The organism is Bradyrhizobium sp. DOA9, from assembly GCF_000617845.2.
GTDB lineage: Bacteria > Pseudomonadota > Alphaproteobacteria > Rhizobiales > Xanthobacteraceae > Bradyrhizobium.
This window is the reverse complement of record NZ_DF820425.1, coordinates 4,395,073-4,839,458: the sequence shown is the minus strand read 5'-3', so window position 1 is coordinate 4,839,458 and position 444,386 is coordinate 4,395,073. Positions and strand designations below refer to the sequence as shown.

Here is a 444,386-nt window from a genome sequence, read left to right as displayed (position 1 = left end):
CTACCGCGGACCGACGCCGCGGAACCAAGTGATGTTCGGCCCACCAGGCTTTGCCTATGTCTACCGCTCCTACGGCATCCACTGGTGCGTCAACTTCGTCTGCGAGGAGGAAGGCTCGGCCAGCGCCGTGCTGATCCGTGCGCTGGAGCCGACACATGGCCTGGCTGCAATGCGCCGGCACCGGCATCTGCAGGACGTGCATGCGCTGTGCTCGGGCCCGGGCAAGCTGACCGAGGCGCTTGGCATCACCATCGCGCACAACTCCCTGCCGCTGGACCGGCCCCCCATCGCGCTGCATGCCCGGACCGGGGATGTCGAGGTCGCAACCGGCATCCGCATCGGCATCACCAAGGCGGTCGAGCTGCCCTGGCGCTATGGCGTCAAGGGCTCGAAGTTTTTGAGCAAGCCGTTTCCGAAGTGATCGTCATTCCGGGGCGGCTCACAGAGCCGAACTCAGGTGCGCAATTGCGCACCTGAGAATCTCGAGATTCCGGGTCTGGTCCTTCGGACCATCCCGGAATGACGGACACCTCACGACGCCTGCTTCAGCCGCTCCAGCGCCTCCAGCAGCTTGGCCTTGCGGGCCAGCGCCGCCTCGCGCTTTTCGCGCTCCTCCTCAACGACCTCCTCGGCCGCGTTGGCGACGAACTTCTCGTTCGCCAGCTTGGACTCGGCGCGCTTGATGTCGGCCTCGGCCTTGGCGATCTCCTTGTCGAGACGCGTGCGCTCGGCGGCGACGTCGATCACGCCCTTGAGCGGCAGCGCGGCAACCTCGCCGCGCACCAGCAGCTGGACCGCGCCGTCAGGCGCGCGATCGGCGAACGAGATGTCCGACAGCCGCGCCATGCGCTTGATGACATCGGTCCAGCGCGGCGCACGCTCCTTCGTTTCAGTGGAGGCGCCCGCGAGCACCAGCGCCGTCAGCGTTGCCGGCGCGATGTTCATCTCGGCGCGCACCGAGCGGATCTGTGTGACGAGGTCGATGACCCAGCCAATCTCGGCCTCGGCAGCCGGATCGGTGAAGTCGGCATGATCGAAGATCGGCAGCACCCAGGCCGGCGAGACGAGCGCGTCGGCCGGTCCCGCGGTCGCTGCGAGCATCGCGAGTTGCTCCGGCGTCGGCAGGGCCGGCCTCAGCGGCCACGGCGCCAGCGCGAGCAGGCCGTCGCGCCTGGCTGTCACCTCCCACAGCTCTTCGGTGATGAAGGGCATGAAGGGATGCAGCAGCTTCAGGATCTCGTCGCGCGCCCAGGCGACCATGGCGCGGGTCTCGTCCTTGGCGGGGCTGTCGGGGCCAAGCAACACGGGCTTGGCGAGCTCGACATACCAGTCGCAATAGACGTTCCAGACGAAGCGGTAGATGCTGCCGGCGGCATCGTTGAAGCGATACGCGTCAATCGCCTCAGTCACCTCGCGCGTGGTGTGGGCGGTCTCGTGCGCGATCCAGCGGTTCAGCGTCTCCGTCGCCTTCGCCGGCTCGAAACCATCAGGCACGGCGCAGTGATTCATCTCCGCGAATCTGCACGCGTTCCAGAGCTTGGTCGCGAAATTGCGGTAGCCTTCGACGCGGCTGGTGGCGAGCTTGATGTCGCGGCCCTGCGCCGCCATCGCCGCCAGGGTGAAACGCAGCGCGTCCGCGCCGTATTCGTCGATCAGGCTGAGGGGATCGATGACGTTGCCTTTCGACTTCGACATCTTGGCGCCCTTCTCGTCGCGGACGAGGGCGTGGATGTAGACGGTCGAGAACGGCACCTCCTTCATGAAGTGCAGGCCCATCATCATCATGCGGGCGACCCAGAAGAAGATGATGTCGAATCCGGTCACCAGCGCGTTGGTCGGGTAGTAGCGCTGCACCTCGGGCGTCTCGTCGGGCCAGCCGAGCGTCGAGAACGGCCACAGCGCCGAGGAGAACCAGGTGTCGAGCACGTCCTCGTCGCGCGTGATGAAGCCTTCGCGCTTGCTGCGGTCGAGCGCCATCTCGCGGCCCTGCGCGGGCGTGATGACCTCCTGCTCGACGTAATAGCCGAGCGCGTGGCTGACGGCCTCCTCCTCGGTCTCGGCGACGAACACCTTGCCGTCAGGGCCGTACCAGGCCGGGATCTGATGGCCCCACCAGAGCTGGCGCGAGATGCACCAGGGCTGGATGTTCTCCATCCACTCGTAATAGGTCTTTTCCCAGTTCTTCGGCACGAACGTCGTTTCGCCCGAACGCACCGCGGCGATCGCAGGTCTCGCCAGCGTCTTGGCGTCGACGTACCACTGGTCGGTCAGGTAGGGCTCGATCACGCTGCCAGAACGATCACCGTGCGGCACCATGTGGGTGTGCGGCTCGATACGCTCCACGAAGCCGAACGATTCCAGCCGCTCGACGATGCGCTTGCGCGCGGCGAAGCGGTCGACCTTGTGGAACTCCTCGGCAAATTGCGCGGCGCCTTCCGGCAGGTCGCGCAGATAATCCTCGTTGTCGACGAGATCGAGACAGCCTTCCCTGTCGAGCACGCTGATGCGGCGCAGGCCGTGGCGGTTGCCGACCTCGAAATCGTTGAAGTCGTGCGCCGGCGTTACCTTCACTGCGCCCGATCCCTTCTCGGGATCGGAATAGTCGTCGGCGACGATTTTGATCTTGCGACCGACCAGCGGCAGGATGACGTTCTTGCCGATCAGCTTCTGATAGCGCTCGTCTTCGGGATGCACGGCCACGCCGGTATCGCCGAGCATGGTCTCGGGGCGCGTGGTGGCGACGACGATGAAGCTCGAGGGATCCTCGGGGCTGAAGGTCTTGCCTTCAATGGGATAGCGCAGATACCAGAGGCTGCCCTTGATCTCGGTCTGCTGCACTTCGAGATCCGAAATCGCAGTGAGCAGCTTGGTGTCCCAGTTCACCAGCCGCTTGTCCTTGTAGATCAGGCCCTCGCGGTGCAGCTCGACGAACACCTTGACGACGGCCTTCGACAGGCCCTCGTCCATGGTGAAGCGCTCGCGCGACCAATCGCAGGACGCACCGAGCCGCTTGAGCTGGTTGATGATGGTGTCGCCGCTCTCGGCCTTCCACTGCCAGACCCGCTCCAGGAACTTCTCGCGGCCCATCTCGCGGCGACCGGGCTGCTGGCGCTCCATCAGCTGCCGCTCGACCACCATCTGGGTGGCGATGCCGGCATGATCGGTGCCGGGCTGCCACAGCACGTCGCGGCCGCGCATGCGCTCGAACCGGCAAAGGATGTCCTGCAGCGTGTTATTGAGGGCGTGGCCCATGTGCAGCGAGCCCGTCACGTTCGGCGGCGGGATCACGATGGTGAAGGGCACGGCATCACGGCGGTCGGGCCGGCCAGCCTTGAACGCAAGGCTGTCCTCCCACACCACGGACATGCGGGTTTCGATATCGGCGGGCTGATAATTTTTCTCGATCATGGGGCTGCTAGAAAGCCGCGCGAGAGGGCCAAGTCAACGAAAAGGTCAGGGGACGCCGAGGCGGCAACGGCGCTTTCCGGCCCGGTCCGGGCCCGGATATGACACCCAAGCCGGGCATTATGAGGGCCCGTAGGCCGCCCTCAGCGGCCGCCGCGCGAGACCCGCTCGATTTCGGCCTTCACGATGCGTTCAACGAGGCCCGGCAGATTGTCGTCGAGCCAGGACTTCAGCATCGGACGCAGCATCTCCTTGACCAGGTCCTCCAGCGTCCGCGCGTTGCTGCTGAGCACCGTATGGGCCAGGGAATTGAAGGCGGATTCGACCGCGGAGACCGTCGATTGCGCCAGGATCGGCTGCTGCGGAGGCAGCGGCGGCGCGTCGAAATCTACCGGCGCGTAGGACGGTGGCGGAGCGGGCCGCGGCGGCTCGGCGAATTCGAGATCGTCGCGCGGCTCGACCTTGCGAAAGCTCGGCGGCGGCGGAGGCGGTGTCGGATCCATCGCCATGTCGTCGGTCAGCTCGAGCACATCCGGCTCAGGCTCGGGCTCTGGCGCGCGGACCTCGGGCGCAGGTGTGGCGGCATCGAGACCCGCCAGCAACGCGTCGATATCGTCCTGGCTGTTGGAGGCGTCCGCCTCGGGCGCAGGCGCAGGTGGCGGCGCCGGCTTTGCGGCCGGCGGCGGTGCCGCAGGCTTTTCGGCAGCGGGTTTGGGCGGAGCGACCTTGGATGGCGGAATGTCGTTCATCGCCTGCGGCTTCGGCGGCGCGGCGGGCGCCGCGGCCTTCTCGGGCTTGGCGGTCTCGGCCGGCGGGGGCTTCGCCTCATCGTCGGCAATGATGCGCCGGATCGAGGCCAGAATCTCCTCCATGGAGGGTTCTGTGACCTTTGCAGGCTGCGTCATCTCCGACTCCACATCATCAACGCCCTCGCATGCGCTGTTTTACACCAAGCACGGCAGGATTGGCCGGTTCCGCAACGACAGGCCCGGCATTTTCGTCGTCGCAGCCCGAGTTGTCCCCAGATCACGGCTCGACGTGCAGCAGTGTGCCCCTGCCCCCCGGCACCGACGCGTTACGCAAACGACATCAATGCGGGGCGAATCGACCCGCATCTTCTTGGCAAGGCTATGTCAGGGATTTTGATGATTGCAAGCAAAGCACCGGTCGACCTCGGCAGTTCGCGAGATCGACCGGACGATTGCGGGAATCAGCGCCCGTCAGGCGCGCGCACGCCCGCCCAGCTGTCGCGGACCTGATGGTAATGAACGCTGGGGTCGTAGGTTGTGGTCGCAAGGCCGAGCACCTGGGGCGACAGACGACCGACGGCGGCAAGAACGTTGTACGATGCCACGACGCGATCGTGCTGTGCGGTCACCAACGCAACGCGCGCATTCACCAGCGCCTGCTGCGCATTGAGCACGTCCAGCGTGGTGCGCTGGCCGGCCTTGGCCTCCTCACGGACGCCGTTCAGGGCGATCTCGGATGCCGCCACCTGCGCCTGGGCCGACTGGACCTGCGCCTTGGTGGCCTGCAGCGAGCCCCACCATTGCACGACGGTCGCGCGGGTCTGGTCGCGAGTCGTTTCGAGGTTGAGACGCTGCTGCGCCAGGTTTTCCTTGGATTGGCGGATCAGTGAATATTCGCCACCGCCCTGATAGATCGGCACCGAGATCTGCGCGACCGCCGCTGCGGTGAACGACCGGTACTGGATCAGCGACTGCTCGTATGCCTGCGTGGCGCTGGCCTGCAACGTGACCGTCGGCAGCAGAGCACCCTCGGCGACCTTGACCTGCAGGAAGTTGACGTCGATGCCGTACATTGCGGCCGTGACGTTGGGATGCTCGATCAGGCCGAGCTCGATCGCTGCGGCAAGCGTTGCGGGGAGGAAACGATCGACAGGCGAACCCGGCGCGAGGTTCGTTGGCTCGTTGCCGATGATCCGGCGGAAGTTCGCCCGCGTCGTGGTGAGATTCGCCTCGGCGGTGAGCGCCTGAGTCCTGCCGGCGGCCAGCTGCGCTTCCGATTGGGCGACGTCGGTGCGGGTCACCTCGCCCACATTGAAGCGATCACGCGTCTGCTTCAGCGTCTGCTCGAGCACGCGCACGTTGCTGCGCTGGACTTCGAGCGTGGCCGCATCGCGCAGATAATCCATGTAGGTCGTAGCGGCTTGGAGCAGCACACTTTGATCGAGGCTGCGCAGCGCCTCCCGGGCGCCGGACACCTGGCTCTCGGCGGCGCGCGTCCGATTGGCCGTCTGGTTGCCGTTGTACAATGTCTGCGACGCTGTCACTCCCACGCTTCGCGGAAAGCCGCTCCCGTTGATCGGGTCGCTGTTGCTGGCGCTCTTGAAGTCCGAGTACTGATAACCGCCGTTTGCCGAGAGCGAGACCCTGGGGCGATAGCCCGACAAGGCCTGCGGCACGTTTTCGTCAGTCGAGCGCACCTGGGCACGCTGCGCGTTGAGCTGCGGATTGTTCTGATAGGCGCGCACCAGCGCGGCGTCGATCGTGTCCGCCAAGGCAGGCGTCGGCCCGGCAAGCGCCAGCAGCAGGACCGAAACCGCAGCTCCGGTGAAGAGCTTCACCCCATGCATCCCTGAAATTCCGTTCATCTAACGCCCAGCTCGTGCCCGCGAGCTGAGTTACCGTCTACGAGTGGAGTCGTTGCCCCGCCGCAACATAGGACGCGGTCAAGCGCGACGGAACTACCTGAGGGTGGTTCTCAGTGGAAACTCTTCACGTGCAGCATCCCGGCCACACTTCTGATTCAGAACGGGATTTGGGCGGCTTTGGGGCCGTCAGAAGACAAAGGCAGCCGCCCGCTCCAGTCCGGGAAGGACCGGGGCGGCGGCGTCGAACAGCGCCCGATGGCCGAATTCACCGTGGGTACGGGTCACGATCAGGGCGCGCGGCGGCCTCGATTCGGCCGACACCCCCACCAGGCGCCCCCCCTCCTTCAGCTGCCCGAGCAGAGCTTCCGGCATCATTTCGGCCGCGCCGTTGAGGAGAATCACATCATAGGGGGCGGCGGCAGGATCCCCGACGGTGCAGGCCGCCGCCTTGCAGGCGACATTGGCCAGCCCCTGGGCGGTGAAGGCATCCTTGGCCTTGGCCGCCAAAGCCGAATCGCATTCGGTCGCCGTGACCTGACGCGCCAGCTTGGCGGCCAGCGCAGCGAGGTAGCCGGTGGCACAGCCGACGACCAGCACGTTGTCCCCCTCGCCGATTTCGGCGGCCTGGAGCAGCTTGCCGGTCAGAGCCGGCTTGATCAGGAACCGCTTGGCGGTGCCTTCGCTCACGTCGAGATCGAGATCGAGATAAGCCAGCGCCTGCCGGCCGGCCGGCACAAAGGCTTCGCGCGGCAACGTGAGCATGGCATCGAGAACACGACGGTCGGTGACGTCATTGGTGCGCACCTGGCCATCGACCATTTTTTGGCGCGCGGTCGAAAAACCGGACATTTGCGGACCCTGCAATGCGGACAATGCCGCGGAGAAAAATCGCGGCATCTTTGGAGCATGCCCGGTCAAAACGCAACATGGCCGTTGGCGAGGCACATATCACGCCCCGCACCCCTCCGCAGGGAAGGCTCGACCAGCCCTATTCGATGGCCACCGCCAGGCGGCCGATCAGGGCGGCGACCTCGTCCAGCCGCGCCGAATCCGGTGTCTCGACTGCGCGCGCGAGACAGGCAAGGCATTCATCGTCGCTAAGCTCGGGAATGCCGGCCGGCAAGATCGATGGGGCGATATCCGAACGGTCGATCTGAATCTCTGGCATTGGAAGCAGCTCCGCAAATGTCCGGCGTAACCCACACTCGACGTGAATTGAGTCGATTTGGCGCCATCCCAATGGCGGGACCACGCTGACACACACATCTGTTTGAGCGCGATTCCGCGCCGGAATGCTCAAGAACCAGGGAAAGCAGATCGCGCACCGTGCGAGGATGCGCGCGCAAATCATTGAATTATATGCAAGATTTGGCTCCCCGGGCTGGATTCGAACCAGCGACCATCCGATTAACAGTCGGATGCTCTACCGCTGAGCTACCGAGGAAAGGGCGAACCGTTCGTTCGCGCGCGGCTGCGTATAACAAAGCCGCTTGCGCTTGCAAAGGACGAATTCGTCATCATCCGCAACGCGCCCGGGAGCGCCTGGAAATGGCCTCTCCTCCGGCCGGCCTGGGCAAAGACTATTCGGCGAGAAACGAGGTGGTCTTCGTGCCGGGGTCGTAGCGCAAGCGGAGCGCCGTCAACTTGCAGAGATTGACGCTCTTCCACAACACCGGCTCGTCGTAGTTCTGCCAGTCGACGCGGATGTTCCAGACGCAGCCTTCGTCGTCGTCGTCGAACTCGACATAAGTGCTGGCTTGGTTCTGCAACACCTTGTCGAGCTCGTTCTCCCATTCGTCCAGCCCATCATCCGGCGCGTTGAAGCCGAGGAACTTGATCGCATAGCCGGTCTCGTTGACGACGGTGACGTTGCGGGCATCGGCCGCAAGCGACGGCGCGGCGGCGATCGAAAGACCAATGGCGATCAGTCCAGACAGAAAATGCTTCATGTGGAATTCTCCGATCGAAACAGGTCTCAGCGCCCGACGTCGATCGACGCAGGCGCTGCGGCAAACAAAACGTTGCCTCAAGACAAGTCCGGAGCGAGATCGAACGATTCAGCTCAGGATCGAGCTGCGTTCCGGAACGTTCGCGCGCCGCGAGACGCGCCAGCCTGTTTATCGGTTAGCATTCTCCGCAGCAATGAACCGGCATTCATAGTTCGGCGGCGCTTGTTTTCTCCGGCGCCGGCACGGCTGCGCCGTTGCTCTTTCCCGTCACGGCGCCGACCAGCGCCTTCACCGGATCGTCGTCTGGCGCAAAGCCGCTCTGGCGCAGGATCTCGTCGATCATCGGACGCAGCGCGTGCACCTTGAGGAGTTCGCCGGCCAGACCTTCGCCGAAGCCCACATTGCCTCCGCTCGCGCCGTTGCCGCCGAACGCGCCGCCGGTGTGCAGGATGCGGACGTCCTTGAGGTTCGCGATCGGCTTCACCATCTCGGCCAGGGCCGACGGCATGGTCTCGATCCGCTTCTTGGCGATCTCGAAATCGATCACGTTGCTGCCGAGCTTGTTCTGCGCCTCGTTCTTCATGGTGATGACGGCGGCTTCCGCCTCGCCGATGTTGCGCACACCGACCGCCTTGATCTTGTTGGATTCGGCTTCGGCGGTGGCCAGCGTCTTGACGGCCTCGGCGCGGTCGAGCGAGGCCTTCTTCTCGGCTTCTGCCGCGACGATCAGCTCGGTCGATTTGCGCTCGGCCTCGGTCCGCGCGGCGAGCACCTGGGTGAGACGGGCGCGATCGGCGACCTCGATGGCGCGCGCGGTGACGACCTTTTCCTCCGCGGAGACGGCCAGCGCCTCGGCGGTCTTGGCTTCGGCGACGGCTTCCGACGTTTCCTTGCTCTTCGCCGCGATCTGGATCTCGTTCTCCTGCGTCGCGATCTGGATCTCGCGCTGGGCGTCGGTCTTGCGCTTGTTGATCGCCAGTTCCGACTCGATCACAGCGGTTTCCTTGACCTGCTTGGCACCCGCCTCCTTCTCGGCAACCGCACGATCGGTGTCGATGCGAGCGTTCTCCTCGGTCAGGCGCGCGGTCTGTGTCGCGGTCGCGACTTCGGCGCGGGTGCTCGCGGTCTTGTTGGCGATGTCGCGCTCCTGCGACAGCTCGGCTTCCTTCTTGGTCCGCTCGATCCCGAGGGTTTGCTGTCGCGCTTCGAGATCCTTTTGCGCGATCGCCACCTCGTTGTCGCGGACGATGGCGTTTCGATCGCGCCGCCGGGTCTCGGTGACGGTCTTCAATTGGGTGAGACCTTCGGCGTCGAAGAAATTCTCCGGGTTGAAGAACTTGACGTCGGTCTGGTCGAGCTTGGTCAGCGAAACCGATTCAAGCTCGAGGCCGTTCGATTTCACGTCCGACTCGACCGTGGACTGCACGTGCTTGACGAAGTCCGAGCGTTTCTCCTGGAGCTCGAGGATGCTCATGGTCGCGGCGACCGAACGCAGGCCGTCGACGAATTTCGCCTCGACCTGGTTGCGCAGCGCCTCGGCATCGTTGGTCAGCGCGCCCAGGGTCTGGCTCGCGAGCGCGATGCTCTCCTCGTCGGGGCGGACGCGCACGTAGAACTCGGCAACGATGTCGACGCGCAGGCGGTCCTTGGTAATCAGGGATTCCCGCTCCTTGCGCTCGACGGTGAGGCGCAGCGTCTTCAGATTAACGCTGGCATAGGAGTGGAAGATCGGCAGGATCATGGCGCCGCCGTCGAGCACGACCTTCTTGCCGCCGAGTCCGGTGCGCACGAAGGCCTCGTCGCGGGTGGCGCGCTTGTAGAGGATGGTGAAGACGATCCCCAGGACGACGATCAGCGCGACGCCGATCACGGCCGGGACTGCGATGTCGAACATGGCTTTCTCCGCTGTGGGACTTGCTAACTGCTTAGAGTGGGCTTGGACGGCTTGAGTTCATCGTCGGCCTTCACCGCGACGAAACGGGTGCCATCGCGGTCGACCAGGAGGACCATGGTTCCCTGCGGCAAAGGTCCCGATGACGGCGCCGCGACCGCCGAGACGAAATGGCGGTTGCCGTGGACGTCGGCGACGCTGACGCGGCCGGGCGGCCCCTGGTCGAGCGGGCCGACGACGACCTCGCCGATGCGGCCGACGAGATCCCCCAAGCCGATGACGTAGCTTTCGTCCTTGGGAATGACCCGCGCGATGGCCCGGCTGGCGGCGCGGACCAGCGGAACCGACACCACGACGGCCGCGGCAGAGGCGACGGTCGCCGGCAAGGGACCCGCAACCAGCCGCGCGATGTCCTGGATCAGGAACCCGGTGATGGAGAAGGCGCCGAGCAGCAACAACAGGAAGATCAAGAGCGGCACGCCACCGACATTGATCCACGAGATCGCGTTGATCACTCCATTGTCGCTGGGGTGAGCGAAATCGATGTTGGTGCCGAGCATTTCGCTGAGCGAGGCCCCCACCAGCATGGAGACCACTTCAATCGAGCCGACGATGACGATCATGGCCGCCGCGATCGCGAACGGCCTGACTTCCGGCGACATGACGTGTTCGAGCAGAGCGCTCATGACACGGCACTCAGGAGCCCGACTTCAACCGGGCCAGCCGCGCTGCAATTTCCTTGTCGCGATGCAACGTGCTGAGCTCGTCGATGTCGCTCGAATAGGGGATGCCCGGCGGCACGCCGGTGGCCCGCGCCACCGCCCTGCCCGCGCGCAGCGCTTTGGCGGCTGCCGAACTGCCGCCTTGCTTCTTTGACGACGTCGAAGCCTGCTGGCTTGCAATGGCCTCGCTCTTTTCGAGATCAGCGCGGCGCTGCTCGGCGTCCTGGAGCGCCGACAGCACGGCGCGCAGCGAGGTCACGCTTTGCTCGATCTTCTCATTGTTCTCGTCGATGGCCCGCGAGAGCACCTCGAATTGCGCCTCCAAATCCATCTGACGAGCGATGCCCGCGCGAGCGAGATCGTCGCGACCATCGGCGATCGCGCCCTCGATCTTGGCGGTCAGGTCGGTCATGGCGCGCTCGATTTCGCTACGGCGCGCGTTGAGTCGGTACTCCTCCGCGCGCGCGGCCGCGAGCGCATCGCGCGCTTCGCTCTCGGCACGCTCTATCTCGCGGATGGCCTGTCCGACCACCTTGAGCTTGTTCTTGCCTTCCGCCTGCTCGATCGCATCGTAGGCGATCCCGGCGATCAGGCGTCCGACCCGGGACAGGAAATTGTCGGGGGCGGCAGCGATGTTATCCATAGCGTTCTCCTCCTCTGGCAGAATGTTCGGCGTGACGCCGTAGTGAACTTCGAAACCGTCGTCGGTACGGATGAGGCGCGCCGGCACGCTCTGCCCCCAGCCCTCGGCATAGCCGGCATAGTCGAAGGGCACGCTGAAGCGCCCTTGCACGGTCGCGATCGAAATGGTGGCGGGCCCTTTGATCTTGGCGAGCTTGTCGTCAAGCGGCAGGCGGCGCCCCTGTGCGGCGCGGTACTCGTTGCGGTCGCGCAGCCCGAGCGTCACCAGCCGCGATGGCAGCGCGGTCTGTTTACGGATCGCCTCGTAGGCATGGGCGTGGAGCAGGACCACGTTGGAACCCACATTGTGAGCCCGCGCCACCTCGTCGAGGATCTCCATCATGCGGTCATAGGCCTGGAATGTCGCCTCGATGGCGGCCTTGGCGGCCGGGTCAGGGGCAAGCCGGTAGCGCAGCGCGGACGGCGCGTATCGGGGCGATTGGCTCATGGAAAGCACTAAAGCACAATTTTGGTGCTTTAGAAAGAGGAAGCTCGATCACATTCTACTGATCCATATGCACTCTGTGGGTTAGTCGCGGCAGTCCAAGCCCGCGTTCAAGGCGTCCGATCACCACTAGCTCACGGCCGATCAAGACTTCCTGCACGCGCCGGTTGCAATTTGAGACGAAATGCGGGGAGTGTTCGGTAGGTCGCACCTCTCAGCTCGTCATTGCGAGGAGCACTTGCGGCGAAGCAATCCAGACTGGTTCCGAGGAGCCGTGGACCGTCACGGCCGCCGGCACACCAGATCGATCTCGATCAGCGCATCATAGGCCAAGCCGGTGACGCCAACGCAGGTGCGGGCCGGAAGGCGATCCGGCGGAAAGTATGTCCGATAGGTCTCGTTCATCGCCGCATAATCTTCCTTGAAGCGTGTGAGATAGATCCGCGTCATCACGACGTGCTCGAGGCCGAGGTCGAGGCCCGCGAGAACCACCTTCAAGTTCTCCATCACGGCCTTCGTCTGCGCAACGATGCCCACGGGCAGCACGCCCGGCGCTTGCGGCGTATCGGGCATCTGGCCGGTCACGAAGACGAAGCCATCGGTCTCCACCGCGTGGCTGAAGGGCGCGACCGGCTTCGGTCCGCCGCTGATCATGTGGAATTTCACCTGAATGTCCTTGTTAAGATGCGTCCTGAAACAGGCGCTTGCTGAGGATGGCGTGCACGCCCCAATTGCCGTCGACGACTTGCGTGACGCCGAAATCGACGGCGGCCGACATCAGCGCGATGGCCTCGTCCTCGCTCAGGCCTTTGACGTTCATCAGGAAGCGCCGCATCTTGCGGAAGGCGTCCTTCATGGCAAGGTCGAGCGAGGATTTTGCGTAGACCTCGCTCTGGCCCTGCGCGCCGAACTCGGCGAGATAGTTGGGATGGCTGAAGCCGGTCAGCACCCAATCGGTTTCGGTCTCGATCAGCGGATAGGAGAGGTCGGCGAAGGGACGGCCGGCAAGATCGGCCTTCTTGTGCAGGATCACCTCGAAGGTGCCGGTCATCGAGCATTCGATCGCGGTGCCGCTGAGCTCGCCGTCGCCTTGCGCGGCATGGGGATCGCCGACCGACAGCAGAGCGCCGGGGACAGATACCGGAAGGTAGACGGTCGCCCCCTTCCCCAGCCGCCAATTGTCGAGATTGCCGCCGAAATAGGACGGCGGCACGGAATCGACGAAATCGAGCTCGCGCGGTGCCACCGCGATCACGCCGAAATGCGGACGCAGGGGAATCTTGATGCCGTCGAGCACGGCGTGCCGGCGCTTGATCGTACCGGCTGCGACGGGAACGCCGGGATAGTCGTAGGTGGCGTGCACCACGCCGAACGGATCGGTCTGCGGCTCCCAGCGATAGGAATAGAGCGCGCGGGCGTGCGGCAGCTCGGCGTCTTCGAAGATCTCATAGATGGTCACGGCTTCGCGCGGCTTAGGACCGCCGAGAAACTCGTTGTAATGATAGCCCCACCACGCCGCGACCGACGAGCCGAACACGCGGCCCGCATGGCTCGGATTGCGGCTCGCCCGCGGCACGATGTCGAGGATGCGCACCTCCAGCACATCGCCGGGCTGAGCGTCCTTCACCGCCACGGGCCCGGTGCAGATGTGCACGCCAAACCCCTCCCCGGCGCCGCGGCCGAACACGCTGGCATCCATCGGCCCTGCCCCGCGGCGGTCGACGTTCTTCTTGTTTCGCGTCCAGCCGAACACGCTTTCGGCGGCGGCATCACCTGTTATCATCAATTCGGGATCGTCGGAGGCGTGCTGGGTCAGCGTCTCGATGGTGATGGTGTCGCCCGACGCGATCTCGACCTGCGGCGGCAGCGAGCGGCTGAAATAGCCCCAGTGAACGCGGCTGGCCTCGACCGGGAGATGGTGATGACGGCGTTCGGTGGTGGTCGGCTCCCCGGCGCCGGCGCAAGCGATGCTGCTGCGGGCCTCCACATTCGGATGCGCGCGCAATTGCGCCAGCGCCTCCTGCGGCCAGCCGCGCTGGCCGGCGACGCCGTGCTGTGCAATCGCTCGCTCCGCCTCCTGCTGGCGAAATTCCCGCGGTGGCAGGCCGAAGCGATGGCGGAAGGCGCGGCTGAAATGCGCGGAATCACCAAAGCCATAGGCGTAGGCGATCTCCGAGATCGAGCGATGCGCTTCGGTCGGGTTGGACAGGTCCGCCCAGGCGCGCTGGAGCCGGCGCTCGCGAACGTAATGGGTGAAATTGTCGCCGACCGTCTCGAACAACTTTTGCAGGTAACGCTCGGAGATCCCCTCGGCTTGCGCGACGCGCGCCGGCACCAGATCGGGATCGTCGAGGCGACGCTCGATGGTCTGGCAGATCCGGTGCAGCAGCGCAGCCTGTGTTGCACTCGATCCGGCATCGGAGCTCGAGGCCGCCAGTTGATGCGCGAGCGTCAGGAGCAGATCGACCAGCGACTGCGCGAGCGAATTCCATTCGGCATCGCTCAACGTGTCGAGGGTGCGCGCGGTCGCGTCCAGCATGCGGGCGAACACCTCGGCAAAGCCGCGGGTCGGAACGACGCGGGGCTCGCCGAGCCGCGGCCTGCCCGAAAGGCGTCCATGCAGTGCCTCGGAGGTGACTGAGAGTACGATGGCGCGCATGTCGCGCTGGAACACGATGCTCCAGTCCCCGCTGCGCGGCAGCATCACGAGATGACCGACGGGAACGATGCGGTGGCCGCCGGCGGTTTTCAGCACCATGCCGTCCTCGACCGGCATCAGCGCAATCGGAAGGTCTTCATTCGCCTGCGGGAGCGGACCAACGCTTTGCGCGCCGGCAGCCATGCGCGTCAGCGCGACTCCTGCGGCATGACGGTGGGAAGCGGTTGCGTGCCCGTCGAAGAAGGAATGGCCGGCTGCCGGCTGCAGGCCGACCGCAGCCAGCACGTCCCGCCAGGCTTCGGGGCGGTCGTCTTGCGCGTAGGACTCGCTCGTGAACGGCCGGAAGCTCATCGGATCGACCCAGATTGCGGTCGATCGAAGCAACCTCTGTGCCAGACGAACGCGGTCATCTGTCGCGGCGAGGGGCCGCAAATGGTCTCCGCTCGTCATCTGCTCATCCCGAAAACAGACCGCGTCTCACAGCATCAGTCGCATCGGAACATGTCCTTTCTGATCGTGCCATGGACGCCCCAATTGGCGTCGACGACTTGAGTCACCCCGAAATCGGCGCCGACCGACATCAGCGAGATTGCCTCGTCCTCGCTGAGGCCGTGCACCGTCATCAGAAACCGGCGGAGCTTCCTGAACGCATCGCGCATCGCACGGTCGAGACTGGAGTGATTGGCAATCTCGGTTTGTGCGTCAGCGCCGAGCGCGGCGAGATAGTTCGGATAGGTGAAGCCGTAGAATGACCAGGCGTGGTCGGTCTCGAGCATGGGATGGTCCAGGCCTTCGAGGCTGGTCCCGCCAAGGTCGGCCTTCTTGTGCAGGATGAATTCGAAATCGCCGGTCAGCGAGGTCTCGATTGCGGTGCCGCCGAGTTCGCTGTCGCCTTGCGCGGCATGGGGATCTCCGACCGAGAAATAAGCGCCGGGGACCGCGACCGGATAGAACATCCGCGCGCCCTTGCCGATCCGCCAGTCGTCGATATTGCCCCCGGTATAGCTCGGCGGGATCGAGCTGACGAAATCAGCCTCCGACGGCGCAAGGCCCATGGTGCCGAAATGCAGCCGCGCCGGCACCCTCACGCTGGTGAGGACGTTCTCGCGCTTCCTGATGGTGGCATGGTCCACGCGCACGCCCGGATAGTCGATGGTCGAGTGCACGATGCCGTCAGGGTCGGTCTGCGGCATCCAGACGTAATTGTAGACGGCCTTCGCATAGGGCTCGCCGGAGGTGTCGAGCTCGAAGATGGTGACGACCTCGCGCGGCTTCGGCTCCTCGATCAGGTCGTGGTAGTGGAAACCCCAGTTCGCCGCGACATTGGAGCCGAAGCAGCGGCCGGCATGACAGGCACTGCAGCTCGGCCGCGGCCTGATATCGAGGATGCGCACCTCGAGAATGTCGCCGGGCTCGGCGCCTTCGATCGCGACCGGGCCGGTGAGCAAGTGCACGCCGATCCCCTCGCCCGCGCCGCGAATGAACGGGCCTTTCGTCGGGCCCGAGCCGCGCCGCGCCACCGCCTTGTGCTCGCGCGTCCACTGGAACACGCTTTCGGCACCGGGATCGCCCTGAATCATGCGCTCGTAATCGTCGTTGGCATGATGGGTCAGCGTCTCGATCGTGGCCCGGTCTCCCGAGCGCAGCGTCAGGGCCGGCGTGACTGCCTTGGAGAAATAGCCCCAATGGACGGTCTTCGGCGAAACCGGCAACGTGACATGCTTCATGACGTGACCTCTTCGGGGATCCTGTACCTGGCGGAGAGCGCGCTCATCGCACCGTCTCCGGAGCCTTGCCCGCTTCCATCACGCTGAGGAAGCGCGCCGTCAGCGGATTGCGGGGATTGGAGAGCACCTCGTGCGCCGGCCCCTCCTCGATGATCGTGCCGCCGCTCAGGAAAGCGACACGGTCGGCGACCTCGTCGGCAAAGCGGATCTGGTGCGTCGAGATGATCATGGTGAGGCCGTCGTCGATGGCGAGGCGGCGGATCACCTCCAGCACTTCATTGACGAGCTCGGGATCCAGCGCCGAGGTCGGCTCGTCCAGCAGCAGCACGCTCGGATTGGGCGCGAGCGCGCGGGCGATGGCGACGCGCTGCTGCTGGCCGCCGGAGAGATGTCGCGGCAGCGCATCGGCGCGGTGGGACAGCCCGACGCGGTCGAGCAGCTCGGTTGCGCGGCGCTCGGCGTCGATGCGGGTCATGCCGTGGACCCAGCGCAACGGGCCGGCAATATTCTCCTTCGCCGAAAGGTGAGCAAACAGGTTGAACTGCTGGAACACCATGCCGACGCCGACGCTGGCCCGCTCGTTGGCGATGGCGCGCGGCGACAATGGCTTGCCATTCTCGCCGAAGCCGAGCCGCCGGCCGCCGACGCGCACGGTGCCGGCGTCCCAGTTCTCAAGATGGTTGACGCAGCGAAGCAGCGTGCTCTTGCCCGAGCCGCTCGGACCGAGCAACGCCACCACCTCGCCCACGCGCACGGTCAAGTCGAGGCCGTCGAGCACCTTTTGCGCGCCGTAGCTCTTGGTGAGGTCCCTGGCCTCGACCGCGATATTGTTGCGCGCGATCGTCGCCGCGCGACGCGCGCGCTCCTCGCGGGTCAGGGCGAGTGGCGGCGTATCGGCCAGCTCTGCCGGTGCAGGCTCGGGATCGGCGGCGGCCACATCGGCAATGTCGAGCTTGGTGGCGAGTTCAACGCGGCGCCATGGCAGATAGTCGGCGAGCTTGCGCTGGCGGCGCGTGGTCCGGTCGAGATCGAGCAGCCATTCGACGAAGAGCTGGATCGCGCTGATCGTCGCGGTCAGCACGAGATAGAGCAGCCCGGAGGCAAAGAAGATCGAAAAGAAGTCGAAGGTCGAGGACGCCAGCTGCGTCGAGCGCAAGGTCAGCTCCTGCACCGCCACGACGGAGGCCAGAGATGAATTCTTCAGCGCGCTCACGGCCTCGTTGCCGAAGGCCGGGATCATGGTGCGGATCGCCTGTGGCGCGATGACCCTGCGCATCAGCACCGACGGCGTCATCCCGAGCGCCTGTCCCGCCGTCACCTGGCCGCGGTCGACGCCAAGCACGCCGGCGCGCAGCATCTCCGCGATGAACGGCGCCTCGTTGCAGGCAAGCGCAAGGCCTGCCGCCAGCACGGCCGGCAGCTTGATGCCGATATGCGGCAGCGCGTCGTAGGCGAAAACCATTTGCAGGATCAGCGGCGTGCCGCGGAAGATCACGGTGTAGGCCCTGGCGATCGCCGCGAGTAGCCAGAAGCGCGAGAGCTGCATGCCGGCGAGGATCAATCCGAGGATCAACCCGCCGCCGAGCCCGAGGGCGGTCACCTCGAGGGTGAGCTCGATGCCCGCGAGCAGATACGGCATGCTCAGGTAATGAAGGAACAGCGACATCAGTCGACAGTCATGACAGCGGGATCGGGTTTGGTCGAAGACGGGCGCCTCGAGGACGGGCCACCTCTCGAAGCGAAGCTTCGGCTACGTCGCATCGTCGATGCGATCCGGATGAGAGGCTATGCCCCTCACCCGGCGCGTCGCGCCGATCTCTCCCCGTCGGGGAGGGTCAAACGCGCTCAATCAGCCGTGAGGATTCCCGGCTCCATGAAGTTGTTCACATCGAGCCCATGCTTCTTCAGGAGCTCCATGTGCGTGCCCGCCTTCTGCACCTCGATCAGGGCGGCGAGCACGGCGTCGCGGAATTTCGGCTTGCCCTTGGGAACAGCGATGCCGACCGAGTATGGGATCGTCACAGCGACCGCCTTCTCCAGCTTGTCCGGATAGGCCTTTACGGCGCTGTCGACGGTGTTGACGTCGTTGACATAGGTGTCGGCGCGGCCGGCGAGAATAGCCTGGATGCAATTGGCGTTGTTGTCGTAGAGCTGGATGGTCGGCTCCGGCTTGCCAGCCTTCTTGCACTCCGCGGCCAGCGCCTGGATCAGGGGCACCTCGACATAGCCGGTGTTTTCGGCGGCAGCCGCGCCGCACATCGACAGGTTGATGCCGTTGATGCCCTTTGGATTCCCCTTGGCGACCAGCACGCCGTCGAACACTTTCGAATAGGTGATGAAGTCGGCCGCCTTGGCGCGCTCCTTGGTGGCGTAGATGTCGGAGATGACGATGTCGGCCTGACCGGCGGCGAGCGTGGTGAGGAGCGCAGCGAACACCACGGGCTTGTAGGTCAGCTTGAAGCCGAGACATTCGCCGATGGCCTCGCCGAGATCGATGTCGAAGCCGATATACTTGCTGGGGTCCTTGGGATCGATCGTCTCATAGCCCGGCGTGTGCGGATTGATGGCGTTGACGAGCGTCTTGCCCTTCCAGTCCGGATATTTCTCCTGCAGCGCAGCGCAGGCGGCGGGAACTGCAGCCTGCGCGCTCAGCGGCGCGGCGAGAGCGAGACCGAAAGCAATGGCGGCGCCGAGCATGAGCTTCCGCCGCAGCGATGATGCGCGCGCCATTCCCCGTCGCGCCTGGGGCCCAATCGACTTCTCCATCTCGCCAGCTCCTCCGCAATGTCATGGCGTCTGCCATGCTCCAATGATCGGGAGGAACGTGCGGGAGTGAGCCAGGAAAAGCTTGTCCGCGGGCGTACAAAAATTTGGATGGAGCGCGCCCGGCATTTGGGCAAACGGTTGCACAAAAACTGTTCGGGGGATCGCGAATCGGCGCAAATTCAGGGTGTCCGAATTCGAGACCACCAAATGCCTTCGGCCATAGCAACCACCCGCCGCGTCCGCAGCAAATTCACTGGCCGTCCACAGCCTGTCCGCAGCATATCCACAGGGTGACAAACGCCGATTCGTGAGGTCGTGCGAGGCACTTGCTGCGCACAAACCCACAGGGCGGGCATTCAACCACCTGCCTGATCGAACACCGATCGGCAGGCCTCGCTGAGGCTGGCGCGGTTGCGACGCAGGCAGGCGGTGATGGCGCGGACGTTGGGGATCTCGCCGGCGCAGAGCCGGTAGACGTCGGGGGTACAGGCCCGCCGCTGCTCCGCCGTTCCCTGTGCATGGGCGGCGGAGGCAAACAGCGTCAGGAACAGCCCGACCGTTGAGGCGCCCCGCGCCCGGCTCTTCACGCCCGCAAACCGCAAGAACCTCGCCTTCATGACCAGTCTCCCGCTCTGCCCTGCCTGATCCGGCCTGCATTGGCCGGCACGGTGCAAAGGGGTTACGAGAAATAAACCGCCGGGAATGTGATCTGCTTCACACCTGCTGCGCGGCGGCGGCACTTAGGGTTGCCCGGGGGATTTTCAGGAATCGCTAACCATTCGGGTCCCGATCGCCGCATCGTTAAAATGCGAACGATCCGGTCAATCCGGAAACAAACCGGCTTTGCGACATTGCGCCATCCGCGTTCTGCGAGGGTGTGATGAGCGAAGCCGAATTCAATCTGCTGCTGGATGCTGTCCGGGACGCCATGGTCTTCGAGGATTGCGCGCCTGTGCCGGTGGAGGAATACGTGCCCCGCTCGTGGAGCTTCGACGCGACACTCAAAGCGGCCAATGACAACGAGGGCGCCTGGCCCCTCCTGCCCTTTCCCGACGGCTGGTACGCGGCCTGCTGAGGCCCGTCTTGAAGTGAACCGATGCGTCCGCCTTGCGGGCGGTTCGGCATGACCGGGCGCCGGGGACCCGGCGCAGCCCCGATCAAGTCTTGACGCGCTCCTCGCCCTGTTGCGGCGCCCGGTCGGGAGCAGCTGGCGGGAAGATGCTGTCATAGATCGCGCGCGCCTCGGCAATGAGGCGGGCCCGCTCCAGCTCGGATTTCGGGACAAATCGAACGACGTCGCCCACGTGCTCTCCAGCTCCAGGGTTTGGATGCGTCTCTTCGCAGATGCGAAGTCTATGCCAGAGGACCTGAATCGCACCTTTCCGCCAAGCCCCGGGCAAACCCGGTGGGACTGGCGGGCGCGTGCGGCTCGGCGGAACCGCGCATGAGCCCAAATTTTGTGGAAAATCAGAAGCTTGTAATGGAGGCCACGACCAGAATTGAACTGGTGTACACGGTTTTGCAGACCGTTGCGTAACCACTCCGCCACGTGGCCCCGTAGGGGCGGAGCAATATAGGGGATCAATGGCTTAGGCAACCCCGCGGCCCGCCGGCCGCACAGCGAAATGTGCCGGCCGAAATCAGACCCGCTTGCTGCGCCGGAAATCGCGGCGGCGGCTCTTTGCGGCGGGCTTTGGCGCCAGTTCCGGCATCTCGGCCTGGACCTCGCGGTAGCGGGTCAGCATCCGTTCGAAACTGGCAAGCAGGGTGTCGGCGATATCAGGACGCCGCTCGATGCCGGCGAGGATCGTCGCGGCGGCTTCGATGGTCGAGAGGCCGTCGCGGCGCGGCTCCTTGCGCAGGCGCCCGTAGCGCGAGGGCTTCTGCGGATTGAGGATCACGCGTTGGCATTTCAGCATCCAGGGATTGCGCCACCACAGCGCCTTGGCTTGGCTCCAGGTACCGTCGAGCAGCACCACGCCTTCGAGCTTGCCGAGGATCGCGCGCTGGTTCTCCGCGACCTCGCCCTTGCGGTTGAGCGCGACGATCTCGCCTTGGGCGTCGAGATCGGCCGCGCGTGCCGAGCCGAGATAGAGCACGGCCCAGTGCGAGGCATTCTCGACCGGCCGTCCCAGCGCCTTGGAGAGGCTCGGCCAGGACAGGCCGACCCGCACGGTGGCACCGGCGAAGTGCCTGGCCAGCAGCCGCGCCGTGCCGAGCGCCCTGTCCTGCTCCTGCGGATGCTGCAGGATCAGGAGCGAGAGCCGGTTCTCGATCGGCGCGACGCTGTCGCAAATGCACAGCGGCATCGACTTCTGGCAATGCGGGCATTCGGGAATCGGTTCGGCCGGCGCGGCGGCGGTGTCGGGCGGATTGGACATGGTCGCCGCTATACGCTTCGCGCGGCGCTGCAACAACCTATTCCGCCGGTGCCGCCAGCGGACGCGGCTCGGATCGCCGCCGCAGGCGGTCGATCAGGAGGTAGATCACGGGCGTCGTGTACAGTGTCAGGATCTGCGAGACGAACAGGCCGCCGATGATGGTGATGCCGAGTGGCCGGCGCAGCTCCGTGCCCGGGCCCGTCGCGATCACCAGCGGAATGCCGGCGAACAACGCCGCCATGGTCGTCATCAGGATCGGGCGGAAGCGCGCCTGGCAGGCCTCGAAGATCGCCTCGGCCGAGGACAGGCCGCGCTGGCGCTCGGCATCGAGCGCGAAGTCCACCATCATGATGCCGTTCTTCTTGACGATGCCGATCAGGAGGATGATGCCGACGAAAGCGATCACCGTCAGCGGCGTGTTGGTGAGCTGCAAGGCGAGCAGCGCGCCTAGGCCCGCCGACGGAAGCGTCGAGATGATCGTGAGCGGATGGGCGAGGCTCTCGTAGAGCACCCCCAGCACGATATACATCGCGACCAGCGCGCCGAGGATCAGGAGCGGCTGGCGCCCGCTCGTCTTGGCGAAATCGCCGGCGTTGCCGTCGAAGCTGCCGCGGATGCCTTCGGGCATGTGCAATTCGTCGACCGCGCGCTGGATATTTTGCGTCGCGGCCTGGAGCTGCACGTCGGGCAAGAGGTTGAACGACACCGTCGTCGAGGGGAAAGACTGCGAGTGATAGACCGCGAGCGCGGCAAGCCCACGCGTCGCGTGCACCACCGCCGACAGCGGCACCTGCACGTCGTTGCCGCCCGCGACGTAGATGCGATCGAGATTGGAGGGGTCGACCTGGAATTTCGGGTTGATCTCGAGCACGGTCATGTACTGGTTGCGCTGGGTGTAGATGATCCCGATCTGACGCTGCGAGAACGCATTGTTCAGTGCATTGTCGATGTCCTGGACCTTGACGCCGAGGGCCGAGGCCTTCTGGCGATCGATCGACAGGGTCAACTGAAGCCCGCCGGGATCGCGGTCGCTGGAAATGTCGGTGATGCCCTCGACGGTCTCCATCCGCTTGGCGACGATCGGCGCCCATTTCTGCAGCAGGCCAAGATCGGTGCTGGTCAGCGTATACTGGTAGTCGGAATCGCTCTGCCGCCCGCCGGCGCGCACGTCCTGGGCGGCGAACATGAAGAGGCGAATGCCCGGCACGGGATAGAGCGCGCGCCTCAGACGGTCGATCACGACCTGTGTCGAGACGTGGTCGCGCTCCTCGGGCGGCTTCAGGCTGATGAACATGGTGCCGCGGTTCGAGGTCGCCGCCCCCGGCCCGCCTCCGCCGCCGACGGCCGAGCCGATGCCGGCGACGGCCGGGTCCTGCATCACGATGTCGGCGAGCCGCTGCTGGAGACCCAGCATCGACTGGAACGAGATGTCGGCCGAGGCACGCGTTGCGCCGATGATGAAACCGGAATCGTCGGTCGGGAAATAGCCCTTGGGGACCTTGATGTAGAGTGTCACCGTGAGGCCGATGGTGGCGAAGAACACCAGCAGGGTCAGCAGCGGGAATTCCAGCGCGGTGCGCAAGGTGCGGGTGTAGAAGGCGACGACGCGCGACAGCGAGCCTTCGATCAGCCGATCGAACAAGGTCGCCGTGCCCGAGGTGGCCTGCCGGATGTAGTGCGCGCAGATCATCGGCGTGACCGTGAGCGACACCAGTGTCGAGACAAGGATCGCGAAGGTCAGCGTCAGCGAGAACTCGCGCAGCAGCCGGCCAACGACGCCGTCCATGAAGATCAGCGGCGTGAATGCCGCGATCAGCGACAGGCTGATCGAGACCACCGTGAAGCCGATCTGCTTGGCGCCCTCCTGCGCCGCCCGGAACGGCCGCATGCCGTGCTCGAGATTGCGATACATGTTCTCGATCATGACGATGGCGTCATCGACCACGAAGCCGACCGAGATCGCCAGCGCCATCAGCGACAGATTGTCGATCGAGAAGCCCGCGACCCACATGCCGGCACAGGTGCCGGCCAGCGCCAGCGGCACCGAGATGCCCGCCGCGATCGTCGGCGTCAGCCGGCGCAGGAACACGAACACCACGACCATGACGAGGAGCGCGGTCGCCAGCAACGTCCATTGCATGTCCAGCACGCTGGCGCGGATCGTGCCCGTGCGATCGACCAGGGTGGAGATTTCGACGCCGGCCGGAATCCACTGCTTCAACGCGGGGATCAGGGCCTTGACCCGGTCGACGGTGTCGATGACGTTGGCGTCGCCCTGCTTGGTGATCTGGATCAGCACCGCCGGCTGCTTGTTGAACCAGGCGAACGAGCGGGCATTGCGGACGGAATCCTCGATGTCGGCGACGTCGGAGAGCCGCACGAAATTGCCGTTGGAGCTCTTGATGACGATGTCACGGAACTCCTTCGCCGTGCGCATCTGCTTGTTCAGCGCCAGCGTCTCGCTCTGGCGCTCGCCGTTGAAGATGCCGACGGGACCGAGCGGATTGGCGTTGATGATCGCGGTCCTGATATCGTCGGTGGCGATGCCCGCATTCGACAGCGCCACGGGGTTGAGCTGCACCCGCACGGCCGGCTGGTCGGCGCCGGAGACCGTGACGTCGCCGACCCCAGGTACTTGCGAGATGCGCTGAGCGATGACCGTGTCGGCGACGTCGTAGATCGCGCTGGCCGACAGCGTCTTCGAGGTCAGCGCCAGCACGAAGACCGGCGCGCCGGCCGTGTTGGCTTTGCGGAAACGCGGCAGCGTCGGCAGGTCGGTCGGCAGATCGACCATCGAGGCGTTGATGGCGGCCTGGACGTCGCGCGCGGCCTTGTCGATGTTGCGGCCGATGTCGAACTGAAGCTGGATGTTGGTGATGCCGAGCGAGCTCGTGGACGTGATCTGGTTGATGCCGGCGATCTCGCCAAGGCGCCGCTCCAGGGGCGAGGCCACCGTCGCGGCCATCACGGACGGATCGGCGCCGGGCCGGCTGGCGGAGACGAAGATGGCGGGAAAGTCGACGTTCGGCACCGAGGCGACGGGAAGGAACTCGTAGGCGACGACACCCAGCAGGAACAACCCGATCGACAGCAGCGTGGTCGCGACCGGGCGGCGGATGAAGGGCTCCGAGATCGATGGCATCACTGCATCCCCTCGGTCGCGCCCGCGACCGGCGGGCCGCCGGATTCGGCCGGCGGCAGCGCCTGCTCGAGGCGGCGGTTGATGCGGTCGAGGGCGAGATAGATCACCGGCGTCGTGTAGAGCGTCAGCAGCTGGCTCAGCAGCAGGCCGCCGATGATGGAGACGCCGAGCGGGAAGCGCAGCTCGGCGCCGGTGCCGCTCTCGATCGCCAGCGGAAGCGCGCCGAACAGCGCCGCCAGCGTCGTCATCATGATCGGGCGGAAGCGCAGGAGGCAAGCCTGCACGATCGCCTCGTGCGGCGGCATGCCCTGCCCGCGCTCGGCCTCGAGCGCGAAGTCGATCATCATGATCGCGTTCTTCTTGACGATGCCCATCAGCAGGATGATGCCGATCAGGCCGATCACGGAGAGGTCCTGTCCGCACAACATCAGCGCCAGGATGGCGCCGACGCCGGCCGAGGGCAGCGTCGACAGGATCGTGATCGGGTGGATGTAGCTCTCATAGAGCACGCCGAGCACGATGTAGATGGTGATCACGGCCGCGAGCAGCAGCCAGGGCTGGCCGGCCAGCGCCTTGGCGAATTCGGCGGCATCGCCGGCATAGACGCCGACGATGCTGTTGGGCATGCCGATGCGGGTCTCGATCGTCTTGACCGCCTCGACGGCGTCGCCGAGCGCGGCGCCCGGCGCCAGGTTGAAGCTCAGCGACACCGAGGGGAATTGCGCCTGGTGAGAGATCGCGAGCGGCGCCGTTGTGCGCTTCAAGGTCGCCACCGCCGACAGCGGCACCTGGGCGCTCGGCGCGCCGGCCGTCGTGCTGCTGGCGGCACCCGGCAGATAGAGCTTGGACAGGACCGAGGGATCACGCTGGTACATCGGCAACGCCTCCAGCACGACGCGGTACTGGTTGGCCTGTCCGTAGATGGTCGAGATCTGCCGCTGCGCGAAGGCGTCGTTCAGCGTATCGGTGATGGCCTGGAGGCTGACGCCGAGCTGGCCCGCCCGCGTACGGTCGACGTCGAGCTGCGCCCGCAGGCCGCCCTCCTGCGCCTCGGAGGAGACGTCGCGGAACAGGGGATCGCGTCGCATCTCGGCAACCAGCTTGCGCGACCATTCCGAGACCAGCGCCGCATCGGTGCCGGTCAGCGTGTACTGGTATTGCGAGCGGCTCGACTGGGTCGAGATCTGCACGTCCTGCACCGGCTGGAAATAGACGGTCATGCCCGGGATGCCCGCCACCCTCTCCTTCAGCCGGATCACGACGGCCGCGACATCGTCCCGCCGTTCACCGCGCGGCTTCAGATTCATGACGAGGCGTCCGACATTGGTGGTCGGGTTGACCGAGCCGGCGCCGATCACGGAGACGACGCCCACGACATCGGGATCGGCCTTGATGGCGTCGGCCACCTCGGCCTGCCGCTTCTGCATCTCCGCGAACGACACGTCGGGACCTGCCTCGGTCACCGCCGTGATCGAGGCCGTGTCCTGGAGCGGCAGGAAACCCTTTGGCGCGACGACATAGAGGACGAGTGTCGCAATCAGCGTCACGAAGGTCACGACCAAGGTCGCGCGCTGGCGCTCCAGCACCCACAGCAGCGTCCGGTGATAGGCTTCGACGGTGCGGTCGATGAAGCGGCTGATCGCGGCGAGGCCCGGCACCGCCAGCTCCTCATGGGCATGCTTGAGCAGGCGCGAGCACATCATCGGCGTCAGAGTGAGCGAGACCACGGCCGAGGTCACGACCGCGATCGTCAAGGTCAGCGCGAATTCGCGGAACATGCGGCCGACCAGGCCCGACATGAAAAGAAGCGGGATGAAGACCGCGATCAGCGACACCGTCAGCGAGATCACGGTGAAGCCGATTTCGCTGGCGCCCTTGAGCGAGGCCTCCATCGCGCTGTCGCCGTTCTCCATGTGGCGGACGATGTTCTCGATCATGACGATGGCGTCGTCGACCACGAAGCCGGTCCCGATCGTGAGCGCCATCAGCGACAGATTGTCGAGACTGAAGCCGGCAAAATACATGATGCCGAAGCTCGTGATCAGCGACAGCGGCAGAGCCACGCCCGCGATCACGGTGGCGCGCAGCGAGCGCAGGAACAGCAGCACCACCAGCGTCACCAGCACGACGGCAAGGACCAGCGTGAACTGCACGTCGCGCACCGAGGCCCGGATGGTCACGGTGCGGTCGGAGACGATGGTGAGGTTCACGCCGGCCGGGATCGCGCGCTGCACCTTGGGGATTTCGGCGCGGATCTGGCTGACGACGTCGATGACGTTGGCCCCGGGCTGGCGCTGGATGTCGATGACGACGGCCGGCGTGCCCTGGTACCAGCCGCCGGTGCGGTCGTTCTCCAGCCCGTCGACGATCTGCGCGACGTCGCCGATGGTGACGGGCGAGCCGTTGCGATAGGCGATGATGATCGGCCGGTAGGCGTCGGCGGCGACGATCTGGTCGTTGGCGGCGATGATGTAGGCCTGCTGTGCGCCGTCGAGCGAGCCTTTCGGCCCTGAGACATTGGCGTTGGCGATCGCGGTGCGCAGGTCCTCCATGGCGATGCCATAGGCGGCGAGCCGCGCGAGGTCCGCCTGGATGCGCACGGCCGGCTTCAGTCCGCCGAGCACGGATACGCGTCCGACGCCGGAGATCTGGCTCAGCCGTTGCGCCAGAATGGTGTCGGCGATGTCGCTCATCGCCCGCAGCGAGATCGTGTCCGAGCGCAGCGCCAGCGTCATCACCGGGGCGTCCGCCGGGTTCACCTTGGCGTAGGTCGGGGGGTAAGGCAGCGTCTTGGGCAGCACGCCGGCCGCGGCATTGATGGCGGCCTGCACGTCCTGCGTCGCCCCGTCGATGTCGCGGTTGAGGTCGAACTGCAGCGAGATCTGGCTGACGCCGAACGAGCTCGTCGAGTTCATTGCCGACAGCGACGGGATCTGGCCGAGCTGCCGCTCCAGCGGCGCGGTGATCAGCGAGGCGATCACGTCGGGGCTCGCACCCGGCAGCTGCGTCGTCACCTGCACGGTCGGGAAGTCGACCTGCGGCAGCGCCGAGACCGGCAGCGCGAAATAGCCCAGCAGCCCGCCGATCAGAAGCGCAATGCCGAGCAGCGAGGTCGCGATCGGCCGGCGGATGAAGGGTTCAGAGACACCCATGGGTTACGCCTGCCGCATTACGCGGCTGTTGTCGGGATCATGGCTGCTTGACTCCACTTCCCGATGCCCCCGGCCCAGGAGCCGGCCCGGTCTGCCCTTTCTGGTCGCCTTCGCTGCTCTTGCGCTTGGCGCGGAACTCGCCGTCCTTGCCTTGCCCGTCCTTCTGGTCTTCCTTGGCACCGTCCTTCTTCTGAGCGTCCGGTGCGCGCGGGCGCTTGCGCGGGGCGAGATCGGCCGACGGAGTCTGATCATCACGGCCGACAAACACCTTGGACCCGTCGGACAGATTTGCGAAGCCCGTGGTGACCACCCTGTCGCTCGCCGACAGGCCGCTGGCGATGACGGCGTCATGCTCGTTCTGCTGGGTCACCGTCACGGCCCTTGCCGAGACGATGTTGTCCGCGCCGATGACGTAGCTGAAAGTGCCGATCGGGCCGCGCTGCACCGCCGAGGTCGGCACCACCAGCGCCTGCGTCAAGGTCTCGACCTTGAGACGGACATTGACGAACTGGCCCGGCCAGAGCTGGTAATTGGCATTTGGGAATTCGGCCTTGAGCTTCAGCGTTCCGGTGGTCTGGTCGACCTGGTTGTCGATGCCGGTGAGCTTGCCGGTGTCGATCACCGTAACGCCGTCATTGCCGAACACGTCGACGGGGAGCGTCCCCTTCGCCGCCGCGGCGTTGACGCGCATGATCTGCTGCTGCGGCAGGCTGAACCACACCGCGATCGGCTGCAATTGCGTGATCACGACGAGGCCGGTGGTGTCGGAGGCGTGAATGATGTTGCCTTGGTCGACCTGGCGCAGGCCGGCGCGGCCCGAGATCGGCGCCACGATCTTGGTGTAGCTGAGTGTCGCCGCCGCGTTGTCGATCGCGGCCTGATCGGCCTTGACCAGCGCCTCGGTCTGCGCCACCAGCGCGCGCTGGGTGTCGGCCTGCTGCTTGGAGCCGGCGTTGGAGGCGGCGAGCTGCTCGTAGCGCGCGAGGTCGATGCGCTGGTTGGCGAGCTGGGCCTGATCCTGCGCCTTCTTGGCGACCGCCTGGTCGTACTGTGCCTGGTAGATCGCCGGATCGATCTCGCCGAGCACGTCGCCCTTCTTGACGTCCTGGCCTTCCGTGAAGTTGACCGCGATCAGCTTGCCGTCGACCTGCGAGCGCACCGTCACGGTGTTGAGCGCGCGGATCGCGCCGACGCCGTCGAGATAGACCGGCACGTCCTGGATGCGTGGCGTCGCCGCCAGCACCGGCACCGGCAGATCGGGCCGCTGGTTGCGGCCGTTCGCTTGCTGTGGTTGCTGATGCCAGACGGTCCATCCGAAATAGCCGAGGCCGCCGAGGATGGCGAGCGTGATCAGGGTCATGACGAAGCCGCGGCCGCGCGATCTTCTCGCCGTCCCCTCCTTCGCGTCTTGCTTCGTCTCCGGCTTAAAGAGCATTGACCGGTTTCTCCATCCTCGGCTCCCAGCCGCCACCGAGCGCCTGGTACAGGCTGACGATGGCGAGAAGCCGTGCGAGTTGGGCCTGCGACAGCGCGTCTAACGCCGTGAACAGCGTCAGCTGGGTGTTGAGCACGGTCACGATGTCGGCGGTGCCGGCGCGCAATTGCTGCTCCGACAGATCGAAGGCGCGCTGCGAGGCGGTAACGACGTCGCGCTGCAATTGCAGCTTGATCGTGGTCTGCTTGATCGAGAACAGCGCGTTGTCGACGTCGGTAAAGGCCTGAATGATTGTCTTGCGGTAGGTCTGCAGCAGCTCGTCCTGCCGCGCCTTGGCGAATTCGAAATTGCCGAGGATCTTGCCGCCGTCGAAGATCGGCTGCGTGGCGCTGCCGACGAGCTGGAAGAACGCCGCATGCGGCTGGAACAGCGAGACAAGCGCCGAGCTCTGATAGCCGCCATTGCCGGTGAGTTGGATCGTCGGAAAGAACTGCGCGCGGGCATTGCCGATGTTCGCCGTGGCGGAGGCAAGCTGGGCCTCCTGGCGGCGGATGTCCGGCCGCTGCGTCAGCAGCTCCGACGGCAGGCCCGGCGTCACACGCGGAATCGCGATCCGGTCCAGGGAGCCGCCGTGCACGCGCACGCTCTCCGGCGGGCGCGACACCAGCACGGCGAGCGCGTTGACGTTCTGGTCGAGTGTCTGGCGCAGCGGCGGCACCAGCGCCTTCTGGTTCGCCAGCACGCTCTCCTGCTGGGCGACGTCGAGATCGGTGCCGGTGCCGGCCTTGCGGCGCTCCCTGACCGCATCGAGGATGCGCTGCGCGCTCGCGATGTTGCGCTGAGAGGTCCGGATGCGGTCCTGCGAGGCCAGCACCTGGAAATAGGCGTTGGCGACGGCGGCGAGCGTGGTCAGCGCGACCGTGTCGCGATCGAAACGGTTGGCATTCGCCGTCTCCTCGGCCGATTGCAGCGCGTCGCGGTTCTGGCCCCAGAAATCGAGCTGATAGCTCGCGCTGAGCGAGGCGGAATAATTGACGACCTCGCGCCCGCCATTGGTGAGGCCGGACGACGAGGAGCCCGAGGTGCGCGAATAGGTTTCCGATCCGCCCCCCGACAGGCTCGGCAGCAGCGCGGCGCCGGCCTGCCGCGCCTGGGCGTCGGCCTGGACGATGCGTGCCACGGCCGCGGCGATGTCGAGGTTGACGGTCTGCGCCTCCTCCATCAGCTGCGTCAATTCCGCGGAGCGGAAGCCGCGCCACCAATCCAGCGACGGCGGCGCATCGCGCTTGCCGGCATATTTGTACTGCGTGGGAACGTCGAGCGCGGGATCGGGAAGATCCTGGGTCAGCACGCAGGCCCCCGAGCCGGCGGCGAGGCACAGCACCGCAATCCATCGCGTTGCGCGCAGCGTTCCGAATGCAGAACCGAGAGACCGCCGCGAGGCGATCGCTGGAACTTGCTGTGTCACATCCACCCCCCGCCGGGCAGATCAAGCCGCCGCAACGCTGCCGGATTAACCGATTCGCGGCAGGACAGTCGGGGGGCCTTGGACGATGCGTTCACAGCGATGATGCTTTCTGCGGAACCTGAGATCCATACTAGCCGGGCGCGGAACGGCGGGACAGTGCCACAGTTGCGAGATGCCCGAGCCAACGAGCTGGGAGCGAGCCAGAAAGAATACGAAAAATGCCTGTCCTGCAGAGATTTCTCTCAACACGAAGCATTGGAAAACGTAAGCAAGCTTACCAAGATTTCATGTGATATTGCGCCCGCACCCGTTGCCGCAGCGCTATTGCTGCTGGATCGCACCAGAATTGTCCGCGGGCGTGCTTCGCCGCTCCCACTTGGCACGCGGGAGAGCGAGCCCAGTCCCGACGCCGAAGCCTCGCGTGCCGTAGGTGACGACCCGTCTCACGCGGCAAAATTGGTCGCGGGACCGCACATCGCGAGCATAATCCTTTCGTGTACAGGCCGGGGTTGGGCCGTTTCCTGCTGCCGACATCCCGCCTCGCGGCGCGCATCATCACCGGTCTCGTCTCGAGCAGATCACTGTTTCCGCGAGCGTTTCGGTCGGGTTCGCCGCAGCGCAAAAGCCTTCCCCTTTGGCCTCCCAAGCACTAGGTTCGCACCCAAAGCCGATCAACCCATTGGTAGTGATTTCCCCTGACATGACCATTCGCAACGACGTTGTCGAAGCCATCGGCAACACCCCCCTCATCCAGCTCAAGCGCGCCTCGGAATTGACCGGCTGCACCATCCTGGGCAAGGCCGAATTCATGAATCCCGGTCAGTCGGTGAAGGACCGCGCCGGCAAATGGATGATCCTGGAGGCCGAGAAGCGCGGCGAGCTGAAGCCCGGCGGACTGGTGGTGGAATCGACCGCCGGCAATACCGGCATCGGCCTTGCGGTGGTCGCCAGCGCGCGCGGCTACCGCACCCTGATCGTGATCCCGGAGACGCAGAGCCAGGAGAAGAAGGATTTCCTGAAGCTATGCGGTGCCGAGTTGATCGAAGTGCCGGCCCTTCCCTACGCCAACCCCAACAACTACCAGCATGTCGGCCGGCGGCTCGCCGACGAGCTGCGCAAGACCGAGCCCAACGGCGTGCTGTTCGCCGACCAGTGGAACAACCTCGACAACGCCAAGGCACATTACGAATCCACGGGGCCGGAGATCTGGGAGCAGACCGGCGGCAAGGTCGACGGCTTCGTCTGCTCGGTCGGCAGCGGCGGCACGCTCGCCGGCGTCAGCCGCTATCTGAAGGAGAAGAACAAGAACATCCGCATTGCCTGCGCCGATCCGCATGGCGCCGGCATGTACGAATATTTCAGGACCGGCGATCCCAAGGCGACGCCGGGCGGCTCGATCACGGAGGGCATCGGCCTCAACCGCGCCACCGCGATCGTCGAGACCGCCAAGGTCGACGATGCCTATCTCATTCCCGACACCGACGCCGTCAGCGCGATCTACGAGCTGCTCCAGCACGAAGGTCTGTGCCTCGGCGGCTCGACGGGCATCAATGTCGTCGGCGCGATGCGGCTTGCCAAGCAGCTCGGGCCCGGCAAGACGATCGTCACCGTGCTGTGCGATTCCGGCAGCCGCTATCTGTCGAAGCTGTTCAACGCCGACTTCATGCGCGCCAAGAACCTGCCGGTGCCGGAATGGCTGGAGAAGCGCAGCAACATCAAGCCGCCCTTCGTTTGATCGTCGCCGCGCGTCCGCGGGTCGAGGGCGCACGCCACAAGCTCTGCGCAGTTCGGCCGGTTTAGGCGACCTCCCCGCCTTCCGCGGCGACGGCACAATAATCGCGCCAGAACTTGCGGTAGCCCTCCTCGACCCTGCGGGTGTAGGTTTCGACATTGCCCGCGGCCGAAGCTGCGATCCGGGCCGGCAATTCCGCGCGCAGCTTTGCCAGATGCGCGGGCTGGGCAGCGAATTTGCACGCAATCGCGGCGTAGCCCTCGTCGTCCTCGGCCACCCAGTCGTCGAGACCGACCGCGGCCACGATGGAGCCGCCGGCGCGCGAGGATGCGCCGTGGCCGAGCTTGGCGACGACCGGGACGCCCGCATAGAGGGATTCCCAGGTGCTGACGCCGCCGTTCTGCGGAAATGGATCGAGCGAAATATCGACCAACGCGAAGGCTCGCAGATGATCGGTGCGCTCGGACGAGCCGAGGCAGGTGATCTTCTCCTCGGCAATCCCGTGGGCCACAAAGCGCGCGAGGAGACCGTCGCGCACCAGGGGATCGTCGAGCAGCGTATGCTTGATGATGATCTTTGATCCCGCCACCTCCCGCATCACCTTCGACCACACGCGAATGGCCTCGTCCGAGATCTTGTTGACGCGGTTGAACACGCCGAAGGTGACGTAGCCGTTGCGGAGCATGGGAAGCTCCGAAGGCGGCACATCCAGGATGGGATCGATCGTGATCAGGCACGGCAAATCATAGACCTTTTCGGTCAGCAGATGCCGTGCCGATTGCGGAATGAAGACGGGGTCCGCGAGCACGTAGTCCATCGTCCGAAGGCCCGTACCGGTCGCGTGTCCGAAGCCCGTGACCTGGATGGGAGCCGGCTTGCGGGCGAAGATCTGGAGCCTGTTGCCCGACGAATGCCCGGACACGTCGATCAAGATATCGACCTCGTCGGCCTCGATGCGATTGGCCAGTTCGTCGTCGAACATCTGCCAGGCATCGACCCAGACGTCTGCCGCCGACTTGAATTCGGCTGTGATCGCATCTTGAGTCGGCGAACACGAATAGCAGACGACCTTGAAGCTGGCATGATCGTGATGGCGAAGCACCGGCAGCAGGCCGAACGCCGCCGAATGATACCAGAATTCGGCGGAAACATAGCCGATCACGATCCGCCTGTCGGGATCGAGCTGCCGGGGAGCGAGCTTCCGCTGCGGCACGCGGGCACCGATCGCTTCGCCCCAGGACCTTCGTGTCGCCTGCTGGATCGTGAAATCGGCGTCGGGGAGAAAATCGAGAAAATAGATCTTCCGCGCCATCAAGTCCGGATCCGGCGAGATCGCCAGCGCCGCGTCGAGATGTTCGATTGCGGAGGCGATTTCTCCCTGATTTGCAAGACAGGAGCTCAGCAACGCCAATGCGATCGTGGAACGTGGATTCTGCTCGAGCAAGGTCGTGCAGGCCAGGATCGCCTGCGCCGTTTTCCCCAGGCCGAGCGCGGCCTCTGCCTTTCCCCGCAAGGCCACTTCGAACCGGGGCGAAAGCGCGAGTGCCGCATCGAAGTCCGCGGCTGCCTGCTCCAGCCGCGACAGGGCCGCGTTGAGGCGTCCGCGTTGCGCCAGGATCTTCGCCGAATCGGGCTTGATCGCGAACGCCGCTGCGAGCGCAGCTTCCGCTTCGTCATAGCGCCTGAGCTCGATGCTGACCATGCCCTTGCCGATGAGCGCTTCGACGTGGCGCGGCTGAAACAGCAGCGCGCGATCAAAGCTCTCCCTGGCGCGGTCAAACCGGAACAGCGCCAGCTCCGCCACGCCACGATTGCAAAGCGCGTCGGCGTAGTCGGGCTTCAGCTTGATGGCACGATCGTAGACCTCGATGGCCTGTGCGGGCAGGCTCATCTGGAGCAAGGTGTTGCCGAGGCCGACGAGGGCCGGCGTAAAATTCGGCTTCAGCGCGATCGCCTTCTCCTGACAGGCGCGGGCCGCCTCCAATTTCTGAAGAACGACGTAGACGGTCGCGAGATTGGTCTGCGCCTCGTGCGAACGCGGATCGATCGCGATCGCGCGCTCGAGCAGCTGTTGCGCCTCCTCCAGGCGCCCGCCCTGCTGCACGCTCAGGCCGAGCAGGTGCGTGGCGTCGAAATGATCCGGAACGGCTTGCACGATCTGGCGGCAGAGCGCTTCGCACTCCGCATACCTGCCCTGGCCATAGGCGTTCGCCGCGGCGGGAATGATGGCGTCGGCCTGCTTCTTCAATTTCTTCTGCAATCGCGCATTCTGGAATGCACGCGCACCGGCGCTGCTCTGCAAGGTGTCTCTCCGGAAGATGGCCCAGGGCCGAGTCTAGCTGATTCGCGTATCGGCCCGGCCGAACTGCCGGACCAGAAATCCGTCCGGGAGATCCCGGGGCTCACCGGCAGGATGCGGTTCAGGAGCCGCCAGATGCGTCCGTCCCGCTGACCGCAGCGTCGCCGCGCTCGGCGGCAGCGGCGCAATAGTCGCGCCAGAACTTGCGGTACCCCGCTTCGAGCTCGCGGGTGTAGATCTCGACATTGCCGCCGGGCGAGGCCGCGATCTTGGCCGGCAGGTCTGCGCGCAACTTCGCCAGCAGTGCGGGCTGCGAAGCAAATTTGCGAGCGATCTCGATATAGCCCTCGTCGTCCTCGGCGACCCAATCGCCGAGCCCGGCGCCGGCCACGATAGAGGCTCCGGCACGCGAAGAGGCGCCGTTGCCGAGCTTGGCCACGACAGGAACGCCCGCGTAGAGCGACTCCCAGGTGCTGATGCCGCCATTTTGCGGGAACGTATCCAGCGAAATATCGACCTTATCGAAGGCCAACAGGTGGTCGTGGCGCGAGGTGACGCCGAGGCACGTGATGTTCTCCTCGGCAATGCCCTGCGCCACGAAGCGTGCAACGAGGCTATCGCGCAGCAGGGAATCATCGAGCAAACCATGCTTGAGGATGATCTTCGATCCCGGCAGTTCCCGCATCAGGCGCGACCACACGGAGATCGCCTGATCCGAGATCTTGTAGATGCGGTTGAACACGCCAAAGGTGACGTAGCCGTTACGAAGCATCGGCAATTCGGAAGGCGGCAGATCCAAAACGGGTTCCATCGTGATCAGGCAAGGCAGGTCCTGGATCTTTTCTGGAAACAGGTGCCGGACCGAAGGCGGAATGAAAACGGGATCCGCGAGCACATAGTCCATGGTCTGCATGCCCGTGCCGGTCGCATGTCCGAACCCGGTGGCCTGGATCGGGGCCGGCTTGCGCGCGAACACTTGCAGCCTGTTTCCGGTCGTGTGGCCCGATACGTCGATCAGAATGTCGACCTTGTCGGCCTCGATGCGGTCGGCGAGTTCGTCGTCCGAAAGCCCCCAGGCGTCGACCCAGACGTCCGCCAGTGATTTGAACATGGCGGTGTACTCGTCCGCCCCCGGCCATGAGTAATAGCAGATGATCTTGAAGTTGGCGTGATCGTGATGGCGCATGATCGGCAGCAAGGTGAGGCCCGCCGAGTGTTGTCGGAATTCGGCAGCGACGTAGCCGACCACAATCTGCTTGTCCGGATCAAGCGGTCGCTTCGAGAGCGTCCTTTGCGGAATCTTCGAGCCGATCGCATCCCACCAGGACGTTCGCACCGCCTGCTGGACCGCGAAATCGGCCTCCGCCAGGTAGTCCAGCAAGAAGATCTTGCCCCTGATCGCATCTTCGTAATCCGGCCGGAGGGCAAGCGCGCGATCGAGATTTTGGATCGCAGCTTCCATGTCTCCCTGGTTCGAATAAGCGAAGCCCATCAGGGCGTGCCCCATCTCGGAGCGCGGACTTTGCTCGATCAACGCCGCTGCAGCCGCCATCGCCTGCGCGGTCTTTCCCATCAAGAGGCAGGTCTGTGCCTTGCCGCGGAGCGCCAGTTCGAGCTTGGGCGAGATCGCGAGCGCCGCTTCGAAATCCGCCAGCGCCTCGGGCAGGCGCTGCAGCTCGTAGCTGAGCCGCCCGCGCTGGGCCAGGATCCTCGGCGCGCCGGGCTTGATCGCGAGCGCCATGGCAAACTTGGCTGCCGCCTCCGCGTGATGCCGCAGTTCAATGCTGACCATGCCGCTGCCGACGATGGCCTCGGCGTGACGCGGCTGAAACAGCAACGCGCGATCGAAACTCTCCTTGGCGCGCGTGATCTGCCTAAGCACGATCTCGACCATGCCGCGATTGCAGAGCGCATCGGCATAATCCGGTTTGATCTTGATCGCGCGCTCATGCATCTCGAGCGCCTGTTCGTACAGCCCCATATGCATCAGCGTGTTGCCGAGATTGGTGATCGCCACTGCGAAATTCGGCTTCAGCGCGATCGCCCTCTCCTGGCAGCGCCGCGCCTCCTCGTAATTGCCGAGGTCGAAATGCACGGTCGCGAGGTTGTTGTGGGCATCGTGCAGGCGCGGATCGAGCGCAATCACGCGCTCCAGCAGCTCTCTCGCCTCATCGAGGCGCCGGCCGTCATGGGCGCACATGCCGAGCAAGTGCATGGCATCGACATGATCCGGAAGGGCTTTCAGGATCTCGCGGCACAGCGCCTCGGTCTCGGCGTATCGGCCTTGGCCGTAGGCGTTCGCCGCAGCGGCGATGACGGCGTCGGCCTGCTTCATCAACTTCTTCTGCAATCGCGCATTCTGGAACGCGCGCGCGCCGCCGCTCTTCTGCAAGGTGTTTCTCCGGAGGATGCCCTGGGTCGAGTCTAACTGATTCGCGAGCCTGGCCGGCCGGTCACCCGAGCCCCGTCGCCTCCGGGATTTCACGGGGCCCGGCGCAGGATATTCTTACGCCACCTCTGAGGCGGCGGCGCAATGATCGCGCCAGAACCGACGATAGGCCGCTTCGACCTCACGCGTGTAATGTTCGACATCACCGGCGGGCGAGGCTGCGATCCGAGCCGGCAGATCCGTCCGCAGCTTTGCCAGGTGGGCCGGCTGCGCCGCATATTTGCACGCGATCGCGGCATAGCCCGCGTCATCCTCGGCGACCCAGTCCTGAAGGCCGACGGCCGCGACGATGGAGCCGCCGGCACGCGACGAGGCGCCGTTGCCGAGCTTGGCGACCACGGGAACGCCGGCATAGAGGGACTCCCAGGTGCTGATGCCGCCGTTCTGCGGGAAGGTGTCGAGGGAAATGTCGACCATCGCGAAGGCCCGCAGATGCTTGGGGCGCGAGGTCGAGCCCATGCAGATGACGTTCTCTTCGCCGATCCCCTGTGCCGCAAACCGCGCGATCAGGCGATCGCGCAGCAATGGATCGTCAAGCAGCCCGTTCTTGACGATGATCTTCGACCCCCTCACCGCATGCATCACGTTCGACCACACCTGGATCGCCTCGCCCGAAATCTTGAAGATGCGGTTGAACACCCCGAAAGTGACGTAGCCGTTGCGGAGCATGGGAGGCTCCGAAGGCGGCATGTCCAGGATCGGATCGATCGTGATCAGGCACGGCAGGTCGTGCACCTTCTCGGCCAGGAGATGGCGCGCCGAGTGCGGGATGAAGATCGGATCCGCGAGCACGTAGTCCATAGTTCGAAGGCCTGTTCCGGTGGCGTGCCCGAAGCCCGTGACCTGGATCGGCGCCGGCTTGCGAGCAAAGACATGAAGCCTGCTGCCGGTCGTGTGCCCGGAGACGTCGATCAGAATATCGATCCCATCGGCCTGGATGCGGTCGGCCAGTTCGTCGTCCGACAATTGCGCGGCATCGACAAAGACATCCGCGAGAGGCTTGAAGCTCTCCGTCATCTCGTCCTGCACCGGCCAGCAGGAATAGCAGACGACTTTGAACTGGGCGTGATCATGATTGCGCAGCACCGGCAACAGAGAGTAAGCCGCCGAGTGGTTCCTGAATTCGGACGCGACGTATCCGATCACGATCCGCCGGTTCGGATCGAGCGGCCGCGGCGCCAGCGTCCGTTGCGGCAGCTTCGCGCCGATCGCGTCCCACCAGTATTTTCGCGCGGCCTGCTGCGCGGCGAAATCGGCCTCCGGCAGGTAGTCCAGCACGAAAATCTTGTATCCGATCGCCTCCGGAAAGTCGGGCGCGATCTCGAGCGCCGCGTCGAGATGTGCGAGTGCGGTTGCGATATCTCCCTGGTTCACGTGGCAAGCCGCCAGCAGCGCCAGCCCCATCTCGGATCGCGGATTGACCTCGAGCAGCGTCTTGACCCCCGCCATTGCCCGCGCCGTGTCTCCCGCGAGAATGTCGATCTGCGCCCGCCAGCACAGCGCGAGCTCGAGCCGTGGCGATTGCGCCAGCGCCGCGTCGAGATCCGCGGCCGCCTGCTCCAGCCGGGATAAACTCAAGTTGAGCCGTCCACGCTGCAGCAGAATCCGCGGCGAACCCGGCTTGATCGCCAGCGCGGCGTCGAAGGCGGCGGCCGCCTCCGCGAAGTGCCGGAGCTCGAGGCTGACCATCCCCCTGCCCGCGATCGCCTCGGCGTGAGACGGCTGAAGCGCCAGGGCGCGATCGAAGCTCGCTCTGGCGCGCTCGAACTGGCCCGTCATCAATTCCGCCATGCCGCGGTTGCAGAACGCATCGGCGTAGTCCGGCTTCAGCCTGATCGCCCGCTCGTGCAGCCCGATCGCCTCATCGCCGCGGCCGATGTGCAGCAACGTATTGCCGAGATTGGTCAGGGTGATCGGACAATTCGGCTTCAGCGCGATGGCCTTCTCCTGGCATGCGCGGGCCTCGCTGAATTTCTCCAGCGCAAAATACACCGCTCCGAGATTGCCGTGCGCATCGGGCGAGCGCGGATCGAGCGCAATCGCACGCTCGAGCAGGAATTCCGCCTCGTCGAGCCGCCCGCCGTCGAACGCACGCAGGCCGAGCAGGTGCGTGGCATGGAAATGATCCGGCACCTCCTTCAAGATCTCGCGGCACAGCATCTCCGCCTCATCGGGCCTGCCCTGCCCGAGCGCCTCGATCGCGAAGGCCATGACGGCGTCCGCCTGCTTCCTCAGCTTCTTTTCCAGTCGCGCATTCTGGTATGCGCGCGCGCCGGCACTGCTGTGCAAGGTCTCTCTCCGGAGGATGGGTCCGGAAAGAGGCAAGCCGATTCGGATGGTGCCAGGCTTGCGGCCAGACCAGCGGAGCCACAGGTTGCCGGACTCAGCGCAGAATTTGGCTCAGGAACAGCTTGGTGCGGGCGTGCTGCGGGGCAGCGAAGAACTCGTTCGGGGTGTTGGCCTCGATGATCTGCCCGGCGTCCATGAACACGACGCGATTGGCGACCTCGCGGGCAAAGCCCATCTCGTGGGTGACGACCAGCATGGTCATGCCTTCCTCGGCGAGGTCGACCATGGTGTCGAGCACCTCCTTGACCATTTCGGGGTCGAGCGCCGAGGTCGGCTCGTCGAACAGCATCACCTTCGGGTTCATGGTCAGGGCTCGCGCGATCGCGACACGCTGCTGCTGGCCGCCGGACATTTGGCCCGGAAACTTGTTGGCCTGGTGCGGGATCTTAACCCGCTCCAGGAACTTCATCGCGGTCGCCTCGGCGTCCTTCTTCGGGATGTTGCGGACCCAGATCGGCGCCAGCGTGCAATTGTCGAGCACGGTCAGATGCGGGAACAGGTTGAAGCTTTGGAACACCATGCCGACTTCGCGGCGGACCGCGTCGATGTGCTTGAGGTTCGGCCCGAGCTCGATTCCGTCGACGACGATCTCACCCTCCTGGAATTCCTCCAGCGCATTGATGCAGCGGATCAGCGTGGACTTGCCCGAGCCCGAGGGGCCGCAGATCACGATGCGCTCGCCCTTCTGCACGGCGAGGTCGACGTCGCGCAGGACGTGGAATTCGCCGTACCATTTGTTCAGGCCGGAAATATTGACGATGGGCTCGGACATGGTGGCCTCGATCAGTTACGGCGGTGGGCGTTGAGGCGGCGCTCGACGAACAACGAATACCGCGACATTCCAAAGCAGAACAAGAAGTAGATGATCCCGGCGAAGGCGAAGCCGGTAAACGCCGTCGACGGCGTCGACCATTTCGGATCCGCGAACGAGGCGCGCAGCGAGCCGAGCAGATCGAACAGGGCGACGATCGAGACCAGCGAGGTGTCCTTGAACAGCGAGATGAAGCTGTTGACGAGGTTCGGAATGACGTGGCGCAGCGCCTGCGGCAGCACGATCAGCGAGGTGGTCTTCCACCAGGACAGCCCGAGGGCGGCGGCCGCCTCGCTCTGTCCGCGCGGGATCGCCGCGAGCCCGCCGCGGACGTTCTCGGCCTGATAGGCGCCGGTGAACAGCGCGATGCCGATCAGCGCACGCACCAGGCCATCGACGGTGAAATTGCCGGGCAGGAACAGCGGCAGCATGTAGGTTGCGAAGAACAGCACGGTGATCAGCGGCACGCCGCGCCAGAACTCGATGAAGGCGATCGAGAAGACCCGGATCAAGGGAATGGTCGAGCGGCGGCCCAGCGCGAGCGCAATGCCGATCGGCAGCGAGGTGACGATTCCGGTGACGGAGACCACGAGCGTCACCAGCAGGCCACCCCACAGATTCGTCGTTACGATGGGCAATCCGCCGTGGTCGAGATCCAGCAGCCTGATGACGACGGCGATGCCGATGAAGGTGGCGATGCTCGATGCCAGAGCCCGCCCTCCGGTGCGAACACCGCCGCCGAGAACGAAGGCGATCACGCAGACGATCGCGGCCGTGACGGCGAAATCCGCCCAGACCGGCTGGCCCGTGCCCTGGATATAATCGCGCAGCCAGGTGAGCGGAAAGATCAGCCAATGGATCACCGTGCCGAGCAGGACGATGAGGCTCCCGAGCCCCCACAGCAGCGGGCCGATCGCGGAGGTCCTGCTCGAGGTGAGCAGCGCCTGTCCGGCCCCGACGATGCTCTCGTCGAACAATTGCAGCAGCCCGGCCGTCCAGCTCAGCCCAAAGCCCTTGATGCCGCCGCCGTGCAGCAGGAAGAAGGCCACCACCGGAAAGGCGACGAAGAACAGGCCGGCATTCAGGCTCTTGGCCGGCAGCCGCGGAATGAGCAGCGGCAGCAGCAGGACGACGGCGAGCAACAGCGTCAGGTTCACCCGCCAGCGCTCGGCCTCGGGATAGAAGCCGTAGATCAGTTGCGGGAGCTTAGCCTGGATGTAGGGCCAGCAGGCGCCGACCGCAAAGCCGGCATTCTCGGTGAGGCATGCGGCGCGGTCCTTGCCGCTCCAGACCGCATCGACCATCAGGAACTTGACGGAGGGAACGATGGTGAACCAGAGCAGCAAGGCGCCCAGGATCGTCAGCAGGATGTTGGTCGGCGAGTTGAACAGGCGCGTGCGCATCAGGCCGATGAAGCCCGTCGTCTTCACCGGCGCCGGACGCTCGGCGAGCAGGTCCCGGCGGACGAAATTGGATGAGATGACATCGCTCATGCGCCGAGACTCCGGCTGACGCGCCAACCGTAGACGCTCATGATCGCGCTGGTGAGGAGAGAGATCAGGAGATAGACGCCCATCGTCATGGCGATGATCTCGATCGCCTGCCCGGTCTGGCTCAGCGACGTGCCGGCGAACACCGACACCAGGTCAGGATAGCCGATCGCGACCGCCAGCGACGAGTTCTTGGTGAGATTGAGGTACTGGTTGGTCAGCGGCGGCACGATGACGCGCATGGCCTGCGGCACGACGATGAGGCGGAGCGTGGCGCCTCGGCTGAGGCCCAGCGAAGATCCCGCCTCCATCTGCCCCTTGTGAACGGACAGGATGCCGGCGCGCACGATCTCGGCGATGAAGGCGGCGGTATAGGTCGACAGCGCCACCGTCAGCGCGACGAATTCCGGGATGATGCGTGAGCCGCCGGCGAAGTTGAAGCCCCTCAGTTGCGGCAGCTCGAAGGTGAAGGGCAGACCGAAAACCAGCATCGTGGCCAGCGGAAGCCCGAACAGCAAGGCCAGCACGGAAGGCCAGATGCGGATCACCTGCCCGCGCTGGAACAGCGCTCGCCTCGCATAGAAGCGCAGCGCCAGCGAGGCGACGATGCCGAGCGCCAGCACTGCGAGGAACGGCTCGAGACCGCCCTGGCCGACCGGGCTGGGAACGACGAGGCCCCGATTGCTGATGAAGGCAATGCCGAACAGGGAAATGCTCTGCCGCGGATTGGGCAAAGCCGCGAGCACTGCCAGATACCAGAACAGGATCTGGAACAGCAGCGGCAGATTGCGGATGACCTCGACATAGATCTCGCCGACCCGCGACAGCAGCCAATTGGGCGACAGCCGGCACAGCGCGACGATGAAGCCGATCACCGTGGCGAAGAAGATGCCCACCACGGAGACCACGAGCGTGTTCAACAGCCCGACCACGAACACGCGCAGGAACGTGTCCGAGCCGGTATAGGAGATCAGGGTCTGGTTGACGTCGAAGCCGGCATTGTTCCTCAGGAAGCCGAAGCCGGCGGCGATGTGCTGGTTTTCGAGATTGGCCCGCGCATTGGAGACGATCTCGTAGCCGATCCAGCCCAGGATCGCCGCGAAGGCAAACTGGACGGCAACGCCGTTCCAGCCTGCCTTGCCGCCCATAATGCGCCGGATCTTCAGCGCGATCTGGGGCGGCGGTTTTCGAGCCTCGGTGCTCATGCCGCTGCCGGCCGATCAGGGCTGATCAGCGGATCGGCGGCGCGTACTGAAGACCGCCCTTGTTCCAGAGATTGTTGACACCGCGATTGATGGCGAGCGGCGAGCCGGCGCCGACGTTGCGATCGAACACCTCGCCGTAATTGCCGACGGTCTTCACGATCCGCACCACCCAGTCCTTGGTCAGGCCGAGCTGTTCGCCGAAATTGCCGTCGCTGCCGAGCACGCGCTTCAGCTCCGGATTTTCCAGCTTCGCCTTCTCGTCGACGTTCTTCGAGCTGATGCCGAGCTCTTCGGCGGTGACCATCGCGAACAGCGTCCATTTCACGATGTCGAACCACTGGTCGTCGCCGTGGCGCACCATCGGCCCGAGCGGCTCCTTCGAGATGATCTCGGGCAGCACCATATGGTCGTTGGGATTGGCGAGCTTGAGGCGGTTGGCGTACAGGCCCGACTGGTCGGTGGTGAAGACGTCGCAGCGGCCGGCTTCATAGGCCTTGACGGTTTCGTCGTTGGTGGCGAACGCGATCACCTCGTACTTCATGTTGTTGGCCTTGAAGTAGTCGGCGAGATTCTGCTCGGTGGTGGTGCCGGTCTGCACGCAGACCGATGCGCTGTTGAGCTCGAGGGCCGAATTCACCTTGAGCGACTTCTTCACCATGAAGCCCTGCCCGTCGTAATAGGTGACGCCGGTGAAATTGGCGCCGAGCGAGGTGTCGCGCGAGATGGTCCAGGTGGTGTTGCGCGAGAGCACGTCAATCTCGCCGGATTGCAACGCCGTGAAGCGGTCCTTGGCGGACAGCGGCACGAACTTGACCTTGGTCGGATCGTTGAAGATCGCGCCGGCAATGGCGCGGCAGACATCGACGTCGATGCCGGTCCAGTTGCCCTTGTCGTCGGGCGACGAGAAGCCCGGCAGGCCCTGGCTGACGCCACAGGACACCATGCCCCGGTCCTTGACGGTCTTGAGCGTTTGCGCATCGGCGGCTTGGGCGGTGAGGCCGGCGGCGAGGGCGAGGGTGAGAGCCAGGGGTACGCGTTTCATGGGCTTTGGGCCTTTCAAGGTCGTCTCAAGGTCAGGAATGTTGTCTTTAGGTTCGTCTCTGCCAGGCCAGGTCTTTCAAGAGTCAGGTCTTTCAAGAGTCTGGCCTTGCAAGAGTCATGCTGGAAACCTTGCCGAACACTCGCCGATCCCGGGAGGCCACACCTTCATCCCCGCCGCTGGCGCCCGCCATCTCTTTGGCTGTGACGCGAGGTCCGGTCAGGCAATGGATCGAAGGTCGCGGCAGGCCCCTCAACATGCGGCGACTGAATAGCACCTGCGCATCACAGAACGACTGGCGAGCCGGGTCAAGGGGTTGACGGGACTCTTCTGTGTTCTGTTATTAACGACCGCGGCCTTTCGGCCGGCCCAGGCGGCGCGGTGCGTCCGTTGGAAACGCGGTTTTGAAAGCAGACGCATGGATTCTTCGCACCCCCAAGAGCAGCAGGCCGAGACCCGGCTGGTCACCTCCGGCCGCGACACCAAGGCGCAGAAGGGGTTCGTCAATCCGCCGGTCTTCCACGGCTCGACCGTGCTCTATCCGACCGCCGAGGACCTGCACGCCCATCGCGGCGAGTTCACCTATGGCCGCCATGGTTCCCCAACCACCAAGGCGTTCCAGGAGACGCTGACGGCACTGGAGGGTCCGCAATGCGCCGGCGTCGGCATCGTGCCGTCGGGACTGTCGGCGATCTCCACCACCCTGCTCTCGGTGCTGAAGGCCGGCGACCACATCCTGGTGGTCGACAACGTCTATCGGCCCACGCGCAATTTCTGCAACGGCATGCTGACCCGCTACGGTGTCGAGACCACCTATTTCGATCCGCTGATCGGCGCCGACATCGAAAAGCTGTTCAAGCCCAACACCCGGGCCGTTCTGGTGGAGGCGCCGGGCTCGCAGTCGTTCGAGATGCCCGACATCCGCGCCATCGCCGACGTCGCGCATGGGCGCGGTGCGCTCGTCATCGACGACAATACCTGGGCGACGCCGCTCTATCACCGCTCGCTGGAACAGGGCGTCGACATCAGCATGCAGGCCGCCACCAAATACATCGGCGGCCATTCCGACATCATGTTCGGCACCATCTCGGCGAACGCCAAGGCCTGGCCGATGATTGCCGAAGGCATCCGCCTGCTCGGCGTCTGCGCCGGCCCCGACGACGTCTTCCTGGCTCTGCGCGGTCTGCGTACGCTGTCGGTGCGGCTGGCGCAGCATCATCGCTCCGGGCTCGAGATGGCGCGCTGGCTCGCTGGCCGGCCTGAGGTCGCGCGCGTGCTGCATCCCGGGCTCGAGACCGATCCCGGTCATGCGATCTGGAAGCGCGACTTCACCGGCGCCTCGGGCCTGTTCAGCATCGTGCTGAAGCCGGCGCCGCAACAGGCCGTCGACACCATGCTCAACACGCTGAAACTGTTCGGCATGGGCTTTTCCTGGGGCGGCTTCGAGAGCCTTGCGATTCCCTTCGATTGCGATGCCTATCGCACCGCGACCAAATGGGCGCCCGGCGGCCCGACGCTGCGTCTCCACATCGGGCTCGAGAGCACCGACGACCTCAAGGCCGATCTCGACCGCGGCTTCGCTGCCCTCAAAGCGGCGATGTGAGCATCAGGATTGGGCATCTCGCCCGGCAACGTTGCCGGGCTTCAACAAGCGGAGCCGAACGCTGGATCAGCGGTCCAGCGTCTTCGAGGCGGTGCCGCGGTTCTTCCAGATCAGCATGATGTTTCTGATGTAGATGATGGTCGCCAGCGACTGTCCGAGGATGATCACGGGCTCGCGCTTGACGACGCCGTAGACCAGCGTCATCAGCCCGCCGCCCATCGAGCAGAACCAGAACGCCATCGGCACCACGCTGTTGCCGGCGCGTTCGCTCGCGATCCACTGCACCAGGAAGCGTGCGGTGAAGAACAGCTGCGCGACGAGGCCGAACGCCAGCCAGAAGTCGAACTTGGCGACGAAGACGTCATAGAGATAATTGCTCAGCGCCTGACCGTATTGAATGATCATGCGTTCACCTCAGTCACCTCAGGCGTCGGCTTCTTGCGGCGGATCAGCCACCAGACGCCGGCGAGATCCATGATGCCGATCCACAGCCGGTCGAAGAAGCCATAGTTGGACACGCCGGAATGGCGCGGCCGGTCGATCACGTCGACATAGGCGATGTCGTAGCCTTCGCGGCGGACCAGCGCGGGCAGGAAACGATGCAGCCCGTCGAAATAGGGCAGCATCAGGAAGACGTCGCGGCGGAACGCCTTCAGCCCGCAGCCGGTGTCGCGCGTGCCGTCCTTCAGGATGGCATTGCGAACGCCGTTGGCGACGCGCGACTGGAATTTCTTGAAGCCGGTGTCCTTGCGCCCGATCCGCTGGCCGGCGGCGAGCCCGACGCGCCCTGCCCCCTTCTCGACCGCCGCGATCAGGTCGGCCAGGAACGCCGGATTGTTCTGGCCGTCGCCATCGAGCGTCGCCACGATCTCGCCCCGCGCCGCGCGCACGCCGCTGCGCACCGCCGCCGACTGGCCGCCCGATCTGGCATGGCGAAGCTGACGCAGATTGCTCCGCTCCTTCATGATGGCGGCAAGCCGCTCGCCGGTGGCATCGGTCGAGCCGTCGTTGACGTAGATGATCTCGTAAGCCCAGCGGCCGTCGAGCGCCGCGCCGATCTCGGCGATCAGCGGCGCGACGTTGTCGGCTTCGTTGCGCACGGGAACGACGATGGAAACCGAAGGCTGGGAAACCGAAGGCTGGGACGTCGACAAATCGAGGCTCGTGGTTGGACGTGACCTGCCCCAAGGGAACCGGCGGTCCCGGCAGGCAGCCGCTTTTATGGGGCGGATGCCCGGTGGGCAACCCTTTTGAGGCGGCCGGAAACTGTCCCAGAAAGCGGCACGATGGTGCCGTCGGCGCGGATGGCAAAGCCGAGCTTTCGGGCCGCGAACCAGTAGCGAACCGCCATGGCGCCGACCGTTCCGACCAGAGCGCCGGCCACGACGTCGCTCGGGTGATGCGCCAGCAGCACCAGGCGCGTCAGCAGGATCACGATTGCGTAAGTGAACATGAAGACGCGCAGGCGCGGCCACAATGCGGAAACCGCAAACGCCAGGGCGAACGCCGCCACGGCGTGGCCCGACGGCAGGCTGGCATAAGCCCCCGTCCCTTCGAACGGGACGAAGTTGAACGGATTGGCCTTGCCGCCGACGAACGGACGTCCGCGGCCGATGAGATATTTCAGGATCTCGGCGACGAAGGCCGACACGGCAACCGACAGAAACACGAACTGCAACCGCGTGCCGAAGCCAAGCAGCAGTGTGCGGCGGCTCCCGCGCAGCCCGGCCGCGACGAGCGCCAGTACCACCAGCGCAGCCCCCAGCACCGAGAGGATATACTCGTCCTTGCCGAAATCGGTCAGGATCCGGATCGGCCACAGGCTCGGCGTGCCGCGCGGCGGCATCAGCAGGATCTCGGTCTGATCGAACGCGACCATCAGGGCGATCACCAGCGCTGCACCCGCCATGGCAAGCCACAGCGAATGCCGCGCCAGCCTCCGGGCGGCCTCGGCGCGGCGCGAATGCGACGGCGACCGCGCGAGCTGCGCCAGCGCGCGCCAGGACACGGCGAGCAATTGCGCGGGGTAGCCGGCATGCGGCGCAATGTCGGTCGGGGCCCGCATCCTATTCGGTGCCTTCCGAGCGGAAGATCGAGATCGAGATCGCGCGCCCTTGCGAGAAATTATAGCCGTCGATGCGCGCGCCGACCTTGTAGCGCAGCCCGATCGCCTCGGCGCGCTGCACGAAGCTGCGCTCCGAGCGCTGCTCGATCAGCGCGAAGCGGCAGCTGCCCTGCCGGAGGAAGTCCGCTGCACCGGAGCCGTCGGTGAGCACGGTCCTTGTGCCCGCCAGGAAGACGAGACTCGGCTCGTGATAACCGGCCGCAGCCGCCTTCGGTCCGACACAGCCGACGTTGCGGAGCGCGCGCGCGATCTCGATGCTGGGGAACAGCGGCGTCAACGACGGCAGCACGATGCCGTAGGTCGTCACGGCCAGCATCAGGGCAGCGACCAGCGCGTTCAGGAATGAGCGCTCGGCGCGGTTGGTGTCGAACAGCCACCAGGCGAACAGGCCGCAGATCAGCGCGGCTGCGATGAACGGCCAGGCCACGAAGGCCGGCTGCCGCGTCAATATCACCGCGCCGACCACCGCAACGATCGAAGCGGCTGCGGGGATCGCGAACCACCAGGCCGAGCCGCGCATCAGCCAGGAGCGCGACAGCACGCGCCGCTCCACGGCGCCGGCGGTGAGGATCGCGATCGCGGGATACAGCGGCAGCACGTAATGCGGCAGCTTGGTCAGCACCGCCTCGAACACGATCCAGGACGGGATCAGCCAGGCCAGCAGGAACTGCGCGCCGGGCTCGCGCCGTGCCCGCCACACCGCAGGCGCCGCCATCGCTGCCAGCGGCGCACCCGGCCAGAACGTGATCCAGAACAGCGCCAGGTACAGTCCGGGCGGCGCGCCGTGGGATTCCTGGGCGCCAAGCTTGCTCAGCATGTCGCCGCCGACGGAATCGGCGAAGAAGGTCTCGCCCGCGCGCCAGAAGATCGCGACGAACCACGGCAGCACCAGCACCAGCATCCACATCAGGCCCCAGACCGGCCGCAGCTTCCACAGCCAGGAGGCGTCGCGGTCCTGGATCGCGAGCGCGACGATGGTCAGGCCCGCGAACATCAGGATCAGCGGGCCCTTGATCAGGATGCCCACCGCGAGCGCGGTCCAGAAGATCGCGGGCCAGCTCCAGGGCGGATGCGTCTCATCCTCGGCGCGCTGCCAGGACAGATAGGCCCGCGCCATCGCTCCCATCGCGGCGACGACGCAGAGCAGCAGCATGGCGTCGGTCTTGGCGAGCCGCGCTTCGACGCCGAGCAGCACCGAGGCGCACATCATCAGCGCCGCCAGCACCGCGGCGCGCCGCGTGACGAACCCGAGCGCAGCCCAATAGGTCATCAGCACGGCGCCGATCGCGCCCATCAGCGACGGCAGCCGGTAGACCCAGATCCGCAATTCGGCCTTCGGCAGCTTGAGCATCGAGGCAGCTTCGACGGTCGCCGATTGCAACCAGTAGATGCCGACCGGCTTCTTGTAGCGGACGTCCTCCTGGAAGCGGATGTCGACATAGTCGCCGCTCTCGACCATCTGCTTGGTGGCCTGGGCAAACCGCGCCTCATCGCGATCGATCGGCGGAATGGTGAAGAAGCCCGGCAGGAAAAGCAGCAGCGCACAGAGCACCAGGAAGCCGACCGCGCGCGCGTGGCTGGCAGTGACGATGTCGAGCATGCGCACGAGCCCGCTGCCCGGATTTGCGGGCGATTTCGACTCGCGGGGGGCTCCAAAACGAGGGCTTGGGTAGGTCTCGGCCATTGGTTCCGCTTACGCTGAAACCGCCATGGCCACAACCGCTTAAGGCAGGGTCATTGAATTCGAATGACGACTGTGTCCGCGGCGCCCGTGGCGTCGATCACGGTGAGCCGTGCAAAGCCCGGGCCGGGCGGATCGATCAGCCGCTGCCGGCGGCCGTCGATCTCGCCGAGCGCGGTGCCGTTAACCATGACGGTCATGGGCAGCACGCCGCCGGCGACCTTGACCGGCATCGCCGCGCTCTCCCGGCCCCCCGATCGATCGACGTCGATCCGCGAGCCGTTCAGGGGAAACTGGATGTGCAGCGGCTGCTCGCCCCCGCTTCGCACCAGTTCGCCGACCGGACGGAACCGCTTCAAGGGCAGCGGCAGTTTTGCGTTGCTTGCGACCAGGGTTCCCCTAGGCGGCTTCGGCAAGGGAGCCAGCGTCTTGCCGCTGCGGGCGAAGGCGTCGAACAGGATGGGCGCGGCGGCAACCCGTCCGATCAGGCCGGGAACCGGCGCTCCGTCCGGACGGCCAACCCAGACGCCAATGGTCATGCGACCATCGAAGCCGACCGACCAGGCATCGCGATAGCCATAGGAGGTGCCGGTCTTGAAGGCGATGCGGTTGTGGGCGGCGTTTTCCGGCGGCGGCGTGCCGAGCAGGACGTTGCCGACCTGCCAGGCCGCGACCTGATCCAGCAGCCGGAGCGGCTCGCGATCGTCCTTGGCGGTGACGATCTCGCGCAGCGGCTTGGTGGTCCCAAGACGAGCGAAGCCGGCATAGAGCTGGGCGAGGTCCTGGAGCGTCACGCCGACGCCGCCGAGGCCCATGGCAAGGCCGGGCGCTTCGTCCTTGGGCAGGACGAGGTTGCCGCCGGCCTGCCGCAACCGCGAGGTCAGCCGACTCGAGCCGACGCGGTCGAGCAGCACGATGGCCGGCACGTTCAACGACAATTGCAGCGCCTTGCGAACCGGCACCGTGCCCTGGAAGGTCATGTCGAAATTTTCCGGCGCGTAGGAGCCGAAGCGGACCGGCCGGTCGTCGATCAAGCTGTCCGGATGGACGAAGCCGTCCTCGAAGGCGAGCCCGTAGATGAAAGGCTTCAGTGTCGAACCTGGCGAGCGGACCGCGCGGGTCATGTCGACCTGCCCTGCCCGGGTCTCATCGAAATAATCAGCCGAGCCGACCCGCGCCAGCACGTCGCCGCTCTCATTGTCGACCACGACGATGCCGACCGAGATGTTCGGACCCAGCGCAATCGCGCGGTCGCGCGCCAGCGGCTCCAGGACATTCTGTAAGGCCGCATCGAGCGTCAGCTTGATGATCGGCGTGTCCTTGACCGTCGACAGCGCGGTGTCGGAGGCATGCGGCGCCAGGATCGGCATCGGCTTGCGCAGTTTCGGCACCGGCACCGCCTTGGCCTGATTGGCATCCTCAGTGCTGACCACGTGCTCCTCGACCATGCGGTCGAGTACGCGGTCGCGCGCCTTGCGCGCCGCCTCCGGAAAGCGGTCGAGCCGGCGCGTCTCCGGCGATTGCGGCAGCGCGACCAGCAGCGCGGCCTCGGCCAGCGACAGCCGCTTCGGCTCCTTGCCGAGATAGGCGATCGACGCCGCGCGGATGCCTTCGAGATTGCCGCCATAGGGCGCGAGCGCCAGATAGAGATCGAGGATCTCAGCCTTGCTCATGCTGCGCTCGATCTCGATCGCACGCACGATCTGCCGCAATTTGGCATAGAGCGAGCGTTGCCGCCGCGGCTCCATCAGGCGGGCGAGCTGCATCGTGATGGTCGAGCCGCCCGAGACGATGTGGCCGCGCGTGCCGAGCTGCATCGCGGCGCGCCCCAGCGCCAGCGGATCGATGCCGTCATGGGCGTAGAAGCGCTGGTCCTCATAGGCGAACAGCAGCTTCAGGTAGGTCGGATCGACGTTCGTTTTCGCGTCAACCGGCAGCCGCCAGCGCCCGTCCGCCATGGCATAGGCGCGCAGCAGCCTGCCGTTGCGATCGACGATGGTGGTAGAGACCTGGCGGGCTTCGTCGAGCGGGAGCGGGCCGAGCGAGTAGACCCAGGCGACGAAGGTGGTGATGGCGAGGATGAGGGTGAGTGCAGCGGCCGACAGCAGACGAAAAGCAGTCCGCCCCCTCCGCCCGTCATGGCCGGGCTTGTCCCGGCCATCCACGCCAACACCCACCGCCGGCGCGGCCGTGGATGCCCGGGTCAAGCCCGGGCATGACGACGGTGTATGTGGCTCGACCTCGCTCATCTCACTTACTTCTCGCTCACTTCGCCGCCCGCACCTCGACACTGCCGGTGCCGGTCCGACCATAGCGCGAGGGATTGTACATGTCCTCGACATAGGCCTGGGGCAGCACGTATTTGCCGGGCGAGACCGCGCGCACGACATAAGCGAGCGTGAAGACCGACTTGGAATCCGAGGCCCGGTCGACGGCGGCCGTGAAGCGGTCGTCGCGGAATTCGGTATGTTCCGGCTCCTCGCCGTCCTCGATCCAGTCCAGCGTGCCGCTGTCGCCGGACGACACCAGGTTCGGATTGTCGATTTCCATGCCCGCCGGCAGATAGTCGGACACCATGATGTGTCCGTACTCGGGCTTGGCCTCGGTGATCTTCAGCACCACCGCGAAGCGCTGGTTCTGCTTGACCTTGCTGATATCGGCGGGCTTGCCGTCGAGCGTGTGATAGCTGCGCTCGATCTTGAAGCCGTTGGACGCGGCCGGCTCCGGCGTCACCGGCGAGCCCGACACCGAGACGACCGCCTGAACCGGCGCATCGCCGGTGTTGGTGATCTTCAGCGGCTTGCCGCTCAGCGTGTCCGGCTTGTAGCTGCGGTACAAGGCGGTCTTGACCGGCTGGCCATCGACCTCGATCGAGAGGCTCTCCTTGGCGAGCGCCCGCGCCGCCAGCACCAGCCACGCGTTCTCCTGCGTCGAGGTGTAGGGCGTCAGCCCGCGCGCAGTCTCGACCCGCGACACCGCCTGCGTCAGCGTCACCTTGGGCGCGTTGCCTTCACTGGCGAGCGACACCAATGCTGCGGCATCGCGCAGCTGCGAGCCGTAATCGGTGCGCCCGAATTCCAGCGCGGGCTTGGGCGCGAGGCTGTCGAGGGCTGCGCCATAGACCCGCTCGGCGCGGTTGCGGTCGCCGACCAGCGCCAGCGCCGCGGCAAGCTGCGACTTCGCGATCGGGGTCGCGAGGTTGGCAAGCTTGGTGTCGGCGAGATAGCGGAGATCGCCGATCGGAGCTGCGCCGTTGCGCGCGAGCACGTAGAGGCCGTAGGCGAGCTCGCGCCCACCGTCCTTCTCCGGCTCGTTGGCATTGACGACGGAGTTGCGGATACGGTCGAGCGCGCTCTTGAACAGCACGTCCGGCACCGCAAAGCCCTTCTCCCGGGCGCGGGTCAGGAAGTCCGTCACGTACGCATCGAGCCAGGCATCGTCGCCGCCGGCCAACCACAGGCCGAACGAGCCGTTGGAGCCCTGGCGCGCCAGCAGCCGCTCGATGGCGTCGCGGATGCGCTGGTCGACCTCGGTGTCCATGGCGAGATGCGCGCCCGCCGCCAGCTCGTTGACATAGAGCAGCGGCATCGCCCGGCTCGTGATCTGCTCCGAGCAGCCATAGGGATAGCGGTCGAGCGCTTTCAGGATCGTTGCCGCATCGAGCGCGGTCGACAGGCTGGCCGAGACCGAGACGCTGCCGGTGCCCGGCACGAGATCGGAGAACATGTCCGAAGTCAGGGTCAGGCTTTCGCCCTTGGCCAGCGTCCGGATCGAGCGCCGCGCCAGCACCTGCGTCGCCGCCTTGACGTCGAACGCATAGTGACGCGCCAGCGCGAGGCCATTCGGCCCCTTGATGTCGACGTCGAGCGTCGCCTGCCCCGCCGCGGTCGCGTCGATCGCGAGCGTGAAGGAGTTGCGCTGCTTGGCGGCGAGCTTGACCGTGGTTGCGGGATTGCCTGATATCTTCACCGGGCCGCCCGCCTTCACGTTGATGACGTAGTCGCCGGCCTGGCCCTCGACATTGTCGATCTCGAGATTGACCGTGCCGTGGTCGCCGTTGAGCAGGAAGCGCGGCAGGGTCGTGGTCAGCACGACGGGATCGCGGATCACGACGTCGGTATTGGCGCGGCCGAGCTTGGTCGCGGTCCACGCCACCGCCATCACGCGCGCGGTTCCCGCGAACTCCGGGACATCGAAGCTCACTTCGGCCGAGCCGTCGGCGGCAACCGTGAGGATGCCTGAATACAGCGCCAACGGCTTCTGCGCGGGCGGCGAACCCTGGAGCTCGCCACCGGCGTCGCCGCCGGATTTGATCTGGCCGCGCGTGCCGGACATGCCGTCGATCAGCTGGCCGTAGAGATCGCGGATCTCGGCGCTGAGGCGGCGCTGGCCGAGATAATAATCGTCCGGCGCCGGCGGCTTGTAATTGGTGAGGTTGAGGATGCCGACGTCGACGGCGGCGATCACGACCTTGGCGTCCTCGCCCGGATTGAGGCCGTCGAGCTTGACCGGGATCTTCAGCGTGGAGTTCGGCCGGACCAGGGCCGGCGGCGACAGCTTCACCTGTAAGGTGCGGGTCTGCTTGTCGATGCCGAACCATTTCAGCCCGATCGCCCGGCCCGGCATGCGCTGGGCGGCGGCATCGAGCGGACGGCGCAGCGTCGCCACCACATAGGCGCCGGTGCCCCAATCCTTGCCGATCGGGAGCTTGACCTGCGCGGTGCCTTCCTTGACGTCGACGGTCTGCGTCGTCAGCAGCCGGTCGCCCAGCACGTTGACGGTGAGCTTGCCGGCGCTGCGGACGTTGACCGACACCGTCATGGTGTCGCCGGAAGCGTATTGCGGCTTGTCGATCGACGTCTCCAGCAGGTCCGGCGTGTCGGCGCTGCCGTCCGAATACCAGCCGACGTCGAACTGCACCGAGGTTACCGGGCCGTCGGCGTCGTTGGACTTCACGTCGAGCCGGTAACGGCCGGGCTGCGGCGTGAGCGAGATGCGCGCCGGCTTGTCGGCCGCGATCGTGAGGTCACCGTCGGCAACGCGCGAGGTCGACTTGACCGGCTCGTACTCCCAGTAATTGTTCTGGCGGTACCATTGGTAGCGCGACTCCATCTTCAGGAGCTCGTAGCGCAGGGCGTCGCGCCGCAGCTTCTCGCCCTCGGGCGAGACGAACACGACGTCGAATTCGGCCTTGTCGCCCTCCGCGACGTTCTTGTCGCCGAACAGCGGCTTGATGCCGATCTGCGCATTGGCGGGCGCGACCGGCAGCACGATCTTGCGCTCGACGGCGCGGCCACCGGTCTCGACCATGCGGACGAAGACCTGCGCCTCCTGCGGACGCGTCGAGGCCGGCTGCTTGTCCAGCGTCACGGGGAAGGTCGCAACGCCATTGGCGTCGGCCTCGGGCAGGTTCTCCAGAGGCGTGCGCTCGTTCGAGGTGGTCTCCTCGTCGTCGACGCCAAACTTGTAGCCGGCAAAGCCGGGCCGCTCGGCCGCGGGTGCGATCAGCATGTCGCCTTCGAGCTGCAGGCCGGCGGCTGGTGCGCCATAGAGGAAATGACCGTCGGCCTTAAGCTCCACTGGAGCGTTAGCTTTGATCAGCTTGTCCTTGGCAGACAAGTCGAATTCGATCCTATCAGGCACGTAATCCTCGACCATGAAGGTGGTCTCGCCCACTGATGCCCCCTTCGGATCGGTGAAGGCGCGCACCCGCCAGGTGCCGGTCGGTACGGCCGAATTGAGCGGCACGGACAGCGTGCGGCCGCCGGCGCCCTGATCCGCCAGCACGGCGCGACGATATTCGACGCCGTCGGGGCGCTCGACCACAAGCGTCATCGGCCCGCCCGTGACGGCATTGCCCTGCCCGTCGCGGAGCAGCGCGGTCAGGAAAACGGTCTCGCTGGAGCGGTAGACGCCGCGCTCGGCATAGACGAAGGCATCGGCGCCGGCGGGCGCCGCGCGGCCCGAGACGCCGCGGTCGGACAGGTCGAAGGCCGAATTCTTCAGGCTCAGGAAGGCATAGTCGGCCTTCTCGCTGGTGACCGTGAGCATCGCCGGCGACAATCCGCCCTCGCCGCGCGCAAGGCCGGCCTCGAACAGCACGTGACCGGCATCGTCGGTCTTGCGGGTCGCCAGGATCTCGTTGTTGCGGGCGACGAGCCGCACCTCGGCCTTGCCGACCGGATCGGTCGACGCCAGCGAGTTGACGAAAACATGGATGCCGTCATTGCCCGAGTAAGCGGCGATGCCGAGATCGGACACGATGAACCATTGCGTGGCGAGCTGGTAGTCCTCGTCCGAGGCCCTCGCCGCGGCCGTCATGACGTAGACACCGGGCTGGAGCTCGCCGAGCGCCTGGTCGACCGGGAACGCCGTGGTGACGTCCTGGTTCAGCGTCATCGCGGTCGCAAGCTCGCCGGTCCAGACCTTGACGCCGCGCTCGTCGCCGAGCTCGCTGAGCTGGTACTTCGACAGCGTCTTCTGGAAATCGCTGTCGACCACCGTATTGATCAGGTTGCGGTCGCCGATCCTGTAGACGTTGATGTTAACCGCGGGCGTGTTGACGCTGACGACAGGAATGCCGCGCTGGCCGGTCCGCGGCAGCACATAGGCCCGGCTGGTGAAGCGCACGAACGGCTTGCGGTCGCGCACATAGATGTTGAACTCGGCCGATTTCGGCAGGCCCTCCTTCACGGTCGAGGGCAGGCCGGCGCGCAGATTGATGTTGTAGCGCTCGCCGTGCTTCAGCCCGTCGACGCAGAGCTGCTTGGCTTCGGCCGACAGCGCCGGCTTGTCCTGCCCGGCGAGAGCCAGGAACGGCGCGAAATCGGTGCGCTTGGCGAGCTCCTCGGAGAACTGGAAGCAGGCGCGCGGGCTCGCCGAATCCGAGTCCACGGTGTAGTCGAGCAGCCGGAAGCCGTGCTCGTCGCGCATCTTCTCATATTGGCCGCGGACCTCGGCGACCTCGCGCATGTCGAGCGACAGCCGCAGCGCATCCAGCGCCGGCCGCCACAGCTTGCGTTCGGCCAGCGCCTTGCCGAGCACGGCGAGCGCGTCGGCCTCCTCGCCCGGATTGCCGGCGCGCATGTAAGCGATATAGGCCGCGGTCGAGGCGCGCTCCAAAAGGAAGGTCTGCTCGCTCGAGCTCTTCGGCGAGATCTGGAAGATGACCTTGGCGAGCCGCAGCCAGTTGCCGGTATCCTCGGGCGTGGTCGCGGCGATCTGGCCGAGCACCGAAAGGCCCGTGCGGTAATCATTGCGCCGGAAGGCGGCGTCGGCGTCCGTCTTCAGCGTCGCATTGGTCTTGGCGACCGGCCCCGCCTCGCTCTTGATCTGGGCCTCCAGCTTGATCGCGGAATCGGCGAGGTCGTCGCGCTTGAACGCCTTGTCGGCGGCCTGCGCAGCGACGAGGCCGAGCGCCAGCGCGGCGCAGATGGTGACGGCGCGAACAAGACCGATCATGGAAGACTCCCGGAAAGCGCGGACGAACGCCGCGGCGGCAAATGAAATGCGCGGAAAGGTGACCGACTCAAGGCGATGGAACCGTAAGGTGCAAAGCGTCGCTTTCGCCATGACAAGGCAGGCCCAGAGGAGACCGGCCGAGATATCGCCGCGCACGCCGTCCTGATGGCGCAGCACTACCTGACCAATCGACCGGCGGCCGTGTCCCGGAAGCTGTTCAGCGTTCCCGGCGATGTGATCCATCGTCCGGTCCGCTGCCGCTCACCCCGGCACCCTGACACCCCACCGTTCCGCTTTGTCGTCGCAATGAGGAAAACGGTTCGGTTCAGGCTTGGCGAAACACCCAATTTTTCATATTGGCATGCTAGATGAACGGCCAGCCGCCCAAACCGGCCGGCTCAAGACGGTCCCGTAGCTCAACTGGATAGAGTAGCGGATTTCTACTCCGCGGGTTGCAGGTTCGAGTCCTGCCGGGATCGCCAGTCTCTCTTTCTGGCCTTGGTTTCATTACGTTTTTTGCCCGGAATGGCTACCGGGATTAGTCGGTTAGCCACTCGATGTTCGCATTTTGGCACCTGCACTTTCTGCCAGTCGGATGCGGTTTGCTTCATCGACATAGCGCTGGGCCTCGCCGATAGTCTTCCAGCCATGCCAAGCCATCAGCTCGAACGCGCTTGCGCCGTTCAAGGCGTGTCTGACGGCTGAAGCCTTCCGGAGGCCGTGCGCTGAGCAATGGTGCAGCTCAGCCTGATCGCACCATTCCCGAAACTTGTTACCAAATCCGGCAGCGGTAAACGGCTTGCCATGCTCGGTGACAAGGTACGCAAGATCAGTCTTCGGATGCAGATCGATCTCGTTAGCCAGATCGGGCAGCATCGGAATATCGAACTGCACATTCGTCTTCTGCCGGCGCATCGACAACTTGCCGTTTCTAACGTGCTGTCGTCCCATGCGTACCACGTCGGCGCGCGCGTGCCCGGTCTGCAACAACAGCTCAAGCGCGAGCCTTGCCTTGGTTCCTGACGCATGACGCTTTTGATATTGAGCAATCTCCTCTTCGGTCCAAGTGTGATGCCCCTTGGTTTTCATCTTTGAGAACTTCATACCTTCGAGGGGATCGACCTTGATCAAATTGCGGCTCATGCAGTGATCAATGAACCCACGCATCGCTTTCTTGAAATTCCGCTGTGCAGCCGGTCGCTTCCTATTAACGATATTCTGAAGGGCGGTCGCATGCATCAAGGCGACGCGCTTATCGCCGTGCTCGACGCGGAAAGCTTCCAGAATAGCGCGCCGGTTCTGCTGCGTGCTTCTCGCCAATGTCTCAGTAAATTCGATTGATTGATAGTAACCGATCAGCGCCGCGTTAATGGTGCCGGGCTTCGTGCGCTTGGCGCCAATTTCGATCGGCGCGCACTCTCGCAGCACACGCTCGTAAACTTCCATGAATTGAGGCGACCATGGAAGCCCGGGAAGTGCAACGGACTTTTGTCCAGCTCTTCGGAAATAAAATCGGGGCGTGCCGTGGCGATCAACATAGGCGTGCGTGTAGCGCGGGAGCTTACGAGGCTTCATTGGACCGTATCCCACTCGTTGAACGTCTCATTATGAACGCTCGAAGGTTTGCCGAAGATCAATGTCACGCTGCCATCTGCGTTAATGATGGCCGATTGGACCGAGACGCCGGCCTCATTCGCCTGCCGCATCGCGCGAGTAAGCGTCATGCGGCGCTTGCGCATACGCTTTTGCTTCGGCGGCCGGGTGACGATATCCCAAGGTTCGTGGAGCGGAAAATTGTAGCCCCGGAAAATCCCAAACCATTGACTATTGTTGACCATGGAATGCACTCAGCGCCTTCGTTGTAATTAGCGGCCTCGCCGACCTTGGCCCCTGACAAGGCATCGGACACAGCGGGGAGGTATGGCTTGTCGTTGTTGGGCTGGCCGCGTCGCCCTCAGATTGAGCTGTGTCCGCCCTCAGTAACCTTTCGATGACCGCACGACGCCGACCGTCGGCGCCGCCGTGCCCGTGATCTGTGCGATCTCGGCGTTCAGTGAAGCGATGGCCTCACGCATCTCGGCCGCGCTGACGTATGTTACAACGCGACCGTCATATTGAAGCGTGCGCGTACCTGAACGATACGCGCTCTTCAGCGCTTCAAGCTGTGCCCGCAGTGCTGCGAGATCAGCCATGATCACGCGCCCGCGTTGGCGTACCAGCCACGCCAATCCACGAAGCCGGCGCCGTAGTCGAGGCGAACCTTGACCTGCACGCCGTCAACGTCGAAGCCGGCGCGCGTTTCGATCTGCGGACCGGGAGAGCCGGCGAGATAGGCGTACTCCAAGCCGTCAATCTCGGCGGGATCAGCGACCAGATACCAGCGGGTGGCGCTCGCCAGACGCGGCTCGACGACCAGCGACAGCCGCGCAAACGGGTTGACGTTATCAGTCGTCACCGCCTGCACCTGCGTCAGCAGCTTCTCGCCGGCCGTCTCCAAGTCGGGCGGCACCAACAAAAAGCGCGGCGTGACCGAGATCAAGCCGCCGCCTTGCCCGGTCTGCTTGCGCATCGCAAGGCGAGCTGCCGACAACGTCGTTTCGCTCGGCGCGGCGCCGGACGCGGCGACGTTGCCATGCGAGCTGTCGAAAAGGTTCTCGCTGTCACTCATGACCGGACCAAGGCCGCTGTTGGCAATCAGCAGGTTGACGAGGAACTGAGCCTCGAACGCGCTCGCGGCCTGACCAAGCCGGCGGGACAGGTCGGTGAACGCGCCGAGATCATCGTTGATCAGCGATTTCCGCGAGATCGCGAACACTTTCCCGTAGCTGTCAACGCCATAACTCTCGCCGGCTTCCTCAAGCGTGCCGCGCTTGAACTCCGCGCCTTCGTTGACCTTCTCAAGCGTGAAGCCAGAGGCATCAAGCTGCAAGCGGCTCTTCTTGCGGAAGTCGGCTGCGGTCGTCTCGCGAGCGAGCTGGCGCACGCCAGACGGAGCCGCCGAATACGCAACGCGCAAAGTGCGGCCGACCGTGTCGGCAAGGATCAGCGCGAAGTCGGATGTCGTGTGCAGAGCGCGCGTGATCATCGTGTCGGCCGACATGCCGCTGACGCTGATGCCGTGACGGCGCAACGTCTCGCCGGCAATGTCGGCGATGCGCATGCCGACATACTGACGCGCCGGGCCGCTCGGCGTCGCGCTGGGGTCGATACGCTGATACAGCGCTTCACCCGCCGCCCGGATGAAGGTTTGGGGATTTTCGAGTGTCGTGTGCATGCTGGAAACTCCTGCGCTCCGGACCGTAACGTCGCGGGCGACAATGTCATTGAGGAAAGCACGGCGCGCATCGATGATGGAGGCGCCAAGCTCAATCAGCGTGTCGATGCGCTCGCTGGTCACGCCAACACGGCGACCAAGTTCGCGAATGGCGCGGGTGTCGTCGAGCGAGCGGGTCCGCGCACGGGCATCAGCCGGGACCGGCACGAAGCTGATCTCGCGCGGCGTCCACTTGACGGCGGTGCGGGTACGCTGGCCGCTGACATCGGTGCCGTCGCGCCACTGATCGACGACATAACCGATGCTCACGCTGGCGATCACGCCCTCGCGGATGTCGTTGACGACGGGGGCGACATCCGGTCGGGTTGAGAGACGCAAACGCGCGACAACAACGTCACCCTCGCGCCATGCATCCTCAACCGTGCCAAGGATCGACGCGACACCGCTTTGCTGATGCGCATCGAGCACACTCGCGCCGCGCAAGGCATCGAGATCGGCACCGGCCGCATCAAGGACTTCGAAATACGTTCCCTTGACATCGCGGCGCGCGACCGGCGTCGCGGTGGCGGCAATCACTTCAATCGTATTGTCGGCATCGCTGAACGTGCGCGGACGCACGTCGCGGCGTGTGAGGTCAACCGCGCTTTCGCGCAGAAGCAGTGCAGAGCTACGCATTCTCATTCTCCTGATCAGGTTGATTGGCGATGTTGTCGGCGCTCGCCGACAGATCGTCGGCGGCAAACGGGTCATTCTCGATTTCGCGGTCCACGTCGGCAGGGTCTCGTCCACCCTCGCTGATGATCTCTTGGCGCGAACGCAGCTTGGCCGCGACCATAAGCGTGTTGGCCTTCGCGGCCTTGAGTTCGTCAATCGCGGGCCAGCCGGCGAACAGAAACTCGGCGCAATAGTTCTCGGGATTGCTCTCATAGTCCGGCGCGCGAAGCCGACCCGAGAGAATTTCGAGCAGCACGACACGGTCCCAAATGCGCGAGAGCAACTGCGCGACAATGTTGTTTTGCTGAAGCGCTTTGACGCGACGCTGGAAGGTCGCAAGGCCAAGCTTGCCGGCGCTGTAGTTGATCGCGCCAAAGTCGCCCGTCGCCATGAACGGCGGCACGCCAGCGCCCGCGCAAACTTGGCGGGCGATGTAGCTCATGACTTCGGAGACTGTGGACATCTCGGCGACCGGAGGGAACGTCACGTCGGTGCCGGGCGGAAGGCGCAACGTCGCGCCGGGTTCAAGTTGCAGCGACGCAGGGTCGGTCGTCGCATCGAGAGGCACATTGCCGTCGATGTCGCGAATGATCGCGGCGAAGAGCGATGTTGTCTTGAGCTTGACGATGGCAGCGTCAATCGCTTCGTCGAGCTGCAAGGCGAGCGGTGCGACCGGCGCCAGCGGCGACATGCCGCGCGGCACACCGGGAAAGCGCGGCTCGAACACGTGGCAGATGTCGAGCGCAGAGATCGGCGCGGCCGGTTCGATGGAAGCCCACGGGCTATCGGGCGGGCTGCTAAACGCCCAATAATGCGTGATCTTGCCGGCATCGTCGAACTGGACGCCGGCAACGATCAAGGGCGCATCGCCAGTCAGACCAAGGCTCGGCACTGTCTTACTGCTATCGATCTGCTCGGCGCTGAGCAGTTGCAGCCGCAGCGTCATCGTCTGCGAGTCAACGATCATTTTGACAAAGGCTTCGCCATCGATCAGGAAGCCCCGCGCCACGCGGCTCAGGAAGCCGCCAAGGTTCATGCCCGCGCCCTCAACCGTGCAATTGCTGTAGAACGCGTTCCAAGCCCGATGGAGCTGAGCATTAACCTCAGGATCAGGATGCGACGGGCGGACGGTCGGGCCGTCCGCAACGATCGCGGTCACGAGATGCTGAACAATCGACGCTATGAGGCTGTTATTTTCGACTTGGTGCGCGATCTTCCGCGCCGCCAACCGGCTCGCGGCAAGCTGCTGGCTGATCGGGGCGTTCAGCACATATTGCGACGGCCAGCGCGTCGAGTTGCCGGCGATGTCGTAGCCGCTGAACGCCCGCGTGAAGGCGCGCAATGCACGGGCTGTGCGCGGAAGAATGTTCATTGCAGCACCAAGGCCCGCGCCTTGTCGCCAAACTTTGCGGCGTCCTGCTCACGCCGCTTCAGCTTGTTGACTTCATCAACCGCCTTGTCACGCTGCTTGAAGTAATCGGCGTCCATCAGCGTCTTGTATTCATCCGTTCCGGGGAACGGCATAAACGGCGTGCTGAGATCAATCTGCTCTTCGACGGGCTTGTGCTCGTTGTAGTCATTGGCGGCGCGACGGATGCGACGAATGATTAACGAAACGTTGACGCAATTCATACGACGCTGAAACCAACCCGGCTGCTGCATCATGTGCTGGACAACGGAAAGGGTCTGCTCGTTGTTGCCCATGGTGCCCATCACCATGTGGCCTGCCTTTCCGTCGCTTTCACGCTCGCAGTCGATGACGCAAAAGCTGACATCCTGAGCATTGGTTTCCATCAGTCCAGCTTCGGCATGCGCAACACATTCCAGCCATGTGTCGCCGTACACGCGAACCAGCTGCGCGGGGAACGTGAGCTTGCCGCCGTAAGCCTCGCCAAGAGCATCGACCAGCATCATGCCGACGCAGTCAGCAGGAATGTAGTCGAGCGACGCGGCGGCGGTGCGACGACCAAACGCCATTGCGATCTGATCGCGACGGCGCAGTGTTTGGAATTTTTGAAAGGGCGTGCCGGTCAGCGCGAGAACCTGCGTGAGCGAGAGAAGCGGCATCGGAAATTTCCTTATGTCTGGCTGACATAGTTTCGATTGACATTCTGTGTCAGGCAGACATAGTGCACTGCATCATTGGCTATGTCAACGAGACACAGTTGCCGAGCGCCGAACGCGCCAAATCGGGAAATGATCAATGCTTAGTGAGGGTTACGAGGAAAAAACCGCCGATGCATACCGGCGATTTCCGGAGCTTTGTCCGTATGGCCTCCGGCACTACCGGGGCAATCACCCGGTTGAGCCCCGCTCGATCCGGGACGATGAGGTCGCAACCGCCATGGCGTTCCTTCGCCGGTTCCACCCAACGAAAAAGGGTACAGCATCAAGCTATTGGCTGAAGCACGAAGCGGAAAACTGGGGCCGCAAGAATGGCATGTCCGGCTATGTCAGCAATGGTGCGATGTTAATCGCAGCTCTGCTGCTCGGTTTCACCGTCTTGCCGCATCGTTCGCCGTCGCCGAACGCGCAGATCGGTCTCAGCAAGCGCGATATCCACAAGTTTACGAGCCGCCGCTATGGATAAAACCGGCTGGCGCGCTGAACTGATCCGCGCCAAGAATGACATCCCGAAACCCCTGTTTGCCAACGCAGTGATCGCGCTTCGTGGCGCTCAGTGCTGGCAAGGTGTGCTGGCATTCGACCTGTTCGCGCATCAGACGATGTTGATCGACGTGCCGCCGTGGCAGCCGTGGATCGACGCAGCCAACTTCGAGCCGCGCCCGTGGACCGAGCAGGACGATCTGGCCCTGACGCATTGGTTGCAGACCGTGGAAGCCATCGCGGTGACGCCTGCGGTGGCGGCGCAGGCCATCGAGCTGGTGGCCCGTGACCGCAGCTATCACCCGGTGCAGGACTATCTCAACAGTCTTGAGCATGACGGCGTGTTCCGGCTCGATACCATGCTCTCCACCTATTTCGGTGCCGAGCAGTCGGAATATACCAAGCTGGTTGGCCGCAACGTGATGATCAGCGCCGTCGCACGCGTACTCGGTTGTGGCGAGAAGGTCGATACGATGATGATCCTCGAAGGTCCGCAGGGCCTGCTGAAATCGACGGCCATCAAGGCGCTGTTCTATCCGTGGTTCACCGACGACATCGAACAGTTCGGCAGCAAGGATGCCTCTATGCAGTGTGCCGGTGTCTGGTGCATCGAGGTCGGCGAGTTGGACGCCATGAGCAAGACGGAGGCGTCGCGCATCAAGGCGTTCATCTCGCGGACTGATGATCGCTTCCGGCCGCCCTACGGGCGCCGCATCGTTGAGCGCCCGCGTAGCTGCATCTTTATCGGCACGACCAATTGCAACGATTACCTCAAAGATTGGACCGGCGCCCGCCGCTTTCTGCCGGTGAGCGTGAAGCAGATCGATATCGAAGGCTTGCAGCGTGATCGTGACATGCTGTGGGCCGAGGCTCGCATTCTCTATGAGGCTGGCGTGGCTTGGTGGTTCACCGACACCGAGACCGGGAAGGCTGCTGCCGCAAAGGCGGAGCAGGAGCAGGAGGCCCGCTATCAAGCCGACGCGTGGGAGCCGTTGATTGCCAACTACCTCGATAGCCGTTTGCACCAGCCGCCGGACTATCCCGCGTACCGGGTCGTTATTGAGCACGTGTTCAAGAACGCCATTGGTCTCGACGAAGTGAAGTGGGATCAAGCCGCGATGAACCGGGTCGCCCGCTGCATGAAACGGCTCGGCTGGGCGCGGAAGCAGGTCACGGTCGAGACCACGGTGCAGGGCAAGCCGCAGGACAAGCGCGTGTGGATGTACGTGCGCGCGCCGACGAAGGACGAACTGGTGCAGGATGCCCGCCAAGAGGAGATCGATGCGCGCAAGAAAGCCGCCGAGACTGAGCCGGGCAGTAATGTCACCACTCTCAAGCAGCCTGCACCAGTCGCCGCCGACGCAGTGGTGATGCAGGAAACCGCTGTGCCGCAGGCGTAATCACCACTGCACCAGTATCACCAGTAAGTCTCTTAAGAGCGAATAGGAATAGCGTTTTTATAGGAGTTTAGGAGAAGGCCAAAAGACCGGTGCAAGGTGGTGCAGTGGTGCACCGGCTGCGCTGGCGGCGTCGGGGAGCCGAGTTCGCGCGTCGAGTTGGGCAACTATCGGGCAAGTGCGGTCGCAAGTGTCACCTTTCAGGTACTGTGCCCGTGCGCATAATGCGGGGCGACTTTCGCCCGGCATATCCGTCGTTGCAAATTTTTGGAGATGAAACGGCACCATGGCTCGACCTGCATCAGAACGCGCTCCGGCTCTCGCTGAGGCGTCGAAACAGCGTGCCCGGCTCGCGGCAGCCCAAGCCGATCTAAACGAGCTGAAGGCCGCCAAGCTGCGTGGCGAGCTGGTGGAGGCCGCCGCTGTGGAAATGGAATGGGCTGGCGTGCTGCGGACGGTCCGGGCTGGTATGCTGGCGGTGCCGGCACGGGTCGCGGCGCGGCTGCCGCATTTGTCGAAGCGCGATGTTGCCGAGATCGATGCCGAGATCAGGGCCGCCCTTGCGGAGATTAGTGACGTGAAGGACACAATGTGATGACGTGGATGATGTCGCCGCCACCTGAAGAGATTGCCCTTGAGGAGGCAGCGCATGCGGTCGCGATGATCTTGTGCGGCCTGGGAAGTACAATCGAGTTTGTGACTACAAAGGCGCACGAGGGAAGCTGGGGCATGGTCAAGTATCGCGACCCAATTCTGCGCGATGGCGATCTAGACAGCTACCACGATCCCGCAGCCAGACAGCGCATCGATGCGTTTATATTGGCGCATCTTGCCGGCCAATACGGGCGCAAACTCCTCTCTCCACAAACATGGCGCGGCGAAGATCGATCTACGTCAGACTATGAGCAAGTTAAGCTCGTTCTTCGTCACCTTTTCCCTCAATTGCAAATCGATGATCCGATCGTGGTCAAATTCCTCACTGAAATGGAAGCGCGATGCGAACACATGATCGGAGACTATCTGAAGCAGGTCGAGGCGCTGTCGATAGCGCTTCTGGAACGCGAGACATTAAACGATGATGAACTCATGGCTGTATTCAAGGAGGATGGCGCACTCGATTGACCACCGTCGCCACATTCGCAATGCTAGAGATCAAGACGAAGTTGAGCGAACCGGGAGTATCAAACGGAGCCATTGAATGTCCAACCGCGTCGTCACCTACATCGACATCAATCTCAATTCGGTGGAAGAGTACTGGGGTGAACTGGTCATTCCGAACGTGAAAGCGTTTCGATCTGAACCGTCTCCGCGTTCACTGTTCAATGCAGCGCACTCGGCGTGGCATCTGCACGATTGGGTTTGGCATGATCGTTACCCCGGACAGGATAGTCGCGGGACCGTGTTCAACTCCTATCGCGCCGGTCTATTGCAAGCGTGCCCAGAACTCGGCTGGCTGCGCGATATTGCCGACGCGGGCAAACATCGTGGATTAGGTCGGTTGCCGGAAGTTAAGGGCGCCGAGCCTCACGAGCAAGGTAGCGGAAGTTTCTTGTTGCTTGGCATTCCCACTGGCTACGTTCTTAAGTTTTTTCTCGTGTTCAATGATGGTTCAAAGGAAGCTGTTGATATCGTTTTGAGCAGAGCGATCAGCTTTTGGCAACGTGAATTGAAGGACAAAGACTTACCTGCCCCATGAGCACTCTCGCCACCATCCGCCGCAACGCGCTGCGCTCGCTCATCCCGCCGCCACGCCTGCGATTGTCGGAATGGATCGAGAGCAACATCAAGCTGCCCGAAGGCGTGAGCGCCCTGCCCGGCGCAATCAGACTGTATCCGTATCAAGCCGAGATCGCCGACGCCATCGGCGATCCCGAGATCGAGCGCGTGACGATGGTCAAAGCCGCGCGGCTTGGCTTTACAACGTTGCTCTCCGGCGCAGTTGGCGCTTACGTTGCCAATGAGCCCAGCCCGGTCCTGTGCCTGTTGCCGACCGATAGCGATTGCCGCGATTACGTTGTCAGCGATCTCGAGCCGATCTTCAACGCAAGCCCTGTGCTCAAGGGCCTGATCAGCAATGATAGCGAAGACGGCGAACGCAACACACTCACGAGCAAGCGTTTTGCGGGCGGCTCGCTCAAAGTCGTCGCAGCCAGATCGCCGCGCAATCTGCGCCGGCATACGGTGCGCGTGCTGATGATCGACGAAGCCGACGCGATGGAAGCCGGCCCGGAAGGCAACCCGCTGCGGCTCGCCGAGCGTCGCACGTTGAGCTATCCGAACCGCAAGATCATCATCGGCTCGACGCCGACGCTGGAAGAGACCAGCAACGTGCTGCGGTCCTACGCGTCGTCGGACCAGCGTATCTATGAAGTGCCTTGCCCTGAGTGTGGCGGCTTCACCGAGATCAAATGGCAGCACATCGAATGGCCTGATGGCTCCGGCGGCGAAGGCGCGGCCTTTCGCTGTCCGCATTGCGCTGCTCTGATCGATGAGAAGCACAAGGCGCAGATGGTCGCCGAAGGCGAGTGGCGTGCGATGGCGCCCCAAGTCAAGGGACATGCGGGCTTCAGGCTCAACGCGCTTGTGTCGCTACTGGCGAATGCGTCGTGGTCGAAGCTCGCCGCCGAGTTCATCTCAGCCAAGGATGACCCGAACGAACTGATGGTGTTCACGAACACGGTTCTCGGCGAAGGCTGGGCCGCGCAAGGTGCCGAGATCGACGAGAACACCCTTGCCGGTCGCGCCGAGCCGTTCAGCGTGAACGCTGCGCCGCCTGAAGTCCTGTGCATCACAGTCGGTGCCGACGTACAGGATGATCGCATTGAGGCGAGCATTGTCGGCTGGACGCGTGAAGGCACGGCGCTCGTGCTCGCCCATTGCGTGATCTGGGGACGCTTCACCGACGACACGACATGGCTTGAACTTGACGAGTTGCTAAAGACACGTTGGAAACATCCGCACGGCGGATTGCTCAAGGTCGATGCCGCCGTGATCGATGCCGGAGACGGCGATCATGCCGATCTCGTGCTCGCCTTCTGTGGCCCCCGCACGAGCCGGCGAATATTCGCCGGCAAGGGCGCATCAGGAACGCGGCCGGGCTTTGTGGTGTCGAGGACGAAGAAAGGCGCCCGCCTGGCGATCGTTGGTGTCGATGTGTTGAAAAGCGCGATCTTCGACCGGCTGGCGCGCGGCGCCGCGATCAGGTTCTCGAACTTGCTGGCGCCCGTCTACTTCGAACAACTGGCGAGCGAGCGGCGCGTCGTCCGATACAAACGCGGGCAGCCAAGCCGACGCTTTGAGCGTATCCCCGGACGCCGTGCGGAGGCGCTGGATGCGTTGGTCTATGCGCACGCGGCTCGGCAGGCCGTTCAGATCAACTTCGACCAGCGGGCCTCCGAGCTGGCCGCAGCGCCTGTGCCTAACATGCCAGCCGTCATCAGATCGAATTGGATGAGTAGATAGCGACAAATTTCGCCCATTCCGAGTGTGAGGTTCAATCGATGCCAAACAAATGGGGAGCCGTGCTGCGTGGGCACGAGTTCGATCAGCAGGACTGGCGCGATATGCTGAAGCCGCCTTTTGACCCTTGGGTGGAGGTGCATGGGCAGGATACCATCTTGCGATCTAACTCGCTCGATGACGCAATGTCAGCGATCGAGGTGCGCGATCGTTTCTCGGCTCACATCGATCGATTGAACGGTGCAATGTTGATCGCAAAGCAATCGCAGCCCCTCTCCTGCGGAAGCGTTGTCGAATTTGCACAGGACGGAAAGATAAATCAAACGATTTTCATGAAAGGTCTGGCACCCGGTCGCTCGAAGGTTGGGGCCATGGCTATAAAACTAGTGGATGGCAAGCCCGAACCTGAATTGTTGCCACATGCAAGTGACGTGCAAAATTGGGCGGCGATAGCTGATAATGACGATCTGTTGGAAGATGCCTTAATTTACTTCGGGCGGACATCAGGGTCCGACGCCGGGCAGTATCCGCCGACGTTTTGGTTTGATATTTACAAGGCACTTGAGTGCCTGATGGAGCGGTCGGGTGGCGAGCCAAAGTTTCTGAAGCTCGACTGGGCGCCGCGCAACGCTATCAAGAAAGTGAAACAGACGGCGAACTGGTCAAGGCACGCAAGGCGAAAGAACGAACGACCATCGCCGGCATCGAGCGAACAGGAAGCGAGAGAGCTGGTTGCGCGGCTACTGCGAAGGGCTTTTGACGGCGGGGGCTAGGAACCGTCGTACTCGGTTGGATGATCTGATCTCGCAAAGCATTGTCGGTTATCCACTGGCGCGAGAACGTTAAGCCGTACATTGCTGCCTTAAGAGAGGTTATCCAGCGCAAGATATTGAAAGTGCTGATCATACCTCTCCTGCCGGGATCGCCAGATTTTCAGCTCGTAAGTCAATAGCCTGGTCGCCTTGTGATGGGGCCATGCGAACTCAAAAGATCACCTTCCGTGAGATGCGCGAGATGGGCGTGCAAACGTCCTGGTCTATTGCGCGACTACCGGTGCGGCCACAACTAGGCGCTGGACGCCGACTACCGGCCTGACGATATTAGGTTATCAGGTCTCAAGTCGCGGTTCGTTTGCAAATCGTGCGGCCGGCGCGGCGCTGACGTTCGGCCGGATTTCGTCAGCGACCAGCCGCCACTTCGGTTAGCAAGCCCCCGGGACTCCGGGAAGCGGTCTTGATCATCGGGGCTTATGCCGCAACGACGATAATGTGCTTGCACTTTAAACGTGCAAAGAGTCTTATGCTCGCCCGGCAACGTTCGTTGTCGCTTTTCACAAACCTGTTTATTTGGAGATGAGGACATGGCGAGGCAGACGATCAAAAGACGCCACGTAACGGAACGTGGAACCGTCGAAGTTGACAACGCGGAAGACAAACGGCGGGATGCGAACTTTGAAGTCAAATTCGCGGCTCGGTTTCAGCGGAAGCCGGACGTGACGGTTAGCGTTACCCGCGTACAACTCGATCGCGACGGAGAGCATCCCGTTTCGGCAAGAGTGGCCGTTGTAGAAGCCACGGCTGAAAAACTCATTGGCAGGCTGGAAACTACCCAGGATCCTTCGGCAGGATTGGTGAATTCAGCGACTTTCGAATACTCAGCTTCTGGCGATATCGAGTAGCGGTAACCTTCCTAAGAGGGCCCGCCAGTTCACGCTGGCGGGCCGATGGGAAGCAGATCAGCGCGCCGCCGAGAACCTTCAGGCACGATTGCTCGGAGTTTGAATTTGCCATTTTTCGCGTGTTCCTTGCTGCTCGAAGCAGGATCGATAGTGAAACCCGGAAATTGGGGCAGAATCCTGCAGTTGATCGGTGAGCAGCACAAAGAGTGGAATAGGGAAGCCATTTTAGAAGCGGTGCGGAAGTCGGAATTTCCCACGCTTCCCTCCCGTCTCGCATGCGCCTTCATAATAGACGAGCTAGCCGAGGCTCAGTACTATGCCTCGGAGTTCTCGCCACTATCCATCCTGTACGAAGTATCGCTCGTCGATGCAGGCGCGGCGACACACGAGGCTGACTGGAAGGGGACAGGCCCCTACGACCATACCAAAGAATGGGCGCGACGATATTGGCGGGGCGATATCATGCCCCACCCAGAAACGACCCTTAAGCTTCGTGAGCGGCTAACAACCTCCCGCCTTCGCATCGAGAGGCAAGTTTAGCTCAGCCTCGCTACAACGCTAGCAAGGAGCTAAGCCTTGGATCTGACCCAGAATCCGAAAGGTTTCTGCTCCATGGGTTGCAGGTTTGAATCCTGCTGGGATCGCCATTCACCATTTGCAAAGCCGCCGTTCTTCACGAAAGCGTGGGTAACCCTATGCCGGCCTTTGATCGGCGGCGACCGCGCCTATGTAAGCGCCGGGCGAGACGCGCCCGATAGGTTTGGGAATGCAGCACTCCGAGCTGACGAGAATGGCGATCGCATCGGCGGTCGCGATCGTTTCGGTATCGTATCTGGCCGTCGATGCCGGCGTGGTGAACACCAATGTGGTCACGAAGCCCGTGAAGGTGGTCCAGGCCTCGATATTTGGCGCGATGGGACAACGTCAGCCTGCATTTGCCGTTGAGGACTGGAAGCGCGGCGACGACAAGCCGCGCCTCGAATATTGCCTGGCGGTCGACTGATCGACGCCTTGCCCTTGCGGCCTATCCACCGCCTGCCCGCTGACGACCGTGCCACCACCGCGCAATCGCCGCGGTGAGACCGTCCCACATCTCGGTCGGCAAATCCGGGACCGCGACCCGGACGCTGTACTGATCTGTCGTCGCGTCGTGAAACCATTCGGTCGCGGCGAAGTCGAAGCCGAAGCTGCCGGCGTGGCGGATGGGAAAACCCTCGCCGCGCAATTCAGAGCTCATGTCCTCGGCCGCCTGCCGCGCGGCCGCCTCGTCGAGCGCGCACCGTCCGCGAAGGGTCACGTAGAGACCGTGGGCGAACCGGAGCTGAGCGGAGAGCGCCGGGATCTCGGCGGCGAAGTATCGCGCCGCGCTTCGGCCGTTGCGCAAGATCGCCGCCACGCGCCGCCGCGTCAGCGCCCAGTACGGCGCGCTGCCCGCGAACGGCGGGAAATGGGCCGGCAATGCCGCGCCGCCGAGCAGCCGCACTGCGTTGCGGGTTTCAGACGCGAGACGTGTCCATTCGACGTCCCCTGCCCGCGCCGGACGCTCATGCCCGCGCACGAAGACGGCCGAGCCGAGCCGGCCATATTCCGCCCCGAGCGAATCGAGCTTGTTGTGGCTTCGCACCAGCACCAGCGCAATTCCGTGTCGCCTGGCCCACCTCACAACCCGCCTGATGCGACCCGACCTGCCGGCGAAGCACGTCGTATCGAAAATCAGGAGATCGAGGCCAGAGCCGTCAAGGCGCAGCACCGCCTCGATGGCGCCGGCGACGGAGCAGGAATCCAGCAGCAGGATCCGCGGCGGGCTCGCCCGTGCCAACGCATCGCCGAGCGGCAGCTGCAAGGCCTCGATCCGCAAATGCGGGATGAAGCTTCGGATCAGCTCCAGCGTCTCGCCGTAGGAGCCTGGCAGCACCAGGATGTCGGCCTTCGCGATAACCTGCGCGGAGGCAAGCAGCACCGCGGAGATCGCCGCCATCCCCGAGGCAGTGTAGATCGCCGTGCTGGAGCAGCCGCCGTCGAGCTCGTAGAACGATGGACCGCGTACCGTGAGATCGGCCCGCTGGTAATCGTAACTGAACTCGAACGGCCCGCTGGCGGGATCGGCCGTGTGCGACCAGGCGGTCTCGGTCGCCTTCCACTCGTGCAATTCGTGCTCCGCCCTGAGCGCCGCGGTGATCTGGAATTTGGATCTGACGACGTCGTCGACGGAACACGGCGGCGCCAAATCGAGCCGGTTTCTCAGGCTGCCGTTCAACAGCCGGAGTTCCCGGTGCTTGCGTTCCAGATAGGCTCGAACGGTCTCCATTGCGCTTCTTGACAGATCCAATCAGCGTCAACGTCCGGAAAACCCAACGGGTCCAACGCGCCTGCTGCAACGAACGGGCGCCTTCGCCGTTGAGTCCATGCAAGGAGGACAGCATGGCTGATATCAGAGAACACATGAAAATCATCGGCAAGGACGGCGCACATGTCGGTACCGTCGATCGCCTCGAGGGCAACCGCATCAAGCTGACGCGCAAGGACAGCCCGGAAGGTCACAAGGACCATCACCACTACATCGACACGAAATATGTCGGCGCCGTCGAAGGCGACGTCGTCAAGCTGTCGGTGAATGCCGACGCCGTTCCGAAGACGGAAGCGGCCTGAAACACTGAGCCCCTGCGGGGGCTTTTTGTTTGTTCACGGTCCGACTCCGCTTCGTTCGCGAAGCACGAATCGCGACCGCAATTTCGATCACGGAGCATTCGTTAACGTTGGCTTCCTGCGGGGGAGGAGGCGATGGGATTCAGCGCTGCGGATTGATTGGGAACGAATGCGCGATCAGCGCATTGGATGACCGAATAGAGTGGTGCCGACCCGCCAGCCCCGGTCGGCTTTGAAGGACCCCGTGCTTGTCCCCCGAGCACGGGGTTTTTCTCATCTCGGCGCTATCGGAGCGGAGACCTGTGCCCGGCTGGATCCGAGGGACCGGGCGTGCTCATCGCGCAGATCGCGGGCGAGCTCATGCCATGCCAGGGCCAGCTGGATCAGCCGTTGCCTGTCGGCACCCTCGGCCTCCGCGGCGCGCTTCATTGCGGCCTCGGCCTCATGTTGCGGATCGTACTCGGTGTACATGAGGCCGACTCTAGCCGGCCATCTGGACAAGCGCGTGGCAATTTCATCCGTATGATTGCGGGGTCCCCGTCAGCCATCGCGGACCGATCTGTGAACCACGTCACAGCCCGTCCGCGACATCTCCGCTAAATAGACATCTCCGCTAAATAACTGCCAAGGCTTCAGAGGTGATGTCCGGTCATGACACGCAAAGCGGCAACCGAAGTCATCGTCCCGACGCAACGACATCGGATGGGCCTGCGCGGCGTTGCCTATCTCGGCACCATCGGCGTTGTCATGGTGGCCTGGATCGCCGGCCTGGTCTGGGCCTCGATCGCGTTCTTCGACTGGCTCGTGTCCTGACGCACGACGTGACTGGTCCGCCCGCTGATCGCGCCAGAGATCAGGCTGGGCCGCACACCCGCCGGAGTTTAATTCCGCCGCAAACAATGGTCGCCCAGAGCGCCAGGTCGTCTGGATGGCATCCAGCAAGTCCCATATCTCCGCCAATCATCCCGTCATTCTTCTTTTGGATTTGCGTGAGGCGGCGGCGAGCGCGAGAGCTCATTCAAGCAACCGCGGCGTGCAAAAGGATGAGGCGGGCCCAAGCCCGCCTCCATGGTCCATTCCGGCCCGAAAAACTCAATGGTAACTCAATAGCAGGCACGGGGATCGGCCTGCACATATTGGCCGTTCGGATAACGGTAGTAGCAGGTGCCCTGCGCCCAGTAGTAGCCGGGCTGCGATGCCGCGGTCGCGCCGGCGATTGCGCCCGTCGCGCCGCCGACCACCGCGCCAGCGGCGGCCCCTGTTGCATTGCCCGAGATCAGGCCGCCCAGCAGGCCACCGACGATCGCGCCGCCAAGCGCGCTGGCGCCGGGATCGGCTGGCGGCGGAGGCGGAGGTGGCGCCGCGTAGGCGACCGGAGGTGGCGCCGGAGCATAGGCCACCGGCACGTCGTCGTAATATTCCTCTGAAATGTAGGCGGGCGGACCCGCCATGCGCTGCGGATAATAATACCAGACCCCGCCGACATCCCACCACCAGCCGGAGCGACCGTTGCGGACCTCGTGGCGCCAGCGTCCACCATCCCAGGCGCGGTTGCCGCGATAGGCGTGGCCGCCCCAGTCGCGCTCCGGAACAGGCCCGCGGGCGTAATGACGTCCGGGCTGCGGCGCGGGCCGAGCCGCCTGCTGCGGCGGCCGATCCCTGCGCACGTTCTGATTGCTTTGGGGCGGCGCGCCTGCGGCTGGGCCGGCCGGCGGCTGGACGGCTTCCCTCGGCGGTCTGGCCTCCTGCGCCTGCGCCGACAGCGCGAGCAACGACATGGCCGAAACCAAGGGAATGAAGATTTTGATATGCTTGGAAGCACTCATGCGTGCTCGCCCCCTGCTCTCTCGATGGCCGCGGTTTTCCAGCGCATAGACGATTCGTCCCACGCCGGGCTGATGCCCGCTGACATAACTGACCTGCTTGATGGGCTAAGTCCCGTTACAAATGATTAAGATCACGGCAATTTTTCGGCTCGGCCGGCCAGGCTGGAGCGCCTCTAGCGGACCGGCTCGATCACGTTGCAATTGGTCCGCCCGGACATCAGGCAATCCTGCATCTTGCTGGCCGAGGTCAGGTCGCGGGCAAGCCACCAGCCGATGCCGAGGATCAGAAGCGCGATGATGAGGCCAGCGACCGCGCCCCGGCGATTGTCGCCGGCCGGGGTCTTTGGAGAGGGTTTGGGCTTCAGGCCCGGCTCGGGCTTGGACATGACTACCTGATCGCTCGGGTCAGACGCCTTTATCACCTCTGCGGCGTGGCGTCACATCCGGTCGGCCGGCCAGGTTCAGCCGCGGGTCGGCGGGATTGCATCCTTGCGCGAGGTCTCGACCGCCGGGATCGGTCGAGGCGCGCAGGTCGTGAGCACGAACGCAGTCTGGGTGCACTCCCAATCAGCACCCAGGACGGCGTTGTCGACGGGGTGCGGACGTGCGAACAGGAGCGTGGCACCGACCAGCGCTGCCACCGCCAGGGTGAGCGCGAGCGCCTTGAGGCTCAGTATTGAGATGGTCATGCCCGTGCTCCGTCTCGTCCGGGGCGGACGCTAGGCGTCGCCCGTGAGCCCCTTTATGAGGGACATCACAATTCAGCAGTTTTTTCGGGCTACGAGAGATCGTCGGAGGGGGGCGATTTTTCGTTGACCTGATCGGCTGCGATTATGGGTGGCTTCGCGACGCGCGCCGATGTACACGCTTCTACGTCGCGTGGCGCCTGCTATGCCCAGCCGACGTACCAACTGGCAGTGATGTAGGATCGAAAGCGAGGAAGACAAGGCTCGTAGATGAGTGGATTCAGGGAACCCGGCTTTGCAGACCGGCAAAAGGCGGCACAGGACGCCCGCAAAAATCTTTTGAACAAGTTCAAGTCGCAGCCGGGTCCCGACGATCCAGCGGTGGCGGCGAAGCGTGCCGAACGCGAGGCCCTCGCAGCCAAGCGCGCCGAAGCCAAGGCCGCGCGCGAAGCTGAAAAGGCCGAGCAGAAGCGCCTCGAGGAAGAAGCCAAGGCCGCCGAGGCCGCGCGGATTGCGCGCGAGGCCGAGGAAGCCGAAGCACAGCGCGCTGCGCTCGAAGCCGAGCAAAAGGCCAAGCGCGACGCCCGTTACGCGGCCCGCAAGGCCAAGCGCAAGTAACGTTCGCAAATCGCGTTCAATTGAAATTGAACTGAAGCATCATTCCGGGGCGGTCCGTCGGACCGCGCCCGGAATTCGAGACCGTGTGGCCGCCGAGTGCCGGCGCTGCGCGACGACGACGGATCAGTTCTTCTTCATCATCCCGTCGTCTTTCTTCATTCCGTCCTTCGACATGTGGTCCTTCTTCATGCCGTCGTCCTTGGACATGGCATCCTTCTTCATGGCGTCCTTGGACATCGTGTCCTTCTTCATCATGCCATCGTCCTTGCCCATCTTGTCCTGAGCAAAGACGGCCGGCGACAGCGCGAGGCCAAGCGACAGAGCGGCAGCCGAAACGCCGAGCACGATGCGGGTGCGAATGGTCATGAGCAGTCTTCCCTTCGAAATGGAGTTGTCAGCGACGGATGCCGCTATCCTGTCTCGACGGATGGCCGTACGGCGTTGTTACGCCGACCCTCGATATATTTCTGAGACCAGCTGTCATCCTTGATCGACGAGCCCGCGCGGACCGGAGTGCTGCAGCGCAGCACAACCGGCACTTGCCGCGACACTCGGTCTCGAACTATCAGATGAGAGATCATCGGATGGAGACCGGCCTGGATTGGCCCACGCGGTCGCGAAGAACCCAGCCCAAATCAACTCCGCCAAAAAACGCTCCGAGAAACGCCCAAGGGGATCACACCATGCTCACGCGCCGCCATCTGCTCGCGACCGCCGTCGCCGCGCCCGCCATCCTCCGCTTCGGCACCGGCACGGCGCAGGCCGCTACCACGCTGAAGATCTCGCACCAGTTCCCGGGCGGCACCATCGACAAGGGCGATTTCCGCGACCGGCTCTGCCGCATGTTCGCCGCCGAGATCGCCAAGCGCAGCAACGGCGAGATCGCCGCCGAAATCTATCCGAACTCCTCGCTGATCAAGACCAACGCGCAGTTCTCCGCGATGCGCAAGGGCGCACTCGACATCAGCCTCTATCCGATGCCCTATGCCGGCGGCGAAGTGCCGGAAACCAATATCGGCCTGATGCCGGGTCTGGTCACCACCTACGACCAGGGCCTGCGCTGGAAGAAGGAGCCCGTCGGCAAGGCGCTGACCGATTTCCTTGCCGACAAGGGCATCATCCTCCTCACCTGGGTCTGGCAGGCCGGCGGCGTCGCCAGCCGCTCCAAGCCGATCGTTGCGCCCGAAGACGCCAAGGGCCTGAAGGTGCGCGGCGGCTCGCGCGAGATGGACATGGTGCTGCAGACCGCCGGCGCCTCGGTGCTGTCGGTGCCGTCGAACGAAATCTACGCCGCGATGCAGACCGGCGCCTGCGATGCCGGCATCACCTCCTCGACCAGCCTGATCTCGTTCCGCCTCGAAGAGGTCGCGAAATCGCTGACGTCAGGGGCCGGCTCCTCGTACTGGTTCATGCTCGAGCCGCTGATGATGTCGAAGGCGATATTCGACAAGCTGCCGAAGAACCATCAGGACATCCTGCTCGCGGTCGGCACCGAGCTCGAGGCCTTCGGCCGCAAGGGCGCGCAGGACGACGACGTCGAGGTCGCCAAGGTCTATGAGAAGGCCGGCGCCAAGGTCTCGGCGCTCGACGCTGCGACAGTTGGCAAGTGGCGCGACATCGCCCGCGACACGGCCTGGAAGGACTATGCCGGCAAGACCGCCACCGCTGCCAACCTCCTCAAGCTCGCCACTGACGTCGCGGCATGAGCCACGGTCCGCTTCCGGATCGTGATGACCAGGTGAACGCTGCCGCAAGCACCGGCTTTGCGGCGGCGATCGATCGCGGTCTCGCCATCCTCAACAGCATCATCGTCGTGTTCGCCGCGGTCGCACTGGTCGCGGCCTGTGCGATCCTGAGCTACAGCGTGCTCAGCCGTGCCCTGTACAAGGCCGCGAACTACTGGCAGGACGAAGCCGCCGTGTTCCTGCTGGTTGGCGCGACCTTCATGACGGCCGCCTACGTGCAGCAGCATCGCGGGCACATCGGCATCGAGGCCTTCGTCGGCCTGCTCTCGCCGCTCGCGAACAGGGTCCGGCTCTGGCTGGTCGATGCCGCCACGTTCCTGTTCTGCGCCTTCTTCACCTGGAAGTCCTGGACGCTGGCGCACGAAGCCTATGTCGACGGCCAGGTCTCGAACTCGATGTGGTCGCCGCCGCTTGCCATTCCCTACACGCTGATGGCGCTCGGGATGAGCCTGCTCTGCATCCAGATCCTCGTGCAGCTTGCGCTGCCCTTCACCGGAGCCAAGCGGCCATGAGCGTTTTCGGTATCGGCGTCGCCTACGGCGTTGCGACGCTGCTGGTGATGTTCTCAGGGATGCCCATCGCGTTCGCGCTCGGCGCGGTCGCGGTCGTGTTCATGGCGATCTACATGCCCACCGCCTCGCTCGATACGGTGACGCAGAACGTCTATGAGGAAATGGCCTCGATCACGCTGTTGTCGATCCCGCTCTTCATCCTGAAGGGTGCTGCGATCGGCAAGTCGCGCGCCGGCCAGGACCTTTATTCGGCGCTGCACGCCTGGCTGCACCGGGTCCCCGGCGGCCTCGGCGTCGCCAACGTCTTCGCCTGCGCGCTGTTCGCTGCAATGGCGGGATCTTCGCCCGCGACCTGCTCGGCGATTGGCTCGGCCGGCATCCCCGAGATGCGCAAGCGCGGCTATTCCGGCGGCTTTGCCGCCGGCATCATCGCCGCCGGCGGCACGCTCGGCATCCTGCTGCCGCCCTCGATCACCATGATCCTGTTCGCGGTCGCCGCCGAAAAGTCGCTGGGACGGCTGTTCCTCGCCGGCATCGGACCGGGCCTGCTGCTGGTGACGCTGTTCGGCGCCTATGCCGTGATCCGCTTCCGCCAGGAATATGCCGCGGCCGAAGCGGCGTACAAGAAGGGCGGCCCGGAGGCCGCGATCCTGCAGCGTGACGAGTACACGCTCGCGGAACGCTTCAGCGTGCTGCCGCGGGTCATTCCGTTCGTGCTGCTGCTCACGGGCGTCATGATCGCGCTCTATGGCGGCTACGCCACGCCGTCGGAGACCGCCGGCCTCGGCGGCCTGCTCGCGCTGGCGCTGATCGCCGCGATCTACAGCGTGTGGCGGCCGGGCGACCTCGCACCGATCATGAAGTCGACGATCCGGGAATCGACGATGCTGATGATGATCATCGGCATGTCCCTGCTCTATTCCTACGTGATGAGCTATCTGCACATCTCGCAATCGGTCGCCGAATCCATCGTCGCGATGCACCTGCCGCGCTGGGAGCTGCTGTTCGCGATCCTCGTCATGGTCGTGGTGCTCGGCTTCTTCCTGCCGCCGGTCTCCATCATTCTCATGACCGCGCCGATCATCCTGCCGCCGCTCCGCGCCGCCAATTTCGACATCATCTGGTTCGGCGTGGTCATGACCATCGTCATGGAGATGGGGCTGATCCACCCTCCGGTCGGCCTCAACATCTTCGTCATCCGCAACGTCGCGCCCGATATTCCCCTGCGTGAGGTGATCTGGGGCACTCTGCCCTTCGTGCTCCTGATGATGCTCGCGGTGCTGCTGCTGTGCCTCGTGCCGGGGATTTCGACCTGGCTGCCGGATCTGGTGATGGGCCCGGACGGGAGCCGGTAGCGACGATCGCAACTGCTGTAGGGTGGGCAAAGCGCAGCGAAACCCATCGTCTCCCCGCGCGGACGGAATTGATGGATTTCGCTTCGCTCTACCCATCCTACGGACGCAGCGACTACGGCTCGCTCTTCCTTCGCCCCTTCGGCGCGTTCGCCACCACCTGCAACAGGTCCTTGCGCACGGCCTCGATGTGCCGCTCCAGGAAGCGGCAGGCCTCGTCCACCTTCTGCGCGCGGCAGAGCGCGATGAGCTGGGCGTGCTCCTTCTCGGCAATGCCCATCGCCTTGGTGTTGGAAAGCTGTAGCCGCGTGTAGCGGTCGCTGGTCTGCAGCAGCGACAGCACGATCGCGCGCGTGCGCGGCTGCGGGGCGTGGACGTAGAGCGCCATGTGGAAGTCGGCGTTGAGCTGGCCCCATTCGCTGACGTTGCGCGCCTTGATCGCTTTCTCGAAGCTCTTGTGGATGTCGTCAAGCCCGTCGAAATCGTCTGCGGAGAAATGCGGCGCCGACTGTGCCAGCAGGCGCGGTTCCAGGATGCGGCGCAGGTCGAACACGTCGTTGATCTCGTCCAGTGACAGCTCCGAAACGATGGCGCCCTTCTGCGGAACGATCCGCACCAGGCCTTCCGCCTCGAGCTGGAATAGCGCCTCGCGCACGGGAATGCGGCTGACGCCATAGGCCCCGCCGAGCGCGTCCTGGCGCAGCTGCGATCCGGCCGGATAGGTACCGTCGAGGATCGCCTGGCGGAGCTGGTCGACGATCGCAGCCGACAGGGTGCGATGCTTCAGAGGCTGTTTCATCTGATCGTCCGTTGTCCTTCCCGACTCGTGCGGCCGACGCGGTCCCTGTCTTGCATGTCGGGCTGCCCGGCAAAAGCCGGGGCGCCACAAGCGAACTGCCCAGCAAAAGCGCGCCCTGCCGCCGAAATGACCGCAAACTCCGTTTGACTCCCAAAATGTATAAATTATACATTTGGCAATCGCACGACAAATCTTTCGGGGGTCGGGGCCTCTTTCATGATCGAGCAGACCATGCCGGCCACGCGCGCACTCAGCCTCCGACGCATGATCGTCCGGACGTCGAGCGCCCTGCTCGCCTGCGAGCGGCTGGCGCTGATGGGCCTGATGTACCTGCTCACCGGCCTGATCCTGGTGAACGTCGTCACCCGTTACTCGCACTTTCCCATCTACTGGATCGATGAATCGGCGGTCTATTGCGTGGTCTGGCTGACCTTCATCGGCGCGTCCGCGATGACGCGGCTGCGGCTCGATTTTGCGGTCACCATGCTGACGGAGCGGCTTTCCGCTCAGCACCAGAAGTTTGCAAAAGTGATCTCGACCGGCCTCGTCGTCGTGTTCGGCGTCGCGCTGATCGTCACCTGCGTGCTGTGGATGGACCCGGTCGGCCTCGCCCGCGCCGGCTTCGACGGGCGCAAGCTCGCGGCCGAAACGTTCAACTTCCTCTACACCGAGCGCACCCAGACGCTGAACTGGCCGACCTGGGTGCTTTATCTGACGCTGCCGATCTTCGCGGTGTCGATGACCATTCACGGCCTCGCCAATCTCCTTGAAGATCTCGAGCTGGTCCCGCGCACGGCGCCGAAGGGTTTCCAGCTCTCCGAGCTCGACGGGGTCAATTGATGATTACGTCAGCAGCCTTCATGGCCTTCATGCTGGTCGGTGTGCCGATCGGCCTCTGCCTGTGCCTCGCCGGACTCGTCTATATCGCAGCATCCGGCAACCCGGTGCTGTTCCAGTCCTATCCGCTCCAGCTGTTCGGCGGCGTCGACAGCTACGGCCTGATCGCCATTCCCCTGTTCATCCTGATCGGCGAGATCATGAATGGCGGCGGCATCACGCGGCGCATCGTCGACATGGCGATGGCGTTCGTCGGCTCGCTGAAGGGCGGGCTCGCCTACGTCAACATTCTCGCCAACATGTTCATCTCGTCCATCCTGGGCTCGGCAACAGCGCAGGTCGCGATCATGGCCCAGATCATGGTCCCCGAGATGGAGAAGAAGGGCTACGACAAGACCTTCGCGGCGGGCCTCACCGCCTATGGCGGCATGCTCGGCCCGATCATCCCTCCTTCCGTGATGTTCGTGGTCTACAGCGTGCTGGCGCAGGTCTCGGTCAGCGACATGCTGATCGCCGGCATCGTGCCGGGCGTCATTCTCACCGTGATGTTCTGCCTCGTCATTGCGCTGATGGGCTACGTCTACAACTATCCGCGCGCCGACTATCAGACGCCGCGCCAGCGCGTCATGACGATCCTGCGGACGTCGCCGACGCTGCTGATCCCGATCGTCATCGTCGGCACCATCCTCGGCGGACTCGCCAACGCGACCGAGTCTGCCGCGGTCGGTGCGGTCGCGGCAGCGCTCGTCGGAAAATACTGGACCAAGGAGTTCGAGTTCTCGCAGCTGCCGCAGATGATGCTGCGCAGCGCGATCTATTCGGCGATCGTGCTGTTCCTGGTCGCGGCCGCCGCGGTGTTCTCCTGGGTGCTGATCTTCGGCAAGGTGCCGCAGGAAACCGCCGCCTGGATCCAGACCGTCGCCAAGGATCCCGTCAGCTTCATGCTGATCTGCAACGCGATCCTGCTGGTGATCGGCACGGTGATCGACGGCATTCCCGGCCTGATCATGACGGTGCCGATCCTGCTGCCGGTCGCGACCGAGGTCTATCACATCGACCCCCGCCAGTTCGGCGTCGTCGTGGTGATCAATCTCGTGCTCGGCCTGCTGTCGCCGCCGGTCGGGCTTTGCTTCTTCGTCGCGGCCGCCGTCACCGGCGCCAAGCCCGGCAGGATGTTCATGGTGACGCTGCCCTTGTTCGTCATCTCCTGCATCCTCCTGGTGCTGCTCTCGCTGTACCCGTCGCTCTCGCTGATCCTCGTCAAATAAACCCATCCGAAAGGAACCCCGACCATGCCGCTGTCACGCCGCCGCTTTCTCGCCGCCAGTGCCGCCGCCTCGGTGTTTGCGCCATCGCTGGCGCTCGCCCAGGCCAAGGAATTCCGCCTCGGCCTGATCACGCCGAACGGCCATTCCTGGAACAAGGCCGCGCTCAAGTTCGGCGACGAGCTCAAGGCCGCCACCAACGGCCGCCTGACATTGACCGTGTTTCACTCCGGCCAGCTCGGCAACGAGACCGCGATGATGCAGCAATTGCAGTCCGGCGCGCTCGACATGGGCTTCATCCAGGCCGCCGAGCTCGGCTCGCGCGTGCCGCACATCGCCGCGATCAACGCGCCCTACATCGTGCGCTCGACGCCGGCGGTGGCGAAATTCGTGCGCCATCCGGCGGCGGTGAAGCTGTTCGAGGTGCTGCCGCAGGAGACCGGCACGATCGGCCTCGGCTGGGGCATCACCGGCATGCGCGCGGTGTTCTCCTCCAAGGACCTGAATTCGCTCGCCGACATCAAGGGCATGAAGCTGCGCATCAACCCGACGCCGGTCTATCGCGATTTCTATTCCTCGCTCGGCGCGGCGCCGACGCCGATCCCGACGCCGCAGGTGTTCGACGCCATGGCCAACGGCCAGGTCGACGGCCTCGAGGCCGATCTCGAATTCTCCTGGAATCAGCGCTTCGACAAGGTCTCGAAGGTGATCCTGCAGATGAACGCCGTCTTCATGCCGATGGCCGCCGTCGTCTCCGGCCGGGTCTGGCAATCGCTGCCCGCCGCCGATCGCGAGCTGATCACCAAGACGATCAAGTCGACGCTGGACGCGCAGATCGACGAGCTCGCCGGCAACGAGCCCAAACTGATCGAGAACTTCAAGAACGCGCCGATCCCGATCCGCCAGGTCGACGCCAAGGACACCGAGGCCGTCATCGCCGAGTTCGACAAGATCTGGCTGCCCAAGGCCCCCGTCCTCGCCGAGCTGCGCAAGGTCGGCGCGACGCTCTGAAGCCCACCCATTCCCTTCACGCCAATGCCCGGCGGATCGAACGATCCGCCGGCACAATTTCAATCGGAGCCAAGCAATGAGCCCACGCATCTCCTGGGAAGGCGTCTTCCCGGCCGTCACCACACAATTCAACGACGACCTGTCGCTGAACATCGATGCGACCGCCAAGGTCATGGACGGCTTGATCCGCGACGGCGTCTCCGGCCTGATCGTCTGTGGCTCGGTCGGCGAGAACACCTCGCTCGAGCGCAAGGAGAAGGTCGCGATCATGGAGACCGCGAAGTCGGTCGCGAAGGGCCGCGTGCCCGTGCTGTGCGGCATCGCCGAATTCACCACCGCGTTCGCGGTGGAGACCGCCAAGGAAGCCGCACGAATCGGCATCGACGGCGTCATGGTCATGCCGGCGCTGGTCTATTCCTCCAAGCCGCACGAGACCGCCGCGCATTTCCGCGCGGTTGCCAGCGCGACCGACCTGCCGGTGATGCTCTACAACAACCCGCCGATCTACAAGAACGACGTCACGCCCGATATCCTGGCCTCCCTCGCGGACGTCGAGACCGTGGTCTGCTTCAAGGATTCGTCCGGCGACACCCGGCGCTTCATCGACACCCGCAACATGGTCGGCGACCGCTTCGTGCTGTTCGCAGGCCTCGACGACGTCATCGTCGAGAGCGTCGCCATGGGCGCGGTCGGCTGGGTCTCGGGCATGTCGAACGCGTTCCCGCGCGAGGGCGAGACCCTGTTTCGCCTCGCCAAAGCCGGGCGCTTTGCCGAGGCGATGCCGCTCTACGAATGGTTCATGCCGCTCCTCCATCTCGATGCGCGGCCGGACCTCGTCCAGTGCATCAAGCTGTGCGAGCACATCATGGGCCGCGGCACCGCCCTGACCCGCCCGCCGCGCCTCGCTTTGCTGCCGCAAGAGAAGGCCGAGGTCGAGGCCATGATGGCGAAAGCGCTGAAGAGCCGGCCGCGCCTGCCGGATGTCGGGCTGAAGGCGGCCTAACGGCAGGTTTCGTAGGGTGGGCAAAGCGTAGCGTGCCCACGTTCTGCGGACAATTGCGAAAGATGGTGGGCAGGGCGCTTCGCGCCTTTGCCCACCCTACCAGATTTGAGCCCTACGAATCTGCCCGCTTCTTCTTCGCATTCAACGCGGATGCTACGCGGCTCACCGGCGGCTTGCCGAGCACGACGCTCATCGCGTTGGTCGCCGCCAGCAGCTTCTCCATATCGACCCCCGTCCTGATCCCCATGCCTTCCAGCATGTAGACGACGTCTTCGGTGGCGACATTGCCGGTCGCGCCCGGCGCGTAGGGACAGCCGCCGAGGCCGCCGGCGGCCGCATCGATGACCCGGACGCCTTCCTCCAGGCCGGCGTAGAGGTTGGCGAGCGCCTGGCCGTAGGTGTCGTGGAAGTGCATCGCGAGCTTTGCGGGCGGGATGTTGGCGGATACCGCGCGCAGCATCTCCTTCGCCTTATCGGGTGTGCCGACACCGATGGTGTCACCGAGCGAGATCTCGTAGCAGCCGAGATCCCACAGCGTGCTCGCAAGATCGGCCACCGCCTTCGGCTTGATCTCGCCATCGAACGGACAGCCGAGCACGCAGGAAATATAGCCGCGCACCTTGACGCCATCAGCCTTGGCGCGTGTCAGCACCGGCTTGAAGCGCTCGATGGATTCCGCAACCGTGCAATTGATGTTGGCCCGCGAGAAGCCTTCGGAGGCCGCTGCGAACACCGAGACCACTTTGGCACCGGCGGCGCGCGCGGCGTCATAGCCCTTCTCGTTCGGCACCAGCACGTGGAATTCGGCACCCTTCACATGCGCGATGCCGCGCAGCACGGCGTCCGAGCTCGCCATCTGCGGGATCGCCTTGGGCGAAACGAAGGCGCCGACCTCGACCGTATCGAGGCCGGCCGCGACCAGCGCCTCGACGAACGCGATGCGGGCCTCGACGCTGACCGGAATCTTCTCGTTCTGGAGGCCGTCGCGCGGCCCCATTTCGATGATGCGGACCTCCTCGCTCATGTCACTCTCCCGCCGGCTCGACCACGGCGAGCTCGACACCCTCCTGCACGATGTCGCCGACCTTGCACTTGATGGATTTCAGCACGCCGGCATAGGGCGCGCGCAGCGTCTGCTCCATCTTCATCACCTCGAGCGTGAGGATCGGCGCGCCCTTGTCGAGCTTGGCACCCTCCTCGGCCAGCACGGCGACGACGGTTCCCGGCAAGGGCGCAGCGATCTTGTCCTCGCCGACATGCTCCTCGCTCTCGCCGCCGAACGGATCGACCCAGTGCAGGTCGAAGCGGCCGTTGCGGGTGCGCAAGTACAGCTCATGGCCATCGATCACCGCGGCCACCGACGATTTGACGCCGTCGAGGGTCAGGTCGAAGCCGCCGTCCTTTGCCGCGATCGCGAACGCCAGCTCGCGCTCGCCGATCGCCAGCGTCGACGGCCCGCTGCCGTAGTTCAGAATGATCTTCTGCTCCGGACCATGGCCGACGCGGAACGCAAAGCTGCGCTGGCGGCGGCCGACCGGCTGCCAGCCGAAGGTCCGCCAGGGCGAATTTGCTTCCGCCTGCACCGTCTGCCGCTCCTCGTTGACGATTGCGGCGACTGCGGCGCAGAGCTCCAGCTCTCCGGGCGCCGGCGCCGACGCGGTCAGCACCGCCAGCTCGCGCTCGATGAAGCCGGTGTCGATCGCATTCGCCCGCACCTTCGGATGCGTGATCAGCGCCGACAGGAACGGGATGTTGGTGACGATGCCGCGAACGTCGGACTCTTCCAGCCCGCGGTTCAGGCGGTCGATTGCAACGTCCCGCGTCGGCGCCCACGCAATCGTCTTTGCAAGCATCGCATCGTAGTAAGGCGAGACGCTATCGCCCTCACGATAGCCGGCGTCGATGCGCAAGCCGCCGGTTTCAGCCGGCATGTGCCAGGTCGAGATCCTGCCGACCGAAGGCATGAAGTTCTTGGTCGGGTTCTCGGCATAGACGCGCGCTTCGATCGCGTGGCCGTTGAGCTTGATCTCGTCCTGCCTCAAGGGCAGCGCCTCGCCGAAGGCGACGCGCAGCTGCCATTCGACGAGGTCGATGCCTGTGATCAGCTCGGTCACGGGATGCTCGACCTGCAGGCGCGTGTTCATCTCGATGAAGAACACGTCCTTGCCGTCGGAGACGAACTCGATGGTGCCGGCGCCGACATAGTTGACCGCGCCTGCCGCCTTGCGCGCGGCGGCACAGACCGTCTCGCGTTGCGCGGCATTGAGCGTCGGCGACGGCGCCTCCTCGATCACCTTCTGGTGCCGGCGCTGCAAGGTGCATTCGCGCTCGAATAGCGAGAGCAGATTGCCGTGGCTGTCGCCAATCACCTGCACCTCGATATGCCGGGGATTGTCGACGTATTTTTCGATCAGCATGCGATCGTCGCCGAAGGCGGCCAGGGCTTCGCGCTTGGCGCTGACGATCGCAGGCCCCAGCTCGGCCGCGGAGCGCACGATGCGCATGCCGCGGCCGCCACCGCCGGCGGAGGCCTTCACCAGGATTGGGAAGCCGATCTTGTCGGCCGCCTTGGCAAGCGTCGCCTCGTCCTGGGCTTCACCGTGATAGCCTGGCACCAGCGGCACGCCGGCTTTCTCCATCAGCTCTTTCGAGCCGGACTTCGAGCCCATCGCATTCATCATCCCGGCGGTCGGGCCGACGAACACCAGCCCAGCGTCGAAGCAGGCCCGCGCAAACTCGGCATTTTCGGACAGGAAGCCGTAGCCGGGATGCACGGCCTCGGCGCCGGTCTTGCGCGCAGCCTCGATCAAGCGCTCGACATTGAGATAGCTGTCGCGGGCCCGTGCCGGCCCGAGCAGCACGGCTTCGTCCGCCAACGCGACATGCATGGCGTCGCGATCGGCCTCGGAATAGACCGCGACCGTGCGCAGGCCCATGGCCCGCGCGGTGCGAATGACGCGGCAGGCGATCTCGCCGCGGTTGGCGATCAGGAGGGTGCGAAAACGGCGGTAGAGCTTTGAGCGGTCCATCGCATCACATCCTGAACAGGCCGAATTTCGTCGGCTCGATCGGCGCATTCGACGCCGCCGAGAGCCCGAGCCCAAGCACGAGGCGCGTGTCGGCGGGGTCGATCACGCCGTCGTCCCAGAGACGCGCGGTCGCATAATACGGATGTCCCTGGCTCTCATATTGCGCGCGAATGGGCTCGCGGAATTTGTCTTCCTCTTCCTTCGACCAGCTGTCGCCCTTGGCCTCGATATTGTCGCGGCGGACCTGGCTCAGCACCATTGAGGCCTGCTCGCCGCCCATCACCGAGATGCGCGCGTTGGGCCACATCCACAGGAAGCGCGGCGAATAGGCGCGACCGCACATACCGTAATTGCCGGCGCCGTAGGAGCCGCCGATCACCACCGTGAATTTCGGCACAGAAGCCGTCGCGACCGCCGTCACCAGCTTGGCGCCATCGCGCGCGATGCCGCCCGCCTCGTATTTCTTGCCGACCATGAAGCCGGTGATGTTCTGTAAGAAAACAAGCGGGATGCCGCGCTGGCAGCACAGCTCGATGAAATGCGCGCCCTTCAGCGAGCTCTCACTGAACAGGATGCCGTTGTTGGCGATGATGCCGACAGGATAGCCCCAGATATGGGCGAAGCCGCACACCAGCGTCGTGCCATAGAGTTTCTTGAACTCGTCGAACTCCGAGCCATCGACGACGCGCGCGATGATGTCGCGCACGTCGAACGGTTTGCGGCCGTCGACCGGCACCACCCCGTAGATTTCCTCCGCCGGAAACAGCGGATCGCGCGGCGCATGCATGTTCAGGTTCGGCCGTGCGGAAGGCTTGAGCGTGCCGACGATACGCCGGGCGATGCCGATCGCATGCGCATCGTTCTGGGCGTAGTGATCGGTCACGCCGGATTGCCGCGAATGCACATCCGCGCCGCCGAGTTCTTCCGCGCTCACGACCTCGCCGGTCGCGGCCTTCACCAGCGGCGGGCCGCCGAGGAAGATGGTGCCCTGGTTGCGCACGATGATGCTCTCGTCTGACATCGCCGGCACATAGGCGCCGCCGGCGGTACAGGAGCCCATCACGATCGCGATCTGCGGAATGCCCTGCGACGACATCTGCGCCTGATTGAAGAAGATGCGGCCGAAGTGCCGCTCGTCCGGAAAGATCTCGTCCTGCAGCGGCAGGAAGGCGCCGCCGGAATCGACCATGTAGACGCAGGGCAGATTGTTCTGCCGCGCAATGTCTTGCGCCCGCAGATGCTTCTTCACCGTCATCGGGTAGTAGGTGCCGCCCTTGATGGTGGCATCGTTGGCGACAACAACGCATTCGCGGCCCGCGATGCGGCCCACCCCCGTGATGACGCTGGCCGAATGCACGTCGCCGCCATAGAGACCGTAGGCCGCGAGCGGCGATAGCTCCAGGAACGAGGTGCCGGGATCGACCAGCAGGTCGACGCGCTCGCGCGCCAGCATCTTGCCGCGCGCGGTGTGGCGCTTGCGCGAGGCCTCGCCGCCACCGCCAGCGACCTGGGCAAGCTTTTCGCGCAAGTCGGCGACGAGGCCGCGCATGGCCTCGGAATTGCGCGCAAAATCTGATGAAGACGGATCGATGCTGGAATGAAGCGGCATGATGATTCCAATGAGGTGAAAGACTTAAGCCGTCTCGGCCATCAGCTCGCGGCCGATCAGCATGCGGCGCACCTCCGAGGTGCCTGCGCCGATCTCGTAGAGCTTGGCATCGCGCCACAGCCGCCCGACCGGGAATTCGGAGGTATAGCCGACCCCGCCCAGCGCCTGGATCGCCTCGCCCGCCATCCAGGTCGCCTTCTCCGCGGAATAGAGGATCGCAGCCGCGGCGTCCTTGCGTAAGCTGCGTGCGTGATCGGCGCGGTCGCAGGCGCGGCCCACCGCATAGACATAGGCGCGCGTGGCCTGCCAGGTCGAATACATGTCGGCGAGCTTGCCCTGCATCAGCTGGAAGTCGCCGATCGGCTGGCCGAACTGCTTGCGCTCGTGCATGTAGGGCACCACCGCGTCCATGCAGGCCGCCATGATGCCGAGCGGACCGCCCGAGAGCACCGCGCGCTCATAGTCGAGGCCGGACATCAGCACCTTGACGCCCTCGCCCACCTTGCCGAGCACGTTCTCCTCCGGCACCTCGCAATCGTCGAAGAACAGCGGATAGGTGTTGGAGCCGCGCATGCCGAGCTTGTCGAGATGCTGGCCGTGGGTAAAGCCCTTGAAGCCTTTCTCGATCAGGAACGCGGTCATGCCGCGCGGGCCAGCCTCCGGATCGGTCTTGGCGTAGACCACCAGCACGTCGGCATCGCCGCCATTGGTGATCCACATCTTGGAGCCGTTGAGCACGTAGCGGTCGCCGCGCTTGTCGGCGCGCAGCTTCATCGAGACCACGTCGGAGCCGGCCCCGGGCTCGGACATCGCGAGCGCGCCGACATAGTCGCCGGAGATCAGCTTGGGCAGATAGCGCTGGCGTTGGGCATCGTTGCCGTTGCGGCGGATCTGGTTGACGCAGAGGTTGGAATGGGCGCCGTAGGACAGGCCCACGGCCGCCGAGCCGCGCGAAATCTCCTCCATGGCGACGATATGGGCGAGATAGCCCATGTTGGAGCCGCCATATTGCTCCGGCGCGGTCATGCCGAGCAGACCGAGCTCGCCGAAGCGCTTCCAGAGGTCCGCGGGGAACAGATTGGCCTTCTCGATGTCGGCCGCACGCGGGGTGATCTCCGCCTCGACGAAGGCGCGAAGCGTATCGCGCAGCATGCTGATGTCTTCGCCCAGATCGAAATCGATGCTCGGGATGTTCAAGGCGAGTCCTCCCTATTTTGGGCTCCGAACCTAGCCCGGTCCCGGCCCTCTTGCAGTCGAAAAGGTTGCATTTTCCGCCAAACTTGGCGAGGATTTCCTCACAGGAATTCCGATGCCTTTTCAAGCCGCCACCGCAATTCCGCGCCGCGCCGTCACGCCCGCCGCCTTTGTCCGCGGCGTGGTGGCCGCTTATGAGCGCTACGGCCGCGATCCTGCCGAAGCCTTGAGCCGGGGCCAGGTCGCGCCGGAGCTGGTCAATTCTCCGGATGGGCGGGTCACCGCGGCCCAGTTCGAGGCGCTGGCTGGCCATGCCATGCGCGAGCTCGATGACGAGGCGCTCGGCTGGTTCTCGCGCCGGCTGCCCTGGGGCACCTATGGCATGCTGTGCCGGGCCTCCATCGCCGCACCGACGCTGGAGGTCGCGCTCAAGCGCTGGTGCCGGCATCACCGCCTGGTCACCGAGGATGTGCTGCTCGATCTCGAGGTTGGCGAAGAGACCGCTGTCGTATCGATCCGTGAGCTGCGTGACCTCGGGCCCTTCCGCGAGTTCTGCCTCGTCACGCTGTTCCGCTACGTGCTCGGCTTCTCATGCTGGGCTGTCGACTCCCAGATCGCGCTCCGCGCGGCTGAGTTTCCTTACTCCCAGCCCGGCCACGTCTCGGTCTATCCGACCATCTTCTGCCGGAGCGTCCGCTTCGATGCGGACCGCGCGGCCATCATCTTCGACAAGCACTATCTGTCGCTGCCGATCACGCGCAGCGCGGCCGATCTCGACAACATGCTGAAGGGCGCGCTTCGGCTCACCGTGCTGCCGTACCGGCGCGACCGCCTGCTCGTCGAGCGCGTCCGCCGCGTGTTGCGCGATGCGCGCGGACGGGTCCTCGGCGCCGAGGACGTCGCGCGCGAGCTCGCGCTCTCCACCCGCACCATGCATCGCCGCTTGCGCGAGGAGTCCACCTCGCTGCGCGATCTCAAGGAGGAGGCGAAATTCGAGCTGGCCAAACAGGAGCTGATGCGCGGCCGCACGCCGGTCAAGCGCATCGCCGAGATCGCCGGCTTCCGCAACGAGAAGAGCTTTTCGCGGGCCTTTCGAACCTGGACCGGCACCTCCCCGCGCGAGTTTCGGGGGCGGTATCGCTGAGGCGCTGCGATGAAATTCCGATTTCCGCTGGGATATTCGCAGCCCTACCGGCTACGCCACCGCGACCTCCTGCAATGGCAGCGGCACGTCCTTGGCAACTCCGAGCACGGGGAAGCTGCGGACGTTCTTCACGTTTGGCATCGCCGCGAAATGCAGGAGCTGCTGGCGCATGCTCTCGACACTCGGGGCCACGCATTTGAGCAGATAGTCGGTGTCGCCGGAAATCCGCCAGCACTGCTGGATGCGCGGGATCGCGGCGATCGAGCTCTCGAACGCCTCCAGCACCGGCTGGGCCTGGCTGCCGAGCTGGATCGAGACGAACGACACCACCTCATAGCCGAGCAGCCGCTCGTCGATCACGGCACGCACCGCCCGGATCACGCCGCGACTGAACAGCGACTTCAGCCGCCGCAGGCAGTTCGGCGCGGACACGCCGACGCGTAGCGCCAGCTCGTTGTTGCGCACCCGCCCGTCCTGCTGCAGCTCGGATAGGATTTTCAGATCGACGCCGTCGAGCTGGTCACGCCCCGCCATCCCCGCCTCGCCATGGTCGTGTCATGACCGCCAGCGAAGCACGGTTGGAAATGGCTGCCAAGGGCGGGCACGGGCGACCAGCCGCTCTCTTCGTCATGGCCGGGCTCGTCCCGGCCCATCCACGTTCTTCATCTACCGCCGCGCCGAAGCGGCTTCGGCCGCGCGGGAAGCCCAGGCATGACGGCACTTCAGATGCTTCGGGAGAGAATGGCCCCTCAATGCGTCCAGGGCTCGCCGCGGCGGAACGAGAAATTGTCGGCATAGGCGACCGGCCGGCGGATCGACTCCTTGGGCTCGATCACCTGATAGGCGATGCCCTTGCGCTCGCAATAGGCGATCGCCTCTTCCTTGCTGTGGAAGCGCAGCGTAATCTGCTGCTTCATGTCGGCCGACGACGTCCAGCCCATCAGCGGCTCGACCGACCGCGGCTGCTCCGGCTCGTAATCGAGCTGCCATTCCCTGGTCTTGGACCGGCCCGATTGCATCGCGTTCTTGGCAGGCTTGAAAATGCGTGCGGTCATGACTGGTCCGGGCCTCCAGGTCTTTTCGTTCGATTTCGATGCGTCACGGTGGCAGTTGGTGGAAATCTCGGGGATAGTATAGAGAAACCGGCTGGGAACTGATCGTGATTCCGGCCCCGGCCCCCTCGCCAACGGTATAGTCATTATGCTGCACCGTGACAATTGCGTACCCGCCTTCCGCGCCGGGATCCTGCCCGGCGCCGTCTCGTCAATACCAGCAGATCCGTCCTCTCTGAAAGCTCCCGACGCATGGCCTTCCTGAACGTCAGCGCCACGCTTCCCGACAAGGGTCGCGACCTCCGGCTCGACCTGTTTCGCGGTGTCGCGAACTGGGCGATCTTTCTCGACCATATCCCCGACAACGTCGTGAACTGGATCACGACCCGCAACTACGGCTTTTCCGACGCGGCCGACCTGTTCGTCTTCATCTCCGGCTACACCGCCTCCTTCGTCTATGCACGAATGATGCTGGACCGCGGCTTCATCGTCGGCGCTACGCGCCTGACCAAGCGGGTCTGGCAGCTCTATGTCGCCCACATCATCCTGTTCGTGATCTACATCGCCTCGATCAGCTATCTCGCGCTGCGCTTCGGCGATTCCGAGATGATCAACGAGTTCAACGTCGCCGGCCTCGTCGACAACGCCACCGAGACCCTGCGCCAGGGCCTGTTCCTGCGCTTCAAGCCTCTCAACCTCGACGTGCTGCCGCTCTACATCGTGCTGATGGGCCTGTTTCCGCCGGTGCTGTGGTTCATGCTGCGCAAGCCCGATTTGACGATGATGCTGTCGATCGTGCTGTGGCTCGTCGCGCGTCATAATGGCTGGAACCTGACCGCCTATCCGGCCGGCCAGTGGTACTTCAATCCGTATTGCTGGCAGGTGCTGTTCGTGTTCGGCGCCTGGTGCTCCATGGGCGGCGCGCGCCGCTCGATCGCGCTGATCAATTCGCCAATCACGCTGTGGGTCTGCCTCGCTTATCTCCTGTTCGCGCTGGTCATGACCATGGCCGGCCGCTTCCCCACCTTCGGCGGCATGTTCCCGGAATGGCTGTTCTCCGCCTTCAACCCCAATGACAAGACCAACCTCGCGCCGTACCGCTTCCTCCACTTCGTCGTGATCGTGATCCTGGTGATCCGCTTCGTGCCAAAGGAGTGGCCGGGGCTGGAGTGGAAGGTGTTCGACCCCTTGATCGTCTGCGGCCAGCAGTCGCTCGCCGTGTTCTGCGTCGGCGTATTCCTGTCCTTCGTCGGTCATTTCGAGCTGTCGATGAGCTCGGGCTCGCTGCTCGCGCAGATCTTCGTCAGCGTCGCCGGCATCGCGATCATGACGACGGTGGCTTATTACATCTCGTGGTCGAAGAAGCAGGACAAGCCGCTGAAGCCGCCGCCGGCCAAGCCGGCTGCGGAGGCGAAGGCGGCCTGAGAACGTTCGGTGCGGCCTTCGGAACGCCCCCGCGAGGCGGGCGCTCGGGATTCGAATTGACCTGGGTCAACAGAGGTGACGCCGGCACGCATAATGTGGCCGCGACTTAAGCCGCCGCACAGAGCCCGGCGGCCTCCTCTCGCACAAGGCCCAACTCATGCCCTCTCATTTCCACGCCGTGGTATGGATCGATCACTCGCAGGCCCGCATCTTCCATCTCGGCCTGAGCGGCTCGGACGAAGTCACGCTGCATCCGCACCTGGCGACGCGTCATCTGCACCACAAGGCCAATAGCATCGGAAGCGGCCATGCGGCTCCCGACAAGGCATTCTACGCCGAGGTGGCCACGGCCCTCGCCGATGCCGGTGAGATCCTCATCATCGGGCCGGCGAGCGCGAAGACGGAGCTGGCCAGCCACATTCGCGCAAGCGCACCCGATCTCGCCAAACGGATTGTCGCGGTGGAAGCGGCCGACCATCCGTCTGACGCCGAAATCGTCGCCTATGCGAAGCGTCACTTCAAGCTGCCGCTGCCGCGCGTGCAGGCGCCGGGATCGGCGGCCGGCGAGCGGCACGCGGGCTAGGACCGTACAGCGTCAACGACAAATCGAGGCGCGATGACGGTCATCCCGATCTCATCGCGCTTCAGGCCGCCTCTTCTTTGTCGAACTCGGTGAACTTCTTGTAGATCCAGTCTCGGCCGTCGTGGCGACGCCAGACCTTGCCGAGAACGAACTGCCCGTTGATGGAGCGGCGCGGCACGATCACCGTCCAGAGGTGCCAGATCTCGGTCCAGTTCGATTGCGGACCGACGGTCCTGATGTTGCGGTCAAGAGACATGGGCAGAACTCGCTGGCGCAGAACTCAAAAGATCCGCACACCGCGACGAACAATCATCTGTGGTCACACAGAGTGAAAACTGCCCATCGCGAGCCGGGACCGACCTGATAACAGCCAGCCAAACGGCCGCAACGGCCGCTCGCCTTTAACCTTGCCGATCAACCTTACTTCCTGGGATGGAGCGACGCGATCGGTTGAAAGCCTGCGGCGGTTTTTCTAGAATGCCCGCGATTTGAGGAGAAGCGCGCCGTTTTGGCGCACGATGATTTTTAGACTGAACTTTGCCGACGGTCGGACGTTTGAAGCAGGTGAATTGCGCGGGGGGACGACAATGATGAAACTGCAATGTGCGCCTCTGCGCCTCGCGCTTCGCGTGGCGCCGCCCGCGCCGATCGTGAGCATGGCTTCGCAACGCCCGCTGCAAGCCGCCAACGACAACCAATTGGCCTGGCCGTACGTGCCATTTCCGCCCGGCTGGTACGCCTCGAACTGACGAGCGCGGGTCGGATGCTGACCTGAGAGAGCCGGCGCCGCCAGGGACTGGTCGGGGCAGCTGGATTCGAACCAACGACCTGCAGTACCCAAAACTGCCGCGCTACCAGGCTGCGCTATACCCCGAATGTCCGGCGAGCCCCGTCGATACACGCTTCCCAGGGCGCCAGCAAGCTTCCAAACCAGGTCGTCAGCACGCCCGGCCTGAGCCGCAATCGCCCCTGCCCCGTCCTATTTGCCGCCGAACAGGGGGTGGCCGACGCGGTCACCGGGGCGGATGCCGTACTTCTGCGCCGTCCCCGCCACCACCTCCAGCACGGCCCGGGCGGGTCCACGGGAGGAGATGATCTTCCTCGACAGCGGCTCGGTATTCTCCGCGATGCGCAGGATGCGGCCATCGGCGCGGATGAAGATCATGTCGAGCGACACGTAGGTGTTCTCCATCCACATCGAGATTTCCTGCTCGGGATTGAAGTCGAACAGCATGCCTTTGCCGTCGGGCAATTCCTTGCGGTACATCAGGCCGGTTCGCTTCTCCTCCTCGGTCGTTGCCATCTCGACCGAGAACACCTGCACGCCGTTCTTGGTGACGATCTCGAGCGGCTGGAAGCTGGCGGCGCCGGCCGGCGTGCCGGCGACGGCCCAGAAGGCGATGACGAGGATGGCGGCCAGCCAGCCCTTCAGAGCGGACCAGACGGCCTTTCGATCAGAAGTCATGGGGGCACTCGCGGCGTGGGACGTGAAGTCAGTCCTTACGCGGCGACCGCCCGAAAAGGAAGAGGCGCGCCGGACTTGCAGCGCGCCTCTGCTCACGATTGCGGGAATTGATATTGCTAGTGCGACTGCAATCCGGGCGATCCGGTCTCGGGATGGATCTCGGCCGCCATCATGCCCTTGGAGCCGGGCCCGAAGCGGACCAGCACATACTGGCCCGGCCTGAGCTCTGTCATGCCGAAGCGGCGCAGCGTCTCCATGTGCACGAAGATGTCGGGGGTGCCCTCGCCGCAGGTCAGGAAGCCGAAGCCGCGCAGGCGGTTGAACCATTTGACCTGGGCCCGCTCCAGTCCGCTGGTCGGGGTGACCGTGACATGGGTGCGCGGCGGCAGCATCTGCGCCGGATGGATCGCGGTCGATTCGTCCATCGAGACGACGCGGAAAGCCTGGTAGCCCTTGGCGCGCTGGATACACTCGACGACGATGCGGGCGCCTTCGTAAGCCGTCTGGAAGCCGTCGCGCCTAAGCACGGTAACGTGCAGGAGGACGTCGGGCCAGCCATTGTCGGGAACGATGAAGCCGTAACCTTTGGAAGCGTCGAACCATTTGATGACGCCGGTGACCTCGACGAGGTTGGCGCTGGCTTCGCCCAACCCGGTGAAGGGATTGAGTGCATTGTCGTGGCCGGCGCTGCCATGCTCGCCCGGCGTCAATCGCCCCGGCGAGGTGCCCTGTCCGGGAACTCCAAGCTTCTTGGACTCAAATCCGTCCGACGACCCCATAACCCCGGACCCCACACTGCCATGCAACCCGCCACATTGGCGGCGCTCGAATCACGCGTCTTAAGAGAATGTTCTCGATTCGACGCGACGCGAATCTTTCGACTCAAAAGATAACACTCCCGGTTGCGACGCATAGACAAAAAAGAGATTCGCCGGAACCTATGAACAGCTTGCACAGCCGCGAATCAAATTGCCGCCTCAATTTCCGACAAAGGGCCCGAGAGTCTCGCCGATGTCGTGGTGGATGACGAGGTCGGCGATGTCGTCCTGCTCGGTCGGCTCGCGATTGATGATCACGAGACGTGCACCGGCGCGCCTGGCCATCATCGGAAAGCCGGCGGCCGGCCAGACCACCAGCGAGGAACCGATCGCGATGAAGAGATCGCAGGCCTGCGACAGCGCCGTCGCGCGCTGCATCTCGTCGTCCGGCATCATCTGGCCGAAGGAAATCGTGGCGGTCTTCACCGGCTCGTCGCAGGCGGTGCAGGCGGGCGCGCGGCCTTCGTCGTCGAAGCGGCGCCTCACCCAGTCGAGCGGATAGGCCTGCCCACATCCGATGCAGCGCGCATAAGTGGTATTTCCGTGAAGTTCAATCACATGCTCCGGGGCGAAGCCGGAAGCCTGGTGCAGATTGTCGATGTTCTGGGTGATGACGGCGGGAACCTTGCCGGCGCGGTAGAGCGATGCCAGCGCCCGATGGCCGCGGCCGGGCTTCGCTGCGGCAAACACCTCCTCCATCGCAAAACGCCGGCGCCAGGATTCGTCCCGCGCCGACTGGCTCGCGACGAACTCGTCGAACGGGATCGGACGGTTGCGCGTCCAAACGCCGCCGGGCGAGCGGAAGTCGGGAATGCCGCATTCGGTCGAGATGCCGGCACCGGTGAACGGGACGATGGTCCTGGCCTCGGCGATCATGTCGCCGAGCCGCTCGATGCCGCTCTGAAGATCCGATGCGATCAATCGCGCCTCCCGATAGTTTGGCCTGGCAGCAACATGCGCAAGCGGCAAGATCGCTGACGCTCCTATCAAGCGCCAACGCAATGCGCTCGGCAATTTCTTCCGACCTTCGCATATCACATTCCTGCAATGCCTCCTCCCCATTGACGCCCCATTCGGGAGTGCCAATGGATGTGTTGACGCGACTCAACGTGATTGCGGCGGCAGTGCTTTGAGTTCGGATGTGCACATACTCAAGGTGTAGAGGGGATTTGACATGACCGAGGACGAACAACGCAAAGAGCGCGAACGCGAAGAAATTGCCGCCCGTGTCGCCGCCTTCCGTGCCACTCAGGAGAAATTCAAGCGCGAGCGCGAGGAATACTTCGTGTCGACGCTGGAGAATGCCCGCAAGGTCGAGCGGCCCTCGCTCTGGCCGTAACATCGTCGCGCAGGGCGGCGAGATGCGAATGAAAAAAGCCCGGAGCAGCGCTCCGGGCTTTTCGCTTTTGGCGACGACCAATGCCGCCAGTGATGGTCGCGGGGTGCCGGGAACCCGATCGTCGTCAAAAAATAGATGCGACGGGAACGAAATCGCCCGCCGCGGATTGATGTTCCAAGTGCGGGAGCCTCCGCCATCCGGGTTGAGGCGACAGCATGAAGACCCCGTCAGCATCTCCGCGATGCTGGCGGGGTTTTCAGTTTCACGGGAGCAGATGGCAGCAGACCATGACGGTTGCCAGCGGGGACGACGATCGAGGAGGAGAGCTTGCCGTTATCCGCTTTGCTGGCCCGTATCCGCAAATTGGTTCCCAGATCCGACGATGAGCACTACGACGAGATCGTCCGCAGCTTCGGTGTCGGCACGCTGCGCCCGCCGCCGACGCCGATGAGCGACCGCGAGCTGGCGCAGGCCATTGCCGAGTTCCTGAAGGAGCAGCCGTCGACCGAATCCGTCGCGACTCTCGGCCGAAGGCTCGACCCCTCCTCTCCGCTCTGATTTCTCTGCAGGAGCATGGAACCGGGATTGCGCGCAGACGTTGAATCTTTCCTCACGCCGAGTGGAGGGAAAGAGGCCGATATGCCCGTCTGGCTCGAAGTCTTGCTCAACCTGTCCGGCTATGCCGGCTTCGTGGCGCTCGCCTCGCGCGGCCCCGCAGGCCCGCAGGCGCGGGCCGACGAAAGCCGCTGCGGCGACGAGCGTTAATTGGCGCGCGGCGCCTGGCCGGCCGTACGCACCAGCCGGTCGGCCTTGACCGCAACGCGCGTGTCCTCGGACTGCGGCCGCAGCGAGAAGCTGACCACGACGAAAGCAAGACAGAACAGCGCGCCGACGACGGCAACCCGCCGGTAGGTGTGCCGGTCGCCTTGAAAGAAAGACGGCTCTGAAAAAGGCGTCATGGCAAATTGCTTCTTGGGCAATCGTTCTTTGGCAATCGTTCTTTGGCAATCGTTATTGGGCAAGGTCGTTTCTTGCTTGTCCTTGCCGGAACACCTACCCCAACGCGCGACCAGCGCAACGCGATTGGGCTTTTAACCTAACCGAATAGGGTTATCGGCATCCGCGTAAGCTATCGTTAGCCAGGCCGCACCTGGCAGCTCCGGGCGAAGCGCGGCGCAACGAGCATCCGGCTTTGTTCCAGCTTCGACTCCATTTCGTTCGCGAAGAACGAATCGGAGCAGCGGGATCGGACGCAGAGCAAATCCTAACGATCGATGAAAGCGCGCGCGCTCACACGTTCGATACGGCAGAACTCCTCGGCGGCGAGACCCTTCTCCCACAAAGCTTCTCGCACGCCGTCGCCCCGAAGCAGGTCATGCCGCCCGCTTCGGCTTTTCCTTCGAGAAGCATGCGAGGATCTGGATGCGGAGTTCTTCCGCGGCAGGGCCTTCCAGCTTCCTGAGCTCGTTCCAGAGCCTGATCACCTCGCGCTGTTTTTCGACGGTCATGAGCAACCTCCAACGGTCCACCAGGGGCGGCTCACACTAGAACAAAATGAGAACAAAAAGTCCAGCCCCACCCGCGAAATTATCGTTGAGGGCGGCGTTGAACCTTTTTCGGCGCGGCAAGCACCTATGGAAGCTGGGGATTTCAGCGCCCAGTTACACGGCAGCGTCGCCTGACGAATATACTCCGTCACGGCGGCGCTGTTGCTTTTTCCGATTTCAACTTTAGGTTATGACCGAGGGCTGCCGGCGAGGCGCTGAAATCCCAACGCCGTCAGCCAAAAAAGCCTCGCGCGAAAGCGCGAGGCTTTTTCTCTTGGAGTTCTCTTGGAGCGGGCGACGATGGCGACGGAGCGGACCTCGCCGTTCCGGACAGCGCGAGGACCGCGCTATGCTTCGTCCCGATGGTCGTGGGTGATGTTCGGCATGGCCGAGCACCACCTGCTCTTCAGCCGTCGATTGCTGCGCCGTGGCGCCAATGCGCCGACCGCAACGACATCGCCGGCAGGTCAGACGGCGTCCTTGGCCACCTTCAGCGGCGAGGCCTTGACCGACTTGCTGGCGGGCTTGGCCGCAAACTGCATCGGCTCCTTGGTGAACGGATTGACGCCCATGCGGGCTTCGGTCGCCGGCTTGTTCACGACCGACATCTTCACGAAGCCGGGAATCACGAACTCGCCGGATTCGTTGAGCTCCTTGTAGCCGACGGTCGCCATGTACTCGATCACCGACTTCACGTCGTTCTTCGAAAGCTGCGTGCCCTCGGCAATTGCATCGATCAATTGGGTCTTCGTCATCTTCGCCATGGTCTGAATTCCTTTGAAGGGGTGCGCGGAGCAATCTGCTGCTGGGGACGCGGCCGGACCCGCGAATGCGCGCTGCTGATTCATGCCAGAAGTCATGAAGTGATCGGGCTTAGACCCTATCGAGGCCGAAAACGCAAGCATGGGCGCTACGGGATTCCCGACTTCCTGTGCAAGATGCTGTAAGACCTGCAATTTTCTTGAACCCGGCAGTGCGCCGCGACTGCTATAAGGCCGCAACTTTTCTCATGGAGTGCTGATGAAGGTCGCTATCGTCATCGCAGGTTTGATCGTGTTCGCCGTCGCAGCCCTCGTCGCGATCCAGCCGAGCTTCCTGAAGCCTGCGTCCCTCGCGCTCGTGAAGAAGTCCGACATCTTCGGCTTCTCGCCCGGGATGACATTCGACGAGGCGAGCAAGCTCGTCGGTCAACGCCATTATCTCTGCCGGCAGAACCGAGGTCCGTACACCTTCGAATGCGAGATCAACGGGGCCAGGGTCACGGCTCACGGCGTTGAAGCTGACGCCAGGCACCCGATCTGGCGCGTCAATGCGACGCTGAACAATCCGGGGGCGCAGGAAGCTGCCGTCAAGTCGATCTCCGACCAGTTCAACGCGCCGGCCATCAAGGACCGGGACGGCTGGACATGGATCGTCGGCCGCGGGTTCAAGCTGAGCTTTGACGGCGCCAGCCTGACTCTCGTGGACGAGGCCGCGGAGGCGAGGCTTCGCGAGGACGACGCCAAGCGCTAGAGCATGATCCGGAAAAGTGCCAAGCGGTTTTCCGGAAAGATCATGCGCAAACAACAACCTGAAGCGCGATGACGATTCATCCAGATCTCATCGCGCTTTAGAGCATGATCCGCTTGAGAGCATGAGGTCACCTCGCCGTGAAACTTGTGGCCCGGCGACCCGTTGTTGACGCTTCAGTAACCTAACGCGACCAAGCTTCAATCAGGTTGGTTGCGTTGGAGTATCCTCACAGTGCTGGATTTTAACGAGCTGCGTGAACTCGCGGCGGATGTTCGTATTTTCGTCGATGTCGCCGAAGACAAGGCCGAAGCGCTCAAAGCCGTGATCGCCGCCTACGACGTGGTGCTGGCGATCTTCCCGGTCGATGACGGCATGGGCCTCCATGTCATCAAGGGCAAGGAGATCCTGGACCAGATCGCGACGTCGCGGACACACGCGATGCACAGCCACACGGCGATCGCGGTTCCGGATCTCGCGCATGCCGAAGCGCTCAAGTTTCTGACGGCTCCCGTCGAGCACCGGATCGCGGCCTGAGCCTGGCCGCAAGGGCGTGACGTGCGCGCCGACGTATCCGCGCTTCGGCGAAACTGGCGCATGTTCTTTTGAACTTTCTCAGCCCTCGCGCGTCTTACAGTTGAAGCGTCCCTAAGCTTCACCTCGACAGAGAACCCCGCTCCCGAAAGGGCGGGGTTTTCGCTTTTGGCGCTGCATCAGCTCGCCCGGGATTTCAAGCGCTCTTTGCCGTTGACCCGGCGGCCGCCCGGACGCAGTTTTTGCGGCGGGCAGGGTTTTGAGGAGCCGTGATGCCGAAAACCCTTGTGGAATTCAGAGCGCAGAACCTTCGTTTGCTCGAGCGGCTTTGTCCCGATGACCCGCGATACATCGCGGCCTGGCTGAAGCAGTTCGACGAGCAGAACGGGATCACGCCAAAAGCCGGTCCGAAGTCCGGCAAGAACCGCCAGACTGCTCCGCCGCGAAGCAAGACCGCTTCGCCCGCGCGCACGAGGTCGGCGCCCTCCGTCGCACCGCGCTGAGCGGCGGCAGCGACAAGCGCGCAGCCTGGGGTTTGCCCTGCGCGCTCGCCGCATGACCGAGCGCGCTCACGGAATGTCCGCCGCCTTCCGGTTGTCCCCGATCGAAACCGGCTTGTTCAGGAAATATTCGCGGTTGCCGGTAGCTGCTTCCGCGTATTGATCGATGGCGACGATGATGGCCTGGACGTGGGCATAGCACCACCCTTCCCGCGTCGCGCGCCGGCGAACGTCCTCGAGCGCGGTGAGGAACGGCGACAGGTCTCTCTCGTCGTCGAACCACCGCCTGCTCACCACGACCTCCCGCCGAGCACCCGGCCCTTGGCCGGGCGCGGCTCTGCCGCCTTCAGCGCATCGCGTTCCGCGCACAGGCTTTCGACCTTCGCCTCCATCCGCGACAGCAGCGCCTGCGCCGAAGCCGTGCCGATACCTGCCCGCTGCAGCTGGAGGATCTCCTTCCTCTGCCTGCCCATCTGGATGCGCATCCGTTCGATCTCCCGCCTGAGAAAATCCAGGTCCGGCATTGTTCCGCCTCGCGAATTCGAGATATGCCCCATGAGAACAAAAACGGAACGAAGAGTCGAGTCCGACGTTCTACGGAAGACGGAAATAGGAGATGTGCGATGGCCGACAACACAAGGAAGGACCCGAAGGATTGGGTTTCCGGCGACGACCCGATGACCGGAGCCCAGGAATCCTACCTCAAGACCCTCGCCGAGCAGGCGCACGACAGCCCGCCCGCGGACGAGCTGACCAAGGCCGAGGCCTCCGAGCTGATCGACAAGATGCGGCAAAAGGCCGGGCTGGAGCAGTGAGGCATCCGATTGCGGGAACCCGGCTCCGTGCGTAAGCAAACGGAATTGGGAATCGAGAATGGCTTATTTCGTTTGCGCCCGCGACGGAGCGGGCCAGATCATCTTGAAACGAGAGACAAGGGAAGCGGCTGAGAAGAAAGCCGCCGAGCTCCGCGACATGGGCTATTTCGAAGTCGAGGTCGTCGCGAAGGGCGACGAGGAGACGGCGTGAGGGATCATGCTTCCCGGAGCACCTTGACGGCGCCGAGAATGACGAAGGCACCGAGACCGTAGGTCAGCGCATTCACGACCCAGCACATGGCGATGCCCAGCAAGGTCGATCCTCCGACCGCTCCCCGGACAAAATACGCTGCGCTGATGCCCGGCCACTCCAGCCAAAGCAACGCGAAGTCGGTCAGCGGCTCCAGCACGAGGAGCGCCGTCGAGATGAGCGCCCCGATGGCCAATGCGATGACGAGGTATGTCTTCAGCCAGGGCATCAAAGACCCAGCAGGCCGGCGATAACAGGAATGATGAAATAGGCGGCGGCCCCGAGCAGGAGGCCGACGACAAGACGTGCCGTGCGGCTGTGAATCCTGGTATCGACCCACGCACCGATGGCGAACGCAGCCTCTCTCAGCCAGCTCCCCACGAGCGCTCTGACGAGATCGAACAGGAGTTCTGCAACGAATGCGGCCATGGCGTTTGGTCGCCCTCGCCTCAGGCACGGTTCATGAGGCCGGTCACCGCGGTGTCTAGATCGACCGACGCAAGGCGCTCCGGCGATGTACCGCAACGCTTAGCGGGCCGGCGCCGCAGTTCGCGCCGCTATTGCGCTAGTCATTCAATTGAATTACATTGCCATACCGCATCGGAGGAGGCGAACATGGCCGCAAATGCCCTTGTCCAGACTCGCATAGACGCCGAAGTCCGCGATCGCGCCTCCGCCGTCCTTGAGGAGATGGGGCTAACGGTCTCGGACGCGGTTCGCATCCTGCTGACCCGGACCGCCAATGAGGGCGCGCTACCGCTAGAGCTCCTCACGAACAGCAAGGCTCATGACGCCTGGTTTCGCGAGAAGGTTCTGGAGGCGTTGAACGATACCCGGCCCGATGTCTCCGACGAACAGGCTGAAGCGCATTTCGCAAAGCGGCGCGCGGCGGCCCGGCGCAGGGCGGACGAACCAAAGTCGTGAAGCTCGTCTGGTCCGCCTTCGCGCTGTCGGACCGCGATGGCATCTTCACCCACATCGTCGCTGAAAGTCCTCGGGCAGCCACCGCGCTCGACGAGCGGATCGCTGCCGCTGTGCATCGACTTGTCGACTTCCCGAGAGTGGGCGCCCTGGCCGCGTGGCCGGCACACGCGAGCTCGTCATTGTGGGCACGCCCTATGTCGCTGCCTACGCTGTAACTGAAGGCTCCATCCGGATATTACGTATCCTGCACGGCACCCAGAAGTGGCCCGATGAGCTTCCTGGAGATGAGTAATCGTTGCGCGACAAACCATGATGGGTTTCGCAAGTGTCTACCCATCTACGAGCTCTCAATCAGCGATCAGCCAATCAACGCAAACCGGTGGCTTGAATGAAAACCGCACTTGTCTTCGGCGCAACCGGCTTCATCGGCTCGCATTTGCTGCGCGACCTCTTGGACAGTCCCGACTATGCGCGGGTTGTCGCGGTGGCCCGCAAGCCGCTGCCGGTGAGCCATCCGAAGCTCACGGTCCTGATCGGCGATCTCGCGTCCCTGCCCGCGCTCAAGCCGCAACTGGTTGCGGACGAGATCTTCATCGCGCTCGGGACGACGCGCAAGCACACCCCTGACGAGGCCGCGTACTACAAGATCGATCACGATTATCCGCTACTCGCGGCCGAGATCGCCAAAGCGAACGGCGCGCGGTCGGTGTTTCTCGTCACGGCCGTCGGCGCCAACGCCGCTTCCGGCGTGTTCTATCTCAGGACCAAGGGCGAAGTTGAGCGGGACATTCTCGCGCTCGATTTCGAGCACACGCACATCTTCCGCCCGTCGATGATCCTCGGTGCACGCGCCGAGGACCGCCCGCGCGAACGCCTCATCGTCGCGCTATGGAGCGTGCTCAATCCGCTGCTCGTTGGCCCGGTCGACCGCTATCGCGGGCTCACCGGCAACGACATCGCGCACGCCATCGCCAAAGCCGCGCGGCATCAAACGGAAAAAGTGCGCATCTATCATTGGAAAGAGATGGCGGCACTGCTTCGAACGCGAGGCGGTGCGTAGGATGGGTAGAGCGAAGCGAAACCCATCGAGAGCCGTTGCGTGACGAAGCATGATGGGTTTCGCAAGTGCTCTACCCATCCTACGAGCATGCGCCGCTGGACTGCACCTCCCGAATAACACAAGATGGTTGCAGTATCGGTGCACCAGATCGTCCAGAGCCAGGATGAGCCGCGTGCGCCGCAGTAAAATTCAAAAAAAACGGCAGGGAAGAACGATGCAGGGAAAGAGAAATCTGGCGCTTGATGGTGCCATGGCTTGCCTGGCTCCAGTCGCAGCGATCATGGTCATTGCGATCTCGCCGGCAAGCGCCGACAATTCAGCCAACATACCACCTGCGCTCAAATGCGCCGACTTGACCGGCTGGAAGATGCCGGGATCGACGGCAACAGTCACCAAGGCCGAGCTGGTGCCGGAGGCACCGCCGGGGACCGTGCAGCCGTCACCGCCGGCGCCGGCCACCGTGTCGGTGGCGCTGCCGCCGAACTGCCGCGCGGATGGCGTGATCGACCAGCGCGTGGGGGTCGAGGGCAAGTCCTACGCGATCGGCTTTGCCGTTGCCCTGCCCGATCGCTGGAACGGCCGGTTCTTGTTTCAGGGCGGCGGCGGTTTGAACGGCTCGATCCGGCCGCCGCTGGGTTACCAGGCGGCCGGCGAGGTGCCGGCACTGGCGCGCGGCTTTGCCGTGGTCTCGACCGATAGCGGCCATCAGGGCGCGGTGTTCGATGCCTCGTTCCTGAAGGACCAGGAAGCCGCGCTCAACTTCGCCCATGCATCCGTCGGCAAGGTGACGATCGCCGCCAAGGCGATCGTCGCGCATTACTATGGCCAGCCTGCAAAGCGTTCCTATTTCACGGGGTGCTCGACCGGGGGCCGCGAAGGCATGCTGGCGTCGGCGCGCTATCCCGAACAATTCGACGGCATCGTCGCCGGCGCGCCTGCGATGCGCACCGGCAATTCCAATCTAGGTCTCGCCTGGGCCAACGCTGCCTTCAGCCAGATCGCACCGAAGGATGCGTCCGGCAAGCCGGAGCCCGCCAAGACGTTTTCCGCAGGCGAGCGAAAGCTGATCACGAACGCGATCCTCGATGCCTGCGACGCCAAGGACGGCGTCAAGGATGGCCTGATCTTCGACGGCAAGGCCTGTCAATTCGATCCCGCGGTCCTCACCTGCAAGGCCGGCAAGACGGATGACAAGACGGATTCCTGCCTGGCGCCGCCGCAGGTCGACGCCTTGAAGAAAGCTTTCGCCGGACCGAAGAATTCACGCGGCACGCAGGTCTACCCGCCGTTCCCGTGGGACAGCGGCGTGGCAGCCGAAGGCGTTGCCATTCCCGGCATCCTGGCCACCGGCGCGCGCAGTCCGGTCGGACCGCCTGTTTGGGAAAACATCAACGTCGATCAACTCGAAGACCGGGTCAACGCGAGCGGGATGGATCGCCTCACCAACACCGCCTACTGGACCAACCTTTCGAGCTACTTCGGCCATGGTGGCAAGCTGCTGTTCTACCACGGTGTGAGCGATCCCTGGTTCTCGGCGAACGACACCGTGAATTACTACGAGCGCATGGCGGCGGATTCCGGCGGCATGGAATTGGTGCGGGACAAATCGAGCCGGGCCTTCCTGGTGCCCGGCATGGGTCACTGCTCGAGCGGCGCCGCGCTCGATCGTTTCGATCTCCTCAGCGCGGTCGTGAACTGGGTGGAAGACGGCAAGGCGCCCGATCAGGTGGTCGCGACGGGACCAGCCTTTCCCGGCCGCAGTCGGCCGCTGTGCGCCTATCCGCAACACGCGCGATACAAGGGCCAAGGCGATCCGGAGAGCGCGGAGAGCTTTGAGTGCAAGTAGGGCACTTGCGCCACTCGAGATAAGTGCACTGTCATTGGTATTCCAAGCTCCCCACAGTTAAGCGTGAAGGCCCAGATGCAGTCTAGACTAACACAATTGTGGCGATTGCGTCATGGTGCTTTCAACTTGCCGAATTGAACAATCTCTAAGATTGTGAGAGCGTGTTTCATCGCGCTTTGCGTCGCACCATGATACTGCTGGGGAAGATTATGGCTGTTCCTGATTTTCAAAGCTTACTGTTGCCCGCCTTGAAAGTTGCCCAAGACGGGCTAGAGCACAATCTAACTGAGACGCTCGATAGCCTCGCTGAACAATTTGGGCTGAGCGAGGAAGATAGGGCCTATTACGGTGACAGTGCACTAAACCGGATCTCGCCGTCCAGCTTCGGGCCGCGTTTTGCGCACAACGCGAATTGAGTGCACTGTCAACGTAACTGCCGTCTTCAGGGCCTGACTTAAATCGGGAGGGTCGATCTTCCAGCGGTTGATGGTTCGCTCGTCCTTACTGAAGAAGTCGGCGATTTCTGCGTCGCTCGCACCTAGGCGGCAAAGCTTCGCGGCCCGGTCTGCATACTCAGGGAGGTAGTAGGACGGGCGTCTGGGCTTACGGGCAACCTTTGCATTCACGCCGCAATTGTGCTCACATCCACAGATTGCAGACAATGGAGCGGATTATGCGCCTCAAATTGATTGCTGCCACTGCGCTTGTGGTCACCTCTTCCGCTTGCCCGACCGCCCAGGCCGAGTCTCTTGGAGAATCCATCGCCGGTCAGTGGGCGGTCGTCGGCATGACTACGAACGCCAACGGAGACATCTACGTGATGGTGAGGAAGCCGGGAGAAAAACCGTCACTCTGCCTCATCAATAAGCCCAACTTTAATTCCGACACCACCTCGACGATTTTTGCCCGGAAGTGTCTTCCGATTAATTAACGTCGGCCCGCCGAACGGGTCATGCCGGCTTCGAGCGATGCCACTTCGATTACGGTGCACTAAACCCCCGGGTTTCACCGGCCGGCTTCGGCTCGCGTTTCGCGGATGGTGCCAATTGAGTGCACTGTCACCGTAATCGCGAACATCGCTTCCCACGTGTCCCGTCCCTGGAGTGATAAAGGCCGTGGTCACGCGTCGCGAGGGGTAAGACAAATCCGGGGTGAGTAGTTGTGGTGGCTCCAGTGGACACCCTAGCTGCACACACGCCTCTAGCGCAGCCCACCACTATCAACTATAAATTGTCTATCGACATCACAGGAGGGATCGATGGCCGGAGACTGGGGACGGGTTCAGCGCGACATGGAATGGATACTGAATCCGGCGAACAATGCCAAGGGATACGGCTCTATGAAAGCTGCCCTCGAAGCAAACGACGTTAACAGGATGGGGCAGGTAAAAAATGCGTTTCACGAGAGCACCGTGCAACCGGGCCAGTGGGCCAACTTCGATGCATGCGCTGAAGAGGACCAAGGTCGCCTTTACGCTTTAGGCCGTTCCATTCTTCATCTCTAAATTAATCGCCCCGCCGAAGGCGCTATTAAGAGCCCCGAGTGCCCGCCAGGTCTGGCAGATGCTGTCGGCGATGCTCGAGCTACCCTTGCTGTGCCGATCCACACGTTGTCTGAGCGCGGACCGGCCCATAGCAGTCCACTCAACTCGCCCGCCTGGCGTTCGAGTTGAGTGCTGTCGCCGTAATTTACTCTTTCTTGGGGGGCGCAGCTACCGCCATATCATACGTGCTCGTATCGCCATACGAGCCACTAGGCCCGACTTCCACACCCCACACGGGTACTTTCAAACTTCCACTCAGCTTCTTCACTAAGGTGACCTTGTAGTGGCAACCAACTGAACCGGTGCTGTTTCCCAGCGCATACGACAAGGTTGGATATTTTTGTTCTCCAAGGCATCGATAAACACCTACGCCTTCCGGGATAATGCGTTTCCTATATCCCTTGCAGACCGAGTAATTGTCTGGGTGAAGGTTGAATGTGATCCCCTCAGAGCTAGCCTCATTCAACTCTTCCTTGCTTAAATCTCCGGAAAAGCCGAAATCGAAGATCGGAAACTTGAATCCTCCTCCAATTCCTCCGTTGTTGGTGCGGCTATCCTTCCATGTCACCGCCATCTTCTTATCGAGTGGCAGATTTGCCTGTTGCAGCTTCTTACCGATCTTGCCTGCCTCACAGCGCAACGAGTTGATCATGATGTCATCAGGTACGCCTTGGGCGAACGCAAAACTGGAAAATGCAACAGTGGCAATCGCTGAAATCGCACAAGTCTTCAAAGTCTACCCCCATTTCTCTGTAGAAAGAGTAGCAACTTAGCGACGCATCTCGGAGTTGTACAGTCGGGCGAGGCAGTACTGTTCAACGCAAGCTCTTTCGCTTCAATTTCAGCACCTTCATCTCGGCGCGCATGCCCCCCGCTTCTCCCTCACGTGTCCTCGCCCACTGCCCCTCCTCCCCGTTTCCTGCTATCTCTCCCCAGCCGTCTCGGCCCAAGACAAACCCCTCCACCCCCAGGGAGCAACAACCATGCGATACCTCCACACCATGCTGCGCGTGCGCAATCTCGATGTCGCGCTGAAATTCTATGTTGATGCTTTCGGCTTGAAGGAGGTGCGGCGGATCGAGAACGACAAGGGGCGGTTCACGCTGGTGTTTCTGTGCTCGGCGGACGATCTCGAAGCCCTCAAGAAGCAGCCGCCGACGCGCGGGGCGCCGCTGGTCGAGCTCACCTGGAATTGGGACGAGGAGAAGTACGGCGAGGACCGCTTCTTCGGCCATCTCGCCTATGAGGTCGACGACATCTACGCCACCTGCGAGAAGCTGATGAAGGCCGGCGTCACCATCAACCGTCCGCCGCGCGACGGCAACATGGCCTTCGTCCGCTCGCCGGATCTGCACTCGATCGAGCTGCTGCAGAAGGGCGATCCGAAGCCGCCGCAGGAGCCCTGGGCGTCGATGCCGAACACCGGCCATTGGTAAGCCACAGGCAGGAACCAGACCCCTTGCCGGACGTTCTCCTTTCACGAAACCGATTTGGAGGAGAATGCGATGGCGAGAGGGCTGTTGCTGTGGATGCTTGGCGTGCCGATCCCGGTGATCATTCTGTTGTGGCTGTTCTTCGGCCGCTGAGCGTCAGTTTGAACTTTGCAATGAAGGCTCCGCCGCGTGCGGAGCTTTTTGCATGAGGGGCACGATGCAATCGCGCATCGCTCGGCGCACCGAATTCCGCTATCACCCGCAGCGGGCGACAATGCGGGGAGACGCTTCATGCCTGACGCCAAGCCGACGATCTGGGGCCGCGCCAATTCGGTCAACGTGCAGAAGGTGCTGTGGTGCTGCACCGAGCTCGGCCTCGCTTACGAGCGCATCGATGCCGGCATGCAATACGGCAAGACGCGCGAGGCCGATTATCTGGCGATGAATCCCAACGCGCGGATTCCGACGCTGGTCGAGGGCGACTTCGTGCTGTGGGAATCCAATTCGATCATGCGCTATCTCTGCCTCGCGCACGGCCGCGGCGCGCCGATCTATCCGGAGGCGCCGAGGCAGCGCGCCTCGGTCGATCGCTGGCTCGACTGGACGCTGTCGACGGTGCAGCCGGTCGACCGCCCGGTGTTCTGGGGCATCGTGCGCACCGCGCCCGCCGAGCGCGACATGATCCAGGTGCAGCGCGATGCCGATGCCGCCGCCGAGGTCTGGGCCATCGCCGACCGCCTGCTCGCCACGCGCCGCTTCATCGAGGGCGATGCGTTCACGCTCGCCGATATCGCGGTCGGATCCTATGCGCGGCGCTGGCTCGGGGTCGAGGGCATCACCCGGCCGGCCCAGCCGCACCTCACAAGCTGGCTCGCCGAGCTCGGCAAGCGGCCGGGATTTGCGCAATTCGTCGCACCGCCGATGTCGTGAGCCGGCCATGCGGCGCAAGCCGCGGCGAAGACGCGCGGAATCGTGGTTGGGGCGCATGCGCCCGCCGGTCACGGCAGACCTTGACGGCTACTGTGCATGGGGTTGTTTTCGCAAGTTTTGATGTGGGCTAATTAGCGCCAGCCGCGCTCGACCAGCAGCACGACGATGATCAGCAGCAGCGTCACCGCCGCCGTTGCCAGCCGCGCGGTCCAGCTGAGGCCGCGGCCGACCCACCACAGCAGCGCGCAATACATCAGCACGGGGACGATGATGTCGAGCCGGACCAGATCCGCGGGCATGGGATTTCAGCGCCGGATGCCGGTGTCGACGCTGGTCGAGCCGCCGAGCTTGACGCAGGTCCCGGTGCCATCCGCCATCGCGAAGCCCGGGCCGTAGGCGGCGCAGGCGCCTGCCCTCGCCTTGCCGGCCGTGCCGCCGTTCAGCGGCAGCCCCTTGCCCGCCTGCGGCGGCTCGGCAGGCGGCAGGCGCAGGCTCTCGGCCGCCGTCGCGGACGTGGTCAGCAGGGAGATCAGGATCAGGAGCGGCGTGCGCATCGCCGCCTTGTAGCCCGGACCGGCGGCGCGCGCCATCGGACGGCGGCTAGAGGAACCTGACGCCGGCCGACTTGCCGCGGCGCCAGATCACCTGGCAGCTGCGCCCGGTGCGCGCATCGCGTGCGAAGGCCATCCGGATCACGCCGGGAAGCTGGCTTGCGTCCTCGTCGAGGGTGATCCGGGCGCCCGAATCCGAGATGTCCTGGACCAGGCAGTGCCGCGCGGCGAAGCCGCCGTCCAGCGTGATCCAGGCGTGCCGCGACAGCAGCTTGCGGGCTGCGCGCTTCTTCGGCGGTGGCATCGGCAAATCTCCTCGTCCAGCGCTACGCAGGGAACCCTAACAAACCGTTGAAATCGCCTCCGAATGATCCCGCACCTCGGGGCTATCCACCGTAGCCGGAAGACCCGTTCCCGAACGGCTTGCCCGGGAGCGCAAAGGCCACTATACGTTCGCCCGCTGCAAGCAGCCCTGCCCTGTTCGGCCGGCCAGCGGCCGTGCCGGGACAATCGGCAGGGCCCTGCGTTTGCTCCCTTCGTCTATCGGTTAGGACGCCACCCTTTCACGGTGGAGAGAGCGGTTCGATTCCGCTAGGGAGCGCCACCGTCCAAATCGCCCATTGTTCTTGCTGCGAAAAACAGCTGCTAGCGACCCACTTTTTGGAACGGCTGTTCCGGTGGGTCACATTGCGAACCGCCGGGCAAATGACCGACCAGAAAATCACCCTCGGCCAAATGCGCCACCCGGAAGGCGGGCGCGGCGGCACGCGCGGCCTGTTGGTCTATTGCGGCGATTATCTTCGCTGCGGCCACATGGTTCGCCTGGCGCCTGCGGAGGTCGACCGTTGGCCGGACGAGGTGCGCCTATCGGATCTCGAGCCAAAATTCACCTGCGCCAAATGCGGCCATCGCGGCGCCGACGTCCGGCCGGATTTCGATCGGCCGCTGATGGGCAAGGGTTGACGACCGACGAAGCTGAAGGGAACATTCATTTCCGCCGCGCAGTTGATGTCGGTCGTTTCGGAGTAAGCGTATGCGTGCCTCGCCCCCGATCGTGCCGGCCGACCGCCTCGATCGCGACATCTACCTGGTGCTTGAGGATTTCGGTGCGCGGGCCGGCTGTGCCTGGCGCGAGACCGACGAGGCCGACACGGATCTCGAGACCATCCTGCAGGACATCATCTCCGGCCAATACGCCTACCCCTTGCGGATCGTCTGCTTCAACCCGGTCGAGGGCTGGTCGCGCGATGCCACTGCTGACATCGCTGACGCGCTGGCCGAGCGCGCCGCCAACACCAGCGCCGAGATCACGCCGGCGCTGCAGGACTTCATCAATGCCAACGCGACACGGCGCTTCGACCTGCAGCTCGCCCTGCCCTTGCGCGGCGCCGCCCAATGACAAGCGAGGGCAAGCCGCTCGGCTGGACCCCACGCGACGAGCGCGAGCACTTCATCCGCTGCCCGGTCTGCGGCGAAATGCTGGACATGCGAGATCTCAGCGAGGTCCTCGAGCACCTGCACGGTCAGGAGGTCGAGGAGGAGCCGACCAGGCATTAGGAGCTGATGTGACCTGCACCCGTTGCGATGACACCAATTGGGTCTGCGAGAACCATCCCGATCGACCGTGGGACGGTCCCAAAGCTTGCGGCTGCGGCGGCGCCGGCGCGCTCTGCCCGGCCTGTAACGTGCCGGGCGAAGGCGAGCTGCCGCGCATGCCGGAGGGATTCCGAGTCGAGGTCGACAAGGACGGCTGGCGGCACTGACGGCCGTGCCGGATTCGCAATCGGCGACGAGGATGCCTATCTGGAGATCCATGCCCGCATTCGAATTCTGCCTGCCGACGGCCGCCAAGGTCGTGCCCGCCGGCCCCGATTGGCTGCACGAAGTGAAGTATGACGGCTATCGCCTGCGTGTCGAGCGCAGCGGCCGCGACGTGCGCCTGCTCACCCGGAAAGGCCACAACTGGACCAGCCGCTTCCCCTGGATAGTCCAGGCCGCACTCAAGAACCGGGAACAGCAATTCGTCGTCGACGGCGAGGCGGTGATCCTCGGTGTCGACGGCGTTGCCGACTTCAACGCCCTGCACTCGCGCCGTCACGACGAGGAGGTGCAGCTCTACGCTTTCGACGTGCTCGCGCTCGGCGGCGAGGATCTGCGGCAACTGCCGCTCTCAATGCGCAAGACCAACCTCGCGCGCCTGTTGCGCGGCCGGCCGGACGGCATGTTCGTCGCACCGTTCGAGGCCGGCGAGATCGGCCCGGATCTGTTTCGCGCGGCCTGCCGCATGGGCCTCGAGGGCCTGGTCTCGAAACGACGCGACCGGCGCTACAGCGCCGGCCGGTCGAAGGACTGGGTCAAGGTCAAGAACCGGACGCACCCAGCGATGTCGCGGGTGATGGACAGCTTCAAATGAAGAATCGGGGCGCGAGGAGCGTCTCGTGCCGGGCCCAGCCAGAGAATTAAGAGCGTTAGGAGCCGAGTCAATTCCGCCGACGCGGCCCGGACTTCGGCCTGCCTTTAGCTGGCGAGCGCGCCGCCTTGCGAGCTTTGAAACGAAGTACGGACTCGACCGCCTCTTCCAGGGTTGCGAGCTGGCTGTTGTTGATGTTGCCCGGCGTGCGCTCACCCGTGAGCAGGAACGCGCCCGTCAAGCGTGCTGGCGGCAGCACGACATAGCTCATGACCTCGCGATTGTCCTCGTCCATCCGTGCGACCACGACGAGATCGGCGCGCGGGTCGATACGCCGCCGGAGGCCCCACCGCGGAAATTTCCCGCGGGCAATGCTCGCGCGCGCTACCGCGATCGTGACCTTGACCGCACGATCAATGGTGATGAGGCCTGTCTTCGGGTCGAAAGCGAGCGAATGCCCGAACGCAACGAGTTCGTCGACGAACTCCTCCCGGACTTCAACCAGGGTCGCTATGACCGCGCGGCGCCCGTCTTGATATCTCAGGCTGTCCGGAAAATAGCCGATGGCGGCATAGGCCTTCCTCAGGCTGCCGAACCTCTTGATATACGCGCCGTTGCCGGGAAGATCGAAAGACGCATCGATGATCGACTTACTCAGCTCGCCTTTCTGGACCAGCAGGGCCTTCAACCGGTCCAGCATGTCGCGATCCGACAGCAACAGCCGTCGTCGGCTGGAAATCTTCTGAGCTTTCCAGAACAGCGCCGGCTTCACGATCGGCGCAAACGACGCTTGAGAGCGGATCCAGGCCTCGGGCGGATTGCGTTTGGGTTTTTGGCCGAGCTTCCAGTTGCTGCGGTTGTAGACGTTGACTCCGATATAGTGCTCGTTCTTGAGCAGATAGCGGAGCGTCCAGCTGGTCCATCGCCGGCCGAACTGGTTCAGAATGCCCTCGCCGTTCAGCTCTTTGGCGATGGACGATGGGCACTTCCGCTCTTCGACGAACGACCGGAAAATCCGCTGGACGACCTCCTGCTCCTCTGGTGTCCCCGGTCGCAGCAGTACCCGATCCTCCTGCAAGGCCTTGCGTTGGCCGTTGGCTAGAAAGCCCTTCGATCGGCCGGCCGCGTCGACGAGCTCACGACGCAAGCCATAGCCCGCGGAACCACCTTGGCGAAATCCAAGGGTGACCAGACGGCACTGCGCGGCGAATACCTTCTTCGACAGATCGAGGCTATATTGACCAGCGCCAATGCGCTTCAGCTGCTTTGCGATGTTCGACATGAAGCTACCGTCGTTGTCGAACTGCTCGGCGCAGTACTGCACCGAAACGCCGGCGTTTCTGCAGATGAACTCGTAGTGAGCGGCTTCGTCGGCGTCCTGGAAACGGCCCCAGCGGCTGACATCGAAGACCAGGATGACCTTGTAATCCGCTTGGGCCGTCTTCACGTCATGAAGCAGCTGCTGCAGCGCGCTGCGCCCCTTGATCGTCAATCCGCTCCTCGCCTTGTCGATGTAGCTTTGCACGATCTCGAGGTCGTGCTCGATGGCGTAGGCTGCGATCGCAAGCGCCTGGTTCGCGGTTGAATATCTCTGCTGCTCGCTGGACATGCGAATGTACTGGGCGGCGCGCACCCGCACTTCGCTTGCTTCGACAGCCCCTCGCGCCTGCGCCACGCCCCGACCCCTTTGCCGATGCCATGGTTATGCCACATCCTTGGACGGGAGTTCGGCAAAGCTCGCCCATGGTTGGCACTCTCCCAACCGATCGAGCAAGGTTCGACTATCTTTTTCGGAAATGTTGTCGGGCGAGGCGACAACATAGAAAGCCCGGCGCGAGGGGCACCCCGCGTCGGGCCTGAGGTTTGACACGATGTGAAGAGCGGAGGGCCCTTCACCCAACACTTCAGTCCAGCCGCTCGACCCGCACGAAGCCGAGCCCGCCGATGCCGAGCGCATCGGCGCCGGCGCGGCCGAGGTCGACACAGCGGCCGGCGATGAATGGGCCGAGATCCGTCGACACCGCCTCGATCGAAGCGCCGGTCTTCAGATTGGTGATGCGGAATCTGCGGCCGAGATCGTTCCGCGACGGCCGCGCGATCGTGTAGGGATCGCTGGCATAGGTGTCGAAGATCCGGCCGGACGCGGTGCGGCGGCCGTGATAGCCGTCACCGACGCCATATTGCGAGGCAATGCAGACTTCGGACGCGTGCGCGGGGCTTGCCCCGTTCGCGCCAAACAACACCCGCGCGGACGCGGCGCCGGCGATCGCCAGCGCGACAATCATCGTCATCCGTTTCATTGCCGCAACGAGACCTTGATGTTGAGCCAGTTGGAGAGCACCCAGCCGGCGCCGAGCGTCAGCCCGAAGGCGAGCCAGTAGAGCCCGCGCGACGACCAGCGCACCGCGGTCACGACGCCTTCCGCCTGCAGCTTCGCGCTCTCGACGGCCTCGACCGTCGGCTTCATCAGCGCGATATCGGCGATCGCCGCCTTGACCTCGCCATCGAGCTTTTGCACGTCGAGGCGCAGCGCATCCATCTTCTGATGCAGGTCGCGGCGCCCCTGCGAAGCCTTCTCGTCCTGCTGTCGCCATTGCGTCGTCAGCGTCTCCACCGCCGAGGCAAGCCCGCCGACCTTCTCGGCCATGCGCAGCAACGCGGCGTTGACCGTCTCCTCTCCCGTGCTCACTTCGCGGCACCAGCGCGCGCGCGGCAGACCCGGATCTGATCGCGCAGCTGCTTGTAATCGCCGACGAACAGCCGCAGCGCGGAATCCTTCGGCAGCGCCTGCAGCTCGGCCAGCGCCTTGTCCTGCGTCGCCGCATCGTATTCGTTGATGCGCGGGCAGACGATCTTGACGACGACTTCAGAATTTTCCGGATTGCAGGCTGTCAGCAACAGCATCGTCGGAAGGGCGAGCAACCTGGTCCATCGCATCGATCGTCTCCACGGTTTCGGCATTGACCTTCGCTGCGGTCGCGGCCGCGCCGGCGCTCTTGAGCGCCTTGTCGGCCTGATGTTCGTTGAAGGCATCGAGGGCGAGCTTGGCGAGGGCGCCGAGCAGAAGCCCGGCGCCCTCCTTTGCGAACCAGGCGAGAATGGCCGAGCCCATGTCAGGCCGCCTTGCTCGGCGTTGCCGGCGCCCCACTTGGGGTCGCCGGGTTGGCGACGTCGAGCGCAATCGCCTGCGCCTGCGCGACGGCCGGCTGCTGCGGCAACAGGTCGAGGATCCGCTTTTGCAGCGCCTCCGGCGTCAGGCCGAAGAACTTCAGCGCGTCCGGGATCGCGTGCAGCGCCGTGTTCGCGGCGACCGCGAGCGCATCGCTGCCGACCTCGACCTTGAGGCCCTGCACCTTCACCGCGCCCTTGGCGACCAGGCTGGACGCCTGCCGGTTGAGGAACGCGGTCAGCGCCTCGCGGTGCTTGGCCTCGATGTCGATGTTGAACTTGTTCTTGATCACCATGGCGACCCACGCCACCAGAGCGGTGATGCCGGCGGCGACGGCGCCGTTGATGATGTCGACGAGACTGCCGGTGACGGCCTGGCCGATGTCGATCGTCGCGGCGTGCACCGGCACGACCGACAGGGAGAACAGCAGAACGGACGCGGCAGATGCCGCGCTGAAACAACGCCTCATGATTTCACCTCTGATGTGGTTGGAAGCTGTTCGCGCGGCAAGGAAGCGCCGCCCGCGCGCGGCGATCAGGTCAGGAGCGGAACATCCGCTGCATGAATTTGCGCAAGGCCTCAAGGCCGGGGCCGAGCAGCAGCGCCAGGACGATGACGGCGACGATGACGAACAGGACGAACTCGCCCATTGGCTCAAGCCTCGCTGCTGACCGGCTTGCCGGCCGTATTGACGATCGGGAGCGCGACCATGCCGAGGGTCGCCGGCAACTGCGCTCCCTTCGGCCAGAAGAAGCCGAGAAAGACGTCGGGACGGTACGGCGAGACATTCACCTGGTCGTTCTGGTTGCCGCCGCAGCACGCGAGGGCGCCGTCCCTGGTGCGTCCTGCGACGAAGGTGACGTGGCCGCCGCCGTTGCGCGTCTTCACCGCGATGGCGCCGACCGCCGGACCCGCCAGGCGCACCACCGGCTCGCTTTTGGTGTCGGCATAAGACAGCGCCCACAGTGGCCGGCTCGACGGCTTTTCGCCGGCGCGCGAGAGGCAGAAAGAAACCCAGCCGGCGCACCAGGGCGTTGCATCGTGCTGGTAGTCACGTGCGACGGTCCGGATGTTGGCGACGAGCTCTGGATTGTCCGCAGCACCGGCGCCCTCCTTCAACCCCAGGTGAGCAAGCGAGACCGCAAGCCAGAGCGGCACCGCCGGCGGCGCCGACACCACGGGACGGTCGAGCAGCTCGGCCGTTGCGAGATCGACGATCCCAGTGACCGGCAATCCGGCGCGGCGCTGGTAATCTTCCACAGCCGCATCGGTCTGCTGGCCGAAATACCCGGTGCCGGTGAGCGGATAGCCGCGCGCCTTCAGCGCGAGCTGGACGGTTTGCACGGCCGGCCCGCTTGCACCCATGCGCAAGGGGCCGGCCGCCACGAGAGAGGCGATCGTCATGTCATGTCTCCATTAACGACGAAGGGGATAGAGGGCATTTTGCCGTTCTCTTGGTGGTTGCTTTGCTACAGGTTGACGTGATCGGTTTCGCTCGTTATACGGGTGGAATGAAAATGGGCAGCGCAGGGCCAGATCGAACTCCGGCGCACCCAGGCGCCACACCTATCGCGCGCCATAACGGGCCGAACGATGATTGACATCGGAGGATTGACCGCCTTCGCCGCGATCGCGGTGCTCGGTATCTGGATCACGATCCTGTCCCGGCAACGACGCGTCCAGCGCGGTTATGAGGAGATGCGCAAGGATTACGGCAGCGATTGGGGCTGACGCGACCCTCGAGGCGTCCGGCCGCCTCAAGGGATTTCTTCGATTTCGCAAAACAGCGATGTCAGTGTTGTGGTGCCCCCGGCCGCGGCGCGCTGGCGCAGGTCAAACCAATACGCGGTGCCAGGCGTAAGGCCGGTCACGAGTCCACCTGACGAAAACGGGACCGCCTGCCCTGCGACCGCCATGCTCGCAAGCTTTTCGCCATCGATGGCCGTTCCGGTAATCGCCGCGGCGTTGGCGGGTGCTGTGCCCGTGCCATAATAAGCCCGCACACCGGCAGCTGTATTGACCGTGTTATCGCTCATGACCCCCGTGAACAGGACGCGGACCCGCGATGAATAGACCGGCGTCAGTGTGCACGTTCCGCCAAGCCCGGCCATGACGCCGGTCGAACTCGTTGAGCCGGTTGGGTTGCTCGGCGTAGCTCCCAGGACAGCCGGCAGACTCTGCGCAATGGTGCATGTGCCCGACGTCGTGATCGTACAGGAGCCGGTCGCCGCAACACCATATCCCGCAGACACCTGCACGCTCGTAACGGTGCCACCGCCGCCGCCGCCTGATCCCGACCCCGTCATGTTCCGCCAGCGCGAGCTGGCACCGTCATACTTGAGATACGCTGCCGCCTTCGAGGCCAACACGAAATCGGCGCCGAGATCGAGCCTGTTCGCCGCCGTCGACGAGGCGCTGCTGTCCTTGAGCGTGATCGGAAAGCTGCCATTGTTGAACAGGAACAGGTCGCATCCCGCGACGCCGCCGGCGATGCCGGTGATGTTGCGAGCCGCGTCTGAATTGACGAGCAGCGTCGAGGAGGTCGCGCAAACGACTGAGGACGGATTGTAGTCGTTCTGGTCGGCCGTGATCTGTGCCGGCGCCGATTGTGTCGAGTCCCTGCGCGCTCCGGAGAAGTTCGCGAGGCCGCTGATCGTGGGCGCCGAGATTGCCGGCGTGTTGATCGTCGGGCTGGTCAGGGTCTTGTTGGTCAACGTGTCGGTGGTGCCGCGGCCTACGTAGGTGTCCGTTCCCTGGAACGTCAGCGTAACGCCATCAGTGCCGGCGAGCGTCAGTGTGTTGCTGAACGTCAGCGTCTTTGAAGCGCCTCCGGTCAGCGTATAGCTGCCGCTGGTGAAACTGTTGCCGTTGAGGCTGGTGGCGGTCGCGACGCCGAGCGTCGGCGTCACCAGCGTCGGGGACGTCGCGCGCACCACCGCGCCCGTGCCGGTGTTGGCGGTCGCCGCAAGCCCGTTGATCGAGAAGCTGTTGCCGGTCCCCGCCGTGTCGAATGTCTTGTTCGTCAGCGTGTCGGCCGTGGCCTTGCCGACCAAAGTATCGGTCGCGGCCGGCAGGGTCAGCGTCCCGGACGCGGTCGCGGACGCATCCAGGATCGTGGAGCCGGACGTAGTGCCGGCAATGCGCAAGCGCCCGACCGCACCGCTCGATCCGAACGTCTTGACGCCGGTGACTGTCTCGGTATTGCCGAGCGTCATTGCCGTGCCAGACGAGGCCGGGCCAGTCAGCGTCACGCCATCAGGGAGGGTCAAGGTGGCGCCCGTTGCAGGCGCTGTGATCGCCACCTTGTTGATCGAGGTGGCCGAGGCCGTGCCGAGCGTCGGTGTGACAAGCGTTGGCGATGTCGCCAGTACCATCGACCCGGTGCCGGTGACCGAATTCGCCAGGGAAACGCCGCCATAAGTCAACGGGCTTGTGACGGAGACGCCGCTGCCGGAGAGGATCACGCTGCCAGTCGATAGCGACCCGAGATAGATCGAGCCGGATCCCTTCGCATCGATGCCCAGATTCTCGTTCGTGCCTGACGAGATGACCCGCATAGAGAGAGAGCCACCCGCCGCCTGCGGAAAGATCTTGATGCCGGTTGCGGCCGACGCGACCGAGTTATCGACCTGAAGGCCGGGGTTGGTCGCCCCGTTCGCCCCGACGGCGAGAGCCGCGGCGGAATTCGACGTGATGCTGACGGCTCCGTTGACCGCCGCCGCTCCGGTCCAGCAGATCACATTGCTGCCGATCGTGCAGCCGGCGAGGGCCAGCGACGTGCCGCTCGCCACGCCGAGCGCCGGCGCCGTCAGCACAGGGCTGGTCAGCGTCTTGTTGGTCAGCGTCTGCGTCGCCGCCAGCGTCGCGATGCTGTCGCTGGCGTTCGGCAGCGTATAGGTCTTGATCGAGTCCGCCGGCCCCGTGAACTGCATGAATGCATTGTTCGTGCCGCCCTTGGCGCCGGAGAGCGGCGACGTACCAGGATTGGTCTGCGCGAGCGCCGGCGCGCACGACAGAGCGAGCACAAGCGCTATGGTGCCGAGAAGCTTCATCATGTTCTTTCCGTGTCGAGAGAGGGATCAAACCCAGCCGGTTCCGTCCGAAAGCGGCGTCAAGGTGATCGAACCGCCGTTTGAATCGATCACGTAGGACGCGCCGCCCATGATCGTCTTTGATGTTCCGGCCGAGGTGATGGTGATGTTGTTTGTCGCCGCGTCGTACTTGCGATCGACAATCCGAACCGGCTTCGTCGTCGTCGAGGGGTCCGGAAGACTGACTGCGGTCGCAGCGCCGACCGTCTTGTTGATCAGGATGACATCGGCATCGTCGTTGGTGACCGTCACAGACCCCGCCGCAGTGACTTCCCGCTCGGAGTGTCCTGAAGCTGCGAGGTCGCTCCCTTGCGCCAGGCCGATCCCGACATAGCGATCAGTGTGCTCGGTCGTCGGCGATCCACTCGTGCCGGTATAGATCCGAATTTTATAGTAGCCGCCGACGACGTGGAAATAGACGTAGCCGTTGGCGTCTGTGTCGATCGGATTTCCCGCGGGAATTGCCCCGTCACGATCGGTATAAAGCGCCGCCAAGGGCTGCCCGGGCACTTCCGAGCGCACCTCGACATGAGCGCCGGGAACGACGTTGCCCTGCGAGTCCTGAACCGTGAACTGATGCCGCGCCAAGGTCATGACGTTTCGTCCCTAGTTGATGCGAGCGCCGCGGATATCGCCGGCGCCGAGGGTCAGCGTGACGTAGCTGTCGCCGTCAATCGCCTTGCCGGCCGCGCCGCCGGCGCCGCCGCTTCCGGGTGTGCCCGAGCCAGGCGTTTGCCCCGGCGAGCCGGCCGCACCCGCAAGCCCGGGACCGCCGCCGGCGCCTCCCGTGCCGCCCCCGTCGTTGGGAATGAATCCACTGCCGCCGCCAGCCCCGCTGCCCCCCGCAGACGATGTGCCGTCCGCGCCAGCGCCGCCGGCAGACGTGCCACCGACCGGGCCACCGGCGCCGCCGTTGGCGCCGCCGCCGCCATTCCGTCCGGCGCCACCACCGCCGCCGCCGCCACCGCCGCCGCCGGTGGAAAAGCCACCACCACCACCACCACCACCGCCGCCGCCGCCCCAGAGGCGCCCACCACCCGACATGTCGAGCGCGATCGCCTGCCGCGTATAGAGCGCGAGACCGCCAGGGTTGCCCACCAAGGCGTTCTGACCGCCCTCGCCGCCAGGCCCGCCACCGCCGCCGGCTCCCTCGATGGTGCCGTTGAGAACGAGATTGACCGTCACGCCGGCAGGCCACGTCCCGACATCGAACGCCGTCAGCGTGAAATAGGTGGACCCGATGGTGACGCCTGCATTGACCGTCGCGGTGATCGTGTCGCCCGATTGCGGCGCCGGATAGATCGAGTCATGGGCCGTTCGCAGATTGACGTTGAAGGTGTCGGCATCGAAGACGATCTGGCGATCGGTGAGGTCCGCGTCCGGCGCGGTCCACAGCATCTCCTCCGCCTCCACCGTGAACTTGTCCGGCCCGGGATTCACGCGCGTCGTCTGGATCGGAATGTTGCTCTGCGCCCCGGTCGCATCCTGCACGCAGAAGGATTCGATGCGGTAGCCCTGGCCAAGACTGACATCCGTCTCGGCGTAACGCGCGGTCGCGAAGGTCACGCGCCGCGGCGGATCGCGAAAGCGGCCGATCAGGATCTCGCCGAGCCGGTCGGCGACGGTCCGGCCGGCCTCCGGAATCCACCGCGAATAAATCGTCTTGATCGCCGACGAGCCGTAATCCGCCTCCGCCTCGTCGTCGATCGTGAGCGATGTCGAGCGGTAGTTGTCGAGGTTCGAAAGCGGCTTGGTCGGGTCCTTCTGGCCGAAATAGACCTGCACGCGCGAGAGCCTCTGGTCGGGCTGCTCCTTCAGCGTCAGCGACTTCTCGATCGTGTTGTCCGGCGTGAAGGTGAAGGCATCGGTCAGAACGCCATGCAGCACCTTCAGCCGGACCTGCTGCGCGATATTGTCATCCCAGATCGCGAGGCCGGCCTGCTCGGCCAGCTCAGACAGCAATGTCGCGACCGAGGTCGGCTCGCAAATGTTCGCCGTGTAGACCGTACCGAGATAGGCCGCAGTTTCTGCCTGCCACTCCGCAACATTGATGTAGCTCGACGGCACATCGGCGTAGGTCACGAGAAGGTCTTCGACGATATCGGCGACGTCCTCTCCGACGTAGCGCAGCACCAGCTGGCACCGGTCCTGCGCCTTATGTGTGGTCGCCGTGGTCCCGAGCTGGCCGCGGACCAGCGTCAAGGTGTTGCCCGACCGGGTGAACGAAGCCACCTCGCTGCCGCCGATATTGATATATCCGGAGGCCGGATACTCGGCATTGCCGATGCCGGACGGAAGCAGCGTTGCCGACGTCGCCACGGCGGTGATGTCCGCCGAAAGAAAGCCGTTCGACAAGGCCGGCGCCTGCGCGCGGTCGCCATCGGCGTACTTCAGGACATCCTTCGCAATGATGGTGTACTTGCCTTCCGGCGTCGGCCCGTCGAAGCTGTCGATGACGAAATAGCGCGTCTCCATGTCGGCGAGCTCATCGCCGAGCAGGCCGGTGATCCAGCGCAATTCCTGCCCGCGAACGAACGGCTGCCGCGCGCGGAACTTGCCCCAGAACGTCCCCTGGCTGTACGGATCGTAGGTCCGGTCGGCGAGATACTTGTCGAACCCCTCGCCCGTGTCCGAATGCGGATGATCCTTGAACGTGATCTGCAGCGTCGCGCGCGTGCCGAGATCCTTGCCGAGCGAGATCGTCGCCGGCGTGTAGGAGATGTCGAGGATCGATGCCGCGACGATCTCGATGTCGTCAGGCAGATACGAGGCCGGCCTTGCGAACCGCCAGACGACGTCATCCGCCAGGAAGTTTGCGGTGTCCTGGCAGGTCGCCTTGCTGTTGAAGCATTTGATGCTTCCCGTCGCCGGGATCGAGGCCGTGCACGGCGCAACGCCATAGGTGCGCGTGCAGACCGGAACGTCGAACTCGATATAAGTCAGCGATTTCATCAGGCGACGCCGCCAATCTTGAGATCGAACGCCAGAAGATGGCTGGTCGTGTCCGGCGTCGGCGCGGGGTCATCCATCAGCCAGCCGTAGCCGACCTCGCGCGGATAGGTTTGGGGACGCCAGGCGAAGAAAAACGGACGATCGCGGCCATCCTTCAGGAACGGGCGCATATAGGTCCGGAACCAGGCCGGCGAGATCAGCGACAGCGGCACGGTCGTCTCGCGCCACTCGTCGAGCACGATGCGGCCAAGGAAGTTGCCGCTTTCGCTGCGGCCGTTGGCGACGCTGACCTTGATGCCGTCAGGCATGGCCATGTGGCCGGCATAGACCTTGCGCTCGACCACCAGGAGCTTGCCGACATAGACGACGGCGGCACGCGCGGAATCAGAGCCCGATTGCAGCCTGATGCGCACCTGCGACAAGGATTGTGCCTCAAACCGGAACAGCGCCGGCCCGTCGTCGGGCAACATCACCTCCTCGACGACCTCGGTCCACACGCCGCCGATATAGCCTTCGATCGACACCGGGATCGCGGCCGACGCCAGATTGTGGCGCGCGATGGCGACATAATCGATCTCGTCGACATAGTTGGTCGTGACCGTCAGATATTGCTCGGTGTCATCTGCAGCCCGCCATTCAAGGTGCGTTGCCGGGTTGGCGAGATTGGAGGCCGGATAGTTCGGCGCCTGCGTATCGGCGACGATCGTTGCCGCGGTCACGATGTTGTGCCAGCCGATCAGGGGATGATCGAGCGACAGGCCATCCGCCGCATCAGCGAGAACGACGGCGCTAGAGATGACGAGCGACATCAGGCCGGCCTCACCTTCAGGACGTAGCCGTCGGCCAGCATGTCATTGAGGCCGTCGATCGTCTCTCGCAGCCATTCGCGCGTCGCGCCGGCGCCCATCGCCAGGTTCACCACCGTCGGCTGCGACCCGGCGCCGTTCCGCTGCCCCTGATTCCCACCGCGGTTCGGCGTGATATCGATCTGCTCGCCGGGCTCGACCATCGCCTGAAACAGCCTGCTGTCGCCGCCGCCGACGCCACCAGGAACGGTCATCGACAAGCCGTCCTTGAAGCCGGTCGGGACCGACTGGCTCTTGATCTGCGCCACCAGCGTGGCGCCCTTGGCCAGCACGGCGGCCATTGCGGCAAGGTTCGCCGGGAATGGAAGCTCGAGCGCCTTCGCCGCGCCGGTGAACATCGAAATGGTCGCCTGGATGGCTCCAAAGACCTGCGCCGCCGTCGCCATGGCAGAGCTTTCCTTGCCGAAGGACGCTGCGATCGTCGCGAAGCTTCCGGCCATGGAGGCGCCCGCGATGTTCCATGCGGTCCCGGCGTTCTCCGCGGCCTTCTGCATGGCCTGGTCGTAGGTCTCTGCGCTGATCTTGCCGGCGTCGAACAGCGCCTGGATCTTTTGCAATTCGAGCTGGTACGTCTGCGACGGCATCAAGTTCGATTGCGTCAACTGCAGCCCGGCCAGGGTCAAGGCGTAGTCCGACGTCTTCTGCTTCAGAAGATCGAGCTGCGCCTGTTGTGCGGCGGTGATCGTGGTGTGGTTGGCGGTCGCGATCGACAGCGCCTGCAGCTGGATCTTGGTCGCCTCCATGGCACCAGGCAGCATTCCGAAGGTCTGGACCTGGGCAGACTGCGACTGCAGGGACTTGTTTTGCGAGTCGATGAAGCTGTCGACCGCGTTCTTGCCACCCATGGTCGCGAAGTTGAAATCCTTCTGCGCCTTCGAGGCCTTGTCCGTCGAGGCCGCCGCGGCATCGGCCCCCGACTGCTGGCCCTTCCAGAGCCGGTCGATGATGCCGAAAGTCGCGGTCGCGGTCTCGCCGACGCCGGTGACGCCGCCCTTGACCGCATCGAACGCCGCCGCAAACTGGCCCTTCAGCACGAGCGACATCGCCGAGGACACGGTCGAGATATAATCGGCCAGCGACTTGAAGACGGCGCCGACGATCACGCCACCGCTCACCAGGGCCTTCATGGCCGTTGCGACACCGGTCAGGGCGACATCGAGAGCGCCGGAATTCTTGGCGCTCTCGACCATCGCATTGGTGATCGCGACCATGGACGGCAGCACCTGCGCGGTCGACTGGGCGATCAGGCCTTTCCATGCGGCGTGCAGCCGGGTCAGATTATCGTTGAAGTCTTCCGCCGCCTTGCCGGTCTGTCCGTCGACGATCAGGCCGAATTTTGCGGCCTCATCCGTCATCTCCTTGAGCCCGTCGCGGCCGCCGTTGAGCAGCGGGATCAGGTCGGCGCCGGTCTTGCCGAAGATCGCCATGGCCGCCGCGGTCTTGCCGGAACCGTCCTTCAAGCCCTCGAACCTGTCGGCGACATCGCCGAGCACCTCATCGGAGGATTTCAGCTTGCCGTTGGAATCGACGACGGAGATGCCGAGAGCCCGGAAGGCGTTGGCGGCATCGCCGGTCGGCTTGGCCGCGGCGTCGACCAGGTTCTTCGACAGCTTCGCCACGCTCTTGCTGAGCGCCTCAAACGAGACGTCCGACAGCTCGCCGGCATAGGCCAGCGCCGACAGCTGCTCGATCGGCACACCGAGCTTGGCCGACGTCTTGGACAATTTGTCCATGTCGTCGATCGTGCTCTTCATGGCAACGCCGATTGCGACGCCCGCCGCGGCAACCGCAGCGGCCGCAGCCGCCATGCCCGTCGCCACCGTCATTCCGAACGCCGCCAGGCTCGACTGCGAGTCCTTCAGACCCTTGTCGAGCCCGGCGGTATCGGCACCGAGGATAACCCTGAGGGCTCCGATGACGGAGGCGCTGGACATGCTAGTTTTTCCTCGAGACCTTTGCAGCTTCCGCAATGGCGCCGAAGATGGCCCATTGCTGCTCGGCGGTCTGACGCGGCCGGGACGCCTGGCTCCCGCGCGCCAGGAGCTTTTTGAAATTCGGCCGTTTCTGGCGGGGCAGGAACGCGGTGTGCCAGGCCAGCACCATCCGCTCGTTATGCTCTCGACGCTGGCGAATTCGGGCCGCCTCGAACGTCAGCGCGAGCGTCCTCGGCGTCTGGTCCCAGAAGGATTCATGCGTGTAGCCGAGCGCCAGCCAGTCGATGATCAGGCGGTCCCAGTCCCACTCCGGCGCCGCCTCCGCCGAGGGCCCGCAGTGCCGTTGGCAACCTCCGGCGGATTGGCGATCCCGAACGCCTTGAGCAACAGCCTGGAGCATTCCAGCGGCCCGATCTCGTCGATCAGATCGCCGACCTCCTCTTCCGTCAGCTTGTGATGCTGATAGAGACCGGCCCACATGATGATGATGCCGTCACGCTCACGCCACTCCTCCTCCGGACGATTCATCAGCGACGTCCAGGACACCCCCGTCTTGCCCTCGACCAGCGCTCTGGCATTGGTGCCAAGGCGCATCGTGAAGGTCTTGCCCAGCGCCTCGAACGACACCTCGCCCTTTTGCGGATTTGCCATCAGGACGCCCCCACTTATGCGGCCGTCACGGCCGCGCTGGTCGCGGTGGCGCTGCCGGCGGAATTGAGGCCGGTCACCGCGACCGTGATGGCGTCGCCGCTGTCGCCCGCGGTTATGACGTAGGTCTTGCTGGTCGCGCCGTTGATGTTCACACCGGCATTCTTCCACTGGTACGTGAACGAGGTCGGCTCGTCATCCCAGACGCCCTCATAGGCGGTCAGGGTTGCGCCCAGGGTCAGCGCGCCGGAGATCGCGGGCAGCACAACATTGCTCGGCGCGGTCGCCGCATGTCGCTCCGGAGCACCCGTGACCTTCCAGGTCAGCGACATCACCATCTTGTCGTCGATCGGGGTGTCCGGCTCCATGCCGGTGATGAAGGCGCTGTAGTCTACATACGCGCCGCTCGGAAACACGTTGCGGCATTCCTGGGTGGTGCGCAGCATCGCATAGAGCTGCGCCTCCGCCGTTCCGGTCGGCACGTAGTGAATGTCCGCCGTCACCTCGCCGGCATCGGCAAGACCCGGAATGAATTCGCGCGTGCCATCCGGGCTCAGCTGGTGGCTCGCATCGATCGAGTCGACCGACATCCCAGGCGGGGTCACGTTGGCCTGCTCGCCGATGGTCGTATAGACGCCTTCAATCTTCACCTTGAACAGCGAGCCATAACCAATGCCTGCAGCCGTCATGTCAGTCTCTCCTTCGTGTTGTTTTCTGAAAAATGAATTCGATCAGGCGACCGCAGTCGGCGCGCCCTCGACGGTGCGATAGGTCACCAGATACTCAACCCGAACCCCGCCGATGTGACGCTCGCCATCGGCTTCCGCCACGCTCTCGGTCGCGGTGAGCTGGACGTTCTGGGCCAATCCGCCGAAAAACACAGCGGTGCCGTAGTTGATCATGGCGGCGATGCCAGCCTCGATCTCCGCGGCGACCTGGTCGAGCAGGTCATCGGGCGGACCAGCCGTCGACACCCGCCCCTCGACATGCAACGTGCAGCGCCGCTCGATTTTCGGCGGACGGCCGAGCACGGCACGATTGGAGGATTCCGAGCGCGTATAGATCAGCAGCGTCGGTTGGTGTTCCTTCGGAAGCGGCCGGGTGCGGCCCACGTAAACGCGAGACTCCGTTGTGGCGAGGCCAGTCAATCCGGCCACGACCGCGTCACGGATCTGCTTTCGCGCATGGTCTGGCATCAAGCCGCCCTTTTCAGGTTGGCGCCGACGAAACGGTCCCAGCCCTCGCGCGCACGCGGCACCAGCTTGTGCTGGAACACCGCCTGCGCCCGCTCGTAGAACGGGAATCGCTTCTGGTAGCGCGGCGGCTTCACGAACATGATCACCGGCACCACCTCGCGCAGATCGGCGCGGTAATAGATGCCCGGCGCCACGTTGCGATCAGCTGCGCCCCCCACGCCGGGACGCAGCACGAAATAACGGCCCGCCTTCTTCCGCTTGGCTTTCGAGCGCCGGCTGTTCGTCGCATTGGCCTGATAGCCGGACGACTGCTCGGCCGCACCGAGTTGCGACAAGATCCGGGTGATGGTGCCGCCCGAAATGTTGCCTGACGCATCCAGCGTCGCGCCTCTGCCCGGAACGGCATATTCGCCCTGCTCCATCAGGCCAGACCGGATCAGCGCGCGCTCGAACGATTTGTGGACGCGGGCGCCGCCCTCGACCTGCGGGCCAAGATACCGCCAGGCCGGCACAGAGCCGAAACCGTCCTTGAAATAGACCTCGGCCACCAGGTCGCGCTTCGTCGCCGGCTTGACGTAGAGCGCATTGAGCGTGAAGCGGGTCGGACGATCGAACACCGATTTCATGGTTTCGATCTCATCGGCCTTGATGTCCTGTGCCGTCTTGGTCAACGCATAGGCCGTGACGATCGGCGCATCGCGCTCCGCAAGGTTGCGCAGAGCCTTCATGACATCGGTCGCGTCGACCCGGAAATGAAGTCCAACCATCAGACCAGCGCCCCCAGTCGCAGCAGGGCCATGCCCTGGCCGTCCGGATCGATCGACGCCACCTCGAAGGCGCCGACGCCGGCAACCGTCAGCTGATCGCGGACACCGCCGTTGGCCGTCGCCGGCAGATCGGACTGCCGGCAAAAGAACGTCGGTCGCGCGTCGAGCGAAGCCGCGTCATTGAGCGCGACTGCGATCGTCGGGCGATCGAAGATGCCGGGAAACGGCTCGCTGGCGATTCCGCCGGACGGCGTGTAGACGCCCTCGTCGCCGAATTCATCGACGTCGAGGAAGACCAGGCGGTCGGCGGCGGTTTCGATCGGCATGGGTGGTTACTTCTGCTGCGCCGCCGCTTCCTTCTGGCGCGCCGCGAGATAGTCGTCGAGCTTCGGATATTTCGCCTTGATGGCCTCGTTGGCGGCCCACTCCTCCGACCAGGCGCGCTGCTGCGCGGCAGCAGCATCCGCCCTCTCCTGCGCAAGTCGCTGCGCTTCCGCACGGGCGGCTGCAGCCTCCCGTTCCATCTCGGCCCGCTCGGCGCGCTCCTCGAGCACGCGCACCGCATTGAGCAGACCAACCACCGGATCGTCGCGGTCGCGCTTGCCCTTCGGCGCCTCCAGCTCCTCGACCAGGCCCATCTGGCCCTTCGGCGGCTCGGTCAGGCCGAGCAGCTCGCCGACCTTGAAGGCCTGCGTTTCCTTGGCGCGCGCGAGGCCAAAGCCATCGCTGACGCGGCCTCCGCCCTCGATCGGCTCCAGCTTGTGCTGGCGCGCGACGGACTGCGCCGTGCTCAGCAGCAGCAGCGCGCCGGCGCCGACATTGAAACCACGTCCGATGACACGAAAAGCCTGCATGGGAAGTCTCCTTGGGAAGGTGTTGACGAGGGCTATCGGCGGTCGCGGCACAGGCGCGGCCGGCGACAACCCTCCCCGGCGCACGCCGGGGAGAGATGCAGCGATTGCAATCAGATCAGCGTGACCTGGACGGCGCGCTGCCAGTAGCCGTAGCCGACACCGCGCCAGGCATCGATACCCATCTGCCAGGCATCGTTGTCGAATTCGTATTCGGACCCTTCGGCCTTCATCTTCATCTCGACTTCCTGCTCGCTCTGGCGGATCAGCGCCTTGATCGGCGAGTCGGTGCGGAAGATGACGAACTTGTCGGTCCAGCCCGCCGAGGTCAGGCGGACGTTCATCACCACCTCGACCCTGAAGTTGCGCAGCAGGTTCGGATTGAGGTTCTGCTGCAGCATCGCCGGCACCAGCTGCGACACGGCGCCGAGCGCGGCCTTCATCAAGCCGATCGGCACCATGACCAGGAACGCCGAGGCGTTCTCGTTCATGGGCTCGCCCTTGTCATCCTTCAGCTTGAGGATGGCGACGATGCCGGCCGTGATCGCCTGCTGCATCTCCTCGACGCTGGGGTCGGTTACGATGCCGTGCAGCGTCGCCGGGAAGGCCGAGATGTCGGCGTCGATCTTGTTGGACTGCGAACCGGAATCGCCCGTGACGTGATCGGTGTCGAAAAAGTACTGACCGTCATAGCAGAGCGAGGTCGCGCCGTTGACGATCAGCGCCGAGGTCAGCGAAGCCCAATGCGTCTGGCTGCGGTCGGCAAACTCGTCGACGCGGGCGCGGATCTGGCCGGTCTTGTCGCGGCGCGCATCTTTCTTCTGGATCTCGAGCGTCGCCTCATAATGCTTGTTGATGATGGTGAGGCCGTCGCCGCTGAAGCCCTTGGCCTGGCGACCGCCGATCCACTCGCGCATCATCGGGGTCTGACCGAGGAAATTGTAGGTCTCCGAGGCCTGGTCCGAACCGAAGAAGTTCGAGACGCCATCGAGCCAGTTGGTGCCGGGATCGGATTCGAGCCGCGCGAAGTACATGCCCCGGATGGCACGGCTGGACAGAAGCTGCTGGTCCATTTGCGATAGTTCCTTGTTTGCTGGTGATGCCCGCGCCGAGCGGCCGGGTGGAAGGGAACGCAGCGGCGACGTGCCGCTGCGCCGGCGTGATGATGGCGAGCCTTACGCCTCGCGCGCCCAGGTGCCGCGCAGCGCCTGCACCGCGTAGCCGTCGGCATCGTTGCCGCCGATGATGGCGAAGTCGCCGCGGCGCGCCGTCGCCTTGGTGTTGATGAGATCCTTGTTGTCGGCGCCGGTGATGTCGGGGCCGAGGATCATGTCGGCCGCGTTCGGGCTGATGTTGACCGCCACGGCGCCGAAGGCCCCGCCATTGACGACCGCGAAGCTGTCGAGGCCGGTCGCGATTGCCGGCAAGGTGACGATCTTCGCGTCGGTATCGACCCAGAACAGCTTGCCGGAATCCTCGGCATCGAGCGTCTTGTCGGCGCTGATGGTCTCGCGCACCGTGTACTGCTGCCAGGGATCGCGCAGCGCGTCGACATCGAAGCGCACCACGACGACGCCGGCGGAGACGAAGCGATGCACGAAGCCAATGAAGCTGCTGCCGACCGGCGAGAAGCTGAACGTGTCGTCATCGCTGGCATAGACCGGCTGGCCCTTGTCGGTGATGACGGCCCCGGTCACCGGCAGCTCGACCTTGCCGGCCGTGCGCAGGTCGACGTTGATCGCGGCGGCCGCACCGGCGGAATTGTCCGCCTTGGCATTGGCGAACCCGGCGAAGCGGTCGCCGGCGACCAGCGGCCGGCCGTGGCCGGAGGCATCGACGACGCCGACCGCGGCGCCCTCATAGACGATATCGGCGGCGATGACAGGAAGGCCGCCCTCTTCGATCACGTCCTTGCCGCCCTCATACGCGCGCGGCTTGTTAGCTGCCAAAGTCGTCATTGGCTGTTGTCCTTTTCAGATGGTTGGTACGGAAGCGCCGGCGCAGGATGCGGAACGGCGAAAACGAAACTGGCCGGCGATCAGCTCGCCGACCGGCCCCCCAGCACGCGCACCTTGCCCGACGCCTCGGCGCGCTTGAGCGAGACGTAATCCTCGGCGGAGGCAAACTCGGCCTGCAGCTGCGGCGAGGCCGCATATTCCGCCTTCCAGCCCTCCGGCGTGGTCGCCTTCTCGCTGCCGGACGCCGGCGCGGCGGACGCACTCGGCGCCGCCGGCACCTTGCCTGTCAGCCTCTCGACGTCGGCAATCGCCTGCAGCTGATTGCCGCGCAGCTGCCGCTCGGCGGCAAGGATGCGGCCCGCAGCCATGTCGGGCGTCACCGATGCATCCGCCTTCATGTCGGCGATCAGCTTGTCGTGGCCGGGCAGTGCATGCGCCTCGATGCCGAGGATCCGGCTGCGCTCGGCGGTGGCGCCCTCAAGGCGCAGCGCGTTGCAGAGCTCGGGATAGGCCGCGACCAGGTCCGCGGTCGTCGTGGTGGTCGCGGCGGCGGGCGCCGGCAGCTTCTCGCCTGGCGCCAGGCTCACGATAGCACCAGGCGGTTGAGACTGCAGAGCGGTCTGCAGGGCAGTCGTCGTCGCAGCCGCAGCGAGATGCACGGCCGCCAGTCCGGAAGTCGTCATGGTCTTCTCCTTGTGATGGCCGATTGGCCTAGTGAACGCTCTTTACGAATTCGGCAAAGGCGAGTTGCGGGTCGATGATCCCGTCAACCAGCCCTGCCCGCACGGCGTCCTCGCCGTGATAGACCTGCGCCTCCGTTGCCAGCGCCCGCGCCATAGGCAGGCGAGCGCCGCGCGCGGCTCCGACCACCTCGGCGAATTGATCGCGTCGGCGATCGACGCGCGCTTGCAGGGCGGCCTTGACGTCGTCGCCGAGCGGCATCGTGGGGCTGCCATCGGTCTTGTGCTTGCCGGATGAGATCAGCGTCACCTTGATGCCGTCCTGCTCGAGCTTCTTCGACAAATCGGCATGCATGGTGACGACGCCGATCGAGCCCGCGGCGCCGGTTTCCGGCATCACGATCTGCCGCGCGGCGGAGGCCATGAGGTAGCCGGCCGACAGCGCGAAATCGGTGAGGATCGCCAGCGTCGGCTTTTGCGCCGACAGCGCCGCGATCATCGACGCCGTCTCGAACGCGCCATTGACCTCGCCGCCAAAGCTGTCGACCTCGAACACAACACCCTTGATCTTGGGGTCGCGGGCCGCCCGCGCGATCTGCGTCTGCAAGCCTTCATAGGAGGTCTCGCCGGAGGATTGCCCGATGAACTTGCCCTTGTGCACGAGCGTGCCCTCGATGCCGATCACGCCGACATTGTCGATCATCTGCACCAGGCGGTCGCCGCGGCCTGCGGCTTCAAACGCGCGGCCCATGGGATCGCCGACCTTGCCCATCGCATCGGACGGACGGCCATTCTCGAACGCGACGTGATTGACCGCGGCAATGCCCGGCAGCGTCACGCCGCCCTCGACGATGCGCGCGCCGAGACCGATCAGGAAAGCCTGCAGCTTGCCGGGATCGACCATCAGCTCGGAGCCGAACAACCGGCTGGCGATGTGAGGCATCAGCAGCGTCATGACGCTTTGCTCCGCTTGGGTTGGGTTTCGTCATCCGACGTATCGTCGGCTTGGTCCGGATCTTGCGGCTCGGCGGCCACGCCCGGCCCGGACGGCGGCGGCGCGCCGAGACCCGCTTCCTTGCGCATGCGCTGTTCCTTGGCGCGCTGCGCGTTCTTCTTCTCGAACTCGCCGCCGGTCCGCTCCATGCAGACCTGCTCGATGGTCTTGAAACCGGCCTCGACGTCCTGCTTGTCGGCATCCGATTCCTGCTTCGGATTGAGGCTGGCGCGCTGCGGCCCGATCCACTCGGCGCCGCAATAGGCCTTGCGCATGATCGGATCGGTGAAAAAGCCGGGACGGTTGAGGCGGCCGGAGGCGACCGCCTCCTCCATCATCCATTCATAGACCGGCTGCACGAAGCCGGCGGCCAAGCGCCGGCGCCGCTTGCGGAAATACTGCCAGGCCAGCTCGAGCGCGGCGCGCGAGGCGGAATAGGACGCGGTGAAGTGCTTGACCAGCAGCTCGAATGGCAGCTCGAGCGCGACGCCGATCTGCCGGCAGAACGCCAGAAAGAACGGATCGAACTTCTCGTTCGGCCGCGTCGGATTGATTGCGGTCGCCTTCTCGCCTGGCGCAAGGCTGATGACCGCGCCGGCGCCGAGCTTGACCTCGTTCGAGGCCAGTGAGGAATCGGTCTCGCCAATCAGCGGCTCGCCGCCGTCCTCGGTGTCGGGCGTCTCGATCGCCAGCGTGAACATCGCCGAGATCACCGCGGCGGTCACCTCGGCGTCGGAATAATCGGCGAGCTGCTTGATGGCCTCGATGACCGGCGCCAGATACGGCACGCCGCGGGTCTGGTCGGGCCTGGTGCGCTCGAACATATGCAGCACCAGGGCGCGGCCGTCATCGGTACGCGCCGGCACCCGCTCCCACGCGAGGCCCCCGACATGCAAGCCGCCGGGATGCTTGTTCGTGATGTGGTAGGCGACCGGCACGCCGTTGCCATCGTGCTCGATGCCGCCCTTGATCGTGTCGCTGTCCGCCGCCCGATGCGGGTTGCACACCCGATCAGCCTCGATCAGCTGCACCTTGGTGCCGTAGACGTCACCCGGATCCTTGCGATACCGGCGCACCGCAAAGTTGTCACCGCTCTCGAGCTCGGAGCCGAAGGCGAGCGCCTCCATCTCGTCCATGCACTGCACGCGCGTGAAATCGCAGCGCTCGGAGAACAGCTCCCATTCGCGTTCCTGCTCGCGCTCCATCGCATCGGCCTGCGCCGGCGTGATGCCGAGCGCCTCATGGTCGATCGAGGCCTGCAGCTGCAGCCCGTCACCGACGACGTGGGTGATGTTGGTGGCAATCGCGCCGGTCGCGAGCGGCGCATTGCGGCGCAGGTCGCGCGATCGGGCGCGCAGATCCGGCAGGTCGAGCAGCGTGTCCGCGTCGGCCGAGCCTTCCTTCGGCCGCCAACGTTTGGTCGGCCGCCGATCGCGGGCGCCGCCGTTATAGCTGCCCGACGCCATCATCAACTGCGTGCGCGCCTGCAGACGCGCCAGGCCGGCCGATGGCGAGAACGCGGAAACGACGCGGTCGATGAAGGTCGGAGAGGCGACCGGGATCTTGCTCATTCGGGCACCACATAGCGGGTCCGCCGCCGGCCGCCGGCGGACACCGGCGTCAGCGCGTTGACCTGGCCTTGCCAGAACTGGATCTGCTGGCGGATCTCGGCGGCATCGGCGCGCTGCAGCTTGCGGCGGCCGTTGCCGGTCTCGATCTCGTAGCTCTGGCTGCGTGCGACGGCAGCCGAAGCGGCGAGCCACAGGGTGAGCTGGGCTTGCGCCTGCTCGAGCGTAATGCCTGCCATCTCAAATGCCCGTCGAGAGAACGCGCCGGCCACGCGCGCGGATCTTGGCCGAAGATTGCGCCGTCGGCGCCAGCGATGCTGCTGCAGTGGCGCCACGCGGCGCGAGCAGATCTTCCAAGTCGCCCTGGACTGGCGCCAGCGGGATTTCGCGCTCCTGCTCGAGCTTGAGCCAGATTGCATCCGGCAGGCCGCGGATGCCGAAATTGTTCGCAGCAGTCTCGGCCTGGTTCATGGTGTCGAGCGCTTCGTTGGCCTGGCCGGGATCCTTCTCCCACTTGTAGACTTCAAAGCCTTGGCGGTTCTTCTTCGCCTTGCGGTACTCGGCTGTGAGCTGGCGGAAGTACTCGTCGTCGAGTCCGCGTGGAAACGACACAAAGCCCTTCTGCAAAGGATCTTCCTTGGCAAGGTCGCGGTACAACGCCATCTTCAGCACCGAGGCGCCGAAATTGAAGAAGCGCCCAGCCCACTTCAGGATCTTGCCGGTGCGCTCGTTGCGCTCCTTCTTGACGCGGGCGATGCGTGGCGCCGAATCCTCGCCTCGGCCGCGCACCATGATCAGCTTCGAGCGCGGATGACGCTTGGCCCAGCTCCAGACGTCCTCGGTCCAGGCATTGCCGTCGATCGCGGCGCGGTCGATGCCGATGCGCCGACCGAAGCCGTTCGGCCAAGTCTGCTGCAAGAGGCCGTCGAGCCGGGTGCGCGTGATGTCTTCCGAGATGTGGCCGGGGATCACGCCATAGGCGATGACGAAGCGACGGAAGTCGCGGCCCCAGCCCACCAGCTGCCACTCGACGCGGTCCGCCTGGCAGTCGATGCCGAGCGTAATGACCAGCGCGCCGGCAGGGATCTCGCCGCAGGCGTAGTGCGAGGCGGCCGCGCGATCGCGCAGCTTCTCCCACGGCGGCGCCTCGCCCTTGGCCTGGTATGCCTTGCCGCAGGTGTCGTTGAGGAAGGTCTGCTCGGCGGCGCTGTCGCCCTTGACCCGCAGCCACTCCATGGCGATGCGAGCCCAGGACTGCAGGTAGGAATAGGCGCTCCAGATCCAGAACGAACGATGGAAGCGCTTGGCTTTCTGGTTGTGAGCGCGCCACTCCAGGCCGGCGAGCATCTGCGGACGATGGTGTTCCTCGATCTCGCAGCCGCAGGCGACGCAGGTGAAGTGCGCGGCCTCCGGCTTGTCCGGATCGAGATGGGCCAGCATGTTCTCCCATTCGAGCACCTGCATGGCCTGGCAATGCGGGCACGGGACGTAGGGATACTCCTGGCTACCCTGCTCGAAGCTCTTGGTGATCCGGCATCCCGGCATCACCAGCGGCGTCGACGTCTTCAGGATCTTGGCGAACTCGGCGGCCCGCGAGCGGCCGTCCGCCTGCATCTCCGGATCGCCCGCCGCATTCATCTCCCACTTCGCCAGATCGTCCTGCACCTGGCGGGGCATGGTGACCTGCGACAGCGACGCCGGCGAGTTGGCGCCGGAGATCAGGATCGCGCCGAGGCCGTCAACATGCTCCTTCATCAGCACCGAATTGGCACCGTCGCGCGAGCCGGCTGGGAAGATGCGGTTGAGCGAGGTCGTACCGCGCAGCATCGGCAGCAGCTTCAGCTTCGACCAGCGGATCGCGTTGTTCTCGGTCGGATGCGTGTACAGGAAGTCGGTCGGATCCATGTCCATGGAGCCACCAACGAAGACGTTGCCGACCACCGTCTTGCCGATCTGGGCCGATCCAATCACCGTCACGACGCGGCAAGGATCATCCGGAGACAGCGCTCGCAGCGGCTCGTCGAAATAGCAGAACAGCTTGCGATTGTACGGGCCCGGAAATTGGCTCTCGCGCTTGGTGAAGACGATGTTCTCTTCGGCCCAGCGCACATAGTCGACCTGCGGTGGCGGCTCGATCGCCGCGGCCGCCGCTTCCATCGCCAGCCGTTCTGCGTTTGCGATCTGGATGCACATCAGCTGGTTTCCGTCTCGTCCTGGTCGATGTCATCGCCGGCGAGCTCGTGGTCGACGACTTGCGGCAGGGTCTCAACCTGGTTGCGGATCTCGCCGGCAGCCGCGGCGCGGACCTCGCGAAATTTGGTGCGCAGCAGGTGCAGCACGTCGCGCTGCGGCAACTTGAACTCTGCCGAGATCGCGGTCGCAAATTCGCTCAAAGCACCCTCAAATGTCATCACCAGCTGTGCCACCGCACGTCCGACCTGCGCCCGCGCCGCCGCTGCATCGGTCAAGAGGCCTGCGCTGACGGCTTCCTGGCGGGCGCCCTCGCGGTTCTGCCGCTCGAGCTGCTCGAGCCGCTGCCGCTTGATCTTCTCCTCGACAGAGTCGACGGCGCTGGATGGCGGCGGCGACGGCGGCACACCGCCAGGCGGCGAGGTCGGCGACGGAAACGGCAGAACGTCACCTGATGACGTAAGCGGCGCCGGCGGTGCGACATCCAGCTTCGTCGACAGACCGTTGCCCGTCATCTGCAGCGGGTCGAGCTTTACGCGCAGCTGCTGGCACGCCACGCTCTCGCGGATCATCGCGGTGCGCCCCTCGCCGACGATCGCGGCGCCGAAGATCTTGCCCTCCGACAGCCACTGGCTGACTCGACCCGGAGTCACATTCCGGCGCCGAGCGAACTCGCCCTTGCTGATGACGTCCGGATCGGCCATGGCGGCGGCAACGCTCACAAGTTTAGGCCCTCACTTTAGGCAGCCCTTTAGCCCCGTTTAGGCTCTCAAAACCGGCTCAGCCTGGAGACCCGCCGCGGTCCGAATTACTCGCGGCTGGGGTTTTGCTGGAAGGACCCGTGATCGATCGAGGCACACGGCGCGAAAATTGTTCGATCGATTGGAATTTTTTTCGAAAGATCAGGGCCACCATTGTGCCGGGTATGATGGTGGCCCTGAGGTTGTCCTTCGAGAGGAGCGATTGGGTGTGCGAATTCACCCATCGCATACCCATGGCATGGCAAAGCCCGACCTGATCAGGCCGGGCTTTTTGCTTTGGATACAGTGAGAGATTGATGAAGCGCGCTTTTCGCTTCGGTCCGCCTAGTCCTGGAGCATACACCTTGACGGCTCAGCTTCGAGAAAACAGGAAAGGCTTTGAGGTCAGCACGAATGGCCGATTCCATCCTTGGGAGTCAAGAAGCCGGAAGGGGTTTACCACCACGGAAGGCAGCCCTCAGCTTCCGGCTCTTCTTCGGCTTCGACCGCTTCACCTTGCGCAGGATCTCTTCCTTCAGCTCCTCGCGCGCAACAGCATCGAGACGCTCGCAGCTTTCCAAATAGCGAAGGCGGTCGATCTCGCGATCGTCGATCCAGCCAACCACCAGCGTCACGCCCCAAACACGAAGCAACCGCTGAAAATTCTCGTCTGTTTCCCACAGGAACACGAAGACGTAGCCGCCGATCATCGGCGTCGCCTGATCGTATTTGCGCCCGCGCCGAACGACGGTTTCGATCGTCTCGGGCACATAGATGCCGAAACGGCGCTTGGCGAGCTCCTTCTCGACCTGACGCGACTTGATCTCCACCACATACCATCTCGGCTTGCCGCCGAGCTCGGCGAAGCGCGGATCGACCGGCGAATAGGGCCGCTCCATCTCGCGACGCGCCTTGGCGGAAAGCGCCGCCAACACCTCCGGCGAGAAAGCCGCCGGCAACTTCGTCGTCATGTCCCAACATTCCGTTCTCCACCCGGTTTGTTGGCCTCACCCGCCTGTGACAGCGGTTCGAGAAATGGTTCTGCGGAGAACCATTTCTCCGGGAGGATCGATGGGAGCTTGCCTAAGGCCCCTCATCGATCCTCCCGTCTCGAAAAAGCATTGTAGGACAATGCCTTCTCAAACCCATTGGGAGGTTGGGAGGATTGGGAGCTTATTTCCGTGTCTGTATTGTGCGCCCGCGCGCCCGCGTATGTAACGTATGGAAACAAGCTCCCGAAATTCCCTCAACCTCCCATTCGCTGAAAACTCAACGGCTTATCGAACTTTGATTCCTCCCAACTTTGGGAGGTTGGGAGGATGCGTCGCCGCTCTTCGAGCGGCGACGCACACGTCAGATCTCGATGTTGCCCGCATCGGCCGTCTCCTTGTCCCCATCGGCACGCATGCGCAGCGGATTGCCCTCGTGATCGAGGAAGTCGCTGACGCTCTTGGTCAGCTTGATGTCGAGGAACCACATCACGTTGGACTGCTTGCTCTTGTAGCCGCGCTCCTGCATCGCCAGCGACAGGCCGCGGTTCTTCCACGCGGTCTCGCCTGAAGCCTTGCACCAGGCCTCGTAGACCTGATGCAGCACGGATGATTGGACGCGATCGCCGAGGCTGGGCGCGACGCATGCGGTGAGGAAGCGGCCGAGAGGGTCTGAAGCCGCCCGATATTCGTTCGTCGCCTCCACGACCTCCGCAGGCTGCTGCAGGCCCTTGTCGAGCCAGACCCTGAGACCATCGAGCAGCCAGTTGAGAATGCCGGCGCCTTCGTTGCGGAGCTTTTCAGCGAGATGGATGTCGCGCTCTTCCTTGGGAATGGTGACGTTGAACGGCACCAGCTGAACGCGCCGCCAGATGCCTTCATCGGCGCCGGAGATCGTCGGCCGGTAATTGCCCGACATCGTCAGCTTAAATTGGGGATAGAACTTGAACAGCGGCATGTTGAGATGCCGCGCCTGCATCGGCTCGCCACCAGTCACAAGCTTGATCAAGGCCTCGGCGAGCTTGGCGCCCTTTTCCGGCTCGGATGTGCGCAGCATGCGCACGCCTGGCAGGATGGCCAGATCCGGCGACGGGCCGGAAGCGTTGCGCGTGCGGCCGCCATCCAGGAAGGTTTCGATCGGCACGGTCTCGCCGTAATCGCCGGCGACGTAGGACGCGGCTTCGATCAGGACGGACTTGCCGTTCGAGCCCTTGCCGTAGAAGAACGCGAGCAGCTGCTCGAGCGCGCCCGTCATCGACAGGCCGAGCCACTGCTGCAGAAATGCCCGCATCTCAGGTTGCGGCTGCACGCGCGCCAGGAAGGCGTCAAATACGGGCCGCTCGGCCGTCGGATCATAATCGATCGGCGCCAGCTTGGTGATCAGGTCGGCCGGATCGTGCGGCCGGAACTCGACATAATCGCCTTCATCGCGCTTCGCGATCACCAACGTGCCGTTACGGACGTTGATCTTCATCTTGTCGGCGTCGAGATCGGCGATCTGCACTTCGAAGTAAGGCGATCCACGTTTCGACAGGGCGCCGAGCTTGTTGGCCGACTCCGAGCTGCGACCATAGGACGCGATCTTGTCGGAGTAGAGCAATTCCTTGTCCGGATCGAACATGAAATCGCGCGCGCCCTTCGGCGCATCGGGGACGTCCTTGCGACCGCTGCTGCGGACGGCCTTGGCTTCCTCCTGAATCATCCGCACCGTGTCGTGCTCGGCGATCTTGACGATGCCGTCGGCGCCCTCGCGGCTCCAGCGGCGGCCGTCCCATGTCAGCCAGCCGATCGCCGCGCACCACAGCAGCCGATCCTTGTAGCGCTCGCGGAATCGCTCGGCGTTGCCGAGATCCGTCAGCGGAAAGAACGCCAGGCGCATATTGCGGGCGCCGTCGGTCTCGGCCGGCGGCTTCGGCGGCTCGCCCCCCGCACCCCAGCCGACGGCGGATTGACGCGCTGCTCCCGTTTGGGAGCTTGGCTTGCCATTCGCCGTCGGCAGGGGTGCAGGGGAGACGGAGGAATCGGGAGGATTGGTATCATCGGGCGGCTGCGTGTCGCCGGCGGCGGAAGGCGCGCGGCGGGACGAGGACCTGCGGTCGACCGCGTCGGCATCCTCCCTGCGGCCGTCATCTCGAGTCACACTCCCAGCCTGCCCGCGGCCGCGCGGCCGGCTTTGCCGATCCGCCGCTGCGCGTCGGATCTCGTCGAGGTCGCGCGGTTGGGTTCGGCCTTTGCGGAATCCGCTCTCGATCGTGGCCCTCACCGCGCGCAGACCATCGTCGCGGATCAGCCCGCAATCCGCAGCCGCGTTCTCGAGCGCGGCACGGACGAAGCTTTCGTTCAGCGCGCCGGCGGCGACCAGCTGCGCCAGCTTCAGGCTGGCGATGTTGAGCGCATCGTTGCGGCCGCCCTTGCCTGCCTGGCGCACGCTCTGCAGCTCGGCATCGAGCGCAGAGAGGCCGTATTTGCGCACGGCGTCATCACCGGCCGCGATCGCGCCCTCGCCGCCCTTGCCGGCCGGCGGCTTCACGCCGGCGGCCGCGCGGGCGCCAATGCCGGATCCTTGGCCTGATCCTTGCGGCTTCTCCTCGAAAGCGCCGCGGCGCAGGATTAGGTCGACCAGCGCCGGCGGCGCCGGAGCGATCGCCATGTCGGCATCGGCCCCCCAGGTATAGGCGACGCCGTCATCACGCAACGATGGCGGCAAAATCACATAGCCGTTGTCGCCGCGGATATCGGTCCTTGACTGCCTACCGAGCAGCTCGCCTCGATTGCGGATCTCGTCGACGTCGCCAGGCTTCTGGAACCAAAGATGCACGCCACCCCGCGGCGTGCGGGTGAACAGGGTCGACGGAAGCTGGCCGCCGATCGCGGCCTCGAGCGCCAGCTGCAGGTTAGCGGCCTCGAACACCTCGCCGGTTTTCTTGTCCTCACCGGCGTCGAAGTCAACGACGAACACGCCGATCGCGCCGGGTGAGAATCCGATCATCGCCTTGGGCCAGCGCTTCCACCACGTCCGGATCGTTTCCGGCTCGATCGTCGCGAGCTTGTAGCCACCCTCGCCCTCGACATCGCTCTTAACCAGCGGCTGCTTGGTCTTGGGATGACACGGGAAGATGGGCCAGCCGCGGCCGGCATAGGCGAGCGCGTGCTCGAGCATGCTCATTCCGGCTCGACCTCAGCGTCGACATTGAGCTCGGCCGACCGCGCGATCGCGGCGCGCGCCATGCCGACTTTCAGCCGGTCCAACATCACCGCGTCGGTCTGGATGACGTCGATCAGCCGGACGATGCCGGCGAAATCATCGCGACGCTCGATCGCTCCGGCGTCTGGCGCCTTCAGCAGGCCTTCCGCGACCAGCGCACGTTGCGTGATCTGGATGCGCTCCATCTCCTGCAGCGCCGTCTGCTGCATCCGGACCAGGTTGGTTTTGCCGGGGGGCTTCACGGCTGATCGCCCTCCAGGAACTTCCAAGCGGCATCAGGCCCGTCAGCGATCAGCCTGCGGACGAGGTCAATGATCACGAGCTTGGCTTCAAGTTCGGAAATAGTCTTACGATCCCGCTGCGCGATCGCCGCCAGCGCCCCGCCGGCGCCACCGATGCAGATACCGGAGGCGAGCAGATAGATCCGCAATCTCTCACCCGGATCAGCCGTGAGCTGGAGCACATCCTCGAGGGCGCGTTGCACTTTGTCGGAAGCGTGTTTTGGCAGGTCGAAGTTGAGACTCATCAGGCGCTCCCCCGCGCTTCGACGTGCCCCAGCATCTCGGCCGGAATCTCCCCGGCCTTGTTCTTGGCGTCGACCTCGTCAGCCAGCTTGCGCAGCTCCGGCGCGACCCATTCGAGGCCGGTCGTCTTGCCGCGCCATTCCGGCGAGCGGTGATGCTTGTCGTAGATGTCGGCGAGGCCGCGCGCTTCCTTAGGCCCTAGATGCAGCGAGGCGGTATGCACCATCATCGCCACGCGCCAGCCCTTGCGCTCGATCCAGCTGACGCCGACGGTCAGCTGAGCGTCGGCCGGCGCGTTCATGCAGGCCTGGCCGAACTTGCGGAAGGCTTTATTGGGGTTCATGACGCGTTCCTGATCTGGCGCCAGGTGCGCTTGCAGGCCTCCTCCGCCTTGGTGAAACTGTCCCAGGGACCGCCGTCGATCCTGATGGTTTGGCTGCTGTTGTGATGATCGAGGAGGCGATAGGACGCCGAGTAGCCGACGAACTTGCTCTTCTCGTCATCGGTCCAGTGCGACACGCCCGGCTCATAGCTGATCGCCCAGCTGTAGCCGCCGTAGACGGCCTGCCACAGCCGCACGCGGCCAAGGCTCGGAATCGCAACGTTGAGAGGCTTGCCGTGGTCCTTGTTGCCAGGGTAGTCGAGCACGGCGCCGAGGCGCTCGGACACCTCCTCGAACCGCATCGTCATCCCACCCCTCCCGCCGGCACCAGGCCGGCCGCATTGAGCCAATCATTGATCTTGAGCAGGGCGAGCCGCCGGGCGTCGGGAACGTCGCGCGCGGGCCGCCAGGTCGTCGAGGCCGAGGCCTCCGGCAGCGTCAGGCGGAAACAGGCCTGGTGCCGCGCGCCGTCGTTGCGCATGATCTCGCCGACCTGGACGCGGCCGAGCATGATCACCTCGCGGCCGACCGTCTCAGGCCGGAACTCCACCACGCCTTCGTGCGCCTCGTCCGCCATCGCCGTCAGCGCTTCTTTGCCGTCTTTTTCGCGGCGGTTTTAGCGACGCGCTTCTGCGCGATTGCGGCCTTCCTGGTGTCGCGATCAGCCTTGGCCTTCTTCACGGCCTCACGCGTCGACGGCACCTTCGATTCCGGCTTCGCCGGCGCCGCCGGCGCGGCCGCGGCAGGCGGCTTGTATCCATCGCTGCCCGGGCCCTTGTAGTGCACCGTGCGCAGCTCCTTCGGAAGCCACCCGGTCTTGCCGACGTTGGCGAGCGCGAACTTCCAGATCTCCGGCTTGGTCTTGCCGGCGATCTTACGGGCCTCGTCCTGGTTGATCGCCTCAGTGATCGCCTTCAGCACGAAGCCTTTCGGCGCCGAGGAGAAGTAATCCTCGGCATCGAAGCGCTTGGCGAGCGCGGCGTTGAACACTTCGGCATCGAGCGTCTGGCGGATGGTCGGAAACTTGTTGCGCACCGCATCGGGCGTGCGGTACCGGCTTTCCGGCACGATCTGCGCGCACACGATCTTGGCCAGCACCTCGGCGAAAGGCGATTCCCGCAGCAGCGGATCGCCGGCGATCGCGTCACGCGTTGCGGCCGTCAGCTGAGACTCGAGCCGCTCGATCAGAGCGTTCGAGAGCGACTTCGGCTCTGGGGCCGGCTTTCCCTCAGCCTTCGCCTGCTTGGCTTCGGTTTTGCGCTGCTCCTTGCGCTCCTCGCGCTCCATCTTCGCAGCGGCCTCCTTCTGCGCCGGCTTCACCCGGCCGAACATAACCTTGAGCAGGCCATTGTCGTCGACCTCGAGGAAACATCCGGCCTTCGCCTTCATCGCCGGCGTGTAGGCGCGCTCCTCGATGGTGCGGTTGAGCGCGCGGAGCTCGAGAAAAGCCTGCTGCCCCGCAGGCGACAGCTCGTGCAGCATCGCGCGGGGCCCGGCTTCCCGCGTAATCTTGACGTCGAGCTCGGCGATACGTGCCTGCTCTTCCTCGGTCGGCTTGCCCTTCGCGTTCAGCTCGCCATAGTGCCAGGCGTTGTTCGGCCGGGCCATCGCGAAGCCCCAGCCGCCCGCCCTGAGTGCCCTGCATTCGTCGGCGAGCTTTTCGTCGGCAAGCTTCTTGACGAGCTTAGCGTCTGAAACCTTGTGGTCGACGCCGAACAGATCGCGCGTCACCTGCCCGCCGCGGGCCACATAGGCGTCGATGCCGACGAACTCGACCAACGCGCCGGTTTCCACGTCGATGTCCAGGATCTCTTTGACGTCGGACTCGTCAATCTCGCGGCGCCATGCGTTGTCGCGCCCTTCGGCGCGCAGCTGTTCCAGCACCTCGTCTTGCCGCTTGTGGTCGGCGAGCGTGAAGGCCTTCGCCGCGTCCGCCTTGAACTCGCCATTGCGCCAGGCGTTGCGAACCGCCGGCGACAAATGACCGAGGGCCAGGACCTGCTCGACCTCACGCGTCGTCATGCCATATTGGCGCGCGATCTCCTCTTCGGACTTGCCCTTCTCGTCGCGAAGCTTGGCGAAGGCCTCATATTCGTCGACCGGATGGAACTTCCTGGCGGTCACCGACACCGCCAGGGAATCCTCGAAGGCTTGGTCGGCCGTCGTCAACTTGCAGTCGACCAGCTCGGATGAGCCCTCGCCGTAGATCATCCGCAGCGCGTAGAGCGAACGGTTGCCATTGGCGACGAAGTAGATATCCGGCACACCATCATCGTAGACCAGGAGATCATCGATCTTGCCGCGGGCATGGATGTGCGCGGCGAGCTCGGCGATGCCGTCCTCCCGGCCGGTGACGCGCGCGTTGCCGGGATGGTTCGGCGCTTCGTGGCCTGGACGGAGGAACTTGAGCGGCACCTGTAGATGTGCTGAGGGCACTGTCAGTCTCCCTTGTTTTGCTGGAAAAGATCGGCGCAGTAGCGGCAGATGCGCTGCGGCGATATGTTGCGCGCGCCGTCCCAATCGCCGGGATAGTCCGGCCCCTCACCGCGCGACGATGTGTGAAAGCTCACCTGCCCGTTGGGCAGGTCGACGTAGAGCACCCAGCGATGAAACTCCTGGGCGGGATCGATCTTCCAGCCCCAGCGCAGGCTGCCCACCTCGGCGAGCGCCCTGCAGAGATTGTCCATCGCCCATTGCTTCTTGTCGTAGGCGCGGCCGCGAAAGCCGCCGCCTCGATACACTTTCGCGCGCGCGGAGGCCTTCTGCGCTCGGAACAGCTCGAGTCCGACGACGCCGGCGACGCCGAGTTCGCGCAGATCGTTGTAGAGCGCGATCGTCGCATCGCCGTTCGAGCCTTCGTAGATCGCGAGAATGTTGGCGAGATCACGCATCGGCTTGCTCGCCTCCGAACAGATCCGTCTCCTGCTCCAGCTCGGCCGCTCCGGCATAGCGCATGGCGATCAGCGCCCGGGCAACCAGATGCCAGACGTGGATCCGCAGCCGCGGATAGCCCAGGACGGTCCCGCCCCGCTGGCACACGCCCCGATCGAGTTGCTCGCGCGATCGGCCGCGCAACGTCTCGGCGGAATAGTTGCCGATGTCCTTGGTGCCACCGGCGTTCCGGATGTGCATCCGCGCGATCTCGGTGACCTTGCGGGTGATTGCCGAATGCAGCTCGACGCGAACGACGATCATGCCGCCCTCTGCAGCTGCTCGAAACGATCGAGGAAGGCGACCTTTGCCGTCGATGGCGACCAGCCACCGATCTGGATCGGCAGCGGCTCCTCGGCATCGATCACCCACGGCTCGGCCGAGGGCGCCATGATTTGCATCCGCTCGGTCTTGAGCAGGCGTCGATCGGCGAGCTTCACGCTTTCGGGCGTGACCTCCGAGAGCCCAAAGCGACGGTAGACGACGGCCTGGCAGCGCTTCTCGGCCGCCTTGTAGTCCGGCATATAGGCCTTGATCGGCGACAGCATGTCGAGGAGGTAGGCCTCACTGCCATCGTGCAGCAATCCAGCCAGAGCGTCGGCGCCGCAGTGGTGCGAGACGTAGACCGAATGCTCTGCGTTGGCGTAGAAGCGCAGGCAATGGCCGCCGAAGCGGCACTGCATCGCCAGCGCGTGGGCGATATCGACGATGTCGACATCTTCCGGCCGCGGATCGAGCGGCCAGAACTTCTTGCCCGTGTAGGTTTGAATCCAACCGGCGAGTTTCACGCTGCCCTCCTCATCACGGGATGTTGAGTAAACCGCTCCGCATCGTCCGGCCGCGTCAGCGTTTCCCGGCACACGGGCGGAATCCAGAACGGCGGTTGCGCGCGGCGGCCGCGCAGCCAGACCAGCCAGACATAGGCGGTCGCCGTGGTCCCTTCCGGATCCCAGCGGCCTTTGCAGAGGTTCACGCGTTCCGAGAAAAAGGCGACGCAGGTCGGCGGCGTCTTGCTGTAAATGCTCTCGTAGCGGCCGCCGCCTTCCAGCCATTGCAAGCGAACAAACATGGCGACGCCGACGCGGGCGAGCTCCAGCATGCGGGTGAAGAAAGCCTCGGCCTTTTCGTCGAACGGCGGATTGGTGACGAACCAGTCGGCGGTCTGGCTGGTATGCTCGTTAAGGAAGTCGGCTACGGCCCCATAGCCGTAGTCGAAGACGTCGCTGGCGAAGACTTCGGCAAAATACTCCTCGAGCACCTCGGCGATGTGGCCCTCGCCGCACGCCGGCTCCCGCACGCTGTAGCGCTGGGCGTCGATCTTCAGATGCGCGAGCACGTGCTCGACCAGCGCGCGCGTCGCCCAGGGCGGCGTCGGGAAATAATCGAGGCTATCGTCGGGCTCGACCCGGCCGGACATGATCGAGCGCGCGCCATGGATCACGCCGGAATCGTCGATCGGGTCGACCAGGATGGCGCGGCCGCCGCGGATCTTCTCGCGCACGGCCTGGCACAGCGCGGCGAATTCGTCCGGATCGAGCTCCGCCGCCCTCTGCGCCTTGGTCGACAGCTTCTTCCTGACGCCGATCTCCTCGAGCGTCGCGCGCCGGGTCTCGTCTTTCTTGCGCCGGCCGCCGCCTGTGCCGAGCAACCCCGCCTGCTGCAGCGCGAGCAGCATGCCGCCGAGCTCCCGCTCAGCCTCCATCTGCACCACCGTCACCTCGATCAGTGCCTCGCGGTCCTGCACCTGCCGCGCCCTCAGCTTGACGTGATCGAGCTGCTGGTGGATCTCCAGCACTTCTCTCGGCTGCCGGGCCCGCACCAGGGCCGCCCGTGCGCGATCGCAGATGTCGACATAGTCGTCGAACAGGGTGACGGCGGAGGTCATGCAGCATCCTGATCGAGGCGGCGCTGCCAGCGCGCCTGCAGCACGCGCCACAGCGGCGTGCGATCGCCGGACGCCTTTGCGCGCGCCTTGGCAAAGCCGGCCTCGCCGTCCATGCGAATGATCCTGGCGAGCGCCTCGAGGTCGACCTGCGGCCGATCGGCAAGGATGTTCTCGACAGCCGTGATCGCGCCGGCGGCGATCGGCGCCATCTCGCCTTTGACCAGGCACTCCAGGATCTGCCGCGACTTGATGACGCCGCGCTTCCTGATCATGTTGCGGATGATGGTGACGGCCTTGGTGTCGCCGACATGGATCGTCGAGGTGTTGGTGTACTCACGGATGGTGACGCCGGCGCGCTTGCAGACCCGCTCGACGTCGAGCGCATCCGGATCGCCGGAGGCGCGCAGCGCGTTGTAGATCGCGATCGGCGACACCGCGATGCGGTCGGTGTTATGGCCGACGAACGCCCTCGCCCGCTCGTCCTGCGCGACGGCCTCGACCACGAAGCACGGAAGCTCGGTGATCCCGAGGCTTGCGGCGGCGATCGCCGTGTGCTGACCATCGATCAGGTGATACTTGCCGCCATCGTCGACGGCGATCGGCGGCTTGACCCTGTTCCAGGCAAAGCCGCGATAGATCCGCTCGATCAGCCGGAACGACCGATCGGTCAGATCGCGCTGGTAGGTTTCGTCGACGAACAGATCCGTCGGCGCCACCCATTTCAGCTCCGGTTTTTTGCCGGCGATCGACGCTGGCGCAGCATCGGCGAATGTGAGCGGCTTGATGCGACGGAGGGTCATCGGCGCACCCCCGGCATGCTGTTGTGCTCGACGCCGTCGAGGAAACGGCCGGTCTTGCTCTTGCCGAGGCGCCGCATGTACTGGCCGTCGAGCATCAGCCCGACGTTGCGCAACTCCTCGTCCTCCTGCGTCTCGCTGGCAGGCTCGACCGCCGGCGACCACGCGCCCCATTGCTTGAAGAAGAACGGAGTCTCATTCCGATCGCACTGATCGCGCAGGCTCCGCACCCAGTCCGGATGCATGGCCCGCGCCGAGGCGCCGCTCTCGCCCCCGACAATGACCCAATCGACAACGGCGCCATGGAATTCCTGGTCGTCCTCGACTGCGACGTCGCATTCCAGAGCGCTGTGATGTTCTTCGCAGCCATTAGCAGCTCTCACGAGATCTTCGAGATCGATCGGGCCGAGCAGCGGCTCGAGCGAGACGAAACGCACGGCCGCCGGCGTCCTCTGGAGCTCCGGAATCCGCGCGTTCGCTTCCTCCTGCCGCTCGGCCGAGACGCCGAGCCAGACGTTCGGGAGAGGCCATGGCGAATATCCTCCCCTCAGATTGAACGCGGTCGCAAAAGCGTCGCCCTCGAGAATTTCGTCTGCCGTTACAACCCTCTGGGACGACGGCTTGTTACGCGCGACGGCACCAGACGTTCCGAGGTACGCCCGCATCCGCTTCGCGCGCTTCGATAAGGTCGTCGAAGCAATCGATGCGATCGGAAAGGCGGCGCGCTTCGCCGTGATGGCGCTGGCGCCGCAGCATACGTTCCAGGTGCTGACGAACATCTTGTCGAGCATCTCGTCGGTGACGAAGTCGGCGAAGGCGTCCGTCATCGAGCAAACGAAGATCTTGCGAGGCTTCTTCCAGCGCAGCGGCTGGGTGAGCATCTCCTCATCGAGCAAGATCTCGATATCCTTGCGATGGCCCGGCTTGTAGGGGAGCCCGGTACCGAGGCGCTTGTTGAAGCCTTCCGAGTAGCAGAACTCGCACCCGGTCGTGGCGTGCTCGCAATGCCAGCCGACCTTGCCGGTCTTGAGGTTGCGCGCACGGATCGGATTCCAGGAGGCATCCGTCCATTCGATCTTGGAGCGGTCGCTCATCGCCGATACCCCTCCCCCGCCCCGTCTCGCTCGTTGCGCAGCGCCTGCCATGCCTCGGTGCGCAGGATCGGCAGCAGCGCGCCAAGCGCAGCGAGCCAGCGCGAGCCGGGATCCATCTCACCGCCGAAAAACGCCTCGCAGCACTCCACGATCGCGGCAGCGGCGTGAGTGCAACGGATACCCTCAGCCGGACGGCTCGATGCCGCGCGCACCTCCTGCGCCAGCACGGCAAAACGCGTGTCGGCGGCCAGGCCATGGTGGCGCGCGGGCCTTGTCAGCACCTCCTCGGTGAAGCCGATCAGCTGGGTCAGCGTCTGCGACAGCGGCCTCATGCCGAGGCTCCGTGGTCGCGCGCAAACCGGGCGCGCTCGTGCTGCACGAGTTCGATCAGCGAGCCGACCACATGCATCCAGCGATCAAGCCGCTGGGCATCAGCCTGCGGATCCGCAGCAACCACCGCCGTGGTGCCCATGGCGACGTTGAGCATCCGCACCGGATTGAGCAGGCCATTGGCGAGCGGGTCCGCGAGCAGCAGGTCGAGCTGCAGCTGCTCGGCGTGCATGCCGAGCAGCGTCGGGCCGTCCTGGCCCTGCAGGAAGGACGTGGCGTGCCTGACGGCGCGCACCGCCAGCATGTTCGCGACCTGGCGCGAGGCGTGCGAGAGGCGGTCAGACATTGCCGGCCTCCTGGCGATCGCTCCTGATCAGACGGACGACGGAGCTGCGCTCCGCGCGGAAGTAGCGGACGGCAGGAAACCCCGGGTGGACCTGGTCCCCGCCGTCCGCCTCGCCGGCGGAGGGCAACCGCACGGAGCTGAAGAAGAGCGGCCGCCGCAGCCCCAGCGGATCGAGCGCACTGCGCGCGCGGCTGCGCGTCGTGAGCGCATCGAGCTCGGCGCGCGTGTAGCCGAAAGGATGCTTGTCATCGAAGTAAGGCTTGGCCGACGGGTGTCGCTGCCGCCGGCCAAGCTCGGGCTCGCGCGCTAAGCGCGATGCCCAAACCGCGCATGCAAGACCGAGCGCGGTGAAAACCAGTGCGATCGAGATCAGGATCTTGGCTGCCATCATTGGAGACACGTCTCCTCATTCGCCGGAGAGCATCCGGCGGCGGGTTGGCTCGAAACGCGGGTGGCTACAGCGGGAAGGCCTTAAGCAGGCCCCTCCCGGATTGTGGACGGGCTGTGGAGCACGCCGGGCGAACCTTGCGACTCACCCGGCGCACCGTCTTGGCTGGCAGGCGAGCCGCCATCGGCCCCTTTTCGGACAGCGCGATCGCGCCAGCCGCCGGCATTCACCGTGCCGGCGTGAGGCGGGGATAAAGCCCCGCCGCGATCCGAAAGGAGGTGATGGTGCCATGCGGAAGCGTGGCAGAAGCCCGAAGGTTCAATACGTTCGAAGGTATGCGCGATGGGTGAAGGGCGATCGCCGGCGTGTGGGTGACCACAGGCGCGGTGAAGACCCGAAACCAGCGAGCAGACCGAGCGAGCTCCAACTTGAACTCTTCGATCCCGAATGACGGGGGTCGCAACCCCGTCAAACCGATGGCGGCTCACCATCGAAAACCTCTTGAAATGCAGGCCCGGCGCGCCGTTTCCACACTTGTCCACAAGCGCCGAATTCGGATTTGTGAAAACGGCCAGATCGCGTGCCGCTCGCGGCGAAAAGTTTTCCACAGGCCCAAAGTCGGGGCGCAGCTGCGCTCGAACGGTCTCGCCGGTTCCGCCTGAGAAACGTAGGGTGATGTTCATGACATCGCCCCGCCCATACCTGCTGCCGCGTCGATCGGCTCCACTTCGGAACGCGGCCCCACCCCGACCCAGTCGTTCGGGGTGACATCGCCACCTGTGAGTTCGAAGATGATCGCCATCGCCGCGGCGTCGGGCTCGCGCTTACCAAGCCGATAACGGCGCACGGTCTCGCCAGACCATCCGGCCTTTTCCCCGAAGCCCGGGTTGGTCTCTCCTGTCCTGATCATCCAGTCGTCGAATCTCATGAACATAGACCAACACCATTTTGGTGTGATTCGGCAAGAGGGACACACCAGGTTGGTGTTTGAAACCCACACCAATCTGGTGCCCCCTTGCTCCATGAAGGGGAAATTTCCAAACGGGCTCGCTGAGGCGATGAAGCGACGCCCTGATATCAGCCAGGGAAAGCTGGCGAAGGCCATCGGCACCAGTCAGCAGCAAATTGGCAAGTTGCTGCATGGGGAGCGAGAACTCGGAGCGCATTGGGCGGAGCGGATTGCCCCCATCCTCCTCACATCCCCGGAGCAGCTAGTCTTCCCGGGGCTTCGCACGTTCCGGGCACCCGTTCTGTCCTGGGTCAGCGCCGGCCGGCTCGCAACGCAGGAGGGCGTGCGCAAATCCGATGTGCGCCGCTACGTGCACTTGGCCGATCTGCCAAAGGGTGACTGGATCGTGCTCGAGGTACAGGGCGACTCGATGGATCGCGTCGCTCCTGACGGAAGCTTCATTTGTGTCAACCTCACCGATCAGCGCGTGGCGAACGATAAGTTCTTTGTTTTTTCCACGCCGGAGGGCGAAGCCACATTCAAGCGGTATCGCGGCGGCAACCCGCCCCGCCTCCAGCCATTCTCGACCAACCCCGATCACGAAACGATCCATATGACCGACGGCATGCTCGTTCTTGGTCGAGTCGGGCGGGTGATCAATGACCTGCAATAGGGCCATCACACCAAATTGGTGTTGATATAACACCAAAATGGTGTAGCTTGCGCTCCCGCATCATCCGGGAGACGCCCCCATGCCGACCCTGGCATTTCAGCTACCGAGCAGCACGCTTTTCCTCGATCTCCGGGAAAGGCGTGTATGCAACGCCCTCGCAAACCATCCTGGAATACTGGGTCTCGTCCCAGGCGTTGACGACCTTCTCATTGCTCAAAGCGAGAGCGGTCACCTTGCGGCCCGTGTAGGCGCCCATGCTGTTTTTGGCGTTCGCCCGCAGGCAAACGACCCATGGAGTCGTGAAGCCGTCCGAGTTGAGAGAGGGTCCTGTGCCCGGTTTCGGAGGCGCAATCTCGGCATCGCGGATGCTGTAGGGGTCTTTGAAGCTGGATTTCACGTAGTCCGCCGCAAGCTGCCGATAGTTCGCCGGCGGCGCCCCAGCCGTTGCAGCGTTCGCCGACGGCGTCGCTTCGCCGCTCGTCTGGCAACCAGCAAGTGCGAGCGCACAAGTCGCCAACAAGACCCAACGCATCGGGCGCCTCTCCCCCTGACCAAAACCACTGCGAAGCCTACCACACCTTGCAACCGAAGCGAGTAGCCACCCCATGCCGCGCCGCAACGACGACGACATTTCCAAATCCGACTTCGCCTGGCAGCTCCGGCTGCACAGCGTCGCTTTCCTCCCCAACATCAACCGCTTCATCGACCTGAAGCACCCGAAGGCCGGCCGGCAGATCCTGCCGGTAATGGACGAGACCGGCCGACACCTGCTGCGGCGCGCCTCGATCGAGTCCTGCCTCGCCGCCCGCGCCGCCTATGAGGCCGAGCTGGCCGAAAAAGAACGCGCCGAGCAGCAGAAGGCGGCTCTCGCCGCCCAGCTGGCGCCGAGCGCGCTGGCGCCCTGCCGCGCCGATCTCGACGGCCCGGCTGCCGTCAACCAGCTCGCCGACGACTTCATCGTGCAGACCACCCACGGCGAAGGCGTCGCGTTCGGCCAGCTGATCCGCCTCGGCTGGCAGGCCGAGCAGCTGAAGCAGCACAGCCCGGCGGCGCGGATCGTGGCCCAGCGCCGGCAGGAGAAGCAAATGGCGGAGGTGCACGCATGACCCTGCTTCGCCCTCCGAGCTTCGCTGGGCACAAGCCCGCCAACGCCAAGGACATCATCACCGCGATGGCCGAGCAGCTGCGCAAGGTCGGCATCCCCGAAACAGAGCGCGAGGCGATCCGCATCCTCTTGGCGCACGGCTTTCGCCATGGCGACGTACTGGCGCTGGCCGACGATGCGCTGCTCGCCGCTCGCCAGGCGGCCGTCGCCGACATCATGGCGGCAGACGGAGGCGCCGATGCGCCGGCCTGATGCCTATCCGCTGCTGCGCATCGCGCTGACGCATCTGCGCTGGGACGACTTTCAGTCGGCGCGCGAGCTCGCCGGCCGGCTCGAGCGATGGTCGGTCGACAGCGTGCGCGACCAGCTGCAGCTGCTCGAGTCCGAGGGCCTGCTGTGGTCGATCGTCGAAGAGGGCCGTCTCTCCACGCACAAATGGGCTCATGTCTGCGCCGGCACCGCGGAGCTGATCATTCCCGCCGGCGGGCGCCGATCGGTGCGGCGCACCTGGCGACCCGTGGGGAGGGTTGCGGCATGAGGGGGCCCGTCACCACCGCCATGGCCATGCTGCTGCAGCAGGATCTGCGGAGCCGCGGCCATTACCTCGAGCTCGGCGATTGCGAGGCCGTGCTGGCCCACGTCCTCGACGCCACCGCGCGGTTGTCGCGCCGGGCGGCGATCGCCGCGGTTGAGATGCCGCTGTGCCCGGCCGGCGGAGCCACGGGGGAGCCGTCGTGAAGCAGGTCGCCGACCATCGGGAGCGCGCCTATGCCCCGCGCGGCCTGCGCCGGGCCGCTGCGGCCGACTGGGTCGGGATGTCGTCCAGCAAGTTCGACGAACTGGTGCGTGAGGGGCTGATGCCGCGCGGCAAGCTGGTGCGCGGCTGCCGAGTCTGGGACCGCTATCTGCTTGACATCGCCTTCGAGAACCTCCCGGATGAGGACGAAGCCGCGCCGCTCGCGCCCGACACGGATGCCTGGGCCGGTGTGACCTGAGGGAGACCTTCATGGACCCAATTGTCCAAGCCACGAGACAACAGACGGCCGCCATCCTCGCCGCGGCTATGATCACAGCATCGGGCAGAGCTTGGTCCATTGAGCAGGCTACCAATCTGGTACGTGACATCGAGCATACGATGTTCCCGCAACCGAGCTACGGCAGCTATCAGGCCTGGGCGCAGACGCGCGACGAGACGATCAAGAAAATCCAGTCCTGATCGGTGGCGCCGTGCCAGAGATCGACCAGCGCTATTACTATGAAGACACCGATCGCCACGGCAATCTGCGGCGCTATTTCCGCAAACGCATCACCGGCTCGACGAAGTATCGCAAGGTGCGCCTGCGCGAGCAGCCCGGCACTGCCGAATTCCTCGAGGAGTTTGCCGCGGCCATGGCCGGCCGGCCATATCTGCGCAAGGATGAGACACCGCGCCCTGCCCCGCCGAAGGTGGTCGAGCGCTCGCTGCGCTGGCTGATCGAGAAACGGTATTTCCGCGAGAGCCTGGAATTCCGCGGCTATGACGAGGAGACACAGAAGGTCCGCCGGCGCATCCTCAACGCCATCTGCAACGAGCCCTGGAGCGAGACCGACAGGCGCGAGATCGGCGACCTGCCCTGCGACATCCCGGAAGACAAGATCAAGGTACTGGTCAAGCGCAAGGCCGCCACCTCGATCGACAGCGCCAACGCCTGGCTCAAGGCGCTGCGCAAGCTGTCCGAGTTCGCCGTCGACGAGAAGCTGATCCCGGTCAACCGCGCCGCCCAGGTCGACCTGCTGCCGCGCATCGAGACGGGCGGCTGGCATACCTGGACACTGGAGGAGATCGCACAATATCAGGAGCGCCATCCGGTCGGCACCAAGGGCCGCCTTGCGCTGGCCCTGTTCCTGTTCTCCGGCCAGCGCCTGTCCGACGTCGCCCGCCTTGGCAAGCAGTTCATCCGGCGGCCGGAGCACATGGCGCCGGCGATGCGGCAGATCCACCCCGGCCGCTGGCTCGCCTTCCGCCAGTTCAAGAACCGCAAGCGGGCGCCGGTCGACCTGGTGATCCCGATGCTGGCCGACCTCGAGGCGGAGCTCGCTGCGGCCAAGGCCGCCGGCGCGCTGGGCGCCATGGCCTTCCTCGAGACCGAGCACGGCAAGCCCTACAGCACCAAGGGACTCGGCAACTGGTTCGAGCGGCGCTGTATCGAGGCCGGCGTCCCCGGCCGCGCCCACGGCCTCCGCAAGGCCGGCGCGACCCTGGCGGCGGAGAATGGAGCCACGCCGCACCAGCTGATGGCGATCTTCGGCTGGAAGACGCTGGCCCAGGCCGAGCTGTACACGGAAAAAGCCCGCCGGCAGCTGCTCGCTGGCGGCGGGATGGGGCTGATCAGCGTGGGCGGTCAGTCCGGGCGGTCGAATACTTCTGGATAGCTCGCCGGACTGTTCGAGCGGTCAGAATCCCAGCTGCGACATATAGAACCGAGCGGAGCCGTCATGTTCCGCATACGGGTAGCGAACGCGTCGCCGCAGGCCGCCGAATCGAAATTGCCCTGGCTCGATGGAGTATCACTCGGCACCTGCGGAATTGCCTTCCGCACCATAATCCGTGATTTCATCGTGGCCTCCAGCCTTCAAACAGTCTTTGGTCGTTTATCGCTTCCTGAGGGATGTTAGTACCCGGGATCGGGTATTGCACCCTTGTCAGTTCGCCCTCGCTCACAAAAATGTGGCCGGGATAAGCAGTGCTTTCGAGCAAGCAGCGCGTGCAGGAATATTTAACGGTTTGGTTAACGCCGAGTAAAGCATTGGGATCGAACGGGCTCGTCACCTCCAACTCGGCGCGCATCGCCTGGAGCCAATCCTTTATCAATCTGTAGAGCTTCTCCGACGGCACTTCGACGTTGAGCCCGAGCTGCTTGGCCTCGCGGCGGTTGATCGTGTAGTCGTGACTGCCACTTTCGCTGCACAGAAAATCGATGATTTTCTTCGTTTTGGCAGCGTCCTTAACCTGCCCCTTCAGAAGCTCACGCGCTAGCGACTGGATCTGACTGCGGCTGCGGAAAATCGATCCGAGCACCAGCGGATGAACTTTTTCTGACAGATTCATCAGGACGTGAGCCATGTCGGAGCCAGCCTTCACGCCGAAGTCCTGCTTCGCCATTTCGATGTAGCCGCGAACGGCCTCGACGCTGACCGGGGCTCTCGCGTCGGGCGACGCTCCTGGGATGCCAGGGTTGAGGGGCCCACTGAGCGAAGGATCGATCGGGCCGAGGGTCGCCTGCTTGGTCATCAAAACCATGTCGGCGCCCAGACACATCAGCGTACCGGCGCTGCGAGCCCGCGATGGCACGATGATCTCAAGCTCGTCACAGAACATTTTCAACATGTTGACCATGTTCCAGGCCGCCATGGTGTTCCCGCCATTCGTATAGAGAATGAACGAGATTTTCTTTGCTGGAAACAAGGCGTCCAGATGCTCCGAGAGCAGATCGACCGAATCGTTCCCGATCTGGGTCTGCATATTGGGCCGATCGCCGGTGACAAGGGCCACAACCCGAGACTTCCGATCCTTTTCAATTGCCGCGTACAGCGCTTGGCGCGCATCGTAGGTATCTGGCAACTTGATGTCCTCCCCACCACTCGCGCGCAAGTAGCACGCCGGAAGACGCGGTCGCAACCTAGCCATTGCGCCTAGGTGGGTCACAGCTTCGGAAATCCCCTGCATTTGCATGGAAGTGTGATGTGGCTCACCTTCCCATAAGGCCTTGAGCTTGCCCAAAGCTTGGCTCCGCTAGGGAGCGCCAGCCAGGCTGATTCCCCTCACCGCTGCTCCAGGAAGCTGCTGCCGACCTTCGCGCAGGCCAGCCCGACGCTATAGACGTGGATCCCCTCGATCACGCAATGGTCGGGATTGAGCCCCAGCAGCCCGATCGAGCTTTCGGCATCGAGCGCCGCCGGGGCGCGGACGATGATGCAGGGATAATCCGCCGCGAGCTTCGCGTAGCTGTCCGGACGAAAGTTGTGCTTGAGCACGTGCGTGTAGCCGTTGTGGTCCAGCAGCGGGATCCTGAAGACGCCGGCATAGGCCGCGGAGAACCTGTCCCGCATCGCCCTGTCGCCCCAGAGCTGCACCGTCATGTCCCAGCCGTGGTTCATGTCGTTCTCCGGCGCGCGCACGAACATGCTGGAGACGTTGGCGCAGGCCGGGCCTGCCGCGACCACGGCCTTGGAGAGCCTGGCCCCGATCGCATTCAAGCGAGACGAATGCAGCGCGGCGGCCCGGGCCTCGATCAGCGTCCCCGCGCTGATCGCCGCGCACAGGCTGCCGGCAAGCAGGCTCAGCGCGGCCGGCGGGACCGCCGGGACAAGTCGCCTGACCTGCACCACGATAAGGACCAGCACGCCGCCCGTCAGCACCCACGGCAGCAGCATGTAATGGACCGCATAATGCTTCGAGGTTGCCACCAGGTGCGCGGCATAGATGAGGACGGCGGCAGCGAGCGTCAGGCTGACCGGATCCCGCCAGCTCCGGCTCTTGATACACCAGGCCAGCGCCACGGCTGCGGCGACGACGTAAACCCCGAGCACAAGCGGCGCGGCTCTGACGATCGCGGCCATGTTCGACCAGAATATTCCGAAGTCAATGAACCCCGGCTCGCCCTCGCCGTAATTTCCCTTGTGGGTGGCGATCTGCGCGAGCCATCCGAACCCGCGCGTGATCGTTCCCGGATTGAAGATCAGGCTGAAGCCAACGAAGCCGATCGCCCCGGCGATCCCTGCGGCGACGAACGCGCGCCTGCTTCTGAGCAGGCACACGGCGAACAGCGCCTGCGGCAGATAGAGATATTTGGTCGAAAATCCCAGCGCGAAGATGACCCCGGACGCGGCGCCGAGCCCCGTCCCCGGCGGCTGCACGTCGAGCGCGGCCTTGATCACGATCGCCATGCCGAACAGCGCGATCGCGGCCATCAGGCTTTCCGGCGCAAGCACCGTCTGGAAGTGGAACGAGTCGGAGTGCACGAACGCACCGGCCTGAAACAGCATCGCAGCGATCGCGCTTTGCGTGGTCCGACCGACGATGAGTCCGCCGGCCAGCAGCGCGCCGGTGAACGCCAGCGCCTCTCCGGTTCGCGCCGCCCATGTGATCGCATCGTAATGTTCGAGCCCGAACGCGACGATATCCCCGGCCCCGGCAACCAGGGCCCACCCCTTGACGATCAACGCGACGAGCAGCGTCGTCGTCGTCCCCGGGTGATCGAATTTCAGCGAGCCGTATCCCGCCGCCATCGCCAGCCCGTTCATCGTATAGGCCGATTCCGGATCGACCTGGACGCCCCAAACGGCCTGGTAGGCCGAATAGAGCAACGTCGCCGCCAGATACAGCGCCGGCACGATGAGGATCAGCAACGTTCTGATCCGTCCGCTCACGCGCGCATCGGGAAACCAATCGTCTGACATCATGGTCGTCGAACCGTGGCTTCCGCGGCCTAGATCGCCTTGATCTTGAAGAAGGCGAAAGCCACCATCTTCAGCAACATCCAGCCATGGCGAAACCTGGAGATCTGGGTCTCGCCGTAGGTGCGCGCGGCATAGCGGATCGGAAGATCCACGGTTTTCAGGTTGAGCTTCGATGCGCCGAAGATCAGGTCGAAGTCGCCGAACGGATCGAAATCACCGAAATACGCCTTGCCGGCCTTCAGGCGCTGATAGTCGCTGCGGCGCAGAACCTTGGTGCCGCACAGCGTGTCGGTATAGCGCTGATTGAGCAGCCAGGAGAACAGATAGGAGAAGATCTTGTTGGCGATCAGGTTGAGAAAGCGCATCGCGCCATCGTCCATGGGATAGACCAGGCGCGATCCGTTGACGAACTCGCCCTTGCCCTCCCGCAGCGCCTCGACGAATTTCGGAATCTGCTCCGGTGGCATGGTCAGGTCGGCGTCGAGAATGATCAGCACGTCGCCGCGCGCCGCGTCGAAGGCGGTGAAGACGGCGTCGGCCTTGCCCTTGCCCGGCTGCCGCATCACCTTGATGTCCTTGGATGGATACGCCTGCTTGACCCGCTCCATCTCCTCGAAGGTGCCGTCCTGGCTGTGGCCTTCGATGAAGATGATCTCGATGTCGCTGCAGAAGTCGGGAATTCGCAGGACCGCAGGCTCGATATTGCCGCGCTCGTTGCGCGCCGGGATGACGATTGTGGCCGAGGCGAATTCTTCCATCGCGCTGCGGCGGGAGCGCGCGACCAGATAGTGACGAAGCGCCAATTGGCGGATCCCCGGGAGCACGCTGACGAAACGATTGAGAAAACGACCGACCCCGAACATCCGGACCGGCGAGAGCACGCGTTGCTCCGACTTCACTGGATCGAAATCCGCAAGCCTGGCGAGGCTGCGCAGGTCGGTCGGCGACAGCACGTTCTGGTCCGGTTGCGGCATCCGCAGGCCGAAGAATTCGGCGAGTTTCAGCACGGGATACCAGAGATGCGAGAAGTAGCCGACCACAAGGCGCGTATTCCGCGTACAGAACGGATGCAGCTGGGCGATGAACCTCTGACAATCCTCCACCGAACCGATCGTATCGAGGACGAGGATATAGTCGAACGGACCTTGCAGCGCGCCGAGCGTCGCGGGGTCTTCGGCATCGCCTTCGACGAAGGTGAGATCGGGGTGGCGCTGCCGTGCGATCGCGATCTGCTTGCGACAAAAATCGATCCCGACGCCATGCGATGGCGCGAGACTGGCGAGCGTATCGCCGATGCCGCAACCGATGTCGAGGACGCGGCTTCCCGGCGGGATCAGAAACCGGAGATAGCGTTCATCCTCGTCGTGAAAGAAGCGGTTCTTCTCGCGCCACGCCACGCGATCGGTGGCGATCCGGTCGGCGTGATCGAGAATGCCTGCCTTCCGTGGGGACAGGCAACCGGACGCGACGGTCAAGTCCATGGCAAGGCGCAGGTTTCATTGAGCCTGCTCGAACTGAAATTGACTGCAAAATCAAACGCCGCGGCGCAAGGCGCCGCCGCCACAAAAATAGACATCAACATGGTCCCCCAGACCTGCGGGTAGTCAAGCGCAACTGGGGGGCGAGATCAACAGGAAGATCATCGACCTGGGATCGCCGGATATGCCCGCCACCTGTCCTCGGCCGGGGACGATGAGCGGCAGAATCCGTCAGACGGCATGAACCTCCCCGGCCCTCGCCCGCAACCAACGTCTGAAGGAAACCGCGGCCGCGGCGGCGCCCGGCTTGAAGGATCTGGTCCGACTCATGGAGCAGGGCAAGTCGACCTTGGAAGGCCAGTCCGGCCTCTCCTCCACAACGACCACGCCACCGGCATGGATGCGCCGCACCGCGCCATGCTCGCCGGACCGACGCGCCAAAATGCTCGAGCACATGGCGCGCGCCCGGTCGATGCCGCGGCCCCAGGCAGATTTTGCGGCGGCCGCACCCGTACTGTCGGGCAGCAGCGCCAAGGACCTCGTTAGCGAGGTCATCGGCTACGTCGTCCTGTTCGGTGTCGTCGGGCTGCTCTTGCAGTCGCGCGTTCCCCTCTATCTCGGCGCGTTTCTCTTCCTGACGGACGGCGAGCGCATTGAGCGCGCGCTGGCGAGCGTCGGTATCCGCCTCGAGCCCGAAACGATCGGCCCAGACATCGTCAAGCGCTCTGTATTCTGGTTCGGATGGTTCGCCTTGCTCGATGCGCTGAAAGGCTCCGTCCCCGCCTGGCTCGCGCCATGGATGCCTCCGATCGAGTCATGGTCTTCCCTGGCCGGCCTTTCCCTTCTGCTCGCCATCGTCGAAGCATTGACGGCGCTCGCGCTACGGCGCGCATTGCCGCGCTTGGGATGGGAGATCCGTTCGAACGGCCTGACGTGGACGATCCAGTTCGCCGTAGCCATAGCCGCACTGACCATTCTGGTGCTGTTCAGGCCCGGCTAAGCGCCGCCACGGCACGCCGTGGCTTCCCCGCGCTTTTGAATGAGAAACGCTGCGCGTTTGCCTGCAGCATAAACGGGTCCCTAAGTCGCGCCTCCTGCTGCGGCGCCGAGCCGCGCATTTACCGAAAATTTACCCCTGCTCTTGGTCAGCGGTATCACTTGCTTAGAATTTCGCCGTTACCGTGAAACTACGGAAATCATCCAAGAACAGATTGGCGCTCATGTCCGTCGCGGAGTTCCTGAGGCAGCGAGCAGTGGATGTTGCGGTCAGCGGCAGCTACTCGCTGCCCCGCTGGTACGATTGCGAGGGCAAGCTCCGCAGCTTTGCCTGCCGGACCAAGCGTGTCTCGCCCTTCCGGATGATCGTGGACGTGCCCGTGATCGGCAAGGTCGGCGAGCGCGTGACTTCCTACTTCCAGGATTTCGGCGAATTCCAATGCACCATCAGCGCGACACTGAAGGCTGGCTTCCTGATGGAGCTCGATATGACGCGGGCGCGCCGCGCCTGGATGTCGGAAAAGCTGACCTGGCTCGAGAAGAAGCAGAAGGATGCCAGCGTTCAGGAGCTGCGGCGTGACGCGCGTTTCGTTCCACAGGTCTCGCACACCGTCCTGACCCTCGCCGACGGCAGCAGCCATCCCTGCTTCATCATCGACGTCTCGACGGCCGGCGTCGCGGTGTCCTCCGAGTACGATCCGGCGATCGGAACCCCGCTTGCGGTCGGCGCCTGCGTCGGGCGGGTGATCCGCAAGTTCGACTACGGCTTTGCGGTCAAATTCGCCGAAAAGCAGGACCGGGACGATCTTACGCGCCTGATCGTGCGCGCGCCCTTGCTGAAATCCGCCTGACCCTCCGCCTCGCCGCCCTATAGCGGCCCCAATGCCGGATCAGCCTTATGGGGTCTGCGCCTCGCGCCGGACGTCATTTTGCAGACTTGCGATCGGGGGACCGAATGGCAGTCGACAAGATCACGATCGATAAGGTCAAGCTTGGCAAGATCACGCTTGGTAAGATCACTTGGGACAGGGTCGGCCGGGTCACCGAGCCCGGACGCTACATGTACACGTTCGGCTGGCTCACCATCACCGCCGGCGATCTCGAGATCTGGAAGCGATACCCGCAGGCCGCGTTCACGCTGCTGGCGCAGAGTTCCGAGTCGCCCGAGTCCGCCGGCGAGGAATTTCATCTCGGCGCCTTCGACGTCGCCCCCGATGCACCGACTCCGATCACCACGCACTGAGCCGGAAAAGCTCGGATCACGCGCGCTGTGAATCGAAGAAACCCGCGCATTTGCTTGATCTAGCTCGCCAATCTCGATCCGATATCCGGCGCGCGGTCGTTGCCACGGATGACGAGCCTTCTTTGTCATCCAATTGATTGCGCTTGTATTCTACTTCCGGGTCCGTGGCGCCGATGAACGGCAGCTGTCGCATGCGTTAAGCGACCCGACAGCAGGCGCATGACACATGGTCGCATCGGCCGACGTAGATAAGCGGATCAAGGGAACCTATTTTCGGCGCCAATGTACCTGATCGAAGCGCTCCCCACCGTCCTTGGAACTGCCGCCATCGCCCCGGCGCTGCTGATGCTCTGGCTTGTCATCGCCGCCGAGGAACGGCCGGGGCCGCCGGCCCAGGTGTGGACCGCATTCCTGCTTGGGGCGGCCAGCATTTCGCTCCTGGGTCTCGCCCGCGCCCCCTTCGCCAAGATGGTCGCCGCCCCTGATGACCCCTGGGCGGCGCTGGCCATGCACTCGATCTTCGGCGTCGCGCTGCCGGAGGAGGCCGTCAAGGTGGTCGCCATCGTGCTGGTCTCTTCCACCAAGCGGCGGAACTTTGCCAATCCGATGGACACCGTGGTCTACGGCGCCGCGGTCGGTCTCGGCTTCGCCGCCTACGAGAACCTCGCCTACCTGGTCCAGCACGCCGACATGTGGCGCTCGCTGGCCGCGCTGCGCAGCGTCCTGACCGTGCCCTTCCACGGTGCGCTCGGCATCATCGCCGGCGCCTACCTGACCATCGCGCGCGCCGGCACGGCGCTGGGCGCGAACCGTCATCATCGCGATTGGGCCCGTCTCTCCAGCCGACTGTTGATCTTCGCCGCCCCCCTTGCGCTGCATTCGGCCTTCGACTTCCCGCTGCTGACGCTCCAGCGCATGCCCGACCTCGATCCCAGCTTGCGCATGTGGCTGGGCGCCGCGAGCCTGTTGATCGGCTTCGGCTCGATCGCCTTCGCAATCCGCCTGGTCCGGCGCGTCGCGCGCCACCATGCGCCGCGGACCGATGTCGCACGCGAGCGGCTCAGCCAGCTGCGCCGGATGTGGGCGCTGCTGCTCGCCGGCGGCGGCATCGGCTTTGTCGGGCTCGCCTTCGTCCTGACCTCGATCCATCACTGGCTGATCAACCCCGAGCGTAATCTGACGCTGGCGCTGATCCCGATTGGTTTCGTCTCGATCCTGCTCGGCCTCGCGCTTCTGATTGTCACATCGGCGATCTACATTCTCGGCCGCAACCGCATCCGCACCAACGCGGAGGGCTTCTCCTCGGCGCCCGGCGGTACTTGATCCACCGCATGGCGAACGCGCCATCGGCCCACTAGATTGGGAATAATCCTCTCGTTCCGGAGCCAGACGATGACATCGCCCGAGGAATTTACTCGCCTCCAATCCGAGATGAACCGGGCGGTCAAGGCGCATTGGAAGGCTCTTCTGTTCGAAGGCGTCCTGCTTGCCGTCCTCGGCATTGCCGCGCTCATCCTGCCGCCGCTCGCCAGTCTTGCGACTGCGATCTTCCTCGGCTGGATGTTCCTGATCGGCGGCATCGGCGGACTGATCGCGACCTATTGGGCGCGCAGCATGCCAGGCTTCTGGTGGTCGCTGATCTCGGCTGCGCTGGCCGTGCTCACCGGCTTGCTGCTGCTGGCCCGGCCGATGCAGGCCGTGCTGACGCTGACCATCGTGCTCGGCGCCTATTTCCTCGCCGAGGGCGTCGCCACCATCATGTACGCGCTGGAGCACCGCCGCGAGCTCAGCGGCCGCTGGTCGTGGCTGCTGATCTCGGGCCTCGTCGATATCGCGATCTCGTTCATGGTGATCACGGGACTGCCGAGCTCGGCGGAATGGGCGATCGGCGTCCTCGTCGGTATCAACCTGCTGTTCGGCGGTGCCACCCTGATCGGCATGGCGCTGGCGGCACGGAAAAGCAACACCTGATACGCGCGTTGCGTCCTGTGCCGTCTTCGGGGGGTGACAAGGCGGCAGCGGCACGCTATATGGCCTTTCCATGATCACCGTCGCCACCAGCTATTTTTGGTACTTTAGCTACGACAGCTCGCTGGCGGCGGGAGGATCGCGCTCAATCTAAACCATTGCAGCAAACGTCCGAACAGCCGCCAGACCTGGCGGCTTTTTTATTGGCCGGCAGGTTCTCAAACAGACAGGAGCCCGCCGTGCTGAGCACGACCGACGATCTTCGTATCCGCGAACTGAAAGAGCTGAGCACGCCGGAAGAGGTGATGCGGGAAGTCCCACGCACGCTCACGGCAACGCGTGTGGTGATGGCCGCACGCAACGCCATCCACGCCATCCTGAGCGCCCAGGACGACCGCCTTCTGGTCGTGGTCGGCCCCTGCTCCGTGCATGATCCCGAGGCTGCGCTCGACTACGCCGAGCGGCTGGCAAAACTGCGCGAGGATCTCGCCGATCAGCTCGAGATCGTGATGCGGGTCTATTTCGAGAAGCCGCGCACCACGGTCGGCTGGAAGGGCCTGATCAACGATCCCGACCTCGACGGCAGCTTCGACATCAACAAGGGCTTGCGGCTCGCGCGCAACGTGCTCGCGGCCGTGAACAATCTCGGCCTGCCCGCCGGCACCGAGTTCCTGGACATGACCACGCCGCAATACATCGCCGACCTCGTCTCCTGGGCCGCGATCGGCGCGCGCACGACCGAGAGCCAGATCCATCGCGAGCTGGCGTCGGGCCTGTCCTGCCCGGTCGGCTTCAAGAACGGCACCGACGGCAACGTGCGGATCGCGGCGGACGCGGTAAAATCGGCCTCGCATCCCCATCATTTCATGGCCGTTACCAAGCTCGGCCGCTCGGCGATCGCCTCGACCGCCGGCAACGAGGACTGCCACATCATCCTGCGCGGCGGAGCTGAGCCGAACTACGATGCGGCAAGCGTTGCGGCCGCCTGCAACGAATTGACCAAATCCGGCGTCGCACCGCTGGTGATGGTCGATGCCAGCCATGCCAATTCGAGCAAGAAGCCGGAGAACCAGCCGCTGGTGATCGCCGATATCGCCCGCCAGATCTCGGGCGGTGAAAATCGGATCATGGGCGTGATGATCGAGAGCAATCTCGTCGCCGGCCGCCAGGATGTCGTGCCGGGCAAGCCGCTCACGTATGGGCAGAGCATCACGGACGGTTGCATCGACTGGGCAACGACGGCAAGGACGCTCGAGCAGCTCGCCGACGCCGTCGAGATCCGTCGCAACACCCGGCGCGCCGGACTCCACGAAAGGTCGGCCTGACGGATGGCCGTGTCAGGAAGGCTCGTTCCTCACCTCTCCCCGACGGGGAGAGGTGAAGGCCTCAGCAGCCGCGGCAGATGCTCTTGATCTTCTTGTCGAGCGCCTGGTTTTCCTTGCTGAGCGGATCGTTTGGATCGCTCAGGTTCTTCTCGCTCGGCACATCGCTGGCACGCGGCTGGCGATGACCGACCGGCGCCGGCAACACCGATCCGGATGATGCGCCGCTTGAGGTCGATCCCTTGGAGCCGCCGGTCTGAGCAACAGCCGCGCCGCCAAGCAAGACCACGAGCGATGTTGCCAGCATGATCTTCTTCATGTCCGTTTCTCCATTCTCAAATCAGCGTCCAAGTCAGCGGCGATGCCATCCCCGCTCATGTCTCGGGCGGATAGAGATGAACGTCGCCGCAATAGTCGACGATACGATAGCGCTTTTCCGATTCCGCTTCACTCGCCTCGGCTGCGGTATTTTGCACCGCCGAGACGTAATTCGGACCCACCGGCGACTTGCCGGCGCCGCCGGGAATGTCGATGACATAGTCCGGCTGACACAGGCCCGACACCCGCCCGCGCAATTGCCGCATCAATTCCTGGCCCTGCGCCAAGGTCGTTCGCAGATGCGCGGTGCCCGGCGCGAGATCGCCGTGATGCAGGTAATACGGCTTGATTCGGCATTCGACGAAAGCTCGCATCAAATCCGACAGCGCGGCGATATCGTCATTGACGCCGCGCAACAGCACGGACTGGCTCACCAGCGGTATCCCGGCATCGACGAGCCGCGCACAGGCGGCGCGTGCGGTGTCCGTCAGTTCGCGCGCGTGGTTGGCGTGTACCGCGACCCAGGTGGCGGCGCCCGTGACCTTCAGCGCCGCAACCATCTCCGCGCTGACGCGGGCGGGTTCGGCCACGGGGACGCGGGTATGAAGACGGATGATCCTGACGTGATCGATGGCCGCAAGGTCGGCCATGATCTCGCTCATCCGCCGGGGCGACAGCATCAGGGGATCGCCGCCGGTCAGGATCACTTCCCAGATATCGCGGTGCGACCGGATGTAGTCGATCGCGGTGCGATAGGCACTCTCCGACAACGCATTGTCCTTGCCGGGCCCGACCATTTCGCGGCGGAAGCAGAAGCGGCAATAGACCGCGCAGACATGCACGAGCTTGAACAGCACGCGGTCGGGGTAGCGGTGCACGATTCCCGCGACCGGGGAATACGGGTGATCGCCGATGGGATCGGCACTCTCGCCCGGCTGCGCCTCGAGCTCGGCCGAGGTCGGAACGAACTGCCGCGCGATGGGATCGTCGGGATCGGTCGCATCGATCAACCGCACCAGATCAGGCGTGATCGCCACGGCATAGCGCGCAGCGACGCGTTCGAGCGCCGGCAGCGCCGATGCGGGGGCGAGGCCCTCGGCCACCAGTTCGGCAGGTTCGCGCAAAGTGCGTGCAAGATTGATCTTTGTCATCTCTCATCCGCAGGCGGCGTCCACACCACCTGATCAATTCGTGTCGCGCCGCTCGCCAGCATCACCAGCCGGTCGAAGCCGAGGGCGACACCGCTCGCCTCCGGCATTGCGGCAACCGCCGCCAGAAAATCCTCGTCGAGCGGATAGGCCTCGCCGTAGCGGCGCTGCTTCTCCGTCATCGATTCCGTGAAGCGTTTGCGCTGCTCCTCGGCATCGGTCAGCTCTCCAAAGCCGTTGGCGAGCTCGACGCCGCAGGCATAGACCTCGAAACGTTCGGCGACCCTCGGATCGTCCGCCTTCACCCGCGCCAGCGCCGCCTCTGGAGATGGGTATTCAAACAGGATGGTCAAACGCCCCTGCCCAAGCTGCGGCTCGACGTGCTCGACCAGGACCTTGCTGAAGATGTCCGACCAGGTGTCGTCCTCGGCGACACGGACCTTGCCGGCTGCCTCCGCGGCGAGCGCCGCACGGTTACCCTCGCCGCCCGAGATTGTCGACAGCAGGTCGATGCCGGCGAAGCGCTCGAAGGCGCCCGCGACCGTCACGAGCTCCGGCTCGGCAAAGGGATCGGCGGTCCGGCCGCGGAAGGAGAAGGTCCCGATCCCGGTCGCCTGCGCCGCCCGGGCGATCACCACGACGCAATCGGCCATGATGGCGTCATAGGGGGCACCCTCCCGGTACCATTCCAGCAGGGTGAATTCGGGCAGATGCAGGTCGCCGCGCTCGCGGTCCCGGAACACCCGCGCGAACTCGAAAATCCGTGTCTCGCCCGCGGCCAGCAGCTTCTTGCAGGCGAATTCGGGCGAGGTCCGCAGGTATCGGCTGGCCCGGCTGCCGTCGGGCCGCATGATCTCGGTCCGGGGGGCGTGCAGATGGGTCTCGTTGCCCGGAGAGACCTGGAGAACGGAGGTTTCGACCTCCACAAACCCCTGTTCGGCGAAAAACCCCCGCAAAGCTCCGGTCACGGCGCCCCTGGCCTGGAGGAACGGCCGCCGGTCGAGGTGCCGCGCGGGCGACCAAAACGGCGACATCGGCTTGTCCCCAGCCATCAACCGGCCACCCCAGCCGGCAGCAAAATGCTGGCATCCAACGGCAAAATCAGTATGTTGCGGCCCGAAACGGGTCCCGAGGTCCGATTTGAGGCCCCAAGTCCCCCAGCAATTCGACCACGTCCTGGCTGGTGCCGGGCCAAGCAAGCAGGAAATACAGCTTTGAGAGTCATCGCCAGTTCTATTCGCAAGGGCAACGTGATCGAGCAAGACGGCAAGCTCTATGTCGTCGTCAGCGCCGAGAACATCCATCCCGGCAAGGGCACCCCGGTCAGTCAGATCGAAATGCGCCGAATCTCGGACGGGGTAAAGATCTCCGAACGCTACAAGACCACCGACCAGGTCGAAAAGGCCACGATCGAAGAGCGCAACTACACCTTCCTGTATGAAGATGGTGACGGCTACCACTTCATGAACCCGGAGACCTACGATCAGGTCCAGGTCTCCAAGGACGTCGTCGGCGACGCCGCCGCCTATCTTCAACCGGACATGACGGTCAAGCTGTCGATGCACGACACCAACCCGGTGTCGATCGCCCTGCCGCAGCGCGTGACGCTGGAAGTGGTCGAAACCGAGCCCGTGACCAAGGGCCAGACGGCCTCGTCGTCCTACAAGCCCGCCGTGCTCTCCAACGGCGTGCGCACCACCGTGCCGCCGCACATCTCGGTCGGCACCCGTGTCGTGGTGATGACCGAAGACGGCTCCTACTCCGAGCGCGCCAAGGATTAAGCGAGCATCGAGGATCGGCACAGGTACCGCCGGGGGGCGAGGCAGTGGGCAGGAAGAGTTTCCGCTTCGTCTCGCTTCTAATGGCGCTGCCGTCGCTCCTCGTTGCCGCACCGCTGGCTGCGGATGAATTCCGCAGCCCCTCGCTGACGGCCCTGCGCGTCGACTGGCGCGCGGCGCTCGACCAGATGCGCAGCGAGATCAGCAGCCGTCCCCAGGTTGCGGGCGACTTCATCTTCGCACCCCGCCGTTCGGTGCCGCGCTACGATCCGCGCGCGACGCCGGCACTGGTGCAGCTCAATGCGATCTCCTCGCGCTTCTTCACCGGGATTACCCGAAGTCCCGTCCCCGTGCTGCTGCCGTTCGACGCCGCCGCGTATCTCGATGCGCAGCGTAGCGGCGCGCCGGTGACGCTCGCGCTGTCGCGCTACCAGGCCGATTTCAATCCCGTCGACATGTTCGATGCCGGGCCTGCCGGCTACAGCGCGACCTTCTCGCTCGATCCGGGCGCCGGTGACGGCATGCCGAGCCGGGTGTACGCAAGGCCGGTCGAGGTGCAGATCACGGGCTCGGCGCTGGTCTACGACATCGCCGATCCCACCGGGGGCAAGGGCGAGCCAGTCAAGCCGCTTGCCGCGACCTATCCGGATCTGCGCAGGTTCATCCGGGAAGGCTATGTGCGCTACGCCTTCACCCGCTTCGGCGCCGCCTATGTGGTCTCGATCCAATGCCTCGACAGCGTTGCGAGGCCACGGCGGCTCGCCTGCAAGGAGGCCTATCCGGTCGCCGAGCGTTTCCTGAAGGCGTTGCGCGTCGCAGGCGGCCAGCGCATGCGTCCACTGACGGACGTTGCCTCGAACATCGTCGACCGCCCCGCGGTGCGTTCACCGGATTTCAGCTACCGGCCGAGCGGCGATATCATCCCGAACACCGGCTACCGCAAGCAGGGCGGCCACCCCGACGCCATGGCCTATGCCCAGATCCGCTTTCCGCTGGAGAAGGCGCCGGCCTTCGTGCGCTCGCAATCCTTCGGCAAGCGGGACAAGAGCGAAGGGCCGACCGCCTATCCCTGGCGCGACAATTTCTGCGAGTCGCGCAGCTTCGAGGTGTGGCAATGCGGCGGAGGCTACGGTCACCAGGGCGAGGACATCCGCGCCGCCGACTGCCCGCCGCCCGGTGAAAGCCGCGAGCCCTGCGATTCCAAGCGGCGCGGCGTCGTCGCGGTGCGTGACGCAATCGTCATCCGTGGCGCCAAGGACCAGGCCGCGACGCTTCAGGTCAACAGCCGCACCGAGCACATTCGTTTCCGCTACATGCACATGAATCCGCATGCGATGAACGCCGACGGCCTCGTCAACGGCCGCATCGTCACCGAGGGCGAGCAGATCGGCGTGATCTCGAACTATCTCGACCGTCCCGCCGGCACCTCGATGCACCTGCATTTCGACGTCCAGGTGTTCACCAGGGATGGCTGGATCTGGGTCAGCCCCTACGTGACGCTGGTCTCGGCCTACGAACGGCTGATCCGCGCGCGCGGCCGCGAGATCGGCCCTGAGATCGCGGTCACGGCACAGCCGGTGGCCCATGCGCGGCCTGAAGACGTGCTCAAGCCCGACTTGCGCGAGGGAGCGGGCGAGGAGAACTGAGAGCGTGCTCGTTCGTTGCCGGAGGGGGCAAAGCATCTGGTCGCGCACTCCACCCGCTCGAACGAAGAAGGACAGGTTGATGAGTGTCGGACTGATCGGTCTTCTCGACGATATCGCGGGGATCGCAAAGGTGGCTGCAGCCTCGCTCGACGATGTCGCGAGCCAGGCTGCCAAGGCGGGCACAAAGGCGGCCGGCGTGGTCATCGACGACGCGGCGGTCACGCCGAACTACGTCATCGGCTTCGCTTCGCAACGCGAGCTGCCGATCGTCGGCAAGATCGCGGTCGGATCGCTGCGCAACAAACTGCTGATTCTGCTGCCGATTGCCCTGCTGCTCGGCTATTTCCTCCCCGCTGCGGTCACGCCGCTGCTGATGCTGGGGGGCGCCTTTCTCTGCTACGAGGGCGCCGAAAAGGTGCTCGAAGCCGTGATGCCACATCATGCGCACCAGCACGAAGCTCAGTTGCAGCCGATCGCGTTGAATGCCCAGTCGGTCGAGGACGAGAAGGTCGCTGGCGCCATCAAGACGGACTTCATCCTGTCTGCGGAAATCATGGCGATCACGCTGGCGGCTATCCCTGCGGGCAGCATCTGGACGCAGGCGCTGGTGCTGGCGCTGGTCGGCCTCTTCATCACCGTTGGGGTCTATGGCGTGGTCGCCCTGATCGTGAAGGCGGACGATGCCGGCATCGCCCTCGCGCGCTACGACGGCGCCTCACTCGCGGGCGGCGCGATCCGCCTGCTTGGACGCGCGCTCGTCCGCGGCATGCCCGCTTTCCTGGCGGTGCTGAGCACGATCGGCACCGCCGCCATGATCTGGGTCGGCGGCGGCATCATCCTGCACGGCATCGAAAAGTACGGCCCGCCCGCGATCGGCCACGCGGTTCATGCCGCAACCGAGGCTGCCGCTCATCTCCTTCCATCGGTTGCCGGCATCATCGAATGGTCGGTCGAGGCAGCCATCTCGGGCGCGCTTGGACTGCTCGTCGGCGCGCTTGCCATTCCGGTCGTCCAATACGGACTCGCGCCTGCCTGGAAGCGGTTGAGGCGATCGCGATCGGCCTGACGAACACCGCGATCAATTCCGACGGCTCGGTCATGCCCGCATGGCCGACACCAGATGCGTCGACCCCGGCGGCTCCAAGAAGGGCGGGCCGACGCCGATTGGCGCAATTCGAACCTCACCGCGCAGCTCCCCGCCTCATATACGCGCAGACTGCCGGATCGGCCTCAGGGCCGTCCCGAAGCAATTGCGGCTTCTCTGGCCCCGGAATTGCTTGGCTCCCACCGGGCAAACTGGAGAAGGGAAGCACATGCGTTGTCTCACCACGGCGGTCGCTCTGGCCGTTGCATTCGCCGTGCCGGCTCATGCAGAGGAATTGACGGGTACGTTGAAGAAGATCAAGGACAGCGGCGCGATTGCGCTCGGCGTGCGCGACAGTTCCGTACCCTTCAGCTACATCGACGAGAAGCAGAAGACCGTCGGCTACGCCATCGACATCTGCATGAAGATCGTCGAGGAGATCAAATCCGAGCTGAAGCTGGACAAGCTCGCGATCAACGAGAACCTCGTCACCTCGTCCACCCGCATTCCATTGATGGCCAACGGCACCATCGATCTCGAATGCGGCTCGACCACCAACAACGCCGAGCGCCAGAAACAGGTCTGGTTCACCAACACCCATTTCCTCACGGCAAGCCGCTTCGTGTCGAAGAAGGCTTCGAAGCTCGACCAGGTCGATGACCTCAAGGGCAAGGCCGTCGTCTCGGTCTCCGGCACCACCAACATCACCCAGCTCAACAAGGCCAACGCGGCCCGGTCGCTCGGGATCACCGTGATGACTGCCAAGGATGTCCCGGAGGCGTTCCTGATGGTCGAGACCGACCGCGCGGTAGCCTTCGTCATGGACGACATCCAGCTTGCGTCCATGATCGCCTCGGCGAAGGATCCGTCGCTCTACGCCATCAGCACCGGCGCTTTTTCCGATCCCGAGCCGTATGGCATCATGCTGCGCAAGGACGACGTGCTGTTCAAGGCCGTGGTCGATCGTGCCACCGCAAAGCTCTACAAGAGCCCGGAGATCGAGAAGATCTACAACAAATGGTTCATGGAGCCAGTGCCGCCCCGCGGCCTGAACTTCCACGTGCCGATGCCCGTCTCGATGAAGAAGTCGTTCGAGCATCCCTCGGACAACCCGGATCCTGCCTCATACGGGGGCTGACGGCACGCTCGACGCGTAGCCCGGACGAGCGCAGCGATATCCGGGGATTTTTGCGATGACTGCCCCGGGTCTCGCTCCGCTCACCCGGGCCACCGTCAATCCAGATACGTCGTCAGCTGCGCGCCTTCATCGGCCACGAACACCGCGATCAACTCCGCGGGCTCGGTCATGCTCGCGTTGGCCGAGACCAGATGGGTCGCGCCCGGCGGCTCGAAGAAGGACTGACCGACGCCGAACGTCTCGACCGGGCCGCCGCCGAGCTGCGAGCGGATCTCGCCCTTGGTGATGTAGGCCGTCACGGATCCTGCATGGCGATGCGGTCGGGAAAACCCGCCTGGCCCATAGGACACGCGTACGATGGTGACGCGTTTGCCGGGCACGTTCGGAAGCGCGTAGGAGCCGATCGGCTCGACCTTGTCGAGCGGTGAGCCCTCCGCCGCCGTCGCGCAGAGCGGCGCGAGGGCGTTGGATACACTGTCGATCGTCACCGGCAGAGCTTTGCCGATCGCAAGCGCGCAGGCAAATCCTGCGACAACGGCGAACGCCGTCGAACGTGACGGCGCCTGCACGGCAGAAGCGCTCATGGCTGTCATCGTGATCTTCCCTCTCTCCGTCAGGACGAAGCTGCAACGGCGGCCGCCGGCCGCTGTGCCGGTGTCCAGCGAAACGCCGCGCCAAAGCGGTTCCAGACGTTGATCGAGGCGACCGCCGAGGTCAGGTACGTCAGTTCAGTCTCGGAGAATTCGCCGGACGCCTGCGCGTAAATCTCTTCGCTGACGCCGTCGGGCAGGCAGGTCAGCGCCTCGGCCCAGGCGAGCGCAGCCCGCTCGCGCGGCGAAAAGATCGGCGCCTCGCGCCAGACCGCGACCAGATGGAGCTTGTCGATGGGAACGCCGATCCGTTCCGACAGCAGGACGTGGTGCTGCACGCAGAAGGCGCAGCCGTTGATCTGCGAGGCGCGCAGCTTGACCAGCTCGAGCAGCTGCCTGTCGAGGCCGGCCTTGGCTGCAAGCTGGCCCAGCGCCAGCACCAGATCATACGCATCGGGCGCGATCCGCTTGAAATCTTCGTATTCGCTGCGGGCGTGTGACATTGCCATTCACCTCGGGCTACTATAAGAGCTCGGATATATTATAAGAGCTCTTATATGTCGCGCAAGACGAATGACGTCACGAGATCGCAATCGGGCCGAAGGGCCGTTGAAGACGGCGCGGTGCCTGTTCCCGCACCGGGCGAGGGCAAGCGTGGCGAGCAAGGCTATCTCGGCTATCTGCTGCGCCAGGCCCATGCCGCGGTGCGCCTGACGATGGAGCGCACGCTCGCCGATCTCGGCGTGACGTCGCCGCAATTCGCGGTGCTGACGATGCTGAACGCCTATCCGGGCTTGTCGGGGGCCGATGTCGCCCGCCTCACCTTCCTGACGCCCCAGACCGTCGGCGTCATCATCCGCAATCTCGAACGCGACGGCGCGATTGCGATGACGCCGCACCCCGTCCACGGCCGCATCCAGCAATGGACGTTGACCCCGCGCGGCGCGACGCTCTTGAAAGCATGCCGGCAGCGTGTGCTCGAACTGGAAAAGCGCCTCGCTCGCAATCTGGATTCAAAGGCCGAAACCACGATCCGGCGCTGGCTTGCCGGCATCGCGGCTGACTTGCAGGAAGACTAGAGGGGCCGGCATCGCAGCTGTCGCGGCCGCAGTGCTAGCCACCCTTCAAGGCGTTCTTGACTGCGCCGTCCGGCCAAGTCCCGTCCGCCGCAATCACCCGCACGCGGGTCTCGTCCGCGGTATTGACCAGCACGTGCGAATTCACCCGCTCACCGCTCGCTTCGAGACGCAAGTCGGTTTCGGGCGTCCAGCTCAGCGTCGTCGCGAGGTCGCCGGGAAAGATCTTCCATTGCGATCCGTCGTCGAGCTCGACGATATGGCTTTCCGCATGCGCGCGTATCTTCATTCCACCCCGATGCTTCGATGAACAGCCGTAACGAAGGCAGGCCCGGCCCCATGGCCGAGGTTTTTTCCTGACGTGGAGGGAATGCGGGAAGAGCGACACTTGTTCCGGTGGGAACGGCCGACGCCATCAGGCAAGATTGACCCACGTTTCCGTCCCGGGAACCGGCTCACACGAGCCATGTTTTCCGTCTAGAATGTGTTCATGAAACACGCTGATTCCTCGCTCGGTCACACCCGCCGCGCCCTGCTCCAGTCGACGCTCGGTGCAGCCGCTTTGCTCACGCTTCCGACCCGCGCTCTCGCTGCGCCTCCGGGCTTCGACGAATGGCGTGAGAGCTTTCGCGCACGTGCGATGGCAAAAGGTATTTCTGCCGCGACATGGCAGCGCGCGATGGGCCGGGTCGAGCCTGACATGAGCGTGTTCGCGCAGATGCGCAACCAGCCCGAATTCCGCGAGCAGGTCTGGCAGTACATCAACCGCCGCGTCTCGGACTGGCGCATCATCAACGGCAAGATCGCGCTGAAGAACAACGAGGCGCTGCTCGCCCGCATCGAGCGCGATTTCGGCGTCGAGCGTGGCACGCTGCTCGCGCTGTGGGGCGTCGAGTCCGCCTATGGCGATCCCTTGGTGCAGCAGAACCACATGAGGCCCGTGTTTCCCTCGCTCGCCGCGCTCGCCTGGAACGAGCCGCGCCGCAAGGCCTATTGGGAGACCGAGCTGATCAACGCGTTGCGCATCGTCGACAAGGGCTGGTCCACGCCCGAGGAAATGCGGGGCTCATGGGCCGGCGCGATGGGGCACTCGCAATGGATGCCGGAGGTCTGGCTCAATGTTGGCATCGACTACGATGGCGACGGCAGGGTCTCGCCGTTCGGCAAGCCCGACGATGCGTTGGGCTCGACCGCAAAATACCTCGTCAATCGCGGCAAGTGGCACCGCGGCGAGCACTGGGGCTATGAGGTGCGTGCTCCCGGTAATATGAGTGGGAGCAAGACCTATGCGGCGTGGCAGGCCGCAGGCGTCACTCGGGCCGATGGCCAGCCGTTCCCGCAGCCCAACGCATCGGCGCAAATGTGGACGCCTGTCGCGGGCGGACCGACATTCCTGCTGGGACCGAATTTCTACTCGGTGAAGAGTTACAACCCCTCCATGAACTACGCGCTTGCGATCTGCCATCTCGGCGATCGCTGCCTGGGGGCCCCGCCCTTCATCCAGCCCTTCCCCGGCTCCGAGCGCGCGCTGACGCTCGCCGAGGTGCAGGAGATGCAGACGCGCCTGACCAAGGCCGGCTTCGATACCGGCGGCACCGACGGCCGCGTCGGCAACGACACCATGAAGGCGGTCAAGGAGTTCCAGCAGCGCGCCGGCATCACGCCGGCGGACGGCTATGGCGGGCTGAAAGTGCTGGCGAAGCTGCGGCAGGGATCGTAGGCCGACACCCTCGCCCGCCGTCATTCCGGGGCGCGTCGCTTGGCGCGAACCCGGAATCCATTCCACCGCGTCGCTTGTGCTGCACGATGGATTCCAGGCTCGCGCTTCTCCCGCCCTGGAATGACGGCCTGCCTCAGTGCCTGTATTGCGGCTCTTCCGCATCGAGCTGCCGACGGATCGCGGCGAGATGCAGCCGGGCGGATTCGGAGTCGCCCTCGCGCATCTGCCGGTAGGTCTCGGCCGCAATCGCGGGATCGACCGGCAGCACTTTTCGTCCCGTCGACATCGCCAGCACCTGCACCTCGGCGGCGCGTTCGAGATAATAGAGATCGTCCCAGGCTTCCGCGATGGTCGGCGCCAGCACCATCACGCCGTGATGCTTCATGAAGACGATGTCGGCGTCGCCAACGGCGGAGGCGATGCGCGCGCCTTCGCGGCTGTCGAGCGCGAGGCCGTTGTAGTCGCGGTCGACCGCGGTGCGGCCGTAGAATTTCAGCGCGGTCTGGCCGGCCCAGATCAGGGGCTCGCCCTCGATCATCGACAGCGCCGTGGCGTAGGGCATGTGGGTGTGGAAGGCGACCTTGGCGCGCGGCAGCAGCCTGTGCATCTCGGCATGGATGTAGAACGCGGTCGCCTCGGGCACGCCCTCGCCGTCGAGCACGTTGCCATGGAAATCGCAGATCAACAGCTTCGACGCGGTCAGCTCGCGGAAGGCGTAGCCGTAGGGGTTGACGAGGAAGAGGTCGTCATGGCCCGGCACGACCGCGGAGAAGTGGTTGCAGATGCCCTCCTCAAAGCCGTTGCGCGCGGCCATGCGGAAGCAAGCGGCGAGATCCTCGCGCGCGGTGCGGATCGCGTCGGTGGCAAGATCCGGCCGGTTGGAGCGAAACGGCGCTGGCGCGGGTGAGGACGCGTGAAGACTGTGCGCCATGGCGAAGAACACCTCTGTTGGTTGGCGATTGGCCACGTTGTACAGGGGCCGCGCCTTCGCGTCAGCCCCTGCGGCCGCCACCCTGCCCTGCACGGCTCAAGCGCGCCGCGGCACCCCACCGGCATTCATGCCGCCATCGATGACGAGCTCGCTGCCGGTGACGTAGCGCGAGGCATCGGAGGCGAGATACAGCACGCCCGAGGCGATCTCCGCGGCCTGGCCGGCGCGGCCAAGCGGGGTAACGATGCGGGCGCGCTCCTCCGGATCGATCGGAGCATTCTGGCCGGCGCCCGCCGCCCCTGTCGGGATCTTGCCCCAGATCGGGGTATCGATGATGCCGGGATGAACCGAGTTGACCCGGATGCCGTCGCCCGCGGCCGCGCATTCCATTGCGATCGATTTGGCGAACAGCCGCACGCCGCCCTTGGTCGCCGAATAGGCCGACAGACCGGGCGAGCCGCGCAGGCCGGCGAGCGAGGACATCATGACGATCGAGCCGCCGCCGGTCTTTCGCATCAACGGCAGGCAGTGCTTGACCGACAGAAACACGCCATCGAGATTGATCGCATTCTGCTTGCGCCAGTCTGCGAGCGTCATGTCCACGATCGAGGGCACGGCAAGGCCGATGCCGGCATTTGAGACGAGAATATCGAGCCGACCGTAGCGCCTGGCAATCTCATTGACGATCTCGATCCAGCGCTCCTCGCTGGTGACGTCCTGCTCCAGGAAGATCGCCTTGCCGCCGGCATTCGTCACGCGCTTGGCGAGGTCGGGCCCGCGCAGCTCGTCGATGTCAGTGATGATGACGGTCGCGCCTTCGCGCGCGAACAGCTCGACGATAGCCTCGCCGATGCCGGAGGCGCCGCCCGTCACCAGTGCGACCTTGCCCTCAACCTGCCCTGCCATGTCCACTCCCTTTTTTGTTGTTTGAGCAACCTACTTCTGACGCATGATCTCGTCGACATGCGTCATCTAATCACGGATGGACCCTGGTCCGGTAGCGCGACGTCGATGACGCGGAATTGCACGCGCTCGGCGCCCTGGTAGCGATCCACCGAGAGCGAGCCCGCGACATGCATCTGCTGGCCGCGATTGGCGAGCAGCGCATTGCCGAGCTTCTGGCCGATCGAACGGAACGCGATGCCGTTGACGATGGCGCCGTCACCCGCCTTGAAGCGCAGGCGCAGATGCGCCTGGCCGACCTCGTCGGCAAAGACGAGCTGGTGTGCCGGCAGCGCCAGCACCGGCTCCGGATTGCCACTGCCGAAGGGACCGGCGCGATTGAGAATCGTCGCCAGCTCCGGCGTCACCGCACGCGCCGAGACCGCGCCGTCGATATAGAGCTCGTTGACGTGGCGCGCCTCGGCGACGTCGCGCGCCAGCGCGTTCTCGAGATAGGCGCGGAATTCGGCGAGCTTCTCCTTGCGCAGCGTCACGCCTGCGGCCATGGCGTGGCCGCCGCCCTTGAGCAGAATGCCGTCGGCGACCGCCTGCCGCACCGCCTTGCCGAGATCGACGCCGGCGATCGAACGGCCCGAGCCCGTGCCGATGCCGCCGGGCTCCAGCGCAATGGCAAAGGCCGGCCGCGAGAACTTCTCCTTCAGACGTGAGGCGACGAGGCCGACCACGCCGGGATGCCAGCCTTCCGAGGCCGTGACGATCACGGCGAGCTTGTCCTCCAGCCCGATCGAGGCCAGTGCCTCCGCCTCGGCCTGGGCCTCCGCCGCCTGCTCGATGACGCGGCGCTCGCTGTTGAGGCGGTCGAGCTCGGCGGCGATCCGCGCCGCTTCGACGCTGTCGCCTTCGAGCAGCAGCCGCACGCCGAGATCGGCGCGGCCGATACGGCCGCCGGCGTTGACGCGTGGCCCCAGCATGAAGCCGAGATGCCAGGCCTCCGGCGGGCCGTTGAGCCGCGCCACGTCCATCAGCGCGGTGTGGCCGACATGGTCGCGCCGACGCATCGCGATCAGCCCCTTGGCGACGAAGGCGCGGTTGAGCCCGATGAGCGGCGCGACGTCGGCGACAGTGCCGAGCGCAACGTGATGCAGCATGCCCAGGAGATCGGGCTCGGGCATCTCGCTGGTCCAGAAGCCGCGCTGCCGCAGCTCGCGGTTGACCGCGACCAGCGTCACCAGCACGAGGCCGACGGCGGCGAGATGGCCGAGGCCGGAGAGATCATCGGGGCGATTTGGATTGACCAGCGCATCGACCTCGGGGAGATCGAGGCCGCATTGGTGGTGGTCGATCACCACCACGGACATGCCGAGGCGCTTCGCCTCGGCGAGCGGCTCGATGCTGGTGGTGCCGCAATCGACGGTGACGAGCAGCGTCGCGCCCTTCGCTGCCAGCGCGCGCACCGCCTCCGTGTTGGGGCCGTAACCCTCGAAGATCCGGTCGGGAATATGGATCAGGGGATCGAGCCCGCAATGGCGCAGATGCCAGGCCAGCAGCGCCGCCGAGGTCGCGCCGTCGACGTCGTAGTCGCCGAAGATCGCAACCTTCTCGCCCTTGGTCGCGGCATCCGCGATGCGTTTGGCGGCGGCCTCCATCTCCGTCACCGTGAACGGGTCCGGCAGCAGCTTTCGGATGGTCGGATCGAGGAAGTCGGCGACGGCGTCGATATCGACCCCGCGGCCCGCCAGCACGCGCGCCAGCAGCTCCGGCAATTGGTGCCGCTGCACGATGGCGAGCGCCTGGGCCGCCCCGCGCGCATCGAGCCGGTCGCGCCACAGCTTGTCGGTGAGCGAACGCGCCACGCCAAGGAAGGCCTGGGGCACTTCGACGGGGAGTGCGGATGCGGGAGGCGTCATGAGGGCTATCGATTGGGAACTCGGGTCCGGGCGATCACGCTCGCGACCGGGACAGGCTTGAGAGGATTGGCTGGGAAACCCCGGCGATTTGCAACGGCCGGGACACACAAAGCGGTGGATGGCCGGCAGGCGGGCCGGAGTGACTATCATTTAGGCATCCCGCCAAACAGCAAATTAAGCAGGCGTTAGGCGGAATCCTCGAAAAAGAATCGTATTCGATCTGACGTGATTTTGTCCCGGGTTCATTGCAGATCAGGCCTCATTGCCAAGGGAAGTCCCCGATGTCTGCTGCGCTGGGTCTGAAAGCCAAGCCGATCGCCACCGAACCGGCGGACGATGATTCCGACATCTCCGCGCTGATCAACCGCCTGACCGCGGAGGTCAACCAGATCGCGGTCGACAAGACCAAGTCGATCCAGCAGATCACCAACCAGATGAAGATGCTGGCGCTGAACGCGCTGATCGAGAGCTCCCGCGCCGGCGCGCAAGGCGCGGGCTTTGCGGTGGTGGCGCAGGAGGTGCGCGGCGTCGGCCAGCAGGTCGAGACCATTGCCCGCGAGCTCGAGACCCAGCTGACCAAACGCACCGGCGATCTCGTCGCCTCGATCGACCGCATGAGCCAGCGCTCCCGCGGCGAGCGAATGGTCGACCTGTCGCTCAACGCGATCGAGCTGATCGACCGCAATCTCTATGAACGCACCTGCGACGTGCGCTGGTGGGCGACCGATTCCGCCGTGGTCGATTGTGCCGCCTCGCCCAGTGCTGCGGCCGTCTCCCATGCCTCGCAGCGCCTCGGCGTGATCCTCGGGGCCTACACCGTCTATCTCGATCTCTGGCTCTGCGACCTCGACGGCAACGTCATCGCCAACGGCCGCGCCGACCGCTTCCGCGTCGTCGGCCAGAACGTCGCCCACACCAAATGGTTTCGCGACGCGAAAGCCCTTCGCTCCGGCGACGATTATGTTGCCGGCGACGTCGAGAACCAGCCGCTGCTCGGCAATGCGCAGGTCGCGACCTATTGCGCCAGCGTCCGCGCCGGCGGCCAGGCCAACGGCGCGCCGATCGGGGTGCTCGCCATCCATTTCGACTGGGAGCCGCAGGCCCGCGCCATCGTGCAAGGCGTGCGCGTCGGCGACAGCGACAAGGCGCGCGTGCTGCTGGTCGATTCGAATTTCCGCGTGATCGCGGCGTCCGACGGCCAGGGCATCCTCAGCGAACGCATCTCGCTGTCACTGAACGGCCAGCGCTCCGGCTTCTATCAGGACCGCACCGGAACGCTGGTCGCCTTCCATGCCACCCCGGGCTACGAGACCTATCGCGGGCTCGGCTGGTACGGCGTGATCGTCTGCGGGGCGTGAGGCGAGCAGCGGCCGCCGGTCCAATCCAAACTGCGAAAACAACCCCATGCACAGTAGCCTGGGGATTGTTTTTGTTAGCCTTTTTCTAGCGGCCTGCGCCGTCCCAGTGTGCCGTCACCCTGTGCGCGCCGCCATCTCCGCGGCGAGCAGCAGCGCGGCGCGGCTGGCGCCGATCGATGCGATGCCTTGCCCCGCGATGTCGTAGGCGGTGCCGTGCGCGGGCGTGCAGATCGGGAACGGGAAGCCGCCGAGCAAGGTGACGCCGCGATCGAAGCCCATCAGCTTCATCGCGATCTGGCCCTGGTCGTGATACATCGTCAGAACGGCATCGAAGGCGCCGGCCTTGGCGCGCAGGAACACGGTGTCGGCGGGAAACGGTCCCTCCGCGGCAATGCCCTCGCGCTGGCTTGCTGCGACCACCGGCGCGATCATGTCGATCTCCTCGCGGCCGAAATTGCCGCCATCGCCGGCATGGGGGTTGAGGCCTGCGACCGCGATCCGCGGCCGCGCAAAGCCGGCGTTGCGCATGCAGGAATCGGTCAGCTTGAGCGCGCGATGGATGCGTTCGCCGGACAGCTTCGCAGCGACGTCCCTGAGCGGGATGTGCGAGGTGACCCGTGCGTTCCAGAGCCGGTCGAGCACGTTGAATTCGCTTGCCGGCGTCTCGAGACCGACGATTTCGGCCGAGAACGCGATCTCGTCGTCGTACGCGGCACGGGCAAGGCGCATCGCCTGCTTGTTGAAGGGGGTGAAGCAGACCGCGTCGACATGGCCGTCGCGGCCGAGCTCGAGCGCGTGCCTGTAATTGGCCAGCGCGAATTGTCCGCCGGCAAGGGTCGCGGTCTTCGGCTCGACCTCCCCGGGATCGAGGTGGCGGAGATCGATGAACAGTGCATCTTCCTGCGCTGCGCGAAGGTCGGCGCCCTGCCCCATCATCTTCAGTTCCGGCTTGACGCCAGCGACGCGCGCGCCTTCGTCGAAGATACGGCGATCGCCAATAACGACGAGCCGGCAGCGCGCGCGGATGTCGTCCTGCGCCACGAGCTTCGCGGTCAGCTCCGGGCTGATGCCGGCGGGATCCCCCATGGCCAACGCGATGAGCGGCTTTGCGGTCATATGATCGCCCTTTCCTGGACTGGCGCATCGGTCGCGGGGGATGCGGGTTTGCGCCAGAGCCGCGTCAGCTGCAGCAGAAGCGGAAGCAGCAGCAGCGCGATGCCGCCCACGATCAGGCACGTCACCAGCTTGTTCGCGAAGAAGATGCCCAGCGAGCCCTTGGAGATCAGCATCGATTGCCGGAACGCGTCCTCGGCCTTGTCGCCGATGACGATCGCGAGCACGAGCGGCGCCAGCGGATAGAATAGCTTCTTGAAGAGATAGCCGACGACCCCAAAGCCGAGCATCATGACGACGTCGAGATAGGAGTTCGACACCGAATAGGCGCCGACGACGCAGATGATCACGATCAGCGGCGCGATCACCACGAAGGGAATTCGCATCAAGGCGGCGAACACCGGGACCGTCAGCAGCACCAGCGCGACGGCGACGATGTTGCCGACATACATCGAGGCGATCAGCCCCCAGACGAAGTCCTTGCTGTCGACGAACAGCATCGGCCCGGGATTGAGGCCCCAGATCATCAGCCCGCCCATCATCACGGCCGCGGTCGCCGAGCCGGGGATGCCGAGCGAGAGCATCGGCAGCAGCGCGCTGGTCCCGGCGGCATGATCGGCGGTCTCCGGCGAGATGATGCCTTCGACCTCGCCGGTGCCGAAGTGCCGGCCGCGGCGCGAGAAGCGGCGCGCGATGCCGTAACTCATGAAGGAGGCCGCGGTCGGGCCGCCAGGCGTGATGCCCATCCAGCAGCCGATCGCGGCACTGCGCAGCAGGGCAACGCCGTGCCGCGGCAGGCGGCCGACGGCGCGAAAGACCTCGCGCCAATCGATCTTGGACGAAACCGCGCGGGCGTGAAATTCCTCCTCGACGGCGACCAGCAGCTCGCCGATGCCGAACAGGCCCATCACCGCGACGACAAAGCTGACGCCCTTGACCAGCTCGTCCACGCCCATGGTGAGGCGTACGCTGCCGGAGACCGTGTCGATGCCGATGGCGGCGATGGCAAAGCCGAGCGCCAGCGCCACGACGGTCTTGATCGGCGCCGCACCGCCCATGCCGACGAAGCTGGCAAAGGCGAGAAAATAGACCGCAAAATACTCGGCCGGCCCGAACGCGAGCGCAGCCTGCGCCACCCAGGAGGCGAGGAAGGTGATCAGGATGACGCCGACCAGCGCGCCGAACGCCGCCGAACCGAAGGCGGTCGCGAGCGCCGTGGTCGGCCGGCCGTCGCGCGCCATCGGATAGCCGTCGAAGGTGGTCGCGACCGACGACGGCTCGCCCGGAATGTTGAACAGGATGGAGGTCACCGATCCCCCGAACAGTGCGCCCCAATACATGCTGGAGAGCAGGATGATGGCCGAGACGGGCTGCATGCCGAAGGTGAGCGGCAGGAGCAGCGACACGCCGTTCGGCGCGCCCAGCCCCGGCAGCACGCCGACGAGAATGCCGAGCAGCACGCCGACCACCATGAGGAGCAGATGCGGTGCCGTGACCGCGATGGTGAAGCCGTGCAGGAGCTCCTGGAGATTGTCCATCCCGCCGCTCCCTCAGAACCCGAGCGCGGCAGCGAGCGCGCCGTGCGGCAGGCTGACCTGGAACATGCGCTCGAACACGAGGTAGAGCGCCAGCGCCGTGGCGCCTGCCATGGCGAGCGCGCGCGGCACGGATTGGTGCCGCGGGATCGCGAGCACCGCGAAGACATAGAGAGCCGAGGCGACGTACATCCCGGCGAGCGGGATCGCGGCGACGAAGATCGCAGCCGGCACGAACAGGCCGGCGAGCCGGCGCAGCTCGATCGACGTGATCGCGATGGGAACGTTTGCGAGCGTCGCGGCCGGCACCACGCCGCGCAGCAGATTGTAGAGGCTGCCGAGCACGACGATGATCCCGGTCAGGCACGGGAACGTGCCGGCATCCACGCCTGCGCTCGACCAGCCGATGCCGTTGTCGAGGCTGGAGACGACGACGGCCACACCGAAGCTGCCGGTGAGCACGGCGGTCGCAAGTTCAAGCGCGCGGCGGGAGATCATGGCGTAATGCCTTACTTCACCAGCCAGCCCTGCTCGCCTGCGACCTGCTTGACGTGCTCGAGGTCCTCCTTGATGAACTTGTCGAGTTCGGCACCGGTCAGGAACGTGTCGACCTGGGAGGTCTTCTCGATGTAGTCCTTCCACTCCGGCGTTGCCTGAACCTTCTTCATGAGGTCGACATAGAACGCGGCCTGCTCCGGCGTGACCTTGCCGGGCAGCCAGACCGTGCGCGGCTGCTCATATTGCTTGATGTCGAGGCCCTGCTCGACGCAGGTCGGAACGTCGCTCCAGCCTTCGGTCGCGGTGACTTTCGGCCCTTGCGGCAGCCGCTTCGGGCTGAACACGCAAAGCGGGCGCTGCGTGCCGCCGCGCCATTGCCCGAGGCTTTCGCTGGGATTGTTGACGTGGGAGTCGAGATGTCCGCCGGCGAGCTGCACGGCGGTCTCGGCGCCGCTCTTGAAGGGGATGTAGGTCAGCTTGACCTTGCCGGTCTTCTCGATCATGCGGGTCAGCACCTCGTCGGTGTCCTTGGACTGCGCGCCGCCCATCTTGAATTCGCCCGATGCGGCCGCCTTCAGATAATCGCCCGCATTCTTGTAGGGCGCGTCCTGCTTGACCCAGAGCAGGAACTCGTCCTGCGCCATCGCCGCGATCGGGGTGAGATCGGTGTAGTTGAACGCGACTTTCGAGACGAGCGGCTGCTGCCAGGCATTCGAGGTGCCGAAGATGACCTTGTAGGGATCGCCCGCGGAGGCCTTGCCGTAGACGTAGCCTTCGGCGCCGCTGCCGCCGCCCTTGTTGACGACGACGATCGGCTGCTCCGTCAGCTTGTGCTTGGTGATGATGTTCTGCACCGCGCGGGCGAGATTGTCGGTGCCGCCGCCAGGGCCGGCGGTGGCAATGAACTCGATCGGCTTTTGCGGCTGCCAGGCGGCGAGCGCCGGCATGGCGCCGGCGAGCACGGCTGCGGCTGCGGAGAGCAGATATGTTGACGTCCGACCCATGATTTCCTCCAGCTGATTTTTTGTCTTTTGTCGTTGTCGTGTCGACGTCCGGTCAGGCGACGTGTTCCTCGCGTCTTTCCTGGGCCGAGACGATTGCGCCTTCTTTTTCGAGCGCTTCGATTCGTGACTGGTCGAAGCCGTGCTCGGCCAGAACCTCTCGCGTGTGCTCACCATAGACCGGTGCGCCTGACCGCACTTTGCCCGGAGTCTCCGAAAACTTGACGGGAAGCCCGAGCGTCTTGACGGGACCGAGGGTGGAGTGCTCGACCTCGACGACCATCTCGCGCGCCAGCGTCTGCGGATCGCTCAGCGCCTCCAGCATGTCGTGGACGGGGCCGCACGGCACGCCCTTCTCGTCCAGCGCCGCGAGCCAATGCGCCCGCGATTGGTTGCGGAAGCGCTCGCTCAAGACGGCTTCGAGCTCTTTCAGGTTGGCCATGCGATCGGCACCGGTGACGAAGCGCGGATCGTCGGCGAGCTCGCTCGCGCCGAGCGCTTCCAGCATCAGCAGCCAATGCTTCTTGTTGGCACCGCCGACCACGAGCCAGCCGTCCGAGGCTTCGAACGCCTGATACGGCGCGTTGAGCGGATGCGCCGAGCCCATCGCGCGCGGCGCGGTGCCCGCGGCGAGCGCGATGGTCGACTGCCAATAGGTCTGCACCAGCGCAGCTTCATAGAGCGAGGTCTCGACCCACTGCCCTTCACCGGTCTTGAGGCGATGGGTGTAGGCCGCCAGGATACCCATGCTCGCGAGCAGGCCGGCGGTGATGTCGGACAGCGGCGGTCCGCACTTGACTGGCGGGCCGTCGGGCCGCTCGCCGGTGAAGCTCATGATGCCGCTCATGGCTTGGGCGACGAGATCGAAGCCCCTGCGATGCTTGTAGGGGCCGGTGCGGCCGAAGCCCGACAGCGAGCAATAGATCAGGGCCGGGAATTCCGCGTGCAGCGCTTCATAGCCGAAGCCGAGGCGCTCCATCGCGCCAGGCGCAAAGTTCTCGACCAGCACGTCGGCATCGGCGATCAGGCGGCGCAGCACCTCCTTGCCGCCGCCGGTCTTCAGGTCCAGCACGATGCCGCGCTTGTTGCGGTTCATCATCAGGAAGGACGCCGCCTCGTCGCCGATCTTCGGCGGCACCGAATGGCGGGTGTCGTCGCCGTTCGGCCATTTCTCGATCTTGATGACGTCAGCGCCCATGTCGGCGAGCATCAGGGTGCAGGTCGGTCCCGCCATGACATGCGTGAGGTCGATGACCTTGAGGCCGGCCAGCGGCCCCGAACGGCGGGAGGTGGATTGCGAACTTTGCATCGGCCCGTCCTATTGGCCGCGCCATTTCGGCGCGCGCTTGTTGAGGAAAGCATCGAGCCCTTCGCGAAAGTCCTGGCTCGTGTAGCACATCAGGATGAGGTCTTCGCCCTCGTCCTGAGTCAGCCGCCGCTGCAGACGGCTGACAGCCTGCTTGGTCGCATTCAGCGTCAGCGGCGCATGGCTGGCGAGAAGCCGGGCGACCTCATCGGCCCGCTTGTCCAGCGCGGCACTGTCTTCGACCACCTCGCCGAGCAGCCCGACGCTTGCTGCCTCCGCGGCGTCGACGAGACGCGCCGTGAAGATCAGATCCTTGACGCGCGCAGCGCCGATCAGCGCCGTGAGACGGCTGACATTGGACATCGACAGGCAATTGCCCAGCGTCCTGGCGATGGGGAATCCGATCTTCGCGCTTTTGGTGCCGATGCGGAGGTCACAGGCGGCAGCGATGCCCGCTCCGCCGCCGGTGCAGAACCCGTTGATCGCCGCGATCGTCGGGACCCGGCACTGCTCCAGCGTGGTCAGCACGCGATCGATGCGGTTCTCGTAATCGATGGCGTCCTTCGGCGTCTTGAATTCGCGGAACTGGTTGATGTCGGTGCCCGAGGCGAAGGCCTTGTCGCCGGCTCCACGCAGCACCAGCACCTTGATGTCATGGTCGCGGTTGGCCTCCTCGCAGATCGCGGCGAGCCGTTCGTACATGGCGAAGGTGAAGGCATTGCGGGCCTGCGGGCGATTGAAGGTGATCCGCCCGATGCCGTCGTTGCATTCAAAAACGAGGTCGTCCGCCTCCGGAGCCAGGTCCATTTCCTCATGTCCTCTTGTTTTTTGTATTTTTGAATGCAAAATCCGAGATTAGCAAGCTGGAACTTCCGAATATCGCCAAATGATCCCGCTTTTGAATTCAAAATGGAGTGCCTCCATGCTTCACGAGGAGGTCGTGGGCCGCATCCGCGCCATCCTGCTCGACGGCGATATCCCGCCGGGCGCGCGAATTCCCGAGCGCGAGCTGTGCGAGCGGCTCGAGATATCGCGCACGCCGCTGCGCGAGGCGCTCAAGGTGCTGGCCGCGGAAGGGCTCGTGCAGCTGCTGCCGCATCGCGGCTCGCGCGCGGCAAAGCTGACCGACAAGGACATGCGCGACCTGTTCGAGGTCTGCCAGGGCCTGGAGGCCCTCGCCGGCGAGCTCGCCTGCGAGCGCATCAGCGATGCCGAGATCGACGCGATCGCCGCCGCGCATGCGGACATGGTGCAGCATTATCGCGAGCGCGACCTGATCCAGTACTACCGCGGCAACCGCACCATTCACGAAGCCATCGTGACCGCAGCAGGAAATCCGGTGCTCGCCGGGCTTTACGCCTCGGTGACCGCGCGCATCCGCCGCGCGCGCTACGTCACGCCGATGACGCCGCAACGCTGGGCGCTTGCGGTGAAGGAGCACGAGGCAATCCTGAACGCGCTTCAGCGGCGCGACGGCGTCGGCCTCGCCCACATCCTGCGGGCGCATCTCCGTCACAAGCGCGAGGAGGTGCTGCAGGCGGGCTTTGCCGAGACGGAAGGCAGTGACGTCACATTGAGAATTGCGTAACGCGCAATTTCGCGTCTTGGCACAACCTGCGTTTGCACGTCGCCTTCGCGCTCCGACCATCGTTCTCGTTCAACGTGCAGCGCCAAGTGATTCCACTTGCTAGCTTGTCGCAACCGGCGCAGCATGCTTTCCGCCGCCCTCCGGCCACATGGCCGATCGGGCGGCCGCTTACCGCGAACGATTGCGCAAAACAAAAGACGAAAGCGGAGGAAAAGAATGACATTCGACGTCTCGCGTCGGTCCCTACTCGCACTCGGCGCCGGTCTCGGTGCTAGCCTTGGCGCCAGCGCCATGCTCGGCAGCAGCGCGATGGCACGAGCGCCCAAGCTCGGCACCCAGACGCCCTACTGGCACCGCTTCATTCTCGGCGATGCCGAGGTGACCGTCGTGTCCGACGGACCGCTTCCGCTCGGCGATCCCTCGGGGACTTTCACCGGCGTTCCCAAGGAAGAGGTCAAGAAGATGCTGGCCGACAATTTCCTGTCGCCGGACAACGTCGTGCTCGAACAGAATTCCCCGATCGTCAATACCGGCGACAAGCTCATCCTGTTCGACACCGGCATGGGCTCGTCGAAGATGTTCGGCGCCAGCACCGGACGTCAGCAGAAGAGCATGATGGAGGCCGGTATCAAGCCGGAGGACATCGATGCCGTCGTGTGCTCGCATGCCCATATCGATCATATCGGCGGCATCGTCGACGAGGGCGGCAAGCCGCTGTTCCCCAACGCGCAAGTCTACATTGCCCAGAGCGATTTCGACTTCTGGACCGACGAAGGCAAGCTCGGCAGCGCGGCCAAGGACTTCGTCGTCCACGCCCGCAAGAACCTGCTGCCGGTCCGGGACCGGATCAAGTTCTTCAAGGACGGTGAGGAATTCCTGCCCGGCGTGCAGGCGATCGCCGCGCCCGGCCACACCGTCGGCCACACCATCTTCATGGTCTCGTCGGCCGGCAAGTCGTTTGCCTTTCTCGGCGATCTCTCGCACCATTCGGTGCTGCTGCTGGAGAGGCCGCGAATGGAGTTCTCCTACGATTCCGATCCGAAGCAGGCGGCCGAGTCGCGCGTCAAGCTGCTGACGATGCTGGCGGCGAACAAGATCCCGGTGATGTCCTATCACTTCGCCTGGCCCGGCTACGGCCACGTCGCCAAGGCCGGAGACGGGTTCCATTACTATCCGCAACCGATGCAGATGACGTTGTAGCCGTCAGTTCAGGTCCGGGTGGCGCCGGCCGCCCGGACTGTTCGTCGCTGCGCGAGGGAGACGCAAGCTGGTCTCATGCGCGCGATCCTGAGTTAGGATCTCCTGCTCCGCTATGGATCCATATCGGCATCGCCGAAGACCGCGACCAGGCGGAAACGCTCGCACATCAGCATCATATCGTCGCTATAGCGCCCGAGCCTGCCGAAATAGGACTGATGGGCACGGCGCCAATAGGCCAGGCTACGGTCCCCCTCTCCCTCTTCATACGCGAACGCATCGTCGACCTCGTTGAAGCGCCGGTAGGTCACCTCGATGGATTCGATCACGCAGCGCGGCTCTCCTCGCCCGTCGAGCACGACCCAGCGCTCACCGGGCGTCGAGGTGTTCGGCTCGTCCTCGGTGCTGCACGTCGCGGTCTTGATGCCCTTGGCGACGAGCTCGACCAATTCGTCGGCCAGCGCAGGACTGTCGCCGAACGCGAAGCTTCGCAGATCTCGATATTGCTCGGGGATCTGCCTGCCCATCCTAGCAGCCGAGCTTGTCGGCGATGCCGCCAAAATCCTTTGCGACGATGTCCCAATTGCCGGTGGCTTCGAAATCGACCTTCTGGAGCGGCCCGTATTCGGTCGGCCGCGCCACGAACGCGGTCTTGAGCCCGTTCTTCTGGGCGGCGGCGAGATCGCCGTTGTGGGCGGCGACCATCATCACCTCGTCCGGCCTGAGGCAGAGCAGGCGCGCGGCGCCGAGATAGGTTTCCGGATCGGGCTTGTAGTGCTCGAACAGCTCGGCCGACATGATGAGGTCCCACGGCAGGCCGGCGAACTTCGCCATGTTGGTGAGCAGCGCGACGTTGCCGTTCGAGAGCGGCGAGATCACGAATTTTGATTTCAGCCGCCTCAAGCCGGCGACGCTGTCGGGCCAGGGATGCAGCCGATGCCACCCCTTGGTGAGGTAATCGAGATCGGCCTCAGTCAGGCCCTTGATCGCGAATTGATCGACCAGCTTCTCCAGCGAGCGGCGATGCAGATCGTCGAGCATGACATAGCCGCGCTCGGGATGCTTGCGCACGTCGTCCATCGAGGCCATGTACATGCCGCGCCAGCCGTCAACCAGCGCGGTCCAGTCCGCGCTGATGCCGCGCTGTTTGCTCCACCACATGAAGTCGGTGATCAGGCTGGTGCGCCAGTCCACGACCGTGCCGAAGACGTCGAAGACCAGGGCTTTGACGGCGGAGAGATCGGACATGGAGGCTTCCCCCGATTGTTCTTGTTGTCAATTTTCTTGCTGTCATTCCGGGGCGATGCGCAGCATCGAGCCCGGAATCCATCTCGATACAGACCCTGCCGCTCGATGGATTCCGGGCTCTCGCTTCGCGAGCCCCGGAATGACGGCAGTTGGCGTTGCCCTGCCTAGTCCAGATGGAACTTGGCGAGCTCGCGATGCTCGGCCTTGATGTAGCGCACAGTGCCGGTGACCGAGCGCATCACCACCGTCTCGGTCTCGATCACACCGTCCTTGCGGAACTTGACGCCTGACAGCAGCGAGCCCGTGGTGACGCCGGTGGCGGCGAACAGGCAGTCGCCGCGCGCCATGTCCTCGATGCCGTAGATCATCTTGGGATCGTTGACGCCCATCTTGGCGGCGCGCTCGCGCTTCTCCTCGGAATCGAGGATGAGGCGGCACTGCATCTGGCCGCCGATGCAGCGCAGCGCCACGGCGGCCAGCACGCCTTCCGGCGCGCCGCCGGTGCCGAGATACATGTCGACGCCGGTATTGTCGGGGTCTGCGCAGTGGATCACGCCGGCGACGTCGCCGTCGGTGATCAGGCGCACGGCAGCTCCCGTCGAGCGTACGCTCTCGATGATGCTGGCATGGCGCGGACGGTCGAGCACGAGCACGGTGATGCCATCGGGCTTGACGCCCTTGGCCTTGGCGAGACGGCGGACATTGTCGGCCGGCGAAGCATCGAGCTCGACGACGCCCTTGTCGTAGCCGGGGCCGATCGCGAGCTTCTGCATGTAGACGTCGGGCGCGTGCAGCAGCGTGCCGCCGTCGGCCATCGCCATGGTGGCGATCGAGCCCGGCATGTTCTTGGCGCACAGCGTAGTGCCTTCGAGCGGATCGACCGCGATATCGACCTCAGGACCTGCCTTGAGGCCGACCTGCTCGCCGATGTACAGCATCGGCGCCTCGTCGCGCTCGCCCTCGCCGATCACGATGGTGCCCTGGATCGGCAGCTTGTTGAGCTCGCGCCGCATGGCGTCGACGGCGGCCTGGTCGGCCGCCTTCTCGTTGCCATGGCCGCGCAACCGCGCCGACGACACCGCCGCCCGCTCCGTCACCCGCACGATCTCCAGCGTCAGGATGCGCTCGAGCAAGGCGTGCGGGGGGACTTCAATATGGGTCGACATCGGCTTACTCCTTCGAAACGTTTGGGACGGGCATCTCCGTCCGCATCAACTCACAACGCCCGGTGTTCGTTCGAACGAACGACCGCCTTATGGCTTGAGCATGACCTTTCCGGAAAACCGCTCAACACTTTGCGCTGCGCGGCCCTCCGGGTCCGAGGTCATGCTCTAGTTCTTCTCGATCCGGATCACCTGCGGCCGTCCGCTGATCACCTTGTCCTTCTGCACGGCGGCGAGCGCACGGCGCACGGCATCCTCGTGCGTTGCATAGGTGATCAGGATGACGGGCACGGGGATCGCCTTGCCGTCAGCGGGGGCAGCGCCGCCATTGGGATGACGCTGCACGATCGACTCGATCGAAATCTTCTGCTCGGCAAGCCGCGTCGCGATCGCGGCCGCGGTGCCGGGGAAATCGCGTGCGAGCAGGCGGATGTAATAGCCACCCTCGTGGCGCTCCATCGGCGCCTTCTTGGTGTCGCGCAGCTGCGCGATCGGCCGGCCGAACGGATTGGCGCGGATGCCGCGCGCAACATCGGCGATATCGGCGACGACGGCAGATGCGGTCGCGGCACCGCCGGCGCCCGGGCCGACCAGCGTGATCGGCGGAATGCCCTCGCCATCGATCGTGACCGCATTGGTGACACCCATCACCTGCGCGATCGAGGAGGATTTCGGCACCATGGTCGGATGCACGCGCTGCTCGATGCCCTTGGCAGTGCGAACGGCAACACCGAGCAGCTTGACGCGGTAACCGAGGTCGGCGGCGGCGCGAAGATCTTCCGGCGCGATGGATGAGATGCCTTCGACATACACGGCGCTTTGAGCAACTTTCGTGCCGAAAGCGAGGCTGGCGAGAATGGCGAGCTTCTGCGCGGTATCGTGGCCGTCGACGTCGAAGGACGGATTGGCCTCGGCATAGCCGAGCCGCTGCGCGTCCTTGAGGCATTCGGCGAAGGACAGGCCCTCCTGCTCCATCCGGGTCAGGATGTAATTGCAAGTGCCGTTGAGGATGCCGTAGACGCGGTTGATGCCGGTTCCGGCAAGACCTTCGCGCAACGTCTTGATGACGGGGATCGCGGCGCCGACCGCTGCCTCGAAATTCAGCGCGCCGCCGTGCTTTTCAGCCGCCTTGGCGAGCTTGAGGCCGTGCTTGGCGAGCAGCGCCTTGTTGGCCGTGACGACCGACTTGCCGGCGCTGAGCGCAGCGTCCACCGCCGACAGCGCGGGGTCGCCGGCGCCGCCCATCAGCTCGACGAAGCAATCGACCTCCGGATGCGTGGCGAGCGCCATCGGATCCTTCGCCCATTCGACGCCGCGCAAATCGATGCCGCGCTTCTTCGCCTTCGAGCGCGCGGTGACGGCAACGACGCGGATGCCGCGGCCGCTGCGGCCCGCGAGCACCCGCGCCTGCGTGTCGATCAAACGGACAACTTCGGCACCCACGGTGCCGAGCCCCGCTATGCCCACTTTCAGGGGTGCAACCATGATGTCTTAGAAAACCTGCCGAAGAGAACTCAACGCCGATTGGCGAGCGGAACGACGTTGTGCAACGTTTCGATCCCGCTTTCAAGGAAGCGGCGCACGCCGCGCGCGGCCTGCCTGATGCGTTGCTCGTTTTCCACCATGGCGATGCGGACATATCCTTCACCATGCTCGCCGAAGCCGACGCCGGGCGAGACCGCGACGCCGGATTTCTCCACCATCAGCGTGGCGAACTGCATGCTGCCGATGCTGCGGAAGGCTTCCGGCAGCGGCACCCAGGCGAACATCGAGGCTTCCGGCGGCGGGATGTCCCACCCCGCGCGGCCGAACGATTCCACCAGCGCATCGCGGCGCTTGCGGTAGGTGTCACGCATCTCCTTGATGCAGTCGTCCGGGCCGTTCAGTGCGGCGGTCGCCGCGACCTGCACCGGCGTGAAGGCGCCGTAATCGAGGTAGGATTTGACCCGGGCAAGAGCTGCGATCACGCGCTCATTGCCGACCGCAAAGCCCATGCGCCAGCCGGCCATCGAATAGGTCTTCGACATCGAGGTGAACTCGACGGTGCAGTCCATCGCGCCCGGCACCTGCAGCACCGAGGGCGGCGGATTGCTCTCGTCGAAATAGACCTCGGCATAAGCGAGATCGGACAGGATCAGGATCTCGTGCTTCTTGGCGAACGCGACGAGATCCTTGTAGAAGTCCAGGCTCGCGACATAGGCGGTCGGGTTCGAGGGATAGCAGACGACGAGCGCGATCGGTTTGGGGATCGAATGCACGATCGCGCGCTCGGCCGCCTCGAAGAACTCAGGTGTCGGCTCCGAGGGCACCGAGCGGATCACGCCGCCCGCCATCAAGAAGCCGAAGGCGTGAATCGGGTAGCTCGGGTTCGGGCAGAGGATGACGTCGCCGGGCGCGGTGATCGCCTGCGCCACGTTGGCAAAACCTTCCTTCGAGCCCAGCGTCGCCACCACCTGGGTGTCGGGGTTCAGCTTCACGCCGAAGCGGCGGGCGTAATAGGCGGCCTGGGCCCGGCGCAGTCCGGGGATACCGCGCGAGGCCGAGTAGCGGTCGGTGCGCGGCTTGCCCAGCGTCTCCTTCAGCTTCTCCAGCACATGGGGCGGCGCCGGCAGATCCGGATTGCCCATGCCGAGGTCGATGATGTCGGCGCCGGCATTGCGCGCAGCCGCCTTGGCCCGGTTGACCTGCTCGAACACGTAAGGCGGAAGGCGGCGAATGCGGTAAAATTCTTCCATGGCTCTCTGGGCTCCGGGCAACCGGTCAGGACAGAATCGACGGCCCGCGAGGGCCATTCCAAAAGCAACCCCGCCTCAACGCGAAAATTGCTCAAGATCAAACACTTAGAGCAATCGTCGACGACGAAGACTGAAGTCGTTCGCCTGACTCTCGGCTGAACCGAGGTCTTTTAGCACGGCAACGCGGAGGCGCCAGCGATTACCTTGCCGGTGTCACCGTCGCGGGCCTATTTGGCGTCCTTGGCGGCAGCGGCCTGGCGATCGCGCGCAGCGGCGAGCTCGGCCTCGATCTTGGCGCGCTGCTCCAGCGGGATGATCGCCTGATCGCGATCCGGCGGCAGATCGTGCACCGGCAGATAGGACCCGGGCTCCCGGGTACGCGACTGCGCGTCCGCAGGCGCCAGGTCCGCAAACTGGCTCGAACACCCGCCCAGGGCGAGCGCCGCGAGAAGCACCGCACCGCAGATCGGCAGCGTCTTTTCCAGGTCCCATACCGCCAACACTTGGGAAATCCCCTACTCGTCCCAAAGCACGGCCCCGGGTAAGCTTACCCAAGACCGCGCCCAAGCTCAAACCATTGCTGCCCATAATGGTGCGAGCCAGAAAACAGCCGATGCCCAACAAGCCGAGCCGTGCGGCCCGATTGTGACGGAACCAAGAAGATTTGTCGCAGTGCAACACATCTTCGAGAGCGTTTAACGTCAAACATGCGAGCTTCGCGGTGACGAATACGGAATGAATCGTTACTGTTCTGCCCATGAGCATGGCCACCACCGATACGCCGAAACCCGAGACGAAGTTCGATGCCGAAGCCTTCGCGATGAACGTCGCGCGGGCGATGGAGAGCGGCGGCAAGGCGCTCGCCGCCTACCTCAAGCCGCGCGAGAGCGGCGAGGTGCAGGATCGCCCGCCGGCCGAGCTTGCCGAGGTCGTCAAGACGTTCACCTCGGTCGCCGAATATTGGCTGTCGGACACGTCCCGCTCCTCCGATCTCCAGACCAAGCTCGCCAAGGACTATCTCGACCTCTGGGGCTCGGCCGTGCGCCGCCTGGCCGGTCAGGACGCCGAGCCCGCGATCGCGCCCTCGCCGCGCGACAAGCGCTTTGCCGATCCGGAATGGAAGTCGAACCAGTTCTTCGACTTCGTCATGCAGCTCTATCTGCTCACCACCAAATGGGCTCAGGAGCTGGTGCGCGACGCCGAAGGGCTCGATCCGAACACGCGTCGCAAGGCCGAGTTCTACGTCCAGCAGGTCACCAACGCGCTGTCGCCATCGAACTTCGTTCTGACCAACCCCGAAGTGCTGCGCGAGACGGTGGCGTCCAGCGGCGAGAATCTCGCCCGCGGCCTCAAGATGCTGGCCGAGGACATCGCCGCCGGCAAGGGCATGCTGAAGATCCGCCAGTCCAACCCGGACAATCTCGTCGTCGGCGTCAACATGGCGACGACGCCGGGCAAGGTGATCTACCAGAACGAGATGATGCAGCTGATCCAGTATTCGCCGACGACGGAGAAGGTGCTGCGCACCCCGCTCCTGATCGTGCCGCCCTGGATCAACAAGTTCTACATCCTCGATCTCAAGCCGGAGAAATCCTACATCAAGTGGTGCGTCGACCAGGGCATCACCGTGTTCGTGGTCTCATGGGTCAATCCCGACAAGCGGCTCGGCACCAAGGGCTGGGAAGACTACATGAAGGAAGGCCCGCTCACGGCGATGGACGTGATCGAGAAGGTCACCGGCGAGATGAAGGTGCACACCGCCGGCTATTGCGTCGGCGGCACGATGCTGGCGACCACGCTGGCCTGGCTCGCCGAGAAGCGCCGCCAGCGCGTGTCGTCCGCGACATTCTTCGCGGCCCAGGTCGACTTCACCCATGCCGGCGACCTCCTCGTGTTCGTCGACGAGGAGCAGATCGCAGCACTGGAGCACGACATGAAGACGGCCGGCGTGCTGGAAGGCTCGAAGATGGCGATGGCCTTCAACATGCTGCGCTCCAACGACCTGATCTGGTCCTATGTGGTCAGCAATTATCTGAAGGGCCAGCAGCCGAGCGCGTTCGACCTGTTGCACTGGAACTCCGATGCGACACGGATGACGCAGGCCAACCATTCCTATTACCTGCGCAATTGCTACCTGGAGAACCGGCTCTCCACCGGCACGATGGTGCTCGACAACACCCTGCTCGATCTCTCCAAGGTGAAGGTGCCGGTCTACAATCTCGCCACCCGCGAGGACCACATCGCGCCCGCTGAATCGGTGCTGTACGGCTCGCAGTTCTTCGGCGGCCCGGTGAAATACGTATTGTCCGGCTCGGGCCACATCGCAGGCGTGGTCAATCCGCCTGCCGCGAACAAGTACCAGTATTGGACCAACGACAACATCAAGGACGTCAGCGTCGCGCAGTGGATAAAGGGCGCCGTGGAGCACAAGGGCTCGTGGTGGCCGGACTGGCGCCAATGGCTGGGCGAGCTCGATCCCGAGGAAGTCCCGGCGCGCGCGGTCGGCAGCGAGGCATTCCCGCCGATCGAGGACGCGCCCGGCAGCTACGTCAGAGTTCGCGCGTAGCGGAATCCGGCGCGCTTTCGTATAGACAGATTGTTTGAGCATGATCGTTTCGGAAAACCGCTACTCACTTTTCCGGATCATGCTCTAGCCTCAATCCAGCGACGACACAGGGGACCGGCACTATGACACGTGAATTGTTCTGGCTGACACTGACGGTGATCCTGACGGGAGTCCTGTGGGTTCCCTACATCATCAACCGCTGCCAGGTTCGCGGGTTGAACGGCGCCATGGCCAACCCCTCGCGCGGCGACAAGCCGCAGGCGGAGTGGGCGAACCGGCTGATGTTCGCCCATGACAACGCCGTCGAGAACCTCGTCATCTTCGCACCTCTGGTGCTGATCCTGAACGCGATCGACTATTCCACCAAATGGACGGTGCTCGCCTGCGCCGTCTATTTCTGGTCGCGCGTCGCACACATCATCGTCTATGCGCTTGGAATCCCGGTGTTCCGCACCCTCGCCTTCACCGTCGGCTTCCTCGCCCAGGCCGTGCTGGCGCTGGCGATCTTCAGGGTGTTTTGATCGCATGCCTTCGGCTCCCGGCCATGCTTAGCGAATCCGGCCGGGATTTCGTAGAATTCCACGACCTCGATGCCGACACGATCCGCTCCATCGTCGATCGCGCGCAGGGGCTCGCAGCGGCATGGGCCGACCGCGCCATGCCGCAGAGCCTCGCCGGCAGGCGCGTGGCGCTCATCGTTGACGATGGCGGATGGAGGAATACCACCGCCTTCGAACTGGGCGTAAAGGCGATGGGCGGAATCTGCGCCAACGCACCGGTGAGATTCAACTTCAGCGAAACGGCGGCCGATATTGCCGCATATCTCGACAATTGGTTCGACGTCCTTGTGGTCCGCACCCGGGAGCTGTCGGCTCTGCAAGAGCTCGCCTCCCACGCCCGTGCGCCGGTTGTCAATGCGAGAACGCGATCGAACCACCCCTGCGAAACGCTGGGCGATCTCGCCTATGTGCGGAGCCGGAGGGCAAGCCTGGACGGGCTGAAAGTCGTCGGCCTCGCTCCGGATGCGAACATCCTGAGATCATGGGTCGAAGCCTCCATCGCACTGCCGCTCCAGGTAACCCAGATCTCTCCGGAAGATTGGCACGTCAACGACCTCGCGGCTCCGAACTTCGCCACCAGCACCAGCCTGGATGCCTTGTTCGATGCGGACGTGATCGTCACGGATTGCTGGCCTGATGGCGCAAGCGCGGATCAACTCCTTGGGTACCAGGTATCGGCATCGCTTCTCGACAAATGCCGTCCCGACGTCATTTTCCTGCCCTGCCCGCCAGTCACCCGAGGCCGGGAGGTCAGCCTTGATGCGATGTCGCACCACGCCTGCCAGAGCCCAGCCGCAAAAGCCTATCTGCTGCACGCGCAGAACGCATTGCTTGAATGGATCGTCGCCTAACGGACGCCGGTGACAACTGGAAGATGCTCGGCTGCGCCGTCTGTTTCTGGTCGCGCCTCGCGCACATCATCGTCTATGCAATCGGCGTCCCGGTGTTCCGCACGCTGGCCTTCACCGTCGGCTTGCTCGCCCAGGCCGTGCTGGTGCTGGCGATCTTCAGGGTGTTTTGATCTCATGTCCCGGACGCGAGAAGCGCGAGCCGGGACCCAGCAAGTTTTAATTGAGCAGCAAGAATGGGCCCCGGCTCTGCAGCGCATCACTGAAGACGTGCTGCGCTGTGTCCGGGGCACGAGCGGTGCCTGCCTCACTCCTCCGGCAGGCCCAGCATCAGCCGCATGTTCTGGACGGCTGCACCGGATGCACCCTTGCCGAGATTGTCGAGCCGGGCGACCAGGAGCGCCTGGTGATATTTGTCGCTGGCGAAGACGTAGAGCTCGAGCATGTTGGTCTCGTTGAGCGCCTCCGGCTCGAGCCGGCCGCCCTTGCTCGCCTCGTTCTGCAGCGACATCACCTTGACGTATTTCGAGCCGGCGTAACGCTTTGCCATCGCGGCTTGCAGGTCGGCGCCGCCAGGCTTGCCCGGCAACGTGTCGAGCTGGAGCGGTACCGAGACCAGCATGCCTTGCCGATAATTGCCGACCGAGGGAATGAAGATCGGCCGCCGTGTCAGGTTCGAATAGAGCTGCATCTCCGGCAGATGCTTGTGCTCGAAGCCGAGGCCGTAGAGCTCGAAGGACGGCGCGCTGCCATCCTCGAAGCTCGCGATCATCGACTTGCCACCGCCGGAATAGCCGCTCACCGCGTTGACGGTGACGGGATAATCTTGCGGCAGCACGCCGGCATCGACGATCGGCCGCAGCAGCGCAATCGCGCCGGTCGGATAGCAGCCGGGATTGGAGACCTTCTTCGCCGACTTGATCTTGCCGGCCTGGTCCGGCGTCAGCTCCGGAAAGCCGTACGCCCAGTCCGGCGCGACCCGGTAGGCGGTCGAGGCATCCAGCACCTTCGGCGCGTGAGTGCCCATGCTGTCGACCAGGGCAACGGTTTCCTTCGCGGCGTCGTCGGGAAGGCAGAGGATGACGAGATCCACCTCCTCCATCAGCGCCTTCTTGGCGGCGGGATCCTTGCGCTTGTCGTCGGGAAGCGTCTTCACGACGACGTCGTTCTGGTGCTTCAGCCGCTCGTTGATGCCGAGCCCGGTGGTGCCGGAGCCACCATCGACGAAGACGGTCGCAGGCTTCTTGGCCGCGCTGGTGGTCGGGGCTTTGGTGGTGTCAGCGAGGCTCATGATGCGCTCCCTTCGAGCATGTTCGCGTCGTCTGCGAAAATCTGCGGCCTTGCCTGCCGCATCAAATGTGAGATCCGCTTGGCATCGGCATCGCCGCCGTCAAGCGCATTCGCGATCGCTGCATAGTCGGCATCCGACTTGTGCTGGTTCAGCTTGAAGCTGCCTTCGACCTCCTCAACGGTCATGACCAGCCCAACGATCCCTTTCTTCATCATCTCCAGCCGACCCGCCGTCATCTTGGCCGACGTCCACGGCTTTTTCGGCAGCAGCCAGCCCTCGAACTTGTCGCTGAGCGTGTCGAGCTGCACCGCCAGCTCGTCGTCCGACAACAGCCGCACCGGCCCGCTCAGATGCACCGACTGGTAGAGCCAGGTCGGAACCTGATCCGGCGAGACGTACCAGTCCGGCGATACATAGGCATCGGGGCCGTTGACCGCGAGCAGCCACGACGCATCGCCGCCCGCCAGCTTTAGCAGCGGATTGTGACGGGCGAGATGAAAGGCTGCCTGCGGCGTGCCGTCTGCGGCATAGGTCAAATAGAACGGCAATGGCGAGGCGATCGGCTTCTTGCCGTCGAACGCGCACATGGTGCCGAAGCCGCGCTCCTCGGCGAATTTCAGGCTCGCGGCGCGGTCCTGCTTGAAAAACGGTGGCGTGTACATCGTGGTCTCCTGCTGGGCCTCCTAAGGAGCCGCCGGATCAGATCGCGCTGACAGGAGAGAGGATGCCGCGGATCGGGTCCAGCGGCAAAGACGATGATCTCAAACGCGATCGACCGCCCAAACCGCTAAGCTGCGGCGGCGGCGACGGGCGAACAGGATGGTCGCGGCGTTGATCATGGCGCGCGGCTATAATGCCAGCAGGTTCCATGGTCAAGAGCAAATCGGTTCGGGGGGACGGCAGGATGCCGCACGCGCGACGGCAGGATGCGCACAGATGTCATCGGGCCGCCATGGAATTTCCACCAGCAATGGGGGTTCCGGAGAAAGACCGACACGTCACAACCCCGCCGGTCCAAGCCTTTCATAACCAGCCTCAGGACATCGCCATGACCGAGATTACCCGTCGCGCAACGCTAGCCGGCGCCGCCGCCTCGGCGCTCCTGCCTTTCGTCAAGACCTCGCCCGCGGCCGCCGCCGCGCCGATGGCCGACAAGCAGAATGCGAGCTTCTATCGCTACAATGTCGGCACCCATCAGGTCACGGTGGTCTGCGACGGCGTTGCGACCGTCAATCTGACCGACAACTACGCCGCCGGCGCCAGCAAGGACGACATCAACAAAGTGTTCGCCGAGCACCACCTGCCGATCGACAAGGTCACCCACACCTTCAACCCGGTCGTGGTCAACACCGGACCGAAGCTCGTCGTCATCGACACCGGTCTTGGACCCGACCAGTTCACGCAGAGCAAGGGCAAAGTCGGCCAATTCCAGAACAATCTCGCCGCCGCCGGCATCGACCGCGCGGCGGTCGACACCGTCATCATCTCCCACTTCCATGGCGACCACATCAACGGCCTGCTGGCGGCCGAGAACAAGCCCGCCTTCCCCAATGCCGAGATCATGGTGCCGGCGGTGGAATGGAAGTTCTGGATGGACGACGGCGAGATGAGCAAGGGGATCGGCAATCCGATCCTCGAGAACAATTTCAAGAACATCCGCCGCGTGTTCGATGCCCTCGGCCGCAAGGTCACGCAATACGAGGCCGGCAAGGAAGTCGCGCCCGGTATCACCTCGGTGGCGAGCCCCGGCCACACGCCGGGCCACAATTCCTTCGTCGTCGCCTCCGGCGCCGAGAAGGTGCTGGTGCAGGTCGACATCACCGCGGGCGCAGCGTTCCTGTTCGTGAAGCATCCCGAATGGAACATCGCATCCGACGTCGACAAACCGCTGGCTCAGCAGACGCGCCGCAAGCTCTACGACATGGCGATCGCCGAGAAGATGCCGATCCAGGCCTTCCACGCCGCCTTCCCCGGTCTCGTCCGGGTCGAAAAGGAAAAGGACGGCTCCGGCTATCGCTGGATCCCGGCGATCTGGAACGCATCTCTGTAGGCCTCTCCCGACGCCCTGACCGGGCGACCCGGTTGCCCGGTCAGATCACCCGCCAGATCCATTCCATGATCTTGGCGAGCACGTCGCCGAACAGCAGCAGCACGGCCGACCAGATCAGGGCCGAGACGAAATTGGCGGCCTGGAAGCTCCAATAGGGCATCTCGAAAATGCCGGCCGCGAGCGGCACGGAGGCGCGCAAGGGGCCGAAGAAGCGGCCGATGAAGATGCTGGGGATGCCCCAACTGCGCACGAACGCCTCTCCTCTCGGCAACAGATCGGGATAGCGCGAGAGCGGCCACATCTGGGCGACCTGCTCCTTGTAGCGGTAGCCGAACCAATAGGAGACCCAGTCGCCGAGCGCCGCGCCGAGGCCGCCGGCGATCCAGACAGGAAAGAAGCTGATGCCGCTGACGCCGATCAGGGCGCCGATCGCCACCAGCGCACCCCAGGCGGGGACCAGCAGCGAGATGAACGCAAGCGACTCCCCGAACGCGAGCAGGAACACGATCGGCGCCGCCCAGGCCTGGTGAACGCGCACGAATTCAGCGAGGGCGTGCGCATATTGCTCCATCAAAAATAGCCTTCCCGCCCCGTCTCAAAGGTGCTGCTCGATGAAAAGGACTGGTAAGCCAAGGACTTGTGTGACATCAAGTCACAAAAGCCCACATGTCCAGCGCCGGCACGTCAAATTGACGGGAATTGGTCGGCCTGCGGCGTAAAACCGCCGCTATTGGCTCCCAACCCACACCCCTGCCCCGGCCTGCGGTAACCTTTCCAAGTCAGAAGTGGCATAGTCGGCACCAACCGATTCGCCGCCCCTGCGGCCCTCAGAAGCTATCAAGACATATGTCCAAGCAGTTGAAGCCCAAAGCAAAAGACGATTTTTTCGGCGGCGACGAGCCGAAACCCCGCGCCGCCAAGGCGGCGCCGCGCGGAAGCGGCGGGGAAGCCGATTACACGGCCGCCGACATCGAGGTGCTCGAAGGCCTGGAACCGGTGCGCCGCCGGCCCGGCATGTATATCGGCGGCACCGACGAGAAGGCGCTGCATCATCTGTTCGCCGAGGTCATCGACAACTCGATGGACGAAGCGCTGGCCGGGCACGCGACCTTCATCGGAGTCGAGCTCAGCGCTGACGGGTTCCTGACCGTGACAGACAACGGCCGCGGCATCCCGGTCGACCCGCATCCGAAATTCCCGAAGAAGTCGGCGCTCGAAGTCATCATGTGCACGCTGCATTCGGGCGGCAAGTTCGACAGCAAGGTCTACGAGACCTCGGGCGGCCTGCACGGCGTCGGCATCTCGGTGGTGAACGCCCTCTCCTCCCGTCTCGAGGTCGAGGTCGCGCGCAGCCAGAAGCTCTACCGCATGACGTTCGAGCGCGGACACCCCAAGGGCAAGCTCGAGGATCTCGGCAAGGTCAACAACCGCCGCGGCACGCGCGTGCGCTTCAAGCCCGACACCGACATCTTTGGTGCCAAGGCCGCGTTCAAGCCGCAGCGGCTGTTCAAGATGACGCGCTCGAAGGCCTACCTGTTCGGCGGCGTCGAGATCCGCTGGAATTGCGCACCCGAGCTGCTCAAGGGCATCGAGGACGTGCCGGCGGAAGCGACATTCCACTTCCCGGGCGGGCTCAAGGACTATCTCGCTGCCGCGATCCACGCCGACACGCTGGTGCATCCCGACATCTTCTCCGGCAAGTCGGGGCGCAACGGCGCGCATGGCGCTTGCGAATGGGCGGTGGCCTGGACCGCCGATGCCGACGGCTTCCTCTCCTCCTACACCAACACCGTGCCGACGCCGGACGGCGGCACGCATGAATCCGGCCTGCGCAGCGCGCTGCTGCGCGGCCTGAAGGATCACGCCGAGCGCGTCGGCCAGGGCAAGCGCGCGGCCTCCGTCACCTCGGAAGACGTGATGGTGGGCGCTGCCGTGATGCTCTCGGTGTTCGTGCGCGAGCCTGAATTCCAGGGCCAGACCAAGGATCGCCTCGCCACCGCCGAAGCGCAGCGCATCGTCGAGCAGGCGATGAAGGACCCGTTCGACCATTGGCTGTCGGGCAATCCGAACATGGCCAACAGGCTGCTCGATTTCGTCATCGACCGCGCCGAGGAGCGGCTGCGGCGGCGGCAGGAGAAGGAGACCGCACGCAAGACCGCCGGCAAGAAGCTGCGCCTGCCCGGCAAGCTCGCCGACTGCACCGATGCCGGCACCGAAGGCTCCGAGCTGTTCATCGTCGAGGGTGACTCGGCCGGCGGCAGCGCCAAGCAGGCGCGCGACCGCAAGACGCAGGCCGTACTGCCCTTGCGCGGAAAAATCCTCAACGTCGCGTCCGCCGGCAAGGACAAGCTGACGGCGAACGCGCAGCTCTCGGATCTCGTGCAGGCGATCGGCTGCGGTACGCTCGCGCAATATCGCGAAGAGGATCTGCGCTATCAGCGCATCATCATCATGACCGACGCCGACGTCGACGGCGCCCACATCGCCTCACTGCTGATCACCTTCTTCTACCGGCAGATGCCGCGGCTGATCGATGAAGGCCATCTCTTCCTCGCGGTGCCGCCGCTCTACAAGCTGACCCACGGCTCCAAGTCGGTCTACGCCCGCGACGACGCCCACAAGGAGGCGCTGCTCAAGAGCGCGTTCAACGCCAACGCCAAGGTCGAGGTGAACCGCTTCAAAGGTCTCGGCGAGATGATGCCGGCGCAGCTCAAGGAGACCACCATGGACCCGGCCAGGCGGACCCTGCTCAAGGTGGTGCTGCTGGCCGACGACCGCGACACCACGGCGGATTCGGTCGAGCGGCTGATGGGCACCAAGGCCGAGGCGCGCTTTGCGTTCATCTCGGACAAGGCCGAGTTCGCCAGCGACGAGCTGCTGGACGTATAAGGCGGCACCAAGCCGGCCGCACGCCAACACAGCTCCGGCCCAAGCCGGGGCTGTGTCGTTTGAGGAGCGGCCGCCGATCCGGCCGGCCTACCGCTGCGCTGCCGGCATTTCGTTGATTCCCGGATCGTCTCGATGCGACTCGGCCAGCGACTCAGGGATGCAACGGCCGAGGCCGGATTGCCTTCATTTCGGACAAGGCCGGATTCACTAACGAGACGTTACCAAAATTCGAGCCACCTAAATTCGCTCAACTCTCTGAAATATCTCAGATATTCTAGATTTCCGCGACGACGCCGCAAACACACCCGCACCGGCGTTTTCCGGCGACTGTGCCTGCCCTGCAACAGCATTTCGGCGAGAACCGTCTATAGTTCGGGCATCAGATGACACGGACTTCAGTGCGCTCGCGCCTACAAGGTTTGGGGATTTAAGATGAAGAAGACTTTGCTCGCTTTGACCGCGATCGCCGCGATGACCGGCTCGGCCTCGGCTGCCGACCTGGCTGCCCGTCCCTATGCGAAGGCCCCGATGCCGGCGCCCGTCGCGAACTGGACCGGCTTCTACGTGTTCGGCGGCGGCGGCGGCGGCCTCTCGAATGCCGACCAGAGCATTGTGGACACGGCCACCGGCACCCCGTTGACGATCACGCAGCGTCAGGGCGGCTCCGGCTGGTTCGGCACGGTTGGCGCCGGTTACGACTGGCAGTTCAGCGGCACCTGGGTCGCCGGTGTGTTCGCTGACGGTCAGTTCGGCAGCATCCGCGCCACCATCCAGGATCCGATCTTCGGCCTCACCGGCAGCCAGAAGCTGGAAACCTCCTGGGCTGCAGGCGTCCGCCTCGGCTGGCTGGTCGCTCCGAACGTTCTCTCCTACGTCAACGGCGGTTACTCTGGCGCTCACTTCGGCCGCACCAACTTCACGACGCTCGGCGGTACCCCGGCCGGCGTTCACCTCAACGGCTACGATCGTCATGGCTGGTTCATCGGCGGCGGCGTCGAGAACAGCCTGAACATCTTCGGCGTCACCTCACCCGGCTGGTTCATGAAGACCGAGTACCGTTCGGCCTTCTACGATGCCAAGACCCAGACCGAGATCCTCGATGCCGGCAACGTGCCGCTCGTGAACAGCGTCCGTGCCAACAGCTGGAACCAGACGATCTCGACCTCGCTGGTCTACCGCTTCAACTGGACCGGTCCGGTCGTCGCGAAGTACTGATCTGATCTCACGATCAAGCGTCAAAGCCCCGGCATCGCCGGGGCTTTTTCGTTGTTGGGGACGCGCTCCCTTCCCGCCGGCTGCTTGCACCAGTGCCGGCATTGTATCCACACCGAAGCTACGGTTACTGTGGGCCCAAGCTTTCGGCGCCGGGGATCCTTCATCATCGCGCGCGACAGAAGCGGACCGATGGGAGGAAGGCATGCGCAGATTTCTGCTGGTGGCAGGCCTGTTTGCAACCGCTCTCGGGCTGCTCTGGATCGGACAGGGCACGGGCACGGTTCCGTGGCCGCGATCGAGCTTCATGGTCAACCAGCTGCAATGGGCCGGCTATGGCGCAGCCATGGCCGGGTTCGGGCTGGTGCTGATCTGGCAGAGCAACCAATAAAGAAACCAGGGAATGAGAGCATGACATCCAGCCGGTTCGATCTCCGCGGCAAGGTCGCGATCGTCACGGGAGGCAATGGCGGCATCGGGCTCGGCATGGCGCGCGGCCTGGCCGATGCCGGCGCCGATATCGCCGTGGTCGGACGCAACGAGGCCAAGTCCGCCGCCGCCGTGGCCGATCTCAAGCAGCGCGGCGTGAAGGCGATCGCCGTCGCCACCGACGTCACCGACAAGGCGGCGGTCGCAGCCATGATCGACCGCGTCGTCAAGGAGTTCGGCCGCATCGACGTCCTCGTCAACAATGCCGGCATGAGCATCCGCAAGCCGCCGCACGAGCTCGAGCTCGACGAGTGGAACAAGGTGATCGACACCAACCTCACCAGCGCCTTCGTGTGCTCGAAGCTGGCCTATCCGGCGCTGAAGGCGTCCGGCAACGGCAAGGTGATCAACATCGGCTCGATGATGTCGATCTTCGGCGCGAGCTTCGCGACCGCCTATGCCGCCAGCAAGGGCGGGATCGTGCAGTACACCCGCGCCTGCGCCAATGCCTGGGCGCCCGACAACATCCAGGTCAATGCCATCCTGCCGGGATGGATCGACACCGATCTCACCCGCGGCGCGCGGCAGCAGGTCTCGGGGCTGCACGAGCGCGTGCTGGCGCGCACGCCCGCGGGGCGTTGGGGCGACATCGACGACTTCGCCGGCATCGCCGTGTTCCTGGCATCGCCCGCGTCGAATTTCGTCACCGGCACGGCGATCCCGGTCGACGGCGGATTCTCGGTGATGGCCTGAGTGCCCGCCGGCCAACGACGCAAAAAGAAGCCCCGGACAAGGCCGGGGCTTTTGAATTTGAGCAGTGATTTTCTTGATCGTTGGTCGCGTTGCGTCGACGTGCTCAGTAGCGGGCGATGACCGGCGCGTCGAACTTGTAGCTCGCGCGCACCACGGCCCACTGAATGTCTCGCGGCTTGGTATCGAAGGTGTAGTTGCCCGCCGTGCCGCCGAGCTGATAGGTCTGGCTGACGAAGGCCGCGTAATTGTATTCGAGACCGACGATCCAATTGCGGGTGACGCCGTATTCCCAGCCGGCGCCGACGGTCCAGCCGTTGTGCCAGTGGGTCTGACCGCCGGTTCCTGTCACCACCGGATCGGTGACCGAGAGCCGGTTGTTGACACCCGCGTAGCCGCCCTTGATGTAGAAGAGGTTGTTCTGCACGGCAAAGCCGGCGCGACCGACGATCGTCGCCAGCACATTGGCGCGCCAGGAGAACACGTCGTTCGCCGGCGGGAATGCGGTGTTGACGAACGAGCCCTTGTTGTCGAGACCCGAGATCGTGCCTTCCACGCCGAACACGTAATTGTTGGCCTGCCAGTTGTAGCCGATCTGCGCGCCGCCCATGACGCCCGACTTGCGCTGGCGATAGCCTTCTCCCGGCAGCAGATCGCCGAACGCCGCGCCGGTGCCGTTGTTGATGAACTGCTCGTTGGTCCATGCGCCGCCGATGTGGCCGCCGACATAGAAACCGGTCCAGTTGAACAGCGGCTCGACATAAGCGGGCGCCTTCGTGTAGCGCGCACCGAGATCGGCGGCGGAGGCTGCACCCGTCGAAACCAGAGCGGTCGTGCAGGCGAAGGCGGCAATCAACTTATTACGCATGGTACACCCCGTGTCCTTGGATGGGCGCACGGTCACATCAGGCTCTTACTAAAATTGAAATCAACACGGTTAACGCGGCGGTTGAACGCGGACCGCGCCGTGAATCCGGCGGCGCTGTTGCAGCCGCGCAACGCGCCGGGCGCAATTTCACGCGGCGTTATCCCTACCGAAGTCCTACGCCGGGGATTGCGGTACGGCCCGCGAATGCACGTGCTCGGGCCGCACGCCGAGCGCAAGCAGGCGCGCCGGAATGCCCTGCAACCATGGCAGCGCGGTGATGAGACGAACGACCAGCGGCACCTTCAGCGGCCGATCGCCGCCCTGCAACGCGCCGCTGATGATGTTGTTCTGCACGATGACCTGCATTGCTTGCGTCATCTTCACCGGAAACCCGCGACGGCGCCTGATGGCATCGAGCTCGTGCTCGGACGGGCAGCCATGCTGCAGCTTGTCCGCCAGCAGGTTCGCGGTCGCGACCGCATCCTGCACGGCGAGATTGACGCCGACGCCGCCGACCGGCGACATCGCATGCGCGGCGTCGCCGATGCACAAAAGGCCGGGCTGCGTCCAGCGCACCAGACGGTTGATCGCCACGGTGAGCAGCTTGACGTCGTCGAAGCTCTTCACCTCGGCGATGCCGGAGCGGAGGATCGGCGCCATGCGCACGACGTCGTCGAGCAGCGCCGATAGTCCCCTCGCCTTCACCGCCTCGTACTGCCCCTTGGCGATGACATAGGCGCACTGCCAATAATCGCCGCGGTCGAAGGTGATCATCATCTTGCCGGGCTCGACCCGCGCGAACACGTTTTCGGTCTCGTCGGGTCTGCGGCCGGCGCGGAACCAGAGCACGTCCATCGGCGCACCGATCTCCTCGACGTTGAGGCCGGCGCGTTCGCGAACCGTCGAATGCCGGCCGTCGCAGGCAATGGTGAGATCGGCTTCGATGTCGATGATGCCGTCGCCCGTCTTCGCCCGCACGCCGGCGATCGTCTCGCCGCGGCGGATCAGATCGACCGCCTCCGCGCTCATCATCACCTCGAGCGAGGCGAAGCGGCGGCCGGCCTCGCGCAGAAAGTTCAGGAAGTCCCATTGCGGCATGAAGGCGATGAAGGGGTATTTGGTATGGAGGCGACTGAGATCGGCAATGCGCACCGGCGTGCCACCGAACAAGCCATCCATTTTTTGCAGGCGCTGATGCGGCAGCTTGAGGAAGCCGTCGATCAGGCCGAGCTCGTCCATCACCTGAAGCGTCGAGGGATGCACGGTGTCGCCGCGGAAGTCGCGGAAGAAATCCGCATGCTTCTCCAGCACCACGACGTCGATGCCGGCCCGCCCCAGGAGATAGCCGAGCATCATGCCGGCAGGTCCCCCGCCGACGATGCAGCAGCGGACTTTCATGGTCCGGCGCGATTGCTGCTCGGATGTCATTGCACCACGATCCGCGAGCCGAGTATCGATCGAGACATGCCCGTGATTGTAACGCCGGTTCGGATCGATGACAGCCTCAAATTGCTCGGCGGCGTCAGATCACGCCAGGGCTCCGGTCGCGCGGGTGTCGGATCTCAATTATTGCTCCGGTTCGCGCTCCGAAAACTCTTGATCTCCGACACGCTGCCGTCGCGATAGGTCAGCTCGACCGAAACGGATTTCGTGCTTGGCGCGAGCTTCATGTAGAGCGGCATGCCGGCGCTGACCGCGCTGGGATCGCGCATGTCGCAAGGCGGCATCTTCAGGACCTGGTTGGGCACGGCGGTGTCGACGCCGATGCGCACCTCGCGGATGGCGCAACGGTAGGAGACGAGGTGGGTGTAATAGACGAGCAGCCCGTTGAACTCGCGGAACGACAGCCAGCTCGTCGAGGTCATGTCGAGGATCTTGCGCTGGTCGCGGATCAGCGCGGCCTCGGGATCGAACCTGATCGGGAACGGGCCCTGCATGTCGCCGGACTGATCGACGTAGCGGACCTCGATGGTGCCGGCCACAGCATCCGGCGGCAGCTCGATCGACGGGTTCGGCATACGCTTGCGCGTGCGCGGATCGAGCGTGTCGATGAAGCCGGTCTCGCGGAAATCGCTCTGGCCTGCCATGCGCCAGGAAATGCCGAGAGTCGGATCGGCGAACGAGAAGGTCACGCTCCAGCCGCCATTGTGCCGCGAGAAGCTCGCGATCGGCGCGTTGAGAGTCTCTTCCTTGGGCATCTTCGGCACCGACACCGGCGGCAGCGCCGCAAGCTTCGTGGGAGGCGGATCGTCGGAACGCGCGACGGCATCCGCGACGGCATCCTTGGCGAGGCCGCTGAGGAAGACGTCGTCGACCATCTGATCGAAATAGACGGGCACCTGCCGGTGCTTCACGGTGTCGGCCAGCTCGCTGACGGCACGGCGGGTGCGCTGCGCCACCTGCACGAGGTTCTCGCCGGGCTTGAGCAGCTCCTTGGCGAAGGTGCGCGTGAACACCGAATTGGGATTGGCATCGTCGTTGGACAGGCGATCGAGCGCGGTCTGGCGGGGCCCTGCGGAGAACACCGAGAACACGCCTTCCGGCAGCTGCGTCATCGGCGCAAGCCCGCCGGCGCCGGCGACCGCGCGGGTGCCCTTGCGCTCGAACGGATTGTTGCGGCAGGCGTCGAACACCAGGATCGAGGTCCGCGCCTTCTTGTTCTGCAGGCGCTCGACGATGCGGTCGGCGAGGATCGAGGCGTCGCGCACCAGCTCTTCCTGCCCTTCGGTCGCGGCCGGCACGTCGGTCGGCAGCAGATAGTTCTGGCCGGCGATCTCGAAGCCGTGGCCGGCATAGAAGAAGAACGCGGTGTCGCCGGGCTCGATCGCCTTGTCGAAGGCGAGCAGCGTCTCGGAGAATTGCTGCCGGCTCTGGTTCTCGGCGACCATCACCGAGAAGCCGAGCTGCTTCAGCGTATCCCCCATGGTGCGGGCATCGTTGACGGCCTTGAGCAGCTTCGGCACGTTCTTGTAATCGTTGTTGCCGACGACGAGCGCGACGCGCTTCTCGGCGAGAGCGGGCGCTGCGAAACCGCTCAGGCCCGCCGCGAGGCCAAGGGCCGCCAGAATTCTGAAAAGCCGACGCGTCATCGCAAAATTCCTGTTGCAGAACCGGCCCTGCCGCCGATCTTCGAGCGGCAGTCGATGGGACCCCCTGCCGCTGTGTGATAGTCGGCCCAGGCCTGACCACGGTTCAAGGAACCCGGGCTTCCATTGGACGATCCGACTATGGCCGATTCCGCGGGAATCTGTTTCCTTTTGGACAATTTCGCCGCAAGCGAGGGACTGCCGTGTTGCACTGGTGTACGGACGAGGTCGACCCGAGGGACCGGTTCGACTATTGGCGCGAGGTGCGCGCCAAGGGGTTGTTCGGCGTCACCGCCGAGCTCGCGCGGGAACGGCGCGCGGATTTTTTCGGCGAGTTCTCGCTGCGTCGGGTGGGTGGCGCCGGCCTCGTCGAGCTGAAGGCCTCGCCCTACGCGGTCGAGCGCAGCGCATCGGACATCGCCTACGCCCCGGGTGAGGCGATCTGCGTCTACCAGCAGCTCGGCAGCGGCGGCTGGTTCGGCGGCATGCGCACAAGCGAGTTTGCGATTGCCAATGGCAGCTTCGCGACCAGCCATACCGACCTGCCCTACCGTACCGCCCCGCTGGGCAGCGGGGGTTTCCACCTGCGAATCCTCAAGATCCCCGTGAGCAGCATGCCGGTGCAGGACAAGCGCCTGCGTGAGCTTGCGCCCCGGACCTTCAACGATCAGGCCCTGGCGCCCCTGCTCGCGGCCTGCTTTGCCGATCTCGACGAGATCGGCGCGGACGATGCGGCCTCGACCGTCCAGTCCTCCCTGGTCCAGGCTTTGGCCCACCTGGCGCTGATCGAGCGCGGCGTCGTGCGGCCGGGCAGCCGTCGGGGACAGGCCGCGCTGCGGACCGCCCGCCTCTCGCAGGCCCGGCGGCTGATCGCGCGCCGCCTTCAGGATCCCAATCTCGCGCCGGCCATGGTGGCCGACCTGCTCGGCGTCTCCGTGCGTCACCTGCACATGCTGTTCGAGATGGCGGAGAAGAGCTTTTCCCAGACGGTGACCGACGAGCGCCTGAAACAGAGCCGGAAGCTGCTGCGCGAGACGCCGGACCGGCTGATCGCTGATATCGCAGCCTCGTGCGGATTCGAGAGCCTCGCGACCTATTACCGGGTGTTCAACGCCGCCTATGGCATGGCCCCCGGCGACTTCCGGGCCAAGGGGACGGACGGGCGTTAGCTGCTGTCTCGGCGCTGGCGGCCGGTTGAGGGGCTCGGGGAAAACCCCAGAAGCGCCCATGATTTGAGCAAAAACCTCAGGTTTTTTAGGCTCTTCCCGCGCCCGCTCCATTGACTTTGGCCAATTCCCGCCTATGTTCCGGATCGACGCGGCTCAGATCGAAGAGCGATTCCTGAGCCTTGCGCTGTGTTCGCGTGAGTCAGCACCCCCAGCTTCTTCGAGAGCGCGCCGTTTCGGGGTGGAACGCGACAGCCTTATTACCCTCGATTCCGAACGGCGGTTTCGACCAGAGGCTCAATGTCCTTTTCAGATCTCGGACTGTCCGAAAAAGTCCTCGCCGCAGTGGCGGCCACCGGTTACACCACCCCCACCCCATTCAGGAACAGGCGATCCCCCACGTCCTCGCACGCAAGGATGTGCTCGGCATTGCCCAGACCGGCACCGGCAAGACCGCGGCCTTCGTGCTGCCGATGCTCACGATTCTCGAAAAGGGCCGCGCCCGGGCGCGCATGCCGCGCACGCTGATCCTCGAGCCGACCCGCGAGCTGGCGGCCCAGGTGAAGGAGAACTTCGACCGCTACGGCGCCGGCCAGAAACTCAACGTCGCCCTCCTGATCGGCGGCGTCTCGTTCGGCGACCAGGATGCCAAGCTGATGCGCGGTGTCGACGTGCTGATCGCCACCCCCGGCCGCCTGCTCGACCATACCGAGCGCGGCGGCCTGTTGCTCACCGGCGTCGAGCTGCTCGTCATCGACGAAGCCGACCGCATGCTGGACATGGGCTTCATCCCTGACATCGAGCGCATCTGCAAGCTCGTTCCCTTCACGCGGCAGACCCTGTTCTTCACTGCGACCATGCCGCCGGAAATCCGGCGCATCACCGAAGCCTTCCTGCACAATCCGCAGAAGGTCGAGGTTTCCAGGCCCGCCACGACCGCCGTCACCGTCACGCAAGCCCAGGTGCCCGCCGGCCGCGAGGCGCACGAGAAGCGCGAATTGCTTCGCCGCCTGCTGCGCGAAGCCAAGGACCTCAAGAACGCGATCATCTTCTGCAATCGCAAGCGCGAGGTCGCGATCGTTCACAAATCGCTGCAGAAGCACGGCTTCAGCGTCGGCGCCCTGCACGGCGACATGGACCAGCCGGCCCGCATGGCCGCGCTCGACCAGTTCCGCAAGGGTGAGCTGCCCCTCCTCGTCGCCTCCGACGTCGCCGCCCGCGGCCTCGACATTCCCGAGGTCAGTCACGTCTTCAATTTCGACGTTCCCCATCACGCCGACGACTACGTCCATCGCATCGGCCGCACCGGCCGCGCAGGGCGAACCGGCACCGCGATCTCGATCGTGACACCGCTCGACCAGAAGTCGATGGCAGCGATCGAGAAGCTGATCGGCCAGAGCATTCCGCGCGCCGAGGGCGACTATGACGTCCACGCCGAAGCGGGCGAACAGGGCGAGCGTCCGCGCGAACAGCGCGGCCGCGAGCGTTCACGCGGCGGACGCGGCAAGCCGCAGCGCGGCGAGCGACGCGGTCATGACCGCGAACGCAGCCACGAGCCGCGCGAGGCACGTGGCGAGGCAAGGCATTCGACAGAAGCACGGCCCGCCGCCGAGGCAAGGCCTGCGCGCGAGGCAAGGCCTCCACGCGAAACCCGGCAATCCTCCGAGCCGCGTCACGCCGCGCGCCCGCAAGCCAATTCGTCGCATGTGCCCTCGATCGGCCGGCCCGAGCCGCGCCGCCAGCGCGAGGTCGATACCGAGCCGGGCGATCACTCGCATCTGCCGGCGTTTCTGCTGCGGCCGGTTCGTTCCCCCGCCGGCGCCTGAAGCGCGCCGGCACCAGCCCATTTCGGTTGAAAAACCTCACTTTGCAATTTTTTGGATGCCTCGTGGACGTATATTTACGGGGCGTTCATGATCGTCCGTTAGCCTACGAACATAATTTAAGGATTGCTGCGGTCGAGGGCGCGTCGGCCGCTGTGGGGATGTTCAGTGATCAAGGTGCTCGACGAACACGAACGCACGATGGCGTTCGCCGAGGTGGCGCTCGGTCAGATCCGATCGCTCAGGCAGACCGCCATTCCCCGCAACTACGAGATCTGGTACGTCTACGCGACCGGCTACAACGCACCGCTCAACAAGATCATCAATGAGACGCTGGCGCGCAGCGGCAAGCTGACCGAGGCCGATCTCGAGCAGATCTACGAGACCTATCTCTCCCACATCAAGACTACCGACCGCATCGACAAGGTCGGCGCGCGCGTCGTCGGCGAGATCGACGACGTGGTGAAGGTGCTGGGCGAGGCGCTCGGCATGACCGGGGCGTACGATACCAGCCTGTCGGGTGCGACCGAGAAACTGTCGTCGGCCGAGAGCCGCGACCAGATCAGGGCGATCGTCGAGGCGCTGCTGCGCTCGACCAGCGAGATGCGCGAGACCAACAAGGCGCTGGAAGACCGGCTGACGCTGTCGAAGAACGAGATCAGCAATCTCCAGCAGAGCCTGGAGGCGATCCGCGCCGAGAGCCTGACCGATCCGCTCACGGGCCTCGGGAATCGCAAATATTTCGACCGCATGATCGGCATGGCCGTGCAGAGCGCGCTCGCCTCGGGCGAGCCGCTGTCTCTGCTGCTGTTCGACATCGATCACTTCAAGTCGTTCAACGATTCCTACGGCCATCTCACCGGCGACCAGGTGCTGCGGCTCGTCGGCCTTTCGCTCAAGCAGACCATCAAGGGCCAGGACGTCACCGCGCGCTACGGCGGCGAGGAATTCGCGGTGGTGCTGCCCAACACCGCGATGCGCCAGGCTCTCACGGTGGCCGATCACATCCGCCGCGCCGTGATGGCAAAGGAATTGAAGAAGAAATCCACCGGCGAGATCCTCGGCCGCGTCACCATCTCCGTCGGCGTCTCCATGCTGAGGGAGGGCGACGACACAGACGCGCTGATCGAGCGCGCCGACGCCTGCCTCTACGCCGCCAAGCGCAACGGCCGCAACCGCGTGATCTGCGAAGCCGATCCGGAATTCGCGATCGAGAGCCACAGCCGGGTGGCATAGATTTTCGTCAGCTGCCGTAGGGTGGGCAAAGGCGCGCAAGCGCCGTGCCCACGATCTCTTCAACACGGTTATCCCCAATGGTGGGCACGCTTCGCTTTGCCCACCCTACCGCACCGACTTCTTGGCGGCCTTATGGGCCGACCGCTTCTTCGCTGCGGCTTTCTTCGGCGCGAGCTTCTTCGCCGGCTTGCCTGCTACCTTCTTCGCCTTCGGCCGCTTCTTCACCTTGGCACGCTGGGCGGCGGCGAGCGCCGCCCTCGCCCATTGGGCAAGCTCCGCGGAATCATCGAACAGGCGCGCGGGCAGCTCCCAGTAGGAATTCACCACCACGGTCTTGGCGCGGGTCGAATATTGGAACGGCTTCGAGCCCTCGGCTTCGAAGTCGGGAATGGTGGTGTCGTCGGCGCGGAAGAACAGGCCGGCGCGCAGCGACAGCGCGAAATTGACGCCGTCGGCGGAGATGCCGTAGCCGGAAAACATCTTTCGGATGGTGACCGGGCCGAAATCGGCGAACAGGTCGATCAGGAATTCGCGGTCCATGAAGAGCGTCCTGGCGAGAAGGCCAGCATTCATAGCACCGGTGTCATTGCGAGCGAAGCGAACCAATCCAGGCTGCCTCGGCAGAGACAGTCTGGATTGCTTCGTCGCTTCGCTCCTCGCAATGACGGGAAGAACTACCCGTCGATCTTGGCCGGCCGCAGCTCGACCGATTCACCGCAGCCGCACGCGGAGATCTGGTTGGGATTGTTGAAGACGAACTGGGCCTGCATCTTGTCGGCCTTGTAGTCCATCTCGGTGCCGAGCAGGAACAGCACGGCCTTGGGATCGACGAGGATCTTGACACCCTTGTCCTCGACGACCTCGTCGGTCGGGCGGATCTCGTGGGCATATTCGACCGTGTAGGACTGACCGGCGCAGCCGCCGTTCTTGACGCCGACGCGCAAGCCCACGATCTCGGAATCGGCGCGCTGGGTCAGCTCGGTAATGCGCTGGGCAGCAGCGTCCGTCAGCCGCATCACCTGCGGGCGCGGCCGCCGCGGCTTCGGGGTAGATGCTGGTGATGCCTGTGTCATGTCAGTCATGTGGTCCGTTGCGAAGCAAATTCAATGCCGGTGGCGGCCGTCACCACATGTTCAGCACGAGGCGAGCCTCGTCGCTCATGCGCTCGGGCGACCACGGTGGCTCCCAGACGACCTTGACGTCGACCACGCCGACGCCGGGCACGCTCGCCACCGCGTTCTCGACCATGGTCGGCAGTTCGCCGGCGGCCGGACAGTTCGGCGTCGTCAGCGTCATCTGCACGTCGACCGAGCGGTCGTCCTTGATCTCGACCTTGTAGATCAGGCCGAGCTCGTAAATGTCGGCCGGAATTTCCGGGTCGAACACGGTCTTGAGCCCGGCGATGATCTCGCGGGTCAGCCGCTCGGTCTCCTCGGGCGGCAATGCCGAATGGGTCTCCATCGGATTGGCTTTGATTTCGGCCGTGTCACTCATGCGAACAAATCCCGCGCCTTCAAAAGCGCCTGTGCCAGATGATCGACTTCTTCCCGCGTATTATACATGCCGAACGAGGCCCGGCAGGTGGCCGTGACGTTGAACCGCTCTAAAAGCGGCATCACGCAATGGGTGCCGGCGCGCACCGCGATGCCCTGGCGGTCGATCACGGTCGCGACGTCGTGGGCATGCGCGCCCTTGAGCTCGAAGGAGATCACGGGGCCCTTGCCCCGCGCGGTGCCGATCAGCCGCAGCGAGTTGATCTCGCGCAGGCGCTCCTGGGCGTAGGCGGTGAGGTCGGCCTCGTGGGCGGCGATGCGTTCCTTGCCGATCGAATTGACGTAGTCGATGGCGGCGCCAAGGCCGACGGCCTCGACGATCGCCGGCGTGCCCGCCTCGAACTTGTGCGGGGGATCGCCATAGGTGACGATTTCGCGCGAGACCTCGCGGATCATCTCGCCGCCGCCGTTGAAGGGGCGCATCGCGACGAGATGGTCGTACTTGGCCCAGAGCACGCCGATGCCGGTCGGACCGTAAACCTTGTGGCCGGTGAAGACGTAGAAGTCGCAGCCGATGTCCTGGACGTCGATCGGCAGATGCACGGCGCCCTGGCTGCCGTCGACCAGCACCGGAATGCCGCGGGCATGCGCGACCCTGACGACGTCCTTGACCGGCACGATGGTGCCGAGCGCGTTCGACATCTGCGTGATCGCGACCAGTTTTGTCCTGGACGTCAGCAGCTTCTCGAACTCGTCGATCAGGAAATTGCCTTCGTCGTCGATCGGCGCCCATTTGATCACGGCGCCCTGGCGTTCCCTCAGGAAATGCCAGGGCACGATGTTGGAATGGTGCTCCATGATCGAGATGACGATCTCGTCACCTTCACCGATGTTCGGGCCGCCCCACGAGGACGCGACGAGGTTGATCGCCTCGGTCGCGTTGCGGGTGAAGATGACCTCTTCGGTGCGCGCAGCGTTGATGAACTGCGCGACCTTGGTGCGGCCGCCCTCATAGGCTTCCGTCGCGGCATTGGCGAGGTAGTGCAGCCCGCGATGCACGTTGGCGTATTCGGACTTATAGGCCTGCGTCATGCGGTCGAGCACGGCGCTCGGCTTCTGCGCCGAGGCGGCGTTGTCGAGATAGACGAGCGGCTTGCCGTAGACCTGCAGGCTAAGCGCCGGAAAATCCTGGCGCACGCGCGCAACGTCATAGGCGCCGTTCTTGACCGCCGGATGCGTGCTCATGACCGCCGCTCCAGCCAGCGCTCGGCGATTCCGATCACGTGCTCGCGCAAAGTATCATCGGCGATCTGCTCGATCGCCTCGCCGACGAAGGCCTGGATCAGCAGCGCCTGGGCCTGCTTCTCCGGCAGGCCGCGCGCCTTCAGGTAGAACAGCAGGCTTTCGTCGAGCGCGCCGGCGGTGGCGCCGTGACCGCAGGAGACGTCGTCGGCAAAAATCTCGAGCTCGGGCTTGTTGTCGGCTTCGGCCTCGTCCGAGAGCAGCAGTGCGCGGGTCATCATCTTGCCGTCGGTCTTCTGCGCGTCGGGACGGACGATGATGCGGCCCTGGAACACCGAATGGGCGCGGTCGTCGATCACGGCGCGGAAGATCTCGCGGCTGACGCAGTTCGGCACGGCGTGGTCGACCACCAGCGTGGTGTCACCGTGTTCGGTTTTCTTCAACAGGTTGACGCCGTTGACCGAGAGCTCGCTGCTCTCGCCCGCCAGCGTGATGAAGCCCTGCAAACGGCTCACGGCCGCGCCGCTGGTCATATTGAAGAAGTTCAGTTTTGCATTCGCGCCCACAGTCACGAACTGCGAGGTGATGTTCACCGCGTCGGGCGCGTCATCCATCAGCCGCACAAACGCAACGTCGGCATCGTCGCCGATCGAGACGATGACGGCATCGTTGACCTGGTACGCCGCAGCGCCGGCGGCGACGAAGCTCTCGATGATAGTGGCGCGGGCGCCCTTCCCGATCCGAACCTGCGAACGGGTGACGGCCGAGGCCGATGCGGCGGTCGCAACATGGATGATCTGGACCGGCGCAGAGAGCTGCGTCCCATCCGCGATCGACAGCACCACGCCGTCGGTCGCCAGCGCCGCATTCAGCGCGACCACGGCGTCGGTAGAGGCGGTCTTCAGGAGACCAGCATCCTTGTCCAGGGTCACGCGCAGAGTCTTGAAGCTGACTTCGGCGGCAAGCGCCTTCACGTCGGACAGCTCGGCCGCGAATACGCCATCGACCAGCACCAGCTTGCGGGCGCCGGCGATTGCATGCGCCTTGACCGCCTCCGCGGCGCGCTTCAGCGCGGTCGCATCGGGCGCGGCTGCCAGCGGCAGCACCTCGCCGACCAGCGCGCGCAGATCGGTGTATTTCCATTCCTCGATCCGGCGGTGCGGCAGGCCGAGACGCTCATAGGTCTCGAACGCCTCGCGGCGCACCGCAATCACGTCAGGCGAACCCGGCAGGCGGCCTTCGGCGCTGGCGAAGAGATCGCTCACCGCGCGGCCGCTCCCGGTCTTTGCCACAGCAACGTTCATCTCCAACAATCCTTACGCGGCATCCTCGAACTGGGCGTAGCCGGACGCTTCCAGCTCCAGCGCCAATTCCTTGCCGCCGCTCTTCACGACGCGGCCCCTCGACATCACGTGCACGACGTCGGGCACGATGTAGTTGAGCAGCCGCTGATAATGGGTGATGACGACCATCGCGCGCCCCGGCGAGCGCAGCGCGTTGACGCCGTCGGCGGCAATGCGCAACGCGTCGATGTCGAGGCCGGAATCCATCTCGTCGAGGATGCAGAGGCTCGGCTCGAACAGCGCCATCTGCAGCACCTCGTTGCGCTTCTTCTCGCCGCCGGAGAAGCCGACATTGACGCCGCGCTTGAGCATGTCCTGGGGAATGTTCAGCGACTTCGAGACCTCGCGGACCTTCTTCAGGAAGTCCGGCACCATCAGCTCGCTCTCGCCGCGCGCCTTGCGCTGCGCATTGAGTGCGGTGCGCAGGAAATTCATGGTGGTGACGCCGGGAATCTCGACCGGATACTGGAAGGCCAGGAACACGCCCTTGGCGGCGCGCTCGTCCGGCGACATCTCCAGCAGGTCCTCGCCCCTGAACAGGATCTCGCCGTCGGTGACCTCGTAGCCGGGCTTGCCGGCGATGACGTGCGAGAGCGTCGACTTGCCGGAGCCGTTCGGCCCCATGATCGCGTGCACCTCGCCCTCGTTCACGGTCAGCGTCAGCCCGTGGAGGATCTCACGCTCCTCGACACGAACCTTGAGGTCTTTCACTTCAAGCAAAGCCATCTTGGTATCCAGTCTATTCAATTGATGTTGGAGCGCCTGAGCGCACCGCTGGGGTCGGCAATCAGCCGACCGACCCTTCGAGCGAGATCGAGATCAGCTTCTGCGCTTCCACCGCGAATTCCATCGGCAGCTGCTGCAGCACGTCCTTGACGAAGCCGTTGACGACGAGGCCGACCGCTTCTTCCTGCGAGAGACCACGCTGGATGCAGTAGAACAGCACGTCCTCGGAGATCTTGGAGGTCGTCGCCTCGTGCTCGAACGTTGCCGAGGAGTTCTTGGCTTCGATATACGGCACGGTGTGCGCGCCGCATTTGTCGCCGATCAGCAGCGAGTCGCAGGCGGTGAAGTTGCGCGCGCCGGTCGCCTTGCGGTGCGCGGTGACGAGACCGCGATAGGTGTTCTGCGACTTGCCGGCGGCGATGCCCTTGGAGATGATCCGGCTCGACGTGTTCTTGCCGAGATGGATCATCTTGGTGCCGGAATCGACCTGCTGGTAGCCGTTCGAGATCGCGATCGAGTAGAACTCGCCGCGGGAATTATCGCCGCGCAGGATGCAGCTCGGATATTTCCAGGTGATCGCGGAGCCGGTCTCGACCTGGGTCCAGGAGATCTTGGAATTGGCGCCGCGGCAATCGCCGCGCTTGGTGACGAAGTTGTAGATGCCGCCCTTGCCTTCCGAATTGCCGGGATACCAGTTCTGCACCGTCGAGTACTTGATCTCGGCATCGTCCAGCGCGACGAGCTCGACCACGGCGGCATGCAGCTGGTTCTCGTCGCGCTGCGGCGCGGTGCAGCCTTCGAGATAAGAGACGTAGGAGCCCTTGTCGGCGATGATCAGCGTGCGCTCGAACTGGCCGGTGTTGCGCTCGTTGATGCGGAAATAGGTCGACAGCTCCATCGGGCAGCGCACGCCCGGCGGCACGTAGACGAACGAGCCGTCGGAGAACACCGCCGAGTTCAGCGTGGCGTAGAAATTGTCCGAGGTCGGAACCACCGAGCCCAGATATTTTTGCACCAATTCAGGATGCTCGCGGATGGCTTCCGAGATCGGCATGAAGATCACGCCGGCCTTCTTCAGCTCGGCCTTGAAGGTGGTCGCGACCGAGACCGAATCGAACACAGCGTCGACCGCGATCTTGCGGCGCGCAGGGTCTTCCTCGCCGGGCTTGGGCTCGACGCCTTCGAGCATGGCGACTTCCCGCAAGGGAATGCCGAGCTTCTCGTAGGTTTTCAGGATCTCCGGATCGATCTCGTCGAGGGATGAGACCGTCTTCTTCGGCTTCGGCGCCGCGTAGTAATAGAGATCCTGGAAGTCGATCTTGGGATAGTCGACGCGCGCCCAGGTCGGCTCCTGCATGGTCAGCCAGCGCCGATAGGCCTCCAGCCGCCACTGCAGCATCCAGTCGGGCTCGTTCTTCTTCTGCGAGATGAACTTGACGGTCTCTTCCGACAGCCCCTTGGGGGCCTTGTCGGACTCGATCAGGGTCTCAAACCCATAACGATACTGGTCGACGTCGATGCGCTTCACGCGCTCGACCGTCTCTTGTACGGCTGGCATTCCATCCTCCGCTCGCGGTTTCAAGGACCGCGGTGGATCAAACTCGGACGAGTATTACGATATTTCTCCACGGAAAGCACGGGCTTAGAACCGTTCAAGCCGTGTTTCGTCGCTTCAAGCCTTAAGTAGGGTATTACCAAGCTTTCGCCAAGCCTCTAACGCCCTGTTGATGCCATCAGGTTCCGTGGACCAGCCCAGACTGAGGCGCACCGCTCCCTGGGCCACCCCTGGATCATAGCCCATCGCCGACAGGACGTGAGACGGCTGGACCTTTCCGGAGGAACAGGCGGAGCCGGAGGACACCGCGATGCCCTCCAGATCGAAGCCGATCACGGCGGTTTCGGCCTTCAAGCCTGGCGCCGTGAACAGGACGGTATTCGGCAACCGCCCTACGTCTTTCGCGAAGACGGTCGTACCGGGAATGTCGCGGAGGCCATTTTCCAAGAGATCCCTGAGACTTGCCATACGCTTCGCATCCTCCGGCAGAGTCTGAAGCGCAGCCTTCACCGCCGCCCCGAAGGCGGCGATCCCGGCAATGTTCTCGGTTCCGGCCCGGCGGCTCTGCTCCTGCCCACCGCCCCGCAGCACCGGCTCCAGGCCGCCTATCCCTTCGCGCATCACCAATGCGCCGACCCCCTTGGGACCGCCGATCTTGTGCGCAGACAAGGTCGCAAGGTCGGCGCCTACCGAATTGATATCGAAGGGAATTTTACCTAGCGCCTGAATCGCGTCGACATGCAGGAGGCCGCCGGCGTCGTGGACGATGCTTGCCGCCTCCGTGACGGGCTGAAGGGCGCCGGTCTCGTTGTTGGCGGCCATGATCGAGACCAGGGCCGGCGGGCCGTCCTTCAGCAGCGCCCTCAGATGATCGAGGTCGACCACGCCGGAGCGCGTCACCTCGATCAGGCCGATCTTGTCCGCCGGGAACCGGCCGCCGGCCAACACCGAGGCATGCTCGACGGCCGAGACCAGCAGCCACGCGACAGGTCCGCCGGACGGGCCCCGCAAACCCGGCGAGAGCGCCAGCGCATTGGCCTCGGTTCCAGCGGAGGTGAAGACGATATTGCGCGGCTGCGCTCCGACCGCGGCTGCAAGCGTCGCGCGGGCGTCTTCGACCAGCCGCCGCGCCTGCCGCCCCTCGGCATGGACCGAGGATGGATTGCCGACGAGGTCGAAGGCCGCGACCATCGCCGCCCGCGCCTCGGGGCGCAGCGGCGTGGTCGCATTCCAGTCGAGATAGACCCGGTTCGGCATCTCGCCCTCTTAGCACCTTTTATCGTCCGGCCAATCGGAGGGTGCGCACTCGTCAGGCCGGCTGCTGCTCCACACCTCGCACCGGTCGCGGCGCCGCCCGCAACCCGAACAGCGGCCGCAGCCATGAAATGCGCCGGACGATCTCATAGGTCGCCGCACATGTGAGCGCGGTGCCGACGATCACAACCGACGCTTCGATCCCAACCGGCAGACCGCTGTCATGCATTTGATGCGCGATCACGATGATCGCGGTCTGATGCACGATGTAGTACGGGAAGATCGCGTCGGTGAGATAGCGCCGCGCCGGGCTGTCGGCGGTGAGATGGCGCCGCGCAAAACCCAACACGGTAGCGATCGCGAGCCATTGATAGCAGCCATAGGCCGAGGCCGCCGCCCACTTCAGTGCAGGCGACGGCGCAAACAGACCAGCGCGTACCAGGATGAACGCAGCGAAGCAGGCGGCGGCCGCCAGCAGGGCCACAGAGCGCTGCCGCTCGAGTTCGCGCCAGATCCCCTCTTGCCTCGCCAGCAGGAAACCGATCAGGAAGGCCATCGCATGGTCGGCGTGGTTGTACCAGTCGCCGAACAGCGCGTGTGTCGAGGGGAAAGCCGGGAACAGCACCAGGCGCCAGGCCGCGTACAGCAGGCAAGGCCCGATCAGCAGCCCTGGCCCGGCCAGCATGCCGGCCAGCTTCCGGCCGAGCCAGTCAGCGCCGGCCGGCCATAGCGCGAGCACGCCGATCAGCGCCATCGTGTAGACCCACAGATAGACCACGAACCAGAGGTGGTTCCAGGTCGGCAACACGATGCAGGGGTTCGGACAGAACTGCGCGCCGAAGGCAAAGTAGTGCCTGGTATAGAAATCGAGGAAGCCGGCGGGATAGCCGAGGCTTTCGACGATCTGGAGATAGGATTGCGGCGGCACGATCACGAGCATGCCGAAGATGAGCGGGATCAGCAGCCGTGCCGACCGCGCGCCGGCGAGCGAGGCGAGGCTCGACTTGCCGAGCATGAAGCGGGTGGCAACCCCTGACACCAGGAACAGCAGCGACAGCCGCCATGGGTTGAGGAAGAGCATCACCGGTTCCAGCCAGGTCAGCCGGTGCGCGCTCTTGATGTGAAATCCCCAGGACACGTAGAGCATGCCGACGTGGTAGAAGATCAGGAGCCCGAAGGCTAAAATCCGCACCCAGTCCAGGTCGATGCGCCTGTCCGAGCTTTGGAATTGCTGTGGTGTTGTCATGGTTTTCTGCTCCTTGACGGGACGACGAACGCGGTTCTGGCGCCATGGCTGACACCGAAAATGGTTGACACCGAAAATGCTCCGCCTGCGGCGCGCGTCGAGCCGGTTTGGGATCAGAATCGGACGCGAGGGGATGAGCCGCCGGCAGCAGGGACGAGTCGCGGGTTTTTCGGGATCAGCGGCGCCGACCGGATGATGTTCGCAGCGATCGCGGCCGTCGCGTTCGCGATCGGGGTCGTCAATGCGTTTTCAGGCGCTCAGGACGCGGCCTGGCGCGGCGACAGCTACGACATCGGCCGGCGGCTGTTCTGGGAGATGTCGAGCATCGGCGTCATCCTGCTGCTCTTGCCGATCCTGGTCCTGGCGGTCCGCCGCATGCGCCGGACACCCGGCCTCGCCGCACAGGCGGCGATCGGGACGATCGCCCTGCTCGGCTTCTCCACCCTCCACATCGCCGGCATGGTCTGGGTGCGAAAGCTCGCGCTCTGGCTCGCCGGCGGCGCCTACGATTTCCGTTTCTCGCTCGCAACGGTCCTGTACGAATTCCGCAAAGATGCCGTGGCCGTTGTCCTGATCGGCGCCACGATCTGGCTGCTCGAAAGCCGGCGTGAGCTGAAGAGCGCGGCAGTCGCTCCGTCGGCGCCGCCCGCCCCGCCGCAGCCCTCCTCCCCCGATCTGATCTGGCTGCGCGACGGCACCAGCCGCATTCGCGTGGCGCCGCGGGAGATCCTCTGGGTCGCCTCCGCCGGCAATTACATCGAGTACAGCCTCGCCGACGGCACCCAGTACCTCATCCGGGGCACGCTGGCGGCGGCGGAAAGCGAGCTGGCGGGCTTTTCCATCGTTCGGGTGCATCGGACCAAGCTTGCCAATCTCGACCGGGTGCGCGGCGTGGACCTGAAGCCATCAGGCGATTTCGAGCTCGCCTTCGACAACGGCCAGACCCTCGGCGGCAGCCGGCGTTACCGGCCGGCGGTCGCCTCGCTCGGAAGCCGAACCGCGCCAGCGGGAAGCACCGGCGGCGATTCCTAAACAATCGTGATTTCAATGGGTTGAATACACCCTCCGGCAGCACGGCCGGCTCTTGCGGTGCTGCGGTCGATTCAGGCTGGTCCAGGTCGCCGGAGGCAAGCCAGAGATGACATTGCAATGACCGGCTAAGCTCTTGAGCAGATTGAGAGATGTCGAAGATGCTTGCTTTTTGACCCTGGCCTTGTGTTAGAAGCGCGCGTCAGTTCACCTGCGCGCCACTCGCGCATCATCCGAGGGCGCGCCTCTCCACCCTTCATCCGTGCTCGCGTCGGCGGCAACGCTGCGAGAGCCACAATCGGACGATTGCGCAGGGATCACCTCCAAGGGACTTAGATCAGAGATCATCGATGCCTGAAGTCATTTTCACCGGACCCGCCGGCCGCCTCGAGGGCCGCTATCACCCGGCCAAGCAGAAGAACGCGCCGATCGCGATGATCCTGCATCCGCACCCGCAGTTCCACGGCACGATGAACCATCAGATCGTGTATCAGTGCTACTACGCCTTCGCCCATCGCGGCTTCTCGGTGCTGCGCTTCAATTTCCGCGGCGTCGGCCGCAGCCAGGGCTCGTTCGACCACGGCACCGGCGAATTGTCGGACGCGGCGGCCGCGCTCGATTGGGCGCAGACCATCAATCCCGAGGCGCGCGCCTGCTGGGTCGCCGGCTTCTCCTTCGGCGCCTGGATCGGCATGCAGCTGTTGATGCGTCGTCCCGAGGTCGAGGGCTTCATCTCGATCGCGCCGCCGGCCAACCTCTACGACTTCTCGTTCCTCGCGCCCTGCCCGTCCTCGGGCCTGATCGTTCACGGCGAGAAGGATGCGGTGGTGCCGCCCAAGGACGTCAACACGCTGGTCGAGAAGCTGAAGACGCAGAAGGGCATCGTGATCGACCAGCAGATCATCCCCGGCGCCAACCACTTCTTCGATTCCAAGCTCGAGCCGCTGATGGAAACCATCACGGCGTATCTGGACATGCGCCTCGCCAACGTGCGGTGAGTGGTGCGCTCAAGCGAGCTTGAGCGCGACGATCCCCATCAAGACGAGCGCGATGCCGGCAAGCTTCATCGCGCTCAAACTCTCGCCGAACAGCACCACGCCCATTATGAAAGTGCCGGCCGCGCCGATGCCGGTCCACACCGAATAGGCGACGCCGACCTCGAGCACCTTCAAGGCGCGTCCGAGCAGAAAGACGAAGGCCGCAAGCAGCACGAGCGAAATAACGCTCCAGCCTGCCCGCGTGTAGCCTTCCGCGTATTTCATCGAGATCGCCCAGCCGACATCGAGCGCGCCGGCGATCACCAGCAACAGCCAGGCCATTGATTGCGACATGTGCTCAGGCCGCGAGCTTGAGCAGATGCGCGTCGTGGCGCACGAGGAACGCGCGCAGCAATTGCGGATAGTCCGCGCCGACAGCGCTGCGCACGCTCGGGCGCTTTGCGAGTTCGGCGCGCCAGGCGCGAACCTTCGGCACGTCGTTGAAGATGCCGTGCGGGGTCAATTCGTCGAACAGATCGAAATAGCGGAAGATCGGCGCGAACACGGCATCGACCAGACTGAATGCATTGCCGGCGAAGAACGGCCCCGTGCCGAGCGCGGCCTCGACGCGCTCGAATTTCGCGACCAGTGCCTGCCGCTTGCTTTCGAACGTGGCCGGATCCGTCGTCGTCTCCAAGCCCCAGAGGTCGCCAAGGATTGCCGAGCCGAACTCCATCCAGGCGCGGTGCTCGGCCCGCTGCAACGGATCGACCGGATGCAGCTTGCTGCCTGCTTGCGTCTCCTCGATGTATTCGCAGATCACGTTGCTCTCGAACAGCGCGACCTCGCCCCTCTCGGTCGGCACCACCAGCACCGGCACCTTGCCGAGCGGCGAAAGCTTCAGGAACCAGTCCGGCTTGCTCGCGAGATCGATGTCGATCCGCTCGAACGGCACGCCCTTCTCCTTCAGCGCGATCACCGCGCGCTGCACGTAGGGACAAAGCTTGTGGCTGATCAGCTTCAGTGACGCGGTCATGGCAACGATCCCGGGGGTTATATGCAATTGCATCCAATATAGATGCATCTGCATCCACCCGTCAAGTTCGATGCATTTGCATCTTCCGAGCGTGATCGTCAAGGCCGCGCGATCACCCCGCCCGTCATCGGCATCGGCACGCCCGTGGTCGCCGGATAAGACAGTGGCAGGCCTTTCATGCCGCGCACGGCGAGAAAGCCGAAGGCCTGGGCCTCGATGGAGTCCGAGGCCCAGCCGAGCGTTTCGGCCGCCTCGACGGTGGCCGAGCCCACCCGCTCCCGCAGCATCCGCAGCAGGGTGAGGTTGCGGGCGCCGCCGCCGCAGACGATCCAGCTCCGCGGCCGCCGCGGCAACAGCGGAATGATTCGGGCGATCGCGGCCGCGGTGAAGGCGGTCAGCGTCGCCGCGCCGTCGGCAGGCGCGACGTCGCCGAGCCTCAGCGCGGCAAAGTCGTTGCGGTCGAGCGATTTCGGCGGCGGGCTTGCGAAGAACGGCAGCTCCAGCGCCCGCGCGATCCAGGCCTCGTCCACCTTGCCGAGCGCTGCGAACTTTCCTTCCGCATCGAAGGCCTGGTTCATGGTGCGGTACATGAAATCGTCCAGCAACGCGTTGCCGGGCCCGGTGTCGCAGGCGATCAACGTATCGTTGCCGTCGATATAGGTGATGTTGGAGACGCCGCCGATATTGACCACGACGATCGGCCCCTCGCGCGCCAGCGAATGGGCGAGCGCGCGGTGGTAGACCGGCACGAGCGGCGCGCCCTGCCCGCCGGCCTCGACGTCGGCGGCACGGAAGTCGTGCATCACCGGTATATGAATGGTCCTTGCCAGTGCCGGCGCGTCGCCGATCTGCACCGTCAGCCGTCTTTCCGGCCGGTGCAGCACGGTCTGGCCATGGAAGCCGACAATGTCGATGTCCTCCGCCCTCATCCGGTTCTGGGCGAGGAAGGCCGCAACCGCCTCGGCATGGGCCTGCGTCACCGCACGCTCGGCATGGCCCAGACTGCCCGGCCGGGCGTCGCGCTGCTGCAGATGCACGGCCTCGCTCAGCGCCTGGCGCAGCAGGTTGCGCTCGGCCGGGCTATAGGGCCGGTAGCCGGTCGGTCCGAACGCCTTCACCTGCTTTCCATCGGTTTCGATCAGCGCGACATCCACCCCGTCCAGCGAGGTGCCGCTCATCAAACCGAGTGCCGTCAACATCATGGACCAGCGTCCTCAAGAAACCCGCCCCGGCATGCCGATCTTGTGCCAGAGGGACACATCTTATAATGCCAACGCGCCAAGTGGCGGGCGGCCAATCGGGTTCCCACGGAAGACCCTTAAACTGCTCCCGAAACAGTAAACCAAGAATTGTTGGGCATGCCGACAAATGACTGCATTCAAATCGGATTTCCTCAATATCCTGCAGGAACGTGGATTCATCCACCAGTGCTCCGATTTCGAGGGGCTGGACGCGCTCGCCGCCAAGGGCGAAGCGACCGCCTATGTCGGCTACGATTGCACCGCCCGCTCGCTGCACATCGGCAACTACCTGACCATGATGATGCTGCACTGGCTGCAGCAGTCCGGCAACAAGCCGATCACGCTGATGGGCGGCGGCACCACCATGGTGGGCGATCCCTCCGGCAAGGACGAGACGCGCGCGATGCGCACCATCGCCGAGATCGAGGCCAACAAGGAATCGATCCGCGGCGTGTTCGCCAAGGTGCTCCGCTACGGCGAGGGCAAGAGCGACGCCGTCATGCTCGACAATGCGGAATGGCTGACCAGGCTGAACTGGATCGAGATGCTGCGCGACGTCGGCCGGCACTTCTCGGTCAACCGCATGCTGACCATGGACTCCGTGCGGCTGCGCCTCGAGCGCGAGCAGGAGATGAGCTTCATCGAGTTCAACTACATGGTCTGCCAGGCCTATGACTTCGTCGAGTTGGCCAAGCGCACCGGCTGCCGCCTCCAGATGGGCGGCTCGGACCAATGGGGCAACATCATCATGGGCGTCGATCTCGGCCGCCGCATGGGCACGCACCAGCTGTTCGCGCTGACGACGCCGCTGCTGACGACCGCCTCGGGCGCGAAGATGGGCAAGACCGCGCAGGGCGCGGTGTGGCTCAACGCCGACCAGTTCAGCCCTTACGACTTCTGGCAGTACTGGCGCAACACCGAGGATGCCGACGTCGGCAAGTTCCTGAAGCTGTTCACGACGCTGCCAATGGCCGAGATCAGGAAGCTCGAGGCGCTCGGCGGCTCCGAGATCAACGAGGCCAAGAAGGTGCTCGCAACGGAGGCGACCGCGCTGCTGCACGGCCGCGACGCCGCGCGCGAAGCGGCGGAGACCGCGCGCCGCACCTTCGAGGAAGGCGCGCTCGCCGAGAGCCTGCCGACCGTGGAAATTCCGCGCGGCGAGCTCGACGCCGGCCTCGGCGTGCTCAACGCCTTCGTCAAGGCCGGCCTCGTCGGCTCCAACGGCGAAGCGCGGCGCCAGATCAAGGGCGGCGGCCTGCGCGTCAACGACGTATCAGTCACCGACGAGAAGATGGCGTTGTCGGCAAGCCATCTGACGCCGGAAGGCGTGATCAAGCTGTCCTTCGGCAAGAAGAAGCACGTGCTGATCAGGCCTGCATAGGCGTATGAGCTTTTCACTGCTTGTCAGGGCGCGCGGATGCGCGCTCCCTGACGGCAATGGACCAGAACACGCCCAAGAAAACGACAGCGGAAACGACAGCGGAAACGGGCAAGGGACGAATCGGAGGCACCCGGGACGCGGTGCGCACCGCGCTCGTCGTGCTCGGCCTGTGCTTCACGCTGGCTGTTCTTGGCCGGGGCTTGAGCGAGAGTTTCACCGTCTTCCTCAAGCCGATCTCCGAAAGCCTGGGCTGGGATCGCGCCCAGGCGGTCTCGATCTACTCCCTCACCTGGCTCGTCAGCGGCCTGACCGCACCCTTGGTCGGCCGCCTGTTCGATCATTCCGGCCCGCGCCTCGTCTATGCGCTCGGCCTGCTCCTGCTCGGCTCGGCCTTTCTGATCGCAAGCCATGCGCAAGCGCTCTGGCAATTCCAGCTGTCGATCGGCATCTGCGTCGGCGTCGGCGTTGCCTTCATCGGCAATGTTCCCAACTCGATCCTGCTCGGCCGCTGGTTCGGACCAAAGCTGCCGACCGCCATGGCGGTGGTGTATTCGGCGATGGGCGGCGGCGTGCTGGCCTTGCTGCCGGCCTCGCAGCTTCTGATCGATCATCTCGGCTGGCGCGAGACCTACCAGGTCTACGGCTTCGTCGCGCTCGCCCTGCTGGTGCCGCTGCTGCTGCTGCCCTGGCGCATGTTCGCGGCCGGCTCGCCGCACGTCGCCAAGAGGAGCGATCCCGACTTCGTCGACAGCGGCTGGACGCTTGCAAGCGCGATGCGGCACCATGCCTTCTGGGCGCTGTTCTCGACCTTCTTCTTCACCGCGGTCGGCATGTATGCGATCGCGGCGCAGATCGTGGCCTATCTGATCGATGCCGGCTTTCCGCCGCTACAGGCCGCCACCGCCTGGGGCTTCTCCGGAATCGTGCTGGTGTTCGGCATGCTCGGCGTCTCCGCGCTCGACGGACTGATCGGACGCCGGCCCTCGGTGCTGCTCAGCTACGCGATCTCGATCCTCGGCATCGTTCTGCTCTGGCTGCTGCAGTACTACCCGAACGTCGTCCTGCTCACCGGCTTCGTCGTCTGCTTCGGCAGCATGATGGGCTCGCGCGGGCCGCTGATCAGCGCCACCGCGATGAAGATTTTTCGCGGCAAGCGGGTCGGCACCATCTTCGGGACGATCTCGATCGGCAGCGGCCTCGGCTCGGCCTTCGGCTCGTGGAGCGGCGGCCTGATCCACGATGCCACGCACGGCTACGATCTCCTCCTCGCCTTCGCACTTGCGAGCGTGATCCTCGGAATGATTCCGTTCCTGGTCGTCCCTGCCTTGCGGGAGTAGGTCTCCCCGACGTAACCAGCGCAAGTCCACGTCACCGGCGAACTACTGACGAAAACCGCGGCTTGCGCGAGACGAACACCGCGGCCTGCGATGTTTTGTCCGACATGACAAAAATGTCAGCGCGGAATTGATCCTCAGTGGCTTGCGAGACGAAACTGAATGCGGTCCAAGTCGCGCATTGGATGGAGTGCACAAACCAATGGACTTTCCCTATCTCACTCGCTTTCAACCGGTTCTGCTGAGCCTGTTTCGCTTTATCACCGGCCTCTTGCTGTTCCAGTACGGCGTCGCCAAGCTGTTCAAGTTTCCGGCTCTTCCGATGTTCGCCAAAGTCGAGCTGCTGTCGCTTTACGGCGCGGCCGGCACGCTCGAGCTGGTGCTCGGCGGACTGTTGATGATCGGCCTGTTCTCGCGCCTCGCAGCCTTCATCTTGTCCGGTGAAATGGCCTTCGCCTACTTCATGGGCCATATGTTCAGGGGCGAGACGCCAGTATTCCTGCCGCTGCTGAACCACGGCACTGAGGCGATCATGTTCTGCTTCGCCTGCCTGTATCTCTCGGCGGCGGGCGGTGGCCCGGTCAGCGTCGACGCGGCGATGGGCAAGAAATAAACGGCGGCGCGTCCGCGCCCCGCGCACAAATCGGATCCGCAAAGCACGACGGCACCGGCAGATTTCTGGTGCCGTCTCAGCGCGCCCCGAGCACGTTCCAGATCAGGACGAGGGCCGCGACGAGCAGCAGAGACATGATGATGCGATGAACGAATCGGGTCATTGCAGGACCGTCCAGTCTCTCCAGCTGCCGAAACCCACGATCGTTTCTCTGGCCTTGAGCCCACCTGCACGGCGTTTTGCCTGCACCATTGCGCATGCGCCTGCGAATGCTGTCCGCGCGGCAGGCCGCCGCATGCCTCCCTTCATGATTGGTAAGAACTTCATGCTACCGGTGCGAGCAATAACAACCATTCCGTAGGGGCTGTGATGAAACTGCTGAGTCATCTGAAGATTCGCACCAAGCTTGCCAGCATGGTCTGCCTTGCGGCTCTCACGGTCACGGCCATCATCGGCGCATCGGCCGCGCTCAGCAAGAGCCGGATGATGGAGGACCGCGTCCAGCAGATGCGGACCGCCGTCGAGCTCCTCTACAACTACGCCCAGGCGCTCCAGGACGAGGTGACCGCCGGCAAGCTGACGCCGACCGAGGCCAAGAGCCTGTTCCACCAGCGCGGCCGCCGCATGAACTTCAACGGCAACCAGGGCTATCCGGTGGTCTACAATCCGGACGGCTCCCTGGTCGTGAACGGCGCCAATCAGCAGCTCGAAGGCAAGATCACCGGCGCCAAGGATTCCAACGGCGTGCTGATCGCCGAAGCCATCATCAAGGCCGGCAGCGAGACCGCGCAGGGCGGCGTCACCTCCTATCTCTATCCCCGTCCCGGCCAGACCGAACCGCTCCGCAAGACCGTGTTCGCGCGCAAGTTCGCGCCCTGGAACGTGATCATCAGCTACGGCCTCTATGTCGACGACATCGATGCCGACGTCCGCTCCCTGACGCTGGAGCTCGCCGCGGTCGGCATCGCCCTGATGCTGCTGATGGCGGCGCTGTCCTGGCTGATCGCCCGCGACGTGCTCGGTGCGCTCGACCGTCAGAAGAACCGCATGCAGGCGATTTCCGAAGGCGCCATCGATAAGCCGGTCGAGGAGACCGACCGCGGCGACGAGATCGGCCGCATGGCCGAGACCCTCGAAATCCTCCGTCAGACCGCGCTCACCGCCCGCAATCTGGAGGCCGAGCAGGTCGCGGCCAAGACCCGCAGCGAGCAGGAGAAGCGCGAGGCCCTGATCGCCCTTGCCGACCGCTTCGATGCCTCCGTCGGTCAGCTCGTCGGCCTGATGGCCTCCGGTTCCGGCGAATTGGAGACCACCGCCAAGTCGATGTCGTCGACCGCCGAAGGCACCAATCGTCGCGCTGCCGTGGTCGGCTCGGCCGCCACCGAGGCCAGCCAGCGCGTCCAGACCGTCGCCGCGGCCGCCGAAGAGCTGTCCTCCTCCATCACCGAGATCAGCCGGCAGGTCGCGCAATCCGCCGAGGTGACCGGCCGCGCGGTGGACAGCGCGCGCCGCACCGACACCATCGTGCGCGCACTCTCCGACGGCGCGCAGCAGATCGAGCACGTCGCCGAGCTGATCTCCAACATCGCAGCTCAAACCAACCTGCTCGCGCTCAACGCCACCATCGAGGCCGCGCGCGCCGGCGAAGCCGGCCGCGGCTTTGCCGTCGTCGCCTCCGAGGTGAAGTCGCTGGCGAGCCAGACCGCGGAAGCCACCCGCGAGATCGGCGACAAGATCGCCCAGATCCAGGGCGCGACCAAGGAGGCCGTGGATGCCATCGGCGGCATCACCGCCACCATCGAGGAGGTCAGTCGCATCGCCACCTCGATCGGCGCCGCCATCGAGGAGCAAGGCGCCGCCACCGCCGAGATCGCCCGCAGCGTCTCGCAGACCGCGGAGGCGACCCAGGAGGTCACCACCAATATCGGCGGCGTCTCGACCGCTGCGAACGAGACCGGCAACGCCGCCGGCATGGTGCTCGCCGCAGCGAGCAACCTCTCCAAGCAGGCCGAGCAGCTCTCCGGCGAAGTCGGAACGTTCCTGAAGGGCGTGCGCGCGGCGTAGGCGCTCGTTCACCTCTCCCGCTTGCGGGAGAGGTCGCGCCGAAGGCGCGGGTGAGGGCTTTCTCCTCTTGGGGATTTTCCCATCGCGGAGACACCCTCTCCCCAACCCTCTCCCGCAAGCGGGAGAGGGAGCGCATCTTACTTCGTGGCTGCAATCGAATCTGATCAATGACGAATTAAGACGAGCCCCGCCGCTACCGCCGCGCGAGGGTGCAACCGCTCGACAGCTGGCGGGTCGATCCGGTCGAGCCGTCGTGCGACTGCGACGGGAATTCCTCGAACGGCGAGTTCTGCTTGCCGGTGTTGAACTCGAAGATCTTGCGGAACAGGCCCGGCGCCATCGCCGAGATCGGATTGACGCGCATCACCGGCGCGGCCGGCGTGCCGACGACCTCGTAGGTCACGCCGATCAGTCCCTCGTTGTTGCCGCCGCCGAGGAAGATGCCGAACAGCGGGATCTGACCGAAGATGTTGTTGACGCCGTACATCGGCACGAAGGTCCCGCTCATGCAGACCTGGTTGCCGGGATAGTCGATCGAGCCCTCGATGGTGGCACCGATCATGGGACCCTTGACCACGCCGTCGCGGACCGTGAGCGCACCGTTCTGCCGGGTGAACTCGGCGCGAAGCGCGCTGAAGGAGACGCCGTTCCCGGTGCCGTTCGGCGCGCCGGCGGCAACGCGTTCGAGCTGCGCCTCGCCCTTCACGGTGAAGTCGCGGACATTGATCAGGCCCTCGCGCGCGGCGTTCGGCTCGGACGACGGCGGCTCCATCGCCACCACCATCTGCCCGCCGACCGCCTTGGTGTAGGTATCGGTGAAGCGCAGCAGGGCGCCGGCATCGTTGGTCTGCAGGTAGATCACCTCGCGGTTACCCTGGGCGCGGCCGCCGCGCAGATCGGCAGCCACCGGCGTGTCGCGGCCGATCTTGCCGCTCAGCGTCAACGCCTTGATGGCCCCATTGCGCTTCGACATCTTGGCATCGAGGCTGCGCATGGCTTCGCCGTTGAAGCCGGCGACGGCACCGAGCTTCACGTCGATGTCGAAATCGACGTTCTTCAGCTTGTTCTTGTCGTCCCTGGAATTGCCCGAGATCGCCGACTTCAGGAAGCCGCGGCCGTCGAACACGTCGCCGCGCATGGTGCCGCGCACCACGCCGTCCTGGCTGCGCTCCACCCGCAGCGAGGCCTTGTCGCCGTCGGACGGCGCGTAGGTCGGGAAGTTCGCGTTCATGAGATCGCCGTTCGCGTCGAGCTCGAGCGAACCCTTGATCGAGGCGCCGCCACCTTCGATGACGATGTCCTCGAAACGCGTCGATTGCGCCGTCGGCACCACCTTGAAGCTGGCCTTGCCGGACTTGCCCGGCAGCTTGACCCAGCCGGGCAGGATGTTGTCGAGCCTGACCGCGGTCAGATCGGCCTCGACGCCGAGCTTCGTCGTCTGATCCGCGCCGCTCGCGATCTTGCCCGACAGCTTGATCGGCAACGATCCGCTGACGGCGGGGCTGAGATCGAAGCCGAGCCGCGAGCGGCTGGCATCGTCCAGCGTCGCCTGCAATCTGACGTCCGCGTCGCCCTCGGCCGGCTTGCGATAGTCGAGCGAGGCCGCCTGCCCGTTGATCTTGACGTCGCCCTTGACCTGATAGCCCTGGTTGTTGGCTGATATCTTGAGGTTGTTGGCTTCCAGCTTCTGGTTCATCACCAGCTTGTCGGCGGCAAAACCGTTGAGATCGGCGGTGACGGCGTAGGTGGTATCGGCCTTGGTCAATTCGCCCTTGACCGGCATGCCGAGCTGGATGGTCGCCGCGAACGTTCCCTTGCTGGTGTTGGGATCGACGACGGTGGCCGACAGGTCGCTCAGCCGATCGTTGGCGAGCATTTCTGCGGCCGCAGGCACTGGGCCCTCGACACGGAATCTGGTCCGCGACGGCGACGGCTTGGGCGCCATGTCGGGCACCTCGAATACGAAGTCGGAGATCGTGACCTTGCGGCCCGCGGGCGTATCGGCAATGCCCTGCCCGATGTTGACGGTCGCGGTCCGTCCGGTCACACGCGCCTTCAGATCGGCATCGCGCACCACCGGCATGCCGTCAACGGGACGGACCGCAACGCCGCTCGCCACGATATTGACCGACAGGCCGTCGTCCGGAATGGGCGGGCCCTTGCGCGGCAGGTTCCTGGTCGGCGAGTTGACGCCGATCTCGATGCGCTGGAGTGTGCCGCGCTCGATCCGCTCGATCACCCATTCACGCAATTCGGGGACGATCAGCGTCGGCCACATCCGCTTCAAGGCGGAGGCCGACATCGGCGTGCCCGCAAAACCGAGGGTGAGCCGCGGCTCGCCCGAATAGTCGAGGGCGCCGGTGCCGGCGACGCCGATCTCGCCGTTGGAGACGTCGGCCTGCGTCAGCAGGATGCGCTTGTGGTCGGTGTCGAAGCGGAAGCCGATCGCAATGCGGTTGAAGACCAGCGGCGGCTCGTTGTCGATGCCGCCGAGCAGGATCGACCCGCCGCTGAAGCCGAGCTGCCAGTCGTTGATGTTGCCGTTGGGCGGCTCCAGATGGGCCAGCAGCGTCAGGCGGTTCGCGCCTGAGAGGATCTTGAACGGCGCAACCAGCACCCGCCGGTTCGCATCCCACTCGACATTGATCTCGGCCGAGTCGATTGCCATCGGGTAGTCGGGCGTGTCGGTGTCGATGATGTTGCCGGCGCCGACCGCGATCTTGCCGCGGAAGAAGGTCGGCACGCCGTCGCGGCCGAGCTCGCCCTTGAGCTCGCCCGTCAGCGGCAGGTCGGCGGTGTAGGTGAGGTCCTTCACCCGGAGCGCCAGCAGGATGTTGGAGGTCGAGACCTTGTCGGCCTTGATGTCGACCGAGCGGACGCCGTTCTCGGCCGGACCGATCGTGGCGCGCAGCATCCACGGGCGCGCGCCCTGCTCGCCGAGGCTGAGCGCGACGCCGCCGCCGCTCGGCCGGCGCAGGCTGAGCGTGATGTTCTCGAACGACCATTTGCTGCCGCGCTGCTGATCGTCCACGATCAGAACGCCGTTCTTCAGACCGATCTCGTTGAGGTTCTGACCGTCGAGGCCCGTCATGCTGAGGCTGTCGAGCCAGTCGAGGCCCTGAAGGATGCCGCTCTGCGCGGTCGCCTGCGGTGCGGCCTGCGATGCGTCGGGGGTCGCAGGCGCGGTCGCGAAGGGCGGCGGGGGTACGCCGCTGCGCGGGAATGTCGGCGGCAGGCCGGCGTCCTTCTTGGAGGCGACACCGGTCGCCAGCGGCTTTGCGGTGTCGCCGGCGGACACGGTGACGGTGCCATCAGGCGCAATGCGGATGGCGAGCTCGGCATCGACCAGGTTGAGGCTCTCGGCCCGCAGGTGCCCCATCAGGAGGGCCGCACCCGACAGCTTCACCTCGGCCTTCGGCGCGCTGGCGACGACGGCATGATCGCGGTCGCGAACGATGATGTCCCGGATGCGAACGGCGATGCGGATCCGCCCGGCTCGCTCGATCTGGGTACCGCCGACCTCGACCGTGTTGCCGTGGCCGATATTGTCCTCGATCGCGGCGGCGAGCCAGGGCGTTGCGATGTCCAGATTGATGGGACCGGCGCCGAGCCGCCACCACAGCGCACCGAAACAGCCGACGAAAATCGCGATGACGGTGGCGACCACCACGGCCACGCGCTTTAGCCAGCGCCCCCCACCCGCCCAGCGGCGCAGCGCGCCGAATCCGCCACCGAAGCGAGGGAATCCCGAGCCGGAACGCGCCAGCAGCCGGCGTGCGCGATGGCGCGCCGCCGCTTCCTGATCCGGATCCCAGTCGGCGTCGTCCCATTCCTGCGGCTCGATTTGGCCGCTGCGCCGATCAAAATCCCGGTTGGTGTCCTGGGGCGACGTATTCCTTGCCATTGCTTCTCGATACAGGCGCCCGTCATAGGGTTGAGCGCCGCCGGGACCGCAGCCGTTCGCGGGAGGTGAAGCTCCCTGCGCCGGCACTGCCGCCATACCTCGAATATTCCTGCTGTTCGTCATTTCGCCCCGGGAGCGCGTTCAACGAGCAGTGGGGTGGTGCGTGGAATTCCTTGTAACCATACTCCGGCGTGGTCAGACTTGCCCAGCCAAGGGCGCGATTCCGGCTCGCCGGACAAGAGCTGCAATACCGCTTCGGTTGACCTGCCGAAAGCGTCGAAAGGAAGGCGTATGTCCAAGAAATCCCGAAAGAAATCGTCCAAAACGCCCTCCGGCAGTCCGACCGCCAAAAAGAAGACCGCAAAAACGCGGGCATCTATTCAAACTAAGTCCGCGAAAACCGAGCGGACACCGGCACGCAAATCAGCCGCGACCCTAGCAAAAGCAGGATCACATAAGGCCGCATCGAAACAGTTAAAATCCTCCAAATCGGTCTCCTCCCCGGCTGCGGCCAAATCCAGCTTGAAGTCCGGCTTGGCCGAGGGCCAGAAGGCCCCCGCCTTCCGCCTGCCGCGCGATGGCGGCGACGTGGTCACGCTGGCGGACTATGCCGGCCAGAAGCTCGTCCTGTTCTTCTACCCGCGGGCCGACACGCCCGGCTGTACGCGGGAGGCGATCGACTTCACCCGCCTGGCCGATGCCTTCGCTGCGGCCGGCACCGCGGTGCTCGGCATCTCCGCCGATCCGTTAAAGGCCCAGGAGAAGTTTCGCGACAAGCACAAGCTCGGCATTCCCCTCATCTCGGACGAGACCCATGGGATGCTGGAGGCTTACGGCGCCTGGGGCGAAAAGTCCATGTATGGCAAGAGCTTCCTGGGCATTCTTCGCACCACGATCCTGATCGGGGCCGACGGCAAGATAGCGCGGATCTGGCGCAATGTCCGGGTCGACGGCCATGCCGACGAGGTGCTGGAGGCAGCAAGGAGCCTTTAACCAATCCTTTAAATTCGCGCATTCCCATTTGCGGAAAATTAACCATGACCGGCCCAGATTGCTGCGGCAATTGAGCCGCAAGGAACCCATCCGACCGGCGCGGGAGTGCCGATGTCGAAAAGTTCTGCCCAATACTCGCAGTACCCCCAGCATCATCCTCACGACCACGGACGGGCCTTCCAGCGCCGTCTGGGTGTCCCGGCGGCAGTGACCGCGATTCCCCTGCCCGCCACCGACGACGCCTACACCATCGCTCATGCCGGCAAGCAGGTCCGCTTCGGGCCTGTGGTGTTCTGGATCGTGGTCGGCACGGTCGTGCTGCTTGGCCTCTGGTCGGCCGCGACCGCCACCTATTTCGCCTTCCGCGACGACGTCCTGACCCGGCTGATCGCCCGCCAGGCCGAGATGCAATATGCCTATGAGGACCGTATCGCCGAACTCCGCGCCAAGGTCGACCGCACCACCAGCCGCCAGTTGCTCGACCAGGAACAGTTCGACCAGAAGCTCGACCAGATCATGAAGCGCCAGACGGCGCTGGAGTCCCGGGCCACGGCGCTCGGCGCCATGCCCGACGTGACCGGCTCTATACCCCGCGCCGCCCCGCAGCGCAGCGATTCAAGCCAGGCCACGCCAAAACCGTCGCCGATCAGCGACACCGTCATCTTCGTGGCGCCGCCGGATCGCGAAGCGCGCCTCGAATCGCGTGCGCCGGGCGTCGTGGCAGCGCCATCCAGCCAGTTCGCCAGGAACCAGGGTTTCGACAACGTGCTGGTCCGGCTCACGACCTCGCTTGATCAGGTCGAGCGGCGCCAGATGGCGACGCTCAGCGCCGTCGAGGAAGGCATGGATTCGCGCATGCGCCGGATGCGCAGCGTGGTCAGCGACCTCGGCCTGAACCTTTCCCATCTCGAAGCCGCCGTGCCGCGCAGTGCGATGGGCGGGCCGTTCGTCCCCGTCAAGTTGACGGCCAATGCCGGACCGTTCGAGAAGCAGCTCTATCGCATCCACACCACGCGCGCAGAGATGGACCGTCTCAACCGCACGCTGGCGCTGGTGCCCTACCGCAAGCCCGTCATCGGCGAGGTCGAGTTCACCTCCGGCTTCGGCGTGCGTAGCGATCCGTTCCTGGGCCGGCCCGCGATGCACACCGGCCTCGATTTTCGCGCCGCCAGCGGTGACCCCGTCCGCGCCACCGCCTACGGCAAGGTGGTTTCCGCCGGCTGGTCCGGCGGCTATGGCCGCATGGTCGAGGTCGATCACGGCAACGGGCTTTCGACCCGCTACGGCCATCTCTCCGAGATCAACGTCAAGGTCGGCGAGGTTGTGAAGATCGGCCAGGTCATCGGCCTCGTCGGTTCGACCGGCCGCTCCACCGGTCCGCACCTGCACTATGAGACCCGCATCGAGGGCGAAGCGGTGGATCCGCAGAAATTCCTGCGCGCCGGCGTGCGGCTCAGCGCGGGTTAGAGCATGATCCGGAAAAGTGCGTAGCGGTTTTCCGATAAGATCATGCTCAAACAGTAACCTAAAGTCCTCGCAAGCCAGAATTTACTGGCTGCGCTCGTGTCCGACCTCGCCGGTGATGACCTCGCCGAACAGCTCCCAGGCCTGCCCGTTGAACCGCATCAGCTGCATCTGCTCGATCGGGAAATAATCGTCCGGGGACGTATTGACCATGATGCCCGGCAGCATCAGGTCGGAGTGATAGTCCTTCAGGTTCGCCGCCTGCTTCATGACGTTCTCGCGGGTGAGATTATCACCGCACTGCTTCAGCACCTGCGCCATCGCTTCGGCCTGCACGTAGCCATAGACGTTGTTGGAATTGGCCTTGTCGCCATCGGGGTAATATTTGTCCATGAACTCCCGCCATTTCACCACGGCCGGATCCTTGTCCCAGGTCGGATTGGTCGGGTCTTTCAAATAGATGGTCGAGATGATGTCCTTGGCATAGTCGAGCCCGGCGGGCTTGAGCACCGAGGCGACCGAGGTCGCGGTGTTGGCCAGGAAGAATTTCGGCTTCCAGCCGAGCTCGCCGACTTTCCGGATCGCTTGCGCCGATCCCTTCGGCGCGGCCCATGAGAAGAAGATGTCGGCGCCGGAATCGTGCAGCGCGACGATCTGCGAGTCGATCGAGGGATCGCTGACCTCGTAGGATTTGTCGGCGATGATCATGCCGACCTTGTCGCCGAGCCCGTCCTTCAAGCCCTTGAACTGATCCTTGCCGGCGTCGTCGTTTTGCCAGAACACCGCGATCTTGCCGTTCGGAAAATTGTCGCGGATGTATTTGGCGTAGATCCGCCCTTCGCTCTGATAGTTGGGCTGGAAGCCCATGGTCCACGGGAAATTCTTGGGGTCGCCGAACTTGGTGCCGCCAGAGGCGACGAAGAGCTGCGGCACCTTCTTGGCGTTCATGTACTTCATGATCGCGGAGTTCGAGGGCGTGCCGAGCGCCTGGAAGATCAGCAGCACCTCGTCGCTCTCGACCAGCTTACGCGCCTGCTCGATCGCCTTCGGCGGCGAATAGGCATCGTCATAGCTGATGAAGTTGATCCTGCGCCCGTTGATGCCGCCCTGGTCGTTGATCATCTTGAAATAGGCGGCCTCGGTCTTGCCGATCACGCCATAGGACGACGCCGGTCCGCTATAGGGCATGATGTTGCCGATCTTGATCTCGGTGTCGCTGGCGCCGCGGTCGTATTTCTTCTGCGCCAAAACCGGCGTCGCGGCGAGCGCTCCGGCAACAAGTATGGCGAGGGCAGCGAGATTCTTGCGACGACCCGGCATCGTTCTCTCCCCTAATGTTTTGTGGTCTTGTTTTGAGGTGTCGCAAGGCGCACGGGGAGTGGCAAGCGTCTCGATTTTCCGCAAGATGAAACGACGGATCGGAAACTATGCCTTGCGCCGCAGCAGGTGCAAAGCGCGCCCATCGATCAAAAGGCCTGCGCTGCGAGGCCGGCCCTTGTCCGTTCAGTCTCCGATACCGGACATGGCCAAGTCGCCCCCGACTGGTCGGCTAAGGGCCCAATAGGCGACATCGCAAGTGCGTCCTGATATGAGGAGACTGCCCTTAGTCATGAGGTTCATATGATAACTGACCGAAACGCGCTGTCCGTTGATGTCGAATACTTAATTGATGCGAATGGCACGAAGACGGTTCTGGTGGTCGAGACCGACTTGCAGCTAGACCCACCCGAGATCGATTTTGATAGGGCGGCAGTGGATGCGCTTTGCTCTGATCTGGAGCGGCATCGTGCGTCAAATCCCTACATAGACGCTGTCCGGCTTACGCGGCGACGGCTCGGGCCAGCCGAGCCGATAACGGTAACCGGAACGCTCGGCGAGCACCGAATTAAGACCCAGCCCTAACCCGAGCTAGGGGACGGCTCAGTTCACCGGATGCCCGTTTCGGGTCAGAAGCCGAAATGCTCTGGCCCTGAGAACATGTCCACTCGAACCCCAGCGGCCGACATCGGCTGTCGAAAGCCCGCGGTATCCCGCGGGCTTGAGCTTCAAGAGTTCGATACGCGGGTCAATACCCGAATATTGCGCTGATCCTCGGCCTCCGGTGAGGCCGGCTTGGTTGGCGAGCCGTCCACCAGCGCCGGACTCTCAGGCTTGTAAGCAAGTGCGTCGGCGATCCATCGCGGCCATTCGGGTTTCGGCCCTGGCTCAACCCGCGTTTGAAGCAACTGCTTAAGTATAGTGCTCATGCCTTCTCCTGCGATTCCAGCCAAAGCTCTTCATAATCGGCATCCTCATCGCGCACCCCGCCGAGGCTGCCCAGGACACTAACGGGCCCCGCGCTCTCCTCGATATGTGCCTCCATCGTCACGTCGTCGCCGGGATGCACGATCACCCGTTCGATGCGGTGTACGAACCTTATGGGGTTCTCGTCTTCGCTCGCAATCGGCTGCAACGGCTTGCCCCATCCCCGGTCGAGAATGGCGTTGGCGGCCATCACACGGGCATGGGCGGGAGCGTCCTTGTCGCGCATGATCTGCACGAGCGTCTTGACGGCGACATTCGTGTGCGTCCGTGCCAAGGATTTGATCTCAGTTAGCGTGCGGTGCTTCAGCGCGCGGCGGGCCGCCGCCCTCGCGAGAGCATTTTGGGAAAGAAGGTCGTACTTCGGTGCTTCAGTCATTTTGAAAATCCGTCTGAAATTTACTCCGATCATCCTGGATCGAGACGCAAAAAACCCGCGGCGGAAAAACCGGCGCGGGTGCAAAACAAACTCGTCTCGATGATGCTATTCTGCCAGTGTTTTGCCCGACGGGTCAATGCCAATCGGCTCGTGCAAGCGACTGCTTGCTTCTACCATAGAGGGGATTGGACGGGCTGAGGCTAGCCGGCAACCGAATGTCCATAAAGGCACCGGCCGACAGTTGGTGAGCATCTGACAGCCTTGTTGTCCACAGCCACGAGAGGCAGTAGCTCGCCGGCTCCCTCGCCTACCAGGAATCGATAATTTGCCAAACCCTGTCGGCTCATGCCTTTGATGGCCGCATGTCCACGAAGTCGCGCCAATATCTCTTCGGCACTCAGATCAAGATCGCAGCCGAGCGCGCCAGGGAGGCGCGCAAGGAAGCTGACAAGCTCGCCTGCGTGGCGTGGAACAGCCGGATGTTCGGTACAAGGGACCCGCGCAGCCCTCGCCGACCATCGGCGATGCGATCAATGGAGGGTACCCATACCTCGAGGTTCGCTGTCATGGCTGCGATACAAATCAGACGATAGCGCTCGAGATCATTCGGCGGCCGAAAACGACTCCGATCCACGAGCTCGAACGCCACATGCGCTGCAAGGATTGTTCGCAGGTGCGCGGCTATCCGTACAAGCGCAGCGAGCTTGTAGCGCTAAGACCGACAAAGATTTCAGCCAGCGACCCAGCTTCGACATGGTGGCCGGGCGAGCGATAAGAGAAAATCCCACTCATGTGCAATCTGTATTCGATCACCACCTGTTCCGTATCGTCCGCCGCTACGAGGGCAACTTGCCGCCGATGCCGGGCGTGTTTCCAGATTACCCGGCCCCCGTCATTCGCGACGCCGGCGGTGAGCGCGAATTGGTGATGATGCGTTGGGGTATGCCGCCGCCGCCCAGCAAGGGCGGGCCGCCCGTCACGAACATCCGCAATACCTCGTCGCCGCATTGGCGCGCCTGGCTCAAGCCCGAGCACCGCTGCCTCGTGCCCGCCAATAGCTTCGCCGAATACGCGCCCGAGCCGAACCCGGAGACGAAAAAGAAGGACGTTGTTTGGTTTGCGCTTGCGGAGGCGCGCCCCCTTTACGCGTTCGCCGGCATCTGGACTACTTACAACGGCGACCGCGGCACGAAGTCCAAGCCCGTTCCGGGACCACATCAGGTCTATGGATTTCTAACGACGAGCCCGAATGCAGTCGTTGAGCCGATCCATCCCAAGGCCATGCCGGTGATCCTGACGAGCGCGGAAGAATGGGACGTGTGGCTGCGAGCGCCTTGGGATGAAGCCAAGGCGTTGCAACGGCCGCTTGGAGACAACATATTGAAAATCGTGGCGCGAGGGGCTGAAAAGGAAGACGTGATCGCCTAGTGCCCGATGATGTCATTCTGCCGGTGTTTTGCCCGACGAGTCAAACGATGGTTAGCGAATCTACCTACAAGATCCGCTACGTCCGCTTATCTCCCATGAGCGGCGTGGAGGCTGACGTTGCGTGAGGTCCGAGAAGGGCACGACAAGCGAGTCGGAGTAAAGAGGCGATGGCGGCTTACTGCTTGCGTGAAGAACGACACCACAGATAAAGGAACGGCCCCAACACAAGACCGTCCAGTAGCATCCCGCCGAGATAAGCCGAACCTTTAAAATAAACTCCAATGGGCACGCTAGCAGCTATAGCGGCCCATAGTATGGCTCGCTCCCACTTTGTTGTTAGAGGTGGTTGCCATCCGATGAGCGGTTGATCATGTGTCGGACTGATGGCGCCGCTCACGTCGGATCGTGCCACCCCTTCGGGTGGAGGGTCAGGACGCACGCTTCTCGGTTCGCGAGACTCGGTCATGCAGTGCCATCTTAGTCGATTGGGCAAGCTGCCGATTTCAATTGTTTGTTAGCCGGCCCCCCATAGTCACGAGTGCGTTTCATTCCCCGCAGTTTGTCACCTGTCCCCGGATCGCAGTGGCGATTATACTCGCGCAAGGATAAGTCGAGCGGCAGGCCTCTCCAGCGCAAGAAGCCAGCGTGAACAACTGCCCAGATAGCGGCTGTGGAAATTCCCGAATAGAGAATATCGCCAGCTGATCTCCCCATCAAAAACGTGACCAGAACAACGCCAAGCATCGCTCCTGTGGCGACCATGAGAACGTACGGTAAGCGATCCATCGAGCGGCCTCATTCGGAGGTTGCGCAACAAATATGTCACAGCCTTGAACCAGGTGTCCATGCTCAAGCTAGCGCGTAGGATGGGTTGAGCCCTTGCGAAACCCATCATGCTCCTTCGCATACGGAGGGAGGGCGATGGGTTCGCTGGCGCTCTACCCATCCTACGAGCTTTGTTCTGGTGAGCCGATTTCTTTGATGGTTAGCTCCGCCAACGCAAGTGCATTCGTCACGCCCCGTTGATGGATGTCGATCATCTTTTTAGCGACCAAAGCACAGACGGGATCGTCGCGGTCGGTTAGGTGGAGTTTGCGCAAAGCTTGGCGATAAGCCAATTCGAGAACGTGCGCCTGTTCGCTGGTAAGCTCAATATTGGAGATCAATCGCGAGATCGGCATGAAAGTGCACCCGGTGTCAGAGAAGGCGGGAGCGCAACGGTCTCTCAGTCACCGAAGAAGCCACGAGCCGGGCGATGATGTAAGTACCTTGCTACCTCAAGCAGTGGCAGTCAACCGGCTTGGAGTGCTAAATTACAGGTACCGCAAAATTCAACGTTCGTGGGGCTGCACCTTGAAGCTGTTGACGGAATATCTTGAGCGCGCAGTTCAGCTCGAAAAAATGGCAGCGAGCGAGCCGGATTCTGCCTTCAAAGACCAACTGCTTCAACAAGCTAGCGCATACCGGAAGCTCGCTGCAAAGCGAGCAAAAGACTATGGGCTGCCAGCTCCCAGCCCGCCTGAAAAAGCAGATTAGCGCACTCACCTCTACTCCCGACCGCTGCGCGTAGGATGGGTTGAGCCCTTGCTAAACCCATCATGCTCCGTCGCATATGGAGGGAGGTGATGGGTTTCGTTGGCGGTCTACCCATCCTACGAGCTGCCTAACATGGGATATTTTTCGGTGATGCTTCCGGCTTATAATTAGCAATCAACTCAAAGGTTTGGAACGTAGCACAACTCCAGAGGTTGGCCCGATGAGCGTTCCAGGAGCAACAATGGTCCCCCAAGAGCAGCTGAAGAGCGAGCGCGTGAGGGTTTTGCTCGTGGAGGACGAATGGTTCATCCGATTTGATCTAGCTGAGCAGCTTCGAGGCGCGGGCTTTGAGGTTGTTGAGGCGAGCACCGCAGATGATGCGATGGAGTACATTTCATCTGGCGAGCGGATCGACGCGCTTATAACCGACATCCGGATGCCGGGAACCCTTGACGGCCTCGAGTTGGCTGAAAGGGTACACGATATGCAACCCATGCTGCTTATCCTCGTTGCCTCTGGAAGCATTGAATTGGAGAGCGCAGCGAGCCGCGTAGGTAGGTTCATCCGCAAGCCCTATGATCCCAAGCAGATCGCAACATTGATCGCGGAGATGCTCGGCCCGGCGCTATAGCAAGCATGCAAACAGCAACTGTATTGCTCATCGAGCAAGACGTTCTCGTTCGCCATCCGCTCGCGGAGTACCTTCGCGAGTGCGGCTACCGCGTGGTGGAAGCAACTCAGCACGACGAGGCGCGTGAATGCCTCGAAAGCGGCGAACACGATATCGCCGTTGCCTTGATTGACGTAGGCGGCCCCACCGGTTCGGGGTTTGCGCTTTCTGCGTGGATACGGAGCAACCACCCGACTGTGAAGACGATGCTGGGCGCCACAATCGGGAAGGTTCTCGCTCTCGCGGGGGACCTTTGCGAGGAAGGTCCGCACGCCGCGAAAAGGCTGGATTATCGACCCGTGCTGAACCACATCCGCCAGCTGTTGGCGACGCGAAAGCGGACGTGACGTCCGCTGTGGGTCACAAGCCGTACAGCTCTCACGATTGAGGGCGTCCGCTTAAAGTCGCCAAGCTGAATTTATGAGTACACGTCCTACGCTTGCGTCGTCGGCCGCGACACCAGCTCGATCAACCGCCCTTCATCCTCGTCCGGCATCGCCGCTTTCGCCTGCGCGTAGGCCTCGACCGCGGCGCGCGCGACCAGCGGCTTGGCGGCCAAGAGGCTTTCTGCGAGCTTCACGGCGTAGGCGGCATCCTTGTGCCGCAGCGCTGCGGTAAACGTCGCGCCGCTGAAATCGCGGGCGACCATGCGCTTGGAGTGACGCTGAACCTGCGGGCTTGCGGCGACGCCTGACAGAATCGATTCCAGCACCAGGTTCATGTCGAGCCCGGCCTGCTCGGCAATCGCAAGGCCCTCGGCGAGGCCGGCGATCTGGATCGCGCCCATGAGATTGTTGATGAGCTTGTAGACCGTGCCGGAGCCGACCGCGCCGAAATGGCGGATGGTCGAGCCGATCGGTTCGAGATAAGGCCGCGCACGTTCGAGATCGGCGCTATCTGCGCCGACCAGAAGCGTCAGCTTGCCGGCCGCTGCCGCGTCCGGCAATCCCGTCACGGGGCAGTCGATGTAGATCAGCCCGCGCGCATTGAGCTCGCGGCCCATCTCGCGCGCATGGTCATAGGAGACGGTGGAGCATTCGATCGCGATGGTGCCTGATTTCGCCGTCTTGGCCGCGCCTTGCGGCCCGAGCCAGACCGCGCGCGAGGCCTCGTCGTCGGCGACCATGGTGACGACCGCGTCGGCATCGATCGCGGCATCCTCCGGCGAGGTCGCCCAGATCGCGCCGCGCGCGATCAGGTCCGCGGCCTTTGCCTTGCTGCGATTCCAGACCGTCACCGTGAAGCCGGCATCGAGATAGCGGCCGGCCATGCCATGGCCCATCCGCCCAAGCCCGATGAAGGCGACGCGCGGCATGGCTAGTCCACGTCCTCGACGTCGCCGGCGGTGGTGCCGAAGGCGCGCTGCGCCAGCGTCGCGGCCATGAACTCGTCGAGCTCGCCGTTGAGCACACCAGAAGTGTCGGAGGTCTGCACGCCCGTGCGCAAATCCTTCACCATCTGATAGGGCTGCAGCACGTAGGAACGGATCTGGTGGCCCCAGCCGATATCGGTCTTGGCGGCCTGGTCGGCGGCGGCCTTCTCCTCGCGCTTCTTCAGCTCGATCTCGTAGAGGCGCGCGCGCAGCATGTCCCAGGCCTGCGCCCGGTTCTTGTGCTGGGAGCGGCCGGCCTGGCAGACCACGGCAACGCCGGTCGGGATATGCGTCAGGCGCACCGCGGATTCGGTCTTGTTGACGTGCTGGCCGCCGGCACCGCCCGAGCGCATCGTGTCGACGCGGACGTCGGATTCCTTGATGTCGATCTTGATGCTGTCGTCGATGACGGGGAACACCTGGACGCTCGAGAACGAGGTGTGCCGCCGCGCATTGGAATCGAACGGCGAGATGCGCACGAGGCGATGCACGCCGGCTTCGGTCTTCAGCCAGCCATAGGCGTTGTGCCCGGACACCTGGATCGTCGCCGACTTGATGCCGGCCTCTTCGCCCTCGGATTCTTCGAGGTACTCGACCTTGAAGCCGTGGGTTTCGGCCCAGCGCGTGTACATGCGCAGCAGCATCTGCGCCCAGTCCTGGCTCTCGGTGCCGCCGGCGCCGGCGTGGACTTCGAGATAGGAATCGAAGCGGTCGGCCTCGCCCGACAGCAGCGCCTCGAGCTCGCGCCGCGCCACTTCCTTCTTGAGGTTCTTCAGCGCGGCTTCGGCTTCGGCCACGACGCCGTCATCGCCCTCGGCCTCGCCGAGCTCGATCATGCCGATGTCGTCTTCGAGCTCCTGCTCGACCTTGCCGATGCCGGAGAGCGAGTCCTCCAGCGAGGTTCGCTCCTGCATCAGCTTCTGGGCTTTCTGGGGGTCGTTCCAGAGGTTGGGATCTTCTGCGAGCTTGTTCAGCTCAGCGAGGCGCGCCGTCGATTTCTCGACGTCAAAGATGCCTCCTCAGCAGCCCGACTGACTGCTTGATCTCTTCTACCAACCGTTCGATTTCGGCGCGCATGTTGTTCTCTGTCTTGCGGAATCCCGCGTGCAGTTCGAGAGGGGATGTAGCGGCGGCGGCCGCAAAGCGCAACCGGTCCGAACCGAGATCGTCGGCCTTATCCGCGGCCTACCACAGTCCGCCGGTGCCCGGCCGCATGAGGAAACCGGAATCCGGCTGCTGTTGCGAAGCCGGCATGCCGCCGCGCCCGTCGGCGTCGGCAACGCCGATGACGGAGTAATTATCCGGCGGCGCCGTGCCCGGCTTGAAGGCTTCGAGGATGATCCCGCCGGTCTCGCCGGGGCCGGCACGCATGCCGGTCTTGGCGACGACGCGGACCAGCTTGATGCCGGCCGGCACCTTGAAGGGAACGGCGGGCTTGTCGGCGAGCGCGAGCTTGAGGAAATCGCGCGCGATCGGAGCGGCCAGATGGCCACCGGTCGCGGCATTGCCTTTGCCGAGCGGACGCGGCTTGTCGTAGCCCATGTAGATGGCGACGGCGACGTCGGGCGAGAAGCCGACGAACCAGGCGTCCTTGGCCTCGTTGGTGGTGCCGGTCTTGCCGGCGACCGGCTTGCCGACCTCCTTGACCACGGTCGCGGTGCCGGCCTGGACCACGCCTTCCATCAGCTCGGTGATCTGATAGGCGGTCATGGAATCCAGCACCTGCTCGCGGCGGTCGATCAGCTGCGGCTCGGGCTGGTTCTTCCAGCCGCCCGGCGCATCGCAGCCGCGGCATTCGCGCTGGTCGTGCTTGAAGATGGTGCGGCCGTAACGGTCCTGGATACGGTCGATCAGCGTCGGCTTCACGCGGCGGCCGCCATTGGCGAGCATCGAATACGCCGTGACCATGCGCATCGCCGTCGTCTCGCCGGCGCCGAGCGCGTAGGAGAGATAGTTCGGCAGCTCGTCATAGACGCCGAAGCGGCGGGCATATTCGCCGATCAAGGGCATGCCGATGTCCTGCGCGAGGCGCACCGTCACCGTGTTGAGCGACTGCCGCAGCGCATTGCGCAGCGTCACCGGTCCCTGGAATTTGCCGGAGGAGAAGTTTTCAGGCCGCCACACGCCGGCACCCTGGCCCTGGTCGATCTCGATCGGCGCGTCGAGCACGACGGTCGAGGGCGTGTAGCCGTTGTCGAGCGCGGCCGAATAGACGATCGGCTTGAACGACGAACCGGGCTGCCGATAGGCCTGGGTGGCGCGGTTGAACTGGCTCTGGTCGAACGAGAAGCCGCCGACCATCGCGAGCACGCGGCCGGTCCAGGGATCCATCACCACCATGGCGCCGGAGACCTCCGGGATCTGGCGGAGCCGGTACTGGCCTTCGACCGGGTGGCCGTCCTTGTAGAGCGGATCGGCATAGATCACGTCGCCGGGCTGGAGCACCTGCGACACCGCCGTCGGCGTCTTGCCCTTTGTGCCGCCCTGCACGGCCCGCGCCCAGCGCACGCCGTCGACCGTGACAATGCCGGTCTCGCGCTGCTTGCTGACGGCGCCGCCGAGCTCGCGGCTGGGCTGGAAGCCGATGCGCGCCGACTGGTCGCTGGTCTCCAGCACCACCGCCATGCGCCACGGCGAGATGTCGGACAGCGACTTGATCTCGGCGAGCTTCACGCCCCAGTCGCCCGAAATGTCGAGCTTGCTGATGGCGCCGCGATAACCCTGCTGCTCGTCATAATTGACGAGACCGGTGACCATGGCCTTGCGCGCCATGACCTGGATCTTCGGATCGAGCGTGGTGCGAACCGACAGGCCGCCCTCGTACAGCTTCTTCTCGCCGTAGCGCTCGAAAATGTCGCGGCGCACTTCCTCGGCGAAATATTCGCCGGCGAAAGTGTGGGCGCCGTTGGAACGGCTGGTGACGGCGAGCGGCTCCTTGCGCGCCTTGTCGGCGTCGGCCTGCTTGATCCAGCCGTTTTCCACAAGGCGGTCGATCACGTAATTGCGGCGCTCGATGGCGCGGTCGCGGTTGCGGACCGGATGCAGCGTCGCCGGCATCTTCGGCAGCGCCGCCAGATACGACGCTTCCGCCACCGTCAGCTCGTTCACCGACTTGTCGAAATAGACCAGCGAGGCCGCCGCGATGCCGTAGGCGCCGAGACCGAGATAGATCTCGTTGAGGTACAGCTCGAGGATCTTGTCCTTCGAATAGGTCTTCTCGATGCGCATCGCCAGCAAGGCTTCCTTGATCTTGCGGGCGAAGGAGACCTCGTTGGTGAGCAGGAAGTTCTTGGCGACCTGCTGGGTGATCGTGGACGCACCCTGCGGACGGCGGTTGGAGCCGTAGTTCTGGAGATAGAGCAGGCCCGCGCGCGCCATGCCGGTGTAGTCGATGCCGCCGTGCTCGTAGAAATTCTTGTCCTCGGCCGCGAGGAAGGCGTTGATGACGAGCTTCGGCACGGCCTGGATCGGCAGATACAGCCGCCGCTCCTTGGCGTATTCGCCGACCAGCGAACCGTCGACCGCGTGCACACGCGTCATCACCGGCGGCTCGTAATCCTGAAGCTGAGAGTAGTCCGGCAAGTCCTTGGAGAAATGCCAGATCAGGCCTGCCACGGCCCCGACACCGACAAGGAACACCACTGTTCCCGCGGCGAACAGGAAGCCCATGAACCGCACCAGCAAGCGCATTATCTGTTTATCCGTTCAAACCCTGGATCAGCCCAGTATCAGCCCCAAGTGGACCCAAAAAGCGGCACCCCAAAACTGGCACCAACCTCACGTCGCGAATTCACCGGCTTACGCAATCACATCAAGGCCGGACCTAAAGACGCTTGCCGAACAGGATTCTCGCCGATTCCGGAACCCTCTACCGGTTTCTATAAAGCGTCCGCTGTGGCCAAACTAGGGCCTTCCGGTCAACGGGAACAAACCGGCTCAGTTCGATGTCCCCCCGGTCGTCAATTTGACGATCCGGCGGTCGTCAATTTGACGATCCGGCGGTCGTCAATTTGACGATCCGGCGGTCGTCAATTTGACGATCCCGCCGTGGCCATCCGCTTGGTCAGGAATCCGTCGATCGCCTGGGCCATCGAGCCCACGGCGCGGGACCGCCAGCCCTCGGAGACGAGGTGCTCGAGATCCCCCTTGTTGGAGACGTAGCCGATCTCGACCAGCACCGAGGGCACGTCGGGCGCCTTCAGGACCCGGAAGCCGGCGGACTTCAGGGGATGCTTGTGCATCCGCACGGTCTGCTTCATTTCGCTCATCAAATGGCGGGCGAAACGGTTTGAAAAGGTGCGGGTTTCGCGCTGCGTGAGGTCGATCAGGATGTCGGCGACGTCGGTCGGCTCCTCCGCGAGATTGAAGCCGGCGATCGCATCGGCCCGGTTCTCCGCATCCGCCAGCCGCTGGGCCTCGGCGTCGGAGGCCTTGTCGGAGAGCGTATAGATGGTCGCGCCCTGCGCATCGCCCTCGGCCCGCGGCAGCGCATCGGCATGGATCGAGACGAACAAGGCGGCCTTGAGATTGCGGGCGATCTTGGTGCGGTCATTGAGAGGGATGAACGTGTCGTCCTCTCGCGTCATCACCACGCGGTACTTGCCGGCCTTTTCCAGCTTGTCGCGGAGCGCCAGGCCGAAAGCCAGCACCAGGTTCTTCTCGCTCTCGCCGCTCGATTGCGTCCCGTTATCGATGCCGCCATGGCCGGGATCGATCACCACCACCGGCCGACCATCGCCCTTCTGCTGCGCGGCCTCCGGGGCCGGCGCGCTTGGAGCCGTGGCAGGCGGCGCTTCCGCGATTCCAGGACGCAGCTCGGGTCGGTTCTCGGGGGCACGCGACGCCACGAAGGCGGCGCGGTCGACCTCCTCCAGCTCGAGCACGAGCCGGGCCGGTTGGCCGTTGGCCGCCTCCAGCACGTAGGACTTGGCGATCTTCGCCGGCCCGGTCAGGTCGAACACGATTCGCGAGCCGCCGGGCATGACGAGCCCGTAGCGGAAGGCCTTGACCAGTCCCCGCCCCCCGCTTCCGGTCCCGGCGGGCAGCTGAAAATTCAGCTGCGGCACGTCCACCACCGCGCGATAGGGGTCGGCCAGCGTGACGGCGCGGAAGGTGACGGTCTGGTCGAGGTCGAGGATGAAGCGGGTCTGCTTGCCGTCGCCGGCCAGGCGTGCGGCCGAGGCGACCGGAAAATTCTCTGCGACGGCAGCAGGTTGCGGCCGGCTTTCGGCGGCGATCAGGCGCGAGGAATCAGCACACGGCAATGCCGCGACGCACAGCAACACGCCACCCAGCAGAATCCGTCGATTTGTGCGGCTCGCCACCGATTCCGTGCCTCCGAGCAGCTCTCTTAACGCAATAAAACCACAGGGTTAATCGATCCTTAATGACGGTAACGCGAAACTCTCCGACTGTGACCGCCGTGCGACGCTCCCTTGCACCGATGGCTCATTCCTCGTATGTACGGAGTGCTGACGGCCGATATTTCCGGTTGTGTCGCATTCAGCCTCCCGGTGCAGCGCCGGAACTCTCAAGGTTTGGGAATTCCAGCGTTTTCCGTTTCCCTCTAAGACCAGCGCGGTGCGCGGCAGCGAGGTGGAGCGGGTCAAGCCCCGGCGGCGGACGGTCTCGGATTACCACTCATGTGACCGGGACGGTTCTGACAGCGGCGTAACCCATTACCCGGCCCCTTGATCCCAAGGGGGCGGTTCGTGATCCCCAAGGCGAGCGCGCTCGCGCCGTGCCTGGCCAGCAGCAAACGATTGAAGGGCGGCCTCGCCGCCCAGTGTTTCATACGGGCCGACGCTTGATGCGCCAGACTGTGCCGACGAAATCTGAAGGAGCATTCGCGACGCTGCGGAGTGACAATCCCGCGCGTCGCAATGGTCCTGAAGCTTCCGGTTCGGCAAGGCGCGAGAGACGGCGTTTCGGCCTTCCCCTCACCCCCGAATCAGGTGGACCGTCGCGTCACCCGGCGGCGCGATACGCGCCCACGGCTTATCGCGCCCGCCGCCGCCAAGAGTTAAGACATGCCCAACAAGATGTTGATCGATGCCACCCACCCGGAAGAGACCCGGGTCGTCGTGGTCCGCGGCAATCGCGTCGAAGAGTTTGATTTCGAGACCGCGCAACGCAAGCAACTGCGCGGGAATATCTACCTCGCCAAGGTCACAAGGGTCGAACCCTCGCTCCAGGCCGCCTTCGTCGAATATGGCGGCAACCGCCACGGCTTCCTCGCCTTCAGCGAAATCCATCCCGACTATTACCAGATCCCGGTCGCCGACCGGCAGGCGCTGATCGAGGCCGAGGAACAGGCCCACCGCGAGGCCGAGGAAGAGAGCGAGAATCGCTCGCACGGGCGTCGCCGCTCACGTCACCGCAACGCCCGCCGACGCGGTCATGGCGAGCGCGTGCGCAGCGACATCGTCGAAGGTCTCGAGGCCGGCGCCGATCCCGCCGCCCAGCCGGTCGAAGGTGCCGCGCTGCCGGAGCATGCCGAGGGCGAGCATCTGCACGCCGATGCGGAGCATCACGGCGAGCACGAGGGCCACGATCACGAGCATGGCGACCATGATCATGACGATCATCATCATGCCCATGACGACGAGCACCATCACGCTCACGATGACGGCCATGAGCACGAGCGCGATCATCACGATCATGATCACGCCGACGAGACGCCCGCGCCTGTCGCGGCAATCGGCGCCGAGCCCGCGGTCGAGACAATTGCCGAGCCGCAGCCGGCTCCAAGCTTCGACGCTCCCGCTCCCGAAGCTTATGCCGCGGAAGCGCACGCGGAGCCTCTGGCCGAGGCCGTGACGTCGGCCGCCGAGCCGGCCGATGCCGTCTACGTCGCCGGCGAGAGCACTGACGGGCCGCATGCCGAGGCCGCCCAAACCGGAGAAGAACAAGCCGGTGAAGAGGACGACGAGGACGAGGACGACGGCGAGGAAGCCGAAGAGGAAGTCGTCGAATCCGTCGGCGGCGACGACGTGCTGGAGGAAGTGCCGGAGCGCACCTTCCGTCCGCGCCGTCAGTACAAGATCCAGGAAGTCATCAAGCGCCGCCAGGTGATGCTGGTGCAGGTGGTCAAGGAAGAGCGCGGCAACAAGGGCGCGGCGCTGACGACCTATCTCTCGCTGGCCGGCCGCTACGCCGTGCTGATGCCGAACACGGCACGCGGCGGCGGCATCAGCCGCAAGATCACCAGCGCGCAGGACCGCTCGCGCCTGAAGGAAGTGGTGCAGGACCTCGACGTGCCCGAGGGCATGGGCATCATCCTGCGCACCGCGGGCGCCGCCCGGACCAAGCCCGAGATCAAGCGCGACTTCGAATATCTGATCCGGATGTGGGAGACGGTGCGCGACCTCACGCTGAAGTCGCAGGCCCCGACGCTCGTCTACGAGGAAGGCTCGCTGATCAAGCGCTCGCTACGCGACCTCTACAACAAGGAGATCGACGAGATCCAGGTCGCCGGCGAAGCCGGTTACCGCGAAGCCCGCGACTTCATGAAGATGCTGATGCCCGCCAATGTCAGCGCGGTGAAGCAATATCGCGACGGCCAGCCGCTGTTCTCGCGCATGGGGGTCGAGAGTCAGCTCGACGCGATGTTCTCGCCGACCGTGCAGCTGCGCTCCGGCGGCTACATCGTGATCAACCAGACCGAGGCGCTGGTCTCGATCGACGTCAACTCCGGTCGCTCGACCCGCGAACACCATATCGAGGACACCGCGCTCAAGACCAATCTGGAGGCGGCCGAAGAGGTCGCCCGCCAGCTCCGCCTGCGCGACCTCGCCGGCCTGATCGTCATCGACTTCATCGACATGGACGAGAAGCGCAACAACCGTGCGGTCGAGCGCAAGCTATCCGACTGCCTGAGGCAGGATCGCGCGCGCATCCAGGTCGGCCGCATCTCGCATTTCGGCCTCTTGGAGATGTCGCGCCAGCGCATCCGCGCCAGCGTGCTGGAGAGCTCGACCGATCCGTGCCCGCATTGCGGCGGCACCGGCCACGTCCGCTCGGTGTCTTCGGTGGCGCTGCAGCTCTTGCGCGGCCTCGAAGAGATCCTGATGAAGGGCGCGACCCACAATCTCGTGGTCCGCACCCGCACCGACGTCGCGCTCTATGTGCTGAACCACAAGCGCGGCCATCTGCGCGATCTCGAGAACGGCTTCAAGGTCACGCTGTCGGTGATTGCAGACGCAAGCGTCAACGGCCCGCAGGCCTATGTGATCGACCGCGGTGAGCAGGTGCATACGCTCGAAGCCGCCAAGGCGCTGCTCGTCGCGCAAGCCGCTGCGAGCCCGCCGCCGCTGGCCGAAGAAGCCTATGACGACGAGGACGGCTTCGACCTGGAGACCGAATCCGAGGTCGAAACCGACGAGACCGAGGGCCTTGCCGACGACCAGGCTGGCGGCGAGGCAGCCTCCGAGCAGGACGGCCAGCGCCGCAAGCGCCGTCGCCGTCGGCGCGGTCGCGGTAGCCAGCGCGAAGGTGAGTTGCGCGAGGATACGGCGCCGACCCTGCCCGAGCCCGCGATGGTCGCTGGCGAAGGCGAGGACGAGACCGAGTCCGAGCAGGACGGTGAGGAAGGCGAGGAACAGGCGGCCCGTGGCGAGCAGCAGGGCAGCGGTGATCGCCGGCGCCGGCGTGGTCGCCGCGGCGGACGCCGCCGTCGCGGTAGCGGCGAGGAAGGTCTTGCCGGCTCCATCAGTGACGAGCTCGGCATCAACCCGCCGCCGGAAGCTGCTGACGCAGTGGCCGATTTCGACGGCTTCGGCAGCCAGGCTTCGCCCTCGATCGCGCAGGCCGAGCCGACCGGCGAGCCGCAAGTTGCGCAGCCTGAGCCGCATACCGAGATAAAGACCGAGGCGCCGGCCCAGCCGGAGCCCGCTCCCGCCGCGATGACCGCAACGGCGGACGAAGAGCCGGCCGGCGACAAGGTCGCGCGGCGCCGCTCCACCGTGCGCGAAAAGGTGAGCTTCCTGCCGAACAGCCAGGCGGAGCCGGCAACGCCGGCGGCGGAGGCAACCGAACCGCTTGCCGCGCCGGCACCTGAGCCCGTGCCGGAGGCGACGAGCGAAACCCCGGCCGCCCCGCGCCGTGCGGGCTGGTGGTCACGCCGTTTCGGCGGCGGCGAGTAAAGGGACAAAAGGAGTTGAAACCGCCCGGCCCAACCGGGCGGTTTTGATTTGAAGGGGTCAGCTGCGATGCAAAGCGCAATCATTCTCGGCGGCGGCATGGTGGGCGTGGGCGCCGCGCTGCATCTGCAGCAGCGCGGCTGGTTGGTGACGCTGGTCGATCGCCGGGAACCGGGCCGCGAGACCAGCTACGGCAATGCCGGGATGATCCAGGCCGAAGCGGTGCGCCCCTATCCGATGCCGCGCGACCTCGCTTCGCTCTTGAAGATCGCGACCGGCCGCACCAACGACGTGCGTTACAGCCTCTCCTCGCTGCATCTGCATATCGAGCCCCTGCTCCGCTATTGGTGGCATTCGGCGCCGAAGCGCCATCGCGAGGCGATCGAGGCCTGGGCTCGGCTGATCGCCTACGCAACTTCCGAGCACGACATCCTGATCCGCGAGGCGCATGCCGACAATCTCATCCGCCGCGCCGGCTACCGCGCGCTGTTTCGCGATGCCGCTTCATTGGATCTCTCGGTCAAGGCCGCCGAGGAAGACCAGCGCGAATTCGGCGTGAACTTTCGCGTGCTGTCCGGCAGCGAGCTTGCCAGGGCCGAGCCGATCCTGCGCGACGATCTCCCGGGAGCGATCCATTGGCTGGACACCTGGACCGTGTCCGACCCCGGCGCGCTGGTCACGGCCTATGCCGAGTTGTTCGAGCGCCTCGGCGGCAGGATCGTGCTCGGCGATGCGCAGAGCTTGCAGCAGACCGCGACCGGCTGGTCGGTCGACACTGACCAGGGCCGCATCGACGCAGCCCACGCCGTCGTGACGCTCGGGCCGTGGTCGCCCGATTTGTTGTACAAGTTTGGCTATCGCATCCCGCTGGTGCGCAAGCGCGGCTACCACATGCATTACAGCGGCGGCGCTTCGCTCGACCTGCCTCTCATCGACAAAAACGGCGGCTACGCCATGGGGCCGATGGCCAAGGGCATCCGCATCACCACCGGCGCCGAATTGACCGGCGCGGACGCGCTCGCAACCCCGGTGCAGCTCGCCAGCGCCGAAGCATCCGCGCGCGAGTTGATCGACCTCGGCAAGCGGGCCGAGCCCGCCCCGTGGTTCGGCACCCGCCCCTGCACGCCCGACATGCTGCCGGTGCTCGGCCGCGCCCCGCGCCACCCCGGTCTCTGGATGAATTTCGGCCACGGCCATCAGGGTTTTACGCTGGGCCCGGCGACCGGACGCCTGCTCGCGGAGATGATGAGCGGCGAAACACCGGCAGTCGATCCCACGCCGTACCGGCCCGAGCGGTTCTAGCCCATAAGGAACAGGGCTGATCGAGGATCTCGACCAGCCCTGTTCCTTGAAGGTCCGACAGCGCAGCTCGCGCTGCCGGAGCCGGATCAGTCCGTGGTGATCGCCGTCTCCATGTCGGTCGGATCGATCTCCTTGGCGAGGTTGGCATTGAGCTTGTCGCGGTCGAGCTCGCCTTCCCACCAAGCGACGATCACGCAGGCGACGCCGTTGCCGCACAGATTGGTCAGCGCGCGACACTCGCTCATGAACTTGTCGATGCCGAGCACGATCGCCATGCCCGGCACGAGGCGCGGATCGACCACCGCGAGCGTCGCCGCCAGCGTGATGAAGCCGGCGCCGGTGATGCCGGAGGCGCCCTTCGAGGTCAGCATCGCCACCACCAGGATGGTGATCTGCTGGCCGAAGGAGAGCTCGACGCCGAGCGCCTGCGCGATGAACAGCGTCGCCAGCGTCATGTAGATGTTGGTGCCGTCGAGGTTGAACGAGTAGCCCGTGGGCACGACGAGGCCGACCACCGACTTGGAGCAGCCGAGCCGCTCCAGCTTCTCCATCATGGAGGGCAGCGCGCTTTCCGAGGACGAGGTGCCGAGCACGATCAAGAGCTCGTCCTTGATGTAGGCGAGGAACTTGAAGATCGAGAACCCGGCCATGCGCGCGATGAGGCCGAGCACGACGAACACGAACAGCGCAGCCGTGACGTAGAAGGTCGCGATCAGGCCGATCAGATTGAGGATCGCACCGGTGCCGAACTTGCCGATCGTGTAGGCCATCGCGCCGAACGCGCCGATCGGCGCCGCGCGCATCACGATCGAGATGACGCCGAACACCGCGTGCGCGGCGTCGTCGATGAAGGCGCGGATGGTGTGGCCGCGCTCGCCGAGGCTCATCAAGGCGAAGCCGAACAAGATCGCGAACAGCAGCACCTGGAGGATTTCACCCTGCGCGAACGCGCCGACCACGGTATCGGGAATGATATGCAGGACGAATTCAACGCTCTTCTGTGCCTTGGCCTGATCCGCAAATTTTGCGACTGCCTCCGCACTTGCCGCCGCATTGCCGAAGCCGGAGCCCGGCTTGACGAGATTGCCGACGACGAGGCCGAGCACCAGGGCGAAGGTCGAGACGACCTCGAAATAGACCAGCGCCTTCACGCCGATGCGGCCGACCTTCTTGGCGTCCTGGATGTGGGCGATGCCGGAAACGACCGTGCAGAAGATGATCGGGGCGATCACCATCTTGATCAGCTTGATGAAGCCGTCGCCGAGCGCCTTGATCCAGTCGTTGGTGGCGACGGACGGCCACAGCCATCCGACGATGGCGCCGAGCACGATGGCGATCAGCACCTGGACGTAAAGGACTTTGTACCACGGCTTGGCGACGGGCGGCGCGACCGGCGCCCCCGCTATCGTTGTCGTCGTCATCGCTTCACTCCCCTCAAACGCTCGGGCCAGCCAAGATCAACTTGGCCGGCCCTGTCAATTCAAACTGCTGGTTGTATCGCGCTTTACGCGCGGCGATCGACGATGCGGCGTGCTGCCGGCATCAACGCCGCACCGAGTGCGTTCTTGACCAACGACCCCGCAATGAACGGCACAATGCCGACCTGCCAGGCCTTCGCTGCACCGAGACCGAGGCCAAAGGCCAACCAGCCGAAGCCGGCGGCAAGAATGACCACATGGCCAGCGGCCATCGCTGCAAACAGCAGCACGACGCTCCGATCCCAGCCGCGTTCGGCGAGCCAACCGGTCACGAAGGCTGCCCCAACGAAACCGAACAGATAGCCTGCGGTCGGCCCGACCAGCGGCGCGATACCCCCCACAGGGCCCGCAAACACCGGCAGCCCGAGCGCGCCCTCGGCGAGGTAGGCGATCATGGTTGCGCTGCCAAGCCGCCAGCCATAAGCGGCGCCGATCATCAGCACCACCAGCGTCTGCAGCGTCATCGGCACGTAGGGCAGCGGCAGGTTCACCTTGGCCGACAGCGCCATCAACGCGGTGCCGAGTGCAATCAGCACGACGGCACGAAAGCCGCCGACCGCTTCGCCCGGTCGCGTCGGCCACATCAATGCGGCGAGAGAAGAATGTGGCGTAGCGGCGGACGGGGCGGAACGGTCGGGCACGTCGAACTCCGGAGGCTGAAGAAAACTGGCGCGGTTATTTAAGCCACTCAGCAATCCGGTCAACTGCCTCCCTCATCTCTTCAGGAGAACGTGCATAGGAAAAGCGGACGAACGAGCGTCCATGGACAGGATCGAAATCGAGGCCGGGCGTTGCCGCCACGCGCGCCTGCTCCAGCATCTGCTTGGCGAAGTCGAAACTGTCCGAGGTGAAGTCCGAGACGTCGGCATAGAGATAGAAGGCGCCGTCAGCCGGCAGGAATCTCGTCAGTCCGGCCTTGGGCAAACCATCGATCAGGACACGCCGGTTTTCCTGATAGCCGTGCTTGATCGCCTCCATCTCCGCCGCGCCGTCGAATGCAGCCTCCGCCGCAATCTGCGACAACGACGGCACCGAGATCGAGAGGTTCTGCTGCAGCCGCTCGATCGGCCGCACCAGGATCTCGGGCACGACCATCCAGCCGACGCGCCAGCCGGTCATGCAAAAATACTTCGAGAACGAGTTGATCACGAGCGCGTGCGCGGACAGCGCCGCCGCCGTCACGGCTGGAAACGCGTAGTCGAGCCCGTGATAGATCTCATCCGAGATGAAGCGGATGCCGGCGTCTTCCGCCGCCGCGATCAGGCCGGCGAGCGCGTCGCGGGACATCATCGTCCCCGTCGGATTGGCGGGGCTGCCGACCAGAACGCCCTTCAGCGGCGCCTTGCGATGGGCCGCGAGCAGCGCCTCGCCGGTCAGCGCGTGCCGCGTCTCGTTCGTGGTCTCGATCAGCACCGGCTCGCAGCCGAGCGCGGTCAGGATGTGTCGATACGGCGGATAGCCCGGCACCGTCACGGCGACGCGATCGCCGGGCTCGAACATCGACAGGAAGGCCAGGATGAACCCGCCGGAGGAACCTGTCGTCACCACGATCCGCTCGGGGCTGACATCGCAGCCATAGGTGTCGCGATAGTGACGGGCGATCCGTGCGCGCAGGCTGGGGATGCCGAGCGCCGAGGTGTAGTCGATCCGTCCCGCCTCGAGCGCGGCATGGGCGGCAGCGATCGCGGTCTTGGGCGCGCCGGCTGCGGGCTGGCCGACCTCCATGTGGATGACATGCCCCCCGGCGGCCTCGATTCGGGCCGCCGCGGCCATGACGTCCATCACCATGAACGGGGGAACATCGCTGCGGCGGGAGGGCTCGAGCCACTGCCCCAACCGGTTCCTCAATGTCGCATCGTGCATCGATTTCTGCTATTGGCTGGCGAACCGGCCCGTCCGGTCCGAAAACGGGGCACTTGCGCCCCAGACTGGCCGCATTGTACGGCTCATTAAGGGCAACGCTCGCAAGGGCATATCGCGTATCCGGTCCCCCGCCAATCACCAAAACCAACACGAAACTGCTTGACCGAGACCACTTGACAGAGCCCGTTTGACCAAGACCGTTTGATGTCGCTCCAGATCGCATTGCGCAAGAAGGCCTCCGCCCTCACCGTCCTCGTCACGGCCACGGCGATCGCGCTGACGCCGTTCTCGGCCGCGCGCGCGCAGGCCAAGGGGCCGCCGGTCCTGCGCGACACCGAGACCGAGCAGCTGCTGCGCGAATACACGCGCCCGATCCTGCGCGTTGCCGGTCTGGAGAAGCAGAACATCCAGATGGTGATCATCAACGACGGCTCGTTCAACGCGTTCGTCGCGGACGGCCGCCGCATCTTCGTCAATTGGGGCGCGATCCTGCAATCGGAGACGCCGAACCAGATCATCGGCGTGCTCGCGCACGAGACCGGACATCTGGCGGGCGGCCATCTGTCCAAGCTGCGCGAGCAGCTCGCCGCCGCCCAGACCCAGATGATCATCGCGATGTTGCTCGGAGCCGGCGCGATTGCCGCGGGCAGCGCAGGCAACAATGGTCTCACCAATGCCGGCGCCGCCGCGATCGCCGCTCCGCAGGAGGTCATCCGCCGCTCGCTGCTGTCCTATCAGCGGCAGCAGGAGGAGAACGCCGACCGTGCCGGCGTGAAATTCCTGGCTGCGACCCAGCAATCGCCCAAGGGCATGTACGAGACGTTCAAGCGCTTCACCAGCGAGAGCCTGTTCGCCGCGCGCGGTGCCGATCCCTACCTGCAGTCGCATCCGATGCCGGCCGAGCGCGTCGCCGCGCTGCAGGAGTTCGCAAGCTCCAGCCCCTACTGGAACAAGAAGGACGATCCCGCGCTCCAGCTCCGGCACGACATGGTCCGCGCCAAGATCTCCGCCTTCATGGAGCGGCCGGAGACGGTGTACCGCCGCTATCCCCAGACCAACGACAGCCTGCCGGCGCGCTATGCCCGCGCCATCAGCACCTATCTGCACGGCGATCTGCGCAGTGCGCTCGCCCAGATCGACGCGCTGATCCAGGTGCAGCCGAACAACCCGTATTTCTACGAGGTGCGCGGCCAGGCGCTGCTCGAAAGCGGCAAGGCGGCCGAGGCGATCGCTCCCTTGCGCAAGGCCGCCGCACTCTCGAACAACGCCCCCCTCATCGAGATGTTACTTGGGCAGGCTCTGGTCGGAACCGATAATAAGGCCTACACCGACGAGGCCGTTCGGATTCTCCGCGCCGCGGTGGCCCGGGAGCCCGAGGCGGCGCTCGGTTATACCCAGCTCGCGATGGCCTATGGCCGGAAGGGAGATTATGCGGAGGCAGATCTCGCCTCGGCCCAGGCCGCATTTTTGCGCGGCGACAACAAGACCGCCCGCGAGCTTGCCACGCGCGCGAAAACCCGTTTCGCCGTCGGCACGCCCGGATGGGTCAAGGCCGACGACATCGTTGCGGCGAAGCCGCCGCGCAACTGACGCAACTCGAACGACGCCCGACCACGACGTCACGACACCGGGCTTGAATCCACCGGGACGTTTCTCGAAACCTGCTTTGGATAAGAGGATTTGACTATGCCTTCGCTGCGCCTGCTCGCTCCTGCCTTGTTCGCGCTCGCCATGTTCGGCGCAGCCGTGCCCGCCTCGGCCGACAGTTTCTCCGACAGCCAGCGCACCGAGATCGAGAAGATCATCAAGAACTATCTCGTCAGCCATCCCGAGGTGCTCGAGGAGGCCATGGCCGAGCTCAGCAAGCGCCAGGCCGCGGCGGAAACGCAGAAGCACGAAGCCAGCATCGCGCAGAACGCCGAGGCGATCTTCAACTCGCCGCGCCAGGTCGTGCTCGGCAACAGGGACGGCGACGTCACTTTCGTCGAGTTCTTCGACTACAATTGCGGCTATTGCAAACGCGCCATGGACGACATGCTCACCATCATGAAGGGCGATCCGAAGCTCAAGGTCGTGCTGAAGGAGTTTCCGGTGTTGAGCCAGGGCTCGGTCGAAGCGGCGCAGGTCGCGGTCGCCGTGCGCATGCAGGATCCCTCCGGCAAGAAATATCTCGACTTCCACCAGAAGCTGCTCGGCGGCCGCGGCGCCGCCGACAAGGCCCGCGCGATGCAGGCCGCCAAGGAAGCCGGTCTCGACACGGCCCGCATCGAGAAGGACATCGCCAGTCCCGAGGTGCGCGCCACCATCGAGGAGAATTTCAAGCTCGCCGAAGCGATGGGCATGAATGGCACACCGAGCTACGTGATCGGCAAGCAGATCGTGATCGGCGCTGTCGGCGTCGAGAGCCTCAAGGAAAAGATCGGCATCGCCCGTTGCGGCAAGGCGACTTGCTGATCACACGTTTTGCGATAGCGAGAACGGAAAAGGCCGGCAGAGATGCCGACCTTTTTTCTTGCGCTGAACGTGGGCGCCTTCGTGCAAAGTCATTCATCTGGCGTTCAACAAACAAATGCCGCGGAACAGTCGAAGTTCCGGAACAACTCAAATCTCCTTTCGTTGTCGGCGCGGGCAATGACGCGAACGAACACGTGAGGAGAATTTCGATGTTGAACCGCTTTATGATTTCGGTTGCCGCCGTCGCACTCGTCGCGGGCGCTGGTCTGGCGAACGCACAAGACAAGGGCCGCGACACCGGCGGTGGCTCGCAGCAGATGCAGCATTCGCAGCCTTCCGGCGGCGCCGCTGAGCGCGGCGGGTCGATGGGCCGCGATTCCATGAGCCATGACAAGGGTACTGTCGGCCAGTCCGGCGGCTCCGACACCATGAAGTCCGGTCGGGCTTCGGAGGACAAGTCCGGCACGATGAACAAGAACGCGGCCGACGACAAGTCCGGTGCCACCAAGGGCCAGCGCACCGACGACCGCGCGCAAGGTCAGATGGACAAGTCCCAGCAGGACAAGTCCAAGAGCATGAGCCAGGACACCAGCAAGTCCGGAGCCAAGGACCAGAAGGACATGAAGGCTGAGGGCAGCAAGAGCGGCACCTCGACCAACAACGCCGAGACCCAGAAGGGCACCGGCACGAGCACCAACCAGAATGCCCAGGGCCAGACCGGCACCAGCTCGACCCAGAACGCGCAGGGCCAGAGCTCGACCACGGTTGGCCAGGCCGGCGCCGCTGCCAAGCTTTCGACCGAGCAGCGGACGCAGATCACGTCCGTGATCCGCGAGCAGCGCGTCGCCCCGGTGACCAACGTGAACTTCTCGATCGCGGTCGGCACCCGCATTCCGCGGGAGGGTATCACCCTTCACGCCCTGCCGTCGCGGGTCGTGACGATCTATCCGGAGTGGCGGACCTACAAGTACGTCCTGGTCCGTGATGAGATCGTCATCATCAATCCGGACACCTACGAGATCGTGGCCGTCCTGAACGTCTAAGGCCGGACACCGGCAATCTCGGGGGCGGGCAGCTTGCCCGCCCCTTTGCATGCGCCCGGCAGCCATGCTTCGGCCTGGTTAACAAGCAATTTCCGTAGTTTCCGCACAGGTTTTTGCGCACTGGATGAGGTGCTTGAACCGGCCCTCGAGGCCCTTCAAGGCTTCCCCTCACGCGCTTTGTTACCTATAACCCCCGCCACGCCGAAACACCTCTTTCCGGGATTGGAATGGCCGAACCTGCAACCGACACGATCCTCGTCCTGAACGGGCCCAACCTCAACATGCTGGGGACCCGCGAGCCCGACAAGTATGGCCACGCGACGCTGGCCGATGTCGAGGCGCTGTGCCGGGAGACGGCCGCGACGTTCGGCCTGAAGGCCGACTGCCGGCAGTCCAACCGCGAGGGCGAGCTGATCGACTTCATCCACGAGGCGCATCGGCGCAAGATGAAGGGCATCATCATCAATGCCGGCGGCTATTCCCACACCTCGATCGCGCTGCATGATGCGCTGCTCGCCGTGCAGATTCCGACGGTCGAAGTGCATGTGACCAACATCCATGCCCGCGAGAGCTTCCGTCACCATTCCTACACCGCGCGCGCGGCGTTCGCCTCGCTCTGCGGTTTCGGCATCGAGGGCTACCGCCTCGCCATCCAGGGCCTTGCCGCCAAGCTCGGCATCAAGCCCAACGCCTGACGCCCCCTTCCAACAGAACATTCGGATCAAACAACATGGCGCGCCAGCCAGACGACAAAGCAGCCGCAAAGTTTTCCAGCGAGGATTCCGCGCTCGTTCGCGAGCTTGCTCTTCTGCTCGACGAGACCAGCCTCACCGAGATCGAGATCGAGCGGGCGGGCCTGCGCCTGCGCGTCGCGCGCAACATCAGCGTTGCCGCGACCATGCCGATGCAGGTGACGGCTCCTGCCGCCGCGCTTCCGGCGGCAAGTGCTGCCGCGCCCGCCCCTGCCGCGGCCGATCTGTCGAAGCATCCCGGCGCCGTGACCTCGCCGATGGTCGGCACCGCCTATTGGGCGCCGGAGCCGGGCGCCAAGCCGTTCATCGACGTCGGCGCCAAGGTCTCCGTCGGCCAGACGCTGCTGATCATCGAAGCCATGAAGACGATGAACCAGATCCCCTCGCCGCGCGCCGGCACGGTGACGCAGATCCTGGTCGAGGACGGCCAGCCGGTCGAGTACGGCGAGCCGCTGGTCATTATTGAGTGACGCGAATGGGGAATAGCGAATAGCGAATGGCGTCAGCCTTCCCTACTCGCCATTCGCCACTCGCCATTCGCTGCAGGACAACATGTTCGACAAGATCCTCATAGCCAATCGCGGCGAGATCGCCCTTCGCATCCTCAGGGCCTGCAAGGAGCTCGGGATCGCCACCGTCGCCGTGCACTCCACCGCAGACGCCGACGCCATGCATGTGCGGCTGTCGGACGAGAGCGTCTGCATCGGGCCGCCGGCGTCCAAGGACAGCTATCTCAACGTGCCCGCCCTGCTCGCGGCCTGCGAGATCACCGGCGCCGATGCCGTGCATCCCGGTTACGGCTTCCTCTCCGAGAACGCGCGCTTTGCGGAAATCCTCGCCGAGCACAATCTGCACTTCATCGGCCCGAAGGCCGAGCACATCCGCCTGATGGGCGACAAGATCGAGGCCAAGAAGACCGCCAAGCGCCTCGGTATCCCCGTGGTGCCCGGCTCGGACGGCGCCGTCGGTCCCGACGACGATGCGCTGGCGATCGCCAGGAAGATCGGCTTCCCCGTACTGGTGAAGGCGGCGGCGGGCGGCGGCGGCCGCGGCATGAAGGTCGCGCACAGCGAGGCCGACCTGCAGGTGGCGCTGTCGACGGCGGCGAACGAGGCCAAATCCGCCTTCGGCGATGCCTCCGTCTACCTGGAAAAGTACCTGCAGAAGCCGCGCCATATCGAGATCCAGATCCTCGGCGACGGCCGCGGCGGCGCGATCCATCTCGGCGAGCGCGACTGCTCGCTGCAGCGCCGCCACCAGAAGGTCTGGGAGGAAGGCCCCTCGCCGGTGCTCGCCGCCGCCGCGCGCGCCAGGATCGGCGAGACCTGCGCGAAAGCGATGCGCGAGATGAAATATCTCGGCGTCGGCACCATCGAATTCCTGTTCGAGGACGGCGAGTTCTACTTCATCGAGATGAACACCCGCATCCAGGTGGAGCATCCCGTCACCGAGAGCATCACCGACATCGATCTCGTGCTGGAGCAGATCCGCATCGCCGCCGGCGGCGACCTGCCGGCCAGGCAGGACGAGGTCCAGGTCATCGGCCATGCGATCGAGTGCCGCATCAACGCCGAGAACCCGCAGACCTTCCGCCCCTCGCCGGGCCGGATCCTGCAATATCATCCGCCCGGCGGCCTCGGGGTGCGGATCGATTCCGCCGTCTACCAGGGCTACACGATCCCGCCCTATTACGATTCCCTCGTCGGCAAGCTGATCGTGCACGGCAAGACCCGCGCCGAATGCCTGATGCGGTTGCGGCGGGCGCTCGACGAGATGGTGGTCGAGGGCATCGAGACCACGCTGCCGCTGTTCCGCGCGCTGGTGCGCGAAGCCGACATCATCAACGGCGACTACCACATCCATTGGCTGGAGCAGTACCTCGCCGGCAAGGCGGAACCCGCCCCGCGATAACCTCGTCCCCGCATGGAACCCTTTGGCCGCCATCGCGTTCTGGACGGTTGGGGCTGGTCGAAGGGGGCGTCTTGTACGTCATTGCACGCAAGCAGGTGAACCGTCGTGACGGCTGAAGGCCAGCGGCGGCGCGCATTCTGGCAGATCCTGCTGTTCGCGGCGGGCCTTTTGGTGCTGACCGTGATCAGCGCCGGCTCGGTCTACCTCGTCAACAAGGCGCGCGAGGACAACAAATGGGTGGTTCACACCATCGAGGCTGAAAACCAGATCAATGCCCTGCTGCTGGAAATCCGGCGTGCGGAAAGTGCCGCCCGAGGCTACCTGCTGACCCGAAGATCGGATTTCAAGGTAGACCATGACAAGGCCGTCGCTGCGGTCGTGCCTGCGCTCGACAGGCTCACCCGCCTGATCGGCGACAACCCGCAGCAGCGCCAGAGCATCGAAAAGCTGAGTTCGGCGATCGAGACGCGGCTCGGCCAATTCGCGCAGGAGATGGACTTCATCCGTCAGGACCAGCCGGAGAAGGCCGCAGCGTTGGTTCGCGAGCTTGCCTCGGCCGATGCCACGGCGGCGATCGCCGAAGTGGCGGCGGGAATGCTTCGGGAAGAGGAACGGCTGTTCCGCCTCCGCACCGCCAACTCCGACCGCAGCCAGACCCTCGCCGCCTCGATGACCGGCGTCGGCTCGGGTCTCGTCGTGGTATTGGCCCTGATCTCGATCTGGCTGGTGCGGCGCTCTTCCCGCGCCCGCGACGAGGCCGAAACCCGCCTGCGCGAGGCCTACGCCAATCTGGAGGCCGTCGTCGACGAGCGCACGGCGGACCTGCGCGAAGCCAACGACGAGATCCAGCGCTTTGCCTATATCGTCAGCCACGATCTGCGCTCGCCGCTCGTCAACATCATGGGCTTCACCAGCGAGCTGGAAGAGCTCGGCCGGGACATCTTCCGCCGCATCGGCAGCCTCGCGCAGGGTCCCGCGGAGGGCGCGCCGCTCGCGCCTGCCGCGCCGGGCGAGATCGCGCTCGAAGGCGCCGACAAGCAGCTCTCGGAGGATTTCGCCGAAGCGCTCGGCTTCATCAAATCGTCGATCGCCAAGATGGATCGGCTGATCTCGGCCATCCTCAACCTGACCCGCGAGGGCCGGCGCGAATTCCAGCCGGTGAAGATCGACACGCGCGAGCTGATCGAGGCGATCGTCTCGACGCTGGCGCACCAGGCCGCCGAGGCGCAGGCCGAGATCCACCTCGAGCCGCTGCCGGACCTCGTCAGCGACCGGCTCGCCCTCGAGCAGATATTCTCCAACCTGATCGACAACGCGGTCAAATATCTCAAGCCCGGCGTGCCCGGCGTGATCAGGATCCGCGGGCGGACCAAGCTCGGCTACGCTATCTTCGAGGTCAGCGACAACGGCCGCGGCATCGATCCCAAGGACCATCAGCGGATATTCGACCTGTTCCGCCGCGCGGGAACCCAGGACAAGCCCGGCCAGGGCATTGGTCTTGCGCATGTACGTGCACTTGTGCGTCGCCTCGGCGGCACCATGTCGGTATCATCGGAACTTGACGAGGGCAGCACCTTCACGATCACGCTGCCGATCGCCTGGAACGCGAGCAACCGGAACAGAGATCGATGACCCAGCCTGTCACCATCATCATGGTCGAGGACGACGAGGGCCACGCCCGCCTGATCGAGCGCAACATCCGCCGCTCGGGCGTCAACAACGAGATCGTCTCCTTCACCACGGGAACCGACGCCATGCGGCACCTGTTCGGCGCCGACGGTTCCGGGCTCGTGCAGAAGGGCAACGCCCTCCTGATCCTGCTCGACCTCAATCTCCCCGACATGAGCGGGATAGACATCCTGCGGCAGATCAAGGAGAACAAATATCTGAAGGCCTCGCCCGTGGTGGTGCTGACCACCACGGACGATTCCCAGGAGATCAAGCGCTGCTACGAGCTCGGCTGCAACGTCTACATCACCAAGCCCGTCAACTACGAGAATTTCGCCAACGCCATCCGGCAGCTCGGGCTGTTCTTCTCGGTCATCCAGGTCCCGCCCGCCGCCCCATGAACCAGCGCACGCCGACACTGCTCTACATTGACGACGACGATGCGCTGGCGCGCCTGGTCGATCGCGGCCTGACGCGGCGCGGCTTCCGGGTCGTCCATGCCGCGAGCGGCGAGGCAGGCCTCGAGCGCATCCGCCGCGCCGACACCGAAGGCGGCATCGATGTCGTCGCGCTCGACCAGTACATGCCGGGCCTCGACGGGCTCGAGACGCTCGAGCAGATCATGGCGATCCCGGAGGCGCCGCCGGTCGTGTTCGTCACGGCTTCGCAGGATTCCAGCATCGCGGTCACCGCGCTCAAGGCGGGAGCGGCCGATTATCTGGTCAAGGACGTCCAGGGCGACTTCATCCCGCTCCTCCACGTCGCCGCCGAAGGCGCGCTGCGCCAGGCCGAGCTGCAGCGGGCGCGCGAGGAAGCCGAGGCCGAGATCCACGCCTCGCGCGACCGCTACGCGGCGCTCGCCGCCGAACGCGAGCTGCTGCTGCGCGAGGTCAACCACCGCGTCGGCAACTCGCTCCAGATCATCGCCTCGCTGCTGCACCTGCAGGCAAGCTCCGCCGCGCAGGACGAGGTCAAGGCGGCGCTGACCAATGCGATGGGCCGCGTCGCCGCGGTGGCGCAGGTGCACCGCCGCCTCTACACCTCGCAGGACCTCAAGAGCGTGGTCCTCAATCAATACCTGGACTCGCTGCTCGAGGATCTCCGCCGCTCGGCCGAAGGCAACCGCATGTCGCGCCTGACGCTGAAGGCCGAGCCGATCGAGATCGATCCGGACCGTGCGGTCGCCGTCGGCATCATCGTCAACGAGCTGGTGATGAACGCGGTGAAATACGCCTATCCCGACGGCGCCGGGCCGATCCATGTCGAGCTGATCTCGCGGGGCGATGATCTCCAGCTGTCGATCACCGACGACGGAGTCGGCGACAACGTCAAGGCCGATCCGCGCTCCACCGGCATGGGCCAGCGCATCGTCGCAGCCATGGCCACCAAGCTCGATGCCGCGGTCGAGCGCGATCCCGCCCATTCCGGAACGCGGGTCGTGCTGAAGTTCGGCCGCCTGCCCGCAAGCGTCGCCAAGGCCAGCACCGCTGCGGCGAGCTGAGCGGTCCGGCCGCCACCCATCGCAACTGCCTTGCGATCCTGCTATGATGGCAAGCCATGACTTCGCGCGACTCCGCCCCGTCTGAAATCACGCCGGCCGTGCTGCTGCGCGCTTATGCCTGCGGCATTTTTCCGATGGCGGAAAGCGCCGATGATCCGACCCTGTTTTGGGTCGAGCCGGAGCTGCGCGGCGTCATCCCGCTCGACGGCTTCCGCGTCGCCTCGCGCCTCGCGCGCACTGTGCGCTCGGATCAGTTTCGCGTCACCGTCAACACCGCGTTCAAGGCGACCATCGCCGGCTGCGCGGCGCCGCAAGCGGGACGCGAGGACACCTGGATCAACAAGCGCATCCGCGACCTCTATGGCGGCCTGTTCGAGCTCGGCCATTGCCACAGCGTCGAAGCCTGGCAGGGCGACGATCTCGTCGGCGGTCTCTACGGCGTCAGTCTGGGGCGGGCCTTCTTCGGCGAGAGCATGTTCCACAATGTGCGCGATGCCTCGAAGGTCGCGCTGGTGCATCTGGTCGCGCGGCTCATTCACGGCGGCTTCGAGCTGCTCGACACCCAATATGTCACCGAGCATCTGAAGAGCTTCGGCGCCGTCGAGATCTCGCGCCGACGCTATACCGCGCTGCTCGACAAGGCGCTGGCGGGCGAACCCGGCGATTTCCTGAAGCTCTCCGCGGGCGAAGCGATCCCGGGGGCACGCGCCCTCGAGATCATTGCTTCGCGGCAATAACCAATTGCTGGCCTAGCGGCCGCCGAACCCGGGAATTCCGAACAGGCCCGGCCGCTGCTCCGGTGGGGGTGGCGGCGGCGGCGCCGGTTGCTGCTGCTGGATCGGCGGCAATGGCTGCGGCGGGCGCTGCTGCACCTGCTTGGGCGCGGCCTTCTTCTGCGGGGGCGGCGGGGGCGGCGGCTTTGCCGCGGCCGGATCCGGTGCCGCGGTGGCGACGGTCTGCTGCGGCTCTTTGCAGTCGGTCAGCCAGATGTCGTAGATCGGGTGCTCGACGCCGTGCAGGCCGGGGCTCGCCGCGTACATCCAACCGGAGAAGATCCGCTTCACCTCGCCCTGCAAGGTGATCTCGTCGACCTCGACGAAGGCGTCGGTGTTGGCCGCTTCCGTCGCCGGACGCGTGTAGCAGGCGTCGGTCTTGACGCGGAGCGCACCGAACTGGACGGTCTCGCCGATCTCCTCGTCGAAATTGATGATGCGTCCGGTGATCTTGTCGAGGCCGGAGAAGGTCGCCTTCTTGTTCACGATCTTCTGGGCCGGCGGCTCGGTCACGACCTCGTCGCCCGGCTGCAGGCTGGCCGGCGTCTGCGGCACGGCACCGCCCGGCCCGCCCTTCTGCTGGGGCTGGCGCTGACCGGGCGCACCCGGGGCGCCTTGCGGACCCGGCGGAGCGGTCGCAGCGGAGGGCGGCTGGTTCGGCGGCGCGAGGGTCGAGCCCGGCGGCGGCGCCAAAGGCTGGGTCTCGACCGGCCCCGGCATCACATTGCCCTGCCGGCCCGGCGGCGGCATCGGGCGCGACGGCAGCACCCGGCCCTGCGGCGGCAGCTCCGGCACCTCTTCGTCGTCCTCGGGCATCGGCTGCGGCTGGGGCTGGCCGCGCGGAATGCTCCCGGGCGGCCGCAGCGGCGGCGGATCGGAGAAGATCGTGCCGATCTGCGCAACTGCCGGCGTCGCAGCCGTCAGTGCGGTGGCGGCCAAAAGCGCCGCAAGACCGGTCAGGGCAAAGGTTTTGAACATCTCGCGCGGCTTCAACAGCGAATCGGGCTCGTTGGACATTCTACAGGGGATACCGCCGCTCGCAGGCCCTCCGGTTAACACGCCGAATACGGCGGGGGAAGGGCGGCATCCCAGCCCTTCCCGGCCCGCTCTGGCCAGGCCAGCTCCCGGATGGGATAGTCGTGAGCCCCTCCCCGGGGCCGCAGGCGGGTATGCCCCCGAACCGACAATCCCGACAGAGATGCCCTCCTCGCTCGAAGCCGCCCTCGCCCTTCCCCTGCGCGCCCTGGCCTGGCTCGGCGGCCAGGGCACGCGCGCGGTGGCGGCGATCGCCTTCATCGCGGTCGCGGTGCCGCCGCTCGGCGCGCTGCTGCGCCCCTATGTCACCGAGGCGATCTTCCTTCTGCTCTGCATCTCGTTCATGCGCGTCGATCTCGTCGCGCTGTCCGGACATCTGCGCCGCCCTGCCCTGGTCGGGGCCGCCACGGCCTGGACCACGATCGCTGTGCCGCTGATCGTCGGCCTCATCGCCCAGGGAAGCGGACTCGACGCAAGCTCACCCGGCCTCTTCCTCGCGCTGATGCTCCAGGGCATGGCTTCGCCGATGATGGCAGCACCCGCGCTCGCCGCGCTGATCGGCCTCGACGCCACGCTGCCGCTGGTCACGCTGGTCACCGCAACCGCGCTGGTGCCCTTCACCGCCTCGGTGTTCGCCAGCCTCTTTCTCGACGGCATGCTCAGCATCTCGCCGCTCGCGCTCGGCCTCAAGCTGCTCGGCATCCTCGCCGCATCGCTGCTGGCCGCGACACTCATCCGCCGCCTGTTCGGCACCGAGGCGATCCAGCGCCACAAGCAGCCGATCGACGGCTTCAACATCCTCATCCTGCTGGTGTTCGCATCCGCCGTCATGGGCGACGTGGCGCACGATTTCGTCGCCGATCCGCTGTTCGCGATCGCCGTCGCACTGCTCGCCTTCGCGGTCTATTTCACCCTGCTCGCCGTCACGACGCTGATCTTTCGCCGCGCCGGCACCGAGCGTGCCTTTGCCATCGGCCTGATGGTGTCACAGCGCAATCTGGGCCTGATGCTGGCGGCCACCGCCGGCGCATTGCCGCCTGCCACCTGGCTCTATTTCGCGCTGACGCAGTTTCCGATTCACCTTGCGCCGTACCTGCTGATGCCGATCGCGCGGCGGGTGATTGTGCGGACGGATACGTCCAGCGGGGCCGCCACAAGCGGCACCACTTAGCACGAGCTCACGAACGACATCGGCATTTGACCAGACTATGAGGTGTTTCTGTCCTCTGCATATCGCTCGACGAGCTCGGACCAGAACGGAATGTATTTGATCTGCGCGGGCCAGGGTTTGCTGTTCCAGCCCGCGAACTCTCGATCAAAATAGTCGCCCAGGTTCACACCATAATAAATTGCGTCGATGCCGTAGATCGAAAAGACCGGGTTGCCCGCCTCGTGCGGCTGCTCCGGCAAATATCGGTGTGCAATCAACGGGATTAGTTTCGGTGCCCGGGAAACTATCTCTCGAAGCGTCTCTTCCCGCACGCGCGCGCTGGACGGCCACGCTCCCCATTCCGACCACCACAATTGTCCGTGCTCGACAGAATGACGAAGGCTTTCAAAGGGCCATTCCAGCGCTCGTCTTATCGCCCGGTCGTCCGTCCAATCGTGTCCATCCATCGGTCGCCTTTGCTTCAGGAGCGCAACCAAATCGGGAGGAAAGACCAAGCCAAATCGACGTTGCGCCCTGTCGAGCTCCGATTGCGTATAGCCTTTGGTCCAACGAATCCTGTCGTTGCCTGACACTTCTACCCCACTTCTCGCTCGCTTTCCCGTTCGGATACGGGCCGCGATCACGCGTACGTCCGATGTTCGAATGCCCGCCCCTACCCCGCCCGCGCCGCGCGCCGCAGCGCCTGCGGCGGCTGGCCATAGGCGCGGATGAAGGCGCGCCGCATGCGCTCGGGGTCGCGGAAGCCGGTCACCTCCGCCACGCGCTCGATCGCCTCGCGCGAGGACTGCACGCGCTCGCGCGCGACTTCGAGCCGCAGCCGCTCGATCGCCTTGGAGGGCGTCGTGCCGGTCTCGGCGGCGAAGGCGCGGGCGAAGTGCCGGGCGCTCATGCCGGCCCGGTCGGCGAGATCCTCCACCGTCAGCGGCGCGTCGAGATTTTCGCGCGCCCAAGACAGGAGCGTGCCGAAGCGTCCGTTCGGCGTCTTCAGCTCCAGCAGCGACGAGAATTGCGACTGCCCACCGCTGCGGCGGTGATAGAGCACGAGCTGGCGCGCGGTCGCCTGCGCGATCTCCTCGCCATGATCCTCGGTGACCATCGCGAGCGCGAGATCGATGCCGGCGGAGATCCCGGCCGAGGTCCAGACATTGCCGTCGCGGGTGAAAATCCGGTCCGGCTCGAACTTGATCCTGGGAAAGCGCGCGACGAACTCGCGCGTCCGCGCCCAATGCGTGGTGGCGCGGCGGCCGTCGAGCAGCCCGGCCTCGGCGAGCACGAAGGCGCCCGAGCAGACGCTCGCGACCCGCACGCCGCGCCTTGCCAGTCGCTGCACGAAGGCACGCGTGATCTCGCAGCGCGCGGCCTCCGCGACGCCCATGCCGCCGGCCACGACCAGCGTCGTGATCGCGTTTGCCGTCTTGAAGTCACGCGCCATCATCTCGACACCCGACGTGCTGCGCACCAGCCCCGGCTTCGCCGCCAGCACGCGGATGGCTGGGGAATTGCCGGAGGCGCGCGCAGCGATCTCGAACACCGAGATCGGACCTGCCGCATCGAGCAGCTGGAAGTCCGGGAAGATCAGGATGCCGATCATGGAGACAGATCCTAATGTCCGAAAGCGAGGGAATTATGCCATTTCTGACGAGAGGGCACCATGCCATTCTGCCGGCGTCAAGCGCATTGTCGGAGGCTCCCATGTCGTCACCGCTCCAGATCGGAATCCTGGTATTTCCGCGCGTCACCCAGCTCGACTTCACCGGCCCGTTGCAGGTGTTCGCGATGGTTCCGGACGCAAAGCTGCACCTGATCTGGAAGCGGATCGAGCCGGTGCCGAGCGATTCCGTGCTGACGCTGACGCCGACCACGACCTTTGCGGATTGCCCCCAGCTCGATGTGATCTGCGTGCCCGGCGGCCAGGGCACCAACGACCTTCTGGGCGACGAGGAGGTGCTCGCATTCCTGCGCAGGCAGGCGGCAGGCGCCAAATACGTCACCTCGGTGTGCACGGGATCGCTGGCCCTCGGCGCCGCGGGCCTCCTGAAGGGCTATCGCGCCGCCACCCATTGGAGCGCGATGGACATGCTCGCACAGTTCGGCGCGACGCCGACCAAGACCCGCGTCTGCGTCGATCGCAACCGCATCACTGGGGGCGGCGTCACCGCCGGCATCGATTTCGCGCTGACGCTCGTCTCGATCATGGTCGATCGCACCACGGCCGAAGCAATCCAGCTCCAGATGGAATACAATCCAGCCCCGCCGTTCGATGCGGGCTCGCCCGACACGGCGCCCGCCGAAGTGCTGGCGCTGCTGAGAGAGCGCGGCGCGCAAAACCAGGCGCGGCGGCTCGAAGCAGTGAAGCGCGCGGCCGAGCGGGTGACGTAACGCGCTGCGGGTGTCCCGGACGCGCTGCATCGCGCAGCGATGCGGCGCAGAGCCGGGACCCAGGAAGCCACGCCGACCGCAGCAACATGGCCCCCCGAACTATTTCGCACAGCTACATCATCCTCGTCATTGCGAGCGCAGCGAAGCAATCCAGGCTGCCACCGCGGGAAGACTCTGGATTGCTTCGCTGCGCTCGCAATGACGGAGTGTAGAGCAACGAAGGGCACTCCCCATCCCGAACGCGGTGCAAGTCCGCAAAAGAAAAAGGCCGCTCGGTTTCCCGAGCGGCCTTTCCTGTCTCACGGTGGCTGCACATTCACATCGGGCGATGTCGGAGCTTCCAGACCGGGGGCCTATCTCCCGATCGAGTCCTTCCTCGGCGGCCGCTGCATCTCGGGACAGTCGCGAACTGTTGCCCGAACCGAACGCGATGGTTTCCCATCTCCGTAAGATGGGATCATTGAGCCGCATCGCCCGCATCGACGCAACGTCCGCGCAAGCGGCGTCCCCGCTGTTCCCGTTGTCCACAGCGGCGCGGCGCGCATGCATGTGCATCCGCTTTGGAGGATGATGGTCCGTGGGTGGCCCGAAAGGGCTAGCCGGGCGTCCAGGGCTGATAGTCGCCGGTCGCCTTGGGGCGCCTGCCGCTGGCCAGCGTCGAGCCGGAGGGACGATAGGCCTTGGCGGTGCCGGTGAGATTCGGCTGGTGCGGCTTTTCCCACTCGCGCGGCTGGTAATTGATCTCGGTCGGCGGCTTGTCGACGACGTGGTGGATCCAGCCATGCCAGGACGGCGGAATCCGGCTCGCTTCGGCATAGCCATTATAGATCACCCAGCGCCGCTCGAAGCCGAGCGTCGGGTCGATCGCCCCGCCCCGGGTGCGGTAGTAACGGTTGCCCTGCTCGTCCTCGCCGACCAGCTCGCCATACCGCTTGGTCCAGAGCTGGGTGCCAAAGGTCTGGCCACTCCACCAGGTGAAGAACTTGAGGAAGAATTGTTTCATGCGGCAAGGGCCCTGCTTCGTCGGGTCCTGATGCCATCCGGGGGGCGAAATGTCCAGTTCGGCAGACGTGTCGGCGCCCCCGCAAATCCGCCTACCGCGCACGCCGCTGCCGCAAAGCCGACGCGATTCATTCATGCCCGGTACAGCAGCAGGGCCTGAGGCTCCATTGGCACGCAAACCGGCGTGATCCCAGGAACCCCCGCGCTTTCGCAGGGTTGCTTTCCGGGAAAGGAGTTCAACCATGAACAGTCTGAAAATATTGAGTGCCGCTGCGACGGTGGCCTTGGTTCTCCCGCTGGCAACGCCGAGCTTCGCACAGGGCCATGGTGGTCGGGGTGGCGGCGGCGCACATTTCGGCGGCGGTGGCGGCGGTGCTCACATCGGCGGCGGTGGCTTCGGTGGCGGTGCGCGGATGGGTGGCGGCGGCGCGGCCTTCCATGGCGGCGGCGGCAATTTCGGAGGCGGCGCGGCGATGCGTCCAAGCGGCGGCAGTTTCGCGGCGGGCGCGGCGATGCGTCCGAGCGGAGGCAGTTTCGCGGCCGGAACTGCGGTCCGTCCGAGCGGCGGCAGCTTCGTCGGCGGCGTGGCGGCAGGTACGGGTATCTCGCCCACCTATAGCGGCACGCGCAGCGTCGCGACCGCCTCGCCGGGCACCTGGAGCGGCGGCACATGGAACGGCGGCTGGCGCCACCACCATCATCGCCGCGGCGGCTTCTGGCCGGGCTTCGCCGCCGGCGCCGCAATCGGTGGCCTCGGCTCCTACGCCTATTACGGCGGCGGGTACGGCTATTACGACGATCCCTACTACTATGGCAGCTACTACGACGAGCCGTCGGTTGCGGTGGTGCAGGATGACGGCGGCGACTCCGCGGCCTATTGCGCGCAGCGCTACAAGTCGTACGACCCGGCGTCGGGCACCTATCTCGGTTACGACGGCCGGCGGCATCCTTGCCCGTAAGCAGATCGCCGAGAGGCAGATGACAAAGCCGTGAGGCAGAAGGCGTCGCAGCGATGCGGCGCCTTCTTCGCTATCGTCTTCCTCATTGGTTTCGGCTCCATCACGCTCGTGCCCACGAGGATAGATACAAATCGATGCAAATGGACCTTTATGCACCGAACCGTGCATATCCTTCGCGATCCAATCCCAAATTGACCGGAGCCACGATTCGCGGATATCACAAACCACAGTGGGGACTTCGATCTTCTGGGAAGTGTCATGCCGCGTATTCTCGTGGTTGATGACGATCCGATGGTCGGCGCGACCATCGAGGTCCTCCTCCAACGTCAGGGCTTCGACGTCACGCTCACCGACGGCGGCGAAACAGGATTGGCTGCGCTGGAATCGCAGGCCTTCGACGTGATGCTGGTCGACATCTTCATGCCGCATATGCGCGGCTTCGAATCCATCCGCATCTTCCACGAGCGCGCGCCGGCGACCCCCCTGATCGCGATGTCGGGCTACGCCTTCGCCTCGTCCGCCTCGCCCTCTCCCGACTTTCTCCGCATGGCGCTGGAGCTCGGCGCCACGCGCTGCCTGCGCAAGCCGTTCACGCCGGAAGCGCTGCTGACCACGATCCGGGAATGCCTCGCCAGCGCGGGCGCGCCGCCGATGGATCAGAAAGAAGCCCCTTGATTCCAACGCAGCGCGTCATTCTCGGTGCCGGACTTGCCATCCTCCTGATCATCACCGCGGCCTCGATCGCCCTCGACGTCAAGTCGCGGTCCGACGCGGCGTGGGTGAACCACACCGTCCAGGTGCAGAAGAAGATCTCCGATCTGCGCGTGCTGCTGCGCCGGGCCGAGAGCGCCGCGCGCGGCTACGAGCTCTATCGCAGCCAGGGCTTCAGCGACGAGTTCCAGGCGGTGCACGCCAAGATCGCCCCGGCCCTCGCCGAGCTCAAGCGCGACGTGCGCGACAGCCCCGATCAGGTCGCGCTGCTGGAGGGCACCGAGCCGCTGGCGCTGCGCCGGATCGAGATCGCCGCCACCGCGATGCGCCTGCGCGCCGCCAACGACCAGGCCGGCATTGCCGCGCTCAACAGCAAGGCCGAGGGCCGCGGGCTGATGGACACGGTGATGGGCAATCTCGACCGCCTGAGCGCGGAGGAGGAACGCCTGCTCGCCGCCCGCTCCCAGGATTCGCGCCGCACCGGCATCGTGCTGCTCGGCATCGACGTTGCCGGCGCCGTGCTGATCCTGCTCCTGGTCGCGTTGGTGATGCGCGAAAGCCGCCGCACCACGGGTGAGCTCCAGAGCTCGCTCGAGCAGACCCAGGCCGCCAAGACGGCGCTCGAGGCCGCGGTGGCCGAGCGCACCGAGCACCTCGTCGCCGCGCATGACGAGCTGCGCCTGTCGGTCAACGTGCTCCAGAGCACGTTTCGCAGCATGGCGGAGGCGGTGCTGGTGATCGACAACGAGGGCACCGTGCTGCTGTCCAATCCGGCCGCCGAGCGCATGCTGCTGCATCGCACCGGCATGAACGTCGGCAACCTGCGCGCGCTGTCCGACGTGTTTCACGGCGACGGCGTCACGCCGCTTCTGCCCGACGAGCTGCCGTCGGCGCGCGTGCTGCGCGGCGAGCAGTTCGAAGAGCTGGAGATGATCGTCCGCCCGCACAGCGGCAACCCGCCGCGCCAACTCATGGTCAGCGGCCGGCCGATGCGGGACGGGCAAGGCAACATCTCGGGAGCCGTGCTGGTCTATCACGATGCCACGACCTCGCGCGAGACCGAGCGGCAGCTGCACCAGTCGCAGAAGCTGGATGCGATCGGCAAGCTGACCGGCGGCGTCGCGCACGACTTCAACAACATGCTCACCGTCATCTCCGGCAACACCGAGACGCTGGTGGAGAAGCTGAAGGACCAGCCCGAGCTGCAGCGCACCGCGCGGCTGATCGACGATGCCGCCGAACGCTGCGCCGAGTTGATCCAGCACCTCCTGGCGTTCGCGCGCCGGCAGCCGCTCGAGCCGCGCAACGTCGACATCAACGCCGCGATCTCCGACATCGCAAAGCTTCTGCGCCCCACGCTCGGCGAGCAGATCCAGATCGAGACCGTGCTGGAACAGGGACCGATGACGACGCATATCGATCCGTCCAGGCTCACCAACGCCGTGCTCAACATGGCGATCAACGCGCGCGATGCCATGCCGAACGGCGGCAAGCTGCTGCTGGAGACGCACCGCGTCGTGCTCGACGAGGCCTATGCGCTGGCCAATGCCGACGTGACGCCCGGGCCCTACGTGATGCTTGCGGTGAGCGACACCGGCACCGGCATGCCCCCCGACGTCCAGCTGAAGGCGTTCGAGCCCTTCTTCACCACCAAGGAGGTCGGCAAGGGATCGGGCCTCGGCCTGTCCATGGTCTACGGCTTCGTCAAGCAGTCGGGCGGCCACATCAAGATCTACAGCGAGGAAGGTCACGGCACCACGATCAAGCTCTATCTGCCGCCGGGCGAAGGCGCCGCGGAGACGGCAGCCGGCGTCACGCCGCAGGCCGAAGGCGGCGCCGAGACCATCTTCGTGGTCGAGGACGATCCGCTGGTGCGCAACTTCGTCACCGCGCAGCTGCAGAGCCTCGGCTACAAGACGGTCGCCGCGCCCGACGGCAAGGCGGCGCTGGACCTGATCGAGGCCGGCCAGAGCTTCGACCTGCTGTTCACCGACGTCGTCATCCCCGGCGGCATGAGCGGCCGCGAGCTCGCCGAAGAGGTGGCAAGGCGCCGGCCGGGCCTGAAAGTGCTCTACACCTCCGGCTACACCGACAACGCCATCGTCCATCACGGCAAGCTCGACGACGGCGTGATGCTGCTGACCAAGCCCTATCGGAGAAACCAGCTCGCCGAGATGATCAGGAAGGCGCTGGGGGCTAACCGCGCGTCGCCATCACCACCGCCGCCAGCGTGAACACCAGCCCCGCGACCTGCCCGGCCCCGAGCGGCTCGCCGAGCGCGAGCGCCGATGCCACGACGCCGATCACCGGCACCGCCATGGTGCCGATCGCGGCGACCGAGGCCGGCAGGCGCGCAAGCGCTGCGAACCAGCTGACATAGGCGATGCAGAACTGCCCGACCACCGAATAGACCAGCAGCCACCAGCCGAGCGGCGTCACCTGCGACAAATGCGTGGTCTCGATCAGAAGGCCGACGATCGAGATCGGCAAGCAGCCGATCCCGATCTGCCAGGCGGCCGCGGTGAGTGGCGGCAGGTGAATCGGATACTTCTTCGAGAGCACCGTGCCGAGGGCGAAGCCGAACGCGCCGACCAGCACCATGATGATGCCCGGCAGCTTCGCCGTGCTGGCAGCCATGCCATTGCCGCCCATGATCGAGCCAAGCCCCGCGAAGGCCAGCACCAGGCCGAGCGTGCGCAGCACCGTCGGCCGCTCCCCGAGGACCGGCCAGGCGATGATCGAGGCCCACACCGGCATCGTGTAGGCGATCAGCGCCGCCTCGCTCGCCGGCAGCCAGAGCAGCGCCAGCCCCATCAGCACCATCCAGCCGGTGACGTTGAGCGCGGCCGCGGTGAGCAGGCGCGGCCAGACCGGGCCCTGAACGCGCAGGCTTTGCCGGCGCATCACAGCAAGCAGCGCCAGCAGCAGCGCGCCGAGCACGCCGGTGACCCCGCGCAGGGTCAGAGGCGGCAGTTCGCCGAGCAGGAATTTCGTCACCGGCCAGTTGAAGCCCCAGCCGATCGAGGTGATCGCAAGGAACATCAGGCCGGCCGGGGCGATGCGCGGCCGCGCGCCCGGCTTCATCGAATCAAGCATGTTGGGTAGTCCGGCAAATCTGGCGGCCAGCTTGGCCCGGATTCGCAGGTCCCACCACCAGTTCGGCGGGCATGCCTGCCCTCACCTTCCGTAGGGCTACGTGAGTCCTGCTGACGCAATCCCATCGCTCAAAAATATACCCAGCCTGTGAACAGCGGGATGAAGCTCCGCATCATCACGGCATGCAAATTTTTTCGGTTGGGAATCCCTGAGGACTCACTGATACTTGGGCTCACGACAGGCGCGGCGAAGACCCCTGTTATCCCCCACAATCCACCATATTTAGTATTTGATTCAGGAACTCGCACTAGTTCTTGACGGGCGCAACGGAGAGTCCTAGCTTTCGGTCCGTTCGGCGCGAGTGAGTTTGCGTCCCGCCGGCACTCCCCCAAAGGGTCTCGCAAATTTCAGCTCCGCCAGCCGGCCAAAGGCTGCGGAATGAGGGCGTGTCTGCCCTCGGAATGCGAGGCTCTTCGGGCGCCAGAACGGGCCGGCAACAGGCCCGGATGGCATCGATGACGAAGTGACGTTGTGGGGCGTTGAACGCATGTCGCAGGCATCCCCTTGGGGGCGGATGGGTGTGGACATGCCGGCGGGATGGTCGATGCGACGCATCGATCTCGTGCCGGGAAAAAACAGGGCCGGATCCACCGGCTGAACTGCGGTGCCCCAAGGCCGAACGGCTGAAGGCGCCGCGCGATGCAATGACGACCCGGCACGCCCGAGAGCGAGGGGCAGGACCGGTCAAAGAAAAGGACGGGGCAAGACCATGCGGATTGAGCGGCGCCACACCATTTCGGGACAGTCACCTTATGCGGGAATCGATTTCCGCCTGACCACGTCGGAGATTCGCAATCCCGACGGCTCGGTCGTGTTCAAGCTCGAGAATGTCGAGGTCCCGGCCGAGTGGTCGCAGGTCGCCTCCGACGTGCTGGCCCAGAAATATTTCCGCAAAGCCGGCGTTGCCGCGCGCCTGAAGAAAGTCGAGGAGGAATCCGTCCCCTCCTTCCTGTGGCGCTCCGTGCCCGACACCGACGCGCTCAATGCTCTCCCTGAGAAGGAGCGCTATGTCAGCGAGCTCAGCGCAAAGCAGGTGTTCGACCGCCTCGCCGGCTGCTGGACCTATTGGGGCTGGAAGGGCAAGTACTTCTCGACCGACGAGGACGCCCAGGCCTTCTATGACGAGCTCCGCTACATGCTCGCCATGCAGATGGTCGCGCCGAACTCGCCGCAATGGTTCAACACCGGCCTGCACTGGGCCTACGGCATCGACGGCCCCGGCCAGGGCCATTATTACGTCGACCCCTTCACCGGCAAGCTGACCAAGTCCAAGTCGGCCTACGAGCATCCGCAGCCGCATGCCTGCTTCATCCAGGGCGTCGGTGACGACCTCGTCAATGAGGGCGGCATCATGGACCTCTGGGTCCGCGAGGCGCGCCTGTTCAAATACGGCTCCGGCACCGGCTCCAACTTCTCGCGCCTGCGCGGCGAAGGCGAAAAGCTCTCCGGCGGCGGCCGCTCAAGCGGCCTGATGAGCTTCCTCAAGATCGGCGACCGCGCCGCGGGCGCGATCAAGAGCGGCGGCACCACCCGCCGCGCCGCCAAGATGGTCGTGGTCGACGTCGATCACCCCGACATCGAGACCTATATCGACTGGAAGGTGAAGGAGGAGCAGAAGGTCGCCGCCCTCGTCACGGGCTCCAAGATCAACCAGAAGCACCTCAAGGCGGTGCTGAAGGCCTGCGTCAATTGCGAAGGCTCGGGCGACGATTGCTTCGACCCCGAGAAGAACCCGGCGCTGCGCCGCGAGATCAAGCTCGCGCGCCGCAGCCTGGTGCCCGACAATTACATCAAGCGCGTCATCCAGTTTGCGAAGCAAGGCTACAAGGACATCCAGTTCGACACCTACGATACCGACTGGGACTCGGAAGCCTATCTCACGGTCTCCGGCCAGAACTCCAACAACTCGGTCTCGCTACGGGACGACTTCCTGCGCGCGGTCGAGACCGACGGCGACTGGAATCTGAACGCCCGCACCTCCAAGAAGGTGACGAAGACGCTGAAGGCGCGCGACCTCTGGGAGAAGATCGGCTACGCCGCCTGGGCCTCGGCCGATCCGGGCCTGCACTTCAACACCACGATGAACGACTGGCACACCTGCAAGGCGTCCGGCGACATCCGCGCATCGAATCCGTGCTCGGAATACATGTTCCTGGACGACACCGCGTGCAACCTCGCCTCGGCGAACCTGCTGACGTTCTACAACACCGAGACCAAGCGCTTCGACGTCGAGGGCTATGAGCACCTCTGCCGGCTCTGGACCATCGTGCTTGAAATCTCCGTGATGATGGCGCAGTTCCCGTCGAAGGCGATCGCCGAGCTCTCCTACGAGTTCCGCACGCTCGGCCTCGGCTACGCCAATATCGGCGGCCTCCTGATGACCATGGGCCTGCCCTATGACAGCAAGGAAGGCCGCGCGCTCTGCGGCGCGCTGACCGCCGTCATGACCGGCATCACCTACAAGACCTCCGCGGAAATAGCTGCTGAACTGGGCACCTTCCCCGGCTACAAGAAGAACGCCGCGCACATGCTGCGCGTGATCCGCAACCACCGCCGTGCGGCGCATGGCGAGGCCTTGGGCTATGAGGCGCTGAGCGTCAACCCGGTGCCGCTCGACCTCGTCTCCTGCCCGCAAGCCGACCTCGTCAACCATGCCCAGGCCGCCTGGGATGCGGCGCTCGAGCTCGGCGAGAAGCACGGCTATCGCAACGCCCAGACCACGGTGATCGCGCCGACCGGCACGATCGGCCTCGTCATGGATTGCGACACCACCGGCATCGAGCCCGACTTCGCCCTGGTCAAGTTCAAGAAGCTCGCCGGCGGCGGCTACTTCAAGATCATCAACCGTGCGGTGCCGGCAGCGCTCCGCGCGCTCGGCTATCGCGAAGCTGAGATCGCCGAGATCGAGGCCTACGCCGTCGGCCACGGCTCGCTGTCGAACGCCCCCGGCATCAACGTCAGCACGCTGAAGGCCAAGGGCTTTACCGATGAGGCGATCGCCAAGGTCGAGAAGGCCCTGCCGACTGCCTTCGACATCAAGTTCGCCTTCAACAAGTGGACGTTTGGCGAGGATTTCATCCGCGACCAGCTCGGAATCGGCGCGGAAGCCATTGCAGCGCCCGGCTTCGACCTCCTCCAGGCCGTCGGCTTCACCAAGCGTGAGATCGAGGCGGCCAACGTCCACATCTGCGGCGCGATGACGGTGGAAGGTGCCCCGCACCTCAAGGCCGAGCACTATCCCGTGTTCGACTGCGCAAATCCCTGCGGCAAGATCGGCAAGCGTTATCTGTCGGTCGAGAGCCACATCCGCATGATGGCGGCGGCGCAGCCCTTCATCTCGGGCGCGATCTCCAAGACCATCAACATGCCGAACGACGCCACGGTGGAGGACTGCAAGTCCGCCTACATGCTGTCGTGGAAGCTCGCCCTCAAGGCCAACGCGCTCTATCGCGACGGCTCCAAGCTCTCCCAGCCGCTCAACTCGCAGCTCATCAGCGATGACGAGGACGAGGACGATGCCGTCGAGCAGCTGCATGAAAAGCCGATGGCGGCGCGCGCCACGCATGTGGCCGAAAAGGTCGTCGAGAAGCTGGTCGAGCGCATCGTCGTGATGCGCGAGCGCGAGAAGATGCCCGATCGCCGCAAGGGCTACACCCAGAAGGCGGTCGTCGGCGGACATAAAGTCTATCTCCGCACCGGCGAATACGATGACGGTCGCCTCGGCGAGATCTTCATCGACATGCACAAGGAAGGCGCGGCGCTGCGCTCCTTCATCAACAACTTCGCCATCGCGGTGTCGCTCGGCCTGCAATACGGCGTGCCGCTCGACGAATATGTCGACGCCTTCACCTTCACCCGCTTCGAGCCGGCGGGCCCCGTGCAGGGCAACGACAGCATCAAGTACGCGACCTCGATCCTCGACTACGTCTTCCGCGAGCTCGCGGTGAGCTATCTCAGCCGCTTCGACCTCGCCCATGTCGATCCCAACGAGACGGGTTTTGATGCGCTCGGCAAGGGCGTCGAGGAAGGCAAGGAGCCGGACGAGGACGGCGGCCACCACGCGACCAAGCTGGTCTCGCGCGGCCTCACCCGCTCGCGCACGGACAACCTCGTCGTGATGCGCGGCGGCTCGGCCGCGGTCAGCCAGGGCAACGACAGCGCGCCCTCCGGCGGCAGCCGGGTCACGGCGCTGGCCGCCCACGGCACCTCCTCCCGCGTCGGCGACGCCATCGAAGGCGCCGTCGCCCTGAAGCAGGAAGCCCAGCACGACCTGTCTCCGACGGAGAAGCTCGAGCAGCTGCAATGGAGCAAGGCCGGCACCGCGGCAACGGCGGTCCCGAGCAAGGCCGAGCGCCGCGCGGAAGCGAAGGCCAAGGGCTACGAGGGCGAGATGTGCTCAGAGTGCGGCAACTTCACGCTGGTGCGGAATGGGACGTGCATGAAGTGCGATACGTGCGGCAGCACGACGGGGTGTTCTTGAGGCGATAGTTGCGAAGAAGCAGCAGCAGCCAAAGAATTGATCTACATACCGAGAAGGGCGGCCTTACGACCGCCCTTCTCTTTACAACCAGAGGGGGGCACATTCTAAATTCCACCCAATACTCATGAATAAATTAAGGGGAAACCAATTGGCTATTGGAGAACCAGTCGACACCGATCTGTGCTTCGTAATCGGCCCAATTGGCAAAGATGGCACCGCAGAACGAAAGCACGCCGATTTGCTTCTTCATTCAGTGATCAAACAGGTGCTTGAAAGCGACGAATTTAAGTACCGAGTGAAACGTGCAGACCAGGATGCGGACCCCGGAATGATCGGCGACCGGCTATTACGGTGACAGTGCACTAAATCATTCGCTGTCGCCCGCCACCATGACCACGGCTGGAGGGCGTCGATCCAATGCACCGTCACCGCAATCACAGCTAAGCCGCACTACTGCGCTGCGTGTGCCGCCCCTCCCTCACCTCTTCGATGATCTTCGCGCTGAAGGCCTTGAGGTCGCCGGGGTTGCGCGAGGTGATGAGGCCCTGGTCGACGACCACCTCCGAATCCTCCCATTTCGCGCCGGCGTTGGCGACGTCGGTCTTGATCGATTTGTAGGACGTCATCCTGCGGCCCTTGGCGATGCCGGTCTCGACCAGCAGCCAGGGCGCATGACAGACCGCGGCCACGACCTTCTTGGCCTCGAAAACGCTCTTGATGAATTGAAGCGCCTTCGGCTCGACGCGCAGCAGATCGGGGTTGATCTGCCCGCCGGGCAGCACGAGAGCGTCGTAGTCTCCGGCTGCGGCCTGATCGAGGGTCTTGTCGACCTTGACCGGACGGCCCCAGTCCTTCTCGTCCCAGCCCTTGATCTCGCCGGCTTGCGGCGAAATGATCTCCACGGTCGCGCCGGCTGCCTTGAGCGTATCACGCGGCACTTCGAGTTCCGACTGCTCGAAGCCGTTGGTGGCGAGAATCGCGATCTTCTTCCCGGACAGTTCCATCCGTGTCTCCTTTGAGCGTCAGGTGATGCCAGTCAATCGAACGCTTCGGCGTTTCGTTCCTCACGCCACGCCGCCGAATTGCCTTTGCGGTCGACCTCTTCACCCCTAAACTCCACCGGCATGGGTTCCGGTGCGTCCGGTAGAAGCGGAGTCACGATATGCCCAAACCGGAAAGCTTCCCGATCGAGAAGATCTTCGTTCCCACCAAGCAGAAGAAAGCCCTCAAGCCCGAGACCGTCGCGGAGATCGCGGAAAGTATTTTGGAGATCGGACAACAGGCCCCGATTTCCGTTTGGCGCGACGGCGACCGCCTCGTCCTGGTCGAGGGACTGCATCGGTTGGAAGCCTGCAAGGCGCTCGGCGAGACGACCATTCTCGGTGTCCTGGTCCCGGCAGAGGTTGCCCAGCACAAGCCGCAGCTGGCCGAGCGACCCGAAGTCGAGGCCGAGCGTATCAAGATGGCGCGATTGAAACAGCTGCGCCTGGAGAAGGAGGCTGCCGAGGCATCTGCCTTGAAGAGCGCTGGCGCAACGGAAGCGTCGCGCACCCGTCCGGCGAAAGGCGTCCGCGACAATCCGAAGGCATCAGCGGGCCGGACTGCGAAATCGACACCGAAATCATTGTCGGACTGGATCACGCAGCAAAAGAGCAGCGGCGGCCGCTATTGATGGCCGAATTTGGTTGAGCTCGTAGGATGGGTAGAGCGGAGCGAAACCCATCAACAGCGCGTAGGATGGGTAGAGCACTTGCGAAACCCATCATCTGTCCGCGCGTATGCCGATGGGTTTCGCTACGCTCTACCCATCCTACAAACTGCAGGCTGGTTTGGTCTCACTCCTCGGGGATCAAATCGCGAATCTCCGCAAGCGCCTCCAACGCAATCTCGCAAGCACGATCGATGAAATCCTCCCCCCGCGGTGTCGCGTTGATCAGGCTTCTCATCTCCGCTTGATACTGGTTCTTCGCGAGGTTCAACCTGTTTTGTGCAGACGACACGACGTGCTCAGTGATGGCCGGACATTGCGCGATCTCGCTCAACGCCGAACGATCATGCAGGAAGATCGCGGCGAGATCGAAGGCGTCTCGTGCCGTGTAGGTCGATGCGCGGTAGACCAGCTTCTTGGTCGCGATTTCCGCGGATCGCTCCGCCGCGATGCTGCGTTCGCCGACTTTCAGGTCATAGGTCGGATTGTCGATGTAGGACGGGGCGTTCAAAAAATCGATTTCACCGACGTCGCGCAGGATGAGCTTCAGGTACTTGCCGGGCCATTGCCAGGTATCGCACAGCGACTTCGTCACCGGGTTCGCGTTCGGCGCGAGCTTCTTCAAGGCCGTGCTCGAGTCCAGAAAGATATCGACGTCGTAGCTGACCCGGTGACCCAGGATCTGCGCGAGCGCGGTGCCCCCGCCGAACGTCCACGGCCCGGCGCCGCCCTCAAGACTATCGAGCGCGACCAATGCCTTCTCCAGGAGGTCTTCCCACCTCGAAGGAAGCCATCTCCCTGACCCATCTTTCATTCTCGGACTCCGTGACCTGCCAGGCGTCGATGGCCTTCGATAATTCGTCGAACGTCACGATATGATCAACCACCAGCTGATGGATGACGGAAACATCGACCTCGTCGAACAACGCCTGCACGTGCACGCGCCATTTGCGCTCAAGAATCTCCCCTTTCAGACATGCGAGCAGAGTAGCTTCGTCGATCCCCACGGGCATCGGCGTGTTGATCGTCGTCACGGCTGAGGTCAGGTTCGCGAGCGCATCCTTCGACATTCCCGCAATATGGGGGAATTCGGGGAAAGTCTCAACCGGCGCCCAGACACGCTTCGTCCAGCTCACCACCAATACGGCCAGCGCCATCCCTCATAGCGCACGTAGGACGGCACCAAGGGCGGGCCGTAGGGATCGACCTTGTCGTCCTCCGGGCGATAGCGGTAGCGCGGAACGACGTTGTAATCCCACGGCGTCGGCCGCAGCACGGGCGCCGTGACGATGAGGCGCTCTTGCGGGGCGCGAACGACGACGGCTTTGCGCGTGCGCGCCTCCGCACCCGATGTTGCGAGGCTGCCCAGCACCAGGGCGGTTCCGAGCGCGCAGGCGGCGGTCAGTTTTGTCATGCGTTGGTCTCCTTCGCGCAAAGAGTGCAAAAGGATGTGAGGCAAGGCAAGCAAATTTCGCGCGAGCGCGCAGGGGCGGCCGCTGCTGGCTTTTGCGCTCCGCTCTCTCCACGTCATTGCGAGGAGCCCTTGCGACGAAGCGATCCAGAATCTTTTCCGCGGAGGGATTCTGGATTGCTTCGCTTCGCTCGCAATGACGGGGAGAGAACGGTGCCCTCGCGCTAACAAACCCTACGCCGCATCCACCTCCTCCGCCGCCGGCCCCGCCACGAGCCGGTCGAGACCGACCATCAGCAAATCGGCGACATGCATCAGCTGGTACAGCGGAATGTCCGCCTCGCCCTGCTCGGCCGATGCCACGAAGGCCGGCGTGACGCTGAGGTGCTCGGCGAGCTGGCCTTGCGTGTAGCCGCGGGCCTCGCGCGCCGCCCTGACGCGCGCACCGATGCCGCGGCGGTGGCGGGCCTGCTCCTCCGCGGTCATCATCACCGCCTGCTCGGTCAGGCTGGCACAGCCGTCCGCGAACGCAGCTCCGACCAGCCGGCCCTTGCGCCAGGCGACGCGGCAGCCCTTGCGCAGGCCGCTTGCGAAAACCAACGTGAACGCTTCGGCGACCCATGCCGAGCTGTTGAGCTCCAGCCGCGCGCCGGTGCCGGAGACGTCGCGGATCGTGCAGGGCACGCTGACGGTGCTGCCGCTGCCGTTGTCGAATTCGACGATGCCGGTCCTCAGCGTGTGATGCCTGATCGCGGCGCGATGATCGCTCATGACGGCTCCCGAAGCGCAATTCCTATCCGGGCGACGATAGCGCAGAATTTTGCCGCAACTCCTAAACGTCGGGCGAGACGGCGGGGACCGGATCGCATGGTAAAGAAATTCCTTCCCCCTTGCGAAAGCTACTCGCGCGCCCGGCGCAGCGCCTGCTCCAGCTTCTTCCTTTGCTGGTCCCAGCGCGCCTGCTCGGCCTCGGCGCGCGCATCGAGCGCGGCACGCTCGGCTTCGATCGCCTCGGCCTTGGCGCCGTGCTCGCGCCGCGCCTTGTCCAATGCCGCTTCCGCAGCAGTCACCGCCTTGTCGCGGCGCGCGCGCTCCCTGGCGCGGGCGGCCTCTTCCCTGGCCCGCGCGACCTCGCGCCGTCGCTCCTCCTTCTCGAAGGCCGCGGCGGCCTTGCGGACGGCTGCATCATCGATTGCGCGGCTTGCCTTCCGCGCCGTCCTGGCTGGACGCTTCTGCGCTCCCGATTTGCGCTTCGACTTGCTCCTGGGCCTCGCCTCGCCCTCGCCGAGATCGGTCGGCAGCTCCGCGCTCTCGGTGAACGGGCCGTCCGAGCCGACCGGGCGCCTCAGCACCACGCCCGGCTTCGCCATGGTCGCGGCGACGACATCGGGGTCGTCGGTCTCCTTCGCCGCGCCCTGGTGGAACAGGTTGGAGCTGGCGCCCCAGGCCTCGAGCGCCGCCTTCATCGAGGGCGCGGCGATCGCCTGGTCGAAGAAGCCGAGCGAGGTCTGGTAGGTCTTCAGCTTCCTTCGCGGTTTTGCCGGCATGTCGTCCCGATTGTAGCTTGCTGCGATCGTTGCCCGGGTTACGAACTCTCCAGCAACGCATCATATCCCTTCGCGCTGAACGCCAGCAGACAAAAGCCGTGCCCGAACGGATCGGCCAGCATCGCGATCCGGCCATAGGGCGCATCGCTCGCCGGCACCTCCAGGATCGCGCCTGCAGCGAGCGCACGCGCGACGGCGGCATCGACATCGTCGACGACGACGTCGACATGCACCGGCGTCCAGTGCCGCCCGTAGCGGCGGCGGTCGCCGCCGGCGCCGATCGTGCCGGCCTGCTTGGTCAGGAGATACACCGGCGCCGGCCAGCCGTTGAGCTCGACGAAATCGGCGCCGAAGCGGCGGCCGACCGTAAGGCCGAAGGCTTCGGTGTAGAACGCCGTGGCTTTCGCCACGTCGGGAACATCGATGTTGAGGAGGAAGCTCATGAGGGGCTCGTCGCAGATTGCACAGTGAGCCTAGCCCGGATGGAGCGTCAGCGGAATCCGGGATGGTGCCGCACCCGACGCCCCGATCAATCGCCCATCAACGGACCTGCGCCAGCATGGCATCATGCCATTGTTTTGCCCGACGGGTCAAATTCGCATTCGGAATCACCGAATCAAAACAAAGCCCAGTGATTCCATAGGCTTGGCTACTGTGCATGGGGTTGTTTTCGAAACTTTGCCTGGCCGGGCCCTCAATCGCGCTTCAGGCTCAGGATATAGGCCGAGAGCACCTCGGCCTGCTCCGGCGAGATCACGAGGTTCGGCATGTTGCGGTGGCTGGTCCGCCAGAACACCTTGAGCGACAGCGCGGTGGTGCCCTTGCGGTCGGCGATGGATTGGAAGCTCGGCGCCTCGTCGAAGAAGCCGGCCATGTGCGGCTCGATCGCGTGACACGACTGGCACCACGCCTGCGCCAGGCGATGACCCGCGGCGATCGCGCCCGATTGGGGCCTCGGCGCCCCGGCGGCGGTGTGGACGACGCTGAAGAGAAACAGCACCGACAGCGCAATCAGGATGACGATGCCGATCGAGATTCGAGCACTGTGCGACATCGCCCACCTCACCGCGATTGACTGATCGCGCAGCCTAGATTTGCACCACGGTGCCAGCTTGATCTGCGTCAAGCAAGCGGCTCAGCACGTCACGAGGTCGGTGTGGCCGAAGCCCTTGGAATAATCGAGCAGCGAGATCACCGTCGGCCTGAGGCGGATCAGCCGCACCTCGGACGGCTTCGGCACGGGAAGGCCGAGGGCCTTCTGCTCGGGATAGCGCGCCATCAGAAGCGCGATCGCCTTCTCGGCTTCGGCCGGGTCGGTCACGGCCACCGCCCGCGCCGCCATGGACAGTCCGGTGATCTCCATCACCTGCGCCGGATCGTCGTCGATCGCCAGCGACACGCGATCGTCCCGCGCGATGTTCTGCGCCTTCTGGCTGTCGGGGCCGCAGAGGAAGTAGATGGTGAAACCTTCGTTGGCATAGCCGACCGTCGTCACTTGCGGCCAGCCATCGGCGCGAAGCGTCGCGATCCGCATCGTGCGGTGCTGGTCCAGCAAGGTCTGGATCTTTGCTCTGAGCGTGTCGTCCATCGCGGCCTCCGGCGGTCATTTCCGAGGAGACGATACGACCTTCGCGCGCAGTGCCCGTTGATGCATCTCAACGCGCGCGTTGGTTCATTGAAGGGCTCGGGCTGGTTCGGTGACATCGCACCGGCAGGCGCCGCAAGGCCCACGCCGTACGCAGCTTTTCCTTGCTTTCCCGCCTCCCGCCTCTACGGTCGCGCCGCGATACGAACCCACGAGACAAGACCCGTCATGACCGACACGATGAAATGCCCGACCTGCAATTCCGAGCACGCCTATCAGGACCGCGATCTCTGGGTCTGCCCGGAATGCGGCCATGAATGGAGCGGCGCGGCGGACGCGGTCGCGGACACGGCGCAGGCAGCGGGTGTGCGCGATGCCAACGGCAATTTGCTCGCCGACGGCGACAGCGTGATCGTGATCAAGGATCTCAAGATCAAGGGCTCGTCCTCGGTCGTCAAGGGCGGCACCAAGGTGCGCAACATCCGCCTGCAGGACGCCAGCGACGGCCACGACATCGCCTGCAAGATCGACGGCATCGGCGCGATGAATCTGAAGTCGGAGTTCGTGAGGAAGGCCTGAGGTCCGCTAGCTTTGCCGCTGCGCCAGGTAGAACCCGCACAGCACCGTCACGAGGCCTGCCGTCTGCAGCATCGTCGGCGGCTCGCCAAGCAGCAGCCAGCCGGTGAGCAGCGTCAGCGCTGGCACGCAGGCCGGAAACACCGCGGCGCGGGCGACGCCGAGACGCTGGACCGAGACGGCGTAGAGATAGAGCGCGGCGGGGCCGGCAAGCGCGCCCTGCGCCAGCGCCTGGATGGCGTTCTCGGTCATGCCGATTGATGCAATGTGGGCGAGGCCGACCGTGGCGACGTAGACCGGCACCAGCAGCAGCGACAGCACGTTGATCACGAGCGCCGCCGACACGGCCGAGACGCGCCATCGGCGCAGCATCGCGCCGAAGCCGGCGAACATGAACCCGGCAAGCACGAAGATCAGATCGCCCTGAATGCCGTCGGCACCGATGTGGCCGATCGATTCCGCACCGATCACGCCGAGGCCTCCGACGATGACGAGCGCGCCGGTCAGGCGCGAGGCGGAGATCCGCTCCTTCAGCACGACCGCCGCGAGCAGGAGACCGCCGAGCGTCGCGCAAGAGGGCTGGATCACGCTGCCGTGGCCGAGCGGGACGAACAGGAATCCGATGTACGAGATCAGCGACATCACGGGACCGCCGAGCACCATCAGCACGAGCCCTCTGCCCCAGCCGATGCCGCAGAGATCGGAGAGTCCGGCGCGCAACACCAGGGGCAGGAAGGCGACCCCCGACCAGACATAGCGATGCACCAGCAGATCGACCGGCGTGAAGCCGGCCTTGAGGCCGTGCCGCGTGGCGGCAAAGCCGAGCGCCCAGAACAGCGCCGCGGCAAGCCCGCAGACCACGCCGAGCAGTGCCGGCGCGGCATCCTTCTTCTGAGCGTCGGCGCCGCTCGTCCGCTGATCCATGGATCACTCGATATGTCGGCGCGCTGAGCCGCTCAACCCACGCGGCTGCAGAGCTGTCACGCGAGGGCGATGCCGACTGCGCGTGTTACAGCCCCTCATCGAAGACCATCCGCCATCCCTTGCGCGTATCCATGTATTCCCGCACCTGCCTGATACGGTCGCCCACCACCTCGAACACGAAGCAATACTCGTTCTCGTACGGCTTGCCGCCGGGCAGCGTGGCGCGCATCCGCTCCTCCACGATCACGACATCGCCGTCGACATACACGCCGCGGAACGCGATATCGATCTCCGAAAACAATCGGTGCATCTCCTGCGCGATGAAGCGCCCGATCTGGTGCGACCCCTTCATGTGATCGGTGTGGTCGAGCGCGATGGCGGTGGCATTGCCCTTCGGCGCGATCCATTCGGCGTCTTCGGCGAAGAGTGCCGCTATGCGCTCGGGATCGCGTGATGAAAAGGTCTTCCAGGCGTTCAGTACGACGTCTCTCGGGCTGGTCACGATGGCGCCTCCGGCCGTGTTGCGATGAGAACCGCCTTCTAGGCCGCGAGGCGCGCCGCGGCTCGTCATAATCGGACTCGGTCATCCGGCTAGGCCTTCCGCCGCCGCCCCCATGCGCTACTATCCGCTCATGCTGAGCTTCGATGTCTGCAACGCCGCGCGCCTGCGCCGCGATCCCCGCTATGACGGCCGCTTCTTCACGGCGGTGAAGACCACGGGCATCTATTGCCGGCCGGTCTGTCCGGCCAAGCAGCCGCTGGCGCGCAACGTGGTCTATTATCCGACGGCGGCGGCTGCCGAGGCCGCCGGCTTCCGGCCCTGCCTGCGCTGCCGTCCCGAGACCGCTCCATTCTGCCCGGCTTGGAACGGCACGCGCTCCACGGTGGCCCGGGCCATAAGGCTCATCGATGACGGTGCGCTGGATGAAGGCTCGGTGGTTGATCTCGCGACGCGGCTCGGCATCTCGTCGCGTCACCTGGCGCGCCTGTTCGAGCGCCATGTCGGCGCTACGCCGCAGCAGCTCGCCAAGACATTGCGCGTCCAGCGCGCCAAGCGCCTGCTCGATGCCGGCGATGACAGCATGACCGCGATCGCATTCCAGGCCGGGTTCGGCAGCCTGCGCAGGTTCAACGCCGCCTTCGCCGAACTGTACGGCCGCTCGCCGTCAAGCCTGCGCGCGGCGAGCCCGGCGACCCGCGCTTATTCGAGTCGGCCGCGCCGCAGCGCCTCAATGGGTGGTGCTCAGCCACCCAGAACGTTGCCCCAGCCATCGAAGAGATAGGTCTTCCAGGCCACGGTCCCATCCGCGCCGGGCCGGCTGGCGCGGCGGTAGTCCTCGGCCTGATCGGCGGTCCAGGTGATGATCGTGTCGGAGAGACGATCGTGCAGGATAGCGGGCTCGGTGGGGTCGAAGGCGTCCATGGGACGAAGCGAGGGATGCGTCATGGCGCCTCCAACGCACCAGCAGCAACAAAGTTGCGGCAACGCGGAATGGAACCGGGCGTTGCACTTCGGCAACACCCGCCTCGAAAAGCCCGCGCTCGCCGATTTGCGCCATTGCGCCGCCACACCGTGGCCCGAACAATCGACGCGCTGCATGCCTTTCCGTGCAAGACTGTTTTCGTCAGACTGTTTGCATCATCACTGTTCGAGCAAGATGGTTCGGGCAGACCGTTTGGAGGCAGGGATCATGAACGATCGGCGGTCTCTTCTGGTGGCGGTGTCGTGTCCCTCGGCCGTTGTCGCCGGCTGGCTCGCGTTGTCTCTCTCCGCCTATGCGCCTGCGCTCATCGAGAACAGCGGTGCCAATGCGGCCGCGATCTCGCGTGCCAAAGATCTTTCCCGCATCGACCTCGCCGACGTGCCTCGGGCTGCGACCATCGAGGACGGCCTCGCTCTGACCGCCGACATCGCCGCCGCCGTCGCTGCGGCCCCTGCCCCTGCGGCGCCAGCAGAGATAGCGCCCGAGCAGCCCGCCGCCACCGTCAAGCTTGTTTCGGCCGATCCGGTCCTGATCTTGCCGGCGGAACCTGCTCCCGCGCCGCAGATCTCCCCCGAGCCGGAGCCTCTCGTCAGCGAGGTTGCCCCCGCCCCTCTGCCCGAGCCCGTCAAGCTCGCCTCCGCCGACCCCACCGAGATCGTGACGACGGACGCATTGTCCCCCGCGGCGATCGCGAGCGGCCCCGTCGCGCCTGCGGGCAAGGCGTCACCGCCGGCCGACAACATCGCCGTGCTCGACGAATGCTTCGTCATGGAAGCCTGCATCGACCGCTATCTCTGGGCGCTCTATCAGCGCACCGCCAAGGAAGACACGATCAAGGTTCAGGAGCGGCGCGCGGTCACCGTCAAGCGCAAGGGCAAGACCGTCACGGTGATGCGCAGCTTCACGAAGCTGGTCGACCAGGACTTCACCTGGAAGGATCCGAACGCGGCCGAGCGCGCCGGCATGTCGATGATGGACTACGTCATCGGCGGCATGGACAAGAGCTTCAAGCAGAAGCTGTTCCGCATGATGCTCGCGGCGGAAGCCGCCGGCCTTTCGCCGGGCATCACCAGCGCGTTCCGCGACGACTATCGCCAGTCGATCGCGAGCGGCCTGAAAGCCGCCTCCAACCGCTCCTATCACGGCGGCAGCACGCGCGGCGGGTATGGCCACGGCATGGCGGCCGACATCGTCAGCACGCAAGGCAATAACCGGGCGCAGCGCTGGGTCTCGACCGAAATCCTGTGGAAGTGGGTCGATGCCAACGGCAAGGCGTTCGGCATCGGCCGGCCCTATCTCGGCCGCGATCCGCCGCATGTCGGCCCGATCGACGGCCAGGAATATATCTCGAAGCGCGGCACCTCCGATCGCAAGGACGTGGCCGGCGCCAAGCCGAAGACGCCGCGGGCCGTCGCGAGCGCCAAGCCGCCGAAGGCCCAGGCCGCGCGCGAGCAGAAGAGCCCGGCCAAGCCGCAGAAATCGGCGCAATCGGCCGTCAAGCGCGCGACCTGACCGTTTACAGCTCGCGCTCCGCCGTCGGCAGCGGCACCAGCCGCATCTCGGCCGAGCCGGTAGCTTGCGTGCGCACCAGCACCGCGAAGACCGTGTCGACCGCGCGCCGCACCGCCAGCTCCATCGCTTCGCCCTTGGCCAGATGCGCCGCTATCAGCCCGGTGAGGAGATCGCCGGTCCCGAAGGGACGGATCGGCAGGTGCGGCGTCGCAAAGCGCGACAATCGTCCGTCGCGGCACAGGATCGTCTCCACCTGCCCCGCCGCCGTATCCGCGAGCGTGCAGCCGGTGGCGACGACGTGGGTGCGGCCCGCCCCGGCCAGCACCGCGCACGCCGCACTGAGGCTCCCGGCGTCGGAAATTGTGACTCCCGAGAGCAGCTCGAGCTCGAACTGATTCGGCGTCGTCAGGTTCGCCGCCGGCAGCAGCCGGTGCCGAACCACGTCGAGGATGCCGTCCGCGACATAGACCCGGCCGTCGTCACCGATCACGGGATCGCAGAGATAGATCAGCTTCGCATTCCGCGTGCGCGCCCGCTCGACGAAATCGGCGATTACGCCGGCATTGCCGGGCGAGCCGAGATAGCCGGTGACGAGCACCGCGGCCTCCTCGACCAGGCCGCGCTCCTCGACGCCCGTCAGAAGATCGGCGACGAGCTCGGTCTCCAGCACCCGCCCGCGCAGGCTCGGATAGCGCGGATGATTGGACAGCAGCGTCGTCGGCACCGCCGCAACGTTCACGCCCTCCGCCTGCATGGCGTAGGCGGCCGCGCTGTTGCCGACATGGCCGTGGACCACCTGGCTCTGGATCGAGATGACGAGCATGAATGAGGTCCGTACGGACAAACGCCGCGCGTGGCAAGAGTAGCCTCGATGCAGCGCAAGTCACCGGGGCCCGTCGGCAATGTCGCAGGCTCGTCATTCGCGCGTGATATTGGCGACACCCGCGCGGTATCTTCCCGAGAGGCTCATGACCTCCGCCTTCAACGCCTATACGGCTCTCGCCCTCGCCATCGTGTTCGAGGTCACCGCGTCGGCGTTCCTGCAGCAGTCCGCGCAGTTCACGCGTCCCTGGCCGACGCTGGCCATGGTGCTGTTCTACGTCGCCTCGTTCTACGCACTCTCGGTGGCGATCCGGGTAATCCCGTTGAGCATCGCCTATGCGATCTGGGGCGGGGTCGGCATCATCCTGACCGCCACCGTCTCCTTCGTGCTGTTCCGTCAGATCCTGGATGCCGCAGCCTTCGTCGGCATCGCGCTGATCGTATCAGGGGTGGTGATCATCAACCTGTTCTCGGAGACCACGGTGCGCTGATGCGCGCGGTACCGGCTCTGAGAGTAAGGTCGCGTCCCACCGTTACGCTGCGGACAGCTGATCGAATTCGGGCGGCGCGTAGGCCTTGCCATCCTGGTCGGTGATGACCACTCGCCACCCCTCGCTCGCCCACACTTTCGCCTTCGCCACGATGAGCAACCGGCTCTCGCGGGCGAAACTGTACTTCTCGTTGTCGCGTTCTGCGACCATCTTGTAGGCCAATTGCATCCCCTTGCGTCGCCCTGCACCCGGCCTTGTCGTGGCAGCGGGCTTTGGCGGCAATTCGCCGGGAGCGTGGCAATTTGGTGCCGTCCAGGAGGCCTGTGGCCGGCTCCGGGCCGCCGCAACAGAGCCGATCGCGTTACCTCGGATCGGCGCTAGTGCACGCGGATGATATGAGGGCGGCCGAGATTGATCAGGCCCTGCACCGCCGAGAGGCGGTCATCGAGGGCTGCGATCGTGAGCAGCAGATTGTTGCGACGCTCATCCAGCATACCCATTTCGGCGCCCGACAGCTTGGTGCCCGCCCGCTCCTTGTGGATTTCCTCGAGGGATTCGCGCAGTCCGGCAATCAGGCCGGCCAGCTGCTTGGCCTCCTTGGTCATCGACCGCTTCGCGACATTTTGCTGACGGCGCGTCTCCGTTTGGTTCTGTCTCATCGTCATCCTCCGGTGCCCCCGCTGCCCCGATTGGATGCTTACAGCTTTGGATAGACATCTTACGATCGATGAAATCTGGCAGCGAAGAACCTTCTTAAATTGTACGCGCACGGAACCCGACGGCGCGCGCGGTGCTTTCGGCCTCAGCTGACCGGCAGCATGAAGGCGTCGAAGAAGGAGGCGAGCCCGGCAAAATCGTCGAGCGGCAGCACAGTCGCGACATACTGGTCGGGCCGCACCACCACCATGCAGCCGGACGCCCGATCGATGCCGCGCATCGTGAAAACGTCGTGGCCGCTCTTGCGATCCGAGCAGAACATCTTCTCGTAGTCGTGCAAGCCGTAACGGCCCTTGCTCGGGAGCAACATCGGCGGCATCGCCGCGATGGCAAGCTCGCGATGATCCTGCTGAAACACCGCGCGCAGATCGATCACGCTGTCGATGTCGGCGCCAACGGGCGTATATCGACGGATCGGTGATGTCCGGGACTCCGCGAGGAAATTGCACAAGGCACGAATGGCCGATCGCGGGCCTGCGGGATCTTCAGCGGGCGAGAACGCGTAGATGCGGAAACGGCCGTCGGCCTGCGCGGCGTGGCCGAGATGCACCGGCTTGGCATCCGCCAGCCGGATCACCGGCGCGGAATGAAAACGCTTGCCGATCACGAAGCCTTCGGCGAGATGCTGATGCGTGGCCGCGCCGGTCAGCGCCGAGGGCCTGTAATGCGTTGCCGTGCCGGCGGTATAGCGTCCGTGCCGGACGAAATAGTCCTGCGTCTTGGCGGCATCGGCGCCGCCGGCCTTGGCGGCGGAGGCGAGGATACCGGCCCATTCGCGATCGAAATCGATCAGCTCCTTCGCGACCGCCTGGCGCTCGGCCGAGTAGGAATGCAGGAGGCTTGGCGCGCACTGCCTCCGCAGCACGGCGGCGAGCTTCCAGCCGAGATTGAAGGCATCCTGCATCGAGACGTTCATGCCCTGCCCCGCCTTCGGGCTGTGGGTGTGGCAGGCATCGCCCGCGATGAAGATGCGCGGCAGGCGCGTAGCGACCTCGCTCTGCGGCACCTCGTCGAACTTGTCGGTGAGGCGCTGGCCGATCTCGTAGACCGACCACCAGGCTATTTCCTTCACCTCGAGCCGGTGCGGCTTCAGGATCCGCTGCGCTTTCGCAATCACGTCATCGGCGGTGATGTTGCGATTGGCAACGCGTTCGCCGATGTCGAGCTTGGCGAGCTCGACATAGATCCGGACCATGTAGCCGCCTTCGCGCGGAATGATCAGCAGGCTGCCGTCCTTGGCCGACTGGATCAGCGACTTGAAGCGGATGTCCGGAAAATCGGTCACCGCCAGCACGTCCATCACGCCCCAGGCGTGGTTGGCGGAATCTCCGTGCAGCTCGCGACCGATCGAGTTGCGCACCGTGCTGCGGGCGCCGTCGCAGCCGACGACGTAGCGGGCCTTGATCGTCTCGACCTTGCCCTCGTTCGCGGCATCGACGCGTTCGAGGCGCACGGTCACGGCATGGTCGGCGGCACCGGCGGCCGGATCGACATTCAGGTCAAGCACGCGGCGGCTGTAATACGGCGCGAGCTTCGCCGGCGCTTTGCGCATGACGTCGAGAAAGCAATCATGGACGCGCGCCTGGTTCAGGATGACGTGCGGGAATTCCGAGAGCCCGTCCTCGACGTCCTGAACCCGGCCGCTGCGGACGATGTTCTCCGGCGCCGCTGCATCGGGCTTCCAGAACGTCGTCTCGTTGACCCAGTAGGCTTCCTTCAACACGCGCTCGCTGAAGCCGTAGGCGTGGAACATCTCCATGGTGCGGCAGGCGATGCCGTCGGCCTGGCCGACCAGCAGGCGGTCCGGCTTCTGCTCGACAATGCAGGTCTTGATGTCAGGAAATTGCGCGAGCTGGGCGCCGAGCGTCAGGCCGGCCGGCCCGCAGCCGACGATGAGGACATCGACCTCGCCGGGCACGGCGCCCGCCGCCCCCGATGCCTGAACGCGCGCGGCGGGATCGGCGATTTCAGGGTCGCCCGGCTGAAATCCATTGAGATGGAATTGCATGAGCACCTCTCCCGCGAGTTTTCTGTTTGGATATTGCTCAGTATGCTGACTATCAGTATACTTGTCAACGACCCGCAGCGCCCCTGCCCGCAGAGGAGATTTCGGTGAAAGACAACAATGAGATGCCCGGGCATCTGGCGCGCCGCTTCCAGCAGATCGCAGTCGCGGTGTTCCTGGCCGAGGTCGAGGACGCCGGCTTCGATCTCACGCCGGTGCAATACGCAGCCCTCGCGACCATCAAGGCCAATCCGGGGCTCGACCAGGTGACGCTCGCCGGATTGATCGCCTACGACCGCACCACCATCACCGGCGTGATCGATCGCCTGGTCCAGAAGGGCCTCGCGGAGCGCCGCCCTTCCAGCCGCGACCGCCGCGCGCGCGAGCTCGAGATCACCGACGAAGGCCGGCGGACCCTGCGCAAGATCACCCCGGCCGTCGAATCCGCGCAGCGCATCATGCTGCGCGGCCTCAGCGCGAAAGAGGGCGAGGAGCTGATGCGGCTGCTGCGCAAGGCCATCGCCGCCGGCAACGAGCTCAGCCGCGCGCCGCTGCGCGAGGCGCAGCTCTGATCTCGGACCATGTCCGTAATTGTCGCGGCACGCGAAACCAGGAACTAACCTTCGGCTGCTAACGTCGGCCGCATTGGGGCGCTTAACGCGCGATTAACTTTGCGGGCGGAGTTCGGGAATGTTCAGGTTCCTCGTTGGGGCTGCGGCCATCGCGCTCTCGAGCGGCCAGGTGCTCGCAGGCGGCCATGGCGGCGGCGATCCTCCTCCACCGAAGGTCGAGCCGGCGGTTGCGCCGGCGAAGGTCATCCTGACCAAGCAGGGCGCCAAGCTGGTCGATCTCAACGGCATGACGCTCTACTATTACGAGCGCGACACCACCGGAAAATCGTCGAACTGCAACGGCAAGTGCACCGAGAGCTGGGTGCCGCTGGCGGCGACCGCCGACGCCAAGGCCGTCGGCGATTTCACCGTGATCAGGCGCGACGACGGCAGCAGGATGTGGGCGTACCGCTATCGCCCGCTCTACACCTCGCCCGCAGACAAGGCGCCCGGTGACGCCAACGGCAATGCCACGACGCTGCAATGGCGAATCGCCCGGCCTGAGAACTAAAGCGCGATGCGATTAGGATGAATCGTCATCGCGCTTTAGGTTATTGTTTGAGCATGATCTTTTCGGAAAACCGCTTCACACTTTTCCGGATCATGCTCTGGAGCAAGATCACCGAATGCCTCGGCCGGCCGGCCCGGCCAGCTCGGTCGAGACGGGCCTGAAGGCCGGCATGTTCGCGCTCGGCTGAAGCGGCTTGACCTCCGCACCCACGACCACGGGACCGGTCGTGAACCAGAGCGCCGCCACGGCCGCGATCGCCAATCCCGCGCCAAGCGCCGCCAGCTCTTTCATGGTTCAGTCCTGCGTTCAATTATTGAGGATGACACCGTGCTGGTGCCGCGACGGATGATCGGCACCGACCAGCGCACTTGGATCGGTTGCGATCACGACTTCCGGCAATGGCATCGGCTCGAGGCCGGCGAAGCGACGGTAGAGCGCGCCCATCACGGCTCCGGAAAAGGCCGCCGGCACCACGAGAAAGACAAGCAGCGGCACCGCAAAGGCGAGCAACAAAGCGCAGCCGAGCGCCGCAACCCCGCCAATTACCGCGTATTCCCACGCGTTGCTGCGCCTCATGGCGCGCGCGACGTGGTGAACGCAGAGCATGAAAATGCTTGAAGGAATGACCGAAATCACCATCATGACCATGAAGGTCTGCGCCGGGATCACCGCAGCGAAAATATGCGCGGTGCTCTTGTCCGCGAAACCGTTCATCAGCAGCGGCAGCAGCGTATAGGGCAGCAGAGTTGCAAGCACCGTCGGTATCAGTGCTGCGATGACGACGCCCGCAAGCGACGTCCTGACGCGGACGGGCCCATCGAACGCCTGGGGCGACTTCGCTGATGCGGCGGCAACGGAAGCCTCCGTGGCTGCCGGCGCAACCGTGCTTAGCCCGGCGAACTGGCCGTAGAGAAATCCGCCAATCATTCCCGCAATGGCCGGCAACAAGCCGATGGTCACCACTGTGCCGTCGCCGGGAGCGGCAAGCTGGATGTGATTGCGGATCGCAATGCCGTAGCTCACCGCCGCCATGACGCCGCCCATCAGGCCGTAGGCAAACCGGCTCGATATCGCCCACTGCCGCAGCACGGTGTGACCGGCGAACAGGAGGGCCGCATTCATCGCCATGCGACCGGCATAGATCACCAGTATCTGGTCGGGTGCCGGCACACCGACCGGATCGGTCACCTGCCCGCCTGCGAGGGCGTAGACCAGCAGCACGGCTTCGACGATGGCCAGCGGAATCAGCGCAGCACACAGCGCGCGCGACGAATTCTTCACGAGATACATGCGAGCAACCCCTTGCGCGCTGCACGCTAGACGCGAAGCATTACGGCTCGCGCAAGACAATGGCTAAAATTGTCGACAAGCGCGCCTCTTGGTCCGAACGACTACCCCCGCCAGCGTCCACCCGCCTCGGCCTGCGCGCTCTGTCCTGGCGGCAGCACCACGACCATCGAATTGAGCTTCACCCGGTCGTAGAGATCGATGACGTCCTCGTTGCGCATCCGGATGCAGCCGGACGAAATCGCCTGCCCGATATATTCGGGCTGGTTGGTGCCGTGGATGCGGTAGAGCGTGTCCTTGTTGCCGGCATAGAGATAGATGCCCCGCGCGCCCAGCGGATTGGCGGGCCCGCCGGGAACGCGCGCCGGATATGGGCCGAGCCGCGCCTGGATGTCCGCGGTCGGAACCCAGTCCGGCCATTCCGCCAAACGGCCGACCCGCGCGACGCCGGAGAACGCCATGGCTTCCTCGCCGACGGCAACGCCGTAGCGGATCGCCTTGCCCTCGGGCAGCACGTAATAGAGGTAGCGTGCGTCGGTATCGACCAGGATCGTGCCCGGCTGCTCCTTGCGGTGGTAATCGACGATGTGACGCAGATACTGCTCGGGCACGTTCGCCTTCGCGTAAGGCGCGTGCGCGAGCAACTGACGGTCGCGCGGCGTCATGCTGGCATCCGTCGATGGCGAAAGTGTCGTCTGCATGCAGCCGCCTAGCGGCAACAAGGCTGCGACGAACAAAACGAGTAGAGATCTTGGCACCGCCGGCCCCCCCATAGCGCAACAACAGCGCCCCCAGCGAAGTCAGATATTGCCAAAATCGTGCTGAAAACAAGGCGGTGCCGGAACACATGCACGTGTTCGGCAAATCCGGTTCCATCACCACAAAGGACGGAAGACTGTCGCATCATCTCCATCCCCTCGCCTTGCTTTGGTCAAACCCGGCTGGACTCGTGCGGCATGGGGACCGGCATGGGCTCACCTCGGATCAGTCCGCGCCAATGCGGACCAATTTAACCTCGAACACTGCGCTTCAAAGGAGCTGCGATGCTCGCGACGCTGAACGCCAAGCAAATCGTCGATGAGATCGTGAAGGACACGGTCAAGGACAACGATCCGCACGACGCGGTCCAGATCTCGCCCGAGATCGTGCTGGCCTCGCGTCCCGCCAGCGTGCCGCCTGCGCTGGCGCCGGAGATCGCGCCGCGTCCGGAGCCCAAGTTCAGACCGGAGTTTGCCGCCGAGCCCAAGCTCACGCCGAAATTCACTCTGGAGCCCGCGCGCGCGCCCGAGCCCACCATCAACGTCGTCTACGGAAAATCCGCCGCCGCACCGTCGATCGACACGGCTGTCCGCGTCACGTCCAGCGACGGTCCCGTGATGCAGAAGCGATCTTCGGTCGGCAAGTGGCTGCGCGGCGCGTTCATCGCGTTCCTGCTTGCCGGCGCCAGCGTGGCCGCCAGCATCGCCTGGGAGAACCACGGCGACACGGCAAAGCAGTTGCTGGCCGAATGGACGCCGGCGCTGACCGCGCTGCTCCCGACGACGTCGTTGCTGTCTGCGACCCCGCAGCAGAGCGCGCCGGTCGCCGCCGCCGAGGCCGCGCCGCCCGCAGCGGAAAACACACCCAGCCAAACGGCAGACCAGGCTGCGAGCCCGCCCGCGGCTCAGCTTGCTGCGGCCGCGCCTGCGGCAACACAGCCCGTCGATGCGGCGCAGTCGGTACAATCGATGACACGCGATCTCGCCGCGATGGCGCAGCAGATCGAGCAGCTCAAGGCCAACATCGCCGAGCTGAAGGCCGGACAGGAGCAGATGGCGCGTGAGATGGCCAAGCCCCCTGCACCGAAGCCGGTCACCGACGCGCGGCCGCCGGTCGATCCGCGCGCTCGTGCTGCTGCGCTCCCGCCGCAGCCTGCGGCGCCGCCGGTTCGCAAGCCCAAGCCGCCGGTGACGCGGACCTACATGCCGGCCTCTTCGCCCGCGCCGCTCGCACCTCCGCCGCCGCCATCGCAGGCCGCCGCCGCAACGCCGCCAGCTGCGCCGACCACGACGACGCAAGCCGTTGCCGATGACGACGGACCCATCGTGCGTCCGCCGATGCCGCTGCGTTAGAGCAACGCCGCAGTCACGCGCTCGCCTACGCTGTCCGAGTCGATGTGAAGCGTTAACCCCGGGCGATTACGGTAAGCGACGTCACGCTCAAGAGAAAAGGCCGTCGGGATCTATGCCGGCGGCCTTCTCTTGCAGCTGCCGGTTCCCGGAGCCCGGTTCTGCTGCAATTCCATGCCTTAATGATTGCGCAGGCATATTTAATAAACTCCTAACGAGCCCGCACGCTGCACATCATTTCTGCGCCATAAGCCCAGAGATTGCGCGCTCTGTTCATTCGATAAAGATCGACTCAGTGGTACCATCCGACATGCGTTGAGACTTGCACTGAAGCTCAGATCGTCACACCGGGGAAGTCGGATGCCCTACTACTATTTCGATCTCGTGGTTGGTGAAGAGTTCAAGAACCAGGGTGGAATCATCCTCGAAGACATCGAGGTTGCCTCCGATCGCGCAGATCAACTGGCTTGCGAGCTGTCGCAGGTGAAGCCGGAGCTGCAGCAGAAGGGTTGCGCGGTGCGCGTCACCGATCGCGATCACAACGAGCTCTATCGCACGCCGCTCGATCCCGTGCCGGCCTGGCAGCGCTAATCCAGCACCGGTGCCTCGAACCAGTTCGTCAGCGACAATCCGCCGTCGACGACGAAGGCTGCGCCGGTGACATAAGCGGACAGCTTGTTCGACAGCACCGTGAGTGCCATGGGTGCGAGGTCCCTGGCCTCGCCGAGACGCCCGAGCGGAATATGCCGCGCCAGCGCGGGATCGGCGACGAACCCGCCGGCCGCGATCGCGCCGGGCACCAGAGCGTTGACGCGGATGTCGTAACGTCCGAGCGTCTTGGCCAGCTCCTTCACCAGCATCGCCATGGCGGCCTTTGCCGTCGAATAATGCACCAGGTTGCGAGGCGTGCCCGCATGCAGCGATGTCAAGAACAGGAATGAGCCCGGCCGCTTCGCCGCGATCAACCGCTTGGCCAGCTCGCGCGCCAGGTGAAAGCCGGCATCGAGATTGACGGCATGCATGTCCTGCCAGGTCTTGTGATCGACCGCGAGCGCGTGATCGGCCTCGCGGCGCGGCGGCGAGGCGCTGTGGACGAAATGCGTGACCTCGCCCAGCGCAGAATGAGCTGATGTCAGCAGCTCATCGCAGGCCTCGAGGCTGGCGAGATCGCCGACCCAGGGCAGGGCAAGATCTGGCCTCTCGCTCGCGCCGATCGCGGCGCGCACCCGCTCCGCGCTCACATCCGCGAACATTGTGCGGACGCCCTCGCCGACGAGGCCCAGCGCAATCGCGCGGCCGATGCCGTTACCCGCGCCGGTGACGAGCGCGGTGTCGCGTGTGGGGTCGAACGGCGTGCTGAACAGGCTCATGTCGCGCTCCGATGCTGGGAGCGCAGGTTACCCCACCGGACCGAGCGGCGACAATTGTGTCCCGGTCCCATTGCCGAGCGGCGCGCCGGACGCTAGCCTCTCGAAAAAATGGAGGAGGTCACGGGGATGCGCACCGGTTTTCTGATGACGGGCCTGTTGCTGTTGGCCGCGCCGGCCCTCGCGGGCGACGCGCCGCCGCGGTCGACCTATGTGACGATGGTCCTGCAGGCCTTCGCCGCCAAGGTCGAGTGCCCCAACACCGATCTCGTCTATCAGGACCTCGTGCAGAGGGCGCAGCAGATGCACCTGCCCGACGGCACCACCGAGAAGGTCCGCAAGGCGATCGCCTGGATGCACACCGGCGGCAAGATGGGCGAGAAGCAGGACGATGACCTGATGGCGGAGGTCGCCGTCGCGACCCAGGCCACCGACCTGGACCAGCGCCGCCTTGGCATGTCCGGCTGGTGCGAAGCCCAGAAGACCAATCTTGCCGGCCTGATCCGCAGCAAAGGCGGCTAGCGCGGCCCCGTTAAGCACGCCGCGACGGAACTTCTGCCGCGGCCCAAAATCGTCACATTCCTCGAAAGCATGCGGCCTGTTTCCGAATTCGAACAGGAGGTCCTCATGCGGAGTATCCATTTCGTTTTCGCCGGCGCGATTGCAGCCGCCGCGGTGCTGACTGCGCCCGCACTGGCGAGAAATTCCGACGCCCAGAAGGGCGGGGAAAAGTCCACCTCGCCGTCCTGCAGTGCCTATCAACAGGCGCCGGACGGCTCGTGGGAACCGCTGCCCTGCAAGGAATCGGGCGAGCGCGCGCAGCCGCAGACACAGAACCGCAATTCGTCGCAAGGCGCCGATCGCGGCGAGCGTTGAGCAGGCTCGCGCCTTCGGAGTCAGCCTTGATGCGGGCCGCGCATGATCTTCATGGCGTCCACGATGTGACGCCATTCCCTCGCCTCATCGGCCTCGCCGCGGCCCTCGCAGGCCTGGGCCTGCTCCGCGGCCTTCGCGATCGCAGCAAAGCCGTGCTGTTCGAGCATCTGCCGGGCAAGTGTATGGACCTGGACCTCGGACATCATGGGCACTCTCCCGTGTGACCAGAGGCGGCGCGACGCCGCCGGGGTCGCTCACAACGATCGAGGCGTGGGGCGCGTTCCGCCCAATCGATGTGAATCGCACGAAAAAGGCGGTCTGCCATGCCCGGCGGACCGCCTTCTCACCCACCCCAAAACGGGAGTCTGCGGCGGCGTCGCCTACGCGACCGCCACCTTCTTGCGCTCGAAATCGTTGGGCACCTCGATATCGACCTCGAGGGTCGAGACCTCGTCGCCGCGTTCGAGCCGGACGATGACCTTGGTCGGGTCCAGCGTCACATGCCTGGACACGACCGCGAGAATTTCCTCACGCAGCACTCCGAGCAGATCGGGCTGGCCGCGCATTCCACGTTCATGGGCAAGCAGTATCTGCAGCCTTTCGCGAGCGACGGGTGCCGAGGCCTTCTTGCCGCGGAGAAGTCGAAGCAGACCCATGCTCATGCAGCCCTCCGTCGCAACAGGCGGTCCATAAATCCTCTGCGCTCGGCAGGAACGTGCATCGTCACGCTCTCGCCGCAGAGGCGCTTGGCGGCGTCCATATAGGCTCGTGCGGGCGCTCCATCGGCATTCGACAGAGTCACCGGCGTGCCGACGTTTGAGGCCTTCAACACGTCCTGGCTCTCGGGGATGATGCCGAGCAACGGCGTTGCCAGTATTTCCAGAATGTCGTCGATCGTCAGCATCTCGCCGCGCGCGGCGCGGGAGGGATCGTAACGGGTGATGAGAATATGCTTCTCGACGCGCTCGCCCTTCTCGGCCCGCACCGTCTTGGAATCGAGCATGCCGATGATGCGGTCGGAATCGCGCACCGAGGAGACTTCCGGATTGGTGACGATCACGGCCTCGTCGGCAAAGCGCATCGCCATGGAGGCGCCGCGCTCGATGCCGGCCGGGCTGTCGCAGATCACCCAGTCGAACCGGCTGCGCAACTCGGCGATGACCTTGCCGACGCCCTCCTCCGTCAGCGCGTCCTTGTCGCGAGTCTGGGACGCCGGCAGCAGCCACAAATTCTCCAGCCGCTTGTCCTTGATCAGCGCCTGCGGAAGTTTGGCAACGCCCTGCACCACGTTGATGAGGTCGAATACGACGCGCCGCTCGGCGCCCATCACGAGGTCGAGGTTGCGCAACCCGACATCGAAATCGACGACGACGACCTTGTCGCCGCGCTGCGCGAGCGCCGCTCCCAGCGCCGCGGTGGTCGTGGTCTTGCCGACCCCGCCCTTGCCTGACGTCACGACCAGTACTTTGGCCATCTCGATTGTCTCCTTCTGGTCAGTTCAGCGCTGTAATTCGCATGGTGTTGCCTTGCAGGAAGGCCTGGGCCGGCCGGCCGCGCAAAGCGTCGTCGATGTCCTCGGCGGTCTGATAAAATCCGTCGATTGCAAGCAGTTCGGCTTCGATCTTCTGACAATAGATGCGCGCGCTGGTGTGCCCGTTCACGCCCGCCATGGCGCGGCCGCGCAGCGCGCCGTAGACGTGGATGGAGCCGCCGGCGACCACCTCGGCGCCGGAACCGACCGAGCCGAGAATGGTGACGTCGCCTTCCGGGAAGATCACGGTCTGGCCCGAACGCACGGGGTTTTCGAGCAGCAGCGACGTCGGCTTGGCCTCGGACTTCGCCTCGGCTTTCTTCGGCGCGCTCGGCTCGACCACGCAGCTGCGGCCGCCCGACAGCAACGGCGGCATCATGGGCGTCAGCCGGCCCTCCTCCACACCCTCGATGCCAAGCACGCGGATGTTGCGGTCCTGCAGGCTGGTGAGCAGCTGGCCGATGCCGGCCTGGCTGAGATCGACCGAGGAGAGGTCGATCACCACGGGCCGGCCGGCGAAGAAGCCCGGCGAGCGCGCAATCGTGGCGTCGATCTCGTGCAGCCAGTCCTGGACCGGAACCGTCGGCGTGAACACGAAAGCCACATAGGAGCGCCCGCGCAGGCGCACCATCTGACGTTGGACCTTTGCTGCAGCCTCCATGGCGGCCGACTCGTTCCCTGTTATTGAATGGTTAACGATGCGGCGGATATGGTTAATGGCCGGTTAATTTCTCCGTGGCGTTACGTGAGATGGGCTCCCCGCCCCAGCGTGTCCCGGAAGCAGCAACGCATAAGCGTTGCTGCGCCGGGACCCAGGGGGACCCGGTACGGCGCCATAGGTGGACCCCGGCTCAGCAGCGCACCGTCTCCGGACGATGCTTCGCATCGCCGGGGAGACGTTGCGCTGCGTCCGGGGCACGATCGAGCAAGACTTCGCTCAGCCCTTGCGCATCTTGCTCAGCAGATAATTGTCGTAAAAATTCTCCGCGATCTGCGTGTAGAACAACAGCTCCTTCATATACGCGTCGTGGCTGTCCTTGGTCCGCTTGAACAGATCGCTCTTGGCGGCGAGCTCGTTCAGATGGTCCTGGGTCGCGTTGTAGCAGGCCTCCAGCACCGGCTGCGGGAACGCTTTCAGCTCCGTACCGCTCGCGATCAACCGCTTCAGCGCGGCCGGGTTCACGCTGTCGTATTTCTCGAGCATCCAGGCACCGGCCGCCGCGCCCGCCTGATTGACGATCGCCTGATATTGCTTGGGCAGCGAATTCCACTTCTCGTCATTGACGATCATGTGCAGCATGGCGCCGCCTTCCCACCAGCCGGGGAAGTAGTAATATTTGGCGACCTTGTAGAAGCCGAGCTTCTCGTCGTCATAGGGACCGACGAACTCGACCGCGTCGATCGTGCCCTTCTCCAGCGCCGGATAGATATCGCCGCCGGCGATCTGCTGCGGCACGACACCGAGCCTTGCCAGCACATGGCCGCCCATACCTGCGATACGGAATTTGAGACCCTTGAGGTCGTCGACGGTCTTGATCTCCTTGCGGAACCAGCCGCCCATCTGGGTGCCGGAATTGCCGCAGAGGATGGCGTGCGTCTTGAACGGCTTGAGCGCCTCGTTGGTGAGGTCGGCGCCGCCGCCGAAATGCCACCACGATTCCTGGTGGCGATGGTTCATGCCGAACGGCGCGCCGGTGGCATAGGCCAGCGCCGGCTCCTTGCCGATGTAGAAATAGAGCGGCGTCTGCGCCATCTCCACCGATGCGGTGCTGACCGCATCCAGCGCCTGAAGACCGGGAACGATCTCGCCGGCGGCAAAAGTCTGGATCTGGAATTTGTTGTCGGTGGCCTCGGCGACATATTTCGCAAAGGTCTGCGCCGTGCCGTAGATGGTGTCGAGCGACTTCGGGAAGCTCGATGTCAGGCGCCATTTGATCTCGGGCGCGCTCTGCGCAATCGCAGGTGCAGCAACCAGCGTCGTTGCGCCGGCAACCGCGCCGCCCTTGAGGAATGTACGGCGTTTCATGATGACGACTCTCCCTTGAAGTATGTTTCAAACATGCGGCCGTGCGGCGACGGTCTTCGCGGACCGTTTGCCCGTTCCCACAGCGGAGTTCAAGATACGACAGAACGGCCTGTGGCCGCTTCACAGCAGCTTGGCACTGACGAACAGCGCGCGCACGGCGTTGGTTGCCTGCACCGCCAGCATGGCGTTACCGGCGGCGCCTTCCAGGGCCGCGACGGCGTCCTCGTGCAGCGAGCGAAATTCCATCCACTCGACCGACTTGAAGTTGGTCAGGAATTGATAGGCCTGGCCGACGGTCGCGATCGCCAGCGTGTCTCCGTTCAGCTTGATCTTGAACGTCGTGCGCAGCGGGGTCTCGGAGCTGGATGGATCACTCATGGGCTGCTTCTGGACGAGGACGACTTAACGAAGGGAAAACGGCAGCCCCGCCGCGGCAGGTGAATATCAGGAATCGGTGCTGGCGCGCTGCGAGGCGGTCGCCGCTCCGCGCAGGCTCGGCACCACGACCAGGCGGTTGAACTCGCCATTGTCATAGGCCTTGAGGAAGCGATCATAGTCCTTGATCGAGACGCAACCGTTGGAATCGCCGCGCGGCCCGAGCAGGTAGTTGTGCGTGAGCAGGCCGACGCGGCCGAGCGCGCTGGTGCCTTCGACCGGGGTCATGCGCAGCGCACGGACGCCGTGGAACGGCTTTTCGCGCGGCTTCAGATCGTAGGTCGCCGGCGGCGTCGCGCCGACCATCCGCCGGTCGACATGTTCCGGGTCGTCCATCAGCGCGCCCAGGCCGGAATGGGCTTCCAGCGCCACGCCGCTCGGCAGGTAAACCGCCTTGGCCGAGATGTCGTAGACCGCAGTGCGCGAATCATAGCCGAGCGCGGCGAGGTCCGGCGCCCTGCCGAGCAGGCCGTCGCCGGGCGTCAGCGAGGCCAGCCTGATCTTGTCGGTGAATCTTTCGAAGAAATTGCGGTTGTCGACCCTGAGATTGGTGTCCGCATAGGCCTGGCTGGAGGCGATCTGAGCGGAGAGGTCCGCCTGGACCGGACGCGCGCGCGGCATGGGGATGGCGTCGGCGCGCTGCGAGCGCCTCGCCTCCTCGGTCATGTACCGGTCGTCCTCGGTCAGGATCGAGCGCCAGTCGTCGCCCTGGAGCTTCTGGGCCAGCATCGCCTTGGCGTCCCGCAGCTTGAGCTGAACCGCATTCACCGCCGAGCGCTCCAGCACCCGCAGGCCGAGCTCGCGCGGAGACGGGCTGGCGGAGGCCGAGGCGAAGCGGTCCTCGAATGAGGGGGCATTGGAAGGCGGCAGCGCGGCGGAGACCAGCGGGGTCGAATCGCTGGTGTCAGCGACCCACGCGGCGGCGCCAAGCGCCAGCGCGATCGCTGCCACAGACAGCAGAATCGTCTCGGCCCGCCCGACACGGCGGCGCGACAACAGCCTCTCGGCGTGTGCTGCGTCGGAAACCATCAGATCCCCAAATCGACCCCCGGGGGCTTACCCACCCCCACCCGGAGACTCTATACCAGCTACCACATTGGGAGCCAAAAGTTAGGCATAATCGGGGCCGTGAATGCCCCGTAAGGTATCCAATGACCGATCCCTTCGATCTCAATCGCTTTGTCCGGGCCCAGGACCCGGTCTACCGCGACGTCCAGGGCGAGTTGGCCAGGGGCCGGAAGCAGACCCACTGGATGTGGTTCATTTTTCCCCAGATCGCAGGTCTCGGCGTCAGCGCCATGTCGCAGCGCTACGCCATCGGCTCCCGCGCCGAAGCCGAGGCCTATCTCGCCCACCCCATCCTGGGCGGGCGGCTGATCGAATGCACCAGGCTGGTGCTCGCGGTCGAGGGCCGGACCATCAACGCGATCCTCGGCGCGCCCGACGACGCCAAATTCCGCTCGTCGATGACGCTGTTCGGCGCGGTGTCGGACGAGCCCGTCTTCGATCAGGCGCTCGCCCGATATTTCGCGGGCGAGCCTGACGGCGCCACACTGGAGATCCTCGACGGGCTCGAGCGGACTTCCAGCTGAGCCGGCCAAGTAGCGTAAACCGCAGATTAACGCGGCCGCCCTATCGTCCGGGCAAAATAATTCTCCGCTATTTGCCGGACAGATCATGAAAATCGGTACGCTCCTGACCAGCGCCATCGTCTCGCTCTCGACCGTCGGGGGCGGCCTCGCCGTCTACGTCGCCGCGACGAAGTACCAGACGATGGAGCGGATCACCGAAGCGCAGGGGCGGCTTGCGATCGTCCGCGCGGTCAGCGACATCCCGCGCTATCTCAATCCGGAGCGCGGCTTTTCCACCAACATCCTCTACGGGCCTGCTTCCATCGACCCTGCGCTGCTGGCCGAGCAGGACAAGCTGCGCAAGCAGACCGACGGCGCTCGCGACAAGATGAACGCGCTGCGCAAGGAGCTGCCCGGCCCGTTCGACGACGGCACCGTGATCGGCAGCAACATCGACGGCATCAACGCGAAGTTCACGTCGCTGCGCGAGGCCATCGACAAGGCGCTGGCAGGTCCTGCCGATGCGCGCAAGGACGCCGCCAGGAAGATCGTCGCCGACAATGCCGTGCTCAACGGCGGGGTGACCGCGCTGCTCAACGAGCAGGTTCGCCGCATGGCGATCCTGAACGGTGATGCTTACCGGCAGGCCAGCTACGCCAATGTCGCGATGACGCTGCGCGACGTCGGCGGCTTCAACTCCAGCCTGCACAAGAATCTCGTCGGAGGAAAGAAGCCGGCGACCGACGCCGAGAAGGCCGACATCGGCCGCTCGCAGGGCCGCAACGACCAGCTCGTGATGGCGCTGCTGGAATTGCGCGGCAATCCGGCGACGCCGGCCAACGTCGCCGCGGCGCTGGAAAAGTTCAATTCGGTCTATGTCGAGGAGTTCGGCCGCGAGCTCAAGCTGGTGAAGGACGGCGCCGTCACCGGCAAGTACGAGCACGACATGGACACCTATTACGCCGCCACGCAGCGCGGCCTCGGCACCATCATCGAGGTCCGCGACGCCTTCTACGACAATGCCGAGCATATCCTCGCCGGAGCCTCCTCCGCTGCGCGCACCAGCTTCACGATCGCGCTCGCCGGCCTTGTCGCCGTGCTGATCGCGAGCGCCGGCCTCATCGTGACGGTTCGCCGCCGCGTCTGCGCGCCGATCGTCGGCCTGACGACGCGGATGTCGCGGCTCGCCGACGGCGAGGTTGCGGAAAGCATTCCCGGCGCCGAGCGTTCCGACGAGATCGGCGCGATGGCGGCGGCCGTTCAGGTCTTCAAGGACAACATGATCCGGGCCGACCGGCTCGCGGCCGAGAAGCAGGCCGAGAACGACGGCAAGATGCGCCGCGCCCAGGCGCTCGACGATCTCACCCGCGCCTTCGAGGCCAAGGTCACCGAGCTGGTCGGCGGCCTGTCGCGGGCCTCTGCGGCGATGGAGAGCACCGCGCAGTCGATGACCTCGACGGCGGCGCAGACCAACAGCCAGGCCGCGGTGGTCGCCGCGGCCTCCGAGCAGACCTCGACCAACGTGCAGACGGTCGCGAGCGCCACCGAAGAGCTGACCTCCTCGATCGCGGAGATCGGGCGTCAGGTCGCCCAAAGCACCGAGATCGCCGCCCGCGCCGTCGACAACGCCCGCCGCACCGGCGATACGGCGCGCACGCTCGCCGAGGGCGCCCAGAAGATCGGCGACGTCGTGACGCTGATCCAGAGCATCGCCGAGCAGACCAACCTGCTCGCGCTGAACGCGACCATCGAGGCCGCCCGTGCCGGCGAGGCCGGCCGCGGCTTTGCCGTGGTCGCCTCAGAAGTAAAGTCGCTGGCCGGTCAGACCGCCAAGGCCACGACGGAGATCTCCGAGCAGATCACCGCGATCCAGACCGCGAGCGACGAGACGGTGGCGGCGATCCGCAACGTCGCCGACGTCATCGCCGAGATCGACCAGATCGGCACCGCGATCGCGGCGGCGATCGAAGAACAGGGCTCGGCGACCAAGGAGATCGCCCGCAGCGTTCAGGAGGCTGCCCGGGGCACCCAGGAGGTCAACAGCAACATCTCCGGCGTACAGCGCGCCGCCGACGACACCGGCACCGCGGCCAGAGAGGTGCTGGGCGCGGCCGAGCAGCTCTCGACCCAGTCGCGCGATCTCGCCGGCCAGTTCGAGCGCTTCCTCGGCGAGGTCCGGGCGGCGTAAGCCGCGACCTCAATACGGCGGTGCCTTGCGGGCCCGTTGTGCTTTCGCCGCTTCGATCCACCAGGTCAGATCGTCGGCGAAGCGCGGGAACGAGCGCTCCAGGGCCTTGCCGCCGTCGCCGATCGGCTCGCCGGCGTCCGACAGCGTCTGCGCGATCGGGCCGACGCCGATGGTGCTCGACACCACCACCATGCCCATCTCCGAGAGCGTGCCGTGCCAGGCGGTCGCCGCGCGCGCGCCGGACAGCCGGCCGGCCGAATAGCTCACGATCGCGGCCGGGCGCCAGAACCATTCCTCCAGGAAATGGTCGGTGAGGTTCTTCAAGCCGGGCTGGATGCCCCAATTGTACTCGCCGGTGACGAAGACGAATCCGTCGGCATCGCGGATCTGCCCGGCCAGCTTCTCCAGCGCCTCCGGCGCCGAGCCCTTGGGATATTCCTTGTACATGCGGTCCAGCATCGGCAGGCCGATCGCCTTGGCGTCGATGAACTCGACGTCCTCGCCGCGGCCGCGCAGCCGGTTGATGACGAAATTCGCAAGGCGGATGCCCATGCGGTCGGAACGGTAGGAACCGTAGAGAACGAGAATGCGATTGCTCATGGCCGGACGGTAGCACGAAACCGGCGCCGGGCCCTACACGGTTTGTCGCACTACCGTCCGCGACCACGGTCCAGCGTTTGCGACGGCGTCTCGCCGAACTGATCGCGGTAGCTTCTGGAGAAATCGCTGAGATGCCAGAAGCCATATGCCAGCGCGACCGCCTTGACGCTGTCGGCCCCGGCAAGCAGGCGCCGGCGCACCAGCCACAGCCGGTGCAGACGCAAATAGCGGTGCAGGCTCATGCCGCGATAGCGGCGGACGACGTCGTGCATGGTGCGAACGGACAGCCCGAGCTTGCGCGCGATCTCATCGCTATAGATCGGCTCCGCGAGATCGTCAGAGAGCAGCGCGCGGATGTCCTGGAATATCCTGAAATTCCGTCCGTCATTGGGTCCGAGAGTCCAGCGGGCCGAAACGATCGTTGCAAAGGCCTCGTCGACGGCTCCGAGCAGGGACTCCTTCATCGCCGCGCCCTTCAACAAGAGCTCCGGTGCCTCGACCGGGCCGGACGCCTCGGCCAGCACCTCGCGAACCACGCCGCGCAACCGCTGCAAGCCGGCCGCGGAGATCTCGAAGATCTTGAAGCTCGAGAGCGTGGGCGGCCAGCCACGATCCCTCACCTCCGGCCGGAAGACCACCGAGGCGATTTGCCGCTGCACCTCCTCGATGGTGGTGTAGGCCGCCCCGCCGTTGCCAATGACCACGGCGGGTCGCGCCCGCTCCGAGCCGTTGAAGCGAATGGGCACGTTGAGATCGTCCATCATGAAGCCGATCGCCGTGCAATTCTCCACGAGTTGTGCGTCGACCACCCGCGGAAACGCGCGCGTCAAGTTCACGTCGCAGCCGGGTAAGGCCAGGACCGTCTGTTCAGCCGAAATCTTCCGCACGAAGGGGGTGAATTCGAAGTTCAGCCCGCGGATGGCGTATCGAAATTCGTCGACGTCTGAAAAGCGAAATGTCTTGAGTGCCGACCTCGGCACATCGTCGATGCTGTTCATGAAAGTGCGAAACGCCGCGTCGCGTTACACGTGCGTCCGGCCGCGGTGCCGGATTCGCCTCCCCCTTCGGCTTTTCCGCTGACGCGAAGGAATCAATCCTAACGTGTCCCGACTAAACTGGCGGGCGCCCGGATGAAAGAACAAGCCGCGACCTCCTGTCTTGCCGAATTTCGATAACGTTTCCTGCGATCAAGGCGGTGCGCGAATACCAAAGCCGTCGACGTTTAAGATTCAAATTAACGCCTTTACGGCGGAATGTCCGTCGTTTGATCGTGGAATATGTTTCATTTCATTTCAGGCTCCTGCCATGACGGCAAATTCGCCTGCTGACAATCTGGTCGAGTTGGAGAACGCGGCTGCAACGTGTCCGCTGGACCGGTGCGCTCGCATCATCTCCGGCATCTTGCAACTGCTCACCAGCAGCCGCGACCGATCTCAGGAATTGCTCGCCGTCGTGGCCGACGGCGTCCTGCTGCGGCTGATCGAGCGGGTTGAGGCCAGCACGCTGATCGACGTCAGCGTGACGCTCGCAGAGCTCGAAGCGGCTCCGCCGAAGACCGTGCGACGTCTCGCCTCGCACCACGATCCGGAAGTCGCCTGCCCTGTCTTGCTTCGATCGCAAGCACTGTCCACGGCCGATCTCGCGTCGATCGCAGCCGCGAGCGGCGAACGACAGCAATGTGCGATCGCCGGCCGGGCGCCGATCGATCCATTGGTGATCGAGACGCTGATCGAGGGTGGCGCCCGCAGCGTCTGTCTCGCACTGGTCGGCAACAGGGAGGCAAGATTCTCCGATGCCGCTTACGTGGCTCTGACCGAGAAGTGCCTGTCGGATGACGAACTGACCAAGGCTCTGGCGCTGAGGCCGGACACGCCCGATCGGGTCATGCGGGAGTTGCTGTCGCCCTCGCCAGGGCCGAAATCCGGCACAGGGCCCAAGGCCATCGACTCGCATCAAGCCGCAGCGGCCGCGCCGATCGTCGCCAAGCTGCCCTGCGCCGCCTCCTATGCAAGCGCCCGGCCGGAAATCGTCGCGCTCAACCGCATCGGCAAGCTCAACGATTCCGCGGTGAACCGCTTCGCCATCCGCGGCGAGACCGCCAACCTCGTCACCGCGCTGTCGGTGCTTTCAGGCGTTCCCATCGAGATCGTCGAGCATGTCATGACCGACGAGGATTGCGAAGGTCTCGTCATGGCCTGCCGCGCCTCGCGGCTGAACTGGCAGACCACGCTTGCCATCCTGAGCAACCGCTGCGGCAGGAGGCTTTCCTTCGCCGGGCGCGAACGCGCTCAGCAGATTTTCGAGACGCTGCTGCTGTCGACCAGCCAGTGGACGGTGCGTTGGGGCGAAATTGCCGCAAACGCCAGGGAGAGCGATGGGGGACATCGCGGCGCGGGAAAGACGGGGGTTAGCCGATGAAGTTCGACGGTCGCAAAGCCGTTCGCGTGAAGATGGACCACAGGCAGCCGGTCAATCTCATGGGGTCCGACGGCACCTGGCGGCGCAGCTGCGTCCTGCTCGACGTATCGCAGACGGGCGCGAAGCTCGAGGTCGAGGGCACGCTGGACGTGCTCCAGGCCAAGGAGTTCTTCATGCTGCTGTCGTCGACAGGCCTCGCCTACCGGCGCTGCGAGCTGGTCTGGATCGACGGCACGACCGCCGGCGTCCATTTCATTACCGTTGACGGCAAGAAGAAATCTGCCGCCGCACCAGCACCCACGCAGAACGCGCTCCAGGGCAAATAAAACTCGAACATTCCACCCGCAGTTTTCACATCCGAACAAATCGCAATGCAGGTCAGACCGTGCAACACGCGCGAACCAGATCGGGCTTCCTCGATGGTGACGGCGGCATCCGAACGAAGGCCACGGCTCGTCCCTTCCTGCACGTGCTGGCCGACACGTCCGACAAGCTCTCGGGCATATGCTCGATCCTGCAAGAGAGGTTCACCATTGCCGGCGAGCGGCTCGATGCCGATTCCAGGCTGTCGCAGACGCCGGCCGCCGTCGTCATTCGCGCGGAGCTGCGCGACGTCGACAATATCGCGGCCATCAAGCAGCGGGCGGGCAAGCTGGCGAAGGTCAGCAAGCGCATCTTCCTGCTCGAGCACACCTCCCACGTCTGCATTGCGCAGGCCTATGCGCTCGGGGCGACGCTGGTCCTTCCCGGCACCGTCGGCCGGACCAAGCTGCTGGCGGCCCTGGCCGATCCGGCCGTCCGGCCGTCCGCTTCGTCAGGCGATGCGCTGCAATCCGACAACGCCGTCGAGACCGCGGCGACCGCGATCGCATCGATGTTCACGGCTGTCACCTTGCGTCAACCGCTCGACGTCGACGGTACCAAGGAGGCCGGCCGCCAGATCGCCGATCGCATCACCCGGCACGGCCTGACGGACTGGCTCATGACGGTGCGGCGGCACCACGAAGGAACCTATCAGCATTGCCTTCTCGTCACCGGCGTTGCCATCGACTTCGGACTGAGCCTCGGCGTCGGCAGGGCCGACCTGGAACGCCTCTACTCGGCGGCCATGTTCCACGACGTCGGCAAGGCGCAGATTCCGCTCGCCATCCTCGACAAGCCGGGCCGCCTCGATGCCGCCGAGCGCGCGCTGATCGAGACGCATCCGGCCGCCGGCCACGCGTTTCTCAAGGACCATCAAGGGATCTCGCCGGAGATCCTCGGTGCCGTCCGCCACCATCACGAGTATCTCGACGGGAGCGGCTATCCCGATGCGCTCTGCGGCGAGAGCATTGGTGACATCGTGCGGATCCTCACCATCTCGGACATCTTCGCGGCGCTGATCGAGCACCGGCACTACAAGCCGACCATGCCACGCGCGCAAGCCTACGACGTTCTGTGCGGTATGACAGGCAAGCTGGAGATGGCGCTGGTCCGCTCGTTCAAGCAGGTCGCGCTCACGCGGTGAGCGCCGCGACCCGTATCGAGCGCGGCCTAGTGCGTCGCACGATAGCTGGCGCGGCGCGGGATGGAGCGGCAGGCCAGCCCGTCGGCCAGCAGCTTCATGTCCTCGTGCCGGCCGCTGCGAATCAGCCGGCCGAACTCCTCGGGTGTGAAAGGAAGACTTGGATCATCATCGATCGTGTGCCGCAGTCGCGGCCCGAAGAACCGCCGTACCAGGCTAGCCAGCCGCCGCATATCAATTCCCTCGCGCCAGCAACAAACCTCTTAGTCCGCATATTGTTCCTCCCGCAACTTCGAGATTGCAAGAGGCCACTCGCGACGCCGCACCAAAAATTTCCGCCAGAGAATAATCTCCTCTTGCTCGCGCCAATCGGCAAAACCCACGTAACGCACGAACTCATGGTTGTGCTCGCGGTCCGAGCGAACCGCGTTCGCGGCAAAGCTGTCGGGGTTAGCCCGTCGCAACGCAGGTCATGGTGTTCACTCGACGAGGGCGCGCGCTTGGCGCTGTCGACGTTGCGACGGACTGCCGGTTGCCGATGCGGCGCGCAAAACCTATGCTATTGACCAAGCAAGACCAAGAACCCTGTGAGGAAAGTCCATGGCCGCACCGCTCGATCCCGTCATCGCCCAGATCATTCCGCTCATGCCGATGCGCGATCCCACGGTCATGACGCCACAGAGCGCCCGCGATTCCTTGCGCGCACTGGCTGCCTCGCGCGCCGCCATTCCGCCGCCGCCCGTCGATCGCGTCGAGGATATCCAGGTGAAGGGCGGCGCCGGTCCACTTCCGGCACGGGTCTATCGGGTCGGCGCCACGCCGGCACCGACGGTGGTGTTCTTCCATGGCGGCGGCTGGGTTGCTGGCGATCTCGAAACCCACGACCGGCAGGCGCGCAACCTTGCGATCGAGACCGGCGCGGTCGTCGTCTCCGTCGACTATCGCCAGCCGCCCGAGACGCGCTTTCCCGGCGCCTTCGAGGATGCCTTCGCCGCGGTGAGCGACGTGTTTGGCCGCGTCGCGGAATTCGGCGGCGACGCAAAGCGCTTCGGCGTTGCCGGCGACAGCGCCGGCGGCAATCTCGCAGCGACGAGCGCGATCGCCTGCCGGGAGGCCGGCATCAAGCTCGCCGCGCAACTCCTGGTCTATCCCGTCACCGACGTCGTCGGCGCTTATGCCGATGCGCGCGAGAACGCGCGCTATCCCTCGCGCAGCGAGAACGCCGAGGGCTACTTCCTCACGCGCGCGACGATGGAATGGTTCTGCGGCCACTATCTCGCCGATCCCGCGCACGCCAGCGATTGGCGCGTCTCGCCGCTGCGGGCCGCATCGCTGGCGGGCGTTGCACCCGCGGTCGTGACCACCGCCTGGTTCGATCCCCTGCGCGACGAAGGCGCGGCCTATGCGCGGGCGCTGGAGGCGGCCGGCGTCCGCGTCAAGCATCATGAGGGCCCCGGCCTGATCCACGGCTATTTCGGCATGGGCGACGCCTCCGAGGTGGCGCGCACTGAGGCGCAGCGCGCGCGCGCCGACTTCAAGGCGCTGCTCATGCGCGGCGTGTGAAGGCGGTCAGGCGCGCTGCGCCGCGGTATGCCCCCAGGTCTCGTCCCAGTCCTGGCCGGCGGCATCGACCACGCGGCCGTCGGCCTCGAAGAACTTGTTCGGCACCTGGAAGATCGCCAGGATCAACGCGCCGTCTGGACACCAGGCGGCGTGCCGGCTGCCTGCCTCGCGCCAGATGAATTCGCCGGCCTTGCAGGCAATGCCCTTGGCCGGGCCCTCCTTGTCCACGAGCGCGCCTTCGATGACCCAGCTCTGCTCGATGCCGACATGCTCGTGATCGGGCAGCACCGATCCCGGCGCAAAGCGCATCAAGGCGGTCATCAGCCCCGACCGGCGATCGAACAGCAGCGTCTTGGCCTCGCAGCCCGGAAAGCGCGTTGTCTGCCATTCCATGTCTTGGGGTCGAACCAGGTGCGAGTGCCCGTCGGCGGTTTCCTGGTCTTTCGCGATCGCGGCATCCATCACGATACTCCCTCGGTTTCGGCCGTGCGAGGCTATCAGGATCGCGCAGCCGGGTCAGCGAGCGGTGCAACAGAGAGGATCGCGCGCGAAAAAATCGGCGGGGCGACCGGGCGGCCGGTGCTCATCCTGCTTGATTGCGCCATGATTCCCGGCTCCAATCCGCCCCGCCATTTTTTGTTAGGGAGACACCCATGATGAAACGGATTTTCGTGGCGGCGATCGTTGCCACCTTTGCGGCGGGCTCGGCCTTCGCGCAAGAAACTTGCGAGAGCAAGGCGGTCGGCAAGGACGGCAAGCCGCTGGCCGGCGCTGCCAAGACCTCGTTCCTGAAGAAGTGCAAGGCGGATGCCTGCACGCCCAAGGCCGTCAGCGCCGACGGCAAGCCGCTCGCCGGCGCCGCCAAGAACAGCTTCATGAAGAAGTGCGAGACCAGCGCGTAAGCGCACGGTCCGTTCCCGGCTTCTTCAGCAAGCCATCACAAACGAAATGCGTCGTGGCCGGAAGCGCGTCGAGCGCTAGCGCATGATCCGGAAAAGTGCGAAGCGGTTTTCCGAAAAGATCATGCTCAAAAAATACGCTAAAGCGCGATGTCGATTCATCCTAGTCGCATCGCACTTTAGACGTCCCGGCCATTTGCTTTTTGTGCCTCCCCGCCGCGAGTTTCCGACACGCGCCGAACGCGTAAAGCAAACGCGCCGCGACCCTGGACAGAACGCCGCGGCTGACGGATGATGCAGCGCTGAGCGAACCGGGGCGCATCAACGAGGCTTCCAGCAAAGGATGGGCGAGATGTTGCAGTTCCGCGTGCGTGATCACATGATGGCGATAGTTAGCGTGCTCTTTGCGCTGCTCATGACGATTGACGTGGCCAACGCAAGAGGCCCCGGCCTGCCCAACGTCATGGTTCTCGCAACCGGCGGCACGATCGCCGGCAGCGGGGCGAGCAGCACCACCGTCGTCGGCTATACCGCAGCCACGGTAGGCATCGAGACCCTCCTGAACGCCGTCCCCGAGTTGAAAACGGTGGCCAACGTCAAGGGCGAGCAGGTCTTCCAGATCGCCAGCGAGAATATGAACAATGATTACTGGCTGAAGCTCGCCAAGCGCGTCAATACGCTCCTCGCGCAGGACGACGTGGACGGGATCGTGATCACGCATGGGACCGATACGATCGAGGAAACCAGCTATTTCCTGAATCTGGTCGTCAAGAGCAAGAAGCCTGTGGTCGTCGTCGGTGCGATGCGGCCATCGACCGCGATCAGCGCGGACGGTCCGATCAACCTGTTCAATGCGGTGATCCTCGCAGGCAGTGAAGAGGCCGTCGGCAAGGGCGTGCTCGTTGCCCTCAACGATCAGATCAACGCCGCGCGCGACGTCACCAAGAACAATACGTCCACGGCAGACACCTTTCGCACGCCCGAGCTCGGCTTTCTCGGCTACATGCAGGGCAACAAGCCGTATTTCTATCGACAATCGACCCGCCGGCACACCGCGGATTCCGAATTCGACGTGTCCAACCTCGATGTGCTGCCGCAGGTCGACATCGTCTACGGCTACGCCAACATGAACCGGGTCGCGATCGACGCTTTTGTCGCCGCGGGCGCCAAGGGGATCGTGCACGCCGGCGTGGGTGACGGCAGCCTGGCCCGCCCGGCGGTCGAGCCGGCGCTCGACGATGCCCGCAAGAAGGGCGTGGTGATCCTTCGCAGCAGCCGTGTCGGCAACGGCATCGTCGCGCGCAATGGCGAAGCCAAGGACGATGAGCACGACTTCGTCGTCTCGGACACGCTCAATCCCCAGAAGGCGCGCATTTTGCTGATGCTGGCGTTGACCAAGACGACCGACACCAAGGACATTCAGCGGATGTTCTTCGCCTATTAGAGGCGTCGGCTATTCCTGCTTGAAGCAGCGGTCATCACAGGCAGCACGGCGTCCATGACGAGGTGCTGCGCGAGATGTTACGGTAAGCGATCACGCGAAATGCCGGCTGCGCGGTCGATTTCGTAGGGTGGGCAAAGCGAAGCGTGCCCACGATCTGCCGCAGATCAGAACAAGATGGTGGGCACGGCGCGAGTTGCGCCTTTGCCCACCCTACGAGAGCCGCGTCCTTGCAAGGTCCGCGGTGCTCTCACTAGCTCCGCAACCCCGGCGCCTCCTGCCCGGTGCGCGCGACATATTCCGTGTAGCCGCCGCCGAACTGATGAATGCCTTCCGGTGTCAGCTCCAGCACCCGGTTCGACAGCGTCGCCAGGAAGTGCCGGTCGTGCGAGACGAACAGCATGGTGCCCTCGAAATCCGACAGCGCGGTGATCAGCATCTCCTTGGTGGCGAGATCGAGATGGTTGGTCGGCTCGTCCAGCACCAGGAAGTTCGGCGGATCGAACAGCATTTTCGCCATCACCAGGCGCGCCTTCTCGCCGCCCGAGAGCACCCGGCAGCGCTTCTCGACGTCGTCGCCGGAGAAGCCGAAGCAGCCGGCGAGCGCGCGCAAGGAGCCCTGCCCCGCGGTCGGAAACGCGTCCTCCAGCGATTGGAACACGGTGCGCTCGCCGTCGAGCAAATCCATCGCGTGCTGGGCGAAATAGCCCATCTTGACGCTGCCGCCGAGCGCCACCGTGCCCTCGTCCGGCTCGCTCGCGCCGGCGACCAGCTTGAGCAGCGTCGACTTGCCGGCGCCGTTCACGCCCATCACGCACCAGCGCTCCCTGCGGCGGATCATGAAGTCGAGCCCGTCATAGATGCGCTTTGAGCCATAGCCCTTGTGCACGTTCTTGAGCGCCACGACGTCCTCGCCCGAGCGCGGCGCCGGCGGGAAATCGAAGGCGACGCTCTGGCGGCGGCGCGGCGGCTCGACCCGCTCGATCTTGTCGAGCTTCTTGACCCGGCTCTGCACCTGGGCGGCGTGCGAGGCGCGCGCCTTGAAGCGCTCGATGAACTTGATCTCCTTGGCCAGCATGGCCTGCTGGCGCTCGAACTGCGCCTGCTGCTGCTTCTCGTTCTGCGCGCGCTGCTGCTCGTAGAACTCGTAATCGCCGGTGTAGGTAGTGAGCGAGCCGCTATCGATCTCGATCACCTTGGAGATCACGCGGTTGATGAACTCCCGGTCGTGCGAGGTCATCAAGAGCGTGCCTTCGTAATCGTGCAGGAATTTCTCCAGCCAGATCAGGCTTTCGAGGTCGAGATGGTTGCTCGGCTCGTCGAGCAGCATGACATCGGGACGCATCAGGAGAATGCGCGCCAGCGCCACGCGCATCTTCCAGCCGCCGGAGAGTTTTCCGACGTCCCCGTCCATCATCTCCTGGCTGAAGCCGAGCCCGGAGAGCGCCTCGCGCGCCCGGCCGTCGAGCGCGTAGCCGTCGAGCTCCTCGAACCGGTGCTGCACCTCGCCGTAGCGCGCGATGATCTCGTCCATCTGGTCGGCCCTTTCAGGATCGGCCATTGCGGCCTCGAGCTCGCGCAGCTCGGCCGCGACCTCGCTGACGGGCCCCGCGCCATTCATGACCTCGGCCACCGCGCTGTGGCCGGACATTTCGCCGACGTCCTGGTTGAAGTAACCGATGGTAATGCCGCGATCGGTCGAGACCTGCCCCTCGTCGGGCAGTTCCTCGCCGGCGATCATCCGGAACAATGTGGTCTTGCCGGCGCCGTTCGGCCCCACGAGGCCGATCTTCTCGCCCTTGTTGAGGGCCGCGGAGGCTTCGATGAACAGGATCTGGTGGCCGGCTTGCTTGCTGACGTTGTCGAGGCGGATCATGAGGACTTTTGGGGGATTTTTTGCGTTGCAGCGTCATAGGGCATGCGGGGCGCGAGGGGAAGCCCGGGACAGGCCGGGATCCAGCCCATTCGCTCGTCACCGCTCAGCTTCGGGGCCTCGACCTCGGAGGCTCGGCGCCTTGGGCTCTGGCGGCGGCATTCATGCGGACTATATGGTTTGTCAAACGTCCGCCGCATCACGCCCTTGAAGAAGCCCTTGCTGATCTTTCTGTTCCTTGTCTTCGCACCGCTGGCCATGTCGGCGGTGAGATATTTCTGGCTGGGCGATGGCCGCCAGAACTGGCAAACCGCCGATCGGTCGAGCGCAGGCCTTCTACCTGCCGCCGCCGATCATCCCGAAGCCGTGATACGGGTGTTCGGGGCGAGAACGGTGCGATGGCGCAGCATTTTCGCGGTCCACACATGGATCGTCGTCAAGGAGAAGGATGCGCCGACCTACACCCGCTACGACTACACGGCGTGGGGCGAGCCGGTCCGCACCAACGGCTTTGCTCCGGACGGACGGTGGTTCGGCGCTGCGCCGGAGACCATCGTCGCCGTCAACGGCGAGCGCGCCGAGGCGCTGATCCCGAAGATCCGATACGTGATCGAAAACTACAGGTTTCGGTCCTATGGAGATTACAGCGTCTGGCCCGGCCCCAACTCGAACACCTTCGTGCAGGCCGCGCTCGACGCCGTCCCCGAGCTTCGGGCCGTGCTGCCGCCGACCGCGATCGGCAAGGACTTCCCGTATACGGGCAAGTGGGTCGGCCTGACGGCCTCCGGGACCGGCATCTATGCTTCGCTCGCCGGATATGTCGGCTTCTCCGTCGGCTGGGTCGAAGGCCTGGAGATCAATTTCTTCGGCGCCGTGCTCGGGCTCGACGTCCGACGCCCGGCGCTCAAGCTTCCTGGCCTCGGCCGCTTCGGGGTGACGCCCGGCCTGTGAGAGCCATGCGAGTCCCATTGTTGGTCTCTTCGCCCGCATGGCGCGTGAAAGCGGCTGCGAGAAAGCGATAAGCCGCCTTCACCGAAATCTCGAGGAGACCGGCGACCGGTTCTCTGGAGGCGTCGCCGCTCCCTGCCCTTCATCATCACGGTTGCCAAACGGCCACATACATCCTAAGGTAATCACATTGATTGCCGGTCTTCATTTTGCATTGTTGCCGCAGGTCCCATTCATGACCTCCCGATATCCGGCCCCCCCGGCCCGCAGGCTTCGGGTCTACGCTTTCGATCCGCAGACGGCCAGCAGGCTTGGCTCCGTCGATTATGCGTACGCGACGATCTCCTTGCCGTGGGAGCAAGCCTGGGAAGACAAGCTCCAGCCCGGTCCCGTCAACGAATACGTCGAGGTCATTGACGTCGACCCGGCGAGCGGCCAGTTCTACGATCCGGTGGACCTCAACAATTCATACCTGCTCGCGCAGGATGGGCTCACGCCATCTGAAGGAAATCCACAATTCCACCAGCAAATGGTCTTTGCGGTGGCGATGAAGATCATCCGCATCTTCGAGCGCGCGCTCGGGCGCAAGGTGATCTGGGCGCCCCATTGGAATCGGCAGCGCCGCGAGTACGAGCCGGTCGACAAGCTGCGCATATACCCCCATGCGTTGCGCGAGGCCAACGCCTATTACAGCATGGAGAAACGGGCCCTTCTGTTCGGATATTTCCGCAGCACCAACGCCTCGGCTGGCGCGAGCTGGATTTTCACCGCATTGTCGCACGACATCGTCGCCCATGAGACTACACATGCGGTGCTTGACGGGCTGCACAGGCGGTATGCGGAGGCCACGAGTGTCGACAGCCTCGCATTCCACGAAGCTTTCGCAGATATCGTCGCGCTGATGTCGCACTTCACCCTGTCCGAGGCAGTATCAGCCCATATCCAGCAAAAGGGAGGATCCCTCGACGAAGCCAGCCTCCTCAGCGGGCTTGCGGAGCAATTCGCTCGCGGCACGGTCGGCCGAGAGTCGCTGCGCCAATATGTGGGCCATAAGCCCGAGCCGGAACTGCTCGCCGTGACCACCGAGTGTCACGACCGGGGCGCCATTCTCGTTGCGGCGGTATTCGACGCCTTCCTGACGATCTACAAGGCGCGCACGGACGACCTGCTGCGGATCGGAAACGTGACCCGCGGGGACGGCAAGCGGCTCAATACCGACCTCGTCGCCCGGCTGACGAGAGAAGCGGTGAAATCGGCCGACCACGTTCTGCGGATGTGCATCCGGGCGTTGGACTATCTGCCACCCGTCGACGTCCGGTTCGGAGAATTCCTGCGCGCGATCATCACCGCCGACAACGATCTCGTGCCCGACGATCCTCACAATTATCGAATTGCGTTCGCAGAAGCCTTCCGCGCGCGCGGCATTCTCGTCGAGGACTGCCTGTCGATGTCGCCCGATAACCTGCTTTGGGAAAGCCCCGAGCAGATGTTCGGAAAGAACCCCTTGGAAATAGACGACCTCGACGACATCGACCTCGATCTCGAGGCGCACTACACGCGCGCGAAGATTCTCGAGAGTTCGGAAAGCAATCGCGCGAGAGTCTGGGAATGGCTCAGCACGCCAGACCCCGACAACGTCTCCGTCGATCTCGACTGGGAGCGGGCGCTCGGCCTTTACTTCATGTTCCGGGAGAAAACGCCCCGCAGCATCTTCTCGAGTGACGGCTACCCAAGCGTCGAGGTGCACAGTGTGCGTACGACACGACGGGCCGGACCTGACGGGCAGGACCTGCGGCAGCTCGTGATCGAGGTGACGCAGCGGCGACGCGCTTATTTCGATCCCGGCGAGCAGGACAAGGCGGATGTCGGCAAGGGGCCGCCCGCGAAGGAGCACGACTTCATCTTTCGTGGTGGCGCGACATTGATCATCGATCTCAGGGACAGCAAGCTGCGCTACGCGATACGCAAGTGCGTCGACGACGACGAGCGTCTGGACGAGCAGCGAAAGCTGCTGTCGAACCCCGAGGGCTTTGGCTTTACCTATCAACCGGAGAGCGGCGAACGCGAGCCGTTTGCCATGATCCATCGCGGTCATTAGGGGGCGAACGTGGCGGCGAAGGCAAAGACTGTCAAAAAGAAGGCCGCAAAGCAGAGCAAGAAGGCGCCGAGGTCCGCCTCTGCACCAAGCAAAGGAAGGCGCCCTGCTCCAGACACGAGATCCACGGCCGAGGCGACGGACACCCCGGCCGCGGCTGCCGCTCCGCCGGCCGACGGTGCGAGCACCGTATCGATCCGGATGTACCGCGGATTGCTCGGCGATTTCTTCCTGGTCAGGCACACCGTCGGCAGCCGTGCCTTCAAGATGCTGATCGACTGCGGGGTTCTGCAGTGTATCGGCTCGGAGGCGGCGAAGCCTTCCACAGCTCTTGGCAAGAAGCGAATTGTTGCCAACGTGGCGAACTTCATCGACGAGTGTGAGGGGCACGTCGACCTGGTGGTTGCAACGCACGAGCACTACGATCACCTTTCGGGCTTCATCCTGGCACGGGAGCAATTCGAGCATTTCACCATCGGGAAGGTCTGGCTGGCGTGGACCGAAGACCGGACCGACAAGCTCGCGAACAACTATCGCAACAAGACGAAGAAGGCTCTCGCGGCGCTGGTGAGGCTGGCGCTCAATCCGGCGCTCGCTGCGGGCGGCGACTCGATGCGGACGGTCAGCGATCTGCTCCAGTTCTACGGCGGACTAGACAGCCTTCGAGACGATGCTCTCGGCCTTGCCAAGCCGGCGGACGATGGAAACCTCTCCGGCAACGCGAGCTGCGAGGCCGTGTTGGCTTGGCTGAGGAAGCGCGCCGGCACCGGCAACGTGTCGTTCCTCAAGCCGGGCGACGTGGTCCGCTGGGGGCTCGACGATATGTTCCGGGCCTACGTGCTTGGTCCGCCACGCGACGACGAGTTGCTCCGAAAACTCGACCCATCCAAGGGAAACAGCGAAGTCTATCTCGCACGTAACGAAGACGTGGAAAACGTCGTCGGTCTCGCCGCGATTCACGGCAAAGGCGGTGCAGAGGGCGATGGGAAGGAGCAGCCCTTCACGCGCATGCATCAGCGTCCGTACAATCGCGACAACAAGAAGCCCGGTGACAGGGAGAGCGACCGGAACGAGGCGGTCGAAGCCGCGGCAGCAATGGACCGCGACGAGATCATCGCGCGCTATGAACGGAAGCAGAGCTTCGATCGCTCCATCGATCACGAATGGCTTGGAAGTGCAGAAACTCTCGCGCTCAAGATCGACGGCGACGTCAACAACACGTCGCTGGCGCTCGCGCTGGAGCTCGCCGACAAGAGCGTCCTGCTGTTTCCCGGCGACGCGCAGGTCGGCAATTGGCTGTCGTGGAACCGCCAGAATTATCCTGCCGACGACAAGCGGGGCGGACCGGTTCTGAGGATCGAGGACATTCTGGCACGTGCCATCTTCTACAAGGTCGGACACCACGCAAGCCACAATGCCACGCTGCGGGAGCGAGGCCTCGAGCTGATGACGAATTCCAGCCTGGTGGCGATGATTCCCGTGGTGGAGGCGACAGCTCGGGAACAGAAGACGACGAAATCGCCCAAGGGTTGGGCCATGCCCTATGACAAGCTCTATCAGCGGCTCGACCAGCGCACGAACGGCAGGATCATCCGCGGGGACGGTGACCCGACCAAAGAGCAGATCAAATTCAAGGACTCGGTTTTCAAGCTCTCTTATGGAAAAGATTTCGAAGACAAGGGTCCATTGTGGACGGAGCTCCGGCTCGACGTCGGCTGACGCACCGCGTTGATGATTCGGAGCTGCGCTGGCGGATGACCGAGCAGTCCCGCGGTCCGGCAGGCAACTCTAGCCGAAAGCAGACATCGTCGGCCCTATATCGGCAGGTCGATATCCAGAGCTCGCCACCGATCGTACCAGCTTCGATCCGGAAACTGGCGCAGTTCAATCGTCGTGCCCTGGGTGCGAGCGATTGTGCGTTCGACAATCCGATTTCCATACTCCCAGTAGTGCTCGCGCGCCGGAAACGCGCCACGTTCCACCACCGACTTCAGGAGAATCTCGACATAGATACAGTGAATGGCGCGACGCCAATCGGCGGCGACGCCTGATGAGCACGGCGCATCCCCCGACCTGGCGCGCCACATGATCCAGTAATCCGCTTCCTCGCAGGCCCAGCTTTCGGGATCATTGGATGGATCGACACATGGCGAACGACACGGCAGCGGCCTGCCGGTGGCAGCATCGACGAAGAGAAAGAAATCCAGCTTCTGATAAAAGCCTATTCGCAAGATTTTTCGGATTTCATCCAATTCTGCCTGCGAGACCGCCTCGGGGTTGGTCTTCAGTCGTTCTATCGTTGCGTTCACGGCATCGATGTCGAACGGCTCGACCTCCAGGATCAGTGCCTCGCCATCCCGGAAGAGATCCGCGAGCACCGCGACGATTTCCTGAAACAGAGTCCTTGCGAGTTGGCCCTCCCGCCAACATCGCTGCAATCCGACATAATTCACGTAGGTCAATCTGGCCCGATAGTCATGGGTGACAAAGCCGAGGCCGATCGCCCTTCTGGCAACATTCAAGACGAAATAGCGAGAGTCGAGCTGATAGGATATTTCGCCGCCGCCTGAAAGGTCAAAGGATCTCACCGTTCCGACGTCGGTGCTCAAAACCCACTGTGCGATATCCTCTGGATCGTCACGCTCTTTTGGCGGAAAGAATTCGGCGTACAGCTTGAAGACTTCGGTTTCATTGAGGGTTTCTGCATTCCAGATGTCGCAGCGCGTGACCAATAGCGTCGGCCGCATGAACGCAATCAAAGCACTGCGCGCCGCCGGGTAAACCAGTTCGTCAAAGGCGGGATCGAGCGCAAGAAGATCCGACAGCTCCCCCGAGTCGAAGTCTCGAACAGGAAAAGCCGGTGCTGTTCCAAGCCTTCGCCAGTGCGCCTCTCTGGCAAAAACTTGGATCACAATCGGCCGATATCCCTCAGTCCCCCGCTGGCGGGCGCACGCGAGACCTATCTGTCGCTGGATACGATCAGACGCGAGCGACTTGTCGCTGACAAAGAGAACAAAGAAATGCGCGTTCTCGATCTCGCTCTTGCTGTCCTCGTTGCCGGACGTGACCGAGAAACCGGAAGCCACAAACAGGCTCTGGTACTGCTCGGCCTCATGACGATCCTCGTTGCAATGGGCAACGAAGACGGAGTGCTTGCTCGCAGGCTCGACTATTCGCATGGATTAAACCAGAGCGCGCAGCTTCAGACTGATACATCTTACAATCTCTCGATCGGGTTTCAACACCACGAAGGAGGTCCGGCACCGCACGTCGAAACTTTCGGCTATTGCCTTGGGCGGCGTAGCGAGCCCGACGGCTACCAAGACGTCGGCGCCGACATTTGGTTCGACTTTCCGCGCGACAGAAGCCCGCATACCTCGAGGCCGCCGAACAGGATGCGTCGGACAAGCTGAGCGATGCACCGCCGGCACAAGTCCGGCTGCATCTTTGCTGCGCTGCGACAGGCGCGCGACATCGGACTGCTTGGAGTCGAACGTCTAAGACCAATAATGCGACACCGGGGCTTGTCGGATGCCGGCAATGCGTCCAAACTGTGATCAAAGTCGCTGGAATGCGGCATACCTCCAGCGGTTAACAACGAGAAGCGCACTGAAGCGCGTTCGAATAACCAGGCCGCCAGGGAGGACGTCCATGAACTCAAAGTCTGAAAAGACCAGAACCACGCGTCGCAAATTCCTGCTGACGGCCGGCGCGGCTGGCGCCGCCACCATCGCCATGCCGCAAGTCAGTCGGGCGCAAACGGTGGCCCTGAAGATGCAGGGCTCCTGGGGCAAGGCCGATGTCTTCAACGAGATGGCCGAAGATTATGTGAAGCGCGTCAACGATATGGCCGGAGGCCGGCTGCGCATCGACTATCTCGTCGGCGGCTCGGTCGTGCACCCGTTCCAGGTCTTCGACGGCGTTCATGGCGGCCAGATCGACGCTGCACACACCGTTACCGTCTACTGGTACGGCAAGCACAAGGCCGCCTCGCTGTTCGGCACCGGCCCGGTGTTCGGCTTCAATGCCAACGAAGGCCTCGGCTGGATCCACAACGGCGGCGGCAAGGAGCTGTTCGAGGAGCTCCAGACCAAGATCATGAACGTCAACATCAAGAGCTTCTTCGCCATGCCGATGCCGACGCAGCCGCTCGGCTGGTTCAAGAAGCCGATCACCAGCGACGCCGATCTCAAGGGCTTGAAGTATCGCACGGTGGGCCTGGCCGCCGACCTCTTCCAGGCGATGGGCGCATCCGTCGCGCAGCTGCCCGGTGGCGAGATCGTGCCCGCGATGGAACGCGGCGTGATCGACGGATTCGAATTCAACAATCCGACCTCGGACCGGCGCTTCGGCGCGCAGGACGTTGCCAAGAACTACATGATGGGCAGCCATCATCAGGCGACGGAATATTTCGAGATCATGTTCAACCGGACGAAATTCAACGCGCTGCCGAAGGAGCAGCAGGCGATCCTGCAATACGCCGCCGAGGCCGTGTCCTCCGCCAACGAATGGAAGGCCATGGATTATTATTCGAAGGATCTGCAGGAGCTGATCAACAAGGACAAGGTCAACGTCCAGCGCACACCGAAGTCGGTGTTCGACGCACAGATCAAGGCGTGGGACGGCCTGATCGCCCAGCTCGGCTCGGATCCGTTCATGAAGAAGGTCATGGACTCGCAGAAGGAATGGGTGCGCCGCGTGGTCTACTACAACATGAACAACGCGACGGACTACCGCGGCGCGTTCGAGCATCACTTCCCGGGCGTGCTCAAGGCCTGAGTGCTGTCGCGGCGCTTCGCGGGAGGCCGTAGGGACGGGCGGCGCAAACGAAGCGCCGCCCACGAATTTGGAGGGGGACGTCCGGATGCACCGCGCGCAGCGAGCTCGGCTCGCATGACGAAATTTCTGTTCTTCATCGACGAGCTCAGCACCTGGGTCGGCAAGGCGTTCGCCTGGCTGATCCTCGTCCTGACGCTCGGTGTCAGTTACGAGGTGTTCGTGCGCTACGTGCTGCGTGCGCCGACCACCTGGGCTTTCGACATCAGCTACATCACCTATGGCGCGATGTTCCTGATGGCCGGCGCATATACGCTGTCGCGCAACGGCCATGTCCGCGCCGACGTGGTCTACCGCCTCTGGTCGCCGCGCACCCAGGCAACGATGGACCTCGTCCTGTACATCCTGTTCTTCCTGCCGGCGATCGCGGCGCTGATGTATTCGGGCTGGAACTACGCCCAGATGTCGGTGCGGTTCCGCGAAGTCAGCATCTTCAGTCCGGCCGGCGTGCCGGTGTTTCCGCTGAAGGCGCTGATCCCGCTCACCGGCTTCCTTCTGTTCCTGCAAGGGGTCGCCGAAATCATCCGCTGTGTGTTGTGCATCCGCACCGGCCGATGGCCGCAACGCCTGCACGACGTGGAGGAGACCGAGAGCCTCGTCATCCGCGAACATCAGCAGCACGCGGCCGAGCCGCAGAGCGAGAAGGGACCAGGCGCATGACCGATCCTCAACTCGGCATGCTGATGCTCGGCCTGTTCATCTTCATCATCATGCTGGGCTTCCCGATCGCCTTCACGCTGATGGCGATGGGCGTCTCGTTCGGCTACTATGCCTACTACACCCCCGGTCAGGACTTCTTCCAGAACCGCATCTTCACGCTTCTGGTGCAGAAGACGTTCGAGGTCACATCCAGCGACGTGCTGGTCGCGGTTCCGCTCTTCCTGTTCATGGGCTATCTGGTCGAGCGCGCAAACATTCTCGACCGCCTGTTCTACTCGCTGCAATTGTCGATGAAGAACGTGCCGGGCGCGCTTGCGGTGGCCACGCTGATCACCTGCGCCATGTTCGCGACCGCCACCGGCATCGTCGGTGCCGTCGTCACGCTGATGGGGCTGCTGGCATTGCCCGCGATGCTGCGAGCCGGCTACGACACCAAGCTGTCGGCGGGCGTCGTCTGCGCCGGTGGCTGCCTCGGCATCCTGATTCCGCCGAGCATTCTCCTGATCGTCTATGCGGCGACCGCCGGCGTCTCGGCGGTCAAGCTTTATGCGGCGGCGTTCTTTCCGGGGTTCCTGCTCGCCGGCTTTTACGTCCTCTATGCGATGACACGCGCGATCATCAATCCGGCGCTCGCGCCGAAGCTGCCGCGCGAGCAGACCGACGTGCCGACCTCCACGGTCCTCTGGGCGCTCGCCACGTCGTTCCTGCCGCTGGCGTTGCTGATCGTTTCGGTGCTCGGCGCGATCCTGTTCGGCTTGGCGACGCCATCCGAGGCGGCCGCGGTGGGAGCCCTCATGAGCATCGTTCTGGCGGCTGCCTATCGGTCGCTGAACTACGAGATGATACGCGAATCCGTGTATCTGACCGTCCGCGCCACCGCGATGGTCTGCTATCTCTTCATCGGCTCCTGGACGTTTTCGGCGGTATTTGCCGTCCTCGGCGGACAGACGGTGGTCGAGCAGTTCTTCACCTCGATGAACCTTTCGCCGATCCAGTTCCTGCTGCTGACCCAGCTGATCATCTTCCTGCTCGGCTGGCCGCTGGAATGGACCGAGATCATCATCATCTTCGTGCCGATCTTCCTGCCGCTGCTGCCCCAGTACGGCATCGATCCGATCTTCTTCGGCATCCTGGTGGCCCTGAACACGCAGACGGCGTTCAATACGCCGCCGGTCGCCATGGCCGCCTTCTATCTGAAGGGCGTGGCACCGCCTCAGGTGAAGCTGACCGACATCTTCTCCGGCGCCCTCCCCTTTGTCGGCCTGGTCTTCCTCACCATGGGGCTGGTCTACGTCTTCCCGGCAATCGCATTGTGGCTGCCCGCTTATCTCTATGGATCGCGATGAGCGGACCCGATCAACCGCAGAAGGACAGCGCATGAGTCTCAACGCGCTCGGCCTTACGGAAGCTGTGGCCGGCATCCGCGACGGCCGCCTCAGCTCGGTGGAGCTTGTCGGCGACTGCCTCAGGCGCATTGATGAGGTCGATGGCGATATCCAGGCTTGGGCGTTTCTCGATCGCGACCACGCGATGCGGCAGGCCGAGGCGGCCGACGATCATCGCAAGCAGGGCAAGGCTGTCGGCCCGCTGCATGGCGTGCCCCTGGGCATCAAGGACATTTTCGACACCGGCGACATGCCGACGGAATTCGGATCAACGCTGTGGGCCGGACGCACGCCGCGCCGCGATGCGGCGGCCGTGGCGCGCCTGCGGATGGCTGGCGCCGTGATCCTCGGCAAGACGGTGACCACCGAGTACGCGTACTACAATCCGGGCAAGACCCGAAATCCGCACAACCCAAATCACACGCCCGGCGGATCGTCCTCGGGCTCCGCCGCGGCCGTCGCGGCGCTCATGGTGCCGGGTGCCATCGGCTCGCAGACCAACGGCTCGGTGATCCGTCCTGCCGCCTTCTGCGGCGTGGTCGGCTTCAAGCCCACGCATGGCCTCATTTCGCGCAGCGGCGCGCTCGAATTGTCGCGTACGCTCGATCATGTCGGCGTGTTCGGGCGCAGCGTCGAGGACGTGGCCCTGCTGGCGGAGGTCCTGGCCGGCTTCGACCCGGAGGATCCGGACACCCGGCCCGTCGCGTGTCCGCCCTTCACCGCGGTAGCGGCGAGCGAGCCACCGTTACCGCCGCGATTTGCCTTCGTGCGCTCTCCGGTCTGGGATCAGGCCGAGCCGGTGACGCGGGATGCCTTTGCCGAGCTCGTCGAGGTCCTGGGTGACGCGTCGAGCGACGTCGAGCTTGGACCCAGCTTCGCCAAGGCCGTCGATATGCACCGCATCGTCATGGAAGTCGACATGGCGCACAATCTGCGGCGCGACTACCAGCGAGGCGCCGACAGGCTGAGCACACGGCTGTGCCAGGCGATCGAGCGCGGCCGCACGCATCTTGCAGTGGACTATTGCAACGCCCTGTCCGGGATCGCGCCGCTCAACCAGGCCCTGGACCATATCTTTGACGAATACGACGCCATCCTGACGCCCGCGGCGCCGGGCGCGGCGCCCGGAATCGAGACGACCGGCAACCCGATTTTCTGCTCGCTCTGGACCTATCTCGGCGTGCCCGCCATCAGCCTGCCGTTGATGAGCTCCGAAACCGGCCTGCCGCTGGGCGTCCAGCTCGTCGGCCGCCGCGGCAACGATGCCCGCCTCTTGCGTACGGCGCACTGGCTCGTCAGGACCCTCGGACGCACCGGTCGTGGCGCTCGGCGCAAGATCCCGAGCGCCGGGGCGAAATCGGCTCCCGCTGCGGAGAAAGGAAAAGTGCCATGACCAATGCGATCACCGGTCTCATCGGCCTCGCGCTCGTGCTGACGTTTCTTGGAATCCTGTTGGCCTGGATCAAGGCCATCCCGCTCATCATCATCGTTGTCTTCGTGATGAGCCTGGCCGTGATCGATTTCGTGCGATCGCTGCGGACGAACGGCAGACTTCGCTGACTGCCGGGCGGGCAAGAAGAAGCTTCACCTTTCAGCATTGGCCGGAGCACCGCCAAAACAATAGGACACAAAAGATCGCGCGCCGCTTCGTTGCGCATAACATCTGGCCGTGACCTGTCTTCACTTCAGCATTTGGACCCGCAGCCGGCCTGAGCGTCATTGCCTGACAATTGAGGCCTCACGCCTAGCCCTTCGCGGCAGGTACGGGCGGCACAGGGAGAATGATTTCAGAAGCGACCTTCCAATCCTTCCCGACGCGAAGCCAATCGATGATCATTATAAACGGCTTGGCGGTTCCATCCTGCCCCGCGTAGGAGACCGTGATGTTCATCGGAACATAGGACTCCGCGACGTCGCGCGTCAGGCCGACAACCCTGAGCTTCGAATAGTCTGGTGCGAGCATGACCGGACCGGAGCTACCAATATCGTGCAGCTTTTGATCAATCGCCTCGTTGCCCCAATAGCCGGCCCAGTTTCCCTCGGACTGAATCGCGCTCTTGGCTACCAATAGTGTGGAGGGCGACTGCCAGAACATCTCATGGAGAGCCTTGAAATCGTGCTTGTTGGCCAATTCCATCAGCCTGCCGAACTTCGATTTTATGGCGCTGAGGGTCGTAGCATCCAGTGGCTCTTTGCTGGCGGCAGGAGCAGACGCGACAGTCCCGGCGGAAGGAACCGAGGCAATGACAGCGACAACAACTGTCTTGTACATGCAGGGATTTCCCTTTCGACGTCTGGCTCTCGTCATGATAACGCCTGTCGCATTCCGCGATTGATATGAACTGCCCAATCTATTGGCCGAACATCACGGCGTCTTAGCCTGCACACTCGCGTAGCAAGGTTGTGATTTTCGTATCGAGATCTCGGGCGACGGCAAGCGCTTGCGAGTTGCCATAATGCAGTAGACAACTCTCCATAGTGTCATAGGAGACGTGCACGCCGTCGGCACGCTCATCGATGAGCACTGTGACGGGAGCGTAGGATCCGGCATCGGGCACGTGCTTGACCATTTCCTTCATGATGAGCGGATTGCCGATCACAAACCGCATGATCTTCGGCGTCTCGGATCCAGTTTCGCGACGCAGGACGTCGCCCAGGTCGAATTGCGCGAAGAGCATGAGGTCCGTTCGGCCGAGGCCGCTTCTTACGACGCGCTCGAAATCCGGGAATCTGTCGCCCTCGTCCCCTTGAAGAATTCGATCATGTCGGGCTGCCCGACCGCCGACTTGAGTGCCGCCACGATAGCGTCGAATGATCTCGAGCTCGTGAGGCTGAAACGCTCGACCTCGACCTTGGTGCTTGTCATCTTGTCCTCTGTAACAACGCTCGTGGCGTGCGTCCGATGGCCCGGAATGGGATCATGCGGCTGCGCGCCGGGCATCCAGAAAGGTCCGGACGTGGCTGACGAACAGCTCGTGGTGCTGAAACAGGGCGCCGTGCCCTGAATCGGGATAGAGCACCAGCTGAGCGTTGCTGAGTCCCTTGAACATTGCGTAAGCGTTGCTCGCAGGCAGCATGGTGTCGTGGCTGCCGCTGATCACAAGAGCAGGTTGGCGAATGGTGCGCAGAATGGCGTGCCCTGGATCAGGTGTGGCACACCACGTGATCAGCGCCATCGCCTGCGGATCGGTTACCGCGCTGCCATTATCGGTGTCCCGATCGTCCTTGCGCACCTGCGTCCTCTTCAGGAAAGCCAGGCCGGCCGACCAACTGGCGGATGAATTCGTGAAGAACAGCGGCAGGCGCGGGTCCGGCACGTCAGTTTGGGAAAACGCTTCCTGCAAGACCGCCAACAGGTGTTCCTCTCCACCTTTCGGCGCAGTCCCGACGAGTATGAGCTTGCGGACAAGTTGTCCGTGCTCGGCGGCGATCTGCTGAGCGACGCAGCCGCCGAGGGAAAAGCCAAGCAGGTCCACTTCGGCGAGGCCGAGCAAGTGAATGAAATCGACGGCGTCTCGCGCCATCGCCTCGACGTTGTCGGGCGTTTGACCGGTCGAGCGGCCGACCCCTGCGTTGTCAAAGGCGATCACGGGGCGATCAGCAGCGAGAGCGTTCACGACAGCGGGGTCCCACGAATCGATATTCCCCGAGAAGTGCTGCAGAAGAATGAGCGGAGTTCCGGTCGCGGGGCCGAGACGGCGATAGGCGAAGCGGATTCCATTGCCTTCGATGTAACGGGTTGGCACCGTCTCGAGCGTTGCGGCGTCCTCGCTCGCGATGTCGAGTTTCGTCATGTCGTCCTCCGGATGATTTGCAAGAGTTATCGAGTGCGTGCGCTCCCGGCGCGAAAGGCCGGGAGCGGTACCGTCACTTCGCGAGCGCGGCCTTCTCGATGACCTCGGCGACCTGCTTCGCATGGACGACGAGCGAGGCATGACTGCCGGCGACTTCCGTCGTCTGAGCCTTGATCCTGGCTGCGAACGACTTTTGCGCCTCCGGCGCGAGCACCTTGTCCTTCGTGCTGATGACATAGAATGTCGGCTTGTCATGCCAGGCCGCGATGTCGACCGGGGCTTCAAACGCGACGTGGTTCAATGGGAGTTGCGAGTTGGCCAGGTGCTCAGCGATTTCCGAAGGAAGGTCGGCCGCGACGGCCGACGGAAAGACCTTGGGATCGATGTACAAATCGCCCTTTGCGTCGGGATGGATCGCTTTGCCGCCTTCTGTCGGCGGGCCGGCTTTTGCCAGCGACGCCAGGGATTCACCGACCTCCGGCGCGAAGGCCGAAACATAGACCAGCGCCGAAACCTTGGGATCGTTGCCGGCCTGCGTGATCACTACGCCGCCCCAGGAGTGGCCGACCAACACGGTCCGGCCGTCCTGCTTCGCGAGCGCCTGTTTGGTGGCATCGACGTCGGCGCCGAGCGAAGTGAGCGGATTCTCCACGAGCGTGACGCTGTAGCCCTTCTTCGTGAGAATATCGGCAACGGGCTTCCAACTGGTCTGGTCCACGAAAGCGCCGTGTACGAGCACGATGTTATGGGCTGCTCCCTTGGGCAGTTCGGCGGAATGGACGGAGCCAGCCAAGGACGTTCCCGCCAGAAGGACGGTCGCAGCTGAGAGGAGGATATTTCGCATTGATAATTCCTGTTGGCATGTCGGACGAACTCGGTCCGGGGGAATGGACAGGCGTTTCCAGCAAGGTCGCGGTTCTTCCATCCGCCATCGGCAAGATGGTTGCCGCACGTGATGTCGGCTCGCGGCATGACCTAGTTCGCGGACAGTTCGGACGATAGAGATCAATCGTCCGGATGTTGTGTCGGATCGTCCACTGGTCTAGCTTTGACGACATGGACATCCTCGCCCAAGTGCTCGATCGCGTTCGCCTCGGCGGCACGCTGCTCTTTCACTTCGAACTCGGCCATCCCTGGAATCTGGAGTTGCCGGCGCGTCCCTACGCCCTGTTTCACTATCTCAGCGAGGGTTCTGCGACCCTCGCACTCGGCCAGGGTCCGGAAATCCAGATGAGCAAGGGCGATTTTGTCGTCATCACACGCGGCGAGCCCCACGTGTTTTATTCAGATCGCCGGGCCAAGCCTCTGCGGATCATAGACATCGATCGAGCGTCGTCGCGGTTTGGAATCATCCGTCACGGCAGCCGAGCAAAGCCGCTCTCGACGATGATCTGCGGCAATTTCACGGTGTCGCGGCCGCTGTTTGGCAGCGTGCTGGAGCTGCTGCCGCCCGTACTCCTGCTGAAGCCAACGGCAGACAGAGGTTGGCTCGAAGCGATCCTGCGTCGCATGGTCAGCGAGTCCGCGCTTGAGCGTCCCGGCCAACGCGTCGCGCTGTCGCGGCTGACGGAAGTGCTCTTTGTCGAAGTGCTCCGAAGCTGGATCTCGTCGCTCAGTCCCGGGCAAGGTGGCTGGCTCGGGGCCATTTCCGACCCGCATATCGGACCGGCGCTCAAGCTCATTCATGAAAATCCGGAGCGGCCCTGGACTCTGAGCGGCCTTGGCCGCCGCGTCGGGCTGGGCCGCTCGGTATTTTCTGCGCGCTTCACCAAACTCGTCGGTCAGTCCATGCAACGTTATGTGATTGAACGCCGGATGGCGGAAGCGGCGTTCCTGCTGGAAACCAGCGATGAGTCCATCGCGCGGATCGCCAGCCGGGTCGGTTACGAGACAGCGGCGGCGTTCTCGAAGCTGTTCCACCGACATCATGGCCTATCGCCTGGTCGGTACCGGGCAGCGCGACGCTCTGACAGCGGCGAAAGGCAAGAAGACGTTCGGCAAGCCGCGGTCGCCGATTAGCCGTGCGGCGGCCACCCCACCGATGGTCTGCTATGACCCCAAGGCGGACATCCAGATTCTCTATTCGAATGTCGCCTTCTGACAGCAAACGCGACGGAATTACGCCCGTCGCATCAGCTTGAGCGAGGCCGCAAGCCGCAGGCTTCGCTTGCCCGCGAGCGCGATGCCTTCGAGCTCGCCGCTGTCTTCGGTGCAGGTCCCGGAGAATCCGATCCCGACCTCGAGGCCGCCGAACACGGGGTTCTCGCCTTTCGCCGGCGTGTGCTCCTGGTTCAGCATCTCGCCCTTCCAGCGGCCGTCCGCCGAGGAATAGGCGCCGAGATAGTAGAAGAACGCATCGCCGCCGAGGATGCGCCCGTCGATCAGCAGCATCACGCCGGACAGTCCGGCATCGACACCGTCGAGCGCGCGCAGGCTCATCCCGTAGAGCCCGTTGGCGATGCCGCCCGGTCCGACCGTCCCGCTCGGCGGCAGTCCCGCGTCGTCGAGGCGTGTGAGATTGGCCCAGAACCTGGCGCCCGGCATGGTGTCCGCGCCGCCCTCGAGACGGATCTGGTTGCCGTAGAGCCGGCCGCGCGCCCCGATCGAGGCGACGTCGGCGCCCATCAGCGGCTTGTAGCTGGGGTCGAGGTTGTGTCGCTCGGTGATGACCTGGGCGATGATCTCGCCGTCGCGCTCGACATAGCTGCCGAGATGCGCAAAGCCCGAATTGCCGCCCAGCATCCTGCCGTCATGCAGGCACATGATGCTGCAGCCGAACCCATCGTTGACACCGTATTCGACCTTGTAGAGCCCGTCCAGCAACGTCTTGAACCTGCAAAATCGGAAATGAATTGCCGGCTACCTAGCATCGACGCCACAGCGAAGCCACCGGCTTTTCCGCGCATCGCCACCCCGGGGAGCCGCCCGCCATGATGTCATTATGCCCCTGTTTTGCCCGACGGGTCAAAACCCCACTTCGTAAAATCCGCAGTCAATGATTTCAGGGACTTGGCTACTGTGCATGGGGTTGTTTTTCGACGTTTTGTTTGCCTCCCCCGAAAAAGCCCCTCAGCCGATCGGCGCCAGGCTCGAACCTGCCCCCACGAACGCACGACCAATCGCGCATGGACACGCAATCAGCCGAGGACGAAGTCAGCGCGATCATCGCCGGCGCCGCGAAGCAGCCGCTGCTCGATGCCGCCTACGCGCTCTGGCGCCAACGCTATCGCCTGGAGACGATCGCGGGACATCCGACTGCCGAGGAGGTGCGGGTCAATCGCACCCTCACGCCGGAACAATTCAGCGTCCAGTACCGCTACCAGCGCGACCACGCCCATGAAGGCCCTATGTTTGGATACCTGAAGCGCGCTCACCCGCGCACCGACGACGATGCGATCCGGCAGGCCATCATCACCGCCGTCAAGTTCGAAGACGAGTACAACAAGCACTTCGACTGGAACCGCGATTTCTGGGATTGCGTAGTGCGCGCGGTGGCGCACGCCGCGCGACGATATCCTAATTACCTCGAGACCACCTATCGCGACGCCCGCAACGACCTCGCCTACTACATGAAGTGAACTAGAAGCACAGCGTGGTGACGAGCCTGCCCTGCTTGTCCTTTATCGCATAGGGACAGCGAATGCGCTCCAGCGCCTTCTTGGCGTCCTCGTCGCCGAGCGCGGCGGCGCGCTCGTAATAGGCCTTTGCGGCGTCCTTGTCCTTCGGACCGCCGCGACCTTCCTGTGCGAACGCGCCCATCCGCTCCAGCGCGCCGGGATGGTTCTGCGCCGCTGCCTTCTCGAACAGCGCGCGCGCCGCTGCATCATCCTTCGTGCCACCCGCACCCTCGGAGAACATCAGGCCGAGCTGGTACTGCGCTTCCGCATTGGTCTCGGCGGCCTTGCCCAGCAGCGCGCGGGCCTGCGCGGGATCGGCGGGTGCACCACCGCCAGCGCCGCCGAGCGCGGCGAGGTTGCTGACGCCGCGGGGATTGCCGGCCTGCGCCGCCTTCTCGAACAGCTTCCGGGCCTGCGCGTCGTCCTTCGAAACACCGGAGCCGGTAGCGTAGGCGACGCCGAGCTCGACCATGGCCGCGCTCGATCCTTTGTCGGCGGCCTTGCGCCAGGCGGCCATCGCCTCGCCTGTTTGCCGGTTGGCCGCATAGGCGCGGCCGAGCGCGAACATCGCACGCCGCGAGGATGCTGCAGCTTGCTTGCAGAACTTGATCGCCGTCGCGACGTCGGACGCCGCGATGTCGGTCACGCCCTTCACGTCGGCCGGCTTGTCGGGATCGCTGGGATCGGCCGCCACGCGGTCGCACAACACGAGATCGGCCGATTGCGCCTGCGCCGTCAGGGGCGCGGCGAGCGCAAAGAGCATGGCAAGGAGGAAAGTCCGCATGGTCGTCACGTTGCGTCTGTGGCTCGGCAAATTCAAGGCTCAAGTCGGTTCGCGTCTACGATGGGCGGCTCAGGCGCGATGCATCAGCTTGAGCGCAGCGGTCAGGCGCAAGGATCGCTTGCCAGCCAGCGCGGTTGCCTCCAGCACCGCCTGCTCCGCGTCATAGCTGCCGGAGAAGCCGATGCCGACCTCGTGGCCGCCGAAGATCGGATCGTCCTTGGCCGGCGTGTGCTCCTGGTTGAGGATCTGCCCCTTCCAGCGGCCCTTCGCGGCCGTGTAGCTGCCGAGATAATAGAACGCCGCATCGCCGCCGAGGATGCGGCCCTGGTTGAGCAGCATCACCCCGGTGAGTCCGCCGTCGAGGCCGTCCAGCATGCGCAGATGGATGGAGTAGAGACCATCGGCGATGCCGGCTTCGCCGACGCCGCCGGCGATCGGCACCTCCTCCTCGGTGATCGGCGTCATCAGCGATTGAAACGGCACGCCCGGCAGCTCCTTGAGCTCGCCCTTGAAGCGATAGAGATCGCCGTCGGCCCAGCCCTTCGCAATCAGGGTCGCATCGTCGGTACCGGCCATGGCGCGGTAGCTCGGATCGGGATTATGGCGGACGGTCTTGATCACGACGTCGACGCCGCTGCCCGTCTTCTCGTAGCTGCCGATATGGGCGAAGGCCGAATTGCCGCCGAGCATCTTGCCGTTGCCGGCATGCATCACGCTGCGGCCGACGCTATCGCCGAGCTGAAATCTCACCTTGTAGAAGCCTTCAAACACCAGCCGTGTCCCCGGCCCTGCGCGCATCCGAAGGCACTCTATCCCGCTTTCGGCGGCGATGGACAAGTTTCGCGACGCCGAGATCGGCAGACGGAAGAACACCTGTCATCAAAATGCAAAAATCCGCCGGAGCTTGTCGCTCCGGCGGATTGAATGCCAACCCGGGCCAGCCCCCAGCCCGGGCCGGGAGGATCTTAGGCCGCGGCCTTCTTGTCGGTCGGCACGGAGGAGATCGTCTTCAGTATCTGCGAAGCGATCTGGTAGGGGTCGCCTTGCGAGTTCGGACGACGGTCTTCCAGATAGCCCTTGTAGCCGTTGTTGACGAAGGAGTGCGGAACGCGGATCGAAGCGCCGCGATCGGCAACGCCGTAGCTGAACTTGTTCCAGGGCGCGGTCTCGTGCTTGCCGGTCAGACGCTTGTCGTTGTCCGGGCCGTAGACGGCGATGTGGTCCATCAGGTTCTTCTCGAAGGCGGCCATCAGGGCCTCGAAATACTCCTTGCCGCCGACCTCGCGCATATAGGCGGTCGAGAAGTTGGCGTGCATGCCCGAGCCGTTCCAGTCGGTGTCGCCGAGCGGCTTGCAGTGGAATTCGATATCGATGCCGTACTTCTCGGTCAGGCGCAGCATCAGGTAGCGGGCCATCCACATTTCGTCAGCGGCCTTCTTGGAGCCCTTGCCGAAGATCTGGAATTCCCACTGGCCCTTCGCGACTTCCGCGTTGATGCCTTCATGGTTGATGCCGGCCGCGAGGCAGAGGTCGAGATGCTCTTCGACGATCTTGCGGGCGACGTCGCCGACGTTCGAGAAGCCGACGCCGGTGTAGTACGGGCCCTGCGGCGCCGGATAGCCTGATGTCGGGAAGCCGAGCGGACGGCCGTCCTTGTAGAAGAAGTATTCCTGCTCGAAGCCGAACCAGGCGCCGGCGTCGTCGAGGATGGTGGCGCGCTTGTTGGACGGATGCGGGGTCTTGCCGTCGGGCATCATGACTTCGCACATCACCAGCACGCCGTTGGTGCGCGCACCGTCCGGGAACACCGCGACCGGCTTCAGCACGCAATCGGAGCTGTGGCCTTCGGCCTGCTGGGTGGAGGAGCCGTCGAAGCCCCAGAGCGGAAGCTGCTCGAGCGTCGGGAACGACGCGAATTCCTTGATCTGAGTTTTGCCGCGCAAATTCGGAGTCGGCGTATATCCGTCGAGCCAGATGTACTCGAGCTTGTACTTGGTCATTGAGCCTCTCTGTAGATGATGCGAAAGGTTGGGGGCCCGGGAGGGGCCCCCGCACGTTTTGTACCCGGCCATCATCGGCCAGCCTTTCCCAAGCATTTCGCGTGCCAAAAGGCCGCAGTACGGGCGGTTTTCCACCGCTTGCGGCTCCTCTTCCCCAAGGGCGAAGCCTCCACGGCACCGTGCGTCATAGCCGCGCACCTTGACGCGAAGCTGCACTGCAAAAACCCCGCGGAAAACGCCCGATTCAGAAGCAGCGGATGCCGCACCGCGCATTGCCGATGAAACACGCATCAACGTCCGGTAACTTTCGCAAACTCCCCCACCCTTCCCCAGCAACCTTCGGAATGGCCCACGCGTTGGTCAGCAGCAGCGTGCCTTGGAGGATGCAGAAGGCCATATGCCTACAAATTGGGCTGAAACTGATTTCGTTTTCAGCACTTTCCAATCGGAGATGGGCAGCCGATATGGGGATTCCAGTAACCACAATCGAACGAGTCGGGCGCACCATGGAGGCCAAGGCGCTTCGACCAAGGAGAATCGCAATGATGAACAATGGTCTGAGTCACGGATCTGCAAAGATCTACCAATTCCCCGTCGGCGGCCGTGCGGCCCTCGCCGGACGCCGCTATGGCGAGACCCGCCTACCGGCCGATCAGGCTTCGCTGCCCGCGAACGTCTCGATCTGCAGCGACAGCTGGTATCACCAGGATGCGGTCGACGAAGCCAAGCCCAAATGCGAACGCTAATGCCAGCTGCTGGTCTGACAGTGCCGGGCTTTCGCAAGCGGCCGGCGGCAGTTTGAAAAAGGGTCGAAACAACGGCGTTTCGGCCCTTTTTGATTCCAGGTGCACCCCCGCCTAATTTAGATCCCGGGCTTTTCGACCACCGTGCAGGCCGTCACCGGCCGCTTCAGGTGCTTGACCGTGGCGGGCCCGGTCTTGGGAATCCTCAGCGTCACTCCTGCCCCCGAATAGCGTGCCCCTGAAACAGCGAGCCGCTTGGCGAGCGTGACGGGCTGGCCATCGATCTGGACGAAGGCCCGCTTGTCGTAGTCATAAAAGCCCAGGATGAACTGCGTACCATCGGCGCAACGATAGGCTTGGAAGGTCTGCGCATCGGCCAACCGCCCACCGAGCATTGCGCCCACCAGCATGCTGACCGTCAAAACAATGGCCTTGTGCCGGCCCATGATCGCCCCCTGTAATAGACCGCAAGGACGCCGAACGTGCATCCGGTGGAACCATAACCCAAGCTGATCCCATGCAAGACTCCTCGCTGAAGGACTCTCCTGCGCGTCATCTCGCCCTCCAGGGTGCGAGCAATTTCCGCGACCTCGGCGGCTACCCGACCGCCGATGGCCGCACCACGCGCTGGCGGCACATTTTCCGCTCCAACCATCTCGGCCAGCTCACCGCGGCCGACGTCGAGATCGTCCGCGCGCTCGGCGTGCGCAGCGCCTTCGACTTCCGCGGTGTCGAGGAGCGCGCGGCCGGCATCTGCGTCGTGAACGAGATCACGGTGCATTCGCTGCCGATCGAGCCGACCGTCGTGGCCGCGCTGCGCGCCGAGCTCGCGAAGGGCACGCTGACCGCGGCCGTGGCGCTCGAGCTCATGCGCGAATCCTACCGCAACTATGTCCGCCACAACACGCACAGTTACCGTGCGCTGTTCGGTCATCTGCTGGAAGACCGTGCACCGCTCGTGATCCACTGCACCGCCGGCAAGGACCGCACCGGCTTTGCCAGCGCGCTGATCCTGCACGCGCTGGGCGTGCCCGACGAGGTCATTGCCGAGGATTATCTCTTGACCAATCGGCACTACAAGCGCGACCTCTCGAACGCCTCCGATCTGCCCGCCGATGTCCTCGACGCGATCGGCAGCGTCGAGGCCTCTTACCTGGCGGCGGCATTCGACGCGGTCGGCAGCGAATATGGCGATCTCGAAACCTATTTGCGCGACGGGCTCAAGTTGGGCGCAGCAGAGCGCACCGCACTGAGGGAGCGTTACCTTCAGGCGTGATCAGGATTTCCATTCGGCAGGCAACCAACTCGCGGCGGTCGTTGCATCAACGATCGAATTGCACAGCGCCCTGGACACCTGGAGTGTGCTCCAGTCGCTCTGGTGGAGCTTGTCACCATCCGTGGGATCAAGGAATTGCTCGAATGTCGCGTTGTTGGTCACGTGCCAATGCCGCATTAGAGCCCAGCGCTGAAATACGCTTATCTTCGCATCGTCCGCAATCCTGCGGATCTCCGAGACCATCTTTTCGGACAGCTCCGCCTTATCGTCGCGAAGCATGGCCGTCACATATTGCGGGTCGATCAGAACGACATCCATCGTGTGCTTGGCAAGCAGACCAACACCCTCGGCAATTTTATCGACCACCTCGTTGAAGTTGAATTCCTGCTTGCGAAAGACCGCGTTGGTTCCCACCTGCCAAAGCACCACGGTGGGTTTGTCATCGAAGATATCGGCATCAAAGCGCTTCACTTCCTGCGGCGCCTCTTCTCCGCCTTTGCCCCGATTCAAGACGTCGATCCGAACCTTCGGCAAATGCTCGGCGTAGCTCTGCCTTAGATACATCTCGAGGCGAGACGGATACGGCACGACATCCGCGCGACCGGCGGTCGATGATGACCCCATTGCCACGATCCGAACCGGACCTTCCCTTCGCAGCGCTTCGACAAAGTTTCGCAGCGGTTGCTTCAATTTGATGATGTCTCTGGGGAAGTCCACTGCCGGCAGACTCTCGGACATATCGCCCCCTCCAGCCATCCAAGGTTGCAACGACCATTCAGCCTTGAAGCCGCCGGCATTGCAAGTCCAATTCGGACCGCGCAATAGTGGGCGCAGGTTCGACGGACGGAGAAGCACCGTGCAGGGAAAAGTCATCATCGTGACCGGTGCGCTCGGCGCACTCGGCAGGGTCGTTGCCGAGACCGCGCAGTCGCGCGGCGCGCACATCGCCGGCATCGATTACGCGCCCTCGCAATCGCCACCGACGCCCGAACGCATCGTGATGGGCGGCGTCGATCTGTCCGACGCAGCGCAAGCGAAGAATGCCGTCGATGCGGCCGCAAAGCATTTCGGCCGGCTCGACGCGCTGATCAACATCGCCGGCGGCTTCGCCTTCGAGACCGTCGGCGACGGCGACATCGCGACGTGGCAGCGCATGCACGCGCTGAACGTGCTCACCGCGCTCAGCGCCTCGCGCGCGGCGCTGCCGCACCTCGCCCAGTCCAAGGCCGGCCGCATCGTCAATATCGGCGCCATCGGCGCGCTGCAGGCCAGCAGCGGCATGGGCCCCTATGCCGCCTCGAAGGCCGGCGTGCATCGCCTGACCGAGGCCCTCGCCAACGAGTGGAAGGGCAAGGTTACCGTCAATGCGGTCCTGCCTTCGATCATCGACACCGCGGCGAACCGCGCCGACATGCCGAAGGCGGACTTTTCCAAATGGGTGACGCCACAGGAACTCGCCGAAGTCATCCTGTTCCTCGCCAGCGATGCCGCGAGCGGCGTCACGGGCGCCCTGATTCCGGTCGGCGGCCGGGTATAAATCGCGTTCCGATCGAAACGTTGGAGACATCGGCACCGATTCAATCTGGGACGAGAAGGCTCTAGACTGTCTGCAACTGATTCTCCGATCGGACGTCCCTTGGAAACCGCGCTTTACCTGCCCGTCAAACGCTTTCTCGAAGAGCTCGGCTTCACGGTCAAGGGCGAGATCGGCGGCTGCGATCTCGTCGGCCTCAGTGCTGACGATCCACCGGTCGTGGTGATCGGCGAGCTCAAGCTTGCCTTCAATCTCGAGCTGATCCTGCAGGCGGTCGATCGCGCGCCGGCCGGCGACGAGGTCTGGATCGCAGCGAAAATGTCTGCGCGCGGCAAGGGGCGCGAGAGCGATGCGCGCTATCGCAATCTCTGCCGCCGCCTCGGCTTCGGCATGCTCGGCGTGACCGATCGCGGCCAGGTCGAAGTGCTGGTGAAGCCGCCGACCGCGGCGCCGCGCCGTGAGCCGAAGCTGCGCTCGCGCCTCGTCGCCGAGCATCAGCGGCGTCAGGGCGATCCCGTGCTCGGCGGCAGCACGCGTGCACCGATCATGACGGCCTATCGCCAGCAGGCGCTGGCCTGCGCGGCGGCGCTTGCGGAGGGGCCGAAACAGGTGCGCGCGCTGCGCGAACGCTGCCCCGATGCCGGCAAGATCTTGCTTAACAATGTGTATGGCTGGTTCGAACGCACCGAGCGGGGAATCTACCGGCTCACCGAAGCCGGACACGGCGCCCTGAAGCGTTGGCCCCAGCAACGGGTGGAGATCGGCGCAGGTGCTGCGTCACCGCTGTGACACCAGAGCGGTGCATAGCTGAGATGCCACACCGATTTCATATTGCAATGCAACATTGGCGGCACTAGGTATCCGGCATCGAAATGAGGCCGTTATGAGCGCAGACTGGAATACCAAATATGGCACGCGGCGCGTGCGCCACGATCCGCCGACCCTGGACGAGGCGATCTTCGCTGCCATCGGCATCACCGACGACCAGGCGCAGCAGGCCGAGATCGCCGCAGCCTTGATGGGGATGCCGCTCGACGTTGTTCAGGCCGAGGTGAAGAAGCAGGCGCGCAGCAACAGCCGCATCACGGCCACGCGCGTGATCGCCGGCGAACAGGGTGCCCAGCGCTCCGTCGTGGTCGAACGCCGCGTCGTCCGCCGCTTCGGCGCCGCCACACGCAGCTGAGCATCGATTTCATCGCCCAGAACACGAAAGCGGACCGGCCTTGCCGGTCCGCTTTGTGATTCCTGCGCGCAATTTCCGGACTATGCGGCGCGATTGCCGTACATGCTCGAGATCAGCTTCCAGCACGTGCTGTTGAAGCTGAGAAGCGCGCGCCCGGCCGTGAATGGCGAGGCCGCGAGATCGGCAAGCTCGGCCTCGGGCGTCTTGGCAAGGTCGATCGTGCCGGTCGATTCGCCGTGGCGGAACGCCAGATGGGCCCCGAACTTCCTGGCGAGCGCCCGCATCGCATGATTTTCGGCACCCGTCGTAATGCGCAGCTGCTTGTAGCCCTTCCAGCGCGCCTCTGCGATCAGGCGGCGGAACAGCACGGTGCCGACGCCCTTGCGGCGCGCCGAGGCTTCCACGCTGAAGGCAACCTCCGGCAAGGAACCGTCCTCCGGCGGATGCAGCTCGGCCGCACCGCGCACTACGCCATCGACCATATAGGCAACGATCACGGTGCCATCCTCGGCGCAGCGGGCGGCGTAGCGCTCGATGAAGCTGTCGTCGAGAAAGCCGTTGAAACGGTCGTGCCGGCTGGCGGCATCAAGCCTCAGCAGGTGATCGCGCAGGAGCGGCAATTCTTCCTGCTGGATCAAGGTCCGTACATAGCCGGGAACGGTACGGACGGTGTCTTCAAGTACCACGTCAGAAACTCCTCTTGGTGTCCCTCGAGGAGGCGTTCGAATCCCTAGGCCTCCTATATTGTGCATCGCACCATGATTTTCAAGACGGAGACCTGCCCAAGTTTCAGGCACCGGGCACGACCAATTCGTTAATAAAATCAAAATTTTGGAGCTTCACAGCACCAGCTGCGTCTGGGTTACCACCGCAACCAGCTTGCCGTCCTCAGTCTCCAGCCGGGTGGTCCAGACCTGGGTCCGCCGGCCCCGGTGCACCGGGGTGGCGGTCGCGATGACCGTGGCCCCCTCCTTCGCCCCGCCGATGAAATTGGTCTTGCTCTCCAGCGTGGTCGTCCCCTTGGCGTCCTCAAGCAGATTGATCACGGTCGCCGCCGCGCCGACGGAATCGGCCAGCGCCATCACCGCCCCGCCATGGATGGTGTGGTGAAGCGTGCAGAGTTCGGGCCGGACCGCCATCCGCGCCACCACGCGGTCCTTCTCCGCCTCGACGAACTCGACGCCCTTGAGCTCGGCGAACGGCATCTTCATCGCTTTAAGCTTCTCGAGCGGCGTCATCGGAACTGCTCCCAAATGGTTGTTCTCTCAGCGTGAATTGCCCCGCGCGGCAAAGCAATGACGTCCCAGGTAATCATCCCGAACATCGAAGGAAGCGTCCGCCCTCACGTTACTGCATGCACGACCTGATATTCCGGCCGTCGCCACACCTCCCCTGAAATCACCTCGTCGATGATCTCCGCGGCCCGCACGATCTCGCTCTCGCCGATGTACAGCGGCGTGAGGCCGAAGCGCATGATGTCGGGCGCGCGGAAATCGCCGATGACGCCGCGGGCGATCAAGGCCTGCATCGCGGCATAGCCGCCGGCGAAGGCGAAGGAGACTTGCGAGCCGCGCCGCTCGTGGTCGCGCGGGGTCACGAGCTTGAGTTGCGGACAACGGCGCTCGACTTCACCGATCAGGAGATCGCTCAGCGCCAGCGAACGCGCACGGACTTCGGCGATGTCGACCTTGTCCCAGATGTCGAGCGAGGCCTCCAGCGCCGCCATGGCGAGTACCGGCGGAGTGCCGACGCGCATGCGTTCGACACCGCCGGCGGCCGCATAGGCGAGCTCGAACGCAAACGGTTTTGCGTGGCCCATCCATCCCGACAGCGCGGCGCGCGCGCCGTCGGCATGGCGCGGCGCGACGTAGAGGAAGGCCGGCGCGCCAGGGCCCGCGTTGAGATATTTGTAGGTGCACCCCGCGGCGAAATCGGCGCCGCAGCCGGCGAGATCGACCGGCAGCGCGCCGGCGGAATGGGCGAGATCCCAGACCGTGACGATGCCGAGCGCATGCGCTTTCGCGGTGAGCTTTGCCATGTCATGGCGGCGGCCGGTGCGGTAGTCGACCTCGGTGATGTACAGGACGGCGATCTCTTCGGACAATGCGGCCTCGATCTCGTCCGGCGCCACCAGGCGCAATTGATGGCCGCGCCCGAGCGTGGCGATCAGGCCCTCGGCCATGTAGAGGTCGGTCGGGAAGTTGCCGGTGTCCGACAGGACGATCTTGCGGGACGGGGTCATGTCGAGCGCGGCGGCGAGTGCCTGATAGACCTTCAGGGACAGTGTGTCTCCGACCATCACCGAGCCGGCCTCCGCACCGATCAGCCGCGCGATGCGATCGCCGACATGGCGCGGCTGGACATACCAGCCCGCGGTGTTCCAGGCGCGGATCAGCTCGTTGCCCCACTCCTTGGTGATCACGCGGTCGACACCATCGGCAACGCCCAGCGGCAGCGCTCCGAGCGAATTGCCGTCGAGATAGACGAGGCCGTCAGGCAGATGGAACAACGCTTTGGTGTCGTCGTAGACGCGAAGCCTGGTCATGGACATCCCTACAGAATCGTACGCACGCGCCAGAGCTCGGGAAACAGCTCGACCTCGAGCATGCGCTTCAGATAACTGACGCCGCCAGTGCCGCCGGTACCACGCTTGAAGCCGATGACGCGCTCGACCGTGGTGACGTGGTTGAAGCGCCAGCGCCGGAAATAGTCCTCGAAATCGACCAGCTTCTCGGCCAGTTCATAGAGCATCCAGTGCGCTTCCGGCGCCTCGTAGACGATACGCCAGGCCTGCAGCACGCCTTCGTTGAAGCTGTGGGTCTCGCGAACGTCGCGCGCCAGCACCGCGGCGGGCATCTTGAGCCCGTTGCGGTCGGCGAGCCGCAGCACCTCGTCATAGAGGCTTGGCGTCGCGAGCTCGGCTTCGAGCAGCTTGACCGTCTCGGTATCGTGCGCGTGCGGCTTCAGCATGGCGTGGTTGCGGTTGCCGAGCAGAAATTCGATCAGCCGGTATTGCCGCGACTGGAAGCCCGAGGATTGTCCGAGCTGCGAGCGGAAGCGGGTATATTCGCTCGGCGTCATCGTGCGCAGCACGTCCCAGGCCCCGTTGAGCTGCTCGAAGATGCGCGACATCCGAGCCAGCATCTTCATCGCGGGCTGCACCTCATCCCGCGAGATTGCGCGGCGCGCAGCGCTGAGCTCGTGGATGGCGAGCCGCATCCACAGTTCCGTTGTCTGATGCTGGATGATGAACAGCATCTCGTCATGCGCTTCCGACAGCGGATGCTGTGCGCCGAGGATCGCGTCCAGCGCGAGGTAATCACCGTAGGACATGCGCCGGGCGAAGTCGGTCTCGGCGCCTTCGCTTGAGGGATCGTAATCGCTGGACGTCATGGCTGGCCCTCTCGATCGATCGTCCCCGGCCTCATTCATCGAGGCCGATCAGGCGCGCGGTGATCTGCGACGACGGGTCCTTGAGCCCGTCGATCACCGTGAAATGGTTGAGGCCGGGTTCGACGACGAGGTGCGTCGGCACGTCGAAGCCGGTCCAGATGTTGGCCATCAGATCGGACTGGCGGATGAATTCGGGCCGCTCGTTGCCGCCGACCCAGGCCGTTACGGGCGAATGTCCCCGCGGCAAGCGCAGCACTGCGCTTTCCAGCGTCGCCTCCTCCATCGTCATGCGCAACGTCTCGTTCATCCCGGTCTTCAGAAGCGGACGCAAGTCGTGCAGGCCGCTGATCGACAGCGTACCGGCGATGCGGTTGTAGACGGCGGGCTCGAGCCGGCTGTCGTCGCACAGCATGCGCGTGACGAGATGGCCGCCGGCGGAATGGCCGGCGAGCCGGATCGGCCCCGAGACGAGCGATGCCGCTTTGGCGGTCGCGGCGGTGATTTCCGCGGTGATATCGGAGATGCGTGCAGCCGGTGCCAGCGTGTAGCTCGGCAGCGCCACGGTCCAGCCATGATGCCGCGCACCCTCGGCGAGATCGGTCCAGGTCGACTTGTCGAAGCGCATCCAGTAGCCGCCATGGACGAAGACGACGAGACCCTTGCTGTCGCCGTCAGGCAGGATCAGGTCGAGCTTCTGGCGCTCGCCGGCGCCGTAGGCGATGTCGGGGCGAAATTCCTTCAGCCCGGCGCGGTAGGCCGCCGCCCGCTCCGCCCACAGCGCCGGCATCTTGTCCGAGCCCGGGATGTGGGCCGAATTGGCGTAAGCGTCATCCCAATCGCGCATCGTTGCTCCCGAGGACCCGTCCGACGAACCGGACGCCAGTCTGCCACCGGTCAGGACGGCATCCTAGTCTTTCTTTTAAGCTTAAAGGAGTTGGGAGGAGCCCATCGATTGCGCAGCCGACGACTGGCCGTTGCGTTCCCCGGGCGCAGCGTAGCGTGCAACAATGCGCTGCTGAACCGGGGTCCCGTGCATGGGACGACATGGGTCCCGGCTCTGCGGAGCACCACGCGGAACGACCGTTCGCATCGTCCGCGCGCTGCACCGCGTCCGGGACGCCAGCTACGCCTTCTCCACGCCGCACCATTCCGCGATGAAAAGCGCCATCGCCTTGGTCGCCTTCTTCAACGACTCCAGGTCGACGAACTCGTTGAAGCCGTGCATCTCGCCTCCGCTCGCACCGAAACAGAGGCTCGGGATGCCGTGATTGAGGCCGTAGAAGCGCGTGTCGGTCAATGCCGTGAAGACGAGATCCTCCGGCGTGCCGCCATAGACCTTGTTGAAGGCCTTCCCGAACGCAGCCTCAGGCTCCGCGGCATTGGTCAGCTCATAGCCTTCCGACAGGAAGCCGGACCATTCGACCTCAGGCGGATTGTTGGCGAGGAAGCGGTGGTTGCGCGAAGCGACGGCGACGCAAGCCATGATCTCCTTCTGGTGATCGGCGATCGACCAGCCCGGCAACACCGCAATCCGGCAGTCGACGTCGCACCAGGCCGGCACGCTCGAGGCCCAGTCGCCGCCCTTGATGACGCCGGCGTTGAAGTTGACGGGATGGTCGAGTGTCTTGAAGTGACGGTCGGCCTTGGCCCGCTCGTTCCATTCGATCTCGAGCTTCTGCAGCGCCTGGATCAGGTGATACGCCGCCATGATCGCGTTCGAGCCGGAGCCTGCGAAGGCAACATGGGTCGGGTGCCCCTTCACGCGCAGGCGGAACCAGATCACGCCGACCTGGGAGCGCACCATCTTGCCGCCGGTCGGCTCCGGAATGAAGCAGGCGTCCGCGCGATAGCCGCGTTGCAAGGTCGAGAGTGCGCCGACACCCGTGCTCTCCTCCTCGATCACCGATTGAAAATGGATCCGCGCCGTCGGCCTGAAGCCGGCGGCCTTGATCGCATCCAGCGCATAGAGCGCACCGATCGTTCCGGATTTCATGTCGCAGGCTCCGCGCCCGAACATCTTGCCGTCCTTGATGACCGCCGCGTATGGCGGCGTATCCCACAATTCAAGCGGACCGGCCGGCACCACATCGCAGTGCCCCTGCAGGATCAGCGACTTGCCGCCATTGGTTCGCGGACGGTAAGTGCCCACCACAGATCGCGCCTTCGAAAAGTCGTGCTCGATCGGACCGAAGCCGCGCAGGTCCTTCAAATCCTCGACATCGATGTGCCAGTCGTCGACCTCGTAGCCGCGTTCGCGCAGGAGATCGCCGATCATGTCTTGGCATGGTCCCTCCGCCCCGCGGGTCGAAGGGATCGCGACGAAATCGCTTGTGGTTGCAAGCTGAGCCTCGAAGCCGCTGTCGACGGCGTCAAGAATCCTCTGCTGCGTTTCGGCATTCATTCGGGCGACTCCAGATATTCCAATGGTCCCAGGGAGCGCGCAAACTAGCCGATTTCAGCCGTTCGGGTACTCCAGAAAATATGCATCCCGCAATGCATCTTCGAGCAGCCGGCCTTCGGAATAGCCGTTCAGCGTCGCAGGCCGGCTCACACCATCGAGCAGGCGCGGGCACGGTTCGGGGGCGCCGAGCACGGTGCGGACCGGAATGCGCTCGGCATAGATGGGCAACGCGTAGTCCTCGTCGTCGTCGGCGACACCCTTGGCGCGGATCTTGGCCGAGGCTTCCTCGATTTCCATTGCGATGAAGGACGTCGCCTTGATTTCCTGCGTGGTGCTCTGTCGCAGGCCGGCGGTGCGGTCCGGGAAGAAGCGATCGACCATCGCGATCACCGCGCGCTCCTTCTCATCCGGATCGGTGACGAGATAGGCCGTGCCGAACGCCATGACGGCGCGGTAGTCGGCGGAATGGTTGAAGCCGCAGCGCGCCAGCACGAGGCTGTCGAGATGGGCGACCGTCAGGCAGACGCGCTCGCCCTTGCTCTGGTTGCGCAGCATGCGGCTGGCGCTCGATCCGTGCCAGTAGAGCCTGGTGCCCTCGCGCCAGAAGAAGGTCGGCGTGCAATAGGGCTGGCCGTCGATCGCGTAGGAGACGTGGCACAGCATCGAGGAATCCAGGATGCGATGAACCGTGTCGTGATCATAGAAGCCGCGGTCATGCCGGCGCTTCACCTGGTTGCGTGCCGATGTCGGATAGGAATTCGAGGTCTCGGTCTGGCTCACGGCCGCTCCTGCTCTGATGGAAGACGTCCGGAGCAGTTGTAGCGGCGCATTTGGTCTGCGATAGTTCCAATTCCATGCAAAAAATTCCGACCAATTCTTCCTCCCGAGCCAAGCCCGAGCTTCCGCTCGACCTCACCGGACCTCACGTCACGGCCGACGCTTCCGCTGCGCACCGGCTCTATCAGGCGCTCTGCGAGATGATCGTCTCCGGCCTGGTCAAACCGGGCGAGCCGCTGCCGCCATCGCGGACGCTGGCGAGGCAGACCGGCTTCCGCCGCAACGCCGTCGTCACCGCCTATGAGCGCCTGATCGCCGACGGCTTTGCCGGCGCGACGGTCGGCTCCGGAACGTTCGTCGCGGCGCGTATTCCCAAGCGCGCCGCCGAGCCGAACAAGCCGAAGGTCGTTCTCGAAGCGCCAAAGCAGGGCGCGTTTGCGCTCGGCTGTACCCATATCGACGAACGCGCCGTGCAGCGCTTTCGCGCTTTCGTCGGCCGCCGCATGCGGGCATTCGGATCGGAGCACCTGCATTATGGCGACCCTCGCGGCAGTCGCGAGCTGCGTGTGGCGATCGCCGACCACCTGTTGTCGGCGCGCGGATTGCGTTGCGATCCCGACCAGATCATGCTGACCTCGGGCACGCTGCACGCGCTGCGCCTCGTGCTGAGCGCGATCCTGAAATCCAGCGACCAGGTCTGGTGCGAGGACCCGGGCTATCCCGCTGCGCGAAAAACCATCGCCCATTGCGGCTATCGCACCGTGCCTGTCCCGGTGGACGAGCATGGAATGCGCGTCCCCAAAGGCCGGATCGCGGCTCCGTCCGCGCGCGCGGCCTACGTCACGCCGTCGCACCAGTTTCCGCTTGGCGTGCAGATGTCGATGCCGCGGCGGCTCGAGCTTCTGGACTGGGCGAAGCAGGCCGGCGCATTCGTGCTCGAGGACGATTACGACAGCGAGTTCCGCTATGACGGCGCGCCGCTGATGTCGCTCGCCGGCATCGATCGCCTCCAGCGCGTGATCTATCTCGGCACCTTTGCCAAGACGCTGTTTCCGGGCTTGCGGATCGGTTATTGCGCCCTGCCCGAACGCCTGATCGCGGAGGTGACGGCGGCGCGCGCGGCGCTCGACCGCTTTCCCGGCACGCTGATGGAGGGCGCGGTGGCGGACATGCTCAATTCCGGTGCCTTCGCCGCGAACCTGAAGCGCATGCGAAAGCTCTATCGCGAGGCTCGCGACGCACTCGCCGAGACGCTGGAGATCGCGTCCGGTGGCGCGCTTTCGGTGCCGGTGCCCTCACAAGGCCTGCATCTTGTCGCCCGGTTCGATCCTGCCGTCGATCCGGCGGTGGCGGCGCATGCCAAGCAGGCGGCCGGCGCCGAAGGCTGGCTATTGGCCGACACCTATACGCGGGGGCGTCCCCTGCCCGGCTTCGTGCTGGGATTTTCCGGGCATCTCGTGCCGCAGCTCGTGGCCTCCGCCGAACGTCTCGCGAGGGAATCACGCGCAGCCTTGGGCGCCAGGGATAAAGGCGCCAAGGGAAAACCGGCCCGCCGGGCGTGACGAAGCTTCACTATCAGAATCGCCCGCCGCTCCCTAGATTGCGGCATCGATGCCGGGACCTCACATCATGCTGCTGCGCCAAGCGACCTGCCTATCGCTGCTGATCTCCATCGCGCTCGCCTCGACGGCAGGCGCCGCCACAATCGGACGCGAGCAGGACATCGGCGACCTCAAGCTCGGCCAGCGTGTGCTCGTGGATGACGGAACCTGCCCCGCCGGCCAGGTCAGGGAAGTGCGCGGCGCGAAGATGACCGACAAGGGAGTCTCGCGCACGAGCTCCTGCGTGCCGCGGCACGGCCCGAAAACGAAGTGATGACGCGAGAGGCTATTTCGCCGGATCGAACATGCACTGAAGGGTCGGTTTGGCGATCTTGGTGAAGGTCGGGCCGATCTCGCTCTGCTTGGAGGCCGGCACCCAATCGGTCTCGATGGTGGGCACGCCGGTCTCGCTGATGCCGCGCAGCAACGCTTCGCGCAGATCGCGGTCCTCGACGGCCGCAGCAGCGTGATCGTGCAGGCAGCCGCAGACCTCCTCCGGATGCTCCCAGCGCCCGAGCATGCGCGGGGCACACTGGCGCACGAATTCGCCGCGTGGATCGGGTAGCCTGGAAGGTGAGCGGACCTGCGCCTGAACGGAGCTGATCGTCAGAAGGGACACGAACGCTGCGGCGCAGAGACGAAGCAACATGATGGCTTTGCCGGCTGTTTTGTGGGTGGCGGTCAGAAGCGCGCAGCGACCACGATCGGCTGGGCGGCCGGAGCCGCAACGGGCGAGCCGCTGTACTGGAAGGTGCCGACGCCGGGCAGATTGCCGTCGGGCGCGCCCGCCCATGAGGAGCCGGCGAGGACGAGACCGAAAGCAAGGATGAAGCTGAGCGCGCGCATGATGTGTGTCCCAATTCGGTGGCCGGCGGGGCGCCGTCGTCGTTATGAGCCTGATAACCATGGGTGGTTTCGCGCGTGATGCGCGAAACGCTGAAAATGGTTTCGTCTTCGTGAGAATTGTTTCGTCCCGGCCGCGGCGACGAAACAATTCTCGGAAAATGCCAGATATTTCAGACAGGTCTCGCGGCAGGCCAAAGTCGCCTGCCAGGTTCCGCGCGGGCACATCGTCATGCGGCCGCCGCGCGCATTTCACACGCATTTTACGTTTTTCTGCTGAAAGACGGCAAAAGAAGGCTGGATCCTGTCGAACCGGGGTTGGTTCGACAACGACCAAAGCCATCGAAACCGAGACGCCCGAATCATCGGGCGCATTCACGTGAGGGATGGCCATGATGGCGGCAAATCGCGCAACGCCGCGCGATGAAAATTTACCGACGGATCGCGGAGATCAACCGCCCATTCGCGGCAGCGCCGGCGCTATGGCGCTGCAATCGAGCCGCGGCTTCGAGGCGGCGCCGCAGACCTTTGTGCGGCTGACCGGGTCGCGGCTTGCGACCCAGCGCGACCGCCACCGGGTGAGCGCAGGCTCGTCACAGGCATGAAGGACGCATCATTGCGTGAAGAACTCGCCGCACTTCTGGACGTTTGCGTCCGCCGGCCCCCACGGCATGATCGGCACCGTCGAGGTTGAGTTCTTGGGCGAGCCTTCGATCAGCTTGTCCGAATAGACCATGTAGACCAGCACGTTGCGCTTGGCGTCGCAGCCGCGCACGATCTGCATCTTCTTGAAGAACAGCGAGCGGCGCTGGCGGAACATGTCGTCGCCCTGCTCCATCTTGTGCTTGAACTTGATCGGACCGACCTGGCGGCAGGCCAGCGAGATGTCCGAGACCTCCTCGGCGAGGCCGAGCCAGCCCTTGAAGCCGCCCTTCTCCGGCACCGTGAAATGACAGGCGACGCCCTCGACTTCGGGATCGTCGAGACCATAGGTCGCGAGCTTGTCGTTCGGGCTCATCCATTTGAACACGGTGGAGCGGCGGAAGATCAGATCGGGCTCGTCGGCCGCAGATGCCGATGCCGATGGCGCGATCAAGGCCAGGAGGAATAAAGCGAGGGCTTTCAAGCGGATGCTGGAAAGACCAGGGAAACGAGATGACATGAACTTCTCCGGTAACAAGTCCCCGCAATGTAGGAACGCAAACGGCGATCAGGAAGGCGGCGCAGGGTGGGACGCGGCCGCCGTTTACCGCTCCGTGAGGCTTTTTTGCTACGCCTTGGACAAAAGTAGCTGATGGCAGAACCGCGCTGCTGGTGAACGCGTATCCCCTTTGCGAGACTAACGTCTGATTTGGATTATGGATTCGAGGATGAACAGCGTGAACGGGTGGGGTTCTTCTGCCAAGCCGGCACGGCTGTGGCAGGTCGCCATTCTGACGGCGGCGGGTGCAATCGGCGCGACCAGCCAGGCAGACGCAGCATATTATTATTGGACCGACTATTCCCACGGGTCCTACTACGCCCGGCAAGAGCGGCTTCCCGAAATGCCGCGCCAGAAGCCGCAAAAGCGCGGCGCTGCAAGCAAGAAGGACGTCGTCGTCGAGAAGGAAGCCGGCACCAAGCCGCAAGGACCGCTCGTCATCGTCGTCTCGATCGACCGGCAGAAGGTGACGGTCTACGACAACACCGGCGTGTTCGCGGAATCGCCGGTGTCGACGGGCATGAAGGGCCACTCGACGCCGATGGGCGTGTTCAGCATCATCCAGAAGCACAAATTCCACCGTTCCAACATCTATAGCGGCGCGCCGATGCCGTATATGCAGCGGATCACCTGGTCCGGCGTCGCGATGCATGCCGGCGCGCTGCCGGGCTATCCGGCCTCACATGGCTGCATCCGCATGCCCATGGCGTTCGCGACGAAGATGTGGAACTGGACCAGGATGGGCGCGCGCGTGATCGTGGCACCCGGCCAGATCTCGCCGCAAGGCTTCTCCCATCCCCTGCTCGCCTCCGTGCGCGTGCCGCCGCAGCCCGCAGCGAGCCTCGCGCCGCAGACCAATGTCGCCGACAAGGCCGATAAAGGCACGACCGAAGCCAAGCCGGTCGAGACCAAGACGGCCAGCGCCGACAGCGTGATCGAGCTGCGCACTTCCGTCGGCCACGCCGTGTTGTCGGACGTAACCACCGGCAATGCGGCTGCGCGCGAGGAACCCGCCGCGACGGCCGACGAGGTCAAGACGGCCGAAGCGGACAAGCCAGCGTCCGAAGGCGCCGCCAAGCCGGCGAACGAGAACAAGCCGGCCGACAAGGTCGAGCCGGTTAAAACGGAAGCCGCGAAGGCACCCGATGCGCCAGCGCTCGCCACCGTCCCCGATGCAAAGAAGGACGAGGGCCGCGTCACCGATCCTGCGCCGGCGGCAAAGCCGGACGCGCCGAAGCGGGCCGGCCAGATTGCCGTCTTCATCAGCCGCAAGGATTCCAAGCTTTATGTGCGGCAGAATTTTGCGCCGCTGTTCGAGGTGCCCGTCACGATCGCCGCGAGCGACCGGCCGCTCGGCACGCATGTCTTCACGGCCGAACTCGACAAGGCCGATGCCAACGCGCTGCGCTGGTCGGTGGTGTCGCTGCCCGTGTCCGCCCGTTCGGCGGTGCGCGAGGACGAGAGCCGCATGACGCGACGCCAGCGCGGCGCAGCCGTGATCCCGGTCGCCGCAAAACCGGTGGTGACGCCGGACAGCCCGGCTGAAGCCCTCGACCGCATCTCGGTCCCCACTGAGACCATGGCGAAGATCAACGAGATGCTCACGTCGGGCGGCTCGATCATCGTATCTGACCAGGGCATCAACCAGGGCGAGACCGGCGAAGGCACCGACTTCATCGTCCGCCTGTACTAGCTCGCGAGGCCGCGTTCGATAACGCGGTGTTGACGCGTGAGGCCGCACTGGCGGAGTAACATGCCCTTGGATCATCTCGGGGGACACCGTCATGATGAATCGCAGGACCGTGCTGAGCGTCACGCTTGCAGGCGCATTCGCGCCTGTCACGCGCGCCCTCGCTGATGGCGCAATGAGCCGGATCTCGGCTTACGCCTTCTCCTTCCCCGCTTTGTCAGGCGACGATATCCGCCTCGCAGCGTTCACCGGCAAACCGCTGCTGGTGGTGAACACGGCCTCGCTCTGTGGCTACACGCCGCAATATGCCGGCCTGCAGGAGATATGGAACGAGTTTCGCGGGCGCGGGCTCACCGTGATCGGCGTGCCCTCCAACGATTTCGGCGGCCAAGAGCCCGGCGGCAGCAGCGAGATCACGCAGACCGCGCACCACCAATATGGTGTTACCTTTCCGATCACGGCCAAGGCGGCGGTGGTCGGCGCAAAGGCGCATCCCTTTTACAAATGGGCCGCCGAGGCCCGACCGAAAGAAGTTCCGCGCTGGAACTTCCACAAATACCTGATCGGCCGCGATGGCTATGTCGCCGAGGTGTTTCCATCCGCCGTCGAGCCGGCCGACACGCGGATCAAGACCGCCATTGCCAGAGCCCTGGCCGACACTTGACGCAAGGTGCACGCCATCCGGTTGGGCACAATTGCGGCGCGGCATCAAACAGCCGTTGCAATGGCGATGGCCCACCATCTAGGCTAGGATGGTTTGGGCAGGACGGTTTTTGCCGCAGGCGAAAAGCCGCGGCGGAACAACGGGATCAATCTCGAGGACAACACCATGCGTGTGGCGGCAGGACTGATATTAGCAGGTGCGATCTCGGTGGCGATGACCGGCGCCGCATGGTCGCAGACGCCGGCCGCGAAGCCCGCGGCCGCACCGCAAGCCGCGCCGGCGGCAACACCGGCGGCTGCAACCTCCCCCGCAGCGCCCGCGCCTGCAGCAGCGGCTGCGGCGCCGGCGGGCTTCGTCAATCCGCCGCCGCCGAAACAGGCGCCGCAGCCGGCCCGCGCGGCGTGCAACACACCGGGTGCGCTCGGCGTCGCCCGCACCGTCGAGATCGACACCACGGGCGGCCCCGGCTTCGGCTTCGAGCATTTCAAGGAGCTCGACTTCCTGCGCGACAAGGAGGTCGTGCTGACCTTCGACGACGGCCCCTGGCCGCGCAACACGCCCGCCGTGCTGAAGGCGCTCGCGGACGAATGCACCACCGGAATCTTCTTCATCATCGGCAAGCACGCGACCTACGAGCCGGAGATCCTCAAGCAGGTCTACGCAGCTGGCCACACCGTCGGCGCCCACACCTGGTCGCACGCCAACCTCAACAACAAGAAGCTCAACGAAGCGCAGCGCAAGGACGAGATCGAGAAGGGCTTTGCGGCGGTGAAGTGGGCGCTCGGCGGTATCTCGCCCGCGCCGTTCTTCCGCTTCCCGGCGCTGCAGCATCCGCCCGAGATGGTCACCTATCTCGGCAACCGCAACGTCGCGAGCTTCTCCTGCGACATCGACTCGTTCGACTTCAAGGCCTCCAAGCCCGAGAAGATCGTCGAGACCGTGATGAAGAAGCTCGACACCAGGGGCAAGGGCATCGTCCTGATGCACGACTTCCAGAAGCACACGGCCGAGGCCCTGCCCGAGCTGCTCAAGCGGCTGAAGGCCGGCGGCTACAAGGTGGTGGCGATGCGCGCCAAGTTCCCGGCCTCGACCCTGCCGGAATACGACCAGGAGCTGATCAAGGACCTCAAGCTGCCGACGGTGAGCCAGCGCCCGGTCAATTCGGTGGTGACGACCGTTTCCGAATAGCCGTCGCAATTGTCTTTCCGTATCGAAGGCTACGTCATCGTCTCCGCGGACGGCATGCTCGCCGATCCGTCGCACATCATGCCTGAGACCTTGAAATTCGAAGGCGACAAGCGGTTCTTCGAGCAGGCGCTCGATCGCGCCGCGCTGATCGTGCACGGCCGACGCTCGCACGAGCAGCAGCCGAATTCGGCCAAGCGCAAGCGGCTGATCCTGACCCGCAAGATCAGGGACCTCACCGTCGATCCGGAGATGCCGAACGCGACGCTGTGGAATCCGGCGCATGCGAGCTTCGAGGAGGCCTGCGCCTTTGCCGACGTCGCCTCCGGCATGGTCGCCATCATCGGCGGCCCGGTCGTGTTCGACCTGTTCATGGACCGCTACGACACGTTCTGGCTGTCGGAGGCTCCGCATGTGCGGCTGCCCGGCGGTGAAGGATGCTTCGTCGGCGTGCCCCAGCGGACGCCTCACCAGGTGCTGGCTGCGCACGGCCTGAAGCCGGGTGCGCCGTACCTGCTCGACGCGGCGCATGAGGTGACCGTGACGCCGTGGCGGCGAGCTGGCCTCTCGGCATGAGCTCGCTCACATCGGGGGAGCCGATTCAAACTACGAAAACAACCCCATGCACAGTACCGGCAATATAATACCACTTCTTATCTTGCTGGCTTAGCGGGCTGAAATTGGCCCCGCCGCCGACCAGCGCAAAGCCGGCTGACATATGTGCCGAGACCCGATAATCGGCCGCGGAGTGAGCGCTAGACGTCGCCGTAGGCCGCCTCGGCCGGGCGCGTAATGCGGCCGTAGCCGATGATCATGCAGAGCGCGCCGATGATCGAGAGGTTCTTGAGCGCGTCCACCAGCATCTTGGCGTTTTCGGGCGCCGCCATGTTCCAGAAATCGTAGAACAGGAAAGTCGCGACGGCGACGTAGACGATCAGCAGCATCGCGAAGAAGCGCGCGCCGAAATTCAGCGCGATCATCAGCCCTGCGATGATCTCGAGTCCCCCAATCGCGATCGCCAAGAGCTGCGGCGTGGTCATGGCCGTCGCCGTCTCGACCTGCTTGGCGTAAGGCGCGACGACATCGGGCACCACGAGCTTGCCAGCGATGACGTCGGCGGTCGCCTGCATGGCAAAGAGCTTGGTCGCGCCCGTGTAGATGAACAGCACGGCGAACAGGATTCGCCCGAAAGTCACGAACGCTGGCATGATCGACCTCTTGGCAAAGTGCTCCTGCACGGAACGCTTGATGGGATTATGGAGAGTCGTGCGCCGGTTTACAAACGAGGAAATCGCGAACTGAAAGGAATTCAAAGTTGGCGCTCTCTAGCAGAATCGAACCAACTGGAATGAGGTGACTACCACTCTCTCGGCGTCATGGCCGGGTTTGACCCACGGCTGTCCGGTTTAATTTTCGTGGACAGGGCGCATGGCGTGGATTCTTCTACGGTCTTGAGCATCGCCAAATGTTCGAGACACGCCAGGAGAGTCCCGCCATGCGCCACCACAATACAGTATTTCACGGCATTCTGAACTTGGTGCCGTGGGGTGTTCTGGACCGGCTTGTGGACAGGTACCAGGCCAATAAGCGGGTGCGGCGGCTCAGCACACAGGATCAGTTTGTTGCGATGCTGTACGCGCAGCTTTCGGACGCCCAGAGCCTCCGATCGATCGAAGCATCCTTCGAGAGCCATGCCGCACGGCTCTACCATCTCGGAACCAAAGAGCTGTCGCGCTCGACCTTGGCTGACGCCAACGCCAGGCGGTCCAGCGCGGTCTTTGCCGAACTGTTGGCGGTGCTGATGGGCCGCTGCGAACGTGATCTTGCCGATAAACTGGCCGAAGCGGTGTATCTGGTCGATTCGACCGGCTTTCGGCTGAACTCTCTGAGTTCCGATTGGGCGCGGTTTTGCTCCGGCGTGCATGGGGTCAAGCTGCATATCGTCTACAATCCCGACAGTGAGCTTCCGAGCTTCGCCGAACTGACGCCCGCCAACGTCAACGACATCACCGTCGCCAAGGCCATGCCGATCCGCCCCGGGGCCACCTATATCTTCGACCTCGGCTACTACGATTATGGCTGGTGGGCTGAGCTCGACGCTGCGGGATGCCGCCTGGTGACACGGCTCAAGGTCAACACGCCCCTGAGCGACACGATCGAGAACAAGCTGCCTGAAGGCTCCTGCGCGCTCTCCGACCGCATAGGTCTGTTGCCTGCACGGCAAGCAAAGTCCCGCAAAAACCCCTTCAGGGATCCGGTGCGCGAGATCACGGTTCGCACCGAGACCGGCAAGATCCTGCGCATCGTGACCAATGATCTCGATGCCCCGGCCGACGAGATTGCTGAACTCTACAAGAGGCGCTGGCAGATCGAGCTGTTCTTCCGCTGGGTCAAGCACACTCTCAAAATCCGTCACTTCTTCGGCACGTCCGAGAATGCCGTGCGCATCCAGATCGCCATCGCGCTGATCGCCTTCCTGCTCTTGCGTTCGGCCCACAAAGCACAACAAAGCGTCGAGAACCTTCTGATCTTCACCCGCCTGGTCGCTCAAAATCTCATGCAGCGGCGGCGGATCGATCACCTTCTCGACCCACCGCCCCCAATTATCAAAAATGACCGCCAGATGAGCCTAAGACTATGCCAAGTTTAAACCGGACAGCCGTGGGTTTGACCCGGCCATCCACGAGTTGTCCCACCGCACAAAGAACGTGCATGCCCGGGCCTCCGCCTCGCCGAAGCGGCTTCGGCCGCGCAGGCGGGACAAGCCCGGGCATGACGGCATCGTGGGAACGTTGACGCCTTACGTAAACAACGTCGGCTGCTGGCGCGAGGCGCGTTCCTGCGCTTCGACGACCGCCACTGCCGTCATGTTGAGGATGCCGCGCGCCGTCACCGAGGGTGTGAGGATGTGCGCGGGCCGTGCCGGGCCGACCAGGATCGGGCCGACCGGCAGCGCGTCGGCCAGCGACTTGATCATCTGATAGGCGACGTTGGCGGTGTCCAGGGTCGGCATGATCAGGATGTTGGCCTCGCCCTCGAGCTTGGAGTGCGGCAGCACCATTCGTCGCGCCGCGGCGGACAGCGCGGTGTCGCCCTGCATCTCGCCGTCGGCTTCGATCTCCGGATGCTTGTCCTTCAAGAGCTGCGTCGCCCGCCGCATCTTGCGCGAGGATTCGGTGTCGTAGCTGCCGAAATCCGAATGCGAGACGAAGGCGATCTTCGGCTTGATGGTGAAGCGCTGCACGTGGACCGCGGCGAGCGAGGCGATCTCGGCGAGCTCCTCCGCGCTCGGGTTGGGACGAACCTGCGTGTCGGCGATGAAGAAGGCGCCCTTGCTGGTGATCAATAGCGCCAGCGCCGCGTAGTCGCTGATTCCCGGCGAGAAGCCAACGATCTCGCGGACATGGCGCAGATGGCTCATGTAGCGGCCCTCGACGCCGCAGAGCATCGCGTCGGCCTCGCCGCGCGTCACCGCGAGCGCCGCGATGACCGTGTTGTTGGTGCGGACCACCGTGCGCGCCGCATCCGGCGTCACGCCGTGGCGGCCGGCGACCTCGACATAGGATTGCACGTAGGAGCGGTAGCGCGGATCGTCCTCGGGATTGACCAGGTCGAAATCCTTGCCCGCCCTGATCGAGAGGCCGAAGCGCTTGAGGCGCGCCTCCACGACCGAGGGACGGCCGACCAGGATCGGCCGCGCCAGCTTCTCCTCCAGCACGACTTGCGTGGCACGCAGCACGCGCTCGTCCTCGCCTTCGGCATAGATCACACGCACCGGCTGGGTCTTGGCCTTGGCGAACATCGGCTTCATGACGAGGCCGGAGCGGAAGGCGAAGCGTTCGAGCAGCGCGGTATATTCGTCGAAATTGGTGATCGGGCGCGTTGCGACGCCCGATTCCATCGCCGCCTTCGCCACGGCCGGCGCGATGCGCAAGATCAACCTGGGGTCAAACGGGCTCGGGATCAGCGAGCCCGGACCGAAGCCCTGGGTCTCGCCGGTGTCGAAGCCCTGCGCGACGGCATCTGACGGCGCCTCGCGGGCGAGTTGGGCGATGGCCTCGACGGCGGCGTGCTTCATCTCCTCGTTGATTGCGGTGGCGCCGACATCGAGCGCGCCGCGGAAGATGAAGGGAAAGCAGAGGACGTTGTTGACCTGGTTCGGGTAGTCCGAGCGTCCGGTGCAAATCATGGCGTCCGGCCGCGCCTTGCGCGCCTCTTCCGGCATGATCTCCGGTGTCGGGTTGGCGAGCGCCATGATCAGCGGCTTGTCGCCCATCGCCTTCGCCATCTCCGGCTTGAGCACGCCGGGCGCCGAGAGCCCGATGAAGATGTCGGCGCCGCCGATGACGTCGGCGAGCGTGCGCTTGTCGGTCTTCTGCGCATAGACCGCCTTCCAGCGATCCATCGAGGTGTTGCGCCCTTCGTGGACGAGGCCGTCGATGTCGCAAACCCAGATGTTCTTGCGCTGCGCGCCCATCGAGACCAGCAGGTTCAACGTCGCGATCGCCGCGGCCCCTGCCCCCGAGGCCACGATCTTGACGTCGGACAGCTTCTTGCCGTTCAGCCTGAGGCCATTGGTGATGGCGGCGGCGACGATGATGGCGGTACCGTGCTGGTCGTCGTGGAAGACCGGTATCTTCATCCGCTCCTTCAGGCGCGCTTCGATCTCGAAGCATTCCGGTCCGCGGATGTCCTCCAGATTGATGCCGCCGAAGGTGGGCTCCAGCGCGGCCACGGTCTCGACCACACGGTCGATGGTGTCGGCGGCGATCTCGATGTCGAACACGTCGATGCCGGCGAATTTCTTGAACAGGACGGCCTTGCCCTCCATCACCGGCTTGGACGCCAGCGGCCCGATATTGCCGAGGCCGAGCACGGCGGTGCCGTTGGAGACCACGGCGACCAGATTGGCGCGCGTGGTGAGCGTGGCCGCCTCGGCCGGGTTCTTGGCGATCTCAGTGCAGGCCGCCGCGACGCCCGGCGAATAGGCCAGCGCGAGGTCGCGCTGGTTGGCAAGCGGCTTGCTTGCCTGGATCTCGAGCTTTCCAGGGCGCGGGAGACGATGGTAGGCGAGCGCCGCCTGGTGGAGATCATCAGAATAGGACGACATGCGGTATCTCGCCTCGCGTAACCGGCCTCAAAATGCATGATCCGGGGCCGCTGTCCAAGCGAACACTATTTCCGGGTCATGGAAAGGCGATGAAGCACGCCGGGCGGCTTGGTGGCAACATCGGATTGCGCCCCCATCAACAGGGCGCGCCGTCAAATATTTGAAACCATAGCTTTCTCTGGACCGAACGCCCTTTCGCGAATATGGCAGGTTGCGCGGTGCAAAACGAGCAACTGGAGCTGGGAATGAAGCGGATCCTGATCGGCCTGATCGTGGCTGCAGTGCTCGGCGCGGGCGGGTGGTTCGGCTTCAACCTCTACGCAAGGCATCGCGTCACCGCCGAGATCGAAGCGGCCTTCGAGCAGATCCGCAGCAGTGGCGGCAAGGCGAGCCACGGCAAGATCGGGTTCGACCTGCCGTCGCGGACCCTCACAATCGAGGACATCGCCGTGGAGCCAGGACGGCCCCCCCTGGCCGGCATCAAGGCTGCGAACATCAAGGCTGTCGGCGTTCGTCAAGCCGACGAGGCGCATATTGCGGCCGACAACATCGAAATCGATGGCGTGGAGCTGGCGATCGACGGCGCCGCAGGTGCGGCGGGCATGAAGCTGACCTATAAGATCCCGCAGATCACATTGGCCAATTATTCCGGGCCCACCCGCATGCAGGGCGCGCCGGCCTCGGATTCCATTCTCGACGCGTATCGTTTTGGGCTTGAGCAATTTGCAAACATTGCAGCCGGCTCGCTCAACGTGCCAACCATAACCGCCGCAATGACCGGAGTGACCGGGGGAGGAACCGGCGAGATTACCTATTCGGGACTGACGCTCCGCAACATCAATCGCGGCAAGATTGAAGCGGTAAAAATTGACCGCGCTGTTGTTGGCATCAGCACGCAGCAGCCGCGCCCGGATAAAGTCACCTCGGGCTTCTCTGACGTAACGATCGACGATTTGGACGCAAACGTCGTAATCGCGGCTCTCAATCCGGAAAAAACTAAGGACGACAGCTATCACCGTGTTTATCGGCAGATATCGAGTTCGTACACGATGACTTCGACGTCCGGCATCGGCGCTAAAATTGGCCGCATCTTGATCGAGGACATCGCGTATCAGCCGTCGAAGTTTCGTCCTGGAGAGCTGCTCGCTGTTCTGCCAAAGGAATCGCCTGCATCTCAGAACCCAGCGCAGATGCGCGAACTGGCGGAGAAGGTCGCAGACCTCTATGACGGCGCGCGAATCGGCAAAGTGACGTTAGCCGATTTGTCGATGAGCTCGCCGCAGGGGACTGGTAAGCTCAACGCCGTCACATATTCCCAAGGCGAGTTCGCGCTGGAAGGCCTCGATGCACCGCAAGGTCAGTTCAAGATGGAGCACTTCGCGCTGAAGTCCTTCAGCGTCGCGAATCTGATGCGTTGGGCGGCGGGCCTCTCGAAGAACGGCGGGCGGTCGCCCTCGCCGGATCAGATGCTCGGGCTGTTTGGCGTGCTCGCAGGCGCGGAGGTCAAGGGCGTCGTGGCGCCCTACAAGAACACACGGCAGCTCGTCACCATCGACACGATCAGCCTGAACTGGGGCCAGCTGGTCGGATCGATCCCCAGCAAGGCCAGTCTGGTCGTGAAGATGGTCACGCCGACCGATCCCGCCAATCCGGCGCTGCAGCCGCTGATCGTGGCAGGCGTGGACAAGCTCGCGATCGACCTCGATCTCGGCGCGGCCTGGACGGAATCGTCGGGCGCGTTCGCGCTCGCCCCCGCCACGCTCGATCTCGGCAATCTCGCCAGGGCGCAGCTCAGCGTGGCCCTTGGCAAGGTGCCGCGCGACCTCTTCACCACGACGGACCGGTCGGCGGCGATGGATCAGCTGGCGCAGGTCGAGGCCGGCGCCATCGAGCTGTCCTTGCGCGACCGCGGCGTGGTCGATCTGGTCGTGGCCCAGTTCGCACGCATGCAGAATGTCAGCCGCGATGCGGCGCGCAGCGCCATCGTCTCGATGATCCGGGCGCAGGGCGAGAAGATCGCTGGGGCCAATGGCGACGCGAGGATGGCGGTGGATGCGCTCGCCGGTTTCGTAGAGACGTCAGGCCAAACGCTGAGCGTCAAGCTGATGCCCCGCGCCAAGGTCCCGCTGATGCAATTGATGCAGCTGTCGCAAAGTGACCCCGAGAGCGCGCTGGCGCAGTTCAGGATCGAGGCGTCGACGGGGCTGTAGGCTGCGACACGCAACTCTCTCCTCGTCATTGCGAGGAGCCCTGGCGACGAAGCAATCCAGAGTCCCTCCGCGGAAAGATTCTGGATTGCTTCGCTGCGCTCGCAATGACGAGGAGGAGAGAGCGCGCCGCTCCGTGCACGAGGAGAGGCGTAGCCTCACATCACTTCTGCGGCAGGTTCACCCGGATGTGCAGCTCGCGGAGCTGCTTGGTGGTTGCTTCCGACGGGGCGCCCATCAGGAGGTCCATGGCCTGCTGGTTCATCGGGAACAGCGAGATCTCGCGCAAATTCGTGGTGCCGCACAAGAGCATCACGATGCGGTCGACACCCGCGGCCATGCCGCCATGCGGCGGGGCGCCGTACTGGAAGGCGCGGTACATGCCGCCGAAACGCTCGACCACTTCCTGCTCGCCGTAGCCGGCGATCTCGAACGCCTTGACCATGGCTTCAGGCACATGGTTGCGGATACCGCCCGAGGCGATCTCGTAGCCGTTGCAGGTGATGTCGTACTGGAACGCCTTGATGGTCAGCGGATCCTGCGACGTCAGCGCCTCGAGCCCGCCTTGCGGCATCGAGAACGGGTTGTGCGAGAAGTCGACCTTCTTGTCGTCCTCATTGTACTCGTACATCGGGAAGTCGACGATCCAGGCGAGCTCGAACCGCTCCTTGTCGGTGAGGTTCAACTCCTCGCCGACCTTGTTGCGGGCAAGGCCCGAGAATTTCCAGAACTTATCGGGGTCGCCGGCGACGAAGAAGGCGGCATCGCCTTCCTTGACGCCGAGCTGCGCGCGGATCGCGGCGGTGCGCTCAGGGCCGATGTTGTTCGCCAAGGGACCTGCGCCCTCGCCGCCCTCGCGCCACATGATGTAGCCGAGGCCGGGCTGGCCCTCGCCTTGCGCCCACGAATTCATGCGGTCGCAGAAGGCGCGGCTGCCGCCGCCGGCTGCGGGAATCGCCCAGACCTGGTTCTTGGGATCTTCCAGCATGCGCGCGAACACCTTGAAGCCGCTTCCGCGGAAATGCTCGGAGACGTCCTGCATCTCGATCGGGTTGCGCAGGTCCGGCTTGTCGCTGCCGTATTTGCGCAACGCCTCGGCGAACGGAATCCGGCGCCAGCCTTTTGTCACTGGCTTGCCGTTGGCGAACTCCTCGAACACGCCGGTGATGACGGGCTCCATCGCCGCGAAGACGTCTTCCTGAGTGACAAAACTCATCTCGACGTCGAGCTGGTAGAACTCGCCGGGCAGACGGTCGGCGCGCGGGTCCTCGTCGCGGAAGCAGGGCGCGATCTGGAAGTAGCGGTCGAAGCCGCTCATCATGAGCAGTTGCTTGTACTGCTGCGGCGCCTGCGGCAGCGCGTAGAATTTTCCCGGATGGATGCGCGACGGCACCAGGAAGTCGCGCGCGCCCTCCGGCGAGGACGCGGTCAGGATCGGCGTGTTGAACTCGAAGAAACCCTGCCCCTCCATGCGCCGGCGCATCGACTTGATGATCGCAACGCGCGTCATGATGTTCTGGTGCAGTTTTTCGCGCCGCAAGTCCAAGAAGCGATATTTCAGGCGGATGTCTTCAGGATATTCCTGGTCGCCGAAGACAGGCAGCGGCAGGTCGCCGGCCGGGCCCAGCACCTCGATCTCGCTGATGTAGACCTCGACCTTGCCAGTCGGCAGATCGTCATTGTCGGTGCCTTCGGGGCGGCGGCGGACCTTGCCATCCATCTTGACCACGAATTCCGAGCGCAGCTTCTCGGCCAGCGAGAACGCCGCCGAGTCCGGGTCGACCACGCATTGGGTGAGGCCGTAATGGTCGCGCAGGTCGATGAACAGCACGCCGCCATGGTCGCGGACGCGATGGACCCAGCCGGAGAGGCGGATGGTCTCGCCGATGTTGCTCTCGCGGAGCGCGCCGCATGTATGTGACCGGTAGCGATGCATGGTCGTCCCAAAATCAATGTCTGAAGGATAACGAATCGAACGGCCCGTGATGGCCGGTCCGAAGTTGTGGCAGGGTTTACCCCGGCAGCACGGGGGCGGCAACCAAGGGAACGCCCTGTTTTGGGCCTCAGATGCCCATTTTTGGCTTATCGGGCCCGCAGCCTTTGCCGATGCCCGTTCCAGCCCTATCTTGAGATCATGACCATCCATTTCCCCTTCCAGAACTCCTATTCGGCGCTGCCGGACAGCTTCTTCGCCCGGGTCGCGCCGACACCGGTCGCCGCCCCCCGGCTGATCAAGCTGAACCGGCCGCTGGCTCTCCAGCTCGGCCTCGATCCAGACCTTCTGGAGACCCCCGAGGGCGCGGCGATCCTGGCCGGCAAGACGGTTCCCGCCGGAGCGGATCCGATCGCCATGGCCTATGCCGGGCACCAGTTCGGGCAATTCGTGCCGCAGCTCGGCGATGGCCGCGCCATCCTGCTCGGCGAGGTCATCGACAAGGACGGCGTCCGCCGCGACATCCAGCTCAAGGGATCTGGCCCCACGCCGTTCTCCCGCCGCGGCGACGGCCGCGCGGCGCTCGGGCCGGTGTTGCGCGAATACATCGTCAGTGAGGCCATGTACGCGCTCGGCATCCCGACCACGCGCTCGCTCGCGGCGGTCGTCACCGGCGAGCACGTCATCCGCGAGACCGCACTGCCCGGCGCGGTGCTGACCCGCGTCGCCTCGAGCCATATCCGGGTCGGCACGTTCCAGTTCTTTGCCGTCCGCCGCGACACCGAGGCGATCCGCCAGCTCGCCGATCACGTCATCGCGCGCCACTATCCGGACCTGCGCCAGGCGGAGCGGCCGTATCACGCCCTGCTCGCCGCCGTGGTCGCGCGCCAGGCCGAGCTGATCGCGCGCTGGCTCTTGGTCGGCTTCATCCACGGCGTGATGAACACCGACAACTCGTCGATCTCGGGCGAGACCATCGATTACGGCCCGTGCGCCTTCATGGATTCCTACAATCCCGGCCAGGTGTTCTCCTCGATCGACGAGATGGGCCGCTACGCCTACGCCAACCAGCCGCGCATCGGCCTGTGGAATCTGACGCGCCTCGCCGAATGCCTGCTGCCGCTGTTCTCGGACGAGCAGGAGAAGGCGGTCGCGGAAGCGCAGGATATTCTCGGCGCGTTCTCCGATCAGTTCAGCGCTGCCTATCAGGCCGGCCTGCGCAAGAAGGTCGGCCTGTTCACGGAGCGCGACGGAGACGAGGCGCTGATCGAGGACCTGCTCGATGCCATGGCCAAGAACCAGGCCGACTTCACCCTCACCTTCCGCAAGCTCGGCGAGGCCGCCGGCGATGACGCGGCCGACGTGCGCGCCCAGTTCATGGAGCCCGCGGCCTTCGACGAATGGGCCGGCCGCTGGCGCGCGCGCATCGCCCTGGAGCCGCAAACCGCAGCCGAGCGGCAGGCCGCCATGCACGCCGTCAATCCCATGTTCATCCCGCGCAACCACCGCGTCGAGGCCGTGATCCAGGCCGCGGTGAACGATGACGATTACGCGCCGTTCGAGGAACTGGTGAAGGTGCTGGCGAGGCCGTTCGAGGACCAGCCGGATTACGCGGCTTATGCCGATCCGCCGCTGCCGGACCAGCGGGTGCTGCAGACGTTCTGCGGGACGTGAAGCGGGCTCCGCCGCAAACCACCATCTCTGATTGATCCACGGCATGGATTGCGCGTTGCGCTGGTCCATTCCCTTCGGGCGAGCGTTGTGGACCCGTCCGGTCCAAGGGAACCGCTGTCATCAAACTGAAACACACGCGCTCTAACGGGCTGACAGCGCCGTCTTGCCGGAGGCGCCGATCCTCCAACCCTCCCGATCTAGGCGCGCCATGCCCTTCAAGTTCATCCACCTCACCGATACGCATCTCGCAAATCCCGGCGCGAAGCTCTACGGCCTCGATCCGCGGGCACGGCTGGATGCGGCGATTGCCGACATCAACAAGCACCAATCCGACGCCGCGTTTGCGGTGGTGACCGGCGACCTCACACATTGGGGCGAGCCTCAATCCTACGCCAATTTCGCCGAGGCGATGGCCGCGCTGAAGATCCCCTACATCGCGATGGTCGGCAATCACGACAAGCGCGTCACCTGCCTCGATGCGCTGAAGGCCGCGCCGCGCGATGCCAACGGCTTCGTGCAGGGCACGCGCACCACCGAGCACGGCCTGTTCGTCTTCCTTGATACGCTGGACGAGACCAGCCATGCCGGCGAGATGTGCGCAAAGCGCCTCGGCTGGCTGGCGAGCACGCTCGCGGCCGCGCCCGCCGACCAGCAGTTCGTCGTTTTCATGCACCATCCGCCCTTCCCGGTCGGCGTCCACGCCATGGACGAGATCGCGCTGAAGCAGAGCGCCGAATTCGCCGAAGTGATCGCGCCCTATCGGGCACGCATCCGCCACCTGTTCTTCGGCCACGTGCATCGGCCGATCTTCGGCAGCTACGGCAAGATTCCGTTCTCGACATTGCGCGGCACCAACCACCAGGTCTGGTTCGAGCTCGACGCTGCGGCCAGCGAGCATCTCGCCAGCCACGAGCCGCCGGCCTATGGCGTCGTGCTGATCGATGACGAGAACCTCGTCGTGCACAGCCACGATTTCCTCGACCAGAGTCTGCGCTTCCCCTTCGAGCCGCCGGCAGGCGTGGACGGCCGCGACTACGCGCTCAATTTCCGGGCGCCATGAGATGAGCCTCGCTGAACCCGCGGCTCTCCCGGTTGCGGCATCAGTGGCACCGCGTCTCAACGTCCTGAAGCGGTTCATGGGCCGCTTCAGGGCTTCGCTGCCGGCCTATCTGCTGTTGTTGCCGTCGCTGGTCTTCCTCGCGCTGTTCACCTATGGCGCGATGGGGCGCGTGCTCGTCGATGCGCTCTATCAGCGCGCGACGCCGAAGGCCCCGGTGCGCTTCGTCGGCTTTGAGAACATCAGCGCGGTGCTCGCCGACCCCGCCTTCGCAGGCGCCGTCGTCAACAACTTGATCTACGCATTCGGCACGGCAGTGCCGAGCATCGCGCTGGCGCTGTTGTTCGCGCTGGCGCTGTCGCGCACCAACGCGGTGACCAGCGCGCTGCGCGCTGCGCTGTTCCTCCCCGTCCTGATCCCGATGGTCGCGGCCTCGGCGCTGTTCCTGTTCATCTTCCTGCCGAATGTCGGCCTGCTCGACTATTACATCGGCCGACTGCTGCCGTTGCTGCCGAACTGGCTCGGCGACCCTGATATCGCGCTCACCGCCATCATGGTCATCACCATCTGGAAGAATGCCGGCTATTACATGCTGTTCTTCCTCGCCGGGCTCCAGTCCGTGCCCGAGGACGTGATGGAGGCCGCGCATCTCGACGGCGCCGGGCCGTACCGGCGGCTGCGCCACATCATTCTGCCCGAGCTCAAGCCCACCTTCCTGTTCGTCACCGTCATCGCCACGCTGAATGCGGTGACGCAGGTCGACCACGTCTTCGTCATGACCCAGGGCGGGCCGTCCAACGCGACCAACCTCGTGCTGTTCTACATCTACCAGCAGGCGGTCGAGCACTACGACATCGGCAAGGCTTCGGCGGCGACGCTGCTGACGCTGGCCGCGCTGATGGGCCTCACCGCGCTCTCCTTCCGCACCATGGCCAGCCGCGAGGGCGGAGCATGAAGCTGTTCGACAGGCTGTGGAAGGATGCCCCGCTCGCCACCCGCGGCGAGATCACGCCCAAGCTCGGCTTCGGGCTGACCGTGCTGCTCGCGATCGTCTGGCTGATCCCCTTCCTCTGGATGGGCGTTGCGACGCTGCGCCCGGCCTCCGACGGCATCAACGCCATGGCCGAGCTGATGCCGAGCCTGAAGCCGACGCTCGATAACGTCAGGGATGCCTGGGAGATCGGCGATTTTCCGCGCTACACGCTCAACACCACGATCATCTGCACCGGCATCCTGCTCGTGCAGTTCGTCACCATCACGCTGGCCGGCTTTGCCTTCGCGCGTCTGGAATTCGCCGGCAAGACGCTGCTCTTCTACCTGTTCCTGATGCAGCTGATGCTGGTGCCGGTGCTGCTGATCGTGCCGAACCTGTCGCTGGTGGCGCAGCTCGGGCTCTACGACACGCTCACCGGCGTGATGATGCCGTTCTTCGCCTCGGCCTTCGGAACCTTCCTGATGCGCCAGGCGTTCGAAGCCATTCCGACCGAGCTGGAAGACGCCGCCCTGATCGACGGCGCCAGCTTGCTCCAGCGCATCCGCCACATCTACGTGCCGCTGTCGATGCCGAGCTTCTCGGCCTTCGCCATCATCTCCGTGACCAGCCACTGGAACGACTTCCTGTGGCCGCTGATGGTGATCAATTCGCCGGACAAGCGGCCGCTCACGGTCGGCCTCTCCGTCTTCACCAAGACCGCCGAAGGCACCCAGGCCTGGGGCACCATCGCCGCAGGCACGCTGATGGTGATCGCGCCGCTGCTCATCGCCTTCCTGATCTTCCAGAAACGCTTCATCAGCTCTTTCGTCACCTCAGGCATCAAATAGGAGATTTTCCGATGCTGTTCTCCCGCAGGCTCATGCTCGGCCTTGCCATGATAGGCACCATGGCAGGCACCCTCGCCGTTCCGGCCAAGGCCGAAGGTCCGACCGAGGTCGACCTGTTCTTCCCCGTCCCCGTCGACGGCAAGCTCGCCCGCGACATGGGCACCTTGATCAAGGAGTTCAACGAGACGCATCCGGCGATCAAGGCGACCGCCGTCTACACCGGCTCCTACGACGACACGCTGATCAAGACCCGCGCCGCGATCAAGGCCGGCAAGCCGCCGGCGGCCGTGATCATGTCGGCGAACTTCCTGCTGGACATGCAGATCGAGAACGAGCTCACCAATCTCGATGCGCTGATCAAGGCCGACGGCACCACCAAGGAGCAGTTCCTCAGCCAGTTCTTCCCGGCGCTGCACGGCAATGCCGTGATCAACCGCTCGGTCTACGGCGTGCCGTTCCACAATTCGACGCCGCTGCTCTACATCAACGCCGACAAGGCCAAGGAAGCCGGCCTTGATCCGAGCAAGCCGCCGCAGACCTGGGCCGAGCTCACCGACTGGGCCAAGAAGCTGACCAAGCGCGAGGGCGACAAGGTGACCCAATGGGGCATCGCGATCCCCTGCGCCTACGATTATTGCGGCTGGATGATGGAAACGCTCACCATGAGCAATGGCGGGCGCTATTACAACGAGGAGTTCGGCGGCGAGGTCTATTACGATACGCCCTCGATGCTCGGCGCGCTCTCCTGGTGGAACGACCTGATCTACAAGCACAAGGTCCACACGCCCGGCGCCACGCCCGGCCCCGCCGTCAGCACCTCCTTCATTTCCGGCAATGCCGCGATGATGATGCTGTCGACGGGCTCTCTCACCTATGTGCGCGACAACGCCAAGTTCGCCTACAAGGTCGCCTTCATCCCGCGCAACGTCCGCAACGCCGTGCCGATCGGCGGCGCCTCGCTGATCATGCCGGCAGGGCTCGAGGCCGACAAGCAGAAGGCCGCCTGGACGCTGATCAAGTGGATGACCTCGCCGGAGAAGAGCGGCTGGTGGAGCCGCGCCACCGGCTATTTCGCGCCCAACATGGCGGCGTACAAGACGCCTGAGATGGTCGACTTCCTGAACAAGAACCCGGACGCCAAGACCGCCGTCGAGCAGCTCGATGTCGCAAAGCCCTGGTTTGCGACCTACAAGACCGTCCCTGTCCGCAAGAATCTCGAGGACGAGGTGATGCTGGTCCTCAACGGCAAGAAGCAGCCGAAGGAAGCCCTCGCCGCCGCCCAGAAGGCCGCCGACGAGACGCTGAAGCCGTATAATGCGGAGACGTCGCTGAAGCTGCCGTAAGGCGGGCTGCTCTCCCACGAACAACATTCGGCGCTCCGCCATGCGGGGCGCCGAAATCGTTTAGGGTCGAACCCCAATCCATTAACCCCCCGTCCACCATCCGCCCCGACCTGCCGCCGGTAACCATTGCAATTAACAGACCCTCAACGCAGCCCCGACAAATCTATCCATGTTTCTGGAGGTTTCGCCGTGGATCTGTTGGTTATCGAGTTCCTGGGACTGGCGCTGGTCGCCATGTGCGTGATCGTGGTGGCGTTGCCTTGCGCCCGAAAATCCTCGCACCGGGTCCGCTACGAATAGGATTTTCGTCGGAAAGAGACGATTCCGGCCGGATGCAAGGCTCGAATTTGCTTAGAGCCCCTTGACATCACAGCACTTTCGGCAGAACGGCTGATATCAAGTGTCATGGGCCGTTCATGGATTTGATTACCACCACCGCTGACCTCGCGGCTGCCTGCAGCCGGCTGGCCAAGCACCCCGTCATTACAGTCGATACCGAGTTCCTGCGCGAGACCACTTATTACCCGCTGCTATGCGTGGTGCAGATGGCCAGCGCCGAGGAGGCCGTGGTGATCGACACCCTGGCCGAGGGAATCGACCTCAAGCCGTTCTTCGAGCTGATGGGCAACGAGGCCGTGCTCAAGGTGTTTCACGCCGCGCGGCAGGATATCGAGATCATCTGGCACCAGGCGGGCATCATCCCGCATCCGGTATTCGACACCCAGGTGGCCGCGATGGTGCTCGGCTACGGCGACAGCATCGCCTATGACGCGCTGGTCGAGAAGGTCACCGGCCACCGCCCGGACAAGACCCACCGCTTCACCGACTGGTCGCGCCGGCCGCTGACCAAGGAGCAGATGCATTACGCGGTGTCCGACGTCACCCATCTGCGCGACGTGTTCGCCGCGCTGGACGCCGACCTGAAGAAGCGCCGCCGCAGCGAATGGGTCTCCATCGAGATGGAGGTCCTGACCTCGCCCCGTACCTATGACTTCCATCCCGAACGCGCCTGGGAGCGGCTCAAGACGCGGGTCCGCAAGCCCAAGGACCTCGCGGTGCTGATGGAGGTCGCGGCCTGGCGCGAGCAGGAGGCGCAGAGCCGCGACGTGCCGCGCGGCCGCGTGCTGCGCGACGAAGCCGTCACCGACATCGCGACCCACGCGCCGACCACGCTGGAGAAGCTCGCGCACCTGCGCTCGGTGCCGAAGGGGTTCGAGAAATCCAAATGGGGCGCCGACATCATCGCCGCGGTCGAGCGCGGGCTGGCGCGGGACTTCACCAAGCTGCCCAAGCTGGAGAAGCCGCGCAACAATTCCAACGGCGCCGCCATCGTCGAGCTGTTGAAGGTGCTGTTGCGGATGACCGCCGAGCGCCACGCGGTCGCAAGCAAGGTGATCGCGACCGTCGACGATCTCGAAGAGATCGCCGCCGACGATGAAGCCGACGTGCCCGCCCTGCGCGGCTGGCGCCGCGAGTTGTTCGGCGACGCCGCGCTGAAGCTCAAGCGCGGCGAGCTGGCGCTGGCGATCGAGAAGGGGCGCGTGATCGGGGTGCAGCGGGCGTAGGCTTTGTCGCTCTCTCCATCGTCATTGCGAGGAGCTCTTGCGACGAAGCAATCCAGACCGTTTCCGAGGAGGGATTCTGGATTGCTTCGCTTCGCTCGCAATGAATTTGACGCGACAGCGTGCCCTTACGCCGGCGTCAGCTTGGCCACTTCGCTCTTCATGTCATTCAGCACGCCGGAGATCGCCGCGACCAGCTCGTCGATCTGGGCCTTGGTCGTGATCAGCGGCGGGCAGATGGCGATGGCATCGAGCATGTTGCGCGAGATCACGCCGCGCTCCTGGAGCATGCGGCTGGCGATGCCGCCGACGGCGCCGGGCGTCGCGGCCGCGGTCTTGCGGCTCTTGTCGATCACGAGCTCGAGCGCGGCGATCATGCCGACGCCGCGGACCTCGCCGACCAGCGGGTGGCTCGCCAGCTCACGCAGGCGGCCCTGCATGTAGGCGCCGAGCTCGGCGGCATGCGCGACCAGGCCGCGCTCCTCGATGATCTTGAGGTTCTCGAGCGCAATGGCCGAGCCGACCGGATGGCCTCCGGCGGTGAAGCCGTGGCCGAGCACGCCGATCTTGTTGCTCTCGTCCGCGATCGGCTCGAACATGCGATCGTTCATGATGATCGCGGAGAGCGGAAAATAGCTCGAGGTGATCTGCTTGGAGACGACGATCGCGTCCGGCTTGATGCCGTAGGTCTCGCAGCCGAACATCTTGCCGGTGCGGCCGAAGCCGCAGATCACCTCGTCAGCGACCAGGAGGATGTCGTACTTCTTCAGCACCTTCTGGATCTTGTCCCAATACGTCGCCGGCGGCACGACGACGCCGCCCGCTCCCATCACCGGCTCGCCGAAGAAGGCCGCGATCGTATCCGGCCCTTCCTTCTGGATCAGGGCGTCGAGCTCCTCGGCCCGGCGCGTGGCGAAGGCTTCCTCGCTCTCGCCTGGAGCACCGTCCTTGTAGAAGTGCGGCGAGCCCGTATGCAGGATGTTCGGCAGCGGCAGGTCGAACGAGCGGTGGTTGTTCGGCAGGCCCGTGAGGCTCGCCGATGCAATGGTGACGCCGTGATAGGCACGCAGGCGGCTGATCACCTTCTTGCGCTGGGGCTGGCCGAGCGCGTTGGAGCGATAGGCGATCAGCTTCAACACGGTGTCGTTGGCTTCCGAGCCGGAATTGGTGAAGAACACCTTGCTCATGGGCACCGGCGCGAGCGCGACCAGCTTCTCGGCGAGGTCGATCGAGGGACCGTGCGACTTGGCGGAGAAGGTGTGGTAGAATGGCAGCGCCTGCATCTGCTTGTACGCCGCCTCGACCAGCCGCTTCTCGTTGAAGCCGAGCCCGACGCTCCACAGGCCCGCCATCGCCTCGAAATAGCGCTTGCCCGATGCGTCGAAGACGTAAGGCCCCTCGCCGCGCTCGATCACCAGAGGACCGGCCTGCTGATGCGTGCGGGCGTTGGTGTAGGGATGGAGCTGATAGGCCACATCCCGGGCCTCTTGCGAATTGGGCAGCATGGACATTTGCGAAGATCCCTGGAAGCGTCACGCCGCCGGCTCAGCCGGCGTCATCACTCGATGGCAAGTACTCGTCTCGAGTCCTTGGCTATTGCCATGACGCAAAACTTGCAACGCCAATTCGTCGGCGGCAAGCGCTCAGCAGCGATGCACAAAGCCGCACATGACGGCACCCGCGGATCGCAGAAGCCGACCGCGCAGCCCTCACGCCGCGCCGTCGTCGTCCCCCTCGTCGGTGGCGGCAACGGCTTCCCTCACCTCCACCTGCGCCATCGAGAGCAAGTAGACCGTCGTGGGCAGCCCAAGCCTGCGCGCCGTCTCGGCGGCACGTGACAGATCGCTTGCCAGCTCCTTGAGCTCGTCTCCCCGCGACAATTCTCAACCCCATCGACCGGCCGCGGCCGCCTACACCGCGACGGCGCCGCTGGTTCTGATCAGTTCGGCGCTGGACTGGATTGTAGCAAAATTCGCGATGACATTCACTACCGCATGCCGGTAGGCAGCAGCATCGTCCGCGCCTGGCTGCCGGCAGGCCACGGCGTCATTGATCACATGGTAGCGATGACTGCGGTGAAACCCCTCGACGGCGGTGGCCAGGATGGTCTCGTCCAGGGAAAAGCCGACCAGAATGCAGCGCATGGCGCCGATGGCGGACATGTGGCCGACAAAGCGCGACGAACTGTAGGCGGACGGCAGCGGGTGCTCGAACGTCATCTCGCCCGGCCGGGGCCTGGCCTCCGCGATCCAATCGGTCAGCCTGGATGACGGATTGAACCAGGCCGCCTGCGCGATGCGCTTCAGATGCATCACCGGCCATAGATTGCTGCGCCACAGCGTCAGGAGTTCCAGGCAGCGCGCCGTCGTCGCATCGCCTTCGCTTATGACGTGGCGGCGGCCGGGGGTCAGGTACTCGACCTGAAGATCCGCACAGACCAGGATCGGCGGATCATCGTGCATGGAAGACAGCATCTTGTTGCGCGTAGCTGCACCAATTTCAGCGGTCGGCGAGCGCGAGATCCCGCAGCGGTGAGGTCACCGACCGCCCCGCCGAGGCATCGAGCACGCCAGGGCGGTCCCAATCGCCCTCGGGACGGATGATCACATAGGGATCGCTGTCCAGCGTGATGGCGTCCGGGCCCGGCTCGATCTCCAGCAGCATCTCCGTGTAGGAGAAATCGGAGAAGGTGATCTTGCGGTTGTGACCGAGCGGCTTGGCACCGAAATGGGCCCAGAAATCGACCAGCCGGTCCTGCGCCTGGCCGTAGATCTTGCGAAAGCCCTTGCGCTTCACATAATCGACGCTGGCCTGCACCAGCTTGAACGAGACGCGCGAGCGCCGATATTGGTGACGCACCGCAAGCCGCTCCACCTTGGCGAAATCGCCGAAGAAGCGCACCCGCAGGCAGCCCGCAGGCTCGTTGCCGACGAAGCCGATGAAATGCGCTGCGACCATGTCGTTGCCGTCGAACTCCTCCTCGAACGGACAATCCTGCTCGGCCAGATAGACCGCCGAGCGGATGGCGGTCACCAGCATGAGATCGCTCGGGTCGCGCGCGAGGCGGATGGTGATGGCGCGGGAACAGGGCTTGGCGACAGGAATTCTAGTACCGTGCATCTGCAAAGCTCCTTGATTGAATGATCGCACCCGGCATCTGCATCGGCCGCCGATGCCAGGGCCGCTCGTAGCACCAGAGGTCGGGTTGGAAGCTCGGGACGGGTGCAAAGCCCGTCGCCTTCATGATGTCGCGTCCGGCCACCGTTGACGGCTGCGCATAGCAATCCGCGCCGCGAAACCTTATCTGCCGCAGATGAGCCGCGGCCTTGCCGAGACCGGCGATGCCGCGGCCCGTCGCCGCGATCGCCCAGATGTAGATTGCAGCGACGTCTTCGTCCGCCGATGCGAGATAACGCGTCTCGGGCGCGGTGAGGCAAATCTCGTCGAGCAGCAGCGCGTCATGTCCGCGGTCATTGAGAAACAGGAAGGCCATGCCGCCGACGAGCTTGCCTTTGCGGCTGAATGTCAGGATGCTCTGGGGATCGAAGACGTAATATTTGGCAAGCTCCGCCGTCCCGATCTGCACGCCCGGCACCAGCCGGTGCGCCATCTCCGAAAGCGCTCCAATTTCGGAAAATTGCGCACAACGGACGTCGACGTCCGGGCTCAGCGGCAAGGCATCGAAATCATGCCTTGCGGCAAACGTGCCCCTTTCCATACTCATGTCGCGCCTCTATCGTTCGAGGCTTTCATGCCCCGCTATGACGATGAGCTTAGCGGTTGGGGATCAGGAGTATGCACCAGTTATTGCACCGGGGTGCTGCGATGATGCAGCACCGTGAAGAAGCCCTGGGCGCGTCCTGGGATGATTTGAAGCTGTTTTTAGCATGCGCAAAATATAAAAGTTTTCGCAATGCCGCCGAAGAGCTCGGCCTCACCTCGACCACGCTGATGCGCCGCATCGACCGGCTCGAGGAGAGCATCGGCTGCAAGCTGTTCCTGCGCGACCAGAGCGGGCTGACGCTCAGCGATGAAGGCACCGCGATGATCGCCGACGTCACGCATATGGAGCGTCACGCCTTCAACGTCTTCCGCCGCGCCGCGCGGTCGTCGAGCGACACCTCGGGCACCGTGCGCGTCGCGGTGACGGAAGGCCCCGGCAATTTCTGGATCCTGCCGCGGCTGATCGACTTCCAGAAGACCTATCGCAAGATCACCGTCGATCTGCGCTGCGCGATGGAGCAGGCCGACGTCGCGCGGCTCGAATCCGATATCGCAATCCAGCTCGAGCCGCCGACCAATCCGGACCTGATCGTCGCCAAGCTCGGCCGCCTCCACATCTATCCCTTCGTCTCCAAGGAGTATGAAAGCCTCTACGGCGTGCCGGCAACGCTCGCCGAATTGAACAACCACCGCATCATCAAGCAGAGCGCGCCGCAGGTCGACGACGGCGCCTATGCCCGCGTGCTCGGATTGCAATCGCTGGAAGGCATCGTCGGGATCAAGACAAATTCGTCGGTCGGCGTGCTCTATGCGGTTGAGCGCGGCGCCGGCATCGGCTTCCTGCCGACGGTGTCGATCGCGCTCGGCGCGCCGCTCGTTGCCGTCGATCTCGGCGTCAGCCACCACGCCGATCTCTGGCTCACCTATCACAAGGAGTTCCGCAGCTCCGAGCGGCACAAGATCGTGGTCGACTGGCTGAAGAAGATCTTCGATGCCAGGACCTATCCCTGCTTCCGCGACGAGTTCATCCATCCGAACGCACTGGTGCCGATGATGACCGCGGCGCGCGAGGGCTTCGGCTTGACGGGCTATGTGGCGACGGCGCCGACCTGAACGCGGGCGAGCCTCGCCTCACCATTTGTACTCGAAGCCGAGCGTGCCCTGGTGCGAGGTGAGCTCGTTGCGGAACTTGCCGTCGTAATTGACGTAAAGCCGCGCCACGTTGGTCAGGCTGAGCGAAGCCGAGGCCCCGGCATCCGCGCCGTAACGGCTCTCGCCGATGCCGGGGACGATGATGTTCTGGGCGCCCAGGCTGACCTGGATGGATCCCAGGTCCTGGTGGAAATTGTCGACGAGCTTGCCGTAGGCCGAGAGGTCCAGGATCTTCTGGTCGATGATGAAGTAGCGGCCGATCTCGGCCCCGATCATGATGCGCGCGCGCGACAGCGCTGACGAGCCGACGTTGAGCGGATCCAGTCCTCCGGTCTCCTGGAACGCGGCGCTGGTGGCGCGCACATATTCCAGCGCGCCCTTGGGCACGATGCGCATCTGGTCCTTGGTCCAGTAATAGCTGATCTCGGTCAGCCCGCCGTCGACGGCGGCGCGATAGCCCGCGGTCGCAAAGCCGAGGCCGGTGTCGCGGCTGGAATGGACCTTGCCGAAACCGTGCACCACCGCAAAGGCCCAGGTCCACGGACCCTTGTCCACCGAGCCGCTGAAGCCGAGCTGGGTCAGGTCGAGCGTTGCGGATTGCAGCGCCAGCGGCACGTCGATGTCAGTGTGGCTGTGGTCGACGGAGAATCCGATATTGACGCCGGGTGCGAGCCGCGCGCCGAAGCCGGCGACGCCGCCAAAGGTCTTGCGCTTGTCGCCGACGAAGTCGCCTTGCGCATCGGTGCGGACCGAGAGGCCGTAGCCTTCGATCCAGGTGCGGTAGCGCGGATCTTCCGCAGCCGCCGAGGCGCCGCCGCCGTCCGGATTGGTGCGGAACGCCCGGTTGACGCCGCCGGATGCCTGATTGCCGAGCCGCTCCAGGAAACCCGAGCCGAAATTGAGCATGCTGTTGCCGGCTGACTGATTTTGATTGGTCGAGGTCGGGGAAGGAATCGGGGTCGGTGACGGCGTGGGTGTCGGGGTGGGCGTCGGCGTCGGGCTTTGCGCGAAGCTGGGGCTCACGGCCGCCATCGTCACGACCAGCGCAAACGCCATCGCAAGCGCAGCGGCGATCCGGCGGACGCGGTCCAGCCCGATCGTCTGCCGTGTCCCGGAGAGCTGCGCGGCGCAGCGCATGACGATGAATCCCGAAAGCGAAGTGGCGGCGCGCAAAAATGCAACACGGTCTGCGGCGCTTGCGGCGATTTGTGCCGAACTACCACGAGGGGTCAACGGGTTGGCGCATGACGGCGAAGGCTATTGCACCGATTGTGGTTCCGCTGCCACAGGTCGCAAATTGCGCTTGAAGGCAGCCGGCCAGGTCTTGAAATCCGCGCGCGGCTTGCTAGCCGGCGATTTTCATGTTGCAATATCGGTCACAATCGGAATTGGCCGTTTGCTGTGCGTTTTGCGACATTGCGCCTCAAGACTCGAACAGACTTCCGGAAGCCCGTTTGTGGCGTGGCACGCGAAAAAGCGGCCGCGTCTTTTTTGTATCCAGTGGAGGAGACGAGCGATGCCGCAAAAGGGCACCGTCAAATGGTTCAACCCGACCAAGGGCTATGGGTTCATCAAGCCGAACGGCGGCGACAAGGACGTGTTCGTCCACATCTCCGCGGTCGAGCGTGCCGGACTTTCCACCCTCAACGAAAACCAGGTGGTTGAATTCGACCTCGTGGAGAACCGCGGCAAATCATCCGCGGAGAACCTCAAGGTTTCCTGATGTCTCTCGCGGCCTGCGGGCGATCATGACGTTGCCCCCGGCTCTGCCGGGGGATTTTGTTCGCGGGCTCGCCCGATGCGCGTAGATTCATGGTTCGGCCCGCTCGCGCCACATATTCCGTCATTGCGAGCGAAGCGAAGCAATCCAGAATCTTTCCGCTGAGCGATTCTGGATTGCTTCGTCGCAAGGGCTCCTTGCAATGACGGCGCGGAGCGGCTGCTCAGCCGACCACCGGCGCCACCAGAAAATTCTCCGACGCTGCGCTGCCCGCCGTCCTGCACACATCGCCCTCGATCCGAACCTTGCCGGTCGCCAGCAGCCTCAGCGCCTCGGGATAGATGCGGTGCTCGACCTCGAGGATGCGCTCGGACAGCGTATCGCCCGTGTCGTGGTCGCTGACGGGAACCGCGCCCTGCATCACGATCGGGCCGGCATCGGTCTCGGGGATGACGAAATGCACCGTCGCGCCGGACAGCTTGACGCCGGCGCGCAGCGCCTGGCCGTGCGGGTCGAGGCCTGGGAACGAGGGCAGCAGCGAGGGATGGATGTTGAGCATGCGCCCGTACCAGGCCCTGGTGAACTCGGCCGTGAACAGGCGCATGAAGCCGCCGAGACAGATCAGCTCGATTCCGTGCTTGTCGAGCGCGGCCTGCAGCACCTTCTCGAATCCGGCGCGGTCCTTGCCGAACGGCTTGCTCTCGATCACCTCGGTGGTCACACCGCTCGCCCGGGCACGTTCGAGTCCGGGCGCATCGGGCTTGTTGGAGATGACGAGCGAGATCTCCGCCGGGAAATCCGCGGCGGCGGCGGCCCTGATCAGCGCGGCCATGTTGGAGCCGCGCCCGGAAATCAGGATGGCGACGCGGCGCTTCATCACAGCGCCAGTCATTACAAGGCCATGTCGAGGTGGCCGTTATAAACGACGCGGTGCTCGCCTTCGGCGGGAATGACGGTGCCGAGCTGCGCCACGGTCTCGCCGGCCTCGGTGAAGACCTCGATCACCTTGTCGACCTTGTCGGGCTCGACGATCGCGATCATGCCGATACCGCAATTGAAAGTGCGCAGCATCTCGAGCTCGGCGATGCCGGCCTGCGCCGCCAGCCATTTGAACACCGGCAGCACCGGCAGGCGGGCGAGGTCGATGCCGACGCCGAGGTGCTTGGGCAGGACGCGCGGGATGTTGTCGGTGAAGCCGCCGCCGGTGATGTGGGCGAGCCCCTTCACCGCGCCGGTCTCGCGGATCGCGCGCAGGCAGGATTTGACGTAGAGCCTGGTCGGCGTCAGCAGCGCGCCGCCGAGCGTCATCACCGGCGCGAACGGCGCCTGCGCCTCGAAGCCGAGGCCCGACTGCTCCACGATCTTGCGGACCAGCGAGAAGCCGTTGGAATGCACGCCGGACGAAGCGAGACCGATCACGGCGTCGCCCGCGGCGATGTCCTTGCGCGGCAACAACGTACCGCGCTCGGCGGCGCCGACGGCGAAGCCGCCGAGGTCGTAGTCGCCGTCCTTGTAGAGGCCGGGCATCTCGGCGGTCTCCCCGCCGATCAGCGCGCAGCCGGATTCGCGGCATCCTTCTGCAACGCCGGCGACGATCGCGGCGGTGGCCTCGGGGTCGAGCTTGCCGCAGGCAAAATAATCCAGGAAAAACAGCGGCTCGGCGCCCTGCACCACGAGGTCGTTGACGCTCATGGCGACGAGGTCGATGCCGATGCCGCCATGCAGGCCGGTCTCGATCGCGATCTTGACCTTGGTGCCGACGCCGTCGGTCGCAGCCACCAGGACCGGATCCTTGAAGCCGGCCGCCTTGAGGTCGAACAGGCCGCCGAATCCGCCGATCTCGGCATCGGCGCCCGGCCGCGCGGTGGCGCGCACCATCGGCTTGATCAGGTCGACCAGGCGGTTGCCCGCGTCGATATCGACGCCTGAATCGGCGTAGGTGAGGCCGTTTTTGCGGTCGGTCATGCCCGATTTCCAGTGGGTTTGCGGCTGGTTACGTCGAATTCCGGGGACGCGCAATGGCTCGCATGGCGCTCCTCGCTATACTATGTAGACATATCAACCGGTTCAGCCTGCAACGGGCCGGATTTGAGGTCAGAACCGGTGCCGGGAAGCGCTGCGTGAGTATTCCGAACATTATTACCCTGGGCCGCATCATGCTGGTCCCGATCATCGTCTGGGCCATCGTGTCGAGCCAAATGGAGGTGGCGTTCGCCGTCTTCCTGATCGCCGGCATCAGCGATGCCGTGGATGGCTTCCTGGCCAAGCGCTTCAACATGACGAGCGAGCTCGGCGCCCTGCTCGACCCGCTCGCCGACAAGGCGCTGCTGGTCTCGATCTACATGGCGCTCGGCATCTGGGGCGCGATCCCGCGCTGGATCGTGATTCTGGTGGTCTCGCGCGACATCATGATCGTCGCCGCCGTGATCGTGTCCTGGCTGTTCGACCGGCCGGTCGAGATGAAGCCGTCGAAAGTGTCCAAGCTCAACACGGTTGCACAAGTCGCGTTCGCAGCTTTGGTGCTGGCGGCGCTTGCCTTCGGCTTCAAGCCCGCGCCTTATGATATCATCCTGATGGGCCTCGTCACGGTCTTCACGCTCTCCTCCGTGTCGCTCTATCTCGTCGAGTGGCTGCGGCACATGAGCACGATAGAGGCCAAGTAGCACGATAGAGGCCAAATGAGAGTGGAAGCGGCCTCGCAAAGGCCATCTCCACTCGATCAAATCTCTCTTCGGACGGGCCGGCGCCCCGGCATGGAGCAAAGCAAGCGTGGCAGGCCGCGTTCATCCCCGACAATTGGCGTTCGCACTTCCGCATGCGGAGAGCCTCAGCCGGGACAACTTTCTCGAAGGCCCCGCCAACGCGGCCGGTCTCGGCCTGATCGACAGCTGGCCGGAATGGCCGAACCGAATCATGTGGCTGACCGGTCCGGAGGGAAGCGGCAAGAGCCATCTTGCGGCGATCTGGGCGGAAGAGGCCGGCGCGCGCTCGACCAGCGCCGATGCACTGACCGCGGCAAGCGTTCCGGGCGCGCTCGCCACCGGCGCGCTGGTGGTTGAGGACCTGAAGGCTGGAAAATTGGACGAGCGAGCCCTGTTTCACCTGATGAATCTCGCCCGCGAAGACGGCGCCTACGTCCTGTTCACCGGGCGCGAGGCGCCGGCCGCGCTTCAGATCGAGCTGCGCGACCTGCGCTCGCGCCTGCGCGCCGTTCCGGTGGTCACGCTGCTGCCGCCCGACGACCAGCTGTTCCGCGGCCTCATCGTCAAGTTCTGCGCGGACCGCCAGCTCACTGTGGATGAGAGCGTGGTCGGCTACCTCGCCACGCGCCTGGAACGGTCCTCGGCCGCCGCCCGGCGGGCGGTCGAGCTGCTCGACAGCGAAGCCCTGCGGCTCGGCCGTCCCGTCACCCGGGCGCTGGCCGCCGAGCTGCTCCGGGACCCCTGACCGGCTCGCGAGGCCCCTGACGCCCCGCTTGACGCGGCGCGGCCGCGGAACATCAATGTCATCGAAACGTCATCGCTCTAACACATGCTCCCGCCGATTTTGCGCGTAAGTCGCAATTGGGGTGAACTGGATGGACCGACTTCTGATGGACTCTGCGCAAGCTGTTGAAACAAAAGAGAAAGCCCCGGAAGCCGAGGGCCTTCCGGCGATCGCGTCCAGCCCCGAGCGGTTCATCAACCGCGAGCTGTCCTGGCTGCATTTCAACCGCCGCGTCCTGGAGGAATCAGTCAACCCCAGCCATCCCGTGCTGGAGCGCGTGCGCTTCCTGTCGATTTCGGCGAATAACCTTGACGAGTTCTTCATGGTCCGCGTCGCCGGCATCAAGGCCCAGGTGCGCGAGGGCATTGCCGAGCGCGCGCCCGACGGCCTGACGCCGTCGGAGCAGCTCGCGCTGATCAACCGCACCGTGTCCCAGCTCGCGTCCGACCAGCAGGCGATCTGGCGCGACCTCCGCCTCACCCTGGCCGGCGTCGGTATCGTGCTGGTGGACGGCAAGGACGTCACCAAGGCGGAACGGACCTGGATCGAGGACTACTTCCTCCACAACGTGTTCCCGCTGCTGACGCCGCTCGCGATCGATCCGGCTCACCCCTTCCCGTTTATTCCGAGCCTCGGCTTCACCATCGCGCTGCAGCTCACGCGCGCCGCCGACGGCCGGCAGATGAACGCGCTGATCCGCATGCCCGGCAAGATCGACCGCTTCATCCGCCTGCCGGCGGAGGGCACCGTGCGCCTGATCTCGCTGGAGCAGGCCACCGCCCTGTTCATCAACCGCCTGTTCCCCGGCTACAATCTGCACGGCCAGGGCGCCTTCCGGATCATCCGGGACTCCGAGCTCGAAATCGAGGAAGAGGCCGAAGACCTCGTCCGCCTGTTCGAGACCGCGCTGAAGCGCCGCCGCCGCGGATCGGTGATCCGGCTCGAGATCGACGCCAAGATGCCGGAGGAGCTGCGCAGCTTCGTGCAGCACGCGCTCTCGGCCGCCGACGACGAGGTGTTCCTGGTCGACGGCGTGCAGGCGATGAACGAGCTCTCGCAGCTCACCCGCCTCGACCGGCCCGACCTCGAATTCACCCCTTACGTGCCGCGTCATCCCGAGCGCGTGCGCGAGCATGGCGGCGACATCTTCGCCGCGATCCGGCAGAAGGACCTGATCGTCCACCATCCCTACGAATCCTTCGACGTCGTGGTGCAGTTCCTGCAGCAAGCAACGCGCGACCCCGACGTCGTCGCGATCAAGCAGACGCTCTACCGCACCTCCAACAACTCACCGATCGTGCGCGCGCTGGCGGAAGCCGCCGAAGCCGGCAAATCAGTCACCGCGCTGATCGAGCTGAAAGCGCGGTTCGACGAAGAAGCCAACATCCGCTGGGCGCGCGATCTCGAACGCGCCGGCGTGCAGGTGGTCTACGGCTTCCTCGAACTGAAGACACACGCGAAGCTTTCGATGGTGGTGCGCCGCGAGGGCGGCAGCCTGACGACCTACGTCCATACCGGCACCGGCAATTATCACCCGGTCACCGCGCGCATCTACACCGACCTGTCCTACTTCACCTCGGACCCGACGATCGGCCGCGATGCCGCGCGCGTGTTCAATTTCATCACCGGTTATGCCGCGCCGAGCGATCTGGAAAAGATGGCGGTGTCGCCGCTGACGCTGCGCAAGCGCATCATCGAGCACATCCAGGGCGAGACCGCGCATGCGCGGCATGGCCGTCCGGGCGCGGTCTGGATGAAGATGAACGCGCTGGTCGACCCCGACATCATCGATGCGCTCTACGAGGCGTCCCAGGCCGGCGTCCAGGTCGAGCTCGTGGTACGCGGTATCTGCTGCCTCAGGCCGGGCATTCCCGGCCTGTCGGAGAACATCCGGGTCAAGTCGATCATCGGCCGCTTCCTGGAGCATGGCCGAATCTACTGCTTCGGCATGGGCCAGGGCCTGCCGAGCGCGAAAGCGGCTGTGTATATCTCCTCCGCCGACATGATGCCGCGCAACCTCGACCGCCGCGTCGAGGTATTGTGTCCGCTGCAAAATCCGACGGTGCATCAGCAGGTTCTCGAACAGATCATGGTCGCGAACCTGAAGGACAACGAGCAGAGCTGGCAATTGTTGCCGGATGGGTCTTCAACGCGTATGAAGACCGCGAAGGGCGAGGAGCCTTTCAACGTCCACAACTACTTCATGACGAATCCGAGTCTGTCTGGCCGTGGAAAGTCGCTCAAGGAATCCTCGCCGCGTCGTCTCACGCGCCGGAACGAACGCCATCAATCCTGATCGGGGATTTGCGCCGTGAAGCGGCCGCGCAAGCGCGGCTCGAGCGTCGCGGTTATCGACATCGGCTCCAACTCGGTTCGTCTCGTCGTCTACGAGGCGCTGGCGCGCAGCCTCATCCCGATCTTCAACGAGAAGACGCTGTGCGGCCTCGGGCGCGAGGTGCAGAGCACGGGCCTGCTTGCGCCCGACGCCGTCGACAAGGCGCTGACCTCGCTGAAACGGTTTCGGGCGCTGTGCCGGGTGATGCAGGTCGGGCGCGTGTTCGCGATCGCGACCGCGGCGTGCCGCGACGCCTCCAATGGTCCCGACTTTATCGCCAAGGCCGAGCGGATCTGCGCGGTCAAGATCGAGATTCTGTCCGGCCCGCGCGAGGCGCGGCTGTCCGCGCTCGGCGTGATCTCCGGCATCCACCTCCCCGACGGCATCGTCGGCGACCTCGGCGGCGGCTCGCTCGAGCTGATCGACGTGCGCAGGAACGCCGTTCGCAGCGGCGTGACATTGCCGCTCGGCGGCCTCGCGCTGCAGGACCTCGCCCACAAATCGCTCAAACGCGCCGATCGCATCGTGCGCGAGGAGATCGACGAGGTGCCGCAACTGACCGCGGGCCGCGGCCGCACCTTCTACGCCGTCGGCGGCACCTGGCGCGCGCTCGCGCGCATCCACATCATCCAGAGCGGCTATCCGCTCCAGGTGATGCACGGCTATTCCATTCCGGCTGCCGAAGCGCTCGACTTCTCGCGCCGCCTGCGGCGCCTCGCCGCCGCCGAGATGCTCGCCGACATCGAGATCGTCGCCGACGCGCGGCGCCCTCTCCTCACCTATGCGGCGCTGGTGCTCGAGCACATCATCCGCGTCGCGAAACCCAAGAACATCGTGTTCTCGACCTTCGGCGTCCGCGAGGGCCTGCTGCACGAGAAACTGCCGGAGACCGAGCGCAACAAGGACGGGCTGATCTGCGCCGCGGAAGAGCTGAACCAGCTGCTGTCACGTTCGGCCAAGCACGCCCGCGAGCTGATCGCCTGGACCGACCGGCTGGTGCGCGTCGTCAAGCTGCGCGAGACGGAAGAGGACCGCCGCCTCCGCCACACCGCGTGCCTGCTCTCCGACATCGGCTGGCGCGTGCATCCCGACCATCGCGGCGAGCAGACGCTCAGCCTTGTCGTCAACGGCAATTTCGGCGCGATCACCCACACCGAACGCGCCTTCGTCGGCCTGTCGGTGTTCTATCGCTATGCCGGCCTCAGCGAGGAAAACCAGCCGCCGGTCACCATGCAGGAGCTGCTGACGCCGGCCCAGCTCGAACGCGCGCGCCTGCTCGGTGCTGCGTTCCGCGTCGCGCATCTGATCTCGGCGGCGCGTCCGGGTGTGTTGCCGGCCACGCATTTCCGCAGCCAGGGCCGCAAATTGATGCTGGTGTTCGAGCACCGGCTCGGCGACCTCGTCGCCGACCGCGTCGGCAGCCGCTTCCGTCAGCTCGCGCGCCTGATCGGCCGCTCGGGATCGATCGTCCGGCGGTAACCGGCGAGCGCCACGCGAGCAGTGCTGCGCAGCCAGGAGCTACTACCAAAATTTACTTGGCGACGAAGCGGCTTCCGTTCCAGCGCAATATCCGGCTGCTTCCATTCACGCCCATGAGTTCGACAAAGGCCTGATTGTTGGAAGACGACAGGCGCACATCATGGGCGTGCACGGCGAGCACCCGACGATACCGGCCGCCTGCCGCAACATACACCTGGTGCAGGCAGCCGGCGGAATTGCAGAGAGTGGCGGCACTGCGGCAGCGAAAATCGTCGAAATGCAACGCGACGAACTCGGTCCCCGCCGCGGTCAGATAAAGAGCAAAGCGTTGAGCGGCAGCGATCGAGCCTCCGCAGGCAGCGTCCCACTTCCGTACGTCCGCGCGAATTTCCGCCGGGAGCATGTCGAGATACGCGGGACTCCAGGGATCTTGCGCCGTGCCGCTATGGGAAAACGCTGATTGCACAAACGCGAGCGAGGCAATGGCGGCGCTCAGCAGCATGCAAGTGAGTTTGCTCAAGTTCACGCCTTTGCTCCTGACGAATCGCGACCGACCGCTTTGGCCGATGTCAGCGCCTCAAAATATACCGTGCAGACAAGCCGCGCTTGATGCACGTCAACTCACTGGCCTCTGGTCAAGCGGCGGCTCGGATCATCGAGCAGCTGCAGCCATCCGATGGCGGCCGCCCTCTGGCGCGACGATGGCTTTCAATCCGCCGAGTTCGGACTCGGCCAGGACAAGCTGCCATCCATAGACACTGAGCACGTCCTGAACGATCGCGAGGCCGAGGCCAGCCCCTTCGCCGCGCTCATCCAGCCTGGCGCCGCGTTCGAGCACGCGGGCACGTTCGGCGGCCGCGATGCCCGGGCCGTCGTCCTCGATCGTGATCGCCGGATTCGCGCAGGCATCCGCGCCAATGCGTACCTGGCTCCTGGCGTGACGGGTGGCGTTCTCTAGGAGATTACCCAGCACTTCGGCCAGGTCCGTGCGATCGAGCGGCACGCTCGGCTCGCCGATGATGCAAGTCTTGAAGTAGAGCCCCCGTGCAGCAGGGGTGCGCGCCAGCGTCAGCATCAGGGACTCGACCAGCGGTCTGAGCGGCGTGGGGAGACCGCCGCGCTGTCGTGCCGTCCCCCGCGCCCGGGCACGCGCCAACTCGCGATCCACGTGACGGCTCATTGCCTCGCCGACGGATTCGATGGCCTTGGCGACGTCCTGCTCACCCCGTTGGCGCAAAAGCGCGGCATCGGCCGCGAGTGCGGCGAGCGGCGTCTTCAGCCCATGCGCCAAGTCAGCGGCGCGGCTGCGCGAACGGTCGATCTCTCGCTCCTGGGCGTCGATCAGGCTGTTGACCTCTTCCACCAGAGGCTTCACCTCGGTTGGGACGTCGACGGGGAGATACTTACGCCGCCCAGAGCGAACGTCCGCGACACCGCGGCGAAGTGCGTCGAGCGGCCGTAAGCCCAATCCGACCTGGATCGAGGTGGCTGCCGCCAGCACCAAGCCCAGCACGCCGAGCGCCAGCGCCAGATCCCTGGCGAAGTACGAGGCGGCAGCCGATATGCGGGCGAGATCGGCCGCCACCGCGACGCGCACCGGCGCACGGCGGTCGCCTATCGTGAGCAGCACGCGACGTTCACTGACCAGGAGCCGAGCGTTCGCCGGACCAAGGATGACGTGACGGTGCATTTCGCCTGGCGATGGCTGATCCTGCGGCAGGTCCAACGCAGTATCCCACAATGACCGTGAACGCAGCACTTGGCCGCCGTCGTCCGACACCTGCCAATACAGGCCCGAAAGCGGATCGGCAAAACGCGGGTCGGCCGGCGGCCGTCCCACCACCAGCTTGCCCTGCGCATCGGTGTCGATGCCCGCCACCAGTTGCTTGAGGTAGACATCGAGCTCATCGCCGACGGTTCGCGAGACGTGACGTTCGAACAGCAACGTCAGCCCGACGCCGGCAATGGTCAGCGCAATCAGGATGGCCACCGCTCCGCCGGCCACCAGCCTCAGCCGCAACGAGCCCCAGCTCACGGCGTCGCGTCCGGTACCAGATAGCCGAAGCCGCGCCTGGTCTCGATCAGATCGGCGCCCAGCTTCTTGCGCACCCGGCCGACCAGCACCTCGAGCGCATTCGACTCGTGGTCCTCGCCGTGGCCATAGACGTTCTCATCGAGCTCCTGCTGCGACACCACGCGGCCGCGATGATGCAGGAGAAAGGCGATCAGGCGGTATTCCAGCGGCGACAGCGCGACCGGTACGCCGCGCAGGGTCACCTTCATCTGGCGCTCGTCCAGTTCGACGGCGCCTGCCACGATCCGCGGCGAAGCGTGGCCCGCCGAGCGGCGTACGATCGAGCGCAACCGTGCCAGCAACTCCTCCATGCGGAACGGCTTGGGCAGGTAGTCGTCGCCGCCCGCGTCGATTCCATCGACGCGCTCGGCCCAGCTGCCGCGCGCGGTCAAGATCAGCACCGGCATGGACCGTCCGTTCGCACGCCAGCGCTTGAGAACCGCCAAGCCGTCCATGCCGGGCAAGCCGAGATCGAGGACGATCGCGCCATAATCCTCGGTGTCGCCGCGGAACCAGGCCTCCTCGCCGTTGCGCACGGTCTCGACCACATAGCCCGCCGCTTGGAGCGCGCTCTCCACATCGGCCGCGATCCGGCGGTCGTCCTCCACAAGCAGCAGGCGCATCACTTCTCCTTGATGCGTTCGATCTCACCGCTGCGCGCATCGACATAGGCCTCGAAGAGCCGACCCCTGTCGCCAACGATGCGAAACTCGTAAATCCAGCGGCCACGCACGCGCTCGATCTCGACCCCGGCAACCTGCCCCGGCAGCTTGCCACTAAGCGATGCGAGAATGTCGGCGAGTGACTTGATCTCGCCCGCTTCGACCGCACGGCGAACCGCGTCGGGCGGTGCTCGATCGCGGTCGCCTGCAGCCGCAGGCGCCGCTGCAAGCAGGACGCCTGCCAGCAATGGCATCGTGAGGAAGTCCAGAAAGCCAGAGGATCGCATCGACAGAGAATGCCTCAATCAACCTGACAAGTTGCTGACGTGGATCAACAGGCGCCGGTCAGGGCTCTTCTGCCAAAGTCCGCACATCGCCTCGCCGCATGACGCGGCCGGGCGCGACACAGCGGAGAAAACCATGCGCAAGACCACCATCTTCACCGCCGCCGTTGCCTTACTTGCAGCCGCCGCGACCGCTCATGCCGGCAGCCTCGGGCGGCCCTGCACTGCGGCGCCCCAGACAAGCTGGCTGCCGCTCGAGCAACTGCAGGCCAAGATCGAAGCTCAAGGCTACAAGGTCCAGAAAGCCAAGCTCAAGAATGCCTGCGGCGAACTTTATACGATCGACAAGTCCGGCAACCGGGTCGAGTTGTTCGTTGACCCGACCAGCGGCAAGATCATCGGTCAGCTGTAAGGGGCTGCACCATGAGCGCCATTCACGACGCGATCTCGGCCGGCGGCGATAAGCCGTCGGCTTCGGTCAAGGTCTGGGACCCCTTCGTGCGCGTGTTCCATTGGTCGCTGGCCGGGCTGTTTCTGCTCGCTTATGCGACGGGCGACGAGATCGAGAACGTCCATATCGCTGCCGGCTACACCATTGCCGGATTGCTGACGTTACGGATTTTGTGGGGCATCGCAGGGCCGCGCCATGCGCGCTTCAGCGAGTTCGTGCGCTCGCCGCGCGCCGTGCTCGTCTATATGCGCGACGTGGCGCTGCTGAGGGCGCCACGTTATCTCGGCCACAACCCGGCGGGCGGTGCGATGGTCGTGGCGCTGATCGTCATGCTGATCGGGACCTGCACCACCGGTTATATGATGACGACCGACAGCTTCTGGGGAGCAAAATGGGTCGAGGAGGTGCATGAGGCGTTCGCCAGCTTCACGATCGGCCTCATCGTCGTCCATGTGCTTGGCGTCCTGGTGGCGAGCTTCGAGCACCGCGAAAACCTGGTGAAGGCGATGATCACCGGCAGGAAGCGTGCATCGTGAGCGACCGAAGCGCTGCACGAACGGCAGGCAGCCTTCCGCGATGGCTCGCCCGCTTGAGGCAAATCAACCCGCCAACACGCTGGTGGAGTAGTCGAAACCTGCAATCGGGCCGGGCTTCGCCCGCCCCTGGGTGTGGACCATCCCTGATGCGAATCCTTCGCAGTACTCTCCTTCTCACCTCGACAGGGGGCAGATTCGTTCGCGCATTGCTCGCCGCCGCACTCGGCTTGTTACCTTCCGTATCCATGGCCGAGAACGAGGTGAAGCTGAGCGATGCGCAGGCGCGCAATCTCGGTGTGCGCGTGACTCACCCGCTCCCGATCCGAACCGACCTGACGCTGCCCTACCCCATCCAGATCGTCATCCCCACGCAGCAATTGTGGGTCGTCAGCGCGCCGGTGGCCGGCATGGTGGCCACTCTCCTCGTTGGACGCGGCGATCGCATCTCGGCCGGCCAGCCGCTCGTGATGCTGGAGAGCCCCAGTTTCGTCTCCCAACAACGCGACTACCTGCACGCGATCGCACAGGAGCTGCTCGCCAGTCAGCAGCTGAAGCGGAATATCGATCTGTTCGAGGGCAAGGCGGTGCCTCAGCGCGTGCTGGAGACGAGCCAAGCGGAAGCCCGCCAGGCCTCCCTCGTGGTCGCCGAGCGGCGTCAGATGCTGCATCTGAGCGGGATGTCCGACGAGGCCATTGCCCGGCTGGCACAGGACGCGGCGATCAGCGCCACGCTCACGGTCAACGCACAGCAGACGGCATCCGTGGTCGAGGTCGCGGTATCGCCGGGGCAGCGGCTCGAACAATCTGCGCCGCTCGTCAAGCTCGCGCGGCTCTCGCCGCTATGGGCGGAAATCGCGGTTCCTGCAGCCAATATTCGTGCGATCCGCGCCGGAGCGAGGGTCGAAATCGAGGGTTATTCCACGCCCGGCAAGGTCGTGCTGGTCTCCGAGACCATCGACGCCGCCACCCAGACCATCCTGGTTCGCGCGGAGATCCCGAACGACGGGGAGCTGCATCCCGGACAGGCCGCCGCCGCCCGCATCGGCTTTCTATCCGCCGGCGAAAGCGCTTGGGAGATTCCCTACAATGGACTGGTGCGGCGCGGCGAGCAGACGTCGGTGTTCGTTGCCGTCCCTGATGGCTTCCGGCTCGTGCCGGTCAAGCTCGTTGCCGAAGATCAGGACCATGTCGTCGTGTCCGGTGCCATCACGGATCAGGATGAGATTGCGATCGGCGGTGTCTCGGCGCTTCGCGGCATTCTCTCGGGCCTGGGGCAATAGATGCTTCGGCACCTGGTCGCGTTTGCGCTTTCGCAGCGACTATTCGTGCTGCTGGGCGTGTTGCTGCTGATCGGCGCCAGCGCCGTGCTCCTGCCCGGCCTGCCGATCGACGCGTTTCCCGATGTCTCGCCGGTCCAGGTCAAGATCATCATGAAGGCGCCGGGCCTGACGCCCGAAGAGGTCGAGCAGCGCATCACGGTCCCCGTCGAGATCGAACTGCTCGGACTGCCGAACAAGAAGGTCCTTCGTTCGACCACGAAATATGCGCTGGCCGACATCACCGTGGATTTCGAGGACGGCACCGACATTTACTGGGCGCGCAACCAGGTCTCGGAGCGGTTATCGAACGTCGCGCGCGACTTCCCCGACGGAGTGAGCGGAGGCCTTGCGCCGATCACGAGCCCCCTGGGCGAGATGTTCATGTTCACGATCGACAGTCCCGAGCTGTCGCTCGCCGAGCGCCGGACCCTGCTCGATTGGGTGATCCGTCCCGCGCTGCGGACGGTCGCCGGCGTTGCCGATGTCAATGCGCTCGGCGGTTACGTCCGCGCCTTCGAGATCGTGCCGCGCAACGATGCGCTCGCCGCGCGCGGCATTTCCTACGAGGTGTTTCGCCGCGCCATCGAGGCCAACAGCCGCAATGACGGCGCCGGACGGGTGAACCAGGGCGAGGACAGCGCCCTGGTCCGGATCGAGGGCAGCATCCGATCGGTCGAAGACATCAAGGCCATCGTCGTCGACACCCGCGAGGGCGTGCCGATCCTGGTCAGCGACGTCGCGAGCGTCAAGGTCGGGACGCTGACCCGCTATGGCGCCGTCACGTCGGACGGCAGCGGCGAGACCGTCGAGGGGCTCGTCCTCGGATTGCGCGGCGCCAACGCCGGGCAGCTCGTTCGCGATGTGCGCACCCGGCTCGCCGAGCTGCAACCCTCGCTGCCGAAAAGCGTCTCCATCAACGTCTTTTACGATCGCAGCCGCCTGGTCAACCGCGCCGTCGGCACCGTCGTGCGAGCGCTCGGCGAGGCCACCGCCCTCGTCGTCGTTCTCCTGCTGCTTTTCCTCGGCAATTGGCGGGCCTCGCTGGTGATCGCGCTCACCCTGCCGCTGGCCATCGTCATCGCGCTGATCGTCATGCGCCTGGCCGGGATGTCGGCCAACCTGATGAGCCTCGGCGGACTTGCGATCGCGATCGGGATGTTGATCGATGCGCTGGTCGTGGTGGTCGAGAACATCGTCGGCAACCTCGGCAAGCACGAACCGGGCAAAGCCGCTCCTCTGGTCCACCTGGTGTACCGTTCGGTTTGCGAAGTCCTGGAACCGGTCGCCTCGGGCGTCCTCATCATCATCATCGTGTTCCTGCCGCTGCTGACGCTGCAGGGACTGGAGGGGAAGCTCTTCATCCCGGTCGCGCTGGCCATCATCTTCGCGCTGGCCGGCTCACTGCTGCTGGCCCTCACAGTGGTGCCGGTCATGACCTCCTACGTGCTGACGTCGGCCTCGCATCGCGATCCGATGCTGGTCCGTGCGGCGCAGCGGCTCTACGCGCCCGCATTGGGCTGGGCCTTGAGGAACGAGCGCAAGGTGATGGTTGCGGCTTTGATCGGCCTGGTCGCCGCGGGCTTCGCCTATACCAAGCTCGGCAAGACCTTCATGCCGACGATGGACGAAGGCGACGTCATCGTCAGCGTGGAGACGTTGCCTTCCGTCAATCTCGACGAATCGCTTGCCATCAATGCAAGGCTGCAGAGGGCACTTCTGGCCGTTCCTGATATCGCCGGCATCGTCGCACGGACCGGGTCGGACGAGCTCGGCCTCGATCCCATGGGGCCCAACCAGACCGACACGTTTCTCGTGCTCAAGCCGGCCGCCGAGAGGCAGACCGACAATCGCGACGCGCTGCTGCAGAAGCTCCGCGAGGTCCTGACGGGCTTTCCGGGCATATCACTCAGCTTCACCCAGCCCATCGACATGCGCGTACAGGAGATGATCAGCGGCGTGCGTGGCGACGTCGCAGTCAAGATCTTCGGCTCCGACATCGCCAGGCTGAACGAAGCGGCGGCCAGGCTGGCGGCCATCCTGTCCAGCATCGACGGAGCCGAGGACGTCTACACCACCCTGAACGAAGGCGCCCAGTATTACACGGTCGCGGTCAACCGCATGGAGGCCGGCCGCCTCGGCCTCACCGTGGATGCCGTCGTCAGTTCCCTCCGGACCCAGATCGAGGGGCGGACGATCGGGACCGCGCTCGAGGAAGGCCGCCGCACACCGATTCTCGTCCGCGGCAGTGAGACGACCAGGGCGGCACCGACGCTGTTGGCAAGCCTGCCGTTGACGCTCGCCTCCGGACGGCATGTGGCGCTGTCGCAGGTCGCGCGCATCCAGCGCGTGGACGGGCCGCTGAAGATCGACCGCGAGGACGGCGCACGGATGAGCGTCGTCCGCGCCAATGTCCGCGGTCGCGACATGGTCGGCTTCGTCGAAGCGGCCCGCCAGAAGGTTGCAACGGAACTTCCGCTCCCAAGCGGCTACCGGCTGACATGGGGCGGACAGTTCGAAAATCAGCAACGCGCTGCCGCACGTTTGTCGATCGTCGTGCCCGTCGCGATCGGTCTCATCTTCCTGCTGCTCTTCACCACGTTCGGCGCCATCCGGCAGGCGCTGCTGGTGCTGGTCAACATCCCCTTTGCCCTGATCGGGGGCGTCTTCGCCCTGGTGCTGACCGGTGAGTACCTGTCGGTGCCGGCCTCGGTCGGGTTCATCGCCCTGCTCGGCATTGCCGTCCTCAACGGCGTCGTGCTGGTGTCCTATTTCAACCAGCTCCGCGCCCACGGCCTGCCCGAGGACCGTATCGTCGTCGAGGGGGCCATGCGCAGGCTTCGGCCGGTGCTGATGACCGCGAGCATCACGGCGCTTGGCCTGATCCCGTTGCTGTTCGCGTCCGGACCAGGGTCGGAAGTGCAGCGGCCGCTCGCTATCGTCGTGATCGGAGGACTGGTGTCCTCCACCCTGCTCACCCTGATTCTCCTCCCGATCCTGTATCGCCGCTATGGCGGAACATCGAAGGTGGCGAAATGACCGATCAGCCGCTCTGTCTCACGCTGATCGTGCCGCATCAGCTCCGCGACGAGGTATTCGACTATCTCGCTGAACAGAGCGATCTCGTTTCAGGATTCAGCGCATCGCACGGAGCCGGTCACGGCGCCGACGTGCGACTACACTCGGCTGCCGAACGCGTGAGGGGCCACGCCGATCAGACCGCCGTACAGGTGATCTTGACGCAGACAGCGGCCGGCAGCCTGCTTGATCGGCTGCGGGCTTCATTTGCCGGAACCAGGCTCGTCTATTGGACGATGCCCGTGACGGAATTCGGCACGATCGAGTGAACAGCCTATTCCGCCGAGGCCCTGGCGTGGCGCTCGGAGGATGCCAGCGCGACGGCGGTCAATCTGCGCCGGCGCCAGATGCTGCCGACGACCAGGACGACGACGACGCCGAGCGCGGCGCAGAAATACTCGCCGCCTGCCCCGCCATGGCCGAATTGCGACGGGATGCGGAATACCCCGAGCATGGCATCGAGCGAGGCACCGAACGGCCCCTCGAACATCGCGTGCAGCCGCGGCGCGACGCCGGGATCGGTCGCCATCACCTCGCCCGCGATCCAGCCGAGCAGTGCCGCGCCGGCCCAGACCAGGACTGGCAGCTTTTCCAGCAGCGCCATGATCAGCGCCGCGCCGGCGACGATCAGCGGCACGCTGATGGCAAGGCCGAGGATCAGGAGCGGCACGCTGCCATTGGCCGCGGCGGCCACCGCGATGACGTTGTCGAGGCTCATGACGATGTCGGCGACCACGACGATCTGGATCGCCTGCCACAGATGCGCGGCAGCGTCGACGTCGTCGTCCTCGTCGTGCTCCGGCACGAGCAGCTTGGCCGCGATCACGATCAGCGCAAGTCCGCCGACCAGCTTGAGATACGGCAGCTCCATCAGGCTGGCGACGATGCCGGTGAAGATGATCCGGAGCATCACCGCTGCGCCGGCGCCAAAGATCATGCCCCAGAGCCGATGCCGCGGCGACAGACCGCGGCACGCGAGTGCGATCACCAGCGCGTTGTCGCCGGAGAGCAGGATGTTGATCCAGATGATCTTGCCGACCGCGATCCAGAACGTCGGAGCGGCCATCTCGTTGCGGAACTGGGTGAAGAAGGTCCCGATCGTAGCGGGATCGAAGATCTGCCAGAGCCAGTCCACAATGAGTCCTTTCGCCCGTCGCCTCTAACCTGCCGGCTGGATCAGCCGACGATCTCGTTGCCCGAGAAGAATTGCGCGATCTCAATCGCGGCGGTCTCCGGCGCATCCGAACCGTGGACCGAGTTTTCGCCGATCGACTTGGCGTAGAGCTTGCGCACGGTGCCCTCGGCCGCCTTGGACGGATCGGTCGCGCCCATCACTTCGCGGTACTTGGCGATCGCGCCCTCGCCTTCCAGCACCTGAACCACGACCGGGCCGGAGGTCATGAACGCGACGAGCTCGCCGAAGAAGGGGCGTGCCTTGTGGACGGCATAGAAGGTCTCGGCCTGCTCCTTGGTCATGCGGATGCGCTTCTGCGCGACGATGCGCAGGCCCGCCTTCTCGATCACGGCGTTGACCGCGCCGGTCAGGTTACGCTCGGTCGCGTCGGGCTTGATGATCGAGAAAGTGCGTTCGATGGCCATGATGTTGTCCCTGGGAAGAAAGCGGTGGTTGGCGGGTTGCGGGGCTTATATCGGCGGCTTGGCCGGACGGCAAGCGACCGCCGGAACAGCCTCACAGGCCTTGCCGCAGGGGGCGGCGTCCGATTTCGGCTTGGATGACAAGAATTTCACCCGGATGAACCCAATCTGAAACCGCCGTCAGGGTTCGGTTCAGCTTCGCCGGCGTAAGGTCCGGCCTATCGAAACCGAAGCCTGATCGTCAAGGCGGACCGTTTCGGCGGCCTTTCCATCGACGCGGATCCCCCCGCGCCGGCAGTTTTTGAGGAGATCACCATGTTGAGGAAACTTTCGCTTGCCGCTGTCGCCGCGGTTGCGCTCGGTGCCGCGCTGGCCCCGACCTCGGCCTCCGCTCACTGGCATGGCGGCGGCCCGGGCTGGCACGGCGGCGGCCCGGGCTGGCACGGCGGCGGCTGGCACGGCGGCTACCGCTGGGGCGGCCCGCGCTTCTACGCCCCGGTCTCTTACGGCTATGGCGGCTGCTATGTGCGCCGGCTGGTCCCGACTCCCTGGGGCCCCCGCTGGCGGCTGATCAACCGCTGCTACTGAACCCGTCAGCACCTTTCGAAAGGTACCTAAGCCCCCCAGGTACCTTCCAGGAGAAGCCCCGGCGCCCCCCTCGCCGGGGCTTTGCCTTGAGCGTACAAGGCGCGACTCATACAATTTTTACGAGAATGCCCGTCACTGCCCATAATCAGCGAAACCATTTCGCCGGCAATGACTTGGTACCGTGTCCTTACTTCGAGCACACGGAACCTTGCGATGGCTGGGCTTTTTGCCAGTGACAGCGAACAGATCGACCGGCGCACCAGCCGCTCGATTTGCGATGCCGTGGGCGAACGGTTGCAGCAGAGCCTCCGGCCCGAGCCGCGCCTGCCGACCCATCTCGAGCAGCTCCTGAACGAGCTGCAGCGGCGCGAGCGGGAGCGCGAGAGGTACTGACGGAAAAACGAGTTGCGTTCGACGCGCCTTGCGGTGACAAGGCCGCATGCTCTCCATCACCGACCTCTCCATCCGCCTCGCCGGACGCCTCTTGATCGACCAGAGTTCCGTGCAGATCACGCCCGGGTCGCGCGTCGGCCTGGTCGGACGCAACGGCACAGGCAAGTCGACGCTGTTCAAGGTGATCCGCGGCGAGCTTGCGGCCGAGCACGGCACGGTGACCCTGCCGCCGCGCTGGCGCATCGGCAGCCTGGCGCAGGAAGCGCCGAACGGCCCGGAAAGCCTGATCTCGGTCGTGCTCAAGGCCGACCTCGAACGCGACGCGCTGCTCAACGAGGCCGAGCACGCCACCGATCCGCACCGCATCGCGGAGATCCAGACCCGCCTCGTCGACATCGACGCCCACTCGGCGCCGAGCCGCGCGGCCGCGATCCTCTCCGGCCTCGGCTTCTCCGCTGCCGATCAGCTGCGACCCTGCGCCGAATTCTCCGGCGGCTGGCGCATGCGCGTCGCGCTCGCCGCGACGTTGTTCGCGGCGCCCGATCTTCTGCTGCTCGACGAGCCCACCAACTATCTCGACCTCGAGGGCACGCTGTGGCTGGAGGATCACCTCGCGCATTATGCGCGCACCGTGATCGTGATCAGCCACGACCGCGACCTCCTGGAAAGCTCGGTCGACCAGATCCTGCATCTGGAGCGCGGCAAGCTCACGCTCTATAAGGGCTCGTATTCCTCGTTCGAGGAGCAGCGCGCCGCGCGCGAGCTGCTCGATGCCAAGGCGGTCAAGCGCCAGGAGGCCGAGCGCGCCCGCCTGCAGGCCTTCGTCGACCGCTTCAAGGCCAAGGCATCGAAAGCCCGGCAGGCACAGTCTCGCGTGAAAATGCTGGAACGGCTGAAGCCGATCACGGCGCTGGTCACCGAAGACGTGCGCGAGATCAGCTTCCCGGCGCCGGAGAAGATCCTGTCACCGCCGATCATCGCCGTCGACAACGCCTCGGTCGGCTACGACCCGGCGAGCCCGGTGCTCAATCGCGTCACCTTGCGCATCGACAATGACGACCGCATCGCGCTGCTGGGTGCCAACGGCAACGGCAAGTCGACGCTGGTGAAGCTGCTCGCCGGACGTCTCGCGCCGTTCTCGGGCAAGGTGACGCGCGCCGACAAGCTGTCGATCGCCTATTTCGCGCAGCACCAGCTCGACGAGCTCAACGAGGACGCCTCGGCCTACGACCACGTCCGCAAGCTGATGGGCGATGCGCCCGAAGCCAAGGTGCGCGCCCGCGCCGGCGCGATCGGCTTCTCCGGCAAGGCCGCGGACACCAAGGCGGGCAAATTGTCAGGCGGCGAAAAGGCGCGCCTGCTTCTGGGCCTTGCGACCTTCTTCGGACCCAACATGATCATCCTGGACGAGCCGACCAACCATCTCGACATCGACAGCCGCGGCGCGCTCGCGGAGGCGATCAACGAGTTTCCCGGCGCGGTGATCATGGTCTCGCACGACCGCTACCTGATCGAGGCCTGCGCCGATCGGCTCTGGATCGTCGCCGATCGCACCGTCACCAATTACGACGGCGATCTCGACGAATATCGCCGCCTGGTGCTGTCGACGCGCAACGCGGAGGCCCCGCGCGAGCGCAACGCGCCGCCTGAGAAGCCACAGCGCCCAAGAGCGGACAATCGCGGAGGCTTGAAGAAGCGCATCGCCGAAGCCGAGGCCGAGATCGCCCGCGTCAGCGAGATCATCGCCAAGATCGACACGGCGCTGGCCTTGCCCGACATTTTCACGCGCGATCCGAAGCAAGCGGCGCAGCTGTCGAAGGCGCGCGCCAATGCCGCCGACGCGCTGGCGCGGGCCGAGGAGCAATGGCTGGAGGCGAGCGCGCAGTTCGACGAGGCGGCGGGTTAGCGCCTCCACGGCGGGCTCGCTCCAAACCAAACCTGCAAAACAACCCCATGCACAGTACCGGTAATTTGACACCGGCAAGCAACCTATTGAAAAAGCTGCATCTTACTCGCTCGGCCGACAAGCCTCACGGGCCGCATGAGCTCAATCCGCGAATTGCCCGGCCGCCTTGATGATCGGCGCCCAGCGGTCGATCTCGTTCGTCAGCATCGCGCCCAACGCCTCCGGCGTCGCCTTGTCCTGCGGGACCGGCTCGGTGTTGATGTCGTTGAACCGCGCGATCAGCGCGGGATCTTTCAACGCGGTCTGCAGCGCCGCAGTCAGCTTCTGAACGATCGCCGGCGGCGTGCCCTTGGGCGCGTAGATGCCGTGCCAGACGCCGAGCTCGAAGCCCTTGAGGCCCGCCTCGTCGGCGGTCGGCAGATCGGGCAGGCTCTTCAGCCGCTCCTTGGTGGTGATCGCATAGGCCTTGACCTGCTTGGCGGTGATCGGCCCGGTGGTGTTGGTCGCCTGGTCGCAGGTGAGATCGATCTGCTTGCCGAGCAGATCGTTCATGATCGGGCCGTTGCCTTTGTAAGGCACCGTGGTGAGCTGCTTCTGGATCGCGGTCATGAACAGCATGCCGCACAGATGCGAGGCCGCACCTAGGCCGGCATTGGCATAGGTCAGCTTGTCGCCCTGCTGCTGGGCGTAGGCGACGAGGTCCTTGAGCGTGTCGGCCGGGAAATCGGGCCGCGCGATGATGGTCATCGGCGCGTTGGTGACGAGCCCGATCGGCGCAAAGGCGGTCTTGGTGTCGTAGCTGAGATTGCGGTAGAGCGTCGCCGCGGTCGAGATGCCGACGTGATGGATCAGCAGCGTGTAGCCGTCCGGCTGGGCGCGCGCGGCGCGGGTCGTGCCGATGGTGCCGCCGGCGCCGGTCGCGTTCTCGACGATGATCTGCTGCCCCAGCGATTTCGCCATGCCCGCGGCGGTCAGCCGCGCGATGGTGTCGGTCGGCCCGCCCGCGGCGAATGGCACCAGCATGGTGATGGGCCTCGTCGGATAGTCCTGGGCGAATGCCGCACCGAGCGGCAGAAGCAGCGCCGATACGAGGGCAATGAACCGCATAGTTTCCTCCGGATTGTTGTTTGCGCCATCAAAGCGCATTCCGGGGCGCGCGACCATCACGAAAGCGGGCGGCATACCGCGAAAAAGAGCTGCAGGCTCGGGACGAGCTCTCTCTGGCGCCGGTCATGCCCCGGTCGGATTGAAGACCGGACTGGTCCGCCGGCGCGCGATGCGTACGCCACGCCGGGTCAGGTCGCGCAACTGCACGAACATCATCGCCGTCATCAATGCGTCGTTGAAGGCATCGTGCTGTCCGAGCGGCGGGATGCAGAGGTCGCGGAGAATCGCGGCGAACGACAGGTCGACCGAGGTGTTTGGCGGCGCGTCGCCGTATTTGCGGTCGTAGTAAAGTCGCGACACTTCGATGCGTTCGTTGGGCAGCTCAATTCCCACCAGCGGCAGGATGTACTTGTCCAGCATGGCGATGTCGAAATCGATATAATAACCGATCAGCGGACGCGGCCCGATGAAGTGCAGAAAGCCCGGCAACACCTTCCAGACGATCGGCGCAGCTTCGACGTCGGACCGGCGCAAATGGTGAATTCTGATCGCTTCCGCCCCGAGCTCCCTGTCGGGATGGATGATGGCTTCGAAACGCGCGCTGGTCAAAATCCGATTGCCGCGGATCTTGATGGCCGCGATGGCGACAACATCGTCCGTTCGCACGTTCAGACCGGTGGTCTCGCAATCGATGACGACAAACTCGTCGTCTGGCGCGCGACCGAACATGAAGCGGTAGGACTGGTCGCTCAGGGTTGCCTGGTGCAACAGTCTCTTGATCGCGCGAGGCAGCATTCTAGAACATGCCCAGCTTGAAATGATGACCAACGATCTCGCGAAACTTCTTCACCACCTGGAGCGCGTCACGCAACAGATGGCGCTCCATGCTGGACAGGTGCGCCGGCCGCACCAGAGTCCCCGATGCGCCGGCGGACGCGGCCAGCTGCCCGTCGAGCCGAAGCATCAGCAGGAACCGGAACGCCTGTTTCAGATCGCGTCCAAAGTCCGCTTGCAGCACGCCGAGATCACATAGCCGGGAGATGCGTTTATCGGTGGAGGTCTCGCGCAGCCCCTGTTCGAGCGCCAGGCTGCGAACGCCGTGCACGATCGGAAAGATACCACCTTTCTTGAGGTCGAGCGCGTCTCCCGTGCCCTCGGACGTGATCAGATTGTTGAAGAGGCCGATCGGCGTCTCGAACGCGTCAACCGCGCGGGCAAAATGGGCCATGAACGCCTGCTCGCCCCGGGTCATGTCGATCAGCGCCGTCTTGGCGTCGTCCAGCAGTTGCTCATCGCCCGCGATCGCCTGGGCATCGTAGATGATGGCCACATTCATGTGCCCGGCCTGGTTGGGAAGCATGATCCAGCGGCGCAGATCTGCAAGATATTCGGAGAGCGGCCTGGACCATGCCGGATTGCGCACCATGATATCGCCGGGACAGGGCGGAAAGCCGAAGCTCTCGAGCGCGGCGAAGAACTCGCGGCGGAACGCCTCGAGGATTTCATCCCGCATCGGGCCGGCCAGGATGAGGCCGTTGTCCTGGTCGGTCCGTACGGTCTGCTCTCCCCGCCCCTCGCTTCCCATCACGATCAGGCAGCCGCCGGTGCGCAGCTCGGCCGGCGCGACCATGTCGAACAGCCGCGACAGCAGGCGCCGGTTGAGATCGGAGACGATCTCCGCAATGACCTCCACCTTGACGCCCTGCCGCCGCAGCACGCGCGTTTGCGTCTCGATCTCGCGCGCTGCGGTGGCAAGGTCCTGCCGGCTCGAGGCGCGATCGATGCGGCCGGCGGTGACCTGGGCGCTTCCCGCCAGGAATCCCAGCAGGTCGATCTCCTCCAGAATGCCGACGAACTCCTCACCCTCGCGCACGACAAGCCGCCGCTTGTTGTGCTTGGTCATCAGCAGGAGAGCCGAGGATACGAAATCGTCGCGCCGCAAAGAGACGAGGTCGTAATTGGCGAGCCTGCCCACCGCCGTCTGGATCGACTGCCGCCCCAGCACCACGGCCTTGGACAGGTTCATGCCTGTGACGATGCCGATCCGCTCGCCGTCCCGGACGAACAGCGCATTGCTGTTGACCTCGCGCATCAGGTGACCGGCGGTCTCGATCGTGTCGCTGGCCGCCAAGAAGACCGGCGGATGCAGGAACAATTCGCCGACCTTGGCATGCATCAACGAGCCGTAGCGCCGCGCCTCCTCATCGTTGGCGAGCTCGTCCAGCTTCTGGGATATCTCGCGGTAAAAGAACGCGGCAAAGCGCGGATTTGTCTTGATCAGATCGAGGGCGACCTTCCGGGGGATCACATAGCAGAGCGTCTCGTCGCGGGCGAAGAACTGATGGCCGCTATGATCGTGAACGAGCGCCCGACTGTCGAACGTATCCTTGGGGCCGAGCAATGCGAGCAGGTCGACATCGCTCCGCTCCTCGACGATGCCCTTGATCACGACGTAGAGCGCCTCCGCCGGGGCGTCCCGCCTGATGATCGCTTCACCCGGACTGAAGTAGGCGATGTCGAGCGCGGCCCGCAACGTCTCGGCCTCGTTCGGCGTCAGACGATCGAATGGCGGGTTGCTGATATCGAACGCCTTGGGCATTTCGACCTTTCAAAGACGCGGACTATCTAAAGCGCGATGCGATTGGGATGAATCGTCATCGCGCTTTGGGTCATTGTTTGAGCATGATCTTTTCGGAAAACCGCTTCGCACGTTTCCGGATCATGCTCTAGGACGATCGACCATCGGACGAGTCGCACCGGCAGGGCCAACTGAGCCCGCCGGTGCCGAAGCGATATCCCTGGAGCCCCGTTCAGTGAGCCTTCAGTGAGCCGTGGCCGAAGCAGCTCCGATACCGGTCTGGGACCGGACATATTGCGCATCGAAGCCATCGCGATCGACCGCCGCGCGCTTGCTGCGATCCATCATCGAGACCAGCCAGATCCCCGCAAAGGCGATCGCCATCGAGAACAGCGCCGGATTGTCCAGCTTGATCGGAGCCGAGCCCTTGGCGAAGCCAAGCGTCACCTCCCAGACGGCCGGCGAGAGCACCACACCGACAACCGCGCTGACCAGGCCCAGGAAGCCGCCGACCACGGCTCCCCGCGTCGTCAGGCCCTTCCAGAAGATCGACATCACCAGCACGGGGAAATTGCAGGAGGCCGCGATGGCAAACGCAAGGCCGACCATGAAGGCGACGTTCTGGTTCTCGAACACGATGCCGAGGAAGATCGCGAGCACGCCGAGCACCAGGGTCGCGATCTTCGACACGCGGATCTCGTCCTGCTCATTCGCGTTTCCGCCCTTGATCACCATGCCGTAGAGATCGTGGCTGATGGAGGATGCCCCCGCCAGAGCCAGCCCCGAGACGACGGCCAGGATCGTCGCGAAGGCGACGGCCGAGATGAAGCCAAGGAACAGATTGCCGCCCACGGCGTTCGCGAGGTGAATCGCCGCCATGTTGGAGCCGCCCTTGATCGCCGCGATTCCGCTCTTGGTCTTCTCGAGGATGCTGCCATCCAGGAACATCGCATCGGTCGACACCAGCGTGATCGCGCCGAAGCCGATGATGAAGGTCAGGATATAGAAGTAGCCGATGAAGCCGGTGGCGTAGAACACCGACTTGCGGGCAGCCTGGGCGTCCTTCACGGTGAAGAAGCGCATCAGGATATGAGGCAGGCCCGCCGTTCCGAACATCAGCGCCAGGCCGAGCGAGACAGCCGAGAGCGGATTGGAGATCAGGGTGCCGGGTTCCATGATCGCGAGCTTCTTGGGATGCACTTCGGTTGCCTTGGTGAACAGGGCTTCCGGGCTGAACCCGAACTTGTAGAGGACGGCTCCGGCCATGAACGTCGCCCCCGAGAGCAGCAGCACCGCCTTGATGATCTGCACCCACGTCGTCGCTTTCATGCCGCCGAACGTCACGTAGATCATCATCAGGCCGCCGACCAGGACGACTGCGATCCAGTAATCGAGACCGAACAACAGCTGGATCAGCTTGCCGGCTCCGACCATCTGCGCGATCAGGTAGAACGCGACAGTCACCAGCGAGCCGCATGCCGCCAGGATCCGGATCTCGGTCTGCCCGAGACGAAACGAGGTGACGTCGGCAAAGGTGAACTTTCCGAGATTGCGCAACTGCTCGGCGATCAGAAAGGTGACGATCGGCCATCCCACGAGCCAGCCGACCGAATAGATCAGGCCGTCGTAGCCCGAGGTGTAGACGAGACCCGATATGCCGAGGAACGAGGCCGCCGACATGTAGTCGCCTGCGATCGCAAGCCCGTTCTGGAAGCCCGTGATTCCGCCGCCGGCCGAGTAGAAATCCGCAGCCGATGCGGTCCTCTTGGCGGCCCAATAGGTGATGGCGAGCGTCAGCCCGACGAACCCGACGAACATGCCGATCGCCGCCCAGTTGGTCGCCTGCTTCGCGCCGCCCTCGACGGCGCCGGCCGCGAGCGCGATGGCGGGCATACTTGCGAGCAGAATTGCCGATGGCCAGGCGAATTTCTTCACGAGCGGTTCTCCTCGACAATCTTGCGGATGAGTACGTCGTAGCTGGAATTCGCCCGACGGACGTAGATGCCCGTCAGCACAAAGGCGAGCACGATGACGGACAGTCCGACCGGAATACCGACCGTCGTCACGCCGCTGCCCAATGGTATTCCCAGAAACTTGGGAGCGTAGGCGACCAGCAGGATGAAGCCGAAATAGATGACAAGCATGATCGCCGACAACAGCCAGCCCAGCGACGAGCGCCGGCGCACCAGCTCCTGGTAATTCGGGTCGCGTTCAATCTTTGCGAGGTTGCTCACATCAATGATCCCTGGAATGTTTCTCTGAAATTCTTGCCATGACGGCAGCCCCTTCTCTCGGGGAGCTGTCCCAGCTTGCACCGGCGGACGACCGAGCCCCATGATCCAGATCAAGGACGGTCGATCCTCGTGCGATGTGGCTGGCGGCGCCGCGTCAATCGGAAATATCCGGGCCTGCCGACGAAATGCCCGTGTCGCCTGCGCGTATTTGGGGTTAGGCTGGACGCAATTTGCGTCAGCGCATTGCGGTTGACCCGGCCCTACGGTCGAGAACGATCGGCATTTTCAGCACAAGCGATTTCCAGTCCAAGCGATATGCAAACAAGGAATGATGAAGGGATATCTCGATGTCGACACCCGAACCGATCAAGTTCACCGACGGTGCGGCTTACGAGCGCTTCATGTCGCCCTGGAGCCGATCGGCCGGCAATCTGTTCCTCGACTGGCTCGCGCCCCGTCCGGGACTGGCCTGGGTGGATGTTGGCGCCGGCAACGGCGCGTTCACCGAACTCCTTCTTGCAAGATCGGCCCCTTCATCGGTTTGCGCAATTGATCCCTCCGATGCCCAGATTGCCACGGCGCGCGAAAAATTGGCGGCAAAGCCGGTCGAACTCTCGATCGGCGACGCGATGGCCCTTCCCTATGAGCCCAACCGCTTCGACATCGCCGTGATGGCGCTGGTGTTGTTCTTCGTTCCCGATCCGCGCAAGGGCGCCGCGGAAATGGTCCGCGTCACCAAACCCGGCGGCCTGGTCGCGTCCTACACTTGGGACATTTTGCGCGGCGGCACGCCCACGCAACCATTGTGGGAGGAGCTGGATGCGCTTGGCATTCCGACAGCGCGGCCGCCGAGTGCAGACATCTCGCGTTTCGAGGCACTGAAGGCGCTCTGGGCCGAGCTCGGTCTGCGCGATATCGAAACCCGTGAGCTGGTCGTCGAGCGAACGTTCCCTGACTTCGACGACTACTGGCTGTCCATGGTCGTGAGCAGCCCGACCGGCATCGTGGGAAAACTATCGCAAGCCGAGAGCGCGGAGCTCAAGCATCGCCTCCAGGCGCGACTGCCGGCAAGCGCGAGCGGGGCGATCACCTTTCATGCCTCGGCGACTGCGATCAAGGGCCGCAAAGCGGCTTGAAGACCTGCGCGGCTCGGGTGTCGCCCGACCTTGCCATTCGCCCACCTTACGTCTGCGCCTCGACGTCGCTCTCGAGCTTGGTCCGCAAGGCCGCGACGATGCGATGAACCGTTTGCAGATCCTTGACCGCAAGCCCTTCGGACAGGCTGTTGACCCACGGCATCTGCAAAGCCATCGCAGCATCGAAAGCGCGCCGCCCCTTGTCGGTGAGGACGACGAGCTGCGCCCGGCGGTGATGCGGATTGGCCTCGAATGCAACGAGGCCTTCCGCGTGGAGGTCGTTGACGATCCGCTGCACGTTCTGGCGATTGCCGCCGAGATCGCGGGCGAGCCAGGCCACGGGCTGGGGCCGCTCCACCTGCACGATGGCGCCGAGAATTTGCCAGCGGGCGCTGGTGAGCCCGAGCGGGGCCACCAGGCGGTCCCCTGCGGTCAGGAGCAGGCTGTTCAGCCGGAACAAGTCGAGCATGAGGTTCGTCAGAGCATCGCCGGCCGGCGTCCGTCGGGATTTTCGCATCTGTCACCATAGACAGTTATTGACATCATGATGTCAATTTACTAGATTTCTTATAGTACCAGATTGACACCATAAAACCATCTCGACGGAGGTCGTCAGGCCGATGACCAGGACCATCCACCCGGTCGCGGGAGCGGTCGCACTGACGATCATTGCGACCTTCTGGCTGTCCACGGCTCTCACCGAGCTATTCGCCTCACACCAGACCATAGCCATGGTGAAGACCGCCATACCGTGGGGCTTCCTGTTGCTCGTTCCGATGCTTGCGGCGGCGGGAGGCTCGGGATTCGTCCTGGCAAAGGAGCGGCGCGCCGGCCTGATCGGTGCGAAGATCAAGCGTATGCCGTTCATCGCCGGCAACGGCATCCTGGTTCTGGTTCCGGCCGCGTTGTTTCTTGCCTCCAAGGCGAAGGCCGCGGAGTTCGACACCACGTTCTACGCCGTGCAGAGTCTCGAACTGTTTGCCGGCGCGACGAACATCGGTCTTCTCGGCCTCAACATGCGTGACGGCTTCAGGATGAAGGGCCGTTTCCGCGGCCGCCAGCCGGATCGCTTCAATACCGAGCCGATCCTCTGAGTGCCGCCGCCGACCCGCATCGAGTCCGCCCCTCACGTCCAGGATCGAGGATTCTTCGGGTCACTGCGGCGCAGGCGTCCCCCGCCTACGCGTGCTTCTTCTTCGGCTTGGCCGCCCTCGGCACCGGCTGCGGGTCCGGATTGCCTTCGATCGAGGACAGACGTCCGGCCGTGAACGTATAGATGCCCGCGCGCGGGCCGGTGCTCCAGGTCACCACGGCGACGCGGCGGCCGGCGGCATCGTTGGAGAGGTTGACGCTCGAGGGCACCCCGATGCCGCGCACCACGTCGCATTCGGTATGGCCGAGCGCGACCGTGCCGCCCATCGGCGCGGCCGTGGTCGAGGCATTGGCATCGGCCGGCCCGGGCGGCGGCGCCATGCCGGGACAGCCGCCGTCGGCGCTGACGAGGTCCTCAGGTCCCACAGGCTTTTCGGGCGTCAGCGGCGGCGATTCGATCGAGATGCTCTTGATGAACAGCCGGCTGGGCGTGTTGAACCATTGTGCGTCCTTCGACAGCAGATCGGACGCGCCCGAGCAGCCGGCGAGCAGCGGAGCTGCGGCAGCCAAAGCAACTATGAGCGAGCCGGGAAGCTTTTGATGTCGCACGATAAACGAATTCCCCGCGTGAAGGACCAGCCCTAAGCGATTGTCCCAACATCCCTTTGCGGCACGAAGGTGGCCGAAGCCAGTATCGCCCGAAAAGTGCAAATTATCATTAATTGCGGCTAGAGCTTAGGTTCTGATTGAATCAGAACCTAAGCTCTAGATTCTTGTTTTGACGCGTTTTCTTCACGCGAACCGGTGTCCACTTCGCTCGAAAACGCTCTAATTGCGCTTCTGCCACCGGCCGCGGTCGTCAGCCTGCCAATAGGTGACATCAAATCCCTTCGCCTTGCAATCCGTCCAGGCCGTGCGGGCGAGCGCAAGCGCGTCGGGATCGTCGCCGTTGAACAGCAGCACCATGCGCTCGTAACCCTCCGCATCCTCCGGCAGCGCGGCGCTGTCGACCAGGAAGCGGACATTGGCCGCATTGGGATTGCCGCCCTCGATCGCCAGCACGATCGGCTGGTCGGCAACATCGTTCACCCGCCATGTCGCGTGCGGCAGGAACGAATCGTCGCGATAGGTCCACAAATGCGAATCGAGCGCATCCGCACGCTCCTCCGAGGTCGACTGCACCACGACGCGCCAGCCGCGCTCGAGCGATTTCTCCAGAAGCGGCGGCAACACGTCCTCCACCGTCTTGTCTTGCAGATGGTAGAACAGCACTTCAGTCATGTCGGGTCATTTGCGCTCGTAATGGTCCGCGACCAGGCGGTCGAGCAGGCGGACGCCGTAGCCGCTGCCCCAGCTCTGGTTGATGTCGGTCTTCGGCGCCCCCATCGCGGTGCCGGCGATGTCGAGATGGGCCCAGGGCACGTTGTCGACGAAGCGCTGCAGGAATTGCGCGGCGGTGATCGAGCCGCCATGGCGGCCGCCGGTGTTCTTCATGTCGGCAAACTGGGAATCGATCAGCTTGTCGTATTCGGGGCCGAGCGGCATGCGCCAGACCTTCTCGCCGCTCTCGGCTCCGGCGGTGAGCAGCCGGTCGGCCAGCTCGTCGTTGTTGGAGAACATGCCGGCATGCTCGGTGCCGAGCGCCACCATGATCGCGCCGGTCAGCGTCGCAAGATCCACCATGAATTTCGGCTTCACCTTCTTGGCGACGTACCAGAGCACGTCGGCGAGCACGAGGCGGCCCTCGGCGTCGGTGTTGATGATCTCGATGGTCTGGCCGGACATCGAGGTGACGATGTCGCCCGGCCGCTGCGCATTGCCGTCGGGCATGTTCTCGACGAGACCGATGGCGCCGACCGCGTTGACCTTCGCCTTGCGCGCCGCGAGCGCATGCATCAGGCCGACGACGCAGGCCGCTCCCCCCATGTCGCCCTTCATGTCCTCCATGCTGCCGGCCGGCTTGATCGAGATGCCGCCGGTGTCGAAGCAGACGCCCTTGCCGACGAAGGCAACCGGGGCCTCCCCTTTCTTGCCGCCGTCCCAGCGCATGATCACGGTGCGGCTCGGCCGCGCCGAGCCCTGGCCGACGCCGAGCAGCGCGCCCATGCCGAGCTTCTGCATGGCCTTGACGTCGAGCACCTCGACCTTGACGCCGAGCTTGCGGAGCTGACCGGCTCTGCGGGCGAATTCCTCCGGGAAAAGCACGTTCGGCGGCTCGTTGACGAGGTCGCGGGCGATGATCACGCCGTCGACGACGTGCCCGGCCGCGGCGAACGCCTTCTTCGCCGCACCGGCATCGCCGACCGCAAGCGAGACGTCGGCGCGCGCGCCGCCCTCCTCGCCGTCCTTCTTCCTGGTCTTGTAGCGATCGAACTTGTAAGCGCGCAAGCGCAGGCCCGAGGCGATCGCGACCGCCTGCTCGCTCGTCATGGCGCCGCCCGGCAGCTCCGCCAGGATGGTCATGGCACTGGTGCCGGCGGGCAGCTTGCCGGCCGCCACCCCGCCGAACTTGAGGAAATCATTGGCCTTGAGATTGGTCGCCTTGCCGGCGCCGATCACGATCAGCCGGGTCGCCTTCACCCCCTCCGGTGCCAGAATGTCCAGCGCAGCCGCGCTCTTGCCCTTGAACGCGGCCGCAGCCGCAGCGCGCTTCACAATTTCGGCAGCGCCACCCAGCGCCTTGGCCGTCGCCGGACCGAGCTTCAGGCCATCGTCGCAGAACACGACCAGGATGCCACGGGGGGCGGCAGACAACGGGACAAAGCCGACCTTGATGGCATCGGACATGGATAACTCCTCCAAAACATGGGGTTTTTCGTCGTTCGTGGGTTCCAGCCAGAAACCGGAGCTGAACGGCGATTCACTGAGGCTTCCCCCACTATGGGCCAGCGGCCAGCCCCGTGCCAAGGCCGCCGTGGCCGCGAGGCCACAACGGGCGAAATATTAACCATATAATGACGGTGCCACGGGGCAGCCATTTTGTTGACGGATCAAAGGGATGGTAGTGAGAGAATGAACCGCCGGAAGAGCTGTCGGCCGACCTTGGGGATCCCCTGACGGGGATGGGTCGGACCGCCGGAATTCCGGCCGACATTGGGGACTTGGTGGGTACGTGCGGTAGCGCATGGGGTCGATCGACAGGTATATCTTCCGCACGACGCTGGCGTCGTTTGCGCTGGTCCTGGTCAGCCTCACCGGCGTGATCTGGATTACGCAGGCGTTGCGCGGCATCGACCTGATGACGAGCCAGGGCCAGACCATCCTCACCTTCCTCGGCATCACCAGCCTCGTGATTCCGGCCCTGGTCCTGATCATCGCGCCGATCGCGCTGATGATCGCGATCTCGCACACGCTGAACAAGCTCGCGACCGATTCCGAGATCATCGTGATGAATGCGGCCGGCTTCTCGCCGATCCGGCTGTTCGTTCCGTTCTTCTATGCCACCTGCGTGGTGGCGCTGCTGGTCGCCTTCATCGCGGCCTATCTCTCCCCTGACGGCATGCGGCGCATCAAGCAATGGGATGCCGAGATCACCGCCGACGTGCTCACCAACATCCTGCAGCCCGGCCGCTTCGCCCGGCTTGACGAGAACCTCACGATCCGGATTCGCGAACGCAAGCCGGGCGGCATCCTCGCCGGCATCTTCATCGACGACCGCCGCGATCCGAACGAGCGCGTCTCGATCGTCGCCGAGCACGGCGAGGTCGTGAAGAACGAGACCGGCTCGTTCCTGGTGCTGGAGACCGGCAATCTCCAGCGCTTCGAGGCGGGCAAGCGCGATCCGGCGCTGGTGGCCTTCGGCCGCTACGGCTTCGACATGTCGAAATTCGCCAAGGGCCGCGACGTCACCCTCGGCATCCGCGAGCGCTATCTCTGGGAGCTGCTGTCGCCGTCCGAGAACGATCCCGTCTACAAGCAGATTCCAGGGCAGTTCCGCGCGGCCCTGCATGACAGCCTGCTCGCGCCGATCTATCCGTTCGCCTTTGCCGTGCTGACCTTTGCCTTCCTCGGAGCGCCGCGCACCACGCGCCAGAGCCGTAACTTCTCGATCGCCTCGTCGATCGTCGCGGTGTTCGGCCTGCGCATGGCCGGTTTTGCCTGCTCGGTGATGGCGGTGAAGTCGCCGAGCCCGGTGCTGGTCCAGTATGCGATGGTTTTCGGCGCGATCGGCGCCGGGCTGTGGATGATCATCCGCGGTGTCGTGGTCGAGCCGCCTCCCGGCCTGATGGAGGCCATCAACAGGTCGAACGCACGGATCGCGCGGCTGTTCGGACGTCCGGCCACCGCATGAGCATGCTCACCAACACGCTCGGGCGCTATTTCGCCGGCCGCTTCGTGGTCGCCGCGCTCGGCGTCTTCGGCGGCATTTTCCTGCTGCTGGTGCTGGTCGACTACATCGAGATGGTGCGCAAGACCTCGGGGCTCGCCTCCGCCTCCGCGATCATGGTGGCCGAGACCTCGCTGTTCCGGGTGCCGCAGCTTTTGGAGAAGCTGACGCCGTTCTGCATGTTGATCGGCGCCATGACCTGCTATCTCGCCCTCTCCCGCCGGCTCGAGCTCGTGGTGGCGCGCGCCGCGGGCATCTCGGCCTGGCAGTTCATCTCGCCGGCGCTCGGCAGTGCGCTGCTGATCGGGGTGATCGCCACCGTCGCCTACAATCCGATGTCGGCCAATTTGCGCGAGCTGTCCAAGCGCATGGAGGCCGAGCTGTTCGGCTCGGCGCCCGGCGGCGGCATTCAGGATGCCTCGGGCTTCTGGCTCAACCAGGTCACGAGCGACGGCCAGACCATCATCAATGCGGCGCGCAGCGAGCAGCAGGGCATCCGGCTCACCGGGCTGACGCTGTTCCGGTTCGACGCGGACCAACATTTCAAGGAGCGGGTCGAGGCGCGCGAGGCGACGCTGGAGGCCGGCCGCTGGCTGTTCAAGGGCGTCCGCCGCTTCTCGCTGGACGGACCGCCGATCGACCAGGCCACGCTGGAGATTCCGACCACGCTGACCGAGGCGCAGGTCCGCAACAGCTTTTCCACCCCCGAGACTGTGTCCTTTTGGCAACTACCGAGCTACATCCGCTCATCCGAGAGCTCGGGCTTCGCGACAGCCGGATACCGACTCCAGTATCAGAAGCTTCTGGCACAGCCGTTTTTGCTCGCAGCCATGGTGATGCTTGCGGCCTCCGTGTCGTTGCGCTTCTTCCGGATGGGCGGCGTGCAGAAGATGGTTTTGAGTGGCGTGGGCGCAGGCTTTCTGCTCTACGTTCTGTCGAAAGTGACTGAAGACTTGAGCAAGGCTGAGTTGATGCATCCGATCGCTGCGGCGTGGTTGCCCGTGGTGGTGGGCGGCCTCACCGGCTTTTTGGCCTTGTTGTACCAGGAGGACGGTTAGTGACTGCCGTCCGTCGAGGACCCGTGTCTCGTTTGACGCGGCGCACATGGGTGCGCGCGAACGGGAGCGGCTTGTCCGTCCGCAGGCTCCTGATTGCCGTCGTCGCGGCTGCCTCGCTCGGCGGCTTGATCGACGCTGCCGCGGTAGCACCGGCGCAGGCCCAGGGCTTCACCTACAATCCGCTGCCGCCGCGTCCGAAGCCGCCGAGGGCCCCCAACGACAACCAGATGCTGGTTCAGGCCACCGAGGTGGACTACGACTACAACAATTCGCGCGTCTCCGCGGTCGGTAACGTGCAGCTGTTCTACAACGGCACCAGCGTCGAGGCCGACCGAGTCATCTACGACCAGAAGACCAAGCGGCTGCATGCCGAAGGCAACATCCGCATGACGGATGCCGACGGCAAGATCACCTATGCCGAGATCCTGGATCTCTCCGACGATTACCGCGACGGTTTCGTCGATTCGCTGCGCGTGGACACGGCCGACCAGACCCGCATGGCCGCGAGCCGCGCCGACCGCTCCAGCGGCAATTACACGGTGTTCGAGAACGGCGTCTACACGGCTTGCGCGCCGTGCAAGGACGATCCGAAGAAGCCGCCGCTGTGGCAGGTCAAGGGTGCCCGCATCATCCACGACCAGCAGGAGAAGATGCTGTATTTCGAGACGGCACAGATCGAGTTCTTCGGCGTGCCGCTCGCCTACATGCCCTATTTCTCGACGCCCGACCCGACCGTGAAGCGCAAATCCGGCTTCCTGATGCCGGGCTATATTTCCGGCACGGAGAACACGGGCTATGGCGTCGAGGTTCCCTATTATTGGGCGATCGCGCCCGACATGGACGCAACCTTCACCCCGCGCTTCTTGTCGCGGCAAGGCGTGCTGCTGCAGGCCGAATTCCGGCAGCGCCTGATCGACGGCGCCTACCAGATCCGCGCCTACGGCATCAACCAGCTCGATCCCGGAGCATTCACCGGGCAGCCCGGCGACCGCGAGTTCCGCGGCGCCATCGACACCAAGGGTCAGTTCGCACTGAACGACAAATGGGTCTGGGGCTGGGACGGCGTCCTGATGTCCGACTATTATTTCTTCTCGGACTACCGGCTCTACCAGTACCGCGATCCGCTCGGCTCGTTCCTGTTGCTGCCGACGGAAGCGCTGTCGCAGCTCTATCTGACCGGCGTCGGCAACCGCAGCTTCTTCGATGCGCGCACGATGTACTGGCTGAGCTATTCGGGTAACCAGAGCCAGGTGCCGATCGTCTACCCGGTGATCGACTATTCCAACGTGCTCAACTATCCCGTCTTCGGCGGCGAGTTCAGCTACAAGACCAATTTCGTCAACCTGTCGCGCGACGAGGCTGTGTTCGACCCGATCACGACGCTCGCCAACACCAACAGCCTGTGCACCACGGCATCGGCCGATCCGCTGGCACGCACGCCCTCGCAGTGCCTGCTGCGCGGCTTTCCCGGCACCTACACCCGCCTCACCGCGGAAGCGCAGTGGCGCAAGTCCTTCACCGACCCGTTCGGCCAGATCTGGACGCCGTTCGCGAGCCTGCGGGCCGACGCGATCAAGTCCTCGGTCTCCAACCAGCCGGGCGTGTCGAACTACCTGCCGGTCGGCGACACCGAGGCGTTCCGCCTGATGCCGACCGTCGGCCTGGAGTACCGCTATCCCTTCATCAACGTTCAGCCCTGGGGCTCGACCACCATCGAGCCAATCGCGCAGATCATCATCCGGCCGAACGAGACCTATGCCGGCAAGCTGCCGAACGAGGACGCCCAGAGCCTGGTGTTCGACGCCTCGAACCTGTTCAGCGTCGACAAGTTCTCCGGCTACGATCGCGTCGAGGGCGGCGGCCGCGCCAATGTCGGCGTGCAGTCCACCACCCAGTTCGACAAGGGCGGCGCGGTCAAGGTGCTGTTCGGCCAGTCCTACCACCTGTTCGGCCTGAACTCCTTCGCGGTCCAGGATTCCATCAATACCGGCCTGAACTCCGGCCTCGACAAGCCGCGGTCCGATTACGTTGCGAGCGTCAATTACTCGCCGAACAGCACCTACACGTTCAGCGTCCGCTCCCGCATGGACGAGCAGACCTGGAACGTGCAGCGCTTCGAGGCGGAAGGTCGCGCCAACTTCAATCGCTGGTCGGTCAGCGTGGTGTACGGCAATTACGCCGCCCAGCCGGAGCTGGGCTATCTGACCCGCCGCGAGGGCATCTTGACGACGGGCTCGCTGAAGGTCGCGACCAACTGGGTGGTGTCGGGCTCGGCGCGCTGGGACCTCGAGGCCAACAAGATCAACCAATATGTGCTCGGTGCCGGCTATGTCGACGATTGCTTCGTGCTGGCGGCGAATTATGTAACTTCGTATAGCTATTCCGCGGGCACCGCACCGCCCACGCTGAGCCATGCGTTCATGTTCCAAATCGGCCTGCGCACGCTCGCGAACTCGTCGACGACCAGCAGTTCCGCCGGCCTCCAGTGAACGGTTTGAAGTGCCGGCCGCGCTTGCCCCATCTCAACGCGGCCGACATGCGAGCAACATCATGACGACGCCATTTCCTGTCTTCCGCCTCCTTCTCGCCATCGCTGCCGGGCTGATGCTGACCGTCCTGCCCTCGCCGTCGCGCGCGCAAAACATCGTTGTGATGGTCAACGGCGATCCGATCACCGATTTCGACATCGAGCAGCGCACCAAGCTCGACCAGCTGTCGACGCAGAAGACGCCGAGCCGGCAGCAAGTCATCAACGAGCTGATCGACGACAAGGTCAAGATCAAGGAAGGCAAGAAATACGGCGTCGATCCCAGCGTCTCCGACATCAACCAGTCCTTTGACGGCATGGCGCAGCGCATGCGCATCACGCCGGATCAGCTTTCCAAATCGCTCGAAACCAAGGGCGTCCGCGCGGAGACGCTGAAGAGCCGCATGCGGGCCGAGATGGTCTGGGGCAGCCTCGTGCGCGGCCGCTTCAAAGAGAAGCTGCTGGTCGGCGAGCGCGACGTCGCGCAGGCCGTGCAGGCGCAGACCGGCGATAAGCTCCAGGTCGAGGGCACCGAGTACAAGATGCAGGCCATCGTGCTGATCGTGCCGCGCGGCTCGTCGGCGGCGTTCCTGGAAACCCGGAAGAAAGAAGCCGAGTCCTATCGCGCCCGCGTCGGAAGCTGCGAGGAGGCCAATTCGCTGTTCCGCTCGACCCCGAACGCGACCATCCGCGACACCGTTACCAAGACCACCGCAGAGCTGCCGGAGCCGCTCCGCAAGGTGCTCGACGACACCCCGATCGGCCACCTGACCGCGCCGGAGATGACCAAGAACGGCATCGAGATGGTGGTGCTGTGCTCGCGCAAGCCGACCATGATCGACACGCCGAAGAAGCGTGAGGTCCGCGAGAAGATGTATCAGGAGAAGTACGAGAAGACGCAGAAGGCCTATCTCGACGAGCTCCGCAAGGCGGCGATGATCGAATATCGCAACCGCTGATGGCCAAGCCCCGCCCAGAGCCCTCCACCACGTCCGCAGCCAAGCCCCTTGCCCTCACCCTGGGAGAGCCCGCCGGCATCGGACCCGACATCACGATCGCGGCCTGGCTCAGGCGGGGCGAGCTGAACCTGCCCGCCTTCTATCTGCTCGGCGACGATGCGCTGATCGCGCGCCGCGCCAAGGCGCTCGGCGCCGAGATCAGGATCGCCGCGGTGAGCCCCGGCGAGGCGACGTCCGCCTTCGCGGATGCCCTGCCCGTGGTCGCGACCGGCGAGCGCGCCACCGCCGAGCCCGGCAAGCCCGATACATCCAGCGCGCCGGCCGCGCTCGCCTCGATCCGGCAGGCGGTCATCGACGTGCGCACAGGCCGTGCCGGCGCCGTCGTCACCAACCCGATCGCCAAGAGCGTGCTCTACCGCGCCGGCTTCCGTCATCCCGGCCACACCGAATTCCTCGCCGAGCTCGCCGCGGAGAGCGGCCGCGTGCCGCAGCCGGTGATGATGCTGTGGTCGCCGCAGCTCGCCGTCGTGCCGGTGACCATCCACGTCTCGCTGCGCGATGCGCTGGGAGAGCTCGCCAGCGAGCTGATCGTCTCGACCGTCCGCATCGTCGCCGCCGAGCTGAAGTCCCGCTTCGGTATCGCAACGCCGCGCATCGCGGTCTCCGGGCTCAATCCCCATGCCGGCGAGGAGGGTTCGCTCGGCCACGAGGAGCAGACAATCATCGCCCCGGCGCTGAAAGTGCTGCGCAACGACGGCATCGAGGCCAGGGGTCCGCTGCCCGCCGATACCATGTTCCACGAGGCGGCGCGACGGAGCTATGATTGCGCGGTCTGCATGTATCACGACCAGGCGCTGATCCCGATCAAGACCGTCGCCTTCGACGACGCGGTGAACGTCACGCTCGGATTGCCGTTCATCCGCACCTCGCCCGATCACGGCACCGCCTTCGACATCGCCGGTACCGGCAAGGCCAATCCGGCGAGCCTGATCGCCGCGCTCAAGCTCGCGAGCCGCATGGCGGCCTCGCAAAGCTGATGAGCGCGATCGACGACCTCCCGCCGCTGCGCGAGGTCATTCGCCAGCACGCGCTGTCGGCGCGCAAATCGCTCGGCCAGAATTTTCTGCTCGATCTCAACCTCACCGCCCGCATCGCGCGCGCGGCCGCGCCGCTGGAAGACTCCACCATCGTCGAGATCGGCCCCGGCCCGGGCGGGCTGACGCGGGCGCTGCTCGCGCTCGGCGCAAGGCGCGTCATCGCCATCGAGCACGACGAGCGCGCGATCCCCGCCTTGCAGGATATTGCCGCGCGCTACCCTGGCAGGCTCGAGATCGTGCATGGCGATGCCATGACCTTCGATCCGCGTCCGCTGCTCTCGGGCGAGCGTGCCAAGATCGTTGCCAACCTGCCCTACAACATCGCGACCCAGCTCCTGATCAACTGGCTCACCATCGAGCCCTGGCCGCCCTGGTACGAGATGATGGTCTTGATGTTCCAGCGCGAGGTCGGCGAGCGCATCGTCGCGCGCGAGGACGAGGAGGCCTATGGCCGGCTCGGCGTGCTCGCCAATTGGCGCTGCGAGACCAAGATCCTGTTCGACATTGCTCCGTCCGCCTTCGTGCCGCCGCCGAAGGTCACCTCCTCCGTCGTACGCCTGAAGCCGCGCCCGGAGCCGCTGCCGTGTGATCGCCGGCTGCTCGAGCAGGTCGCGGCCGCGGCCTTCGGCCAGCGCCGCAAGATGCTTCGGCAAAGCCTGAAATCGCTTCAAGCGGATCCGGCGCGGCTTGCACAAGCCGCCGGCGTCGAGGCGACGCGGCGCGCCGAAACCATCCCCATTGCCGGCTTTGTTGCCATGGCCCGTGAATTGGCCGATATACGCAGCGAAACGTGACAAAGAGAATTTCGGAGGAAGGAATATGGCGTTGATGCGTCGGCAGTCCCTGGTCAAGTTCGATGCGCCCTTGTGCGAGACCATTGTCGAGACGCCCAAGCCGCAAGGACACGAAGTGCTGGTCCGCATCGAGCGCTGCGGCCTCTGCCATTCCGACCTGCACATCCAGGACGGCTATGCCGATCTCGGCGGCGGCAAGAAGCTCGACACCACGCGCGGCATGACGCTGCCCTTCACGCTCGGACACGAGATCGCCGGCGTCGTCGAGGAGACCGGCGCTGACGTCCCGGCCGGCCTTGTCGGCAGCAGGAAGGCGGTGTTTCCGTGGATCGGCTGCGGCCAGTGCCGCGACTGCCGGAACGGCGACGAGAACCTCTGCGTCAAGCAGCGCTTTCTCGGCGTCTCCATCGACGGCGGTTTTGCAACTCACGTCCTGGTGCCGGACGCAAAATACCTGCTCGACTACGATCCCCTGCCGGTCAACCAGGCCGCGACCCTGATGTGCTCCGGCGTCACCGCCTATGGCGCGCTCAAGCGCCTGGTCGACCGTCCGCGCCAGCGCAACCTCTTGCTGATCGGTCTCGGCGGCGTCGGCATGATGGGCCTGTCGTTCGCGCAGGCGATGTTCAAGCAGCCGATCACGGTCGCTGACCTCTCGCCGGCCGCGCGCGAGACCGCCCTCAAGAACGGCGCCGCCGTGGCCTACGATCCGGCCGAGGCCGACGTCATCAAGCGCATCCTGAAGGAGACCGAGGGCGGCTTCGACGAGATCGTCGATTTCGCCGGCAACGAGAAGTCGATGGCCTTTGCCGTCGCGGTAGCCGCGCGCGGCGGCAAGATCGTGGTGTCCGGCCTGATGGGCGGCCAGTTCACGCTGCCGATGGTGCAATGGGTCTACAAGCGCATGACCATCGAAGGTTTCATGGTCGGCACGCTTTCCGAGGCTCACGAGCTGATGGCGCTCGCCCGCGCCGGCAAGATCAAGCCGACGCCGATGCGCGAGGAGCCGATGGGCGACGTGCAGAAATGGATCGACGAATTGCGCGCCGGCAAGGTCGTCGGCCGCATCGTCCTGAAGAACTGACGGAGGCACGGCGGGTCCGACGCAAGTCTCGCCCGCCGCACGGAACGCCTGCGGCCTGCCTGCGTTGGCTGCGCATGTCGATCCGTTGCACCGTCGAAAGCGCATTCTTCATCGCCTGGAGCTGCCTGGAGAAGAGCGGCGAGCTGGGCCTGCCGGATGCCAGCGCGAACTTCCTGCTTGACGCCATCGAGGCCCAGATTCGAACCGGCGAACGCCGGCAGTTGATGCTCGCCAACAGAGCGATCGACGCTTACCGCGCCGCTGCGGCACAAGGCCGACTGACGGGGAAGCGCGAAGTCCGCTGCGGCTGACGGCCCGCGCTGGCGTCGAGCCCGCCGGTCGCTTGACGCCGTGCTCTAGTTTTCGATGCCCGAACCTCCGTTGTGTGCACTTTGGAACCGTCGGTTCCGCCGCGGAAACGTAGCTTTGCCGCTGGCGCCGATTCCCGGCCCGCCCAAGGGAACACGACAAGAGAACACGATGTGACCGGTCGGCCCCAGAACGATCTGCTGCGGCAGCTCAACCACCAGGATTTCGAACTGCTCGCGCCTCACCTCCAGCCGGTAGAGCTCGAGGCGAGCCACGTCCTGCATCACGCCGGCGACGACGTCGCCGCGGTCCATTTTCCATGCGGTCCCGCGCTGGTGTCGTTCGCCGTCCCGGTCGCGGACGATCGCGAGGTCGAAAGCCTGCTGGTGGGGCGCGAGGGTGCGGTGGGCATCGCCGCCGGCCGCAGCCCTTCGCTGGCCTATTCGCGCATGATCGTGAAGCTCGGCGGCACCCTGATGCGGCTGCCGCTGCGCCCGCTCGAGCAGGCACAGCAGAGGTCGGCGACGCTGCAGGAGGCCTTCGCGCGCTATGCCGACTGCCAGTTCGCGCAGCTCTTGCAGACCGCGGCCTGCAACGCTGCGCACTCGATCGAGCAGCGTGCCGCCAAGTGGATCGTCTCCACCCAGGAACATGTCGGCGGCGCCGAGATTCCCCTCACCCACGAGCAGCTCGCCGGCATGCTGGGCGTCTCCCGCAGCTATGCCAGCCGGGTCATCCAGATGTTCAAGGCGCGGCGCATCCTCGCGACCCGCCGCGGCGCCATCCTGATCCTCGACGCCGCAGCGCTCGAAGCAAGGGCCTGCTGCTGCAACGATTGGGTGAAGAAGCATTTCGACGAGGTGCGGGGTGGAGCGGCAACCGCAGCGGGCTGACGCCTCAATCTCACGCAAGCGGCGGCGACTGCCGCTTCAGATACAGATAGGCGGCACTGAAATCGCCGAGCCGCTGCAGCTCGCGCCATTTCAGCACGACCAGCTCGCCGTCGCGAAGATCCATCGCGCCGCTGCGCCTGAGATCGGCGAGCGTCCGGTTCACCGTCGCGATCGCCATGCCGAGCGTCTCGCCGAGCTGCGCGAGGCTGATCGGCATGCGGCAACGATTGCCGCGCACCAGCTGCGCCGCGCGGGCGCGATAGAACAGCTCGCAAAACAGGTGCGCCATGCGCGCCTGCATCGGCCGGGCGCTGTTGTTGGTGATGGCCTCGCGAAAGATCGCTGCGTCGAGCAGCGTCTCGCGCCAGACGGCGAGGGCGAAGGTCGGCCGCCGCCGGAACGCGATGAACAATTCGCGGTGCGGGATGAACGCGACCGACGCCGGCCCGAGCGCACTGAGCCCGTGATCCATCTGTTCGATGAACAGCCCCTGCGCGTCCGGGAGATCGCCGGTGAGGTGGAACGCCAGATATTGCCGCCGCCCGCTGCCGAGCAGGTGATAGCGGGCGACCATGCCGGAGACGACCAAGGCGGAATGCTCGGGTTCGTCGCCCTGACGGATGAAATCCTCGTTGGGCGCGAAATCGCGCAGCATGAAGGTCAGCGCGCGAATCTCGGCCATATCGTCATCTGCGAGCGCGGTGTGCTCGCCGAGGTTCCGTATCAGCACGTCGTGAGCTTTTTCCATGGGGGCGCCAATAATCGCGCCGGTTCTATCAAATGATACGTCCGGCTTGCGTTCAGCGGACTAGAACGCCGATCGGAAGCACAGGTTGCTAACGGGCTTGCGACGAACTGATCGCAGCCACGCCATTCCCCCGATTTCGAAGCGAGCCGACCCGACCATGAGAAGTGCCACTCTGCTGGAGCGTATCCGCCGCCTGTTCGCATCCGAAGCGTGCGAGCATCTGGACAGCATCGGCGATGCCTTGCTGAAGGGGACGTTGAGGGAGCCGGTCCGGCCGATGTCGGATCAGGAACTCGCCCGCGCCATTCGCGAGTTCCGATCCGCGCCGGTTTCCGACTGGACTCTCGCGAAACTGTCGCGTCGCCTGGCCGAGGCGCCGGTGCCGCGGGACGGCTGAAGCGGCACGCGAGGCTCATGCCGCATCCGAAGTTCATCGCCCGTCTGCAGGCGATCGAAGGCCTGTCCGAGGACGAGCGCCGACAGATCGCGGGCTTGCCGTCCACGCTGCGCCAGGTCGCGGATGGCGAGATCGTGCTGCGCCAGGGCGAGGCCGCGACCCGCTGCGTCTTCGTCGTCAGCGGCTTCCTCTACCAGTCGCGCATCGTCGGAGACCGCAGCCAGACCCTCGCCTTCCACGTTCCCGGCGACATGCCGTGCCTGCACACGCTGCTGGTCTCGCCGATGGATGCGGACCTCGTGGGGCTCGGCCCGACCATCGTCGGAACCGTCGCCCACGGCCAGCTTCGCCAGCTGCTCGACAGCTCGATCCACCTGACCCGCGCCTTCTGGCGCGAGACGCTGATCGACGCGGCGATCTCGCGGCAATGGATCGCCCGCCTCGGCGCGCAGGCGGCGCTGCCCAAGGTCGCGCACCTCATCTGCGAGCTGGCCGCAAGGCTGGAGATCGTCGGCCTCGTCAAAGGGAACGGTTTCCAGATGCCGATGACGCAACGTCACGTCGCGGACGCCTGCGGCCTGTCGATCGTCCACGTCAACCGCACCATCCAGGAGCTGCGGCATCGGGGGTTGATCGCATGGGAAGGCAGCGAGATCGAGCTGCTCCAGCCCGACGAGCTGCGCAGACTTGCGGATTTCACGCCGGATTATCTGAGCTGAGTCGTCCGCCACGCGGCGAGCAGCGGCCCGCTGCTTCCCAGCACGGGATCCGTCTTGGGCTTGCGGACCTTGGCGATGCGCTTGACTGCCTCGGGACGCTGGCGCGTGTCGGTGCATTCGTCATAGGTGCCGTCCTGCGGGTAGGCTCCGACGACCAGAAAGTCCCGGCTCGACTCGATCAGCCGGTGGCCGGTGCCCGCGGGCAGGACCAGAACGTCGCCGGCTTTCACACTCAGGATGCGGCCCTTGATTCCGCCGCACTCGATCCTGCCCGTGCCGCGCGCCACACCCATCACCTCATGGATCTGCGAATGATAGTGGACGAAGTCGTACACGGTGTCGCGCCACGACCGGCCCCAGCCGTTGCTGCCGAACAGCGTGTCGATGACGACCTCGGGCGGAAAGCGCCGACCGTTCAGCTTCACCGCCCCGCGATACAGCAGCGCCGGGAAGCGCGGATGGTTCGGCACGATGCCGTCGTCGCGAAAGTGCATGGCGGCCGGCTTGCGGGCCCGCACCAGCGCCCGCAGCGTCGCGGCATCGGGCTGCTCCTCCACCAGCTTCTTGGCGAAATTCTTGATCTGATCCTTGACCGGCATGACGTCTCCTCAGCCGCGAAACAACGGCTGCGGAGGTGAGAAGTTTCCAGCCGCTGCTTGCTGTCGCACCGCTTTTCGCCCCGGCACCCAGCTGTTAGACTGGCGCCATTGTTTTGGGGAATTTCAATGCGCGCGAGCATTTTCAATCGCGTCGTGAAGCTGGCAGCACTGGTCGCCGCCACGCTCGCCGCCGCGCAACCTGCGTCGGCCGAGAAGCGCATCGCGCTCGTGGTCGGCAACTCCGCCTACAGGAACATCACGCCGCTGGACAATCCGTCCAAGGACGCGAGCCTGATGGCGGAGACGCTTGGCGCGCTCGGCTTCACGCTGGTCGGCGGACGCGCACAGCTCGACCTCGACAAGAGCGCGATGGACCTCGCCGTGCAGAGCTTCGGCCGGCAGGTGCAGGGCGCGGACGTCGCGCTGTTCTATTATGCCGGCCACGGCGTGCAGGTCGCGGGCGCCAATTATCTCGTGCCCGTCGGCGCCAATCCGACCCGCGAGGCCGATGTCGATTTCCAGATGACCGACGTCAATCTCGTGCTGCGCCAGATGCAGGGCTCCGGCACGCGGCTCAACCTCGTGATCCTCGATGCCTGCCGCAACAACCCGTTCGGCTCGCGCGGCCTGCGTGCCTCCGACGGCGGCCTCGCACAGATGCGCGCGCCCGAGGGCACGCTGATCTCCTACGCGACCCAGCCCGGCAATGTCGCCCAGGACGGCAGTGACGGCCACAGCCCCTACACCAAGGCGCTCGCCACGACGATCCGGGTCGCCGGTCTCGACGTGTTTCAGACGTTCAACCAGGTCGGCCTTGCCGTGAAGCGCGCGACCGCAGGCGCGCAGCAGCCCTGGGTGTCGTCCTCGCCGATCGACGGCACGTTCTACTTCGTGCCGCCGGCGCCAGCCGCTCCGCCGCAGGTCGCGGCGATGCAGGCCGATCCCCTTGCTGCGGAGCGCCTGCGCGCCGATCCCGACCGCGTCCCCTTGCGCGATGCGGCGCTGCTCAGCGAATTGAGCGAGCGGCTCTACGAGCTCAATTTCGACCCCGATACGCCCGACGGGATGACGCGCGCCATCACCAAGCTCCAGCAGCGCATCGCGATGGCGCCGACCGGCGAAGCGACCGAAGGCCTCTTGCTGCGGATGCGCAAGATGGAGGATCTGAAGCCGTGGGGCTCGATCGTCTACGGACCCGACAGCAGCAAATGGGGCATCTCGTGGAATCACGCCTCCCGGCGTGCGGCGGTGGCGGACGCGCGCGGCAATTGCGGCGGCGCCAAATGCCCGATCGAGCTCTCGTTCTACGGCAACAGCTGCGGCGCCTTCGCCATTTCCGACAAATCGTGGTCGCTGGTCCAGCGCGAGGGCGTGCAGCGCGCCAGGAACGCCGCGCTTGACGAGTGCGGCAAGGCTGGCAAAGCTTGCCGCATTATCGGATCCGTCTGTGCCGACGGCTCCGGCCGCTGATACCTTTCATTTGGATTTTTTGCTCATGCGCGATGCCGTCAGCCGTGCGACCGCCCTCGCCTTCGTTCTCAATCTCGCCATCGCCTCAACTCCCGCCTCGGCGCAATCCGGCAGCGCCGGCGGCTCGATCGGCAATGACGAGAAGTCGCTGTCGGGCTCGCGGTCGGACCGCTCGGCCGAGCCGGCTCCGGCCGCACGCCGGAGCAAGCCGGCCGAGGAATCGCGCTCCTCACGGCGGAGCGGTGGCGGCGGTGGCGGCAGCTTTGACGGCGCTTGGATGGTCACCAGCATCGGCTGCGGCGGCTCGGTCAGCGGCGCCGTCGTGGTCTCCTCGGGCCGGGTGATCGGCGAAGGCGTGACTGGAACCGTGAGCCCGAGCGGCTCTGTCAGCACGCAGGGACGAGGCGAGGGTGTGACCTTCACCAGCTCCGGCCGCCTCTCCGGTCGCAGCGGATCCGGGACGTGGCGCCGCTCCGACGGCTGCGGCGGAACCTGGAGCTCGACCAAGCAATAAGGCCAAGACGTGCCCGAACTCGCGGCGGAACGAACGCCGCGCAGGCCCGATTCAAGCCACATCCTCTCCGGATTTGCGGCTCATTGCCACCCAAGTCTTTGATGACAAAGCGGTGGTTAAGAGTTGCGTCGGGCGTAACCGGGAGACCAGGATGGGCAACCGCGCCGCAAAGTTCATTTCGACCCTCGTCGCCAGCATCGTTGCGGGCGCGCCATTGGCTGCGGTTTCGCAGAACGCGCCGACACCATCGAGCACGGCCAATGCGGCGCCCGACTGCCTGGCTTCGCCGAAGGATGCCGCGCCGCAGGGCCAGCACTGGTACTATCGCCTCGATCGCACCACGAAGCGGAAATGCTGGTATCTGCGCGCCGCCGGCGACAAGGAGAGCGCTCGGACCGCGCAGGCCGCCCCGGCCGTGAGCGATCAACCGACCGCGGATGCGCCGGCCCCGCAGCAGACCCCGGTGCAGGACGCGCGCGCCGAATATCTGACGCCACGCGCTACGGCCAAGCCGGCGAACGTTCCGATGCAAGCCGCCCCTGCAACACCGGCGCAACAATCTGCGGACCAAGCCGCTGACGGCAACCCCCAGCAACCCGCTGGCGCCACGCCCTGGCCCGACGTCTCCACGACATCCGCTCCACCCGCGCCGCCCCCGGCACCGGCCGCTGTTGCGGCGCCCGCGCAGCCGAGCGCAAAGGCGTCGAAATCCCCGTCGTCCGTGGCGCTCGCTGCGGCAGACAACAGCTCCACTGACAAGCCGACCGGCCCGCTGCCGATGCTGCTGCTCGTGATCGGCGGCGCGCTCGCCCTCGCTGGAATCCTCGCCAGCCTCATCTACCGCTTCGCGGGCGCGCGCGTCCGCCTCCGGGCGGCGGACCGTCACGGGCATTGGGACGATTGGCAGGCGCAGAACCAGGACGGAAGCCGCGCGCCCTGGCAAGATTCACAGCCGGCCGCCGCCCAGCCGCCGCGCCCGATCGACTTCGATGCGGCACGTCGGCAACCGGCAAGCCAACCGGCAAGACAAGTGACGAAGCTCGCTGCGATCGGCCGCGAGATCGAGCTGATCGACGCGCGCAAGAAACGCGCCGCCGCTCCGGCCGCAGGGCCGGCCGAGACCAGAAGCAAGAAGGTCGAGATCGAGATGGTCGACAAGAAAGCCGAGCCCGTCGCCGCAGCGACACAGCCCGCCACCGGCAAGACCGGCGAGGATCGCGACGACGCTCCGGCAGGTCGGGACTCCGACGCCGTCGATGTCGACGTCATCACGACGATGCTGGAACAGCTGGCCAGGCAAGGGCCGCGCCTGTCACGACCTAACCCTGAAGCTGACCCTGCAAACTTCGAACAAAGCCTACGAGGCCGATCCGCCGCTCGCGCTTGAGGCGCTCGGCCTTCAGGATCGACTGCACCTCGGCGAAGGCGTCGTCGACCGCGTGGTTGATCACGATGTAGTCGTACTCGGCCCAGTGGCTCATCTCGTCGCTGGCCCGGCTCATGCGCTTGCGGATCACCTCGTCGGAATCCTGCGCGCGCGAATGCAGGCGCTTCTCGAGATCGGCCGCCGAGGGCGGCAGGATGAAGACGCTGACGACGTCGGCGCGCGCCTTCTGCTTCAACTGCTGGGTCCCCTGCCAGTCGATGTCGAACAGCACGTCCTGGCCGGCCGACAGCGCTGCCTCCACGGGTCCGCGCGGCGTACCGTAGCTGTTGTCGAACACCGTCGCCCATTCCAGCAGTTCGTCGGCCTTCACCATCGCATCGAACGTCGCCTTGTCGACGAACGTGTAATCCTTGCCGTTGACCTCACCCGGGCGCATCGGCCGCGTGGTCGCCGAGACCGACATCTTCAGGCCGGGCATCCGCTCGATCAACAGACGCGACAGCGTCGTCTTGCCCGCACCTGACGGCGAGGACAGCACGAACATCAATCCGCGCCGCTCCACACCGTCAGTTCCGTGACCGCCGCTCGTCATCGATCACTCCAGATTCTGCACCTGCTCGCGGAACTGCTCGACCACGTTCTTCATGGCGAGCCCTGTATTGGTCAGCTCGATGTCGTTCGACTTCGAGCAGCAGGTGTTGACCTCGCGGTGAAACTCCTGCGCCAGGAAATCCAGCTTGCGCCCGATCGGGCCGCCCTTGCCGATCAGCTCGCGCGCCTGGGCGACGTGCGAAGCGATGCGGTCGAGCTCCTCGCGGATGTCGGCCTTGGTCGCGATCAGGATCGCCTCCTGCATCAGGCGGTCGGAATCGAAACGGTCGGAGGTGTCGAGCAGCGCTGCGATCTGTTCGGCCAGCTTCGCCTTGATCGCCTCCGGCTTGCGGCCGGGCGCGGCTTCCGCTTTTTTCGCCAGCTGCTCGATCTCGTCGACGCGCTGGGTCAGGATCTGGCCGAGCGAGGTGCCCTCGCGCTTGCGCATCGCGACGAGCTCGTCGAGTGCCTTGTCGAAGGCCTCGGCGGCAGCAGTGCGCGCGGCCTTGTCCTCCTCTTCGTCGCCCTCCGGCTCGGCGACCTCGACGACGCCCTTGATGGCGAGCAGGCCGTCGATGCTCGGCGCCACCGCGTCGACCTTCCCCGAGATCATCGCGGCGGCCTTCAGCACGGCGTTGAGCACGTCCTCGTTGACGCGCACCGTGGCGGCGGCGTTGGTGCGCTTGACGTTGAGATTGGCGTAGACGGTGCCGCGCGAGAGCAGCTCGCCGGCGCGCTTCTTGGCATGGGCCTCGAGCTCGTCGAACCCCTGCGGCAGCCGCACGCGCAAGTCGAAGCCCTTGGCGTTGACCGACTTCAATTCCCATTCGAACGTGTACGGCCCGCTCGTGCCGTGGCTTCTCGCAAAGCCGGTCATGGACGATAGCGCCATCAGTTCAGTTTCTCCAGAAGCACGGGATTCGCGCGGGATTCGCAAAGCCATCAAGCCACGCGAATCTTAAGACTATTTTGCCGGAAAGTGGAATCCGCAATGCCGGTCAGCTGGTCTGCACCAAGAAGGTCTGCACCAAGGCTTTAGCGCTGGACCACCGGCGGCGAGCCCTGCACCGCGCCCTGCCGGGCCGGTGCGGGATTGGCGGGAGCGGCCGGGCGTGCCGCCGGCGGCTTCTTCTGCTGATTGGGCCGCGCCGGCGTGGTCGCGGTCGGCGCGTCGGCGGCGCCGGGCGCGGCCGCCGCCGGCGGCGGCGCGTCCTCGGCCGGCTCGACCGTGTCGTTCTGGATCTGCTTCTCCATCGCGCGCAGCTTGGCGACGTTCTTCTGGTGCGCGTCGTAGGTTTCGGTGAAGGCGTGCCCGCCGGTGCCGTCGGCGACGAAATAGAGGTCGCGGGTACGGGCCGGGTTGGCCGCGGCCTCCAACGAGGCGCGGCCGGGATTGGAGATCGGGCCCGGCGGCAGGCCGTCGATCACATAGGTGTTGTAGGGCGAGGGCTGCGTGATCTCGCTGCGCTTGATCGGCCGGCCCAGCGTGCCCTTGCCGCCGACGAGGCCGTAGATGATGGTCGGATCGGACTGCAGCTTGATCCGCTGCTTCAGCCGGTTGACGAACACCGCGGCGACGCGGCTGCGCTCGTCCGGCTTGCCGGTTTCCTTCTCGATGATGGACGCCAGCGTGACCAGCTGCTCGGGCGTCTTGACCGGAATGTCGGGATTGCGGCGTTCCCAGATCTCCGTCAGCACGCGCTTGTGCGCCTGCTGCATGCGCTGGACCACCTGCTCGCGCGGGGTGCCGCGCGGGAATTTGTAGGTCTCCGGGAGCAGCGTGCCTTCGCGCGGCAGCTCGCGCACGCTGCCGGTGAAGATGTCGTTGTCGGACAGCCGCGCCACGATCTGCTCGGAGGTCAGGCCTTCCGGTATGGTGACGGCGTGCTGCACCACCTTGCCTTCGACAATGGTGGCGATGACGTCGCGCAAGGACGCGTTCTTCTGGAACGAATACTCACCCGGCTTGAGGTCCGAGCTCGCCTTCAACGCGGCGACGCTGGCGATGAACACCCAGGGATTGACGTCGGTGACGCCTTCACGGTTCAGCGTCTCGGCGATGTCGCGCTTGCCCGCGCGCTGCGGAATGTTGACGATCTTGTCTTCTTTCAGCGGTCCGGGTGCCTCGAGCACCTGCCGACCGTAATAATAGATGCCGCCGGCGCCGAGCATGCTGATCAACAGCAGGGTGATGATGGCGTTGCCGACGATGACGAGCGGATTGCGCGCCCGGTCCGACCGCTTGGGCGGCGGCGGCAGTTGCTCGGGCTCGAGCGCGGCCCGCGGACTCCGGGGTGAAATGGGCGGCCTTTCACTCATCGAAACAACCTGAATCCTGCCGGTTCAATCGCGGCCCGACAATCGCTTGCCCTGCCAAAATGCACGCCCACGCCCATGACTATCGCCGAATACGGCAAAACGGTGGATTCGTCTCAAACGCAAACTAATCGGGCAGCCGCCGGAAGATCACCGACGCATTGGTACCGCCAAAACCAAAAGAGTTCGACAATGCGACGTTCACCTCACGCTGCTTCGCCTTGTGCGGCACGAGATCGATCGCGCTCTCGACCGACGGATTGTCGAGATTGATCGTCGGCGGCACGACATTATCGCGAATCGCCAGAATCGCGAAGATCGCCTCGATCGCACCGGCCGCTCCGAGCAGATGGCCGGTCGACGACTTGGTCGAGGACATCGCCACCTTGGAGGCGGCGTTGCCGAGCAGACGCTCGACCGCGCCGAGCTCGATCTCGTCGCCGAGCGGCGTCGAGGTGCCGTGCGCGTTGATGTAGTCGAGATCGGACGACGTCAGCCCGGCGCGCTTGAGCGCGGCCGACATGCTGCGGAAACCGCCATCGCCATCGGGCGACGGCGACGTGATGTGATAGGCATCGCCCGAAAGGCCGTAGCCGATCACCTCGGCATAGATCCTCGCGCCGCGGCGCCTGGCGTGCTCCAGCTCTTCCAGCACGAGGACGCCGGCGCCCTCGCCCATCACGAAGCCGTCACGGTCCTTGTCGTAGGGACGCGAGGCCTTCTCGGGCGTCTCGTTGAAACCGGTCGAGAGCGCGCGCGCGGCGTTGAAGCCGGCAATGCCGATGCGGCTGATCGGCGACTCGGCGCCGCCCGCGACCATCACGTCGGCATCGCCGAGCGCAATCAGGCGAGCGGCATCGCCGACCGCATGCGCGCCGGTCGAGCACGCCGTGACCACCGAATGGTTCGGTCCCTTCAGCCCGTGCGCGATCGAGACGTAGCCGGAGGCGAGATTGATCAGGCGGCCGGGAATGAAGAACGGCGACACCCGGCGCGGTCCGCGCTCCTTCAGCAGGATCGCGGTGTCGGCGATGCCGTTGAGGCCGCCGATGCCGGAGCCGATCATGGTGCCGGTCGCACACTTGTCCTCTTCGGTCTCGGGATGCCAGTTGGCGTCGTCGAGCGCCTGGCCGGCCGCGGCCATGCCGAAGATGATGAAGTCGTCGACCTTGCGCTGGTCCTTCGGCTCCATCCATTTGTCCGGATTGAAGCTGTCGTTCGAGCCGTCGCCGCGCACCACCGTGCAGGCGATCTTGGTCTGCAGATCGGAGACGTCGAAGGTCTCGATCCTGCGCGCACCGCTTTCGCCGTTGAGGATGCGCTTCCAGGTCGGTTCGACGCCACAGCCGAGTGGCGAGACCATGCCGAGACCCGTGACGACGACCCGCCTCATATCCGAAAACTCCGCATCGAAAGATTCACGGCCAATAACAAGAAACCGGCTGACCGCTGCGAAGCGGCCCGTCCGGTTTCAATGCTGTCCCCGCGAAAATGAAGAGCCTTAGCTCTTCGCGTTCTTCTCGAGAAACTTCGTGGCGTCGCCGACGGTGAGAATCGTTTCCGCAGCGTCGTCAGGAATCTCGCAACCGAATTCCTCTTCGAATGCCATCACCAGCTCGACGGTATCCAGACTGTCGGCGCCGAGGTCGTCGATGAAGCTCGCGTTGTCGACAACCTTCTCGGGTTCAACACCAAGGTGTTCGACCACGATCTTCTTAACCCGCTCGCCAATGTCACTCATTGCTTAACCTCGTGTTGTTCCCTGTAGACCCGACCCCCCGGGACGATACGAGCCGTCGTGGTCGTTTGACTGCCTTCGCTTACGAACTTGATTTGGCCCATCCTAACCGATGCAGGCCCCGGCGAACGACGGCCAAAGGCTCCGCATCGCCAATATACAGGGTTTCAAAAACCTGCAATGGCGTTCTTTGCCCATCCGTTGATGGTCCGGTTATCATACTTCAATTGCCTTGACTACAAGCCTCATTTCGCTCCGGAAACGGCCGTTTGCCGCATGCCGCACCGCCGTGACGGACGGCGCGACACGAGGCGTCAGATCATGGCCATGCCGCCGTTGACGTGGATGGTCTGACCGGTGACATAGGCTGCTTCGTTCGAGCTCAGATAGACGGCGGCCGCCGCGATGTCCTCGGGCGTTCCCAGGCGGGCGGCCGGAACCTTGGTCAGAATCGTTTCGCGCTGCTTGTCGTTGAGCGCATCGGTCATCGGCGTCTTGATGAAGCCGGGCGCGATGCAGTTCGCGGTGACGCCGCGCTTGGCGTATTCGGCCCCCAGCGTCTTGATCATGCCGATCAGGCCGGCTTTCGATGCAGTATAATTGCCCTGCCCGGGGTTGCCGGTGACGCCCACCACCGAGGTGATGGCGACGATGCGGCCGAAGCGCTTGCGCATCATCAGCTTGGTCGCGGCGCGCGCCAGGCGGAAGGTCGCGGTCAGATTGACGTTGATGACCTCGTCCCAGTCCTCGTCGCGAAGCTGCACGAAGAGATTGTCGCGCGTGATGCCGGCATTGGCGATGAGAATGTCGACCTGGCCCATCGCCGCTTCCGCAGCGGGCACCAGCGCCTCGACCTCATCGGCCTTGGAGAGATTGCAGGGCAGCACGTGGGCGCGCTCGCCGAGCTTGCCGGCAAGCTCGTCCAGCACTTCCTTGCGCGTCCCCGATATGGCGACGGTGGCGCCCTGCGCGTGCAGCGCCTGCGCGATCGCGCCGCCGATACCGCCGGTCGCGCCGGTGACGAGCGCCTTTCGGCCAGTCAGATCGAACATTGATGGACTCCCTCAAGCCTGCTTCGCAGCGGCCAATGCATCCTTGGCTGCGGCAATATCGTTCGGGCCGCCGACCGCGACGCCGACGGCGCCGTCCGCGATGCGCTTGACGAGACCGGTCAGCACCTTGCCGGCGCCGATCTCGAAGAAGCGGGTGACGCCCTGCCCGGCCATGTAAGCCACCGACTCGCGCCAGCGCACCGTGCCGGTGACCTGCTCGACCAGGCGGCGGCGGATCTCGTCGGGATCGGTGATGGCGCTCGCCAGCACGTTCGAGACCAGCGGCGCGGCCGGCGCCTTGATCGTGACCTTCGACAGCGCCTCCGCCATGGCATCGGCAGCCGGCTGCATCAGCTTGCAATGGAACGGGGCGGACACCGGCAGCAGCATCGCGCGCTTGGCGCCCTTGGCCTTGGCGATCTCAACGGCGCGATCGACCGCGGCCTTGTCGCCGGAGACGACCACCTGGCCGCCGCCATTATCGTTGGCGGCCTGGCAGACCTGCCCCTGTGCCGCCTCGCGCGCGACCTCCAGGGCGGCCTCGTAGTCGAGACCGAGCAGCGCGGCCATCGCGCCGGCGCCGACCGGGACCGCCTTTTGCATTGCGAGACCGCGGGTGCGAAGCAGACGTGCGGTATCCGAAACCGTCAGGCTGCCGGCCGCCGCCAGCGCCGAATATTCACCGAGCGAGTGGCCGGCGACAAAGGCCGCGTCTCGCCCCACGGAAAAACCAGCCTCGGCCTCGAGCACGCGCAAGGTCGCGACAGACACCGCCATCAGCGCCGGCTGGGCGTTCTCGGTCAGTTGGAGGGTTTCGGCCGGACCTTCCCAGATAATGGCCGTCAGCTTCTCGCCGAGCGCGGAATCGACCTCGTCGAACACGGCGCGCGCCACCGGAAAGGCGTCGGCCAGGGCCTTGCCCATGCCGACCGCCTGGGAACCCTGCCCAGGAAATGTGAATGCAGCCGTCATCGGCGCTCCCTGCTGTCAGGCATGATCCTATCGAGAACCGGCAGCCGATTACGCCCGGCCTTGGTCCGTGGTTCCTTGGCCATGGTTCCTTGGGCCAGGGTTCCTTGGGCCATGGTTCCGGATCATGCTCCAAAGGGGGCCGTAGACACCGTCCGGGGCCGCACTGTCAAGCCGGGACGGGAACCTGGCGCAGCATTCAACGGGGAATGGGCCCTCTTAAAACCCGCCGGCGGTCTGGTTGGCATCGACGTCTGCCCCGGCCCGCGCGCGGCGCGCACTGCTCACGACCTGACCCGGCCGATCATCAGCGTTCGGCTTTGCCGTGGCCAGCCGCAGCACCGAAGCGTAGTTCGGCTGCACTTCCATGCGGCCTGCGAACCGGCTCGCGCTCAGCAGTCGATGCACCTTCGGAAGATTGTAGCAGGGCACGTAGAACAACAGGTGATGCTCGAGGTGATAGTTGACGTAATACGGCGCTATGAACAGGCGTTCGAGAAAATTGGCGTGCGTCGTGCGGGTGTTGCGCAGGGGGTCGCTGCTGTCGGGGACGACGGCATGCTCGGCGATGTTGCGGATGCGGGTGATCACCATCATCCAGGTCAATAGCGGCACCAGCCAGAGCAGCGGATAGGCCCACCACACGCCGGCCGCCGCGAGCGCGGCAAACATGATCCCGTTGACCACACATTGCGGGCCGAGCACCTCCCAGAAATGCGCCGCACGCCGCCGCGATGACCAGTCGCTTGGCCCGAGCGCGTTGAGCAGCTGCGCCTTGCGCTGCTGGTAACCGGTCTGCCCGGTGATGTCGCGGATGAATTTGCGGCGATAGCTCAGCCCTGTGATCGGAAACGGCGCCGACAGCACCAGATCGGGGTCGTCCTCCTGCTGGGTGCGCGCATGGTGCTGAAGGTGATAGCGCCGGTAGCTGCGCGTCTCCGCAAACAGGGGATAGGCACAGAGCCACTGGCTCAGCGCCAGATTGGTTTTCTCGTCGGCCGACAGGCAGCCATGGGCGCCGTCATGCATCAGGATCGCGAGCCCGAGTTGGCGCGAACCGATGATCGCGACGGCGAGGATATAAGTGACCGGATTGGGCCACCACGCGACCAAGGCGATCGCGCCGATGATCAGCGCCCAGGCGTGCGCGATCAGCGCTGCGCCCTTCCAGGTCACGCGCCGGCGGACGTCAGCCAGCTGGTCGTCGGTCAGGAAATCGCGGGCACGCATGCGAAGCGCGGTCATGGCCTAGCCTTCCTCGTTCGAATTGCTTGCTGCGTCGCGCCCCTCGACGAGACGCAGCCGCGCCGTGTCATCGGATTTCGCCTGCTCGCCGAGCACGCGCAGCATCTCGGCGCAGAGCGCCTCGGGCGAACGGCCCATGGCGTAGCCTTCGAGAATGATTCCGACGGCGACGGCCCAGAACCGCCGCGAGGTTTCGTCGGGCGCACGCAGCGAGCGCCAACCGTGCCGCGCCACCTGGCCCGCATAGGCGCGCGCGCCTTCGCCGTGCAGGCGTTCGATCGTGCGCTCGACCAGCGGCGCGAGATCCTGGCGGCGCCGCGTCAATGTCAGCGCTTCGGCGAAGAAGGCCACTGAATCGCTCGCCGTCACGGTCTCCG

Annotated in this window: 450 protein-coding genes, 5 tRNA genes and 8 pseudogenes (2 of these 463 only partly in view); 197 read left to right on the top strand and 266 right to left on the bottom strand. The window is 64.8% G+C overall.

Going from position 1 to position 444,386, the window contains the following annotated elements:
* Positions 1-421, top strand: partial view of a DNA-3-methyladenine glycosylase gene (locus tag BDOA9_RS22670; protein WP_025036254.1) — the 3' portion only. Its footprint begins 182 nt before the window's first position; 421 of the gene's 603 nt are visible here — the last part of the coding sequence; the start codon falls outside the window, past its left edge; the stop codon is at positions 419-421.
* Between the two features lie 110 nt (positions 422-531).
* Here the strand turns inward: BDOA9_RS22670 and BDOA9_RS22665 are convergent, their stop codons facing one another.
* From BDOA9_RS22665 to BDOA9_RS22590, 16 genes are all read right to left on the bottom strand, one after another.
* Positions 532-3,408: a valine--tRNA ligase gene (locus tag BDOA9_RS22665; protein ID WP_025036253.1), complete on the bottom strand. Its 2,877-nt coding sequence runs from the start codon at positions 3,406-3,408 to the stop codon at positions 532-534.
* A 140-nt stretch (positions 3,409-3,548) separates the two neighbouring features.
* Positions 3,549-4,310 (bottom strand): PopZ family protein, encoded by a 762-nt coding sequence (locus BDOA9_RS22660; RefSeq protein WP_025036252.1) that lies wholly within the window; start codon positions 4,308-4,310, stop codon positions 3,549-3,551.
* 305 nt (positions 4,311-4,615) lie between these two features.
* A complete protein-coding gene (locus BDOA9_RS22655; protein ID WP_025036251.1) occupies positions 4,616-6,001 on the bottom strand; it encodes a TolC family outer membrane protein in 1,386 nt (461 codons plus the stop codon).
* Positions 6,002-6,205: 204 nt separating this feature from the next.
* On the bottom strand, positions 6,206-6,868 hold the full coding sequence (locus BDOA9_RS22650; RefSeq protein WP_025036250.1) for a protein-L-isoaspartate O-methyltransferase family protein: 663 nt from the start codon (positions 6,866-6,868) through the stop codon (positions 6,206-6,208).
* Positions 6,869-7,007: 139 nt separating this feature from the next.
* Entirely contained in the window at positions 7,008-7,187 is a 180-nt protein-coding gene (locus tag BDOA9_RS22645; RefSeq protein ID WP_025036249.1) for a hypothetical protein, read from the bottom strand.
* 201 nt (positions 7,188-7,388) lie between these two features.
* Positions 7,389-7,463: transfer RNA gene (locus tag BDOA9_RS22640), tRNA-Asn, on the bottom strand.
* 136 nt (positions 7,464-7,599) lie between these two features.
* Positions 7,600-7,968 carry a hypothetical protein gene (locus tag BDOA9_RS22635; RefSeq protein WP_025036248.1) on the bottom strand — a complete coding sequence of 123 codons (369 nt, stop codon included), beginning with the start codon at positions 7,966-7,968 and terminating at the stop codon, positions 7,600-7,602.
* A 205-nt stretch (positions 7,969-8,173) separates the two neighbouring features.
* Positions 8,174-9,862, bottom strand: coding sequence for a flotillin family protein (locus BDOA9_RS22630; protein ID WP_025036247.1), 1,689 nt, complete (start codon positions 9,860-9,862; stop codon positions 8,174-8,176).
* Between the two features lie 23 nt (positions 9,863-9,885).
* Entirely contained in the window at positions 9,886-10,545 is a 660-nt protein-coding gene (locus tag BDOA9_RS22625; RefSeq protein WP_025036246.1) for an OB-fold-containig protein, read from the bottom strand.
* 10 nt (positions 10,546-10,555) lie between these two features.
* Positions 10,556-11,719, bottom strand: coding sequence for a PspA/IM30 family protein (locus tag BDOA9_RS22620; RefSeq protein WP_025036245.1), 1,164 nt, complete (start codon positions 11,717-11,719; stop codon positions 10,556-10,558).
* A 270-nt stretch (positions 11,720-11,989) separates the two neighbouring features.
* Complete coding sequence (locus tag BDOA9_RS22615) at positions 11,990-12,373, bottom strand: RidA family protein (protein WP_025036244.1); 384 nt, start codon at positions 12,371-12,373, stop codon at positions 11,990-11,992.
* Positions 12,374-12,386: 13 nt separating this feature from the next.
* Positions 12,387-14,717, bottom strand: coding sequence for an acetamidase/formamidase family protein (locus BDOA9_RS22610; protein WP_025036243.1), 2,331 nt, complete (start codon positions 14,715-14,717; stop codon positions 12,387-12,389).
* Positions 14,718-14,851: 134 nt separating this feature from the next.
* A complete protein-coding gene (locus BDOA9_RS22605; RefSeq protein ID WP_025036242.1) occupies positions 14,852-16,093 on the bottom strand; it encodes an acetamidase/formamidase family protein in 1,242 nt (413 codons plus the stop codon).
* A gap of 43 nt (positions 16,094-16,136) precedes the next feature.
* Positions 16,137-17,759, bottom strand: a complete 1,623-nt coding sequence (locus BDOA9_RS22600) for an amino acid ABC transporter permease/ATP-binding protein (RefSeq protein WP_025036241.1) — start codon at positions 17,757-17,759, stop codon at positions 16,137-16,139.
* Between the two features lie 179 nt (positions 17,760-17,938).
* Complete coding sequence (locus tag BDOA9_RS22595) at positions 17,939-18,823, bottom strand: ABC transporter substrate-binding protein (protein WP_042336374.1); 885 nt, start codon at positions 18,821-18,823, stop codon at positions 17,939-17,941.
* Positions 18,824-19,215: 392 nt separating this feature from the next.
* Positions 19,216-19,476 carry a hypothetical protein gene (locus BDOA9_RS22590; protein WP_025036239.1) on the bottom strand — a complete coding sequence of 87 codons (261 nt, stop codon included), beginning with the start codon at positions 19,474-19,476 and terminating at the stop codon, positions 19,216-19,218.
* A 263-nt stretch (positions 19,477-19,739) separates the two neighbouring features.
* Here BDOA9_RS22590 and BDOA9_RS22585 point away from each other — a divergent pair, with 263 nt between their 5' ends.
* On the top strand, positions 19,740-19,934 hold the full coding sequence (locus BDOA9_RS22585; RefSeq protein ID WP_025036238.1) for a hypothetical protein: 195 nt from the start codon (positions 19,740-19,742) through the stop codon (positions 19,932-19,934).
* 82 nt (positions 19,935-20,016) lie between these two features.
* On the opposite strand, the gene BDOA9_RS38980 is transcribed toward BDOA9_RS22585, so the two are convergent.
* The 7 genes from BDOA9_RS38980 to BDOA9_RS22555 form a co-directional block, all read right to left on the bottom strand.
* Complete coding sequence (locus BDOA9_RS38980) at positions 20,017-20,163, bottom strand: hypothetical protein (protein ID WP_167361661.1); 147 nt, start codon at positions 20,161-20,163, stop codon at positions 20,017-20,019.
* Between the two features lie 177 nt (positions 20,164-20,340).
* Positions 20,341-20,414 (bottom strand) — tRNA-Cys (locus tag BDOA9_RS22580).
* Between the two features lie 85 nt (positions 20,415-20,499).
* Positions 20,500-21,240: a tRNA-uridine aminocarboxypropyltransferase gene (locus BDOA9_RS22575; RefSeq protein ID WP_025036237.1), complete on the bottom strand. Its 741-nt coding sequence runs from the start codon at positions 21,238-21,240 to the stop codon at positions 20,500-20,502.
* Positions 21,241-21,277: 37 nt separating this feature from the next.
* Positions 21,278-24,382, bottom strand: coding sequence for an efflux RND transporter permease subunit (locus BDOA9_RS22570; RefSeq protein ID WP_025036236.1), 3,105 nt, complete (start codon positions 24,380-24,382; stop codon positions 21,278-21,280).
* Positions 24,382-27,534: an efflux RND transporter permease subunit gene (locus BDOA9_RS22565; protein WP_025036235.1), complete on the bottom strand. Its 3,153-nt coding sequence runs from the start codon at positions 27,532-27,534 to the stop codon at positions 24,382-24,384. The genes BDOA9_RS22570 and BDOA9_RS22565 overlap by 1 nt, the downstream gene beginning before the upstream one ends.
* A 37-nt stretch (positions 27,535-27,571) precedes the next feature.
* Positions 27,572-28,969 carry an efflux RND transporter periplasmic adaptor subunit gene (locus BDOA9_RS22560; protein WP_025036234.1) on the bottom strand — a complete coding sequence of 466 codons (1,398 nt, stop codon included), beginning with the start codon at positions 28,967-28,969 and terminating at the stop codon, positions 27,572-27,574.
* The gene (locus BDOA9_RS22555) at positions 28,959-30,443 is read right to left on the bottom strand and encodes an efflux transporter outer membrane subunit (RefSeq protein WP_025036233.1); all 1,485 of its coding nucleotides are present in this window, start codon (positions 30,441-30,443) and stop codon (positions 28,959-28,961) included. Before BDOA9_RS22555 ends, BDOA9_RS22560 begins: the two co-directional genes overlap by 11 nt.
* 694 nt (positions 30,444-31,137) lie before the next feature.
* On the opposite strand from BDOA9_RS22555, the gene BDOA9_RS22550 reads away from it, so the two are divergent.
* Entirely contained in the window at positions 31,138-32,172 is a 1,035-nt protein-coding gene (locus BDOA9_RS22550; protein WP_025036232.1) for a cysteine synthase A, read from the top strand.
* A gap of 61 nt (positions 32,173-32,233) precedes the next feature.
* On the opposite strand, the gene BDOA9_RS22545 is transcribed toward BDOA9_RS22550, so the two are convergent.
* The 7 genes from BDOA9_RS22545 to BDOA9_RS22515 form a co-directional block, all read right to left on the bottom strand.
* The gene (locus tag BDOA9_RS22545; protein WP_025036231.1) at positions 32,234-34,471 is read right to left on the bottom strand and encodes a tetratricopeptide repeat protein; all 2,238 of its coding nucleotides are present in this window, start codon (positions 34,469-34,471) and stop codon (positions 32,234-32,236) included.
* Positions 34,472-34,589: 118 nt separating this feature from the next.
* The gene (locus BDOA9_RS22540; RefSeq protein ID WP_025036230.1) at positions 34,590-36,860 is read right to left on the bottom strand and encodes an O-linked N-acetylglucosamine transferase, SPINDLY family protein; all 2,271 of its coding nucleotides are present in this window, start codon (positions 36,858-36,860) and stop codon (positions 34,590-34,592) included.
* 114 nt (positions 36,861-36,974) lie between these two features.
* Entirely contained in the window at positions 36,975-39,206 is a 2,232-nt protein-coding gene (locus BDOA9_RS22535) for an O-linked N-acetylglucosamine transferase family protein (RefSeq protein WP_025036229.1), read from the bottom strand.
* A gap of 94 nt (positions 39,207-39,300) precedes the next feature.
* The gene (locus BDOA9_RS22530; protein WP_025036228.1) at positions 39,301-40,038 is read right to left on the bottom strand and encodes an amino acid ABC transporter ATP-binding protein; all 738 of its coding nucleotides are present in this window, start codon (positions 40,036-40,038) and stop codon (positions 39,301-39,303) included.
* An 11-nt stretch (positions 40,039-40,049) separates the two neighbouring features.
* Positions 40,050-41,570, bottom strand: a complete 1,521-nt coding sequence (locus BDOA9_RS22525) for an amino acid ABC transporter permease (RefSeq protein WP_025036227.1) — start codon at positions 41,568-41,570, stop codon at positions 40,050-40,052.
* Positions 41,567-42,772 carry an amino acid ABC transporter permease gene (locus BDOA9_RS22520; RefSeq protein WP_025036226.1) on the bottom strand — a complete coding sequence of 402 codons (1,206 nt, stop codon included), beginning with the start codon at positions 42,770-42,772 and terminating at the stop codon, positions 41,567-41,569. Before BDOA9_RS22520 ends, BDOA9_RS22525 begins: the two co-directional genes overlap by 4 nt.
* A gap of 25 nt (positions 42,773-42,797) precedes the next feature.
* Positions 42,798-43,814 carry an amino acid ABC transporter substrate-binding protein gene (locus BDOA9_RS22515; protein ID WP_025036225.1) on the bottom strand — a complete coding sequence of 339 codons (1,017 nt, stop codon included), beginning with the start codon at positions 43,812-43,814 and terminating at the stop codon, positions 42,798-42,800.
* Between the two features lie 415 nt (positions 43,815-44,229).
* Here BDOA9_RS22515 and metC point away from each other — a divergent pair, with 415 nt between their 5' ends.
* A complete protein-coding gene (gene metC, locus BDOA9_RS22510) occupies positions 44,230-45,414 on the top strand; it encodes a cystathionine beta-lyase (protein ID WP_025036224.1) in 1,185 nt (394 codons plus the stop codon).
* 66 nt (positions 45,415-45,480) lie between these two features.
* Here metC and BDOA9_RS22505 read toward each other — a convergent pair whose 3' ends face one another.
* From BDOA9_RS22505 to BDOA9_RS22480, 6 genes are all read right to left on the bottom strand, one after another.
* On the bottom strand, positions 45,481-45,819 hold the full coding sequence (locus BDOA9_RS22505) for a lipid-A-disaccharide synthase N-terminal domain-containing protein (RefSeq protein ID WP_025036223.1): 339 nt from the start codon (positions 45,817-45,819) through the stop codon (positions 45,481-45,483).
* Entirely contained in the window at positions 45,816-46,568 is a 753-nt protein-coding gene (locus BDOA9_RS22500) for a glycosyltransferase family 2 protein (protein ID WP_042336372.1), read from the bottom strand. The genes BDOA9_RS22505 and BDOA9_RS22500 overlap by 4 nt, the downstream gene beginning before the upstream one ends.
* Before the next feature lie 65 nt (positions 46,569-46,633).
* The gene (locus BDOA9_RS22495; RefSeq protein WP_025036221.1) at positions 46,634-47,479 is read right to left on the bottom strand and encodes a phosphatase PAP2 family protein; all 846 of its coding nucleotides are present in this window, start codon (positions 47,477-47,479) and stop codon (positions 46,634-46,636) included.
* A gap of 1 nt (position 47,480) precedes the next feature.
* The gene (locus BDOA9_RS22490; protein ID WP_025036220.1) at positions 47,481-49,223 is read right to left on the bottom strand and encodes an ArnT family glycosyltransferase; all 1,743 of its coding nucleotides are present in this window, start codon (positions 49,221-49,223) and stop codon (positions 47,481-47,483) included.
* Positions 49,224-49,273: 50 nt separating this feature from the next.
* Positions 49,274-51,385, bottom strand: a complete 2,112-nt coding sequence (gene pbpC, locus BDOA9_RS22485) for a penicillin-binding protein 1C (protein WP_025036219.1) — start codon at positions 51,383-51,385, stop codon at positions 49,274-49,276.
* Between the two features lie 100 nt (positions 51,386-51,485).
* Positions 51,486-56,681, bottom strand: a complete 5,196-nt coding sequence (locus BDOA9_RS22480; RefSeq protein WP_025036218.1) for an alpha-2-macroglobulin family protein — start codon at positions 56,679-56,681, stop codon at positions 51,486-51,488.
* Positions 56,682-57,086: 405 nt separating this feature from the next.
* On the opposite strand from BDOA9_RS22480, the gene BDOA9_RS22475 reads away from it, so the two are divergent.
* Positions 57,087-57,163: transfer RNA gene (locus BDOA9_RS22475), tRNA-Arg, on the top strand.
* Positions 57,164-57,227: 64 nt separating this feature from the next.
* Here BDOA9_RS22475 and BDOA9_RS22470 read toward each other — a convergent pair.
* From BDOA9_RS22470 to BDOA9_RS22445, 6 genes are all read right to left on the bottom strand, one after another.
* A complete protein-coding gene (locus tag BDOA9_RS22470; RefSeq protein WP_042336369.1) occupies positions 57,228-58,256 on the bottom strand; it encodes a tyrosine-type recombinase/integrase in 1,029 nt (342 codons plus the stop codon).
* Positions 58,253-58,519, bottom strand: a complete 267-nt coding sequence (locus BDOA9_RS22465; protein ID WP_025036216.1) for a hypothetical protein — start codon at positions 58,517-58,519, stop codon at positions 58,253-58,255. Before BDOA9_RS22465 ends, BDOA9_RS22470 begins: the two co-directional genes overlap by 4 nt.
* Positions 58,520-58,657: 138 nt before the next feature.
* The gene (locus BDOA9_RS22460) at positions 58,658-58,873 is read right to left on the bottom strand and encodes a phage head-tail joining protein (protein ID WP_025036215.1); all 216 of its coding nucleotides are present in this window, start codon (positions 58,871-58,873) and stop codon (positions 58,658-58,660) included.
* A gap of 2 nt (positions 58,874-58,875) precedes the next feature.
* The gene (locus BDOA9_RS22455; protein ID WP_042336366.1) at positions 58,876-60,630 is read right to left on the bottom strand and encodes a phage major capsid protein; all 1,755 of its coding nucleotides are present in this window, start codon (positions 60,628-60,630) and stop codon (positions 58,876-58,878) included.
* Positions 60,623-62,041 (bottom strand): phage portal protein, encoded by a 1,419-nt coding sequence (locus tag BDOA9_RS22450; RefSeq protein WP_025036213.1) that lies wholly within the window; start codon positions 62,039-62,041, stop codon positions 60,623-60,625. The genes BDOA9_RS22455 and BDOA9_RS22450 overlap by 8 nt, the downstream gene beginning before the upstream one ends.
* A complete protein-coding gene (locus tag BDOA9_RS22445; RefSeq protein ID WP_025036212.1) occupies positions 62,038-62,736 on the bottom strand; it encodes a hypothetical protein in 699 nt (232 codons plus the stop codon). Before BDOA9_RS22445 ends, BDOA9_RS22450 begins: the two co-directional genes overlap by 4 nt.
* A gap of 136 nt (positions 62,737-62,872) precedes the next feature.
* Here BDOA9_RS22445 and BDOA9_RS38100 point away from each other — a divergent pair, with 136 nt between their 5' ends.
* The 10 genes from BDOA9_RS38100 (at position 62,873) to BDOA9_RS22400 (ending at position 70,813) form a co-directional block, all read left to right on the top strand.
* Positions 62,873-63,259, top strand: coding sequence for a hypothetical protein (locus tag BDOA9_RS38100; RefSeq protein ID WP_152033411.1), 387 nt, complete (start codon positions 62,873-62,875; stop codon positions 63,257-63,259).
* A complete protein-coding gene (locus tag BDOA9_RS22440) occupies positions 63,252-64,676 on the top strand; it encodes a virulence-associated E family protein (RefSeq protein WP_025036211.1) in 1,425 nt (474 codons plus the stop codon). Before BDOA9_RS38100 ends, BDOA9_RS22440 begins: the two co-directional genes overlap by 8 nt.
* A gap of 283 nt (positions 64,677-64,959) precedes the next feature.
* Complete coding sequence (locus BDOA9_RS22435) at positions 64,960-65,268, top strand: terminase small subunit (protein WP_025036210.1); 309 nt, start codon at positions 64,960-64,962, stop codon at positions 65,266-65,268.
* Entirely contained in the window at positions 65,268-65,795 is a 528-nt protein-coding gene (locus BDOA9_RS22430; RefSeq protein ID WP_025036209.1) for a hypothetical protein, read from the top strand. Before BDOA9_RS22435 ends, BDOA9_RS22430 begins: the two co-directional genes overlap by 1 nt.
* Positions 65,796-65,871: 76 nt before the next feature.
* Positions 65,872-66,369, top strand: coding sequence for a hypothetical protein (locus BDOA9_RS22425; RefSeq protein ID WP_025036208.1), 498 nt, complete (start codon positions 65,872-65,874; stop codon positions 66,367-66,369).
* A complete protein-coding gene (locus BDOA9_RS22420; protein WP_025036207.1) occupies positions 66,366-68,135 on the top strand; it encodes a phage terminase large subunit family protein in 1,770 nt (589 codons plus the stop codon). Before BDOA9_RS22425 ends, BDOA9_RS22420 begins: the two co-directional genes overlap by 4 nt.
* A gap of 38 nt (positions 68,136-68,173) precedes the next feature.
* Positions 68,174-68,905 carry a hypothetical protein gene (locus tag BDOA9_RS22415; RefSeq protein ID WP_025036206.1) on the top strand — a complete coding sequence of 244 codons (732 nt, stop codon included), beginning with the start codon at positions 68,174-68,176 and terminating at the stop codon, positions 68,903-68,905.
* 587 nt (positions 68,906-69,492) lie between these two features.
* Complete coding sequence (locus tag BDOA9_RS38095; protein ID WP_152033410.1) at positions 69,493-69,810, top strand: hypothetical protein; 318 nt, start codon at positions 69,493-69,495, stop codon at positions 69,808-69,810.
* Positions 69,811-69,855: 45 nt separating this feature from the next.
* On the top strand, positions 69,856-70,350 hold the full coding sequence (locus BDOA9_RS40135) for a DUF2441 domain-containing protein (protein ID WP_152033409.1): 495 nt from the start codon (positions 69,856-69,858) through the stop codon (positions 70,348-70,350).
* 250 nt (positions 70,351-70,600) lie between these two features.
* The gene (locus BDOA9_RS22400) at positions 70,601-70,813 is read left to right on the top strand and encodes a hypothetical protein (RefSeq protein WP_244521512.1); all 213 of its coding nucleotides are present in this window, start codon (positions 70,601-70,603) and stop codon (positions 70,811-70,813) included.
* Between the two features lie 21 nt (positions 70,814-70,834).
* On the opposite strand, the gene BDOA9_RS22395 is transcribed toward BDOA9_RS22400, so the two are convergent.
* Positions 70,835-72,118, bottom strand: coding sequence for a hypothetical protein (locus BDOA9_RS22395; RefSeq protein ID WP_025036202.1), 1,284 nt, complete (start codon positions 72,116-72,118; stop codon positions 70,835-70,837).
* Positions 72,119-72,231: 113 nt separating this feature from the next.
* Between BDOA9_RS22395 and BDOA9_RS22390 the strand changes: the two genes are divergently transcribed.
* Complete coding sequence (locus tag BDOA9_RS22390) at positions 72,232-72,459, top strand: DUF2171 domain-containing protein (RefSeq protein ID WP_025036201.1); 228 nt, start codon at positions 72,232-72,234, stop codon at positions 72,457-72,459.
* Between the two features lie 270 nt (positions 72,460-72,729).
* On the opposite strand, the gene BDOA9_RS22385 is transcribed toward BDOA9_RS22390, so the two are convergent.
* Positions 72,730-72,927 carry a hypothetical protein gene (locus BDOA9_RS22385; protein WP_025036200.1) on the bottom strand — a complete coding sequence of 66 codons (198 nt, stop codon included), beginning with the start codon at positions 72,925-72,927 and terminating at the stop codon, positions 72,730-72,732.
* A 180-nt stretch (positions 72,928-73,107) separates the two neighbouring features.
* Between BDOA9_RS22385 and BDOA9_RS38975 the strand changes: the two genes are divergently transcribed.
* Positions 73,108-73,269 (top strand): hypothetical protein, encoded by a 162-nt coding sequence (locus tag BDOA9_RS38975; protein ID WP_025036199.1) that lies wholly within the window; start codon positions 73,108-73,110, stop codon positions 73,267-73,269.
* A 290-nt stretch (positions 73,270-73,559) separates the two neighbouring features.
* On the opposite strand, the gene BDOA9_RS22375 is transcribed toward BDOA9_RS38975, so the two are convergent.
* The 3 genes from BDOA9_RS22375 to BDOA9_RS22365 all read right to left on the bottom strand — a co-directional run bounded on the left by BDOA9_RS22375 (position 73,560) and on the right by BDOA9_RS22365 (position 74,971).
* Positions 73,560-74,282 (bottom strand): hypothetical protein, encoded by a 723-nt coding sequence (locus tag BDOA9_RS22375; protein ID WP_025036198.1) that lies wholly within the window; start codon positions 74,280-74,282, stop codon positions 73,560-73,562.
* A 173-nt stretch (positions 74,283-74,455) separates the two neighbouring features.
* Entirely contained in the window at positions 74,456-74,668 is a 213-nt protein-coding gene (locus BDOA9_RS22370) for a hypothetical protein (RefSeq protein ID WP_042336357.1), read from the bottom strand.
* A gap of 75 nt (positions 74,669-74,743) precedes the next feature.
* Entirely contained in the window at positions 74,744-74,971 is a 228-nt protein-coding gene (locus tag BDOA9_RS22365) for a hypothetical protein (RefSeq protein WP_025036196.1), read from the bottom strand.
* Positions 74,972-75,238: 267 nt separating this feature from the next.
* Between BDOA9_RS22365 and BDOA9_RS22360 the strand changes: the two genes are divergently transcribed.
* Positions 75,239-75,586, top strand: a complete 348-nt coding sequence (locus BDOA9_RS22360) for a DUF6481 family protein (protein ID WP_042336356.1) — start codon at positions 75,239-75,241, stop codon at positions 75,584-75,586.
* A 123-nt stretch (positions 75,587-75,709) separates the two neighbouring features.
* On the opposite strand, the gene BDOA9_RS22355 is transcribed toward BDOA9_RS22360, so the two are convergent.
* Complete coding sequence (locus BDOA9_RS22355; RefSeq protein ID WP_042336354.1) at positions 75,710-75,952, bottom strand: pentapeptide MXKDX repeat protein; 243 nt, start codon at positions 75,950-75,952, stop codon at positions 75,710-75,712.
* Positions 75,953-76,269: 317 nt separating this feature from the next.
* Here BDOA9_RS22355 and BDOA9_RS22350 point away from each other — a divergent pair, with 317 nt between their 5' ends.
* From BDOA9_RS22350 to BDOA9_RS22340, 3 genes are read left to right on the top strand one after another with little or no spacing between them, the layout of a single operon-like run.
* Positions 76,270-77,292 (top strand): TRAP transporter substrate-binding protein, encoded by a 1,023-nt coding sequence (locus BDOA9_RS22350; RefSeq protein ID WP_025036194.1) that lies wholly within the window; start codon positions 76,270-76,272, stop codon positions 77,290-77,292.
* Entirely contained in the window at positions 77,289-77,843 is a 555-nt protein-coding gene (locus BDOA9_RS22345) for a TRAP transporter small permease (RefSeq protein ID WP_025036193.1), read from the top strand. The genes BDOA9_RS22350 and BDOA9_RS22345 overlap by 4 nt, the downstream gene beginning before the upstream one ends.
* Positions 77,840-79,198, top strand: a complete 1,359-nt coding sequence (locus tag BDOA9_RS22340) for a TRAP transporter large permease (protein WP_025036192.1) — start codon at positions 77,840-77,842, stop codon at positions 79,196-79,198. The genes BDOA9_RS22345 and BDOA9_RS22340 overlap by 4 nt, the downstream gene beginning before the upstream one ends.
* Positions 79,199-79,310: 112 nt before the next feature.
* Here the strand turns inward: BDOA9_RS22340 and BDOA9_RS22335 are convergent, their stop codons facing one another.
* Positions 79,311-79,994: a GntR family transcriptional regulator gene (locus BDOA9_RS22335; protein ID WP_025036191.1), complete on the bottom strand. Its 684-nt coding sequence runs from the start codon at positions 79,992-79,994 to the stop codon at positions 79,311-79,313.
* 231 nt (positions 79,995-80,225) lie between these two features.
* Between BDOA9_RS22335 and BDOA9_RS22330 the strand changes: the two genes are divergently transcribed.
* The 4 genes from BDOA9_RS22330 to BDOA9_RS22315 all read left to right on the top strand — a co-directional run bounded on the left by BDOA9_RS22330 (position 80,226) and on the right by BDOA9_RS22315 (position 84,110).
* Positions 80,226-80,834: a TRAP transporter small permease gene (locus BDOA9_RS22330; protein WP_042336658.1), complete on the top strand. Its 609-nt coding sequence runs from the start codon at positions 80,226-80,228 to the stop codon at positions 80,832-80,834.
* Positions 80,834-82,099, top strand: coding sequence for a TRAP transporter large permease (locus tag BDOA9_RS22325; protein WP_025036189.1), 1,266 nt, complete (start codon positions 80,834-80,836; stop codon positions 82,097-82,099). The genes BDOA9_RS22330 and BDOA9_RS22325 overlap by 1 nt, the downstream gene beginning before the upstream one ends.
* 24 nt (positions 82,100-82,123) lie before the next feature.
* Complete coding sequence (locus BDOA9_RS22320; protein ID WP_025036188.1) at positions 82,124-83,107, top strand: TRAP transporter substrate-binding protein; 984 nt, start codon at positions 82,124-82,126, stop codon at positions 83,105-83,107.
* Positions 83,108-83,183: 76 nt separating this feature from the next.
* Positions 83,184-84,110: a dihydrodipicolinate synthase family protein gene (locus BDOA9_RS22315; RefSeq protein WP_025036187.1), complete on the top strand. Its 927-nt coding sequence runs from the start codon at positions 83,184-83,186 to the stop codon at positions 84,108-84,110.
* A 112-nt stretch (positions 84,111-84,222) separates the two neighbouring features.
* Here BDOA9_RS22315 and BDOA9_RS22310 read toward each other — a convergent pair whose 3' ends face one another.
* Genes BDOA9_RS22310 through BDOA9_RS22295 form a run of 4 tightly spaced genes read right to left on the bottom strand, consistent with a single transcriptional unit; the run spans position 84,223 to position 89,900 of the window.
* Entirely contained in the window at positions 84,223-85,134 is a 912-nt protein-coding gene (locus BDOA9_RS22310) for a hydroxymethylglutaryl-CoA lyase (protein WP_025036186.1), read from the bottom strand.
* Between the two features lies 1 nt (position 85,135).
* The gene (locus BDOA9_RS22305) at positions 85,136-87,139 is read right to left on the bottom strand and encodes an acetyl/propionyl/methylcrotonyl-CoA carboxylase subunit alpha (protein WP_025036185.1); all 2,004 of its coding nucleotides are present in this window, start codon (positions 87,137-87,139) and stop codon (positions 85,136-85,138) included.
* A gap of 4 nt (positions 87,140-87,143) precedes the next feature.
* On the bottom strand, positions 87,144-88,748 hold the full coding sequence (locus BDOA9_RS22300) for a carboxyl transferase domain-containing protein (RefSeq protein WP_025036184.1): 1,605 nt from the start codon (positions 88,746-88,748) through the stop codon (positions 87,144-87,146).
* 24 nt (positions 88,749-88,772) lie between these two features.
* The gene (locus BDOA9_RS22295; RefSeq protein WP_152033662.1) at positions 88,773-89,900 is read right to left on the bottom strand and encodes an isovaleryl-CoA dehydrogenase; all 1,128 of its coding nucleotides are present in this window, start codon (positions 89,898-89,900) and stop codon (positions 88,773-88,775) included.
* 157 nt (positions 89,901-90,057) lie between these two features.
* Here BDOA9_RS22295 and BDOA9_RS22290 point away from each other — a divergent pair, with 157 nt between their 5' ends.
* Complete coding sequence (locus tag BDOA9_RS22290; RefSeq protein WP_025036182.1) at positions 90,058-91,086, top strand: AraC family transcriptional regulator; 1,029 nt, start codon at positions 90,058-90,060, stop codon at positions 91,084-91,086.
* Positions 91,087-91,137: 51 nt separating this feature from the next.
* Here the strand turns inward: BDOA9_RS22290 and BDOA9_RS22285 are convergent, their stop codons facing one another.
* Positions 91,138-91,620, bottom strand: a complete 483-nt coding sequence (locus BDOA9_RS22285) for an Lrp/AsnC family transcriptional regulator (RefSeq protein ID WP_025036181.1) — start codon at positions 91,618-91,620, stop codon at positions 91,138-91,140.
* Positions 91,621-91,835: 215 nt separating this feature from the next.
* A complete protein-coding gene (locus BDOA9_RS22280; protein WP_024337795.1) occupies positions 91,836-92,141 on the bottom strand; it encodes an ETC complex I subunit in 306 nt (101 codons plus the stop codon).
* Positions 92,142-92,390: 249 nt separating this feature from the next.
* Between BDOA9_RS22280 and BDOA9_RS22275 the strand changes: the two genes are divergently transcribed.
* Positions 92,391-93,563: an OpgC domain-containing protein gene (locus tag BDOA9_RS22275; RefSeq protein WP_025036180.1), complete on the top strand. Its 1,173-nt coding sequence runs from the start codon at positions 92,391-92,393 to the stop codon at positions 93,561-93,563.
* A 157-nt stretch (positions 93,564-93,720) separates the two neighbouring features.
* Positions 93,721-94,146, top strand: coding sequence for a hypothetical protein (locus tag BDOA9_RS22270; RefSeq protein ID WP_025036179.1), 426 nt, complete (start codon positions 93,721-93,723; stop codon positions 94,144-94,146).
* Between the two features lie 61 nt (positions 94,147-94,207).
* Here BDOA9_RS22270 and BDOA9_RS22265 read toward each other — a convergent pair whose 3' ends face one another.
* Positions 94,208-94,402, bottom strand: coding sequence for a hypothetical protein (locus BDOA9_RS22265; protein ID WP_025036178.1), 195 nt, complete (start codon positions 94,400-94,402; stop codon positions 94,208-94,210).
* Positions 94,403-94,733: 331 nt separating this feature from the next.
* Here BDOA9_RS22265 and BDOA9_RS38970 point away from each other — a divergent pair, with 331 nt between their 5' ends.
* Positions 94,734-94,895 carry a hypothetical protein gene (locus tag BDOA9_RS38970; protein WP_192859673.1) on the top strand — a complete coding sequence of 54 codons (162 nt, stop codon included), beginning with the start codon at positions 94,734-94,736 and terminating at the stop codon, positions 94,893-94,895.
* Positions 94,896-94,943: 48 nt separating this feature from the next.
* Here the strand turns inward: BDOA9_RS38970 and BDOA9_RS22260 are convergent.
* The 4 genes from BDOA9_RS22260 to BDOA9_RS22245 all read right to left on the bottom strand — a co-directional run bounded on the left by BDOA9_RS22260 (position 94,944) and on the right by BDOA9_RS22245 (position 97,350).
* Positions 94,944-95,020 (bottom strand) — tRNA-Pro (locus tag BDOA9_RS22260).
* Between the two features lie 105 nt (positions 95,021-95,125).
* Positions 95,126-95,611, bottom strand: coding sequence for a DUF192 domain-containing protein (locus BDOA9_RS22255; RefSeq protein WP_025036177.1), 486 nt, complete (start codon positions 95,609-95,611; stop codon positions 95,126-95,128).
* A gap of 116 nt (positions 95,612-95,727) precedes the next feature.
* Complete coding sequence (locus tag BDOA9_RS22250) at positions 95,728-96,390, bottom strand: cold-shock protein (RefSeq protein ID WP_025036176.1); 663 nt, start codon at positions 96,388-96,390, stop codon at positions 95,728-95,730.
* Positions 96,391-96,588: 198 nt separating this feature from the next.
* Positions 96,589-97,350 (bottom strand): SIR2 family NAD-dependent protein deacylase, encoded by a 762-nt coding sequence (locus BDOA9_RS22245; protein ID WP_025036175.1) that lies wholly within the window; start codon positions 97,348-97,350, stop codon positions 96,589-96,591.
* Positions 97,351-97,603: 253 nt separating this feature from the next.
* Here BDOA9_RS22245 and BDOA9_RS38965 point away from each other — a divergent pair, with 253 nt between their 5' ends.
* From BDOA9_RS38965 to BDOA9_RS39910, 3 genes are all read left to right on the top strand, one after another.
* Entirely contained in the window at positions 97,604-97,768 is a 165-nt protein-coding gene (locus tag BDOA9_RS38965) for a hypothetical protein (RefSeq protein ID WP_008558907.1), read from the top strand.
* A 327-nt stretch (positions 97,769-98,095) separates the two neighbouring features.
* Positions 98,096-98,326, top strand: coding sequence for a hypothetical protein (locus BDOA9_RS22240; protein ID WP_025036174.1), 231 nt, complete (start codon positions 98,096-98,098; stop codon positions 98,324-98,326).
* Positions 98,327-98,407: 81 nt separating this feature from the next.
* Positions 98,408-98,533: a hypothetical protein gene (locus tag BDOA9_RS39910; protein ID WP_152033406.1), complete on the top strand. Its 126-nt coding sequence runs from the start codon at positions 98,408-98,410 to the stop codon at positions 98,531-98,533.
* On the opposite strand, the gene BDOA9_RS22235 is transcribed toward BDOA9_RS39910, so the two are convergent.
* From BDOA9_RS22235 to BDOA9_RS22230, 3 genes are all read right to left on the bottom strand, one after another.
* Entirely contained in the window at positions 98,530-98,727 is a 198-nt protein-coding gene (locus BDOA9_RS22235) for a hypothetical protein (RefSeq protein ID WP_025036173.1), read from the bottom strand. The two genes, BDOA9_RS39910 and BDOA9_RS22235, sit on opposite strands and share 4 nt — an antisense overlap.
* 414 nt (positions 98,728-99,141) lie before the next feature.
* Positions 99,142-99,276, bottom strand: coding sequence for a hypothetical protein (locus BDOA9_RS39905; protein WP_256375400.1), 135 nt, complete (start codon positions 99,274-99,276; stop codon positions 99,142-99,144).
* Between the two features lie 506 nt (positions 99,277-99,782).
* Positions 99,783-100,079 carry an HU family DNA-binding protein gene (locus BDOA9_RS22230; RefSeq protein WP_018323108.1) on the bottom strand — a complete coding sequence of 99 codons (297 nt, stop codon included), beginning with the start codon at positions 100,077-100,079 and terminating at the stop codon, positions 99,783-99,785.
* Positions 100,080-100,335: 256 nt separating this feature from the next.
* Between BDOA9_RS22230 and BDOA9_RS22225 the strand changes: the two genes are divergently transcribed.
* The 3 genes from BDOA9_RS22225 (at position 100,336) to BDOA9_RS22215 (ending at position 101,861) form a co-directional block, all read left to right on the top strand.
* Positions 100,336-100,827 (top strand): hypothetical protein, encoded by a 492-nt coding sequence (locus tag BDOA9_RS22225; protein ID WP_025036172.1) that lies wholly within the window; start codon positions 100,336-100,338, stop codon positions 100,825-100,827.
* A gap of 231 nt (positions 100,828-101,058) precedes the next feature.
* Entirely contained in the window at positions 101,059-101,361 is a 303-nt protein-coding gene (locus BDOA9_RS22220) for a hypothetical protein (RefSeq protein ID WP_025036171.1), read from the top strand.
* A 269-nt stretch (positions 101,362-101,630) separates the two neighbouring features.
* Positions 101,631-101,861, top strand: coding sequence for a hypothetical protein (locus BDOA9_RS22215; RefSeq protein WP_152033405.1), 231 nt, complete (start codon positions 101,631-101,633; stop codon positions 101,859-101,861).
* A 66-nt stretch (positions 101,862-101,927) separates the two neighbouring features.
* Here BDOA9_RS22215 and BDOA9_RS22210 read toward each other — a convergent pair whose 3' ends face one another.
* Together BDOA9_RS22210 and BDOA9_RS22205 are read right to left on the bottom strand one after the other, a co-directional pair.
* Complete coding sequence (locus BDOA9_RS22210) at positions 101,928-102,152, bottom strand: hypothetical protein (RefSeq protein WP_085974320.1); 225 nt, start codon at positions 102,150-102,152, stop codon at positions 101,928-101,930.
* On the bottom strand, positions 102,149-102,382 hold the full coding sequence (locus BDOA9_RS22205) for a hypothetical protein (RefSeq protein WP_025036168.1): 234 nt from the start codon (positions 102,380-102,382) through the stop codon (positions 102,149-102,151). Before BDOA9_RS22205 ends, BDOA9_RS22210 begins: the two co-directional genes overlap by 4 nt.
* Before the next feature lie 99 nt (positions 102,383-102,481).
* Between BDOA9_RS22205 and BDOA9_RS22200 the strand changes: the two genes are divergently transcribed.
* Positions 102,482-102,673 carry a DUF3072 domain-containing protein gene (locus tag BDOA9_RS22200; protein WP_025036167.1) on the top strand — a complete coding sequence of 64 codons (192 nt, stop codon included), beginning with the start codon at positions 102,482-102,484 and terminating at the stop codon, positions 102,671-102,673.
* A 58-nt stretch (positions 102,674-102,731) separates the two neighbouring features.
* Positions 102,732-102,884 (top strand): hypothetical protein, encoded by a 153-nt coding sequence (locus BDOA9_RS38960; RefSeq protein WP_192859600.1) that lies wholly within the window; start codon positions 102,732-102,734, stop codon positions 102,882-102,884.
* 4 nt (positions 102,885-102,888) lie between these two features.
* Here BDOA9_RS38960 and BDOA9_RS22195 read toward each other — a convergent pair whose 3' ends face one another.
* Positions 102,889-103,152 (bottom strand): hypothetical protein, encoded by a 264-nt coding sequence (locus tag BDOA9_RS22195; protein WP_025036166.1) that lies wholly within the window; start codon positions 103,150-103,152, stop codon positions 102,889-102,891.
* Entirely contained in the window at positions 103,152-103,352 is a 201-nt protein-coding gene (locus tag BDOA9_RS22190) for a hypothetical protein (protein WP_025036165.1), read from the bottom strand. The genes BDOA9_RS22195 and BDOA9_RS22190 overlap by 1 nt, the downstream gene beginning before the upstream one ends.
* 186 nt (positions 103,353-103,538) lie before the next feature.
* On the opposite strand from BDOA9_RS22190, the gene BDOA9_RS22185 reads away from it, so the two are divergent.
* The 7 genes and pseudogenes from BDOA9_RS22185 to BDOA9_RS22155 all read left to right on the top strand — a co-directional run bounded on the left by BDOA9_RS22185 (position 103,539) and on the right by BDOA9_RS22155 (position 108,257).
* A complete protein-coding gene (locus tag BDOA9_RS22185) occupies positions 103,539-103,847 on the top strand; it encodes a type II toxin-antitoxin system RelB/DinJ family antitoxin (protein WP_025036164.1) in 309 nt (102 codons plus the stop codon).
* Positions 103,844-104,139: pseudogene (locus tag BDOA9_RS22180) on the top strand (type II toxin-antitoxin system RelE/ParE family toxin). Before BDOA9_RS22185 ends, BDOA9_RS22180 begins: the two are co-directional and overlap by 4 nt.
* A gap of 96 nt (positions 104,140-104,235) precedes the next feature.
* Positions 104,236-104,907: an oxidoreductase gene (locus BDOA9_RS22175; RefSeq protein ID WP_025036163.1), complete on the top strand. Its 672-nt coding sequence runs from the start codon at positions 104,236-104,238 to the stop codon at positions 104,905-104,907.
* A 49-nt stretch (positions 104,908-104,956) separates the two neighbouring features.
* On the top strand, positions 104,957-106,753 hold the full coding sequence (locus tag BDOA9_RS22170) for a tannase/feruloyl esterase family alpha/beta hydrolase (RefSeq protein ID WP_152033404.1): 1,797 nt from the start codon (positions 104,957-104,959) through the stop codon (positions 106,751-106,753).
* Positions 106,754-106,962: 209 nt separating this feature from the next.
* Complete coding sequence (locus BDOA9_RS22165) at positions 106,963-107,169, top strand: winged helix-turn-helix domain-containing protein (protein ID WP_082847928.1); 207 nt, start codon at positions 106,963-106,965, stop codon at positions 107,167-107,169.
* A 257-nt stretch (positions 107,170-107,426) separates the two neighbouring features.
* Positions 107,427-107,684, top strand: a complete 258-nt coding sequence (locus tag BDOA9_RS22160; RefSeq protein WP_152033403.1) for a hypothetical protein — start codon at positions 107,427-107,429, stop codon at positions 107,682-107,684.
* Between the two features lie 327 nt (positions 107,685-108,011).
* Positions 108,012-108,257 carry a hypothetical protein gene (locus BDOA9_RS22155; protein ID WP_025036159.1) on the top strand — a complete coding sequence of 82 codons (246 nt, stop codon included), beginning with the start codon at positions 108,012-108,014 and terminating at the stop codon, positions 108,255-108,257.
* Positions 108,258-108,441: 184 nt separating this feature from the next.
* On the opposite strand, the gene BDOA9_RS22150 is transcribed toward BDOA9_RS22155, so the two are convergent.
* Positions 108,442-109,029 carry a hypothetical protein gene (locus tag BDOA9_RS22150; protein WP_152033402.1) on the bottom strand — a complete coding sequence of 196 codons (588 nt, stop codon included), beginning with the start codon at positions 109,027-109,029 and terminating at the stop codon, positions 108,442-108,444.
* A gap of 250 nt (positions 109,030-109,279) precedes the next feature.
* Between BDOA9_RS22150 and BDOA9_RS22145 the strand changes: the two genes are divergently transcribed.
* Positions 109,280-109,732, top strand: coding sequence for a VOC family protein (locus BDOA9_RS22145; protein ID WP_025036157.1), 453 nt, complete (start codon positions 109,280-109,282; stop codon positions 109,730-109,732).
* Positions 109,733-110,020: 288 nt separating this feature from the next.
* A complete protein-coding gene (locus BDOA9_RS22140; protein ID WP_025036156.1) occupies positions 110,021-110,659 on the top strand; it encodes a glutathione S-transferase family protein in 639 nt (212 codons plus the stop codon).
* A gap of 131 nt (positions 110,660-110,790) precedes the next feature.
* Here BDOA9_RS22140 and BDOA9_RS38085 read toward each other — a convergent pair whose 3' ends face one another.
* Genes BDOA9_RS38085 through BDOA9_RS22125 form a run of 3 tightly spaced genes read right to left on the bottom strand, consistent with a single transcriptional unit; the run spans position 110,791 to position 111,514 of the window.
* The gene (locus BDOA9_RS38085) at positions 110,791-110,958 is read right to left on the bottom strand and encodes a hypothetical protein (RefSeq protein WP_042336342.1); all 168 of its coding nucleotides are present in this window, start codon (positions 110,956-110,958) and stop codon (positions 110,791-110,793) included.
* A 6-nt stretch (positions 110,959-110,964) separates the two neighbouring features.
* Complete coding sequence (locus BDOA9_RS22130) at positions 110,965-111,213, bottom strand: hypothetical protein (protein ID WP_025036155.1); 249 nt, start codon at positions 111,211-111,213, stop codon at positions 110,965-110,967.
* Between the two features lie 46 nt (positions 111,214-111,259).
* Positions 111,260-111,514, bottom strand: coding sequence for a PilZ domain-containing protein (locus tag BDOA9_RS22125; protein WP_025036154.1), 255 nt, complete (start codon positions 111,512-111,514; stop codon positions 111,260-111,262).
* A 225-nt stretch (positions 111,515-111,739) separates the two neighbouring features.
* On the opposite strand from BDOA9_RS22125, the gene BDOA9_RS22120 reads away from it, so the two are divergent.
* The 6 genes from BDOA9_RS22120 to BDOA9_RS22100 all read left to right on the top strand — a co-directional run bounded on the left by BDOA9_RS22120 (position 111,740) and on the right by BDOA9_RS22100 (position 113,623).
* Positions 111,740-111,814, top strand: a tRNA-Glu gene (locus BDOA9_RS22120).
* A gap of 56 nt (positions 111,815-111,870) precedes the next feature.
* Positions 111,871-112,173, top strand: a complete 303-nt coding sequence (locus BDOA9_RS22115) for a hypothetical protein (protein WP_152033401.1) — start codon at positions 111,871-111,873, stop codon at positions 112,171-112,173.
* A 70-nt stretch (positions 112,174-112,243) separates the two neighbouring features.
* Positions 112,244-112,609, top strand: a complete 366-nt coding sequence (locus BDOA9_RS22110; RefSeq protein ID WP_025036152.1) for a hypothetical protein — start codon at positions 112,244-112,246, stop codon at positions 112,607-112,609.
* Entirely contained in the window at positions 112,606-112,767 is a 162-nt protein-coding gene (locus BDOA9_RS38955) for a hypothetical protein (protein WP_192859598.1), read from the top strand. Before BDOA9_RS22110 ends, BDOA9_RS38955 begins: the two co-directional genes overlap by 4 nt.
* Before the next feature lie 8 nt (positions 112,768-112,775).
* Positions 112,776-112,973, top strand: coding sequence for a hypothetical protein (locus BDOA9_RS22105; protein WP_025036151.1), 198 nt, complete (start codon positions 112,776-112,778; stop codon positions 112,971-112,973).
* 50 nt (positions 112,974-113,023) lie between these two features.
* Positions 113,024-113,623 (top strand): ATP-dependent DNA ligase, encoded by a 600-nt coding sequence (locus tag BDOA9_RS22100; RefSeq protein WP_025036150.1) that lies wholly within the window; start codon positions 113,024-113,026, stop codon positions 113,621-113,623.
* Between the two features lie 67 nt (positions 113,624-113,690).
* On the opposite strand, the gene BDOA9_RS22095 is transcribed toward BDOA9_RS22100, so the two are convergent.
* From BDOA9_RS22095 to BDOA9_RS22065, 7 genes are all read right to left on the bottom strand, one after another.
* Positions 113,691-115,295, bottom strand: a complete 1,605-nt coding sequence (locus BDOA9_RS22095) for a recombinase family protein (protein WP_025036149.1) — start codon at positions 115,293-115,295, stop codon at positions 113,691-113,693.
* A 229-nt stretch (positions 115,296-115,524) separates the two neighbouring features.
* Positions 115,525-115,911, bottom strand: a complete 387-nt coding sequence (locus BDOA9_RS22090) for a septal ring lytic transglycosylase RlpA family protein (protein WP_025036148.1) — start codon at positions 115,909-115,911, stop codon at positions 115,525-115,527.
* Between the two features lie 5 nt (positions 115,912-115,916).
* A complete protein-coding gene (locus tag BDOA9_RS22085; RefSeq protein ID WP_025036147.1) occupies positions 115,917-116,309 on the bottom strand; it encodes a DUF1515 family protein in 393 nt (130 codons plus the stop codon).
* The gene (locus BDOA9_RS22080) at positions 116,306-116,557 is read right to left on the bottom strand and encodes a hypothetical protein (protein ID WP_152033399.1); all 252 of its coding nucleotides are present in this window, start codon (positions 116,555-116,557) and stop codon (positions 116,306-116,308) included. The genes BDOA9_RS22085 and BDOA9_RS22080 overlap by 4 nt, the downstream gene beginning before the upstream one ends.
* Entirely contained in the window at positions 116,487-116,732 is a 246-nt protein-coding gene (locus BDOA9_RS22075; protein WP_025036145.1) for a hypothetical protein, read from the bottom strand. Before BDOA9_RS22075 ends, BDOA9_RS22080 begins: the two co-directional genes overlap by 71 nt.
* Before the next feature lies 1 nt (position 116,733).
* Complete coding sequence (locus BDOA9_RS22070) at positions 116,734-117,258, bottom strand: hypothetical protein (protein WP_025036144.1); 525 nt, start codon at positions 117,256-117,258, stop codon at positions 116,734-116,736.
* A gap of 185 nt (positions 117,259-117,443) precedes the next feature.
* Positions 117,444-118,193 (bottom strand): NlpC/P60 family protein, encoded by a 750-nt coding sequence (locus tag BDOA9_RS22065; RefSeq protein ID WP_052363105.1) that lies wholly within the window; start codon positions 118,191-118,193, stop codon positions 117,444-117,446.
* Between the two features lie 189 nt (positions 118,194-118,382).
* Between BDOA9_RS22065 and BDOA9_RS38950 the strand changes: the two genes are divergently transcribed.
* Entirely contained in the window at positions 118,383-118,520 is a 138-nt protein-coding gene (locus BDOA9_RS38950; RefSeq protein ID WP_192859597.1) for a hypothetical protein, read from the top strand.
* A gap of 26 nt (positions 118,521-118,546) precedes the next feature.
* Here BDOA9_RS38950 and BDOA9_RS22060 read toward each other — a convergent pair whose 3' ends face one another.
* The 38 genes from BDOA9_RS22060 to BDOA9_RS21880 all read right to left on the bottom strand — a co-directional run bounded on the left by BDOA9_RS22060 (position 118,547) and on the right by BDOA9_RS21880 (position 152,023).
* Positions 118,547-120,844: a beta strand repeat-containing protein gene (locus tag BDOA9_RS22060; RefSeq protein WP_025036142.1), complete on the bottom strand. Its 2,298-nt coding sequence runs from the start codon at positions 120,842-120,844 to the stop codon at positions 118,547-118,549.
* 24 nt (positions 120,845-120,868) lie between these two features.
* Entirely contained in the window at positions 120,869-121,474 is a 606-nt protein-coding gene (locus BDOA9_RS22055) for a hypothetical protein (RefSeq protein ID WP_025036141.1), read from the bottom strand.
* A gap of 12 nt (positions 121,475-121,486) precedes the next feature.
* Positions 121,487-123,832 carry a hypothetical protein gene (locus BDOA9_RS38945; protein ID WP_052363104.1) on the bottom strand — a complete coding sequence of 782 codons (2,346 nt, stop codon included), beginning with the start codon at positions 123,830-123,832 and terminating at the stop codon, positions 121,487-121,489.
* The gene (locus BDOA9_RS22045) at positions 123,832-124,641 is read right to left on the bottom strand and encodes a hypothetical protein (RefSeq protein WP_025036140.1); all 810 of its coding nucleotides are present in this window, start codon (positions 124,639-124,641) and stop codon (positions 123,832-123,834) included. Before BDOA9_RS22045 ends, BDOA9_RS38945 begins: the two co-directional genes overlap by 1 nt.
* On the bottom strand, positions 124,641-126,632 hold the full coding sequence (locus BDOA9_RS22040; protein WP_052363103.1) for a phage tail tape measure protein: 1,992 nt from the start codon (positions 126,630-126,632) through the stop codon (positions 124,641-124,643). The genes BDOA9_RS22045 and BDOA9_RS22040 overlap by 1 nt, the downstream gene beginning before the upstream one ends.
* A 1-nt stretch (position 126,633) precedes the next feature.
* Positions 126,634-127,032, bottom strand: a complete 399-nt coding sequence (locus BDOA9_RS38080; protein WP_152033398.1) for a hypothetical protein — start codon at positions 127,030-127,032, stop codon at positions 126,634-126,636.
* Positions 126,921-127,283 carry a hypothetical protein gene (locus BDOA9_RS22035; protein WP_025036138.1) on the bottom strand — a complete coding sequence of 121 codons (363 nt, stop codon included), beginning with the start codon at positions 127,281-127,283 and terminating at the stop codon, positions 126,921-126,923. Before BDOA9_RS22035 ends, BDOA9_RS38080 begins: the two co-directional genes overlap by 112 nt.
* A 14-nt stretch (positions 127,284-127,297) precedes the next feature.
* Positions 127,298-127,969, bottom strand: coding sequence for a phage tail tube protein (locus tag BDOA9_RS22030; RefSeq protein ID WP_052363102.1), 672 nt, complete (start codon positions 127,967-127,969; stop codon positions 127,298-127,300).
* Positions 127,970-128,011: 42 nt separating this feature from the next.
* The gene (locus tag BDOA9_RS22025; protein WP_152033397.1) at positions 128,012-128,476 is read right to left on the bottom strand and encodes a hypothetical protein; all 465 of its coding nucleotides are present in this window, start codon (positions 128,474-128,476) and stop codon (positions 128,012-128,014) included.
* Positions 128,476-129,243, bottom strand: a complete 768-nt coding sequence (locus tag BDOA9_RS22020; protein ID WP_025036136.1) for a hypothetical protein — start codon at positions 129,241-129,243, stop codon at positions 128,476-128,478. Before BDOA9_RS22020 ends, BDOA9_RS22025 begins: the two co-directional genes overlap by 1 nt.
* Positions 129,243-129,569 carry a head-tail joining protein gene (locus tag BDOA9_RS22015; protein WP_025036135.1) on the bottom strand — a complete coding sequence of 109 codons (327 nt, stop codon included), beginning with the start codon at positions 129,567-129,569 and terminating at the stop codon, positions 129,243-129,245. The genes BDOA9_RS22020 and BDOA9_RS22015 overlap by 1 nt, the downstream gene beginning before the upstream one ends.
* 6 nt (positions 129,570-129,575) lie before the next feature.
* Positions 129,576-130,097: a hypothetical protein gene (locus BDOA9_RS22010; RefSeq protein ID WP_025036134.1), complete on the bottom strand. Its 522-nt coding sequence runs from the start codon at positions 130,095-130,097 to the stop codon at positions 129,576-129,578.
* Between the two features lie 110 nt (positions 130,098-130,207).
* Complete coding sequence (locus BDOA9_RS22005) at positions 130,208-131,167, bottom strand: Mu-like prophage major head subunit gpT family protein (protein WP_025036133.1); 960 nt, start codon at positions 131,165-131,167, stop codon at positions 130,208-130,210.
* Positions 131,168-131,269: 102 nt separating this feature from the next.
* The gene (locus BDOA9_RS38940; protein ID WP_025036132.1) at positions 131,270-132,052 is read right to left on the bottom strand and encodes a hypothetical protein; all 783 of its coding nucleotides are present in this window, start codon (positions 132,050-132,052) and stop codon (positions 131,270-131,272) included.
* An 80-nt stretch (positions 132,053-132,132) separates the two neighbouring features.
* Entirely contained in the window at positions 132,133-132,735 is a 603-nt protein-coding gene (locus BDOA9_RS21995; RefSeq protein ID WP_042336338.1) for a hypothetical protein, read from the bottom strand.
* Between the two features lie 28 nt (positions 132,736-132,763).
* A complete protein-coding gene (locus BDOA9_RS21990; RefSeq protein WP_052363101.1) occupies positions 132,764-133,687 on the bottom strand; it encodes a S49 family peptidase in 924 nt (307 codons plus the stop codon).
* Positions 133,684-135,297 (bottom strand): phage portal protein, encoded by a 1,614-nt coding sequence (locus BDOA9_RS21985; RefSeq protein ID WP_025036130.1) that lies wholly within the window; start codon positions 135,295-135,297, stop codon positions 133,684-133,686. Before BDOA9_RS21985 ends, BDOA9_RS21990 begins: the two co-directional genes overlap by 4 nt.
* Entirely contained in the window at positions 135,294-135,533 is a 240-nt protein-coding gene (locus BDOA9_RS21980; protein WP_025036129.1) for a DUF6148 family protein, read from the bottom strand. The genes BDOA9_RS21985 and BDOA9_RS21980 overlap by 4 nt, the downstream gene beginning before the upstream one ends.
* 1 nt (position 135,534) lies before the next feature.
* Positions 135,535-137,487 (bottom strand): phage terminase large subunit family protein, encoded by a 1,953-nt coding sequence (locus BDOA9_RS21975; RefSeq protein ID WP_025036128.1) that lies wholly within the window; start codon positions 137,485-137,487, stop codon positions 135,535-135,537.
* Positions 137,487-138,206 carry a hypothetical protein gene (locus BDOA9_RS21970; RefSeq protein ID WP_152033396.1) on the bottom strand — a complete coding sequence of 240 codons (720 nt, stop codon included), beginning with the start codon at positions 138,204-138,206 and terminating at the stop codon, positions 137,487-137,489. Before BDOA9_RS21970 ends, BDOA9_RS21975 begins: the two co-directional genes overlap by 1 nt.
* A gap of 455 nt (positions 138,207-138,661) precedes the next feature.
* A complete protein-coding gene (gene nusG, locus BDOA9_RS21965) occupies positions 138,662-139,195 on the bottom strand; it encodes a transcription termination/antitermination protein NusG (RefSeq protein WP_025036126.1) in 534 nt (177 codons plus the stop codon).
* 382 nt (positions 139,196-139,577) lie between these two features.
* Complete coding sequence (locus BDOA9_RS21960; protein ID WP_025036125.1) at positions 139,578-142,379, bottom strand: phage/plasmid primase, P4 family; 2,802 nt, start codon at positions 142,377-142,379, stop codon at positions 139,578-139,580.
* On the bottom strand, positions 142,376-142,660 hold the full coding sequence (locus tag BDOA9_RS21955) for a hypothetical protein (RefSeq protein WP_025036124.1): 285 nt from the start codon (positions 142,658-142,660) through the stop codon (positions 142,376-142,378). Before BDOA9_RS21955 ends, BDOA9_RS21960 begins: the two co-directional genes overlap by 4 nt.
* Positions 142,657-142,944, bottom strand: coding sequence for a hypothetical protein (locus BDOA9_RS21950; RefSeq protein WP_025036123.1), 288 nt, complete (start codon positions 142,942-142,944; stop codon positions 142,657-142,659). Before BDOA9_RS21950 ends, BDOA9_RS21955 begins: the two co-directional genes overlap by 4 nt.
* The gene (locus tag BDOA9_RS21945) at positions 142,944-143,285 is read right to left on the bottom strand and encodes a hypothetical protein (RefSeq protein ID WP_025036122.1); all 342 of its coding nucleotides are present in this window, start codon (positions 143,283-143,285) and stop codon (positions 142,944-142,946) included. The genes BDOA9_RS21950 and BDOA9_RS21945 overlap by 1 nt, the downstream gene beginning before the upstream one ends.
* Positions 143,282-143,632, bottom strand: coding sequence for a hypothetical protein (locus BDOA9_RS21940; RefSeq protein ID WP_025036121.1), 351 nt, complete (start codon positions 143,630-143,632; stop codon positions 143,282-143,284). The genes BDOA9_RS21945 and BDOA9_RS21940 overlap by 4 nt, the downstream gene beginning before the upstream one ends.
* Complete coding sequence (locus BDOA9_RS21935) at positions 143,629-143,874, bottom strand: hypothetical protein (protein ID WP_244521510.1); 246 nt, start codon at positions 143,872-143,874, stop codon at positions 143,629-143,631. Before BDOA9_RS21935 ends, BDOA9_RS21940 begins: the two co-directional genes overlap by 4 nt.
* 32 nt (positions 143,875-143,906) lie before the next feature.
* Positions 143,907-145,760, bottom strand: coding sequence for a ParB/RepB/Spo0J family partition protein (locus BDOA9_RS21930; protein WP_152033395.1), 1,854 nt, complete (start codon positions 145,758-145,760; stop codon positions 143,907-143,909).
* A 2-nt stretch (positions 145,761-145,762) separates the two neighbouring features.
* Positions 145,763-146,215, bottom strand: a complete 453-nt coding sequence (locus BDOA9_RS21925) for a hypothetical protein (protein WP_025036118.1) — start codon at positions 146,213-146,215, stop codon at positions 145,763-145,765.
* The gene (locus tag BDOA9_RS21920; RefSeq protein ID WP_025036117.1) at positions 146,208-146,519 is read right to left on the bottom strand and encodes a hypothetical protein; all 312 of its coding nucleotides are present in this window, start codon (positions 146,517-146,519) and stop codon (positions 146,208-146,210) included. Before BDOA9_RS21920 ends, BDOA9_RS21925 begins: the two co-directional genes overlap by 8 nt.
* Complete coding sequence (locus tag BDOA9_RS21915; protein WP_025036116.1) at positions 146,516-147,043, bottom strand: phosphohydrolase; 528 nt, start codon at positions 147,041-147,043, stop codon at positions 146,516-146,518. Before BDOA9_RS21915 ends, BDOA9_RS21920 begins: the two co-directional genes overlap by 4 nt.
* Complete coding sequence (locus tag BDOA9_RS39495) at positions 147,040-148,140, bottom strand: hypothetical protein (protein WP_244521509.1); 1,101 nt, start codon at positions 148,138-148,140, stop codon at positions 147,040-147,042. The genes BDOA9_RS21915 and BDOA9_RS39495 overlap by 4 nt, the downstream gene beginning before the upstream one ends.
* On the bottom strand, positions 148,137-148,940 hold the full coding sequence (locus tag BDOA9_RS21905) for a DUF6551 family protein (protein ID WP_025036114.1): 804 nt from the start codon (positions 148,938-148,940) through the stop codon (positions 148,137-148,139). Before BDOA9_RS21905 ends, BDOA9_RS39495 begins: the two co-directional genes overlap by 4 nt.
* A complete protein-coding gene (locus BDOA9_RS21900) occupies positions 148,937-150,031 on the bottom strand; it encodes a DUF5131 family protein (RefSeq protein ID WP_025036113.1) in 1,095 nt (364 codons plus the stop codon). The genes BDOA9_RS21905 and BDOA9_RS21900 overlap by 4 nt, the downstream gene beginning before the upstream one ends.
* Positions 150,028-150,363, bottom strand: a complete 336-nt coding sequence (locus BDOA9_RS21895) for a hypothetical protein (RefSeq protein ID WP_025036112.1) — start codon at positions 150,361-150,363, stop codon at positions 150,028-150,030. The genes BDOA9_RS21900 and BDOA9_RS21895 overlap by 4 nt, the downstream gene beginning before the upstream one ends.
* On the bottom strand, positions 150,360-150,707 hold the full coding sequence (locus BDOA9_RS21890; protein WP_025036111.1) for a hypothetical protein: 348 nt from the start codon (positions 150,705-150,707) through the stop codon (positions 150,360-150,362). The genes BDOA9_RS21895 and BDOA9_RS21890 overlap by 4 nt, the downstream gene beginning before the upstream one ends.
* A complete protein-coding gene (locus BDOA9_RS21885; RefSeq protein WP_025036110.1) occupies positions 150,700-151,098 on the bottom strand; it encodes a hypothetical protein in 399 nt (132 codons plus the stop codon). Before BDOA9_RS21885 ends, BDOA9_RS21890 begins: the two co-directional genes overlap by 8 nt.
* Before the next feature lie 676 nt (positions 151,099-151,774).
* Positions 151,775-152,023: a hypothetical protein gene (locus BDOA9_RS21880; protein ID WP_042336332.1), complete on the bottom strand. Its 249-nt coding sequence runs from the start codon at positions 152,021-152,023 to the stop codon at positions 151,775-151,777.
* A 55-nt stretch (positions 152,024-152,078) separates the two neighbouring features.
* Between BDOA9_RS21880 and BDOA9_RS21875 the strand changes: the two genes are divergently transcribed.
* Positions 152,079-152,717, top strand: coding sequence for a LexA family transcriptional regulator (locus tag BDOA9_RS21875; protein ID WP_244521593.1), 639 nt, complete (start codon positions 152,079-152,081; stop codon positions 152,715-152,717).
* A 100-nt stretch (positions 152,718-152,817) separates the two neighbouring features.
* On the opposite strand, the gene BDOA9_RS21870 is transcribed toward BDOA9_RS21875, so the two are convergent.
* Positions 152,818-153,249 (bottom strand): hypothetical protein, encoded by a 432-nt coding sequence (locus tag BDOA9_RS21870; protein ID WP_025036107.1) that lies wholly within the window; start codon positions 153,247-153,249, stop codon positions 152,818-152,820.
* A gap of 73 nt (positions 153,250-153,322) precedes the next feature.
* Here BDOA9_RS21870 and BDOA9_RS21865 point away from each other — a divergent pair, with 73 nt between their 5' ends.
* Genes BDOA9_RS21865 through BDOA9_RS21835 form a run of 7 tightly spaced genes read left to right on the top strand, consistent with a single transcriptional unit; the run spans position 153,323 to position 156,234 of the window.
* Entirely contained in the window at positions 153,323-153,823 is a 501-nt protein-coding gene (locus BDOA9_RS21865) for a hypothetical protein (protein ID WP_025036106.1), read from the top strand.
* On the top strand, positions 153,820-154,074 hold the full coding sequence (locus BDOA9_RS21860) for a hypothetical protein (RefSeq protein ID WP_025036105.1): 255 nt from the start codon (positions 153,820-153,822) through the stop codon (positions 154,072-154,074). The genes BDOA9_RS21865 and BDOA9_RS21860 overlap by 4 nt, the downstream gene beginning before the upstream one ends.
* The gene (locus tag BDOA9_RS21855; protein ID WP_025036104.1) at positions 154,061-154,360 is read left to right on the top strand and encodes a hypothetical protein; all 300 of its coding nucleotides are present in this window, start codon (positions 154,061-154,063) and stop codon (positions 154,358-154,360) included. The genes BDOA9_RS21860 and BDOA9_RS21855 overlap by 14 nt, the downstream gene beginning before the upstream one ends.
* Positions 154,357-154,560 (top strand): hypothetical protein, encoded by a 204-nt coding sequence (locus BDOA9_RS21850; RefSeq protein ID WP_152033394.1) that lies wholly within the window; start codon positions 154,357-154,359, stop codon positions 154,558-154,560. Before BDOA9_RS21855 ends, BDOA9_RS21850 begins: the two co-directional genes overlap by 4 nt.
* A complete protein-coding gene (locus tag BDOA9_RS21845; protein WP_025036102.1) occupies positions 154,557-154,817 on the top strand; it encodes a hypothetical protein in 261 nt (86 codons plus the stop codon). Before BDOA9_RS21850 ends, BDOA9_RS21845 begins: the two co-directional genes overlap by 4 nt.
* Positions 154,818-154,828: 11 nt before the next feature.
* Positions 154,829-155,038 carry a hypothetical protein gene (locus BDOA9_RS21840; RefSeq protein WP_025036101.1) on the top strand — a complete coding sequence of 70 codons (210 nt, stop codon included), beginning with the start codon at positions 154,829-154,831 and terminating at the stop codon, positions 155,036-155,038.
* Positions 155,039-155,049: 11 nt separating this feature from the next.
* The gene (locus BDOA9_RS21835) at positions 155,050-156,234 is read left to right on the top strand and encodes a tyrosine-type recombinase/integrase (protein ID WP_025036100.1); all 1,185 of its coding nucleotides are present in this window, start codon (positions 155,050-155,052) and stop codon (positions 156,232-156,234) included.
* 181 nt (positions 156,235-156,415) lie between these two features.
* On the opposite strand, the gene BDOA9_RS21830 is transcribed toward BDOA9_RS21835, so the two are convergent.
* The 3 genes from BDOA9_RS21830 to BDOA9_RS21820 form a co-directional block, all read right to left on the bottom strand.
* Positions 156,416-157,423 (bottom strand): SDH family Clp fold serine proteinase, encoded by a 1,008-nt coding sequence (locus BDOA9_RS21830; RefSeq protein ID WP_042336634.1) that lies wholly within the window; start codon positions 157,421-157,423, stop codon positions 156,416-156,418.
* Between the two features lie 200 nt (positions 157,424-157,623).
* Positions 157,624-159,264, bottom strand: a complete 1,641-nt coding sequence (locus BDOA9_RS21825; RefSeq protein ID WP_025036098.1) for a hypothetical protein — start codon at positions 159,262-159,264, stop codon at positions 157,624-157,626.
* A gap of 26 nt (positions 159,265-159,290) precedes the next feature.
* Positions 159,291-160,742 carry a bifunctional class I SAM-dependent methyltransferase/glycosyltransferase family 2 protein gene (locus BDOA9_RS21820; protein ID WP_042336326.1) on the bottom strand — a complete coding sequence of 484 codons (1,452 nt, stop codon included), beginning with the start codon at positions 160,740-160,742 and terminating at the stop codon, positions 159,291-159,293.
* A 304-nt stretch (positions 160,743-161,046) separates the two neighbouring features.
* Between BDOA9_RS21820 and BDOA9_RS21815 the strand changes: the two genes are divergently transcribed.
* The 6 genes from BDOA9_RS21815 to BDOA9_RS21790 all read left to right on the top strand — a co-directional run bounded on the left by BDOA9_RS21815 (position 161,047) and on the right by BDOA9_RS21790 (position 166,271).
* Positions 161,047-161,739 carry a hypothetical protein gene (locus BDOA9_RS21815; RefSeq protein ID WP_244521508.1) on the top strand — a complete coding sequence of 231 codons (693 nt, stop codon included), beginning with the start codon at positions 161,047-161,049 and terminating at the stop codon, positions 161,737-161,739.
* A 220-nt stretch (positions 161,740-161,959) separates the two neighbouring features.
* A complete protein-coding gene (locus tag BDOA9_RS21810; protein ID WP_025036095.1) occupies positions 161,960-162,586 on the top strand; it encodes a PilZ domain-containing protein in 627 nt (208 codons plus the stop codon).
* Positions 162,587-162,690: 104 nt separating this feature from the next.
* Positions 162,691-162,978 carry a hypothetical protein gene (locus BDOA9_RS38935; protein WP_025036094.1) on the top strand — a complete coding sequence of 96 codons (288 nt, stop codon included), beginning with the start codon at positions 162,691-162,693 and terminating at the stop codon, positions 162,976-162,978.
* 282 nt (positions 162,979-163,260) lie between these two features.
* Entirely contained in the window at positions 163,261-164,301 is a 1,041-nt protein-coding gene (locus tag BDOA9_RS21800; protein ID WP_025036093.1) for a PrsW family glutamic-type intramembrane protease, read from the top strand.
* Positions 164,302-164,370: 69 nt separating this feature from the next.
* A complete protein-coding gene (locus BDOA9_RS21795) occupies positions 164,371-164,949 on the top strand; it encodes an HdeD family acid-resistance protein (protein ID WP_025036092.1) in 579 nt (192 codons plus the stop codon).
* Between the two features lie 236 nt (positions 164,950-165,185).
* A complete protein-coding gene (locus BDOA9_RS21790) occupies positions 165,186-166,271 on the top strand; it encodes a 3-deoxy-7-phosphoheptulonate synthase (protein WP_025036091.1) in 1,086 nt (361 codons plus the stop codon).
* Between the two features lie 61 nt (positions 166,272-166,332).
* On the opposite strand, the gene BDOA9_RS21785 is transcribed toward BDOA9_RS21790, so the two are convergent.
* Genes BDOA9_RS21785 through epmA form a run of 3 tightly spaced genes read right to left on the bottom strand, consistent with a single transcriptional unit; the run spans position 166,333 to position 168,786 of the window.
* Entirely contained in the window at positions 166,333-166,587 is a 255-nt protein-coding gene (locus tag BDOA9_RS21785) for a hypothetical protein (RefSeq protein WP_025036090.1), read from the bottom strand.
* A gap of 55 nt (positions 166,588-166,642) precedes the next feature.
* Positions 166,643-167,737, bottom strand: a complete 1,095-nt coding sequence (locus BDOA9_RS21780) for a lysine-2,3-aminomutase-like protein (RefSeq protein WP_025036089.1) — start codon at positions 167,735-167,737, stop codon at positions 166,643-166,645.
* Positions 167,734-168,786: an EF-P lysine aminoacylase EpmA gene (gene epmA, locus BDOA9_RS21775; protein WP_025036088.1), complete on the bottom strand. Its 1,053-nt coding sequence runs from the start codon at positions 168,784-168,786 to the stop codon at positions 167,734-167,736. Before epmA ends, BDOA9_RS21780 begins: the two co-directional genes overlap by 4 nt.
* Before the next feature lie 162 nt (positions 168,787-168,948).
* Between epmA and efp the strand changes: the two genes are divergently transcribed.
* From efp to BDOA9_RS21760, 3 genes are all read left to right on the top strand, one after another.
* Positions 168,949-169,515 carry an elongation factor P gene (efp, locus tag BDOA9_RS21770; protein ID WP_025036087.1) on the top strand — a complete coding sequence of 189 codons (567 nt, stop codon included), beginning with the start codon at positions 168,949-168,951 and terminating at the stop codon, positions 169,513-169,515.
* Positions 169,516-169,595: 80 nt separating this feature from the next.
* Positions 169,596-171,158 carry a peptidase M23 gene (locus BDOA9_RS21765; RefSeq protein WP_042336322.1) on the top strand — a complete coding sequence of 521 codons (1,563 nt, stop codon included), beginning with the start codon at positions 169,596-169,598 and terminating at the stop codon, positions 171,156-171,158.
* 79 nt (positions 171,159-171,237) lie between these two features.
* Positions 171,238-172,224, top strand: a complete 987-nt coding sequence (locus BDOA9_RS21760; protein ID WP_025036085.1) for a DUF808 domain-containing protein — start codon at positions 171,238-171,240, stop codon at positions 172,222-172,224.
* On the opposite strand, the pseudogene BDOA9_RS40130 reads toward BDOA9_RS21760, so the two are convergent.
* Positions 172,223-172,320, bottom strand: a pseudogene (locus BDOA9_RS40130) (cupin domain-containing protein); the annotation flags it as partial. The gene BDOA9_RS21760 and the pseudogene BDOA9_RS40130 overlap by 2 nt on opposite strands.
* 151 nt (positions 172,321-172,471) lie before the next feature.
* On the opposite strand from BDOA9_RS40130, the gene BDOA9_RS21755 reads away from it, so the two are divergent.
* Positions 172,472-173,380, top strand: a complete 909-nt coding sequence (locus BDOA9_RS21755; protein WP_025036084.1) for an amino acid ABC transporter substrate-binding protein — start codon at positions 172,472-172,474, stop codon at positions 173,378-173,380.
* 95 nt (positions 173,381-173,475) lie between these two features.
* Here BDOA9_RS21755 and BDOA9_RS21750 read toward each other — a convergent pair whose 3' ends face one another.
* Positions 173,476-173,973 (bottom strand): cupin domain-containing protein, encoded by a 498-nt coding sequence (locus BDOA9_RS21750; protein ID WP_025036083.1) that lies wholly within the window; start codon positions 173,971-173,973, stop codon positions 173,476-173,478.
* Between the two features lie 20 nt (positions 173,974-173,993).
* Positions 173,994-174,473, bottom strand: a complete 480-nt coding sequence (locus tag BDOA9_RS21745) for a carboxymuconolactone decarboxylase family protein (protein WP_025036082.1) — start codon at positions 174,471-174,473, stop codon at positions 173,994-173,996.
* A 54-nt stretch (positions 174,474-174,527) separates the two neighbouring features.
* Between BDOA9_RS21745 and BDOA9_RS21740 the strand changes: the two genes are divergently transcribed.
* Entirely contained in the window at positions 174,528-175,049 is a 522-nt protein-coding gene (locus BDOA9_RS21740) for a MarR family winged helix-turn-helix transcriptional regulator (protein ID WP_025036081.1), read from the top strand.
* Positions 175,050-175,083: 34 nt separating this feature from the next.
* On the opposite strand, the gene BDOA9_RS21735 is transcribed toward BDOA9_RS21740, so the two are convergent.
* Positions 175,084-175,335, bottom strand: a complete 252-nt coding sequence (locus tag BDOA9_RS21735) for a hypothetical protein (protein ID WP_025036080.1) — start codon at positions 175,333-175,335, stop codon at positions 175,084-175,086.
* A 201-nt stretch (positions 175,336-175,536) separates the two neighbouring features.
* On the opposite strand from BDOA9_RS21735, the gene BDOA9_RS21730 reads away from it, so the two are divergent.
* Positions 175,537-176,766 (top strand): lytic murein transglycosylase, encoded by a 1,230-nt coding sequence (locus BDOA9_RS21730; protein WP_025036079.1) that lies wholly within the window; start codon positions 175,537-175,539, stop codon positions 176,764-176,766.
* 133 nt (positions 176,767-176,899) lie between these two features.
* Here the strand turns inward: BDOA9_RS21730 and BDOA9_RS21725 are convergent, their stop codons facing one another.
* From BDOA9_RS21725 to recJ, 3 genes are all read right to left on the bottom strand, one after another.
* Positions 176,900-177,697: an aldolase gene (locus BDOA9_RS21725; RefSeq protein WP_025036078.1), complete on the bottom strand. Its 798-nt coding sequence runs from the start codon at positions 177,695-177,697 to the stop codon at positions 176,900-176,902.
* Positions 177,698-177,793: 96 nt separating this feature from the next.
* A complete protein-coding gene (locus BDOA9_RS21720) occupies positions 177,794-178,603 on the bottom strand; it encodes an SDR family NAD(P)-dependent oxidoreductase (RefSeq protein WP_025036077.1) in 810 nt (269 codons plus the stop codon).
* Positions 178,604-178,665: 62 nt separating this feature from the next.
* The gene (gene recJ, locus BDOA9_RS21715; protein ID WP_025036076.1) at positions 178,666-180,507 is read right to left on the bottom strand and encodes a single-stranded-DNA-specific exonuclease RecJ; all 1,842 of its coding nucleotides are present in this window, start codon (positions 180,505-180,507) and stop codon (positions 178,666-178,668) included.
* Between the two features lie 281 nt (positions 180,508-180,788).
* Between recJ and BDOA9_RS21710 the strand changes: the two genes are divergently transcribed.
* Positions 180,789-181,865 (top strand): methyl-accepting chemotaxis protein, encoded by a 1,077-nt coding sequence (locus BDOA9_RS21710; protein WP_025036075.1) that lies wholly within the window; start codon positions 180,789-180,791, stop codon positions 181,863-181,865.
* A gap of 114 nt (positions 181,866-181,979) precedes the next feature.
* On the opposite strand, the gene BDOA9_RS21705 is transcribed toward BDOA9_RS21710, so the two are convergent.
* Genes BDOA9_RS21705 through BDOA9_RS21680 form a run of 6 tightly spaced genes read right to left on the bottom strand, consistent with a single transcriptional unit; the run spans position 181,980 to position 188,125 of the window.
* On the bottom strand, positions 181,980-182,981 hold the full coding sequence (locus BDOA9_RS21705) for a 4-hydroxythreonine-4-phosphate dehydrogenase PdxA (protein ID WP_025036074.1): 1,002 nt from the start codon (positions 182,979-182,981) through the stop codon (positions 181,980-181,982).
* Positions 182,978-184,516: a tripartite tricarboxylate transporter permease gene (locus BDOA9_RS21700; RefSeq protein WP_025036073.1), complete on the bottom strand. Its 1,539-nt coding sequence runs from the start codon at positions 184,514-184,516 to the stop codon at positions 182,978-182,980. The genes BDOA9_RS21705 and BDOA9_RS21700 overlap by 4 nt, the downstream gene beginning before the upstream one ends.
* 12 nt (positions 184,517-184,528) lie before the next feature.
* Complete coding sequence (locus tag BDOA9_RS21695) at positions 184,529-185,011, bottom strand: tripartite tricarboxylate transporter TctB family protein (protein ID WP_025036072.1); 483 nt, start codon at positions 185,009-185,011, stop codon at positions 184,529-184,531.
* An 11-nt stretch (positions 185,012-185,022) separates the two neighbouring features.
* A complete protein-coding gene (locus BDOA9_RS21690; RefSeq protein WP_025036071.1) occupies positions 185,023-186,015 on the bottom strand; it encodes a Bug family tripartite tricarboxylate transporter substrate binding protein in 993 nt (330 codons plus the stop codon).
* Between the two features lie 52 nt (positions 186,016-186,067).
* A complete protein-coding gene (locus BDOA9_RS21685) occupies positions 186,068-187,321 on the bottom strand; it encodes a CaiB/BaiF CoA transferase family protein (RefSeq protein WP_025036070.1) in 1,254 nt (417 codons plus the stop codon).
* 9 nt (positions 187,322-187,330) lie between these two features.
* Positions 187,331-188,125: an enoyl-CoA hydratase/isomerase family protein gene (locus BDOA9_RS21680; protein ID WP_025036069.1), complete on the bottom strand. Its 795-nt coding sequence runs from the start codon at positions 188,123-188,125 to the stop codon at positions 187,331-187,333.
* Between the two features lie 115 nt (positions 188,126-188,240).
* Between BDOA9_RS21680 and BDOA9_RS21675 the strand changes: the two genes are divergently transcribed.
* Positions 188,241-188,906: a GntR family transcriptional regulator gene (locus tag BDOA9_RS21675; protein WP_025036068.1), complete on the top strand. Its 666-nt coding sequence runs from the start codon at positions 188,241-188,243 to the stop codon at positions 188,904-188,906.
* A 216-nt stretch (positions 188,907-189,122) separates the two neighbouring features.
* A complete protein-coding gene (locus BDOA9_RS21670; protein WP_025036067.1) occupies positions 189,123-190,106 on the top strand; it encodes an MBL fold metallo-hydrolase in 984 nt (327 codons plus the stop codon).
* A 110-nt stretch (positions 190,107-190,216) separates the two neighbouring features.
* On the opposite strand, the gene BDOA9_RS21665 is transcribed toward BDOA9_RS21670, so the two are convergent.
* The 6 genes from BDOA9_RS21665 to BDOA9_RS21640 form a co-directional block, all read right to left on the bottom strand.
* The gene (locus BDOA9_RS21665) at positions 190,217-190,630 is read right to left on the bottom strand and encodes an ASCH domain-containing protein (RefSeq protein WP_025036066.1); all 414 of its coding nucleotides are present in this window, start codon (positions 190,628-190,630) and stop codon (positions 190,217-190,219) included.
* 1 nt (position 190,631) lies between these two features.
* Positions 190,632-191,351 (bottom strand): haloacid dehalogenase type II, encoded by a 720-nt coding sequence (locus BDOA9_RS21660; protein ID WP_025036065.1) that lies wholly within the window; start codon positions 191,349-191,351, stop codon positions 190,632-190,634.
* Positions 191,352-191,515: 164 nt separating this feature from the next.
* The gene (glpX, locus tag BDOA9_RS21655) at positions 191,516-192,517 is read right to left on the bottom strand and encodes a class II fructose-bisphosphatase (protein WP_025036064.1); all 1,002 of its coding nucleotides are present in this window, start codon (positions 192,515-192,517) and stop codon (positions 191,516-191,518) included.
* A 165-nt stretch (positions 192,518-192,682) separates the two neighbouring features.
* Positions 192,683-193,999: a homoserine dehydrogenase gene (locus BDOA9_RS21650; RefSeq protein WP_025036063.1), complete on the bottom strand. Its 1,317-nt coding sequence runs from the start codon at positions 193,997-193,999 to the stop codon at positions 192,683-192,685.
* A 29-nt stretch (positions 194,000-194,028) separates the two neighbouring features.
* Positions 194,029-195,249, bottom strand: coding sequence for an LL-diaminopimelate aminotransferase (locus BDOA9_RS21645; RefSeq protein ID WP_025036062.1), 1,221 nt, complete (start codon positions 195,247-195,249; stop codon positions 194,029-194,031).
* 227 nt (positions 195,250-195,476) lie between these two features.
* Complete coding sequence (locus BDOA9_RS21640; protein ID WP_025036061.1) at positions 195,477-195,752, bottom strand: hypothetical protein; 276 nt, start codon at positions 195,750-195,752, stop codon at positions 195,477-195,479.
* A 254-nt stretch (positions 195,753-196,006) separates the two neighbouring features.
* Between BDOA9_RS21640 and BDOA9_RS21635 the strand changes: the two genes are divergently transcribed.
* The 4 genes and pseudogenes from BDOA9_RS21635 to BDOA9_RS21620 all read left to right on the top strand — a co-directional run.
* On the top strand, positions 196,007-197,815 hold the full coding sequence (locus BDOA9_RS21635) for a PHA/PHB synthase family protein (protein ID WP_025036060.1): 1,809 nt from the start codon (positions 196,007-196,009) through the stop codon (positions 197,813-197,815).
* Between the two features lie 122 nt (positions 197,816-197,937).
* Positions 197,938-198,336: an MAPEG family protein gene (locus BDOA9_RS21630; protein ID WP_025036059.1), complete on the top strand. Its 399-nt coding sequence runs from the start codon at positions 197,938-197,940 to the stop codon at positions 198,334-198,336.
* A gap of 23 nt (positions 198,337-198,359) precedes the next feature.
* The gene (locus tag BDOA9_RS21625; protein WP_025036058.1) at positions 198,360-199,226 is read left to right on the top strand and encodes a hypothetical protein; all 867 of its coding nucleotides are present in this window, start codon (positions 198,360-198,362) and stop codon (positions 199,224-199,226) included.
* Between the two features lie 23 nt (positions 199,227-199,249).
* Positions 199,250-199,396 (top strand): annotated as a pseudogene (locus tag BDOA9_RS21620) (MAPEG family protein); the annotation flags it as partial.
* A gap of 134 nt (positions 199,397-199,530) precedes the next feature.
* Here BDOA9_RS21620 and argC read toward each other — a convergent pair.
* Positions 199,531-200,514 carry an N-acetyl-gamma-glutamyl-phosphate reductase gene (gene argC, locus BDOA9_RS21615; RefSeq protein ID WP_025036056.1) on the bottom strand — a complete coding sequence of 328 codons (984 nt, stop codon included), beginning with the start codon at positions 200,512-200,514 and terminating at the stop codon, positions 199,531-199,533.
* Positions 200,511-201,176, bottom strand: a complete 666-nt coding sequence (locus BDOA9_RS21610) for an FMN-binding negative transcriptional regulator (protein ID WP_025036055.1) — start codon at positions 201,174-201,176, stop codon at positions 200,511-200,513. The genes argC and BDOA9_RS21610 overlap by 4 nt, the downstream gene beginning before the upstream one ends.
* A gap of 386 nt (positions 201,177-201,562) precedes the next feature.
* Here BDOA9_RS21610 and BDOA9_RS21605 point away from each other — a divergent pair, with 386 nt between their 5' ends.
* Positions 201,563-202,564 (top strand): MBL fold metallo-hydrolase, encoded by a 1,002-nt coding sequence (locus BDOA9_RS21605; RefSeq protein ID WP_025036054.1) that lies wholly within the window; start codon positions 201,563-201,565, stop codon positions 202,562-202,564.
* 40 nt (positions 202,565-202,604) lie between these two features.
* On the opposite strand, the gene BDOA9_RS21600 is transcribed toward BDOA9_RS21605, so the two are convergent.
* On the bottom strand, positions 202,605-203,135 hold the full coding sequence (locus tag BDOA9_RS21600) for a DedA family protein (RefSeq protein WP_025036053.1): 531 nt from the start codon (positions 203,133-203,135) through the stop codon (positions 202,605-202,607).
* A 275-nt stretch (positions 203,136-203,410) separates the two neighbouring features.
* Between BDOA9_RS21600 and parE the strand changes: the two genes are divergently transcribed.
* The 4 genes from parE to BDOA9_RS21580 all read left to right on the top strand — a co-directional run bounded on the left by parE (position 203,411) and on the right by BDOA9_RS21580 (position 207,847).
* On the top strand, positions 203,411-205,453 hold the full coding sequence (parE, locus tag BDOA9_RS21595) for a DNA topoisomerase IV subunit B (protein WP_025036052.1): 2,043 nt from the start codon (positions 203,411-203,413) through the stop codon (positions 205,451-205,453).
* Positions 205,454-205,885: 432 nt separating this feature from the next.
* On the top strand, positions 205,886-206,668 hold the full coding sequence (locus tag BDOA9_RS21590; protein WP_025036051.1) for an outer membrane protein: 783 nt from the start codon (positions 205,886-205,888) through the stop codon (positions 206,666-206,668).
* 202 nt (positions 206,669-206,870) lie between these two features.
* Entirely contained in the window at positions 206,871-207,056 is a 186-nt protein-coding gene (locus BDOA9_RS21585) for a hypothetical protein (RefSeq protein WP_025036050.1), read from the top strand.
* Between the two features lie 20 nt (positions 207,057-207,076).
* A complete protein-coding gene (locus BDOA9_RS21580) occupies positions 207,077-207,847 on the top strand; it encodes an SDR family NAD(P)-dependent oxidoreductase (protein ID WP_025036049.1) in 771 nt (256 codons plus the stop codon).
* A 103-nt stretch (positions 207,848-207,950) separates the two neighbouring features.
* Here the strand turns inward: BDOA9_RS21580 and BDOA9_RS21575 are convergent, their stop codons facing one another.
* From BDOA9_RS21575 to BDOA9_RS21565, 3 genes are all read right to left on the bottom strand, one after another.
* Positions 207,951-208,712: an outer membrane protein gene (locus tag BDOA9_RS21575; protein WP_025036048.1), complete on the bottom strand. Its 762-nt coding sequence runs from the start codon at positions 208,710-208,712 to the stop codon at positions 207,951-207,953.
* A gap of 174 nt (positions 208,713-208,886) precedes the next feature.
* Positions 208,887-210,140 carry an FAD-dependent oxidoreductase gene (locus tag BDOA9_RS21570; RefSeq protein WP_192859595.1) on the bottom strand — a complete coding sequence of 418 codons (1,254 nt, stop codon included), beginning with the start codon at positions 210,138-210,140 and terminating at the stop codon, positions 208,887-208,889.
* Between the two features lie 134 nt (positions 210,141-210,274).
* Positions 210,275-211,801: a caspase family protein gene (locus tag BDOA9_RS21565; protein WP_025036046.1), complete on the bottom strand. Its 1,527-nt coding sequence runs from the start codon at positions 211,799-211,801 to the stop codon at positions 210,275-210,277.
* 200 nt (positions 211,802-212,001) lie between these two features.
* On the opposite strand from BDOA9_RS21565, the gene BDOA9_RS21560 reads away from it, so the two are divergent.
* From BDOA9_RS21560 to BDOA9_RS21550, 3 genes and pseudogenes are all read left to right on the top strand, one after another.
* Positions 212,002-212,967, top strand: coding sequence for a helix-turn-helix domain-containing protein (locus tag BDOA9_RS21560; protein WP_152033390.1), 966 nt, complete (start codon positions 212,002-212,004; stop codon positions 212,965-212,967).
* A gap of 297 nt (positions 212,968-213,264) precedes the next feature.
* Positions 213,265-214,790 (top strand): annotated as a pseudogene (locus tag BDOA9_RS21555) (DEAD/DEAH box helicase).
* 165 nt (positions 214,791-214,955) lie between these two features.
* Complete coding sequence (locus tag BDOA9_RS21550) at positions 214,956-216,023, top strand: GGDEF domain-containing protein (RefSeq protein WP_025036044.1); 1,068 nt, start codon at positions 214,956-214,958, stop codon at positions 216,021-216,023.
* 105 nt (positions 216,024-216,128) lie between these two features.
* Here the strand turns inward: BDOA9_RS21550 and BDOA9_RS21545 are convergent, their stop codons facing one another.
* From BDOA9_RS21545 to BDOA9_RS21505, 9 genes are all read right to left on the bottom strand, one after another.
* Entirely contained in the window at positions 216,129-216,563 is a 435-nt protein-coding gene (locus BDOA9_RS21545) for a TfoX/Sxy family protein (protein ID WP_025036043.1), read from the bottom strand.
* A gap of 134 nt (positions 216,564-216,697) precedes the next feature.
* Positions 216,698-217,105 (bottom strand): HesB/IscA family protein, encoded by a 408-nt coding sequence (locus BDOA9_RS21540; RefSeq protein WP_192859594.1) that lies wholly within the window; start codon positions 217,103-217,105, stop codon positions 216,698-216,700.
* A 40-nt stretch (positions 217,106-217,145) separates the two neighbouring features.
* Positions 217,146-217,517, bottom strand: a complete 372-nt coding sequence (locus BDOA9_RS21535; RefSeq protein ID WP_018641712.1) for an SUF system Fe-S cluster assembly protein — start codon at positions 217,515-217,517, stop codon at positions 217,146-217,148.
* Complete coding sequence (locus BDOA9_RS21530) at positions 217,514-218,761, bottom strand: cysteine desulfurase (RefSeq protein WP_025036041.1); 1,248 nt, start codon at positions 218,759-218,761, stop codon at positions 217,514-217,516. The genes BDOA9_RS21535 and BDOA9_RS21530 overlap by 4 nt, the downstream gene beginning before the upstream one ends.
* On the bottom strand, positions 218,758-220,062 hold the full coding sequence (gene sufD, locus BDOA9_RS21525) for a Fe-S cluster assembly protein SufD (protein WP_025036040.1): 1,305 nt from the start codon (positions 220,060-220,062) through the stop codon (positions 218,758-218,760). The genes BDOA9_RS21530 and sufD overlap by 4 nt, the downstream gene beginning before the upstream one ends.
* A gap of 12 nt (positions 220,063-220,074) precedes the next feature.
* Positions 220,075-220,827: a Fe-S cluster assembly ATPase SufC gene (gene sufC, locus BDOA9_RS21520; RefSeq protein WP_025036039.1), complete on the bottom strand. Its 753-nt coding sequence runs from the start codon at positions 220,825-220,827 to the stop codon at positions 220,075-220,077.
* Positions 220,828-220,888: 61 nt separating this feature from the next.
* The gene (gene sufB, locus BDOA9_RS21515) at positions 220,889-222,385 is read right to left on the bottom strand and encodes a Fe-S cluster assembly protein SufB (RefSeq protein ID WP_025036038.1); all 1,497 of its coding nucleotides are present in this window, start codon (positions 222,383-222,385) and stop codon (positions 220,889-220,891) included.
* Between the two features lie 114 nt (positions 222,386-222,499).
* A complete protein-coding gene (locus tag BDOA9_RS21510) occupies positions 222,500-223,639 on the bottom strand; it encodes a cysteine desulfurase family protein (protein ID WP_025036037.1) in 1,140 nt (379 codons plus the stop codon).
* Positions 223,640-223,691: 52 nt separating this feature from the next.
* The gene (locus tag BDOA9_RS21505) at positions 223,692-224,882 is read right to left on the bottom strand and encodes an acyltransferase family protein (RefSeq protein WP_025036036.1); all 1,191 of its coding nucleotides are present in this window, start codon (positions 224,880-224,882) and stop codon (positions 223,692-223,694) included.
* A 192-nt stretch (positions 224,883-225,074) separates the two neighbouring features.
* Between BDOA9_RS21505 and BDOA9_RS21500 the strand changes: the two genes are divergently transcribed.
* Entirely contained in the window at positions 225,075-225,914 is an 840-nt protein-coding gene (locus tag BDOA9_RS21500; protein WP_042336314.1) for a LytTR family DNA-binding domain-containing protein, read from the top strand.
* A gap of 347 nt (positions 225,915-226,261) precedes the next feature.
* Positions 226,262-226,909, top strand: a complete 648-nt coding sequence (locus BDOA9_RS21495; protein ID WP_025036034.1) for an alpha/beta hydrolase — start codon at positions 226,262-226,264, stop codon at positions 226,907-226,909.
* Positions 226,910-226,918: 9 nt separating this feature from the next.
* On the opposite strand, the gene BDOA9_RS21490 is transcribed toward BDOA9_RS21495, so the two are convergent.
* The 3 genes from BDOA9_RS21490 to BDOA9_RS21480 all read right to left on the bottom strand — a co-directional run bounded on the left by BDOA9_RS21490 (position 226,919) and on the right by BDOA9_RS21480 (position 229,126).
* Positions 226,919-227,242 carry a DMT family transporter gene (locus BDOA9_RS21490; RefSeq protein WP_082847860.1) on the bottom strand — a complete coding sequence of 108 codons (324 nt, stop codon included), beginning with the start codon at positions 227,240-227,242 and terminating at the stop codon, positions 226,919-226,921.
* A gap of 4 nt (positions 227,243-227,246) precedes the next feature.
* Complete coding sequence (locus BDOA9_RS21485) at positions 227,247-227,924, bottom strand: glutathione S-transferase family protein (protein WP_025036032.1); 678 nt, start codon at positions 227,922-227,924, stop codon at positions 227,247-227,249.
* A gap of 98 nt (positions 227,925-228,022) precedes the next feature.
* Positions 228,023-229,126 carry an anhydro-N-acetylmuramic acid kinase gene (locus BDOA9_RS21480; protein WP_025036031.1) on the bottom strand — a complete coding sequence of 368 codons (1,104 nt, stop codon included), beginning with the start codon at positions 229,124-229,126 and terminating at the stop codon, positions 228,023-228,025.
* Positions 229,127-229,292: 166 nt separating this feature from the next.
* Between BDOA9_RS21480 and tyrS the strand changes: the two genes are divergently transcribed.
* The 4 genes from tyrS to BDOA9_RS21460 all read left to right on the top strand — a co-directional run bounded on the left by tyrS (position 229,293) and on the right by BDOA9_RS21460 (position 234,557).
* A complete protein-coding gene (gene tyrS / locus BDOA9_RS21475; RefSeq protein WP_025036030.1) occupies positions 229,293-230,546 on the top strand; it encodes a tyrosine--tRNA ligase in 1,254 nt (417 codons plus the stop codon).
* Between the two features lie 56 nt (positions 230,547-230,602).
* Positions 230,603-231,883: an MFS transporter gene (locus tag BDOA9_RS21470; protein ID WP_025036029.1), complete on the top strand. Its 1,281-nt coding sequence runs from the start codon at positions 230,603-230,605 to the stop codon at positions 231,881-231,883.
* Between the two features lie 199 nt (positions 231,884-232,082).
* A complete protein-coding gene (locus BDOA9_RS21465; RefSeq protein ID WP_025036028.1) occupies positions 232,083-232,493 on the top strand; it encodes a DoxX family protein in 411 nt (136 codons plus the stop codon).
* A gap of 369 nt (positions 232,494-232,862) precedes the next feature.
* A complete protein-coding gene (locus tag BDOA9_RS21460) occupies positions 232,863-234,557 on the top strand; it encodes a methyl-accepting chemotaxis protein (RefSeq protein WP_025036027.1) in 1,695 nt (564 codons plus the stop codon).
* 193 nt (positions 234,558-234,750) lie between these two features.
* Here BDOA9_RS21460 and BDOA9_RS21455 read toward each other — a convergent pair whose 3' ends face one another.
* Positions 234,751-238,557 carry a YhdP family protein gene (locus tag BDOA9_RS21455; protein ID WP_042336312.1) on the bottom strand — a complete coding sequence of 1,269 codons (3,807 nt, stop codon included), beginning with the start codon at positions 238,555-238,557 and terminating at the stop codon, positions 234,751-234,753.
* Positions 238,558-238,752: 195 nt separating this feature from the next.
* Here BDOA9_RS21455 and BDOA9_RS21450 point away from each other — a divergent pair, with 195 nt between their 5' ends.
* Both BDOA9_RS21450 and BDOA9_RS21445 read left to right on the top strand, forming a co-directional pair.
* Positions 238,753-239,454, top strand: coding sequence for a peroxiredoxin (locus BDOA9_RS21450; RefSeq protein WP_082847859.1), 702 nt, complete (start codon positions 238,753-238,755; stop codon positions 239,452-239,454).
* A gap of 111 nt (positions 239,455-239,565) precedes the next feature.
* Positions 239,566-240,921, top strand: coding sequence for a M23 family metallopeptidase (locus BDOA9_RS21445; RefSeq protein ID WP_025036024.1), 1,356 nt, complete (start codon positions 239,566-239,568; stop codon positions 240,919-240,921).
* An 81-nt stretch (positions 240,922-241,002) separates the two neighbouring features.
* Here BDOA9_RS21445 and BDOA9_RS21440 read toward each other — a convergent pair whose 3' ends face one another.
* Both BDOA9_RS21440 and BDOA9_RS38930 read right to left on the bottom strand, forming a co-directional pair.
* The gene (locus BDOA9_RS21440; protein WP_025036023.1) at positions 241,003-242,238 is read right to left on the bottom strand and encodes an ABC transporter substrate-binding protein; all 1,236 of its coding nucleotides are present in this window, start codon (positions 242,236-242,238) and stop codon (positions 241,003-241,005) included.
* 922 nt (positions 242,239-243,160) lie between these two features.
* Complete coding sequence (locus BDOA9_RS38930) at positions 243,161-243,598, bottom strand: hypothetical protein (protein ID WP_025036021.1); 438 nt, start codon at positions 243,596-243,598, stop codon at positions 243,161-243,163.
* A 362-nt stretch (positions 243,599-243,960) separates the two neighbouring features.
* Here BDOA9_RS38930 and BDOA9_RS39490 point away from each other — a divergent pair.
* Both BDOA9_RS39490 and BDOA9_RS21420 read left to right on the top strand, forming a co-directional pair.
* Positions 243,961-244,373: pseudogene (locus BDOA9_RS39490) on the top strand (hypothetical protein).
* A gap of 15 nt (positions 244,374-244,388) precedes the next feature.
* Positions 244,389-245,026: pseudogene (locus BDOA9_RS21420) on the top strand (SOS response-associated peptidase).
* A gap of 947 nt (positions 245,027-245,973) precedes the next feature.
* Here the strand turns inward: BDOA9_RS21420 and BDOA9_RS21415 are convergent.
* A complete protein-coding gene (locus tag BDOA9_RS21415; RefSeq protein ID WP_025036020.1) occupies positions 245,974-246,207 on the bottom strand; it encodes a hypothetical protein in 234 nt (77 codons plus the stop codon).
* A gap of 172 nt (positions 246,208-246,379) precedes the next feature.
* Here BDOA9_RS21415 and BDOA9_RS36840 point away from each other — a divergent pair, with 172 nt between their 5' ends.
* The 3 genes from BDOA9_RS36840 (at position 246,380) to BDOA9_RS21405 (ending at position 247,579) form a co-directional block, all read left to right on the top strand.
* Positions 246,380-246,562 carry a hypothetical protein gene (locus BDOA9_RS36840; protein WP_082847858.1) on the top strand — a complete coding sequence of 61 codons (183 nt, stop codon included), beginning with the start codon at positions 246,380-246,382 and terminating at the stop codon, positions 246,560-246,562.
* A gap of 241 nt (positions 246,563-246,803) precedes the next feature.
* Positions 246,804-247,193 (top strand): response regulator, encoded by a 390-nt coding sequence (locus BDOA9_RS21410; RefSeq protein ID WP_052363098.1) that lies wholly within the window; start codon positions 246,804-246,806, stop codon positions 247,191-247,193.
* Positions 247,194-247,198: 5 nt separating this feature from the next.
* Positions 247,199-247,579 carry a response regulator gene (locus BDOA9_RS21405; protein WP_025036018.1) on the top strand — a complete coding sequence of 127 codons (381 nt, stop codon included), beginning with the start codon at positions 247,199-247,201 and terminating at the stop codon, positions 247,577-247,579.
* An 86-nt stretch (positions 247,580-247,665) separates the two neighbouring features.
* On the opposite strand, the pseudogene BDOA9_RS21400 reads toward BDOA9_RS21405, so the two are convergent.
* The 4 genes and pseudogenes from BDOA9_RS21400 to BDOA9_RS21385 form a co-directional block, all read right to left on the bottom strand.
* Positions 247,666-248,565 (bottom strand): annotated as a pseudogene (locus tag BDOA9_RS21400) (NAD(P)-dependent oxidoreductase); the annotation flags it as partial.
* A protein-coding gene (prfB, locus tag BDOA9_RS21395) for a peptide chain release factor 2 (protein WP_152033387.1) occupies positions 248,550-249,681 on the bottom strand; the annotation gives its coding sequence in 2 pieces (ribosomal slippage) (positions 248,550-249,611 and positions 249,613-249,681; 1,131 coding nt in all). The pseudogene BDOA9_RS21400 and the gene prfB, both read right to left, overlap by 16 nt.
* Positions 249,682-249,789: 108 nt before the next feature.
* Positions 249,790-252,294, bottom strand: a complete 2,505-nt coding sequence (locus tag BDOA9_RS21390) for a penicillin-binding protein 1A (protein WP_025036015.1) — start codon at positions 252,292-252,294, stop codon at positions 249,790-249,792.
* Positions 252,295-252,632: 338 nt separating this feature from the next.
* The gene (locus tag BDOA9_RS21385) at positions 252,633-253,928 is read right to left on the bottom strand and encodes an N-acetylmuramoyl-L-alanine amidase (RefSeq protein ID WP_025036014.1); all 1,296 of its coding nucleotides are present in this window, start codon (positions 253,926-253,928) and stop codon (positions 252,633-252,635) included.
* 705 nt (positions 253,929-254,633) lie between these two features.
* Here BDOA9_RS21385 and BDOA9_RS21380 point away from each other — a divergent pair.
* Entirely contained in the window at positions 254,634-257,747 is a 3,114-nt protein-coding gene (locus BDOA9_RS21380) for an Rne/Rng family ribonuclease (RefSeq protein WP_025036013.1), read from the top strand.
* 66 nt (positions 257,748-257,813) lie between these two features.
* On the top strand, positions 257,814-259,046 hold the full coding sequence (locus tag BDOA9_RS21375; RefSeq protein ID WP_025036012.1) for an NAD(P)/FAD-dependent oxidoreductase: 1,233 nt from the start codon (positions 257,814-257,816) through the stop codon (positions 259,044-259,046).
* An 86-nt stretch (positions 259,047-259,132) separates the two neighbouring features.
* On the opposite strand, the gene BDOA9_RS21370 is transcribed toward BDOA9_RS21375, so the two are convergent.
* The 3 genes from BDOA9_RS21370 to BDOA9_RS21360 all read right to left on the bottom strand — a co-directional run bounded on the left by BDOA9_RS21370 (position 259,133) and on the right by BDOA9_RS21360 (position 262,387).
* Positions 259,133-260,467, bottom strand: coding sequence for a dicarboxylate/amino acid:cation symporter (locus BDOA9_RS21370; RefSeq protein WP_025036011.1), 1,335 nt, complete (start codon positions 260,465-260,467; stop codon positions 259,133-259,135).
* 83 nt (positions 260,468-260,550) lie between these two features.
* Positions 260,551-261,108, bottom strand: coding sequence for a biotin transporter BioY (locus BDOA9_RS21365; RefSeq protein ID WP_025036010.1), 558 nt, complete (start codon positions 261,106-261,108; stop codon positions 260,551-260,553).
* A gap of 91 nt (positions 261,109-261,199) precedes the next feature.
* On the bottom strand, positions 261,200-262,387 hold the full coding sequence (locus tag BDOA9_RS21360) for a pyridoxal phosphate-dependent aminotransferase (protein WP_025036009.1): 1,188 nt from the start codon (positions 262,385-262,387) through the stop codon (positions 261,200-261,202).
* Between the two features lie 204 nt (positions 262,388-262,591).
* Between BDOA9_RS21360 and BDOA9_RS21355 the strand changes: the two genes are divergently transcribed.
* The 10 genes from BDOA9_RS21355 to aat all read left to right on the top strand — a co-directional run bounded on the left by BDOA9_RS21355 (position 262,592) and on the right by aat (position 272,453).
* Positions 262,592-263,977: a M48 family metalloprotease gene (locus BDOA9_RS21355; RefSeq protein WP_025036008.1), complete on the top strand. Its 1,386-nt coding sequence runs from the start codon at positions 262,592-262,594 to the stop codon at positions 263,975-263,977.
* Positions 263,978-264,073: 96 nt separating this feature from the next.
* A complete protein-coding gene (locus tag BDOA9_RS21350; protein WP_025036007.1) occupies positions 264,074-264,841 on the top strand; it encodes a DsbA family protein in 768 nt (255 codons plus the stop codon).
* A 209-nt stretch (positions 264,842-265,050) separates the two neighbouring features.
* Positions 265,051-265,884 carry a DUF1236 domain-containing protein gene (locus tag BDOA9_RS21345; RefSeq protein ID WP_025036006.1) on the top strand — a complete coding sequence of 278 codons (834 nt, stop codon included), beginning with the start codon at positions 265,051-265,053 and terminating at the stop codon, positions 265,882-265,884.
* Between the two features lie 227 nt (positions 265,885-266,111).
* Entirely contained in the window at positions 266,112-266,579 is a 468-nt protein-coding gene (aroQ, locus tag BDOA9_RS21340) for a type II 3-dehydroquinate dehydratase (protein WP_025036005.1), read from the top strand.
* A 35-nt stretch (positions 266,580-266,614) separates the two neighbouring features.
* Positions 266,615-267,106 carry an acetyl-CoA carboxylase biotin carboxyl carrier protein gene (gene accB, locus BDOA9_RS21335; protein ID WP_025036004.1) on the top strand — a complete coding sequence of 164 codons (492 nt, stop codon included), beginning with the start codon at positions 266,615-266,617 and terminating at the stop codon, positions 267,104-267,106.
* Between the two features lie 82 nt (positions 267,107-267,188).
* Positions 267,189-268,547: an acetyl-CoA carboxylase biotin carboxylase subunit gene (accC, locus tag BDOA9_RS21330; protein WP_025036003.1), complete on the top strand. Its 1,359-nt coding sequence runs from the start codon at positions 267,189-267,191 to the stop codon at positions 268,545-268,547.
* 105 nt (positions 268,548-268,652) lie between these two features.
* Complete coding sequence (locus BDOA9_RS21325) at positions 268,653-270,179, top strand: sensor histidine kinase (RefSeq protein WP_025036002.1); 1,527 nt, start codon at positions 268,653-268,655, stop codon at positions 270,177-270,179.
* A complete protein-coding gene (locus BDOA9_RS21320) occupies positions 270,176-270,616 on the top strand; it encodes a response regulator (protein ID WP_025036001.1) in 441 nt (146 codons plus the stop codon). The genes BDOA9_RS21325 and BDOA9_RS21320 overlap by 4 nt, the downstream gene beginning before the upstream one ends.
* Positions 270,613-271,716, top strand: a complete 1,104-nt coding sequence (locus tag BDOA9_RS21315) for a sensor histidine kinase (RefSeq protein WP_025036000.1) — start codon at positions 270,613-270,615, stop codon at positions 271,714-271,716. The genes BDOA9_RS21320 and BDOA9_RS21315 overlap by 4 nt, the downstream gene beginning before the upstream one ends.
* A 56-nt stretch (positions 271,717-271,772) precedes the next feature.
* Complete coding sequence (gene aat, locus BDOA9_RS21310) at positions 271,773-272,453, top strand: leucyl/phenylalanyl-tRNA--protein transferase (protein ID WP_025035999.1); 681 nt, start codon at positions 271,773-271,775, stop codon at positions 272,451-272,453.
* A gap of 12 nt (positions 272,454-272,465) precedes the next feature.
* Here aat and BDOA9_RS21305 read toward each other — a convergent pair whose 3' ends face one another.
* The gene (locus tag BDOA9_RS21305; RefSeq protein WP_025035998.1) at positions 272,466-273,506 is read right to left on the bottom strand and encodes a DUF2155 domain-containing protein; all 1,041 of its coding nucleotides are present in this window, start codon (positions 273,504-273,506) and stop codon (positions 272,466-272,468) included.
* A gap of 181 nt (positions 273,507-273,687) precedes the next feature.
* Here BDOA9_RS21305 and BDOA9_RS21300 point away from each other — a divergent pair, with 181 nt between their 5' ends.
* Positions 273,688-274,695, top strand: a complete 1,008-nt coding sequence (locus BDOA9_RS21300) for a hypothetical protein (protein WP_025035997.1) — start codon at positions 273,688-273,690, stop codon at positions 274,693-274,695.
* 35 nt (positions 274,696-274,730) lie between these two features.
* Here BDOA9_RS21300 and BDOA9_RS21295 read toward each other — a convergent pair whose 3' ends face one another.
* Together BDOA9_RS21295 and BDOA9_RS21290 are read right to left on the bottom strand one after the other, a co-directional pair.
* Positions 274,731-275,267: a hypothetical protein gene (locus tag BDOA9_RS21295; protein ID WP_042336304.1), complete on the bottom strand. Its 537-nt coding sequence runs from the start codon at positions 275,265-275,267 to the stop codon at positions 274,731-274,733.
* Positions 275,268-275,347: 80 nt separating this feature from the next.
* Positions 275,348-276,286 (bottom strand): GlxA family transcriptional regulator, encoded by a 939-nt coding sequence (locus BDOA9_RS21290; protein ID WP_025035995.1) that lies wholly within the window; start codon positions 276,284-276,286, stop codon positions 275,348-275,350.
* Between the two features lie 101 nt (positions 276,287-276,387).
* Between BDOA9_RS21290 and BDOA9_RS21285 the strand changes: the two genes are divergently transcribed.
* A complete protein-coding gene (locus BDOA9_RS21285) occupies positions 276,388-277,074 on the top strand; it encodes a DJ-1/PfpI family protein (RefSeq protein ID WP_025035994.1) in 687 nt (228 codons plus the stop codon).
* Between the two features lie 595 nt (positions 277,075-277,669).
* On the opposite strand, the gene BDOA9_RS21280 is transcribed toward BDOA9_RS21285, so the two are convergent.
* Positions 277,670-278,077: an NADH:ubiquinone oxidoreductase subunit NDUFA12 gene (locus tag BDOA9_RS21280; protein WP_025035993.1), complete on the bottom strand. Its 408-nt coding sequence runs from the start codon at positions 278,075-278,077 to the stop codon at positions 277,670-277,672.
* A gap of 241 nt (positions 278,078-278,318) precedes the next feature.
* Between BDOA9_RS21280 and BDOA9_RS21275 the strand changes: the two genes are divergently transcribed.
* From BDOA9_RS21275 to BDOA9_RS21265, 3 genes are all read left to right on the top strand, one after another.
* Positions 278,319-279,035 (top strand): BA14K family protein, encoded by a 717-nt coding sequence (locus tag BDOA9_RS21275; protein ID WP_025035992.1) that lies wholly within the window; start codon positions 278,319-278,321, stop codon positions 279,033-279,035.
* A gap of 258 nt (positions 279,036-279,293) precedes the next feature.
* On the top strand, positions 279,294-279,710 hold the full coding sequence (locus BDOA9_RS21270) for a response regulator (RefSeq protein WP_025035991.1): 417 nt from the start codon (positions 279,294-279,296) through the stop codon (positions 279,708-279,710).
* Positions 279,707-281,980, top strand: coding sequence for a CHASE3 domain-containing protein (locus BDOA9_RS21265; protein WP_025035990.1), 2,274 nt, complete (start codon positions 279,707-279,709; stop codon positions 281,978-281,980). The genes BDOA9_RS21270 and BDOA9_RS21265 overlap by 4 nt, the downstream gene beginning before the upstream one ends.
* Here the strand turns inward: BDOA9_RS21265 and BDOA9_RS21260 are convergent.
* Entirely contained in the window at positions 281,943-282,842 is a 900-nt protein-coding gene (locus BDOA9_RS21260) for a DMT family transporter (RefSeq protein WP_025035989.1), read from the bottom strand. The two genes, BDOA9_RS21265 and BDOA9_RS21260, sit on opposite strands and share 38 nt — an antisense overlap.
* Before the next feature lie 769 nt (positions 282,843-283,611).
* On the opposite strand from BDOA9_RS21260, the gene BDOA9_RS21255 reads away from it, so the two are divergent.
* On the top strand, positions 283,612-287,382 hold the full coding sequence (locus BDOA9_RS21255) for a vitamin B12-dependent ribonucleotide reductase (RefSeq protein WP_025035988.1): 3,771 nt from the start codon (positions 283,612-283,614) through the stop codon (positions 287,380-287,382).
* Positions 287,383-287,822: 440 nt separating this feature from the next.
* On the opposite strand, the gene BDOA9_RS21250 is transcribed toward BDOA9_RS21255, so the two are convergent.
* Positions 287,823-288,386, bottom strand: coding sequence for a type 1 glutamine amidotransferase domain-containing protein (locus BDOA9_RS21250; protein WP_025035987.1), 564 nt, complete (start codon positions 288,384-288,386; stop codon positions 287,823-287,825).
* A 158-nt stretch (positions 288,387-288,544) separates the two neighbouring features.
* Here BDOA9_RS21250 and BDOA9_RS21245 point away from each other — a divergent pair, with 158 nt between their 5' ends.
* Entirely contained in the window at positions 288,545-289,054 is a 510-nt protein-coding gene (locus BDOA9_RS21245; RefSeq protein WP_025035986.1) for a ParB N-terminal domain-containing protein, read from the top strand.
* Between the two features lie 163 nt (positions 289,055-289,217).
* On the opposite strand, the gene BDOA9_RS21240 is transcribed toward BDOA9_RS21245, so the two are convergent.
* The 8 genes from BDOA9_RS21240 to BDOA9_RS21205 all read right to left on the bottom strand — a co-directional run bounded on the left by BDOA9_RS21240 (position 289,218) and on the right by BDOA9_RS21205 (position 293,636).
* Positions 289,218-289,844 carry a nucleotidyl transferase AbiEii/AbiGii toxin family protein gene (locus BDOA9_RS21240; protein ID WP_025035985.1) on the bottom strand — a complete coding sequence of 209 codons (627 nt, stop codon included), beginning with the start codon at positions 289,842-289,844 and terminating at the stop codon, positions 289,218-289,220.
* Positions 289,828-290,247: a hypothetical protein gene (locus BDOA9_RS21235; protein WP_025035984.1), complete on the bottom strand. Its 420-nt coding sequence runs from the start codon at positions 290,245-290,247 to the stop codon at positions 289,828-289,830. Before BDOA9_RS21235 ends, BDOA9_RS21240 begins: the two co-directional genes overlap by 17 nt.
* Complete coding sequence (locus tag BDOA9_RS21230; RefSeq protein WP_025035983.1) at positions 290,223-290,504, bottom strand: hypothetical protein; 282 nt, start codon at positions 290,502-290,504, stop codon at positions 290,223-290,225. Before BDOA9_RS21230 ends, BDOA9_RS21235 begins: the two co-directional genes overlap by 25 nt.
* Before the next feature lie 231 nt (positions 290,505-290,735).
* The gene (locus tag BDOA9_RS21225) at positions 290,736-291,272 is read right to left on the bottom strand and encodes a helix-turn-helix domain-containing protein (RefSeq protein WP_025035982.1); all 537 of its coding nucleotides are present in this window, start codon (positions 291,270-291,272) and stop codon (positions 290,736-290,738) included.
* 128 nt (positions 291,273-291,400) lie between these two features.
* Entirely contained in the window at positions 291,401-292,048 is a 648-nt protein-coding gene (locus BDOA9_RS21220) for a hypothetical protein (protein ID WP_025035981.1), read from the bottom strand.
* A 38-nt stretch (positions 292,049-292,086) separates the two neighbouring features.
* Positions 292,087-292,491 (bottom strand): VOC family protein, encoded by a 405-nt coding sequence (locus BDOA9_RS21215; protein WP_025035980.1) that lies wholly within the window; start codon positions 292,489-292,491, stop codon positions 292,087-292,089.
* Between the two features lie 251 nt (positions 292,492-292,742).
* Positions 292,743-293,102, bottom strand: a complete 360-nt coding sequence (locus tag BDOA9_RS21210; protein ID WP_025035979.1) for a c-type cytochrome — start codon at positions 293,100-293,102, stop codon at positions 292,743-292,745.
* 81 nt (positions 293,103-293,183) lie between these two features.
* Entirely contained in the window at positions 293,184-293,636 is a 453-nt protein-coding gene (locus tag BDOA9_RS21205; protein ID WP_025035978.1) for a pyridoxamine 5'-phosphate oxidase family protein, read from the bottom strand.
* A 225-nt stretch (positions 293,637-293,861) separates the two neighbouring features.
* On the opposite strand from BDOA9_RS21205, the gene BDOA9_RS21200 reads away from it, so the two are divergent.
* On the top strand, positions 293,862-294,212 hold the full coding sequence (locus BDOA9_RS21200; RefSeq protein WP_025035977.1) for a zinc ribbon domain-containing protein YjdM: 351 nt from the start codon (positions 293,862-293,864) through the stop codon (positions 294,210-294,212).
* A 6-nt stretch (positions 294,213-294,218) separates the two neighbouring features.
* Here the strand turns inward: BDOA9_RS21200 and BDOA9_RS21195 are convergent, their stop codons facing one another.
* Together BDOA9_RS21195 and BDOA9_RS21190 are read right to left on the bottom strand one after the other, a co-directional pair.
* Positions 294,219-295,133 (bottom strand): DMT family transporter, encoded by a 915-nt coding sequence (locus BDOA9_RS21195; protein ID WP_025035976.1) that lies wholly within the window; start codon positions 295,131-295,133, stop codon positions 294,219-294,221.
* 85 nt (positions 295,134-295,218) lie between these two features.
* Positions 295,219-295,704: a nuclear transport factor 2 family protein gene (locus BDOA9_RS21190; protein ID WP_152033383.1), complete on the bottom strand. Its 486-nt coding sequence runs from the start codon at positions 295,702-295,704 to the stop codon at positions 295,219-295,221.
* Positions 295,705-295,765: 61 nt separating this feature from the next.
* On the opposite strand from BDOA9_RS21190, the gene BDOA9_RS21185 reads away from it, so the two are divergent.
* The gene (locus tag BDOA9_RS21185; RefSeq protein WP_025035974.1) at positions 295,766-296,416 is read left to right on the top strand and encodes a bifunctional transcriptional activator/DNA repair enzyme AdaA; all 651 of its coding nucleotides are present in this window, start codon (positions 295,766-295,768) and stop codon (positions 296,414-296,416) included.
* On the opposite strand, the gene BDOA9_RS21180 is transcribed toward BDOA9_RS21185, so the two are convergent.
* Positions 296,377-296,580: a hypothetical protein gene (locus BDOA9_RS21180; RefSeq protein WP_025035973.1), complete on the bottom strand. Its 204-nt coding sequence runs from the start codon at positions 296,578-296,580 to the stop codon at positions 296,377-296,379. The genes BDOA9_RS21185 and BDOA9_RS21180 overlap by 40 nt on opposite strands.
* A gap of 244 nt (positions 296,581-296,824) precedes the next feature.
* Between BDOA9_RS21180 and BDOA9_RS21175 the strand changes: the two genes are divergently transcribed.
* Positions 296,825-298,129 (top strand): hypothetical protein, encoded by a 1,305-nt coding sequence (locus tag BDOA9_RS21175; RefSeq protein ID WP_025035972.1) that lies wholly within the window; start codon positions 296,825-296,827, stop codon positions 298,127-298,129.
* Positions 298,130-298,133: 4 nt separating this feature from the next.
* On the opposite strand, the gene pdxY is transcribed toward BDOA9_RS21175, so the two are convergent.
* Positions 298,134-298,952: a pyridoxal kinase gene (pdxY, locus tag BDOA9_RS21170; protein ID WP_025035971.1), complete on the bottom strand. Its 819-nt coding sequence runs from the start codon at positions 298,950-298,952 to the stop codon at positions 298,134-298,136.
* A gap of 145 nt (positions 298,953-299,097) precedes the next feature.
* On the opposite strand from pdxY, the gene BDOA9_RS21165 reads away from it, so the two are divergent.
* A complete protein-coding gene (locus BDOA9_RS21165) occupies positions 299,098-299,442 on the top strand; it encodes a DMT family transporter (RefSeq protein ID WP_025035970.1) in 345 nt (114 codons plus the stop codon).
* Positions 299,443-299,484: 42 nt separating this feature from the next.
* Here the strand turns inward: BDOA9_RS21165 and BDOA9_RS21160 are convergent, their stop codons facing one another.
* From BDOA9_RS21160 to BDOA9_RS21150, 3 genes are all read right to left on the bottom strand, one after another.
* Complete coding sequence (locus BDOA9_RS21160; protein WP_192859593.1) at positions 299,485-299,670, bottom strand: hypothetical protein; 186 nt, start codon at positions 299,668-299,670, stop codon at positions 299,485-299,487.
* A gap of 149 nt (positions 299,671-299,819) precedes the next feature.
* Positions 299,820-300,047, bottom strand: a complete 228-nt coding sequence (locus BDOA9_RS21155) for a hypothetical protein (RefSeq protein ID WP_244521507.1) — start codon at positions 300,045-300,047, stop codon at positions 299,820-299,822.
* A 197-nt stretch (positions 300,048-300,244) separates the two neighbouring features.
* Complete coding sequence (locus BDOA9_RS21150; protein WP_025035967.1) at positions 300,245-302,167, bottom strand: FAD-binding monooxygenase; 1,923 nt, start codon at positions 302,165-302,167, stop codon at positions 300,245-300,247.
* 104 nt (positions 302,168-302,271) lie between these two features.
* On the opposite strand from BDOA9_RS21150, the gene BDOA9_RS21145 reads away from it, so the two are divergent.
* Together BDOA9_RS21145 and BDOA9_RS21140 are read left to right on the top strand one after the other, a co-directional pair.
* On the top strand, positions 302,272-302,736 hold the full coding sequence (locus BDOA9_RS21145; protein WP_025035966.1) for a MarR family winged helix-turn-helix transcriptional regulator: 465 nt from the start codon (positions 302,272-302,274) through the stop codon (positions 302,734-302,736).
* A gap of 118 nt (positions 302,737-302,854) precedes the next feature.
* The gene (locus BDOA9_RS21140) at positions 302,855-303,286 is read left to right on the top strand and encodes a COG4315 family predicted lipoprotein (protein ID WP_025035965.1); all 432 of its coding nucleotides are present in this window, start codon (positions 302,855-302,857) and stop codon (positions 303,284-303,286) included.
* Positions 303,287-303,394: 108 nt separating this feature from the next.
* Here the strand turns inward: BDOA9_RS21140 and BDOA9_RS21135 are convergent, their stop codons facing one another.
* The 3 genes from BDOA9_RS21135 to BDOA9_RS21125 all read right to left on the bottom strand — a co-directional run bounded on the left by BDOA9_RS21135 (position 303,395) and on the right by BDOA9_RS21125 (position 305,274).
* Entirely contained in the window at positions 303,395-303,577 is a 183-nt protein-coding gene (locus tag BDOA9_RS21135; protein WP_025035964.1) for a hypothetical protein, read from the bottom strand.
* 15 nt (positions 303,578-303,592) lie between these two features.
* Positions 303,593-304,474: a hypothetical protein gene (locus tag BDOA9_RS21130; RefSeq protein WP_244521506.1), complete on the bottom strand. Its 882-nt coding sequence runs from the start codon at positions 304,472-304,474 to the stop codon at positions 303,593-303,595.
* 203 nt (positions 304,475-304,677) lie between these two features.
* Positions 304,678-305,274 (bottom strand): L,D-transpeptidase, encoded by a 597-nt coding sequence (locus BDOA9_RS21125; RefSeq protein ID WP_192859592.1) that lies wholly within the window; start codon positions 305,272-305,274, stop codon positions 304,678-304,680.
* A 342-nt stretch (positions 305,275-305,616) separates the two neighbouring features.
* Between BDOA9_RS21125 and BDOA9_RS21120 the strand changes: the two genes are divergently transcribed.
* On the top strand, positions 305,617-306,684 hold the full coding sequence (locus BDOA9_RS21120; protein ID WP_025035961.1) for a hypothetical protein: 1,068 nt from the start codon (positions 305,617-305,619) through the stop codon (positions 306,682-306,684).
* Positions 306,685-307,041: 357 nt separating this feature from the next.
* Positions 307,042-307,272, top strand: a complete 231-nt coding sequence (locus BDOA9_RS21115) for a DUF6894 family protein (RefSeq protein ID WP_025035960.1) — start codon at positions 307,042-307,044, stop codon at positions 307,270-307,272.
* On the opposite strand, the gene BDOA9_RS21110 is transcribed toward BDOA9_RS21115, so the two are convergent.
* Positions 307,269-308,051, bottom strand: coding sequence for an SDR family NAD(P)-dependent oxidoreductase (locus tag BDOA9_RS21110; protein ID WP_025035959.1), 783 nt, complete (start codon positions 308,049-308,051; stop codon positions 307,269-307,271). The two genes, BDOA9_RS21115 and BDOA9_RS21110, sit on opposite strands and share 4 nt — an antisense overlap.
* A gap of 126 nt (positions 308,052-308,177) precedes the next feature.
* Between BDOA9_RS21110 and BDOA9_RS21105 the strand changes: the two genes are divergently transcribed.
* Together BDOA9_RS21105 and BDOA9_RS21100 are read left to right on the top strand one after the other, a co-directional pair.
* Positions 308,178-308,570: a hypothetical protein gene (locus BDOA9_RS21105; RefSeq protein WP_025035958.1), complete on the top strand. Its 393-nt coding sequence runs from the start codon at positions 308,178-308,180 to the stop codon at positions 308,568-308,570.
* Between the two features lie 105 nt (positions 308,571-308,675).
* Complete coding sequence (locus BDOA9_RS21100; RefSeq protein ID WP_025035957.1) at positions 308,676-308,924, top strand: hypothetical protein; 249 nt, start codon at positions 308,676-308,678, stop codon at positions 308,922-308,924.
* A gap of 20 nt (positions 308,925-308,944) precedes the next feature.
* Here BDOA9_RS21100 and BDOA9_RS21095 read toward each other — a convergent pair whose 3' ends face one another.
* The 7 genes from BDOA9_RS21095 to BDOA9_RS21065 form a co-directional block, all read right to left on the bottom strand.
* A complete protein-coding gene (locus BDOA9_RS21095; protein WP_025035956.1) occupies positions 308,945-309,130 on the bottom strand; it encodes a hypothetical protein in 186 nt (61 codons plus the stop codon).
* A gap of 174 nt (positions 309,131-309,304) precedes the next feature.
* A complete protein-coding gene (gene minE / locus BDOA9_RS21090; protein WP_025035955.1) occupies positions 309,305-309,586 on the bottom strand; it encodes a cell division topological specificity factor MinE in 282 nt (93 codons plus the stop codon).
* On the bottom strand, positions 309,583-310,398 hold the full coding sequence (gene minD / locus BDOA9_RS21085; RefSeq protein WP_025035954.1) for a septum site-determining protein MinD: 816 nt from the start codon (positions 310,396-310,398) through the stop codon (positions 309,583-309,585). The genes minE and minD overlap by 4 nt, the downstream gene beginning before the upstream one ends.
* A 19-nt stretch (positions 310,399-310,417) precedes the next feature.
* Positions 310,418-311,116, bottom strand: a complete 699-nt coding sequence (minC, locus tag BDOA9_RS21080) for a septum site-determining protein MinC (RefSeq protein ID WP_025035953.1) — start codon at positions 311,114-311,116, stop codon at positions 310,418-310,420.
* 276 nt (positions 311,117-311,392) lie between these two features.
* Positions 311,393-312,481 carry a TRAP transporter substrate-binding protein gene (locus BDOA9_RS21075; RefSeq protein ID WP_025035952.1) on the bottom strand — a complete coding sequence of 363 codons (1,089 nt, stop codon included), beginning with the start codon at positions 312,479-312,481 and terminating at the stop codon, positions 311,393-311,395.
* Positions 312,482-312,601: 120 nt separating this feature from the next.
* Positions 312,602-312,859, bottom strand: a complete 258-nt coding sequence (locus BDOA9_RS21070) for a hypothetical protein (protein WP_024338019.1) — start codon at positions 312,857-312,859, stop codon at positions 312,602-312,604.
* 66 nt (positions 312,860-312,925) lie between these two features.
* Positions 312,926-313,876 carry a DUF2778 domain-containing protein gene (locus tag BDOA9_RS21065; RefSeq protein ID WP_042336623.1) on the bottom strand — a complete coding sequence of 317 codons (951 nt, stop codon included), beginning with the start codon at positions 313,874-313,876 and terminating at the stop codon, positions 312,926-312,928.
* Between the two features lie 191 nt (positions 313,877-314,067).
* Between BDOA9_RS21065 and BDOA9_RS21060 the strand changes: the two genes are divergently transcribed.
* The gene (locus BDOA9_RS21060; RefSeq protein WP_025035950.1) at positions 314,068-314,508 is read left to right on the top strand and encodes a DUF1810 domain-containing protein; all 441 of its coding nucleotides are present in this window, start codon (positions 314,068-314,070) and stop codon (positions 314,506-314,508) included.
* Between the two features lie 85 nt (positions 314,509-314,593).
* Positions 314,594-316,675, top strand: coding sequence for a methyl-accepting chemotaxis protein (locus tag BDOA9_RS21055; protein WP_025035949.1), 2,082 nt, complete (start codon positions 314,594-314,596; stop codon positions 316,673-316,675).
* 9 nt (positions 316,676-316,684) lie between these two features.
* Here BDOA9_RS21055 and BDOA9_RS21050 read toward each other — a convergent pair whose 3' ends face one another.
* Positions 316,685-317,275 (bottom strand): NADPH-dependent FMN reductase, encoded by a 591-nt coding sequence (locus tag BDOA9_RS21050; protein ID WP_025035948.1) that lies wholly within the window; start codon positions 317,273-317,275, stop codon positions 316,685-316,687.
* Positions 317,276-317,325: 50 nt separating this feature from the next.
* On the bottom strand, positions 317,326-318,273 hold the full coding sequence (locus BDOA9_RS21045; protein ID WP_025035947.1) for an AraC family transcriptional regulator: 948 nt from the start codon (positions 318,271-318,273) through the stop codon (positions 317,326-317,328).
* Between the two features lie 307 nt (positions 318,274-318,580).
* Here BDOA9_RS21045 and BDOA9_RS21040 point away from each other — a divergent pair, with 307 nt between their 5' ends.
* Genes BDOA9_RS21040 through BDOA9_RS21030 form a run of 3 tightly spaced genes read left to right on the top strand, consistent with a single transcriptional unit; the run spans position 318,581 to position 321,200 of the window.
* Positions 318,581-319,693, top strand: a complete 1,113-nt coding sequence (locus BDOA9_RS21040; protein ID WP_025035946.1) for a DUF2336 domain-containing protein — start codon at positions 318,581-318,583, stop codon at positions 319,691-319,693.
* Positions 319,690-320,019, top strand: a complete 330-nt coding sequence (locus BDOA9_RS21035; RefSeq protein WP_025035945.1) for a PilZ domain-containing protein — start codon at positions 319,690-319,692, stop codon at positions 320,017-320,019. The genes BDOA9_RS21040 and BDOA9_RS21035 overlap by 4 nt, the downstream gene beginning before the upstream one ends.
* A gap of 59 nt (positions 320,020-320,078) precedes the next feature.
* Positions 320,079-321,200, top strand: a complete 1,122-nt coding sequence (locus tag BDOA9_RS21030) for an HD-GYP domain-containing protein (protein WP_025035944.1) — start codon at positions 320,079-320,081, stop codon at positions 321,198-321,200.
* Between the two features lie 26 nt (positions 321,201-321,226).
* Here BDOA9_RS21030 and BDOA9_RS21025 read toward each other — a convergent pair whose 3' ends face one another.
* On the bottom strand, positions 321,227-321,430 hold the full coding sequence (locus BDOA9_RS21025; RefSeq protein ID WP_025035943.1) for a hypothetical protein: 204 nt from the start codon (positions 321,428-321,430) through the stop codon (positions 321,227-321,229).
* 367 nt (positions 321,431-321,797) lie between these two features.
* On the opposite strand from BDOA9_RS21025, the gene BDOA9_RS21015 reads away from it, so the two are divergent.
* Complete coding sequence (locus tag BDOA9_RS21015; RefSeq protein WP_025035941.1) at positions 321,798-322,760, top strand: alpha/beta hydrolase; 963 nt, start codon at positions 321,798-321,800, stop codon at positions 322,758-322,760.
* 6 nt (positions 322,761-322,766) lie between these two features.
* Here the strand turns inward: BDOA9_RS21015 and BDOA9_RS21010 are convergent, their stop codons facing one another.
* The gene (locus BDOA9_RS21010) at positions 322,767-323,222 is read right to left on the bottom strand and encodes a cupin domain-containing protein (protein ID WP_025035940.1); all 456 of its coding nucleotides are present in this window, start codon (positions 323,220-323,222) and stop codon (positions 322,767-322,769) included.
* Between the two features lie 191 nt (positions 323,223-323,413).
* Here BDOA9_RS21010 and BDOA9_RS21005 point away from each other — a divergent pair, with 191 nt between their 5' ends.
* Positions 323,414-323,662: a hypothetical protein gene (locus tag BDOA9_RS21005; protein WP_042336293.1), complete on the top strand. Its 249-nt coding sequence runs from the start codon at positions 323,414-323,416 to the stop codon at positions 323,660-323,662.
* A 424-nt stretch (positions 323,663-324,086) separates the two neighbouring features.
* On the top strand, positions 324,087-325,103 hold the full coding sequence (locus BDOA9_RS21000) for a type II asparaginase (RefSeq protein WP_275507671.1): 1,017 nt from the start codon (positions 324,087-324,089) through the stop codon (positions 325,101-325,103).
* A gap of 250 nt (positions 325,104-325,353) precedes the next feature.
* Here the strand turns inward: BDOA9_RS21000 and BDOA9_RS20995 are convergent, their stop codons facing one another.
* Positions 325,354-326,976 (bottom strand): ABC-F family ATP-binding cassette domain-containing protein, encoded by a 1,623-nt coding sequence (locus BDOA9_RS20995; protein ID WP_025035937.1) that lies wholly within the window; start codon positions 326,974-326,976, stop codon positions 325,354-325,356.
* 216 nt (positions 326,977-327,192) lie between these two features.
* On the opposite strand from BDOA9_RS20995, the gene BDOA9_RS20990 reads away from it, so the two are divergent.
* The 3 genes from BDOA9_RS20990 (at position 327,193) to BDOA9_RS20975 (ending at position 331,735) form a co-directional block, all read left to right on the top strand.
* The gene (locus BDOA9_RS20990) at positions 327,193-327,924 is read left to right on the top strand and encodes a DUF3750 domain-containing protein (protein ID WP_025035936.1); all 732 of its coding nucleotides are present in this window, start codon (positions 327,193-327,195) and stop codon (positions 327,922-327,924) included.
* A 187-nt stretch (positions 327,925-328,111) separates the two neighbouring features.
* On the top strand, positions 328,112-330,019 hold the full coding sequence (locus tag BDOA9_RS20985) for a hypothetical protein (RefSeq protein WP_152033381.1): 1,908 nt from the start codon (positions 328,112-328,114) through the stop codon (positions 330,017-330,019).
* Between the two features lie 198 nt (positions 330,020-330,217).
* Positions 330,218-331,735, top strand: coding sequence for a hypothetical protein (locus tag BDOA9_RS20975; RefSeq protein ID WP_025035933.1), 1,518 nt, complete (start codon positions 330,218-330,220; stop codon positions 331,733-331,735).
* Positions 331,736-331,830: 95 nt separating this feature from the next.
* Here the strand turns inward: BDOA9_RS20975 and BDOA9_RS20970 are convergent, their stop codons facing one another.
* Positions 331,831-333,195, bottom strand: a complete 1,365-nt coding sequence (locus tag BDOA9_RS20970) for a toll/interleukin-1 receptor domain-containing protein (protein WP_025035932.1) — start codon at positions 333,193-333,195, stop codon at positions 331,831-331,833.
* 472 nt (positions 333,196-333,667) lie between these two features.
* On the opposite strand from BDOA9_RS20970, the gene BDOA9_RS20965 reads away from it, so the two are divergent.
* From BDOA9_RS20965 to BDOA9_RS38925, 5 genes are all read left to right on the top strand, one after another.
* Complete coding sequence (locus BDOA9_RS20965) at positions 333,668-334,795, top strand: TRAP transporter substrate-binding protein (RefSeq protein ID WP_025035931.1); 1,128 nt, start codon at positions 333,668-333,670, stop codon at positions 334,793-334,795.
* Between the two features lie 114 nt (positions 334,796-334,909).
* Positions 334,910-335,512 (top strand): TRAP transporter small permease subunit, encoded by a 603-nt coding sequence (locus tag BDOA9_RS20960; RefSeq protein ID WP_025035930.1) that lies wholly within the window; start codon positions 334,910-334,912, stop codon positions 335,510-335,512.
* Positions 335,509-336,858, top strand: a complete 1,350-nt coding sequence (locus BDOA9_RS20955; RefSeq protein WP_025035929.1) for a TRAP transporter large permease — start codon at positions 335,509-335,511, stop codon at positions 336,856-336,858. Before BDOA9_RS20960 ends, BDOA9_RS20955 begins: the two co-directional genes overlap by 4 nt.
* A gap of 31 nt (positions 336,859-336,889) precedes the next feature.
* Entirely contained in the window at positions 336,890-338,290 is a 1,401-nt protein-coding gene (locus BDOA9_RS20950) for an amidase (RefSeq protein ID WP_025035928.1), read from the top strand.
* On the top strand, positions 338,287-338,457 hold the full coding sequence (locus tag BDOA9_RS38925; RefSeq protein WP_192859591.1) for a hypothetical protein: 171 nt from the start codon (positions 338,287-338,289) through the stop codon (positions 338,455-338,457). The genes BDOA9_RS20950 and BDOA9_RS38925 overlap by 4 nt, the downstream gene beginning before the upstream one ends.
* Before the next feature lie 184 nt (positions 338,458-338,641).
* Here the strand turns inward: BDOA9_RS38925 and BDOA9_RS20945 are convergent, their stop codons facing one another.
* The 4 genes and pseudogenes from BDOA9_RS20945 to BDOA9_RS20930 all read right to left on the bottom strand — a co-directional run bounded on the left by BDOA9_RS20945 (position 338,642) and on the right by BDOA9_RS20930 (position 341,535).
* Positions 338,642-339,169: a hypothetical protein gene (locus BDOA9_RS20945; protein ID WP_025035927.1), complete on the bottom strand. Its 528-nt coding sequence runs from the start codon at positions 339,167-339,169 to the stop codon at positions 338,642-338,644.
* Positions 339,170-339,272: 103 nt separating this feature from the next.
* Positions 339,273-339,763, bottom strand: a pseudogene (locus tag BDOA9_RS40040) (DUF302 domain-containing protein).
* A gap of 52 nt (positions 339,764-339,815) precedes the next feature.
* On the bottom strand, positions 339,816-340,691 hold the full coding sequence (locus tag BDOA9_RS20935; RefSeq protein WP_025035926.1) for an alpha/beta fold hydrolase: 876 nt from the start codon (positions 340,689-340,691) through the stop codon (positions 339,816-339,818).
* A 73-nt stretch (positions 340,692-340,764) separates the two neighbouring features.
* Positions 340,765-341,535: an alpha/beta fold hydrolase gene (locus tag BDOA9_RS20930; RefSeq protein ID WP_025035925.1), complete on the bottom strand. Its 771-nt coding sequence runs from the start codon at positions 341,533-341,535 to the stop codon at positions 340,765-340,767.
* A gap of 212 nt (positions 341,536-341,747) precedes the next feature.
* Between BDOA9_RS20930 and BDOA9_RS20925 the strand changes: the two genes are divergently transcribed.
* Positions 341,748-342,710, top strand: coding sequence for an AraC family transcriptional regulator (locus BDOA9_RS20925; RefSeq protein ID WP_025035924.1), 963 nt, complete (start codon positions 341,748-341,750; stop codon positions 342,708-342,710).
* 99 nt (positions 342,711-342,809) lie between these two features.
* Here BDOA9_RS20925 and BDOA9_RS20920 read toward each other — a convergent pair whose 3' ends face one another.
* A complete protein-coding gene (locus BDOA9_RS20920) occupies positions 342,810-343,514 on the bottom strand; it encodes a hypothetical protein (protein WP_025035923.1) in 705 nt (234 codons plus the stop codon).
* A gap of 302 nt (positions 343,515-343,816) precedes the next feature.
* On the opposite strand from BDOA9_RS20920, the gene BDOA9_RS20915 reads away from it, so the two are divergent.
* Positions 343,817-344,269: a hypothetical protein gene (locus BDOA9_RS20915; protein WP_025035922.1), complete on the top strand. Its 453-nt coding sequence runs from the start codon at positions 343,817-343,819 to the stop codon at positions 344,267-344,269.
* 1 nt (position 344,270) lies between these two features.
* Here BDOA9_RS20915 and BDOA9_RS20910 read toward each other — a convergent pair whose 3' ends face one another.
* From BDOA9_RS20910 to BDOA9_RS20900, 3 genes are all read right to left on the bottom strand, one after another.
* Positions 344,271-345,092, bottom strand: coding sequence for a tetratricopeptide repeat protein (locus BDOA9_RS20910; RefSeq protein ID WP_025035921.1), 822 nt, complete (start codon positions 345,090-345,092; stop codon positions 344,271-344,273).
* A gap of 69 nt (positions 345,093-345,161) precedes the next feature.
* Positions 345,162-345,863 carry a GrlR family regulatory protein gene (locus BDOA9_RS20905; RefSeq protein WP_025035920.1) on the bottom strand — a complete coding sequence of 234 codons (702 nt, stop codon included), beginning with the start codon at positions 345,861-345,863 and terminating at the stop codon, positions 345,162-345,164.
* A gap of 194 nt (positions 345,864-346,057) precedes the next feature.
* Positions 346,058-347,092 (bottom strand): glutamine synthetase beta-grasp domain-containing protein, encoded by a 1,035-nt coding sequence (locus BDOA9_RS20900; RefSeq protein WP_025035919.1) that lies wholly within the window; start codon positions 347,090-347,092, stop codon positions 346,058-346,060.
* Positions 347,093-347,634: 542 nt separating this feature from the next.
* Here BDOA9_RS20900 and BDOA9_RS20895 point away from each other — a divergent pair.
* Positions 347,635-347,838 carry a DUF2735 domain-containing protein gene (locus BDOA9_RS20895; protein WP_025035918.1) on the top strand — a complete coding sequence of 68 codons (204 nt, stop codon included), beginning with the start codon at positions 347,635-347,637 and terminating at the stop codon, positions 347,836-347,838.
* A gap of 116 nt (positions 347,839-347,954) precedes the next feature.
* Here BDOA9_RS20895 and BDOA9_RS20890 read toward each other — a convergent pair whose 3' ends face one another.
* Positions 347,955-348,281 (bottom strand): MliC family protein, encoded by a 327-nt coding sequence (locus BDOA9_RS20890; RefSeq protein ID WP_025035917.1) that lies wholly within the window; start codon positions 348,279-348,281, stop codon positions 347,955-347,957.
* A gap of 86 nt (positions 348,282-348,367) precedes the next feature.
* Here BDOA9_RS20890 and BDOA9_RS20885 point away from each other — a divergent pair, with 86 nt between their 5' ends.
* Positions 348,368-349,111, top strand: coding sequence for a tyrosine-protein phosphatase (locus BDOA9_RS20885; protein ID WP_025035916.1), 744 nt, complete (start codon positions 348,368-348,370; stop codon positions 349,109-349,111).
* On the opposite strand, the gene BDOA9_RS20880 is transcribed toward BDOA9_RS20885, so the two are convergent.
* On the bottom strand, positions 349,112-349,849 hold the full coding sequence (locus BDOA9_RS20880) for an SGNH/GDSL hydrolase family protein (protein WP_025035915.1): 738 nt from the start codon (positions 349,847-349,849) through the stop codon (positions 349,112-349,114). It lies immediately after the preceding gene.
* A gap of 118 nt (positions 349,850-349,967) precedes the next feature.
* Between BDOA9_RS20880 and BDOA9_RS20875 the strand changes: the two genes are divergently transcribed.
* The 3 genes from BDOA9_RS20875 to BDOA9_RS20865 all read left to right on the top strand — a co-directional run bounded on the left by BDOA9_RS20875 (position 349,968) and on the right by BDOA9_RS20865 (position 351,828).
* Positions 349,968-350,648, top strand: coding sequence for an SDR family oxidoreductase (locus tag BDOA9_RS20875; protein ID WP_025035914.1), 681 nt, complete (start codon positions 349,968-349,970; stop codon positions 350,646-350,648).
* A gap of 99 nt (positions 350,649-350,747) precedes the next feature.
* Positions 350,748-351,434 carry a DUF2161 domain-containing phosphodiesterase gene (locus BDOA9_RS20870; RefSeq protein ID WP_025035913.1) on the top strand — a complete coding sequence of 229 codons (687 nt, stop codon included), beginning with the start codon at positions 350,748-350,750 and terminating at the stop codon, positions 351,432-351,434.
* A 94-nt stretch (positions 351,435-351,528) separates the two neighbouring features.
* On the top strand, positions 351,529-351,828 hold the full coding sequence (locus tag BDOA9_RS20865) for a hypothetical protein (protein WP_025035912.1): 300 nt from the start codon (positions 351,529-351,531) through the stop codon (positions 351,826-351,828).
* A gap of 80 nt (positions 351,829-351,908) precedes the next feature.
* Here BDOA9_RS20865 and BDOA9_RS20860 read toward each other — a convergent pair whose 3' ends face one another.
* The 7 genes from BDOA9_RS20860 to BDOA9_RS20830 all read right to left on the bottom strand — a co-directional run bounded on the left by BDOA9_RS20860 (position 351,909) and on the right by BDOA9_RS20830 (position 358,402).
* On the bottom strand, positions 351,909-352,514 hold the full coding sequence (locus BDOA9_RS20860; protein WP_025035911.1) for a GNAT family N-acetyltransferase: 606 nt from the start codon (positions 352,512-352,514) through the stop codon (positions 351,909-351,911).
* Between the two features lie 153 nt (positions 352,515-352,667).
* Positions 352,668-353,066, bottom strand: a complete 399-nt coding sequence (locus BDOA9_RS20855) for a PaaI family thioesterase (protein ID WP_025035910.1) — start codon at positions 353,064-353,066, stop codon at positions 352,668-352,670.
* Positions 353,067-353,170: 104 nt separating this feature from the next.
* Complete coding sequence (gene kynU / locus BDOA9_RS20850) at positions 353,171-354,373, bottom strand: kynureninase (protein ID WP_025035909.1); 1,203 nt, start codon at positions 354,371-354,373, stop codon at positions 353,171-353,173.
* Between the two features lie 8 nt (positions 354,374-354,381).
* Positions 354,382-355,221, bottom strand: a complete 840-nt coding sequence (gene kynA, locus BDOA9_RS20845; protein WP_025035908.1) for a tryptophan 2,3-dioxygenase — start codon at positions 355,219-355,221, stop codon at positions 354,382-354,384.
* A 31-nt stretch (positions 355,222-355,252) separates the two neighbouring features.
* Positions 355,253-356,065: an alpha/beta hydrolase gene (locus BDOA9_RS20840; RefSeq protein ID WP_025035907.1), complete on the bottom strand. Its 813-nt coding sequence runs from the start codon at positions 356,063-356,065 to the stop codon at positions 355,253-355,255.
* A gap of 279 nt (positions 356,066-356,344) precedes the next feature.
* On the bottom strand, positions 356,345-357,622 hold the full coding sequence (locus tag BDOA9_RS20835; protein WP_025035906.1) for an ArgE/DapE family deacylase: 1,278 nt from the start codon (positions 357,620-357,622) through the stop codon (positions 356,345-356,347).
* A gap of 54 nt (positions 357,623-357,676) precedes the next feature.
* Positions 357,677-358,402: a pyridoxamine 5'-phosphate oxidase family protein gene (locus tag BDOA9_RS20830; protein ID WP_025035905.1), complete on the bottom strand. Its 726-nt coding sequence runs from the start codon at positions 358,400-358,402 to the stop codon at positions 357,677-357,679.
* A gap of 74 nt (positions 358,403-358,476) precedes the next feature.
* On the opposite strand from BDOA9_RS20830, the gene pdxR reads away from it, so the two are divergent.
* Positions 358,477-359,961: a MocR-like pyridoxine biosynthesis transcription factor PdxR gene (pdxR, locus tag BDOA9_RS20825; RefSeq protein WP_025035904.1), complete on the top strand. Its 1,485-nt coding sequence runs from the start codon at positions 358,477-358,479 to the stop codon at positions 359,959-359,961.
* 67 nt (positions 359,962-360,028) lie between these two features.
* Positions 360,029-360,274, top strand: a complete 246-nt coding sequence (locus BDOA9_RS20820) for a DUF6719 family protein (protein ID WP_025035903.1) — start codon at positions 360,029-360,031, stop codon at positions 360,272-360,274.
* 12 nt (positions 360,275-360,286) lie between these two features.
* Here the strand turns inward: BDOA9_RS20820 and BDOA9_RS20815 are convergent, their stop codons facing one another.
* The 3 genes from BDOA9_RS20815 to BDOA9_RS20805 all read right to left on the bottom strand — a co-directional run bounded on the left by BDOA9_RS20815 (position 360,287) and on the right by BDOA9_RS20805 (position 362,005).
* Complete coding sequence (locus BDOA9_RS20815) at positions 360,287-360,649, bottom strand: hypothetical protein (protein ID WP_025035902.1); 363 nt, start codon at positions 360,647-360,649, stop codon at positions 360,287-360,289.
* 32 nt (positions 360,650-360,681) lie between these two features.
* Positions 360,682-360,846: a hypothetical protein gene (locus tag BDOA9_RS38920; RefSeq protein ID WP_192859590.1), complete on the bottom strand. Its 165-nt coding sequence runs from the start codon at positions 360,844-360,846 to the stop codon at positions 360,682-360,684.
* 610 nt (positions 360,847-361,456) lie between these two features.
* Complete coding sequence (locus BDOA9_RS20805; protein WP_025035900.1) at positions 361,457-362,005, bottom strand: CreA family protein; 549 nt, start codon at positions 362,003-362,005, stop codon at positions 361,457-361,459.
* A 208-nt stretch (positions 362,006-362,213) separates the two neighbouring features.
* On the opposite strand from BDOA9_RS20805, the gene BDOA9_RS20800 reads away from it, so the two are divergent.
* From BDOA9_RS20800 to BDOA9_RS20785, 4 genes are all read left to right on the top strand, one after another.
* Entirely contained in the window at positions 362,214-363,737 is a 1,524-nt protein-coding gene (locus BDOA9_RS20800) for a L,D-transpeptidase (protein ID WP_025035899.1), read from the top strand.
* Between the two features lie 91 nt (positions 363,738-363,828).
* Positions 363,829-364,398: a glutathione peroxidase gene (locus BDOA9_RS20795; RefSeq protein ID WP_025035898.1), complete on the top strand. Its 570-nt coding sequence runs from the start codon at positions 363,829-363,831 to the stop codon at positions 364,396-364,398.
* Positions 364,399-364,563: 165 nt separating this feature from the next.
* Positions 364,564-365,586, top strand: a complete 1,023-nt coding sequence (locus BDOA9_RS20790) for a polysaccharide deacetylase family protein (protein WP_025035897.1) — start codon at positions 364,564-364,566, stop codon at positions 365,584-365,586.
* 9 nt (positions 365,587-365,595) lie between these two features.
* The gene (locus BDOA9_RS20785; protein ID WP_025035896.1) at positions 365,596-366,159 is read left to right on the top strand and encodes a dihydrofolate reductase; all 564 of its coding nucleotides are present in this window, start codon (positions 365,596-365,598) and stop codon (positions 366,157-366,159) included.
* Positions 366,160-366,338: 179 nt separating this feature from the next.
* On the opposite strand, the gene BDOA9_RS20780 is transcribed toward BDOA9_RS20785, so the two are convergent.
* Positions 366,339-366,791: a DoxX family protein gene (locus BDOA9_RS20780; protein ID WP_025035895.1), complete on the bottom strand. Its 453-nt coding sequence runs from the start codon at positions 366,789-366,791 to the stop codon at positions 366,339-366,341.
* 287 nt (positions 366,792-367,078) lie between these two features.
* On the opposite strand from BDOA9_RS20780, the gene BDOA9_RS20775 reads away from it, so the two are divergent.
* Positions 367,079-368,233 carry an IS4 family transposase gene (locus tag BDOA9_RS20775; protein WP_025035894.1) on the top strand — a complete coding sequence of 385 codons (1,155 nt, stop codon included), beginning with the start codon at positions 367,079-367,081 and terminating at the stop codon, positions 368,231-368,233.
* 150 nt (positions 368,234-368,383) lie between these two features.
* Here the strand turns inward: BDOA9_RS20775 and BDOA9_RS20770 are convergent, their stop codons facing one another.
* On the bottom strand, positions 368,384-370,693 hold the full coding sequence (locus tag BDOA9_RS20770) for an NADP-dependent malic enzyme (RefSeq protein ID WP_025035893.1): 2,310 nt from the start codon (positions 370,691-370,693) through the stop codon (positions 368,384-368,386).
* 245 nt (positions 370,694-370,938) lie between these two features.
* Here BDOA9_RS20770 and BDOA9_RS20765 point away from each other — a divergent pair, with 245 nt between their 5' ends.
* Positions 370,939-372,903, top strand: a complete 1,965-nt coding sequence (locus tag BDOA9_RS20765) for a hypothetical protein (RefSeq protein WP_025035892.1) — start codon at positions 370,939-370,941, stop codon at positions 372,901-372,903.
* Positions 372,904-373,063: 160 nt separating this feature from the next.
* Here the strand turns inward: BDOA9_RS20765 and aspS are convergent, their stop codons facing one another.
* A complete protein-coding gene (gene aspS / locus BDOA9_RS20760) occupies positions 373,064-374,836 on the bottom strand; it encodes an aspartate--tRNA ligase (RefSeq protein WP_025035891.1) in 1,773 nt (590 codons plus the stop codon).
* A 198-nt stretch (positions 374,837-375,034) separates the two neighbouring features.
* Here aspS and BDOA9_RS20755 point away from each other — a divergent pair, with 198 nt between their 5' ends.
* From BDOA9_RS20755 to rnd, 6 genes are all read left to right on the top strand, one after another.
* Positions 375,035-376,507: a protein adenylyltransferase SelO gene (locus tag BDOA9_RS20755; RefSeq protein WP_025035890.1), complete on the top strand. Its 1,473-nt coding sequence runs from the start codon at positions 375,035-375,037 to the stop codon at positions 376,505-376,507.
* 208 nt (positions 376,508-376,715) lie between these two features.
* Positions 376,716-377,567: a phosphodiesterase gene (locus BDOA9_RS20750; RefSeq protein ID WP_025035889.1), complete on the top strand. Its 852-nt coding sequence runs from the start codon at positions 376,716-376,718 to the stop codon at positions 377,565-377,567.
* A 1-nt stretch (position 377,568) separates the two neighbouring features.
* Entirely contained in the window at positions 377,569-378,519 is a 951-nt protein-coding gene (locus BDOA9_RS20745; RefSeq protein ID WP_025035888.1) for a carbohydrate ABC transporter permease, read from the top strand.
* Positions 378,516-379,385, top strand: coding sequence for a carbohydrate ABC transporter permease (locus tag BDOA9_RS20740; RefSeq protein ID WP_025035887.1), 870 nt, complete (start codon positions 378,516-378,518; stop codon positions 379,383-379,385). Before BDOA9_RS20745 ends, BDOA9_RS20740 begins: the two co-directional genes overlap by 4 nt.
* A gap of 11 nt (positions 379,386-379,396) precedes the next feature.
* Complete coding sequence (locus BDOA9_RS20735; protein WP_025035886.1) at positions 379,397-380,728, top strand: ABC transporter substrate-binding protein; 1,332 nt, start codon at positions 379,397-379,399, stop codon at positions 380,726-380,728.
* A 416-nt stretch (positions 380,729-381,144) separates the two neighbouring features.
* Positions 381,145-382,293: a ribonuclease D gene (rnd, locus tag BDOA9_RS20730; RefSeq protein ID WP_025035885.1), complete on the top strand. Its 1,149-nt coding sequence runs from the start codon at positions 381,145-381,147 to the stop codon at positions 382,291-382,293.
* 125 nt (positions 382,294-382,418) lie between these two features.
* On the opposite strand, the gene BDOA9_RS20725 is transcribed toward rnd, so the two are convergent.
* From BDOA9_RS20725 to BDOA9_RS20710, 5 genes are all read right to left on the bottom strand, one after another.
* On the bottom strand, positions 382,419-383,801 hold the full coding sequence (locus BDOA9_RS20725; RefSeq protein WP_025035884.1) for an aspartate aminotransferase family protein: 1,383 nt from the start codon (positions 383,799-383,801) through the stop codon (positions 382,419-382,421).
* A 198-nt stretch (positions 383,802-383,999) separates the two neighbouring features.
* A complete protein-coding gene (locus BDOA9_RS38915) occupies positions 384,000-384,170 on the bottom strand; it encodes a hypothetical protein (RefSeq protein WP_192859589.1) in 171 nt (56 codons plus the stop codon).
* 30 nt (positions 384,171-384,200) lie between these two features.
* Entirely contained in the window at positions 384,201-384,764 is a 564-nt protein-coding gene (locus BDOA9_RS20720; protein ID WP_025035883.1) for an isochorismatase family protein, read from the bottom strand.
* Positions 384,765-384,789: 25 nt separating this feature from the next.
* Positions 384,790-385,410: a GNAT family N-acetyltransferase gene (locus tag BDOA9_RS20715; RefSeq protein WP_025035882.1), complete on the bottom strand. Its 621-nt coding sequence runs from the start codon at positions 385,408-385,410 to the stop codon at positions 384,790-384,792.
* Positions 385,397-386,014 (bottom strand): hypothetical protein, encoded by a 618-nt coding sequence (locus BDOA9_RS20710; protein ID WP_025035881.1) that lies wholly within the window; start codon positions 386,012-386,014, stop codon positions 385,397-385,399. The genes BDOA9_RS20715 and BDOA9_RS20710 overlap by 14 nt, the downstream gene beginning before the upstream one ends.
* A gap of 71 nt (positions 386,015-386,085) precedes the next feature.
* Here BDOA9_RS20710 and BDOA9_RS20705 point away from each other — a divergent pair, with 71 nt between their 5' ends.
* Entirely contained in the window at positions 386,086-387,126 is a 1,041-nt protein-coding gene (locus BDOA9_RS20705; protein WP_025035880.1) for a LysR family transcriptional regulator, read from the top strand.
* 18 nt (positions 387,127-387,144) lie between these two features.
* Here BDOA9_RS20705 and BDOA9_RS20700 read toward each other — a convergent pair whose 3' ends face one another.
* Positions 387,145-388,302 carry an autotransporter outer membrane beta-barrel domain-containing protein gene (locus BDOA9_RS20700; protein WP_025035879.1) on the bottom strand — a complete coding sequence of 386 codons (1,158 nt, stop codon included), beginning with the start codon at positions 388,300-388,302 and terminating at the stop codon, positions 387,145-387,147.
* A gap of 379 nt (positions 388,303-388,681) precedes the next feature.
* Between BDOA9_RS20700 and BDOA9_RS20695 the strand changes: the two genes are divergently transcribed.
* The gene (locus tag BDOA9_RS20695) at positions 388,682-388,888 is read left to right on the top strand and encodes a cold-shock protein (RefSeq protein WP_024338088.1); all 207 of its coding nucleotides are present in this window, start codon (positions 388,682-388,684) and stop codon (positions 388,886-388,888) included.
* Between the two features lie 220 nt (positions 388,889-389,108).
* Here the strand turns inward: BDOA9_RS20695 and purN are convergent, their stop codons facing one another.
* The gene (gene purN, locus BDOA9_RS20690; RefSeq protein WP_025035878.1) at positions 389,109-389,762 is read right to left on the bottom strand and encodes a phosphoribosylglycinamide formyltransferase; all 654 of its coding nucleotides are present in this window, start codon (positions 389,760-389,762) and stop codon (positions 389,109-389,111) included.
* 14 nt (positions 389,763-389,776) lie between these two features.
* The gene (gene purM, locus BDOA9_RS20685) at positions 389,777-390,850 is read right to left on the bottom strand and encodes a phosphoribosylformylglycinamidine cyclo-ligase (protein ID WP_025035877.1); all 1,074 of its coding nucleotides are present in this window, start codon (positions 390,848-390,850) and stop codon (positions 389,777-389,779) included.
* Positions 390,851-391,005: 155 nt separating this feature from the next.
* Here purM and BDOA9_RS20680 point away from each other — a divergent pair, with 155 nt between their 5' ends.
* The 4 genes from BDOA9_RS20680 to ppx all read left to right on the top strand — a co-directional run bounded on the left by BDOA9_RS20680 (position 391,006) and on the right by ppx (position 396,185).
* A complete protein-coding gene (locus tag BDOA9_RS20680) occupies positions 391,006-391,548 on the top strand; it encodes a CDP-alcohol phosphatidyltransferase family protein (protein ID WP_025035876.1) in 543 nt (180 codons plus the stop codon).
* A 106-nt stretch (positions 391,549-391,654) separates the two neighbouring features.
* Positions 391,655-392,332 carry a DnaA ATPase domain-containing protein gene (locus BDOA9_RS20675; protein WP_025035875.1) on the top strand — a complete coding sequence of 226 codons (678 nt, stop codon included), beginning with the start codon at positions 391,655-391,657 and terminating at the stop codon, positions 392,330-392,332.
* A gap of 145 nt (positions 392,333-392,477) precedes the next feature.
* Complete coding sequence (locus tag BDOA9_RS20670; RefSeq protein WP_025035874.1) at positions 392,478-394,667, top strand: RNA degradosome polyphosphate kinase; 2,190 nt, start codon at positions 392,478-392,480, stop codon at positions 394,665-394,667.
* 15 nt (positions 394,668-394,682) lie between these two features.
* Positions 394,683-396,185, top strand: a complete 1,503-nt coding sequence (gene ppx, locus BDOA9_RS20665) for an exopolyphosphatase (protein WP_025035873.1) — start codon at positions 394,683-394,685, stop codon at positions 396,183-396,185.
* A gap of 52 nt (positions 396,186-396,237) precedes the next feature.
* On the opposite strand, the gene BDOA9_RS20660 is transcribed toward ppx, so the two are convergent.
* The 4 genes from BDOA9_RS20660 to BDOA9_RS20645 form a co-directional block, all read right to left on the bottom strand.
* Entirely contained in the window at positions 396,238-396,711 is a 474-nt protein-coding gene (locus tag BDOA9_RS20660; protein ID WP_210183841.1) for a hypothetical protein, read from the bottom strand.
* Positions 396,712-396,837: 126 nt separating this feature from the next.
* Complete coding sequence (locus tag BDOA9_RS20655) at positions 396,838-398,220, bottom strand: sensor histidine kinase (protein ID WP_025035871.1); 1,383 nt, start codon at positions 398,218-398,220, stop codon at positions 396,838-396,840.
* Entirely contained in the window at positions 398,217-398,882 is a 666-nt protein-coding gene (locus BDOA9_RS20650; protein ID WP_025035870.1) for a response regulator transcription factor, read from the bottom strand. Before BDOA9_RS20650 ends, BDOA9_RS20655 begins: the two co-directional genes overlap by 4 nt.
* Positions 398,882-399,175, bottom strand: a complete 294-nt coding sequence (locus BDOA9_RS20645; RefSeq protein WP_042336619.1) for a PepSY domain-containing protein — start codon at positions 399,173-399,175, stop codon at positions 398,882-398,884. Before BDOA9_RS20645 ends, BDOA9_RS20650 begins: the two co-directional genes overlap by 1 nt.
* Before the next feature lie 166 nt (positions 399,176-399,341).
* Here BDOA9_RS20645 and BDOA9_RS20640 point away from each other — a divergent pair, with 166 nt between their 5' ends.
* The 5 genes from BDOA9_RS20640 (at position 399,342) to BDOA9_RS20620 (ending at position 404,855) form a co-directional block, all read left to right on the top strand.
* Positions 399,342-399,617: a PepSY domain-containing protein gene (locus BDOA9_RS20640; protein WP_025035868.1), complete on the top strand. Its 276-nt coding sequence runs from the start codon at positions 399,342-399,344 to the stop codon at positions 399,615-399,617.
* A gap of 11 nt (positions 399,618-399,628) precedes the next feature.
* Positions 399,629-400,192, top strand: a complete 564-nt coding sequence (locus BDOA9_RS20635; RefSeq protein WP_025035867.1) for a cytochrome b/b6 domain-containing protein — start codon at positions 399,629-399,631, stop codon at positions 400,190-400,192.
* A gap of 245 nt (positions 400,193-400,437) precedes the next feature.
* The gene (locus BDOA9_RS20630; protein WP_244521502.1) at positions 400,438-401,472 is read left to right on the top strand and encodes an efflux RND transporter periplasmic adaptor subunit; all 1,035 of its coding nucleotides are present in this window, start codon (positions 400,438-400,440) and stop codon (positions 401,470-401,472) included.
* Positions 401,473-404,547, top strand: a complete 3,075-nt coding sequence (locus BDOA9_RS20625) for an efflux RND transporter permease subunit (RefSeq protein WP_025035865.1) — start codon at positions 401,473-401,475, stop codon at positions 404,545-404,547.
* Positions 404,544-404,855, top strand: a complete 312-nt coding sequence (locus tag BDOA9_RS20620) for a DUF3240 family protein (RefSeq protein ID WP_025035864.1) — start codon at positions 404,544-404,546, stop codon at positions 404,853-404,855. Before BDOA9_RS20625 ends, BDOA9_RS20620 begins: the two co-directional genes overlap by 4 nt.
* A 5-nt stretch (positions 404,856-404,860) precedes the next feature.
* Here the strand turns inward: BDOA9_RS20620 and BDOA9_RS20615 are convergent, their stop codons facing one another.
* Both BDOA9_RS20615 and ndk read right to left on the bottom strand, forming a co-directional pair.
* The gene (locus tag BDOA9_RS20615) at positions 404,861-405,721 is read right to left on the bottom strand and encodes a TerC family protein (protein ID WP_025035863.1); all 861 of its coding nucleotides are present in this window, start codon (positions 405,719-405,721) and stop codon (positions 404,861-404,863) included.
* Positions 405,722-405,762: 41 nt separating this feature from the next.
* On the bottom strand, positions 405,763-406,185 hold the full coding sequence (gene ndk / locus BDOA9_RS20610) for a nucleoside-diphosphate kinase (RefSeq protein WP_025035862.1): 423 nt from the start codon (positions 406,183-406,185) through the stop codon (positions 405,763-405,765).
* Between the two features lie 312 nt (positions 406,186-406,497).
* Between ndk and BDOA9_RS20605 the strand changes: the two genes are divergently transcribed.
* The 3 genes from BDOA9_RS20605 (at position 406,498) to BDOA9_RS20595 (ending at position 409,069) form a co-directional block, all read left to right on the top strand.
* The gene (locus BDOA9_RS20605) at positions 406,498-406,770 is read left to right on the top strand and encodes a hypothetical protein (RefSeq protein WP_025035861.1); all 273 of its coding nucleotides are present in this window, start codon (positions 406,498-406,500) and stop codon (positions 406,768-406,770) included.
* 213 nt (positions 406,771-406,983) lie between these two features.
* Entirely contained in the window at positions 406,984-407,163 is a 180-nt protein-coding gene (locus tag BDOA9_RS20600; protein WP_025035860.1) for a hypothetical protein, read from the top strand.
* Positions 407,164-407,209: 46 nt separating this feature from the next.
* Positions 407,210-409,069 (top strand): ABC-F family ATP-binding cassette domain-containing protein, encoded by a 1,860-nt coding sequence (locus tag BDOA9_RS20595; RefSeq protein ID WP_025035859.1) that lies wholly within the window; start codon positions 407,210-407,212, stop codon positions 409,067-409,069.
* 141 nt (positions 409,070-409,210) lie between these two features.
* Here BDOA9_RS20595 and BDOA9_RS20590 read toward each other — a convergent pair whose 3' ends face one another.
* The 5 genes from BDOA9_RS20590 to BDOA9_RS20570 form a co-directional block, all read right to left on the bottom strand.
* Positions 409,211-410,176 carry a tripartite tricarboxylate transporter substrate-binding protein gene (locus BDOA9_RS20590; RefSeq protein WP_025035858.1) on the bottom strand — a complete coding sequence of 322 codons (966 nt, stop codon included), beginning with the start codon at positions 410,174-410,176 and terminating at the stop codon, positions 409,211-409,213.
* 123 nt (positions 410,177-410,299) lie between these two features.
* Positions 410,300-410,971 (bottom strand): 3'-5' exonuclease, encoded by a 672-nt coding sequence (locus BDOA9_RS20585; protein WP_025035857.1) that lies wholly within the window; start codon positions 410,969-410,971, stop codon positions 410,300-410,302.
* A 1-nt stretch (position 410,972) separates the two neighbouring features.
* Positions 410,973-412,775, bottom strand: a complete 1,803-nt coding sequence (locus tag BDOA9_RS20580; RefSeq protein WP_025035856.1) for a putative nucleotidyltransferase substrate binding domain-containing protein — start codon at positions 412,773-412,775, stop codon at positions 410,973-410,975.
* Positions 412,776-412,997: 222 nt separating this feature from the next.
* Complete coding sequence (locus tag BDOA9_RS20575; protein WP_042336618.1) at positions 412,998-414,647, bottom strand: cation acetate symporter; 1,650 nt, start codon at positions 414,645-414,647, stop codon at positions 412,998-413,000.
* 38 nt (positions 414,648-414,685) lie between these two features.
* On the bottom strand, positions 414,686-414,988 hold the full coding sequence (locus tag BDOA9_RS20570; RefSeq protein ID WP_082847854.1) for a DUF485 domain-containing protein: 303 nt from the start codon (positions 414,986-414,988) through the stop codon (positions 414,686-414,688).
* Between the two features lie 347 nt (positions 414,989-415,335).
* Here BDOA9_RS20570 and BDOA9_RS20565 point away from each other — a divergent pair, with 347 nt between their 5' ends.
* Positions 415,336-416,124, top strand: coding sequence for a class I SAM-dependent methyltransferase (locus tag BDOA9_RS20565; RefSeq protein ID WP_025035853.1), 789 nt, complete (start codon positions 415,336-415,338; stop codon positions 416,122-416,124).
* Between the two features lie 46 nt (positions 416,125-416,170).
* Here BDOA9_RS20565 and BDOA9_RS20560 read toward each other — a convergent pair whose 3' ends face one another.
* On the bottom strand, positions 416,171-416,641 hold the full coding sequence (locus tag BDOA9_RS20560; RefSeq protein WP_025035852.1) for a MarR family winged helix-turn-helix transcriptional regulator: 471 nt from the start codon (positions 416,639-416,641) through the stop codon (positions 416,171-416,173).
* Positions 416,642-416,744: 103 nt separating this feature from the next.
* On the opposite strand from BDOA9_RS20560, the gene BDOA9_RS20555 reads away from it, so the two are divergent.
* Entirely contained in the window at positions 416,745-417,218 is a 474-nt protein-coding gene (locus BDOA9_RS20555; protein ID WP_025035851.1) for a hypothetical protein, read from the top strand.
* An 85-nt stretch (positions 417,219-417,303) separates the two neighbouring features.
* Here the strand turns inward: BDOA9_RS20555 and BDOA9_RS20550 are convergent, their stop codons facing one another.
* The 3 genes from BDOA9_RS20550 to BDOA9_RS20540 form a co-directional block, all read right to left on the bottom strand.
* Positions 417,304-417,786, bottom strand: coding sequence for a hypothetical protein (locus tag BDOA9_RS20550; RefSeq protein ID WP_025035850.1), 483 nt, complete (start codon positions 417,784-417,786; stop codon positions 417,304-417,306).
* A gap of 258 nt (positions 417,787-418,044) precedes the next feature.
* Positions 418,045-418,497: a DNA polymerase III subunit chi gene (locus BDOA9_RS20545; protein WP_025035849.1), complete on the bottom strand. Its 453-nt coding sequence runs from the start codon at positions 418,495-418,497 to the stop codon at positions 418,045-418,047.
* A gap of 6 nt (positions 418,498-418,503) precedes the next feature.
* Positions 418,504-420,003 (bottom strand): leucyl aminopeptidase, encoded by a 1,500-nt coding sequence (locus BDOA9_RS20540; RefSeq protein ID WP_025035848.1) that lies wholly within the window; start codon positions 420,001-420,003, stop codon positions 418,504-418,506.
* A gap of 337 nt (positions 420,004-420,340) precedes the next feature.
* On the opposite strand from BDOA9_RS20540, the gene lptF reads away from it, so the two are divergent.
* The 9 genes from lptF to BDOA9_RS20495 all read left to right on the top strand — a co-directional run bounded on the left by lptF (position 420,341) and on the right by BDOA9_RS20495 (position 430,264).
* Positions 420,341-421,507, top strand: coding sequence for an LPS export ABC transporter permease LptF (lptF, locus tag BDOA9_RS20535; protein WP_025035847.1), 1,167 nt, complete (start codon positions 420,341-420,343; stop codon positions 421,505-421,507).
* Entirely contained in the window at positions 421,504-422,601 is a 1,098-nt protein-coding gene (gene lptG, locus BDOA9_RS20530; RefSeq protein WP_025035846.1) for an LPS export ABC transporter permease LptG, read from the top strand. The genes lptF and lptG overlap by 4 nt, the downstream gene beginning before the upstream one ends.
* Positions 422,601-425,090, top strand: a complete 2,490-nt coding sequence (locus BDOA9_RS20525) for an LPS-assembly protein LptD (protein ID WP_025035845.1) — start codon at positions 422,601-422,603, stop codon at positions 425,088-425,090. The genes lptG and BDOA9_RS20525 overlap by 1 nt, the downstream gene beginning before the upstream one ends.
* Positions 425,091-425,151: 61 nt before the next feature.
* Positions 425,152-426,087, top strand: coding sequence for a SurA N-terminal domain-containing protein (locus BDOA9_RS20520; protein ID WP_025035844.1), 936 nt, complete (start codon positions 425,152-425,154; stop codon positions 426,085-426,087).
* Positions 426,087-427,124, top strand: a complete 1,038-nt coding sequence (gene pdxA, locus BDOA9_RS20515; protein WP_025035843.1) for a 4-hydroxythreonine-4-phosphate dehydrogenase PdxA — start codon at positions 426,087-426,089, stop codon at positions 427,122-427,124. The genes BDOA9_RS20520 and pdxA overlap by 1 nt, the downstream gene beginning before the upstream one ends.
* Positions 427,124-427,978 (top strand): 16S rRNA (adenine(1518)-N(6)/adenine(1519)-N(6))-dimethyltransferase RsmA, encoded by an 855-nt coding sequence (gene rsmA / locus BDOA9_RS20510; RefSeq protein WP_025035842.1) that lies wholly within the window; start codon positions 427,124-427,126, stop codon positions 427,976-427,978. The genes pdxA and rsmA overlap by 1 nt, the downstream gene beginning before the upstream one ends.
* Positions 427,979-428,003: 25 nt before the next feature.
* Positions 428,004-429,062 carry an alcohol dehydrogenase gene (locus BDOA9_RS20505; RefSeq protein ID WP_025035841.1) on the top strand — a complete coding sequence of 353 codons (1,059 nt, stop codon included), beginning with the start codon at positions 428,004-428,006 and terminating at the stop codon, positions 429,060-429,062.
* A gap of 74 nt (positions 429,063-429,136) precedes the next feature.
* On the top strand, positions 429,137-429,373 hold the full coding sequence (locus tag BDOA9_RS20500; protein WP_025035840.1) for a hypothetical protein: 237 nt from the start codon (positions 429,137-429,139) through the stop codon (positions 429,371-429,373).
* Between the two features lie 171 nt (positions 429,374-429,544).
* On the top strand, positions 429,545-430,264 hold the full coding sequence (locus tag BDOA9_RS20495; RefSeq protein ID WP_025035839.1) for a Crp/Fnr family transcriptional regulator: 720 nt from the start codon (positions 429,545-429,547) through the stop codon (positions 430,262-430,264).
* A 10-nt stretch (positions 430,265-430,274) separates the two neighbouring features.
* On the opposite strand, the gene BDOA9_RS20490 is transcribed toward BDOA9_RS20495, so the two are convergent.
* The gene (locus BDOA9_RS20490) at positions 430,275-431,012 is read right to left on the bottom strand and encodes a Crp/Fnr family transcriptional regulator (RefSeq protein ID WP_025035838.1); all 738 of its coding nucleotides are present in this window, start codon (positions 431,010-431,012) and stop codon (positions 430,275-430,277) included.
* 157 nt (positions 431,013-431,169) lie between these two features.
* On the opposite strand from BDOA9_RS20490, the gene BDOA9_RS20485 reads away from it, so the two are divergent.
* A complete protein-coding gene (locus BDOA9_RS20485) occupies positions 431,170-431,409 on the top strand; it encodes a hypothetical protein (protein ID WP_025035837.1) in 240 nt (79 codons plus the stop codon).
* 17 nt (positions 431,410-431,426) lie between these two features.
* Positions 431,427-432,128 carry a Crp/Fnr family transcriptional regulator gene (locus tag BDOA9_RS20480; RefSeq protein ID WP_025035836.1) on the top strand — a complete coding sequence of 234 codons (702 nt, stop codon included), beginning with the start codon at positions 431,427-431,429 and terminating at the stop codon, positions 432,126-432,128.
* Here the strand turns inward: BDOA9_RS20480 and BDOA9_RS20475 are convergent.
* Positions 432,116-432,727, bottom strand: a complete 612-nt coding sequence (locus BDOA9_RS20475; RefSeq protein ID WP_025035835.1) for a cupin — start codon at positions 432,725-432,727, stop codon at positions 432,116-432,118. The two genes, BDOA9_RS20480 and BDOA9_RS20475, sit on opposite strands and share 13 nt — an antisense overlap.
* 126 nt (positions 432,728-432,853) lie before the next feature.
* On the opposite strand from BDOA9_RS20475, the gene BDOA9_RS20470 reads away from it, so the two are divergent.
* The 3 genes from BDOA9_RS20470 to BDOA9_RS20460 all read left to right on the top strand — a co-directional run bounded on the left by BDOA9_RS20470 (position 432,854) and on the right by BDOA9_RS20460 (position 436,098).
* Positions 432,854-434,197 carry a caspase family protein gene (locus BDOA9_RS20470; protein ID WP_025035834.1) on the top strand — a complete coding sequence of 448 codons (1,344 nt, stop codon included), beginning with the start codon at positions 432,854-432,856 and terminating at the stop codon, positions 434,195-434,197.
* 25 nt (positions 434,198-434,222) lie between these two features.
* Positions 434,223-434,711: a hypothetical protein gene (locus BDOA9_RS20465; protein WP_025035833.1), complete on the top strand. Its 489-nt coding sequence runs from the start codon at positions 434,223-434,225 to the stop codon at positions 434,709-434,711.
* Between the two features lie 151 nt (positions 434,712-434,862).
* Positions 434,863-436,098, top strand: a complete 1,236-nt coding sequence (locus BDOA9_RS20460; RefSeq protein ID WP_025035832.1) for a hypothetical protein — start codon at positions 434,863-434,865, stop codon at positions 436,096-436,098.
* Here BDOA9_RS20460 and gmk read toward each other — a convergent pair.
* The 9 genes from gmk to BDOA9_RS20415 all read right to left on the bottom strand — a co-directional run.
* A complete protein-coding gene (gene gmk / locus BDOA9_RS20455) occupies positions 436,031-436,690 on the bottom strand; it encodes a guanylate kinase (RefSeq protein ID WP_025035831.1) in 660 nt (219 codons plus the stop codon). The genes BDOA9_RS20460 and gmk overlap by 68 nt on opposite strands.
* 3 nt (positions 436,691-436,693) lie before the next feature.
* On the bottom strand, positions 436,694-437,581 hold the full coding sequence (locus BDOA9_RS20450) for a YicC/YloC family endoribonuclease (protein WP_025035830.1): 888 nt from the start codon (positions 437,579-437,581) through the stop codon (positions 436,694-436,696).
* A gap of 143 nt (positions 437,582-437,724) precedes the next feature.
* Positions 437,725-439,008 (bottom strand): endolytic transglycosylase MltG, encoded by a 1,284-nt coding sequence (gene mltG / locus BDOA9_RS20445; protein ID WP_025035829.1) that lies wholly within the window; start codon positions 439,006-439,008, stop codon positions 437,725-437,727.
* A 124-nt stretch (positions 439,009-439,132) separates the two neighbouring features.
* Complete coding sequence (fabF, locus tag BDOA9_RS20440; protein ID WP_025035828.1) at positions 439,133-440,398, bottom strand: beta-ketoacyl-ACP synthase II; 1,266 nt, start codon at positions 440,396-440,398, stop codon at positions 439,133-439,135.
* Positions 440,399-440,506: 108 nt separating this feature from the next.
* Entirely contained in the window at positions 440,507-440,746 is a 240-nt protein-coding gene (locus tag BDOA9_RS20435) for an acyl carrier protein (protein WP_008551805.1), read from the bottom strand.
* A 311-nt stretch (positions 440,747-441,057) separates the two neighbouring features.
* On the bottom strand, positions 441,058-441,795 hold the full coding sequence (gene fabG / locus BDOA9_RS20430; RefSeq protein WP_025035827.1) for a 3-oxoacyl-[acyl-carrier-protein] reductase: 738 nt from the start codon (positions 441,793-441,795) through the stop codon (positions 441,058-441,060).
* Between the two features lie 12 nt (positions 441,796-441,807).
* The gene (fabD, locus tag BDOA9_RS20425; RefSeq protein WP_025035826.1) at positions 441,808-442,767 is read right to left on the bottom strand and encodes an ACP S-malonyltransferase; all 960 of its coding nucleotides are present in this window, start codon (positions 442,765-442,767) and stop codon (positions 441,808-441,810) included.
* 216 nt (positions 442,768-442,983) lie between these two features.
* On the bottom strand, positions 442,984-444,009 hold the full coding sequence (locus BDOA9_RS20420) for a fatty acid desaturase family protein (RefSeq protein ID WP_025035825.1): 1,026 nt from the start codon (positions 444,007-444,009) through the stop codon (positions 442,984-442,986).
* A 3-nt stretch (positions 444,010-444,012) separates the two neighbouring features.
* Positions 444,013-444,386: the 3' portion of a TetR/AcrR family transcriptional regulator C-terminal domain-containing protein gene (locus tag BDOA9_RS20415; RefSeq protein WP_025035824.1), read on the bottom strand. 331 nt of this gene lie beyond the right edge of the window; the window shows 374 of its 705 coding nt (coding positions 332-705); its start codon lies beyond the right edge, outside the window; it ends in the stop codon at positions 444,013-444,015.

Coding starts and splice junctions, on each gene's coding strand:
- BDOA9_RS38930 (WP_025036021.1), bottom strand. CDS start 243,598: ATGACTGAAGCACCGAAGTACGACCTTCTTTCCCAAAATGCTCTCGCG.
- BDOA9_RS38085 (WP_042336342.1), bottom strand. CDS start 110,958: ATGCCCGCGGATCTGGTCCGGCTCGACATCATCGTCCCCGTGCTGATG.
- BDOA9_RS21925 (WP_025036118.1), bottom strand. CDS start 146,215: ATGCGTGATCTCGCCAACATTCTCGCGATCTACGAAGGCTCGAACGGC.
- BDOA9_RS20595 (WP_025035859.1), top strand. CDS start 407,210: ATGCTCTCCATCACCGACCTCTCCATCCGCCTCGCCGGACGCCTCTTG.
- BDOA9_RS20915 (WP_025035922.1), top strand. CDS start 343,817: ATGGACACGCAATCAGCCGAGGACGAAGTCAGCGCGATCATCGCCGGC.
- BDOA9_RS21900 (WP_025036113.1), bottom strand. CDS start 150,031: ATGAGCGACCGCTCCAAGATCGAATGGACGGATGCCTCCTGGAATCCG.
- BDOA9_RS20790 (WP_025035897.1), top strand. CDS start 364,564: ATGCGTGTGGCGGCAGGACTGATATTAGCAGGTGCGATCTCGGTGGCG.
- BDOA9_RS20880 (WP_025035915.1), bottom strand. CDS start 349,849: ATGTCCGAGAGTCTGCCGGCAGTGGACTTCCCCAGAGACATCATCAAA.
- BDOA9_RS21355 (WP_025036008.1), top strand. CDS start 262,592: ATGTCGCTCCAGATCGCATTGCGCAAGAAGGCCTCCGCCCTCACCGTC.
- BDOA9_RS20705 (WP_025035880.1), top strand. CDS start 386,086: ATGCACCAGTTATTGCACCGGGGTGCTGCGATGATGCAGCACCGTGAA.
- BDOA9_RS21470 (WP_025036029.1), top strand. CDS start 230,603: ATGGACCAGAACACGCCCAAGAAAACGACAGCGGAAACGACAGCGGAA.
- BDOA9_RS21650 (WP_025036063.1), bottom strand. CDS start 193,999: ATGGTTGCACCCCTGAAAGTGGGCATAGCGGGGCTCGGCACCGTGGGT.
- metC (WP_025036224.1), top strand. CDS start 44,230: ATGGATTCTTCGCACCCCCAAGAGCAGCAGGCCGAGACCCGGCTGGTC.
- BDOA9_RS21035 (WP_025035945.1), top strand. CDS start 319,690: ATGAAGTTCGACGGTCGCAAAGCCGTTCGCGTGAAGATGGACCACAGG.
- glpX (WP_025036064.1), bottom strand. CDS start 192,517: ATGTCGACCCATATTGAAGTCCCCCCGCACGCCTTGCTCGAGCGCATC.
- BDOA9_RS21225 (WP_025035982.1), bottom strand. CDS start 291,272: ATGAGCGATCATCGCGCCGCGATCAGGCATCACACGCTGAGGACCGGC.
- BDOA9_RS20865 (WP_025035912.1), top strand. CDS start 351,529: ATGAGCGCAGACTGGAATACCAAATATGGCACGCGGCGCGTGCGCCAC.
- BDOA9_RS21850 (WP_152033394.1), top strand. CDS start 154,357: ATGAGGGGGCCCGTCACCACCGCCATGGCCATGCTGCTGCAGCAGGAT.
- BDOA9_RS22090 (WP_025036148.1), bottom strand. CDS start 115,911: ATGACGATGATTGTCGCGCTGGCGATCGCCGGCGCCGCGTCCGCGCGG.
- BDOA9_RS22185 (WP_025036164.1), top strand. CDS start 103,539: ATGGCCGCAAATGCCCTTGTCCAGACTCGCATAGACGCCGAAGTCCGC.
- BDOA9_RS20670 (WP_025035874.1), top strand. CDS start 392,478: ATGGACTCTGCGCAAGCTGTTGAAACAAAAGAGAAAGCCCCGGAAGCC.
- BDOA9_RS20555 (WP_025035851.1), top strand. CDS start 416,745: ATGACCAGGACCATCCACCCGGTCGCGGGAGCGGTCGCACTGACGATC.
- BDOA9_RS22630 (WP_025036247.1), bottom strand. CDS start 9,862: ATGTTCGACATCGCAGTCCCGGCCGTGATCGGCGTCGCGCTGATCGTC.
- BDOA9_RS20575 (WP_042336618.1), bottom strand. CDS start 414,647: ATGCCCGCCATCGCGCTCGCGGCCGGCGCCGTCGAGGGCGGCGCGAAG.
- BDOA9_RS20645 (WP_042336619.1), bottom strand. CDS start 399,175: ATGCCATTGCTGGCAGGCGTCCTGCTTGCAGCGGCGCCTGCGGCTGCA.
- mltG (WP_025035829.1), bottom strand. CDS start 439,008: ATGAGTGAAAGGCCGCCCATTTCACCCCGGAGTCCGCGGGCCGCGCTC.
- BDOA9_RS22650 (WP_025036250.1), bottom strand. CDS start 6,868: ATGTCCGGTTTTTCGACCGCGCGCCAAAAAATGGTCGATGGCCAGGTG.
- minC (WP_025035953.1), bottom strand. CDS start 311,116: ATGGAGGCTGCAGCAAAGGTCCAACGTCAGATGGTGCGCCTGCGCGGG.
- BDOA9_RS22155 (WP_025036159.1), top strand. CDS start 108,012: ATGGCCGGAGACTGGGGACGGGTTCAGCGCGACATGGAATGGATACTG.
- BDOA9_RS20740 (WP_025035887.1), top strand. CDS start 378,516: ATGAAGCTGTTCGACAGGCTGTGGAAGGATGCCCCGCTCGCCACCCGC.
- ndk (WP_025035862.1), bottom strand. CDS start 406,185: ATGGCCATCGAACGCACTTTCTCGATCATCAAGCCCGACGCGACCGAG.
- BDOA9_RS21190 (WP_152033383.1), bottom strand. CDS start 295,704: ATGACGAGCCGCGGCGCGCCTCGCGGCCTAGAAGGCGGTTCTCATCGC.
- BDOA9_RS20960 (WP_025035930.1), top strand. CDS start 334,910: ATGACGAAATTTCTGTTCTTCATCGACGAGCTCAGCACCTGGGTCGGC.
- BDOA9_RS21705 (WP_025036074.1), bottom strand. CDS start 182,981: ATGACCGCAAAGCCGCTCATCGCGTTGGCCATGGGGGATCCCGCCGGC.
- BDOA9_RS22525 (WP_025036227.1), bottom strand. CDS start 41,570: ATGAGCGATGTCATCTCATCCAATTTCGTCCGCCGGGACCTGCTCGCC.
- accC (WP_025036003.1), top strand. CDS start 267,189: ATGTTCGACAAGATCCTCATAGCCAATCGCGGCGAGATCGCCCTTCGC.
- BDOA9_RS21015 (WP_025035941.1), top strand. CDS start 321,798: ATGGCCGCACCGCTCGATCCCGTCATCGCCCAGATCATTCCGCTCATG.
- BDOA9_RS22170 (WP_152033404.1), top strand. CDS start 104,957: ATGATGGGTTTCGCAAGTGCTCTACCCATCCTACGAGCATGCGCCGCT.
- BDOA9_RS22315 (WP_025036187.1), top strand. CDS start 83,184: ATGAGCCCACGCATCTCCTGGGAAGGCGTCTTCCCGGCCGTCACCACA.
- BDOA9_RS21270 (WP_025035991.1), top strand. CDS start 279,294: ATGCCGCGTATTCTCGTGGTTGATGACGATCCGATGGTCGGCGCGACC.
- BDOA9_RS22565 (WP_025036235.1), bottom strand. CDS start 27,534: ATGGGTGTCTCTGAACCCTTCATCCGCCGGCCGATCGCGACCTCGCTG.
- BDOA9_RS21150 (WP_025035967.1), bottom strand. CDS start 302,167: ATGCAATTCCATCTCAATGGATTTCAGCCGGGCGACCCTGAAATCGCC.
- BDOA9_RS21255 (WP_025035988.1), top strand. CDS start 283,612: ATGCGGATTGAGCGGCGCCACACCATTTCGGGACAGTCACCTTATGCG.
- BDOA9_RS22520 (WP_025036226.1), bottom strand. CDS start 42,772: ATGAGCACCGAGGCTCGAAAACCGCCGCCCCAGATCGCGCTGAAGATC.
- BDOA9_RS21025 (WP_025035943.1), bottom strand. CDS start 321,430: ATGCGGCGGCTGGCTAGCCTGGTACGGCGGTTCTTCGGGCCGCGACTG.
- pdxY (WP_025035971.1), bottom strand. CDS start 298,952: ATGCTCGTCATCTCGATCCAGAGCCAGGTGGTCCACGGCCATGTCGGC.
- BDOA9_RS21135 (WP_025035964.1), bottom strand. CDS start 303,577: ATGAAAGAGCTGGCGGCGCTTGGCGCGGGATTGGCGATCGCGGCCGTG.
- BDOA9_RS22515 (WP_025036225.1), bottom strand. CDS start 43,814: ATGAAACGCGTACCCCTGGCTCTCACCCTCGCCCTCGCCGCCGGCCTC.
- fabD (WP_025035826.1), bottom strand. CDS start 442,767: ATGACGGCTGCATTCACATTTCCTGGGCAGGGTTCCCAGGCGGTCGGC.
- BDOA9_RS22490 (WP_025036220.1), bottom strand. CDS start 49,223: ATGGCCGAGACCTACCCAAGCCCTCGTTTTGGAGCCCCCCGCGAGTCG.
- BDOA9_RS22605 (WP_025036242.1), bottom strand. CDS start 16,093: ATGAAGCATGTCACGTTGCCGGTTTCGCCGAAGACCGTCCATTGGGGC.
- BDOA9_RS21415 (WP_025036020.1), bottom strand. CDS start 246,207: ATGCCGATCTCGCGATTGATCTCCAATATTGAGCTTACCAGCGAACAG.
- BDOA9_RS21625 (WP_025036058.1), top strand. CDS start 198,360: ATGCTTAGCGAATCCGGCCGGGATTTCGTAGAATTCCACGACCTCGAT.
- BDOA9_RS21290 (WP_025035995.1), bottom strand. CDS start 276,286: ATGATCGGCATCCTGATCTTCCCGGACTTCCAGCTGCTCGATGCGGCA.
- BDOA9_RS21155 (WP_244521507.1), bottom strand. CDS start 300,047: ATGACCAAGGAGGCCAAGCAGCTGGCCGGCCTGATTGCCGGACTGCGC.
- BDOA9_RS20755 (WP_025035890.1), top strand. CDS start 375,035: ATGACCATCCATTTCCCCTTCCAGAACTCCTATTCGGCGCTGCCGGAC.
- BDOA9_RS21370 (WP_025036011.1), bottom strand. CDS start 260,467: ATGACGACGACAACGATAGCGGGGGCGCCGGTCGCGCCGCCCGTCGCC.
- BDOA9_RS20925 (WP_025035924.1), top strand. CDS start 341,748: ATGGACATCCTCGCCCAAGTGCTCGATCGCGTTCGCCTCGGCGGCACG.
- BDOA9_RS20605 (WP_025035861.1), top strand. CDS start 406,498: ATGTTGAGGAAACTTTCGCTTGCCGCTGTCGCCGCGGTTGCGCTCGGT.
- BDOA9_RS20815 (WP_025035902.1), bottom strand. CDS start 360,649: ATGTTGCTTCGTCTCTGCGCCGCAGCGTTCGTGTCCCTTCTGACGATC.
- BDOA9_RS22040 (WP_052363103.1), bottom strand. CDS start 126,632: ATGTCCAGCGCCTCCGTCATCGGAGCCCTCAGGGTTATCCTCGGTGCC.
- BDOA9_RS22665 (WP_025036253.1), bottom strand. CDS start 3,408: ATGATCGAGAAAAATTATCAGCCCGCCGATATCGAAACCCGCATGTCC.
- BDOA9_RS21300 (WP_025035997.1), top strand. CDS start 273,688: ATGCCCTCCTCGCTCGAAGCCGCCCTCGCCCTTCCCCTGCGCGCCCTG.
- accB (WP_025036004.1), top strand. CDS start 266,615: ATGGCGCGCCAGCCAGACGACAAAGCAGCCGCAAAGTTTTCCAGCGAG.
- BDOA9_RS21575 (WP_025036048.1), bottom strand. CDS start 208,712: ATGCGTAATAAGTTGATTGCCGCCTTCGCCTGCACGACCGCTCTGGTT.
- BDOA9_RS22365 (WP_025036196.1), bottom strand. CDS start 74,971: ATGACCATCTCAATACTGAGCCTCAAGGCGCTCGCGCTCACCCTGGCG.
- BDOA9_RS21975 (WP_025036128.1), bottom strand. CDS start 137,487: ATGTGCATCCAGATCGCAAACGCAGAACGGCTGGCGATGGAAGCGGCG.
- BDOA9_RS38955 (WP_192859598.1), top strand. CDS start 112,606: ATGACAAGCGAGGGCAAGCCGCTCGGCTGGACCCCACGCGACGAGCGC.
- BDOA9_RS20765 (WP_025035892.1), top strand. CDS start 370,939: ATGAAGCGGATCCTGATCGGCCTGATCGTGGCTGCAGTGCTCGGCGCG.
- BDOA9_RS22585 (WP_025036238.1), top strand. CDS start 19,740: ATGAGCGAAGCCGAATTCAATCTGCTGCTGGATGCTGTCCGGGACGCC.
- BDOA9_RS20620 (WP_025035864.1), top strand. CDS start 404,544: ATGACCGATCAGCCGCTCTGTCTCACGCTGATCGTGCCGCATCAGCTC.
- BDOA9_RS21865 (WP_025036106.1), top strand. CDS start 153,323: ATGCCGCGCCGCAACGACGACGACATTTCCAAATCCGACTTCGCCTGG.
- BDOA9_RS21175 (WP_025035972.1), top strand. CDS start 296,825: ATGAACGATCGGCGGTCTCTTCTGGTGGCGGTGTCGTGTCCCTCGGCC.
- BDOA9_RS22265 (WP_025036178.1), bottom strand. CDS start 94,402: ATGTCTCTTGACCGCAACATCAGGACCGTCGGTCCGCAATCGAACTGG.
- BDOA9_RS20545 (WP_025035849.1), bottom strand. CDS start 418,497: ATGACTGAAGTGCTGTTCTACCATCTGCAAGACAAGACGGTGGAGGAC.
- BDOA9_RS21890 (WP_025036111.1), bottom strand. CDS start 150,707: ATGTCTGACCGCCTCTCGCACGCCTCGCGCCAGGTCGCGAACATGCTG.
- BDOA9_RS22130 (WP_025036155.1), bottom strand. CDS start 111,213: ATGCGCACGCCGCTCCTGATCCTGATCTCCCTGCTGACCACGTCCGCG.
- BDOA9_RS20490 (WP_025035838.1), bottom strand. CDS start 431,012: ATGGAAAAAGCTCACGACGTGCTGATACGGAACCTCGGCGAGCACACC.
- BDOA9_RS22030 (WP_052363102.1), bottom strand. CDS start 127,969: ATGACGGCTGCAGGCATTGGTTATGGCTCGCTGTTCAAGGTGAAGATT.
- minD (WP_025035954.1), bottom strand. CDS start 310,398: ATGGCCAAAGTACTGGTCGTGACGTCAGGCAAGGGCGGGGTCGGCAAG.
- BDOA9_RS21345 (WP_025036006.1), top strand. CDS start 265,051: ATGTTGAACCGCTTTATGATTTCGGTTGCCGCCGTCGCACTCGTCGCG.
- argC (WP_025036056.1), bottom strand. CDS start 200,514: ATGAGCCTCGCTGACACCACCAAAGCCCCGACCACCAGCGCGGCCAAG.
- BDOA9_RS21945 (WP_025036122.1), bottom strand. CDS start 143,285: ATGAACCCCAATAAAGCCTTCCGCAAGTTCGGCCAGGCCTGCATGAAC.
- gmk (WP_025035831.1), bottom strand. CDS start 436,690: ATGACGAGCGGCGGTCACGGAACTGACGGTGTGGAGCGGCGCGGATTG.
- BDOA9_RS38935 (WP_025036094.1), top strand. CDS start 162,691: ATGGCAGTCGACAAGATCACGATCGATAAGGTCAAGCTTGGCAAGATC.
- BDOA9_RS20995 (WP_025035937.1), bottom strand. CDS start 326,976: ATGATCCGCCTCGACAACGTCAGCAAGCAAGCCGGCCACCAGATCCTG.
- fabG (WP_025035827.1), bottom strand. CDS start 441,795: ATGTTCGATCTGACTGGCCGAAAGGCGCTCGTCACCGGCGCGACCGGC.
- BDOA9_RS21445 (WP_025036024.1), top strand. CDS start 239,566: ATGTCGAAAAGTTCTGCCCAATACTCGCAGTACCCCCAGCATCATCCT.
- sufD (WP_025036040.1), bottom strand. CDS start 220,062: ATGAACGTTGCTGTGGCAAAGACCGGGAGCGGCCGCGCGGTGAGCGAT.
- BDOA9_RS22065 (WP_052363105.1), bottom strand. CDS start 118,193: ATGACGATCGCCTCTCTCGTGGCGGCCGGCCCCTTGCGCATGGGTGCA.
- BDOA9_RS20970 (WP_025035932.1), bottom strand. CDS start 333,195: ATGCGAATAGTCGAGCCTGCGAGCAAGCACTCCGTCTTCGTTGCCCAT.
- BDOA9_RS21880 (WP_042336332.1), bottom strand. CDS start 152,023: ATGAGATTCGACGACTGGATGATCAGGACAGGAGAGACCAACCCGGGC.
- BDOA9_RS38975 (WP_025036199.1), top strand. CDS start 73,108: ATGACACGCAAAGCGGCAACCGAAGTCATCGTCCCGACGCAACGACAT.
- BDOA9_RS22015 (WP_025036135.1), bottom strand. CDS start 129,569: ATGCCGATCGAAACCGCCGCCGACCGCCTGGTCTTCCTCGACGTCGAT.
- BDOA9_RS21500 (WP_042336314.1), top strand. CDS start 225,075: ATGATGTTCGCAGCGATCGCGGCCGTCGCGTTCGCGATCGGGGTCGTC.
- BDOA9_RS21785 (WP_025036090.1), bottom strand. CDS start 166,587: ATGAAGAAGATCATGCTGGCAACATCGCTCGTGGTCTTGCTTGGCGGC.
- BDOA9_RS22445 (WP_025036212.1), bottom strand. CDS start 62,736: ATGCCGCTTCTCTCGCTCACGCAGGTTCTCGCGCTGACCGGCACGCCC.
- aat (WP_025035999.1), top strand. CDS start 271,773: ATGACTTCGCGCGACTCCGCCCCGTCTGAAATCACGCCGGCCGTGCTG.
- BDOA9_RS22060 (WP_025036142.1), bottom strand. CDS start 120,844: ATGATGAAGCTTCTCGGCACCATAGCGCTTGTGCTCGCTCTGTCGTGC.
- lptF (WP_025035847.1), top strand. CDS start 420,341: ATGGGGTCGATCGACAGGTATATCTTCCGCACGACGCTGGCGTCGTTT.
- BDOA9_RS21305 (WP_025035998.1), bottom strand. CDS start 273,506: ATGTCCAACGAGCCCGATTCGCTGTTGAAGCCGCGCGAGATGTTCAAA.
- BDOA9_RS21860 (WP_025036105.1), top strand. CDS start 153,820: ATGACCCTGCTTCGCCCTCCGAGCTTCGCTGGGCACAAGCCCGCCAAC.
- BDOA9_RS21670 (WP_025036067.1), top strand. CDS start 189,123: ATGACATTCGACGTCTCGCGTCGGTCCCTACTCGCACTCGGCGCCGGT.
- BDOA9_RS21390 (WP_025036015.1), bottom strand. CDS start 252,294: ATGCGCTTGCTGGTGCGGTTCATGGGCTTCCTGTTCGCCGCGGGAACA.
- BDOA9_RS21780 (WP_025036089.1), bottom strand. CDS start 167,737: ATGACAAAGATCAATCTTGCACGCACTTTGCGCGAACCTGCCGAACTG.
- BDOA9_RS21480 (WP_025036031.1), bottom strand. CDS start 229,126: ATGATGTTGACGGCACTCGGTTTGATGAGCGGCACCTCGCTGGACGGG.
- BDOA9_RS21120 (WP_025035961.1), top strand. CDS start 305,617: ATGCTCGCGACGCTGAACGCCAAGCAAATCGTCGATGAGATCGTGAAG.
- BDOA9_RS21690 (WP_025036071.1), bottom strand. CDS start 186,015: ATGGGTCGGACGTCAACATATCTGCTCTCCGCAGCCGCAGCCGTGCTC.
- BDOA9_RS40135 (WP_152033409.1), top strand. CDS start 69,856: ATGGGAAGCAGATCAGCGCGCCGCCGAGAACCTTCAGGCACGATTGCT.
- BDOA9_RS20640 (WP_025035868.1), top strand. CDS start 399,342: ATGCGCAAGACCACCATCTTCACCGCCGCCGTTGCCTTACTTGCAGCC.
- BDOA9_RS21720 (WP_025036077.1), bottom strand. CDS start 178,603: ATGGCAGGGCAGGTTGAGGGCAAGGTCGCACTGGTGACGGGCGGCGCC.
- BDOA9_RS22400 (WP_244521512.1), top strand. CDS start 70,601: ATGGCGATCGCATCGGCGGTCGCGATCGTTTCGGTATCGTATCTGGCC.
- BDOA9_RS20630 (WP_244521502.1), top strand. CDS start 400,438: ATGGCCGAGAACGAGGTGAAGCTGAGCGATGCGCAGGCGCGCAATCTC.
- BDOA9_RS20600 (WP_025035860.1), top strand. CDS start 406,984: ATGGCTGGGCTTTTTGCCAGTGACAGCGAACAGATCGACCGGCGCACC.
- BDOA9_RS20540 (WP_025035848.1), bottom strand. CDS start 420,003: ATGTCCGATGCCATCAAGGTCGGCTTTGTCCCGTTGTCTGCCGCCCCC.
- BDOA9_RS21600 (WP_025036053.1), bottom strand. CDS start 203,135: ATGGAGCAATATGCGCACGCCCTCGCTGAATTCGTGCGCGTTCACCAG.
- BDOA9_RS21645 (WP_025036062.1), bottom strand. CDS start 195,249: ATGGAAGAATTTTACCGCATTCGCCGCCTTCCGCCTTACGTGTTCGAG.
- BDOA9_RS38925 (WP_192859591.1), top strand. CDS start 338,287: ATGACCAATGCGATCACCGGTCTCATCGGCCTCGCGCTCGTGCTGACG.
- BDOA9_RS22010 (WP_025036134.1), bottom strand. CDS start 130,097: ATGCAGGCTTTTCGTGTCATCGGACGTGGTTTCAATGTCGGCGCCGGC.
- BDOA9_RS22645 (WP_025036249.1), bottom strand. CDS start 7,187: ATGCCAGAGATTCAGATCGACCGTTCGGATATCGCCCCATCGATCTTG.
- BDOA9_RS21985 (WP_025036130.1), bottom strand. CDS start 135,297: ATGAGCAAGATCCCGGTCGCCTCTCCGACCTTCATCGACCGCGTCGTT.
- BDOA9_RS22270 (WP_025036179.1), top strand. CDS start 93,721: ATGCCCTCTCATTTCCACGCCGTGGTATGGATCGATCACTCGCAGGCC.
- BDOA9_RS22505 (WP_025036223.1), bottom strand. CDS start 45,819: ATGATCATTCAATACGGTCAGGCGCTGAGCAATTATCTCTATGACGTC.
- BDOA9_RS20585 (WP_025035857.1), bottom strand. CDS start 410,971: ATGCTGCCTCGCGCGATCAAGAGACTGTTGCACCAGGCAACCCTGAGC.
- BDOA9_RS21380 (WP_025036013.1), top strand. CDS start 254,634: ATGCCCAACAAGATGTTGATCGATGCCACCCACCCGGAAGAGACCCGG.
- BDOA9_RS21505 (WP_025036036.1), bottom strand. CDS start 224,882: ATGACAACACCACAGCAATTCCAAAGCTCGGACAGGCGCATCGACCTG.
- BDOA9_RS22550 (WP_025036232.1), top strand. CDS start 31,138: ATGACCATTCGCAACGACGTTGTCGAAGCCATCGGCAACACCCCCCTC.
- BDOA9_RS22390 (WP_025036201.1), top strand. CDS start 72,232: ATGGCTGATATCAGAGAACACATGAAAATCATCGGCAAGGACGGCGCA.
- BDOA9_RS22385 (WP_025036200.1), bottom strand. CDS start 72,927: ATGTACACCGAGTACGATCCGCAACATGAGGCCGAGGCCGCAATGAAG.
- BDOA9_RS20460 (WP_025035832.1), top strand. CDS start 434,863: ATGGGCAACCGCGCCGCAAAGTTCATTTCGACCCTCGTCGCCAGCATC.
- BDOA9_RS21870 (WP_025036107.1), bottom strand. CDS start 153,249: ATGCGTTGGGTCTTGTTGGCGACTTGTGCGCTCGCACTTGCTGGTTGC.
- minE (WP_025035955.1), bottom strand. CDS start 309,586: ATGAGCATGGGTCTGCTTCGACTTCTCCGCGGCAAGAAGGCCTCGGCA.
- BDOA9_RS21200 (WP_025035977.1), top strand. CDS start 293,862: ATGACCGACACGATGAAATGCCCGACCTGCAATTCCGAGCACGCCTAT.
- BDOA9_RS22340 (WP_025036192.1), top strand. CDS start 77,840: ATGAGCGTTTTCGGTATCGGCGTCGCCTACGGCGTTGCGACGCTGCTG.
- BDOA9_RS20565 (WP_025035853.1), top strand. CDS start 415,336: ATGTCGACACCCGAACCGATCAAGTTCACCGACGGTGCGGCTTACGAG.
- BDOA9_RS22140 (WP_025036156.1), top strand. CDS start 110,021: ATGCCTGACGCCAAGCCGACGATCTGGGGCCGCGCCAATTCGGTCAAC.
- BDOA9_RS20745 (WP_025035888.1), top strand. CDS start 377,569: ATGAGCCTCGCTGAACCCGCGGCTCTCCCGGTTGCGGCATCAGTGGCA.
- BDOA9_RS22230 (WP_018323108.1), bottom strand. CDS start 100,079: ATGGCGAAGATGACGAAGACCCAATTGATCGATGCAATTGCCGAGGGC.
- BDOA9_RS21735 (WP_025036080.1), bottom strand. CDS start 175,335: ATGAAGATACGCGCGCATGCGGAAAGCCATATCGTCGAGCTCGACGAC.
- BDOA9_RS21995 (WP_042336338.1), bottom strand. CDS start 132,735: ATGACGACTTCCGGACTGGCGGCCGTGCATCTCGCTGCGGCTGCGACG.
- aroQ (WP_025036005.1), top strand. CDS start 266,112: ATGGCCGAACCTGCAACCGACACGATCCTCGTCCTGAACGGGCCCAAC.
- BDOA9_RS22625 (WP_025036246.1), bottom strand. CDS start 10,545: ATGAGCGCTCTGCTCGAACACGTCATGTCGCCGGAAGTCAGGCCGTTC.
- BDOA9_RS21820 (WP_042336326.1), bottom strand. CDS start 160,742: ATGGACTTGACCGTCGCGTCCGGTTGCCTGTCCCCACGGAAGGCAGGC.
- BDOA9_RS22395 (WP_025036202.1), bottom strand. CDS start 72,118: ATGGAGACCGTTCGAGCCTATCTGGAACGCAAGCACCGGGAACTCCGG.
- BDOA9_RS21585 (WP_025036050.1), top strand. CDS start 206,871: ATGCGCAGATTTCTGCTGGTGGCAGGCCTGTTTGCAACCGCTCTCGGG.
- BDOA9_RS20580 (WP_025035856.1), bottom strand. CDS start 412,775: ATGCCCAAGGCGTTCGATATCAGCAACCCGCCATTCGATCGTCTGACG.
- BDOA9_RS22190 (WP_025036165.1), bottom strand. CDS start 103,352: ATGGCCGCATTCGTTGCAGAACTCCTGTTCGATCTCGTCAGAGCGCTC.
- BDOA9_RS21885 (WP_025036110.1), bottom strand. CDS start 151,098: ATGATGGCAGCCAAGATCCTGATCTCGATCGCACTGGTTTTCACCGCG.
- BDOA9_RS21725 (WP_025036078.1), bottom strand. CDS start 177,697: ATGGCGCACAGTCTTCACGCGTCCTCACCCGCGCCAGCGCCGTTTCGC.
- BDOA9_RS20735 (WP_025035886.1), top strand. CDS start 379,397: ATGCTGTTCTCCCGCAGGCTCATGCTCGGCCTTGCCATGATAGGCACC.
- BDOA9_RS21055 (WP_025035949.1), top strand. CDS start 314,594: ATGAAAATCGGTACGCTCCTGACCAGCGCCATCGTCTCGCTCTCGACC.
- BDOA9_RS21070 (WP_024338019.1), bottom strand. CDS start 312,859: ATGAGTGATCCATCCAGCTCCGAGACCCCGCTGCGCACGACGTTCAAG.
- BDOA9_RS21630 (WP_025036059.1), top strand. CDS start 197,938: ATGACACGTGAATTGTTCTGGCTGACACTGACGGTGATCCTGACGGGA.
- BDOA9_RS22570 (WP_025036236.1), bottom strand. CDS start 24,382: ATGCCATCGATCTCGGAGCCCTTCATCCGCCGCCCGGTCGCGACCACG.
- BDOA9_RS21125 (WP_192859592.1), bottom strand. CDS start 305,274: ATGCAGACGACACTTTCGCCATCGACGGATGCCAGCATGACGCCGCGC.
- BDOA9_RS21540 (WP_192859594.1), bottom strand. CDS start 217,105: ATGACTGACATGACACAGGCATCACCAGCATCTACCCCGAAGCCGCGG.
- BDOA9_RS21800 (WP_025036093.1), top strand. CDS start 163,261: ATGTACCTGATCGAAGCGCTCCCCACCGTCCTTGGAACTGCCGCCATC.
- BDOA9_RS21530 (WP_025036041.1), bottom strand. CDS start 218,761: ATGAGCACGCATCCGGCGGTCAAGAACGGCGCCTATGACGTTGCGCGC.
- BDOA9_RS22465 (WP_025036216.1), bottom strand. CDS start 58,519: ATGGTCAACAATAGTCAATGGTTTGGGATTTTCCGGGGCTACAATTTT.
- BDOA9_RS22025 (WP_152033397.1), bottom strand. CDS start 128,476: ATGCCAGACCATGCGCGAAAGCAGATCCGTGACGCGGTCGTGGCCGGA.
- BDOA9_RS21235 (WP_025035984.1), bottom strand. CDS start 290,247: ATGGCGCTGGCCGTATTGGTGGTGAGCTGGACGAAGCGTGTCTGGGCG.
- BDOA9_RS22175 (WP_025036163.1), top strand. CDS start 104,236: ATGAAAACCGCACTTGTCTTCGGCGCAACCGGCTTCATCGGCTCGCAT.
- BDOA9_RS22530 (WP_025036228.1), bottom strand. CDS start 40,038: ATGTCCGAGCCCATCGTCAATATTTCCGGCCTGAACAAATGGTACGGC.
- BDOA9_RS21680 (WP_025036069.1), bottom strand. CDS start 188,125: ATGGACCTGGCTCCGGAGGCGGACGACCTCGTTTTTGAATGCAACGAC.
- BDOA9_RS22215 (WP_152033405.1), top strand. CDS start 101,631: ATGCCGAAAACCCTTGTGGAATTCAGAGCGCAGAACCTTCGTTTGCTC.
- BDOA9_RS21590 (WP_025036051.1), top strand. CDS start 205,886: ATGAAGAAGACTTTGCTCGCTTTGACCGCGATCGCCGCGATGACCGGC.
- BDOA9_RS21580 (WP_025036049.1), top strand. CDS start 207,077: ATGACATCCAGCCGGTTCGATCTCCGCGGCAAGGTCGCGATCGTCACG.
- BDOA9_RS22335 (WP_025036191.1), bottom strand. CDS start 79,994: ATGAAACAGCCTCTGAAGCATCGCACCCTGTCGGCTGCGATCGTCGAC.
- BDOA9_RS21675 (WP_025036068.1), top strand. CDS start 188,241: ATGCTTCACGAGGAGGTCGTGGGCCGCATCCGCGCCATCCTGCTCGAC.
- BDOA9_RS22325 (WP_025036189.1), top strand. CDS start 80,834: ATGATTACGTCAGCAGCCTTCATGGCCTTCATGCTGGTCGGTGTGCCG.
- BDOA9_RS21410 (WP_052363098.1), top strand. CDS start 246,804: ATGGTCCCCCAAGAGCAGCTGAAGAGCGAGCGCGTGAGGGTTTTGCTC.
- BDOA9_RS22080 (WP_152033399.1), bottom strand. CDS start 116,557: ATGCGATGGACCAGGTTGCTCGCCCTTCCGACGATGCTGTTGCTGACA.
- BDOA9_RS21895 (WP_025036112.1), bottom strand. CDS start 150,363: ATGAGGCCGCTGTCGCAGACGCTGACCCAGCTGATCGGCTTCACCGAG.
- BDOA9_RS21990 (WP_052363101.1), bottom strand. CDS start 133,687: ATGACGCTGCTGATGCCTCACATCGCCAGCCGGTTGTTCGGCTCCGAG.
- BDOA9_RS22470 (WP_042336369.1), bottom strand. CDS start 58,256: ATGAAGCCTCGTAAGCTCCCGCGCTACACGCACGCCTATGTTGATCGC.
- BDOA9_RS38960 (WP_192859600.1), top strand. CDS start 102,732: ATGGCTTATTTCGTTTGCGCCCGCGACGGAGCGGGCCAGATCATCTTG.
- BDOA9_RS20480 (WP_025035836.1), top strand. CDS start 431,427: ATGCCGCATCCGAAGTTCATCGCCCGTCTGCAGGCGATCGAAGGCCTG.
- BDOA9_RS22375 (WP_025036198.1), bottom strand. CDS start 74,282: ATGAGTGCTTCCAAGCATATCAAAATCTTCATTCCCTTGGTTTCGGCC.
- BDOA9_RS20560 (WP_025035852.1), bottom strand. CDS start 416,641: ATGCGAAAATCCCGACGGACGCCGGCCGGCGATGCTCTGACGAACCTC.
- BDOA9_RS22075 (WP_025036145.1), bottom strand. CDS start 116,732: ATGGGCTCGGCCATTCTCGCCTGGTTCGCAAAGGAGGGCGCCGGGCTT.
- BDOA9_RS21565 (WP_025036046.1), bottom strand. CDS start 211,801: ATGACGCGTCGGCTTTTCAGAATTCTGGCGGCCCTTGGCCTCGCGGCG.
- BDOA9_RS20590 (WP_025035858.1), bottom strand. CDS start 410,176: ATGCGGTTCATTGCCCTCGTATCGGCGCTGCTTCTGCCGCTCGGTGCG.
- BDOA9_RS21960 (WP_025036125.1), bottom strand. CDS start 142,379: ATGAGCATGCTCGAGCACGCGCTCGCCTATGCCGGCCGCGGCTGGCCC.
- BDOA9_RS21795 (WP_025036092.1), top strand. CDS start 164,371: ATGACATCGCCCGAGGAATTTACTCGCCTCCAATCCGAGATGAACCGG.
- recJ (WP_025036076.1), bottom strand. CDS start 180,507: ATGACGCCTCCCGCATCCGCACTCCCCGTCGAAGTGCCCCAGGCCTTC.
- BDOA9_RS20710 (WP_025035881.1), bottom strand. CDS start 386,014: ATGAGTATGGAAAGGGGCACGTTTGCCGCAAGGCATGATTTCGATGCC.
- BDOA9_RS38920 (WP_192859590.1), bottom strand. CDS start 360,846: ATGCGCGCGCTCAGCTTCATCCTTGCTTTCGGTCTCGTCCTCGCCGGC.
- BDOA9_RS22440 (WP_025036211.1), top strand. CDS start 63,252: ATGGATAAAACCGGCTGGCGCGCTGAACTGATCCGCGCCAAGAATGAC.
- BDOA9_RS21215 (WP_025035980.1), bottom strand. CDS start 292,491: ATGAGCTTCCTCCTCAACATCGATGTTCCCGACGTGGCGAAAGCCACG.
- BDOA9_RS21375 (WP_025036012.1), top strand. CDS start 257,814: ATGCAAAGCGCAATCATTCTCGGCGGCGGCATGGTGGGCGTGGGCGCC.
- BDOA9_RS22575 (WP_025036237.1), bottom strand. CDS start 21,240: ATGTCCAATCCGCCCGACACCGCCGCCGCGCCGGCCGAACCGATTCCC.
- BDOA9_RS21750 (WP_025036083.1), bottom strand. CDS start 173,973: ATGACAGCCATGAGCGCTTCTGCCGTGCAGGCGCCGTCACGTTCGACG.
- sufB (WP_025036038.1), bottom strand. CDS start 222,385: ATGCCAGCCGTACAAGAGACGGTCGAGCGCGTGAAGCGCATCGACGTC.
- BDOA9_RS20500 (WP_025035840.1), top strand. CDS start 429,137: ATGTCGATCCGTTGCACCGTCGAAAGCGCATTCTTCATCGCCTGGAGC.
- BDOA9_RS21210 (WP_025035979.1), bottom strand. CDS start 293,102: ATGTCGCACAGTGCTCGAATCTCGATCGGCATCGTCATCCTGATTGCG.
- BDOA9_RS20420 (WP_025035825.1), bottom strand. CDS start 444,009: ATGACCGCGCTTCGCATGCGTGCCCGCGATTTCCTGACCGACGACCAG.
- BDOA9_RS20840 (WP_025035907.1), bottom strand. CDS start 356,065: ATGCGCGATTGGGATGACGCTTACGCCAATTCGGCCCACATCCCGGGC.
- BDOA9_RS20750 (WP_025035889.1), top strand. CDS start 376,716: ATGCCCTTCAAGTTCATCCACCTCACCGATACGCATCTCGCAAATCCC.
- kynA (WP_025035908.1), bottom strand. CDS start 355,221: ATGACGTCCAGCGATTACGATCCCTCAAGCGAAGGCGCCGAGACCGAC.
- BDOA9_RS22295 (WP_152033662.1), bottom strand. CDS start 89,900: ATGCTGCGCGATACGCTTCGCGCCTTCGTCGAGGCGGAGATCACCCCG.
- BDOA9_RS21455 (WP_042336312.1), bottom strand. CDS start 238,557: ATGGCGGCAGTGCCGGCGCAGGGAGCTTCACCTCCCGCGAACGGCTGC.
- BDOA9_RS22145 (WP_025036157.1), top strand. CDS start 109,280: ATGCGATACCTCCACACCATGCTGCGCGTGCGCAATCTCGATGTCGCG.
- BDOA9_RS20720 (WP_025035883.1), bottom strand. CDS start 384,764: ATGCTGTCTTCCATGCACGATGATCCGCCGATCCTGGTCTGTGCGGAT.
- BDOA9_RS21360 (WP_025036009.1), bottom strand. CDS start 262,387: ATGCACGATGCGACATTGAGGAACCGGTTGGGGCAGTGGCTCGAGCCC.
- BDOA9_RS22610 (WP_025036243.1), bottom strand. CDS start 14,717: ATGAGCTTCCGGCCGTTCACGAGCGAGTCCTACGCGCAAGACGACCGC.
- BDOA9_RS20890 (WP_025035917.1), bottom strand. CDS start 348,281: ATGGGCCGGCACAAGGCCATTGTTTTGACGGTCAGCATGCTGGTGGGC.
- BDOA9_RS21460 (WP_025036027.1), top strand. CDS start 232,863: ATGAAACTGCTGAGTCATCTGAAGATTCGCACCAAGCTTGCCAGCATG.
- BDOA9_RS20475 (WP_025035835.1), bottom strand. CDS start 432,727: ATGCCGGTCAAGGATCAGATCAAGAATTTCGCCAAGAAGCTGGTGGAG.
- BDOA9_RS22070 (WP_025036144.1), bottom strand. CDS start 117,258: ATGAGGCGTTGTTTCAGCGCGGCATCTGCCGCGTCCGTTCTGCTGTTC.
- BDOA9_RS21050 (WP_025035948.1), bottom strand. CDS start 317,275: ATGAGCAATCGCATTCTCGTTCTCTACGGTTCCTACCGTTCCGACCGC.
- BDOA9_RS20775 (WP_025035894.1), top strand. CDS start 367,079: ATGCGCCACCACAATACAGTATTTCACGGCATTCTGAACTTGGTGCCG.
- BDOA9_RS22360 (WP_042336356.1), top strand. CDS start 75,239: ATGAGTGGATTCAGGGAACCCGGCTTTGCAGACCGGCAAAAGGCGGCA.
- BDOA9_RS20505 (WP_025035841.1), top strand. CDS start 428,004: ATGGCGTTGATGCGTCGGCAGTCCCTGGTCAAGTTCGATGCGCCCTTG.
- BDOA9_RS20855 (WP_025035910.1), bottom strand. CDS start 353,066: ATGACGCCGCTCGAGAAGCTTAAAGCGATGAAGATGCCGTTCGCCGAG.
- BDOA9_RS20805 (WP_025035900.1), bottom strand. CDS start 362,005: ATGTCATCTCGTTTCCCTGGTCTTTCCAGCATCCGCTTGAAAGCCCTC.
- BDOA9_RS21140 (WP_025035965.1), top strand. CDS start 302,855: ATGTTCAGGTTCCTCGTTGGGGCTGCGGCCATCGCGCTCTCGAGCGGC.
- rsmA (WP_025035842.1), top strand. CDS start 427,124: ATGAGCGCGATCGACGACCTCCCGCCGCTGCGCGAGGTCATTCGCCAG.
- BDOA9_RS38100 (WP_152033411.1), top strand. CDS start 62,873: ATGCTTAGTGAGGGTTACGAGGAAAAAACCGCCGATGCATACCGGCGA.
- BDOA9_RS21280 (WP_025035993.1), bottom strand. CDS start 278,077: ATGAAACAATTCTTCCTCAAGTTCTTCACCTGGTGGAGTGGCCAGACC.
- BDOA9_RS20975 (WP_025035933.1), top strand. CDS start 330,218: ATGTACCGCGGATTGCTCGGCGATTTCTTCCTGGTCAGGCACACCGTC.
- BDOA9_RS22100 (WP_025036150.1), top strand. CDS start 113,024: ATGCCCGCATTCGAATTCTGCCTGCCGACGGCCGCCAAGGTCGTGCCC.
- BDOA9_RS21040 (WP_025035946.1), top strand. CDS start 318,581: ATGACGGCAAATTCGCCTGCTGACAATCTGGTCGAGTTGGAGAACGCG.
- BDOA9_RS20800 (WP_025035899.1), top strand. CDS start 362,214: ATGAACAGCGTGAACGGGTGGGGTTCTTCTGCCAAGCCGGCACGGCTG.
- BDOA9_RS21110 (WP_025035959.1), bottom strand. CDS start 308,051: ATGAGCCTGTTCAGCACGCCGTTCGACCCCACACGCGACACCGCGCTC.
- BDOA9_RS22560 (WP_025036234.1), bottom strand. CDS start 28,969: ATGCTCTTTAAGCCGGAGACGAAGCAAGACGCGAAGGAGGGGACGGCG.
- BDOA9_RS22600 (WP_025036241.1), bottom strand. CDS start 17,759: ATGTCGCTGTTCCTTCATTACCTGAGCATGCCGTATCTGCTCGCGGGC.
- BDOA9_RS21855 (WP_025036104.1), top strand. CDS start 154,061: ATGCGCCGGCCTGATGCCTATCCGCTGCTGCGCATCGCGCTGACGCAT.
- BDOA9_RS20795 (WP_025035898.1), top strand. CDS start 363,829: ATGATGAATCGCAGGACCGTGCTGAGCGTCACGCTTGCAGGCGCATTC.
- BDOA9_RS22205 (WP_025036168.1), bottom strand. CDS start 102,382: ATGCCGGACCTGGATTTTCTCAGGCGGGAGATCGAACGGATGCGCATC.
- BDOA9_RS20715 (WP_025035882.1), bottom strand. CDS start 385,410: ATGCACGGTACTAGAATTCCTGTCGCCAAGCCCTGTTCCCGCGCCATC.
- BDOA9_RS22255 (WP_025036177.1), bottom strand. CDS start 95,611: ATGACTTCTGATCGAAAGGCCGTCTGGTCCGCTCTGAAGGGCTGGCTG.
- BDOA9_RS21570 (WP_192859595.1), bottom strand. CDS start 210,140: ATGACATCCGAGCAGCAATCGCGCCGGACCATGAAAGTCCGCTGCTGC.
- BDOA9_RS21185 (WP_025035974.1), top strand. CDS start 295,766: ATGCTGAGCTTCGATGTCTGCAACGCCGCGCGCCTGCGCCGCGATCCC.
- BDOA9_RS20470 (WP_025035834.1), top strand. CDS start 432,854: ATGCGCGCGAGCATTTTCAATCGCGTCGTGAAGCTGGCAGCACTGGTC.
- BDOA9_RS38080 (WP_152033398.1), bottom strand. CDS start 127,032: ATGCTCCAGGCTGTTGCTCAAGGCGTTCGGGATCGCCAATCCGCCGGA.
- BDOA9_RS20770 (WP_025035893.1), bottom strand. CDS start 370,693: ATGTCGTCCTATTCTGATGATCTCCACCAGGCGGCGCTCGCCTACCAT.
- purM (WP_025035877.1), bottom strand. CDS start 390,850: ATGACCGACCGCAAAAACGGCCTCACCTACGCCGATTCAGGCGTCGAT.
- BDOA9_RS39905 (WP_256375400.1), bottom strand. CDS start 99,276: ATGACCGTCGAAAAACAGCGCGAGGTGATCAGGCTCTGGAACGAGCTC.
- BDOA9_RS20935 (WP_025035926.1), bottom strand. CDS start 340,691: ATGACGAAACTCGACATCGCGAGCGAGGACGCCGCAACGCTCGAGACG.
- BDOA9_RS22055 (WP_025036141.1), bottom strand. CDS start 121,474: ATGACCTTGGCGCGGCATCAGTTCACGGTTCAGGACTCGCAGGGCAAC.
- BDOA9_RS22290 (WP_025036182.1), top strand. CDS start 90,058: ATGCCTTTTCAAGCCGCCACCGCAATTCCGCGCCGCGCCGTCACGCCC.
- BDOA9_RS21160 (WP_192859593.1), bottom strand. CDS start 299,670: ATGCAATTGGCCTACAAGATGGTCGCAGAACGCGACAACGAGAAGTAC.
- BDOA9_RS20520 (WP_025035844.1), top strand. CDS start 425,152: ATGACGACGCCATTTCCTGTCTTCCGCCTCCTTCTCGCCATCGCTGCC.
- BDOA9_RS38950 (WP_192859597.1), top strand. CDS start 118,383: ATGATTGACATCGGAGGATTGACCGCCTTCGCCGCGATCGCGGTGCTC.
- BDOA9_RS20835 (WP_025035906.1), bottom strand. CDS start 357,622: ATGAATGCCGAAACGCAGCAGAGGATTCTTGACGCCGTCGACAGCGGC.
- BDOA9_RS22225 (WP_025036172.1), top strand. CDS start 100,336: ATGAAGGTCGCTATCGTCATCGCAGGTTTGATCGTGTTCGCCGTCGCA.
- BDOA9_RS22005 (WP_025036133.1), bottom strand. CDS start 131,167: ATGGACCAGCAGCTTCTGTCCAGCCGTGCCATCCGGGGCATGTACTTC.
- BDOA9_RS21405 (WP_025036018.1), top strand. CDS start 247,199: ATGCAAACAGCAACTGTATTGCTCATCGAGCAAGACGTTCTCGTTCGC.
- BDOA9_RS21095 (WP_025035956.1), bottom strand. CDS start 309,130: ATGATGTCCGAGGTCCAGGTCCATACACTTGCCCGGCAGATGCTCGAA.
- parE (WP_025036052.1), top strand. CDS start 203,411: ATGTCCAAGCAGTTGAAGCCCAAAGCAAAAGACGATTTTTTCGGCGGC.
- aspS (WP_025035891.1), bottom strand. CDS start 374,836: ATGCATCGCTACCGGTCACATACATGCGGCGCGCTCCGCGAGAGCAAC.
- BDOA9_RS20895 (WP_025035918.1), top strand. CDS start 347,635: ATGATGAACAATGGTCTGAGTCACGGATCTGCAAAGATCTACCAATTC.
- BDOA9_RS22020 (WP_025036136.1), bottom strand. CDS start 129,243: ATGGTTGGACTTCATTTCCGGGTCGACGCGACCGATGTCATGAAGGCT.
- BDOA9_RS22250 (WP_025036176.1), bottom strand. CDS start 96,390: ATGGGGTCGTCGGACGGATTTGAGTCCAAGAAGCTTGGAGTTCCCGGA.
- BDOA9_RS38940 (WP_025036132.1), bottom strand. CDS start 132,052: ATGACGACTTTGGCAGCTAACAAGCCGCGCGCGTATGAGGGCGGCAAG.
- BDOA9_RS22660 (WP_025036252.1), bottom strand. CDS start 4,310: ATGACGCAGCCTGCAAAGGTCACAGAACCCTCCATGGAGGAGATTCTG.
- BDOA9_RS21685 (WP_025036070.1), bottom strand. CDS start 187,321: ATGCAAAGTTCGCAATCCACCTCCCGCCGTTCGGGGCCGCTGGCCGGC.
- BDOA9_RS22330 (WP_042336658.1), top strand. CDS start 80,226: ATGCCGGCCACGCGCGCACTCAGCCTCCGACGCATGATCGTCCGGACG.
- BDOA9_RS22370 (WP_042336357.1), bottom strand. CDS start 74,668: ATGTCCAAGCCCGAGCCGGGCCTGAAGCCCAAACCCTCTCCAAAGACC.
- BDOA9_RS22275 (WP_025036180.1), top strand. CDS start 92,391: ATGGCCTTCCTGAACGTCAGCGCCACGCTTCCCGACAAGGGTCGCGAC.
- BDOA9_RS38095 (WP_152033410.1), top strand. CDS start 69,493: ATGGCGAGGCAGACGATCAAAAGACGCCACGTAACGGAACGTGGAACC.
- BDOA9_RS21165 (WP_025035970.1), top strand. CDS start 299,098: ATGACCTCCGCCTTCAACGCCTATACGGCTCTCGCCCTCGCCATCGTG.
- BDOA9_RS21920 (WP_025036117.1), bottom strand. CDS start 146,519: ATGATCGTCGTTCGCGTCGAGCTGCATTCGGCAATCACCCGCAAGGTC.
- lptG (WP_025035846.1), top strand. CDS start 421,504: ATGAGCATGCTCACCAACACGCTCGGGCGCTATTTCGCCGGCCGCTTC.
- BDOA9_RS21940 (WP_025036121.1), bottom strand. CDS start 143,632: ATGACGATGCGGTTCGAGGAGGTGTCCGAGCGCCTCGGCGCCGTGCTC.
- BDOA9_RS21710 (WP_025036075.1), top strand. CDS start 180,789: ATGTCTGCTGCGCTGGGTCTGAAAGCCAAGCCGATCGCCACCGAACCG.
- BDOA9_RS21105 (WP_025035958.1), top strand. CDS start 308,178: ATGCGCACCGGTTTTCTGATGACGGGCCTGTTGCTGTTGGCCGCGCCG.
- BDOA9_RS21825 (WP_025036098.1), bottom strand. CDS start 159,264: ATGATGTCAGACGATTGGTTTCCCGATGCGCGCGTGAGCGGACGGATC.
- BDOA9_RS38945 (WP_052363104.1), bottom strand. CDS start 123,832: ATGAAATCGCTGACTTATATCGAGTTCGACGTTCCGGTCTGCACGCGC.
- BDOA9_RS38970 (WP_192859673.1), top strand. CDS start 94,734: ATGATGAAACTGCAATGTGCGCCTCTGCGCCTCGCGCTTCGCGTGGCG.
- BDOA9_RS21450 (WP_082847859.1), top strand. CDS start 238,753: ATGTCCAAGAAATCCCGAAAGAAATCGTCCAAAACGCCCTCCGGCAGT.
- BDOA9_RS22425 (WP_025036208.1), top strand. CDS start 65,872: ATGTCCAACCGCGTCGTCACCTACATCGACATCAATCTCAATTCGGTG.
- BDOA9_RS21730 (WP_025036079.1), top strand. CDS start 175,537: ATGAAACACGCTGATTCCTCGCTCGGTCACACCCGCCGCGCCCTGCTC.
- BDOA9_RS21315 (WP_025036000.1), top strand. CDS start 270,613: ATGAACCAGCGCACGCCGACACTGCTCTACATTGACGACGACGATGCG.
- BDOA9_RS20965 (WP_025035931.1), top strand. CDS start 333,668: ATGAACTCAAAGTCTGAAAAGACCAGAACCACGCGTCGCAAATTCCTG.
- BDOA9_RS22280 (WP_024337795.1), bottom strand. CDS start 92,141: ATGACCGCACGCATTTTCAAGCCTGCCAAGAACGCGATGCAATCGGGC.
- BDOA9_RS22655 (WP_025036251.1), bottom strand. CDS start 6,001: ATGCATGGGGTGAAGCTCTTCACCGGAGCTGCGGTTTCGGTCCTGCTG.
- BDOA9_RS22165 (WP_082847928.1), top strand. CDS start 106,963: ATGGCTGTTCCTGATTTTCAAAGCTTACTGTTGCCCGCCTTGAAAGTT.
- BDOA9_RS21490 (WP_082847860.1), bottom strand. CDS start 227,242: ATGTCGCAATCAATGGCCTGGCTGTTGCTGGTGATCGCCGGCGCGCTC.
- BDOA9_RS20695 (WP_024338088.1), top strand. CDS start 388,682: ATGCCGCAAAAGGGCACCGTCAAATGGTTCAACCCGACCAAGGGCTAT.
- BDOA9_RS21905 (WP_025036114.1), bottom strand. CDS start 148,940: ATGACCCTCCGTCGCATCAAGCCGCTCACATTCGCCGATGCTGCGCCA.
- BDOA9_RS39495 (WP_244521509.1), bottom strand. CDS start 148,140: ATGACCTCCGCCGTCACCCTGTTCGACGACTATGTCGACATCTGCGAT.
- BDOA9_RS22125 (WP_025036154.1), bottom strand. CDS start 111,514: ATGCCACCGCCGAAGAAGCGCGCAGCCCGCAAGCTGCTGTCGCGGCAC.
- BDOA9_RS22435 (WP_025036210.1), top strand. CDS start 64,960: ATGGCTCGACCTGCATCAGAACGCGCTCCGGCTCTCGCTGAGGCGTCG.
- BDOA9_RS21195 (WP_025035976.1), bottom strand. CDS start 295,133: ATGGATCAGCGGACGAGCGGCGCCGACGCTCAGAAGAAGGATGCCGCG.
- BDOA9_RS39910 (WP_152033406.1), top strand. CDS start 98,408: ATGCCCGTCTGGCTCGAAGTCTTGCTCAACCTGTCCGGCTATGCCGGC.
- BDOA9_RS21205 (WP_025035978.1), bottom strand. CDS start 293,636: ATGGACGACACGCTCAGAGCAAAGATCCAGACCTTGCTGGACCAGCAC.
- BDOA9_RS20635 (WP_025035867.1), top strand. CDS start 399,629: ATGAGCGCCATTCACGACGCGATCTCGGCCGGCGGCGATAAGCCGTCG.
- BDOA9_RS22415 (WP_025036206.1), top strand. CDS start 68,174: ATGCCAAACAAATGGGGAGCCGTGCTGCGTGGGCACGAGTTCGATCAG.
- BDOA9_RS21840 (WP_025036101.1), top strand. CDS start 154,829: ATGGACCCAATTGTCCAAGCCACGAGACAACAGACGGCCGCCATCCTC.
- BDOA9_RS21115 (WP_025035960.1), top strand. CDS start 307,042: ATGCCCTACTACTATTTCGATCTCGTGGTTGGTGAAGAGTTCAAGAAC.
- BDOA9_RS21250 (WP_025035987.1), bottom strand. CDS start 288,386: ATGGAACTGTCCGGGAAGAAGATCGCGATTCTCGCCACCAACGGCTTC.
- BDOA9_RS21755 (WP_025036084.1), top strand. CDS start 172,472: ATGCGTTGTCTCACCACGGCGGTCGCTCTGGCCGTTGCATTCGCCGTG.
- epmA (WP_025036088.1), bottom strand. CDS start 168,786: ATGGCTGGGGACAAGCCGATGTCGCCGTTTTGGTCGCCCGCGCGGCAC.
- BDOA9_RS22495 (WP_025036221.1), bottom strand. CDS start 47,479: ATGCGGGCCCCGACCGACATTGCGCCGCATGCCGGCTACCCCGCGCAA.
- BDOA9_RS21010 (WP_025035940.1), bottom strand. CDS start 323,222: ATGGATGCCGCGATCGCGAAAGACCAGGAAACCGCCGACGGGCACTCG.
- BDOA9_RS21740 (WP_025036081.1), top strand. CDS start 174,528: ATGTCGCGCAAGACGAATGACGTCACGAGATCGCAATCGGGCCGAAGG.
- BDOA9_RS21485 (WP_025036032.1), bottom strand. CDS start 227,924: ATGACCGCGTCACTGAAGCTGATCAGCCACAAGCTTTGTCCCTACGTG.
- BDOA9_RS20820 (WP_025035903.1), top strand. CDS start 360,029: ATGCTGCTGCGCCAAGCGACCTGCCTATCGCTGCTGATCTCCATCGCG.
- BDOA9_RS21275 (WP_025035992.1), top strand. CDS start 278,319: ATGAACAGTCTGAAAATATTGAGTGCCGCTGCGACGGTGGCCTTGGTT.
- BDOA9_RS21045 (WP_025035947.1), bottom strand. CDS start 318,273: ATGAACAGCATCGACGATGTGCCGAGGTCGGCACTCAAGACATTTCGC.
- rnd (WP_025035885.1), top strand. CDS start 381,145: ATGGATTTGATTACCACCACCGCTGACCTCGCGGCTGCCTGCAGCCGG.
- purN (WP_025035878.1), bottom strand. CDS start 389,762: ATGAAGCGCCGCGTCGCCATCCTGATTTCCGGGCGCGGCTCCAACATG.
- BDOA9_RS21510 (WP_025036037.1), bottom strand. CDS start 223,639: ATGCCGAACCGGGTCTATCTCGACTGGAATGCGACCACGCCGCTGCGC.
- BDOA9_RS22195 (WP_025036166.1), bottom strand. CDS start 103,152: ATGCCCTGGCTGAAGACATACCTCGTCATCGCATTGGCCATCGGGGCG.
- BDOA9_RS22355 (WP_042336354.1), bottom strand. CDS start 75,952: ATGACCATTCGCACCCGCATCGTGCTCGGCGTTTCGGCTGCCGCTCTG.
- BDOA9_RS21260 (WP_025035989.1), bottom strand. CDS start 282,842: ATGCTTGATTCGATGAAGCCGGGCGCGCGGCCGCGCATCGCCCCGGCC.
- BDOA9_RS20955 (WP_025035929.1), top strand. CDS start 335,509: ATGACCGATCCTCAACTCGGCATGCTGATGCTCGGCCTGTTCATCTTC.
- BDOA9_RS21700 (WP_025036073.1), bottom strand. CDS start 184,516: ATGGACAATCTCCAGGAGCTCCTGCACGGCTTCACCATCGCGGTCACG.
- BDOA9_RS20700 (WP_025035879.1), bottom strand. CDS start 388,302: ATGCGCTGCGCCGCGCAGCTCTCCGGGACACGGCAGACGATCGGGCTG.
- BDOA9_RS21495 (WP_025036034.1), top strand. CDS start 226,262: ATGCCTGAAGTCATTTTCACCGGACCCGCCGGCCGCCTCGAGGGCCGC.
- BDOA9_RS21440 (WP_025036023.1), bottom strand. CDS start 242,238: ATGCCGGGTCGTCGCAAGAATCTCGCTGCCCTCGCCATACTTGTTGCC.
- BDOA9_RS21230 (WP_025035983.1), bottom strand. CDS start 290,504: ATGACAAAACTGACCGCCGCCTGCGCGCTCGGAACCGCCCTGGTGCTG.
- sufC (WP_025036039.1), bottom strand. CDS start 220,827: ATGGCTTTGCTTGAAGTGAAAGACCTCAAGGTTCGTGTCGAGGAGCGT.
- BDOA9_RS22430 (WP_025036209.1), top strand. CDS start 65,268: ATGACGTGGATGATGTCGCCGCCACCTGAAGAGATTGCCCTTGAGGAG.
- BDOA9_RS21060 (WP_025035950.1), top strand. CDS start 314,068: ATGACCGATCCCTTCGATCTCAATCGCTTTGTCCGGGCCCAGGACCCG.
- BDOA9_RS22285 (WP_025036181.1), bottom strand. CDS start 91,620: ATGGCGGGGCGTGACCAGCTCGACGGCGTCGATCTGAAAATCCTATCC.
- BDOA9_RS21950 (WP_025036123.1), bottom strand. CDS start 142,944: ATGAGTCTCAACTTCGACCTGCCAAAACACGCTTCCGACAAAGTGCAA.
- kynU (WP_025035909.1), bottom strand. CDS start 354,373: ATGACCAGGCTTCGCGTCTACGACGACACCAAAGCGTTGTTCCATCTG.
- BDOA9_RS21660 (WP_025036065.1), bottom strand. CDS start 191,351: ATGTCCGATCTCTCCGCCGTCAAAGCCCTGGTCTTCGACGTCTTCGGC.
- fabF (WP_025035828.1), bottom strand. CDS start 440,398: ATGAGGCGGGTCGTCGTCACGGGTCTCGGCATGGTCTCGCCACTCGGC.
- BDOA9_RS20945 (WP_025035927.1), bottom strand. CDS start 339,169: ATGTACAAGACAGTTGTTGTCGCTGTCATTGCCTCGGTTCCTTCCGCC.
- BDOA9_RS22110 (WP_025036152.1), top strand. CDS start 112,244: ATGCGTGCCTCGCCCCCGATCGTGCCGGCCGACCGCCTCGATCGCGAC.
- BDOA9_RS22455 (WP_042336366.1), bottom strand. CDS start 60,630: ATGCGTAGCTCTGCACTGCTTCTGCGCGAAAGCGCGGTTGACCTCACA.
- BDOA9_RS21075 (WP_025035952.1), bottom strand. CDS start 312,481: ATGAAACGCCGTACATTCCTCAAGGGCGGCGCGGTTGCCGGCGCAACG.
- BDOA9_RS21605 (WP_025036054.1), top strand. CDS start 201,563: ATGACCGAGATTACCCGTCGCGCAACGCTAGCCGGCGCCGCCGCCTCG.
- BDOA9_RS38965 (WP_008558907.1), top strand. CDS start 97,604: ATGACCGAGGACGAACAACGCAAAGAGCGCGAACGCGAAGAAATTGCC.
- BDOA9_RS21535 (WP_018641712.1), bottom strand. CDS start 217,517: ATGAGTGACACGGCCGAAATCAAAGCCAATCCGATGGAGACCCATTCG.
- BDOA9_RS21350 (WP_025036007.1), top strand. CDS start 264,074: ATGCCTTCGCTGCGCCTGCTCGCTCCTGCCTTGTTCGCGCTCGCCATG.
- BDOA9_RS21100 (WP_025035957.1), top strand. CDS start 308,676: ATGCGGAGTATCCATTTCGTTTTCGCCGGCGCGATTGCAGCCGCCGCG.
- BDOA9_RS21320 (WP_025036001.1), top strand. CDS start 270,176: ATGACCCAGCCTGTCACCATCATCATGGTCGAGGACGACGAGGGCCAC.
- BDOA9_RS22200 (WP_025036167.1), top strand. CDS start 102,482: ATGGCCGACAACACAAGGAAGGACCCGAAGGATTGGGTTTCCGGCGAC.
- BDOA9_RS21610 (WP_025036055.1), bottom strand. CDS start 201,176: ATGTACACGCCACCGTTTTTCAAGCAGGACCGCGCCGCGAGCCTGAAA.
- BDOA9_RS22305 (WP_025036185.1), bottom strand. CDS start 87,139: ATGGACCGCTCAAAGCTCTACCGCCGTTTTCGCACCCTCCTGATCGCC.
- BDOA9_RS22310 (WP_025036186.1), bottom strand. CDS start 85,134: ATGAGCGAGGAGGTCCGCATCATCGAAATGGGGCCGCGCGACGGCCTC.
- BDOA9_RS21465 (WP_025036028.1), top strand. CDS start 232,083: ATGGACTTTCCCTATCTCACTCGCTTTCAACCGGTTCTGCTGAGCCTG.
- BDOA9_RS21695 (WP_025036072.1), bottom strand. CDS start 185,011: ATGATCTCCCGCCGCGCGCTTGAACTTGCGACCGCCGTGCTCACCGGC.
- BDOA9_RS21980 (WP_025036129.1), bottom strand. CDS start 135,533: ATGGCAGGCATTACGCTCGAGCAGGCGCAAGCCCAGCTCACCCTGTGG.
- BDOA9_RS22450 (WP_025036213.1), bottom strand. CDS start 62,041: ATGAACATTCTTCCGCGCACAGCCCGTGCATTGCGCGCCTTCACGCGG.
- BDOA9_RS20950 (WP_025035928.1), top strand. CDS start 336,890: ATGAGTCTCAACGCGCTCGGCCTTACGGAAGCTGTGGCCGGCATCCGC.
- BDOA9_RS21005 (WP_042336293.1), top strand. CDS start 323,414: ATGATGAAACGGATTTTCGTGGCGGCGATCGTTGCCACCTTTGCGGCG.
- BDOA9_RS20780 (WP_025035895.1), bottom strand. CDS start 366,791: ATGCCAGCGTTCGTGACTTTCGGGCGAATCCTGTTCGCCGTGCTGTTC.
- BDOA9_RS20650 (WP_025035870.1), bottom strand. CDS start 398,882: ATGCGCCTGCTGCTTGTGGAGGACGACCGCCGGATCGCGGCCGATGTG.
- BDOA9_RS21220 (WP_025035981.1), bottom strand. CDS start 292,048: ATGCCGGCAAAACCGCGAAGGAAGCTGAAGACCTACCAGACCTCGCTC.
- BDOA9_RS21765 (WP_042336322.1), top strand. CDS start 169,596: ATGGCGCTGCCGTCGCTCCTCGTTGCCGCACCGCTGGCTGCGGATGAA.
- BDOA9_RS21760 (WP_025036085.1), top strand. CDS start 171,238: ATGAGTGTCGGACTGATCGGTCTTCTCGACGATATCGCGGGGATCGCA.
- BDOA9_RS20900 (WP_025035919.1), bottom strand. CDS start 347,092: ATGACCAAGTACAAGCTCGAGTACATCTGGCTCGACGGATATACGCCG.
- pdxA (WP_025035843.1), top strand. CDS start 426,087: ATGGCCAAGCCCCGCCCAGAGCCCTCCACCACGTCCGCAGCCAAGCCC.
- BDOA9_RS21665 (WP_025036066.1), bottom strand. CDS start 190,630: ATGGGCAGGCAGATCCCCGAGCAATATCGAGATCTGCGAAGCTTCGCG.
- BDOA9_RS22480 (WP_025036218.1), bottom strand. CDS start 56,681: ATGATCGGTCTTGTTCGCGCCGTCACCATCTGCGCCGCGCTGGCGCTC.
- BDOA9_RS22420 (WP_025036207.1), top strand. CDS start 66,366: ATGAGCACTCTCGCCACCATCCGCCGCAACGCGCTGCGCTCGCTCATC.
- BDOA9_RS20725 (WP_025035884.1), bottom strand. CDS start 383,801: ATGTCCATGCTGCCCAATTCGCAAGAGGCCCGGGATGTGGCCTATCAG.
- BDOA9_RS22300 (WP_025036184.1), bottom strand. CDS start 88,748: ATGCCGCTTCATTCCAGCATCGATCCGTCTTCATCAGATTTTGCGCGC.
- BDOA9_RS22035 (WP_025036138.1), bottom strand. CDS start 127,283: ATGGCAAATCCGCAAAAGGGCGAGGTGTCGTTCGAGGCGCTGGGCAAG.
- BDOA9_RS21285 (WP_025035994.1), top strand. CDS start 276,388: ATGTCGTCACCGCTCCAGATCGGAATCCTGGTATTTCCGCGCGTCACC.
- BDOA9_RS22635 (WP_025036248.1), bottom strand. CDS start 7,968: ATGAAGCATTTTCTGTCTGGACTGATCGCCATTGGTCTTTCGATCGCC.
- BDOA9_RS22590 (WP_025036239.1), bottom strand. CDS start 19,476: ATGAAGGCGAGGTTCTTGCGGTTTGCGGGCGTGAAGAGCCGGGCGCGG.
- tyrS (WP_025036030.1), top strand. CDS start 229,293: ATGACTGCATTCAAATCGGATTTCCTCAATATCCTGCAGGAACGTGGA.
- BDOA9_RS21810 (WP_025036095.1), top strand. CDS start 161,960: ATGTCCGTCGCGGAGTTCCTGAGGCAGCGAGCAGTGGATGTTGCGGTC.
- nusG (WP_025036126.1), bottom strand. CDS start 139,195: ATGACGACGAAGTTGCCGGCGGCTTTCTCGCCGGAGGTGTTGGCGGCG.
- BDOA9_RS22350 (WP_025036194.1), top strand. CDS start 76,270: ATGCTCACGCGCCGCCATCTGCTCGCGACCGCCGTCGCCGCGCCCGCC.
- BDOA9_RS21180 (WP_025035973.1), bottom strand. CDS start 296,580: ATGACGCATCCCTCGCTTCGTCCCATGGACGCCTTCGACCCCACCGAG.
- BDOA9_RS20485 (WP_025035837.1), top strand. CDS start 431,170: ATGAGAAGTGCCACTCTGCTGGAGCGTATCCGCCGCCTGTTCGCATCC.
- BDOA9_RS22045 (WP_025036140.1), bottom strand. CDS start 124,641: ATGTCGCTCGTCATCTCTAGCGCCGTCGTTCTCGCTGATGCGGCGGAT.
- BDOA9_RS21745 (WP_025036082.1), bottom strand. CDS start 174,473: ATGTCACACGCCCGCAGCGAATACGAAGATTTCAAGCGGATCGCGCCC.
- pdxR (WP_025035904.1), top strand. CDS start 358,477: ATGCAAAAAATTCCGACCAATTCTTCCTCCCGAGCCAAGCCCGAGCTT.
- BDOA9_RS22235 (WP_025036173.1), bottom strand. CDS start 98,727: ATGACGCCTTTTTCAGAGCCGTCTTTCTTTCAAGGCGACCGGCACACC.
- BDOA9_RS22345 (WP_025036193.1), top strand. CDS start 77,289: ATGAGCCACGGTCCGCTTCCGGATCGTGATGACCAGGTGAACGCTGCC.
- BDOA9_RS22320 (WP_025036188.1), top strand. CDS start 82,124: ATGCCGCTGTCACGCCGCCGCTTTCTCGCCGCCAGTGCCGCCGCCTCG.
- BDOA9_RS20625 (WP_025035865.1), top strand. CDS start 401,473: ATGCTTCGGCACCTGGTCGCGTTTGCGCTTTCGCAGCGACTATTCGTG.
- BDOA9_RS20465 (WP_025035833.1), top strand. CDS start 434,223: ATGCGCGATGCCGTCAGCCGTGCGACCGCCCTCGCCTTCGTTCTCAAT.
- BDOA9_RS21365 (WP_025036010.1), bottom strand. CDS start 261,108: ATGTGGCCGACGCGACCGGGCGAAGCGGTCGGCGGCTTTCGTGCCGTC.
- BDOA9_RS20450 (WP_025035830.1), bottom strand. CDS start 437,581: ATGGCGCTATCGTCCATGACCGGCTTTGCGAGAAGCCACGGCACGAGC.
- BDOA9_RS21545 (WP_025036043.1), bottom strand. CDS start 216,563: ATGGACCGCGAATTCCTGATCGACCTGTTCGCCGATTTCGGCCCGGTC.
- BDOA9_RS21635 (WP_025036060.1), top strand. CDS start 196,007: ATGAGCATGGCCACCACCGATACGCCGAAACCCGAGACGAAGTTCGAT.
- BDOA9_RS22595 (WP_042336374.1), bottom strand. CDS start 18,823: ATGGCGCGCGCATCATCGCTGCGGCGGAAGCTCATGCTCGGCGCCGCC.
- BDOA9_RS22160 (WP_152033403.1), top strand. CDS start 107,427: ATGCGCCTCAAATTGATTGCTGCCACTGCGCTTGTGGTCACCTCTTCC.
- BDOA9_RS21245 (WP_025035986.1), top strand. CDS start 288,545: ATGCCCAAACCGGAAAGCTTCCCGATCGAGAAGATCTTCGTTCCCACC.
- BDOA9_RS22460 (WP_025036215.1), bottom strand. CDS start 58,873: ATGGCTGATCTCGCAGCACTGCGGGCACAGCTTGAAGCGCTGAAGAGC.
- BDOA9_RS20435 (WP_008551805.1), bottom strand. CDS start 440,746: ATGAGTGACATTGGCGAGCGGGTTAAGAAGATCGTGGTCGAACACCTT.
- BDOA9_RS20930 (WP_025035925.1), bottom strand. CDS start 341,535: ATGCGAAATATCCTCCTCTCAGCTGCGACCGTCCTTCTGGCGGGAACG.
- BDOA9_RS20910 (WP_025035921.1), bottom strand. CDS start 345,092: ATGCGGACTTTCCTCCTTGCCATGCTCTTTGCGCTCGCCGCGCCCCTG.